Source organism: Paraburkholderia sp. A1BS-2L, from assembly GCF_051125205.1.
GTDB lineage: Bacteria > Pseudomonadota > Gammaproteobacteria > Burkholderiales > Burkholderiaceae > Paraburkholderia.
The window spans coordinates 1,541,403-1,996,838 of sequence record NZ_CP120429.1; the positions used below are offsets into that span (position 1 = coordinate 1,541,403).

The 455,436-nt window shown below is 65.0% G+C and carries 422 protein-coding genes, 1 tRNA gene and 14 pseudogenes (2 of these 437 running past the window's edge); 255 read left to right on the forward strand and 182 right to left on the reverse strand.

Annotated features, from left to right (window positions below):
- Together P5W98_RS21720 and P5W98_RS21725 are read right to left on the reverse strand one after the other, a co-directional pair.
- On the reverse strand, positions 1-668 hold the 5' portion of the coding sequence (locus P5W98_RS21720) for a LutC/YkgG family protein (protein WP_421027037.1). Its footprint begins 118 nt before the window's first position; 668 of the gene's 786 nt are visible here — the first part of the coding sequence; the start codon lies at positions 666-668; its stop codon lies beyond the left edge, outside the window.
- Between the two features lie 11 nt (positions 669-679).
- Positions 680-1,498, reverse strand: a complete 819-nt coding sequence (locus P5W98_RS21725; protein ID WP_421026036.1) for a (Fe-S)-binding protein — start codon at positions 1,496-1,498, stop codon at positions 680-682.
- A 236-nt stretch (positions 1,499-1,734) separates the two neighbouring features.
- On the opposite strand from P5W98_RS21725, the gene P5W98_RS21730 reads away from it, so the two are divergent.
- The 3 genes from P5W98_RS21730 (at position 1,735) to ppk2 (P5W98_RS21740) (ending at position 3,949) form a co-directional block, all read left to right on the forward strand.
- Positions 1,735-2,478: a FadR/GntR family transcriptional regulator gene (locus P5W98_RS21730; RefSeq protein WP_421027036.1), complete on the forward strand. Its 744-nt coding sequence runs from the start codon at positions 1,735-1,737 to the stop codon at positions 2,476-2,478.
- Between the two features lie 76 nt (positions 2,479-2,554).
- Complete coding sequence (locus P5W98_RS21735) at positions 2,555-2,941, forward strand: VOC family protein (RefSeq protein ID WP_421026035.1); 387 nt, start codon at positions 2,555-2,557, stop codon at positions 2,939-2,941.
- Between the two features lie 87 nt (positions 2,942-3,028).
- A complete protein-coding gene (ppk2, locus tag P5W98_RS21740; RefSeq protein WP_421026034.1) occupies positions 3,029-3,949 on the forward strand; it encodes a polyphosphate kinase 2 in 921 nt (306 codons plus the stop codon).
- Here the strand turns inward: ppk2 (P5W98_RS21740) and P5W98_RS21745 are convergent.
- A complete protein-coding gene (locus P5W98_RS21745) occupies positions 3,943-4,212 on the reverse strand; it encodes a hypothetical protein (protein ID WP_421026033.1) in 270 nt (89 codons plus the stop codon). The two genes, ppk2 (P5W98_RS21740) and P5W98_RS21745, sit on opposite strands and share 7 nt — an antisense overlap.
- A gap of 265 nt (positions 4,213-4,477) precedes the next feature.
- Between P5W98_RS21745 and P5W98_RS21750 the strand changes: the two genes are divergently transcribed.
- Positions 4,478-6,097 carry a sensor domain-containing diguanylate cyclase gene (locus P5W98_RS21750; protein WP_421026032.1) on the forward strand — a complete coding sequence of 540 codons (1,620 nt, stop codon included), beginning with the start codon at positions 4,478-4,480 and terminating at the stop codon, positions 6,095-6,097.
- A 23-nt stretch (positions 6,098-6,120) separates the two neighbouring features.
- Here the strand turns inward: P5W98_RS21750 and P5W98_RS21755 are convergent, their stop codons facing one another.
- Positions 6,121-6,525, reverse strand: coding sequence for a helix-turn-helix domain-containing protein (locus P5W98_RS21755; protein WP_421026031.1), 405 nt, complete (start codon positions 6,523-6,525; stop codon positions 6,121-6,123).
- Between the two features lie 691 nt (positions 6,526-7,216).
- On the opposite strand from P5W98_RS21755, the gene P5W98_RS21760 reads away from it, so the two are divergent.
- Positions 7,217-7,501, forward strand: coding sequence for a hypothetical protein (locus tag P5W98_RS21760; protein WP_421026030.1), 285 nt, complete (start codon positions 7,217-7,219; stop codon positions 7,499-7,501).
- Between the two features lie 10 nt (positions 7,502-7,511).
- Here the strand turns inward: P5W98_RS21760 and P5W98_RS21765 are convergent, their stop codons facing one another.
- The 6 genes from P5W98_RS21765 to P5W98_RS21790 form a co-directional block, all read right to left on the reverse strand.
- Positions 7,512-7,751 carry a DUF2964 family protein gene (locus P5W98_RS21765; protein ID WP_052148373.1) on the reverse strand — a complete coding sequence of 80 codons (240 nt, stop codon included), beginning with the start codon at positions 7,749-7,751 and terminating at the stop codon, positions 7,512-7,514.
- A gap of 161 nt (positions 7,752-7,912) precedes the next feature.
- On the reverse strand, positions 7,913-8,095 hold the full coding sequence (locus P5W98_RS21770) for a hypothetical protein (protein WP_421026029.1): 183 nt from the start codon (positions 8,093-8,095) through the stop codon (positions 7,913-7,915).
- Entirely contained in the window at positions 8,092-8,685 is a 594-nt protein-coding gene (locus P5W98_RS21775) for an IMPACT family protein (RefSeq protein WP_421026028.1), read from the reverse strand. Before P5W98_RS21775 ends, P5W98_RS21770 begins: the two co-directional genes overlap by 4 nt.
- A gap of 524 nt (positions 8,686-9,209) precedes the next feature.
- Positions 9,210-11,927 (reverse strand): aconitate hydratase AcnA, encoded by a 2,718-nt coding sequence (gene acnA, locus P5W98_RS21780; RefSeq protein ID WP_421026027.1) that lies wholly within the window; start codon positions 11,925-11,927, stop codon positions 9,210-9,212.
- Between the two features lie 69 nt (positions 11,928-11,996).
- Entirely contained in the window at positions 11,997-13,448 is a 1,452-nt protein-coding gene (locus P5W98_RS21785) for a bifunctional 2-methylcitrate dehydratase/aconitate hydratase (RefSeq protein ID WP_421026026.1), read from the reverse strand.
- Positions 13,449-13,472: 24 nt separating this feature from the next.
- The gene (locus tag P5W98_RS21790; RefSeq protein ID WP_421026025.1) at positions 13,473-13,973 is read right to left on the reverse strand and encodes a hypothetical protein; all 501 of its coding nucleotides are present in this window, start codon (positions 13,971-13,973) and stop codon (positions 13,473-13,475) included.
- Here P5W98_RS21790 and P5W98_RS21795 point away from each other — a divergent pair.
- Positions 13,972-14,160 (forward strand): hypothetical protein, encoded by a 189-nt coding sequence (locus P5W98_RS21795; protein WP_421026024.1) that lies wholly within the window; start codon positions 13,972-13,974, stop codon positions 14,158-14,160. The genes P5W98_RS21790 and P5W98_RS21795 overlap by 2 nt on opposite strands.
- Here the strand turns inward: P5W98_RS21795 and P5W98_RS21800 are convergent.
- Together P5W98_RS21800 and P5W98_RS21805 are read right to left on the reverse strand one after the other, a co-directional pair.
- Positions 14,138-15,169: an HpcH/HpaI aldolase/citrate lyase family protein gene (locus P5W98_RS21800; protein WP_421026023.1), complete on the reverse strand. Its 1,032-nt coding sequence runs from the start codon at positions 15,167-15,169 to the stop codon at positions 14,138-14,140. The genes P5W98_RS21795 and P5W98_RS21800 overlap by 23 nt on opposite strands.
- A 96-nt stretch (positions 15,170-15,265) precedes the next feature.
- The gene (locus P5W98_RS21805) at positions 15,266-16,252 is read right to left on the reverse strand and encodes a malate dehydrogenase (protein ID WP_035531254.1); all 987 of its coding nucleotides are present in this window, start codon (positions 16,250-16,252) and stop codon (positions 15,266-15,268) included.
- 373 nt (positions 16,253-16,625) lie between these two features.
- On the opposite strand from P5W98_RS21805, the gene P5W98_RS21810 reads away from it, so the two are divergent.
- The 7 genes from P5W98_RS21810 (at position 16,626) to gltA (ending at position 22,572) form a co-directional block, all read left to right on the forward strand.
- The gene (locus P5W98_RS21810; RefSeq protein WP_421026022.1) at positions 16,626-17,438 is read left to right on the forward strand and encodes a GntR family transcriptional regulator; all 813 of its coding nucleotides are present in this window, start codon (positions 16,626-16,628) and stop codon (positions 17,436-17,438) included.
- A gap of 154 nt (positions 17,439-17,592) precedes the next feature.
- On the forward strand, positions 17,593-18,009 hold the full coding sequence (gene sdhC / locus P5W98_RS21815) for a succinate dehydrogenase, cytochrome b556 subunit (protein WP_421026021.1): 417 nt from the start codon (positions 17,593-17,595) through the stop codon (positions 18,007-18,009).
- Between the two features lie 2 nt (positions 18,010-18,011).
- Positions 18,012-18,380: a succinate dehydrogenase, hydrophobic membrane anchor protein gene (sdhD, locus tag P5W98_RS21820; RefSeq protein WP_035531259.1), complete on the forward strand. Its 369-nt coding sequence runs from the start codon at positions 18,012-18,014 to the stop codon at positions 18,378-18,380.
- A gap of 4 nt (positions 18,381-18,384) precedes the next feature.
- On the forward strand, positions 18,385-20,160 hold the full coding sequence (sdhA, locus tag P5W98_RS21825; protein ID WP_035531261.1) for a succinate dehydrogenase flavoprotein subunit: 1,776 nt from the start codon (positions 18,385-18,387) through the stop codon (positions 20,158-20,160).
- Between the two features lie 29 nt (positions 20,161-20,189).
- On the forward strand, positions 20,190-20,891 hold the full coding sequence (locus P5W98_RS21830) for a succinate dehydrogenase iron-sulfur subunit (protein ID WP_035531265.1): 702 nt from the start codon (positions 20,190-20,192) through the stop codon (positions 20,889-20,891).
- A 24-nt stretch (positions 20,892-20,915) separates the two neighbouring features.
- A complete protein-coding gene (locus P5W98_RS21835; RefSeq protein ID WP_027797784.1) occupies positions 20,916-21,182 on the forward strand; it encodes a succinate dehydrogenase assembly factor 2 in 267 nt (88 codons plus the stop codon).
- 88 nt (positions 21,183-21,270) lie between these two features.
- The gene (gene gltA, locus P5W98_RS21840) at positions 21,271-22,572 is read left to right on the forward strand and encodes a citrate synthase (protein ID WP_421026020.1); all 1,302 of its coding nucleotides are present in this window, start codon (positions 21,271-21,273) and stop codon (positions 22,570-22,572) included.
- A gap of 107 nt (positions 22,573-22,679) precedes the next feature.
- Here gltA and P5W98_RS21845 read toward each other — a convergent pair whose 3' ends face one another.
- Complete coding sequence (locus tag P5W98_RS21845; RefSeq protein WP_421026019.1) at positions 22,680-23,144, reverse strand: VOC family protein; 465 nt, start codon at positions 23,142-23,144, stop codon at positions 22,680-22,682.
- A gap of 281 nt (positions 23,145-23,425) precedes the next feature.
- Between P5W98_RS21845 and P5W98_RS21850 the strand changes: the two genes are divergently transcribed.
- The 3 genes from P5W98_RS21850 to P5W98_RS21860 all read left to right on the forward strand — a co-directional run bounded on the left by P5W98_RS21850 (position 23,426) and on the right by P5W98_RS21860 (position 26,413).
- Positions 23,426-24,274, forward strand: a complete 849-nt coding sequence (locus tag P5W98_RS21850; protein WP_421026018.1) for an alpha/beta fold hydrolase — start codon at positions 23,426-23,428, stop codon at positions 24,272-24,274.
- Positions 24,275-24,379: 105 nt separating this feature from the next.
- Positions 24,380-25,753, forward strand: a complete 1,374-nt coding sequence (locus tag P5W98_RS21855; RefSeq protein ID WP_421026017.1) for a sensor histidine kinase — start codon at positions 24,380-24,382, stop codon at positions 25,751-25,753.
- A 3-nt stretch (positions 25,754-25,756) separates the two neighbouring features.
- Positions 25,757-26,413 (forward strand): response regulator transcription factor, encoded by a 657-nt coding sequence (locus P5W98_RS21860; protein ID WP_421026016.1) that lies wholly within the window; start codon positions 25,757-25,759, stop codon positions 26,411-26,413.
- A 153-nt stretch (positions 26,414-26,566) separates the two neighbouring features.
- Here the strand turns inward: P5W98_RS21860 and P5W98_RS21865 are convergent, their stop codons facing one another.
- From P5W98_RS21865 to P5W98_RS21875, 3 genes are all read right to left on the reverse strand, one after another.
- Entirely contained in the window at positions 26,567-26,977 is a 411-nt protein-coding gene (locus P5W98_RS21865) for a TerB family tellurite resistance protein (protein ID WP_421026015.1), read from the reverse strand.
- 46 nt (positions 26,978-27,023) lie between these two features.
- Positions 27,024-27,323: a zf-TFIIB domain-containing protein gene (locus tag P5W98_RS21870; protein ID WP_421026014.1), complete on the reverse strand. Its 300-nt coding sequence runs from the start codon at positions 27,321-27,323 to the stop codon at positions 27,024-27,026.
- 132 nt (positions 27,324-27,455) lie between these two features.
- On the reverse strand, positions 27,456-28,475 hold the full coding sequence (locus P5W98_RS21875) for a TerC family protein (RefSeq protein ID WP_421026013.1): 1,020 nt from the start codon (positions 28,473-28,475) through the stop codon (positions 27,456-27,458).
- Positions 28,476-28,720: 245 nt separating this feature from the next.
- Here P5W98_RS21875 and P5W98_RS21880 point away from each other — a divergent pair, with 245 nt between their 5' ends.
- Both P5W98_RS21880 and P5W98_RS21885 read left to right on the forward strand, forming a co-directional pair.
- The gene (locus P5W98_RS21880; protein ID WP_421026012.1) at positions 28,721-29,485 is read left to right on the forward strand and encodes a M48 family metalloprotease; all 765 of its coding nucleotides are present in this window, start codon (positions 28,721-28,723) and stop codon (positions 29,483-29,485) included.
- Between the two features lie 100 nt (positions 29,486-29,585).
- Positions 29,586-29,942 carry a hypothetical protein gene (locus P5W98_RS21885; protein WP_421026011.1) on the forward strand — a complete coding sequence of 119 codons (357 nt, stop codon included), beginning with the start codon at positions 29,586-29,588 and terminating at the stop codon, positions 29,940-29,942.
- Between the two features lie 9 nt (positions 29,943-29,951).
- On the opposite strand, the gene P5W98_RS21890 is transcribed toward P5W98_RS21885, so the two are convergent.
- Positions 29,952-30,758, reverse strand: a complete 807-nt coding sequence (locus P5W98_RS21890; RefSeq protein WP_421026010.1) for a MipA/OmpV family protein — start codon at positions 30,756-30,758, stop codon at positions 29,952-29,954.
- Between the two features lie 481 nt (positions 30,759-31,239).
- Here P5W98_RS21890 and leuC point away from each other — a divergent pair, with 481 nt between their 5' ends.
- The 19 genes and pseudogenes from leuC (at position 31,240) to P5W98_RS21985 (ending at position 50,138) form a co-directional block, all read left to right on the forward strand.
- Positions 31,240-32,649 (forward strand): 3-isopropylmalate dehydratase large subunit, encoded by a 1,410-nt coding sequence (gene leuC / locus P5W98_RS21895; protein ID WP_421026009.1) that lies wholly within the window; start codon positions 31,240-31,242, stop codon positions 32,647-32,649.
- 29 nt (positions 32,650-32,678) lie between these two features.
- Positions 32,679-32,819: an entericidin gene (locus tag P5W98_RS21900; protein ID WP_421026008.1), complete on the forward strand. Its 141-nt coding sequence runs from the start codon at positions 32,679-32,681 to the stop codon at positions 32,817-32,819.
- 80 nt (positions 32,820-32,899) lie between these two features.
- Entirely contained in the window at positions 32,900-33,550 is a 651-nt protein-coding gene (gene leuD, locus P5W98_RS21905; RefSeq protein ID WP_421026007.1) for a 3-isopropylmalate dehydratase small subunit, read from the forward strand.
- 35 nt (positions 33,551-33,585) lie between these two features.
- Positions 33,586-34,653: a 3-isopropylmalate dehydrogenase gene (gene leuB, locus P5W98_RS21910; protein ID WP_421026006.1), complete on the forward strand. Its 1,068-nt coding sequence runs from the start codon at positions 33,586-33,588 to the stop codon at positions 34,651-34,653.
- 104 nt (positions 34,654-34,757) lie between these two features.
- Entirely contained in the window at positions 34,758-34,931 is a 174-nt protein-coding gene (locus tag P5W98_RS21915) for a hypothetical protein (protein WP_421026005.1), read from the forward strand.
- Positions 34,932-35,013: 82 nt separating this feature from the next.
- The gene (gene asd / locus P5W98_RS21920) at positions 35,014-36,135 is read left to right on the forward strand and encodes an aspartate-semialdehyde dehydrogenase (RefSeq protein ID WP_421026004.1); all 1,122 of its coding nucleotides are present in this window, start codon (positions 35,014-35,016) and stop codon (positions 36,133-36,135) included.
- A 239-nt stretch (positions 36,136-36,374) separates the two neighbouring features.
- The gene (locus tag P5W98_RS21925) at positions 36,375-38,468 is read left to right on the forward strand and encodes a FimV/HubP family polar landmark protein (RefSeq protein WP_421026003.1); all 2,094 of its coding nucleotides are present in this window, start codon (positions 36,375-36,377) and stop codon (positions 38,466-38,468) included.
- Between the two features lie 10 nt (positions 38,469-38,478).
- Positions 38,479-39,288, forward strand: coding sequence for a tRNA pseudouridine(38-40) synthase TruA (truA, locus tag P5W98_RS21930; RefSeq protein WP_421026002.1), 810 nt, complete (start codon positions 38,479-38,481; stop codon positions 39,286-39,288).
- Between the two features lie 46 nt (positions 39,289-39,334).
- On the forward strand, positions 39,335-40,021 hold the full coding sequence (locus P5W98_RS21935) for a phosphoribosylanthranilate isomerase (RefSeq protein ID WP_421026001.1): 687 nt from the start codon (positions 39,335-39,337) through the stop codon (positions 40,019-40,021).
- Between the two features lie 61 nt (positions 40,022-40,082).
- Positions 40,083-41,276 carry a tryptophan synthase subunit beta gene (gene trpB, locus P5W98_RS21940; RefSeq protein ID WP_421026000.1) on the forward strand — a complete coding sequence of 398 codons (1,194 nt, stop codon included), beginning with the start codon at positions 40,083-40,085 and terminating at the stop codon, positions 41,274-41,276.
- Between the two features lie 21 nt (positions 41,277-41,297).
- The gene (locus tag P5W98_RS21945; protein WP_421025999.1) at positions 41,298-42,224 is read left to right on the forward strand and encodes a DNA-methyltransferase; all 927 of its coding nucleotides are present in this window, start codon (positions 41,298-41,300) and stop codon (positions 42,222-42,224) included.
- 60 nt (positions 42,225-42,284) lie between these two features.
- Positions 42,285-43,100 carry a tryptophan synthase subunit alpha gene (gene trpA / locus P5W98_RS21950; protein WP_421025998.1) on the forward strand — a complete coding sequence of 272 codons (816 nt, stop codon included), beginning with the start codon at positions 42,285-42,287 and terminating at the stop codon, positions 43,098-43,100.
- Between the two features lie 116 nt (positions 43,101-43,216).
- Entirely contained in the window at positions 43,217-44,089 is an 873-nt protein-coding gene (gene accD, locus P5W98_RS21955; protein ID WP_421025997.1) for an acetyl-CoA carboxylase, carboxyltransferase subunit beta, read from the forward strand.
- Positions 44,090-44,277: 188 nt separating this feature from the next.
- Positions 44,278-45,588: a bifunctional tetrahydrofolate synthase/dihydrofolate synthase gene (gene folC / locus P5W98_RS21960; protein WP_421025996.1), complete on the forward strand. Its 1,311-nt coding sequence runs from the start codon at positions 44,278-44,280 to the stop codon at positions 45,586-45,588.
- Between the two features lie 48 nt (positions 45,589-45,636).
- Complete coding sequence (locus P5W98_RS21965) at positions 45,637-46,566, forward strand: SPOR domain-containing protein (protein WP_421025995.1); 930 nt, start codon at positions 45,637-45,639, stop codon at positions 46,564-46,566.
- Between the two features lie 6 nt (positions 46,567-46,572).
- On the forward strand, positions 46,573-47,067 hold the full coding sequence (locus tag P5W98_RS21970; RefSeq protein ID WP_421025994.1) for a CvpA family protein: 495 nt from the start codon (positions 46,573-46,575) through the stop codon (positions 47,065-47,067).
- Between the two features lie 72 nt (positions 47,068-47,139).
- Positions 47,140-48,684: an amidophosphoribosyltransferase gene (gene purF, locus P5W98_RS21975; protein ID WP_421025993.1), complete on the forward strand. Its 1,545-nt coding sequence runs from the start codon at positions 47,140-47,142 to the stop codon at positions 48,682-48,684.
- Positions 48,685-48,859: 175 nt separating this feature from the next.
- Positions 48,860-49,235, forward strand: a pseudogene (locus P5W98_RS21980) (PLP-dependent transferase); the annotation flags it as partial.
- 42 nt (positions 49,236-49,277) lie between these two features.
- Complete coding sequence (locus tag P5W98_RS21985; protein WP_421025992.1) at positions 49,278-50,138, forward strand: MOSC domain-containing protein; 861 nt, start codon at positions 49,278-49,280, stop codon at positions 50,136-50,138.
- Positions 50,139-50,187: 49 nt separating this feature from the next.
- Here P5W98_RS21985 and P5W98_RS21990 read toward each other — a convergent pair whose 3' ends face one another.
- Both P5W98_RS21990 and P5W98_RS21995 read right to left on the reverse strand, forming a co-directional pair.
- The gene (locus P5W98_RS21990; RefSeq protein WP_421025991.1) at positions 50,188-50,985 is read right to left on the reverse strand and encodes an AraC family transcriptional regulator; all 798 of its coding nucleotides are present in this window, start codon (positions 50,983-50,985) and stop codon (positions 50,188-50,190) included.
- A 26-nt stretch (positions 50,986-51,011) separates the two neighbouring features.
- Complete coding sequence (locus P5W98_RS21995) at positions 51,012-51,353, reverse strand: FKBP-type peptidyl-prolyl cis-trans isomerase (RefSeq protein ID WP_035531324.1); 342 nt, start codon at positions 51,351-51,353, stop codon at positions 51,012-51,014.
- 254 nt (positions 51,354-51,607) lie between these two features.
- Here P5W98_RS21995 and P5W98_RS22000 point away from each other — a divergent pair, with 254 nt between their 5' ends.
- Positions 51,608-52,369, forward strand: coding sequence for a sensor histidine kinase (locus P5W98_RS22000; RefSeq protein WP_421025990.1), 762 nt, complete (start codon positions 51,608-51,610; stop codon positions 52,367-52,369).
- Between the two features lie 272 nt (positions 52,370-52,641).
- Entirely contained in the window at positions 52,642-54,081 is a 1,440-nt protein-coding gene (locus P5W98_RS22005) for a hemolysin family protein (RefSeq protein WP_421025989.1), read from the forward strand.
- An 18-nt stretch (positions 54,082-54,099) separates the two neighbouring features.
- Here the strand turns inward: P5W98_RS22005 and treY are convergent, their stop codons facing one another.
- From treY to P5W98_RS22040, 7 genes are all read right to left on the reverse strand, one after another.
- Entirely contained in the window at positions 54,100-56,982 is a 2,883-nt protein-coding gene (treY, locus tag P5W98_RS22010) for a malto-oligosyltrehalose synthase (RefSeq protein ID WP_421025988.1), read from the reverse strand.
- Positions 56,979-59,219 (reverse strand): 4-alpha-glucanotransferase, encoded by a 2,241-nt coding sequence (gene malQ / locus P5W98_RS22015; RefSeq protein WP_421025987.1) that lies wholly within the window; start codon positions 59,217-59,219, stop codon positions 56,979-56,981. Before malQ ends, treY begins: the two co-directional genes overlap by 4 nt.
- Positions 59,216-61,114, reverse strand: a complete 1,899-nt coding sequence (gene treZ, locus P5W98_RS22020; protein ID WP_421025986.1) for a malto-oligosyltrehalose trehalohydrolase — start codon at positions 61,112-61,114, stop codon at positions 59,216-59,218. Before treZ ends, malQ begins: the two co-directional genes overlap by 4 nt.
- A 13-nt stretch (positions 61,115-61,127) precedes the next feature.
- Positions 61,128-63,386 (reverse strand): glycogen debranching protein GlgX, encoded by a 2,259-nt coding sequence (gene glgX, locus P5W98_RS22025; RefSeq protein WP_421025985.1) that lies wholly within the window; start codon positions 63,384-63,386, stop codon positions 61,128-61,130.
- Between the two features lie 78 nt (positions 63,387-63,464).
- A complete protein-coding gene (gene glgB, locus P5W98_RS22030; protein ID WP_421025984.1) occupies positions 63,465-65,687 on the reverse strand; it encodes a 1,4-alpha-glucan branching protein GlgB in 2,223 nt (740 codons plus the stop codon).
- Entirely contained in the window at positions 65,680-69,156 is a 3,477-nt protein-coding gene (gene treS, locus P5W98_RS22035; protein ID WP_421025983.1) for a maltose alpha-D-glucosyltransferase, read from the reverse strand. Before treS ends, glgB begins: the two co-directional genes overlap by 8 nt.
- Positions 69,153-72,689, reverse strand: coding sequence for a maltotransferase domain-containing protein (locus tag P5W98_RS22040; RefSeq protein WP_421025982.1), 3,537 nt, complete (start codon positions 72,687-72,689; stop codon positions 69,153-69,155). The genes treS and P5W98_RS22040 overlap by 4 nt, the downstream gene beginning before the upstream one ends.
- A gap of 482 nt (positions 72,690-73,171) precedes the next feature.
- Between P5W98_RS22040 and P5W98_RS22045 the strand changes: the two genes are divergently transcribed.
- The 5 genes from P5W98_RS22045 (at position 73,172) to P5W98_RS22065 (ending at position 78,356) form a co-directional block, all read left to right on the forward strand.
- Positions 73,172-73,858, forward strand: coding sequence for a sugar dehydrogenase complex small subunit (locus tag P5W98_RS22045; RefSeq protein WP_421025981.1), 687 nt, complete (start codon positions 73,172-73,174; stop codon positions 73,856-73,858).
- Between the two features lie 16 nt (positions 73,859-73,874).
- A complete protein-coding gene (locus P5W98_RS22050) occupies positions 73,875-75,479 on the forward strand; it encodes a GMC family oxidoreductase (protein ID WP_421025980.1) in 1,605 nt (534 codons plus the stop codon).
- A 17-nt stretch (positions 75,480-75,496) separates the two neighbouring features.
- The gene (locus P5W98_RS22055) at positions 75,497-76,918 is read left to right on the forward strand and encodes a c-type cytochrome (protein ID WP_421027035.1); all 1,422 of its coding nucleotides are present in this window, start codon (positions 75,497-75,499) and stop codon (positions 76,916-76,918) included.
- Between the two features lie 82 nt (positions 76,919-77,000).
- Positions 77,001-77,744, forward strand: coding sequence for a metallophosphoesterase (locus P5W98_RS22060; protein ID WP_421025979.1), 744 nt, complete (start codon positions 77,001-77,003; stop codon positions 77,742-77,744).
- A 132-nt stretch (positions 77,745-77,876) separates the two neighbouring features.
- Complete coding sequence (locus P5W98_RS22065) at positions 77,877-78,356, forward strand: hypothetical protein (protein WP_421025978.1); 480 nt, start codon at positions 77,877-77,879, stop codon at positions 78,354-78,356.
- Between the two features lie 41 nt (positions 78,357-78,397).
- Here P5W98_RS22065 and P5W98_RS22070 read toward each other — a convergent pair whose 3' ends face one another.
- Positions 78,398-79,261 carry a LysR family transcriptional regulator gene (locus P5W98_RS22070; RefSeq protein WP_421025977.1) on the reverse strand — a complete coding sequence of 288 codons (864 nt, stop codon included), beginning with the start codon at positions 79,259-79,261 and terminating at the stop codon, positions 78,398-78,400.
- A gap of 117 nt (positions 79,262-79,378) precedes the next feature.
- Here P5W98_RS22070 and P5W98_RS22075 point away from each other — a divergent pair, with 117 nt between their 5' ends.
- Entirely contained in the window at positions 79,379-79,762 is a 384-nt protein-coding gene (locus P5W98_RS22075) for a tautomerase family protein (RefSeq protein ID WP_421025976.1), read from the forward strand.
- 6 nt (positions 79,763-79,768) lie between these two features.
- Here the strand turns inward: P5W98_RS22075 and ppk2 (P5W98_RS22080) are convergent, their stop codons facing one another.
- Both ppk2 (P5W98_RS22080) and P5W98_RS22085 read right to left on the reverse strand, forming a co-directional pair.
- Entirely contained in the window at positions 79,769-80,887 is a 1,119-nt protein-coding gene (gene ppk2, locus P5W98_RS22080) for a polyphosphate kinase 2 (protein ID WP_421027034.1), read from the reverse strand.
- A 122-nt stretch (positions 80,888-81,009) separates the two neighbouring features.
- The gene (locus P5W98_RS22085; protein WP_421025975.1) at positions 81,010-81,228 is read right to left on the reverse strand and encodes a YdcH family protein; all 219 of its coding nucleotides are present in this window, start codon (positions 81,226-81,228) and stop codon (positions 81,010-81,012) included.
- 289 nt (positions 81,229-81,517) lie between these two features.
- Here P5W98_RS22085 and P5W98_RS22090 point away from each other — a divergent pair, with 289 nt between their 5' ends.
- Positions 81,518-83,119: a CHAD domain-containing protein gene (locus P5W98_RS22090; RefSeq protein ID WP_421025974.1), complete on the forward strand. Its 1,602-nt coding sequence runs from the start codon at positions 81,518-81,520 to the stop codon at positions 83,117-83,119.
- An 83-nt stretch (positions 83,120-83,202) separates the two neighbouring features.
- The gene (locus P5W98_RS22095) at positions 83,203-84,147 is read left to right on the forward strand and encodes a TOBE domain-containing protein (protein WP_421025973.1); all 945 of its coding nucleotides are present in this window, start codon (positions 83,203-83,205) and stop codon (positions 84,145-84,147) included.
- Positions 84,148-84,209: 62 nt separating this feature from the next.
- Here the strand turns inward: P5W98_RS22095 and P5W98_RS22100 are convergent, their stop codons facing one another.
- Complete coding sequence (locus P5W98_RS22100) at positions 84,210-84,920, reverse strand: phosphatase PAP2 family protein (RefSeq protein WP_421025972.1); 711 nt, start codon at positions 84,918-84,920, stop codon at positions 84,210-84,212.
- A gap of 275 nt (positions 84,921-85,195) precedes the next feature.
- Here P5W98_RS22100 and P5W98_RS22105 point away from each other — a divergent pair, with 275 nt between their 5' ends.
- Together P5W98_RS22105 and P5W98_RS22110 are read left to right on the forward strand one after the other, a co-directional pair.
- Positions 85,196-86,410 carry an extracellular catalytic domain type 1 short-chain-length polyhydroxyalkanoate depolymerase gene (locus tag P5W98_RS22105; RefSeq protein WP_421025971.1) on the forward strand — a complete coding sequence of 405 codons (1,215 nt, stop codon included), beginning with the start codon at positions 85,196-85,198 and terminating at the stop codon, positions 86,408-86,410.
- A gap of 104 nt (positions 86,411-86,514) precedes the next feature.
- A complete protein-coding gene (locus tag P5W98_RS22110; RefSeq protein ID WP_035531350.1) occupies positions 86,515-86,694 on the forward strand; it encodes a DUF3563 family protein in 180 nt (59 codons plus the stop codon).
- Positions 86,695-86,798: 104 nt separating this feature from the next.
- Here the strand turns inward: P5W98_RS22110 and P5W98_RS22115 are convergent, their stop codons facing one another.
- The 3 genes from P5W98_RS22115 to P5W98_RS22125 all read right to left on the reverse strand — a co-directional run bounded on the left by P5W98_RS22115 (position 86,799) and on the right by P5W98_RS22125 (position 89,169).
- On the reverse strand, positions 86,799-87,602 hold the full coding sequence (locus P5W98_RS22115) for a BPSS1780 family membrane protein (protein ID WP_421025970.1): 804 nt from the start codon (positions 87,600-87,602) through the stop codon (positions 86,799-86,801).
- Positions 87,593-88,615 carry a homoserine kinase gene (locus tag P5W98_RS22120; RefSeq protein ID WP_421025969.1) on the reverse strand — a complete coding sequence of 341 codons (1,023 nt, stop codon included), beginning with the start codon at positions 88,613-88,615 and terminating at the stop codon, positions 87,593-87,595. The genes P5W98_RS22115 and P5W98_RS22120 overlap by 10 nt, the downstream gene beginning before the upstream one ends.
- A 146-nt stretch (positions 88,616-88,761) precedes the next feature.
- Positions 88,762-89,169, reverse strand: a complete 408-nt coding sequence (locus P5W98_RS22125; RefSeq protein WP_421025968.1) for a hypothetical protein — start codon at positions 89,167-89,169, stop codon at positions 88,762-88,764.
- A gap of 182 nt (positions 89,170-89,351) precedes the next feature.
- Here P5W98_RS22125 and P5W98_RS22130 point away from each other — a divergent pair, with 182 nt between their 5' ends.
- Positions 89,352-90,878, forward strand: coding sequence for an AMP nucleosidase (locus P5W98_RS22130; RefSeq protein WP_421025967.1), 1,527 nt, complete (start codon positions 89,352-89,354; stop codon positions 90,876-90,878).
- Positions 90,879-90,917: 39 nt separating this feature from the next.
- Here the strand turns inward: P5W98_RS22130 and P5W98_RS22135 are convergent, their stop codons facing one another.
- Complete coding sequence (locus P5W98_RS22135) at positions 90,918-91,445, reverse strand: chromate transporter (RefSeq protein ID WP_421025966.1); 528 nt, start codon at positions 91,443-91,445, stop codon at positions 90,918-90,920.
- Entirely contained in the window at positions 91,442-92,053 is a 612-nt protein-coding gene (locus P5W98_RS22140; protein ID WP_421025965.1) for a chromate transporter, read from the reverse strand. The genes P5W98_RS22135 and P5W98_RS22140 overlap by 4 nt, the downstream gene beginning before the upstream one ends.
- 95 nt (positions 92,054-92,148) lie before the next feature.
- Between P5W98_RS22140 and P5W98_RS22145 the strand changes: the two genes are divergently transcribed.
- Positions 92,149-93,090, forward strand: coding sequence for a transcriptional regulator GcvA (locus P5W98_RS22145; RefSeq protein ID WP_421025964.1), 942 nt, complete (start codon positions 92,149-92,151; stop codon positions 93,088-93,090).
- On the opposite strand, the gene P5W98_RS22150 is transcribed toward P5W98_RS22145, so the two are convergent.
- Complete coding sequence (locus tag P5W98_RS22150) at positions 93,081-93,836, reverse strand: TIGR00730 family Rossman fold protein (protein WP_175194496.1); 756 nt, start codon at positions 93,834-93,836, stop codon at positions 93,081-93,083. The two genes, P5W98_RS22145 and P5W98_RS22150, sit on opposite strands and share 10 nt — an antisense overlap.
- A gap of 1 nt (position 93,837) precedes the next feature.
- Here P5W98_RS22150 and polA point away from each other — a divergent pair, with 1 nt between their 5' ends.
- The 3 genes from polA (at position 93,838) to P5W98_RS22165 (ending at position 99,192) form a co-directional block, all read left to right on the forward strand.
- On the forward strand, positions 93,838-96,630 hold the full coding sequence (polA, locus tag P5W98_RS22155; protein WP_421025963.1) for a DNA polymerase I: 2,793 nt from the start codon (positions 93,838-93,840) through the stop codon (positions 96,628-96,630).
- Between the two features lie 267 nt (positions 96,631-96,897).
- Positions 96,898-98,244, forward strand: a complete 1,347-nt coding sequence (locus P5W98_RS22160) for an NAD(P)/FAD-dependent oxidoreductase (RefSeq protein WP_421025962.1) — start codon at positions 96,898-96,900, stop codon at positions 98,242-98,244.
- A 75-nt stretch (positions 98,245-98,319) separates the two neighbouring features.
- Positions 98,320-99,192 carry a dienelactone hydrolase family protein gene (locus tag P5W98_RS22165; RefSeq protein ID WP_421025961.1) on the forward strand — a complete coding sequence of 291 codons (873 nt, stop codon included), beginning with the start codon at positions 98,320-98,322 and terminating at the stop codon, positions 99,190-99,192.
- A 24-nt stretch (positions 99,193-99,216) separates the two neighbouring features.
- Here P5W98_RS22165 and P5W98_RS22170 read toward each other — a convergent pair whose 3' ends face one another.
- Positions 99,217-100,086, reverse strand: coding sequence for a sulfurtransferase (locus P5W98_RS22170; RefSeq protein WP_421025960.1), 870 nt, complete (start codon positions 100,084-100,086; stop codon positions 99,217-99,219).
- A gap of 171 nt (positions 100,087-100,257) precedes the next feature.
- Positions 100,258-101,364, reverse strand: a complete 1,107-nt coding sequence (locus P5W98_RS22175; RefSeq protein ID WP_421025959.1) for an aromatic ring-hydroxylating oxygenase subunit alpha — start codon at positions 101,362-101,364, stop codon at positions 100,258-100,260.
- Positions 101,365-101,673: 309 nt separating this feature from the next.
- On the opposite strand from P5W98_RS22175, the gene P5W98_RS22180 reads away from it, so the two are divergent.
- The 5 genes from P5W98_RS22180 to P5W98_RS22200 all read left to right on the forward strand — a co-directional run bounded on the left by P5W98_RS22180 (position 101,674) and on the right by P5W98_RS22200 (position 107,288).
- Complete coding sequence (locus tag P5W98_RS22180) at positions 101,674-102,012, forward strand: exodeoxyribonuclease VII small subunit (RefSeq protein ID WP_421025958.1); 339 nt, start codon at positions 101,674-101,676, stop codon at positions 102,010-102,012.
- Positions 102,009-102,890 carry a polyprenyl synthetase family protein gene (locus tag P5W98_RS22185; RefSeq protein ID WP_421025957.1) on the forward strand — a complete coding sequence of 294 codons (882 nt, stop codon included), beginning with the start codon at positions 102,009-102,011 and terminating at the stop codon, positions 102,888-102,890. Before P5W98_RS22180 ends, P5W98_RS22185 begins: the two co-directional genes overlap by 4 nt.
- Before the next feature lie 86 nt (positions 102,891-102,976).
- Positions 102,977-104,884 carry a 1-deoxy-D-xylulose-5-phosphate synthase gene (gene dxs / locus P5W98_RS22190; RefSeq protein ID WP_421025956.1) on the forward strand — a complete coding sequence of 636 codons (1,908 nt, stop codon included), beginning with the start codon at positions 102,977-102,979 and terminating at the stop codon, positions 104,882-104,884.
- Between the two features lie 187 nt (positions 104,885-105,071).
- Positions 105,072-105,872 (forward strand): GTP cyclohydrolase FolE2, encoded by an 801-nt coding sequence (gene folE2, locus P5W98_RS22195; RefSeq protein WP_421025955.1) that lies wholly within the window; start codon positions 105,072-105,074, stop codon positions 105,870-105,872.
- Between the two features lie 300 nt (positions 105,873-106,172).
- Complete coding sequence (locus tag P5W98_RS22200; RefSeq protein WP_421025954.1) at positions 106,173-107,288, forward strand: porin; 1,116 nt, start codon at positions 106,173-106,175, stop codon at positions 107,286-107,288.
- A gap of 15 nt (positions 107,289-107,303) precedes the next feature.
- On the opposite strand, the gene tsaD is transcribed toward P5W98_RS22200, so the two are convergent.
- On the reverse strand, positions 107,304-108,332 hold the full coding sequence (gene tsaD, locus P5W98_RS22205) for a tRNA (adenosine(37)-N6)-threonylcarbamoyltransferase complex transferase subunit TsaD (RefSeq protein WP_421025953.1): 1,029 nt from the start codon (positions 108,330-108,332) through the stop codon (positions 107,304-107,306).
- Between the two features lie 202 nt (positions 108,333-108,534).
- On the opposite strand from tsaD, the gene P5W98_RS22210 reads away from it, so the two are divergent.
- From P5W98_RS22210 to dnaG, 5 genes are all read left to right on the forward strand, one after another.
- Positions 108,535-109,761, forward strand: coding sequence for an NAD(P)/FAD-dependent oxidoreductase (locus P5W98_RS22210; RefSeq protein ID WP_421025952.1), 1,227 nt, complete (start codon positions 108,535-108,537; stop codon positions 109,759-109,761).
- A gap of 136 nt (positions 109,762-109,897) precedes the next feature.
- Positions 109,898-110,881 carry a universal stress protein gene (locus tag P5W98_RS22215; RefSeq protein ID WP_421025951.1) on the forward strand — a complete coding sequence of 328 codons (984 nt, stop codon included), beginning with the start codon at positions 109,898-109,900 and terminating at the stop codon, positions 110,879-110,881.
- A gap of 216 nt (positions 110,882-111,097) precedes the next feature.
- Positions 111,098-111,310 (forward strand): 30S ribosomal protein S21, encoded by a 213-nt coding sequence (rpsU, locus tag P5W98_RS22220; RefSeq protein ID WP_035531398.1) that lies wholly within the window; start codon positions 111,098-111,100, stop codon positions 111,308-111,310.
- Positions 111,311-111,595: 285 nt separating this feature from the next.
- Complete coding sequence (locus P5W98_RS22225) at positions 111,596-112,042, forward strand: GatB/YqeY domain-containing protein (RefSeq protein ID WP_413188047.1); 447 nt, start codon at positions 111,596-111,598, stop codon at positions 112,040-112,042.
- Between the two features lie 109 nt (positions 112,043-112,151).
- Positions 112,152-114,050 carry a DNA primase gene (gene dnaG / locus P5W98_RS22230; protein WP_421025950.1) on the forward strand — a complete coding sequence of 633 codons (1,899 nt, stop codon included), beginning with the start codon at positions 112,152-112,154 and terminating at the stop codon, positions 114,048-114,050.
- Between the two features lie 36 nt (positions 114,051-114,086).
- Here dnaG and P5W98_RS22235 read toward each other — a convergent pair whose 3' ends face one another.
- Positions 114,087-114,275, reverse strand: a complete 189-nt coding sequence (locus tag P5W98_RS22235) for a hypothetical protein (RefSeq protein ID WP_421025949.1) — start codon at positions 114,273-114,275, stop codon at positions 114,087-114,089.
- A gap of 46 nt (positions 114,276-114,321) precedes the next feature.
- Here P5W98_RS22235 and rpoD point away from each other — a divergent pair, with 46 nt between their 5' ends.
- Positions 114,322-116,580, forward strand: a complete 2,259-nt coding sequence (gene rpoD / locus P5W98_RS22240; RefSeq protein ID WP_421025948.1) for an RNA polymerase sigma factor RpoD — start codon at positions 114,322-114,324, stop codon at positions 116,578-116,580.
- Between the two features lie 126 nt (positions 116,581-116,706).
- A tRNA-Ile gene (locus P5W98_RS22245) sits at positions 116,707-116,794 on the forward strand.
- Positions 116,795-116,877: 83 nt separating this feature from the next.
- Here the strand turns inward: P5W98_RS22245 and P5W98_RS22250 are convergent.
- A complete protein-coding gene (locus P5W98_RS22250) occupies positions 116,878-117,738 on the reverse strand; it encodes a tyrosine-type recombinase/integrase (RefSeq protein ID WP_421025947.1) in 861 nt (286 codons plus the stop codon).
- Complete coding sequence (locus P5W98_RS22255) at positions 117,735-118,079, reverse strand: hypothetical protein (RefSeq protein ID WP_421025946.1); 345 nt, start codon at positions 118,077-118,079, stop codon at positions 117,735-117,737. The genes P5W98_RS22250 and P5W98_RS22255 overlap by 4 nt, the downstream gene beginning before the upstream one ends.
- Before the next feature lie 194 nt (positions 118,080-118,273).
- Between P5W98_RS22255 and P5W98_RS22260 the strand changes: the two genes are divergently transcribed.
- Positions 118,274-118,846, forward strand: coding sequence for a DUF6680 family protein (locus P5W98_RS22260; RefSeq protein WP_421025945.1), 573 nt, complete (start codon positions 118,274-118,276; stop codon positions 118,844-118,846).
- A 114-nt stretch (positions 118,847-118,960) separates the two neighbouring features.
- Here P5W98_RS22260 and P5W98_RS22265 read toward each other — a convergent pair whose 3' ends face one another.
- From P5W98_RS22265 to P5W98_RS22285, 5 genes are read right to left on the reverse strand one after another with little or no spacing between them, the layout of a single operon-like run.
- The gene (locus tag P5W98_RS22265) at positions 118,961-119,251 is read right to left on the reverse strand and encodes a hypothetical protein (protein ID WP_421025944.1); all 291 of its coding nucleotides are present in this window, start codon (positions 119,249-119,251) and stop codon (positions 118,961-118,963) included.
- A gap of 5 nt (positions 119,252-119,256) precedes the next feature.
- On the reverse strand, positions 119,257-119,421 hold the full coding sequence (locus P5W98_RS22270; RefSeq protein ID WP_421025943.1) for a hypothetical protein: 165 nt from the start codon (positions 119,419-119,421) through the stop codon (positions 119,257-119,259).
- 27 nt (positions 119,422-119,448) lie between these two features.
- Entirely contained in the window at positions 119,449-119,583 is a 135-nt protein-coding gene (locus P5W98_RS22275; RefSeq protein WP_421025942.1) for a hypothetical protein, read from the reverse strand.
- Complete coding sequence (locus P5W98_RS22280; RefSeq protein ID WP_421025941.1) at positions 119,583-119,750, reverse strand: hypothetical protein; 168 nt, start codon at positions 119,748-119,750, stop codon at positions 119,583-119,585. Before P5W98_RS22280 ends, P5W98_RS22275 begins: the two co-directional genes overlap by 1 nt.
- Complete coding sequence (locus P5W98_RS22285) at positions 119,747-120,001, reverse strand: hypothetical protein (RefSeq protein WP_421073335.1); 255 nt, start codon at positions 119,999-120,001, stop codon at positions 119,747-119,749. The genes P5W98_RS22280 and P5W98_RS22285 overlap by 4 nt, the downstream gene beginning before the upstream one ends.
- 109 nt (positions 120,002-120,110) lie before the next feature.
- Between P5W98_RS22285 and P5W98_RS22290 the strand changes: the two genes are divergently transcribed.
- The 16 genes from P5W98_RS22290 (at position 120,111) to P5W98_RS22365 (ending at position 134,284) form a co-directional block, all read left to right on the forward strand.
- Positions 120,111-121,022 (forward strand): head decoration protein, encoded by a 912-nt coding sequence (locus tag P5W98_RS22290; protein WP_421025939.1) that lies wholly within the window; start codon positions 120,111-120,113, stop codon positions 121,020-121,022.
- A gap of 66 nt (positions 121,023-121,088) precedes the next feature.
- Positions 121,089-122,126 carry a major capsid protein gene (locus tag P5W98_RS22295; RefSeq protein ID WP_421025938.1) on the forward strand — a complete coding sequence of 346 codons (1,038 nt, stop codon included), beginning with the start codon at positions 121,089-121,091 and terminating at the stop codon, positions 122,124-122,126.
- A complete protein-coding gene (locus P5W98_RS22300) occupies positions 122,126-122,461 on the forward strand; it encodes a head-tail joining protein (RefSeq protein WP_421025937.1) in 336 nt (111 codons plus the stop codon). Before P5W98_RS22295 ends, P5W98_RS22300 begins: the two co-directional genes overlap by 1 nt.
- Before the next feature lie 26 nt (positions 122,462-122,487).
- Positions 122,488-123,030, forward strand: coding sequence for an ABC transporter permease (locus P5W98_RS22305; protein WP_434718524.1), 543 nt, complete (start codon positions 122,488-122,490; stop codon positions 123,028-123,030).
- An 8-nt stretch (positions 123,031-123,038) separates the two neighbouring features.
- The gene (locus P5W98_RS22310; protein ID WP_421025935.1) at positions 123,039-123,233 is read left to right on the forward strand and encodes a DUF2635 domain-containing protein; all 195 of its coding nucleotides are present in this window, start codon (positions 123,039-123,041) and stop codon (positions 123,231-123,233) included.
- Entirely contained in the window at positions 123,230-124,714 is a 1,485-nt protein-coding gene (locus P5W98_RS22315; RefSeq protein WP_421025934.1) for a phage tail sheath subtilisin-like domain-containing protein, read from the forward strand. Before P5W98_RS22310 ends, P5W98_RS22315 begins: the two co-directional genes overlap by 4 nt.
- A 65-nt stretch (positions 124,715-124,779) precedes the next feature.
- Positions 124,780-125,157: a phage tail tube protein gene (locus tag P5W98_RS22320; protein WP_421025933.1), complete on the forward strand. Its 378-nt coding sequence runs from the start codon at positions 124,780-124,782 to the stop codon at positions 125,155-125,157.
- Positions 125,158-125,160: 3 nt separating this feature from the next.
- Positions 125,161-125,505: a phage tail assembly protein gene (locus P5W98_RS22325; protein WP_421025932.1), complete on the forward strand. Its 345-nt coding sequence runs from the start codon at positions 125,161-125,163 to the stop codon at positions 125,503-125,505.
- Positions 125,506-125,919: 414 nt separating this feature from the next.
- Positions 125,920-127,821 (forward strand): phage tail tip lysozyme, encoded by a 1,902-nt coding sequence (locus P5W98_RS22330; protein ID WP_421025931.1) that lies wholly within the window; start codon positions 125,920-125,922, stop codon positions 127,819-127,821.
- An 8-nt stretch (positions 127,822-127,829) separates the two neighbouring features.
- The gene (locus P5W98_RS22335) at positions 127,830-129,257 is read left to right on the forward strand and encodes a DNA circularization protein (protein ID WP_421025930.1); all 1,428 of its coding nucleotides are present in this window, start codon (positions 127,830-127,832) and stop codon (positions 129,255-129,257) included.
- Positions 129,257-130,408, forward strand: a complete 1,152-nt coding sequence (locus tag P5W98_RS22340; RefSeq protein ID WP_421025929.1) for a phage baseplate assembly protein — start codon at positions 129,257-129,259, stop codon at positions 130,406-130,408. Before P5W98_RS22335 ends, P5W98_RS22340 begins: the two co-directional genes overlap by 1 nt.
- Positions 130,409-130,467: 59 nt before the next feature.
- The gene (locus tag P5W98_RS22345) at positions 130,468-131,022 is read left to right on the forward strand and encodes a phage baseplate assembly protein domain-containing protein (RefSeq protein WP_434716979.1); all 555 of its coding nucleotides are present in this window, start codon (positions 130,468-130,470) and stop codon (positions 131,020-131,022) included.
- A 111-nt stretch (positions 131,023-131,133) separates the two neighbouring features.
- Positions 131,134-131,523 carry a phage GP46 family protein gene (locus P5W98_RS22350; protein ID WP_421042719.1) on the forward strand — a complete coding sequence of 130 codons (390 nt, stop codon included), beginning with the start codon at positions 131,134-131,136 and terminating at the stop codon, positions 131,521-131,523.
- A gap of 1 nt (position 131,524) precedes the next feature.
- Positions 131,525-132,697 (forward strand): baseplate J/gp47 family protein, encoded by a 1,173-nt coding sequence (locus P5W98_RS22355; protein WP_421025926.1) that lies wholly within the window; start codon positions 131,525-131,527, stop codon positions 132,695-132,697.
- Positions 132,698-133,294 carry a YmfQ family protein gene (locus tag P5W98_RS22360; RefSeq protein ID WP_421025925.1) on the forward strand — a complete coding sequence of 199 codons (597 nt, stop codon included), beginning with the start codon at positions 132,698-132,700 and terminating at the stop codon, positions 133,292-133,294.
- Positions 133,295-133,303: 9 nt separating this feature from the next.
- A complete protein-coding gene (locus tag P5W98_RS22365) occupies positions 133,304-134,284 on the forward strand; it encodes a hypothetical protein (RefSeq protein ID WP_421025924.1) in 981 nt (326 codons plus the stop codon).
- 175 nt (positions 134,285-134,459) lie between these two features.
- Here P5W98_RS22365 and P5W98_RS22370 read toward each other — a convergent pair whose 3' ends face one another.
- On the reverse strand, positions 134,460-135,653 hold the full coding sequence (locus tag P5W98_RS22370) for an acyltransferase family protein (protein WP_421025923.1): 1,194 nt from the start codon (positions 135,651-135,653) through the stop codon (positions 134,460-134,462).
- A 211-nt stretch (positions 135,654-135,864) separates the two neighbouring features.
- Between P5W98_RS22370 and P5W98_RS22375 the strand changes: the two are divergent.
- The 13 genes and pseudogenes from P5W98_RS22375 to P5W98_RS22435 form a co-directional block, all read left to right on the forward strand.
- Positions 135,865-136,356, forward strand: a pseudogene (locus P5W98_RS22375) (phenol hydroxylase); the annotation flags it as partial.
- A 1-nt stretch (position 136,357) separates the two neighbouring features.
- Entirely contained in the window at positions 136,358-136,714 is a 357-nt protein-coding gene (locus tag P5W98_RS22380; RefSeq protein WP_421025922.1) for a 2Fe-2S iron-sulfur cluster-binding protein, read from the forward strand.
- An 18-nt stretch (positions 136,715-136,732) separates the two neighbouring features.
- A complete protein-coding gene (locus P5W98_RS22385) occupies positions 136,733-137,677 on the forward strand; it encodes a catechol 2,3-dioxygenase (RefSeq protein ID WP_421025921.1) in 945 nt (314 codons plus the stop codon).
- Between the two features lie 40 nt (positions 137,678-137,717).
- A pseudogene (locus tag P5W98_RS22390) lies at positions 137,718-138,172 on the forward strand (GlcG/HbpS family heme-binding protein).
- A 71-nt stretch (positions 138,173-138,243) separates the two neighbouring features.
- The gene (locus P5W98_RS22395; protein WP_421042739.1) at positions 138,244-138,540 is read left to right on the forward strand and encodes an aldehyde dehydrogenase family protein; all 297 of its coding nucleotides are present in this window, start codon (positions 138,244-138,246) and stop codon (positions 138,538-138,540) included.
- Positions 138,500-138,760, forward strand: a pseudogene (locus tag P5W98_RS22400) (aldehyde dehydrogenase family protein); the annotation flags it as partial. The gene P5W98_RS22395 and the pseudogene P5W98_RS22400, both read left to right, overlap by 41 nt.
- Before the next feature lie 38 nt (positions 138,761-138,798).
- Positions 138,799-139,581: a 2-oxopent-4-enoate hydratase gene (gene dmpE, locus P5W98_RS22405; RefSeq protein WP_421025919.1), complete on the forward strand. Its 783-nt coding sequence runs from the start codon at positions 138,799-138,801 to the stop codon at positions 139,579-139,581.
- Positions 139,582-139,612: 31 nt separating this feature from the next.
- Positions 139,613-140,536, forward strand: coding sequence for an acetaldehyde dehydrogenase (acetylating) (locus P5W98_RS22410; protein ID WP_421025918.1), 924 nt, complete (start codon positions 139,613-139,615; stop codon positions 140,534-140,536).
- A gap of 58 nt (positions 140,537-140,594) precedes the next feature.
- Complete coding sequence (dmpG, locus tag P5W98_RS22415) at positions 140,595-141,641, forward strand: 4-hydroxy-2-oxovalerate aldolase (protein WP_421025917.1); 1,047 nt, start codon at positions 140,595-140,597, stop codon at positions 141,639-141,641.
- Positions 141,638-142,426: a 2-oxo-3-hexenedioate decarboxylase gene (gene dmpH / locus P5W98_RS22420; RefSeq protein WP_421025916.1), complete on the forward strand. Its 789-nt coding sequence runs from the start codon at positions 141,638-141,640 to the stop codon at positions 142,424-142,426. The genes dmpG (P5W98_RS22415) and dmpH (P5W98_RS22420) overlap by 4 nt, the downstream gene beginning before the upstream one ends.
- Before the next feature lie 13 nt (positions 142,427-142,439).
- Positions 142,440-142,631, forward strand: a complete 192-nt coding sequence (locus P5W98_RS22425; RefSeq protein WP_421025915.1) for a 2-hydroxymuconate tautomerase — start codon at positions 142,440-142,442, stop codon at positions 142,629-142,631.
- A gap of 59 nt (positions 142,632-142,690) precedes the next feature.
- Positions 142,691-143,213 (forward strand): annotated as a pseudogene (locus P5W98_RS22430) (alpha/beta fold hydrolase).
- Between the two features lie 129 nt (positions 143,214-143,342).
- The gene (locus tag P5W98_RS22435) at positions 143,343-144,722 is read left to right on the forward strand and encodes an OmpP1/FadL family transporter (RefSeq protein WP_421025914.1); all 1,380 of its coding nucleotides are present in this window, start codon (positions 143,343-143,345) and stop codon (positions 144,720-144,722) included.
- Positions 144,723-144,793: 71 nt separating this feature from the next.
- Here the strand turns inward: P5W98_RS22435 and P5W98_RS22440 are convergent, their stop codons facing one another.
- The 7 genes from P5W98_RS22440 to P5W98_RS22470 all read right to left on the reverse strand — a co-directional run bounded on the left by P5W98_RS22440 (position 144,794) and on the right by P5W98_RS22470 (position 151,357).
- Entirely contained in the window at positions 144,794-146,572 is a 1,779-nt protein-coding gene (locus tag P5W98_RS22440; RefSeq protein ID WP_421025913.1) for a sigma 54-interacting transcriptional regulator, read from the reverse strand.
- A gap of 242 nt (positions 146,573-146,814) precedes the next feature.
- Entirely contained in the window at positions 146,815-147,816 is a 1,002-nt protein-coding gene (locus tag P5W98_RS22445; protein WP_421025912.1) for a 2Fe-2S iron-sulfur cluster-binding protein, read from the reverse strand.
- Positions 147,817-147,890: 74 nt separating this feature from the next.
- Positions 147,891-148,877, reverse strand: a complete 987-nt coding sequence (locus P5W98_RS22450; protein ID WP_421025911.1) for an aromatic/alkene monooxygenase hydroxylase subunit beta — start codon at positions 148,875-148,877, stop codon at positions 147,891-147,893.
- A 12-nt stretch (positions 148,878-148,889) separates the two neighbouring features.
- Complete coding sequence (locus P5W98_RS22455) at positions 148,890-149,204, reverse strand: MmoB/DmpM family protein (RefSeq protein WP_421025910.1); 315 nt, start codon at positions 149,202-149,204, stop codon at positions 148,890-148,892.
- 19 nt (positions 149,205-149,223) lie between these two features.
- Positions 149,224-149,559 (reverse strand): Rieske 2Fe-2S domain-containing protein, encoded by a 336-nt coding sequence (locus P5W98_RS22460; RefSeq protein ID WP_421025909.1) that lies wholly within the window; start codon positions 149,557-149,559, stop codon positions 149,224-149,226.
- Between the two features lie 7 nt (positions 149,560-149,566).
- Entirely contained in the window at positions 149,567-149,827 is a 261-nt protein-coding gene (locus P5W98_RS22465; RefSeq protein WP_421025908.1) for a toluene-4-monooxygenase system B family protein, read from the reverse strand.
- A 24-nt stretch (positions 149,828-149,851) separates the two neighbouring features.
- Positions 149,852-151,357, reverse strand: coding sequence for a toluene monooxygenase (locus P5W98_RS22470; protein WP_421025907.1), 1,506 nt, complete (start codon positions 151,355-151,357; stop codon positions 149,852-149,854).
- A 614-nt stretch (positions 151,358-151,971) separates the two neighbouring features.
- On the opposite strand from P5W98_RS22470, the pseudogene P5W98_RS22475 reads away from it, so the two are divergent.
- From P5W98_RS22475 to P5W98_RS22510, 8 genes and pseudogenes are all read left to right on the forward strand, one after another.
- Positions 151,972-152,166: pseudogene (locus P5W98_RS22475) on the forward strand (chemotaxis protein CheB); the annotation flags it as partial.
- 44 nt (positions 152,167-152,210) lie between these two features.
- Complete coding sequence (locus P5W98_RS22480) at positions 152,211-152,618, forward strand: chemotaxis protein CheB (RefSeq protein WP_421025906.1); 408 nt, start codon at positions 152,211-152,213, stop codon at positions 152,616-152,618.
- Positions 152,619-152,826: 208 nt separating this feature from the next.
- The gene (locus P5W98_RS22485) at positions 152,827-153,189 is read left to right on the forward strand and encodes a DUF3870 domain-containing protein (RefSeq protein WP_421025905.1); all 363 of its coding nucleotides are present in this window, start codon (positions 152,827-152,829) and stop codon (positions 153,187-153,189) included.
- Between the two features lie 245 nt (positions 153,190-153,434).
- The gene (gene glaH, locus P5W98_RS22490) at positions 153,435-154,379 is read left to right on the forward strand and encodes a glutarate dioxygenase GlaH (protein WP_421025904.1); all 945 of its coding nucleotides are present in this window, start codon (positions 153,435-153,437) and stop codon (positions 154,377-154,379) included.
- Positions 154,380-154,633: 254 nt separating this feature from the next.
- On the forward strand, positions 154,634-156,385 hold the full coding sequence (gene capB, locus P5W98_RS22495) for a caprolactamase subunit beta (protein WP_421025903.1): 1,752 nt from the start codon (positions 154,634-154,636) through the stop codon (positions 156,383-156,385).
- A gap of 21 nt (positions 156,386-156,406) precedes the next feature.
- Positions 156,407-158,506: a caprolactamase subunit alpha gene (gene capA / locus P5W98_RS22500; RefSeq protein ID WP_421025902.1), complete on the forward strand. Its 2,100-nt coding sequence runs from the start codon at positions 156,407-156,409 to the stop codon at positions 158,504-158,506.
- 102 nt (positions 158,507-158,608) lie between these two features.
- On the forward strand, positions 158,609-159,967 hold the full coding sequence (locus P5W98_RS22505) for a purine-cytosine permease family protein (RefSeq protein WP_421025901.1): 1,359 nt from the start codon (positions 158,609-158,611) through the stop codon (positions 159,965-159,967).
- A gap of 84 nt (positions 159,968-160,051) precedes the next feature.
- Entirely contained in the window at positions 160,052-161,188 is a 1,137-nt protein-coding gene (locus P5W98_RS22510) for a porin (RefSeq protein ID WP_421025900.1), read from the forward strand.
- A gap of 67 nt (positions 161,189-161,255) precedes the next feature.
- Here the strand turns inward: P5W98_RS22510 and P5W98_RS22515 are convergent, their stop codons facing one another.
- Positions 161,256-162,641: a PLP-dependent aminotransferase family protein gene (locus tag P5W98_RS22515; protein ID WP_421027033.1), complete on the reverse strand. Its 1,386-nt coding sequence runs from the start codon at positions 162,639-162,641 to the stop codon at positions 161,256-161,258.
- A 224-nt stretch (positions 162,642-162,865) separates the two neighbouring features.
- Positions 162,866-163,855, reverse strand: a complete 990-nt coding sequence (locus tag P5W98_RS22520) for a helix-turn-helix transcriptional regulator (RefSeq protein WP_421025899.1) — start codon at positions 163,853-163,855, stop codon at positions 162,866-162,868.
- A gap of 298 nt (positions 163,856-164,153) precedes the next feature.
- Here P5W98_RS22520 and fae point away from each other — a divergent pair, with 298 nt between their 5' ends.
- Positions 164,154-164,699, forward strand: a complete 546-nt coding sequence (fae, locus tag P5W98_RS22525) for a formaldehyde-activating enzyme (RefSeq protein ID WP_421025898.1) — start codon at positions 164,154-164,156, stop codon at positions 164,697-164,699.
- A gap of 97 nt (positions 164,700-164,796) precedes the next feature.
- Here the strand turns inward: fae and P5W98_RS22530 are convergent, their stop codons facing one another.
- Positions 164,797-165,687, reverse strand: coding sequence for a LysR substrate-binding domain-containing protein (locus P5W98_RS22530; RefSeq protein WP_421025897.1), 891 nt, complete (start codon positions 165,685-165,687; stop codon positions 164,797-164,799).
- 112 nt (positions 165,688-165,799) lie between these two features.
- Here P5W98_RS22530 and P5W98_RS22535 point away from each other — a divergent pair, with 112 nt between their 5' ends.
- From P5W98_RS22535 to P5W98_RS22640, 22 genes are all read left to right on the forward strand, one after another.
- Positions 165,800-167,047, forward strand: coding sequence for an acyl-CoA dehydrogenase (locus P5W98_RS22535; RefSeq protein ID WP_421025896.1), 1,248 nt, complete (start codon positions 165,800-165,802; stop codon positions 167,045-167,047).
- Between the two features lie 28 nt (positions 167,048-167,075).
- A complete protein-coding gene (locus tag P5W98_RS22540) occupies positions 167,076-167,642 on the forward strand; it encodes a flavin reductase family protein (protein ID WP_421025895.1) in 567 nt (188 codons plus the stop codon).
- 13 nt (positions 167,643-167,655) lie between these two features.
- Positions 167,656-168,627 (forward strand): VOC family protein, encoded by a 972-nt coding sequence (locus P5W98_RS22545; protein ID WP_421025894.1) that lies wholly within the window; start codon positions 167,656-167,658, stop codon positions 168,625-168,627.
- Between the two features lie 71 nt (positions 168,628-168,698).
- Positions 168,699-169,925 (forward strand): Bcr/CflA family multidrug efflux MFS transporter, encoded by a 1,227-nt coding sequence (locus P5W98_RS22550; protein WP_421025893.1) that lies wholly within the window; start codon positions 168,699-168,701, stop codon positions 169,923-169,925.
- A 29-nt stretch (positions 169,926-169,954) separates the two neighbouring features.
- The gene (locus P5W98_RS22555) at positions 169,955-170,362 is read left to right on the forward strand and encodes a hypothetical protein (protein WP_421025892.1); all 408 of its coding nucleotides are present in this window, start codon (positions 169,955-169,957) and stop codon (positions 170,360-170,362) included.
- Positions 170,363-170,470: 108 nt separating this feature from the next.
- On the forward strand, positions 170,471-170,638 hold the full coding sequence (locus P5W98_RS22560) for a porin (RefSeq protein WP_421027032.1): 168 nt from the start codon (positions 170,471-170,473) through the stop codon (positions 170,636-170,638).
- A gap of 15 nt (positions 170,639-170,653) precedes the next feature.
- A complete protein-coding gene (locus P5W98_RS22565; RefSeq protein WP_421025891.1) occupies positions 170,654-171,931 on the forward strand; it encodes an MFS transporter in 1,278 nt (425 codons plus the stop codon).
- Between the two features lie 19 nt (positions 171,932-171,950).
- Entirely contained in the window at positions 171,951-172,808 is an 858-nt protein-coding gene (locus tag P5W98_RS22570) for an alpha/beta fold hydrolase (RefSeq protein ID WP_421025890.1), read from the forward strand.
- Positions 172,805-173,689: an alpha/beta fold hydrolase gene (locus tag P5W98_RS22575; protein WP_421025889.1), complete on the forward strand. Its 885-nt coding sequence runs from the start codon at positions 172,805-172,807 to the stop codon at positions 173,687-173,689. The genes P5W98_RS22570 and P5W98_RS22575 overlap by 4 nt, the downstream gene beginning before the upstream one ends.
- 223 nt (positions 173,690-173,912) lie before the next feature.
- The gene (locus tag P5W98_RS22580) at positions 173,913-174,173 is read left to right on the forward strand and encodes a hypothetical protein (RefSeq protein WP_421073332.1); all 261 of its coding nucleotides are present in this window, start codon (positions 173,913-173,915) and stop codon (positions 174,171-174,173) included.
- A gap of 25 nt (positions 174,174-174,198) precedes the next feature.
- Positions 174,199-174,744: a hypothetical protein gene (locus P5W98_RS22585; RefSeq protein ID WP_421025888.1), complete on the forward strand. Its 546-nt coding sequence runs from the start codon at positions 174,199-174,201 to the stop codon at positions 174,742-174,744.
- A gap of 336 nt (positions 174,745-175,080) precedes the next feature.
- Positions 175,081-175,398, forward strand: coding sequence for a hypothetical protein (locus tag P5W98_RS22590; RefSeq protein ID WP_421025887.1), 318 nt, complete (start codon positions 175,081-175,083; stop codon positions 175,396-175,398).
- 106 nt (positions 175,399-175,504) lie between these two features.
- Positions 175,505-176,770, forward strand: a complete 1,266-nt coding sequence (locus P5W98_RS22595) for a leucine-rich repeat domain-containing protein (protein ID WP_421025886.1) — start codon at positions 175,505-175,507, stop codon at positions 176,768-176,770.
- A 145-nt stretch (positions 176,771-176,915) separates the two neighbouring features.
- A complete protein-coding gene (locus P5W98_RS22600) occupies positions 176,916-177,908 on the forward strand; it encodes a D-alanyl-D-alanine carboxypeptidase family protein (RefSeq protein ID WP_421025885.1) in 993 nt (330 codons plus the stop codon).
- A 303-nt stretch (positions 177,909-178,211) separates the two neighbouring features.
- Complete coding sequence (locus P5W98_RS22605; RefSeq protein ID WP_421025884.1) at positions 178,212-178,871, forward strand: carbonic anhydrase; 660 nt, start codon at positions 178,212-178,214, stop codon at positions 178,869-178,871.
- A 348-nt stretch (positions 178,872-179,219) separates the two neighbouring features.
- Positions 179,220-179,660 (forward strand): Hsp20/alpha crystallin family protein, encoded by a 441-nt coding sequence (locus tag P5W98_RS22610; protein WP_421025883.1) that lies wholly within the window; start codon positions 179,220-179,222, stop codon positions 179,658-179,660.
- 15 nt (positions 179,661-179,675) lie between these two features.
- Entirely contained in the window at positions 179,676-180,083 is a 408-nt protein-coding gene (locus P5W98_RS22615) for an Hsp20/alpha crystallin family protein (RefSeq protein ID WP_421025882.1), read from the forward strand.
- A 287-nt stretch (positions 180,084-180,370) separates the two neighbouring features.
- Positions 180,371-180,940, forward strand: coding sequence for an Hsp20/alpha crystallin family protein (locus P5W98_RS22620; protein ID WP_421025881.1), 570 nt, complete (start codon positions 180,371-180,373; stop codon positions 180,938-180,940).
- Between the two features lie 303 nt (positions 180,941-181,243).
- The gene (locus tag P5W98_RS22625) at positions 181,244-181,501 is read left to right on the forward strand and encodes a hypothetical protein (RefSeq protein WP_421025880.1); all 258 of its coding nucleotides are present in this window, start codon (positions 181,244-181,246) and stop codon (positions 181,499-181,501) included.
- Positions 181,502-181,605: 104 nt separating this feature from the next.
- Positions 181,606-181,851 carry a hypothetical protein gene (locus P5W98_RS22630; RefSeq protein WP_421025879.1) on the forward strand — a complete coding sequence of 82 codons (246 nt, stop codon included), beginning with the start codon at positions 181,606-181,608 and terminating at the stop codon, positions 181,849-181,851.
- Between the two features lie 72 nt (positions 181,852-181,923).
- Positions 181,924-182,166, forward strand: a complete 243-nt coding sequence (locus tag P5W98_RS22635; protein WP_421025878.1) for a hypothetical protein — start codon at positions 181,924-181,926, stop codon at positions 182,164-182,166.
- Between the two features lie 117 nt (positions 182,167-182,283).
- Positions 182,284-182,832, forward strand: coding sequence for a hypothetical protein (locus tag P5W98_RS22640; RefSeq protein WP_421025877.1), 549 nt, complete (start codon positions 182,284-182,286; stop codon positions 182,830-182,832).
- Between the two features lie 121 nt (positions 182,833-182,953).
- On the opposite strand, the gene P5W98_RS22645 is transcribed toward P5W98_RS22640, so the two are convergent.
- From P5W98_RS22645 to P5W98_RS22690, 10 genes are all read right to left on the reverse strand, one after another.
- Complete coding sequence (locus P5W98_RS22645) at positions 182,954-184,165, reverse strand: class I SAM-dependent methyltransferase (RefSeq protein WP_421025876.1); 1,212 nt, start codon at positions 184,163-184,165, stop codon at positions 182,954-182,956.
- Complete coding sequence (locus tag P5W98_RS22650; RefSeq protein ID WP_421025875.1) at positions 184,162-184,998, reverse strand: DUF1365 domain-containing protein; 837 nt, start codon at positions 184,996-184,998, stop codon at positions 184,162-184,164. Before P5W98_RS22650 ends, P5W98_RS22645 begins: the two co-directional genes overlap by 4 nt.
- A complete protein-coding gene (locus P5W98_RS22655) occupies positions 184,995-186,302 on the reverse strand; it encodes an NAD(P)/FAD-dependent oxidoreductase (protein ID WP_421025874.1) in 1,308 nt (435 codons plus the stop codon). Before P5W98_RS22655 ends, P5W98_RS22650 begins: the two co-directional genes overlap by 4 nt.
- 80 nt (positions 186,303-186,382) lie before the next feature.
- Positions 186,383-187,009, reverse strand: coding sequence for a lipocalin family protein (locus tag P5W98_RS22660; protein WP_421025873.1), 627 nt, complete (start codon positions 187,007-187,009; stop codon positions 186,383-186,385).
- Positions 187,006-188,106 (reverse strand): SAM-dependent methyltransferase, encoded by a 1,101-nt coding sequence (locus tag P5W98_RS22665; protein WP_421025872.1) that lies wholly within the window; start codon positions 188,104-188,106, stop codon positions 187,006-187,008. The genes P5W98_RS22660 and P5W98_RS22665 overlap by 4 nt, the downstream gene beginning before the upstream one ends.
- A 37-nt stretch (positions 188,107-188,143) precedes the next feature.
- Positions 188,144-188,938, reverse strand: coding sequence for a DUF1295 domain-containing protein (locus P5W98_RS22670; RefSeq protein WP_421025871.1), 795 nt, complete (start codon positions 188,936-188,938; stop codon positions 188,144-188,146).
- A gap of 154 nt (positions 188,939-189,092) precedes the next feature.
- Positions 189,093-189,824 (reverse strand): anti-sigma factor, encoded by a 732-nt coding sequence (locus tag P5W98_RS22675; RefSeq protein WP_421025870.1) that lies wholly within the window; start codon positions 189,822-189,824, stop codon positions 189,093-189,095.
- Positions 189,821-190,405 (reverse strand): sigma-70 family RNA polymerase sigma factor, encoded by a 585-nt coding sequence (locus P5W98_RS22680; RefSeq protein ID WP_421027031.1) that lies wholly within the window; start codon positions 190,403-190,405, stop codon positions 189,821-189,823. The genes P5W98_RS22675 and P5W98_RS22680 overlap by 4 nt, the downstream gene beginning before the upstream one ends.
- A 301-nt stretch (positions 190,406-190,706) precedes the next feature.
- On the reverse strand, positions 190,707-191,651 hold the full coding sequence (locus tag P5W98_RS22685) for a TIGR01777 family oxidoreductase (RefSeq protein WP_421025869.1): 945 nt from the start codon (positions 191,649-191,651) through the stop codon (positions 190,707-190,709).
- A 212-nt stretch (positions 191,652-191,863) separates the two neighbouring features.
- A complete protein-coding gene (locus tag P5W98_RS22690) occupies positions 191,864-192,031 on the reverse strand; it encodes a DUF2256 domain-containing protein (protein WP_421025868.1) in 168 nt (55 codons plus the stop codon).
- 247 nt (positions 192,032-192,278) lie between these two features.
- On the opposite strand from P5W98_RS22690, the gene P5W98_RS22695 reads away from it, so the two are divergent.
- Both P5W98_RS22695 and P5W98_RS22700 read left to right on the forward strand, forming a co-directional pair.
- Positions 192,279-193,280: an NAD(P)/FAD-dependent oxidoreductase gene (locus P5W98_RS22695; protein ID WP_421025867.1), complete on the forward strand. Its 1,002-nt coding sequence runs from the start codon at positions 192,279-192,281 to the stop codon at positions 193,278-193,280.
- Between the two features lie 114 nt (positions 193,281-193,394).
- A complete protein-coding gene (locus P5W98_RS22700; protein WP_421042720.1) occupies positions 193,395-193,925 on the forward strand; it encodes a lipocalin family protein in 531 nt (176 codons plus the stop codon).
- A 108-nt stretch (positions 193,926-194,033) separates the two neighbouring features.
- On the opposite strand, the gene folE is transcribed toward P5W98_RS22700, so the two are convergent.
- From folE to P5W98_RS22720, 4 genes are all read right to left on the reverse strand, one after another.
- Positions 194,034-194,765: a GTP cyclohydrolase I gene (gene folE / locus P5W98_RS22705; protein ID WP_421025865.1), complete on the reverse strand. Its 732-nt coding sequence runs from the start codon at positions 194,763-194,765 to the stop codon at positions 194,034-194,036.
- A 45-nt stretch (positions 194,766-194,810) separates the two neighbouring features.
- Positions 194,811-195,776, reverse strand: coding sequence for a MerR family transcriptional regulator (locus tag P5W98_RS22710; protein ID WP_421025864.1), 966 nt, complete (start codon positions 195,774-195,776; stop codon positions 194,811-194,813).
- Between the two features lie 335 nt (positions 195,777-196,111).
- Entirely contained in the window at positions 196,112-196,867 is a 756-nt protein-coding gene (locus P5W98_RS22715) for a GntR family transcriptional regulator (RefSeq protein ID WP_421025863.1), read from the reverse strand.
- A gap of 1 nt (position 196,868) precedes the next feature.
- Positions 196,869-198,554 (reverse strand): sigma 54-interacting transcriptional regulator, encoded by a 1,686-nt coding sequence (locus P5W98_RS22720; RefSeq protein ID WP_421025862.1) that lies wholly within the window; start codon positions 198,552-198,554, stop codon positions 196,869-196,871.
- Between the two features lie 302 nt (positions 198,555-198,856).
- On the opposite strand from P5W98_RS22720, the gene P5W98_RS22725 reads away from it, so the two are divergent.
- The 22 genes and pseudogenes from P5W98_RS22725 to P5W98_RS22830 all read left to right on the forward strand — a co-directional run bounded on the left by P5W98_RS22725 (position 198,857) and on the right by P5W98_RS22830 (position 219,285).
- Positions 198,857-199,075, forward strand: a complete 219-nt coding sequence (locus P5W98_RS22725) for a phenol hydroxylase subunit (protein WP_421025861.1) — start codon at positions 198,857-198,859, stop codon at positions 199,073-199,075.
- Positions 199,076-199,085: 10 nt separating this feature from the next.
- On the forward strand, positions 199,086-200,081 hold the full coding sequence (locus P5W98_RS22730; RefSeq protein WP_421025860.1) for a phenol hydroxylase: 996 nt from the start codon (positions 199,086-199,088) through the stop codon (positions 200,079-200,081).
- A gap of 33 nt (positions 200,082-200,114) precedes the next feature.
- Positions 200,115-200,384 (forward strand): MmoB/DmpM family protein, encoded by a 270-nt coding sequence (locus P5W98_RS22735; RefSeq protein WP_421025859.1) that lies wholly within the window; start codon positions 200,115-200,117, stop codon positions 200,382-200,384.
- Between the two features lie 43 nt (positions 200,385-200,427).
- On the forward strand, positions 200,428-201,978 hold the full coding sequence (locus tag P5W98_RS22740) for an aromatic/alkene/methane monooxygenase hydroxylase/oxygenase subunit alpha (protein ID WP_421025858.1): 1,551 nt from the start codon (positions 200,428-200,430) through the stop codon (positions 201,976-201,978).
- A 124-nt stretch (positions 201,979-202,102) separates the two neighbouring features.
- Complete coding sequence (locus tag P5W98_RS22745; protein WP_421025857.1) at positions 202,103-202,459, forward strand: phenol hydroxylase subunit P4; 357 nt, start codon at positions 202,103-202,105, stop codon at positions 202,457-202,459.
- Positions 202,460-202,484: 25 nt separating this feature from the next.
- The gene (locus P5W98_RS22750; protein WP_421025856.1) at positions 202,485-203,549 is read left to right on the forward strand and encodes an NADH:ubiquinone reductase (Na(+)-transporting) subunit F; all 1,065 of its coding nucleotides are present in this window, start codon (positions 202,485-202,487) and stop codon (positions 203,547-203,549) included.
- A 1-nt stretch (position 203,550) separates the two neighbouring features.
- A complete protein-coding gene (locus tag P5W98_RS22755) occupies positions 203,551-203,907 on the forward strand; it encodes a 2Fe-2S iron-sulfur cluster-binding protein (protein WP_421025855.1) in 357 nt (118 codons plus the stop codon).
- A 17-nt stretch (positions 203,908-203,924) separates the two neighbouring features.
- Positions 203,925-204,869, forward strand: coding sequence for a catechol 2,3-dioxygenase (locus P5W98_RS22760; protein WP_421025854.1), 945 nt, complete (start codon positions 203,925-203,927; stop codon positions 204,867-204,869).
- A 24-nt stretch (positions 204,870-204,893) separates the two neighbouring features.
- The gene (locus tag P5W98_RS22765; protein WP_421025853.1) at positions 204,894-205,373 is read left to right on the forward strand and encodes a GlcG/HbpS family heme-binding protein; all 480 of its coding nucleotides are present in this window, start codon (positions 204,894-204,896) and stop codon (positions 205,371-205,373) included.
- Positions 205,374-205,450: 77 nt separating this feature from the next.
- Positions 205,451-206,962 (forward strand): 2-hydroxymuconic semialdehyde dehydrogenase, encoded by a 1,512-nt coding sequence (locus P5W98_RS22770; RefSeq protein WP_421025852.1) that lies wholly within the window; start codon positions 205,451-205,453, stop codon positions 206,960-206,962.
- A gap of 36 nt (positions 206,963-206,998) precedes the next feature.
- Complete coding sequence (gene dmpE / locus P5W98_RS22775) at positions 206,999-207,781, forward strand: 2-oxopent-4-enoate hydratase (RefSeq protein ID WP_421025851.1); 783 nt, start codon at positions 206,999-207,001, stop codon at positions 207,779-207,781.
- Between the two features lie 50 nt (positions 207,782-207,831).
- Entirely contained in the window at positions 207,832-208,782 is a 951-nt protein-coding gene (locus P5W98_RS22780) for an acetaldehyde dehydrogenase (acetylating) (RefSeq protein WP_421025850.1), read from the forward strand.
- A 55-nt stretch (positions 208,783-208,837) separates the two neighbouring features.
- Positions 208,838-209,884 (forward strand): 4-hydroxy-2-oxovalerate aldolase, encoded by a 1,047-nt coding sequence (dmpG, locus tag P5W98_RS22785; RefSeq protein WP_421025849.1) that lies wholly within the window; start codon positions 208,838-208,840, stop codon positions 209,882-209,884.
- The gene (gene dmpH, locus P5W98_RS22790) at positions 209,881-210,669 is read left to right on the forward strand and encodes a 2-oxo-3-hexenedioate decarboxylase (RefSeq protein ID WP_421025848.1); all 789 of its coding nucleotides are present in this window, start codon (positions 209,881-209,883) and stop codon (positions 210,667-210,669) included. The genes dmpG (P5W98_RS22785) and dmpH (P5W98_RS22790) overlap by 4 nt, the downstream gene beginning before the upstream one ends.
- Positions 210,670-210,688: 19 nt before the next feature.
- Positions 210,689-210,880, forward strand: a complete 192-nt coding sequence (locus tag P5W98_RS22795; protein ID WP_421025847.1) for a 2-hydroxymuconate tautomerase — start codon at positions 210,689-210,691, stop codon at positions 210,878-210,880.
- 35 nt (positions 210,881-210,915) lie between these two features.
- On the forward strand, positions 210,916-211,737 hold the full coding sequence (locus P5W98_RS22800; protein WP_421025846.1) for an alpha/beta fold hydrolase: 822 nt from the start codon (positions 210,916-210,918) through the stop codon (positions 211,735-211,737).
- A 121-nt stretch (positions 211,738-211,858) separates the two neighbouring features.
- Complete coding sequence (locus P5W98_RS22805) at positions 211,859-212,761, forward strand: SphA family protein (protein ID WP_421025845.1); 903 nt, start codon at positions 211,859-211,861, stop codon at positions 212,759-212,761.
- Positions 212,762-212,969: 208 nt separating this feature from the next.
- Positions 212,970-213,140 (forward strand): annotated as a pseudogene (locus P5W98_RS22810) (TRAP transporter large permease subunit); the annotation flags it as partial.
- 60 nt (positions 213,141-213,200) lie between these two features.
- Positions 213,201-213,917, forward strand: a pseudogene (locus tag P5W98_RS22815) (NAD(P)-dependent oxidoreductase); the annotation flags it as partial.
- A gap of 128 nt (positions 213,918-214,045) precedes the next feature.
- Positions 214,046-217,522, forward strand: coding sequence for an adenylate/guanylate cyclase domain-containing protein (locus tag P5W98_RS22820; protein WP_421025844.1), 3,477 nt, complete (start codon positions 214,046-214,048; stop codon positions 217,520-217,522).
- A gap of 19 nt (positions 217,523-217,541) precedes the next feature.
- A complete protein-coding gene (locus P5W98_RS22825; protein ID WP_421025843.1) occupies positions 217,542-218,603 on the forward strand; it encodes a patatin-like phospholipase family protein in 1,062 nt (353 codons plus the stop codon).
- Between the two features lie 61 nt (positions 218,604-218,664).
- Positions 218,665-219,285 (forward strand): HD domain-containing protein, encoded by a 621-nt coding sequence (locus tag P5W98_RS22830; protein ID WP_421025842.1) that lies wholly within the window; start codon positions 218,665-218,667, stop codon positions 219,283-219,285.
- 37 nt (positions 219,286-219,322) lie between these two features.
- Here the strand turns inward: P5W98_RS22830 and P5W98_RS22835 are convergent, their stop codons facing one another.
- From P5W98_RS22835 to P5W98_RS22850, 4 genes are all read right to left on the reverse strand, one after another.
- A complete protein-coding gene (locus P5W98_RS22835) occupies positions 219,323-220,273 on the reverse strand; it encodes a hypothetical protein (RefSeq protein WP_421042721.1) in 951 nt (316 codons plus the stop codon).
- Positions 220,274-220,314: 41 nt separating this feature from the next.
- Positions 220,315-220,830, reverse strand: coding sequence for a (2Fe-2S)-binding protein (locus P5W98_RS22840; RefSeq protein ID WP_421025840.1), 516 nt, complete (start codon positions 220,828-220,830; stop codon positions 220,315-220,317).
- Positions 220,827-223,619 (reverse strand): xanthine dehydrogenase family protein molybdopterin-binding subunit, encoded by a 2,793-nt coding sequence (locus P5W98_RS22845; protein ID WP_421025839.1) that lies wholly within the window; start codon positions 223,617-223,619, stop codon positions 220,827-220,829. Before P5W98_RS22845 ends, P5W98_RS22840 begins: the two co-directional genes overlap by 4 nt.
- 138 nt (positions 223,620-223,757) lie before the next feature.
- A complete protein-coding gene (locus tag P5W98_RS22850; protein ID WP_421025838.1) occupies positions 223,758-225,062 on the reverse strand; it encodes a formylglycine-generating enzyme family protein in 1,305 nt (434 codons plus the stop codon).
- 388 nt (positions 225,063-225,450) lie between these two features.
- Between P5W98_RS22850 and P5W98_RS22855 the strand changes: the two genes are divergently transcribed.
- The 9 genes from P5W98_RS22855 (at position 225,451) to P5W98_RS22895 (ending at position 237,399) form a co-directional block, all read left to right on the forward strand.
- The gene (locus P5W98_RS22855) at positions 225,451-225,876 is read left to right on the forward strand and encodes a DUF4399 domain-containing protein (RefSeq protein WP_421025837.1); all 426 of its coding nucleotides are present in this window, start codon (positions 225,451-225,453) and stop codon (positions 225,874-225,876) included.
- A 49-nt stretch (positions 225,877-225,925) separates the two neighbouring features.
- Positions 225,926-226,363 carry a DUF4399 domain-containing protein gene (locus P5W98_RS22860; RefSeq protein ID WP_421025836.1) on the forward strand — a complete coding sequence of 146 codons (438 nt, stop codon included), beginning with the start codon at positions 225,926-225,928 and terminating at the stop codon, positions 226,361-226,363.
- Positions 226,364-226,760: 397 nt separating this feature from the next.
- Positions 226,761-227,030 (forward strand): hypothetical protein, encoded by a 270-nt coding sequence (locus P5W98_RS22865; RefSeq protein WP_421025835.1) that lies wholly within the window; start codon positions 226,761-226,763, stop codon positions 227,028-227,030.
- Between the two features lie 171 nt (positions 227,031-227,201).
- Positions 227,202-228,632 carry an efflux transporter outer membrane subunit gene (locus tag P5W98_RS22870; RefSeq protein WP_421027030.1) on the forward strand — a complete coding sequence of 477 codons (1,431 nt, stop codon included), beginning with the start codon at positions 227,202-227,204 and terminating at the stop codon, positions 228,630-228,632.
- A gap of 187 nt (positions 228,633-228,819) precedes the next feature.
- Positions 228,820-230,745, forward strand: a complete 1,926-nt coding sequence (locus P5W98_RS22875) for an FHA domain-containing protein (protein ID WP_421079602.1) — start codon at positions 228,820-228,822, stop codon at positions 230,743-230,745.
- A gap of 40 nt (positions 230,746-230,785) precedes the next feature.
- Positions 230,786-232,165 carry an HlyD family efflux transporter periplasmic adaptor subunit gene (locus tag P5W98_RS22880; protein WP_421027029.1) on the forward strand — a complete coding sequence of 460 codons (1,380 nt, stop codon included), beginning with the start codon at positions 230,786-230,788 and terminating at the stop codon, positions 232,163-232,165.
- 66 nt (positions 232,166-232,231) lie between these two features.
- Complete coding sequence (locus P5W98_RS22885; protein ID WP_421025833.1) at positions 232,232-232,984, forward strand: peptidylprolyl isomerase; 753 nt, start codon at positions 232,232-232,234, stop codon at positions 232,982-232,984.
- A gap of 18 nt (positions 232,985-233,002) precedes the next feature.
- Positions 233,003-236,074, forward strand: coding sequence for a peptidase domain-containing ABC transporter (locus P5W98_RS22890; RefSeq protein WP_421025832.1), 3,072 nt, complete (start codon positions 233,003-233,005; stop codon positions 236,072-236,074).
- Positions 236,071-237,399: a sigma-54 interaction domain-containing protein gene (locus tag P5W98_RS22895; RefSeq protein ID WP_421025831.1), complete on the forward strand. Its 1,329-nt coding sequence runs from the start codon at positions 236,071-236,073 to the stop codon at positions 237,397-237,399. The genes P5W98_RS22890 and P5W98_RS22895 overlap by 4 nt, the downstream gene beginning before the upstream one ends.
- Before the next feature lie 31 nt (positions 237,400-237,430).
- Here the strand turns inward: P5W98_RS22895 and P5W98_RS22900 are convergent, their stop codons facing one another.
- Positions 237,431-238,246, reverse strand: coding sequence for a PP2C family protein-serine/threonine phosphatase (locus tag P5W98_RS22900; protein ID WP_421025830.1), 816 nt, complete (start codon positions 238,244-238,246; stop codon positions 237,431-237,433).
- A 9-nt stretch (positions 238,247-238,255) separates the two neighbouring features.
- Positions 238,256-238,546, reverse strand: a complete 291-nt coding sequence (locus P5W98_RS22905) for a hypothetical protein (RefSeq protein WP_421025829.1) — start codon at positions 238,544-238,546, stop codon at positions 238,256-238,258.
- Positions 238,547-239,023: 477 nt separating this feature from the next.
- On the opposite strand from P5W98_RS22905, the gene P5W98_RS22910 reads away from it, so the two are divergent.
- Positions 239,024-239,509 (forward strand): lecithin retinol acyltransferase family protein, encoded by a 486-nt coding sequence (locus tag P5W98_RS22910; RefSeq protein WP_421025828.1) that lies wholly within the window; start codon positions 239,024-239,026, stop codon positions 239,507-239,509.
- A 46-nt stretch (positions 239,510-239,555) separates the two neighbouring features.
- On the forward strand, positions 239,556-239,798 hold the full coding sequence (locus tag P5W98_RS22915; RefSeq protein WP_421025827.1) for a hypothetical protein: 243 nt from the start codon (positions 239,556-239,558) through the stop codon (positions 239,796-239,798).
- Between the two features lie 63 nt (positions 239,799-239,861).
- Here the strand turns inward: P5W98_RS22915 and P5W98_RS22920 are convergent, their stop codons facing one another.
- The 3 genes from P5W98_RS22920 to P5W98_RS22930 form a co-directional block, all read right to left on the reverse strand.
- A complete protein-coding gene (locus P5W98_RS22920) occupies positions 239,862-240,077 on the reverse strand; it encodes a hypothetical protein (RefSeq protein WP_421025826.1) in 216 nt (71 codons plus the stop codon).
- Between the two features lie 251 nt (positions 240,078-240,328).
- Complete coding sequence (locus P5W98_RS22925) at positions 240,329-240,601, reverse strand: hypothetical protein (protein ID WP_421025825.1); 273 nt, start codon at positions 240,599-240,601, stop codon at positions 240,329-240,331.
- Between the two features lie 87 nt (positions 240,602-240,688).
- Positions 240,689-240,958, reverse strand: a complete 270-nt coding sequence (locus tag P5W98_RS22930) for a hypothetical protein (protein ID WP_421025824.1) — start codon at positions 240,956-240,958, stop codon at positions 240,689-240,691.
- Between the two features lie 427 nt (positions 240,959-241,385).
- On the opposite strand from P5W98_RS22930, the gene P5W98_RS22935 reads away from it, so the two are divergent.
- Complete coding sequence (locus P5W98_RS22935; protein WP_421025823.1) at positions 241,386-243,461, forward strand: serine/threonine-protein kinase; 2,076 nt, start codon at positions 241,386-241,388, stop codon at positions 243,459-243,461.
- A gap of 9 nt (positions 243,462-243,470) precedes the next feature.
- Here the strand turns inward: P5W98_RS22935 and P5W98_RS22940 are convergent, their stop codons facing one another.
- Positions 243,471-243,857 (reverse strand): superinfection immunity protein, encoded by a 387-nt coding sequence (locus tag P5W98_RS22940; protein ID WP_421025822.1) that lies wholly within the window; start codon positions 243,855-243,857, stop codon positions 243,471-243,473.
- Between the two features lie 377 nt (positions 243,858-244,234).
- Here P5W98_RS22940 and P5W98_RS22945 point away from each other — a divergent pair, with 377 nt between their 5' ends.
- The gene (locus P5W98_RS22945) at positions 244,235-245,233 is read left to right on the forward strand and encodes a methyltransferase (RefSeq protein WP_421025821.1); all 999 of its coding nucleotides are present in this window, start codon (positions 244,235-244,237) and stop codon (positions 245,231-245,233) included.
- A 151-nt stretch (positions 245,234-245,384) separates the two neighbouring features.
- Positions 245,385-246,266, forward strand: coding sequence for a DMT family transporter (locus tag P5W98_RS22950; RefSeq protein WP_421025820.1), 882 nt, complete (start codon positions 245,385-245,387; stop codon positions 246,264-246,266).
- 135 nt (positions 246,267-246,401) lie between these two features.
- On the opposite strand, the gene P5W98_RS22955 is transcribed toward P5W98_RS22950, so the two are convergent.
- From P5W98_RS22955 to P5W98_RS22965, 3 genes are all read right to left on the reverse strand, one after another.
- On the reverse strand, positions 246,402-247,865 hold the full coding sequence (locus P5W98_RS22955; protein WP_421025819.1) for a short-chain fatty acid transporter: 1,464 nt from the start codon (positions 247,863-247,865) through the stop codon (positions 246,402-246,404).
- A gap of 61 nt (positions 247,866-247,926) precedes the next feature.
- Positions 247,927-248,703, reverse strand: a complete 777-nt coding sequence (locus P5W98_RS22960) for an amidase family protein (protein WP_434718525.1) — start codon at positions 248,701-248,703, stop codon at positions 247,927-247,929.
- Positions 248,673-249,380: an amidase family protein gene (locus P5W98_RS22965; RefSeq protein WP_421025817.1), complete on the reverse strand. Its 708-nt coding sequence runs from the start codon at positions 249,378-249,380 to the stop codon at positions 248,673-248,675. Before P5W98_RS22965 ends, P5W98_RS22960 begins: the two co-directional genes overlap by 31 nt.
- 160 nt (positions 249,381-249,540) lie before the next feature.
- On the opposite strand from P5W98_RS22965, the gene P5W98_RS22970 reads away from it, so the two are divergent.
- Positions 249,541-250,440: a LysR family transcriptional regulator gene (locus P5W98_RS22970; RefSeq protein WP_421025816.1), complete on the forward strand. Its 900-nt coding sequence runs from the start codon at positions 249,541-249,543 to the stop codon at positions 250,438-250,440.
- 45 nt (positions 250,441-250,485) lie between these two features.
- On the opposite strand, the gene P5W98_RS22975 is transcribed toward P5W98_RS22970, so the two are convergent.
- Positions 250,486-251,007 (reverse strand): DUF2127 domain-containing protein, encoded by a 522-nt coding sequence (locus P5W98_RS22975; protein ID WP_421073331.1) that lies wholly within the window; start codon positions 251,005-251,007, stop codon positions 250,486-250,488.
- A 514-nt stretch (positions 251,008-251,521) separates the two neighbouring features.
- On the opposite strand from P5W98_RS22975, the gene P5W98_RS22980 reads away from it, so the two are divergent.
- On the forward strand, positions 251,522-252,979 hold the full coding sequence (locus tag P5W98_RS22980) for an NCS1 family nucleobase:cation symporter-1 (RefSeq protein WP_421025814.1): 1,458 nt from the start codon (positions 251,522-251,524) through the stop codon (positions 252,977-252,979).
- 46 nt (positions 252,980-253,025) lie between these two features.
- Here P5W98_RS22980 and P5W98_RS22985 read toward each other — a convergent pair whose 3' ends face one another.
- The 11 genes from P5W98_RS22985 to P5W98_RS23035 form a co-directional block, all read right to left on the reverse strand.
- Positions 253,026-253,793 (reverse strand): ABC transporter ATP-binding protein, encoded by a 768-nt coding sequence (locus P5W98_RS22985; protein ID WP_421025813.1) that lies wholly within the window; start codon positions 253,791-253,793, stop codon positions 253,026-253,028.
- Entirely contained in the window at positions 253,790-254,695 is a 906-nt protein-coding gene (locus P5W98_RS22990) for an ABC transporter ATP-binding protein (RefSeq protein WP_421025812.1), read from the reverse strand. The genes P5W98_RS22985 and P5W98_RS22990 overlap by 4 nt, the downstream gene beginning before the upstream one ends.
- Positions 254,685-255,599, reverse strand: coding sequence for a nickel transporter permease (gene nikC, locus P5W98_RS22995; RefSeq protein WP_421025811.1), 915 nt, complete (start codon positions 255,597-255,599; stop codon positions 254,685-254,687). The genes P5W98_RS22990 and nikC overlap by 11 nt, the downstream gene beginning before the upstream one ends.
- Before the next feature lie 58 nt (positions 255,600-255,657).
- On the reverse strand, positions 255,658-256,728 hold the full coding sequence (locus tag P5W98_RS23000; protein WP_421025810.1) for an ABC transporter permease: 1,071 nt from the start codon (positions 256,726-256,728) through the stop codon (positions 255,658-255,660).
- An 11-nt stretch (positions 256,729-256,739) separates the two neighbouring features.
- A complete protein-coding gene (locus tag P5W98_RS23005; protein WP_421025809.1) occupies positions 256,740-258,347 on the reverse strand; it encodes an ABC transporter substrate-binding protein in 1,608 nt (535 codons plus the stop codon).
- A gap of 68 nt (positions 258,348-258,415) precedes the next feature.
- Positions 258,416-258,982: a D-alanyl-D-alanine dipeptidase gene (ddpX, locus tag P5W98_RS23010; RefSeq protein WP_421025808.1), complete on the reverse strand. Its 567-nt coding sequence runs from the start codon at positions 258,980-258,982 to the stop codon at positions 258,416-258,418.
- 5 nt (positions 258,983-258,987) lie between these two features.
- Positions 258,988-259,869, reverse strand: coding sequence for a sap1 transcriptional regulator SapR (gene sapR, locus P5W98_RS23015; RefSeq protein WP_421025807.1), 882 nt, complete (start codon positions 259,867-259,869; stop codon positions 258,988-258,990).
- A gap of 148 nt (positions 259,870-260,017) precedes the next feature.
- Entirely contained in the window at positions 260,018-260,929 is a 912-nt protein-coding gene (locus P5W98_RS23020) for an anti-sigma factor family protein (RefSeq protein ID WP_421025806.1), read from the reverse strand.
- On the reverse strand, positions 260,919-261,641 hold the full coding sequence (locus tag P5W98_RS23025; RefSeq protein WP_421025805.1) for an RNA polymerase sigma factor: 723 nt from the start codon (positions 261,639-261,641) through the stop codon (positions 260,919-260,921). The genes P5W98_RS23020 and P5W98_RS23025 overlap by 11 nt, the downstream gene beginning before the upstream one ends.
- Positions 261,642-261,741: 100 nt before the next feature.
- Positions 261,742-262,452: a hypothetical protein gene (locus P5W98_RS23030; protein ID WP_421027028.1), complete on the reverse strand. Its 711-nt coding sequence runs from the start codon at positions 262,450-262,452 to the stop codon at positions 261,742-261,744.
- Between the two features lie 53 nt (positions 262,453-262,505).
- A complete protein-coding gene (locus tag P5W98_RS23035; protein ID WP_421042724.1) occupies positions 262,506-262,832 on the reverse strand; it encodes a hypothetical protein in 327 nt (108 codons plus the stop codon).
- A gap of 312 nt (positions 262,833-263,144) precedes the next feature.
- Between P5W98_RS23035 and P5W98_RS23040 the strand changes: the two genes are divergently transcribed.
- The 3 genes from P5W98_RS23040 (at position 263,145) to P5W98_RS23050 (ending at position 264,840) form a co-directional block, all read left to right on the forward strand.
- Positions 263,145-264,089, forward strand: coding sequence for a metallophosphoesterase family protein (locus P5W98_RS23040; protein WP_421027027.1), 945 nt, complete (start codon positions 263,145-263,147; stop codon positions 264,087-264,089).
- A gap of 86 nt (positions 264,090-264,175) precedes the next feature.
- Entirely contained in the window at positions 264,176-264,472 is a 297-nt protein-coding gene (locus P5W98_RS23045) for a cupredoxin domain-containing protein (RefSeq protein WP_421027026.1), read from the forward strand.
- 101 nt (positions 264,473-264,573) lie between these two features.
- Positions 264,574-264,840, forward strand: coding sequence for a hypothetical protein (locus P5W98_RS23050; protein ID WP_421025804.1), 267 nt, complete (start codon positions 264,574-264,576; stop codon positions 264,838-264,840).
- A gap of 26 nt (positions 264,841-264,866) precedes the next feature.
- Here the strand turns inward: P5W98_RS23050 and P5W98_RS23055 are convergent, their stop codons facing one another.
- Positions 264,867-265,472, reverse strand: a complete 606-nt coding sequence (locus tag P5W98_RS23055) for a DUF1571 domain-containing protein (RefSeq protein ID WP_421025803.1) — start codon at positions 265,470-265,472, stop codon at positions 264,867-264,869.
- A gap of 215 nt (positions 265,473-265,687) precedes the next feature.
- Here P5W98_RS23055 and P5W98_RS23060 point away from each other — a divergent pair, with 215 nt between their 5' ends.
- Entirely contained in the window at positions 265,688-266,179 is a 492-nt protein-coding gene (locus tag P5W98_RS23060) for an SRPBCC family protein (protein WP_421025802.1), read from the forward strand.
- 29 nt (positions 266,180-266,208) lie between these two features.
- Here the strand turns inward: P5W98_RS23060 and P5W98_RS23065 are convergent, their stop codons facing one another.
- Both P5W98_RS23065 and P5W98_RS23070 read right to left on the reverse strand, forming a co-directional pair.
- Positions 266,209-267,054, reverse strand: coding sequence for a GNAT family N-acetyltransferase (locus P5W98_RS23065; RefSeq protein WP_421025801.1), 846 nt, complete (start codon positions 267,052-267,054; stop codon positions 266,209-266,211).
- A gap of 30 nt (positions 267,055-267,084) precedes the next feature.
- Entirely contained in the window at positions 267,085-267,885 is an 801-nt protein-coding gene (locus P5W98_RS23070) for a DNA-binding transcriptional regulator (RefSeq protein ID WP_421025800.1), read from the reverse strand.
- Between the two features lie 193 nt (positions 267,886-268,078).
- Between P5W98_RS23070 and P5W98_RS23075 the strand changes: the two genes are divergently transcribed.
- The 11 genes from P5W98_RS23075 to P5W98_RS23125 all read left to right on the forward strand — a co-directional run bounded on the left by P5W98_RS23075 (position 268,079) and on the right by P5W98_RS23125 (position 280,065).
- On the forward strand, positions 268,079-269,938 hold the full coding sequence (locus tag P5W98_RS23075; RefSeq protein WP_421025799.1) for a bifunctional 3-(3-hydroxy-phenyl)propionate/3-hydroxycinnamic acid hydroxylase: 1,860 nt from the start codon (positions 268,079-268,081) through the stop codon (positions 269,936-269,938).
- 2 nt (positions 269,939-269,940) lie between these two features.
- Entirely contained in the window at positions 269,941-270,885 is a 945-nt protein-coding gene (locus tag P5W98_RS23080) for a 3-carboxyethylcatechol 2,3-dioxygenase (RefSeq protein WP_421025798.1), read from the forward strand.
- A gap of 21 nt (positions 270,886-270,906) precedes the next feature.
- Entirely contained in the window at positions 270,907-271,710 is an 804-nt protein-coding gene (mhpD, locus tag P5W98_RS23085; RefSeq protein WP_421025797.1) for a 2-keto-4-pentenoate hydratase, read from the forward strand.
- Positions 271,711-271,723: 13 nt separating this feature from the next.
- A complete protein-coding gene (locus P5W98_RS23090) occupies positions 271,724-272,674 on the forward strand; it encodes an acetaldehyde dehydrogenase (acetylating) (protein WP_421025796.1) in 951 nt (316 codons plus the stop codon).
- 4 nt (positions 272,675-272,678) lie between these two features.
- Positions 272,679-273,713: a 4-hydroxy-2-oxovalerate aldolase gene (dmpG, locus tag P5W98_RS23095; protein WP_421025795.1), complete on the forward strand. Its 1,035-nt coding sequence runs from the start codon at positions 272,679-272,681 to the stop codon at positions 273,711-273,713.
- 93 nt (positions 273,714-273,806) lie between these two features.
- Complete coding sequence (gene mhpT, locus P5W98_RS23100; RefSeq protein WP_421025794.1) at positions 273,807-275,054, forward strand: 3-(3-hydroxy-phenyl)propionate transporter MhpT; 1,248 nt, start codon at positions 273,807-273,809, stop codon at positions 275,052-275,054.
- Positions 275,055-275,118: 64 nt separating this feature from the next.
- Entirely contained in the window at positions 275,119-275,988 is an 870-nt protein-coding gene (locus P5W98_RS23105) for an alpha/beta fold hydrolase (protein ID WP_421025793.1), read from the forward strand.
- Between the two features lie 236 nt (positions 275,989-276,224).
- Positions 276,225-278,420, forward strand: a complete 2,196-nt coding sequence (locus P5W98_RS23110; protein WP_421025792.1) for a VTT domain-containing protein — start codon at positions 276,225-276,227, stop codon at positions 278,418-278,420.
- The gene (locus tag P5W98_RS23115; RefSeq protein ID WP_421025791.1) at positions 278,417-279,142 is read left to right on the forward strand and encodes an endonuclease/exonuclease/phosphatase family protein; all 726 of its coding nucleotides are present in this window, start codon (positions 278,417-278,419) and stop codon (positions 279,140-279,142) included. Before P5W98_RS23110 ends, P5W98_RS23115 begins: the two co-directional genes overlap by 4 nt.
- A gap of 90 nt (positions 279,143-279,232) precedes the next feature.
- The gene (locus tag P5W98_RS23120) at positions 279,233-279,784 is read left to right on the forward strand and encodes a ferritin-like domain-containing protein (RefSeq protein ID WP_421025790.1); all 552 of its coding nucleotides are present in this window, start codon (positions 279,233-279,235) and stop codon (positions 279,782-279,784) included.
- 17 nt (positions 279,785-279,801) lie between these two features.
- Entirely contained in the window at positions 279,802-280,065 is a 264-nt protein-coding gene (locus P5W98_RS23125) for a hypothetical protein (protein ID WP_421025789.1), read from the forward strand.
- Between the two features lie 66 nt (positions 280,066-280,131).
- Here P5W98_RS23125 and P5W98_RS23130 read toward each other — a convergent pair whose 3' ends face one another.
- Complete coding sequence (locus P5W98_RS23130) at positions 280,132-280,623, reverse strand: PRC-barrel domain-containing protein (protein ID WP_421025788.1); 492 nt, start codon at positions 280,621-280,623, stop codon at positions 280,132-280,134.
- 198 nt (positions 280,624-280,821) lie between these two features.
- On the opposite strand from P5W98_RS23130, the gene P5W98_RS23135 reads away from it, so the two are divergent.
- Genes P5W98_RS23135 through P5W98_RS23150 form a run of 4 tightly spaced genes read left to right on the forward strand, consistent with a single transcriptional unit; the run spans position 280,822 to position 282,670 of the window.
- On the forward strand, positions 280,822-281,214 hold the full coding sequence (locus P5W98_RS23135) for a hypothetical protein (protein WP_421025787.1): 393 nt from the start codon (positions 280,822-280,824) through the stop codon (positions 281,212-281,214).
- Complete coding sequence (locus P5W98_RS23140) at positions 281,199-281,750, forward strand: type 1 glutamine amidotransferase domain-containing protein (RefSeq protein ID WP_421025786.1); 552 nt, start codon at positions 281,199-281,201, stop codon at positions 281,748-281,750. The genes P5W98_RS23135 and P5W98_RS23140 overlap by 16 nt, the downstream gene beginning before the upstream one ends.
- A 31-nt stretch (positions 281,751-281,781) precedes the next feature.
- Positions 281,782-282,057, forward strand: a complete 276-nt coding sequence (locus tag P5W98_RS23145) for a DUF1488 domain-containing protein (protein ID WP_421025785.1) — start codon at positions 281,782-281,784, stop codon at positions 282,055-282,057.
- 34 nt (positions 282,058-282,091) lie between these two features.
- Positions 282,092-282,670: a hypothetical protein gene (locus P5W98_RS23150; RefSeq protein WP_421025784.1), complete on the forward strand. Its 579-nt coding sequence runs from the start codon at positions 282,092-282,094 to the stop codon at positions 282,668-282,670.
- A 37-nt stretch (positions 282,671-282,707) separates the two neighbouring features.
- Here the strand turns inward: P5W98_RS23150 and P5W98_RS23155 are convergent, their stop codons facing one another.
- The 4 genes from P5W98_RS23155 to P5W98_RS23170 are packed head-to-tail and all read right to left on the reverse strand — an operon-like array spanning position 282,708 to position 287,717.
- Positions 282,708-283,805, reverse strand: coding sequence for an enolase C-terminal domain-like protein (locus P5W98_RS23155; RefSeq protein WP_421025783.1), 1,098 nt, complete (start codon positions 283,803-283,805; stop codon positions 282,708-282,710).
- Positions 283,802-286,156, reverse strand: coding sequence for a xanthine dehydrogenase family protein molybdopterin-binding subunit (locus P5W98_RS23160; RefSeq protein ID WP_421025782.1), 2,355 nt, complete (start codon positions 286,154-286,156; stop codon positions 283,802-283,804). The genes P5W98_RS23155 and P5W98_RS23160 overlap by 4 nt, the downstream gene beginning before the upstream one ends.
- Positions 286,153-287,172 carry an FAD binding domain-containing protein gene (locus P5W98_RS23165; protein WP_421025781.1) on the reverse strand — a complete coding sequence of 340 codons (1,020 nt, stop codon included), beginning with the start codon at positions 287,170-287,172 and terminating at the stop codon, positions 286,153-286,155. The genes P5W98_RS23160 and P5W98_RS23165 overlap by 4 nt, the downstream gene beginning before the upstream one ends.
- The gene (locus P5W98_RS23170) at positions 287,169-287,717 is read right to left on the reverse strand and encodes a (2Fe-2S)-binding protein (protein WP_421025780.1); all 549 of its coding nucleotides are present in this window, start codon (positions 287,715-287,717) and stop codon (positions 287,169-287,171) included. Before P5W98_RS23170 ends, P5W98_RS23165 begins: the two co-directional genes overlap by 4 nt.
- 260 nt (positions 287,718-287,977) lie before the next feature.
- On the opposite strand from P5W98_RS23170, the gene P5W98_RS23175 reads away from it, so the two are divergent.
- Positions 287,978-290,242, forward strand: coding sequence for a catalase (locus tag P5W98_RS23175; protein ID WP_421025779.1), 2,265 nt, complete (start codon positions 287,978-287,980; stop codon positions 290,240-290,242).
- A 108-nt stretch (positions 290,243-290,350) separates the two neighbouring features.
- Positions 290,351-292,147, forward strand: coding sequence for a thiamine pyrophosphate-requiring protein (locus tag P5W98_RS23180; RefSeq protein ID WP_421025778.1), 1,797 nt, complete (start codon positions 290,351-290,353; stop codon positions 292,145-292,147).
- Positions 292,148-292,404: 257 nt separating this feature from the next.
- Here P5W98_RS23180 and P5W98_RS23185 read toward each other — a convergent pair whose 3' ends face one another.
- Positions 292,405-293,124, reverse strand: coding sequence for an MgtC/SapB family protein (locus tag P5W98_RS23185; RefSeq protein WP_421025777.1), 720 nt, complete (start codon positions 293,122-293,124; stop codon positions 292,405-292,407).
- A gap of 207 nt (positions 293,125-293,331) precedes the next feature.
- On the opposite strand from P5W98_RS23185, the gene P5W98_RS23190 reads away from it, so the two are divergent.
- The gene (locus P5W98_RS23190) at positions 293,332-293,793 is read left to right on the forward strand and encodes a hypothetical protein (RefSeq protein WP_421025776.1); all 462 of its coding nucleotides are present in this window, start codon (positions 293,332-293,334) and stop codon (positions 293,791-293,793) included.
- A 91-nt stretch (positions 293,794-293,884) separates the two neighbouring features.
- Here P5W98_RS23190 and P5W98_RS23195 read toward each other — a convergent pair whose 3' ends face one another.
- From P5W98_RS23195 to coxB, 4 genes are read right to left on the reverse strand one after another with little or no spacing between them, the layout of a single operon-like run.
- The gene (locus P5W98_RS23195) at positions 293,885-295,186 is read right to left on the reverse strand and encodes a c-type cytochrome (protein ID WP_421025775.1); all 1,302 of its coding nucleotides are present in this window, start codon (positions 295,184-295,186) and stop codon (positions 293,885-293,887) included.
- Positions 295,177-295,599 carry a hypothetical protein gene (locus P5W98_RS23200; RefSeq protein WP_421042725.1) on the reverse strand — a complete coding sequence of 141 codons (423 nt, stop codon included), beginning with the start codon at positions 295,597-295,599 and terminating at the stop codon, positions 295,177-295,179. Before P5W98_RS23200 ends, P5W98_RS23195 begins: the two co-directional genes overlap by 10 nt.
- Positions 295,596-298,241: a cytochrome c oxidase subunit I gene (gene ctaD, locus P5W98_RS23205; RefSeq protein ID WP_421025773.1), complete on the reverse strand. Its 2,646-nt coding sequence runs from the start codon at positions 298,239-298,241 to the stop codon at positions 295,596-295,598. The genes P5W98_RS23200 and ctaD overlap by 4 nt, the downstream gene beginning before the upstream one ends.
- A gap of 13 nt (positions 298,242-298,254) precedes the next feature.
- Positions 298,255-299,460 carry a cytochrome c oxidase subunit II gene (coxB, locus tag P5W98_RS23210; protein WP_434718536.1) on the reverse strand — a complete coding sequence of 402 codons (1,206 nt, stop codon included), beginning with the start codon at positions 299,458-299,460 and terminating at the stop codon, positions 298,255-298,257.
- 170 nt (positions 299,461-299,630) lie between these two features.
- On the opposite strand from coxB, the gene P5W98_RS23215 reads away from it, so the two are divergent.
- Complete coding sequence (locus tag P5W98_RS23215; RefSeq protein ID WP_421025772.1) at positions 299,631-300,185, forward strand: DUF4142 domain-containing protein; 555 nt, start codon at positions 299,631-299,633, stop codon at positions 300,183-300,185.
- A 205-nt stretch (positions 300,186-300,390) separates the two neighbouring features.
- Here P5W98_RS23215 and P5W98_RS23220 read toward each other — a convergent pair whose 3' ends face one another.
- The 5 genes from P5W98_RS23220 to P5W98_RS23240 form a co-directional block, all read right to left on the reverse strand.
- Entirely contained in the window at positions 300,391-300,543 is a 153-nt protein-coding gene (locus tag P5W98_RS23220; protein ID WP_167556472.1) for a DUF6496 domain-containing protein, read from the reverse strand.
- A 96-nt stretch (positions 300,544-300,639) separates the two neighbouring features.
- A complete protein-coding gene (locus tag P5W98_RS23225; RefSeq protein ID WP_421025771.1) occupies positions 300,640-302,301 on the reverse strand; it encodes a GMC family oxidoreductase in 1,662 nt (553 codons plus the stop codon).
- A complete protein-coding gene (locus P5W98_RS23230) occupies positions 302,291-303,034 on the reverse strand; it encodes a gluconate 2-dehydrogenase subunit 3 family protein (protein WP_421025770.1) in 744 nt (247 codons plus the stop codon). The genes P5W98_RS23225 and P5W98_RS23230 overlap by 11 nt, the downstream gene beginning before the upstream one ends.
- Positions 303,031-303,963 (reverse strand): hypothetical protein, encoded by a 933-nt coding sequence (locus P5W98_RS23235; protein ID WP_421025769.1) that lies wholly within the window; start codon positions 303,961-303,963, stop codon positions 303,031-303,033. Before P5W98_RS23235 ends, P5W98_RS23230 begins: the two co-directional genes overlap by 4 nt.
- 47 nt (positions 303,964-304,010) lie before the next feature.
- Entirely contained in the window at positions 304,011-304,523 is a 513-nt protein-coding gene (locus P5W98_RS23240; protein ID WP_421025768.1) for a PRC-barrel domain-containing protein, read from the reverse strand.
- A 190-nt stretch (positions 304,524-304,713) separates the two neighbouring features.
- Here P5W98_RS23240 and P5W98_RS23245 point away from each other — a divergent pair, with 190 nt between their 5' ends.
- The 3 genes from P5W98_RS23245 (at position 304,714) to P5W98_RS23255 (ending at position 306,630) form a co-directional block, all read left to right on the forward strand.
- Complete coding sequence (locus P5W98_RS23245) at positions 304,714-305,199, forward strand: GNAT family N-acetyltransferase (protein WP_421025767.1); 486 nt, start codon at positions 304,714-304,716, stop codon at positions 305,197-305,199.
- Positions 305,200-305,268: 69 nt separating this feature from the next.
- The gene (locus tag P5W98_RS23250) at positions 305,269-305,700 is read left to right on the forward strand and encodes a CBS domain-containing protein (RefSeq protein WP_421025766.1); all 432 of its coding nucleotides are present in this window, start codon (positions 305,269-305,271) and stop codon (positions 305,698-305,700) included.
- Positions 305,701-305,943: 243 nt separating this feature from the next.
- Positions 305,944-306,630 carry a PIG-L family deacetylase gene (locus P5W98_RS23255; RefSeq protein WP_421073330.1) on the forward strand — a complete coding sequence of 229 codons (687 nt, stop codon included), beginning with the start codon at positions 305,944-305,946 and terminating at the stop codon, positions 306,628-306,630.
- Here P5W98_RS23255 and P5W98_RS23260 read toward each other — a convergent pair.
- Complete coding sequence (locus P5W98_RS23260) at positions 306,627-307,655, reverse strand: glycosyltransferase family 2 protein (protein WP_421074003.1); 1,029 nt, start codon at positions 307,653-307,655, stop codon at positions 306,627-306,629. The two genes, P5W98_RS23255 and P5W98_RS23260, sit on opposite strands and share 4 nt — an antisense overlap.
- A 175-nt stretch (positions 307,656-307,830) precedes the next feature.
- Here P5W98_RS23260 and P5W98_RS23265 point away from each other — a divergent pair, with 175 nt between their 5' ends.
- Positions 307,831-308,052, forward strand: a complete 222-nt coding sequence (locus P5W98_RS23265) for a dodecin family protein (protein WP_421025763.1) — start codon at positions 307,831-307,833, stop codon at positions 308,050-308,052.
- A gap of 145 nt (positions 308,053-308,197) precedes the next feature.
- Positions 308,198-308,890, forward strand: a complete 693-nt coding sequence (locus P5W98_RS23270) for a helix-turn-helix domain-containing protein (protein ID WP_421025762.1) — start codon at positions 308,198-308,200, stop codon at positions 308,888-308,890.
- Positions 308,891-308,920: 30 nt separating this feature from the next.
- On the opposite strand, the gene P5W98_RS23275 is transcribed toward P5W98_RS23270, so the two are convergent.
- The 4 genes from P5W98_RS23275 to P5W98_RS23290 all read right to left on the reverse strand — a co-directional run bounded on the left by P5W98_RS23275 (position 308,921) and on the right by P5W98_RS23290 (position 312,392).
- Entirely contained in the window at positions 308,921-309,346 is a 426-nt protein-coding gene (locus tag P5W98_RS23275) for a hypothetical protein (RefSeq protein WP_421025761.1), read from the reverse strand.
- A 102-nt stretch (positions 309,347-309,448) separates the two neighbouring features.
- On the reverse strand, positions 309,449-311,497 hold the full coding sequence (locus P5W98_RS23280) for a hybrid sensor histidine kinase/response regulator (RefSeq protein WP_421025760.1): 2,049 nt from the start codon (positions 311,495-311,497) through the stop codon (positions 309,449-309,451).
- 76 nt (positions 311,498-311,573) lie between these two features.
- Positions 311,574-311,828, reverse strand: coding sequence for a hypothetical protein (locus P5W98_RS23285; protein WP_421025759.1), 255 nt, complete (start codon positions 311,826-311,828; stop codon positions 311,574-311,576).
- Positions 311,829-312,029: 201 nt separating this feature from the next.
- A complete protein-coding gene (locus P5W98_RS23290; protein ID WP_421025758.1) occupies positions 312,030-312,392 on the reverse strand; it encodes a hypothetical protein in 363 nt (120 codons plus the stop codon).
- Between the two features lie 264 nt (positions 312,393-312,656).
- On the opposite strand from P5W98_RS23290, the pseudogene P5W98_RS23295 reads away from it, so the two are divergent.
- From P5W98_RS23295 to P5W98_RS23330, 8 genes and pseudogenes are all read left to right on the forward strand, one after another.
- Positions 312,657-313,612: pseudogene (locus P5W98_RS23295) on the forward strand (hypothetical protein).
- A gap of 241 nt (positions 313,613-313,853) precedes the next feature.
- Positions 313,854-314,300, forward strand: coding sequence for a DUF3564 family protein (locus P5W98_RS23300; protein ID WP_421025757.1), 447 nt, complete (start codon positions 313,854-313,856; stop codon positions 314,298-314,300).
- Positions 314,284-314,565: a hypothetical protein gene (locus P5W98_RS23305; protein WP_421025756.1), complete on the forward strand. Its 282-nt coding sequence runs from the start codon at positions 314,284-314,286 to the stop codon at positions 314,563-314,565. The genes P5W98_RS23300 and P5W98_RS23305 overlap by 17 nt, the downstream gene beginning before the upstream one ends.
- A gap of 135 nt (positions 314,566-314,700) precedes the next feature.
- A complete protein-coding gene (locus P5W98_RS23310; RefSeq protein ID WP_421025755.1) occupies positions 314,701-315,270 on the forward strand; it encodes a chemotaxis protein CheB in 570 nt (189 codons plus the stop codon).
- 188 nt (positions 315,271-315,458) lie between these two features.
- Positions 315,459-319,544, forward strand: a complete 4,086-nt coding sequence (locus P5W98_RS23315) for a CheR family methyltransferase (RefSeq protein WP_421025754.1) — start codon at positions 315,459-315,461, stop codon at positions 319,542-319,544.
- 206 nt (positions 319,545-319,750) lie between these two features.
- Positions 319,751-320,776, forward strand: a complete 1,026-nt coding sequence (locus tag P5W98_RS23320; RefSeq protein WP_421025753.1) for an SDR family oxidoreductase — start codon at positions 319,751-319,753, stop codon at positions 320,774-320,776.
- Between the two features lie 253 nt (positions 320,777-321,029).
- Entirely contained in the window at positions 321,030-322,250 is a 1,221-nt protein-coding gene (locus tag P5W98_RS23325; protein WP_421025752.1) for an MFS transporter, read from the forward strand.
- Between the two features lie 139 nt (positions 322,251-322,389).
- A complete protein-coding gene (locus P5W98_RS23330) occupies positions 322,390-322,545 on the forward strand; it encodes a DUF3309 family protein (RefSeq protein WP_421025751.1) in 156 nt (51 codons plus the stop codon).
- Between the two features lie 130 nt (positions 322,546-322,675).
- On the opposite strand, the gene phaP is transcribed toward P5W98_RS23330, so the two are convergent.
- From phaP to P5W98_RS23400, 14 genes are all read right to left on the reverse strand, one after another.
- Positions 322,676-323,236: a TIGR01841 family phasin gene (gene phaP, locus P5W98_RS23335; protein WP_421025750.1), complete on the reverse strand. Its 561-nt coding sequence runs from the start codon at positions 323,234-323,236 to the stop codon at positions 322,676-322,678.
- 65 nt (positions 323,237-323,301) lie between these two features.
- Positions 323,302-323,499 (reverse strand): hypothetical protein, encoded by a 198-nt coding sequence (locus P5W98_RS23340; protein ID WP_421025749.1) that lies wholly within the window; start codon positions 323,497-323,499, stop codon positions 323,302-323,304.
- A gap of 223 nt (positions 323,500-323,722) precedes the next feature.
- Positions 323,723-324,256 (reverse strand): hypothetical protein, encoded by a 534-nt coding sequence (locus P5W98_RS23345; protein WP_421025748.1) that lies wholly within the window; start codon positions 324,254-324,256, stop codon positions 323,723-323,725.
- A 482-nt stretch (positions 324,257-324,738) separates the two neighbouring features.
- Positions 324,739-324,999, reverse strand: a complete 261-nt coding sequence (locus P5W98_RS23350) for a DUF1488 domain-containing protein (protein WP_421025747.1) — start codon at positions 324,997-324,999, stop codon at positions 324,739-324,741.
- Positions 324,996-325,472, reverse strand: coding sequence for a DUF3005 domain-containing protein (locus P5W98_RS23355; RefSeq protein ID WP_421025746.1), 477 nt, complete (start codon positions 325,470-325,472; stop codon positions 324,996-324,998). Before P5W98_RS23355 ends, P5W98_RS23350 begins: the two co-directional genes overlap by 4 nt.
- 203 nt (positions 325,473-325,675) lie before the next feature.
- Positions 325,676-326,311 (reverse strand): UdgX family uracil-DNA binding protein, encoded by a 636-nt coding sequence (locus P5W98_RS23360; protein ID WP_421025745.1) that lies wholly within the window; start codon positions 326,309-326,311, stop codon positions 325,676-325,678.
- 57 nt (positions 326,312-326,368) lie between these two features.
- Complete coding sequence (locus P5W98_RS23365) at positions 326,369-327,427, reverse strand: UDP-glucuronic acid decarboxylase family protein (protein WP_421025744.1); 1,059 nt, start codon at positions 327,425-327,427, stop codon at positions 326,369-326,371.
- Positions 327,428-327,470: 43 nt separating this feature from the next.
- A complete protein-coding gene (locus P5W98_RS23370; RefSeq protein ID WP_421027024.1) occupies positions 327,471-328,427 on the reverse strand; it encodes a glycosyltransferase family 4 protein in 957 nt (318 codons plus the stop codon).
- Positions 328,424-329,671: a glycosyltransferase family 9 protein gene (locus tag P5W98_RS23375; RefSeq protein ID WP_421073329.1), complete on the reverse strand. Its 1,248-nt coding sequence runs from the start codon at positions 329,669-329,671 to the stop codon at positions 328,424-328,426. Before P5W98_RS23375 ends, P5W98_RS23370 begins: the two co-directional genes overlap by 4 nt.
- A complete protein-coding gene (locus tag P5W98_RS23380) occupies positions 329,659-330,720 on the reverse strand; it encodes a glycosyltransferase family 2 protein (RefSeq protein WP_421025742.1) in 1,062 nt (353 codons plus the stop codon). Before P5W98_RS23380 ends, P5W98_RS23375 begins: the two co-directional genes overlap by 13 nt.
- Positions 330,717-332,663, reverse strand: a complete 1,947-nt coding sequence (locus tag P5W98_RS23385; protein ID WP_421025741.1) for a carbamoyltransferase family protein — start codon at positions 332,661-332,663, stop codon at positions 330,717-330,719. Before P5W98_RS23385 ends, P5W98_RS23380 begins: the two co-directional genes overlap by 4 nt.
- 41 nt (positions 332,664-332,704) lie before the next feature.
- Positions 332,705-333,955, reverse strand: a complete 1,251-nt coding sequence (locus P5W98_RS23390) for a glycosyltransferase family 9 protein (RefSeq protein WP_421025740.1) — start codon at positions 333,953-333,955, stop codon at positions 332,705-332,707.
- Positions 333,952-334,581 carry a D-glycero-alpha-D-manno-heptose-1,7-bisphosphate 7-phosphatase gene (locus P5W98_RS23395; RefSeq protein WP_421025739.1) on the reverse strand — a complete coding sequence of 210 codons (630 nt, stop codon included), beginning with the start codon at positions 334,579-334,581 and terminating at the stop codon, positions 333,952-333,954. Before P5W98_RS23395 ends, P5W98_RS23390 begins: the two co-directional genes overlap by 4 nt.
- 31 nt (positions 334,582-334,612) lie before the next feature.
- Positions 334,613-335,905: a glycosyltransferase gene (locus P5W98_RS23400; RefSeq protein WP_421025738.1), complete on the reverse strand. Its 1,293-nt coding sequence runs from the start codon at positions 335,903-335,905 to the stop codon at positions 334,613-334,615.
- Positions 335,906-336,218: 313 nt separating this feature from the next.
- Between P5W98_RS23400 and P5W98_RS23405 the strand changes: the two genes are divergently transcribed.
- The gene (locus tag P5W98_RS23405; RefSeq protein ID WP_421025737.1) at positions 336,219-338,426 is read left to right on the forward strand and encodes an ABCB family ABC transporter ATP-binding protein/permease; all 2,208 of its coding nucleotides are present in this window, start codon (positions 336,219-336,221) and stop codon (positions 338,424-338,426) included.
- Here P5W98_RS23405 and P5W98_RS23410 read toward each other — a convergent pair.
- The 3 genes from P5W98_RS23410 to P5W98_RS23420 form a co-directional block, all read right to left on the reverse strand.
- Complete coding sequence (locus P5W98_RS23410) at positions 338,381-338,869, reverse strand: CBS domain-containing protein (protein WP_421025736.1); 489 nt, start codon at positions 338,867-338,869, stop codon at positions 338,381-338,383. The genes P5W98_RS23405 and P5W98_RS23410 overlap by 46 nt on opposite strands.
- Positions 338,870-338,902: 33 nt before the next feature.
- Entirely contained in the window at positions 338,903-339,766 is an 864-nt protein-coding gene (locus P5W98_RS23415) for an SDR family oxidoreductase (RefSeq protein ID WP_421025735.1), read from the reverse strand.
- 128 nt (positions 339,767-339,894) lie between these two features.
- Positions 339,895-341,133, reverse strand: coding sequence for a phosphatidylserine decarboxylase family protein (locus P5W98_RS23420; RefSeq protein ID WP_421025734.1), 1,239 nt, complete (start codon positions 341,131-341,133; stop codon positions 339,895-339,897).
- Between the two features lie 350 nt (positions 341,134-341,483).
- Between P5W98_RS23420 and P5W98_RS23425 the strand changes: the two genes are divergently transcribed.
- The 3 genes from P5W98_RS23425 to P5W98_RS23435 all read left to right on the forward strand — a co-directional run bounded on the left by P5W98_RS23425 (position 341,484) and on the right by P5W98_RS23435 (position 345,612).
- Positions 341,484-341,645, forward strand: a complete 162-nt coding sequence (locus tag P5W98_RS23425; protein WP_421025733.1) for a DUF1328 family protein — start codon at positions 341,484-341,486, stop codon at positions 341,643-341,645.
- Between the two features lie 115 nt (positions 341,646-341,760).
- Positions 341,761-343,122, forward strand: coding sequence for a cation:proton antiporter (locus P5W98_RS23430; RefSeq protein ID WP_421025732.1), 1,362 nt, complete (start codon positions 341,761-341,763; stop codon positions 343,120-343,122).
- Positions 343,123-343,197: 75 nt separating this feature from the next.
- Positions 343,198-345,612: a PAS domain S-box protein gene (locus P5W98_RS23435; RefSeq protein WP_421025731.1), complete on the forward strand. Its 2,415-nt coding sequence runs from the start codon at positions 343,198-343,200 to the stop codon at positions 345,610-345,612.
- A gap of 17 nt (positions 345,613-345,629) precedes the next feature.
- Here the strand turns inward: P5W98_RS23435 and P5W98_RS23440 are convergent, their stop codons facing one another.
- The gene (locus tag P5W98_RS23440) at positions 345,630-345,887 is read right to left on the reverse strand and encodes a CsbD family protein (protein WP_421025730.1); all 258 of its coding nucleotides are present in this window, start codon (positions 345,885-345,887) and stop codon (positions 345,630-345,632) included.
- A 127-nt stretch (positions 345,888-346,014) separates the two neighbouring features.
- Positions 346,015-346,398: a DUF3175 domain-containing protein gene (locus P5W98_RS23445; RefSeq protein ID WP_421025729.1), complete on the reverse strand. Its 384-nt coding sequence runs from the start codon at positions 346,396-346,398 to the stop codon at positions 346,015-346,017.
- Positions 346,399-346,536: 138 nt separating this feature from the next.
- Between P5W98_RS23445 and P5W98_RS23450 the strand changes: the two genes are divergently transcribed.
- Both P5W98_RS23450 and P5W98_RS23455 read left to right on the forward strand, forming a co-directional pair.
- Positions 346,537-347,400 carry a Ku protein gene (locus tag P5W98_RS23450; protein ID WP_421025728.1) on the forward strand — a complete coding sequence of 288 codons (864 nt, stop codon included), beginning with the start codon at positions 346,537-346,539 and terminating at the stop codon, positions 347,398-347,400.
- An 86-nt stretch (positions 347,401-347,486) separates the two neighbouring features.
- Entirely contained in the window at positions 347,487-348,308 is an 822-nt protein-coding gene (locus P5W98_RS23455; RefSeq protein WP_421025727.1) for a CHAD domain-containing protein, read from the forward strand.
- Between the two features lie 82 nt (positions 348,309-348,390).
- On the opposite strand, the gene P5W98_RS23460 is transcribed toward P5W98_RS23455, so the two are convergent.
- Positions 348,391-348,963 (reverse strand): DUF6496 domain-containing protein, encoded by a 573-nt coding sequence (locus P5W98_RS23460; protein ID WP_421025726.1) that lies wholly within the window; start codon positions 348,961-348,963, stop codon positions 348,391-348,393.
- Between the two features lie 123 nt (positions 348,964-349,086).
- A complete protein-coding gene (locus tag P5W98_RS23465) occupies positions 349,087-349,338 on the reverse strand; it encodes a hypothetical protein (RefSeq protein WP_421025725.1) in 252 nt (83 codons plus the stop codon).
- Positions 349,339-349,474: 136 nt separating this feature from the next.
- On the opposite strand from P5W98_RS23465, the gene P5W98_RS23470 reads away from it, so the two are divergent.
- Positions 349,475-349,765: a hypothetical protein gene (locus P5W98_RS23470; RefSeq protein ID WP_421025724.1), complete on the forward strand. Its 291-nt coding sequence runs from the start codon at positions 349,475-349,477 to the stop codon at positions 349,763-349,765.
- A gap of 21 nt (positions 349,766-349,786) precedes the next feature.
- Here P5W98_RS23470 and P5W98_RS23475 read toward each other — a convergent pair whose 3' ends face one another.
- Positions 349,787-349,993 (reverse strand): hypothetical protein, encoded by a 207-nt coding sequence (locus P5W98_RS23475; protein WP_421025723.1) that lies wholly within the window; start codon positions 349,991-349,993, stop codon positions 349,787-349,789.
- A 194-nt stretch (positions 349,994-350,187) separates the two neighbouring features.
- On the opposite strand from P5W98_RS23475, the gene P5W98_RS23480 reads away from it, so the two are divergent.
- On the forward strand, positions 350,188-351,162 hold the full coding sequence (locus P5W98_RS23480) for an NADP-dependent oxidoreductase (protein ID WP_421025722.1): 975 nt from the start codon (positions 350,188-350,190) through the stop codon (positions 351,160-351,162).
- On the opposite strand, the gene P5W98_RS23485 is transcribed toward P5W98_RS23480, so the two are convergent.
- Positions 351,150-351,329: a hypothetical protein gene (locus P5W98_RS23485; protein ID WP_421025721.1), complete on the reverse strand. Its 180-nt coding sequence runs from the start codon at positions 351,327-351,329 to the stop codon at positions 351,150-351,152. The genes P5W98_RS23480 and P5W98_RS23485 overlap by 13 nt on opposite strands.
- A gap of 263 nt (positions 351,330-351,592) precedes the next feature.
- Between P5W98_RS23485 and P5W98_RS23490 the strand changes: the two genes are divergently transcribed.
- From P5W98_RS23490 to P5W98_RS23505, 4 genes are all read left to right on the forward strand, one after another.
- Positions 351,593-352,693, forward strand: a complete 1,101-nt coding sequence (locus tag P5W98_RS23490) for an NAD(P)H-dependent flavin oxidoreductase (protein ID WP_421025720.1) — start codon at positions 351,593-351,595, stop codon at positions 352,691-352,693.
- 117 nt (positions 352,694-352,810) lie between these two features.
- Positions 352,811-353,062, forward strand: a complete 252-nt coding sequence (locus P5W98_RS23495; protein ID WP_421025719.1) for an EF-hand domain-containing protein — start codon at positions 352,811-352,813, stop codon at positions 353,060-353,062.
- A gap of 803 nt (positions 353,063-353,865) precedes the next feature.
- A complete protein-coding gene (locus tag P5W98_RS23500) occupies positions 353,866-354,399 on the forward strand; it encodes a glycine zipper domain-containing protein (protein WP_421042728.1) in 534 nt (177 codons plus the stop codon).
- 227 nt (positions 354,400-354,626) lie between these two features.
- Positions 354,627-355,310: a response regulator gene (locus P5W98_RS23505; protein ID WP_421027023.1), complete on the forward strand. Its 684-nt coding sequence runs from the start codon at positions 354,627-354,629 to the stop codon at positions 355,308-355,310.
- On the opposite strand, the gene P5W98_RS23510 is transcribed toward P5W98_RS23505, so the two are convergent.
- Entirely contained in the window at positions 355,280-355,675 is a 396-nt protein-coding gene (locus P5W98_RS23510; RefSeq protein WP_421073328.1) for a hypothetical protein, read from the reverse strand. The two genes, P5W98_RS23505 and P5W98_RS23510, sit on opposite strands and share 31 nt — an antisense overlap.
- A gap of 473 nt (positions 355,676-356,148) precedes the next feature.
- Here P5W98_RS23510 and P5W98_RS23515 point away from each other — a divergent pair, with 473 nt between their 5' ends.
- Positions 356,149-357,438 carry an ATP-binding protein gene (locus P5W98_RS23515; RefSeq protein WP_421025715.1) on the forward strand — a complete coding sequence of 430 codons (1,290 nt, stop codon included), beginning with the start codon at positions 356,149-356,151 and terminating at the stop codon, positions 357,436-357,438.
- A 240-nt stretch (positions 357,439-357,678) separates the two neighbouring features.
- Entirely contained in the window at positions 357,679-358,260 is a 582-nt protein-coding gene (locus P5W98_RS23520; RefSeq protein WP_421025714.1) for a YSC84-related protein, read from the forward strand.
- Positions 358,261-358,626: 366 nt separating this feature from the next.
- Here the strand turns inward: P5W98_RS23520 and P5W98_RS23525 are convergent, their stop codons facing one another.
- Positions 358,627-358,872 (reverse strand): hypothetical protein, encoded by a 246-nt coding sequence (locus tag P5W98_RS23525; protein WP_421025713.1) that lies wholly within the window; start codon positions 358,870-358,872, stop codon positions 358,627-358,629.
- 294 nt (positions 358,873-359,166) lie between these two features.
- Between P5W98_RS23525 and P5W98_RS23530 the strand changes: the two genes are divergently transcribed.
- Both P5W98_RS23530 and P5W98_RS23535 read left to right on the forward strand, forming a co-directional pair.
- Positions 359,167-360,711 (forward strand): methyl-accepting chemotaxis protein, encoded by a 1,545-nt coding sequence (locus P5W98_RS23530; protein WP_421025712.1) that lies wholly within the window; start codon positions 359,167-359,169, stop codon positions 360,709-360,711.
- Positions 360,712-360,842: 131 nt separating this feature from the next.
- Positions 360,843-363,272: a penicillin acylase family protein gene (locus P5W98_RS23535; protein WP_421073327.1), complete on the forward strand. Its 2,430-nt coding sequence runs from the start codon at positions 360,843-360,845 to the stop codon at positions 363,270-363,272.
- Positions 363,273-363,338: 66 nt separating this feature from the next.
- On the opposite strand, the gene P5W98_RS23540 is transcribed toward P5W98_RS23535, so the two are convergent.
- The gene (locus P5W98_RS23540) at positions 363,339-364,577 is read right to left on the reverse strand and encodes a LysR family transcriptional regulator (protein ID WP_421025710.1); all 1,239 of its coding nucleotides are present in this window, start codon (positions 364,575-364,577) and stop codon (positions 363,339-363,341) included.
- Between the two features lie 516 nt (positions 364,578-365,093).
- Positions 365,094-365,312, reverse strand: coding sequence for a DUF4148 domain-containing protein (locus P5W98_RS23545; protein ID WP_421025709.1), 219 nt, complete (start codon positions 365,310-365,312; stop codon positions 365,094-365,096).
- Between the two features lie 462 nt (positions 365,313-365,774).
- Between P5W98_RS23545 and P5W98_RS23550 the strand changes: the two genes are divergently transcribed.
- The 6 genes from P5W98_RS23550 to P5W98_RS23575 all read left to right on the forward strand — a co-directional run bounded on the left by P5W98_RS23550 (position 365,775) and on the right by P5W98_RS23575 (position 374,083).
- Positions 365,775-367,160 (forward strand): sialidase family protein, encoded by a 1,386-nt coding sequence (locus P5W98_RS23550; RefSeq protein ID WP_421027022.1) that lies wholly within the window; start codon positions 365,775-365,777, stop codon positions 367,158-367,160.
- 345 nt (positions 367,161-367,505) lie between these two features.
- On the forward strand, positions 367,506-368,960 hold the full coding sequence (locus P5W98_RS23555) for a flagellin (protein WP_421025708.1): 1,455 nt from the start codon (positions 367,506-367,508) through the stop codon (positions 368,958-368,960).
- Between the two features lie 165 nt (positions 368,961-369,125).
- Positions 369,126-370,715 carry a flagellar filament capping protein FliD gene (fliD, locus tag P5W98_RS23560; protein WP_421025707.1) on the forward strand — a complete coding sequence of 530 codons (1,590 nt, stop codon included), beginning with the start codon at positions 369,126-369,128 and terminating at the stop codon, positions 370,713-370,715.
- A 14-nt stretch (positions 370,716-370,729) separates the two neighbouring features.
- On the forward strand, positions 370,730-371,029 hold the full coding sequence (gene fliT, locus P5W98_RS23565) for a flagellar protein FliT (RefSeq protein ID WP_421025706.1): 300 nt from the start codon (positions 370,730-370,732) through the stop codon (positions 371,027-371,029).
- A 359-nt stretch (positions 371,030-371,388) separates the two neighbouring features.
- Positions 371,389-372,888: an L-piperidine-6-carboxylate dehydrogenase gene (gene amaB, locus P5W98_RS23570; RefSeq protein ID WP_421025705.1), complete on the forward strand. Its 1,500-nt coding sequence runs from the start codon at positions 371,389-371,391 to the stop codon at positions 372,886-372,888.
- Between the two features lie 22 nt (positions 372,889-372,910).
- Positions 372,911-374,083 carry an NAD(P)/FAD-dependent oxidoreductase gene (locus P5W98_RS23575; RefSeq protein ID WP_421025704.1) on the forward strand — a complete coding sequence of 391 codons (1,173 nt, stop codon included), beginning with the start codon at positions 372,911-372,913 and terminating at the stop codon, positions 374,081-374,083.
- Positions 374,084-374,105: 22 nt separating this feature from the next.
- Here P5W98_RS23575 and P5W98_RS23580 read toward each other — a convergent pair whose 3' ends face one another.
- Positions 374,106-375,311 (reverse strand): sugar transporter, encoded by a 1,206-nt coding sequence (locus tag P5W98_RS23580; protein WP_421025703.1) that lies wholly within the window; start codon positions 375,309-375,311, stop codon positions 374,106-374,108.
- 193 nt (positions 375,312-375,504) lie between these two features.
- On the opposite strand from P5W98_RS23580, the gene P5W98_RS23585 reads away from it, so the two are divergent.
- The 9 genes and pseudogenes from P5W98_RS23585 to P5W98_RS23625 all read left to right on the forward strand — a co-directional run bounded on the left by P5W98_RS23585 (position 375,505) and on the right by P5W98_RS23625 (position 383,377).
- Positions 375,505-376,458, forward strand: coding sequence for a LysR family transcriptional regulator (locus tag P5W98_RS23585; RefSeq protein WP_421025702.1), 954 nt, complete (start codon positions 375,505-375,507; stop codon positions 376,456-376,458).
- A 192-nt stretch (positions 376,459-376,650) separates the two neighbouring features.
- Positions 376,651-378,878 (forward strand): annotated as a pseudogene (locus P5W98_RS23590) (hypothetical protein); the annotation flags it as partial.
- 78 nt (positions 378,879-378,956) lie between these two features.
- Complete coding sequence (locus P5W98_RS23595) at positions 378,957-379,454, forward strand: glycoside hydrolase family 19 protein (RefSeq protein WP_421027021.1); 498 nt, start codon at positions 378,957-378,959, stop codon at positions 379,452-379,454.
- Complete coding sequence (locus P5W98_RS23600) at positions 379,439-379,912, forward strand: hypothetical protein (RefSeq protein WP_421042729.1); 474 nt, start codon at positions 379,439-379,441, stop codon at positions 379,910-379,912. Before P5W98_RS23595 ends, P5W98_RS23600 begins: the two co-directional genes overlap by 16 nt.
- A gap of 375 nt (positions 379,913-380,287) precedes the next feature.
- A pseudogene (locus P5W98_RS23605) lies at positions 380,288-380,540 on the forward strand (PAAR domain-containing protein).
- An 83-nt stretch (positions 380,541-380,623) separates the two neighbouring features.
- Positions 380,624-381,640: pseudogene (locus P5W98_RS23610) on the forward strand (glycoside hydrolase family protein); the annotation flags it as partial.
- A gap of 44 nt (positions 381,641-381,684) precedes the next feature.
- A complete protein-coding gene (locus tag P5W98_RS23615) occupies positions 381,685-382,512 on the forward strand; it encodes a lysozyme inhibitor LprI family protein (RefSeq protein WP_421025700.1) in 828 nt (275 codons plus the stop codon).
- Between the two features lie 68 nt (positions 382,513-382,580).
- Positions 382,581-382,673: pseudogene (locus P5W98_RS23620) on the forward strand (PAAR domain-containing protein); the annotation flags it as partial.
- Between the two features lie 218 nt (positions 382,674-382,891).
- A complete protein-coding gene (locus P5W98_RS23625; RefSeq protein ID WP_421025699.1) occupies positions 382,892-383,377 on the forward strand; it encodes a lysozyme inhibitor LprI family protein in 486 nt (161 codons plus the stop codon).
- A gap of 112 nt (positions 383,378-383,489) precedes the next feature.
- On the opposite strand, the gene P5W98_RS23630 is transcribed toward P5W98_RS23625, so the two are convergent.
- Both P5W98_RS23630 and P5W98_RS23635 read right to left on the reverse strand, forming a co-directional pair.
- Entirely contained in the window at positions 383,490-385,148 is a 1,659-nt protein-coding gene (locus tag P5W98_RS23630; protein ID WP_421025698.1) for an NRAMP family divalent metal transporter, read from the reverse strand.
- Between the two features lie 49 nt (positions 385,149-385,197).
- Positions 385,198-385,338: a hypothetical protein gene (locus P5W98_RS23635; RefSeq protein ID WP_421025697.1), complete on the reverse strand. Its 141-nt coding sequence runs from the start codon at positions 385,336-385,338 to the stop codon at positions 385,198-385,200.
- 886 nt (positions 385,339-386,224) lie between these two features.
- On the opposite strand from P5W98_RS23635, the gene P5W98_RS23640 reads away from it, so the two are divergent.
- On the forward strand, positions 386,225-387,385 hold the full coding sequence (locus P5W98_RS23640) for a porin (protein ID WP_421025696.1): 1,161 nt from the start codon (positions 386,225-386,227) through the stop codon (positions 387,383-387,385).
- A 114-nt stretch (positions 387,386-387,499) separates the two neighbouring features.
- Here P5W98_RS23640 and catC read toward each other — a convergent pair whose 3' ends face one another.
- The 6 genes from catC to P5W98_RS23670 all read right to left on the reverse strand — a co-directional run bounded on the left by catC (position 387,500) and on the right by P5W98_RS23670 (position 392,840).
- Positions 387,500-387,784, reverse strand: coding sequence for a muconolactone Delta-isomerase (catC, locus tag P5W98_RS23645; protein ID WP_421025695.1), 285 nt, complete (start codon positions 387,782-387,784; stop codon positions 387,500-387,502).
- A gap of 46 nt (positions 387,785-387,830) precedes the next feature.
- Complete coding sequence (locus P5W98_RS23650) at positions 387,831-389,159, reverse strand: short-chain fatty acid transporter (RefSeq protein WP_421025694.1); 1,329 nt, start codon at positions 389,157-389,159, stop codon at positions 387,831-387,833.
- Positions 389,160-389,234: 75 nt separating this feature from the next.
- Positions 389,235-390,236, reverse strand: a complete 1,002-nt coding sequence (locus tag P5W98_RS23655; RefSeq protein ID WP_421025693.1) for a 3-hydroxyacyl-CoA dehydrogenase — start codon at positions 390,234-390,236, stop codon at positions 389,235-389,237.
- Between the two features lie 2 nt (positions 390,237-390,238).
- Positions 390,239-390,940, reverse strand: coding sequence for an SDR family oxidoreductase (locus tag P5W98_RS23660; RefSeq protein WP_421025692.1), 702 nt, complete (start codon positions 390,938-390,940; stop codon positions 390,239-390,241).
- A gap of 42 nt (positions 390,941-390,982) precedes the next feature.
- Positions 390,983-392,035: a cyclase family protein gene (locus tag P5W98_RS23665; RefSeq protein ID WP_421027020.1), complete on the reverse strand. Its 1,053-nt coding sequence runs from the start codon at positions 392,033-392,035 to the stop codon at positions 390,983-390,985.
- Between the two features lie 61 nt (positions 392,036-392,096).
- On the reverse strand, positions 392,097-392,840 hold the full coding sequence (locus P5W98_RS23670) for an IclR family transcriptional regulator (RefSeq protein ID WP_421025691.1): 744 nt from the start codon (positions 392,838-392,840) through the stop codon (positions 392,097-392,099).
- A 313-nt stretch (positions 392,841-393,153) separates the two neighbouring features.
- Here P5W98_RS23670 and P5W98_RS23675 point away from each other — a divergent pair, with 313 nt between their 5' ends.
- Complete coding sequence (locus tag P5W98_RS23675; RefSeq protein WP_421025690.1) at positions 393,154-394,485, forward strand: MFS transporter; 1,332 nt, start codon at positions 393,154-393,156, stop codon at positions 394,483-394,485.
- 33 nt (positions 394,486-394,518) lie between these two features.
- On the opposite strand, the gene P5W98_RS23680 is transcribed toward P5W98_RS23675, so the two are convergent.
- The gene (locus P5W98_RS23680) at positions 394,519-395,484 is read right to left on the reverse strand and encodes a LysR family transcriptional regulator (protein ID WP_421025689.1); all 966 of its coding nucleotides are present in this window, start codon (positions 395,482-395,484) and stop codon (positions 394,519-394,521) included.
- A 151-nt stretch (positions 395,485-395,635) separates the two neighbouring features.
- On the opposite strand from P5W98_RS23680, the gene P5W98_RS23685 reads away from it, so the two are divergent.
- Entirely contained in the window at positions 395,636-397,921 is a 2,286-nt protein-coding gene (locus P5W98_RS23685) for an NADP-dependent malic enzyme (RefSeq protein ID WP_421025688.1), read from the forward strand.
- Positions 397,922-398,088: 167 nt separating this feature from the next.
- On the opposite strand, the gene P5W98_RS23690 is transcribed toward P5W98_RS23685, so the two are convergent.
- Positions 398,089-399,018, reverse strand: coding sequence for a hypothetical protein (locus P5W98_RS23690; protein ID WP_421025687.1), 930 nt, complete (start codon positions 399,016-399,018; stop codon positions 398,089-398,091).
- A gap of 144 nt (positions 399,019-399,162) precedes the next feature.
- On the opposite strand from P5W98_RS23690, the gene P5W98_RS23695 reads away from it, so the two are divergent.
- Complete coding sequence (locus P5W98_RS23695) at positions 399,163-400,689, forward strand: methyl-accepting chemotaxis protein (RefSeq protein ID WP_421025686.1); 1,527 nt, start codon at positions 399,163-399,165, stop codon at positions 400,687-400,689.
- A gap of 72 nt (positions 400,690-400,761) precedes the next feature.
- Here P5W98_RS23695 and P5W98_RS23700 read toward each other — a convergent pair whose 3' ends face one another.
- Positions 400,762-401,196 carry a hypothetical protein gene (locus P5W98_RS23700; protein WP_421025685.1) on the reverse strand — a complete coding sequence of 145 codons (435 nt, stop codon included), beginning with the start codon at positions 401,194-401,196 and terminating at the stop codon, positions 400,762-400,764.
- Between the two features lie 314 nt (positions 401,197-401,510).
- Between P5W98_RS23700 and P5W98_RS23705 the strand changes: the two genes are divergently transcribed.
- Entirely contained in the window at positions 401,511-402,392 is an 882-nt protein-coding gene (locus tag P5W98_RS23705) for an alpha/beta hydrolase (RefSeq protein WP_421025684.1), read from the forward strand.
- Between the two features lie 19 nt (positions 402,393-402,411).
- On the opposite strand, the gene P5W98_RS23710 is transcribed toward P5W98_RS23705, so the two are convergent.
- Positions 402,412-403,575 (reverse strand): M20 aminoacylase family protein, encoded by a 1,164-nt coding sequence (locus P5W98_RS23710; protein ID WP_421025683.1) that lies wholly within the window; start codon positions 403,573-403,575, stop codon positions 402,412-402,414.
- A gap of 30 nt (positions 403,576-403,605) precedes the next feature.
- Positions 403,606-404,847, reverse strand: a complete 1,242-nt coding sequence (locus P5W98_RS23715) for a diaminopropionate ammonia-lyase (RefSeq protein ID WP_421025682.1) — start codon at positions 404,845-404,847, stop codon at positions 403,606-403,608.
- Between the two features lie 173 nt (positions 404,848-405,020).
- On the opposite strand from P5W98_RS23715, the gene P5W98_RS23720 reads away from it, so the two are divergent.
- Positions 405,021-405,509 carry an Lrp/AsnC family transcriptional regulator gene (locus tag P5W98_RS23720; protein ID WP_421025681.1) on the forward strand — a complete coding sequence of 163 codons (489 nt, stop codon included), beginning with the start codon at positions 405,021-405,023 and terminating at the stop codon, positions 405,507-405,509.
- Positions 405,510-405,563: 54 nt separating this feature from the next.
- Here P5W98_RS23720 and P5W98_RS23725 read toward each other — a convergent pair whose 3' ends face one another.
- Positions 405,564-406,472, reverse strand: a complete 909-nt coding sequence (locus tag P5W98_RS23725) for a LysR family transcriptional regulator (RefSeq protein WP_421025680.1) — start codon at positions 406,470-406,472, stop codon at positions 405,564-405,566.
- 107 nt (positions 406,473-406,579) lie between these two features.
- Here P5W98_RS23725 and P5W98_RS23730 point away from each other — a divergent pair, with 107 nt between their 5' ends.
- The 4 genes from P5W98_RS23730 to P5W98_RS23745 all read left to right on the forward strand — a co-directional run bounded on the left by P5W98_RS23730 (position 406,580) and on the right by P5W98_RS23745 (position 411,194).
- A complete protein-coding gene (locus tag P5W98_RS23730; protein ID WP_421027019.1) occupies positions 406,580-408,238 on the forward strand; it encodes an ATP-dependent acyl-CoA ligase in 1,659 nt (552 codons plus the stop codon).
- A gap of 97 nt (positions 408,239-408,335) precedes the next feature.
- Positions 408,336-409,706, forward strand: a complete 1,371-nt coding sequence (locus P5W98_RS23735; protein WP_421025679.1) for an MFS transporter — start codon at positions 408,336-408,338, stop codon at positions 409,704-409,706.
- Between the two features lie 13 nt (positions 409,707-409,719).
- Positions 409,720-410,883, forward strand: a complete 1,164-nt coding sequence (locus tag P5W98_RS23740) for a thiolase family protein (protein ID WP_421025678.1) — start codon at positions 409,720-409,722, stop codon at positions 410,881-410,883.
- Entirely contained in the window at positions 410,880-411,194 is a 315-nt protein-coding gene (locus P5W98_RS23745; protein WP_421025677.1) for a Zn-ribbon domain-containing OB-fold protein, read from the forward strand. The genes P5W98_RS23740 and P5W98_RS23745 overlap by 4 nt, the downstream gene beginning before the upstream one ends.
- Before the next feature lie 132 nt (positions 411,195-411,326).
- Here P5W98_RS23745 and P5W98_RS23750 read toward each other — a convergent pair whose 3' ends face one another.
- The 4 genes and pseudogenes from P5W98_RS23750 to P5W98_RS23765 form a co-directional block, all read right to left on the reverse strand.
- A complete protein-coding gene (locus P5W98_RS23750) occupies positions 411,327-412,121 on the reverse strand; it encodes an SDR family NAD(P)-dependent oxidoreductase (RefSeq protein WP_421025676.1) in 795 nt (264 codons plus the stop codon).
- A 52-nt stretch (positions 412,122-412,173) separates the two neighbouring features.
- Complete coding sequence (locus P5W98_RS23755; RefSeq protein WP_421025675.1) at positions 412,174-412,587, reverse strand: phospholipase domain-containing protein; 414 nt, start codon at positions 412,585-412,587, stop codon at positions 412,174-412,176.
- A 47-nt stretch (positions 412,588-412,634) separates the two neighbouring features.
- Positions 412,635-412,865 (reverse strand): annotated as a pseudogene (locus P5W98_RS23760) (alkaline phosphatase family protein); the annotation flags it as partial.
- A 64-nt stretch (positions 412,866-412,929) separates the two neighbouring features.
- Complete coding sequence (locus P5W98_RS23765) at positions 412,930-413,280, reverse strand: response regulator (protein WP_421025674.1); 351 nt, start codon at positions 413,278-413,280, stop codon at positions 412,930-412,932.
- A gap of 1,162 nt (positions 413,281-414,442) precedes the next feature.
- On the opposite strand from P5W98_RS23765, the gene cqsA reads away from it, so the two are divergent.
- On the forward strand, positions 414,443-415,735 hold the full coding sequence (gene cqsA, locus P5W98_RS23770; protein WP_421025673.1) for an alpha-hydroxyketone-type quorum-sensing autoinducer synthase: 1,293 nt from the start codon (positions 414,443-414,445) through the stop codon (positions 415,733-415,735).
- A gap of 88 nt (positions 415,736-415,823) precedes the next feature.
- Here the strand turns inward: cqsA and P5W98_RS23775 are convergent, their stop codons facing one another.
- From P5W98_RS23775 to P5W98_RS23790, 4 genes are all read right to left on the reverse strand, one after another.
- Positions 415,824-416,861 (reverse strand): response regulator, encoded by a 1,038-nt coding sequence (locus P5W98_RS23775; RefSeq protein WP_421025672.1) that lies wholly within the window; start codon positions 416,859-416,861, stop codon positions 415,824-415,826.
- Entirely contained in the window at positions 416,858-418,228 is a 1,371-nt protein-coding gene (locus P5W98_RS23780; RefSeq protein ID WP_421025671.1) for a sensor histidine kinase, read from the reverse strand. Before P5W98_RS23780 ends, P5W98_RS23775 begins: the two co-directional genes overlap by 4 nt.
- A gap of 327 nt (positions 418,229-418,555) precedes the next feature.
- Positions 418,556-420,169, reverse strand: a complete 1,614-nt coding sequence (locus P5W98_RS23785) for a benzoate-CoA ligase family protein (protein WP_421027018.1) — start codon at positions 420,167-420,169, stop codon at positions 418,556-418,558.
- Between the two features lie 283 nt (positions 420,170-420,452).
- On the reverse strand, positions 420,453-420,938 hold the full coding sequence (locus P5W98_RS23790; RefSeq protein WP_421025670.1) for a DUF4863 family protein: 486 nt from the start codon (positions 420,936-420,938) through the stop codon (positions 420,453-420,455).
- 224 nt (positions 420,939-421,162) lie between these two features.
- Here P5W98_RS23790 and P5W98_RS23795 point away from each other — a divergent pair, with 224 nt between their 5' ends.
- The 5 genes from P5W98_RS23795 to P5W98_RS23815 all read left to right on the forward strand — a co-directional run bounded on the left by P5W98_RS23795 (position 421,163) and on the right by P5W98_RS23815 (position 427,435).
- Entirely contained in the window at positions 421,163-422,119 is a 957-nt protein-coding gene (locus P5W98_RS23795; RefSeq protein ID WP_421025669.1) for a helix-turn-helix transcriptional regulator, read from the forward strand.
- A 205-nt stretch (positions 422,120-422,324) separates the two neighbouring features.
- The gene (boxC, locus tag P5W98_RS23800) at positions 422,325-424,052 is read left to right on the forward strand and encodes a 2,3-epoxybenzoyl-CoA dihydrolase (RefSeq protein WP_421025668.1); all 1,728 of its coding nucleotides are present in this window, start codon (positions 422,325-422,327) and stop codon (positions 424,050-424,052) included.
- A gap of 69 nt (positions 424,053-424,121) precedes the next feature.
- Positions 424,122-425,549 carry a benzoyl-CoA 2,3-epoxidase subunit BoxB gene (boxB, locus tag P5W98_RS23805; RefSeq protein ID WP_421025667.1) on the forward strand — a complete coding sequence of 476 codons (1,428 nt, stop codon included), beginning with the start codon at positions 424,122-424,124 and terminating at the stop codon, positions 425,547-425,549.
- A gap of 32 nt (positions 425,550-425,581) precedes the next feature.
- Entirely contained in the window at positions 425,582-426,856 is a 1,275-nt protein-coding gene (gene boxA / locus P5W98_RS23810) for a benzoyl-CoA 2,3-epoxidase subunit BoxA (protein ID WP_421025666.1), read from the forward strand.
- A gap of 114 nt (positions 426,857-426,970) precedes the next feature.
- Complete coding sequence (locus tag P5W98_RS23815) at positions 426,971-427,435, forward strand: PaaI family thioesterase (RefSeq protein ID WP_421025665.1); 465 nt, start codon at positions 426,971-426,973, stop codon at positions 427,433-427,435.
- 120 nt (positions 427,436-427,555) lie between these two features.
- On the opposite strand, the gene P5W98_RS23820 is transcribed toward P5W98_RS23815, so the two are convergent.
- From P5W98_RS23820 to P5W98_RS23830, 3 genes are all read right to left on the reverse strand, one after another.
- On the reverse strand, positions 427,556-428,467 hold the full coding sequence (locus P5W98_RS23820) for a ketopantoate reductase family protein (RefSeq protein ID WP_421025664.1): 912 nt from the start codon (positions 428,465-428,467) through the stop codon (positions 427,556-427,558).
- An 87-nt stretch (positions 428,468-428,554) separates the two neighbouring features.
- Complete coding sequence (locus P5W98_RS23825; protein WP_421025663.1) at positions 428,555-429,214, reverse strand: hypothetical protein; 660 nt, start codon at positions 429,212-429,214, stop codon at positions 428,555-428,557.
- A 16-nt stretch (positions 429,215-429,230) separates the two neighbouring features.
- Positions 429,231-430,625, reverse strand: coding sequence for a selenium-binding family protein (locus P5W98_RS23830; protein WP_421025662.1), 1,395 nt, complete (start codon positions 430,623-430,625; stop codon positions 429,231-429,233).
- Positions 430,626-430,900: 275 nt separating this feature from the next.
- On the opposite strand from P5W98_RS23830, the gene P5W98_RS23835 reads away from it, so the two are divergent.
- Positions 430,901-431,203: a DUF4148 domain-containing protein gene (locus P5W98_RS23835; RefSeq protein WP_421025661.1), complete on the forward strand. Its 303-nt coding sequence runs from the start codon at positions 430,901-430,903 to the stop codon at positions 431,201-431,203.
- Positions 431,204-431,369: 166 nt separating this feature from the next.
- Here the strand turns inward: P5W98_RS23835 and P5W98_RS23840 are convergent, their stop codons facing one another.
- From P5W98_RS23840 to P5W98_RS23865, 6 genes are all read right to left on the reverse strand, one after another.
- Positions 431,370-432,875, reverse strand: a complete 1,506-nt coding sequence (locus tag P5W98_RS23840; protein WP_421025660.1) for an efflux transporter outer membrane subunit — start codon at positions 432,873-432,875, stop codon at positions 431,370-431,372.
- Positions 432,872-433,888 carry an efflux RND transporter periplasmic adaptor subunit gene (locus P5W98_RS23845; RefSeq protein ID WP_421025659.1) on the reverse strand — a complete coding sequence of 339 codons (1,017 nt, stop codon included), beginning with the start codon at positions 433,886-433,888 and terminating at the stop codon, positions 432,872-432,874. Before P5W98_RS23845 ends, P5W98_RS23840 begins: the two co-directional genes overlap by 4 nt.
- A complete protein-coding gene (locus P5W98_RS23850; RefSeq protein WP_175194798.1) occupies positions 433,885-434,094 on the reverse strand; it encodes a DUF1656 domain-containing protein in 210 nt (69 codons plus the stop codon). The genes P5W98_RS23845 and P5W98_RS23850 overlap by 4 nt, the downstream gene beginning before the upstream one ends.
- Positions 434,095-434,131: 37 nt before the next feature.
- The gene (locus tag P5W98_RS23855; protein WP_421025658.1) at positions 434,132-436,291 is read right to left on the reverse strand and encodes an FUSC family protein; all 2,160 of its coding nucleotides are present in this window, start codon (positions 436,289-436,291) and stop codon (positions 434,132-434,134) included.
- Positions 436,292-436,304: 13 nt separating this feature from the next.
- Complete coding sequence (locus P5W98_RS23860; protein ID WP_421025657.1) at positions 436,305-436,763, reverse strand: MarR family winged helix-turn-helix transcriptional regulator; 459 nt, start codon at positions 436,761-436,763, stop codon at positions 436,305-436,307.
- Positions 436,764-436,990: 227 nt separating this feature from the next.
- Positions 436,991-437,677 carry an HAD family hydrolase gene (locus P5W98_RS23865; protein WP_421025656.1) on the reverse strand — a complete coding sequence of 229 codons (687 nt, stop codon included), beginning with the start codon at positions 437,675-437,677 and terminating at the stop codon, positions 436,991-436,993.
- 316 nt (positions 437,678-437,993) lie between these two features.
- Between P5W98_RS23865 and P5W98_RS23870 the strand changes: the two genes are divergently transcribed.
- Positions 437,994-439,151 (forward strand): porin, encoded by a 1,158-nt coding sequence (locus P5W98_RS23870; protein WP_421025655.1) that lies wholly within the window; start codon positions 437,994-437,996, stop codon positions 439,149-439,151.
- Positions 439,152-439,193: 42 nt separating this feature from the next.
- Here P5W98_RS23870 and mltA read toward each other — a convergent pair whose 3' ends face one another.
- The gene (gene mltA / locus P5W98_RS23875) at positions 439,194-441,101 is read right to left on the reverse strand and encodes a murein transglycosylase A (RefSeq protein ID WP_421025654.1); all 1,908 of its coding nucleotides are present in this window, start codon (positions 441,099-441,101) and stop codon (positions 439,194-439,196) included.
- Between the two features lie 31 nt (positions 441,102-441,132).
- Positions 441,133-443,376 carry a serine/threonine-protein kinase gene (locus tag P5W98_RS23880; protein ID WP_421025653.1) on the reverse strand — a complete coding sequence of 748 codons (2,244 nt, stop codon included), beginning with the start codon at positions 443,374-443,376 and terminating at the stop codon, positions 441,133-441,135.
- A gap of 309 nt (positions 443,377-443,685) precedes the next feature.
- On the opposite strand from P5W98_RS23880, the gene P5W98_RS23885 reads away from it, so the two are divergent.
- The 3 genes from P5W98_RS23885 to P5W98_RS23895 are packed head-to-tail and all read left to right on the forward strand — an operon-like array spanning position 443,686 to position 454,564.
- Positions 443,686-446,013 (forward strand): CHAT domain-containing protein, encoded by a 2,328-nt coding sequence (locus P5W98_RS23885; protein ID WP_421025652.1) that lies wholly within the window; start codon positions 443,686-443,688, stop codon positions 446,011-446,013.
- A 1-nt stretch (position 446,014) separates the two neighbouring features.
- Positions 446,015-447,763: a ShlB/FhaC/HecB family hemolysin secretion/activation protein gene (locus tag P5W98_RS23890; protein WP_421025651.1), complete on the forward strand. Its 1,749-nt coding sequence runs from the start codon at positions 446,015-446,017 to the stop codon at positions 447,761-447,763.
- A gap of 48 nt (positions 447,764-447,811) precedes the next feature.
- Positions 447,812-454,564: a filamentous hemagglutinin N-terminal domain-containing protein gene (locus P5W98_RS23895; RefSeq protein WP_421025650.1), complete on the forward strand. Its 6,753-nt coding sequence runs from the start codon at positions 447,812-447,814 to the stop codon at positions 454,562-454,564.
- A gap of 12 nt (positions 454,565-454,576) precedes the next feature.
- On the opposite strand, the gene P5W98_RS23900 is transcribed toward P5W98_RS23895, so the two are convergent.
- Positions 454,577-455,436, reverse strand: the 3' portion of a protein-coding gene (locus P5W98_RS23900) for a LirA/MavJ family T4SS effector (RefSeq protein WP_421025649.1). It continues 91 nt past the right edge of the window; only the last 860 of its 951 coding nucleotides appear in the window; its start codon lies off the right edge, out of view; the stop codon is at positions 454,577-454,579.

Sequence of the window (455,436 nt, forward strand, 5' to 3'; positions counted from 1 at the left end):
TAAGCCGTGGTCTGCTGGATGTCCGAGGTCTTGGAGGGGCCCGAGATCATCACGAGGTTGGTGGGCATGCCGTCGCGCCAGCGCTCGGCGGCAACGGCCGCATGCAGGTCCGCGTGCAGCGTGCGCGCGTGGATCAGCGCGACGTGCAGCGGCGGCACCAGCGAGACGGTGCGCGGCGCGTGGGCGTCGGGTACGATCACGAGCGTGCCGGTGGCCGCGAGGCCCGAGCGCGCAACGGTGAAGCCCGCGTCGATGCGGTCGAACAGTTCGGACTTCCAGGCTTCGATCGGCTCTGTGTAGCCGTGTGCTTCGATGCCCGTTGCGGCGGACTGCAGTGCATTGGCGAGTGCCGCGCCTTCCGCGCTCGACGTGTCGAGCAGCAGCCGCTTCACGCCCGCGGCCGCGAGGCGCTGCGCGAGGTCGGCGGGCCACGCCTCTACGCTCATGCGGATCACCTGGGCATGCGCGGCCTCCAGCATGCGTTGGAATTGCGCGACGCGGGCCGACCGGGTGGCGAGCGCGCCGGCGGCTTGCGCGCGTTGCGCCGCGTAGTGCGCGTCGATGCGCTGGTCGAGCGCGTCCACTGGCATCGGCGCGGCGCCTTCATTCGCGTTCCCGCTGGCGCGCAGCCGGCCGAGCATGCGCGCGCGGGCGCCCAGGGTGTCGATCATGGCGGCGCTCATGCGGCCTCCCCGCCGGTGCGGCGCCAGAGGAACGAAGCGAGGTGCTCGACGGCGAGCGGCGCGCCCTTGTGCTCGGCGGCATGGCCGATATTGAGCAGGCACCCGCAGTCGGCGGACACCAGCCGGTTGCAGCCGGTCGCGCACGCGGAGGCGATCTTGTCGGCGACCATCGCGCCCGAGATGTCGGGGTGCTTTAGCGAGAACGTGCCGCCGAAGCCGCAGCATTCCGATTCGCGCTCGTGGTCGATGCGGGTGACGCCGGGCAAAGCGTCGACGGCTTCCACGCCGTGCACGCGCGTGCCCATCTCGCGGCGCGCGCCACACGAGGTATGGAGCACGACGCGTTCGGCGGGCTGCTTCAGCGCGGCGTCGCCATAGGCGCCGGCGATGCCGAGGTCTACTTTCAGCACGCGCACGAGGAATTCGGTGAGTTCGTAGATGCGTCCCGAGAGCGCACGAGCCCGTGCCGCATCCGCCGCGTCGGTTTCATCGCCCGCATCGCTTTCGAAGAGAGCGGGCCAGTGGTGCCGCATCATGCCTGCGCACGAGCCGGAGGGCACGATCACGGGCCACGGTTGATCGAACAGGCCGAGCTGCGCACGGGCCACCTCGCGCGCTTCGCGCGGGTTGCCGCTGCTGTAGGCGGGCTGCCCGCAGCAGCTCTGGGTGCGCGGGAAGTGGACCGTGAGCCCTTCGCGCTCCAGCAGCTTGACCGCGTCGAGCCCGGCCTGCGGCACGAACAGGTCGACGAGGCAGGTCGCGAACAGGTAGACGTCGGTCGGGCGTGGACCGGTGGGGTATTGCCGTGGCTTCATGTCTCGCTCGTATTGCTTTCGGTATGGTTCGGTGCCTGATTCGGTGCCGAATGGCGCGCCTCGCCGCGATGGCGACAGCAGGTGTGTGAGCGCATAATCCCCGCTTCGGGTGGCGTACTCAAACTGGTTGGACCAGTGACTGAACAGCGGACAGGCGCGCCACCGCCGAAGCACACGAGGGGCGGGGGCGATCAATGAGGGACAGGGCCGGCGCGCGCGGACGCGTGGAAACGGTGATGCGGCAAATGGAGACGTCGTTGCTCGATGGCACGTGGCGCGCGGGGACCAAGCTGCCCTCCGAGCGCGTGCTCGCGCAGGAGTACGGCGTGGCGCGCAACACGGTGCGCGAGGCGATCCAGCGGCTCGCCGCGCGCGGGCTGGTGGCGAGTCGCGCGGGCGCGGGCGTGTTCGTGACCGACCAGTTGCGGACCGGCGTTGCCTCGCCGTGGGGGCAACTGGTGGCCGATCATCCGGCGCTGCGCGACGACATCCTCGAATTTCGCCGTGTGCTGGAGGGCGCGACCGCGTATTTCGCGGCGATGCGCGCGAGCGACGACGAGCTCGCGCGCATTCGCGCGCTGGTGCAGGAACTGGAGCGCACGCGCGCCTGCGACGACAAGATCGCCGAAGCGGCCGCCGACGCGAAGCTGCACGAGGTCATCGCACAGGCTTCGCACAACGCGATGTTCCTGCATCTGCATACGAGCGTGCTGGGCATGCTGCGCGAGCACATCACGATCAACGGCACGGGCTTGCGCGAGCAGAACGCGGATGCCTCGGATCATCTGCTGTTGCAGCACCGCACGCTGTGCGAAGCGATTCTCGCGCGGCGTCCGGAAGAGGCGCGCACGGCGATGCAAACCCATATCGACTTCGTGCGCACGCGCGTGAGCGAGGAGCACGGGGCGCCCGCAACTGGCCCAACCAGTGCGAAGAAACGCCGGGCACGCAAGAAGCTTGCCGCGCCTGAAGACTGCTAAAGTTGGCGCTCGGGTTGGCGCAGCGCGTGGACGTTCGCGCGGCGCCCGCAGGAACTCGATGAGAAGGAGCCAAGCCATGAACCCGCCCGTCGCGCGTCTCGAGTCGCTTAGCGCCATCACGTTCACCGTGAGCGATATCGTGCGTTCCGTGCGCTTTTACGAGGCGCTCGGCTTCGTGCACCGGCCCGGTGCAGCGATTGCCGGGTTCGCGTCGTTCGTGCTCGGCGGTGGAGGCGGGGGCGGCGCGTGCTATCTGAATCTGCTCGAAGGGCCGCATGACCGGGTCGAAGGTTGGGGCCGCGCGATCTTCCACGTCTCGGACGTGGACGCCTTTTACGCGCAGGTGCTGGCCGCGGGCCTCACACCCGCCTTCGCGCCGCAGGACGCGCCGTGGGGCGAGCGCTATTTTCATCTCGTCGATCCGGATGGCCATGAGTTGAGCTTCGCGAAGCCGCTGCCCTGAGGCGCGTCGATGCATTTGAAATACGCATGACACCCGTAGCGCCGATAGTGGCGCGGGTTGCCATCCACTGCATGAGGAGCAGTCGCCATGAACGAACGGGAGCGTGAAGCGGGCGCGGAGCGGCAACGCCGCCGACGTCTCGACGAAGAACTGATCGACGCTTACGACGAAGAGCTCGAAATGGAAGTCGACGATCGCCTCCAGGAAATCGGCCTCGAGATCAGCGACGAGGCGCGCGCGCTGCGCCGCGTGTATTTCCGCGAGCTGATCCGGCTGCAGGGCGAACTCGTCAAGATGCAGGACTGGGTCGTGAGCACGGGCCACCGGCTCGTGGTGATCTTCGAAGGCCGCGACGCGGCGGGCAAGGGCGGGGTCATCAAGCGCATCACGCAGCGCCTGAATCCGCGCATGTGCCGCGTGGCCGCGCTGCCCGCGCCGAACAATCGCGAGCGCACGCAATGGTATTTTCAGCGCTATGTGCAGCATCTGCCGGCGGGCGGCGAGATGGTGCTGTTCGATCGCAGCTGGTACAACCGCGCGGGCGTCGAGCGAGTCATGAACTTTTGCACCGACGAGGAATACGAAGAGTTTTTCCGCTCGGTGCCGGAGTTCGAAAAAATGCTCGTGAGGAGCGGCATCCAGATCGTCAAGTACTGGTTCTCGATCACGGACGACGAACAGGAAGTGCGCTTCCGGAGCCGCATCGACGACCCGCTCAAGCAGTGGAAGCTCTCGCCGATGGACCTCGAGAGCCGCCGCCGCTGGGAGCAGTACACGCATGCGAAGGAAGTCATGCTGCAGCGCTCGCATATTCCCGAGGCGCCGTGGTGGGTCGTGCAGGGCGTCGACAAGAAGCGCGCGCGCCTGAACTGCATCCACCATCTGCTCGCCCAGGTGCCGTATCAGGAGATCGAGCACGCGAGCGTGACGCTGCCCGCGCGCGTGCATCACCCCGATTACATTCGCCAGCCGGTGCCCGAGAACATGATCGTGCCGGACGTCTATTGACGGTGTTGGCCGGGCATGCCGCGCTGGCCGCGCGGCGTGCCCGCAACCCGGAAATTCAGAGTCTCAGAAGGTTTGGCGGAACACCCAATAGAGGACCCGCCGGTATCGTTTAAGCCGTTCACGAATTCGAAGCCCAGCGCGATGAAAAGCGCGATCACGAGCAGGAACCACGGCAGCGCGGAGTGCTCGCGCACGGTCGAGAGGTCGTCGGCGAGATGCATGCCCACATAGACGGCGCCCGCGGCAACGGTGGGCAGAAACACCAGCAGGCTCGTGCTGCGCCCGCGCGTGGAGGCGGCGCCGGGCTGCGGTACAAGGAAAGATCCGGCATGACGAGCGGGCTTCTCACACTGGGCACGGAGCGTCGCGCAGGCAGGGAGGGCGCAAGGCGACGGCGAAGGCAACGCCTTCGATCATGCAAAGCGCCTATGACGCATTGATGACGTTTTTGCGCAAGGCATGCAGCAGCGCCGCGAGGGGCGAGTGCTGCGCGGTCCTCGCGCGAATCGATTCACGGAGATTGCGCACGTGCCGGACCACGTTCAGAAATCTGCAGGAGAGCCATCCGCCAGGTCTGCACCCGCACCCGCGCAGGCCGTATTTGTTCCGCAGTTGCGACTACGCGCGCGCATCTGGATCTTCGCGCGCGGCAAGTGGGCCACGCGGCTGATCGGCCGCAATCCGTTCTTCGGAGGGCTGTCGGGCACGCTGGTCGCCACGGTGATGGCGGCCTTGACCTACATGGCGCTTTACTCCGGGCGCGCCGAAGAGCTGCGCCACGCGGTCGAGAACTCGAACAACATCGTGCGTCTCGCGAGCAGCGACATCGCGCGCAATGTCGAGCTCTACGATCTCTCGTTGCACGCCGTGGTGGCGGGCGCGCAGCAGCCCGAGACATGGACGCTGCCGCCGGCGCTGCGCCAGCGCGTGCTGTTCGATCGTGCGACGGCGGCATCGTTTCTGGGCGGCGCCTATGTGCTGGATGCGCAAGGGCACGTGAAGGCTGCGCAGAGGGCCGACGATACGCTGGGCGTATCGCTCGCGGATCGCGACTATTTTCGGGTCCAGCAGCGCAATCCCGATGTGGGCCTCTTCATCTCGAAGCCCTTTGCGTCACGCCTGCGTCACGGCGTGCTCTCGGTTGCGCTGTCGCGGCGCATCAATGCGCCCGATGGCGCGTTCGCGGGCGTCGCGCTGATCGTCGTGAGGCTCGAATACTTTCAGCGGCTCGTCGACCGCGTCGATATCGGGCGTGATGGCGGCGTCTTCATCATGATGCAGGACGGCACGCTCGTTGCGAGCAAGCCACCCATGCCGCTCGGTGTGGGCGCGGATTATTCAGTATGGCGCAACTACAAAATCATTTCGCGGCACGACGCGGGCACCTTCACGGCGCACGCGGAAGCGGACGGCGTGGAGCGTCTCTATACCTACGCGCACGTGGGCAGCACGCCCATTATCGTGGGCGTTGCGCCCGCCATCGACGACATTCTCGCGGGCTGGCGAAGCCGCGCTTATCTGGCCGTTGCGATGACGACGGTCTTCGGCGCGGCCTGGGTGCTGGTGTCCTGGGTGCTCGCGTTCGCGCTGCGCGACAAGGTGATCGCCGAAGCCGAATTGCAGCGCCTCGCGGTGACCGACCCGCTCACGGGTCTCGCGAATCGCCGCGCGCTCGATCAGCGGCTCCAGGCCGAATGGAACCGCGCGTCGCGCGAACGGACGCCGCTATCGGTGCTGTTCTTCGACGTCGATCACTTCAAGCTGTTCAACGACGCTTACGGCCATGCGGCCGGCGACGAAGTGCTCAAACTCGTGGCCGAGCGCATCGCCTCGGGCACGCAGCGCACCTCGGACATGGCGGCACGCTTCGGCGGCGAGGAGTTCGCGGTATTGTTGCCTGGCACGGCGCTCGAGGGCGCGCGCAAGATCGCGGACAAGATCCGGCGGCGCATCGAGACGGCCAACCTCGCGCATCGCGGCTCGCACTACGGCCGTGTCACCGTGAGCGTGGGCTGCGCGAGCTGCGAGCCGCCCGCAGGCGAAAGCGGCGCGAAGCTGCTCGCCGCCGCTGACGCCCTGCTCTACGAAGCCAAGGCCGCGGGCCGCAACCAGGTCTGCGCGAAGCAGTGGAGCGGCGCGGCGGCGTAGTGTGATGGTCGTGTGCCGGCTGCTCAGCGCGCCGATTTCGACAGCCGATGGCCGAGGCCGAGATTCGAGACGATCTGCCAGGTGTAGACGCGCGAATAGTGCACGCCGAACTGGCGGCCGATCAACTCGCGCACGCGGCTGTTGGTCCACGCATCGCTCGGAAAGCCATGCTCGCGCGCGGAGCCGTGTAGCGCGCTCGCGATCCAGCCCATTGCGGCCTTGTCGAGCACGGAGGGCCGGCCGCCCACGCTCATCTGCTGAAGCGCGGCGAGGCCGCCGTCTTCGACAATCGACTTGTAGCGGCGCACCGTCTGGGCGGAGAGGTGCAAGGAGTCGGCTACGGCGTGCACGGTCGCGCCTTCCACCAACATCTGGCCGGCGGCCATCCTGCGCGCGACGCTCGGCAAATTCTCGGTTCGGGTAAGCATGTGATCACTCGTCAACGAAAGATTCCGGACATGCGGCTTGCGGATGCCGCTCCTGTCAACCCTTTCAGTGCGTGCGGGTCTTCTCGCTTGCCACGGCCTCGCATGGCTCTTGCTCTATGCCGGGCCGTCGCGGACGGCGAAACAATGCGCCTCTCAGGGCGCGTGCGGACCGCATTGGCGTTCCGCAGGAGATATTAATAATTGTTTTTGTAGGGAATGTGTATAGCTAGCGGAAAAATAGTCTGCTTGACTTACGGATTGTCCTGGACTATCGGAAAAAATGAACCTATCCAAATCGCTTAACTATGCTGTGAATGTTGTTCATTCATGACATGATGCGCCGCCATCCGGGCAATTGAAATGTTTGTAATCATTGTTTTTAGCCCCTTGCCACGGCACCTGGCGAGAGCGAATCGGTAATTTTGGGCAGAATGCGCTTTTCGGATTTGCATGAATTTTTATGGGAATTCGATTCGATTCAGACCGAATGAGCCTTCTGGTTTTGCTTCACCGTGTGTTTCGAAGCGAACCGGTTCATGGGCACTTGAAGATCCAATTGACGATTCGCTTGATGATCTAAAAGGCATGAGCAAAGAACTGGACGAAAAGGTTTGAACGTCTGCTGCTGCGCGCGGCGAGCCGACGTGGCCTCGTATCCTATGGCACATTTCATGCGCTATTCGCGCCGAGCGTGCCGCTGCACGAGCGTTACGAAAAACTGGAAGCTGCGGCGGCAGCCTTGTGCGAGCCGCACGTGGCCGACTACGCGTCGCTGCTCGCGACGGCTTCGGGCCTGCTGGGACCGGACTTCTATCAGCGCTTCCGGCGCCTGCACGCGGAGCGCTATTACGCGCCGCTCGGCGCCGACCGCAATCGCATGCTCAAGCTGGTGGAGAAGCGTCAGTTCGCGAGCGAGGAGCGCGAGCGCGTCTACGATCACTATCGCAGCAACGCCGACGTTGCGGTACCCGCGTAACGGCGTGAATTTAGTCGACGCGATTGCGATCGCGCACGAGGATCGTGACGTACACCGCCGTGCAGACGAGGATCACGGCAACGCCGGCGACCACCTTGGTGTGATTGAACTGCACGAGCCCGGTTACGGCGATGGCAATGCCGGTGGCGGAGCCGAGTGTGCCGAGCGCGGCAACGAAGATGCGCAGCTTGCTCCAGATGCGATGGCGCCGTTCGGGGCCTGCGCCTTCCCTCAAGCGTTCGAAAGTCATGCCGGTATTCCCCGTTGATGGCGGGCGGATTGCACGATGCAATACGGCCTTCGCCCAGATGAAACGATTATAGCGATTGGGCGATTTCGCGCTTTCGGCGCGCCTCCGTTATGTCGCGCGGCGCAAGTTTCACGCGCTGGGGTGCGCACTTTGTGGGGCGTTTAAGTTTGCCTTAATGTTGTCTCGCCATCATCAACACGTCGGGTCGATTCGATAGTCGATTCGCGGTTGTTCTTCACGCTTCCTTGTTTTTCACGTCCCCTGTTAACCGCCGATGCCATACGGCGGTTTTTTTTGCCCATCGCTTTTTCCCATTTGCCCATTTGCACGCCGGGCAGGCTCACTCGTGTTCTGGAAAGCCCGCGCGTCCTTGCGTGAGATCGCGCAGCGCCTCGCGTGCGGCATCGAGGGCGGTGGCGGGAAGCTGGATCGTGAGCCGCACGGTCATCGTGTAGCGGCTGTCGACGAGCGTGTGCTGCCCTTGCTCGATCCAGTGCCGCACGCGCGTTTCGTCGGCGTAGCTCACCTCCACGATCAGACGCGCCTGGGCGATGCGCTCCACTCGCTGCGCGTTTTGCAGCGCGCTTGCGATGGCGTCGGTATAGGCGCGCACGAGCCCGCCCGCGCCGAGCTTTACGCCGCCGTAATAGCGCACCACTGCGGCGAGCACACCATCGAGATCGTGATGGCGCAGCACTTCGAGAATGGGGCGGCCCGCGGTGCCAGAGGGCTCGCCATCGTCGGACATGCCGGATTGGCCGCCCGCGAGCAGCGCCCAGCAGACATGCGTGGCAGTGGGGTGTTCGTCGCGCAGGCGGCGCAGCTCGGCCATGGCCGCTTCGCGGCCATCGACCGGAATCGCGAGGCCGATGAAGCGGCTTTTGCGGATCTCGAGTTCCGCGCTGACGGTTGAGGCAAGGGTATAAGTGGGCAAAGCGGGCAGTGCGGCGTAAGCAAAAACGTGATGTTAGCGGATGCGGGCAGCCATTCGGCTGCGCGGCCGGAATGGGGCGCATGCGTTTGCGCGGGGTTCGCCGCCTTGGGCACGCGCCTTGGACATGATTCGTCCCGCAATCTTTCAGATTACGTAAGGGTTTCTTGCGCCTGAGCTAATGACGTATCGGTCACCAGGGCCGATAATACGCTGCATGACGGATCTAGCTCTGGCTGGAGCGACGCCGAACTCCTCATTCGGTGATCCGTCATATTTCGAATTCGTCGCGGCGCCGCAGGTCTTGCGCCGCGTTTCTCCCAAGATCACGCACAGAAAAAACCCCGGTCGGGACAGTGTCCATCGGCCGGGGTCGTAAGGCTCGCCTGTTCTCAAGAGGCGATGTCACGTTACGCCTGTCAAAAATCCACGGCAATAAAAAAAAGCCCGGCTTGCACCGGGCTTCCAAGTGTGACCGCATCCGTTGCCGGATGCGGCACCTGCAAAACTGCCTGCGCTGTTGACGCTTACGCCGCGAGCAGCGAACGCAGCACGAACGGCAGGATGCCGCCGTGCTTGTAGTAGTCGACCTCGATCGGCGTGTCGATGCGCAGCAGCACCTGGACGCGCTCGTCCTTGCCGTCCTTGCGGTGGATCACGAGCGTCAGGTCCTGTTGCGGTTTGAAGTTGTCGGTCAGGCCTTCGATGTCGAAGGTTTCATCGCCGGTCAGGCCGAGCGACTGCACGCTGTCCGAACCCTTGAACTGCAGCGGCAGCACGCCCATGCCCACGAGGTTCGAGCGGTGGATGCGCTCGAAGCTGCGCGCCACCACGGCCTTCACGCCCAGCAGCTGCGTGCCCTTGGCCGCCCAGTCGCGCGACGAACCCGTGCCGTACTCTTCGCCCGCGAACACCATGGTGGGCGTGCCGGCGTCGATGTACTTCATCGCGGCGTCGTAAATCGACAACTGCTCGCCGCTCGGCTGATGGATCGTCAGGCCGCCTTCGACGCGCGTGCCGTCGGCCTTCGCCGGGATCATCAGGTTCTTGATGCGCACGTTCGCGAACGTGCCGCGCATCATGACGTCGTGGTTGCCGCGGCGCGAGCCGTAGCTGTTGAAGTCGGCCTTCTGCACGCCGTTCTCCTTGAGCCACTTGCCCGCGGGCGAGTCTTCCTTGATCGAGCCGGCCGGGCTGATGTGGTCGGTCGTGACCGAGTCGCCGAAGATGCCCAGTGCCCGCGCGCCCTTGACCTCGGCCACCGACGACGACGGCGTCATCGAGAAGTCGTTGCCGAAAAACGGCGGTTCGGCGATGTAGGTCGACTTCGGCCAGTCGTAGACCTGGCCTTCCTCGCCCTCGATCTTGCTCCACAGGTCGCCCTTCTTCGTGAGCTGGCTGTAGTTCTTCTGGTAGACGTCGGCATCCATCGCGAACTTGAGCAGCGCGTTGATTTCCTCGCTGGTCGGCCAGATGTCGCCGATGTAGATGTCGCGGCCGCCACGGCCCTTGCCGACCGGCTCGGTCATCAGGTCGCGCGTGATGTTGCCCGCGATCGCGTAAGCGACCACCAGCGGCGGCGAAGCGAGGAAGTTCGCGCGGATGTTCGGGTGGATGCGCGCCTCGAAGTTGCGGTTGCCCGAGAGCACCGCCGCCGCGACCACGTCGTTCTTCGTGATGGATTCGTTCAGCTCGGGCGTGAGGTCGCCCGCGTTGCCGATACAGGTCGTGCAGCCGTATGCCGCCAGTTCGAAGCCGAGCTTCGAGAGATAGGGCAAGAGGCCCGTCTTCGTCAGGTATTCCGTGACGATGCGCGATCCCGGCGCGAGCGAGGTCTTGATGTGCGGCGCGACCGTGAGGCCGGCTTCCACGGCCTTCTTCGCCAGCAGGCCAGCGGCCAGCAGCACGCTCGGGTTCGAGGTGTTCGTGCACGAGGTGATCGCGGCGATCAGCACGTCGCCGTTATGCAGCTTGACCTTGTCGCCCGCCGCGTATTCGGCCGTGAGGTCGGCGGCCTTCTTGGCGAAGCCGTTTTCCGCGACCGGCTTCGAGAACAGGTCGATGAAGGTCGACTTCACGTGGCCGATTTCGATGCGGTCTTGCGGGCGCTTCGGACCGGCCAGCGACGGCGCAACCGTGCCGAGGTCGAGCGTGAGCGTCTTCGTGTAGTCGATGTCGCCGGCCTTCGGAATGCCGTAGAGCTCCTGCGCCTTGAAGTAGTTCTCGAATGCCGAGATCTCTGCTTGCGTGCGGCCCGTGCCCTTGAAGTAATCGATGGTCTTGTCGTCGACCGGGAAGAAGCCCATGGTGGCGCCATACTCGGGCGCCATGTTGCCGATGGTCGCGCGGTCCGGCAGCGAGAGCGAGGCCGTGCCTTCGCCGAAGAACTCGACGAACTTGCCGACCACTTTCTCCTTGCGCAGCATTTCCGTGATCGTGAGCACGAGGTCGGTGGCCGTGCAGCCTTCGCGCAGCTTGCCCTTGAGCTCCACGCCCACCACGTCCGGCGTGAGGAAGTACACCGGCTGGCCGAGCATGCCGGCTTCGGCTTCGATGCCGCCCACGCCCCAGCCCACCACGCCGATGCCGTTGATCATCGTGGTGTGCGAGTCGGTGCCGACCAGCGTGTCCGGGTAGTACACCGTATCCGCACCCTCGGTCTTCTTGTGCACGCCGCGCGCGAGGTACTCGAGGTTCACCTGGTGGACGATGCCGATGCCCGGCGGCACGACCTTGAACGTGTCGAAGGCCTGCATGCCCCATTTCATGAACTGGTAGCGCTCGTTGTTGCGCTGGAATTCCAGCTTCATGTTCAGGTCGAGCGCGTCCTTCTGGCGGAAGTAGTCGATCTGCACCGAGTGGTCGACCACGAGGTCCACCGGCACGAGCGGCTCGATGACCTTCGGGTCCTTGCCAACCTGCTTCGCGACGCCACGCATGGCCGCGATGTCGGCGAGCAGCGGCACGCCGGTGAAGTCTTGCAGCACGACGCGCGAGACGACGAACGGGATTTCATCGACGCGGGCAGCGGTGGGCTTCCAGTTCGCGAGCTGCTCGATGTGCTCTTCCGCGATCTTCTTGCCGTCGTAGTTGCGCAGCACGGACTCGAGCACGATACGGATCGAGACCGGCAGGCGATTGATCTTCACGCCGAGTTGCTTGCCGAGTTGCGGCAGCGAGTAGAACTTGCCTTTGCCGGAACCGCTGTCGAATTCCTTTAGCGTTTTGTGGAGGTTGTGGGCCATGGTGTTTTCCTTCGTTTAATCGCGGAAATAACGCTTTGCTACACGTTTGCTGCCAGTCTGCCTGCTTGCTCAGATTACGTACAAGTCGACGTATTCGTTCACCGGCATGGCTTCGAGCCGTGCCGCATCGAGCGAAACATCGAGTATCGCCTGCTGCTGCTTCGCGGGGAAGCGGCGCGCGAGGTGGGTCCTGAATTTATCGATCAACAGCGGGATGCCTTCGTCGCGGCGCCGCCTGTGACCGATCGGGTACTCCACCACGACCTCTTCGAGCGTTGTGCTGTCGTTGAGTTCGACGGTGAGCGCATTCGCGATCGAACGCTTGACCGGGTCGTGATAGTCCTTCGTGAACTGGGGATCTTCGACGCAGACCGTCTTCGCGCGCAAGGCGTCGATGCGCGGGTCCTGCGCGACGTCGTCTTCGTAATCGGCGGCGGTGAGACGCCCGAATATGAGCGGCACGGCCACCATGTACTGGATGCAGTGGTCGCGGTCGGCCGGATTCGCGAGCGGCCCGCTCTTGTCGATGATGCGGATCGCCGCTTCGTGCGTGCGGATGGTGATCCGCTTGATGTCCTGGGCGCTCTTGCCTTGTTGCGCGAGCACGCCGTGCAGCATCATCGCCGCTTCGGCGGCAGTCTGCGCGTGGAATTCAGCGGGAAACGCAATCTTGAACAGCACGTTCTCCATCACGTACGAGCCGTACGGACGCTGGAACCGGAACGGCTGGCCCTTGAACGAGACGTCGTAGAAGCCCCACGTCTTTGCCGTGAGCGCGGACGGATAGCCCATCTCGCCGGTCTTCGCGATCAGCGCGAGGCGCACCGCGCGCGAGGTGGCGTCGCCGGCGGCCCACGACTTGCGCGAGCCGGTATTGGGCGCGTGGCGGTAGGTGCGCAGCGCCTGGCCGTCGACCATCGCGAGCGAAACGGCGTTGATCAGTTCGTCGCGCGTGAGCCCGAGCATCTGCCCGACTACCGCGGTCGAGGCGAGCTTCACCAGCAGCACGTGGTCGAGACCGACCTTGTTGAACGAGTTTTCCAGCGCGATGCAGCCCTGGATCTCGTGCGCCTTCACCATGGCTTCGAGCACATGCCGCATGGTGAGCGGCGGTTTGCCCTGAGCGATGGCCGTGCGCGAGAGCCAGTCGGCGGTCGCGAGGATGCCGCCCAGGTTGTCCGACGGATGGCCCCATTCGGCGGCCAGCCAGGTGTCGTTGAAGTCGAGCCAGCGGACCATCGCGCCGATGTTGAACGCGGCCTGAACCGGGTCGAGCTGGAACGAGGTGCCGGGCACCTTCGCGCCGTGCGGGACGACCGTGCCTGGCACGATGGGCCCCAGCAGCTTGGTGCAGGCAGGGTAGGAGAGCGCCTCGAGTCCGCAGCCGAGCGTGTCCAGCAGGCAGTAGCGGGCGGTCGACAGGGCGAGTGCGCTGTCGATCTCGAAATCGAGCACGTAGTCGACGATGTCGACCAGTACCCGATCCGGCTGCGGCCTGACGTTGGAGACGTGTGCGGACATCGAGGCGTTCCCGATGTGCCGTGCTTACTGGCTGGCGCCCGCTGCCGGCGCGCGCAGCGCGTTGGCCTGGGTCGGCGCCATCGCGCCTTGCTGCATTGCAACGGTCTTGCACTCGTCGGCCAGACGCGAGCTGTCCTTGTCGGAGAACAGCATGGCCTTGGTCGGGATCACGACCAGGTCGAGGCCGGTGGCGGCGTCGTGGAAGCGGTCGGCGCCCGTCGTCGTGGTCTGGCGCGGCAGGTTGTAGTTCTTGTTCGCCCAGTGAACGGTGACGATCTGGTCACGCGCCATGTCGCCCTTCAGGTCGAAGGCCAGGCCTTCGTTGCACGACCAGTGTTCCGAGCCTGCCGGAATCGGATCGACCTTCGCTTCCTTGGCCGGGTTGGCCTTGCGCTTGATGATCTTGTGCTTCGGTGCCGGCTTCTTGGGGGTGGCCGTCGTGGGTTGCGCGGCGGCTTCGGTGGCCGCCAGCATCATCGTGGTGGACAGCGCGCCGATAACGGTGGCGATCAGCAGTTTTTTCATGGAGTCGGACCTTTATCTCTTTAAATCGGTTGATCAGGCGAGGCTGCGTGGCGCAGCCGCCGGTTGCATTGCGCGCGCGCCGAAAGCGCGCAGCGGACGCTATTTTCACCTATTTGCCGATATGAGCCAGGACTTTTGCGATTTGAAAAAATTTAGCCCGTCCTTCATGAATCCGCTTCGTGTATAGCAGGGCCCGGCGTAGCGTCGCACCGATCGAACAGCGGCGCAGCTTCGGCTGGCACGGCGCGCCCCGTTGTGCGCGCGCGGCGCAGCACGGACCAGTAGTAGCGGTAGCTCGCGCGGTCGTGCAGCGTGTCGCCATGGCGAATCGGACCCCATTTTTCAGCTTGCGCGGCCAGCAGGATTTCGGCGGCGGTGGCGATTTCCTCGTCGCGCGGCGCAAAGGCGGCGATGATTACCGGAATCTGCGCCGGATGGATGCTCCACATGCGCGTGTAGCCGAATTCGTTGCGGGCACGGCGTGCATCGTTCGCTACGACGTCCATGGCGCGCACTTCGGTGCTGACATTGTGTGACGGAACCTTGCCGAACGCGTGGCAGGCCGCCGCGATCTCCAGCTTGGCGCGGCGCACGAGCGGGTGGTCGAACTGGCCCGGCGAGCGCATGGCGGTGTCGGGAATCGCGCCGTCGTGCGCGGAGACGAAGTCCATCAGTCCAAAACTGAGCGCTTGCACGCCGCGCAGTGCGGCGAGGTCCAGCACACGCGCGAGCGCGCCGTGGGTTTCGACGAGCAACTGCACGGGAATCGGCTTGTCGATGCCCATTTCGGTGCGCGTGGCTTCGACGAACGCTGTCATTTCCGCGGCGTCGGCCACGGTGCGGATCTTCGGCAGCGTGATGTAGGCGGGCGCACGCTTTGCGGCGCGCAGAATCAGGCGCACGTCGTCGCGCCAGTGCGGATGATGAAAGTCGTGGATGCGCACGCCCACGCGCCCGAAGCGGTCGTGCTCGCCGCCGATCAGCGACGCGACGAGTTCCGCGTGCTCGGCTTCGCGGCCGACCTGGGCGCCGTCTTCGCAATCGAGCGTGATGTCGAATACCGGGCCAAGCTCCTGTTGCAGCGCGAGCGATTTCAGCATCAGCTTCTCGCTGCCGGCGTAGTGGTCGCACACGGGCAGGAGGACAGGCGGCGCTTCGCCGTCAAACAGCACTTCGGCGGGGGAGAGGGCGCGCATCTTCGGCGTCAGGAGACGAGTGTTGGGTCAGGAGCCTGAACGAAAAAAAACCGGAACCCGCTGTGCCGCCGCGGACTCCGGTTTGCTTGCAACGGCTTACTTGCCGAGCAGGTGAGCGACGCCTTCGCGCTCTTCAAGCAGCTCGTTGAGCGTGCCGTTCATCTTCTCGCGCGAAAATGCATCAATTTCGAGGCCTTCGACGCGCTTGTACTCGCCGTTTTCGCAGGTCACCGGCACGCCATAGATGATGTCTTCGGGGATCTCGTACGAGCCGTCCGACGGAATGCCCATCGTGACCCACTTGCCGTTCGTGCCGAGCACCCAGTCACGCACGTGGTCGATCGCTGCATTGGCCGCCGAAGCCGCCGACGACAGGCCGCGCGCTTCGATGATCGCCGCGCCGCGCTTGCCGACCGTCGGGATGAAGGTGTTGCGGTTCCATTCGTCGTCGTTGATCAGCGCGTTGAGCGACTGGCCGTCGACCGTGGCGAAACGGTAGTCGGGGTACATCGTGGGCGAGTGGTTGCCCCACACGGCGAGCTTCTCGATCGATGCGACCGGCTTGCCCGACTTGGCGGCCAGTTGCGAGAGCGCGCGGTTGTGGTCCAGACGCAGCATGGCGGTGAAGTTCTTCTTCGGCAGATCCGGAGCCGACTTCATGGCGATGTAGGCGTTCGTGTTGGCCGGGTTGCCGACCACCAGCACCTTCACGTCGCGGCTGGCGACGTCGTTGAGCGCCTTGCCCTGAACCGTGAAGATTTCGGCGTTGGCCGACAGCAGGTCCTTGCGCTCCATGCCCTTCGAGCGGGGGCGTGCGCCCACCAACAGGGCGACGTCGGCGTCCTTGAACGCGACCTTGGGGTCGTCGGTGATGACCACGCCTTGGAGCAGCGGGAATGCGCAGTCGTCCAGTTCCATGACGACGCCCTTGACGGCAGCTTGCGCTTGCGGCAGGTCGAGCAGTTGCAGGATGACGGGCTGATCCTTGCCGAGCAGGTCGCCGTTCGCGATGCGGAACAGCAGGGAGTAAGCGATCTGACCTGCGGCGCCGGTGACGGCAACGCGCTTTGCGGACTTAGCCATTGAAAATCTCCAGGAAGATGCGTTAGACGCCAGGGTAAAACGCCATTCTATATGCGCGCTACACCAGGCGTTCATGAATCCGGCGAACCTTCTTCCGGGCGGCGTGCGAGGCTTTCGCGCATCGCGCCGCGGCCCGGAGGCGGGCTGCCATATAACCCGTGAGCACGGAGGAACAGCGTGTGCGGGGCGATCCTGCGACGCATTTCGCTACGAGGTGTATGCTGCCTGCCAGCCCTCGCGGAGTCGCCCGCAAACCCTTGCTCGACCGGCAGTTTAGGAGCCGGGATGGGTAAAGTCAACAGTATCTTATGTCTTATATAAGACATATCTATTGCGTCCAAAAGGGTAGATTTCCGGGGGGCTTTATGTTGAAATGCGCGCCATGAGTGCGAACCCGGTCAGCAACGCGAATTCATCCGCTCCCGAGAGTGGCGCCAACGCGTCTGCGTCCGCTTCAGCAGCGGCAACGTCTCCCACCTTCAGTCCGCTCTATCAGCAGATCAAGGGGCTCATTACACAGAGCCTCGTGTCCGGCGAATGGAAGCCCGGCGAGATCATCCCCAGCGAAGTCGAACTGGCCGCCCGTTACAAGGTGAGCCAGGGGACCGTGCGCAAGGCGATTGATGAACTCGCGGCCGATAACCTGCTGGTGCGCCGTCAGGGCAAGGGCACGTTTGTTGCAACGCACAATGAAGAGCGCGCGCAGTTTCGCTTCCTGCGATTGCTGGCCGACGACGGCGCGGAGCACCCGCACGTGAGCAAACTGCTCGAGTGCCGGCGCATGCGCGCGTCCTCCGACATCGCGCGTCAACTGGAACTCAAGCCCGCCGATCCGGTAGTGCTGATCCGACGCCTGCTGGAATTCGACGGCGAGAGCACCGTGCTCGATGAAATCTGGTTGCCCGGCGGCGTGTTCCGCGGCCTGACCGCCGAGCGTCTCGCCGAATACAAAGGACCGCTCTACGCCATGTTCGAAGCGGATTTCGGCACGCGCATGATTCGTGCGAGCGAGAAGATTCGCGCCGTGGCCGCCGAGCCCATGGTTGCAGACCTGCTCAACATTCCGGCCGGTTTTCCTTTGCTATCTGTCGAGCGGGTGTCCTATACCTATGGAGATCGTCCGGTCGAGGTCCGCCGCGGTTGGTATGTCACAACTGGGTACTACTATCAGAATGACTTGAGTTGATGAGGTAAGCGCCCGCGCAGGAAGGGGCGGACGCACCTCATGCGCTGACATCTCGCACGCGCACGCGCGGTTCCAGGGTGGGGATTTCGCTGCAGCGCGATATGAAAAGGCGCTAAAATTGCGTATTAGTGTTAACACATAGTAGGGGTCTAGCATGGCTGAAGCCACAAAAAAACCGAGGCCGGAATACCGGAACATCGGGCTTGGGCAAATATTGTTCGCATACCGCCTGCCACTCGCGGGGCGCGTGTCGATCGGCCACCGCGTGAGCGGTGCGCTGCTGTTCCTGTTCTTGCCTTTCCTGCTGTTCCTGTTTGACCAGAGCCTCACTTCGGAGCTCAGCTTCGAGGTCTTCAAGGGCTTCCTCTCCAACATCGTCGTCAAGCTCATCGTGCTGGTCCTCGGATGGGCGTTCCTGTTTCACTTCTGCGCCGGCGTACGCCATCTGTTCATGGACTTCAGCCATGACCTCGTGAGCAAGGAAAAGGGCAAGTCGACCTCGCTCGTGGTCGTTGTCATCTCCACGGTTCTCACGATCGCCTTCGCGGCCAAACTCTTCGGAGCGTTCTAATAATGTCGGCTAAAAACGGTATCGGTCCGAAGCGTCTCGTCGTGGGCGCTCACTACGGCCTGCGCGACTGGATTGCCCAGCGCGCCACCGCCGTGATCATGGCGATCTACACGGTCGTGCTGCTCGCGCTGTTCTTCGGCGCACACGATTTTTCGTACGACGGCTGGGCCTCGATCTTCTCCGCGCAGTGGATGAAGCTCGCCACGTTCGTCACGCTGCTCGCGCTGTTCTATCACGCCTGGGTTGGCGTGCGCGACATCTGGATGGACTACATCAAGCCGGTCGGCCTGCGCATCACGCTGGACGTCCTCACGATCGCATGGCTGCTGGGCAGCCTCGGCTACGCCGCTCAGATTCTCTGGAGAGTGTAAAAGAATGGCTGCAATCAAGAATTCTCTGCCGCGTCGCAAATTCGACGTGGTCATCGTCGGCGCGGGCGGTTCGGGGATGCGCGCTTCGCTGCAACTGGCGCGTGCTGGCCTCTCGGTCTGCGTGCTCTCGAAGGTGTTCCCGACGCGTTCGCACACGGTTGCGGCGCAAGGCGGCATCGGCGCTTCGCTCGGCAACATGAGCGAAGACAACTGGCACTATCACTTCTACGACACGATCAAGGGTTCCGACTGGCTCGGCGACCAGGACGCGATCGAGTTCATGTGCCGTGAAGCACCGAACGCCGTCTACGAACTCGAACATATGGGCATGCCGTTCGACCGCAATGCGGACGGCACGATCTACCAGCGTCCGTTCGGCGGCCACACGGCCAACTACGGCGAAAAGCCGGTGCAACGCGCTTGCGCGGCCGCTGACCGTACCGGTCATGCGCTGCTGCACACGCTGTACCAGCAGAACGTTGCAGCGAAGACCACGTTCTTCGTCGAATGGATGGCGCTGGATCTGATCCGCGACGCCGAAGGCGACGTGCTCGGCGTGACCGCGCTCGAAATGGAAACGGGCGACGTCTACATCCTCGAAGGCAAGACCACGCTGTTCGCCACGGGCGGCGCGGGCCGTATCTTCGCAGCTTCCACGAACGCGTTCATCAATACCGGTGACGGCCTCGGCATGGCGGCCCGCTCGGGCATCGCGCTGCAGGACATGGAGTTCTGGCAGTTCCACCCGACCGGCGTGGCCGGCGCGGGCGTGCTGATCACCGAGGGCGTGCGCGGCGAAGGCGGCATTCTGCGCAACTCGAACGGCGAGCGCTTCATGGAGCGCTATGCGCCCACGCTCAAGGACCTCGCGCCGCGTGACTTCGTCTCGCGCTCGATGGACCAGGAAATCAAGGAAGGCCGCGGTGTCGGCGCGCACAAGGACCACGTGCTGCTCGACCTCTCGCACATCGGCGCCGAGACGATCATGAAGCGTCTGCCGTCGATCCGCGAAATCGCGCTCAAGTTCGCGAACGTGGACTGCATCAAGGAACCGATCCCGGTCGTTCCGACGATTCACTACCAGATGGGCGGCATCCCGACCAACATCAATGGTCAGGTCGTCGGCACGCCGAAGGGCCACGAAGAAGTCGTCAACGGCTTCTACGCCGTGGGCGAATGCTCGTGCGTCTCGGTGCACGGTGCAAACCGTCTGGGCACGAACTCGCTGCTCGACCTCGTGGTGTTCGGCCGCGCTGCCGGCAACCACATCGTCAAGCACGTGAAGGAGCTCAAGGAGCACAAGCCGTTGCCGGCAGATGCCGCCGACTTCTCGCTCGCGCGCCTCGCGAAGCTCGACAACTCGACCTCGGGCGAGTACGCGCAGTCCGTCGCGAACCAGATCCGCGGCTCGATGCAGAAGCACGCTGGCGTGTTCCGTACCTCGGCGCTGCTTGCGGAAGGTGTCAAGGACATCGCGCAGGTTACCGAGCAGGCGAAGCATATCCACCTGAAGGACAAGTCGAAGGTGTTCAACACCGCGCGCGTCGAAGCGCTCGAAGTGGCGAACCTCGTAGAAGTTGCGCAAGCAACGATGGTGTCGGCGGAAGCCCGCAAGGAAAGCCGCGGCGCGCATGCACAAAGCGACTACGAACACCGCGACGACGAAAACTGGCTGCGCCATACGCTGTGGTTCAGCGAAGGCAACCGTCTTGAATACAAGCCGGTTCACATGAAGCCGCTGACCGTCGAGTCCGTGCCGCCGAAGGCGCGTACGTTCTAAGGCACACGCCAGTCAAAAGGAATTTGGAAATGGCCAAACGTATTTTTGAAGTCTACCGCTACGACCCGGACAAGGACGCGGCGCCGCGCATGCAGTCGTACGAGCTGGAAATCACGCACGAGCGCATGCTGCTCGACGCGCTGGTCAAGCTCAAGGAACTGGACGAGACGCTGTCGTTCCGCCGCTCGTGCCGCGAAGGCGTGTGTGGTTCGGACGCCATGAACATCAACGGCAAGAACGGACTGGCGTGCCTCACGAACCTGAACGAGCTGCCGCAGAAGATCGTGCTGCGTCCGCTGCCGGGCCTGCCCGTCGTGCGCGACCTGATCGTCGACATGACGCACTTCTTCAACCAGTACCACTCGATCAAGCCGTACCTGATCAACGACACGCCGCCGCCCGAGAAGGAGCGTCTGCAGTCGCCCGAACAGCGCGACGAGCTCGACGGCGTGTACGAGTGTATTCTGTGTGCGAGCTGCTCGACGTCGTGCCCGAGCTTCTGGTGGAATCCGGACAAGTTCGTCGGCCCGGCAGGTCTGCTGCAGGCTTACCGCTTCATCGCGGACAGCCGCGACGAAGCCACTGGCGAGCGTCTCGACAACCTCGAAGACCCGTACCGCCTGTTCCGTTGCCACACGATCATGAACTGCGTCGACGTTTGCCCGAAGGGGCTGAACCCGACGAAGGCGATCGGCAAGATCAAGGAACTGATGGTTCGCCGCGCGGTTTGACGCTGCGTACCTGAAATAAGCGAAATGGAATCGCATCAGTCTGACCCCCATCGCCGCGCGCGCCTTCGCTGGCGCGCACGGCGCGGTCTGCTCGAAAACGATCTGATTTTCGAGCGTTTTTTCGACCGCTACGAGCATGACCTCAGCGACGCCGACGTGGGTGCTCTCACACGCCTGCTCGAGCTGAGCGATAACGACCTGATGGACTTGCTGCTTGCGCGCAAGGAACCAGAAGGCGACCTTGCCGACCCGGACGTGAAGCGGGTGCTGGAGCTGCTTCGCAACGTTTGAGATGCTGCGGCGTTTGCAGGTGTGCCTGCGAGCGCCGCGCCGAACGACACTATCGAATCCCGTGTTTACCTTCGATTGAGGATGTGCTATGACCCCGTCTGATGTAAAAGCCACGCTATCGTTCAGCGATAATTCGCCGAGCGTCGAACTGCCGATCTACAAGGGCTCGATGGGCCCGGACGTGATCGACATCCGCAAACTGTACGGTCAGACCGGCAAGTTCACGTATGACCCGGGCTTCATGTCGACGGCGGCGTGCAACTCGGCCATCACGTACATCGACGGCGACAAGGGCGAGCTGCTTTATCGCGGCTACCCGATCGACAACCTCGCGCAGAACGCCGATTTCCTCGAAACCTGCTACCTGCTCCTGAAGGGCGAGCTGCCGAACCTCGCGCAAAAGACCGAGTTCGTGAAGACCGTCACGCAGCACACGATGGTGCACGAGCAGATGCATTTCTTCTTCCGTGGCTTCCGCCGCGACGCACACCCGATGGCGATTCTGGTCGCTGCGGTGGGCGCGCTTTCGGCGTTCTACCACGACTCGCTCGACATCAATAACCCGCGTCACCGCGACATCTCGGCCATCCGCATGATCGCCAAGCTGCCGACGCTGGTGGCGATGGCGTACAAGTACTCGATCGGCCAGCCGTTCGTGTACCCGCGCAACGAACTTTCGTACAGCGCGAACTTCATGCACATGATGTTCTCGAACCCGTGCGAAGAGTACAAGATCAATGACGTGCTCGTGCGCGCGCTCGACCGCATCCTGATCCTGCACGCCGACCACGAGCAGAACGCTTCGACCTCGACCGTGCGTCTGTCGGGTTCGTCGGGCGCGAATCCGTTCGCGTGTATCGCTGCCGGTATCGCTTGCCTGTGGGGCCCGGCGCACGGCGGTGCGAACGAAGCCGCGCTGAACATGCTCGAAGAGATCGGCTCGGTCGACAACATCCCCGAGTTCATCAAGCAGGTCAAGGACAAGAACTCGGGCGTGAAGCTGATGGGCTTCGGTCACCGCGTCTACAAGAACTACGATCCGCGCGCGAAGCTCATGCGCGAAACGTGCCACGAAGTGCTCAACGAGCTCGGCCTGCACGACGATCCGCTGTTCAAGCTCGCCATGGCGCTCGAAAAGATCGCTCTGGAAGACGAATACTTCGTGTCGCGCAAGCTGTACCCGAACGTCGACTTCTACTCGGGTATCGTGCAGCGCGCACTGGGCATCCCCACGTCGATGTTCACCTGCATCTTCGCGATGGCGCGCACGGTGGGCTGGATCGCGCAGTGGAACGAAATGATCGCCGACCCCGAGCAGAAGATCGGCCGTCCGCGTCAGCTCTTCATCGGCAGTACGCCGCGCGAAGCGAAGCCGATCGCGCAACGGTAAGCCGAGTGGTTTTCACGCGGCGCGCTGCGTGAGACCAAGCTGAGCGAAACGAAAATGCTCCGACCGGGTTTGCCTGGTCGGGGCGTTTCTCTTTCAAAGTTTCTCTTTCAAATCCACCCATCGATCTTCAGCCCACTCGCTTTCTCGGCCTCTTCGCGCGAGACTTCGCGCACGGTCTGGCCGAAGCTCCACACATGGCCTTCCGGGTCGCACGCCACGTAGACGCGGTCGCCGTAGAACTGGTCGTCGGGCTCGTGCAAGATCTTCGCGCCCGCCGTGCGTGCACGTTCGCAGTGCGTATCGATTTCGCTCTTCAGCTGCACGTGCACCGACTGCGTGTTCTTGCCCTCGAGCGCGGCGGGGCTCGTGGCGGGCATGCCGGGCCACTCGCCGCAAATCATCACGTAGCCGTCTTCGAAGCGCATCTCCGAGTGGCAGAGCTTGCCGTCAGGCGAGGTCACGACGAACTGGCGCGTGAAACCGAACGCCTTTTCGAGCCAGTCGAGCGCTGCGAACGGATCGCGGTAGTAGAGGGCTGCTCCGAAAGCCGGACGTTTAGAGGTTCTGTTCATGATCGTCTCCTTGAGTTGTGACCGGACCTGACGCTTGAGTGCCGGGTCCGGTCCCATGCAAAGCGGTGGGCGAGGACCGCGTGGGTACACGAGCCGCGAATCCGGCAGCAGCGCAATTTGTGTGCGTGGTAGCCTCATTCTGCCGCTGTGCTGCGGATATCCGAGCATCCGTGGAGCGCGCACCCGTCATTACCTGCGGGGTAATCGCCAGCGCTCGTGCGCTCGCCGACTATGAGGTTATCTGCCACGCAGCAATCTCATCAACGAAAGGAGCGACGACCATGAACCACGATGCGCGTCTTGCGACCCTGCCTGGCTTTATCCGCGTGAACGACCATACTGCGCTGCACTATCGCGACTGGGGCACGGGCGCACCGCTCGTTTTCCTTTCGGGCTGGACGCTCAACGCCGACATGTGGCAGTACCAGGGCGTGCCGCTCGCGAAAGACGGTTTTCGCTGCGTGGCGTACGACCGTCGCGGGCACGGACGTTCGAACGATCCCGGGCAAGGCTACGACTACGATACGCTCGCCGACGATCTCGAGGCCGTGCTCGACGCGCTCGATCTCTCGGGCGTGACGCTCGTGGGACACTCGTTCGCGAGCGGCGAAATCGTGCGCTATTTGAGCCGTCACGGCGCGCGGCGCGTAGCGGGCATCGTGCTGCTCGCGCCGGCCTCGACGCCTTATCTGCTCAAGACCGCCGACAACCCCAACGGCCTCGACGCAAGCCTGTTCGCGGCCTCGCTCGACGAGATCCTGACTTCGTTTCCCGACTGGATCGAGCGGCGCGCGCTGGAGCATTTCGCGCCCGGCACTTCGCGCGCCGCGATCCAGTGGACCGCCGACATGATGCTGCGCGCCTCGCTCCACGCGGCGGTGCAGTTGAACCGGATTCAGACCTCGACGGACTTTCGCCGCGAACTTGCGCGCATCGACGTGCCCGCGCTCGTGCTGCACGGCGATAGCGATGCATCGGCGCCGCTCGAGTTGACTGGCAGGCCCACTGCGGCGCTGCTCGTGCGTGCCGCGCTCAAGGTCTACGAAGGCGGCACGCACGGCATGTACCTGAACCAGGCTGCGCGTGTGAACGCGGATATCGCTGCCTTCGCGCGCCTTTGCACGGCGTGAATTGTCGATGCCGGGCGAGCGGCCGCCGGGTTGGCCGCCGTTCGTCCACAGCCGCCCACGGCGAATCCTTTATGATGGAGCGCGCCCCAATTCCTGAGCCGCTCCATGTTTTTTGCCGCGAACTCCCTGCACCGCCGCCTGAGCATCGCCATCGGTACGCTGGCGATTTTCGTCGGCCTGCTGGGCTCGCTCGGCACTTTCCTGGTGGTGCGCAGCCTCGCGAGCGAATTCAGCGCGAGCCTGCGCGATGCCGCCGCGCACGTGCAGTCCGGCGTGCCGCACCGTCATGCCGGGCCGAGCAGCGAGCCGAACGGCGTGCGTCTTCCCTCCGACGACCTCGTCGTGCAGATCTGGTCCGCCCACGACACTACCGCGCCCAGCCGCACCAGCGACCCCGACATCGCGCTGCCGCGCGCGCCGAAGGGCTACTCCTCGCTCCAATACGATGGCGAGGCCTGGGACGTCTTCGCGCTCGCCACCGGCGACGAGCAGATCCAGGTCGCGGAGTCGCGCAGCATGCGCAACCGCAATGCACTGCGCGTGGCGTTCTGGAGCCTGCTGCCGGTGCTCGCGCTGCTGCCGCTGCTCGCGTTGACGATCGCCGTGACTGTTCGGCTTTCGCTGCGGCCGCTGGAGCGCGTCGGGCGGCGCGCGGCGAAAGTCGATCTGCACGAACTCAAGCCGCTCGATGCGCGGAAGGCGCCTGTGGAACTGCGACCCTTCGTCGAGTCGATCAACCGCATGATCGAGCGCCTTTCGGTGCTCTTGAACGCCGAGCGCAAGTTCATCGCCGATGCTGCGCACGAACTGCGTTCGCCCATTTCGGCGATGCAGTTGCAGATCGACAACCTGCGCGCCGCGCCGCCCGATCAGTACCACGAACGCTTCGAAGAACTGCGGCGCGGCGTGGCGCGCACGGGTTCGCTGGTGTCGCAATTGCTCGGCCTTGCGCGCGCCGAGATCGGCGGCGCGCAGCGCGCGGTCGCCGACATCGCATTGCCGCAACTCGTGACCGACGTGCTGGCCGATCTGCTGCCGCTCGCCGATGCGCGCAGCGTGGATCTGGGCGTCGAGCGTCTGGACGACGCGAGTGTGCGGGCGACCGAGGCAGATATGCGCATGCTGGTGCGCAATCTGGTCGACAACGCGGTTCGTTACGGGCGCGAGGGCGGGCGCGTCGACGTGACGGTGCGCCGCGATGCGCAAACGGCCACGATCGAAGTGACCGACAACGGCCCCGGCATTGCCGTGGAAGACCTGCCGCATGTGTTCGACCGCTTCTTTCGCGCGCGCGGCAACGACGCCGAAGGCAGCGGCCTTGGGCTTGCGATCGCGCAGGCGCTGGCGCAGCGTTACGGCGCTCGCGTGACGCTGGAAAATCGCAGTGACGGGCAGTCCGGCATCGTCGCGCGCATCGAGCTGCCGCTGACCGGAGGCGAACCACACTCGCCGACGCAACCAGATACTGAGGAAAACTGAGCAATGCGGATTCTCCTGATCGAAGACGATCTGCTGATCGGGCCGGCGCTGCTGCGGGCATTGAAGGACGCCACATATAGCGTCGACTGGGTGCGCACGGGCGAGAGCGGCCGCGCGGCCATCCGCGACGGCTCATACACGACCGTGCTGCTCGACCTGGGCCTGGGCGACATGAACGGCCTCGACGTGCTGCGCGGCCTGCGCGAAGCCAACGACGCCACGCCGGTCATCATCATCACCGCGCGCGACGATGTGGATACGCGCGTCGAAGGCCTCGACCTCGGCGCCGACGACTACCTCGTCAAGCCGTTCGAGAGCAAGGAGCTGCTCGCGCGCATTCGCGCGGTGGTGCGGCGCAAGTCGGGCTTTGCTTCGTCGACGATGGGCAGTGCGCGCGTGACGCTCGACATGAATGCGCGGTGTCTCGCCTTCGACGGTCGGACCGACGATCTTTCGGCGCGCGAGTACGCGCTCATGCTCGCGCTGCTGGAGCGGCCCGGGGCGATTCTCTCGCGCCAGCAACTCGAAGAGCGACTCTACGGCTGGGGCGAGGAGGTGGAGAGCAATGCCGTCGACGCCGTGATCTACAGCGTGCGGCGCAAGTTCGGCCACGCTGTCATTCGCAATGTGCGCGGGCTGGGCTGGGCCGTGTGCGTTTGATCGTCGACGTTTGACGTCCGCCGTAAAAAGAAAAAAACGGCGAGCGTGGTGCTCGCCGAATGGCATGCGAAGCGGGGGAGGCGCCTGGGCGCACGCCGAAACCGGAGGCTATGAAGGTGAAGTGCGGGCGGCGCTATCGTAGCGATGAGGCGCTCATGAGGCCAGCAGCCGCTGCCACGGATGCGCGCGCCACGCGGTCGCGAGCGCGCCGACCCAGTCGGCTTCGTTCTGCGCGAGATGGCGGTCCGCATGGATCGCGACGAGGCACAGGCTCAGCACCTCGGCGCGCAGCGCCGGATCTTCGAGTTCGCGCATGACTTGCTGCATCACACCGGAGTCGAGCTTGCAGGCGTCGCTCCAGTTCAGGTGCGCGTTCGTGAGCAGATCTTCGCAAAGGTCTTGCAGGATCGTGCCGAATTCACCGGGCGCGAGGCCGAGCCGGTCCGCGATGCGCGCGTGATGCACGGCCGCGAGTTCGTCGGCGCTGAGATGGCCATCGGCAAGCAGGGCGATGGCGACGATCCGGCCCGCAGCCTGCGGGCTGTTGCTGGTGTAGGTTCGCATGGTCGGGTGTCCCTGAAGAGAGGTGGAAGCATCGAGGCGCGGCCGTTCAGTCGAACAGGTCGCCGAACCACGATTTGCGGCGGCGTCCATGGCCGCCTTGACGTTCGTGCGCGCGGCGCTGCCCGTGATCGTCGAGGCGTTTGCCGTGATGCGAGCCTTGCTGCGCACTGTAGCCGTCGTCGAGATATTGCGGCGAGACGGCGCGCGATGCCGCTGCGCGGTCGATCAGTTTGTCGAGCTTGCCGCGATCGAGCCAGACGCCGCGGCATTGCGGGCAGTAGTCGAGTTCGACGCCTTGACGTTCCGAGATCGCGAGTGTGGTGTCAGGGCAGTTCGGGCATTTCATGATGCGCTCCAAAGAGATTGACAGTCGCAGCCGGTGGACCCGGTGCTGCGGGCCGGCGCGGCTGCGATGGAATTCATCCTCGCAGAGAAAAATGAGCGAAAAATGAGGACGGCGCTTTTGCCTTCGATCCGCTTACCGTGCTTCCAGACTGCCGCCCTCGTGGTCATGCGGCCGGGTCTTGATGAGCGACACCACCACGCCGCCCGCGAGCAGCGCCGCCGTCACGCCGAGGCTCAGCAGCGCGGGAATCTTGCCCACGATGCCCACCAGAAAGATCTTCGCGCCGATGAAAACCAGCACGAGCGCGAGCGCATGCTTGAGGTAGTAAAAGCGGTGCGCCATGGCCGCGAGCGCGAAGAACAGCGCGCGCAGGCCGAGCACGGCGAAGATGTTGCTCGTGTAGACGATGAACGGATCGGTGGTGATCGAAAAGATCGCCGGGATCGAATCGACGGCGAAGATCAGATCGGCGAACTCGACCATCAGCAGCGCCACCAGCAGCGGCGTGGCGAAACGCTTGAGCTTGCTGGTCGACGGATGCGCGCGCCGCACGATGAACGCGCCGCCTTCGAGCTGCGGCGTGACGGGCAGTACGCGGCGGATCAGGCGCAGGATCTTGCTGTCTTCCACGCCGTTTTTTTCGCTGGCCTTCCCGCTTGCCTCTTCCTTCGAGCCGAGCAGCATCTTCACGCCGGTCACGGCGAGAAAGAGGCCGAACACGAACAGCATCCACTCGAACTGCGCGACCAGCGCCGCGCCGAGCCCGACCATGATCGCACGCAGCACCAGCACGCCGACGATGCCCCAGAACAGCACGCGATGCTGATACACGCGCGGCACCGCGAGCGCGCCGAAGATCGACGCGATCACGAACACGTTGTCGAGCGAGAGCGATTTTTCGATGAGGTAGCCGGTGAGGTACTCGGTGGCCGGCGCGGCGCCAAGCTGCCACCAGATGAAGCCGCCGAACAGCACGCCCACTGCGATATAGCCGAGCGAGAGCCACAGGCTTTCGCGGATGCCGATCTCGCGGTCGTCGCGATGGAGCACGCCCAGATCGAGCGCCAGCAACACGATCACCACCGCGAGGAAGGCGGCCCAGAGCCAGGCAGGCTGTTCGAGGAAGCTGGCAGTGAAAAGCGGCGGGAGCATGGGGCGGTCCTTATCGTGATGGTGTGATGCCGTGCTGCATGGGGCGCGTTCGGGCCTCGGCCCAAACGTCAGCGTAACGACGAAGAATGAGGCGTGAATGAGGGAGGCGAATGCGAGCGCTTTGGCATAGGAGGCTCGATGTTTGACATGGATCCAGCGAAGAGACTTATGTTTCGCGCTTCGCTTATCCCCGAAAAATGCGGTGCTAAATTTGTCGGCTTTGAAAACAACGAGGAATGACAAGAATGACGCCAATCAGAGCGGGCATGGTCTGCGGTCTTGCGGTGGCATTGAGTGCCTGCGCCGGTCTTCAGAATATCGACCCCAATGCCGCGGTTTCGGCCGGATCGACGCTGCTCAAAGCCGCGAGCCTTTCGGATAACGACGTGATGACCGTCTCGGTCGAGGCGTGCCAGGCGAGCGATGCGAAGTCTCCGGTCGCGGCGCCCGGCAGCGCCTATGCGAAGCGGCTCGCGAGCGTGATGAGCGGCTTCGGCGACATGGCCTTGAACGGGCAGAAGATCGACTACAAGGTCTACATGCAGAAGGATGTCAACGCATGGGCCATGGCGAACGGCTGCGTGCGTGTCTATAGCGGCCTGATGGAGATGATGAGCGACGACGAACTGCGCGGCGTAATCGGGCACGAGATGGGGCACGTCGCGCTGGGCCATTCGAAGAAGGCGATGCAGACTGCCTGGGCCGTGAGCGCGGCCAGAACAGCCGTGGGCGCCACCGGCATCTCGGGCGCGGCGGCGTTGAGCTCGTCACAGCTCGGCGACCTGACCGAGAAGTTCATCAACGCGCAGTTCTCTCAGTCCCAGGAGCGCGCGGCGGACGACTATTCCTTCGATCTGCTGAAGAAGAAGGGCATGAATGAGCGCGGACTGGTCACGGCGTTCCAGAAGCTGGCGACGCTCGACGGTGGCCAGAATTCGATGATGAGTTCGCATCCGTCCTCGCCAAGCCGTGCCGAGCACATTCAGAACCGGATCAATAAGGAAGGGTGATGGGGGGCAGACATGCATCGAACGGAGTTTGATGCGTGTCAGGTGTGCGTCCGGACTTCATCGCTACGATGCCTGCTTTCACTTTGCTCCGGCGCCACACATGATTGCCCGCTTTCTCTTCGTCCCGCTGTGTGTTGCCGCATTGACGGGCAGTGTTCATGCTCAGGCCGGTGGGCCGCCGATTCCGCTCAATACGCCAGTCCGGCAATACGGCGGCCCACTCCAGCAGAACCTCAACACTGCGATCGCACCGGCTGCAACGAACCCGTCGAGGTTCGACAAGCGCTGCCGGGATCTTGCCGATTCCTATAGCGAGTCGTTCAGGTCGCCGGGTCCGGCCCAGTCAAACGCGGTTGTTCCGAACTACGGCGAGAGCGGCGAGCAGATCAATACCATGCAGGCATACCACCAGCGACAGGATGCCGAGAAGGCGTTTCGCGACGCCGGCTGCCGATAAAAGCCGGCCTCAGAACTGATAGTTAATTGAAATATCGCAGACCCCATCGGTTTTGCTCTGGATGATCGGGCTGTCTGCGGCGCTGCCTAGCAGGCGCCGCAGGGCGCCATCGGCGCTGACGAACCAGTGCTTGTTCACGAAATACACCATCGTGATGCCGAAACCCGCCGACTTCAGGCCCGCGCTGGCACTGTACTGCCGGTAGCCGGAAGCGGCAGCTTGCTGCGGCGTCACGCCGAACCAGCTTTGCATGTAGTTCGAGTCGGCGAAGGTCACTGAGGGGCCGGCGAACCAGTAAAACGTCTCGTTGCTGCCAGGCAGCGGCATATAGGCGCCCAGGTCGGCGGTCCAGCCGTTCGAGCCGCCGAAGCTGCGCGTGAACGCCGCGCGAAATACCAGCGGAAATTCCTTCGACACGACATATTCCGCAGCCAGTTTCATTTCGGGCGCCGGGTTGATGTTGCCGAGACCGTTCAGGTGCTCGGGGTCGTCGTGGCCGCGCCGCCCGAGATCGTAGGCGGCGGCCACGCTCATGCGCCAGTTTTGGCCCTGCAGAACGTTTACGCCGAAGCCTTCGCCGGTGGAGCCGAACAGGAGGTCCTTGTAGCGGATGTCGATGCTCGGCCCGACGAGCATGTGATAGCGCTCCGAGCCGTCGTAGCGCGGCTGGAAGGTTGCGCCGACGCCAAGGCGCGCCTCCAGGGGCGGCCGGTCGGGCTCGAACAGCTTTTCCAGCGGGATGCCGGCGGAATACTGCCACTCGCCGAGCGGCGAAGGCGTTTGCGCCATGACGTGCGGCGCGAAGGCAGCGAGCATGCAGGCCGCGGCGGCGAGCGGCGCCCTCTGCAGAGCGCAAGGGGACTTCCTTCGGGGCATGCGAGGTGCGAAAAGCATTGGGCCTCCGTGATTGCCTGATGGGACCTGTTCCTGGAGTGAGCAGACCACAGGCGCGCGGTGTCTGTTCATTCAGTGTGATGGAACCATATTCTCGCCGTCCGTGCGGCGTCGCGCGTCACGCAATCGGCGTGCCGGCCCGCACAGCCTTCGGAAAAACAACCGGAAAAACAAGGGTTTCCCGGCGCGCGTACGCAACGGCGCAGCCGTGAACGGCTGGCGCCGCTCGCCGGGTAACATCGATACAGGTATCGTCACTACCACCCAACTCACTGTTTTTTATCGCTTTTTTTCGCCCGCGGCGATGCGGGCGGCGCGTTTCGCGTGGCATAATCGGTTCACAACATCGATTCATAACGCACCATCCCCGCGGTCACTCGCAGTCATTCAATCCCCGCATATCATGGCAAAGACGCTCTACGACAAGTTGTGGGACTCCCATGTGGTCCACACGGAAGACGACGGCACGACGCTCCTCTATATCGACCGTCAGCTGCTGCACGAAGTCACCAGTCCGCAGGCATTCGAAGGACTGAAGATGCACGAGCGCCCGGTGTGGCGCATCAGCGCGAACCTGGCCGTTTCCGACCATAACGTGCCCACCACGGACCGCAGCCACGGCATCGCCGACCCGGTCTCGAAGCTCCAGGTCGACACGCTCGACGCGAACTGCGACGCCTTCGGCATCACGCAGTTCAAGATGAACGACCAGCGCCAGGGCATCGTCCACATCGTCGGTCCGGAGCAGGGCGCGACGCTGCCGGGCATGACCATCGTTTGCGGCGACTCGCATACTTCCACGCACGGCGCGTTCGGCGCGCTTGCACATGGCATCGGCACTTCGGAAGTCGAGCACGTGCTGGCCACGCAAACGCTCCTGCAGAAGAAGAGCAAGAACCTGCTCGTGAAGGTCGAGGGCCAGCTGCCGCGCGGCTGCACCGCGAAGGACATCGTGCTCGCCATCATCGGCAAGATCGGCACGGCGGGCGGCACGGGCTACGCCATGGAGTTCGGCGGCTCGATGATCCGCGGTCTCTCCATGGAAGGCCGCATGACCGTGTGCAACATGGCGATCGAAGCCGGCGCGCGCGCGGGCATGGTCGCCGTGGACGACACTACGATCGACTACCTGAAGGGCCGCCCGTTCTCGCCGCAAGGCGTGGAGTGGGATCAGGCCGTCGAGTACTGGAAAACCTTCAGTAGCGACGACGGCGCGCAGTTCGACCGCGTGGTCGAGCTCACCGCCGCCGACATCGTGCCGCAGGTTACCTGGGGCACGTCGCCGGAGATGGTCACCTCGATTGACGGCCGCGTGCCCGATCCCGAGCGCGAAAAGGACCCGGTCAAGCGCGACGCGATGGAACGCGCGCTCCAGTACATGGCGCTCGAGCCGAACACGCCGATCGAGTCGATCAAGCCCGACAAGATCTTCATCGGCTCGTGCACCAACGCGCGCATCGAAGACCTGCGCTCGGCCGCTTACGTCGTGAAGAAGCTCGGCCGCCGCGTGGCGTCGAACATTCGTCTCGCGATGGTCGTGCCGGGCTCGGGCCTCGTGAAGGCGCAGGCCGAGCGCGAAGGCCTCGACAAGGTGTTCACGGAAGCGGGCTTCGAATGGCGCGAGCCGGGCTGCTCGATGTGCCTCGCGATGAACGCCGACCGCCTGGAGCCGGGCGAGCGTTGCGCGTCCACCTCGAACCGCAACTTCGAGGGTCGTCAGGGCGCGGGCGGACGCACGCATCTCGTGAGCCCGGCCATGGCCGCCGCAGCGGCAATCGAAGGGCATTTCGTCGACATTCGCAAGCTGGCTTGAGCACTGAACCAGGAACAAGGAAAAGAGCGATGAAGGTCTCTGCACTCGCGCGTCGCGCGGCGTTATTCGCCATGGCGGGGTGGCTCCTCGCGCTGGCCGGCTGCAACACCGTGGCCGGCGTGGGCGAGGACATCAGCGGCGCGTCGCGCGCAGTGCAGAAAAAGCTCTAACCCGCCTGGCTTGCTGCCGGCGCTTTCGGCTTCGTCCTGAAAGCGCCTGGCGCGATCAGCATCCATCAGGATCACGGATCATGGAAAAATTCATCGTACACACCGGCGTCGTGGCGCCGCTCGATCGCGAGAACGTGGACACCGACGCGATCATCCCGAAGCAGTTCCTCAAGTCGATCAAGCGCACCGGCTTCGGCCCGAATGCCTTCGACGAATGGCGTTACCTCGACCACGGCGAGCCGGGTCAGGACAACTTGAAGCGCCCGCTGAACCCGGACTTCGTGCTGAACCAGCCGCGCTATCAGGGCGCATCCATTCTGCTCACGCGCAAGAACTTCGGCTGCGGCAGCTCGCGCGAGCACGCACCGTGGGCGCTCGATCAGTACGGTTTCCGCGCGATCATCGCGCCGAGCTTCGCCGACATTTTCTATAACAACTGCTTCAAGAACGGCCTGCTGCCGATCGTGCTCTCCGAGTCGGACGTCGATCATCTGTTCAACGAAACGAATGCGTTCAACGGCTTCCAACTCACCGTCGATCTGGACAAGCAGGTCGTGCGCACGGTGGACGGCGCGAAGGAATACCCGTTCGAAGTGGCCGCGTTCCGCCGCTACTGCCTCCTGAACGGCTTCGACGACATCGGCCTCACGCTGCGCCACGCCGACAAGATCCGCCAGTTCGAAGCCGATCGCCTCGCGCGGCAGCCGTGGCTGAAGAACCGCGTCATCTGATCAACGCAGAACGACATACAACGAGGAATCACAGGATGAAGATTGCAGTGTTGCCGGGCGACGGCATTGGTCCCGAGATCGTCAAGGAAGCCGTCAAGGTGCTGGGCGCTCTGGGCGAGAAGTTCGAGCTCGAAGAAGCGCCCGTTGGCGGCGCGGGCTACGAGGCGAGCGGCCATCCGCTGCCCGAGGCTACGCTCGCGCTGGCGAAGGCCGCCGACGCGATCCTGTTCGGTGCCGTGGGCGACTGGAAATACGACAAGCTCGAGCGCGCGCTGCGTCCCGAGCAGGCCATTCTGGGCCTGCGCAAGCATCTGGAGCTGTTCGCAAACTTCCGTCCGGCGATCTGCTATCCGCAATTGACGGGCGCTTCGTCGCTCAAGCCGGAAATCGTTTCGGGCCTCGACATCCTGATCGTGCGCGAGCTGAATGGCGACATCTACTTCGGCCAGCCGCGCGGCACGCGCGAAGCGCCGGACGGCAATTTCAAGGGTGCGCGCGAAGGCTTCGACACGATGCGCTACGCCGAGCCCGAAGTGCGCCGCATCGCGCACGTGGCCTTCCAGGCCGCGCAAAAGCGCCAGAAGAAGCTCACCTCGGTCGACAAGGCTAACGTGCTCGAGACCTCGCAGTTCTGGAAGGACATCATGATCGATGTCTCGAAGGAATACCCGGACGTCGAGCTCTCGCACATGTACGTCGATAACGCCGCCATGCAACTCGTGAAGGCGCCCAAGGCGTTCGATGTGGTGGTCACCGGCAACATGTTCGGCGACATCCTCTCGGACGAAGCCGCGATGCTCACGGGCTCGATCGGCATGCTGCCCTCGGCCTCGCTCGACAAGAACAACAAGGGCCTGTACGAGCCTTCGCACGGCTCGGCGCCGGACATCGCGGGCAAGGGCATTGCCAATCCGCTCGCGACCATTCTGTCGGCCGCGATGATGCTGCGCTACTCGCTGGGCCGCGCCGAACAGGCGGACCGCATCGAGAATGCGGTGAAGAAGGTGCTCGAGCAGGGCTATCGCACCGCCGATATCGTCACGCCGGACTGCAAGCAGGTCGGCACGGCCGCAATGGGCGACGCGGTGGTCGCGGCGCTGTAAAGCCATCGCGAAAGGGCATGCCTCGGTTGAATCAGGCGTGCCCTTTTTTCGAGGCGCGGGTTTAAAACGGCAGCGCCGATAAGGCGCATCGAAAATAGTGGAAAATGCGGGTAGCCCCGCGCGAAATTGCGGTTTTCGTGTATATTGCTCCGATGGCGACGATCCCCCAGATCACCTTTGTTTCGAAAATCCACGGCACGGCCCGTGCGATTTCGCTCGCTATCGCCACGCAAAACACCACGAAAACGATTATTACCAAAACGATCATCACTCGTTGATCGCTCGTCGTGCCCGCTCAATTCCCCGCGCGGCCACGCCGGGCGAGCGAAGCGGGGAAGTTGTCCATTTCAAGGGTTAATCATGAACGTAGGTCTCGTAGGTTGGCGCGGCATGGTCGGGAGCGTGCTGATGCAGCGCATGCAGGAAGAACGCGATTTCGACCTGATCGAACCGGTGTTTTTCAGCACCAGCAACGCAGGCGGCGCAGCGCCGTCGTTCGCCAAAAACGAGACGAAGCTCAAGGACGCGAACAGCGTCGATGAGCTCAAGAAGTGCGACATCATCATCACGTGCCAGGGCGGCGACTACACCAATGAGGTCTATCCGAAGCTGCGCGCGGCTGGCTGGAACGGCTACTGGATCGACGCGGCTTCCTCGCTGCGCATGAAGGATGACGCGGTCATCGTGCTCGACCCGGTCAACCTCGACGTCATCAAAGACGCACTCGTCAAGGGCCAGAAGGATTTCATCGGCGGCAACTGCACGGTCAGCCTGATGCTGATGGCACTGGGCGGCCTGTTCCGCGAAAACCTCGTCGACTGGATGACGGCCATGACGTACCAGGCTGCTTCGGGCGCAGGCGCGCAGAACATGCGCGAACTGCTCTCGCAGATGGGCGCGCTCAACGCCGCCGTGGCCAGCGACCTCGCGAATCCGTCGTCGGCGATTCTCGACATCGACCGCAAGGTGCTCGCCACCATGAACAGCGACGCCATGCCCACGGCGAACTTCGGCGTGCCGCTCGCGGGCTCGCTGATCCCCTGGATCGACAAGGACCTCGGCAACGGCATGTCGAAGGAAGAGTGGAAGGGCGGCGCCGAAACCAACAAGATCCTCGGCAAGCCTGCCATGGGCGAGCCGGGCTCGATTCCGGTCGACGGTCTGTGCGTGCGCATCGGCGCGATGCGCTGCCACTCGCAGGCGCTCACCATCAAGCTCAAGAAGGACGTGCCGCTCGACGAGATCGACGGCATCCTCGCTTCGGCCAACGACTGGGTCAAGGTCGTGCCGAACCAGCGCGAAGCTTCGATGCGCGATCTGTCGCCGGCAGTCGTCACGGGCACGCTTTCGGTGCCGGTCGGCCGTCTGCGCAAGCTCGCGATGGGCGGCGGGTATCTGTCCGCCTTCACGGTCGGCGACCAGCTCCTGTGGGGCGCCGCCGAGCCGCTGCGCCGTATGCTGCGCATTCTGCTCGACAGGTGAATGAATTAAACTACGCGCCTAATGACGCGTAGACAGGGTGATAAAAGCGCCGCGCCAGTCGCGGCGCTTTTTTATTTCCGGGCGGTTTCCGTGCGGCGGGCTTCCGTGCGCCGGGCACAACTGGCCGGTTCACCCACAACAAACCCCGTTTCATCGACTGCCGCGCGAGCGGTGTGCCAGGGCATCTGATGATCGTTCGATTTGAAGCCGTTTCCGATTCAGTCAATCCAGCCATGAAAATGCGGCGGACTGCCGTTGCGGTGTCCGCGGCGCTGCTGGTCGCCATGGCCGGCGCTTCCGGTATGGTTCATGCGCAAAGCGGCGCGGCGGCTGCCGCCGCCACATCGGGTGCTGCGGGGGCATCCGCTCCTGCGGCGGCGCTGCCCATCGTGGGGCAATACACCATCCACCCGGGGCAGTCGCTGCACGATGTGGCGGTCGACGTCACGCAGTCGCACGACAAAGCGGTGATCGCGCGCGCGAGTCAGGCGCTGTTCGACGCGAACCCTTCGGCGTTCATGAAACGCGACCCGAGCCGCCTCAAGGTGGGCGCCGTGCTGAACGTGCCGGGAACGCCCGATATGGCGAGCGCAGCAGCCGGTGCTTCGGCGCCGGTTGCCGGCGCGGCAAGTGCACCCGGTGCTTCGGCTGCCATTGTTGCGGGCGCGAGTTCAGCGGCCGAGGCGGCGGCTCCGGCTTCGACTACGACTGCCGTTGCTACAGGCGCAAGCGCGAGCACCAATGCCGGTGCGATGGCAACGAGTGGCGCGGCTGGCGCAAGCGTTGCGAGTGCGCCGGCTGTGTCCGCTGCTTCCGCCGAAGCGAGCGCGAGTGCAGTCCCCGCGCCGGCCAGCGACCCTCATTCGTGGAGCGGCGCAGTCCAGGCGGCACCGCCCGCCGCGGCGGCGTCCGCTATACCGGGTTCGGCGGCGTCGACACCTACGGTGTCGAGCCTGCAACAACTGCTTGCTCTCAAGAATCGTGTGCTAATGGCCTTGCAACAGCACGGCATCGGCAAGCCCGTGCCGGTGGCTGGCGCACCGGCCGGTACGCAAGGGAACGCCGCTGCCGGGGGTGCGGCGCCGGGCGCGAACGGCGCGCAGCCCGAGGTCTCTCCGATCACGCTTGGCGGCGTGGCCGCGGTAATGCTGGCATTCGTCGCGCTGGTCGTGCGTGTGCTCATGCGCAAACGTCGCAAGCCTGCGCCGGAGGCCCGAGAAAGCGCGGTTGAGCCGCCCGCTGCTACGCGCCCGACCGGGCGCGACGATGCGTCGGCAGAACCCGCAGCGCCGGTAGCGCCCGCAGCGCCGCTGGCGACCGGCGCAGCCGCTGCTGTCGTGAAGGCGAAAGCCGAAGCGTCGGCGGAAGAGTCGGCGGAAGAGTCGGCGGAAGAGTCGGCGGAAGAGCCGCTGCGCGACGCCGCGCAAGAACACGGCGAGCACGCCGAACCCGGCGACGAGGCGCCGTCGCCGCACGAACTGGCAGAGTTGCCCACGCTGGGCGAAACGATTGAGCCGGCCCATCAACCCGAAACGCCGCATCACGCCGAAGCCGACATCGACGAATCGAGCGCCGCCGCGCACGAAGCAAGCCGTGCCGAGCCGCGTCCGATCGAGCTGACGATGCCGGGCGCGCAGGCCGAAGCGCATCCCGAACCGCATCCCGAACCGCATCCCGAACCGCATCCCGAACCGCATGCGCACAGGGCAGAGGCCCAGGCCCCGGCCGCGCCCGCCGAATCCGCCGCGCCGCCTCCGCATGAACTCGCGATGCCGGGCGATCACTCCACACCCGCTGTCCCATCAGAACAAGAAGCAGAAGTCGCAATGCCACACGTGGAAGTCCCGCAAGAGTTTCCGAAGTCCGCCGTCGATGCTTTGGGCGGCCTCGACATGCCGCTGCCGCCGCGCGTCGAAACGCCCGAGCCCATGCCGGGCGTCCCGCTCTCGACGGAGCCAGTCGCCACCCCCGAGACGACCGCGCGCCAGGCGCTGCCGTTCGGCCAGCCGCCTGTGCCGCCTGCCGGCGAGGCCATCGAAGTGGGCATTGCGGGCGCGGGGTCGATCGCCGGGCTGGGCGCGCCGCGCTTCGGCCCGCTCACGCTCGATTTCGACCTGAATCTGCCGGCCGATTCCGCCGAGCCGCTGCCGGTCTTCACGCCGGAGCAACTCTCGCGCATCGCCCGCAACAAGCTCGACCTCGCGCACGAATACATCGCGCTCGGCGACCTGGCCGGCGCTCGCTCGCTGATCAACGAAGTGATCGAGTCGAACGACCACGCCACGCGCGCCGATGCGCAGGCGTTGCTGTCGACGCTCTCGCCGCTTTCCTGACGCCCGCCATATGCGTATCGCGCTAGGAATCCAGTACGACGGGGCCGCCTACTGCGGCTGGCAATCGCAGCCGCACGGCAAGACGGTGCAGGACGCGCTCGAGCGCGCGCTGCGCGAGTTCGCCACCGTGCCGCTGCCCACCGTGGTCGCGGGTCGCACCGATACGGGCGTGCACGGCCTCGGCCAGGTCGTGCACTTCGACACCGACCTCGACCGCGCGCCGTTCTCGTGGGTGCGCGGCACCAATGCGTTTCTGCCGCCGACGGTGGCCGTGCAATGGGCGCAGCCGATGCCCGAGGCGTTCCACGCGCGCTTTTCGGCGTTCGAGCGCACGTATTACTACGCGCTCTACGTGAACCCGGTGCGCTCGCCCATGCTGGCGGGGCGGGCCGGCTGGATCCACACGCCGCTCGACGTGGACGCCATGCGCGAAGCGGCCGCCTGCCTGATCGGCGAGCATGATTTTTCGGCGTTCCGCTCGTCGGAGTGTCAATCGAAGACGCCCGTGAAACACCTGTATCAGATCGATATCCGGCCGCTGGGCGATTTCATCCACTTCCGTTTTCGCGCGAACGCGTTTCTCCACCACATGGTGCGCAACCTGATGGGCTGCCTCGTGGCCGTGGGGCGCGGCCGCTACCCGGCCGCATGGATGGCCGAGGTGCTGGCCGGGCTCGATCGCACCAAGGCTGCGCCGACCTTCATGCCCGATGGCCTGTATCTTGCGCAAGTAGGCTATCCTGAAGAGTTCGCCGTCCCCGCCGCGCATACGGCCAGCGTGCCGTGGAGCACCGTCTGGGCCGACGCCAGCCCGACGTGAGCCCGCAAAACGCGAAACATCCCAACCGCCCATCGAGTCTCGATTCATGACGTCAGCAGAACACCCCGCCATCGCTGCCACGCACCGCACGCGCATCAAGCTGTGCGGGCTTTCGACACCCGAGGCGATCGCGCACGCCATCGACCTGGGCGCCGACGCCATCGGCCTCGTGTTTTATCCGCCGAGCGCGCGCTCGGTGAGCGTGGCGCAGGCGGTCGAGCTCACCCACGACATTCCGCCGTTCGTCTCGGTGGTGGGCCTGTTCGTGAACGCCACGCCGCAATGGGTCGGCGAGGTCGCGAGCAACGTCTCGCTAACGCTACTGCAGTTTCACGGCGACGAAACCTCCGACCAATGCGAATCGCTGGCCTCGGTTGCCGGTTTGCCCTGGTTGCGCGCATTGCGGGTGGCGGCCGATACTCGCAAAGCCGATTTGATAGAATGGGCAAATCGTTATTCATCAGCCAGCGGCCTGCTGTTCGACACCCATGTCGAAGGTTACGGCGGCGGCGGGAAGGTCTTCGATTGGTCACTTATCCCCGCAGGGCTCGCGCGTCGGGCCGTTTTAAGTGGTGGCTTGAACGCGCAAAACGTCAGTGATGCGATTCGCCAGGTGCGTCCGTTCGCCGTCGATGTCTCCAGTGGCATCGAGGTCCCGGGCGCGAAGGGCGTGAAAGACCACGCCCGTATGGCGGCGTTCGTGCGCGCAGTGCGCGAAGCGGACGCGGGATAATTTCTTGGACCAGCCAGCCCTTGCGCAATGCGGGGCCCCCGGTTGGTCGAGCGAGTGACTTATGTACAATTTGCCCGATGAACGCGGCCATTTCGGCCCTTATGGCGGCGTATTCGCTGCCGAAACCCTGATGCAGGCGATCGACGAGCTGCGCGACGCCTACGCGAAATTCAAGGACGATCCCGACTTCGTCGCCGAATATCAGCGCGAGTTGAAGCATTTTGTCGGCCGTCCGTCGCCGATTTATCATGCGCAGCGCTGGAGCGAGCTGCTGGGCGGCGCGCAGGTATATCTCAAGCGCGAAGACCTGAACCACACCGGCGCGCACAAGGTGAACAACGTGATCGGCCAGGCGCTGCTCGCGAGACGCATGGGCAAGCCGCGCGTGATCGCGGAAACCGGCGCGGGCCAGCACGGCGTGGCGACGGCCACGATCGCGGCGCGCTTTGGCATGGAATGCGTGGTCTACATGGGCGCGGAAGACGTGCGCCGCCAGGCTGCCAACGTCTATCGCATGAAGCTGCTGGGCGCGACCGTCGTGCCGGTGGAATCGGGCTCGCGCACGCTCAAGGACGCGCTCAACGAAGCCATGCGCGACTGGGTCACCAACGTCGAAAACACCTTCTACATCATCGGCACGGTGGCGGGCCCGCACCCGTATCCGATGATGGTGCGCGACTTCCAGCGCGTGATCGGCGACGAATGCCGCGTGCAGATGCCGGAAATGACGGGCCGCCAGCCCGACGCCGTGATCGCGTGCGTGGGCGGCGGATCGAACGCGATGGGCATCTTTTATCCATATATCGATGACACTTCGGTGCAGTTGATCGGCGTCGAGCCCGCCGGCGACGGCATGGAGACGGGCCGCCACGCGGCCTCGCTCGCGGCCGGCACGCCGGGCGTGCTGCACGGCAACCGCACCTACCTGCTGCAGGACGAAAACGGCCAGATCATCGAAACGCATTCGGTTTCGGCGGGTCTCGACTACCCCGGCGTCGGTCCCGAGCACGCCTGGCTCAAGGACAGCGGCCGTGCACAGTACGTGACCATCGACGACGAGGAAGCGCTCAGGGCATTCCACGACTGCTGCCGCATCGAGGGCATCATTCCCGCGCTCGAATCGAGTCACGCGCTTGCGTACGCGGCGAAGCTCGCGCCGACGCTGCCCAAAGACAAGGTTCTGCTGGTGAACCTGTCGGGCCGCGGCGATAAGGACATGCATACGGTCGCTGAGCGATCGGGCATCCAGTTCTGAGCGCCCGGAGCGATACCCGCGATGCGTGACGAGTTCGACGAGCCGCAACTGCCGGTGCCTGAAGGCGAGGCCGGCGCCGAGACGGCTGCTCCCGTGGCAGCCGCCGAAGCGCCCGCCGCCTTGCCCTCGGTGCCCGCAGTGCCCGACAGCATCCGGCTCCTGAACCGCGACTTCCTGACCGATGCAGCGAACCTGCCCGACGCCTCGATCGATCTGATCGTCGCCGATCCGCCTTATGGGCTCGGCAAGGACTACGGCAACGACTCCGACATGCGCTCGGGCGAGGATTTCCTCGCCTGGACGTATGCGTGGCTCGACCTGGCGATTCCCAAGCTCAAAGCCAGCGGTTCGCTTTATGTGTTCTGCACCTGGCAGTACGCGCCCGAGATCTTCGTTTATCTGAAGTCGAAAATGACGATGATTAACGAGATTGTCTGGGATCGTCGCGTGCCCAGCATGGGCGGCACGACCCGCCGCTTCACCTCGGTGCACGACAACATCGGTTTCTTCGCGGTCTCGAAAGATTACTACTTCGATCTCGATCCCGTCCGCATCCCATACGATGCCGTCACGAAGAAGGCGCGTTCGCGCAAGTTGTTCGAAGGCAGCAAGTGGCTGGAGCTCGGCTACAACCCCAAGGACGTCTGGTCCGTTTCGCGGCTGCACCGTCAGCACGCGGAGCGCGTGGATCATCCCACCCAGAAGCCTCTTGAGATCGTCGAGCGCATGGTGCTCGCGAGCTGCCCGCCGGGCGGCCGCGTGCTGGACCCGTTCATGGGCAGCGGCACTACGGCAGTCGCCTGCGCGCGTCATCAGCGCGAATTCGTCGGCTATGAAATTAATGAAAGTTACTGCGCGATCGCGCACGAACGCGTCGGCCTGGCTGCAATTGACGCTTGCGCACGTGCGTCTGCCGCGGTGTCCGCGGCTGTTGCGGCCGGCGCATGATGCGCTTGCGCCGCCACTGGCTCGCGCCGCGCGGTAACGACCGAATCTGAGGACCCTGCTATGTCCCGCATCAAAACCACGTTCGCGGCGCTTGCCGCCGCCAACAAGAAAGGCCTGATCCCGTTCATGACCGCCGGCGACCCCGATCCAGCGCGCACGGTCGAATTCATGCATGCGCTCGTTACTGGCGGCGCGGACGTGATCGAACTTGGCGTGCCGTTCTCGGACCCGATGGCCGACGGCCCGGTGATTCAGCAGTCGTCGGAGCGCGCGCTTGCGAAGGGCGTGACGCTCAAGAGCGTGCTCGCCGACGTCAAGCGCTTCCGCGAATCCGATACGCAAACTCCCGTCGTGCTGATGGGCTACGCGAACCCGATCGAGCGCATGGGCGCCGATGCGTTCGCCGCCGCTGCGAAGGATGCCGGCGTGGACGGCGTGCTGGTAGTCGACTATCCGCCCGAGGAGTCGGTGGTGTTCGCCTCGATGATGAAGGCTGCGGGCATCGACCCGATCTTCCTGCTCGCGCCCACCTCCACCGACGAGCGCATCGCCGCAGTGGGGCGCGCGGCGAGCGGCTATGTTTATTACGTCTCGCTCAAGGGCGTGACGGGTGCGGGGCACCTCGACGTCGGGAGCATCGCGAGCAAGATCCCGGCGATCAAGGCGCGCGTGCCGCTGCCGGTCGGCGTGGGCTTCGGCATTCGCGACGCGCAAACGGCCGCCGCCGTGGCGCAAGTCTCCGACGCCGTGGTGATCGGCAGCCGCATCGTGCAGTTGCTCGAGAAGGCGCCGGCCGACACCGCCGCCGAGGCGCTGACGCAATTCGTGTCCGATATTCGGGCAGCGCTGGATGCGGTTGCGGACAACGCAAAATAAGACTGCTGTAAAATCGCTTTTTCGCCATGCGCGGTCGGGGTCGGAACCCGGTCATCGAGACCGGGTCGACGTCACGCCGTCCGCGCCCGCGCATCACGATCAAGGAAAGAACATCAATGAGCTGGCTCGACAAACTGCTGCCGCCCAAGATCAAGCAAACCGATCCGAAAAGCCGCAAGAGCATTCCGGAAGGCTTGTGGATCAAGTGCCCGTCGTGCGAGGCGGTCCTGTACCGCAACGACGTGGAAGCGAATCTGCACGTCTGCCCGAAGTGCGATCACCACATGCGGATCAACGCGCGCGAGCGCCTCGACGGGCTGCTCGATCCGGAAGGCCGCTATGAAATCGGCCAGGAAATCGTTCCGGTCGACGCGCTGAAGTTCAAGGACAGCCGCAAGTACCCCGACCGCATCAAGGAGGCCATGGACGACACCGGCGAAACCGACGCCATGGTCGTCATGGGCGGCGCGATCCACACGCTGCCGTGCGTGGTCGCCTGCTTCGAGTTTGCGTTCATGGGCGGCTCGATGGGCTCGGTGGTGGGCGAGCGCTTCGCGCGCGGCGCGCAGAACGCGCTCGAGCAGCAAGTGCCGTTCATCTGCTTCACGGCCTCGGGCGGCGCGCGCATGCAGGAAAGCCTGCTCTCGCTGATGCAGATGGCCAAGACCACGGCCATGCTCACGAAGCTCTCGGAAGCCAAACTGCCGTTCATCTCGGTGCTGACCGACCCCACCATGGGCGGCGTGTCGGCGAGCTTCGCGTTTCTCGGCGACGTCGTGATCGCGGAGCCGAAGGCGCTGATCGGCTTCGCCGGTCCGCGCGTGATCGAGCAGACGGTGCGCGAGAAGCTGCCCGAAGGCTTCCAGCGCGCGGAGTTCCTGATGCAAAAGGGCGCGATCGACATGATCGTCGACCGCCGCAAGATGCGCGAGGAAATCGCCCAGTTGATGGCGCTGCTGCAGCGCCAGCCCGCCGACGCGGTGGCCTGAGCGCACCGGACCTTGCACGCGCGCGGAACTTGCGGGTTTCGCGCCTTGTCAGACGCGCCGCAAGCGAAAGCAAGCGGCGCGTTGTCATTTCCGCGATAATGCCGTTTTTTTGCAGCGGCTCATGCGCGCCAGATCGACGTCTCGATGCTTGGCCGCCCGCTGTGCATGGAATTCCCTGAATCGTCCCGATGAGTACTTTTCCCTCCCTCGACGCGTGGCTCACGCATCTCGAAACTGCGCATCCGGTCGGCATCGACATGGGCCTCGAGCGCATCCGCAAGGTCAAGGACGCGCTGAACCTGAAGTTCGATTGCCCGATGTTCACGGTCGGCGGCACGAACGGGAAGGGTTCTACCTGCGCGATTCTCGAAACCATCCTGCTCAAGGCCGGCTACCACGTCGGCTGCCACACGTCGCCGCATCTGCTGTCGTTCAACGAGCGCGCGCGCATCGACGGCGTCGAGGCCAGCGACGCTGACCTGCTGCCGCACTTCGAGGCCGTGGAGGCCGCGCGCAACACCTTCGCCACGCCGGTCTCGCTCACGTACTTCGAGTTCACGACGCTTGCGATCATGCATCTGTTCGCGTCGCGCGGGCTCGACGCCGTGATCTTCGAGGTGGGCCTCGGGGGGCGTCTCGATGCCGTGAATGTACTCGACACCGACTGTGCGATCGTCACGAGCATCGACCTCGACCACACCGAATACCTCGGCGACACGCGCGAAAAGATCGGCTTCGAAAAGGCCGGCATCTTCCGCGCCGGCGCGCCCGCGATCTGCGCGGACCCGCTGCCGCCGCAGTCGCTCATCGACCATGCGCAGGCGATCGGCGCCGATCTGTGGCTGTTCGGCCGCGATTTCCGCTATGAAGGCCAGGCCGGCAGCGAGCGTCAGCAATGGAACTACGTGGGCCGCTCGCTGCGCCGTTCGGCGCTGGCCTATCCGGCGCTGCGCGGCGCGAATCAGCTGATCAATACGTCGGCGGCGCTGGCCGCGCTCGAAGCGCTGCGCGACCGGCTGCCGGTGTCGGCGCAGGACATTCGCCTCGGCCTCGCCAACGTGGAGTTGCCGGGTCGCTTCCAGGTGTTGCCGGGCAAGCCGTCGATCATCCTCGACGTGGGCCACAATCCGCACGCCGCAGCGGTCCTCGGGCAAAATTTATCTGGCATGGGGTACTTTCCGTACACCTACGCGGTGTTCGGCGCGATGCGCGACAAGGACCTCGCCGGCGTGATCGCGCACCTGAAGGGCGAGATCGACCACTGGTGCGTGACCGATTTGCCGTTGCCGCGCGCGGCTTCGGCGCTACAGCTTGAAGAAGTGCTGCGCGAGGCCGGAGTGGAAGACGGCCCTGACAGCAGCATTACGCGCTACGAAACGCCCGCCGCGGCGTTTCAAGATGCGCTAAAACGGGCGTCCGAAAATGATAGAATTCTCGTTTTCGGAAGTTTTTTGACGGTTGCCGGCGTCATGGCCTGGCGAAAGTCGCAGCAGCACTGATTGCGCGGTTCATCACAGCCGCTACGCAGAGGCCAACAGCAGCCATACATGGGAATTTTCTCGTTCGGCAAGAAAGACGACGCGCCCAGCCGACGCGACTCTGAGGCTGGCTCCCGCCGCCGGAGCAGTCAGAACACGCGCGTGGAGCGGCGCAGCCGCCGGCCGGCCCGCTCCGGCGACGCCGAGGCGATGCTGCTCGATCCCACCCTGCCGGAAAAGCAGCGCGCGCGCCGGCGCCTCGTCGGCGCGATTGCGCTGGTGCTGGCCGCCATCGTGATCCTGCCGATGGTGCTCGACTCGCACCCCAAGCCGGTCACCGACGACATCTCCATCGATATTCCTAGCCGCCCGGCCTCGAAGGCTGAAGCGCGCCACGAGGACACCCAGGCGGGCGTCGCTCCGGACAATCCCGCTGCGGCGGAAGCCGGGCTGGGCGTAGCAACGCCCGGCGCTTCGGGGCTCTCGGCAGCCTCGGGCGCAGCGCCGACACAGACTGCGCAAGCGAAGCCCGCTGCGCCGGCCAGGTCCGCGCCGGCGGCTCAAGCCCAAACCCAGACTCAAGCTCAAGCTCAAGCTCAAGCGAATCAATCGGCCGAAGCCGCGCAGGCGCCGCGCACCGCCGCGAAGCCGGCTGCGCCGTCTTCGGGTTCGGCTGTCGCGTCGCGCGGCAAGACGGGCACCTCGGCAGCGGCTAATGCCAACGCAGCCGAAGGCGACGGCACGGCCGCCGCGCCGTCGGGTGCGCGCTTCGCGGTGCAGCTGGGCGCGTTCAGCAGCGACGCCACCGCGAATAAATGGGTCACGAAGTTGAAAGCCGCAGGCGTGCCTGCATATACCGAGCAACGCAAGGAAGCCGACGGCACGACGCGCACGCTGCTGCGCGCGGGTCCGTTCCCCGACCGCGCCTCCGCCACCGAGGCGATCGCGAAGGTGCGCGGCGCGGGCCTGATGACGGGCTCGAACGGCTCTGCACAATAGCGCCCGATGTTCACGGCATTCGACTACGCTGTAATGGCGGTGATCGGTTTGTCCGCACTGCGCGGGGCGTGGCGTGGGCTCATCGGCGAAATTTTCGGGCTGATTGGCTGGATCGCGGCGCTCATCGTGGCGTGCCGCTACGTGGATCGCGTGGTGCCCTTCATTCCGGCGAACTGGCCGGGCGGGGCGCTGACCCAGTGGCTGATCGCCTTCGCGCTGATCGTGATCGGCGTGGTGCTCGTGGCCGGCGTGGCGAATGCGCTGCTCGGCCGGCTGGTCCAGGTGAGCGGATTGTCCGGTGTGGACCGCTCGCTTGGCATGATGTTCGGCCTCGTGCGAGGCGTCGTGCTGGTGCTGATTCTTGTCGTCCTCGCGGGACTGACGGAGCTGCCCCAGCAAGACTTCTGGCGCAAGGCGCTGCTGCGGCCCTATGCCGTGCAGGGCGTGCTCGAACTCAAACCGTTTTTGCCCGAGACGCTCGCGGCCTACGTTCACGTCTGACCAGAAACTGGTCGGCTGTCGTTACCGCGCCGTCAATGTCACTGCTGATTTCGCTTTTTTGAAGGACCTGCCATGTGCGGCATCGTAGGCGTAGTTTCCCGCTCCCCCGTCAATCAGCTCCTCTATGACGCGCTGCTGCTTTTGCAGCACCGTGGTCAGGACGCGGCCGGCATTGCCACCGCGAACGGCAACACGTTCCACATGCACAAGGCCAACGGCATGGTGCGTGACGTGTTCCGCACGCGCAACATGCGCAGCCTGCCCGGCACCAGCGGCATCGGCCAGGTGCGCTACCCGACGGCCGGCTCGGCGTCGAGCGAAGAGGAGGCCCAGCCGTTCTACGTGAACGCGCCGTTCGGCATGATCCTCGCGCACAACGGCAATCTCACCAACTGGCAGCAGCTCAAGGAAGAGATGTTCCGCGTGGACCGCCGCCACGTGAACACCAATTCCGATACCGAAGTGCTGCTCAACGTGCTCGCGCACGAAGTGCAGCTCGCGAGCTCGGGCCTCGAACTCGATCCGGCCGCGCTCTTCAAGGCCGTCTCGGGCGTGCACCGCCGCGTGCGCGGTTCGTACGCGATCGTCTCGCTGATCGCCGGCTACGGCCTGCTCGCGTTCCGTGACCCGTTCGGCATTCGTCCGCTGTGCATCGGCAAGATCGAGACGCCGGAAGGCACCGAGTGGATGGTCGCTTCGGAGTCGGTCGCGCTCGAAGGCATCGGCTTCGAGTTCGTGCGCGACGTACAGCCGGGCGAGGCGGTGTTCATCGACTTCGACGGCAAACTGCACGCGCAGCAATGCGCGGCGGCGCCCAAGCTGAACCCCTGCATTTTCGAGCTCGTGTACCTCGCGCGTCCGGACTCGGTGATCGATGGCGTGCCGGTGTACAACGCGCGCCTGCGCATGGGCGACTATCTCGCCGAGAAGATCAAGCGCGAGCTGCCCGACGTGAAGATCGACGTGGTCATGCCGATTCCCGACTCGTCGCGCCCGGCGGCCATGCAGGTCGCGAACAAGCTCGGCGTGGAATACCGCGAGGGCTTCTTCAAGAACCGTTACGTGGGCCGCACCTTCATCATGCCGGGGCAGGCCATGCGCAAGAAGTCTGTGCGCCAGAAGCTCAACGCCATGGGCATCGAGTTCAAGGGCAAGAACGTGCTGATCATCGACGATTCCATCGTGCGCGGCACCACCTCGCAGGAAATCGTGCAGATGGCGCGCGACGCCGGCGCGACCAAGGTGATCTTTGCCTCGGCGGCGCCGCCCGTGAAGTACCCGAACGTCTACGGCATCGACATGCCCACGCGCGGCGAGCTCGTCGCGCATGGCCGCACCGACGAAGAAGTGGCACGCATCATCGGCGCGGATCATCTCGTGTATCAGGACGTGGAGGCGCTCAAGCAGGCCGTGCGCGACATCAATCCCGAGCTCACGGAGTTCGAAGCTTCGTGCTTCGACGGCGATTACATCACCGGCGACATCACGAGCGCGTATCTGGACAAGATCGAGCTGGCGCGTCTGGCGCCCCAGGCGCAGTCCGACCGCGACGCCGCGAGCGACGCGATGGACGGCGGCACGCGCTCGCAGCTGCATCTGCAGCTCTCGGTGGAGTAAGCGAAGCGAACGTGGCGCGCGTGCATGGCGCGCTCTTGACGTGCTGAATTCCGCGCATGTCGAGCGAGCCCGCTTCTGCCTACGCAGAAGCGGGCTTTTTTGCGCCTGTGCTCCGTGTGTACGGATGAAATGGATACGCGATACGCTGCAGGCATGGCGGCTTCAATGGCGGGTCCGCTGGCTCGAGGCGCATCTCGCTGTGAAGCGCGTCTTTTATCCGGGGCTCGAATCGCATCTGCAGCACGCGCTCGCGATGCGTCAGCAGAAGCCGAGCGGCGTGATCGTCTCGTTCGAGCTCAAGGGCGACACGCCCGAGGCGCAGCGCGCGAACGCGTGGCGCGTGATCGACGGCACGAAAATCTGCTCGATCACCGGCGATCTCGGCGACACGCGCACGACCATCACGGCCACCACCACGCATGGGCCGCATCACACCCGAGGCGCGCACGGCGGCGGGCATTACCGAAGGGCTGATCCGGCTCGCGGTGGGCCTCGAAGACCCGCGCGACGTGCGCCGCGATCTCGCGCACGGGCTTGACGCGGCGCAGTAAGCTTCGCATTCCAACTACGCTTTTCTTGTTCGTGAGTTCGTCATGGCCGTCATTCGTGCGTTGTTCGTTTATCCGGTGAAATCCTGCGGCGCGATCGCGCTCGATCACGCGCAACTCGACGCAAAGGGGCTGCCGTGGGACCGTCACTGGATGGTGGTGGACGAGAACGGCCGCTTCGTCTCGCAGCGCGAAATCGCGGCGATGGCGCGCATCGTGCCCGCGTTCGTCGAGGGCGGCGTGCGTCTCACGATGACGGACCTGGACACGCCGCTGGACCTGCCTTTCACGCCGCACGGCAACGAAGCGCACGTGCAGGTGACGGTCTGGAAGGACACGTTCGAAGCGCTCGACGAAGGCGATGAAGCCGCGCAGTGGTTTTCGCAGGCGCTGGGCGTGGCGGTGCGCCTCGTGCGTTTCGCGCCGGACGTCACGCGCCTCGCGAGCAAGCAGTGGACGAACGACGAGGACGTGCCCACACAGTTCGCCGATGGCTTTCCGCTGCTCGTCACGAGCGAAGCGTCGCTGGCGGACCTGAACGCGCGGCTGGCGGCGAAGGGCGCAACGCCGGTGCCGATGAGCCGTTTCCGCCCGAACATCGTCGTGGATGACGTCGATGCGTTCGACGAAGACTTTATCGACACGCTGTCGATCGAGGGCGGCGGCATTGTGCTGCGCTTCGCCAAGCCGTGTGCGCGCTGCCCGATCACGACGATCGATCAGCGCACGGGCGAGCGCGATGGAGAGTGGCCCGCCGAGCCGCTCGACACGCTCGCGGCGTTCCGCGCCGATCCGCGCGTGGACGGCGGGCTCACGTTCGGTCAAAACGCGATGGTGATCGCGGGCGCGGGCGAGCGGGTCGCGGTGGGCGCGCGGGCGCAGTGGGAATACCGCTTCGAGGAGTGATGGCGCAGCGGCGCGCGTGGGTTGATGTCGAGCCGCGTCGAGCCGGCGCTCAGTGCGAAGGCAGCGCGCGCCACTGCCCGGGCGCGAACCCGAAACGCCGCGTGAACGCGTGCGTGAATGCGCTCTGGTCGCCGAAGCCCACTTCCAGCGCAATGTGCGTGAGCGAGAGGCGGGGATCCGCGAGCAGCATGAGCGAGGTGTCCAGACGCAGGCGCTGCAAATAGCGATGCGGCGTCTCGCCGAATGCTTCGATAAAGAGCTGATGAAAGCGCCGCATGCCGAAGCCGCAATGCGCGGCCAGATCGGCGATGCGCAACGGTTCCGCGAGATGCGCGCGCAGCCAGCGGTCGACGCGCGCGAAGTCGAGGCCCGCCGCGGCTTCGAAGGCGTCGCTGCTGGCGATGCCCGTTTGCGCGAGCACGGCCGCGCACAATTGCGCCGAGGCGTCCCAATGAAAGCGGCGGGTGCGCGTGCCGGTTACCGGCGTAGCGCTACGTTGTGCTTGCGAGGCGATCTCGCGCACGAGCTGCGTGAGCGCGGGGTCGATGCGCACGGCGCGCGCCGTATCGAAGAGCCGCTCGGGCACCGCCAGTGCGGCGGCGGGCAAGTCCAGCACGAGCTGGCGGTTCTCGCCGATGCCCGCGTAGTCGTGCCGCGCGCCGGCCGGAATTAGCCAGGCCGAGCGCGGGTCGATGCGCTCGCCGACACCGTCCACCGTCATCTCCATCTCGCCGTCGAGCCCCAGCACGATCTGATGAAAATCGTGCACGTCGGTTTCCTCGATTGCGCCGTAGCAGCGCAAGGCGATGCCGGGCGCGGCGGCCGATGAGGCGTGATGCGGATTCATGACGAACGATGCGTGGAGCGCAATGCTCAGACGGCGAGCAGTTCCACTTCGAACACGAGCGTGGCGTTCGGCGGAATCACGCCGCCCGCGCCGCGCACGCCGTAGCCGAGTTGCGGCGGGATCGTGAGCTTGCGCACGCCGCCGACCTTCATGCCCTGCACGCCTTCGTCCCAGCCCTTGATGACCATGCCGCCGCCCAGCACGAAGGCGAACGGGTCGTTGCGGTCTTTGCTCGAATCGAACTTCTGGCCGTCCGTGAGCCAGCCGGTGTAGTGCACGCTGACGGTCTGGCCGGCCTTCGCCTCGGCGCCGCTGCCTTCGGTCAGGTCTTCGTACTTGAGGCCGGATGCGGTGGTCACGATGGACATGGAACACTCCTGAATCGGAAAAAGGGAAAAGCGTTATTGTAGGCGCTTTGCAGGGCGCGCGAGACGCGCCCCCCCGCGCGTGCTTCGTCTGCGGGTGCTTCGTCTGCGGGTGCATTTGCAGGCACGTCATGTGCGGCGCGTGGGCTTCCCGGCGGTGCGAGCCGCATGAGACGAAGGCGCAGCGAAGCCAGAGTGTCGCCGCTGCCTATAATTGGGGCCGGCCCGCCCCCGGCGAGCGAAAGAAAAGGAATCCGATGGCGTCCACCACTCCCACCCCGAGCGAGCGCACGGCACGTCTGTGCGCCGAAGCCGCGCTGTTCATGCGCGATCACGTGCTCTCGCGCGTGTCGCACGACTTGCGCAGTCCGCTGAACGCAATCCATAGCTGGGCCTATGTGCTCGAGCGCAAGATCGACGGCGCCGATGCCGCCGCGCAGCGCGCGCTCGTGGGCATCCGCACGGGCGTCGAGCAACAGGTGCATCTGCTCGAAACGCTCGTCGATACGACGCGCGCCGAAACGCGCAAGCTGCATATCGAGCGCGCGCCGTTCGCGCTCGACGCGCTGATCGGCGAGACCGTGGACGAGGCGCGCCGCGCGCTCGCCGACGCGCGCGGCGTGAGCCTTGCCGTGCGGGGCGTGCCCACCGGCGCGACGCTCGACGCCGCGTGCGAGCGCATCGGGCAGGCGCTCTGGCTCATGCTGGCGTTCGCGACGGAGGCAAGCACGCCGGGCGCGGCGGTCACGCTGGACGTGAGCATGACGGCCACGGCCGCTCAATTCGAGGCGCATTGGCAGGCGAACGGCGCGGCGCTCGCCGACGAGGCGCTGCCCCATCTGTTCGAAGCATTCGCCCGGGCTCAGGCGCGCGAGCCGCAGGAGGCGGGCCGCTCTCCGTGGGTGCTAGCGCTGTGCCAGCGCGTGGCTGAGGCGCATGGCGGGCGCTTCGAGGCGCGGCCGCTGGTGGAGGGCGAGGCGGCCTCGCTCATGCTCAACGTGCCGATCGGTGGCGCGTAAAAGCGCGTAAAGGCGCGTAAAAGGGGGTGTAGCGGGCTTCGGCGCGCGTTCCCGCGCGGGCGTAAAAACGAACCCGCGCGAACCCTCGCGATTCGTGAGATCCGTGCGCGCCGTCAGCCCGCATGGGCATCGGCCTCGCGACGCAGGCGAGCGGCAAGCGTGTCGCGCCGGGGGCACAGGTCGTGCCGTGTGAGCCATCCGGCCAGCCGTTCAGGTCTTACAGGGTTCTTTCACCCTTATACTGAGCGATTCGTTTTCCGGAGCCCTTTCTCTTGAGTCAGCTTATCGCTCTCGCCGGCGCGCTGTTGCTTGTTGCCCTCAACGGTTTCTTTGTCGCGGCGGAGTTCGGTCTCGTCAAGCTGCGCGCGACGCGCGTGCAAAGCCTGGCGACCCAGCACGGCCTGCGCGGGCGGCTGCTCGCCAAGGTCCACGGGCAGCTCGACGCTTATCTTTCCGCGTGCCAGCTCGGCATCACGCTCGCTTCGCTCGGCCTTGGCTGGATCGGCGAGCCGGCCTTCGCGCAGTTGCTCGAACCGGTGTTCGATCTCGTGGGCGTGCGCTCGCCGGAACTGATCCACGCCATTTCGCTCGCGTTCGCCTTTACGGTGATTTCGTTCCTTCACATTGTGGTGGGGGAACTCGCCCCCAAGTCGCTCGCGATTCGCGAAGCCGAGAAGATCTCGCTATGGGCCGCCGCGCCGCTGTACGGCTTCTACTGGACGATGTATCCGGCCATCTGGGTGCTCAATTCGAGCGCGAATGCAGTGCTGAAACTGGTGGGCCTCTCGGCGGAGCACGGCACCGAGACCCATTACTCGACCGACGAACTCAAGCTGATCCTGCGCAGCCGCCGCTCGGCGGCAGAGGCGCAGGCCGAGGAGCGCGCGCAAGCCGATGCGAGCGCGCGGGTGGATGGCCGCGCCAGCGGTATCGCTCAACGTGCGAGGCATGCCGGGAACGCGGCAGGCGCAGCGCATACCGCCGACACTTACAGCGCCGACGAATGGAACGCGCTCGCGCATTCGCTGGACTTTTCGCGCCTGACCGTCTCGGACCTCATGCGCCCCGCGCACGAGATGGTCGGCCTGCGCCGCGACCTCTCGCTCGCTGAGAACATGCAGATCGTCGCGCGCCATCGCTTCAGCCGCTATCCGCTCTTCGAGGACGCCTCGGGCGAGCGCGTGGCGGGCCTCATTCACCTGAAGGATCTGCTGCTCGCGCGCGAGGCGGGCCACGCGCTCGATGACCTCGGCAAGTTCGTGCGTCCCGTGCAGTACGTGAAGCCCGAGACGCCCGCGCTCGCGCTGTTCCGGCGCTTTCGCAAGGGCGCGCCGCACTTCGCGCTGGTCGGGCGCAAGGGCATGCGGCCGGGCGGTTTTCTCACGCTCGACAATATGCTGGGCGCGCTGGTGGGCCAGATCCACGACGAATTTCATCAGGCCGACACCGACTGGACCCGCATGGACGACGGCACGCTGATGGGGCGCGGCAGCTTGCCGGTGGTATCGCTGGAGCAGGCGCTCGGCATCGATATCGACGAAGGGCGTGCGGAATCGGTGGGCGGCCTCGTGATTCATGCGCTCAACGATCTGCCCTCGGAGGGGCAGCGGGTCGAGTTCGACCGCTTCGACATCGTCGTCAAGAAGATGAAAGGGCCGCGCATCGTGCTCGTGCGCGTGTATCCGAAGGATCTGGAGGACGAGGGCGGCTGAGCTTGCCTTTTCTTGGGCTCAGGCTGGCGCGAGGGTCGACAGCACCGCGACCGGCAGCGCGCTCAACACGTCGCGCAGATACAGCACGTTGTCCTGATCGTGTCGCGTCGCGGCGCGGGTCGCGTCGCTCAGCCAGTCGTGCAGGGCCGTTGCCGGGCACGCTGTGGGTGCTTTGGGCAGCACGACCGCCGTATCGTCCCAGCGCGCGGGTTCGACGAGCGGCAGGTCGCCTTCGAGCAGCGCCGCTGCATGCAGCGTGCCGATCACCACAGCCCACGTCTCGCCGTGCCGGCGCGCGAAGGCAATCGCGTGCGCGGCCTGCGCGCCGCGTACTTCGAGCGGCCAGTACTCGCCCTCGCTCAGCAATGCCGGCACGCGCTCGCGCAGCGCGAGCAGACGCGCAATGATGGCCTGTTTCACGTGCGCATCGCGCCAGTGCGCCAGTTTTGCGGCGGGCGCGCGGCTATCCAGCGCCGCCGCGCGCAACGCAAAATCCACGGGCCGGCGGTTGTCCGGATCGACGAGGCTGAAATCCCATAGCTCGGCGCCCTGATAGAGATCGGGCACGCCGGGCGAGCTCAGGCGCAGCACGGTTTGCAGCAGCGTATTGATGGCGCCGGCCGGCGCGATGCGCGCCACGAAGGTGGCGAGTGCATGCAGGAAGCCGTCGCGCCGCTGGGGCGCGAGAATATCGAAGAGAAATGCCTGGCAGTCCGATTCGTAGGCCTCGTCAGGAACGAGCCAGTTGGTGCGCTGCTTCGCCTCGCGCAGCGCCTTAGTTTGCCATTGCGCGACGCGCTCGGCCAGTTCGCGCACGCGCACTTCGTTGCCGGCGTCGAGATCGGGCGGCCAGCAGCCCACCAGGGTTTGATAGAGCATGGCTTCGGCCGCCGGGCCCGGCGCCCATTCTCCCTTCGTGCCCGACGATGACGATGAAGGCGACGCGTCGCTGCGCCGCTGCGGCTGGTTCAGCGTGGACCACGCGCGCAGCGTCGCGCTCCATTCGGGGGCGATTTCGCTGAGCACCGCGAGCCGCGCGCGCACGTCTTCGCCGCGCTTGTGATCGTGCGTGGCGGTGGCGAGCAAGGCGAACGGGAAGCGGCGCTGGCGCAGCGCATTGGCTGCGTGGAAGTCATCGAGGCTGCGTGAGAAGTCGTCCGGGTCCGCGCCGACTTCGTTGCGCGAGAGCAGTCTGCCGTAGCGGTAGAGCGCGGTGTCCTCGGTTGCTTTCGCCGCGAGCGGCGCGGTGAGTTGGGAGAACAGCGTCAGCGCGGTGCGCTGTGCGATGAGCGCATGACTCAGCGGCGCTGGGCTCTGTGCGGTGTGTCTGGCCGCACTCGCGCCGTTGCTGTTGCCATTCGTTGCAGCCGTAGGCGGCGCATGCGCGCCAAGCCACGCGTCGACCTGATCGAGCGCGGCGAGGCTCGCGCGCGGCAGCGCCTTGCGGGCCGCTTGCAGCGCGAGATCGAAATAGCGGTTGTCCGCGGGGCCGCGCAGGCCATTCACCGGGTAGATGCGATAGACCGGAAAGTGCATCGCCAGCTGCGCGACCACGCGGTGCACGCTCGCGTAAGTGAAGTCGCGCGTGGCGGGCTGCTCGCGTGCGATGCGGTGCAGTGCGCGCGCCGCGTGATCGAGCTCCGCCGCGAGATACGCGGCCAGCACTTCGCGGCGCGCATCGAGCGCGACGCGCGCGAAGGGGACGTCCTGCCCCGAGATCGCGGCCCAGCTTGCAGCGAGCGGCGCAGCGCCCGCCGGGTCGTGGAGCAGCGCGCCCACGTCGTTCATGAAGTCGTAGCCGGTCGTGCCTTGAACGGCCCAGTCCTCGCGCAACGGTTCGCCATGCGCGAGAATCTTCTCGACCACGATATAAGGCGGTTGCGCGCGCAATGAACAGAGCCGCTGGCGCAGTCGATCGCAATACTCGCGCGGGTCAGCGAGGCCGTCGATATGATCGATGCGCAGGCCGTCGATCACGCCATCGGCGTAAAGGCGCAATACGAGCTTGTGCACGGACTCGAACACGTCGTGGCGCTCCACGCGCACGCCCGCGAGCGCACTCACGTCGAAGAAGCGCCGCCAGTTCACTTCGTCCGCGGCGGTGCGCCACCACGCCAGCCGGAAGTGCTGGCGCTCCAGCAGCCGGTGCAGGCGCTCGCGCGTGGCGGGGTGGTTGCCCGCGTGCGCCTGCAGCGCAGCGTCGATGGCGGCGCTGCCTTCGCGCTCGACGAAGTCGCGCAGCGCCGCGCGCGCGGTGGCGGCGCGCGCCTGGTCGTCGGGCTGCGTGGTGAGGCCCTGGAACGGCGCGGCGAGCGTCTGGAGCAGGTTGGGATCCGTGTCGCTGGCGGCATGCAGCAGCGTCGCGTAATCGGCGGGGCAGATCGGGCAGACGTGCGGGCCGTATTGCACATAGAAGCGCGCGAGCGCCGCGTCGAACTTCAGCGCGATGCGGCCTGCTGCGAGTTCGTCGCCGTATTGCGCGCCGAGGAACGGCATCAGCACCTTGCCGCGCAGCACCGGGTCGGGCGAATGCCAGTCGACGTCGAAGTAGCGCGCGAAGGCACTGTGGCGTCCCCATTCGAGGATGTCGAGCCACCACGCGTTGTGCGCGCCGCCCACGCCCATGTGGTTGGGCACGAGATCCACGATCAGACCCATGCCGCGCGCGTGCAGCGCATCGGCGAGTCGCCGCAGCGCTGCTTCGCCGCCGCGTTCCTCGCTCACCGTGCCGTAGTCGACCGTGTCGTAGCCGTGCAGCGAGCCAGGCTGCGCGGTCGTGACGGGCGAAAGATAGAGATGGCTCACGCCGAGCGCGGCGAAATAGTCGAGCTGCGCGAGCGCGTCGTCGAACGTGAAGCCCTGATGGAGCTGCATGCGCAGCGTGGCGCGCGGGCGTGTCATGGCACGGAACGCATCGAGGGCGCGGCCGGCGCATTGTCCGGGCTCGCGGAGGTGTCGCCTGCTGCTGCTTCGCTTTCCATGCCTGCGGCCAGCGCACGCGCACGCACGACGGTCCGCACGCGCGCAGCGAACGCGGGATCGTCGAACAGGGCGTCGACGGGCAGCGGCAGACGGCGGCGCCAGTTGGGATGCTCGTCGATCGAGCCCGGCAGGTTCGGTTGATCGGCGAGGCCGAGCAGGTCTTCGAGCGGACAGGTCACGAGCGGGCTCGCGCTCACCGCCACGTAGCCGAGCGCGCCCTCCACGGGCGCATTCTCAGGCGATGCCTCAGGCTCGGCGGCATCGTGCGGCGCGAAGCCGGTGTCCTGCAACGCGCGCCACAGCGCCGCGCGGTCGGCGGCGCGCTGGGTGTGTTCGAGCGCGACGGGGTCGCGCCCGTCCGCGCGCGCGAGTGTCTGGCCGATGCGGTTGCGCCAGTCGATGTCGCTGCCGCTCCACCAGCCCGCGATGGTCGGTAAATCGTGCGTGGTGGGGGTGGCCACGCAGTTCGTGGCGTAGCGTCCTGGCGCGAGAAATGCGCTGCCCTCGCGCTCGAACCACAGCACGCGGATGCCGTAGAGCCCATGCGCGGCGAGCCGCTCGCGCAAGCCCGGCGGCACGGTGCCGAGGTCCTCGCCGATCACGATGGCGCGGTGCCGCCACGACTCGAGCGCGATGAGCCGCACGAGGTCGTCGAACGGATAGCGCAGATACGCGCCATGTTGCGCGCTTTCGCCTTCGGGCACGAGCCACAGGCGCCGCAGCCCCAGGATGTGGTCGATGCGCACGCCGCCCGCGTGCGCGAACGCGGCGCGCAGCATGGCGATGAACGCGTGAAAGCCGGTGTTGTGCATCGCGCGCGGCGAAAACGTGGTGAGACCCCAGCTTTGCCCGGCCTGGTTGAAAAGGTCCGGGGGCGCGCCCACGGAAACGCGCTGCAGCATGTCGTCGGGCTGCGCCCATGCCTGCGAGCCCGCGCCATCGCAGCCCACCGCGAGATCCGCGACCAGCCCGACTGCCATGCCGGCCTCGCGCGCCTCGCGTTGCGCGCGCGCGAGGCCTTCTGCCGCGAGCCATTGCAGGAAGCGGTGAAAGTCCACTTCGCGCCGGTGCGCCGCGGCGAAGCGGGCGACGTCTTCACTGCGCGGGTCGCGCAAGGGCGCGGGCCAGTCGCGCCAGTGACGGGCGCCGGCGGGCTCCTTGAGCATCGCGGCATGGAGCGCTTCGAAGCGCGCGTGGTCTTCGAGCGCCTCGCCGCCGCGCGCGCAGAACGCCTCGAATGCCTTGGCGCGCGATGAATCGCTGGCGCGTTCCGTATCGTCGAATCGATCGAAGAGCACGCGCAGCACCGCGAGCTTGAGCGGCAGCGCGCGGGTCCAGTCGATGAGCGGCAGCGCTTCGAATTCGCGCCCTGTGTCGCTGGATTGCGCGGCTTTGCGCATGGCTTCATGCGCGGCCTGCGCGCCGAACACGGCGGCCGGATCGATATGCGCGACATTGAGCCAGAGCCGCGAGGAAGGCGAGTACGGACTGAAGTGGCCCGGCTCGGCGCTGAACATCGCATGCGTGGGGCTGACCGCGAGCGCATGCGCGCCGTGCCGCGCGCTCTGAGTGGCGAGCGTGGCCAGCGCGCTGTAATCACCGATGCCGCCATCGCCATTGCGTCGGAGTCCATATAATTGCGCCGCGACACCCCAGAGCGGAGGCACGCGCGCCGTGTCGCCGTGCCGCGCGCGCCAGGCGTCGTCGAGGGTGTGGCAGCGCGGCGGCGCGACGGCGATCGTCAGGCGGTGATCATGGACCGAGAGCGTGTGATAGCCGGGCTCGGAAAGCGGCGCGAGCAACGCGGGCGCGTCGCGCGGCGCGGTGAAGCGGCCTTCGATATGCTCGCCGTTTTCCAGATCGATGCGATAGTGGCTGCCCGTGCGCACCGCCGAAGCGGGCAATTCGATCGCGCTCTCGAATTCGGCGGTGATCAGCGGCGGCAGGCGCCGCGACGACTGCTCCGCGTTCAGCGCGGAAGCGCTGTGACGCATCTGCGTGGCGTTCGCGCAGGGCAGGCCCGCGCATTCGAGCAGCGCGGCGAGCGTGCTGTCGGGCACGCGCTGCGCGATGCCGCGCGCGTCGGTCCACTCGACCGCAAAGCCCGCGCGTTGCGCGAGTTGGGCGAGCGTCTCGCTGCGGCGCGCGGTGCTCATGTGAGCGGTTCCTCGAGCCGCACCACGCGCGCGTCGTGATGGAGCGCGTACTCGGGCACGGCGCCGGTGAGCCATGCCACGCACGAGCTCTCAGGCAGCACGCCACGGTCGGTGATATCGCGCGCGCGCTCAGGCGTCTCGAAGACGACCATGCCGTCGGGCTGTGCGCCGAGCGGCGCGCCTTGCGCGCCGAGGTTCAGCGCGATCGTCCATGTCTCGCCGTCGGCGAGACGCCAGCGCGCGACGAGCGCATTCAGCGCGTGGCCGGCGTCGTCGGCGAGCACGGTCGCGCCGAGCGGCCGCGCATCGTGCAGACGCGGTATCAAAAGACGCGCGCGCACGGCGAGCGCGGACTTGTAGAAGTGCATCCACGCGCGCCGTTCGTCGTCGAGCGGCGCGTCCGCCGGCGGCGACGAATTCACGAACGTTTGCGGATCGTTCGGATCGGGAATCTGTGCGCGCTGCGCCGCGTCGCTGAATGCGCTGAACGCCGCGAATTCCTTGCGGCGGCCTTCGCGCACCGCTTTGGCGAGCTCGCCTTCGAAGGCGGTGAAGAACTGAAACGGCTGCGTCGAGCCGTATTCCTCCTCCATGAACAGCAGCGGAATCTGCGGCGAGAGCAGCAGCAGCGCCGTGGCCGCGCGCAGCGCGCCGTCGTCGCTGAGCGCGCGCAGGCGTTCGCCCAGCGCGCGGTTGCCGATCTGGTCGTGATTCTGCAGGAACATCACGAACGCGGTGGGCGGCAGGTGCGCGCTAGGCTCGCCGCGCGGCGCGCCGGCATGTATCGGCGACGGGTCGCCCTGGTAGGCAAAGCCTTCGCCGAGCACGCGCGCGAGGTGGCGGATCGGGTGGTCGGCGAAAGCGCGGTAATAGCCCTCCGATTCGCCGGTCAGCATTACGTGCAGCGCGTGGTGGGCGTCGTCGTTCCACTGCGCGTCGAAATGCGCTTCGAGCAGATTGGCTTCGTTGTGCTCGTTTTCCAGCACGAGATGCACATGGCGGTCGGGCTCCACGCGCGCATGCACATGGTCGGCGAGCTCGCGCAGCCACTCGGGGTCGTCGATGGCGTGCGCGGCATCGATGCGCAGGCCGTCAAAGCGATATTCGGTGAGCCAGTAGAGCGCGTTGTCGCTGTAGAAGTCGCGCACCTCGGGGCGCGCGAAATCGAGCGCGTCGCCCCAGGGCGTGCGCTTGCCCGCCTTGAAGAACGGCTTCGCGTAGTGGCCGAGCCAGTTGCCGTCCGGGCCGAAGTGGTTGTAGACCACGTCGAGGAACACCTGGAGGCCCAGGCCGTGCGCCGCGTCCACGAGCGCCTTGAGTTCGTCGGGCGTGCCGTAGGCCGCGTGCGGCGCATAGGGCAGCACCACGTCGTAGCCCCAGCCGCGCTCGCCGGGGTAGTCGTTCAGGGGCATCAGCTCGATGGCGGTGATGCCGATGTCGGCGAGCGCGGGCAGGCGTTTCATGACGCCGCGATAGCCGCCCAGCGCGCCCACGTGCAACTCGTATAGCACCGAGTCTTCCCAGGGGCGTCCGCGCCAGTGCGCGTGCTGCCAGGCGTAGCCGCGCGCGTCGAGCACTTCGCTCGGTCCATGCACGCCCTGGGGCTGAAAGCGCGAAGCGGGGTCGGGTACGAGTTGGCTCTCGCCGATGCGGTAGCGGTACAGCGTGCCGGAGCCGCACGGCGCCTGCGCTTCGTACCAGCCGTTGCCGCTGGGCGTCATGTCGATCGGCGCGCAGGCCCCGTCTTCGAACACCACCTGCACCTTGTCGCACGAGGGCGCCCAGAAGCGAAAGCGCGTGTGCGGCTGCGCGTGCGCGGCGCCCGTCAACTGCGCGCCGAACGGCAGGCAGTGCATGTAATGGCGGACGTGCGGATCATGCGATAGCGTGGCCATGGCTGATTCCTGTTCAGCGGTCGTCGTCTGGGCCTGCTTCTGCGTCTTCGTCGGCAGGCGCTGCGCCTGGCTGGCGCGGGTCGGGCGGCGGCGTCTCGCTGCCTTGCGCCGCGCTTCTTTCCTGGCCGTTCGCCTGCGCCTCGATGTCTTGCGCCGCGCCGGGTTCGCCATGACGCGCAGGCCGTGCGCCCAACACCACGAGCGTGTGCGCGGCGACTTCCACGCTCGTGCCTGGCAAGGCGTGCGGCGGTTCTGCGGGGCGCGCGCTGTCGAGCAGCACGGACCATGCGAAAGGCGGCGCGGCGGCCGTGAACGTCACCGCCTGCGCGGAGGCGTTCAGCATCATTAACAATACTTCTATTTCGCCGTCGAGTCCTGGCCCTGCGCGCCGCATCGCGAACGCGCGCGCCTCGGGGTCCTGCCACGCCTCGGGCGAGAGCGGCGCGCCGTGCTCGTCGAACCAGTCCACGTCGTGCACGTCCGGCAGCACGTCGCGGTCGCCGAACAGGAAATGCGTCTGCCGCAGCACTGGATGGTCGCGCCGCAGCGCGATCGCGCGCGCGACGAACGCGCTCATCGCTTCGCCTTGCGGCGTTGCGGCAAGCGTCCAGTCGAGCCAGGACAGCTCGTTGTCCTGGCAGTAGGCATTGTTGTTGCCGAGCTGCGTGCGGCCCGCCTCGTCGCCGGCGAGCAGCATGGGCGTGCCGAGCGCGACGAACAGCGTCGCGAGCATCGAGCGCGCGACGCGTGCGCGCGTATCGAGAATCGCCGGATCGTCGGTTGGGCCTTCCGCGCCCCAGTTCGCGCTCCAGTTCTCGTTGTGGCCGTCGCGGTTGTCTTCGCCGTTTGATTCGTTGTGCTTGTGTTCATGTGCGACGAGATCGGCGAGCGTGAAGCCGTCGTGCGAGGTCACGAAATTGAGCGACGCCCAGGGGCGGCGCGTGCGCTTGTCGAAGAGATCGGCGGAACCGGTGAGGCGCGCGGCGAGATCGGCGCGCTGGCCGGGGTCGCCGCGCCAGTAACGCCGAACGCTGTCGCGAAAGCGGTCGTTCCATTCGGCGAAGCCCGGCGGATGATGGCCGAGCTGATAGCCGCCCGGCCCCACGTCCCACGGCTCGGAGATCAGTTTGACGCGCGAGAGCACGGGGTCCTGGCGCAGCACGTCGAAAAACCCGCTGGCGGGATCGAAGCCGTGCGCTTCGCGCCCGAGCGTGACGCCGAGGTCGAAGCGAAAGCCATCGATGCCGTACGAGGTGACCCAGTAGCGCAACGAATCGGTCACCATCTGCAGCACGCGCGGATGCGTGAGGTTGAGCGTGTTGCCGCAGCCTGTGTCGTTGATGAGATGCCGCTCGTCGCCCGGCACGCAGCGGTAGTAGCTTGCATTGTCGAGCCCGCGCCACGAGACCGTCGGCCCGCCTTCGCTGCCTTCGCAGGTGTGGTTGTAGACCACGTCGAGGATCACTTCGATGCCGGCCGCGTGAAGCTGGCGCACAGCGATGCGCATTTCGTCGGGATCGTGGCCCGAGAGATAAGAGGGCTCGGGCGCGAAGTACGCGGCCGGGTTGTAGCCCCAGTAGTTGCGCAGGCCGCGCTCGAACAGAAAGCGCTCGGTGAGCAGGGCCTGCATCGGCAGCAGCTCCACGGCGGTGATGCCCAGCTTGTGCAGATGCTCGATGAAGCGCGGCGAGGCGAGTCCCGCGAAGGTGCCGCGCGTGTGCGAGCGCAGCTCGTGACGCAGCATCGAGATGCCGCGCAAATGGGTCTCGTAGATCACGGTTTTGCCCCACGGCGTGTTTGGCCGTACGTCGCGCGACCAGTCGAACGCGTCGTGGCTGACCACGGCCTTGGGCATGGCGGGCGCCGAGTCGCGGCGATCGAACGAGAGGTCGGCGCGGTTCGAATGCACGCGGTAGCCAAACAGCGTGTCCGACCAGCGGAACTGGCCGATCAGCCGCTTCGCGTAGGGGTCGAGCAGCAGCTTGTACGGATTGAAGCGGTGGCCCAGATGCGGCTGATAGGGGCCGTGCGCGCGCAATCCATACACCGTGCCGGGATGGGCGCCCGGCAAATAGCCGTGCCAGACTTCGTCGGTGCATTCGGGCAGCGTGTAGCGCGTGCGCTCCTTGCGCCCGGTCGGGTCGAACAGGCACAGCTCGATGCGCCACGCGTGCGCCGAGAACACCGCGAAGTTCGTGCCGAGCCCGTCCCATGTCGCGCCGAGCGGGTAGGGCGCGCCGGGCAGCAGTGGCTCGGGCAGGCCGTTAGCCATGTCGATGCTCCTTCTCGTGTTTCTTGTATTGCATCGGATTCCTGATGGTCTTGTGGCGGCCGCGGCGCGTGCAAAGGATTAGCGGCGCAAGCGCAGTATCAGCGTGCCGAGCGGCGGCAGCACGAGGGCTGCCGATTGCGGCTTGCCGTGACTTTGCACGGGCTCCGTGCATACGAGGCCCCCGTTGCCCATGTTCGAGCCGCCGTAGATGCCGGCGTCGGTGTTGAGCGCTTCCTCCCATTCGCCGGGCTGCGGCATGCCGATCCGGTAGCCGTGGCGCGGTACTGGCGTGAAGTTGCAGACCACCACGATCTCGCGGCCCGAGCCGTCCACGCGCCGCCACGCGAGCACGCTGTTTTCGGTGTCGTCGGAGACGAGCCATTCGAAGCCGCCCGGTTCCGCGTCGAGCATGTGGAGCGCAGGCTCGTCTGCGTAGAGCCGGTTGAGGTCGCGCACCAGCGTTTGCACGCCGCGGTGCAGCGGGTCGTCGAGCAGGTCCCAGTGCGGCGTGCCGTCGTGGTCGAACTCCGCCATCTGCCCGAACTCGCCGCCCATGAACAGCAGCTTCTTGCCCGGGTGCGCCCACATGAAGCCGACGTACGCGCGCAGGTTCGCAAAGCGCTGCCAGCGGTCGCCGGGCATCTTGCCGAGCAGCGACCCCTTGCCGTGCACGACTTCGTCGTGCGAGAGCGGCAGCACGAAGCGCTCGGACCATGCATAGACCATAGCAAAGGTCATTTCGTGATGGCGATAGCGCCGATACACCGGATCTTCGTGCATGTAATGGAGCGTGTCGTGCATCCAGCCCATGTTCCACTTGAACTGGAAGCCGAGGCCGCCGTCCTCGGGGCGCGCTGTCACGCCGGGCCAGGCCGTCGATTCCTCTGCGATGGTGATCACGCCGGGGCGCTGCGGCACGTACTGCGTTTCGTGATTGAGGCGCTTGAGGAAGGCGATCGATTCGAGATTCTCGCGGCCGCCATGGATGTTCGGCACCCATTCGCCGGGCGCGCGAGAATAGTCGCGGTAGAGCATCGAAGCGACGGCATCGACGCGCAGGCCGTCGACGTGATAGCGCATCAGCCACGCGAGTCCCGAAGCGATCAGGAACGCGCTCACCTCGCGACGGCCGAGGTTGTAGATCATCGTGTTCCAGTCGGGGTGATAGCCCTCGCGTGGGTCCGCGTGCTCGTAGAGCGCGGTGCCGTCGAAGTCGATCAGGCCGTGCGCATCGTTCGGGAAATGTGCGGGCACCCAGTCGAGGATCACGCCTAGCCCGGCCTCGTGCGCGCGATCCACGAAGGCCGCGAAGTCGAGCGGCGAGCCGAGGCGAGCCGTGGGCGCGAATTGCGACAGCGGCTGATAGCCCCACGAGCCGCCGAACGGGTGCTCGGCGATGGGCAGCAGCTCGAGATGCGTGAAGCCCATGCCTTGCGCGTAGGGAATCAGGCGCTCCGCGAGCGCCTGCCAGTCGGGCGAGGGGGTGGGCGCATCTGCGCCATGCGTGGGGAGCCACGAGGGCGCATGCACTTCATAGATCGACATGGCCGCGCGCGCGCTTTGTTTTTGCGCGCGTGTTTGCAGCCATTCGCCGTCGCGCCAAGCGAAACCGTCGAGCGCGTCCACTGGCGCGACCACCGAAGCCGTGGCAGGCGGCGCTTCGGTCTGGAACGCGCACGGATCGGCCTTCAATGGCAGCACCTCGCCGCGCGCGCCGAGGATCTCGTACTTGTAGCGCGCGCCGGCGGCCAAGCGCGGAATGAACAGTTCCCATACGCCGGCTTCGTGGCGCAGCCGCATCGGATGGCGGCGTCCGTCCCACGCGTCGAAGTCGCCCACCACGGAAACGCGCTGTGCATTCGGCGCCCATACCGCGAAGCGCACGCCGGGCACGTCCTCGCAGGTCAGCGGCCGTGCGCCGAGGCATTCGAGCACCGCGTAGGGATCGCCGTCGGCGAGCCGGTGCAGCGCGTCTTGCGCAAGCTGCGGGCCGAATGAGTAGGGATCCTCTGTTTCCTGCGTGACGCCGTGCCAGTCGATTTCAAGCCGGTACGGCACAGCCTGCGTGAGCGGCCCGGCGAAGAGTCCTGCGGGATGCACGAGCGCGAGTTCTGCAAGCGTCTGCGCGCGGTCGCGCGCGAGCACGCGTACCTGCGCCGCGTTCGGCAGCCATGCACGCACGTACGGCGCGTCATCGACCCAGTGCAGCCCGAGCAGCGCGAATGGATCGGCGTGGCGGCCCGCGAGGAGCGCGTCGATGTCGTGCTGATACAGGCCGGCGTCCGGTTTGCGTTCAGCCATGTCCGCTTCCTCCCGCGTGCGGGTGCGTGTGGGTTGGCGCTTGCGCGGGCGCGAGGCCGAGCACGCGGTTCGCGATCGCGGCAAGCCCGCGGATCGGCAGCGCGAGCCAGCTGGGCCGGTTGGCCGCCTCATAGCGGATTTCGTAGGCGGCCTTCTCGATCAGGAACAGGTCGAGCAGCGCCTGCTCGTGGGTGGCGCTCACGAGCGCGAGCGGGGCTTGCGAGACGGCCGCGCGATACTGGCTCAGGAACGTCTCGGCCGCATGGTTGCGAAAACGTTCGAACAGCGCGTGCTTGCGCTCGGCAATCCGCTGCGGGGCGCTTTCGGTGGTCGACTGGGCCGCCGCGCCCGCATACGAGAGCGAGCGCAGCAGGCCCGCGACGTCGCGCAGCGCGCACTGCTTCGCACGGCGGTATTCGAGCGAGCGCGCGGGCTCGCCTTCGAAGTCGATCAAATAGGCGTCCCCTTGCGAGATCAGCACCTGGCCGAGATGGAAATCGCCGTGAATGCGGATGCGCAGTGTCGACGCGTCGAGCGGCACGAGCTCGTCGATCTTCGCCATCAGTTGCTCGCGGTGTTCGACCAGACTGCGTGCGAGCTCGCGCGCGTCGTCGTCGAGCGTGTGAACTTTCTCGCCAGTATGCTGCGCGACGATGTCGAGCGCCTCGGCCAGCATCTTTTTCGTATCGGCGATCCACTGGCCCACGTCTTCGCGCGTCGCGGCTTCGGGCGTGAAAGCCGGGTCGTCATTCGGCGCGGCGAGTATGGCGTGCAGCTCGCCCAGACGCTTGCCGATCGCACCGATCACCGACGCATAGTTCTGCATCACTTCTTCTTCATGCGCCTGGTCGCCGGTGTCGCCGTCGTCGGCGGCGAGCGCGAGGTCGTCGACGGTGCGGCGCAGATAATCGAGCGCCCAGTCCCACGCATTGCCCTGGTTGTCGATATAGCCTTGCAGGATCGCGAGCGTATGCGGCACGCCCTGCGGATCCACGCGCACCACTTCGCCGTAGAGCGGCGCGGTGTTCGCGTAGCCGTGCTGCGTGAGGTAACGGCTCATTTCCGCTTCGGGATGCACGCCGGCGATCAGGCGGCGCACGAGCTTGAGCACGATGGTTTCCGCCACGATCAGCGAGCTGTTGCTCTGCTCGGCGGCGAGCCAGCGGACTTCGGGCGCTTCGCCCAAATCGATCTCGTCGAGCCGGTCGGTGGGCTCGAAGCGGATCGTGCTGCCCTGCACCGTGGGCACGGCTGCGTGCTCGCGCAGCTTGCGCAGCACGCCATGGGCGAACCATGGCAGCGAGAACGCGTCGGTGAGGTAGCCGATCGTGCGCCCGCGCCGCACGCGCGAGAGCGCGAGCTGGATATGCAGCGGCGTGGTGGTGTCCGCGCCCCAGGTGATGGCGATGGGCAGCACGTAGCGCTCGCTCGTGCCGTCGGCGAGTTCGGCCTCGATCTCGGTGAAGGCGAAGCCGGCGCCGTGAATGGTCGTGAGCGCGGCGAGCCGCACGGCGCGCAGCGCCTTGTCCTTCGAGGCGAACCAGCGCCGCCGCGACAGCCATGAGGGCAGCACCTCGGATTCGAGCAGGCGCACGTTCTCGGGCGTGGCCCCGGTCTGGCCTTCGCGAATCACGACGGTCACGAATTCAGGCAACTGCTCGGAAGTCGGCTGGCTCCACGAGGGCCGCTGATCGCCCGGGCACAGCAGGAACCACAGGAAGCCGTAGGGCGGGAACGTGAGCAGATAGGGCAGCTGGCCGACGGGCGGGAACACCGAATCGGCGGTCATTTCCACGGGCGCTGCGCCTGCGAATTCGGAGAGATCGAGCTCGACCGCCTGCGGCGCGCGCGAGAGATTCGCCACGCACAGGATCGAGGGCTCGCCCGGCATCTCGCGCAGATACGCCAGGATCTTGCGATTGGCGGGGCGCAGGAAGCGGATCGAGCCGCGCCCGAACGCCTGATTCGCGCGGCGCGTGGCGAGCATGCGGCGCGTCCAGTTGAGTAGCGAATGCGGGTCGCGCGTTTGCGCCTCCACGTTGATGGCGTCGTAGCCATAGAGCGAGCCCATCAGCGGCGGCAGCACCAGTTGCTCGGGGTCGGCGCGCGAGAAGCCGCCGTTGCGGTCGGACGACCACTGCATCGGCGTGCGCACGCCGTCGCGGTCGCCGAGGTGAATGTTGTCGCCCATGCCGAGCTCATCGCCGTAATAGATCACGGGTGTGCCCGGCATTGAGAGCAGCAGCGAGTTGATGAGCTCGATGCGGCGGCGGTCGCGCTCCATGAGCGGCGCGAGGCGCCGCCGTATGCCCAGATTCAGGCGCGCGCGCCGGTCGCTCGCATAGGTGTTCCAGAGATAGTCCCGTTCGGAGTCCGTAACCATTTCGAGCGTGAGCTCGTCGTGGTTGCGCAGGAACACGGCCCACTGGCAGCTCGGCAGCAGATCCGGGGTCTGCTTCATGATGTCGATGATCGGGAAGCGGTCTTCGCTCGCAATCGCCATATACAGGCGCGGCATCAGCGGGAAGTGGAACGCCATATGGCATTCGTCTTCCTGGCCGAAGTACTCCTGCACGTCCTCGGGCCACTGGTTCGCCTCGGCCAGCAGCATGCGGTTCGGGTAATGCTCGTCGATGGTCGCGCGAATCTGCTTGAGGACCGAGTGCGTCTCGGGCAGGTTCTCGTTGTTGGTGCCTTCGCGCTCGACGAGGTAGGGCACCGCATCGAGGCGCAGCCCGTCGATGCCCATGTCGAGCCAGAAGCGCATCACGTGCAGCACTTCGCGCAGCACGGCCGGGTTGTCGAAATTGAGGTCGGGCTGGTGCGAGTAGAAGCGGTGCCAGTAGTAGGCGCCCGCGACGGGGTCGTGGGTCCAGTTCGACGGCTCGGTGTCGATGAAGATGATGCGGGTTCCCTGGTACTTCTGATCGGTGTCCGACCACACGTAGTAGTTGCGGTGGTTCGAGCCGGGCTTCGCGCGCCGCGCGCGCTGGAACCACGGGTGCTGGTCCGAGGTGTGATTGATGACGAGCTCGGTAATCACGCGGATGCCGCGCGCGTGCGCTTCCTGAATGAAGCGGCGCACGTCGGCGAGCTGGCCGTAGTCGGGGTGCACGTTGCGGTAGTCGGCGATGTCATAGCCATCGTCGCGGCGCGGCGAAGGATAGAACGGCAGCAGCCAGATCGCCGTCACGCCCAGGCCCGCGATGTAGTCGAGCTTCGCGAGCAAGCCCGGGAAGTCGCCTACGCCGTCGTTGTTCGAGTCGTAGAACGACTTCACATGCACCTGGTAGATGATCGCGTCCTTGTACCAGAGCGGATCGTCGGAAAGCTGCGAGGGTTTGCCGCGCTTTTGCGTGCCATGGCGCTCGTGCTCCGCATGAGCGTCGGCCTCGGTGGCGGTCGGGTCATGCGTGAGCGGCGCTTCTGCGTGCGGCGGCGTCTCGTGGGAGGCGGGATCGCGTTTCATGTCGCTCCTCCGGGCGGGAAGTCCTGGTCCAGTTCGGGGTGACCTTCGATATGCGGCTCGTCTGCCGTCTCCAGGGTTGGGGTTTCGCGCGGCAGTCCGTCGATGGGCGCGATGCGCCAGATCGCGAACGGCCGCGCGTGCGGATCGAGCCGCACATGCTGCCAGCGGCCTTGCCATTCGAAGCGCTCGCCCGTGATTTCGTCGACCACGGCAAGGCGCGCCCGATCGTCGATCTGCCAGTGCTGGAAGGTCGACCACGAAAGCTCGAAGTCGGCGCCTTGCTCGGCGTGGGGGTCGAGGTTGATCGCCACCACGACCACGTTATCGCGCGCGGGCGTGGCTTTCTCGAAGCACAGCATGGCTTCGTTGCGCGCGGGCAGGAACGTGATGCCCAGATGCGTCTGCAGCGCGGGATTTGCGCGGCGGATGCGGTTGAGCGCGGTGATCTCCGGCACGATGTTGCCGGGCCGGTCCCAGTCCCAGGCGCGCAGCTGGTACTTTTCGGAGTCCAGATATTCTTCGCTGTTGGGCAATGCGCGCGCCTCGCAGAGTTCGAAGCCGCTATAGACGCCCCACAGGCCCGAGAGCAGCGAGGCCAGCGCCGCGCGGATCAGATGGCTCGAACGCGCGCCGCTTTGCAGATAGCGCGGATTGATGTCGGGCGTGTTGACGAAGAAGTTGGGCCGGTAGAAGTCGCGCACCGCCGTCTGTGTGAGCTCGGTGAGGTAGTCGATGAAATCGCGCCGGGACTCGCGCCACGTGAAGTACGTGTACGACTGCGAAAAGCCGATCTTGGCGAGCCGATACATCAGGCGCGGGCGCGTGAAGGCTTCGGAGAGAAAGATCACGTCGGGATGCCGCGCGCGCACGTCGGCGATCATCCATTCCCAGAACGGCAGCGGCTTGGTATGCGGATTGTCCACGCGGAAGATGCGCACGCCGTGGTTCACCCAGAACAGGATCGCATCGCGCAGCGCGAGCCAGAGGTCGGGCTTCGCATCGTGCGCGTAGAACTCGGGGTTCACGATGTCCTGGTACTTCTTTGGCGGATTTTCCGCGTAGCGCAGCGTGCCGTCGGGCCGCCACGCGAACCAGCCCGGATGCGCCTTGAGCCACGGATGATCGGGCGAGCACTGGATCGCGAAATCGAGCGCGATTTCGAGGCCGTTCCGATGCGCGGCGCTTACCATGCGGCGGAAGTCGTCGAGCGTGCCGAGCTGCGGATGCACGGCGGTGTGGCCGCCTTCGGCCGCGCCGATCGCGTAGGGGCTGCCCACGTCGCCGGGCTGCGCGGTGAGCGCGTTGTTGCGGCCCTTGCGGTTCGCGAGCCCGATCGGATGAATGGGCGGGAAGTACAGCACGTCGAAACCCATCTCGCGGATGCGCGGCATCTTGGCGATCACGTCGTCGAAGGTGCCGTGGCGCGTTTCGTCGTCGCTCATCGAGCGCGGAAAGATCTCGTACCAGCTTGCGTAGCGCGCGGCGCCACGTTCGGCGTCCACGCGTTGCACCTGGGCGTCGCGCGCGAGGAACGGGCGATGACGGGCCGCGCGCACGGCGGCGGCCGTGGCGGGCGCGGCGAGCATCGCGCAACGCGTATCCGTGTCGGCGCTGATAAAGCGCTTCACGAGCGCATCGAGAGCATCGTGCGCATGCGCGAGGCCGCCTGGTTCGTTCTCGCCCGAGGTTCGCGCCGTCGCGAGCACGAGTGCGAGCAGGCGGCTCGCTTCTTCGAGCTCGAGATCCACGGGCTGATGGGCCGCACGCTTTTTCTGCAGATGATCGGCGAGCGAGGCGAAATCGTCGCGCCACGCGATCACGACGAATTCGTAGCGGCCCACGCGTTCGAGCGGAAAGTGGCCGCTCCATAGATCGGTGCCGGCGGGCGGCAGCGGCGTCATCGGGGCTTCGTGCCACGCGGTTTCGTCGGCGGCGCGCCAGAGGACGGCGGCGTCGATGCGGTCGTGGCCTTCGGCGAAGATCGCCGCGCGCACTTCGCAGCGCTCGCCCACCACGCGCTTCGCGACGAAGCGGCCATGATCGACCGAGGGCTGCACGCTCTCGATGGCGAGGCGCGGCGCGGCGATCGCTTCGAGCACGCTCCTGTGGCCGCTCGTGGGCGACTTCGCGAGATCCTCGGGCGGCGCGAGCGTGACCATCGGGCTCGCGAGCGCGCCGAACATCCAGCAAGCGCCCGCGGGCAGTGCGAAGGTTTCGGGCACGGCGCTCGCGTCGTGAGGCGCGCTCGTGCGCGCGCCGCGCAGCGTCTGCGCGTCGAGCGGCGTGAAACGCGTGAAGTTGCCGGGCACGCCGTCGAGCAGATGCGCCATGTTCACGCGCACGGGCGCATCGAGCGAAGGATTGACGAGCGTGAGCAGCGCTTCGCCGGACTCGCGCAGATCGGCGTGGTCGCCGCGCAGCAGCGCGGCCACGGGCGCGCCGGGGCCGTTGAGCGCACGCAGTTCGCCGTTGGTCTGGAGCGTCCAGGTTTCGCGCTGCAATGCGTTGGCATGCGCGATATCGGCGCTGAGGTCGAACGGCGCGCGCTTTTTCGCGGCTTCCCATGCGTGCGCGTCCAGCGTTTGCGTGTCGTGGCGGATCGCATCGTCGATGCCGTATTCGAAGCCCATCGGCACGAGCCAGCCCGTGCCGAGCGAGGCCGCCGCGCGCAGCATGCGGCTGCAGGCGCGCTCGACGGTGCGCATGTCCAACGCCGCGCCGCCTTCCCGGTCGCGCAGCTCATGAATGAGGCGCGGGCCATACGGTGCCTCGGGAAACGCGATGGGCGAGCCCACGCGCCGCATGACCGCGTGCTCCTCGGCGAGCCAGCTCGACGAGAAATCCCACCAGCGCAGCGACGTGAACGCGGCGTCGAAGCCGGCATGCTCGAGTTGCGCGAGTTCGTCGCGCGCGAGGCCTGGCGTGGCCGCGAGCCAGTGTGTTTGCGGATGGCTCGCGCGCACCGCGTCGAAGATCGCGCGCAGCACGTTGGCCGGCACCCGATGCGGCGAATCGATGCGAAAACCGCCGATGCCTGCATCGGCGAGACGACTCGCGAGTTGCGCCCACCACACCGCGAGCGGCGCACCCGCGCGCGCGAAGTCGGCATAGGCGACGTTGGCGTCGCGATGGCCATGGCGCGGATCGAGCCGCGCGTCTTCGGGCTCGAACGGATGGAACCATTCGGGATGCGCGGTGTGGAGCGCGCCATGGGCAGCGGTGCGGTCGAGCGTGAGGTCCGCGAGCAGCGTGATGCCGCGCGAGCGCGCGGTGGACGCGAGCAGGCGCAGCGTCTCGTCCATGCGCTCGTGCGTGCCGAAGGCGGGATGCAAGCGGGTATGGTCGGCGACGATGCGGTCATCGCCCGTGGCGCCCGACGTTGCGACGCCCGGCGCGAACAAGGCGCCGATCAGAACATGGTCGAAGCCTAGCGAGGCGGCGTGCGCGAATTGCGCGGGCCACGCGTCGAGCGCTCCGACCAGGACGGAATGAACGAAATAGATCCGCGGCGCATAGGCGTGGGGAGCTTCCATCGGTCTTATCCAGATTCGTCGGGCGACGTGGATGCAAAGCCGATGTAACACCGGATGCGATCACGTTGCCCGTGGGCTGCCGGAGCGAACCGCACAAGCCATGCGAGCGGCACGCCCTGTTCAGAGTAGTGCAAGAGCCGGCCGGAACCAAACAGGAGCCAGACAGAAATCCGCCGGAACCAGGCACGGGGGAGATCCAGCAAGGCGTATGCCCGAGGCCGCCGCTCGACCGGTTGGCCGCCACCACGCAGGCTCGTCGGCCGCGTGTTATGCCGGGCATCGCAACGCACGGTTTGTCGAACCGGGTCAGGAAACGCTATATTGCAGGCGCAGCGCGTCATCCGTACCTTTCATGCGTGGATCGGTCCGGTACGCGCATGTTTGGACAAGATTGCAAACTTTTCCCGTATGCATCGTCGCCGGCATTGGCGGCAAGTGTGTAGCCCCGCTCGCGCGGGATAGACCCTTCGTCTGGAGTATCCATGACCGATGTGACGCAGAACGGGACCGTTCATTTGCCCCATGCTCGTGCATCGCGCGATCGGCGCATCGCACGCCCTGGCCGGCGCCGGTTCGTGACCGGCGCGTGCGCTGCCGCCGCGACGCTCGCTTTCGCGCTGGCCGGCCGGCGTGGCGCGCAGTATGCCTTCGGTATTGCCGATGCAGCGGCGGCCGGTTCAGCCAGCGCGCCCGATGCCGGTGTGCCCGCTGCCGGTATGCCCGCGGACAGCGGCTACCAGGCCTTCATCGCACTCTCTCAGTCCCTTACCGGCCGCACGCGCTTCGACGCCGTGCTCGGCCAGCGCATTCACGCTGCGCTTGCGCGCGCGAGCAGCACGTTCGAGCAGAACGTCGGCGCGCTCAACACGTGGATCAAGGGGCACGGCGGCGTGCCCTCGGACACCGTCACGGCCGCGCTCAGGATCGATCGGCCAGAGCTTGCGGCGACCGTCGGCGACATCGTGCGCGCGTGGTATCTCGGGCTCGTGGGCGACATGCCGAAGGTGCAGGTGGTGGCCTACGAGAAAGCCTTGATGTTCGATCCGGTCAGCGACGTGCTGACGATCCCGTCGTATTGCCGCGACGTGCCGTTCTACTGGACAACGAAACCCGCTGACATGCCGGCCGCCACGGTGGCAGCGCTGTCCTCCGCATCGGCCAGGCCGTAGGCAACGAGGGACGACAATGGCGATCAAGCATTCTGCCGACGTGGTCGTGGTCGGCTCCGGTGTGGCGGGCAGTCTGGTTGCGTACCAGATGGCGCAAGCGGGCGCATCGGTGATCCTGCTCGAAGCGGGGCCGCGTCTAGCGCGCTGGCAGATCGTCGAGAACTTCCGCAACTCGCCGGCCAAAGCCGACTTCGCGACGCCGTATCCTTCGATGCCTTATGCGCCGCATCCGCAGTACTCGCCGCCCAACGACTACCTCGTGCAGAAGGGCGACCATCCCTACAACTCGCAATACTTGCGGCTCGTGGGCGGCACCACGTGGCACTGGGCGGCGGCGGCCTGGCGTCTCTTGCCCGCCGACTTCCGCCTGAAGACGCAGTACGGCGTGGGCCGCGACTGGCCGTATCCGTACGAGACGCTCGAGCCCTGGTATCTGGCCGCCGAAATCGAGTTGGGCGTCTCGGGCCCGGACCCGGCGCGGCACGACCTCGGCTCGCCGCGCGCGAAGCCCTATCCGATGGACATGCTGCCGCTCTCGTACATGGATCAGCGCTTCAGCGACGTGCTCAATGCGAACGGCTTTCACGTGGTGCCCGAGCCGGTGGCGCGCAACAGCCGTCCTTACGATGCGCGCCCGACTTGCTGCGGCAACAACAATTGCATGCCGATCTGCCCGATTGCGGCGATGTACGGCGGCATCGTCCACGCCGACAAGGCCGAACGCGCGGGCGCCCAGCTCATCGCCGAGGCGGTGGTGTATCGCATCGAGGCCGACAACAAAGGCCTCGTCACGGCCGTGCACTACAAGGACCCGCACGGCAACAGCACGCGCGTGACGGGCAAGCTTTTCGTGCTGGCCGCCAACGGCATCGAGACGCCCAAGCTCATGCTGATGTCCACGAGCGACGCGTTCGCGCACGGCATCGGCAATCGCTCGGACCAGGTGGGCCGCAACCTCATGGATCATCCGGGCACAGGCGTCACGTTCCTCGCCAACGAGCCGCTGTGGCCGGGGCGCGGGCCGATGGAGATGACCTCGGTGGTGAACTTCCGCGACGGCGCATTCCGTTCCGAGTACGCCGCCAAGAAGCTGCATCTCTCGAACGGCGTGGCCACGCCGGCCGTGACTGCCGCGCTCATCAAGAACGGCTTGACGGGCGCGGAGCTCGATCGTGAGATCCGTGACCGCGCCGCGCGCACGCTGACCATCAACAGCTTCCACGAGCATTTGCCCGAGCCGCAAAACCGCGTGCTGCCATCGAGTGAGCACAAGGATGCGCTTGGCATCCCGCAGCCCGAGATCCATTACTCGATCAACGACTACGTGAAGAAGAGCGCCGCCAACACGCACGATCTCTACGCGAAGATCGCCGAGCTTTTCGGTGGCACGGAGATCGCCTTCGACGACACTTTCGCGCCCAACAATCACATCATGGGCACGACGATCATGGGCACGAACCCGGCCGATTCGGTGGTCGATGCCGACAGCCGCACGCACGACCATTCGAACCTGTTCGTCGCCGGCAGTGCGGTGATGCCGACGGCTGCCTCGGTGAACTGCACGCTGACCATTGCCGCGCTGGCGCTCAAGCTGGCCGACAAGCTGCGCCGCGAGCTGTGAGGCGACAGAGACCGATGATGAACGCAAGCAAGCCTCCCGCCGATCGCCCCCATCACACTCCGCGCGCCGATCGTGCTCATCGCGCCCAACGTGCGCGCGCCACGCTGGCGGCGATGCTGTTCTGCGGGTTTGCGCTTTACATGGCGTGGCACGCCGCGCATGACGGCGAGACACGCGGCGTCGACGAAATGCTGCTGCCGACCGCGCGCGGCGAAGGCCCGGCGGCCCCCGACGACGCCGCGGCGCGCCCGGAGCTCGTCAAGCGCGGCGAGTACCTCGCGCGTATGGGCGACTGTGCCGCGTGCCACACCGCCGACGCGAGCCGGCCCTTCGCGGGCGGCCGCGCGATCAGCACGCCGTTCGGCAAGCTCTACACGCCCAACATCACGCCCGATCCCGATACCGGCATCGGCCAATGGACCGACTCCGATTTCATGCGCGCGATGCACGAGGGCGTTGGCAAGGCCGGTGAGCGCCTCTATCCCGCGTTTCCCTACGTGGAGTTCACGCGCCTGACGGAGCAGGATGTGCTCGCGATCCGCGCGTACCTGAACACGCTCGCGCCGATCCGTTACAAGCCGCCCGCCAACGAGCTGGGGTTCCCGTTCAACCAGCGCTGGCTGCTGGTGTTCTGGAATCTGTTCAATTTCGACGAAGGCCGCTTCGTGCCCGATCCGAAAAAGAGCGCCGAATACAACCGGGGCGCTTATCTGGTCGAAGGGCTCGCGCATTGCGAGGAGTGCCACACGCCGCGCAATTTCATGCAGGGCCTGAAAACGGGCGAGCGCCTCTCGGGCGCGACGCAGGCGGGCTGGCAGGCGTACAACATCACGCCGGACCGCGCGGCCGGCATCGGCGGTTGGAGCGACGAGGCGCTCGTGAGCTATCTCGTCACCGGCGTGGCCGCCGGCCACGCGAACGCCGCCGGGCCGATGGCCGAGGTCGTGCAGAACTCCACGCAGTACCTGAGCGCCGAGGACCAGCGCTCGATCACCGCTTATTTGCGCGGGCAACGGCCGGTAGCGGGCGGCGTGACGCGCTCGCGCGATTCGTTCGGCAAGCCCGCCAACGACGACGTCACCGCACTGCGTGGCGCCACCATCACGAGCGTGAACGGGGCGCAGCTATTCGTGGCGAACTGCGCGAGCTGCCACAACTGGACCGGCGCGGGCGTGGGCGCGAGCGCGCCGCTCGCCTATCCATCGCTCATCCACAACAGCGTGACGGGCGCGCCGAGCCCGAGCAACCTGACGATGACGATCCTGCACGGCGTGCGACGCCAGACCCGGGGCGCCGACGTGCTGATGCCGGCATTCGGCGACGCGCTGAGCAACGACCAGGTCGCGGCGATTGCGAACTACGTGACGAGGCAGTTCGGCGACCCTCGGGCGAGCATCACGCCGGACGAGGTGGCGGCGCTGCGCGCGCAACCGCAATGACGCGCGGCGGCTGTGCGAAAACCGCTCGCGAAACGATCATTGGCCCGCATACGCTGCGGACACGCAGCGCTATGATGAAGCGATGACCCCCACTCTTGCTCCTGTCGTCCAGCATCACGCTGCCAATGCGGCCGGTCGCGATTTCGTGATCGGCGACCTGCACGGCTGCGTGGATGCCTTGCGTTATCTGCTCCACCAAGTCGGATTCGACGGCACGCGCGACCGCCTGTTTTCGGTGGGCGATCTCGTCGATCGCGGCGATCAGTGCGAGGAAGCGCTCTCGCTGCTCGACAAGCCCTGGTTCCACGCCGTGCTCGGCAATCACGAAGACATGTTGTGCGCGGTCGCGCAAGGACGGCTCGCGCGGTTCCGCTGGTACGGCATCGGCGGGGGCTGGGCGCAGGGGCTGCCCGACCACGTGCTGGCCGCGCACGCGCGGCGGTTGCGCGAGCTGCCGCTCGTGCGCGTGGTGGGCGAGGGCGCGACGCGCTTTAACGTGCTGCACGCGGAATTCTTCGGCGACGACGCCGCACTCGACGCCGGCCAGTTCGATGCCGAAGTGCGCGAGCGCATGCTGTGGGGGCGCGAGCTGGCGCTGAATACGGCCATGCATCCACCACCCGCGCATGCCGCGCTTTCGCTGACCTATTGCGGGCACACGCCCATGCGCGAGCTGCGCCAGATTGGCTCGCAGATGTTCATCGACACCGGGGCGTTCATTCCCGAGGGGCGTCTCACGATGGTCGAGGCGCTCACGTCCAGGCGCTGGTCGATCTCCGTGCAGGCGGCGCGCGCGATGGGCGCGGCCGCGATGGCGCTGCCTTGAGGGCTGTCCGCTGACGGCTTTCCGTTCTCGCTTTCCGTTCTCTTTTCGTGCCGGATTTTTACCAATTTTGGTTCGATATAATCGCGAGCCGATCCGGCGGGACCGGAACGGTTATTCGAGAGAGGGGGCGGCGTGCGGGCAGTGGCGGTGATGGTCGCGGCATGGTGGATATCGACGTCGATGGCATGGGCCGTCGCGCCGGCGGTGACGCAGCACGGCAGACCGGGCGGCGGCACGACGGCGCGCGGGCAGGCCGCGAAGGCGGGGAAGCAGGCCGAGACCGGGGCGCAGCATGGCGCGAAGCACGCGAAGGGTGCCGCAAGTGCATCACACGCGGCACGATCCGGGAATTCCAGGAAGCCAACGAAGACCGCGAAGGCAGCCCATGCCCAGCGTCACGGCAAAACCCCGACTAAGTCGGCGGCGCACCGTGCGTCGGGGGCCTCGCAACAGGCGAATAGCGCTCGCGCGCATCCGTCCAGATCGGCCACGCCGGCCAAGCCTGCCGTGGCGCATCCGGCGTCGAATCACAAGCTGATGGTCGATATGCGCTCAGCCCAGTCGCGGCGCGCGATTCCGCAGCCGCACGAACTTCCGCCGATCTTGAGCTGATTCACGCAGCCATCCCGGCTTTCATTCCCCCGCAGCACCCTTCAAGCAGCGCCAAGGCTCGAGGCAAGCAACTGCAGCGTTGCTGCCGACCGCGGCTCGCGCACGCGCGAATGCAGCGTCACCCGCGAGGCCGGCAATGGCGGCAGCGCGTGCCTCGCGCCAACGTCGACGAGCCCTCGCGGCGCTACGCGCCGTGCGAGCGCGGATACGGCAAGCCCTGCCTCCAGCGCGGCGCCCACTGCTGCCACGCCGCCGCCCACGAACACCTCCTGCCATGCGATGCCAGCCGCATCGAGTGCGCCGATCGCTGCCGCACGGACCGCGCACGGTCCCGCGAGCAGGGCGAGCGGCAGCGGCGTGCCCGGCTCCCAGCGCCATTCGGGCGCGGCGAGCCAGACCAGCGGCTCGTCGAAGAGCGGGCGTGCGTTGCCGCGCGACGCCGCGTCGGCTTCATAGCCGGCTTCCTGGCGCACGATCACGGCGTCGAGCCGGCGCTCGTCGAACTGCGCGAGCAACTGCGCTGAAAGCCCGAGATGCAGCGCGATCACGAGGCCCGGATCGTGATCGCGCAGGAGCGCGAGTTGGCGGGGGAGCTGCGCGTCGGCGACATGCTCGCTCAACCCCAGCGAGAGACGTCGCGAGTCGCCCGCGAGCGTGCCGAGCGCGCGCTCATGCGCGCCGAGCAACTCGCGCGCCGCACCGAGAAATGCGCGTCCATCCGGCGAGAGCCGCACGACGCGCGGCGTGCGCTCGAGCAATTGCCGGCCGAGATGGGCTTCGAGCCGCTTGAGCTTGAGGCTCACGGCGGATTGGGTGGTATCGAGCGCATCGGCGGCGCGCGTGAAGCTGTGCAGTTCGGCGACCAGGACGAACGCGCGCACGGCATCGAGATCGAGGGTTTTCATTTCAAATGAAAATAAATAAAATATTCAGCGATATATTTTCATTATGATACGACCGGCCTAAGCTGTTGTCATGGCCCATCAATCACGGGTCATCCAACTACGCTGAAGGAGCTCGACATGCCGTTCACCCGAATCGCCGTACGCGCGGGCAAGCCCGCGGCCTATCGAAAGGCGCTCATGCAGGGCGTGCACCTCGCGCTCATGGAAGTGTTCAATGCGCCGGAGGACGATCAGTTCATGATCGTCACTGAACACGATGCCAACAATTTCGTCTTTGGACGGCACTACCTGGGCATCGAACGCAGCGACGATCTCGTGATCATCCAGATCGCCGTGAGCAATACGCGCGGGCAGGATCAGAAGAAGGCGCTATTCGCGCAGATCGCCGAAAACCTCGCGCGCGACCCGGGCGTGCGGCGCGAGGATGTGTTCGTCAATCTCGTGGATGTCGCGCGCGAGAACTGGTCGTTCGGCAATGGAATCGCCCAGTACGCGACTTGAACCCGCTCAAAGCGCGCGGCTCACCAGCAGCGGGTCGATCGGTCCGATCGCGGCCGTATCGCGGCGCGCATAAGGCAGCTTGTGCAGAACGTAGCGCATGGCGTTCAGTCGTGCGCGCTTCTTGCAATCGGAGCGCACCACGGTCCAGGGGGCGTCGGCGGTGTCGGTCTGGGAAAACATCGCCTCTTTGGCCTGCGTGTATTCGTCCCATTTGTCGAGCGAGGCGAGGTCGACAGGGCTCAGCTTCCACTGTTTGAGTGGATGCGCGCTGCGCTCCTTGAAGCGCCGGCGCTGCTCGGCGCAGCTCACCGAGAACCAGAATTTGATGAGGTGGATGCCGCTGCGGATCAACTGGCGCTCGAACTCCGGTGCCTGCTGCATGAATTCCGCGTACTCCTCGGGCGAGCAAAAGCCCATGACGCGCTCGACGCCTGCGCGGTTGTACCAGGAGCGATCGAACAGCACGATCTCGCCCGCCGAAGGCAAGTGCTGCACATAACGCTGGAAGTACCACTGGCCGCGCTCGACCTCGGTGGGCTTCTCCAGCGCCACGACGCGCGCGCCGCGCGGGTTCAGGTGCTCCATGAAGCGCTTGATCGTGCCGCCCTTGCCCGCGGCGTCGCGCCCCTCGAAGACGATGACCACCCGCTGCCCGGTCTCGCGCACCCACGCCTGAAGCTTCAACAACTCGACCTGCAGCCGGTACTTCTGCCGCTCGTACGCCCGCCGCGACATCAGGTTGCGGTAGGGATACTCGCCGTCGCGCCAGCCCGGCGCGAGCTCTTCGTCGGGATGGCGTGGGCGCGTCTTGCGCCAGTCCGACGGATTGCCTTCGAGGATGAGGCTGCGCAATTGCGCGGCTTCATCGGGTGACAGGCCTTTCATGAGCGCGGCGACCGAATCGAACAGCGAAGCGGGTGATTCGCCCGGCGCCGCGCCGCTGGCGGCGACGAGGTCATGCATCGCCTCCGCAATGACTTCGGAGGCTGCTTCGACAGCGTCGTTGACGGCGTGCAACTCGGCGCTGCGCGCGGTGAGCTCGGTCTGATAGGCGGACGTGTCGTGCTCGCGAGGCGGGGTTTGAGTGTCGGGCGAGGGACTCGGGGAGGCAGGGGGAGTGACCATCTTGGGCATGGGAGTGGTTTTCGCTACTTATTTGCTACGGCGGCTGTGCCGTGGCTGAGGGGTGCCACGGCGCCGCATCGCGCGCAGCGCCATGCGGCACGTTCCGGCGTTGGCGCCGATGCTTAGACGCTTTCGGCCTTGCGCAGGATCTGGTAGAGCGAATCCTTGAGCTGCAACTTCTCTTTCTTGAGTTGCTCGATGGCCATGCCGTTCGCGGGGACGATGCCCGCTTCCATGTTCTTGATTTGCTGATCCAGTGCGTTGTGGCGATGGAAAAGCCGTGCGAAATGATCGTCGTCCGTTTTGAGGCGCGAGATCAGGTCTCTGAATTCTGGGAACACTCAACACTCCTTACAGAAGTACGACACACCGGGCCGATGTGTAAGCGTTCATTTTTCCACTTCCGCCAGGCTACGGTTTTGATCGTGGTCATTCGGACCAAGTGGGTGCGGGCAGGCCCCTGTCGGGCTGGCTCATATCGGGCTGCTCCCGAGAGCGCCGGTGCGATCGGGCGTGTACTATCGAGTGCAGCGGGCTCATTATTGCCAGCGCTGTTTCAGATTGATCTCACCCCAACTCTTTGCCGTTTTCACCGCTTTGTGCCGCCCCACCGACCCCCTCGGAGCGTTCATGAACCGCGTACTGGAAATCGTGCTGGATGTCGTGAGCGTCACGCCGCAAGCCTCGACCGAGGCCGTTGTCCCGCCCGGGCAGACTCCATCCGATTTCGCGGCGGCCATGCGTGCGGTTTTGCCGCAACTCGTGCCGCAGCTCGTGCCTCAAACCGAGGCTGGCGAGCCGGTTGCGACCGTCATGTTCGACGGGGCCGGCGCGCTTGCGCGGGCGGGCTGGCGCGTCGGCGTCGAGACGTGCGGCGGCGCGCATTGTGTCGTCGTTTCCAGCCGGCGCTCCTGGACGCCGGGCATCGTCGTTGTCGAACCGATATTCACGGCGTGCCTCGACACCAACGGTCTTGATGCCGCTCTCGTCGATGCCGCACCCGAGCCATTTCGCGAGGTGCTCGCGGCAGCCGGGCCGCTCGAACCGTCGGCGTCGCTGTCGGCGCTGCGCAGCCGCTGGCACTGGCCGCGCGATGGCGTCGATGTGGAGATCGTGCTCGATGCCGATGCTGGCGCGCCGCAGGATGCGCTCGCAGGCCTGCACGAACTGCGCGTGAGCGTGCCGTGGACCGGGGGCGAAGACGCCGCGCCGCTCGTCGATGCGTTGTTCGCCTGCGCGTACGAACTGGCCGGGGCGCTCCCCGCGTTTGTACGCCTGAGCGATGCGCTCGAACGCGCGGCGGCCGGCAGTATGGCCGGCACCGCTTGTGCGGTGCGCGCGGAGCCGGTCGATCTGGGCGGCGCGTGCACCGCCGCTGAGGCGCTGGTGGCAATCGGCGCCAACATCAGCGCGCACTGGTTCGGTAACGACTGGGGCGTGCGCGATTCGACGAGCAGGGCCAATGCAGTGAGCACCGAGTTCATTCATCAGATGCGGGTGGCGCAGCGGCGCCTGCGCACCGCGATGCGGATCTTTTCGCATTGTCAGGATGAGACGTGGTGTGAGCGCATCAAGCCCGAGCTCGACTGGCTTGGCGGGCTGCTTGGCGAGGCGCGCGACCGCGATGTGTTCGTCGAAGCCACGCTGCCCGCGCTCGCCGCCGCCGACGACGAGCCCGCGCGCTGGCGCGCCGTGCTCGACGAGGCAGAGGCGCAGCGGCTCGTGGCGCGTGCGCGGTTGCGCGAGGCCCTGGCGGCGCCGCGCTATGCGCACGTCGCGCTCGCATGGCTGCAGTGGCTGGAGGCGCTCGCACGCAGGTCGCGCGCCGACGCCGCCGACGCTCGCGCCTTGCATCGGCATGCTAACAAACGTGTGCGCCGCTACTATCAGCAGCTTGCGCAGGCGCAAAAGCTCACCGCCATCGACGATGCGGGCCGCCATCGTGTGCGGATCAACGCGAAGCACCTGCGTTACACGCTCGAGTTTTTCACCTCTATCGCCTCGCGCCGCACGCGCGAGGACACGGTGCGCACGCTCACGCGCCTTCAGGGCGTGCTGGGCGACGGCAACGATGCCGCCGTGGCATTGCGCTATCTCGAGCGCATGGATGCAGAACCCTATCAGCTCGGTTTCGCACGCGGATGGTGCGAGGCGATGAAGCGTTATACGGCGAAAGAGGGCGAACGGCTCCTGCGCGAATTGCATCCGCCGAAGATCACGCGCGCCGTTTGAATCGAGCTCGAACGCGGCGTATTTCGCGCGTCCCCGTCTCTATAATCGTCGTCATCGTTTGCAATCGGTCCAGGCACTGCCCAATGACGACTCTTCCCTCGACTTCTTCCCCGCGCGGCGTGGCCGTTGCCGATCAAAGCGCCGGCGCGGAAGCGGCCGCACTGGGCGTGGGCGGCTCGGTCTGGTTTCAGGCCGGCCCGCAGGTGCTGGGCGGCGCGGCCCGCATTGCACTGTTGGCGGCGATTCGCGAAACCGGCTCGATCACCGGCGCCGCCAAGGCGGTCGGCATGAGCTACAAGGGCGCATGGGATGCCATCGACGCCATGAACAATCTAGCTGGCGAACCGCTCGTGGTGCGCGCGACGGGCGGCAAGGGCGGCGGCGGGACCACGCTCACGCCGCGCGCGCAACGCCTCATCGCCACGTTCGGCGCGATCGAGCGCGAGCATCGGCATTTTCTCGCGCACGCCGCCCTGGCGGTACGCGCCCTTGGCGGCGAAGCGCACGGGGAAGCCGACGCGGACACGGCGGGCAGCCTCGGCAACGATCTCGCCGTGCTCGGACGCTTTGCGCTGCGCACGAGCGCGCGCAATCAGCTCTACGGCACCATCACGGCGCTGGCGCGCGGGGCCGTCAACGACGAAGTCTCGATCGCGCTGCCGGGCGGACAGCAGCTTGTTGCAGTCGTCACGCGCGAAAGCGCCGAGGCGCTGGGGCTCGCGGTGGGCGGGGCGGTGGTGGCGCTCGTCAAGGCCTCGTCAGTCGTGCTGGTGGCGGGCGGGGCGCTGGCGTCGGGACATTCATCCGATTGCGCGGCGCGGCTTTCGGCGCGCAACCGCTTGAGCGGCGTGGTGAGCAGCGTGCGCCGCGGCGAGGTCAATGCGGAGGTCGTGCTGGAGTTGCCCGGCGGCACGGTGATTGCGGCCGTGGTGACGGATGCGAGCGTCGATGCGCTCGGCCTCGAAGCGGGCGCGAGCACGACGGCGGTGTTCAAGGCGTCGAGCGTGCTGCTTGGGGTAGGCGGCTGACCAACATGTTCAGCCCCGCGGGCGGCCGCAAGCGGCATCGCTGTGCCCGGAACGCGCGGTGTTCAAGCGTGCTGGCGGCGCGTGGGCGCGAGCGTGTTGCGGGTTTGCGAAACCGGCGCGGTGATCGTGCCCGGCTTGCGCACCGGCCGGTTGGCCTTCCACTTGGCGCGGATATAGGGTTGATCGTGCCCCGAAACAGTGAGCGCGAGATTCGTTACCCAACGGTGGGTGGGCACGCGCACGTCGTGCAAGCCAAAAGTGAGCGCCGCGAGGCTGAGTGCGACCACGGCCGCCGATAGCCGGCCCGATTGCGCTTCCCACCAGTAGCGCACGAACACGAGCGCCGTGAGTGCGCCCACGATGCAGCCCGTGACGGCTTCCGACGGCGAATGGGCCTCGAGCACGACGCGCGAGCATCCGACTGCGATGCCGATGGCCAGCCCGATGACGACGCCTGCGGCGCGGGCTGCAGGCCGCACGCCTTGCAGCATCAGGAAAAACGCCACCGGATAGACGGCCGTGGACAGCATGGCATGTCCGCTCAGACCCGTGAAATCGTAAGACCGCACGCCGACGCCCCAGCCGAGAAAGGCGATTTTGGTGAGCGTGACGAGACAAATTGCCGCGCCAAGCAGCAGCAGCCAGCTTGCTGCCATGCGCCAGGAATAGCCCGTCACGAGCCATAACGCGATGGCGAGCGCGAGTGGCAGTGTGAGGCCCGCGCTGCCGAGGTTGGTGATCGAATACCAGAGGTGGAGCGGTAAATCAGGCATGACTTGGCGCCGCTGGGGCGCGTTCCAAAAGCATCGTTTGATTGGCGCCCGGGCGCCCCGATGGGGCGGCAGGAGCATCGTCGGATCTTCCAGTATAGCGGTGTTCGGGGCCGATTAATGCGATGCGCCATACGCGGCCGGCCCGGTTGAAATTCGTTACAGGAACCAGATCTCGTAACAGCAGCGCTCGATGATTGATGTTATTGTGCGTCGCACAATGAACAGCGCCGTGGCCCGTGTCCCGGTGTATTCGACCCCCTTTCACGAGGCCCCTGATGACGAAAAATCTGACGAAGCTATGGGCGGGTGGCATGCAGCGTCTGCTCTCCATCCAGAATCGCGTTGCTCATCTGGCCCTGCGCGAGTCCGGCCGCCGCCCTCCCGAAGCGCAGGCCCTGTGGCGGAACGCCAAGACCGCCGTTGCGCAGGCTGCCGCGGCCACTGCAGCCGCGCCTGCCGCTAGCGAAGTGCATGAGGCGCAAGATGTGCGGACGCCCGCCGCGCGCAGCGGTCCGCCAGTGCGCGAGTCGCGTGTGGGGCCGCGCGCCGCCGCCTGGGCGGCAGGCGAATGGCTGCGCGCCGAGCATCTGGCGCCGGGCGCATCGCGCGCCCTCGCCTATGGGCTCTACATGCCGCCAGGCTGGTCTACTACCGACATGCCGCTGGTCGTGATGCTGCATGGCTGCAAGCAAACGATGGATTCGTTCGCCGAAGGCACCCGCATGAACCTGCTCGCGGACAAGCACGGCTTTGCGGTGGCCTACCCGGAGCAATCGACGCAGGCGCATCCGCACCAGTGCTGGCACTGGTACGACGCCCGCCGGCCAGCGGGCGGCGGTGAGGCTGCGGCGATCGTTTCGCTCGTCGACACGCTCGTGCAGGAGCACGGTTTCGACCGGTCGCGCATTTATCTGGCCGGACTTTCGGCGGGCGCGGGCTTGGCCTCGATGCTGGCGGTGCATGCGCCGGGCCGCTTCGCGGCGGTTGCGCTTCATTCGGGGCCGGCATTTGGCGAGGCGCACTCGGGGGTTGCGGCGCTCGACGTCATGCGGCGCGGTCTGCATCATGACGCGGTGGCGCTTGTCGAGCGCGCATTGGCGGGCCGCGCGCATCCCGGCATGCCGGCGCTCATCATGCAGGGCGACGCCGATGCGGTGGTCGCGCCGGTCAACGCGGAGCAGCTCGAGACGCAGTTTCTGCGTCTGAACGGCCTCGCCGATGCCCAGGGCGTGCGCCGGGGTGTGGTTTCGCACGAGCACGACAGCGACGGCTATGCGGTTCGGAATTACGCGCGTGACGGCAGGAGCGTGGTGCGCCTGTGCCGCGTGAGCGCGCTGGATCATGCATGGAGCGGCGGCGACGATGCCGTGCCGTTCCACTCCGCGATTGGGCCGGACGCCAGCGCGATGATTTGGGAATTCTTCGAAAATCAGCAGCGCGAAGCGGTCGACGACGCTTTGGGCGGCGAACTGGCTGTGGGCGCGGGCTGAGCGCGCCTCGGCGGAGCATGACTAGGGGTTTACCTTAATAAGTGTTTACCCTATAATGGTTTCATTCATTCCGAGGGCATGCGCCCGCTTACCGGAGCCAGACCATGTACCTGCTCAGCCGACTTTTCCTGTTCCTCACAAAATCGTACGAAACCGCTCAAAAGGAGCGCGAGGAAGCTTATCTGGCCGAATCGGCCGATATCTATGACCTCGAATTCCGCATGCGCAAGCTCGATCGCGAGAAGGCGGGCCGCAACCCGTCGTGGATGAATCACTACAGCTAAGCAGCTGAAGGTTCACGCAGTCTAGACAGACAACAGGGCGCACAGAAGCGCCCGTTGGTGTTTGTGGATATTCGTACGATTTGCTCGCGGGAAATACTGGCGGGTCAGCGCCCCGAGCCCGGCGTGTCGGCGTCGGTCTTTTCCTGCACCCCGTAGCAGCCGCGATACGTCGCGTAGAACGAGCAATAGAGCATCGTCGTCACGAGAATCAGCGCCGGCATCAGGATCGCCAGGGCATACTCGCCCGCACCCATCGCGCGCAACAGCGTCGAAAGTCCCAGCGATACGCCGATCGACACCGCAAACCACAGCGCGCCATACACCACGAACGCGCCCTTGTTGCGCCAGCAGCTCACGATGCTGAAGAACATCGCCTTGACCGGCGGCACCTCGTGCCAGGCGGTCAGCACCGGCGCGAACCAGAACATCATCGAAACCGGCACGTAGCACGCGAGCGACGCGAGCACGGCGAGCGGCACGTTGCCGTCCGCAACGGCCTCCGTATCGAGCGTGCCGCCCAGCGTCATCAGACGCAACAGCGTGCCGCCGTCCACCAGCGCCGACGCCGCGAGCACTATCGTCATCGCCACCACGTAAATCCCGCCCAGCACGAACAGATGCTTCGTGACGGTTTGCCCGTATGAGCGGAAACCATCGACGAGAATGGTGGGGAATACCGGCTTGCCCGCCACCGTGTCGCGGCACGCGGCCATGAAGCCCACCGCCACGCCGGGCACGAAGATGAGCGGCAGCACGCCGCCGATCACCGGCACGGCGGAGATCAGCGTCATGGCGAGCAGGTACGAGAAAAACAGCGTGAGAAACGCTAGCGGGTTGCGCCGGAACAGCCAGATGCCCTGGCGGAACCAGACGTAGCCCTGCTTCGCGGGAACTTCGATCAGTTGCATGGGCGGTGCAGGTCGGAGAGTGCGTGGAAGGCGCCCGGCGTGCCGGCCGCGCTGCCCGCGCGGCGCGCGCGCAGAATGCGCTCGAAATGGCCGGGGTCGTGCGGTTTGAGCAACTCGGCCGAGCGCGGCAAATAAAAATCGTACAGGCGCGATACCCAGAAGCGGTACGCGCCGGCGCGCAGCATGTCGACCCAGTGCCGGCTCTCGGCGGGCGTGAACGGCCGCACGGTCTGGTAGGCGCGCAACAGTGCCTCGACGCGCGGCGCGTCGAGCTTGCCCGTCGCAAGGTCGACGCACCAGTCGTTGACCGTCACCGCCACGTCGAATACCCACTTGTCGCAGCCGGCGAAATAGAAATCGAAGAAGCCGCCCAGGCGCACCGTATGGCCCGTTTCCGGCCTGACGTGCGCGAACAGCGCGTTGTCGCGGAAGAGGTCGCAGTGGCACGGGCCGCCGGGCAGCGCCGCGTAGTCGTCGCTGGCGAAGAATGCCTGCTGGTGCGCGAGTTCGGTCGTGAGCAGCTCGCGCTGGGCGTCGTCCAGGAACGGCAGCACGGTGGGCACGGTTTCTTCCCACCACGGCAGGCTGCGCAGATTCGGCTGGCCGAGCGTGAAGTCGCGGCCCGCCAGGTGCATGCGCGCGAGCATCTGCCCCACTTCCGTGCAGTGCTCCACGCCCGGAGCGAGTTCCGGCGCGCCGTCGAGCTTCGTGACGACGGCCGCCGGCTTGCCATGCAGCAAGCCGAACAGGGCGCCGTCGGCGCGCGGCATCGGGTCGGGCACCGGCACGCGGTGCGATGCCAGATGGCGCATCAGCTCGAGATAGAACGGCAACTGTTCTGCCGTGAGCTTTTCGAAGATCGTCAGAACGTATTCGCCGCGCGTCGTCGTCAGGAAGAAGTTGCTATTTTCAATGCCCGACTGAATGCCGCGAAAATCGACTACGTCGCCAAGATCGTAGTCGCGCATCCATTGAACGAGCTGGGGTTCGGTGACAGCGGTGAAGACGGCCATGCCAGAGAGGTCGTGGGGTTATCGTAATCGGGAGCCTTGCTCGCAGGCGAGGCCGCTTGGCGGAAGCCGCTTCGGCGCGGCTTCTCACGCTCGTGCAGGAGGCGGCGCGGGACAGCGCACGCCGCCCGCGCGCGAAAAGGGGTGAATCAGTAATGCAGGTTGATCGAAGGCAGGCGCGTGCTGGCCTGGCCGTTCGGGCGCACTTGCGGCGAGGTGTCGGGATTCGAGCTCATCGAGTAGCGCGTGCCGAAGTTCGAATGCACGTTGATCTCGACGGGCTTGCCCTTGTCGCGGTATTCGGTGACTTCGGTGCCGTTCGGGCTCACTTCGTGGAAGCTCGGCGTGCGCGGCACGTCGTTGATATTGACCTTCGAGGTGACGCGCGCAGCAGGCTTGTTGTTGATCGCAGCCAGATCGGGCAAGCCCGCCCGCTCGTTGGCGGACTGGGCCGACTGGGCTTCAACGGCGGTCTTCGCGTCGTCGGCTGGCGTGGCCATGGCGAACCCGCTGAACGCGAGCATTGCGGCGAAGGCGGCTAGAAGGTGCGACTTCATGGTGATTCTCCAATTCGATTGCCTGATTCTAGCAAATCCGCGTCCCGCTCCCCGCAGCGGCGGGAGGTGGCGGGGGCGCGCCGCAGCTGGCGCCGGCCGAATCTCCCGGGCGTGTGAAGGGCGTTGTCAGAATGTCGTTCTTCCGTGCTAATGTGGTTCCAAATGAACCGAGGCGAACGAACATGAACAACGAGATTCACCGGCGCAGCTTCATGATGCCCCCGCACGATTTTCCCGCCGAAGCCTTCGAGGACGCCGCCGACGCCGTCGCGCGCCTCTCCGCCATCTACGAGGCGAACACGGCCTTTCTGCGCGATGCGTTCGCACGCTACCGGCGCGGCGAGGCGTTCGGCCACCGCGTGCGCGCCTGTTATCCGTTCGTGCGCGTACACACGGAAGTCAATACGCACATCGATTCGCGGCGTTCGTATGGTTTCGTCGCCGGCCCCGGCGTGTTCGAGACCACCATCACGCGCCCGGACCTGTTCGGCAACTACTATCGCGAGCAATTGCGGCTGCTTGCGAAGAACCATCATGTGTCGATCGAAGTCGGGGTCTCGGAGCAGCCCATTCCGATTCATTTCGCATTCGCCGAGGGCATCCACCTCGAAGGCGACCTGGACCGCGAGCGGCTTTTCGCCATGCGCGACATATTCGATACACCCGACCTGGCCGAACTCGATGATCGCATCGTGAACGGCACGTACGAGCCGGCGCCGGGCGAGCCGCAGCCGCTCGCGCTTTTCACGGCGCCGCGCGTGGACTTCTCGTTGCATCGTTTGAAGCACTACACGGCGACCTCGCCCACGCACGTCCAGAATTACGTGCTCTACACGAACTATCAGTTTTATATCGACGAATTCGTGAAGCTCGGCCGTGCCATGATGGCGCGCACCGACGACGCCGACCTGCGCAATTACCGCAGCGAATACACGTCGTTCGTGGAGCCGGGCGACGTGGTCACCTACAACGCGAATCTCGGCGAGCAGGACGACGAGGGCACGCCGCCCGCGCGCCTGCCGCAGATGCCCGCGTATCACCTCAAGCGCGCGGACGGCAGCGGCATCACGATGGTCAATATCGGCGTGGGGCCGTCCAACGCGAAGACCATCACGGACCACATCGCGGTGCTGCGCCCGCACGCGTGGATCATGCTCGGCCATTGCGCGGGGCTGCGCAACACGCAGCGTCTCGGCGACTATGTGCTGGCGCACGGCTATGTGCGCGAGGATCACGTGCTCGACGCCGACCTGCCGCTGTGGGTGCCGATCCCTGCGCTGGCCGAAGTGCAGGTGGCGCTCGAGCGTGCGGTCGCGCAGATCACGCAGCTCGACGGTGTGGAGCTCAAGCGCGTGATGCGCACGGGCACGGTGGCAAGCGTCGACAATCGCAACTGGGAATTGCGCGAGCATCGCGAGCCGGTGCAGCGTCTTTCGCAGAGCCGTGCGGTTGCGCTCGATATGGAGAGCGCGACGATTGCGGCGAACGGCTTTCGCTTTCGCGTGCCGTACGGCACCTTGCTATGCGTCTCCGACAAGCCGTTGCATGGCGAACTCAAGCTGCCCGGCATGGCCGATTCGTTTTATCGCGCGCAGGTGGATCAGCACTTGCAGATTGGCGTGAAGGCGATGGAAATCTTGCGTACCAACGGCCTGCACAAGCTTCATAGCCGGAAATTGCGCAGCTTTGCCGAAGTGGCGTTTCAGTGAGGTAAATTTTGTAATCCGAACGAATGGGACGCGGCATGGCTACTGCCCCAACCCCGTCAAGCCGATCAGGCTGCCCGCCGCGAGCAGCCACAGCGGATGGATTTTCGTGCGCAACGCGAGTACTGCGCACACGCCCGTGATGGCCCACGCGATCAACGTGTGATCGGACGCCCTCGATATCACCATCGCGCTCGCGGCCAGGAGCCCTGCCGTCACCGGCACGAGCCCGCGCTGCGCGCTGCGTCGCCACGGCCGGTCCTTGAAGCGGTCCCACGCGTGAAGCGCGGCCACCGTCACGAGCGAGGACGGCCCGAACTTCGCCACCGACGTCACCAGCGTGCCGGCCCAGCCGGCCACATGCCAGCCCACCAGCGTCACGATCATCATGTTCGGTCCAGGCGCGGCCTGCGCGAGTGCGAAGAGCGAACTGAACTCGCTCGCGGTCATCCAGTGGTGCACGTCCACGACCTGGCGCTGCATCTCCGGCAGGATCGTGTTGCCCCCGCCGAACGCGAGCAGCGAAAGCTGGCTGAAGATGGTGGCGAGCGCAAGCAGGGTAGAGCTCATTGCGCGTCTCCCGAGCGGCGGGCGGCGCGGATCGCAACCGCGATGCCGATCGGCGTGAGCACGAGCATGGTGGGCAGCAGCGGCAGGCGCAGCAGGGCAATGGCGATGAAGCCGAGCAGCGCGATTGCGGCGGCGGCCGGGTCGCGGCGCAATGGCAGGATGATCTTCGCGGCCATGGCGATCAGCATTCCCGCCGCAGCGGCGGCGAGGCCGACGAACAGATGCCGGACGTGCGGGTCGTTTTGCGTGCGCTCGTAGAGCACGCCCAACCCGATCACGACGAGCGACGGCCCCGCGATCAGCCCGAGCAGTCCGGCCAGCGCACCGCGCCAGCCGTGAAAGCGCATGCCGAGCGCCACCGAAAGATTGATGACGTTGCCGCCGGGCAGGAATTGGCACAGTCCGAGCAGGTCGGTGAATTCCGCAGCCGAAAGCCAGCGGCGCTGCTCGACGATGGCGCGGCGCGCAAGCGGCAGTGCGCCGCCGAAGGAGGTGAGGCCAAGGCCGAGAAAACCGAGGAACAGATCGCGCACGCTGGGTGCGCCGGATGCTTCGTGGTCGGGCACGAGGTTCGCTTCGGACGGGGAAGAGGCGGGATTTCGTTTCATGCGAAGACCTGGGTGGCAAGGTCAAAGCGTAGCGCCGAACCCCTCCCGCACCAAACGATTTCTCGGCCGGGTTCTTGTGATCTAGAATCACAAGCATGGCTCGCTTCCTTCCTCCCTTTCCCGCACTGCGTGCGTTCGAAGCCGCGGCGCGGCACAACAGTTTCAGTGCCGCGGCGGCGGAGCTCCATGTGACTCATGGTGCAATCAGTCGCCAGGTGGCGGCGCTGGAGGCATGGGTGGGGGTGCAGGTGTTTCATCGGCACGGCAAGCGGGTTGCCTTGACCGAGGACGGGCGGCGCTATCTCGGGGCCGTGCAGGGCGCGTTCGAGAGCATTGCGCGCGCCACGGCGGAGCTGCGCGACACAGGCGTCGTTCACGTGCTGCGCGTGAATGCGCTGCCCACGTTTGCCATGAAGTGGCTGCTGCCGCGTCTTTCTCAGTTCCAGCGTCTGGCGCCTAACGTCGAGTTGCGCCTCGCCACATCGAACGTGCCTGTCGAGACGCTCGATGCGTTCGACGTTGCGGTGCGGCGCGGGCCGGCGAATTGGCCCGATTGCGCGAGCGGCTATTTTCTCGATGAAACGGAGTTGCCGGTGTGCAGTCCGGCGCTATTGAAGCGCTCGCCGATTCATTGCGCCGACGATCTCGCGCGCCATGTGCTGCTGCACTCGGATACGCGTCCCGATGCGTGGCGCACGTGGCTGGCCGCTGCGGGCGTGAAGGCCAAGTGCAGGAAGAAGCAATCGTTCGACCATTTTTATCTGGCCTTGCAGGCCGCCGAGGACGGGCTTGGCGTGGCGCTCGGGCCGCTGCCACTGCTCGACGACGAGCTGGCTTCGGGGCGCCTGGTCGCGCCGCTCGCAGGCCCGCACCTCGATGCGCGCGGCTACTGGTGGGTCGCGCGGCGCGAGGTGGCGGACGTGCCCGTCGTCGCGCAGTTTTGCCGCTGGCTAGAGGAACAGGCGGAACAGGCGGAACAGGCGGAACAGGCGGAGCAGGCCAGCGTGCCGACGGGCTACATCGAACCTCAAAGGTAGAACATGCGGTCGTCGTCGGATTCCGGACGGGCCGGATGTTCCTGCTCGGGTTCTTCGCCGCTGTCCTCGTAGAACTTCAGCACCGCTTCGAGCACCTGGTCCGGATCGTCGATCACCTGCATCAGGTCCATGTCTTCCGGATTGATGAGGCCCATCGGCACGAGCGCGGCACGGAACCACTCGAGCAGACCCTTCCAGAACTCCGCGCCCACCAGAATGATGGGCACGTGACGCGACTTCTTGGTCTGGATGAGCGTGAGCACCTCGGCCAGTTCGTCGAGCGTGCCGAAGCCGCCGGGCATCACGATCACGGCGTCCGAGTTCTTGACGAAGGTGACCTTGCGCGTGAAGAAATGGCGAAAGCGCAGCGAGATGTCCTGCCACTGGTTGCCCGATTGCTCGTGCGGCAACTCGATGTTCAGGCCCACCGAAGGCGACTTGCCGGCGTGCGCGCCCTGGTTGGCGGCTTCCATGATGCCGGGGCCGCCGCCGGAGATCACGGCGAAGCCCGCGTCCGATACTTTGCGCGCGATGGTTTTGGCGAGCTGGTAGTACGGCGAGTCCGGTTTGAGGCGGGCAGAACCGTAGATGCTGACCGCTGGCCGGATCTCGGACAGGTATTCGGTCGCCTCGATAAACTCTGCCATAATCGTGAACATTTGCCACGATGCGCGCGCCTTCTTGGCCGTTGCGCGCTCTTGATCTGCGAGTGAACGCAGACTCGGAATCACTTTTCTCTTGTCCATAATGCCTGAAGAACTTCGCGTGGAAACCAAGCTACAAACTGAGCTGGAAGGAAAGACCTTGCTGCTGGTCGATGGTTCTAGCTATCTCTATCGTGCCTTCCATGCGATGCCTGATTTGCGCGGCCCCGACGGCGAACCGACGGGCGCGCTATACGGCATCATCAACATGCTGCGTCGCATGCGCAAGGACGTTACGGCAGAGTATAGCGCGTGCGTGTTCGATGCAAAGGGCAAGACGTTTCGTGACGACTGGTATCCCGAGTACAAGGCCAACCGGCCGTCGATGCCCGAGCCGCTCGCGGCGCAAGTCGAGCCCATTCACGAAGCCGTGCGCGCGCTGGGCTGGCCGCTCCTGATGATCGAAGGCGTGGAGGCCGACGACGTGATCGGCACGCTCGCACGCGAGGCGGAACAACACGGCATGAAGGTGATTGTGTCCACCGGCGACAAGGACCTCGCGCAGCTCGTGACCGATCACGTCACGCTCATCAATACGATGACCAACGAGATGCTCGATCGCGAAGGCGTGATCGCGAAGTTTGGTGTGCCGCCGGAGCGCATCGTCGACTATCTCTCGCTGATCGGCGACACCGTGGACAATGTGCCGGGCGTGAACAAGTGCGGCCCGAAGACGGCAGTAAAGTGGCTCACGCAATATGGTTCGCTCGATGGCATCGTCGAGCATGCCGATGAAGTCAAAGGCGCTGTTGGCGGCTATCTGCGCGATGCACTCGGCTTCCTGCCGATGGCAAAAAAGCTCGTCACCGTCGAAACGTCGTGCGATCTTTCTCCGCACCTGGAGTCGATCGCAGGCTCGCTCGCCACGCGAGGCGAGGCGCGCGAGGAACTGCGCGATATCTTCGCGCGTCACGGCTTCAAGACCTGGCTGCGTGAAATCAACGAAGCCGATCAGACCGTGCCGGCTGCAACGACCGGCGACGCACCCGCGCAAGACGCGAACGTGCAGCCCGCGTTGCTCATCGACGCGCCGCGCCACTACGAAACCATCCAGACGTGGGAGCAGTTCGATGCATGGCGCGCGAAGATCGAGGCCGCGCCACTCACCGCGTTCGACACCGAGACCACCGCGCTCGATCCGATGGTTGCAAAGCTCGTCGGCATGTCGTTCTCGACCGAAGCGGGCAGCGGCGCGTACTTGCCGCTCACGCATCGCGGGCCCGACGCGCCTGAACAGTTGCCGCTCGACGAAGTGCTTGCGCGCCTGAAGCCGTGGCTCGAAAGCGTGCAGCACAAGAAGGTCGGTCAGCACATGAAGTACGACGAGCAGGTGCTCGCGAATTACGGCATCGAGCTGAACGGCGTCGAACACGACACGCTGCTCGAATCGTACGTGCTCGAATCGCATCGCACGCATGACATGGACAGCCTCGCGCTGCGCCATCTCGGCATCAAGACGATCAAGTACGAGGAGGTCGCGGGCAAGGGCGCGCAGCAGATCGGCTTCGACGAAGTGCCGCTCGAAACGGCCGCCGAATACGCGGCCGAAGACGCCGACGTCACGCTGCAACTGCACCTCGCGCTGTATCCGCAGATTGCGCCCGAGAAGGGTCTCGACTACGTGTATCGCGAGATCGAGATGCCCACCTCGCGCGTGCTGCGCAAGATGGAGCGCAATGGCGTGCTGATCGACACGGAGCGTCTGGAAAAGCAGAGCGCCGAGATTGCGGTGCGGCTCGTCGAACTCGAACAGCAGGCCTATGCGCTCGCGGGCGGCGAATTCAATCTCGGCTCGCCCAAGCAGATCGGCCAGATCTTCTTCGAGAAGCTGCAACTGCCGGTCGTGAAGAAGACGCCGAGCGGCGCGCCGTCCACCGACGAAGAAGTGCTGCAAAAGCTCGCGGAAGACTACCCGCTGCCCAAGCTGCTGCTCGAACATCGTGGCCTTGCCAAGCTCAAGTCCACGTACACTGACAAGCTGCCGCGCATGGTCAACGCGCAAACGGGCCGCGTGCACACGAACTATGCGCAGGCCGTGGCCGTGACGGGCCGGCTCGCGTCGAACGATCCAAATCTGCAGAACATTCCGGTGCGCACGGGCGAAGGCCGGCGCATTCGCGAGGCGTTCATCGCGCCGCCGGGCTGCAAAATCGTGTCCGCCGATTATTCGCAAATCGAATTGCGCATCATGGCGCATATCTCGGGCGACGAATCGCTGCTCGCGGCGTTCAAGCGCGGCGACGACATTCACCGCGCCACGGCGGCCGAAGTGTTCGGCATCACGCCGCTCGAGGTGAGCAACGATCAGCGGCGCATCGCGAAGGTCATCAATTTCGGGCTGATTTATGGCATGAGCGCGTTTGGGCTCGCGTCGAATCTCGGCATCACGCGCGACGCGGCCACGCTCTATATCGACCGCTATTTCGCGCGCTATCCGGGCGTCAAGCGCTACATGGACGAGACGCGCATGGACGCGAAATCGCGCGGCTATGTGGAGACCGTGTTCGGCCGCCGTCTGTGGCTGCCCGAGATCAACGGCGGCAACGGTCCGCGCCGCCAGGCCGCCGAGCGCGCCGCCATCAATGCGCCGATGCAGGGCACGGCCGCCGATCTCATCAAGCTCTCGATGATCGCCGTGCAGAAGTGGCTCGATCAACGCAAGATTGGCACGAAGATGATCATGCAGGTTCACGACGAACTGGTGCTCGAAGTGCCTGACGAAGAGCTCGCCGAAGTGCGCAAGTGTTTGCCGGAACTGATGTGCTCGGTAGCGAAGCTGAAGGTGCCGCTCGTGGCCGAAGTGGGTGTGGGCGCGAACTGGGAAGAAGCGCATTGAAGTACTGACTGAAGACGCGCGAGTACGCCGCTTGCGCGTCGCGTCGAACGATCGTGCGCGTCGCAGCCAGCCTGTAACCGCAGCCGAGCCGTTACGCAAGCGGTCGGTACAGATGTCGTTAATGCGCACCGTGCGTCTTGCCGTGCTGCGCCGCATCAGCCGACAATGAGCCGACGACCGACGCCGCGCCGCAGCGAATGCGCGCCGATATCAAGTATCGGATAAGCGTCGGAGGATCTATTGCCTGACGACATGCACGGAGAGTCTATGCACCGCTTTATCGTTGTGGGAGGGGGCGCCGGGGGCCTCGAGCTGGCAACCCGGCTAGGCGACCGATACGGCGAAACGCGTGCGAAGCGCGGCAAGCCAAGAGCCTCGGTCACCCTGGTCGATCGCAATCCGACGCATATCTGGAAGCCGCTCCTGCACGAAGTGGCGGCGGGCAGCATGGATCCTTTCACGCAGGAGCTCGAGTATGCAGCTCAAGCGCGCTGGCATGGCTTCGAGTTCCAGCAGGGCGAACTGGTCGGGCTCGACCGCGCGGCGAGGCGCATTACGCTCGGCGCGGTGCAGGATGAAGACGGCGGTGAAATGCTGCCCGAGCGCGTGCTCGAATACGACACGCTCGTGCTCGCGATCGGTAGCACGACGCACTTTTTCGGCGTGCAGGGCGCGGCGGAAAACTCCATCGCGCTCGATACCGTCGCGCAGGCCGAGCGTTTTCGCAAGCGCCTCATCGCGGCGTGCATGCGCGCCGAACATCAGGAGCCGGAGCCCGTCACGCGCGACCATGAAGGCAACGAAGTGCCGCGCGTGCAGGTTGCGATCGTCGGCGCGGGGGCGACGGGCGTCGAGCTTTCCGCCGAATTGCGCAACACCGCTCAGGTGCTTTCGGCTTATGGCTTGCACAAGCTCGATCCGAGTCACGACGTGGGCATCGTGCTGATCGAATCGGGGCCGCGCATTCTGCCCGCTCTGGCCGAGCGCGTTTCGTCGGCTACTGCCGAACTGCTGCGCAAGCTCGGCGTGCGGATCATGACCGGCGAGCGCGTGACCGAGGTGGCGCCCGGGGTGATACGGACCGCGAGCGGCAAATCCGTGCGCGCCGACCTCACCGTCTGGGCGGCGGGCATCAAGGCGCCGGCGGTGCTTGCGCAGCTCGACGGCCTGCCCGTCAACAAGCTTGGCCAGCTGATCGTGCGGCGCACGCTGCAAACGGAAGTCGACGACAACGTCTTCGCGCTCGGCGATTGTGCCGCATGCGAGTGGCCCGGCAACGAGCGGGGCGTGCCGCCGCGCGCGCAGGCCGCACACCAGCAGGCATCGTTCCTGTTCAAGTCGATGGGCGAGCGGCTTGCGGGGAAGCCGCTGCCCGAGTTCACCTATCGCGACTTCGGCTCGCTCGTCTCGCTCGGCCACTTCAGCGCGGTCGGCAATCTGATGGGCGGATTGATCGGCGGGAGCATGCTGATCGAAGGGCTGTTCGCCCGGTTCATGTACATGTCGTTGTACCGGCTGCATATCGCGGCGCTGCATGGCTATGCACGCATGGTGCTCGACACCTTCGCGCACTGGCTGCGGCGCACGACGCTGCCGCGCGTGAAGCTGCACTGAAGCGTTTCACCGGGGCGTCGTGCGGGCTCGTGAGAGTGCAGCCTCTTGCGTCGTTCTTTTCGCAAGGAGCGTTGCATGCTTAAACCTGAAATCGACAGCCTCGTCCCACACGTGCCGTTCGATCGGCGCACCTTCATCAAGGCAGCACTGGGCAGCGGCTTTGCCGCTGCGGTGCTGCCGGTCTCCGCGCAAACCATCCATACCGGCAGCGAAGGCCTCGAAGCCGGCGAAATCGCGTTCCAGTCGAACGGGACGCTGATTCCGGCGTATCGCGCTCAGCCGAAAGGCAGGACGCATCTGCCGGTGATCATCGTGATTCACGAGATTTTCGGCGTGCACGAGCATATCGCCGATGTGTGCCGGCGTTTCGCCAAGCTCGGCTATCTGGCCATTGCCCCGGATCTGTTCGAGCGCGAGGGCGATGCGTCCGTGTATCCGACCGTTCAGCAGATCGACCAGGACATTGTGAGCAAGATTGCCGATGCGCAGGTGCTCGGCGATATCGATGCGGCGCTCGTCTGGGCTGGCCAGCACGGCGGCGATCTCGAGCGCGCGGGGATCAACGGGTTCTGCTGGGGCGGCCGGTACGCGTGGCTCTATGCGGAGCACAATCCGCGCGTGAAGGCGGCGGTGGCGTGGTATGGGCGCGTGGCGGGCGCGCATACCGAAAACACGCCGCAAAATCCGCTCGATCTCGCGGGCACGCTGCAGGTGCCGGTGCTCGGGCTGTACGGTCGCGAGGACAACAGCATTCCGCAGGACACGCTCGAGCAGATGAAGGCGGCGATCGCGCAGGGGCCGCAGGGCGGGCGCGGCTCGCAGTTCGTCGTGTACGACGATGCGGGCCACGCGTTCTTCGCCGATTATCGGCCGAGCTATCGCAAGGCCGATGCGGAGGACGGCTGGAAGCGCGCGCTTGCCTGGTTCAAGGATCACGGCGTCGGCTGAGGCCGGCGCCGCGGTGGGACAGGCTCAGGGGTTCGCGCCCGTGGCCACGGGTCGCGACGGATCCGAGCACCACTCGCTCCACGACCCCGCATAAAGCGCAGCGCCATGCATGCCGGCGATCTCCATCGCCAGCGCGTTATGGCAGGCGGTCACGCCCGAGCCGCATTGCAGCACCACGTGCTCGGGTGTCTTGCCCGGCAGCAGCGCGCCGAATTCGTCGCGCAGCGTATGCGCGGACTTGAAGCGGCCGTCGTCGGCGAGGTTGTCCTTGAAGAAGCGGTTGAGCGCGCCGGGGATATGGCCGCTCACCGGATCGATCGTCTCGTTCTCGCCGCGGTAGCGGTCGGCGGCGCGTGCGTCGACGACGGTGAGTTCGTGGGTGGACAGATTGCGCTCGAGGGCTTGCGCATCCACGGTCACCTGGAGGGGCGCGCCGGCTTTGAACGTGCCTTGCGCGGCGGCGGGGACGTCCTTCGAGAGCGGAAAGCCGGCAGTCTCCCAGGCTTGCAGGCCGCCATCGAGCACGGCTACCGAGTCGTGGCCGAGCCAGCGCAGCAGCCACCACAGACGCGCGGCATACATGCCGCCCTGAGCGTCATAGGCGACCACCTGTTGTCCCGCGTTGAGCCCCCAGCTCATGAGCGTGGCGACCAGCGAGGCGCGGTCGGGCAGCGGGTGGCGGCCATTCTTGCCGGTTTTCGGGCCCGAGAGGTCGCGCTCGAGGTGGAGGTAGCGCGCGCCCGGCAGATGGCCGGCGGCGTAGGCGGTTTCGCCCGCGGCGGGATTCGCGAGGTCGAAGCGGCAGTCGAAGACAAGCACGCTGCCTGGCGCTGCGGTGAGGCGCTCGTGCAGGTTGCCGGCCGAGATCAGTGTGGTGTAGTGCGTGTGGGGCATGACGGCTCCTTGAATCGTGCGTGGCCGGTGTCGCGCGAGTGCACCTGCACAGCGCGCGCAAAGTGCTGGCCCGGTGCCGTCAGTCTAAACAAAAAGACGGGCCTAAGCCCGTCTTTCCGTGAAGCGTCGAATCTGCGTAGAGGGATCTGCGTGGATCTGCAAAGGCCGCACTCAGATCGTGCCGAGCTCGCGCCGCAGGAACTCGTGGAAGTGCTGCATGCCGTCTTCCATCGGGCTCTGGTACGGACCGACTTCCGAGACGCCGCGCTCGAACAGCGCGCGGCGGCCGGCATCCATGCGCTCGGCGATCTCGTCGTCTTCGATGGCCGTTTCCATATAGGCGGCGCGTTCGGCCTCGACGAACTCGCGCTCGAACAGCACGATTTCCTCGGGGTAATAGAACTCGACGATGTTCGTGGTCTTCTGCGTGCCCTGCGGAATGAGCCAGGAGCAGACGAGCACGTGCGGATACCACTCGATCATGAGACCCGGGTAGTACACCATCCAGATCGCGCCGAACTCGGGCGGCACGCCATTACGGAAGCGCAGGACCTCGTCGTGCCACTTGCGATAGATCGGGCTGCCCGGCTTGCCGAGATGGTTGTGCACGCCCACCGTCTGGACGCTGTACCACTCGCCGAACTCCCACTGCAGGTCGTCGCACGACACGAAGTTGCCGAGGCCCGGGTGGAACGGCACGACGTGGTAGTCCTCCAGATAGACCTCGATGAAGGTCTTCCAGTTGTAGTTGCACTCGTGGACCTCGACGTGATCGAACATGTAGTCCGTGAAGTCGAGATGTTTTGCCGGCCCAAGGCGTGCAAGGTCGCGCGCGACGTCGCGCCCGGCCGACTCGAACAGCAGGCCGTTCCACTTTTGCAGCGGTGTGCTGCTCAGGTTCAGGCAGGGTTTGTCCGCGAAATGCGGTGCGCCGAGCAGTTCGCCCTTGAGGTCGTAGGTCCAGCGATGCAGCGGACATACAATGTTGTCTGCCGTGCCGCGACCGTTTAGCATGATGGCCTGACGGTGGCGGCAGACGTTCGAGAGCAGCTCGATCTCGTTGCTCTGGTTGCGAACGAGCACGCGACCCTCTTTCTCGCTGGGCAGCGCAAAATAATTCCCCGCCTCGGGCACCATCAATTCGTGGCCGACGTAGCGAGGACCTTTCTGGAAAAGCGTTTCGATCTCGCGCTTGAGAAGCGCTTCGTCAAAGTAAGCCGTGACTGGCAACTGACTGTGAACGGACTTCAGCTGCAATGCATTGCTCAGATTGGACATTCCCACTCCCGATGAAGACGTGAAAGCAGTGAACAACCCAACCATCGAAGATTCGATTTAGGGAGCCGGGCATTATATCCTGGTTGCCCCTGGCGGGCTAGCTAAGTTGCTGATTTTTGCAGGAATTGCGTCAACAGGGCGGTTGTTATGCGGTATAAACCGCGACAATGGCGCGTGGGATTCGGCCTTCCGGCACCGATTCAGGCAAGCCCCAGCCATGTGGCCGGGAAGGGACACGAACCCGCGAGCGGGGCGGCGAGAGGGCTTTTGCCGTAGAATGTCCGCCTTGTTTCATTTTGGCGACCATCCATGGCGAAATCCGCATCGAAAGACTGCGCCGCAACGGACAAGGACGCGGCCAAAAGCACGGAGCCAGGCGCGGACGGAACGGCCCAGGCCGATCTGCCGCAGAGCTACGAGGCGGGCCTCGCGGAACTCGACGAACTGGTGGCGCGCATGGAAGGCGGCAGCTTGAGCCTCGAGGAATCGCTGGCCGACTACCGCCGCGGCGCCGTGCTGGTCAGGTTCTGCCAGCAGCAGCTCGAAAAAGTTGAACAACAGGTGCGCGTGCTCGACGGCGAAACGCTGCGGCCCGTGCCCCTCAATACGACAGGCAGTTCCGCCGCTGGCGGAGACGACGATCTATGACATTTGACCAATGGACCCGGCAGGTGCTCGACCGGGTCGAAAGCGCGCTCGATCACTATTTGCCGGCTGCCGATGTGCAGCCCGCGCCGCTGCACGACGCCATGCGCTATGCCGTGCTCGGCGGCGGCAAGCGCGTGCGCCCGCTGCTGTGCCATGCCGCGGGTGAACTGACGAACGCGGCGCCCGAGGCGCTCGACGCGGCGGCCTGTGCGCTGGAGATGATCCACGTGTATTCGCTCGTGCACGACGACATGCCCTGCATGGACGACGACGACATGCGCCGCGGCAAGCCCACCGTACACGTCAAGTATGACGAACCGACGGCGCTGCTGGTCGGCGACGCACTGCAGTCGCAAGCTTTCGTAACGCTGACGTCGGACGTGTTCGACGCACAGCGCCAGGCATCGCTCGTGCGCGAACTCGCGCTGGCGAGTGGTTCGATCGGCATGGCCGGCGGCCAGGCGATCGATCTGGCGAGCGTGGGCCATGCGCTCACGCGTGCCGAACTCGAAACGATGCACCGGCTGAAAACGGGCGCGCTGCTGCGTGCCGCGGTGCGCATGGGCGCGCTGGCGGGCGAAACGCCCTCGGCGGATACGCTCGCTGCGCTCGACAAGTATGCGGCCGCCGTGGGCCTTGCGTTCCAGGTCGTGGACGACATTCTCGACGTCACGGCCGACTCGGCCACGCTGGGCAAGACCGCCGGCAAGGACGCGAAGGACGGCAAGCCGACCTACGTGTCGATCATCGGCCTCGATGCCTCGCGGGCGCTCGCGCAGCAACTGCGCGCCGATGCCCACGCGGCGCTTGAACCGTTCGGCGCGCGCGCGCAGCGCCTCGCCGAACTTGCTGATCTGGTTGTGAACCGGGTGAGCTGATTGCGCCAACCCGCCCGCGCGCATGAACGGGAAGTCATGCGCGGACAGAAGTGCGGGAGCGCTCGATTTCCTACAATGGAACGACGATGTACGACTTGCTGAAAACCATTGACGACCCGGCGGATTTGCGCCGCCTCGATCGCCGCCAGTTGCAGCCGCTCGCCGACGAACTGCGTGCCTTCGTCCTCGACAGCGTCTCGCAGACGGGCGGCCACTTGTCGTCCAACCTCGGTACGGTCGAATTGACGATCGCGCTGCACTACGTGTTCGACACGCCGCGCGACCGCATCGTCTGGGACGTGGGCCATCAGACTTATCCGCACAAGATCCTGACGGGTCGCCGCGACCAGATGCAGACGCTGCGTCAGCTCGGCGGCATCTCGGGCTTTCCGAAGCGCGACGAGTCGCCGTATGACACGTTCGGCACCGCCCACTCGAGCACCTCGATCTCGGCGGCGCTCGGCATGGCCATCGCGAGCAAGCTCAAGGGCGAGAACGCCATGGGCATCGCCGTGATCGGCGACGGTGCGATGACGGCCGGCATGGCCTTCGAGGCGATGAATAACGCGGGCGTCGAAGACGACGTGCCGCTGCTCGTCATCCTCAATGACAACGACATGTCGATTTCGCCGCCGGTGGGCGCGCTCAATCGCCATCTCGCGCGCCTGATGTCGGGCCGCTTCTATGCCGCCGCGCGCGCCGGCGTGGAGCGCGTGCTGCGTCATGCGCCGCCCGTGCTCGATCTCGCGCGCAAGCTCGAAGAGCACGCGAAGGGCATGATCGTGCCGGCCACGTTGTTCGAGGAATTCGGCTTCAACTACATCGGGCCGATCGACGGCCATGATCTCGACTCGCTGATTCCCACGCTGCAGAACATCAAGGAACTGCGCGGCCCGCAATTCCTGCATGTCGTCACGAAGAAAGGCCAGGGCTACAAGCTCGCCGAAGCCGATCCTGTCCTCTACCACGGCCCCGGCAAGTTCAATCCCGCCGAGGGCATCAAGCCATCGACGACGCCCGCGAAGAAGACCTACACGCAGGTGTTCGGCGAATGGCTGTGCGACGCGGCGGAACTCGACGCGCGCGTGGTGGGCATCACCCCGGCCATGCGTGAAGGCTCGGGCATGGTCGAGTTCGAGAAGCGCTTCCCGGACCGCTACTACGACGTGGGCATTGCCGAGCAGCACGCGGTGACGTTCGCGGGCGGCCTCGCCGCCGAGGGCCTGAAGCCTGTGGTCGCGATCTACTCGACCTTCCTGCAGCGCGCCTACGACCAGCTGATCCACGACGTGGCGCTGCAGAACCTGCCGGTCGTGTTCGCGATCGACCGCGCGGGCCTCGTCGGCGCGGACGGCGCGACGCACGCGGGTGCGTACGACCTCGCGTTCATGCGCTGCATCCCGAACATGATGGTGATGGCCGCATCGGACGAAAACGAATGCCGCCAGATGCTCTACACGGCGCTCCAGCAGGACTGCCCGACGGCGGTGCGCTATCCGCGCGGCGCGGGCACGGGCGTCGCGACCGTCAAGCAGATGGTCGCGCTGCCGGTGGGCAAGGGCGAGATTCGCCGCGAGAGCGCAGCGTCTGCAGGCAAGCGCATCGCGATCCTCGCATTCGGCACGATGGTTGCGCCGGCATTGGCCGCTGCCGAGGAACTGGACGCCACCGTGGCGAACATGCGCTTCGTGAAGCCGCTCGACGCGGAGCTGGTGCGCCAGCTTGCCGAGACGCACGATTACCTCGTGACGGTCGAGGAAGGCTGCATCATGGGTGGCGCGGGCTCGGCCTGCGTGGAAGCCCTGCTTGAAAGTGGGGTTATCAAGCCCGTACTACAATTGGGCCTCCCCGACCGCTTCATCGACCACGGCGACCCGGCCAAGCTGCTGGCCAGCTGCGGCCTCGACGCGGCAGGGATCGCGAAGTCGATTCGCGGGCGTTTCCTCGACAAGGCCGCGAGCGTATCCGGCAAGTCGGTGATGCGCGTCGCCTGACCCGGTTTCGCGCCTCGCGGCGCGGCTGGCCTCGTAAGCACCAGGCCGGCCAGCAAGCCGCGGCAATCCACTTCAAAATTGAACCGGCGGCTGGGTGTACACCCGGCATCGCCAGCAAGCGCCGGCTCTTGCCGGCGCTTGCCATTTGCGTGCCGCAAGTTTGCCGGCGCGGCCTGAGGACAAGAACATGAATCAGATGAACCCGGCTTTCGTGATGCCGGACGTCCAGAGCTCCGTCGATACCCGTCAGATTCCGATCCAGCGCGTGGGCGTGAAGGGCGTGCGCCATCCGTTGACGGTCAAGACCGGCGCGGGCGACGTCCAGCCGAGCGTCGGCACGTGGAATCTCGATGTTCATCTGCCGGCGGACCAGAAGGGCACGCACATGTCGCGTTTCGTGGCGCTGCTCGAAGAAAACAAGGCGCCGCTCGAAGCGGCGACGTTCCGCGCGATGCTGGCCGCGATGCTCGAAAAGCTCGAATCGCAGGCCGGCCGCATCGAGGTCTCGTTCCCGTATTTCGTGAAGAAGGTTGCGCCGGTGTCGGGCGTGGAAAGTCTGCTGGACTACGAAGTGACGCTCGCCGGCGAGGTGCGCAACGGCGAGACGCGTCTCTTCCTGAAGGTGCTCGTGCCGGTGACGAGCCTGTGCCCGTGCTCGAAGAAGATCTCGCAGTACGGTGCGCACAATCAGCGCTCGCATGTGACGATCGATGCCGAGCTCGCTGGCGACCTGCCGGTGGAAGATCTCATTCGCATTGCCGAAGAAGAGGCGTCGTGCGAACTCTGGGGCCTGCTCAAACGTCCGGACGAGAAGTTCGTGACGGAGCGTGCATACGAGAATCCGAAGTTCGTCGAGGATCTGGTGCGCGACGTGGCGGTGCGCCTGAACGCGGACGCGCGCGTGATGGCCTATACGCTCGAAGCCGAGAATTTCGAGTCGATTCACAATCACAGCGCGTATGCCGTGATCGAGCACGACAAGCGTTGATGTGGTGATTGAGCAACGCAGATTGGGGCCGCTCAAGAAGCGGCCCTTATCATTTTCGTTTCTGAATACGCGGTGCTGGAAAAACGGCTTGGGGTATACCCGTTTTGCCTGGTAATCCTGATGTTATTTCCTTCCACTCTCCATCGGACAAGCCGCGATATCGCCGTTATTTGAGGTGTGGCAATACTGCAGTCTACCTTCGCCGTTATAAGTAAAACGTATCACAACGTCATAACGAGTCGGCGCGTTCCCTGCGGACGACGAGCGATCCATCCGTAAAAAGATGACGAAGGAGACATAATGCGCTTTTGCAGAAAGGGCATCTGCAGCACGGCATTGATGCTGGCTGCGGGTGGTGCGAATGCTCAATCGAGCATTACGCTGTATGGCATCGCAGATACGTTTGTTCAGTTCCTCAATAACGGCGGCAAGCAATCCTGGTCGCAGCGCAGTGGCGGAAGCGCGCCGTCGCGCTTTGGCCTGAAAGGCACCGAGGATCTCGGCGGCGGCCTGAAGGCCGCATTCACGCTAGAAAACGGTTTCAACGTCAACAATGGCACCGGCTTTGGCGATGCGAGCGCCATGTTCTATCGCCAGGCATGGGTGGGACTTTCGCACGAGAAATACGGTACGTTCACGCTAGGCCGCCAGTATCAGCCGACTTTCTGGGTGCTCTACCCGGGCGATCCCTTCTTCGCGAATGAAGTGCTTTCGCCGCTAGCCGCGGCGGGCAATGTCGTCGATCGCAATACGATCGGCATGCAGACCAGCGGCGGGCGGTCGAACAATTCGCTCGTGTACAGGTCACCGAAGCTCAAGGGGCTGCAACTGATGGCCATGTACGCGTTTCAGTCCAGTGTGACGCAGCCGGTGCCGCAAACGAACGGCAATATTCTCGATATTGCCGCAACCTGGTCGGGCTACGGTCTTTATGCAGGACTCGCGTACCAGTACCAGCATCCGGGCACGAAGACCCTGGCCAGCTTGCCGTCCGTTCTCAATACGGTTGGAACCGAGCACTTCAATAGCGCGCTCGCTTATCAGATCGGGATCGTCAATCTTCAGTTCATCTACGGATATCACCGTCCGAAGCACGACGATTCGAGTCCGCTCGCATCGAGGCTCTCGGCCGTGCACGCCTATAGCTTGATGCAGGCAGGCGCCACGATTCAGGCAACGGTCGCGGACACGATCGAGATCGTGGCTCTGCAACGCGCCGTGCGTGGCGTGCATGACAACATGTGGGCGGTGCAACTGGGCGTCGACCACAGCCTTTCGAAGCGGACCGCCGTTTATGCGCGCGCGGGCTATATGAAGAACAACGGTTCGTCCACGATGAGCTGGTCTGGCGTTCCCGTGACGGCCCCGGGCACGGGGCAAACGCTCGGGGCCGTTGGCATCACGCAGCGTTTCTGATGCGCAAGCGTTCCGCTATTGCTGCGCGAGCGACGCGAGGTCCCAGCGCGGCTTCACCGTGAACGCGTAGTCCCGCGTGGCTTGCTCGGGCCAGCGCGCGAGGCGCAGCGCACCCGCGAGCGCGATCATCGCGCCGTTGTCGGTGCACAGTGAAAGATCGGGGTAATGGACTTCGAAGCCGCGCTTTTGCGCCGCGGCCGAAAGCGTTTCGCGTAGCTGCTTGTTCGCGCCCACACCGCCTGCGACCACGAGGCGCTTCATTTGCGTGCGCTTGAGCGCGGCGATCGATTTGGCGGCGAGCACCTCGACGGCAGCATCGACGAAACCGCGCGCGATGTCGGCCTTGCCTTGCTCGCAGATGTTCGTGCCGAGCTTCTTCACCTGCGTAAGCACGGCGGTCTTCAGGCCGCTGAAGCTGAAATCGAGGTCGCCCGAATGCAGCATCGGACGCGGCAGCTCGACGGCGCCTGGCGTGCCGAACTCGGCGAGGCGCGAGACTTCCGGCCCGCCCGGATAGCCGAGGCCGAGCAGCTTGGCGGTCTTGTCGAAGGCTTCGCCCGCGGCGTCGTCGAGCGTTTCGCCGAGCGTCTCGTAGACGCCCACGTCGGTCACGCGCATGAGCTGCGTGTGGCCGCCCGAGACGAGCAGCGCGACGAAGGGGAAGGGTGGCGGCGCGTCGACGAGCAGCGGCGAGAGCAGATGCCCTTCGAGATGGTGGATGCCGACGGTCGGTCGGTTCCACGCCATGGCGAGCGCGTTGGCGATGCTCGCGCCTACCAGCAGCGCGCCGGCGAGCCCCGGCCCCTGGGTGAACGCGATGGCGTCGATGTCGCTGCGCGCCGCGCCGCTTTTCGCGAGCACTTCCTCGAGCAGCGGCAGCGCGCGGCGGATATGGTCGCGCGACGCGAGCTCGGGCACGACGCCGCCGTACTCGCGGTGCATGGCGATCTGCGAATGCAGCGCGTGGGCGAGCAGGCCGCGCTCGCTGTCGTAGAGCGCGAGGCCGGTTTCGTCGCAGGAGCTTTCGATGCCGAGAACAAGCATGGTATGGCGGGCGGCGGCCCTGCCGGGACACGGCTGTCCGGGCGAAAACCGTCGCTAGATCAAAGTGATAGGCAAGTCTAAAAGTATAGCAGTGCGGGCACGACCCGTTTGACGGCATCCGGCGCGCGGGCGCACTCTCTTGCCGCCGCTTCGGCGCCGCCGGGGCGCCATCGCCGCGTCCGGCGCGGGTAGAATGCGCGCCATGGAATCTTTCGACATCGCCGTGATCGGCGCAGGCGCGGCCGGCATGATGTGCGCGGCGGTAGCCGGCCAACAGGGCCGCCGCGTGGCGCTGATCGATCACGCCCCGCGCCTTGCGGAAAAAATCCGCATCTCGGGCGGTGGACGCTGCAACTTCACGAATCTGCATGCGAGCCCCGCTAACTATCTCTCGAACAACCCGAATTTTTGCCGCTCGGCGCTTGCGCGCTATACGCCGCGCGACTTCCTCGCGCTGCTGCGCCAGCATCGTGTGACGTGGCACGAGAAGCACAAGGGCCAGCTCTTTTGCGACCAGTCGAGCGAGGCGATCATCGACGTGCTGCGCGCCGAATGCGATGCCGGCAGTGTGGCGTGGCGGCGTCCGCTGCCCGTCGAGGCGGTGAGCCATGCCGACGGCGCGGGCTTCACGCTCGGCACGCCGCAGGGCGAGATTCGCGCGAAAGCGCTGGTGATTGCCACGGGCGGGTTGTCGATTCCGAAGATCGGCGCCACCGATTTCGCCTACCGCGTTGCGAAGCAGTTCGGCCACAAGCTCGTCGATATGCGCCCCGCGCTGGTGCCGCTCACGTTCGCGCCGCAGGACTGGGCGCCCTACGTGTCGCTCGCGGGCGTCTCGCTCGAAGTGCACGTGGCAACCGGCGAGCGCAAGAGCGCCGGGGCTTTCGACGAGGATCTGCTGTTCACGCACCGGGGTCTTTCCGGCCCCGGCGTGCTGCAGATTTCGAGCTACTGGCAGCCAGGGCAGCCCATTCGCGTGAATCTGCTACCCGAGCGATCCGCAAGCGATGCGCTGATCGAGGCGAAGGGCGCGACGAAGCGCCAGATCGGCAATCTGCTGGCCGAGTGGGTGCCGACGCGTCTCGCGCATGCCTGGCTCGAGGCGCATCAGGTGCCGCACGAGGCGCGGCTTGCCGATCTGCCCGACAAGACGTTGCGCCGCATCGGCGAGGGACTTGTGCAATGGTCGCTCACACCAACCGGCACCGAGGGTTACAAGAAGGCCGAGGTGACGCGCGGCGGCGTGGACACGCGCGAGCTCTCCTCCGCGACGATGATGAGCCAGCGCGTGCCGGGCCTGTATTTCGTGGGCGAAGCGGTGGACGTGACGGGTTGGCTCGGCGGCTACAACTTCCAGTGGGCATGGGCTTCGGGGGTCGCCGCCGGCGAGGCTGCGGCGGAGTTCACGGCGGTGGCGGCCAGGGCCTGAAGCCCAATCGTATCGATCGGTTGCGATTTTGGGCTGGCCCGTCGCATCGAGTCTCGACGAGTTGATGCTCGTCATTGTTCGGCCGGCTGAGGAGGTTCACGCTCGAACATTGATCCATTGTGGAGAGGTGTGAAACGTGAATCAGCAAGCAGAGCAGGTGAAACAGGAGCCGGCGCAGCACGGTGTGCCGCTACGGCGGATCATGATTGCCGTCGACGACTCGAATGCTTCGAAGCAGGCGGTGCGGTTCGCTGCGCGCGTAGCGCCGCGCGACGCCGATGTGCGCATCGTCTGCGCCGCCGGGCAGCCGCGCTCCTGGCAGGCCGGCGGCGCCTACACCGCGGGCGATGCCTGGTTGAGGGAGTCGCTTGCCGCCGCGCGCCGCGAGTTGCGGCAGGAGGCCGAGAACACGCTCGAGCAGGCGGTGGCGGCGTTCGACGGACAAGTTGCCTCGGTTTCGGGGCATGTGCTCAATCTGACCGGCGAGTCCGGCGCGGTCGTGCACGCGCTGAGCGCGGCGGCCAGCGAATGGCGCGCCGACCTGCTGGTGGTCGGCGCCCGTCATCAAGGGCGCGTGAAACGCTGGGTCGACGGTTCGGTGTCGGCCGCGCTGGCCGTGTCGGCGCCTTGCCCGCTGCTGGTGGTGCCCGCGGAGTACGAGGCATGCGACGAGCCGCGCTTTACACGCATGCTGCTGGCGACGGACGGCAGCGAGGCTTCCACGCAGGCGATCGAGGCGGCCATGCGGCTCGTCGAGCCGCAGATTGCCTTACGCGCGATCTACGTGGTTGACCGCGGCAGCGTGACTGGCGGCCCGGTGGCCGCTCCGGGGCTGGAAGAGGCGCTCACCGGGCTCGGACGCAGGGCGCTCGCGGCAGCGCAAAAGCGACTCGAGCCGACGGGCTGCACCTGCGAAACGGCGCTCGTGGCGACCGGCCTCATGCGCGACGACATCGCCCACACGGTCCTGCGCGATGCGAACGAGTGGAACGCCGATCTCGTCGTCCTGGGCACGCACGGCCGCCGGGGCGTTGCGCGCTGGCTGCTCGGCAGCGTGGCCCAGCGCGCCGTCGAGGTCACGCATTTGCCGCTATTGCTGGTCGGGCCTTGCGAAGGCTGATTCGCCGGGGCTGGCCACACTCGCCGCCCGTATCCGGTTCTTGGGGCACACTGGGATTTCGCTTCACCAGAGGCTGCTTGACGGGCCATAAACGAAGCGGCGAGTGCGGGTGGAACAGGCCGCAAGGGTTCGGGTTTTCCTCCGAGGCGGCCTGCGATCCCCCGACATGGAACTGCTATACTTGATTCTCTTTACCTCACGATCCGTTATTGGAAAATGACGACCATCCGCGTAAAAGAAAACGAACCCTTTGAAGTGGCCATGCGCCGCTTCAAGCGCACGATCGAGAAGAATGGTCTCCTGACTGAGCTTCGTGCGCGCGAGTTTTACGAAAAGCCGACGGCTGAACGCAAGCGCAAGAAGGCTGCGGCGGTGAAGCGCCACTTCAAGCGCATACGCAGCCAGATGCTGCCGAAGAAAATGTACTGATTCCGACGTGCCATGGTGCAACCCCGTGGCACGCGAGCAGCCGGCACTGCCGCCGGCCAGTTCAGGGGTAACCCGGGCCGGACCGGCAACAAAGCCTGCGCTGTCTATTTGGTGTGGCCGCAGCCGTATCGAACCCGCACCTGCCCGCCTGGAAACGTTTCCAGGCGGGTTTTTGCATTCTTGTGATGTTTCGGTGCGAGGGTTTGGCGTATAGGTGAGCGCGGTGGCCGCGCTGCCCGGGGTTCTCCCGGGGATTGTGCAACCCCAACGCATTTCAGGTGAGTAATGAGTCTCAAAGATCGGATCAACGACGACATGAAGGCTGCGATGCGCGCGCGCGAAAGCGAACGCCTCGCCACGATTCGTCTGCTGCTCGCCGCCATCAAGCAACGCGAAGTCGACGAGCGCGTGACGCTCGACGACGCCGGCATCACGGCGGTCGTCGACAAGATGATCAAGCAGCGCAAGGACTCGATCAGCCAGTTCGACGCGGCAGGCCGCGCGGACCTCGTCGAGAAGGAAAACGCCGAGCTGCAAATCCTGTCCGCCTATATGCCGGAGCAGTTGTCGGAGGCGGAAATCGCCGCCGAAGTGCAGGCGGCGGTCGCTCAGGTGGGCGCGAGCGGTCCGCAGGACATGGGCAAGGTGATGGGCGTGCTCAAGCCCAAGCTGGCGGGACGTGCCGACATGACGGCGGTGTCCGGGCTCGTCAAGGCCGCGCTCGCGAAGTGAGGGCCGCGCCTCGCGCGGCGCCGGCTGTTGCCGTGCGTCGTTGCGAGGTTTGCCGCAGGCCGCGCGAATGCGCGCGCCCAGCCCCTGTTACCCGAGCGACCGAGCCCTGATGATTCCGCATTCGTTCCTGCAGGATCTGCTCAACCGCGTCGATATCGTCGACGTGGTGGGGCGCTACGTGCAGCTCAAGAAGGGCGGCGCGAATTTCATGGGCCTCTGCCCGTTTCACAACGAAAAGAGCCCTTCCTTTACCGTTAGTCCAACGAAGCAGTTCTATCACTGCTTCGGCTGTGGCGCGCATGGCACGGCCATCGGCTTTCTGATGGAGCATGCGGGCCTCACGTTTCCCGAGGCCGTCAACGAGCTCGCGCAGTCGGTCGGCCTCAGCGTGCCCCAGGAACCGTCGCCAATGCGTGGCGGCGCCTATGGCGGCAGTGGAGGGGGCGCGAGCGGCGGGGCAGGCGGCTACGCGCCAGGTGTCTCGAAGGCCGTCTCCATTGCGCTCTCGGACCTCATGCAGACGGCTTGCGACTATTACCGCAAGCAGCTGCGCAGCGCACCGAACGCCATCCAGTACCTGAAAAAGCGCGGCCTCACCGGCGAAGTCGCGGCCCGTTTCGGCCTCGGTTACGCGCCCGATGGATGGCAGAACCTCGAATCCGCGTTTACCGATTATCGCGACGACGCGCTGGTCGAAGCCGGCCTCGTTATCGTCAGTGAAAAGCAGGATGTGCAGGGCCAGGCGCGCCGCTACGACCGTTTCCGCGACCGCGTCATGTTCCCCATCCGCAACGTGAAGGGGCAGGTGATCGGCTTTGGCGGGCGCGTGCTCGACGGCGGCGAGCCCAAGTATTTGAATTCCCCGGAAACGCCGCTATTTAACAAGGGCAGCGAACTGTACGGGCTGTTCGAGGCGCGTCTGGCGATTCGCGAACAGCACTACGTGCTGGTGGTCGAGGGGTATATGGACGTGGTGGCGCTCGCGCAACTCGGATTCCAGAACGCGGTGGCGACGCTGGGCACCGCGTGCACGCCCATCCACGTGCAAAAGTTGATGCGCCAGACCGACACGGTGATCTTCAGCTTCGACGGCGACGCGGCGGGCCGTCGCGCGGCGCGGCGTGCGCTAGATGCGTGCCTGCCCCATGCGGCGGACAACCGCACGATCCGCTTCCTGTTCCTGCCCTCGGAGCACGACCCGGACAGCTATGTGCGCGAGTACGGCGCCGAGGCGTTCAAGGAGCAGGTCGACCGGGCCATGCCGCTCTCGCAGTTCATGCTGAACGAAGTGCTGGTGGGCAAGGAACTCGACCAGCCCGAAGGGCGCGCCCGCGCGCTGTTCGATGCGAAGCCGCTGTTGCAGGCGCTACCGGCGAATGCGCTGCGCGCGCAGATCATGCACATGTTCGCCGACCGCCTCGACGTGCCGTTCGAGGAAGTCGCGGCGCTCTGCGAGGTCGACGCCCGCATTGCCCAGGCGGCGCGCCAGGCGCCCGCGCGCAAGGACCGGCACCTCGTGACCGGAATCGAGCGCAAGGCGCTGCGCAACCTGGTGATGCATCCGCGCATCGTGGCGCAACTCGACGAAGAGGCCGAGCAGGCGCTCATCGGGCTCACGCGGCACGGCGAACTGTTCGAGGAGGTGACCACGCACGCGCGTGCACTGGGAGACGCAGCCGAATTCCAGTTGCTTTCGGACCTGTTGCGAAACGGTGCGAACGCCCCCACCTTCGAGGAGATTTTTCGCGAAATTCTGGACTATGATGAAAACGTCCGGGATTTGCTGATGAAAAATCCAGAAGATGGCGCCGTGCTGGAGGAGCGCCGCGAGCAGGAGCGGCTCGTGGGCGAGGAGATGGCGGCGGCGATCCTGAAAATGCGCTTCGACGCCTGCAGCGGGCGGCTGGACGTGCTTTCGCGGCAGTCGCGCCATACGCCCGAGGAGCTAGCCGAATATGTGAAACTGAATCAGACGCGGGCTGACATGAAACGTCAGCTCGGGCTGTAGAGGAGGAACGCGCGCGGGCGATTGTTACCCTGCGTGCTACAATAAAAGGTTTTCAGCGGTTTGTTTTTGTTGTTTGTTTTGTTTTTTCCGGACGGTTTCCAGCAAGGGCGGAATGGCAATGGCAAAGACTACAGGCGGAAAAAAGGCGACAGGCAAGGGTTCGACGGATTCGACCAGCAAGGTCACAAAGACCCAAGATGCACCATCCGCCAGTTCGCGCCGCAAGGCGGCGAGCGCCAGTCATGAAGTTCCCGCTGTCCGGAAGAAAGCAATGGCTGCTTCGGCCGCGCGAGCGGCGCCAGCACGCGCGGCGAAAGCCTCTACGCATCCGGCAACGAAGCGGTCCGGTGGTCCGAGTAGTGCAAGGCAAGTGCCTGCCGTTGCGGACGATGCGGCAGAGCGCGAGGCTCCAGTATCCACGGTTCAAGAGGCTGATGTCCAACAGCCGCGAGTCGAGACTACAGCCGGTACGGCGAACTCCATGACGAAAAAGCTGAATGAAGTGTCCGTCGATGACGACGCAAACCAGAGCGAGGAAAGCACGCCCACCGCGGGCAAGGGTGAGAAAACCACCCGTGCGCGCGACCGGCGAGCGAAGGAAAAGGCGCTGCTGAAAGACGCATTCGCGTCATCGCAGCCCGGCACCGTCGAGGAACTCGAGGAGCGGCGCAACAAGCTGCGCGCGCTCATCAAGCTTGGCAAGGAGCGCGGCTACCTCACCTACGCCGAAATCAACGATCACCTCCCCGACAACTTCACCGAGACCGAGGCGATCGAAGGCATCATCAGCACGTTCAACGACATGGGCGTGGCCGTCTACGAGCAGGCCCCCGATGCCGAAACGCTGCTTCTGAACGACAACGCGCCCAATGCTTCTTCGGACGACGAAGTAGAGGAAGAAGCCGAGGTCGCGCTCTCCACCGTCGACTCCGAATTCGGCCGCACGACCGACCCGGTGCGCATGTACATGCGTGAAATGGGCACGGTCGAGCTGCTCACGCGCGAAGGCGAAATCGAAATCGCCAAGCGCATCGAAGACGGCCTCATGCACATGGTGATGGCAATTTCCGCTTGCCCGACCACCATCGCCGACATTCTCTCCATGGCCGAGCGCGTCGCGAACGACGAGAGCCGCGTGGACGAGCTCGTTGACGGCCTGATCGATCCGAACGCCGAGGACACCGACGGCTTCAATGCGAAGGAAGCCGAAGAGATCGAGAACGAGACGGAAGACGACGAAGAAGAGGAAGAGGAAGAAGAGGAAGAAGAAGAGGACGACGGCACGGCTCAGGCCACGGCCAACGCGGCACAGCTCGAAGCGCTCAAGCGGGCCTCGCTCGAGAAGTTTTCGCTCATCAGCGAGTGGTTCGACAAGATGCGCCGTGCGTTCGAGAAGGAGGGCTACAAGTCGAAGTCCTACCTCAAGGCGCAGGAAACGATCCAGAACGAGCTGATGTCGATCCGCTTCACCGCGCGTACCGTCGAGCGGCTGTGCGACACGTTGCGCGCGCAAGTGGATGAAGTGCGTCAGGTCGAGCGCCAGATCCTGCACACGGTCGTGGACAAGTGCGGCATGCCGCGCTCGGAGTTCATCGCGCGCTTCCCAGGCAATGAAACCGACCTCGAATGGGCCGACAAGATCGTGGCCGAGAATCACGCGTACAGCGCGATCCTCTCGCGCAACATTCCGGCCATCCGCGAGCAGCAGCAGCGCCTGCTGGATTTGCAGGCGCGCGTAGTGCTGCCGCTGAAGGACCTGAAGGAAACCAACCGCCAGATGGCGGCGGGCGAGTTGAAGGCGCGCCAGGCCAAGCGTGAGATGACCGAGGCGAACCTGCGTCTGGTGATCTCGATTGCGAAGAAGTACACGAATCGCGGTTTGCAGTTCCTCGACCTCATCCAGGAAGGCAACATCGGCCTGATGAAGGCGGTAGACAAGTTCGAATATCGGCGCGGCTACAAGTTCTCGACCTACGCAACGTGGTGGATTCGCCAGGCCATCACGCGCTCGATTGCGGACCAGGCGCGCACGATCCGCATTCCGGTTCACATGATCGAGACGATCAACAAGATGAACCGTATTTCGCGGCAGATCCTGCAGGAAACCGGCCTCGAACCGGATCCGGCCACGCTCGCCGAGAAGATGGAAATGCCGGAGGACAAGATCCGCAAGATCATGAAGATCGCGAAGGAGCCGATCTCCATGGAAACGCCGATCGGCGACGATGACGATTCGCATCTGGGCGACTTCATCGAGGACAACAACACGGTCGCGCCCGCGGACGCTGCGTTGCATGCCTCGATGCGCGACGTGGTGAAGGACGTGCTCGACTCGCTCACGCCGCGCGAGGCGAAGGTGCTGCGCATGCGCTTCGGCATCGAGATGAGCACGGACCACACGCTCGAAGAGGTCGGCAAGCAGTTCGACGTCACGCGCGAGCGGATTCGTCAGATCGAGGCGAAGGCGCTGCGCAAGCTGCGTCACCCGAGCCGCTCGGACAAGCTCAAGTCGTTCCTGGAAGGGAACTGATGCTTGTTTGAGAGGTGAGGATGGTCAGGCCGGAGCGGTTCGTGTAGTATGTCGGCCTGCCGTCGAAAAGCCCGGCCTCTGTGTAGACCGGGCTTTTTTGTTGACTTCCCCTCGTTGTAGCTTCGTGGGCCGGACGCCGTGTTGGTTGCAGGCAGCGGACTCATAATCCGCCGGAGAAATCCCGTCGTCGGTTCGAACCCGACCCGGCCCACCATAGGTTTCAGCGATTTTAAGAACCGCCGATTTTTTCCGCAAAAACCGGCGTTTTCCGCAAAATCGCTTTCTGCGCCGCCGCATTCATCGCGTCGGACCAACTTTTTCCCCGCGCCTTTTCCGCACGTAGTGCTCGGTCATCGTTAGCGATTTGTGGCCCAACTGCCGCTGCGCCTGGCGAATGTCGCCCGACGAATCCGTCTTGTCCGTGCCAGCCTTCGCGCGAAGATCGCGGAACTGGAAATCACCGACCGGGACGCCCGCGCGTGCCCGCGCCGCACTGAATCGCTTCTGCAGGGTACCGAGCGTCATGCGCTCACCCTTCTCGTTGATGACGAGCGCCGTGCTCACCACCTTGAGCCCGACTTTCCGCGCTCGAATCCGGTCGATGACATCCTTCAGCTCGCCCACCACCTCGATGCGCAGCTTCTGCCCGGTCTTACCCTGGCCGATGGCTATGAAGCCATCACGAATATCCCGCTCGTCATAGCTGAGCGTGTCCTGCGGGCGCTGGCCGGCGAGATAGGCCAGGTCCATTGCATCTCGCGTCGGCTGGTCGGCGCAGGCATACACGCGCTGGAACACGTCATCCTCGACGTAGACGTCGCGCCCGCTCTCCGAGTTTTTGCGCACGCCCGCGCACGGGTTCGGTGCGCTCGTCAGCCCGATCTCCCGGGCGTGGTTGAAGATATGGCTGAACAGCGCAATCTCCCGGTTTGCGCGCACGTGCCCGGCGTTCTGCGGCACTTGCTGCCCCTTCTTCCTGAACCAGTCGACGGCGACCTCGTGGCGCCAGCGCATGTACTGCTTCACGTGCTGCGGCTCGATGTCCTCGAGCGGCGCAGAGTCGACGAACACCTTGCGAAGGAAGGCGAGCTCCTTTTCGTTGTCGATCTGCGTGCGCGGCGCTTTAAGCGGAAACACGTCGCGCAGATATGCGGTCACGGTCCGACGCAGCGACGCGCATTGGTGCGGGCCAGTCGCGTTACTGCGTCTGCACGGTCACGTGCGATCTCGGCCATACCGCGTCCCTTTGCCGTGACTACCGGCACCGCGGCGGCGCGCAGTTCACCCGCATGCTTCTGCGCCATCAGAAAGAAGACGGCATGGCCGTAGCAGGTAGCGGCGATGCAGCCGATCCAGAGCAGGGCGCCGACGGCGCGCACGCGCCAACCGTGGGCACGGACCAACGCCGGCAGCAGATGCGCCGCGACGACGAGCACGACGCCGACGGCGATCCACAGCACACGCTCGGCGAGGAAACCGCCACGCTGCCAGCCAGCCATGATCGAGAGGCACGCTGCAGTCACGGTAGCCGCGACTGCGAGTAATGCCGGTCTCACCGCACTTGGGTTCATCCTTCTTGCCTCACAGTGGGAAATTGGTTTCTCGATAGGAGGGTTAAAGCGCGCCGTGGAGTTCGTCCTAGCGAAAGTCTCGGCGTGCTACGATCTAGTGGGCCAAAAATTCGGGGGCTAGCGTGAAGGCAAGCGACTGGGCGATAGTCTTTGCAACGTTGTTCGGGCCTATACTGGCCCTCCAAGCACAAAAATGGTTGGAACGGGCGCGCGAGCGGGGCGCTCGAAAAAGCCAGATATTCGTCTCGCTTATGGCAACTCGGGCCGCTCGGGCATCTGCCGAGCACGTTCGAGCGCTCAACATGATTGACCTCGCCTTTCACGGCAACGAAAACGCTAGAGGCCGAACGAAAGATGAGGACGCGGTGCTCGATGCTTGGCACGAGTACCTCGATCATTTGTTTACCGAGCAGCCCAAACAAGAGGCCGCTCTTGCCGCCTTCTTTTCCGCGCGAGATGAGCTGTTTATCAACCTTCTTGCCGCAATGGCGAACGAGCGCCGATACACGTTCGATCGAGTCAGACTCAAAAAGGGCGCTTATACGCCAGTACTGCACGGAAAAATCGAGGAACTCCAAGCGACAGTGCTGCAAGGCGCGGCGAATGTGCTCAGCGGTACCGCACCTGTTCGAATAGCTCCTTTCGCTGAGCTCAATGTCGAGCCCCGCGGGCAGCAAGCCAATCAAAGGCGATGAGTCATTTATCGGCAACGGGTGAGGGCTGTTCACGGTAGTTCTCGTCTGCAGGAAAATGGACCGGCCCATACTGGCGCCGGCCAAGGCCGCGGCTCGGGGGAGCCGCCGGAGCGATTAAGCGGCGGCTAGGCCGTCGTAGTTGCGATCCGCGAAGTCCGGATCACCGGGATAGCGCTGGGTGCCGTCGGCGCGGCACCAGCAGAACAGCGAACCCTGTCGATGCGGAAACCAGTAGCCCGCGCACGTGCATGTCATGCGCGTCGTGTTGCGGCGATTCATCCAGCGATCGACGCGGTAATCGCGCTTGCCGCAGACGTCGCACGCGGGCACGCGCAGGTACTCGGACAGCTTTCGCTTCAGGCAGCGGCGCGTGGCGCAGTGGCGGCAGCGGACGTGGCAGCGCATCGGAGTCAGTCCCACGCGCGCGGGTAGGGCGCGACATCAGCGCCGAGGCTCTCGTCCATCTCGCGCTGGCGCTTGTCCATCATCCCGATCGCGGCCCATGCAGACCCAGCGATGAAACCGGCTGAGAAGCCAGCGATTGAAACAAGCAGGACTACTAAGCAGATGAACATCAGAATCTCCGGTGAGCTTTTACGGGATCAGGTGCAGCGATGATTGCTGCAGTGGGCCTCAAAAGCCGCTTCGCGCTCGTGCATCTGAGCCTGCAAAGCGAGCAGGGCGATTGCGACGGCACCAGCGATGCAGAGGCGGCCGACGAGCTTGATCGTTTTCATTACAGCCACCCGTTTGCGCGCGCCGCGACGGCGTCGTACCAGATCGCAGCGATTGCGGCACCATAAGCCAGAATCCATGCGGCCGCTTCGATGCCACGGCGCGTGCGCGTGTTGACTGGACGGCAGCCATAAGCGAGCAGTGCGTTGTCGCAAGCGGCGCGGTTCATGCGGCACCCGCGAAGTCAGCGAATGCCTTCTGGGCCGCGACGAGTCGCTCGAGCGCTGCATCGTATTCCGCATCGCCTCGCGCATAGCGCTTGATGTTCACTGCTTTCCAGCACGAGATCGCGCCGCGCTTGTCGAACCAGCTCTTAATGAGCGCTGCGAGCTCGTCGACTTCGTCCTTTTCGAACGGGCCCAGCGTGTCGGCTACTTCGCCAACCTCGTCGTAAAGCTGCTCCTCGGCGTTTTCGATCACGATCTCCGCGAGCGTGTCGTATCCGATGCTGGGCGCCTCACACTCGCAGACGAACACCGGCGCAGGCGATTCGATGTCATCGCGCGTGAGCGCTTCGAGGATCGCGCCAGTGATCGAGTCTTCATTCCGGCGTTGCCAGAAGAAAGATGCGGGTGCCCACCTGCGCCTGTCGGCAAACCCGGACTGGCAGTATCTTCGGCGTTTCAACAAGCGCTTCGATGCGACGTGGGCTGACGAATTCCGGAAAGCTGTCGAGGCACTCTGGCGCGGCTACTCCGAGGATATGGGCCGCTACAACGACGTATCGCGTCAGTTGACCGTGCCGACCCAAATCGGTGTCTACTCGCTCGTTTTCACGTCGGCGACCGCATTCACCGTCACGGCGCCGAGCGGCGCGACTGCAAACGGCACGACCGGCGTGGCATTCTCCGCACTCGGCATCGGCTTCACGATCACCGCGGGAGGCACGGCATTCGTCGCAGGCGACTCGTTCGCGATCACCACGACGGCCGCGGTCGGAAAACCGACGGCTGCAGCTGTCGCGGGCGGCACGAATACCGGCAACGGCACCTGCAGCGCGGTCACCACGACCGGCTATGCGCCGACGCTCGGTGCATACGCGGTTGAATTCGATGACGCGACGCACTTCATTGTGTCGGCGCCGAACGGCCAGGAAATCGGCCACGGCGTCGCGGGCACCGCATTCTCGGGCGGCGGCCTGAACTTCACGATCACGGCTGGTGGTACGGCGTTCGTTCCCGGCGACAGCTTCACGGTCACTGTGGCTGCCGGCACCGGCAAGTGGGTGGCATGCACGTCGACGGCCGTCGATGGCTCGCAGAACGCCGCTGGCATCTGCTTCGGCGTCACCGATGCCTCGCTGAACGACACCTACGGGGCGATCGTGATGCGTCAGTGCGAAGTGAACATCTCCGAACTCGTGTGGGATCCGTCGATGACGGCAGCCAATCAGGCAGCCGCCCTCGTGCTCCTGCAAGCGCAGGGAATCATCGGTCGATAAACCTACCCCATCCACGACATCAGGGCCGCCTTCGGGCGGCTTTTTCGTTTCTGAAGGAGCCGTTCAATGGCATCGCTTGATATTTTCAATCAGGACCCGTTCTCGACCATCACGCTGACGGCTGCGGTCGACAAGTATCCGTACCAGCCGCAGGCGCTCGGCGAGCTCAACATCTTCGATGATGACCCGATCCGAACGACCGCGCTTGTGGTCGAGCAACGTCAGGGCAAGCTCGTCGTCATCCCGCTGAGCGAGCGCGGAGAAGAAGGCACGCAGCGTACGACCGAAAAGCGTCAGGCGCGCTACTTCGATATTCCGCGCCTGCGTCACTCCGACATGATCTATGCGAATGAACTGCAGAACATTCGCGCGTTCGGCACTGAGTCGGAATTGATGCAGGTGCAGGACGAAGTCGCGCGCCGTCTCGCGGGACCCACGGGCCTCCTGAAGAACATCGAGTACACCTGGGAATTCCAGCGGCTCGCCGCCGTGCAAGGTCTGTTCACCGACTCGGACGGCACCGTGCGCTACAACTGGTTCCAGGAATTCGGCATCACGCAGGCAACGGAAGTCGGCTTCAACCTGGCCGCCGGTACCGCGAACACGCTTCGTCCGATCTGCAATCAGATCACGCGCTCGATGGCGCGCAAGGCGCAAGGTGCGTTCACGCCGTCGACGAAGATCTTCGCGCTGGCCGGCGATGCGTTCTACGACGCATTCGTGAACCACCCGGACGTCATCCGCACGTTCGTGAACTGGAGCGATGCACGTGAAATTCGCGGCGGCAATTCGGGCGGCGCTTTCACGTCGTTCGAGTTCGGCGGCATCAACTGGCTGAACTACCGGGGTTCGGACGACAACACGACGATCAAGATCCCGGACGACAAGGTCAAGTTCTTCCCGGTCGGCGCACCCGGGATCTTCCGTCGCGCTCTGGCTCCGGGCGAGTCGTTCCAGTGGGTCAATACGCCTGGCAAACCGGTGTACGTGGTCCCGATCATGGACCGCGACCGCAACGAGTGGTGGAAGATGGAAGTCTCCAGCTACCCGTTGCACATCTGCACGCGCCCGGAAGTTCTGTTCAGCGGCCGCTCGGAGGCGTAATGCCAATTGACTGGAATGCCACGGTCATCGGTCCGCTGATTGGTGTTTTTGGCGAGCCGGTGATCTATACGCCGTTCTCAGGCGGTTCGGCGTTCCAGATCAGCGGCGTGTTCGACGACGCGTACCTCAAGGAAGTTCTCTTCGAGGATGCGTCGTCGACCGTCACGACCATGTCGGCCGTCCTCGGCGTGCAGCTCTCGCAATTCCCGAGCTCTCCCATGCAAAACGACTCTCTCCAGGTCGTCAGCACGGGCTCGACATACATAGTGCGTGAGGTGCGCACCGATAGTCGCGGCGGCGCCAAGTTACTGCTCAGCCGATCAAGTGCCTCATGACGACATCTGCCGACATCCGAACCATCGTGATCAGTGGCCTGAAGGGTGCCACCGACGCCGGCCAGTCGGTTTTCTCGCCGTTCGACTGGCCGACATCCCAGAACGCGTATCCGTGCATCCTCGTGCGCGCGCCGCGCGAGCGCAAGCAGTCGCTGGGGAAGAACGCGCCGCTGTTCTCGGTCACGACGACGGTTGAAATCGTCGCGCGGACGGTCTCCACTGCCGCTGTTGGCGATGAGGGCTCAGCAGTGGCTCTGGCGGCAGCTGAAAAGCTCAAAGGCCAGATCGAAGTCACGCTGATCAACAACACGTCGCTCTGGGTGGACGTGAACGGCGCGCAGATCATCGAGCAGTTTGCTTCTGTTGAGTCCGAGATCTCCACGAGCTCCGATGGAGAGTGGCCGATGGCCGAGCTTCAGATGCGCATGGAGATTGAGTTCACACAGGGCCCCGAAGACTTCTATCCGATTGCCGGCGTGCAGCTTGCTGGCATCGACATGCAGGTGAAGGAGCCACCGGGAACAGTTCAACCCGGGTTCTCGATCGACTTTCCACCACCCATTTCGTAGGAGCGCCCATGCGCGTCAAACCTGCACCGGGCCTGTCCGTACGGGACCCGGAGACCAAGCAATTGCTGCCGGAAGAGGGCATCGACGTGCCCGACGACAGCATCCTCTGGAACAAGATTCTCAACGACGGCGACGTCGTGCGCGTGGGTGTCGTGAAGGCGGCCACGGCAACGATCGCCGCGAAGGACGGTGACAAGGCATGAGCACGGTTCCGTTCAAGGTCATCCCATCGAATCTGCGGCTGCCAGGCGCATTCTTCGAGCTCGACAACTCGCAGGCGAACACCGCGCAGGCGAACCAGCGCGCGCTGATCATTGGCCAGATCACTGCAGCCGGTATTGCGACGCCGAATGTCCCGGTTATCTCGGGCGGTGTTGGCGACGCCGCGACGCAGGGCGGCGCGAAATCGATGCTCGCGAACATGGTGAGCGTCTACCGCCTGAACGACAGCTTCGGGGAAGTCTGGTATCTACCGCTCGCGGATGACGCCGCTGCTGTGGCTGCTTCCGGGTCGATCGCGTTCACGGCTTCGCCCACGGCTGCGGGCACGATCTCGCTGTATATCGCGGGCATCCGCGTGACGGTTCCAGTCACAGCTGCGCAAGTGACTACCTCAATCGCGACTGCGGTTGCGGCAGCGATAAATGCCATCGCGAACATGCCCGTGACGGCGACTGCTGCTACGAGCACTGTCACGCTGACGGCGGTCAACAAGGGTCTATGCGGTAACGAGATCGACATCCGGCTCAACTACTACGGCACCGCGAACGGCGAAGTAACGCCGACGGGCCTGGCGTACACGATCACCGCGATGACCGGCGGCGCGACGAATCCGACGCTGACGACTGCGCTGGGCAACCTCGGCAACATGACGTTCGACTTCATCGCGTGCCCGTACACGGATGCGACGTCGCTAGGCGCGGTACAGCAGCTTCTCAACGACCAGACTGGTCGTTGGAGCTGGACGCAGCAACTCTATGGCCATGCGTTCTACGCTAATGCGGGTACGTTCTCGGCGCAGACCACGCTCGGCCTGACGCGCAACAACCAGCACGAGACGATCATAGGCTTCTACGGGAGCCCGACGCCGAGCTGGCTGTGGGCGGCCGCGTTGTGCGCCCAGGCGGCAGTGAGCGTCCGCGCCGATCCGGGTGTGCCGCTGCAGTATCTGCCGCTGCAGGGCGTGCTCGCACCGCCGGTTGCGAACCAGTTCCTGCCGAGCCAGCGCGAGACGCTCCTGTACGACGGCATCTCGACCTTCACTGTGCAGCAGGATGGCACCGTGCAGACCGAGAATGTCATCACGACGTACCAGACCAACGCGCAGGGCGTTGTCGACGACAGCTATCTCGAAGTCGAGACGATGTTCCAGCTGATGCTTGAGATCCGCACGCTGCAGGCAATGCTCACATCGAAGTACGCGCGCTGCAAGCTCGCAGACAACGGTTCGAAGCCGCCGGCGGGGTCGAATCTCGTCACGCCGAACGTGATCAAGATGGACATCATCGCGCTCTATCAGGAGCGAACGGACGCCGGCTTCACGCAGAACGCCGCAGCATTCGCATCGGCTCTGGTTGTGCAGAAGAACGCTGCCAATCCGAACCGTGTGGACATTCTCTGGCCCGGCACGCCGGTTAACCAGATGCGCACGTTCGCTACGCTGGTCCAGTTCCGGCTGCAGTAAGCGGGCCGTCCAATAGCAATGACGCCGCCTCCGGGCGGCTTCTTCGTTTTTCAGGAGGGCATTCAATGTCCAGCAATCTGATTGCCGGCGTAGCGCAGATCACTGTCGATGGCGTGACGTATCAGCTCGAGGGCAGCCTCAAGTATTCGCCGTCGACCGTCAAGCGCGAAGCCATGATTGGTCAGGATGGCTTCCACGGCTGGAAAGAGACGCCTGTCACGGGTTCGATCTCGATGTCGATCCGGGATGCGGGCGATCTGACCGTCGCAGCGTTCAACGCTATGCGCAATGCGACCGTCGTCGGCACACTTGCGAATGGCAAGATCGTCACGGGCCGCAATATGGGCACGACTGACGTGCAGGAAGTGGACACGGAAGATGCGAAGTTCGACGTCAAGTTCGAAGGTCCGCAGGTCTCGGAACAAACGGTCAGCGTAGGTTAAAGCATGAGCGACATCATCAAACAAACCGGATTGCCGGTCGCGGATGAACTGACGATCGAGCTTGCGAAGCCGATCACGCTCGGGGGCGGTGGAGATGAGACGGTTTATACCGAGATCACCCTCCACGAGCCGAACGTCTCCCAGCTCAGCCAGTTCATCAAGAAGACGCAGAAGGAAAATGCGATCGACTCGATGAAGTTCCTCATTTCGATCGTCTCCGGCGTCCCGCTTCCCGTGATCGATCGCGTCGGCGTGCGCGACTTCTACAAGGCGCAGGACTTCATGATCGGCTTCATCACGCCGCCCGAGCAGGACGACCCCGAGGGAAACGCGACGGGCTCCCAATAGGGTGGGAGCGAGTGGTCGCGGTTACAGCCAAGTTTTATGGCTGGCAGCCGAGTGAAACCCGAAGCCTCACATGGCGTGAAGTGAAGTGGTGGGCCGACCAGGGCACCCGAATGAAATAAGGAGTCAGGTGTGGCTCAAGAATTCGTCATTCGCATCCGTGCCGACGATGCGGCGACGGCGACGGTCAACAAGATCAAGGCTGCGCTCGGGAAGGTCACCGACCCTATCGACAAGGTGCAGAAGCGCGTCGGCGCACTGGGAGCCGCCGGGAATTCCAATCTGGCGAAGCTTGAGGGTGGATTCCGGCGCGCTGCAACCGCGGCGGGTAAGGTCGTCGACAAAATCGTCGAGATCGTGCCGGGCCTGACGGCCATCGGCGGCGCGGCATCGCTGGCGGGACTTTCGGCGCTCGCGGTGCGCTTCGGCTCGTTCGGCTTCACGCTGAACAAGACGTCGAAGCTGCTCGGGATGAACGCTCAGGACCTCTCCGCATGGCACGTCGCGGCGCGCCGCGCCGGCGTGTCGGCAGAAGAGTTTGATTCGAGCATGAACGCCTCGCAGATGGCAATCCGTGGCGCTGCAAACGGCGCGGATCCACACGCGATGCTCCTGCTCCAGAAGATGGGCGTGCAAATCGCACGCAACAAGGACGGTACCGTCGATTACTACTCGACGCAGATGCGCCTGATGAAGGCGATTCAGGGTCAGCGCTCGGTGCAGGCTCAGCGCGAGGCGGCAAACACCTTCGGCATGGGCGGCGTGCTGCCGATGATCCAGGAGGGCACATGGGATGCCGATAAGGCGCGCGCATACAAAGCGGGTCTCGTTCCCACCGATGCGGAGATCGCGCAAGCGAAAGCCTTTAATGAGGACATTTCCGACCTGCGCGCATCGACGGAAGGTTTAGCCAACACGATTGGCTCGGCGCTGATTCCGGTGCTCGATCCGGTCGTCAAGGCGGTTTCGCGCTGGTTGAACGACAACCGCGCGCAGATCGCCGACAAGATTTCTGGCGCCGTGCAGCGCTTCGTCGATTGGGTCTCAAAGATTAACTGGGACGCGGTTGCGTCGAAGGCCAGCGCCTTCTATGACGCGATCGGCGGTATCAAGGGCGTTGCTATAGCTCTCGCGGCAATCACGTTCGCGAGCCCGATTTCAGGCGTCTTGTCGTTGATTGGTGCGCTGACCAGGCTCACCAGCGTGACTATCCCGGGCGCGGTGGGCGCGCTGGCGCGGCTCGCTTCCGCGCCGCTGCTTGCGGGCATACTCGCGCTGCTCCATTCGGAAAACCTGAACACGGGCGAATCTGACTATCTCGCGGGGAGGCAGAGCGATACGTGGGATGGTGACCCGGTGGGACAGCGCCGCGCGGCGGCGAACGCGAAGAACGCTCCAATCGGCGATCGTCAGCGTTATCTGTTCGAGCGCTTCAAGGGGGCGGGCTATACCGATGCGCAGGCTGCCGGCCAGATCGGTAGCCTGATGCAGGAAAACAGTACTCTCGACCCCGCTGCGGTGAATCCCAAATCTGGCGCGGCTGGCTTCGGTCAATGGCTGGGGCCGCGGGCGCGCCAGTTCGAAAAGATGTTTGGGCATTCCGTGCAGCAGGGCACGTTCGGCGAGCAGACCGATTTCTACCTTTGGGAGATGCAGCACACAGAGCGGCAGGCGGATCAGCGCATCCGGATGGCGAAAACGCCGGAGCAGGCTGCAGAGATTCAGGCGCGTGAGTATGAGCGCCCAGGTGCAGCGGAGGCGAACATCGCAAACCGGCAGGCCTATGCGGAGCGCGTGTATGCGAGCCTGGCCGGCAAGACGTCTCCCGGCTCTGCGCCAGACAGCGATCGGAGGGGGGCAGTTGCACCGGATACCGTGCAGTCGGCGGGCGCGGAGGCGGGCATTGCAAACCGGCAGGCCTATGCGGAGCGCGTGTATGCGAGCTCGCCCGACAAACCGTCTCCTTCCTCCACACCTGACAGCAATCTGGGAGGTCCGGTTGCGCCGGATGGTGATCAAGCGGAGAGCGCGGAGGCGAACGTCGCACGCCGGCAGGCTTATGTCGATCGTGTGTACGCGAGCTTAGCTGGCAGACCGTCTCCAGGCTCTGCGCCAGACAGTGATCGGAGGGGGCCGGTTACGCCGGATACTGCGCAGGCTGCGGGCGCGGAGGCGCGTGATGCAAGGGTGGCGCAAACGCAGCAGAACACGCTGCACGTTACGTTCGATAACGTGCCGCCCGGCGTTCGGCCGGAGGCGAAAGCGCAGGATGGCAGCTATCTGCCGACGAAGGTGAACTACCGTCTCGACGGAATCTAGGAGCTTGAGTGAGCACGATCACGGACGCAATCGAAGTCGCGGGCAGCATTGGTGGTCTCGCGTCCGCGATCGGGGATGCAACAACCCTCATCACTGGCGACTGGTTCAAGCGCCTCGACAAGGCAAGCTACGGCAATCTGAAATTCGGCGTCGAATCGATTCGCACCGCCGCCGGTCGGAAGACGTCGATCCATACGTATCCGTTCCGCGATGACGTCTGGATTGAAGATCTCGGAAAGCGCCCGCGGCAATTCGAGGTGCTCGGATTCCTGGTTGAGGGCGACATCATCACCGGCGGTGGCGACGTCATTTCGCAGCGGAAAGCGCTGCTTTCGGTCTGCGAGACGGCTGGTGGCCAGACGCTTGTGCACCCGACGCTCGGCACCGTGCACAACGTTTGCTGTCTGGGCGTGGAGACAATCGAGCGCCGCGATTTGGGGCGCGCCTTTGAGATCCGCATGACGCTCATTGTCTCGGGGAACCGGCTGTTCCCAACGGTCAGCGTGTCGACTCGCGACGCGATCACGTCGGCCGCAAGCGCCATGGGAATTCAGGCGCTAGCGGATTTTGTGTCTAGCACTGCGATGGCGATCTCTAATGGTGCGGCTGTTGTGCAGCAGGCGGTATCGACTGTGGTGGGCTGGTATCAGATTGGCGTAACGGCGGTCAACGACGTGAAGCGCATCATCGGCGCGGTTTCCACGCTGTCGGGCAACTTTGGACGCCTGTTTGGAGGTGGCAACAGCGGGGTCTCTGGAAGCAACAGTCCGGCTCCGATGGGCACAACGACTGCTGACTTGTTGTCGGCTTCTACGGCCGCGCGCGCGTCGGTTCTGACTGCTGGTGCGACGCTTGAGTCTGCCGCGCATAATCCATCGGACTCGGCGGCGCTCGGTGCGGCCGTGCAGGCGTATGTGGCCGCAGTGGCTGCTGCTGCGACAGCGCCGGCAGACGCAGTGCGGCTCGTGAGTACGCTCGCGCAGTATTCTCCATCAGCCGTCGTGCCGTCTGGCCAGATTGGTTCCGCGATGGGCACGATGCAGACAGCCATGTCGGCACTGCTTCGTCGATATGCACTCGCGCAGCTCGCGACGACACTGACGACCTATCAGGCGTCGTCGCAGGAGGATGCGAATTCGGTGCTCGGCGCTGCCGTGGAGCTGATCGATGCAGAATCCGATGTTGCTGGTGATGCGGGCGACGACGACTCCTACATGGCGCTTCGCGCGCTGCGCCAATCGGTGGTTGCTGATCTGCAGGCGCGCGGGGCGAACCTCGCCTCGTTCGCCGCGTTCGAGTTCAACGTGCCGATGCCCTCGCTGGTGCTCGCGAACCGCATCTACCGTGATCCGACGCGCGAGCAGCAGCTCGTGCAGCAGGTCGCACCCAAGCATCCGGCATTCATGCCGACGACCTTCAAGGCGCTTTCTAGCTGATGGCAGATGACATCACCCTGCGGGTATCGACGTGCACGCGCGATCCGAATCCCGCTGCCGGCGAGCCGACGTTTTACGCTTCGAATGGTCGCGACATCACCGGCTGGACGTCGTTGCGCGTTTCGCGCGGCATTGAGCGATGTCCTTCCGACTTCGAGGTATCGTTCACGGAGCCATATCCGGGTGTCTCTCAGGTAATCGTGCAGCCTGGTGACCTCGTTCAGGTCCTGCTCGGACCGGACGTAGTGCTGACTGGGTTCGTTGATCGCTACATGCCGAGCTATAACGCGCGCGAGCACACCACCCGGATCACCGGGCGCAGCAAGTGTCAGGACCTCGTCGACTGCTCAGCGAAGTGGACCGGCGGCCAGTTGCTCAACCTGACGGTCGAACAGATCGCCAAGCAGCTCTGCGCGGTCTACGGGATCGACGTAAATGTCGCCTCCGGCACTGTGATCGGCGATCCGATCCCGCAGCTCAACATCATGGTCGGCGAGCCCGTGTACGAGGTCCTCGAGCGGATCTGTCGATACCGCGCGCTGCTTCTCTACGACCAGCCTGACGGCAGTCTGCTCCTCGCGAATGGCGGAGCCGGTACCGGATCGATCGGAACGCGCAAGGCGTCGAGCGGATTCACGGAGGGCGTGAACGTCGCATCTGCGGGTGGCATGAACAGCATGGACGGCCGCTTTTCCGACTACGACGCGGTGTATCAGGGGCTCGACACGCTTCAAGACATAGGCGACGGCGGCAATCTGATCGCCCATGTCACGGATCCTGGCGTACCGCGGCTACGCTATCGCGCGATAGTGTCGGAAAACGTCGCCGGCGGCTCGACGGTTGCGCAGCAGCGCGCCAATTGGGAGCTCGCCGCGCGCATGGGTCGCTCGATGCAAGTTCGCCTGTCGACGGATAGCTGGCGCGACTCGGCAGGAATGCTATATGAGCCGAATACGCTCGTTGACATCGATCTTCCGGGCCTGAAGCTCACGCCGAAGACCTGGCTGATCGCCGATGTCACGTATCTGAGAAACGAGCAGGGCACGCGGGCGGATCTGACGATCATGCCGCCGCAGGCGTTCTATCCGGAGCCGGTCACGCTTTACCCGATTGCTCCGGACTACACAACGGTCAACGGTGTGAACTCATGATCGAAAATATGCTCGAGCGGGCGCGCCGCAACATCCAGTCGATCATCGGTCGCGCGCGCGTGAAGTTCGTCGACGATTCTGGGCCTGTGCAGAAGATGCAGGTGCTCATGAATGGCATCGAGACGCCCGACAACCGTCTGCGCGTGGCGGAGTTCGGCTTCACGTCGAATCCGCCGATCGATTCAGATGCGATCACGCTGCATGTGGCAGGCGACAGGTCAGCTGGTGCCGTGATAGGAACGAACCATCAGCCGTCGCGGCCGAAGGGCCTGCAGCCCGGCGAAGCGATGCTCTATAGTGAAGATGGTAAGTATGTCTACCTGACCGCAAGCGGCGGCATTGTCGTCGAGGCGAAAGGGCAGGATGTTGTCGTAAACGACGCACGCAACGTGACGTGGAATTGCACTGGCGTGTTCAAGATCGTAGCGCCCGGCGGCATTGAGTTCGATGCGCCGATGGTGAAATCGACAGGCGACATGCAGGATAACTTCAGTACGAACGCACACACAATGGCGCAGATGCGCTCGATTTTCAACGGCCACAAGCACCCTGTGGAGAACGTGCAGGGCGGCGGAAGCACGATCGTCTCCGACGTCCCGAACACGACTGAATAGCGCGGAAGCGCTCAACGATAGAACCCGCTTCGGCGGGTTTTTTTACGCCCGAGCGCAATGGCAGACATCGCAATTTCTTGGGATTCGGCGAACAGCCGCGGCGACTGGACGATGAGCGGCCAGGTGCTCGCCACCGGCAACGACATCGAGACCGCGATCCTGATCAGCATCTTTACTGACCGCATGGCGCAGCCTGGCGACGTCATTCCCGACGGGACGAACGACCCGCGCGGGTGGTGGGCCGATGACGAAGTGCCGATCGGCTCGCGCATGTGGCTTCTTAGGCGCGCGAAGCAGACGACGCAGACGCTGCAGCTCGCATACGACTACATCGCGGAAGCGCTCCAGTGGATGGTTGACGACGGCGTTGCGTCTCGCTTCGACATCTCGACGCGATGGGTGCGAACCGGGATGCTCGGCGCGGTGATCGTGGCATGGTCGCCGACCGGAACCTTACTTTCAAAAGGCCAGTACGCATGGGCCTGGGCGGGGATCAACTGATATGCCTTACGCACGACCGACACTCACGCAGATCCGCGCGCAGGTAGCAACCGATCTGCAGGTGAGCCCGGCCGGCTCTGATCCGCTGCTTCGGTTTTCGAGCCTCAATGTGCTCGGCCGCGCGCTCGCGGGTCTCGCCAATTCGCAGTACGGCTACACCGACTGGGTCGCGCTGCAGTCGAACCCATTCACTGCGACGGACGAGTTCCTCGAGGCATGGGCGGCGCTGAAGAACATCTATCGCGATCCTGCGACGCAGGCAGGCGCGGAGACGCCGGGACAGATCACGTTTCCGGGCACGAACGGATACCAGATCCCGATCGGCACGCTCGTGACGCGCGGCGACGGTGTGGAGTACACCACGACCTCGCTAGGCACAGTCGTGGGTAATTCCGTGACGGTCAATGCCGAGGCGAACGCTGATCCGACGGGCTTGACTGGCGCCTTCGGAAACTGCTCGGTCGGCACGGTGATGACGCTGGGCACCTCGATCGCAGGCATTTCGTCGACCGGCTCGGTGACCGCCGCGTTTACTGGCGGCGCGGACATCGAGCTCGATGACAGCCTGCGCTCGCGGATGCTGTTCGCCTACCAGAACCCGCCGCAGGGCGGCGCGGTGCCGGACTACGTCACGTGGGCCAAAGTCGTGAGTGGCGTGACACGCGCCTGGTGCAATCCGAATGGGTTCGGCGCCGGTACGGTAGTCGTGTACGCGATGCTCGACAGCGCGGAGTCCGGAAACAACGGATTTCCGGTCGGCACGAATGGTGTGGCGACAGGAGAATGGCGCGGCGTGGCCGCGACAGGCGATCAGCTCACCATCGCAAACTACATCTACCCGCTACGGCCTGCGACGGCGCTTGTCTATGTGTGCGCTCCGATGCAACAGATCGTGAACTTCACAATCACTGGCACTGGCAATTGGAGTTCAGCGACGAAGTCTCTGGTTACCGCTGCAATCACTGGCGTGTTCGTGATGTATGGCAACCCGATCGTCACGACGACCGGCAATGCTCAGCCGACAACGAACGGTGTGATTGATCTCTCATACATCGAGTCGGCGATTGCTGCGATCGCGGGCACAACGGGCTTCGTTATCACCTCACCGGCGGCAAATATTCAAGGCACCTTGGGACAACTCCCGGTGCTCGGCACCATCACGTGGAATCCGTAAATGGCCGCACCAAACTATGCAGCGAGCGACTTCGCGTCAGCGATCCACACGCTGATGCCCCGCGGGCTTGTGTGGCCGCGCGATCCGACCGCCGTGCAAGCGCAGGTGATCGCTGGGCTCTCGCCGACATGGCAGCGGCATACAGCAGCGAATAACCAGCTCCTCGTTGACGCGTTCCCTTCGACGACCGTCGAGCTTCTTCCGGAATGGGAGTCGACGCTCGGTCTTCCGGATCCATGCGCTGGCGCGTCGCCGACGCTACAGGGCAGGCAGCAGCAGGTTGTGGCGCGCCTGACGAACAGTGGTGGCCAGTCGATCGCCTATTTCATCGCGTACGCGAAGGCGCTCGGCTACACGGTAACCGTGACCGAGTTCGCGCCGTTTCGCGCGGGGCAGTCGCGTGCAGGGCAACCAACAGGCACGCAGGACTGGTTCTTCACGTGGCGCATCAACGCGCCGCTCAACACGATTACGTATTTCTCGGCCGGGCAGTCATATGCCGGCCAGGCGTTGGCGTCATGGGGTAACGCTGTGCTTCAGTGCGAACTCATGGCGATCAAGCCAGCGCACACGTATCTGAACTTTGGCTATCAGTAAAGGACAAGCATGTTTCAGACCGATCAGGCAACCGCAGCTTCGTCGCTTCCGGCTCCGGCTGCGGCCGGCACGCCAGGCTATTTCACCGGCGGCAATCCAGCGAGTGGTGTCGCCGCTACCATCGTCGACGCCGACTGGCTAAACATGGTTCAGCAGGAGCTGGTTAACGTCGCTACGGCGACCGGCCAGACACTCAGCAAGACGACGTATAACCAGGTCCTGCTCGCGATTCAGGCGCTGATTGCCGGTCGCGCACCGGGAGTAGTGGGTTCGATGCGCAATGCGCAGATGTCGGTGGCCACTGCATCTGCAACAGCTACGTTCACCGCAGACCAGATCGTTGTAGGCACATCACTGACTGGCCTTCAGTATGTGCTTGGAAGCTTCAGCAAGACGATCAATCTCGCGACGACTGGTGCGGGAGGCATGGACACAGGGTCGGCGCCCGCGTCGGGCTATGTGGCCCTCTACGCGATCTACAATCCGACGACCGGCACGAGCGCATTGCTGGCCACAAATGCCACGAGCTCAGTGGCGCCGAATGTGTACGGAGGCGCCAATATGCCGTCCGGATACACTGCATCGGCGCTCGTCAGCGTTTGGCCGACGAACAGCAGCGGCCAGTTCAAGGTGGCAAATCAGATCGGAAATACCGTATTTTTCGGTGGTGTTCTCGTCCTGAGCGTTACGGCAACTCAGGCTAGCCTGACGTCATTCTCGATTGCCGGAGCAGTTCCTCAGAATGCGAAATCTTCGGTCGGATCGGTGAATATCTCGGCCAGCGCCGCGACGTCGTTGTCCGGCGCTGTAGCCACAAGTTCGGCGGGTGCAGCCAGTCAAACGACGCAGATTGGAGGCTCCTCGCTGTCGCAACTGGTGAGCCAATTCAGCATCCCCATTCTTACCGCGCAGACGCTGTATTACCTGTTCACAATGGCGGGAGGCAGCTCGCCAGCGCTATCGATCTATATCTCGTCATATTCATTCTGAGGAGTGGGGCGATGGAAATGTGTGTGCAATTCAACGACTCGACGGAAACCGAGATTGTGTCGGCATTCGGTTGTCCACAGGATCCTGCTGTGTGGCCAAATCAAGGCATCGTGGATACGACGGATCCTCGCTGGACCACGTTCGAAGCGAAGTTTCCAGTAGGTGCATTCGCAAGTTAGAAAGCGCGTCGCCCCTCATCGCTTGCATCTCGGTCGACGTCAGCTTCGGTGGCCGTCGCCGTGGAAGCAAATCTCAAGACCATCTCCGAGAGCAATATCGATTTTTCGTCGACAAGATGCTGGAAGATCCGGGCCGCGATATACGAGGTGACGATGATGGCGGCGCATGTCGCGGCAGCGGAAATTGGATAATTCATCCCATGTGAGCGAGCGATGCTGAACGCGTAACCCCCCATGGAAAGCAGGATTGGGAAGTGAATCAAGTACAAAGAAAACGATAGCTTGCCAATCGACTTGAACCGACTAAAAAAACCGCTCATCGATTCGCACTGAAGAATCGCGACGAAGATAATCGTTGCGGCCAGCGAGAAGCAGATCACTGGCGTCGTCGAGTTTGGCGCGAGGAAGTGCAGCACGCGCAAGGGCGCATGGAATGTCGAAAGGTCGTGATAGCCACCCAGCCACATTCCAATGGCAAGCATGGCTGCGGCGTGCCAGGGCTTGATGCGTGGAAGTTCGACGCGAGCCAGCCAATTACCGACGACGAAGAGAGCGAAGTATGGACCGTCATGCTGGAGGGCAGTCAGAAGGGCAAGTATTGTCGCGACATACACCACGCCATAGAGCCGCATCCGCTGGGTAAGCAGGCTCAACGCGAAACACATCAAGGATCCCAAAAATTCGACGTGCATCGTCCAGACAGGAGCGTTGTAACTCGGGAAATCGGGGGTGACGAACGAAGTCCACGCGCCCTCAAAAATTGCCCGGTGCAAGTCTGGAGTGGTGTGGGCGAGAGATCGGTACCAACTCGAAAGGGGGGCGGTCGCGTTATTCATCCAGCCGGATCGCATCAGCGTATATGCGAACAGCGTTGAGATGAGAACTGGAGGCATGAGCCTGAAATATCGCTTGATGAAGAGCGATCGTATGACACGCTCGTCACCGGTCTTGGCGAACTTGATCGTCAGTACATACCCGCTCATTACGAAGAAGAGCGCGACAGAAAAGCTCCCGCTGTAGATGAAGCTGAACGGGGAGTTGAAAATCGTCAGGTCGATTCCCGACCGGACGTCCTCGACCAGGCCGGTGTGCATCGCCGGCCAAAACGTAAGTACGAGATGGGATAGCAGGACCATGACCGACGCCCATCCGCGAAGCCCTTCGATCGCATAGTTTTTGGATTTGGTCATGGAACTGGCTCATCTGCTCGAATGTGATTGTGGGCGTGCATAGTAGCACCATGCTCATGCGACCCCACAGGGCTACAGGGCTAAAATCTATAGCGCATCATCATCACATGCGCCCCCGTTGCAAGCCCCGGATAAGGATTCCAGTTCGCCTTCATCCCATAGTAACGATACGACAGCGAGAACGGCCCGCGTTCGACAGATGCGCCGACGATACGGGCGGTTCTTCGTGCGCAAGTCGGCGCAGGCGCCGATGATCTTCATGGCCGGCGGCTCGGGGCTCTCGAGCCCACGCTCGATGATCCTCGATCTGCTGCGAAGCGGCTGCAAGCAGCCGATCACGCTGGTCTACGGCCAGCGCAACGCGGCGGAGCTGTACTACGACAAGGCGTTTCGCGAGCTGAGCCGCGAGTATCCGAACTTCACCTACGTGCCCGCCTTGTCTGAGCGCGCCAACGACACCAATGGCACCAACGGCACGAGCGAGCCCGTCGCACACGGCTTCGTTCACGAAGCCGCTAAGGCCCATTTCGACAACAACTTTGCCGGGCACAAGGCGTACCTGTGCGGGCCGCCCGCGATGATCGACGCGTGCATCACCACGCTGATGCAGGGGCGGCTTTTCGAAAGCGACATCTACCACGAGAAGTTCATCTCGGCGGCGGACGTTCAGCAGGTGCGCAGCCCGCTCTTCAGAAGGGTTTGACGTGGACGCGAGTGAGCGCAGCGTGAGTGTGACGATCACGCAGACCGGCGAGCGCTATCGCTGCTCGATCGAGGAGTCATTGCTTGCCGGCATGGCGCGGCTTGGGCGCCGGGGCATTCCCGTCGGCTGCCTGAACGGCGGCTGTGGTGTGTGCAAGGTACGTGTGCTGGAGGGCGAGGTTCGCAAGCTCGGGCCGGTGAGCCGCGCGCACGTGAGCGTGGAGGAAGAAGCGGCTGGCTATTCGCTCGCGTGCCGGGTCGCCCCGCAAGGCGATGTGGCGCTGGAAGTGGCCGGCAGGATGCAAAAGCCGTTTTTCAAGGGATTCGCCTGCCATGCATCCCTAACTTATACCGAATAGAGAAGGAGGAGAGCAATCATGGGTGTGATGCGAATCGGCCATGCCAATCTGAGGGTAATGGACATGGATGCGGCGCTCAAGCATTACAAAAATGTTCTGGGCTTGAAGGAAACGCTGCGCGACAGCGAAGGCAACGTCTATCTGAAATGCTGGGACGAGTGGGACAAGTACTCGCTCATCCTGAGCCCGGCGGATCAGGCAGGATTGAACCACGTCGCGTACAAGGTGGAGAAGGACGCCGATCTCGACGCCTTGCAGGAACGCATCGAGGCCTACGGCATAAGCACGCAGATGCTGCCGCCAGGCACCCTGCCCGCAACCGGCCGTATGCTGAAATTCAATCTGCCGAGCGGACACGAGATGCGCCTGTATGCGTACAAGGAGCAACTGGGTACCGACGTCGGCACGCTCAATCCCGATCCGTGGCCCGACGACGTGAAGGGCTCGGCGGTTCACTGGCTCGACCATTGCCTGCTGATGTGCGAGCTCAATCCGGAAACCGGCGTCAATCGCGTGGCCGAGAACACACGCTTCATGCAGGAGTGCATGGATTTTCATCTTGCCGAGCAGGTGATGGTGGGACCGGGCAACAGCATTCAGGCCGCCACGTGGATGTTCCGCAGCTCGACGCCGCATGACATTGCATTCGTCGGCGGCGCGAAGAACGGCCTGCACCACATCGCGTTCTTCCTCGACGACTGGGCCGACGTGCTGAAGTCGGCCGACGTGATGGCCAAGAACAAGGTGAAGATCGACGTCGCGCCTACGCGTCACGGCATCACGCGCGGCACGACCATCTACTTCTTCGATCCGAGCGGCAACCGCAACGAGACGTTCGCGGGCCTGGGATACATGGCGCAGCCGGACCGGCCCGTGACCACCTGGACCGAAGACCACCTGGGGCGCGGCATCTTCTTCCACTCGGGTGAGATCAACGAAGCCTTCACCACGGTGTACACCTGACATGGCAGCCGAATCCCGCGCGCGGGCGGCCAGCGAGGGCATGAATAGCGCACTCAATGCCGCATCCAATAGCGTCGAGGCGCGCACGATCGACTGGCCCGCGGCCAGTCGCGCAGCCGAAGCCGCCGCCCGCAAAGCGCAGCAGCTAGGCGTGTGCGTAAACGTTGCCGTGGTCGACGCGGGCGGGAACCTCGCGGCGTTTGTGCGGATGCCGGGCGCGCCGTTGCACTCGATCGAGATCGCGATCGACAAGGCGTACACCGCGGTCAGCTTCGGCTTGCCCACGGGACGCTGGGGTGAAGCGCTGCAAGCGCATTCGGAGGCGGTGCGGCAAGGCATCGCGCTGCGCCCTCGCTTTATCGCTTTTGGTGGCGGTTTGCCGTTCGCCGAGGACCGGCAGCGCATTGGCGGCATAGGCGTATCGGGCGGCAGCGAAGAGCAGGACGGCCCTGCGCCCAGGCCGGATTGCGCGTACTCGGCCTAGCCGATACGTGAGGTCCGCAAGCGCGGCATCGCAATGCGGCACCACACATTTCATGGAACACGAACACATCGTCGAGACCATCATGCTGAAGACAGAACCCAACGGCGGGCCGCTCGGCGCCGCCCATGCACCCGGTAGCGGCATCCGGCTGGTCAGAAACTTCATCGACGGCGAATACCTCGACGGCCAGCGCTGGTTCGAAAAACGTTCGCCACTGAACAACGCCGTTATCGCTCAGGTGGCCGAAGCGGGCCGCGAAGAAGTCGATGCGGCGGTGCGTGCCGCAAGGGCGGCGCTCAAAGGCCCTTGGGGGACGATGACCGTGCCGCAGCGCGTGGTTCGACACCGAAGAGGAAGTCATTCGCCGCGGCAACGATAACGACTGCGGTCTCGCCATGGCGGTATGGACAACGAACCTTTCGCGAGCACATCGGGTGGCCGCGGCCATCGAAGTCGGCCTCGCCTGGGTCAACTCGTGGTTCCTGCGTGACTTGCGCGCGCCGTTCGGCGGCGCGAAGCAGTCGGGCATCCGCCCGGAAGGCGGCGTGCATTCGCTCGAGTTCTACACGGAGCTCAAGAACGTGTGCGTCAAGCTTTGAATGACCGCATCGATTCAATTTTGCCATTGGGAAGCTTCATGGAATCCACCTTGATTACTGAACTGGGCGACAGACTCTACGGCGCACTCACTGCGCGCGAGACGCTGGCGCCGCTGACCGACAGCCACCCGGGAATGTCGATCGACGATGCGTACCACATCCAGCAGCGCATGGTGCAGCGCCGGCTCGACGCCGGCGAGACGGTCATGGGCAAGAAGATCGGCGTGACGTCGAAGGCGGTGATGGACATGCTGGGCGTCTATCAGCCCGATTTCGGCTATCTGCTCTCGGGCATGGTGTACGGCGAAGGCGAGAGCATCGCGCTCGATACGCTGATCCAGCCCAAAGCCGAAGGCGAGATCGCCTTCGTGCTCAAGAAGGACCTGATGGGCCCCGGCATCACCAACGCCATGGTGCTTGCCGCGACCGAATGCGTGATGCCGTGCTTCGAGATTGTCGATTCGCGCATCCGCGACTGGAAGATCAAGATTCAAGACACCGTAGCGGATAACGCCTCGTGTGGTGTGTTCGTGCTGGGCGATCGTGCGGTGAGCCCGCGCAACGTGGACCTGAACACCTGCGGCATGGTGCTCGAGCGAAACGGCGAAGTGATCGGCAGTGGCGCGGGCGCGGCGGCGCTGGGCTCGCCCGTCAACGCGGTGGCCAGGCTAGCCAACACGCTCGGGCGTCTCGGCATTGGCCTGAAGGCTGGCGAAGTGGTGCTCTCCGGCGCGCTCGCGGCCATGGCGGCGGTGAAGGCCGGCGACAGCTTCCGCGTCGCCATCGGCGGCATCGGCGCGTGCTCGGTGCGCTTTGGTTGAACATCATCGACATTCAGAAGGACATTTCACCATGACACAGAAAATTCGTTGCGCGTTGATCGGGCCCGGCAACATCGGCACCGACCTGCTCGCCAAACTGCTGCGCAGCCCGGTGCTGGAGCCCGTCTGGATGGTGGGCATCGACCCCGAATCGGACGGCCTCAAGCGCGCTCGCGAGCTGGGCATCAAGACGACGGCCGAAGGTGTGGACGGCCTCGTGCCCCATGTGAAGGCCGACAACGTGCAGATCGCCTTCGATGCGACGAGTGCCTACGTTCACGCGGAAAACAGCCGCAAGCTCAACGAGTTGGGCGTGATGATGATCGACCTCACGCCCGCCGCTATCGGGCCGTATTGTGTGCCGCCGGTGAACCTCAAGGAGCACATCGGCAAGCGCGAGATGAACGTCAACATGGTCACCTGCGGCGGTCAGGCAACGATTCCGATGGTGCATGCCGTCTCGCGCGTGCAGCCGGTGGATTACGCGGAAATCATCGCGGCGGTTTCGTCGCGCTCGGCAGGGCCCGGCACGCGCAAGAACATCGACGAGTTCACGCGCACCACCTCGGCGGCCGTGGCGAAGGTGGGCGGCGCGAAAGCGGGCAAGGCGATCATTGTCATCAATCCCGCCGATCCGCCGCTCATCATGCGCGACACCGTCCACTGCCTGACCGAGGGCGAGCCCGACGAAGCACGCATTACCGAATCCATTCACGCGATGATCGCCGAGGTGCAGCGCTACGTGCCGGGCTACAAGCTCGTGAACGGCCCCGTGTTCGACGGCAAGCGTGTGACTGTCTATCTCGAAGTGGAGGGCCTGGGCGACTACTTGCCGCGCTACGCGGGAAATCTGGACATCATGACCGCCGCGGCCGCGCGCACGGCCGAGATGTTTGCCGAGGAGCTGCTTGCGGGCCGCATCTCGCTCGCGCCAGTTGAGAGCGCAACGGCTTGAGGAGCGTGGCCGCCGTGTGGGCCTGCTGCCGATTTACCCGAATATCGAAGGAAACATCATGAATCTTCCAGGCAAACGCATTACCGTCCACGACATGACCTTGCGCGACGGCATGCATCCGAAGCGCCACCAGATGACGCTCGACCAGATGCGCAGCATCGCCCAGGGCCTCGACGAAGCCGGGGTGCCGCTTATCGAAGTCACGCACGGCGACGGCCTCGGCGGCTCGTCGGTCAACTACGGCTTTCCGGCTCACACCGATGAGGAATATCTCGGCGCCGTGATTCCGCTGCTCAAGCGCGCGAAGGTATCGGCGTTGCTGCTGCCCGGCATCGGCACCGTCGACCACCTGAAGATGGCCCACGAACTGGGCGTTCATACGATTCGCGTGGCGACCCATTGCACCGAGGCCGACGTGTCCGAGCAGCACATCACGCTCGCACGCAAGCTGGAGATGGACACGGTGGGCTTCCTGATGATGAGCCACATGAACAGCCCGCAGGGTCTCGTGAAGCAGGCGAAGCTCATGGAGGGCTATGGCGCTAACTGCATCTATATCACCGACTCGGCAGGCTACATGCTGCCCGAGGATGTGAGGGCGCGCCTGAGCGCGGTGCGTGAAGCGCTGCAGCCCGAAACGGAGCTGGGCTTTCACGGCCACCACAACCTCGCGATGGGCGTGGCGAACTCGCTTGCCGCAATCGAGTGCGGCGCCAACCGCATCGACGGCGCGGCCGCGGGCCTGGGCGCCGGCGCGGGCAACACGCCGCTCGAAGTGTTCATCGCGGTGTGCGATCGCATGGGCATAGAGACGGGCGTGGACGTGTGGAAGATCCAGGACGTGGCCGAAGACCTCGTGGTGCCGATGATGGATTTCCCGATCCGCATTGACCGCGACTCGCTCACGCTCGGCTATGCCGGCGTTTACGGCTCGTTCCTGCTGTTCGCCAAGCGCGCCGGCGAAAAGTACGGCGTGCCTGCACGCGACATTCTCGTCGAGCTCGGCCGGCGCGGCATGGTGGGTGGCCAGGAAGACATGATCGAAGACACCGCGCTCACCTTGAAGAAGGCGCGCCAGCAGATCGTCAGCAAGGAAGCAGCATGAACCTTTCCACTGAAATCATCCACTCGCTTGCCGAGCAGCTCGATGCGTGCGCGCTGCACGCGCGCGACACCGTGAAGATCACCGACACGTGGCCTGAGATGGACTGGGACGACGCATATGCCGTGCAGGACGCGATCCGCGCGCGGCAGTTGCGGCGCGGGGCACGGCTCGTCGGCTACAAGGCTGGGTTGACCTCGCACGCAAAGATGCGCCAGATGGGCGTGGATACGCCCGTGTTCGGCTATCTCGTCGATGCGTACTCGCTCGAAGACGGCGGTGGTTGCCGTTCCAGCGAGCTCATCCACCCGAAAGTGGAGCCCGAGATCGCGTTCGTCACCAAAGCCGAATTGAAGGGGCCGGGCTGCCATATCGGCAGCGTGCTGGCCGCGACGGACTTCGTCATCCCAGGCATCGAAGTGATCGACAGCCGCTACCGCGATTTCAAGTTCGACCTGAAGAGCGTGGTGGCCGATAACACCTCGGCAGCGCGCTTCGTGGTGGGCGGCCAGCCGATGTCGGTGGACGGCGTGGACCTGCGCACGATCGGCATTGTCATGGAGAAGAGCGGCCAGCCGGTTTCGTTCGGTGCGGGCGCCGCCGTGCTCGGGCATCCGGCGGCGGCGGTGGCGATGCTGGCCAACCATCTTGGCGAGCGCGGCGAGTCGATTCCTGCCGGCAGCCTGATTCTCTCGGGCGGCATCACGGAAGCGGTTGCCGTCGAAGCCGGGGACAGCATCACGTTGCGCGTCCAGGGCATGGGGTCCACTGGGTTGCGCTTCATTTGACGAGGAGAACGCCGTGCCGATTGCTCATCTTTATATCCTGGAAGGTCGAGACGACGAGAAGAAAGAGCGCTTGATCGCTGAGGTTAGCGAAGCGATTCATCGCGCCATCGACGCACCGATCGACTCGGTGCGCGTGATCATCACCGAGATGCCGAAGGCGCATTTCGGCATTGCCGGACAAAGCGCGAAAAAGCGTGGACGGTAGTGCTTGTGTGAAAGCCGTGGAGAACCCGATAGATTGTCTAACCAGGTAAACATCGAATCGTGCAGACCAATCCCGAAATCGGCAGGAGCATTCTTGCCAATGGCATCCGGACCAACTATCACGATCTTGGCGAAGGACCGCCCGTATTGCTGATCCACGGCTCGGGGCCGCGCGTGACGGCGTCGGCGAACTGGCGGCTCACCATGCCGGAACTGGCTGCTCGATGTATTCGCGTTCGACCGCACGCTGGTGAACGATGAGCTAGCGAAGCTGCGCTATGACGCGAGCGTGCGCCCGGGCTACCAGGAAGCGTTCGCAAAGATGTGTCCGGCGCCGCGGCAACGCTGGGTCGATTCGCTGGCGAGCCCAGACGAGGCGATTCGCGCGATCCCGCACGATACGCTGATCGTGCATGGGCGTGAAGACCGGGTGATTCCGCTTTCAGGTTCGCTCCGGCTGCTGGAGTTGATTCCGCGGGCGCAGTTTCACGTCTTCGGCCAATGTGGGCACTGGACGCAGATCGAGCACGCCGCTCGCTTCAACAAGCTGGCGACGGAGGATTTCGGCGAGACGAACGGCTAGTCGAGCGCAAGCTGGGTGGACGCGCAAGAGCGTGCTTTTTTGCGCATCGACACAACGGGGCTTTCGGTATTCGAATTCATGCATTGAGTACATCAATAAGTAGTATTAAACACATGTCAGGAGACAGATGTGAAAGGCAATTGCATTCGTGGGGCGGTGGCGCTTTGCGCGGCGGTATGGGGGGGGCAGGCATACGCGACCGACGTGTTCAATCTCGAGGGATACGGGCCGATCTCCCGCGCGATGGGGGGAAGCGGGGTTGCCTATAACGTCGGGCCGGCGGCGATGATGCTGAACCCGGCTACACTCGGGCTGATGAGCGACGGGAAATACGTCAATTTCGGACTCGATGTCGTAACCACGGATATCCGGGTGACCAATACGGCAAGCGGCGAGTCGGTGAGCTCGGGGAATCACGGCAACAACAATGGCCCGTACTTCGCGCCCGAAGCGGCATTCGTCTATCGGCAGGGCAAGTACGCCTTTGGGGTGGGCGCGTTTGCCGAAGGCGGACTCGGCACGCAGTACGGCGGCAGCAGCTCTCTTTCGCGTACGACCACCAACAGCATCGACACCGGCCTCGACAATTTCTCTAGACTCCTGGTGCTGCGTATCCCGTTCGCCGTTGCCTATAACGTGACCGACAAGCTGACGGTGGGTGGCTCCCTCGATGCCGTCTGGACCTCCCTGAATCTGGGCATGTTGCTGGATGCGTCGCAGATCGGCTCGCTAGCGAGCCAGCACCGTGTGTCCGGCTCATTAGTTCCCACGCTGGTGAGCGTGCCCGGCCTCTCCGGCGGATACGTCAACTTCGCGCACAATGGCATGGTGGGCGGAGGGGCGGATGCCTGGGGAATCGGCGGCAAGCTTGGCCTGACTTACCAGCTCACGCCGAACACGCGCGTCGGTCTCGCGTATAACTTCAAGACGCACGTGGGCGACCTGGGCGGGCACGCGAGCTTGACCGCAGTGAGCTCCGTGGCGGGCAACATTCCGCTCAATGGCAACATTACCGTCCATAGCTTCGAGATGCCCGCGCAGTTCACGGTGGGGATCAGCCACACGTTCAATGAGCATTGGAGCGTCTCGGCGGATTATCAGCGCGTATTTCTGGCGAGCGTGTTCAGGGATATCAACGTGAGCTTCGTGCAATCGGGCACTGGCGCGAACCTCAATCTGTCTCTGCCGCAGAACTACCGGGACATCAACGTGTTTGCCATTGGCGCGGAGTATCGCTACAACTCCAGCCTGGCTTTGCGCGCGGGTTTCCACTACGCACAGGAAGCCGTGCCGAACAACATGCTGTTCGCGGTCATTCCAGGCATTCCGACCACGACGGTCACCGGCGGTGTCTCGTACGCGTTCAGCAAGAACGATGTGATCGACCTGGGCGTATCGTACGCACTCCAGAAGGCACTGACCAACACGAGCCTGCCGAACACTTCTGTGCCTATCAAGGTGACCCATTCCCAATTGAACGCGGCGATCTCGTATCAGAAGCGCTTCTAAGGCGTTCGGCAGGGGCGAGGCGCGGCGCGCGAGTGCCTGCCTCGTTACCCTGGGGCTGCGAACGGCCCGGATCAGCCGCGCTCGATGGGGATGCCGTATTTGCGCAAGCGGTAGGCCAGCTTGGGCCGGCTGATACCGAGCACGCGGGCGGCAAGCGAAAGATTGCCGTTGGCTTCGGCAACGGCCGCGCGCAGCATGGCGGCTTCGGTTTCGGCGAGCCCCGGAATTCCGGCGCCAAGGGTGGGGGGCGGGTTCGCCTCGGCCGGTTCGCCAAGCGGCGCGATATTGCCGCTACGCTTGAGCATGAACGACGAAACGTCGATTTCCTCGCCCGTGGTGAACAGGTGGCACAGGTCGAGCGCACCGCCGTCTTCGGCAAGAATCACGGCGCGCTCGATCATGTTTTCGAGTTCGCGCACGTTGCCGGGCCATTCATAGTTGAAGAGGGCGTCCACCGCGCGCTCGCGAAAGCCCGTGATCTGCTTGCCGTGTTTCTTGGCGAGGCGCTGCAAAAACCAGTTCATCATCAACGGAATGTCGTCGCGCCGGTCGCGCAGCGGCGGCACCTGAATCGGGAAGACGTTCAGGCGGAAGAACAGGTCCTCTCGGAACTGTCCCGCCTTCACGGCCTCGCGCAGATTCACATTGGTCGCCGCCACGACTCTCACGTCGATCTTGCGCGTGCGCGTGTCGCCTACCCGTTCCAGTTCGCCCTGTTGCAGCGCGCGCAGCAGCTTGCCCTGGGCCGTGAAGCTCAGCGTGCCGACCTCGTCGAGAAAGAGTGTGCCGCCGTTGGCGCGCTCGAAGCGCCCCGGGCGCGAAGACGTCGCGCCTGTATAGCCGCCGCGCTCCACGCCGAATAATTCGGATTCCATGAGATGCTCGGGAATCGCCGCGCAGTTGACGGCCACGAACGGCCCGTCCGCGCGCCTGCTGAGGCGATGCAGGTTGTTGGCGAAGACTTCCTTGCCCACGCCGCTTTCACCGAGAAAAAGCACCGTTGCCTCGGTAGGGGCGACCTTGTTGACCATGTGGCAGACCGTGTTGAAACCCGCTGAGATGCCCACGACGCCAAAGCTGTTTTCCGGGGCGTTTGCGAGCCGCTGGGCAATGCGGCTCGTGGCGGGCAGCACCGCCTGCGGCGCGAGCGACCATTTGACGAAGTCGCCGATCTGCAGGAAGCGCAGGTCGTCCTGCGGGTCGTCCCAATCTTCCACCGGCTTGCCAACCACCCGGCATTTCGCGTGGCCCATTCCCCGGCATTCGATTTCGCGCCAGAGAATCGGGCGCCCCATGAAAGCGCTCGTATAGCCGCAGGCATAGCCGATCAGCATCCAGCATACCGATTCGTTGCCGATGCCGTAGCTCGCGATGTGGGCTTCGGCTTCGGCACAGTCGATCAGATAGAAGTCGCCGAAGTAGTGGCCGCGCTCGACATCGATATCGAGCGCAATCGGCTCGCAATGTACGATGCCTTCGAGCGATACGAGTTGCGGACCCGCGAGAAAATCGTCGTAGCGGTTGGAGCCCGCGCGTACCTTGCGCGTCATCGCGGCGTCATGCGAACCGGCCTGATAGCCGATGCGCGTCACGAGCCCGCGAGCTGTTTCCTTGCCGAGGCTCTCGATCAGCTCCTGGCGCAGGGCGCCAAGCGAGCTGATGTGCATGAGCATCATGCGCTGGTCGTCGAGCCAGATGCGGCCCTGCTGCGGCGCGAAGCGCAGCCGCTTGGCCAGATCGTGGATGGCGGGAACGCGGATCTCCCTGGACCGCTGGCGCTCTGCCAGCCGGCCGTGGGTATCCGTGCGAGCGGGAGCCCGGGTGGCTCCGCGCGTGCTTCTCTTGGGCATGCTGACCTCGATGGCTACCGGAGTGGCGCCCGAGGCCACGCGCGAAGTGGCGGAATCGCCGCGCGGAGGATGCGCTGCCTGCGCCGGGAGCTGAAAATTGGGCAATAACCGGATCAGGTTACTCCACCACTTTTGCAGTGGCGATTGGTGTTAATACGCGATCCTGAGCGCCGCGGCGGCATATCTCCCGACCGCCCGGCTCGCGCGGCTGGGCTGTCGGCTGGACGGTCGGATGGACAGGTTCAAACGAATCGGTCGAAGTGAATCTGGTTGTACGGCACGCGATATTTTTGCATCAGCATTTCCTGCACGGCCTCTATCATGGGCGGCGGCCCTGCAAAATAGAATTCATACTGATCGAGTGGTACGTCGAGCGCGCGTTCAACCTCCGCGTGCACGAAGCCGGTCGCGCCCGACCAGGATAGCGAGGCCTCCGGGGACGAAAGCACGAGCGAAGTGCTCAGACGCTCTTGCGCAAGCTCGTCGAGTTCCGCGGCTGCGCCGAGATCGGCCTGCGTGCGCGCACCATAGAAGAAGTACACGCGCCGCTCGTCGGCCTGCGCAAGCGCACCGCGTGCGACGGAGAGCATGGGTGCGAAACCCGAGCCGCCCGCAATGCATACGACGTCGCGCGCGTTGTCGTCGCGTAGCCAGGCATGGCCGTAGGGCCCGTCCAACGCGATCTGGTCACCGACCCGGAGGGCGTCGAAGAGCGCGTTGCTGCCCGAGCCGCCAGGCACGCGCCGGATGATGAACTGCCACAGCCCCTCGCCGTTGGGCAGGTTGGACATCGAATAGGCCCGGGCGCCTTGCGTCTGGGAGGGGTAGAGCAGCGCGTATTGTCCCGCGCGGAACTGCGCTTGCGAGGGAATGCGAAACGTGAATTCGCTCAGGTCCGGCGTGAGCGCCCGGCGGGCCTCGAGTCTTGCGCGCAAGCGGGTGGGCGCCACGACAGGAAGATAACTGTCGTCGCAGCGCACGCGTATCGTGCAGTCGCCCAGCGGCCGCGACTGGCAGGCGAGGAGTTTGCCGCGCTTGCGCTCGCGTTCGTTGAGCCCCGGTGCTTGCGCCCAGAGCGTCTGCATCTCGCCTTCGACTAGCTCGAAGCGGCACGCGCCACATCCGCCGACACTGCATTCGTGCGGCAGGCCGACATCGGCGCGCAACGCCCCACGCAGCAGGGTGTCTTCCTCCGCGCAAACGCGGAACTGCGCGCCGCCCTCGATCGTAATCCGATGTTCCATTTCATGCGTCCAAAGTTTCGTGGCCGGCTTGCGCCGGCACTTGCTTTACTGCTCGATGCTTCGCAGGTTGGGTTTCAGAGACCGATCGCGCGCCTGAACTCGCGCGTGGCCTCCTTCGCGCTAGCGCTTGCAGCGGGGGCGTCGGGCAGGGCGGCGCACCAGGCCTCGATGGCGTCGTCGGCGAGCGGCTCCCACTTGCTCACCCACGCGCTCAGCACGGCGTGATTGCCCTCCTGCTCGAGCCCCATCCGGACCAGCGCGCTGGCCCAACGCCGGTGCCGCTGCGCGTCGATGAGCTGGGCGTCGGTGATGAGCCCGAGCAGGGTGTCGTCGTTCTGACGCGCCGCGACTCCGAGCCCGCGCAAGAGGGTTTCTTCCACGGCGGGGCGCACGACGAGGTTCAGCGCGACGAAGCATTCCGCCCAGTCCCACGCGGTGAGCGCCTGCTCGACGAGCTTGCGCCAGCCTTGCCATGCCGGGTCGCGCTCCCAGCCGCCGCGTTCTTCACTGCCGAAACCCAGGTCGGCGAAGGTCTGTGACAGCTCCTTGGTGCGATACGCCGTGTGGGTGAGCCAGCGCAGCGAGTCCGCAGTCTGGTACGCGGCACAGTTCGAGATCGTGGAAGCGGGCGCCATCTGGGTCAGATAGGCCGATCCCATTTGCAGTGCATGAAACAGAAAGCGCGCAGGCGTATAGAGACGTGCGAGCGTGCCTGCCCATGCCGGTGAGAGCATGGTGTCGTGGCCGCGTGTGGAAAACTGGTCGAGCAGCCCAAAAACATAGGTTTCCTGACCATCCTGCAACATGTTGTAGGTGCGATAGACGAGCTCGTCCGGGTCGCGAAACGCGTTCCAGTCGGGGTGCACCAACGGCGATGCGTTGCGGTTGCGCTTGAACCATTGCGCCATTTCGAAGTTCGGGTCGAGCTCGAAGGGCGCGTTGGGGTTGTCGGTCGTGTAATGCAGATTGGTCGAGACGATCTCGTACTCGCTCGGCTTGCGCCGCCGGGCGGCCAGATGGCTCCACGTTTTCAGTGGCTTGAGGACTTCGGGTTGGGTCATGCTCGTCTCCGGTTAAAGCGTTTTTTCGTAGTAAAAGCGCACATAGTCGTCGGTCGTCTCGATGCGGCCCGCAAACGAGCTGAGGTTGACTTCGAGCTCGGACATCCTGAACGGCCGGCCCAGCGTCTCCTCCAGCGTGGTGCGGCGCAGGATCAACTCGCCGTCCGTGTCGATGCGCACGTACGCCAGTTTGTCGTCGACGCGAATCGCCTTGCCCGGGTTGTCCTCGTGCGCGGCTTCGATGACGCCGGCTGTAATGCTGCCCGCACGAAGCACGGGCCCCACGCGGTTGTTGCGGTAGGCCTCGGCGGTGTTGTCGATGGTCATGGTGTGTTCTCCGGTAACTTCAGGATTGGGCAAAGAGCGGTTCGACATCGCCCACGGCAACGAAGACATCGTCGCCTTCGATCTTCACGGCGTACTCCGCGAGACGGCAATTGCCGGGGTTGATCCCTTCACCGGTATTCGCGTCGAAGGTCCACTGGTGCGCGCGGCACATCAGCACGCGGCCGTCGAACTTGCCTTCCACGAGCGGAATGTCCTGGTGCGGACAAATGCCCTGAAACGCGCGCGGCTCGCCGCCTTCGGGGCGCACCAGCACGATCACGTGGCCGTCCACTTCCACCTCGGTCATCTCGCCTTCCCACAGCTCGTCGAGCGTGCAAACTTTCTGGTACTTCATAACCGCCTCATTCGTCGCAAAAGATAAACTCGAGTGTTTCCATCGGCTTGATGTCGGTCTCTTCGAGCTTCGCACTACGTGCATAGAACTGCTCGCCGCCCTGGCGGCGCACCCGCACGACCTTGCCGGGGCGCGGCGCCACGCGCCGCCCCACCGAATGGTGAGCCGCAGCGGCGGCAACCTCGTCCATCGTGTTGCCGCTGTCCACTGCCACGAGCTGCAATACGAAGTCGTACTGAAAATTGGAAATCACAGGGAAAAGTGCCATGTCGTCCTCCTTCTTCTGGCCGCCTCAGGCGGCCTTTTGGCCGTAACGGGTGTTGCGGTATGCCTCGACCCACGCATACTTGTGCGCATCGTCTCCGATCTCGCCCGGTGCCAAACCCATGTACTGCAGTGCGCCCTGCAGATTGGGCGGCTGGATGTGGCCCGCGAGGAAGCGATCGACGAGCGTGAGGTGATCGCGGTAGCGCACTGGGTCTTGCTGGAATACCCAGCGGTCGATTTCGGAGTTGAAGTGATACGTGCGTCCGTTGTAATCGAGCGGATAATCCTTCACGTTCCAGCCGTTGCCCGGAATGGCGCAGATGGGCAACTGGCTCATGTTGCAGACGATCGGCAGCGTCTCGGGCACGGTGAGCTCGGGCTTGCCCGCGAGCAGGCTCTCGATGATGACGTCCCATGCCTTGCCGAACGTGTCATTCCAGCCGGGGTACTTTTCTTCGAGCCAATCGCGGCACTCGGGCGTCATGCCGGCGGCGGGGTTCCACCAGACCGTGGGGCGCCAGAACCAGATGCCGAGCTGGTACGCGTGGTGCTGGTAGTCGAACTCGTTGATCATCTGGTCCCAGTACCACGGCAGATCCAGGCCCAAATCGATCAGCGTGCGTTCGAACTGGCCGACGATCCACTCGCACATGAACTCCTTGAACGACTGCTTGCGATGCTCGAGCGGCGTCGCGTAGTCCATCGACGAGCCCGTGAGCAGACAGAAGAGGCGCCACGCGCGTGCGATGGCGATGTCCACGAGCTTCTGGGCTTCTTCCTTGCGGCCATTGGCGATCAGGATCTGCAACGCCGGGCCGCCGATTTGCGCATGGCGCGACTCGTCGGTCTGGATGCTGGAAATCAGGCTTGCGAAGGTAAAGTCGCCCGCTTCGGCCGCGTCGGCCGCGAGGCCGAGGAACTGCATGTTGGTGAAGCCGGTTTCGAACGCGAACGTGAGCATGACGGCGATCTCGATCGCGCTGCGCGACATGAACAGATCGTCGAACGTGCTGCGAGCGGCAATCGCACCCCACTCGTTCGTGTGATAGGCCTTGTGCGCCCAGTCGAACTGGCGGTCCTTCGCGCAGTAATCGTGCGGGAAATAGAGTTGCAGTTGGCCGTGACGGTTCTCGTCGAGCATGCCGAAGGTGGCCATGTTGCGCATGCCGGGTGCACGGCCGAAGCGCGCCATGCGTGCTTCGGCGCTCATGGCAGCGTACTCGCCGAGCGCAATGGCGCCGTAGTGGGACTTCAGGATGGAAAGCCAGCCGGGATCGGCGTCCTCGAACATGCGGCTGCGCTCCAGCGCCGCCTTCACGGAATAGGCTCCGGCGTCTTTTTCGCGCTGAACGCGGACGTACTCGGGATATGACGTCTTGTACGGCTCGTCATAGGTTTCCCAACTCGCCATGGGAATGCCCTGAGCGCCGGACATGAGATCGGGGAAGAGCTCGGACTCGGTGACGTAGGTCGGGGTCCAGTTGGTGGCACGGGCGATGTCGTACCAGGCCGCGCGTTCCAGTAACGCCATGTGATGTCTCCTTGTTGGGATGGGAATTGCGCCTGCCCCGGCACAACATCTGTCGCACCGGGCGGTTCCTCTCAGAGCAAGGTCGATGCCAGGGAGCAGGGCGTTGTCGTGTTGATGAGGGAAAATCCCGAGATTTTGTGGCGCCGGACATTGGGTTAGACGTGGTTGTGGTACACGATCCGGCCGTTTTTCCAATGACTGCGGCATTGTTTTGATGTTCTGCTGAAATCCGGGCGGTAATCGTGAACGGGCAGCACTTGATCAATTGGTGAAAATATCGATATTTATTCAGTGAGCACTAAAAACGTAAATTCCAGAATGAGTTAGACGTGCGGTGCGGAATCGTCTGTCGTGAATCGATAACCGGCGTAAAAAATTGGCAATTAGTTTGGATATCGAATGAAATGCTTCGCGATCGACAAAGCCGGCCGATGGGTTCCGTTGATCCGTATCAATTGGGCCGTGGGGTTGCTCACCAGGATGAGCTTCATATCCACACGAACGTGGGCCTCGCCGGCTTGGCGTGCTATCGCGATGGTCGACGTGCCGCATGGTTTCGTATGAACACATGCCTGCCGTCCGCGCAACGGAGAGCCAGAACCGAGGGCTTTGCAATGACTATTAGCGCTTCGCAGGGCACCTGCGCGGAAATCGGCGTTTGCGCGACGGATGGGACATTGCCATTTTTGGTGCTGGGTGTCGGCGCATCCGCGGGTGGCTTGCAGGCACTGGTGAACTTCATCGAGAACGCGCCGGCTTCAATGGATATGGCGTTCGTGGTCATTCTGCATCAGTGCGCAACGGACGACAGCCACGCAGTCCAGGTATTGCAACGCGCGACTGCAATGCCCGTATGCCGGACGTTGGCACAACGGCGATTCAGAAAGACCATGTCTATCTGCTTTCGCATGATCAGCATCTGTGCATATCGGATGGTCGTCTGTACGCGGGCGAGATCGAAGCGCCGAACGAAGCCTTTCCGGTTATCGACGAGTTCTTCCGCACGCTCGCGGCTGCACAAACGACGCGCGCCGTGGGCATTGGTTTGTCGGGGACGGGGACGGACGGCGCGCTGGGATTTGGCCGCATCAAGGAGCGCGGCGGGATAACGATCGCACAGGAGCCGAATGACGCGAAATTCGCCTGGCTCGGCGCCTGGAGGAATCAATTGGGCCAGGGTAGTCATGCACCTCCTCCGAAACGGAGCGCTTTTAAGGCCCGCGCCGCGTGGGTCCATTCACAGCCCAATTTATCGGTCTGATCAGCCTTCCCGCGGCAAAATTCTTTCAATGATGGGCCGCCAGTGTACTGCCGGCGGAAGCAGGACAGTACGTGGATCGCTCGCAGTGGGCTGTACATTGCCGCGTGATATCGCCGTTCCTAAACTGGACTCCAGATATCGAACGGGAGCGAACGATGCAGACCCATCAACTGCGCAGCCTTGCCGCCGCGACGTGGTGCACCCGATCATGAACCGCGCTCAAACGCTGTTCGTGGCGGGACACGCGCGGCTGCCCCAGGGCATGGCTGCTCAGCATCTGTTCGAGTCGTTGGCGGTCACCGTGGAGATCGACGCGAAATACGCGGTTATCCTCGAGGCTTCATGCACACTGGTCACGGAGCATGGGCGGACCTTCATTGGCGACCTGCTGCGAGGACACAGCCTGCGCGACGGCGCGGCGCCGGTCATCGACCGTGTGCAGCGTTGCTACATTGGCCGCGCCGGGCTCGCGCTCGTTGCGGCGCTCAAGGACTTGCATCTCCAGTACGAACGCAGTCTGTCCGAAGCGCCAGACACGCGCCCGGGCAATATTTCGCGCAGAGGGATGTAACGCGGTTCACCAGGCGCAGGCCTGTGCCGCGCCGGCTCGTTTCGCACCCATGCGAAACGGGTCGGCGCCGCCTCTACACCTTGCTCCGCGCAGGATGACGCCTGCAGCGACAGCACAGGTTCCCCGATTGCCATTCGCTGCGAGCTGTCGCGACGCGCCATGCGGCGTGGGCCGGCAGGACCGACACGCCGTCGAGGGCGCCAAGGCGCCCGCTCTCATCCAGCACAGTCACTCAAGGACAGATCATGCAACGAGAGCAGCTTTTCGCACGTCCCGCGTTCACTAATGTTGCCGGCGACGCCGGGTTTCGCGTCCAGCCGCACGTGGACCATCAGCGGCTTTATCACATCGAGCTCGACGAGCACGCGCTTGCCGACTTCTTCAAATCGCACCGCTCGATGAGCAGCCAGCATCTGGAATATGTGCCGACCGCGCGCTTCATGCTCGCCAAGGCGCTGGACGAGCGCCTGGGTGCCGGCTTCAGGCAGACGCTGCGCGCGATCCTGCATGAGCGCGATAGTGGCGGCTTTACGATTGGGGTTCAGGGCGTCACATCGGATCATGAGGATTACGTGAAATTCGGCACGGCCATCGGCCATCTCATCGGGCCAGCGAACCACGACGCAATGTCCGGGGCGTTTTATGCGCGCTTCGTGGTCGAGGCCACCGATGCCAGCGATTCGTATCTGCGTCAGGCGTATCGTCGCTTCACGCTGCATACGGACGGTACGTTCGTCGACGAAGCAACGGACTGGCTGCTGATGATGAAGTTCTCCGAGCATCACGCACGCGGTGGCGAATCGAGACTGCTGCATCTCGACGACTGGGAGGAGCTCAAACGTTTCAGCGAGCATCCGCTCGGCGCGTATCCGTTTACCTACCGCTCACCTGCGAGCAAGAACATCACGCAATGCGTGGCGCGGCCGACGTTTTTCAAGGTCAATGACCGCGAGTGCATCTGCTATATCGACCAGTTCGTTTGTCCAGAAAGCATCGAGCATGCCGCGTGGCTGCAGGCGCTTTCCGATTCGATGGAGGCGTCTGCTGGCACCTCGGCACTGCCGTTGCCGGCGGGGGACCTGATTGTGCTGAACAATCAGTTCTGGCTGCATGGCCGGGCGCCGTTCGAACCCGATGCGCAACTGCATCGGGAATTGATGCGCCAGCGTGGCCGCTTTTCATCGCGGTGAAGAAGGTGGCGACGGCCACCACATACGAGCTTGCGATCGGGGGCGGCGCCGTGCCTGAGCGCGCCCGTGGGGCGTACGGGATGCGCTAGCCGCACAGTGCGCGTGTATGGCTCGCAGCGGCAACACAGCATGGGTGCGAAGCCGCTCTGCTGTGCATTGTTGGGCCAATTTTGCCTTTCTACTCTCGTTCTATCCGCTTCGGATCGGGCTCCTCATCGGGAGCCCGGAAAAACACTTATCAGATGGAGACAGCAATGGCACGAGATGTTGATCCGATTACGCTTGCCGTCGTGCGCGGCGTGCTCGAAACCACGCAGCGCGAGATGACCATGACGCTGGAGAAGACCGCACGCTCGAGTGTATTCAACGTTGCGCACGACTACAGCAATGCGATCTTCAACGAACGGCCTGAGATGGTCCTGCAAGGCCAGGATATTCCTATCCACCTGGGCGGGCTGATTCCGGCCATGAAAGAGGTCGCACGTTTCTTCGGCGATGATCTCCACGACGGCGACATCATTTACCACAACGACCCGGTCTACAAAGGCAGCCATATCGTCGACTGCTGCATGTACAAGCCGGTGTTTTACAAGGGCGAGTTGGCGTTCTGGACGGTGTGCAAGGGCCACGTGACCGACATTGGTGGCCCGGTACCCGCGGGCTATAACCCGGATGCGAAGGAGATCTACGCAGAGGGTCTTCGCATTCCGCCTGTGAAGCTCTGGGACCGTGGCGTCGAGCGTTACGACATGGTCAACTTCATGTTGAGCAACATGCGCTCGCGCCGCGACCAGGAGGGCGATCTGAAGGCGCAGCTTGGCGCGGTCAACGTTGGCGCGCGCAACCTGATCGCGCTGCTCGACAAATACGGTGTCGAGACGGTGCGTGCATGTATCGACGAGCTGATGGACATGGCCGATCGACATATGCGCCAGATCATCCGCGCGGTACCGGACGGCACCTATGAGGCGAGCGCGATACTGGAGGATTCGGGCCACGGCTTCGGCGAGATCGAGATCAAGGCGACCGTGGACATCGCAGCGGATTCGTGCCGCATCCGTATCGAGAGTCCGCCGCAGATTCCCTACTTCATTAACTCCTACGAAGGCAATTCGATCTCGGGCGTCTACCTCGGCCTGATGATGTTCGCCCAGCTCGATCCACCGTATAACGAGGGCTTGTACCGCTGTGTGAGCGTCGACCTTGGCCCGAAGGGGACACTGTGCAACGCGCGCGAGCCCGCGCCGCACGTGAACTGCACGACGACACCGATGGAAACGCTCGCCGACGCGGTGCGCCTCGCACTGGAAAAGGCGCAGCCCGAGCGTGCAGTCGGCTCATGGGGCCACTCGAGCGGGGTGAATATCGCAGGACACGATCAAAGAAACGATGAGGAATACGTCACGATGGTGCTGGCGTCGCTCGTATCGGGCGCGGGCGCAACCGGCTACATGGATGGCTGGCATGCGTGCGGGCCACAGTCCTGTTTCGGAGCGCTGTATTCGGGCGACATCGAGACGCTCGAATATTCGTATCCGATCCTGATCCATCGTTACGGGCTGGTCACGGACAGTGCAGGAGCGGGCCAGTATCGCGGTGGCAGCGGCACGGTCTGGGAAGTCGAGCCAATCGGCCATGAAATGACGGTCGTGAGTTTCGGAGAGGGACGCAAGCTGCCCGCGATCGGCGCCAACGGCGCGTCGAGCGCCTTGCCGGAGACGAAACTCGGCCGCGTCGACCTGAAGCGCCACGGCAAGGTGATCGAATCGCATCAGGAAAACTCGGTTATGACGGTGCGCGACGGCTATTGCCTCGCCACGTACAACCCAGGCGGCGGAGGTTGGGGATCGCCACTGTTGCGCGATCCTGAGCAGGTGGCGACAGACGTGCGCAACGGCATTGTTTCAATCGGTGCGGCGCACGCCGAGTATGGGGTGGTAATCGACGAAGAAAGCCTGCGCGTGGACCGCGCCGCTACCGATGTGCTGCGCGCCAGCCGCCGCTAACCGCAAGACGAAGGAGACACCATGAACAGCAAGCAATATCGCCTGGGCGTTGACGCAGGCGGCACATTTACCGATTTCGTTCTCGCGGACGGCGCAGGCCAGATGCGCCTCTTCAAGGCCACTTCGACGCCCGAGGACGGCACCCGCGCCATCGCGGACGGGCTTGGACAGATTGCGCAGGCGCTTGGCCAGCCGGTCGGGCAAATCCTTTCGAATCTGGACTTGTGCGTCAATGGCACGACTGTCGCGCTGAACGCGCTGATCCAGCACAAGGGTGTGAAGACCGGCCTCATCTGCACGGCCGGCCACGAGGATTCGCTCGAAATCCGCCTCGGGCACAAGGAAGAAGGACACCGCTACGACGCCTGCTATCCGGCCGCGAAAATGCTCGTCGAGCGCTATTTGCGCAGACCGATCCGCGAGCGCATTCTGGCCGACGGCACGGTGCACACGCCGCTGAACGAGGACGACGTGCGCGCCGCGTGCGAACTGTTCCGCCGCGAAGGCGTGGAGGCCGTCGCGGTCTCGTTCGTGTGGTCCGTTGCCAACGGCGCTCACGAGCGGCGCGCCGCAGAGATCGTGCGCGAGATGCTGCCGCATGTGTATGTGTCAGTGGGTCTCGAAGTGTTTCCGCAGATGCGCGAATACACGCGCACCTCGACGACCGTTGTGAACGCGTATCTCGGCCCCGTGCTCTCACGCTACGTGAGCCGTATCGAACGCTTCTACCTCGACAACGGGGTCGAGTCGCCGGTGCGCTTCTATCAGTCGAACGGCGGCATGGCGTCGCCTGCCGCGATGGCCTCGCGCGCCGTCAATGCGATCAACTCGGGGCCGGCGTCCGCGCCGCGCGCGGCGCTGTTCGTCGCAAAGCCGTTTGGCTATCGCAATCTGATTACCGTCGACATGGGCGGGACGTCGTTCGATATCACGCTGACCAAGGACGGCGTGACGAACGTGAACAAGGATATCGACTTCCTGCGCTACCGGATCGGCACGCCGATGATCCAGGTGGAGACCCTTGGTGCGGGCGGCGGCTCGATCGCGTGGATCGACGCGATGGGGCTGCTGAAGGTCGGGCCGCAGAGCGCCGGCGCCGTGCCAGGGCCGGTGTGCTATATGCGCGGCGGTACGGAGCCGACGGTGACCGACGCAAACGTCGTGCTCGGCTACCTGAATCCGGAGTCGTTGCTCGGCGGCCGGGTGAAGATTGACGGAAAGGCTTCGCAGGCTGCGATCGAAACGCACATCGCGAAGCCGCTCGGGCTTGGTGTTGGCAAGGCGGCATACGGCATTTACAACATCGTCAACGTGAACATGATCAACGGCATCCGGCGGGTTTCGATCGAGCGCGGCTACGATCCTCGCGACTTTGTCTTGATCGCTGCCGGTGGCGCAACCTCGCTGCACATCGCGGGCCTCGCGCGCGAGATTGGCGTGAAGACGGTGCTGGTGCCCAAGCTGGCCTCGGGGCTGTGTGCGTTCGGGCAACTGCTTTCCGATGTCAAGTATAACTACATGGCCGCGTGCCCGATGCGCATCGAGCCGCACACGTCGTTCGAGCGCGTGCAGCGGCAGTTCGACCGGCTCGAGGCCGACGCGGTGGCGGCGCTCGAACGCGAGGGCTTCCCGCGCGAGCGCATCCAGGTCGAGCGCCAGCTCGACATGCGCTATTGCGGCCAAGTGCATGAGTGCTCGGTGAACATCGGCGCCATGGAGGTCAGCAGGGAGACCATCGGCCAAATTCGCGAGTTGTTCGACGAGCGCCACAAGCAGCTTTTCACGTACGCGGAGCCGGAAAGCCAGGTGGAGATCGTGAACATCGAAAGCACCGTGTACGGCGTGCTCGAGCAGCCGCCCGCGCAGACCATCGACGCGGGATCTGGCGAAGTGGAGATTGCGATCAAGGAGCGGCGCAACATGATCTTCGGGCGAGGGCAGGACGTCGAGACGGTGCATGCGCCGGTATACGACGGCACGTTGCTGGGTGCGGGCGACGTGGTTGCCGGCCCTGCGGTCATTGAGGAGGTGACGACCTCGATCGTGTTGCCGCCGCAATGGAGCGCGCGCCTTGACGCAACGGGCGTCTACGTGCTGACGGACGAAGGCGAAGCGGCCTGACGCTGAATCGGTGTGGCGGGCCGTGCGTCGCACGGCTCGCCCGACGATGAAGCAGGCAGGATTCCTGGCGCTTGATTACACCAAAATTATTTCGGAGGACTTATGGAGATTGATGCCAATGCGGACAAGCACGACAGCAGCTATGCCGCAAGCCCGGTTCCTGACGACGCACGCATGTCGCGGGGCTCATTGACCATGGCGTGGTGGGCGATCTGCAGCGCGATGTTCTGGCTGGTGGTATCCGCTACGCTCGCTATCCATTTCGGCACTGTCAATGCGCTGATCGGGCTTGCGCTTTCGGTCGCCGTCTACAGTGTGATCAATCGGGTGATCGTGCGCTTCGCGATCTCGAGCGGATTGTCGGTTGCGCTGTTTTCGCGCGTCGTGTTCGGCAGTTTCGGCGCGCCGCTGGCGACCCTGATTTTCTTCGCAACGGCGATCTACTATGCGCTATTCGAAGGCTCGGTGATCGCCATTGCGATCAACGCCTACTTTCCGTCCATCTCGCTGCATCTGGCCTACCTGTTTGTCGTGACCTATAGTGTGCTGCTCGTGTTCGGCAGCGTGCAGCGCTGGCTCGACAAGTTCAACGGCGTGCTGCTGCCGTTTTACCTGATCGGTCTCGTGGCAGCGCTGATCGCCGCATTCTCCGCGAGCGGCGACCACAGCGCCTGGCTGCATCTGGGGCCGTCCGGCGGCGCGCCGGCAAATGGGTGGTGGAACTGCTTCACCGCATTCATGGGGGTTTGGATTCTCATGATGTACACGTGGGACTACGCGCGCTTCGGCAAGAAGCAGGACGCCGCCTATCACGCGAACCTGAACTTCGGTTGGATCTTCTACACGTTCACGTTCCTCTGCAACGGCGTGGCGGGCATCTTTCTCGCTGGCACGCTTGCGACCCAAGGCGCGTTGAGCGAAGTGTCGGTTGTCATGGCGTTGCTCAAACTCATGGGTTTCGGCGGGCTGCTGTTCGTCTGGGTCACCCAGACGCGCATTAACACGGCGAACTTCTATCTCGCGTCGACGAACATGCACGCATTTTTTCAAAGTGCGATCGGGCTGCATTTGCCGGAATTCGTCTGGTCAATCATAGTTGGCGCGCTCGTCTACGCGCTCATGCTCACGAACGTCTTCAGCTTCATCCTGCAGGCGCTCGCGTATCAGGGGATCTTCGTCGTTGCGTGGGTTGCGATCTCCGTCACGCATATCGTGTCGCCGCACTACAACGCGATTTTCGGTGGAGCGATCGAATATCGGCGCGAGCGCGTGGTCGCGCTCAATCTGTGCGGGCTCGGCGCGTGGCTCGCAGCAACCGCGATCGGCATCGCGCTGCTCGAATGCGGCGGCGCCGTCGCGACATTCTCTGCTCCCGCGGCGGCCGTGAGCGCGGCGCTTGTCTATCGCGCGGCCCTGACGCTCGCTGGCAAGGGGACGTTCGTGCGCGACGTGGTGCTCTAAGCAGTTTCGCGCGGTGCATGGCGAGGTGAGCACGCCCCCGTGCCGCGGACACCCATTCAACATCAAATCAACATGGAAGAGACAATGAAAAAATTCGTGAGCGCAGGACTGCCGCTCCTGCTGCTTGCAGGCGGTGCGCAGGCGCAGAGCTCGGTCACGCTATATGGCGTGGTCGACCTTGGCATCGACTACGCGAACAACGTGGTGAACGCGAGCAACGGCCAGGCGGTGGCGGGCAGCGGCGGCCGGCTCGTTCAGATGCAGAGCGGCGTGCCGCTCGGCAGCCGCTGGGGCGTCAAGGGTACAGAGGATCTGGGCGGGGGCTTGAGCGCGATTTTCCGGCTCGAAAGCGGCTTTGACGCCGCAAATGGTCAGGCGGGTGGCGGCCTTGCGTTTTCACGCAACGCTTATGTCGGCATTCAGTCCGTGAGCTACGGCACGCTCACGCTTGGCCGGCAATGGGATGCAAACGTCGATCTGCTGGAACCGTTCACGCTGAATGGGCAATACGGAGGATGGTACTTCGCACATCCGAACGATATGGACAATCTCGACAACGGCTTTTCGGTGCCGAACGCGATCAAGTACGTGAGCCCAGCGATTGCGGGTATCACTTTCGAAGGCCATTACTCGCCTGGCGGCCACGCGGGCGCGTTTTCGACCGATTCGACCTGGAGCGCGGCGCTCGCATACGCCGGCGGCGCAATTAGCGCGGGTGTTGGCTATCTCCACGTTGGCGATCCGCTGACGGCTGTAGCGGGTTACGCGTCGGGTGGCGGCTTCACCAACGCCATTTATGGCGACGCGCTTGCACGTGCCCGCAGCCAGAGCGTGCTCGCAATGGGCGCGTCGTACGTGTGGGGCTCGCTGAAAATGTCAGCGGATTTTTCGGACACCGCGTTTCGCTCGGCGGTTGGCGGCGGCGACATGACGTTCCAGAATTATGAAATCTCCGGAACGTACTCGGTCACGAGCGCATTGCTTCTTGGCGCGGGTTTCACCTATACGATCGGGCACGCGCACGTGAGCGACACCACGCCGAAGTATCAGCAGGCCAACCTGATCGCGCAGTACGCGCTTTCCAAACGCACGTTCCTCTATGCGATGGGCGCCTTCCAGAACGCCTCAGGCGACGCGCCCGTGGCCCAGATTGCGGGCTTCAATCCGTCGAGCACGAGCAGGCAGGTCGCGGCGAGGCTTGGCGTGACGCATCAGTTCTAACGGGCGCAGGATAGGCATAAAGATGGCGCAAGCGGCATTCGCCGGCTTGCGCTGCTTTTGCGCTGCGCTACGCGAGAGCCAGAAACTCGAACAGCGCATCGTGATCGCAATAGCCGACATTGAAGCGCAGCCAGGGCGTGGTTGCCTCGTCGTGCATGAACAGATGACCGGGCGCGAGATAGATGTCCTTGTCGAGCGCGCGGTTAGAGAGCGCGCGCGAGTCGTTGTGGGACGGATGGCGTGCCCACACGAACAGTCCATCGTGTGCGTCGTTGAACAACACCATACCCGCCTGGACGAGCTTGCGCCGCGTTTCGTCCTGCGCGCGCGACAGGTTATCGCGCAGCCCCTTGAGATGCTTGCGATAGCGGCCATCGGTGAGAAGTTGATAGACGAAGCGCTCACTGATCTCTGAACTCGTGAGGCCGGTAATCATCTTGAACTGCGTGAGGTCCTCGACGAGGTCCGGATGCGCGGCGATATAGCCGGCGCGCAGGGCCGGAGAAGCCGTTTTCGAAAAGCTGCCCACATAGATCACGCGCTCGAGCTGGTCCATGCTCGCAAGAGGGCGGCGGGCCGCGCTGTCGAGGTCGGCGCATACGTCGTCTTCTACGATCAGGAAGTCGTGTTGCGTGGCAAGCTGGAGCATCCGGTGTGCGGTGGCAGTCGAGCACGACGCGCCCGTTGGATTGTGCAGCCGCGGATTCGTGAACCAGGCGCGCGGCTTGTGTTCGCGCAGCAACTGCTCGAGGACCGCGATGTCCGGGCCAAGCGGCGTCCACGGCACGCCGACGATATTCACGCCGAGCCGCTTCAGATGGAGGAACAGCAGGCTGTACCCGGGCGAATCGACAAACACCGTGTCCGCGGGCTTGATGAGCAGATGGATCAGAAGCCCGAGCGCGTGCGCGGCGCCAGTCGTCATCAGCAACTGCTCGGGCGGGCAGAAGACCTCTTGCTGATTGAGCCAGTCGGAGATCTTCCAACGCAGCGGCAGATAGCCCTTGGGCGTGCCGTAGCCGGCCATCGAGCCGTTCGTATGGAGCGACATGTTGCGCATTGCGCGTCGCAGGCCTTCTTCGTCCAGCCAGCGCGGCGCAATCCAGCCGCAGCCCGGGTTGATTTCGACGTTATGGTTTTGCCAGATGCGGTTTGGCATCCACAGCGAATCGAAGCCCGCGGCTTCGTCGCTACGTGCGTCGTAATCGCGCCGACCGCCGCGCTGAAAACTGCGCACGAAGAATCCGGCGTTCTGGCGCGGCACCAGCAGGCCGTCGGCGACCAGCCGGTCATAGGCGTCCACGACAGTCGACACGCTGACGCCGTGCGATTCCGCGAAGCTGCGGATCGACGGAATCTTCATGCCGGATTGGAGCTTGCCGTCTTCAATCAGCGTGCGGAAGTGATCGACGATGCGCTGCACGAGCGACCGGGACGTATCGGGCATGGTCATATACACGGCATCTCTCCTTTTGTCCTGGGTGCTGCGGGCCCGCGCGCCATCCGGCACGACGGAACCCGTTGATTCGCACTCTACAAAGCGGAAAAGCCGCCCACTTGCACAGTGGCGCACAAAAGCCTGGACTGGAGCGCCCGGATGGTGGGCGATCGGGATGCAGGGCTGGTAAGGATTTTGTCAGGAGAATGCCGGCCGCGCGGGGCTGCCTGAGCCGAGGCTTACGGGGTGTCGCCTTCGTACCGGGCAGGCGAAACGCCGGTGGCCTGGCGGAACACGCGGCTGAACCAGGCGGGATCGGAGAAGCCTACGGCATACGCGATTTGCGTGACGCTCAGGCGTAGCTGCGCGCGGTTTGCGAGAAGGCGCTTTGCCTCGAGAATGCGGCGTTCGCGGATGGTTGCCGAGATGGTTTCCTGCCGCTCCGAAAAAATCTTCTGCAGATAGCGCTCGGACACGCCGACCGCGCGCGCGATGCCGGACGGATCGAGCGCCGGGTCGCAGAAGTGCTGCTCAATCGCACGCAAGGCGCGCTGCCGGTGTGCGCTGCGCACGGACGTTTCGCTGCTGATGGCGTCGGCGCCAAGGAGTGCCATTGCCAGCAAATCGAGCAGTTGCTGCTCCAGCCGCTCGTGGTGCGCCGGCAGCAGTGCAGGGCCATGCTGGCCATAGGAGGCCGCGAAATCGAGAAAGAGCGCCACCAGTGGCTGGCTCGAGTCGCATGTTGTTGCGACCCAGTCGTCGAGGCTCGGCAGGCGTGCGCGGAGCGAGCGGCATGGAATGCGCAAGGTGCGGACCTCGTTATGTTGCGCAGTCTCGAACGTGTAGCCCTCCGCGCCGTTGACGACCGTGAAGCCGCCCGGGCGAACGATGGCCTCGCGGCCGCGCTGCGCGACCCGTACTGACGCCTCCCGAGGTATTTCCACCACGTAGAAGTCGCGCCCGTCCGGCATGGCGCGCGACGCGCGGCGCTCGGTCAGCATTGGATCGGTCTTCAGCGTGCATGCGCGTATGTTTCCGATATCGACGCGCGTGAGCAGGCCCGAGCGAAAGTCGCGGCCAATCTTCACGTCGAGCGGGAAGTAATTGTCGTGGAGGATCTTGAACCATGCCTGTACGCCGGTGTGAACCTGCCCGGAAGCGTTGAGGTCGACATTGAAGGTGCGAGCTGGCGACGCACTTCGTGCGATGCTCCCGCCATTTTCAGTCATGCTCGTCATCTCCTTGCTGAAATGGGGCGCTGTGCGACAGGCGTTGAGCACCGGGCAGCGCTACGCAACGGTATCGCTACGTCAATCCACGCGCAATTCGGATCCGCCCGGGGCATGCCTGCAACGTGCAGGTGTCGTCGCAGTCAGGTGCTGCAGAGGTGATGCCGGTTTGTCACCGTGTCACGAAAGCGATACACGTTGCGCAACGCCATGGCTGCTCAAGGGCGTTGACTCGAGTGGCACTGTCCTTGCATGCAGCCAACCTCCCATGTCCAACTATCGAAGGGAGGAAGTAACGATGAGTCTCGATTTGACGTTCCGCGCAGGCGAAGCCACCGTATTCGCGGCGCCCGGCCAGGTGACCGACGCGATGCCCGAAGTCCTGATAGGCCGCGTCGACGGACCGGTCGGTCACGCGTTCGCCAATATGATGGCGCAGAGCAAAGGACACACGGCCATGTTCGCGATTCGCGCCTGCAATCAGATGGTTCGCCCTGCCACGATGATCGTCCCAAAGGTGACGCTCAAAGACATGGCCACTATCGAGTTGTTTGGTGGCGTCGTGCAGTCGGCTACGTCGGATGCCATTGTCGATTGCCTGATCGAAGGGATCTTGCCTAAAGACCAGGCCAACGAGCTATGCATCATCAGCCTCGTGTGGATCGATCCGCGCTGCGCCACGGAGGCCAATCTCGATAAACGGGACATGTACCGCACGAACTACGAGGCAACCAAACTTGCCGTTCAACGCGCCATGAACAACGAACCGGGCGTTGAGACGCTTATCGCCAACCGACACACCGTCAGGCACGATATGGACGACTGGAGTTCAAGCGCGGTTTGAAGCGCGCCTTTACACCCCTTGGAAGGGAGCCGCTGTCAACGCGGCCAGCCTCTAGCCGCTGACTTGAATGCCGTGCGTAGTGTTCCTGGCCAAGCCCTCATATCGACGCTTGAAGCCGCGCCACCAGCCATTTCCTGAAAATTTTGAGTCTCGGGTTGAGGTCCTCCTCCTTGCGGTAAAGGAGGTGATACCCGTGGTGGATGGTGCATGTGTGCGGGATGGCCTGCACCAGCCGCCCGTCCCGGAAATCGTGCTGAAACAGGAACAAGGGCACCAATCCAAAGCCGAGGCCTGACATGGCGGCTTCGCGCATCATCAGCATCTGCAGAAAGCGCGGAGATTTGCCGAGGCTCGGCATCTGAAGCCCATAGTGTTCGAAATAGTTCTGCCAGGGTTCTTCGCGCGCGCCGGCAACGCTCAACAAGGGGGCCGTGAGCAAGTCGGCGGGTTCATGCACGTTGGCCTGTTGCTTCATGCGCGGCGAGCACACCACGCCCGCCTCGGTCGTGTCGAGCAGGCAGATCGAATCGAAGCCGGGCCAGGGCGGCGAGCCATAACGGATGCGGGCATGGACGGGCGCGTTGAAATCCAGTTCCTTGAGTTCCTCGGCCAGGACGTCCACCTGGATATCGGGGTACTTGGCGCGGAACTCGCTGATGTTCTGGACCAGCCAGAGGGTGAAGCCAACGTTGACGGAAAGGATCAGCGTCGACTGGTCCGTGCTCTCTTTTAGCCGGCTGCCCGCCTCGGCAATCTGGTTCAGGCCCGCCGTGATCTGTTCGTGATAGGTCCTGCCGACGGGTGTCAGGGCAATCCAGCGGCCATTGCGCTCGAACAGGCGAACCTCGAGTTGTTCCTCGAGCGTCTGGACCATGCGGCTGATCGCGCCCTGGGTCACATGCAGCTCGGCGGCCGCCGCGGTAAAGCTTTGCAGGCGGGCGGCGACCTCGAAATACCTGACGGCGGTCAGGGAGGGAAGGCGCTTCATTGCAGACGATCTTGCATGAGTTTAACTCATTCTAATGCAGAAGGAATCGTTTTAGATCGGGTACTTTCCCCACCTACACTGTGCTCACTCGAACTACACACGCAGAGACAACATGAGCGCAGTGATTGAAACCCAGCCCTTCACGGCCACTGAGGGCGAAGCGTACCGCCAGCGCGCGCTGAAAGCGGGCGAGGCCTTCCTGAAGGCGGTCGACGCCATCCTTCCGGTGCTGCGTGCAGGCCGCGAGCAGTCCGAGCGCGAGTGTCGCGTTCCGGATGCCAGCGTCGAGGCCATGCTTGAAGCAGGCGTGTTCCGCAGCCTCACGCCGCTGCAATACGGCGGCCTGGAACTGTCTCCGGCGGACTTCTACGATGGCCTGATGCGCATTGCTCAGTGCGACAGTTCCGCGGCGTGGATCGCCGGCCAGATTGTCTGCCACAACCTGGAAATCGCAGCGATGGACCCGCAGATGCACGAGGACTTCTGGGGCGTCTACGGTCCGGATGCCCGCGCCTCCAGCTCTTACGCGCCGCTCGGCAAGACCGAGCCGACCGAGGGCGGCTATATCCTCGATGGCAAATGGACCTTCTCCAGCGGCGTCGATTTTGCGCACTATGTCGTGCTCGGTGGTGGCGAGCGCAACTTTCTGGTGCCGATCAGCGATCTGGTAATCGACCATGACAGCTGGGACGTGCAGGGTCTGCGCGGAACGGGGAGCAAGGCGGTCACGGCGAACAAGGTGTTCGTGCCGAATCACCGTATCCACGCGATGGTCGATGTCGTCAACGACATCAATCCCGGCTACGAGGCGATCCAGACACCGCTGTACCGCGGCGTGTCGTGGATGACGGTGTTCTACGCGACGGCTGCCAACACCGTGATTGGCACTGCGCTGGAAGGCGTGAACCTGTTCATTGAACAGTCGCGCAACCGCTATACCAAGATGGGCACCGGAGCACGCCTGGCCGAAAACCCCATCCTTCATCTCAAGCTCGCGGACGCATTGACCCGTATCAACGGCATTCGCACGCGGACCCTGAACAACTGGCGCCATATCTTCGATCAGGCCTGCAAGGGCGAACCGATTTCGCATCTGGAGCGTCTGCGTGTGCGTTTCGAATCGGCCGATTCGTTCGCCGCCTGCTTCGATCTTCTGCATGACATCTGGCCGATGGTCGGCGCAGTGGCTTCGCAGAGCGCCAATCCCATGCAACTGATCTTCCGCAACCTGATGGCGGCGCGCACACACGGCACGGGTGGCAAGGAACTCGCGGCCTCCGCGTATTCGCGGGCGCTTCTGGGTCTGCCGGCACCGGAATTCAAGGTCAACGACTTTGCCACCGCTGCCTACTGGCGCTAATCCCGCAGCCATCACGGAGCGAAACAAAATGATGCTGGAACAGCAATTCGTCGTGGAAAAGCAGCAGTGGTCGCTGCTGGAGCGTGGGCGTCCGCTCGATAACAGCCGCGCATTCCGCCGCTGTCTTGGTCAGTATCCGACCGGGGTGACGGTGATTACGGCCACCCATGACGCCGGTCCGGTCGGCATGACGGTGAATTCCTTCACTTCGGTTTCCCTTGATCCACCGTTGATTCTCTGGTCGATCCGGCGTGAGTCGAGAAATGTCGAGGCTTTCCGCAAGGCAGATTATTTCGTGGTGAACATGCTCGCGCATGACCAGGTGCAGGTCTCACAGTGGTTCTGCATGAGCACTCCGGAGAAGTTCGAGCTGGTGTCGTGGGAGGAGGGGCTTGGCGGTGCGCCGCTGATCCACGGCACAGTTGCGCAGCTGGAATGCCAGCGCGTTTCCGTCCAGGAAGCCGGCGATCACCTGATCCTGATTGGCGAGGTCAAGCAGTACGCGCACTTCGACGGCAAACCCCTGACGTTCAGCAACGGCGAATACGCGATGACGCAAGGGCTGTCGCGCGAGCACGGCGGCCGACCCAATTGACGGAGGATTCAAATTGAAGATCGAAGAAATTGGATATCTGGGCATCGACGCCACCAACATGGACGAGTGGCGTGCGTTCGCGACGGATTACATCGGATTCGAAGTTCGTTCGCTGGATCACGCGTGTCTGGGCCTGCGCATGGATGACTATGCCTGGCGCCTGTTCGTGCGTCCGGCGCAGCGCAACGGCGTCGCGTTCATCGGCATGAAGGTGGACAGCCCGGAAGCCCTGGAGGCGGTGCGTGGCGAAATGACCGCGGCGGGTATTCTGGTGCACGAAAGCAACGATGCGGAGCGGTCCGAACGCAGCGTGCAGCATATGTTGTGGGTATCGGACCCGGATGGGAATCGTGTCGAATTCTTCGTTAGCCGAAGTATCGACGCAAGCCCCTTCAAGCCGGGCCGCCCGATCGGTGGCTTCCGTACCGGTTCGCTGGGATTTGGCCACGTTGTCATCGGCACTCCGCTTCTGGAGGAGATGGAACATTTTTACATGAAGGTGCTCGGGTTCGGCCTGACCGACTATATGGAGGGGGATATCCAGGTGCGCTTTATCCACGCCAATGAGCGGCATCACTCGCTGGCACTGGTCAAGACCCCTGCCAAATTCCTGCATCACATCATGGTCGAATACAAGTTCATGGACGATGTCGGCCGGCTATACGACAAGGCGTTGACCATGCCTGGCATGATCCAGACGAGTCTCGGCCGACACGGGAATGACCACATGCTGTCTTTCTATTCGAAGACGCCCGGCGGATTTCTCATTGAAACGGGTTGGGGTGGCAGGCTGATCGATCGTGAAAGCTGGCAGCCCGAGGAACTCTGGTGCATGAGCCTGTGGGGGCACGAGCGTAGCTGGGAAACGCCTGAAAACCAGCTCAAGCTGCGCGCGCAGAACGCGCTGGCGGCCAGCAGGGGCGTGCTTGCACCGGTTGAAATCAACGGCGATGGCGGATTCGTGAGCCGCGATACCGCCATCTGATGGCGTGCAGAGAGTGCGCCTACCGGATTTTCCGGTGATCAGGAAACCGAACTGCTTCGAACGGAATTGCGATGTCCCACCTGACCCGACGCCGGCCTGATCGGCAACTGATTCTGTTGCTCGGCGCGCTTGCCGCCTGTGGTCCGCTCAGCACCGATATCTATTTGCCGAGCCTGCCGTCGATTGCTGCATCGTTCGGCGTCCCGGACGCCGCTGCGGCGGCAACGCTGACGGCTTTTGTCGCCGGGTTCTCGATCGGCATGGTGCTGTACGGTCCCATGTCCGATGCCCGCGGGCGACGTCCAGTGCTGCTCGCCGGTCTCGGCCTGTTCGTTGTCGCTAGCGTGGCATGCTGGCTCGCGGGCTCGATTGGCCAGCTCTTGTTGATGCGCTTTTTGCAGGCGCTTGGGGCGGGCGCCGCGTCGGTGCTCGCGCGAACCATCGCGCGTGATGCGCACGAGCCCGACGAAGCAGCGCAAGTGCTGTCGATGGTGGCGCTCGTCACCTCGGTTGGACCGCTGCTCGCGCCGTTGATCGGGGGGCAACTGCTGCTGCTCGGCAACTGGCGCACGGTATTCATCGCACTGACGCTGTTCGGCGCGTTCTGTACGGCGGCCGCCTGGCTGCGCGTGCCGGAAACCTGGCCGCGCGAAAAGCGCGCTAACTCGGCCGTGTTGCAGTCATTCGCCGCGTACGGGCGGCTGCTGCGCGATCCGGCAGTCTGGGGGCATCTGCTGTGCGGCGGGATGGTGTTTGCTGCGATGTTCACCTACATCACGGAGACGCCGTTCGTGTACATCCAGTATTTCCATATCTCGCCGCAGCACTATGGCCTGTTCTTCGCACTGAATGTCCTCGGCATCATGGCCGGCAACTTTTTGAATACGCGCTGTGTCGGCCGGTTCGGCGTCTTGCGGATGATTTGCGCCGCATCGACTTTCTCGTCCGGCGCAGCGCTATTCGTTGCGTTCGCATGCCTGACCGGGTGGGGCGGGTTGTGGTCGATGGTTGTCGGACTGTGCTGCGTCATCGGCGTGGTGGGACTGCTTTCCGCAAATTGTGCGACCGATCTGATGTCCCGCTATCCAGGCAATGCCGGCGCGGCAGCGGCGCTGTTCGGCGCGACGCAGCTCGCTTTCGGCGCGCTGGCGAGCTTCGTCGTCGGACTGTTTCCGGGGAGCTCGCCGGCCGGCATGGGCTGGACCATCGGCGTGTGCGGCGTGCTTGGTTACGTCGGCAGGGTTTTGATCGTGCGGGGACACGGACGAACGTCGCTGGCGCTGTCGACGCGAATGTAATGAAGGCGCATATAACAGGAGACTTCAGCATGTCACAGGCACTCAAGGCCAGATTCAAACATGTCGGCATCCATGTCATCGATGTCGATAAATTGGTGGAGTTTTACCAACGGTGGTTTGGCCTGGTGAAGACGGACGAGGGCAGTGGGCCTGTTGGCAAAGGCATATTCGTGAGCTCGGACCGCACCGAACACCATCAGATCGTGCAGGACGAAGATCGCAAGATTACCCAGGTCAAGAGTCACGGCAACTCGCTGAGCATCTACGTGCTCGATCCAGGTCCTGCCGCTGGACCTGACCCAGCCCGACGAGGAAGTCCTCGCCGGGGTGGAGCGCGCGGTGCGCGCCAATCCGACCTTCATGATGCAGGACGAATGGGCGAAGCAGGCCAGGCAACTGATGGCCGGCTGATACCGGGGCGGCTTGGATCGGCCTGACGGATCAGGCAGGCATTCACATAACCAGTAATGCAAATTAAAAACGGCAGCGCGACTGCCAATCAGGAGACAGCGGTGAAGTATCGAGTATTGACGGATTTTGCTGCGATGTTTGCAGGCGCCGCGCAGGCGCAAAGCAGTGTCTCGCTTTACGGGATCATCGACGACGGCCTCAGCTACACCAGCAACCAGGGCGGCCACAGGACCAACGTCGTGGGCGCATCGTCGACGCGGACGCAGACGATTGTGCAAATCGGCATCCGTCACATGTTTTAAGGAGGAGAGAACATCATGAGCAGTCCGGTTAGTACGAAGATGATGCCCTCGCTTGAAGCATCGTCGAAAGTGACCCGATCCGCGGGCCTGTGGATCGTTTGCGGTGCCGCGATCGGCCTGATGTTCGGCTTCGGGCCACTGTTTTTCAGCGTCGCGGGCGTGTTCCTGAAGCCCATGGCGGCGACCTTTGGCTGGGGCCGCTCCGACGTAGCAGTGCTGCCGATGTTCTCGCTGATAGGGACGACGCTGGGGGCGCCCGCGGTCGGCTTGCTTGCCGATCGGCTGGGCTGGAGCAAGGTCATCGCAGGGTCGATCGCGCTTCTCGCAGTTGCGCTGGGTGCGCTTGCCGTTGCGCCGGCTAATCACGCCTATTTCGCCGCGGTCGGTTTCCTGATCGGCTTTCTCGGCTCGGGCACGACGCCGGCGGGCTACCTCGGTGTACTGCCGCGCGTCTTCGACAAGCGCCTGGGCATGGCGCTCGGGTTCGCGATGATCGGTACCGGTCTGGGCGGTTTCTTCGCACCCATCGCCGCCAACCGGCTGGGCATGATGATGGATTGGCGCCATTGGTTTGGCGCGTGCGCGCTGGTCGTGCTGGCGCTTGGCTTCGTGGCGCATTGGCTGATGTTCCGCAATCTGCCAGCCCAGAAGGACTTTGCCGCGGATGTAACGGCGGCAGTCTCGGTCGAGGCGGGGCTCACGCTCGGCGAAGCGGTGCGTGGCTATCGCTTCTGGCTGCTCGCGATCGTCATGTTCCTTATTTCGAGCTCGATTCTTGGTGGCTTCGTGCACCTTGCTCCGTTCGTTAGCGATCGAGGGCTTGGACACGATGTCGGCGCGCAGGCGGCGGGCTTCGTCGGTGCGGGTCTCGCGATTGCGCGCGTCGGGCTGGGCGCGGTGCTCGACCGCGTGTTTGCCCCATTCGTGGCATGTCTCGCCTTCTGTGTTGGTGCGGTGGGTTTTGCGATTTTCCTCACTGGCGCGGTGCATGTGCCCTCCATGATCATTCTGGCGGCGTTGCTGCTCGGCATCTCAACGGGTTCGGAAGGGGATCTGATTCCGTTCCTCGCGCGCAAGTATTTCGGCAATCGCGCGTTCGGCTCGATTTATGGGTGCTTGTTTGGCGCGGCGACGCTGGGCGGCTCGGTCGGTCCGTTTCTGTACGGCCTGGCATTCGACCGTTTGGGCTCATATACGGTGGTGCACGAAGTCTCGCTGGTTGCGTGCGTGATCGGCGCTGTCGCGATCCTGCTGCTTGGGCGCTACCCGGCGGTGAAAGCCGCGGGCGAATAACGATTGGGATGACACTTCAATGATGCTGACAAGAGACAACACTTCGAAATTCGTGCAGGCCGGCGCCGTCAAGTTGCATTATCACGAGGCCGGCACGGGGCCAGTCCTGCTGTGCATTCACGGTGGCGCACCAGGTGCTTTCGGCTGGGGAAATTTCGGCCGCAACCTGGCGGCGCTGTCGCGCCATTTCCGCACCCTCATCGTCGACCTCCCGGGCTACGGCAAATCCGACAAGCCGCAGATCGACGGGCCACGCACCAGTTTCTATGCGCGCACCTTCCGCGACATGCTTGAGGCGCTGGGCGTTGGCAGGGCGCATCTACTGGGTCTGGCGACGGGCGGCTCGGCAGCCTTGAAAATGGCGATCGACTATCCAGAGCTGATCGATCGCCTGGTGGTGATCAGTGCGCCCGGCGGGCTGTCGCTTTTCCAGCCCATGCCGCCCAAACCGGATACGCACAATTACTACGGCGGCGAAGGCCCTAGCATGGAGCGCATGCGTGCCAACCTTGAGCGGCTGGTCTACGACCCGACGATCCTCACCGAAGAGGTGATCCGCGAGCGTTATGAGGCCAGTATCGAGCCTGAGTTCATGAATCAGGCGCCGGAAGGTCACGGCGGCAAGCCGGGCCAGACACTGGAGCCCTTGTGGCAGGACCTGCACAAGATTCGGGCTGAGACGCTCGTCATATGGGGACGCAACAATCAGACGATCCACTACGACAATGCCCTGTTCATGTTGACCCGGATTCCCAGGGCGCGAGTCCATATCCATGGCAACTGCGGGCTGTGGGTGCCATACGAGAAGATGGAAGAATTCAACAGCAATGTCACCGGCTTCCTGTCGGTGGATCTGACGGCGAGGCCTGCACAATGATGAAGCACACCAGTATCTGGCAACATCTGTTCAAGACGCCCCACAAGCTGGCGTGGGTCGACGTCGCTGGCGTCGCTACGCGCTATCTGGAGGCCGGTCCGGCCGACGCGCCGGTGGTGATTCTGCTGCATGGTACCGCGGGCAGCCTGGAGAATTTCGGTGCGAATTATGCGGCCTATGCCGGCCATTTCCGCGTCATCGGTCTGGACATGCTGGGCTGCGGCTGGACCGACAAGCCCGACCACGACTACCTGATCAAGGACTATGCGGAGCATGTGCGCGGCTTCATGGACGCCATGGGTATCGCGAGAGCCGCGGTTGTCGGCGTGTCTCTGGGCGCCTGGGTGGGCGCGGCCCTGGCATTGGCCCATCCGGCTCGTGTCGACAAGCTGGTCCTGGTGGCCCCCGCGGGCATCATCATCGATCCGGAAGAGGAGCGGCGCTTTGCCGAGGGTGTGCGCAAGAGCCGTTCTTCCGCTGCGGCCGAACCGACCTGGGAAACTGTTTCCGCAGCCCTGAAAGCGCTGCTTCGCGATCCGGAGGCACTGTCCGACGAACTGGTTGCCGTGCGCCTTGAAATATACCGCGACCCGCGCATGAAGGCCGCCATGCCTCGACTTCTGGCCTTCTCACTAGGCGGCCAGGCCCTCAGCGAGGAACAGTGGCGCAGCCTGACCCTGCCTGTCCAGGTAATCGCTGCCGTGGATGCGCCCAATATGTTTCTCAGCAACGCCCAAGCGATCGCCGGGACTGCACCGAACGCGCAGCTCGTGGAAATCAAGGGCTGTGACCACTGGGCACAGTATGAACAGCCGGAGAGATTCAATCAGGAAAGCATTGCATTCCTGGCACAGCCGCCAGGCGCTAACTTTTCGTCATAGACTGGCCAGCGAAATGAAGCCAGGCTTCAACTTCTCGCTGGTCAAAAAATCCGGGCTCATGGCATCGGGTAGGTGCCGCACTGGCTGATGATGTCGATTAACGAGGACTCCCATGTCACCTATTGCCCGTGTCTGTTCAATGACCTCACTTGCAGTCGCAGATCGCGCCCAGTGAGGAACTCTTCATCTTCAGTGGCAACGGGCACACGGGTTTGGGTCTAGCGTGATTACCGCGTATGGGGCAGCGGAAAAGGCACCGAGCGAAAACGCCGACGCCCGGATACGAAATTGTGGCTGTCAGCGTTACGACACACTGACGCTGTTCTGCATCTGCTTACTGGAAATCACCATTTTCCAGCATGGAATTCGCCCGCCCTCCCAGGAAATCGGCGGGCGTATCCCAATCGACGCAAGAGCGATCGTGCGCGTGCAGACGCTGATCGTTTCATGCCGGCCTGCCGCATTCGCCCTGGAATCGCCCTAGAATCAATACGAGGGGGCAAGGAGACATGAATCGCGAAGTGGTCACTGGGCTACTGTGCGGCGCACTACTCGCCGGTTGCGTGTCAGCCGGTGTCGAGGTGAGGCCAGAACAGATGGCGAACTTCCGGCACGGCGTGACGACACTGCAAGACGTGATAACGGCGCTCGGCCCGGCGTCCGTGGAGACCGCGCTGGACGACGGTTCGACGCTGCTCGTTTACACCTACGTGACATCGCGTCCACACCCGGAAAGCTATATCCCGTTCATCGGTTCGCTCGTCGCTGGCGCCGACACACACTCGTCAGCGGCCGTGTTTCTGTTCGATTCGCACGGATTCCTCAAGAGCGCGAACACCACGAGCTCGAACGTCGGCACGGGCATGACCGCCGCCCATACCGCGCAGCCCAGAGCACCGGCACCCGCCACAGAGGCGCCTGTTGTGATCAAAAGCGTCCCGCCTCCCGCCGTTCAAAGCGAACAGCCGACGCCGGAGGAAGACGTCGCGCCCGCGGCGCAAGTGCCCAGCGAACCCCAACCGGAAATTAACGTTCAGCCGGCTCCTGTCGAATAGCGTCCGGGACCGCTGGTCTGCCACCAACGCGAAATCAGGTTGTGTCGCGTTATGGGCGAATAGGCGATTAGGTTCCCTAAATGAAGAGGATCGCTTGCAGAACGAGAGCGTAGAATTGTTCGGCTGCAGCCGAGACGACGCGATCTTCACACAACTGCTCCATTGGCCTTTGACCTTGACGCAGGTCTCATCAACGCGCCAGCTCTTGCCAGGTGCGAGGGCAGCATCGCCCAGTATGGCGGGGCCAACCGCGAATCCTCGCAGAGGGCAAGGCGGCGTCACGACACCGGCGTTACACTGGAGTGATTGTTCGGATCGCGGTGACAGGAGGAAACCATGACTGACGTCGGCCCGGAAAGCACGTTCAGGGGATTGCCTCTGAGTCCTGAACAGGATGCGGAAGTGAGGCACTACATCAAGGTGAAAACGCAGCATCACCTGCCATGGGATACCCCCGAATTGCGTGCGATGATCAGGGAGATGATCCGGCCCCCTGAGGTTGTCGACGAGGATTCGGAACTCGAGGCAGACGACGCGCGGGCGACCGCCGAGCGTGCCAAAGCTTCCATTGACGAGGCAATGGAACCGTTAGAGGCGAGCGAGGAATGGCACGCGGCCGTCGACTCGGAGAACATGAAGCACCCCAAGGGGTGAGGCGGGGCCGGCCATGTGATCGTTGCGGCAGGATGGCGGAGGCTCGATGCCAGTGAGTAATCGACGCGTGTATTAATGAGGCGATCCAGGACAAACGGAGACCACAGTGGCCGAATTCCCACCTTCCAACAACGAATCCACTGCGGAAGGCGCACGCACGTCGGTCTCGCGTCGTGCGAGGCTTTGGGTCATCTGCGGGGGCATTGGCCTTTTGCTCGCGAGCCTGTTGGTGGTGTTCAGCCCTTTTCGGGAAAAGCTGGATGAACGGGCCTTGAGCGACCTGGGATTTTTCGCGGGCGCGTGCGATGACTCCGGCGATTCAGCGCTGACCCGCGAATCCGGATGCCTGGCATTGCGGGCCAAGTCGACATTGACCACGTCTCAGCTCGCTGCCGCGGTTCCGCATTTGGCCAGGCTTCATCGCAAACTCGAGTTGAGTCTGGCGGACACCGCGGTCGACAGCATCGAATCGCTGAAAGACCTCGATGATGTGGAGTTGCTCGATCTCACGGGAACGCCAGTCTGGAACATCGACGCGCTAAAGGACATGCGCTCTCTGAAGAGCCTCGTGATACACCGCACCCAGGTCCAGAACATCGATGCGGTTAAAGAACTGACGAGTCTGCAAACGCTCAATCTCTGGGATACCCGCGTGGCGAATCTCGACGCGCTGAAGGACCTGACCGACCTGCGGCAACTCGATCTCCGCGATACGCAGGTTCGGGACCTCGATACGCTGACGAAGCTGCCTCGCCTGGAAGCACTGAAACTGGGTGGTGCGAGGAACGTCAGGAATATCAAGCCGCTCGGTCAGTTGACCACGTTGAAAATACTCGATTTGAATGAGACACAAGTCGAGCGCCTCGATCCCCTGAAGAATCTGCACGACCTGCAGGCGCTCTATCTCGCGAATACTCCCGTCAGCGACATCGATGTGCTGACGGACATGCCCGACCTGAAGACACTCGTGCTCGACGGCTCCAGGGTCGAGAATATCGACCCGTTGCGGGGATTGCTCCAGCTGGACACCCTTGTTCTTGCCCGCACGCAAGTCACGAATATCGACGCGCTAAAGGGCCTGACGAGCCTGCAAAGACTCAATCTCTCCGACACCAGCGTCGAAAACATCGATGCTCTGAGCAATCTCAAGGGCCTTCGAACGCTCAATCTGTTTCGCACCAAGGTTCAGGACGTCGATGCGCTGAAGGGGCTGAAGGGCCTGCGAGAGCTCTATCTCGCCAACGCGCCGGTCAAGGACGTCGACGTACTGAAAGGGCTGACCGGGTTGCGGGAACTCGTTCTCTACGGCACCAAGGTCACAAATGCCGATGACCTCAAAACGGCGTTGCCCAACACCCGAATTGTTTGGTGACCACCCGGTTTGCGCCGCGCGCTGCAAAATTCTGTCCTCTTTCACACACTCATTTCGGCAACCAGCCACTACAGTTTAGTTGTTGGGAATCGTCCTGCACGTTGGACCTGCCATCGCTTGATTGCCGTCCCAGGGTGTGAATGCCATGAAACACTTCCTCGGCGCGCTAGTGCTCGCGTCTGCGCCTTTCGCCGCGTGGGCACAAACGCCTTTCCTCTATTCGCATAGCGCGATCGTCTACGACGTCGCGAGCGGTAAGGTCCTGCTGGAAAAGAACGCCGACGACGCCCAGCCGATTGCCTCGCTTACCAAGCTGATGACCGCAATGGTGGTGTTGGACAGCGCCCAGCCGCTGGGCGATACGGTGACCGTCGACGACAACGACATCGACCGGCTCAAGCATTCCGGGTCGCGCCTTCCGATTGGTGTGTCGCTGGAGCGCGCAGAGATGCTGCGGCTGGCGCTCATGGCGTCCGAGAATCGCGCGGCGTCTGCGTTGTCGCGTGCGTTTCCGGGCGGCCAGCCAGCGTTCATCCAGAAGATGAACGAAAAGGCGCGCGCGCTGCATATGGCAGATACGCACTTCGACGATCCAAGCGGGCTCTCGCCGGGCAATCTTTCGACGGCACGCGATGTCGTGAAGTTGGCCACCGCTGCGTCGCACTATCCATTGATCAGCGAATATACGACGCTTCCCCGTTACAAAGAGCAGATCGGCATGAGGACGCGGTTCTATCACAACACCGACCCGATTGTCCGCTCGGCCGATTGGGACGTGCTGGTTGCCAAGACCGGCTATATCCGCGAGGCGGGACGCTGCATCGTGGTCGATGCCAACATGCCCGGCGGTCAGGTGACGATCGCGCTGCTCGGCTCGCAAACATCGTGGGGGCGCTCGGCGGACCTTGTCACGATACAGCGCTGGCTGAACGGCGACGAAACGCCGGTCGTCACGCCGCACTGGTACGCAGACGCGCGGCTGGATCATCGCCATTTGAGGCTCGCGCGTTCGTCTCGCGTCAACGTGCGATTCGTATCGCACCGGAGCGCCTCAGCGTCTGGCGCGCACTGGCAGACCTTCCGGCACCATGCCGGCAAGCGCGAACACCGCACGGTCGTTGCCTCTTCGGCTCCATGATGCTTTGCGCCCGGTGGGGCAAGATACCCCAGTGTCCCCACCGGGACCTCAATCCGCAACGCCATGTCAAGCATGAAGCCTGTCACGCGGTAGAGCAACTTGGTGTGAAATGGAAAGCACGTCTCGGTTCTTGTCCGATAGGGCAGAATAAAAAATCGTGCTTGGCTCCATCCTCCGCATGACGTCTCGGGATGAATCTTCTCGCTCGGTCGACACTCGAAATCAACGATAAAATACGTCGCACCAGCGCGACAGTGCATCGAACGGTCGTGCCAGCATTTGCATTCAAACCAGGAGGACGCCATGCGTGACATCATCGACGGTTTTCTGCGCTTTCAACGCGAGGTCTATCCGGAGCGCGTTGAGCTTTTCCGGCAGCTCGCAACGACGCAAAATCCGAAGGCGCTGTTCGTCACTTGCTCGGACAGCCGCGTTGTGCCGGAGCTGCTAACACAGCGCGAGCCGGGCGAACTTTTCGTGATCCGCAACGCGGGTAACATCGTGCCATCATATGGTCCAGAACCAGGTGGTGTATCAGCTACCGTTGAGTATGCGGTCGCCGTACTGGGCGTGCGGGACATCGTGATTTGCGGCCACTCTGACTGTGGCGCTATGGGCGCAATCTCTCGTTGCACGTGCCTGGATCACATGCCGGCGGTCGCGAACTGGCTACGTCATTCCGACGCCGCAAAGGTAATCAATGCAGCGCATCAGTTCGATACACCCCGCGCCAAGCTCGACGGGCTGGTGCGTGAAAACGTGATCGCGCAGTTGGCAAACTTGCGCACCCATCCGTCGGTAGCGCTTGCGCTCGAACAGGGACGCATGAACCTGCATGGTTGGGTCTACGACATCGAAATGGGCAGGATCGACGCCCTTGACGGCGCGACACGGCGCTTTGTGTCGCTCGCCGACTCGCCGACTACCGTCGCGGTGGCTTCGAGCAAACGCGAGCAGGTGTGATACGAAATAGCGTGTCGTCCAGTTGGTGGCCCGGCGGCAGCCCGGCACGCCCGCGATAAATGTTTCGAGTTGCGGCGCACAAACCTTGTCCTTGGCGACGGTCGTCCCCGATCGTGACCTCATGGTTTCGCTGCGGACGCCAGCAAGCCGTCCATCATTTTCAAGGGCAAGTCGCCGTTTTCTGTTCTTGAAATTTTCGTAGCAATTCCTATCTTGGATTTCGCTCAGGCAGACGCGCGGGACCCGACGTCCCGTGCGCTGCGTGTTTCGATTTGTTTTGCCAGATGGCGGGCGAACTGGAGCGCGTAGGCCCGTTCGCCTCCATGCATCAATGAGGAGAACAGCATCATGAGCGATCTCTATTTCGGAACTGACCTCTTCAGCGAATTCGACCGGCTGCAGCGGCAGATGGCGAACCTCTTCGGTACTTTTCCCTCCAGTCTTCGGGCGAGCCGCCTCGGCGCATTTCCGCCCGTCAACATTGGCGCCACCGACGACTCGATTCAGATCGTCGCGTTTGCACCCGGCGTTAGTGCGGCGGAACTCGACGTATCGATCGACAAGGGGCTGCTGACCATCAGCGGTGAGCGCAAGCCGACTCAACTGGATGCCGGCGAGGACGCACGAGTTTATGCGCAGGAGCGCTTCACTGGCGCATTCCGTCGGGTCATCGAACTGCCGGAAAACGCAGACCCCGACAAGGTTCAGGCGCGCTACGAGAATGGTTGCCTGTCGATCGCCATCGGCAAGCGCGAATCGTCGAAGCCGCGTGCGATCACCGTCCAGTAATCCGGGAGGCCGAAAATGAGCGATACCACCGAACTGAGCAAGCGCGATCAGTCAGCGCTCACGCGCAGCGAAAGCGGGGCCGCCGCGCGGCGGATGACGATTACGCCCGCTGTCGATATCTACGAGGGCAGCCAGGGCGTCACGTTGTGGGCCGACCTGCCGGGCGTCACCCGCGACAAGCTCGATGTGCGGGTCCATGACAGCAGTCTCGTCATCGAGGCTGAGGCGGTTGTGCCGACACCGGCAAATCTGCGGCTGCAGCATGCGGAGGTCCGTGAGCCGCGCTTTGCGCGCACGTTCACGCTCTCTCCGGACTTCGATACGTCGAAGATCGAGGCGAGTCTGCAGGACGGCGTACTGAAGCTCACGATCCCGCGCCGCGACGAGGCGCGCCCGCGGCGGATCGAAGTGCGCACCGGCTGAAGCCGACGCGCGGGCCGCAACGGCGGGAAGCGTCCGGGTGGCGGCTGCCTGGCCGCTGCCTGCCCGCCGCCCGCCGGCAGCGCAGACGCGGGTAAGCCAGCCGTTCCCGACAGCCAGGTACATCGCCGGGATTGAATGCGATGGCCGGCTGGCATCTGCACCGACATGCACAGTGCACAGCGGTGGCTGACCGCTGCAGGCGCAGCGCGACGCGAAGCGGAAAAAAGCAGGGCGCAGGCGCCACGACCGGAATACGGTTCTCCTGAGAGATACCAGAGGAGGAAACGATGAACCCCGATCCGAAAAAGTGGAATCCCTTCAAGTTCCTTCGCGGGGCTGTGCGCAAGTCCGACGCGGACAGCCCGGAGAGGCCGCCGGCGAACGAAAATGAACAATGGCGCGCCTCCTTGCCCGACATCGCGCGACTGTTCTCGCGCGAACCATGGCGCGCCGTGGAGGAGTTTTTTCACGACCCGTTTGCGGGCCGTGGCGCGCTCGAACGATGGTTCGGCGACTTCAGTTCATCGCGATTCGAGCCGCGCATCGACGTCGTCGATGAGGGACCGGTGCTGCGCGTAACCGCAGAACTGCCCGGGATGGAGCGCGAAGACGTGAAGGTGAGCGTCGAGGACGGCGCGATCGTACTGCGCGGTGAGAAAAAGCAGGATATGCGCAGTGAGGAAAACGGCTGCTATCGCCTGGAGCGTGCCCACGGACGCTTCGTGCGCACGATCCCGATGCCTGAATATGCCGATCCCGGCCGCGCGCTGGCAAAGTTCGACAACGGCATACTGACGTTGACCGTGCCGAAAACGGAGCCGGCGCCGTCTACGAGCCGCACGATCGATATCGGTTAAGGCGAGCATGCAAAGCGCTATGGCGGAAAGCAAAATAAAGACGGCCATTGCGCCCTTCAAGGGGGCGCAAAGACGGCTCTTTGCAACAAATTGTTTCAGTGCGGCAGCAGGATGCCCCGTTGACATGTTGCAGGGCCCCTTGAAATTTCCGTTCCTTGCGCTATTTTATGCATCGCTCAGGCAGCTGCGATAAGCGCTGCGTGTTTCGATTTGTTTGTCGGCGGGGTTTCCCACGGGCAGGCGGACTGGAGCGCGTGGTTCCATTCGTCTTTCGTGGGCGGCCCCGGTTTCAGGGAGCCAGTCATGAGCGATCTTTTCTTCAGCGCCGATCCGCTGGGCGAATTCGAGCGCCTGCAACGGCAGATGGCCAGCGTCTTCGCGGGCATTCCCGCAAGCCTGCGCGCCACGCGCAGCGAACCCTTTCCCCCCCGTCGACATCGGCAGATTCCACGCGGGCTGCGCCCGCAGCTTGGCGAGGTGCGCCACCCGCACATCTGGCGCGCCTTCGCGCTCAGCCCCGATTTCGACGTCTCGGGTTCGCCGGCGCGATGCCTCGCATGACAGCGCGGCGTCGCACGGTAGCGCGGCCCCTGCCGGGCTTGCGCTTCGTTTCATTTTTCCGCGGGGGCTCCCGCTTTCGGGACCCTGCTTTCCGGGAGAGGAAAATGCTCAGTCCACACGAATTTGCGACCCTGATGCTGGTTCGTCAAGCGCCGGACCAACTCGACATGAACCGCGCCGAACTCGACGCGCTGCTAGAGCGCCAACTGGTCATGCTGGAGCATTGCGCGGAGGGCGCACGCCGCGCCTACCTGACCGGGAAGGGCAGAACGTTCCTCGACGCACTCCACCCGGGCGCAGCAGCGTCCTGCCTCATGGAGGGCAACCCGGGCGTGCGGGACGAGGAATGACGGGCTGCGCGGACTGGACGCGAATTCCGCGTGTCTGGACATGTTTCGGACACGCTCTGGCGGAGGTGTCATATGCAAACGGGCAAAGTTATTGAGTATCACGGCTGCGAGGTCCGGCCGGTGGTAACCGTCACGGTGAGCGGCCGTTACACAGCCGCAGCCATTGTCACCGACCGGGCGGGCGAAATACGCACGCTCGGTGTCGATGGAGATTTCGCCAACGCCCAGGAAGCGCGCGATGAAGCTTTGGAGCTTGCCGTCGCATGGATCCAGCAACGCTCAGTCGTTTCGGACCGGTATGTTCGACGGACTTAGCTTCCAGTCAGTGATTGCCGGATGGGCGCGAACACCTGTGGATTCGACGGTCGATCCGATTCCGGTTCGTTGCGCCTCCGGAACCATTTGGGCTCAAGCCACTTCGAGGAAAAGAGAATGACAGACATCACAGTCACCAATCCTGACCACGACGCGCTTTATGAACGCATCCGGCTCCTGCTCTTTAGCGCTGATCTGCCGGTGCAGCGTCTGGAAGCCGATATCGACGGTATCGGACGTTTCACCACGCCGGATGTGCGCTCACCGCATCTGCGCCTGGTCGAGGCCATGCCGCCGCTTACGCCTGCTGCGGAAGCGATCGTGCGCGCCATGATCCGCATATACGGCGTGGAGTTGTTCGGGCGCGGCAGCCCGAATTCCGGGCTGCGAGCCTTGATAAAGGCTGGACCGGTCAAGTTTGGACAAACCGCCTTGATGCTGGGGCCTGACGCGCCCGTGCCGGAGCGTGCCCGTCCACTCGTCGAGGCGTTCAACCGAATTTTCGAGCGCTATCCGCAAAGCGGTTTCGCTCAGGCACGATGCCTTCTCTCGGCGATTGGCCTGCCAGTCGGTCGCGACGAGCCCCGGGCGGCTCGCCTCCCCGTGCGAAACGGATGGGTTGACTCGCCGCACGTATATCGCCGGGAAAAATGCGCTCGCGAGTAGGGTCGCGTGTTGCGCCTTTATGGTTCTGCGGTAGGTGATAAGGAGAGCAAACGGCTCGTCGAATCCGCCCAGCGGGTGTTCCTCCCAGAGTTGGCCCACACGGGCCAGTCTCGATTGCATGTCAGTGTCCCTTCGTCACAACGAACTGCATCACGTCAGTGCGGCGCTCGGCAAAGGCTGCTTCGCAGTACGCGAGGTAGAGGCGCCAGGTGCGCACAAAGGTCTCGTCCAGGCCGAGTGCGCAGATGGCATCGAGGCGCGATTCAAACGCATGCCGCCAGAGATTCAACGTATGCGCGTAATCGAGCCCGAACGAAAGCGATGGCTGTGCGACAAGTCCCGCTTTCGCGGCGGCGCGCGCGAATCGCTGGGGGCTGGGCAACATACCGCCCGGGAAAACGAATTCGCGGATGAAGTCGCTGGCCGCGCGATAGGCCGCGAAGCGGGTTTCGTCGATCGTGATGGTCTGCACAAGCGCACACGCACGGGGTGCGAGGCACTCGCGCAATGTGCGGAACCATGTGGACCACCAGGTTTCGCCGACGGCTTCGAACATTTCGATCGACACGACCGCGTCGTATTGGCCGCGCACGTCGCGGTAGTCGCGCAGTTCGATATGGGCGTGGCGCTCGAGTCCCTCGTTGCGAATGCGTTCGACGGCGAACGCGTGCTGGCTCGCAGAGATCGTCACGCCGTGCACGGCGATCCCAAGGCGCGCGGCATGCCGCGCGAAGCCGCCCCAGCCGCAACCGATCTCCAGTACGCGCATGCCGGGCCGCAGGCCGAGCGTATCGACGATGCGCTGATACTTCGCGCTCTGGGCTGCCTCGAGCGTGCGCGACATGTCGCCGTCGAACCACGCGCTGGAGTAGGTCCATGTTTGGTCGAGCCACTGTGCGTAGAACGCGTTGCCGATGTCGTAATGAGCGTGAATGTTGCGCCTGCTGCCCGCACGCGTGTTCATGCGAAGCCGGTGGCGCAGGTTGTACCAGAACTGGGGAATCCGGCCGCCGTGTACCGTGCGCGCGACCGCCGCTTCGTTGCGGATCGCGAGTCGCAGCAGGGCGGGGAAATCGGGGGAATCGATCCATTGGGCACGGTACGCGTCGGCGAGACCGATGTCGCCTGCGCGCAGGATGGCGCGGCAGGCTCGCCAGTCGAGCACGCGCAGCACCGCGCCCGGCTGCTGATGCGGGTCGCCGAAGACATAATGGGCGCCCCCCGGTGTCGCAAGCTCAAGATGGCCGACACGGATGCGTCGCAGCACGCCGAGAAAAAGCCGCGCATGAAACGGCAGTGCGACCGGAGTGGAGAGCGAATGCAGCAGGGTCATGAGCAGGTGTCCTCATCGTGACGCGGGGAATGCGTGATGGAGTGAGAAGTGGAAGTGCCCGACTCGCACGAGGGCGGCCGCGAGCCGTAAAACGGCACGCACTTGAGCCACAGCCGCAGTGCTTGCCAGTGGATTCGCGGGATGACGGCAACGATGGCTAGCGGTAGACGGATTAGCGCGCTCAACACGCCTACGCCTGTGAGCGGCTTTGCGCGTAGCCTGAGGGCAGTGCGCAAGAGCGGTCCGTCGGCATCGGCGTAGTCGATCGCGATGCGCTCGCCGCCCTGGCGCACCCGAAACTCGTACCTGCCCTTGACGTCGCAGAACGGCGAAACATGGAATGTCTTGCGGCATATGAGCAAGGTGTCGTCGCCGATGGGGCCGTGGCCGGGTGCGCTCAGCAGATAGCCGTGGTGTCCGCCAAACGTATTGCGCACGTCGGCATAAAGCGCGCGCAATGCTCCGGTACGGTCATGACAGAACCAGAAGCTCACGGGGTTGAATGCGTAGCCGAATAAGCGTGGCATGGTCTGCAGCCAGATCGGGCCATCGGCGGGAATGTCTGCTTCGGCCAGTCGTTCGCGCATCCATGCTTCGAGCGGGTGGCCGTCGCGCGGACCATAGTCGCGCGTAGCAAGGCCCAGCGGCGCCCAGCGGTCTATGCGCAACCACCAGCGCTCGACCTGCGCGAGCCGTCCCAGATCACAGCGCACGTAGAACACGGAGTAGGCAAAGCGATGCGTGGCGGGGCGCAGGCGTGCATGCGTCACGCGACCGGTGAGCAGGCTGGCCGCATGAGCGTGGCAGGTGTCCGGATCCGCTTTCACTTTCACAGTACCGCCCACGCCGGCATCGAGTCGAATGCACGCGCGACGCGCAGCGCCGACTTCAGGCCGTCCTCGTGAAAGCCGTAACCGGTCCACGCGCCTGCGTACCATGTGCGGCGGCGTCCCTGCAAGGCGGGCAGGCGCTGCTGGGCGTCGACACAGGCCAGATCGAGCAGCGGATGTTCGTAGCGGTAGCGGCCGATCTCGTGCCCGGGAGCGGGCTCCGTAACCGGGTTCAGCGTCACGACCACCGGCGTGCGCAAGGGCAGATGCTGCAACTGGTTGAGCAGATAACTCACGCAGGTGGGCTGGCCGTTGTCTCGCTCATGCAGCGCGCGGCCGCCGAGGTAGTTCCAGGCGGACCACACGCGGCGGCGGCGCGGCAACAGTCGCGTGTCGGTGTGCAGCGTCGCGACGTTGCGCTGGTAGCGCACGGCGCCGAGCACGCCGCGTTCGGCCTCGTCGGCGTCGGCGAGCAGTCGCAGGCTCGTCGGCGCGTGGCTTGCCAGCACGATAGCGTCGAAGCGCTCGTGCCCGGCATCGTCGGTGACGACCGTGACGCTGCTGGCATCGCGCCGGACTGCTCGCACGGGCGTGTTGGTGCGCACGTCGTCGAGCACGGCGGCGATGCGCCGCACGTACTCGCGGCCGCCCCCGGCCACCGTCTTCCAGGGCGGCCGGCTGTTCACCTGCAGCAGGGCGTGGTTCAGACAGAAGCGCAGGAAGGTGGCGGCGGGAAAGCGCAGGATGTCATTTGCCGCACTGGACCAGATAGCGGCGGCCATGGGCAGCAGGTAATGACGCTGGAATGGCGCTCCGTAGCGGCCCTCGAGAAGCAGTTCGCCAACTGAACAGCGATTGCGGCTCGCGCTGGCGAGATGCTGCTCGGCCGACGCGTTGAAGCGCAGGATGTCGCGCAGCATGCCGAGGAAGCTGGGAGAGAACAGGTTGCGCCGCTGCGCGAAGACCGTGTTGAGGTTGGTTCCGGCCCACTCGAGGCGGCCATTGTCCAGCGACACTGAAAACGACATGTCGGTACGATGGGCTCGCACGCCGAGTTCGTCGAAGAGTGCAACGAGGTTCGGATAGGTGCGATCGTTGAAGACGAGGAAACCGGTATCGACAGGGCAGCACAGGCCGTCGAGTTCGACGTCGACTGTGTGTGTGTGGCCACCCAGATAGTCCGCAGCCTCGAAAAGCGTGACGCGGTGGCGGCGCGAGAGCAGGTAAGCGCTGGCGAGGCCGGCAATGCCGGCGCCCACGACGGCGATGCGCTGATTGGGCCGGGCCTGAGTCGGTACTGGATGCATGGAGGTCAATCTCCGCTTCGCATGGCATGGGTTGTTCCGGCGTAGGTACGGACGAGGCAAAGAGTCGGATGCAGGGCCGCTCAGCCGTCGTCCGGTTTTGCGAAGCCCGGCTGGCCAGCCGGGCCGGGCAACTGGGGCACGCGCCTGAACCGCGAGGTGTCGTAGCCCATCGCGTCGAGCCGCGCCAGCAGCGCGCGATACGCGTCCTCGCTGATCTGCGGCTGCCGCGCGAAGATCCAGCCGAGCGTCTTGCCCGGGTACCCGACGATGGTGTAGCGATAGTCCGGGTCGACATACAGGGTCAGCTGCGTCACATAGACCGGCCAGAAGAGGCGCACGCTCCACTCGCCGCCGCCGCTGCCGGGCTTCACCGTATCGAGGAACTGATAACGGCGCTCGGGCCGATCGAATCCGCCCTTGCGGCCAATGAAAGCGTCGTCAATGCGGCCATCGGGACGAAGAGTCCATTCGGCGCGGCTCGCAACGAAGCCGCGTTCGGCAAAGTACGGGATGTTGGCGATCACGTACCAGCGCCCCATATAGCGCGGCAGGTCTACCGCCACGGTGTGCAGCGGCAGCGCGGCGCGCGGGTTCGGGTTGGAGCGTTCGCCGGTGCAACCCGACAAGGGTGCCAATGCGCCAGAGGCGAAAAGCGCTGCCGCGAGCAGGCGCACCCAGGCGACGCTCGATGTCCTCGCGAGCATCATGCGTGCGCCTGCGCTTCGCGTTTCTCGAGCAGGTAGTGCGCGACGCCCCATTCGCTACCCTGCGCATACCCGAACAACTCCGCGACCGCCATATAGAACATGCGCCAGCGCTGCAGCCAGAGTGCGGCGTCCTCGCCGTAGACGTCGGCGAAAATCGCAAGGACGCGGTCGCGCGCGCTGTCGAGTGCCTCGAGCCAGTGCTGTGCCGTGCGGGCGTAGTGGCGGCCGTCCAGCCACCATTGCCGTGTGACGCGAAGATCGTCCTGGAAGTTGAGCAGCAGTGCCGCGGAGGGCATCGTGCCGCCTGTGAAAAAGTGGCGCGACATCCAGTCTGCGGTATCGCGCGAGGCAAACTGATAAGCGAGCGTGCGGTGCGCGAAGAGATGCACGAAGAGGCGGCCATCGTCGCGCAGCCAGCGCGCGATTTTTGCGAGCAGGAGTCCGTAGTTTTTCATGTGCTCGAACATCTCGACCGAGACGATGCGGTCGAATCCGGGCTCGCTGGCGGGGAATTCGAAGTCGGCGATATTGCCGGTCACGACCCGCAGGTTGTGCAGGCGCAGGCGGGTTGCCTGCGCCTCGATGAATCGGCGCTGCCCGTGCGAGTTCGACAGCGCAACGATGTCCGCATGCACAAGACGCGGCGCGAGCCAAAGCGAGAGCGATCCCCAGCCGCATCCGAGATCGAGGATGCGCTGCCCGTCGGCAAGCCCGGCACGTTCGAGGTAGCAGGCGAGCATCGCCTCTTCGGCTTGCGCAAGGGTTTCGTCGCCGCGCGGATAGTAGCCGCACGAGTACTTCATGCGCGGGCCGAGATGCGCTTCGAAGAATGCAGCCGGCACTTCATAATGCTGTGCGTTCGCGGCCGGCGCCTCGATGGCGATGGGGCTGCTGCGCAGCTCGGCAAGCAGGCGCTGGAGGGCTTCGGCGCTGCGCTCGCTGTCGCGAGCGCCCTCGTCGCGCAGGCGCGCTCCAAGCAGGCGCCGCATGCCTGAGCGAACCAGCGCATCGGGAAGCCAGCCTCGCTCGCAGCAGCGGATGATCCAGTGATCGTCGATGGCCTTGTCGTCGCGTGAGTGGGTCAGGGTCGTGCTCATCGTGCGGCTCCTCGTCGGTGTGTGGATGGGGGCGGCGTCATGGCTGCGGATGGCGATCCCGCGCGGGCGGCCAGGGAATCAGGGCGCTGGTGGTCCGGATGTATTCGTCGTACCCCGCCCGCGTCCTGGCGAGGCGCGCTTCGAGCAGCGGGACGCCCGACACCTTCATCAGCAGCCACGCCATCAGCAGCGGCGGCGCGATGGTCAGCCAACCCCAGGGCAGCCGGATCGACAACACCGTGTAGGCAAGCCAATGAAGGCACTCGAAGAAATAGTTCGGATGGCGTGAGTAGCGCCAAAGACCCGCGCGACAGACCTGGTTGCGGTGCCGCTCGTCGGAGATGAAGCGCTCGAGCTGCCGGTCGGCGAGCGCCTCGCCGGATACGGAGACCAGCCAGACAGCGACTGCGGCAGCCGCGCTTGCGATCGGCACGGTCTGGGGGCTCGTGGCGGGCACGAAGAAAGCGACGGCAAGCAGCAGGGCGACCAGCGCCTGCAACTGAAAGAACCAGAAGAAGTTGCGCGGCGCAGCGCTCGCCCACTGCTCACGGAACTGGCGATAACGCGCATCCTCGGGCTTGCCATGGTTGCGACGCCACAAGTGGAGTGCGAGCCGCATGCCCCAGGCGCCGCCACCCGCCGCGACGAGCACCCGGTTCAATGTCGCGCCGTTGCTGGCGACGCCCGCGAGCACGGCGACGGCGCCAAGCGCGCCGGCCCATACCGGGTCGATCATGCCGGCGTTGTTGGTGCGCAATTGCCATAGCCAGACGATGGAAAACGCCAGCGCCAGTCCAGCTGCGGCTGCGGAAATGATGGCGATCGGGAGCATCGGCGAGGATCTCCGGTTGTGGATTCCATCCGCTTATACGTACCGGGCGGCGGAATGGATGCATCCACAACGGGATTGGCAAGCCGGGAGAGCAAAAAAAAGGCCGCCAATGGCGGCCCGAGCGTTCGGTGCGGATTGCGACGATGTGCGCCGCTCAAGCGATATGCATCGCGCCGGTCGCGATCACCGGTCCAGTCGGTTGCCCTGTAGGCGATCCGCCCTGTGGTTCGACGGAAACGGCAAGCACCGCGCGCGTGCTCATTTGCGCGAGGATATGTGCAGGCAACGGCATCGACGCCGGTGCGTCGCTCGGGAAAATGCCGAGCGCAATGGGCTTCTCGCCGGGCGGTATCAGCCACAGCTCGGTGGAGCGGCCGGAGGCGACCTGCGGATGGACAGCGGGCACGATCACCATGCGGGCTCGCCGCACGTCGACTGTCGCAGTCCAGTGCGCGACGCCGTCGCTGCGTGCGATCGTCGCCACCATGTAGCCGTTCTGCGCCACCACGGCAGCAGGACGCTGCACCTCACGCAGCGTCACGAGGTTGACGGCGAGCAGCACGAGCGCGGCGGCACTCGCCCCGATGCCGAGCCAACGCCACAAGCCGACGTCGTTCCACCATCCGCCGCGCGCGCGAGGCGTGGTCGAAATGGGCAGGAAGCCCAGATCGCGCTGGATGCGGGTCCAGACACGGGGCGGCGGATCGATGACGGGCAGATCTGCTGCAAGCGGCGCGAAACGCGTGAGCCAGGTATCCAGCCTCGCACGCAGCGCCGCATTGCGCAGCACCTCGCGCTCGAGCGCGCGGCGCGAGTCGCTGTCAAGCACGCCGAGCGCATATTCGGCGCAACGCAGTTCGTCGTCGGAGGGGGCAGGCGTATTCATCGTTCGAGACACAGCTTCAACTGGATCAGGCTGCGCCGGATCCAGCTCTTCATGGTGCCGAGCGGCACGTGCAGACGTTGCGCCAGTTCGCTATAGGTCGAGCCGCTGAAGAACGCCTCGCGCACAGCGCTGCGCTGCGTGGGCTCGAGCGCGCCGAGACAGCGTTCGAGCCGGCGCCGTTCCTCGGTGAACTGGGCGACATCCTCGGGCCTGGGAGCGTCGTCGGCGATTTCGGCCGCCTGTTCCTCATCAAGCGTGGCTTCGCGATGCTGGCGCATGCGGTCGATCGTGGCATTGCGCGCGAGCGTAACGAGCCACGTCATGGCGCTGCCGCGCTCCGGGTCGAACGTGTCCGCGCGGCGCCACACATTCGTGTAGACGTTCTGGAGCACGTCTTCGGCTTCGCCGCGATCGTGGATCATCCGGACGACAATCGCAAAAACACGTGAGGAGGTGAGCTTGTAGAAGTCCGTAAAAGCTTGCTGGTCTCCTTCACAGACGCGGCGCAATACGAGATTGAGATGAGCGCGGCGGACCTCATCGGCATCGTGGCTCGTGCTCATGTCGGGCGTGTCTTGCATGCCGGGCGTGGGGTAGCTTGTGCTTTGCAAGGGATGTGGCCCGGAATATAGCATGACAGTAAAGTGAAGTAGGCGGTAGTAAGGCCGGTAAGGTGCGTCACGAAACGATCGCTCCTCTTATGTCCCAGATACGCTAGAAATTGGGTTGCGGATGCAGGCGGTCCGCGTCATCCGGCTGGGGGCTGCCCGCAAACTTGATGGCAGGACGTAGCGGAAGCTGCGGCACATCGTTTTCCGTTTCCGGTTGAAATCGAGGAAGGGGCGGTGCTCAGAAGGTGCAGCATCGGAACCAGGTTCAAGGTCAGCGAGCGTGGCGCCCGGCCAGATCGGCCAGATCGGCCAGATCGGCCAGCGCGCGATGCAGCCTCGGCCATGCGAACTCGTACCCGTATGTCAACGCAACGCGCGGAACGACGGGACGGCCGTCGAGAAGCAGGTCCGCCATTTCTCCGAGACATAGCCTGACAGGTGCCTCGGGTAGTCGAAGCCGCACGCGTTGTCCGAAGGACCTTGCCAGCTCTTCCGCAAATTCCGCCTGCGTGCTGACTTCGGGCGCAACAACGTTGACCGGTCCGCCGATCAGTTCATTGGCGATTGCAAAACGGACAAGTCCCACTGCGTCTGCGATGTGAACCCACGGAAAGTATTGGTGACCGGAACCGAGAATGGTTGCAAGGCCCAGGCGTGCCGTCGCAGCCTGCATCGGCCAGGCACCGCCGTCTATACCGAGCACGATGCCAAACCGCATGCGCGCCACGCGCGTGCCAAGCGCTTCGGCATGCATGGCGGTGCGCTCGACAACGGTACACAGATTGGACTGGAACTGACCCGGCTGGCACGCCGAGGATTCGTCGCAAGGCATCGCAAGGTCGCCGTCCGCGCGGCCATACCAGCCCACTGCAGAAGCACTGACCAATACGCGAGGGGGCCGCGCGAGTCGACTTATCAACCCAAGCAACGCGTCTGTGATGCGGGTGCGACTGTTGATCAGCGTCTGTCGTCGTGTCGCGCTCCACGGCAGACCCAGCACGCGGGCACCGGCCAGGTGCACGCAGGCATCAATGGCTTCGTCGTTCGTCACCTCCCTGAGGTCTCCAATGACTCGCACATGTGGGCCAAGCATGGCGCGCGCGTCCCGGGCGCGTCGCGAAAGCGCAATGACACGACAGCCGTCGGCCGACAGGGAGGCGACCAGGTTCCGGCCGATGAAGCCCGTGGCGCCGGTGATGAGAACGGTGATGGGCATGACTGCTGCTCCATGGGAACCCGTGGGTTCAGGCAAGGTCATCGGCGCAGTGCGCGGAACGGATGGCCCGCAAGCACGCCATCGCAGCCTGCGGCGTGAGCTCGAACGTGCCACTTCAGCCATCCGGACTGCGTCCCGGGCCGGTTCGAAGCCGTCGAACGCGCTCGCGTCAGGATCGAGCTGAGCGCCCAGCGCAAGAACGAGGCGGCGTGTCATGCGCGCACCTGAGTCCGGCGCCGGCGGCAGCCGTTCGAACAGTAGCGCACGTCGGCCCAGTTCCTCGCCCACGCCCGCCGCCACGTCATTGGCCGGCCGCACACGGCGCAGGTCTTGCAAAGCAGACCGGCCTTGTTGCCCTTGAAGCCGTTTGTCCCGCTCATTCGAACCACTCCTTTTGTACAGGGGAAGGCCGTCGTGCCGCGCGGCGACGTTTGGGAGCGTCTCCGTTCTCAATGAGTCAAAAATTGCATTCGATAACTGTCTGTTGAGTGGGGGTAGCGCCATTTTTTTAGGCTATCATAACGATATTGAGTCTGCATGGTGACTCTAAATGAATCAATGTTCAGACTGGATAAGGACGGCGACGGCCGCGTTGAAGAGCGATTCGCCAGGCTTGCAGGAGCGCGCATGACTTCTCGTGTGGCCGTAGTCGGGGCGGGCATGGCCGGTGTGACGTGCGCCCAGGTCCTGGCAGATGCCGGGCATGACGTCGTGATCCTCGAGCGCAATGCGGTCGTGGGCGGGCGCATGTGCACCTGGCACGGTGAAGGGTGGCAGTGCGACCACGGTGCGCAATTCTTCACGGTGCGAGACGCGGATTTCGCGCGAACGGTGCAGGGCTGGTGCGAGGCCGGGATGGCTGCGCAGTGGCGGGGTCGGTTTGTGTCGTTCGACGCCGCCGGCGTCGCCCAACGCATCGACGACGCTGGACGTTATGTCTGCACTCCCTATATGGACACGGTGCTTTCAACGGCGGCTGCGAGTCAGTGTGTCGAAACCGGGCAGACGGTGTGCGCGCTCGTGAAAGCCGACGGCAAATGGGAGCTGACGACGCGAGAAATCGGCCGCTTTCGCGATCTGTTCGACGCGGTCGTGCTGGCTGTGCCGCCGGCCGACGCTTTCGGCTTGCTGCACCGGGCATCACCCGCGCTCTCGGTCGTGGCCAACCGGGCACGCATGCGCCCATGCTGGGCGTTGATGCTGCGCTATCAGACGCCTCCGGCCTTGGGCTTCGACGCGGCGTTCGTGCATGGCGGCCCGCTACGCTGGATGGCGAACGACAGCGCGAAGCCCGGTCGTTGCGGCGCTGCTGTCTGGGTTCTGCACGCAAGCCCCGAGTGGAGCGCCCGGCATCTGGTTTTGCATCCCGAAGCGATTGCAGAGGCATTGATGCCTGCGTTCGCTGCGTTCGGCGCCGGATTACCCGACGCCGCGGCAGCGTGTCTGTGGCGCGATGCCGAGGCGGTGATCGAGTCCAGCCCGGCATCACGCGGCTATGTCTGGCGGGCGTCCGAGCGCGTGGGTCTGTGCGGTGACTGGTGCAGCTCAGGGCGCGTGGAAGGCGCGTGGCTGAGCGGCCGGGCCCTGGGCACGGCGATGCTGGCGGCTCTCGCGCACGATCGGCATTGATCGATGCAGTGGCTTCAGGTGCCGGGGCGGACCAGCCAGCGATGACGAATTCGAAAACCTCAAATTGGGCAAACAATGCAAACAGGATTGCTTCGCTCCTCCGTGACCTGGGCCATGCTGATCGCCGCGGTCGCGGCATTGGCGGCATGCGCTGCGATCACCGGCGGACCTGAAGGCAACGGGCATGTGCCCGCGCCCGCCAAAGAGGTCGAGCTTGATCGCTATCTTGGACGCTGGTACGAGCTCGCCCGTTACGACAACCGCTTCGAGCGTGGCTGCGAAGGCGTGACGGCCGAGTACTGGAGGCGCGATGATGGCTACATCGGCGTTCGGAACACCTGCCGGGAAGGCAGACCGGATGGGCACGCACGCGAGTCGCTGGGCCGGGCCAAGGTCGTGTCGCAAAGTGGTGGTGCGAAGCTGAAGGTCTCGTTCTGGGGCCCGTTTTTCGTCGGCGATTACTGGGTTCTCGATCACGCCGAAGACTACTCGTGGTCCATCGTCGGCGAACCATCGGGCCGCTTTCTCTGGATCTTGACGCGCGAAGCGCGTCCTTGCGCAGCGCTGAGCGACATGCTCTACGAACGGGCCGCCGCGCTCGGTTACGATACGTCGCTGCTTCACCGCACTGCGCAGCAACGGTGACTGCGGGTGCATGCGTCACGGCATGACACCGCGATCAAGGCGCCGGCCAGACTCTGGGTTGAGCGAGCCCGTTATCTGCAAAGCCGGGCGCGGCCGCGGATGGCCCTATCATTTTCCCTTTGTGGCCAGCAGGCACAGGAACTCGCGGCGCAAGGCGGCGTCGTCGAGGAAGCGTCCGCGCATGACGCTGCTGGTCATCTTTGCGCCATCGTCCTTGGTGCCGCGCCAGTGCATGCAGTAGTGATCGGCTTCGATAACGACCGCCAGCCCGTCGGGCCCGATGCGGCGCTCGAGCAGATCGGCGATCTGCTTGACAGCCTCTTCCTGGATCTGCGGCCGTGCCATGACCCAGTTCAGGAGGCGCGAGTACTTGGATAGTCCCGGGAGATTCGACTGCGCATTGGGCAGCACCCCGATCCAGGCGTGTCCCATGATCGGGCAAAGGTGGTGCGAGCAGGCGCTGCGCACACGCAGCGGCCCGACCACCATGAGCTCGTTCAGTTGCCCGATATTCGGAAATTCGGTGATTGGCGGCGGCGCCTCATAACGGCCCGAGAACACCTCCTGTACGAACATCTTTGCCACTCGCTTTGCCGTATCGCGGGTGTTGTGGTCTGCGTCGACGTCGATCACGAGCGCGCGCAGCGCATTTTCGAGGTGGCCAGCGACTTCCTGCTGCAGGACATCCAGTTCGCCTTCGCGCAAATGGGCGGCGATGTTGTCGTTGGCGTGAAAACGTTGGCCCGCCCGGCGCAGACGTTGACGGATGATTTGTGACAGAGGCGCGCCTTCAACGGTCTTGCTGTCCATGACGGCCTGTGAGTCGATGACGGCACCCATTGTGTCTTCCTGTTGGAGGGGTGTTAGAGATGATCGGTTTGCCGCTCAGGTGGCCAGCGAGGGCGGTTCCATCACGTCCCAGCCTTCCTGCTGCGCGACTTCAGCGAGCGCGTCCTCGAACATGCGGACCGCCCGGTTGGCGGTGTCGCCCAGGTGCCGGTGCAGCAGCGCGTCAGCCGGCGAGCGTGACAGACATTGGTCGCTGTAGCCCTCGAACGCGGACAGCTGCATGATGAGTTCCGCCAGATGCTTCGGGCATTCGCAGGCAATCGTGGTAGACAGACGGACCAGTCGCGCGAGCGTGGCATCGTCGAAGCGTCGCGCCGAACGCAGCCACAGGCCCCGACCGGAGGATTCGCCCGGATTGCGCTGCCGCAGAGCAGTCGTGAACTCAGCGAGCAGCTCGTCCGCGCGTAGCAGGCCGTCCGGGCGCTTTCTGAGCGTCATGCCCTGCAGTGCCGCGAGTTGTATGGCCTCCTGAGTACCGAACGGGAACACCACGGTTACCTCGCTCGCACCGATGCGCGTCGCCGCTTCGGCAAGCTGGTCGACTGTCTCCGGGTGGAGCGCCGCCACGCGCGCGATCAGGCCGCTCGCGCGCGTGGCGGCGCTGCTCCGCAGCAACGCGTCGAGCGACCCAAAGCTTGCCGAAATGCACTCGTTGGGCTCCAGCTCGCCCAGGCCGACCGCGATGATCGTTATGGCAGCAGCGGAGGACCCGTGCGCCGCAAGAGGTTTGTCTTTCGCCTTGCTGGTGGCCAACGCTTCAAGCGCGCTACCTTCCAGACGTGCGATTGACCCGATCGCATGGCCGCGGCCAACCAGCGCCTTGAGCAGGCGCAGCCGGTGCACATCGTCATCGGAATAGAGCCGCTGGCCGGATTCGCTCGTGGGCGGGCAGATGACGCCGTAGCGCTGCTCCCAGATGCGCAACGTCGCGGCGGGCATGCGAGCCAACTTCGCCGCTTCACCGCTTCTATACCGACGACTTGACGCGTCCTGTTTGCTCACGGCGCAACCTCCCTTTGGGCTCGATTTAGACTCATATTGAGCTTGTATATTAACTCGCTAAGTCGAGTTGTAGCAATATTTATTGACTCATCTAGAGTCGCCTGCCGCCATTTCCAAATCGCGCGTCCTTCGTCGTTGCCGGGCTCGCGCGCGAGGAAGTGCCGGTCGAGATTGTCGCTTACGCATGCGTGCCGCCCCACGCAGCGGACTCGCCCTGATGCTGGCGGCCGGAGGAAAGTTCGTTACCCGAATCTTTATGAAGCTACTGGCGCGGTTCCGAGGCCAGGATTCGAACGGCTATCGCCCGGCGCCCGTGGCGTGATCGCGGCGTTGTCCTAAAACGGCAAGGCGCCTGGCGGCGCATTGCGCACCACCGTGAGCGTCGTGCCGATATGGTCTTCGAGCGCGAGTGCGGCGCGCGCATCCGCGCGCCGCATCGCGGCCTCGAACAGGCACGTGTGCTCCGCATGCACGTCGCGCTTCGAATCACCGAGCCCGATGCACACGCGCCGGTAGCGCTCGCTCTGCTGCGACAGCATGCGCAAGATCAGATAGGTCCACGACGACGCGGCCGCCGAGATCAGTGCTTCGTGAAAGCGCCGGTTACAGGCTTCCCACGCCGCCCGGTGCTCGATCGACACCGGTTGCTCCCACGCCGAGAGCATCTCGAAGCTTTGTCGCACGCGCTGCTCCCACGCGGCGTCCCCATATCGCACGGATTCGCGCAGCGCGTCGACTTCGATGTGAATGCGCAGCCGCGTGATCGCCTCCAGATCCGCGACCGACATCGGCGTGACGCGAAATCCCCGCTGTCCTTCGGCGACCACGAGCGCATCGCTGACGAGCCGCGTCAGGGCCTCGCGCAACGTGGCGGCTCCCACGCCGTACACCGTCTTCAGATGCTCGACGCGCAGTTTCGCGCCCGGCGGGTAGTGCCCTTCGATGATGTGTTGCCGAAGCTGGTGGTAGGCGTGCTCGCTGAGGGTGCGTGCATGCGGTTCGATCGCATCGTCGGCGGCCGGGTCGGTCGCGGGCAGCGCGTCGCCGCTCAACGGGGCGACTGACGCATGCGGGGGCAGGATGGTGTTCATGTCACACGTCCTCCTGGTCCTGATTGCGGTTGAGGCGATAGCTGAGTTGCGCGCGCGTCAGCCCAAGCAGGCGCGCGGCGGCCGACAGGTTGCCCTTCGCGCGGTCGACCGCTTCATGCAGCAGCGCCCGTTCGAGTCCTTCGAGGCCGCCGCCTTGCAACTGGTCGAGCAGGCCCGCGCAATCGATCGTCATCGCGGACGGCGGCCGGATCTGCCCCGCGTGGTCGACAGTGGCGCCGCCCGGCAGGCCGATGCCCGGGAACAGGTCCTTTGCGTCGACCGCGAGGTTGGGCCGCGACAGGATCACCGCGCGCTCGATCAGGTTCTCCAGCTCGCGCACGTTGCCCGGCCAGCGATAGCCGCACAGCGCGTGATACGCGTAGTCGGTCAGCGTCGGCGCCGGCTTGCCGTGCAGCGACGCGAAGCGCGCGAGCATCGCATCCGCGAGCAGCGCGATGTCGTCCTGGCGCTCGCGCAGCGGCGGGATCAGCACCGGGTAGACGTTGATCCGGTAGTAGAGATCGGCGCGGAAGCTCCCGTCGCGCACCGCCTGTTCGAGATCGCGGTTGGTCGCCGCGACGACCCGCACGTCGACCTTCCGGCTTTGCGTCGCGCCGAGCCGTTCGACCTCGCCTTCCTGCAGCACGCGCAACAGTTTTGCCTGCACGTCGAGCGGCAGTTCGCCGATCTCGTCCAGGAATAGCGTGCCGCCGTCCGCGCGTTCGAAGCGTCCGGCACGCGCGGCCTGCGAGCCGGTAAACGCGCCTTTCTCCGCGCCGAACAGCTCGGATTCGATCAGCGCATGCGGGATCGCCGCGCAGTTGATCGCGACGAACGGCTTCGCGGCCCGCGGGCTGAGGCCGTGCAGCGCGCGCGCGAAGCGCTCCTTGCCGACGCCCGTTTCGCCCGTCAGCAGCACGGCGACCTTGGTCGGCGCGGCCGTTTCCAGCAGCGCGTAGGCCGCGCGGAATGCTTCGGAGCGGCCGACGAGCCGGGTCCGGTCGTCGTCGGGCGCGATCTCGAGGCGCAGCGATTCGACTTCGGTTTGCAGGTCGCGGATCGTCTTGATCAGCGAGTCGGCCTTGAACCAGGACGAGATTTCCTCCGCATCCGGCCACGCCTCGGCCGGCTTGCCGACGATCGCGCAATGCGGCGCGTGCATGCCGACGCAGGCCGTTTCCTTGAACAGGATCTGGCGGCCGAAGAACGCACTCGTGTACCCCGTGGCATAGCCGATCAGCATCCAGCACACGGGTTCGGGCTGCGGGCCGAACGTGCGGCGGTGCACGTCCGCTTCCCACGAATGTTCCCAGCGGTATTCGAAGTGGAACGTGCCTGTCGCCGGATCGGCGTCGAAGCGCACCGGCGTGACCTGCACCGCGCCTTCGAGCATGTGCAGCTGCGGGCCGACGTGGAACGTGTCGAACAGCGACGCGCCGCTGCGGATCTCGCGCGCGAGCGCCGCGTCGCGCTCGCCGGCCGCGAAGCCCACGCGCGTGAAGAAGCGCCGCGTTTGCGCCGGCCCGACGCTTTCCATCAGTTCCTGCCGCAGCGTGGCCAGCGCGCCGGTATGCAGCAGCACCATGCGCTGGCCGGCGAGCCAGATGCGGCCGTCGCTTGCTGAAAAGTGGATCAGCTTGCGCAGGTCGGCGTCGGGCGGCAAAGGGGGCAGGCTGGACCGCGTCATGTCGTCTCCGTCTAAATATCTCGTGATTTTCTGGAATTTCGCTGCCGCTCGCACCACCCGGTGCGGATTTGATCATTTGAGCAAACGTGTCTTTCCGGGTTGCTCAAATGATGAGAATGGCCGTTTTGTTGGGGTTTGGGGCGGCGGCCCGAAGCAGATTTCCATTCTGGTTAACCGGCATTGTGCTTCGCGAATACGAATTTTGTTTCAGGGCTTTCCCTGAATTATCGAGATTTTTTGCGGGGACGGACGAAGGTGGCACGGATGCTGCATTGAAGTGCGGCATGGAGGCGACACCGATCATGGATCCAACGACAACCGATCAACCCCCGTTCGACCCGGGCTGCAAGTACGTCCGGGTGACCGGCACCAACAGCCGCGGCTTCGTCGAATTCGAGCTTTCGATTGGCGGCGCACCGGAGCTCGTCGTCGAGCTGACGTTGCCTCCTGCCGCGTTCGACGCGTTCTGCGCCGAGCAGCACGTGACGCGGCTGGACCACGAAGCGAACCCAAGACCTTGAGGAGCAGGAAGTGACCATCGAGCTGAAGACAGTCGACATCAAGCCGCTTCGCCACACCTTCGCGCACGTGGCGCGGCATATCGGCGGCGACAAGACGGCGACGCGCTACCAGGAAGGAATGATGGGCGCGCAGCCCCAGGCGAACTTCCATTACCGCCCGACCTGGGATCCCGATCACGAGATCTTCGATGCGTCGCGCACCGCGATCCGCATGGAGAACTGGTATGCGCTGAAGGATCCCCGCCAGTTCTACTACGCATCGTGGGCGACCGCGCGCGCGCGCCAGCAGGACACGATGGAATCGAACTTCGAGTTCGTCGAGTCGCGCCGGATGATCGACCTGATGCCCGACGAGGTTGCCGCGCAAGCGCTCGACATTCTCGTGCCGCTGCGCCATGCGGCGTGGGGCGCGAACATGAACAACGCGCAGATCTGCGCGCTCGGCTACGGCACCGTGTTCACCGCGGCTGCGATGTTTCATGCGATGGACAACCTGGGCGTCGCGCAGTACCTGACGCGCCTCGCGCTGTCGATGGACGGGCCCGATGCGCTCGACGCGGCGAAGGCCGCCTGGCAGACGGATGCCGCATGGCAGCCGCTGCGCCGCTATGTCGAGGACACGTTCGTCGTCGCCGACCCGGTCGAGCTGTTCATCGCTCAGAACCTTGCGCTCGACGGCCTGCTGTATCCGCTCGTCTATGACCGTTTCGTCGATGAACGGATCGCGCTCGCCGGCGGCTCCGCGGTCGCGATGCTGACCGCGTTCATGCCCGAATGGCACACGGAATCGAACCGCTGGGTCGATGCGGTTGTGAAGACGATGGCGGCCGAATCCGACGACAACCGTGCCTTGCTCGCGCGCTGGACGCGCGACTGGGCCGCGCGGGCGACCGAGGCGCTGGCGCCGGTGGCGCAGCGGGCGCTGCGCGACGCAGGCGGCGCGGCGCTCGAAGAGGCGGGCGAGCAGTTCCGCGCCCGCATCGGGAAACTCGGCATCGCGCACTGACCCGGCGCCACGACTTCACTTGAGGAAACACGCATGTCAAACGTATTCATCGCCTTTCAGGCTAATGAGGAATCCAGACCAATCGTCGAGGCGATCGTCGCGGATAACCCGAGCGCGGTCGTCGTCGAATCGCCCGGCATGGTGAAGATCGATTCGCCGGACCGCTTGACGATCCGCCGCGACACGATCGAGGAACTGACCGGCGCGCGCTTCGACCTGCAGCAGATCCAGGTGAACCTGATCACGCTGTCGGGCCACATCGACGAAGACGACGACCAGTTCACGTTGAGCTGGTCGCACTGAAACGAACAGCGCGCCACGCGCGCCGATAACACCGGAGACACGAATGGACACGCCAACGCTCAAGAAAAAGCTCGGCCTGAAAGACCGTTACGCGGCGATGACGCGCGGCCTCGGCTGGGAGACGACCTACCAGCCGATGGACAAGGTCTTTCCGTACGACCGCTACGAGGGCATCAAGATTCACGATTGGGACAAGTGGGTCGATCCGTTCCGCCTGACGATGGACGCGTACTGGAAATATCAGGGCGAGAAGGAAAAGAAGCTCTACGCGGTAATCGACGCGTTCACGCAGAACAACGCGTTCCTCGGCGTGACCGACGCGCGCTACATCAACGCGCTGAAGCTGTTCATCCAGGGCGTGACGCCGCTCGAATATCTCGCCCACCGCGGCTTCGCGCACGTCGGCCGGCACTTTACGGGCGAGGGCGCGCGCATCGCGTGCCAGATGCAGTCGATCGACGAGCTGCGGCACTACCAGACCGAAACGCACGCGATGTCGACCTACAACAAGTTCTTCAACGGCATGCATCACTCGAACCACTGGTTCGATCGCGTGTGGTACCTGTCGGTGCCGAAGTCGTTCTTCGAGGATGCGTACTCGGCCGGACCGTTCGAGTTCCTCACCGCAGTCAGCTTCTCGTTCGAGTACGTGCTGACGAACCTGCTGTTCGTGCCGTTCATGTCGGGCGCCGCGTACAACGGCGACATGTCGACCGTGACGTTCGGCTTCTCCGCGCAGTCGGACGAGTCGCGCCACATGACGCTCGGCATCGAGTGCATCAAGTTCATGCTCGAACAGGACCCGGGCAACGTGCCGATCGTGCAGCGCTGGATCGACAAGTGGTTCTGGCGCGGCTACCGGCTGCTCACGCTCGTCGCGATGATGATGGACTACATGCAGCCCAAGCGCGTGATGAGCTGGCGCGAATCGTGGGAGATGTACGCGGAGCAGAACGGCGGCGCGCTGTTCAAGGATCTCGCGCGCTACGGCATTCGCGAGCCGAAGGGCTGGCAGGACGCGTGCGAAGGCAAGGACCACATCAGCCACCAGGCATGGTCGACGTTCTACGGGTTCAACGCGGCTTCCGCATTCCACACCTGGGTGCCGACCGAAGACGAGATGGCATGGCTGTCGGCGAAGTATCCGGAATCGTTCGACCGCTATTACCGGCCGCGTTTCGAATACTGGGGCGAGCAGGCGAAGGAAGGCAAGCGCTTCTACATGAAAACGCTGCCGATGCTGTGCCAGACCTGCCAGATCCCGATGCTGTTCACCGAGCCCGGCAACCCGACGAAGATCGGCGCGCGCGAATCGGACTACCTCGGCAACAAGTTCCATTTCTGCAGCGACCACTGCAAGGAAATCTTCGACCACGAGCCGCAGAAATACGTGCAGGCGTGGCTGCCCGTGCACCAGATCTACCAGGGCAACTGCTTCCCGCCCGATGCGGATCCGGGTGCCGAAGGCTTCGATCCGCTCGCCGCGGTGCTCGATTACTACGAGGTGGGCATGGGCCGCGACAACCTCGATTTCGAAGGCTCGGAAGATCAGAAGAACTTCGCGGCATGGCGCGGCCAGGCCACCAGCAACTGATCGATACGCAACCGATACCTAACCGATACCCAACCGATACGCAATCAAAGCGTAGCCAATACGCAACCTCGAACGAGACCGGCGCACGCGCGCACGCGCGAACGCCGGCCGACAGGAGACAAGCATGACCGTCATCGCGCTCAAACCCTACGACTTCCCGATCAAGGACGCGGTCGGGAAGTTTCCGGCGCCGCTCTTGTACGTGTGCTGGGAAGACCACCTGATGTTCCCGGCGCCATTCTGCCTGCCGCTGCCGCCGGACCTGCCGTTCGGCGCGCTGGCCAGCGATGTGCTGCCGCCCGTCTACGGCTACCACCCGGACTTCGCGAAGATCGACTGGGACCGCGTGGAGTGGTTCCGCTCCGGCAAGCCGTGGACGCCGGACGCGTCGAAGAGCCTGGCCGGCAACGGCCTCGGGCACAAGGATCTGATCAGCTTCCGCACGCCGGGCCTCGATGGCCTCGCCGGCGCGAGTTTCTGATCGTCACGTAGACGGGCGAACCATCATGAGCCATCAACTTACCATCGAGCCGCTGGGCGTCACGATCGAGGTCGAGGAAGGACAGACGATGCTCGACGCCGCGCTGCGCCAGGGCATCTACATTCCGCACGCGTGCTGTCACGGGCTGTGCGGCACTTGCAAGGTCGCGGTGCTGGACGGCGAAACCGATCTCGGCGACGCGAACCCGTTCGCGCTGATGGACTTCGAGCGCGAGGAGGGCAAGGCGCTCGCATGCTGCGCGACGCTGCAGGCCGATACCGTGATCGAGGCCGACGTCGATGAGGACCCGGACGCGGAAATCATCCCGGTCAAGGACTTCGCCGCCGACGTCACGCGCATCGAGCAGTTGACGCCGACCATCAAGTCGATCCGGCTGAAGCTCTCGCAGCCGATCCATTTTCAGGCGGGCCAGTACGTGCAGCTCGAGATTCCCGGCCTTGGGCAGAGCCGCGCGTTCTCGATCGCGAATGCACCCGCCGACGTCGAGGCGACCGGCGAGATCGAGCTGAACGTGCGGCAGGTGCCGGGCGGTCTCGGCACGGGCTACCTGCACGAAAAGCTCGCGACCGGCGAGCGCGTGCGCCTGTCCGGCCCATATGGCCGCTTCTTCGTGCGCCGCTCGGCTGCACTGCCGATGATCTTCATGGCTGGCGGCTCGGGCTTGTCGAGTCCGCGCTCGATGATCGCCGATTTGCTCGCCAGCGGCGTGACCGCGCCGATCACGCTGGTCTACGGGCAGCGCAACGCGAAGGAGCTCTACTACCACGACGAGTTCCGCGCGCTCGCCGAACGTTACCCGAACTTCACCTACGTGCCGGCGCTGTCCGAAGGCGCGGCGGATGCCGGCGATGGCGTCGCGCAAGGGTTCGTGCACGACGTCGCGAAGGCGCACTTCGACGGCGACTTCTCGGGCCACCAGGCGTATCTGTGCGGCCCGCCCGCGATGATCGACGCATGCATCACCGCGCTGATGCAGGGGCGCCTGTTCGAGCGCGACATCTATCACGAGAAGTTCATCTCGGCGGCCGACGCGCAGCAGACGCGCAGCCCGCTGTTCCGCCGGGTGTGACATGGACGCGAGCCGTGTGTGCGGGACGGTGACGATCGCGCAGACCGACGAGCGCTACGCATGCGCGAGCGGCGAATCGCTGCTCGCCGGCATGGCGAAGCTCGGCCGGCGCGGCATTCCGGTCGGCTGCCTGAACGGCGGCTGCGGCGTGTGCAAGGTGCGCGTGCTGCGCGGCGCGGTGCGCAAGCTCGGGCCGATCAGCCGCGCGCACGTGAGCGCCGAGGAGGAGGACGACGGTTATGCGCTCGCGTGCCGCGTGGCGCCGGACGGCGACGTGGAGCTGGAAGTGGCCGGCCGGTTGAAGAAGCCTTTCTTTTGCGGCTCGGCCTGTGCCGGGGCGCCGGTTATCAAAAAGTAATCTGGAGGAGACACATCATGGGTGTGATGCGTATTGGTCATGTCAATCTGAAGGTGATGGACATGGAAGCGGCGCTGCGGCATTACATACGCGTGCTCGGCATGCAGGAGACGATGCGCGACGCGGCCGGCAACGTCTATCTGAAATGCTGGGACGAATGGGACAAGTATTCGCTGATCCTCTCGCCGTCGGACCAGGCGGGGCTCAAGCATGCCGCGTACAAGGTCGAGCATGACGCGGACCTCGACGCGCTCGAGCAGCGCATCGAAGCATACGGAATCGCGACCGAGATGCTGCCGGAAGGCGCGCTGCCGGGCGTGGGCCGCCAGTTGCGCTTCCTGCTGCCGAGTGGGCACGAGCTGCGCCTGTTCGCGAAGAAAGAATTCGTTGGCACCGCGGTCGGTTCGCTGAACCCCGATCCGTGGCCCGACGACATTCCGGGCTCCGCCGTGCACTGGCTCGACCACTGCCTGCTGATGTGCGAGATGAACCCGGAGGCCGGCGTGAACCGCGTCGAGGAGAACACGCGCTTCATGGCCGAATGCCTCGACTTCCACCTCGCCGAGCAAGTGATGGTCGGCCCCGGCAACACGATCCAGGCCGCGACGTGGATGTTCCGCAGCACGACGCCGCACGACATCGCGTTCGTCGGCGGCCCAAGTAATGGGCTGCATCACATCGCGTTCTTCCTCGACGACTGGGCCGACGTGCTGAAGTCGGCGGACGTGATGGCGAAGAACAAGGTGAAGATCGACGTCGCGCCGACGCGCCACGGGATCACGCGCGGCACCACCATCTACTTCTTCGATCCGAGCGGCAACCGCAACGAGACCTTCGCGGGCCTGGGCTATCTCGCGCAGCCCGATCGCCCGGTCACGACGTGGACCGAGGACGAACTCGGGCGCGGGATCTTCTTCCACTCCGGCGAGCTGAACGAAGCGTTCACGACCGTCTACACCTGACCACCTTCACAGGAGCACAGCGTCATGGCTCGCAATGATTCGACCCACAGCGTCGGCACGCGCGTGATCGACTGGCCCGCCGCGTCGCGCGCCGCGCAGGCGGCGGCGCAGGCCGCCGAGCGGCTCGGCGTGCGCGTGAACGTCGCCGTCGTCGATGCGGGCGGCTTGCTCGCGGCATTCGTGCGGATGCCAGGCGCGCCGCTGCATTCGATCGACATCGCGATCGACAAGGCGTACACGGCCGCGAGCTTCGGCTTGCCGACCGGTGCGTGGCACGACGCGCTGGCCGCGCATTCGGAGGCCGTGCGGCAGGGGCTCGTGCTGCGTGCGCGCTTCGTCGCGTTCGGCGGCGGGCTGCCGATCGTCGAGGACGGCGTGCTGATTGGCGGCATCGGCGTGTCGGGCGGCAGCGAGGCGCAGGACGAAAGCTGCGCGCGCGCGGGCCTCGACGCGGTCGGCTTCGACGCGGTCGGCCTCGACGCGGTCGGCCTCGGCGGCGCGTGACGGGCGACGGGCCGCCACGCGCACATTATTTAAGGAACGAATCCGCTCACGGATTCACGACTATCGGCACACACATCATGTACGACACGGAACCCAAAGCCGCGACACGCGGCCCCGCCGGCGGGCAGCCGGAACCGCGGCTGGTCCGCAACTTCATCGACGGCGACTATCGTGCGGGCGAACGCTGGTTCGACAAGCGCTCGCCGCTCGACAACGCGCTGATCGCGCGCGTCGCCGAAGCGAGCCGCGCCGATGTCGACGCGGCAGTGCAGGCGGCGCGCGCGGCGCTGGCGGGGCCGTGGGGCGGTCTCACCGTCGCACAGCGCGTCGAAATACTGTACGCGGTCGCCGACGGCATCACGCGCCGCTTCGACGATTTTCTCGAAGCCGAAGTGGCCGACACCGGCAAGCCGGTGAGTCTCGCGAGCCATATCGACATCCCGCGCGGCGCGGCGAACTTCAAGGTATTCGCCGACGTCGTGAAGAACGTGCCCGGCGAAACTTTCGAAATGGCGACGCCCGATGGCGCGGGCGCGCTCAACTACGCGATCCGCCGGCCGGTCGGCGTGGTCGGCGTGATCTGCCCGTGGAACCTGCCGCTGCTGCTGATGACGTGGAAGGTCGGCCCCGCGCTCGCATGCGGCAACACGGTCGTTGTCAAGCCATCCGAAGAAACGCCGCAGACCGCGGCGCTGCTCGGCGAGGTGATGAACGCGGCGGGCGTGCCGCGCGGCGTCTACAACGTCGTGCACGGCTTCGGGCCCGATTCGGCCGGCGAATTCCTGACGACCCATCCGGGCGTGAACGCGATCACCTTCACCGGCGAGACGCGCACCGGCGCGGCGATCATGAAGGCGGCGGCCGACGGCGCGCGGCCCGTCAGCCTCGAGATGGGCGGCAAGAACGCGGCGATCGTGTTCGCGGACTGCGACTTCGACGCGGCCGTCGAGGGCACGTTGCGCTCGTGCTTCTCGAACGCGGGGCAGGTCTGCCTCGGCACCGAGCGCGTGTATGTCGAGCGGCCGCTGTTCGAGCGCTTCGTCGCCGCGCTGAAGGCCGGCGCCGAGCGGCTGCAGCCGGGCCGGCCGGAAGCGGACACGACCGGCATCGGGCCGCTCATCAGCCAGGAACACCGCAACAAGGTGCTGTCGTACTACCGCAAGGCGGCCGAGCTCGGCGCGACGATCGTCACGGGCGGCGGCGTGCCCGACATGCCGGACGAACTGCGTGACGGCGCATGGGTGCAGCCGACGATCTGGACGGGCCTGGGCGACGATTCGCCGATCGGGCGCGAGGAGATCTTCGGGCCGTGCGCGCTCGTGATGCCGTTCGACTCCGAGGCCGAGGTGATCGGCCGCGCGAATGCGAACGTGTACGGGCTGGCGACCGCGATCTGGACCACCAACCTGTCGCGCGCGCATCGCGTGGCGGCGTCGATCGACGTCGGCATTGCGTGGGTCAATTCGTGGTTCCTGCGCGACCTGCGCACCGCGTTCGGCGGTGCGAAGCAATCGGGCATCGGCCGCGAAGGCGGCGTGCATTCGCTCGAGTTCTACACGGAACTGCGCAACGTCTGCATCAAGCTCTGATGCCGTTTCTACTGACCTACTGACTGGACGATTCATATGGATTCCACATTGATCTCCACGCTGGGCGACCGGCTGTACGACGCGATGACCTCGCGCATGCCCATCGCGCCGCTTAGCTCGCAGCACGAGGACCTGTCGGTCGACGACGCCTACCGGATCCAGCAGCGCTTCGTGCAGCGCCGCCTGGATGCGGGCGAGAGCGTCATCGGCAAGAAGATCGGCGTTACGTCGAAGGCGGTGATGGACATGCTCGGCGTGTACCAGCCCGATTTCGGCTACCTGCTGTCGGGGATGGTGTACGGCGAGGGCGAATGCATCGCGCTCGACACGCTGATCCAGCCGAAGGCCGAAGGCGAGATCGCCTTCGTGCTCAAGCGCGACCTGCTCGGCCCCGGCGTGACGAACGCGATGGTGCTGGCCGCGACCGAATGCGTGATGCCGTGCTTCGAGATCGTCGATTCGCGGATCCGCGACTGGAAGATCCGCATCGGCGACACGGTCGCGGACAACGCATCGTGCGGCGTGTTCGTGCTCGGCGACAAGGCGGTGAGCACGCGCAGCGTCGATCTCGCGACCTGCGGGATGGTGCTCGAGAAGAACGGCGACGTGATCGGCACCGGCGCGGGCGCGGCCGCGCTCGGCTCGCCGGTCAACGCCGTCGCCTGGCTTGCCAACACGCTCGGCCGCCACGGCATTGCGCTGAAGGCTGGCGAAGTGATCCTGTCCGGCGCGCTCGCCGCGATGGCGCCGGTCAGCCCGGGCGACAACTTCCGCGTGTCGATCGGTGGGATCGGTGCGTGTTCGGTGCGCTTCGCGTGAGCGGCGCGGTTCTCATTCACTGCTCATTTATTGCAAAACAAGGATTCCTCATGACCCGGAAAATCCGTTGCGCGCTGATCGGCCCCGGCAATATCGGCACCGATCTGCTCGCCAAGCTCATGCGCAGCCCCGTGCTCGAACCCGTCTGGATGGTCGGCATCGATCCCGACTCCGATGGCCTGAAGCGCGCGCGCGAACTCGGCCTGAAGACCACCGCCGATGGCGTCGACGGCCTGCTGCCGCACGTGCAGGCCGACGGCGTGCAGATCGCATTCGACGCGACAAGCGCCTACGTGCACGCGGAAAACAGCCGCAAGCTCAACGCGCTCGGCGTGCTGATGATCGACCTGACGCCGGCCGCAATCGGCCCGTACTGCGTGCCGCCCGTGAACCTGAAGGACCACATCGGCTCGGGCGAGATGAACGTGAACATGGTCACGTGCGGCGGCCAGGCGACGATCCCGATGGTGCGCGCGGTCTCGCGCGTGCAGCCGGTCGCATACGGCGAGATCGTCGCGACCGTCTCGTCGCGCTCGGTCGGACCCGGCACGCGCAAGAATATCGACGAATTCACGCGCACCACGGCGGCGGCCGTCGCGCAGGTCGGCGGCGCGAAGGACGGCAAGGCGATCATCGTGATCAACCCCGCCGAGCCGCCGCTGATCATGCGCGACACCGTGCACTGCCTGACCGAGGACACGCCCGACGAGGCGCGCATCGTCGAATCGGTGCACGCGATGATCGCCGACGTGCAGCGCTACGTGCCGGGCTACCGGCTCGTGAACGGGCCGGTGTTCGACGGCAAGCGCGTGTCGGTGTATCTCGAGGTCGAAGGCCTCGGCGACTACCTGCCGAAATACGCGGGCAACCTCGACATCATGACGGCCGCCGCCGCGCGCACCGCCGAAATGTTCGCCGAGGAGTTGCTGGCAGGCCGTCTCGCGCTCGCGCCACTCGCGCCACTCGCGCCGGCCGCGCCGGCCGCGCCGGAAACCGCGTGATGCGCGCCATGGCGCACCCGCGCATGACGAATCAACGGACGAACAAGGAACGGCAATGAATCTCAAAGGCAAGCGAATCACCGTCCACGACATGACGCTGCGTGACGGCATGCACCCGAAGCGTCACCAGATGACGCTCGAACAGATGCGCTCGATCGCGACCGGGCTCGACGAAGCGGGCGTGCCGCTGATCGAGGTCACGCACGGCGACGGCCTCGGCGGCTCGTCGGTCAACTATGGCTTTCCCGCGCACACCGACGCGCAATACCTCGGCGCCGTGATCCCGCTGCTCAAGCGCGCGAAGGTGTCGGCGCTGCTGCTGCCGGGCATCGGCACCGTCGATCATCTGAAGGAGGCGCACGCGCTTGGCGTGCACACGATCCGCGTCGCGACCCACTGCACCGAGGCCGACGTGTCGGAGCAGCACATCGCGATGGCGCGCAAGCTCGACATGGATACCGTCGGCTTCCTGATGATGAGCCACATGAACAGTCCGGAAGGGCTCGTGAAGCAGGCGAAGCTGATGGAGGCCTACGGCGCGAACTGCATCTACATCACCGATTCCGCGGGCTACATGCTGCCCGACGACGTGAAGGCGCGGCTGGGCGCGGTGCGCGACGCGCTGCAGCCTGAGACCGAGCTGGGCTTTCACGGCCACCACAACCTCGCGATGGGCGTCGCGAACTCGATCGCCGCGATCGAGGCCGGCGCCAACCGGATCGACGGCGCATCGGCGGGGCTCGGCGCGGGCGCGGGCAATACGCCGCTCGAAGTGTTCGTCGCGGTATGCGAGCGCATGGGCATCGAGACCGGCGTCGACGTCTGGAAGATCCAGGACGTCGCCGAGGATCTCGTCGTGCCGATGATGGACTTCCCGATCCGCATCGATCGCGACGCGCTCACGCTCGGCTATGCGGGCGTGTACGGATCGTTCCTGCTGTTCGCGAAGCGCGCCGGCGACAAGTACGGCATTCCGGCACGCGACATCCTCGTCGAGCTGGGGCGGCGCGGCATGGTCGGCGGCCAGGAGGACATGATCGAGGACACCGCGCTGACGCTCGCGAAGGCGCGCGCGGCGCAAGCAAAGCGGGAGGCCGCATGAACCTGTCGACCGATATCGTCGAATCGCTCGCCGCGCATCTCGACGACTGCATGCGCGAAGCGCGCGACACCACGAAGATCACCGACCGTCATCCGGAAATGGACTGGGACGACGCGTATGCGGTGCAGGATGCGATCCGCCGCCGGCAGCTCGGGCGCGGCGCGCGGATCGTCGGCTACAAGGCCGGCCTGACGTCGCACGCGAAGATGCGCCAGATGGGCGTGAACACGCCGGTGTTCGGATTCCTGACCGATATCTACGACCTGCCCGAAGGCGGCGAGTGCGATACGTCCGCGCTGATCCACCCGAAGGTGGAGCCGGAGATCGCATTCGTCACGAAGGCCGAGCTCAAGGGGCCGGGCTGCCATATCGGCGCGGTGCTGGCCGCGACCGACTTCGTCGTGGCCGGCATCGAGGTGATCGACAGCCGCTACCGCGACTTCAAGTTCGACCTGAAAAGCGTGGTGGCCGACAACACCTCCGCCGCGCGCTTCGTCGCGGGCGGCCGGCCGCTCGCCGTGGGCGGCGTGGATCTGCGCACGCTCGGCGTCGTGCTCGAGAAGAACGGGCTGCCGGTCGCGTTCGGCGCGGGCGCGGCGGTGCTCGGGCATCCGGCCGCCGCGATCGCGATGCTCGCGAACCATCTCGGCGCGCGTGGCGAATCGATTCCGGCCGGCAGCCTGATTTTGTCGGGCGGCATCACCGAGGCGGTGGCTGTCGCGGCTGGCGACAGCGTGACGCTGCGCGTGCAGGACATCGGCTCGATCGGCCTGCGCTTCATCTGAACGAAACAAGGAGGCCATCGTGCCGGTAGCGCATCTCTACATCCTCGAAGGCCGCGACGACGACAAGAAGGAACGCCTGATCGCCGAGGTCACGCAGGCCATTCATCGCTCGCTCGATGCACCGGTCGAATCGGTGCGCGTGATCATCACCGAGATGCCGAAGGGGCATTTCGGGATCGGCGGGCAGAGCGCGAAACAGCGCGGGCGCTGATGCGCGCCGCATCCGACAATCGATTGGGGAACGTCATGTCAAGCAATCCTGAATTTGGCCGCCGGATCGTCGCCGGCGGCATCGACACGAACTATCACGACGTTGGCGACGGTCCGCCCGTGCTGCTGATCCATGGATCGGGGCCAGGCGTGACGGCCTGGGCGAACTGGCGCCTCACGATGCCCGCGCTCGCGCAGCAGTTCCGCGTGATCGCGCCGGACATGGCGGGTTTCGGCGAGACCGAACGCCCGGCCGGCTACCAGTATTCGATGGACAACTGGGTCGACCATGCGCTCGGCCTGCTCGATGCGCTCGGCGTCGAGCGTGCGCACGTGATCGGCAATTCGTTCGGCGGCGCACTGGCGCTCGCGCTCGCCATCCGCGCGCCGGCGCGCGTAGGCCGGCTCGTGCTGATGGGCGCGGCGGGCACGCGCTTCACACTGACCGAAGGGCTCGACGCGGTGTGGGGCTATACGCCGTCGATCGCGAACATGCGCGCGCTGCTCGACGTGTTCGCGTATGACCGCGCGCTCGTGAACGACGAGCTCGCGAAGCTGCGCTACGAAGCCAGCGTGCGGCCCGGCTACCAGGAGGCGTTCGCGAACATGTTTCCGGCGCCGCGGCAGCGCTGGGTCGATGCGCTCGCGAGCGACGAAGCGAAGCTGCGTGCATTGACGCACGACACGCTGATCGTGCACGGGCGCGAGGACCGCGTCATTCCGCTAGCAAGCTCGCTGAAGCTGCTCGAATTGCTGCCGAATGCGCAACTGCACGTGTTCGGCCAGTGCGGGCACTGGACGCAGATCGAGCACGCGGCGCGTTTCAACCGTCTCGTCGTTGACCATTTCAACGAGTAGTGCATCGGCAGGACGCATTGCCGCCAGGTATCGGAAGACACGATGCGTGGCGGCAGCGCGGGAAGGTTAGCCTGAACCAACATAAGAAAAACAGTAAGCATAACGAATCATGGAGACAAGGATGAATCGGAAGGCGGCATTCGGATTGATCTCGCTCGCGGCCTGCGCGGGCATCATGTTGAGCACCGGCGCATCGGCGACGGAGGGCGGCAGTGATACGATCGGCGAGGGCGCCGAAGCGTTCTTCGCGGGCGCGCTGCCGCCGGCCGGGCTGTACGGCCTGCTTTATTACACGCATTACCATGCGTCGCGTTTCAACGATTCGCAGGGCAACAACTCGGTGCCGGGTTTCAAGCTCGATGCGGACGTGCTGATTCCGCGCGTCGTCTGGATGTCGAACCTGTCGGTGCTTGGCGGACGCTACGGCGCGTATGCGGTGCTGCCGATGGAGCATCTGGCGCTGGACGCGGGCGGCGCGTCGTTCGACCGTACCAACCTCGGCGACCTGATCGTCAGCCCCGCGCTGATCGCGTGGGGCTCGGGCGCGCTGCGCACGGTGGCCGCGATCGAATTCGTGTTTCCGACCGGCCAGTACGACCCGCATGCGGCGCTGAACACGGGCAAGAACTACTACACCGCGCGGCCAGTGTTTGCCGCCTCATGGTTGCCGAACGACAAGGTCGAGGTGTCTGCGAAGTTCACATATAGCTTCAATTCCCCGAACGACGACACGCATTACCACTCGGGCAATCTATTTCACTTCGACTATTCGGCGAGTTATGCGGTCACGCCGAAGGTGCGCGTCGGGTTATCGGGCTACTTCGTCGAGCAGACGACGAACGACATGCAGAACGGGCAGCCGGTCAACGGCGACGGCTTTCGCGGACAGACGTTTGCGATCGGGCCGGGGGTTCGCTATCAGTTCAGCAAGATCAGCCTGGAAGCGCGCGTCGTGAAGGAATTCTTCGTGCACAACCGGCCGGCTGGAGAGGCCGTATGGGCGAAGGCGGTCATCCCGTTCTGATTTGACGGCGCGGCGCCGGTTGAGTGGATATACGAAGCGAAAAGCCGGAATGTCAAATTCCATTGGACGAGCCTGACGCCAAGCACCCGATCTCCCAATGGTGTTTGCAAAGGCGACTTCAGCCCGCCCCGAGTTCGTCGAACAGCCAGTCCTGAAAGCGCTTGAGCTTCGGCAGATCCGCGCGCGATTTCAGCAGGTTGAGGGTATAGGGGGCCTGTTCGCGCCGCCGTTCGGGGTCGGCTACTACTCGGCGTGCGCCGTGAGCCGCATCCATCCCGACGAAGGCATGAAGCCGATCATCGGCTATATGGTCGCGCTCGTGATCGGCTTGATCGTCGTGGCCGCCGTACCCTGGATTTCCAACGGCTTCCTGCATTGACGCACCGCGCCGCGTCTTGCCCAGGACGCGGCGCTTTTCCCCCAAGTTCCCCAATTATTCATCGAGTACGACCATACTTCAGCCGGGCAGGTCGCCGCGCGCCTGGCGGGTGCGACTATCGCGATCACCAACAAGGTGCCGCTGACGGCCGCAGTGCTCGCGCAGCTGCCATCGTTGAAGCTGATCGCCGTTGCGGCGACCGGCACCGACTGCATCGACAAGGCCGCCTGCGAGCGGCAGGGCATTCGCGTGTCGAATATTCGCGGCTACGCGGTGAACACGGTGCCTGAGCATACCTTCGCGTTGATGCTGGCATTGCGGCGCAATCTGATTGCTTACCGCGACGACGTGCTCAACGGCGAATGGCAGAAGTCCGGCCCGTTCTGTTTCTTCAACCACGCGATACGCGACCTGGGCGGCATGACGCTGGGCATTATCGGCGAGGGCGTGCTGGGGCAGCGCGTGGCCGAGATTGCGAAGGCCTTCGGCATGCGTGTGCTCTTCGCGGCGCACAAGGGCCGCGAAGGGCTCGGGCCGCTTTACACACCGTGGGACGAAATGCTGGCAAGCAGCGACGTCATCACGATACACAGCCCGTTGACGCCGCAGACGCGCGGCATGCTCGCGCTGCCCGAGTTTCGCGCGATGAAGCGCAAGCCGCTCATCATCAATACGGCGCGCGGTGGGCTCGTCGATGAGGATGCGCTTGTGCGCGCGCTCGACGAAGGGTGGATCAGCGGCATTGGCTTCGGCGTGCTGTCGGGCGAGCCGCCCGCCGATGCAACGTGGTGCTCTGAAGGGGGCGGCGGCCGGCCGCCGTTTTCCGGCTCATCGATTGGGGCTGTTCCGTCTGGGAATGCAGCGCATAATTGGCCCATGATGATTCCCGGTTGCGACGAGGTCGTATGCGCTGCACAAACTGCGGATTCGAGAATCCCGCCAAGGCGAGATTCTGCGAAGCGTGCGGGACGCTGCTCGCGCGCGCGTGCCCCCGTTGCGGGTACGTGGCCGCGGCGGCCGCCCGATTCTGCAGTGAATGCGGGGCGCAGCTCACACAGCTCACGCAACTCACTGAGGCGCCGGAGCTGGCGCCACCGGCACAGGAGTCGCCGCCCGCGCCGATTCATTACACGCCGCATCATCTTGCTGAGCGTATTCGTGCTGAGCACGTCGCCATGGAAGCAAGAAACGAGACCTCAGGCGAACGCAAGACGATCACCGCGCTGTTCGCGGACATGGCCGGCTCCACGGCCTTGATTCATGGTCTCGACCCGGAAGAAGCCCATCACCTGATCGAACCCGTCGTGGCGCTGATGATGGAGGCCGTCCACTATTACGAGGGCTACGTCGCGAAGTCCCTGGGCGACGGCATCCTCGCGCTGTTTGGCGCGCCGATCGCCCACGAAGACCATCCGCAACGCGCGCTGTTCGCCGCGCTGCGCATGCAGCAGGCAATGCGCTGGCATGGCGATCGCATTCGTCTGGAGAAAGGCATTCCGCTGCAGATTCGCGTGGGTATTCACACCGGCGAGGTCGTCGTGCGCTCGATCCGCACCGACGATCTGCACACCGATTACGATCCGGTCGGCCACACGATCCACATCGCCTCGCGCATGGAGGGCATCGCCACGCCCACGTCGATCCTCGTGAGCGAGTCGACCCACAAACTGGCCGAGGGCTATTTCGAGTTCAAGCCGCTGGGCGCAGCCCAGGTCAAAGGCATTCCCGAGCCGCTGCCCGTGTACGAGGTGCTGGGTCCGGGTGCGCTGCGCACGCGCTTGCAACTGGCGGCCCATCGCGGTCTCGCGCGCTTCGTCGGGCGCGAGGCTGAAATGGCCCATCTCGACCGGGCGCTGGCAATGGCGCGGGCAGGGCGTGGACAGGTCGTCGCCGTGGTCGGCGAGGCGGGCGTCGGGAAGTCGCGCCTTTTCCATGAATTCAAGGAACGTTCGCGGCGAGGGTGTCTGGTGCTGGAAACGTTTTCTGTTTCACACGGCAAGGCGTTTGCCAATTTGCCGCTGATCGAGCTCATGAAGAGCTATTTTCAGATCAACGCGCAAGACGATGAGCGACGCCGCCGCGAGAAAGTCGTCGGCAAGGTGTTGACGCTCGAGCGCAGCTTCGAGGATCTGGTGCCTTATCTGCTCTATCTGCTTGGCACGGGTGAATCCGCTTCCGCGCTCGCGGACATGGATCCAAAGGTTCGGCGCGACCGGACCTTCGACGCGATCACGCAGATTCTGACGCGCGAGAGCCAAAGCCAGCCGATCGAGCTGCTCTTCGAGGACCTGCAATGGCTGGACCGGGAGACCGAGGCGTTCCTCGCATACCTGGTCGAGCGCGTGCCGGGCACCCGTGTCCTGCTGCTCGTGAACTACCGGCCGGAGTACCAGCCGGCGTGGGACAGCAGCCAGCTCCGGCTGGAGCCGCTGGGGCCGGAGCAGGCCGAGGGGCTGCTCGCGGCGCTGCTCGGCGAGCATGCCTCGCTGTTGCCGCTCAAGCAGCGCATCCTCGAAAAGACCGAGGGCAACCCGTTCTTCATGGAGGAGGTGGTGCAAACGCTCGTGGAGGAGCGCACCTTGCACGGCGAGCCCGGGCGTTATCGCGTCGACAGGATACCTTCCGCGCTGCATATCCCGACCACGGTGCAAGGCGTGCTCGCCTCACGTATCGACCGCCTCCCGCTCATGCAGAAGGAACTGCTGCAAACGCTCGCGGTGATCGGCAAGGAGTTTCCGTTCAGCCTGGTCCAGCGCATCTGCGACGGACAGCTCGCACGCACCGACGACGATCTGCGCGCGCTGCTCGCGCACCTGGAAGCCGCGGAGTTCATTTACGAGCGGCCCGCCTACCCGGAAGTCGAATATTCGTTCAAGCATGCGCTGACGCAGGAGGTGGCGGGCCACTCTCTGCTCACGGAGCGGCGCAGCGTGTTGCACGAGCGTACCGCGAAGGCAATCGAGGCGCTGTTCCCCGCGCGCATCGCGGACTACTGCAGCGAACTGGCGCATCACTACAGCCTGAGCGGCAACATTCCCAAGGCGGTGGAATACCTGCACCGCGCCGGGCAGCAAGCGCTCAGGCACGGCGCCCATCCGGACGCCATGCACCATCTCGGCGCCGCCCTGGGTCTGCTCGAGCGATTGCCCGATACGCCTGCCCGCGCGTCGCGCGAGCTGACGCTGTTGCTCTCGCTGGGCCCCGCCTTGATGAACGTGCGCGGCTATGGGGCGCCCGAGGTGGCGGCGACCTACACGCGAGCCCGGCAGCTCGGTGAACAACTCGGCGAGGTGCCGCAGCTTTTTGCGGCGCTCCTTGGCTTGCGAATTCATAACATGACGCGTGCGCAGTACGCGGTGGCGCGCGATCTGGGCGAGCAGATGCTGCGCATGGCGCAGCAGGCAAAGGATCTGGACTGGCTCATGGAGGCACACGGTGCACTCGGTGCCTGCCTGTTCCTGCTGGGCGAACTGGACGCTGCTGCCGCGCACGAAGAGCAGGCGCTGACCCTCTACGATCCCGAGCGGCATCGGACCCATGCCGTCTCGCATGGCGTGGACCCCGGCAGCCGGGCGTTGAATTTCCTGTCCTTGATACGCTGGCTGCAGGGCTATCCCGATCAGGCGCTCAAGCGAAGCACGGAGGCGCTCGTGCTCGCGCAGAGGCACGCCTACGGGCCGACATTGGCATTCACGCTGGGTTACGCAGCCGAGCTGCACCAGCTTCGGCGCGAGGCTGCGCTGGTGAAGGAGCGAGCCGAAGCGGCCATCGCCGTCTCGACCGAGCACGATTTGCCGTACTGGTTCGCGTGGGGCACCATTTTGTCGGGCTGGGCGCGCATCGAACCGGGAAGCCTGCAGGAGGGCCTCGCCCAGTTGCGCCGGGGGCTGGACGCCGAACGGTCAGCGGGTGGTGAGGAACATCGCTCCTACTTTCTGGCCTTGCTCGCCGAGTGCCAGTGGCGGGCCGGCGACATACCGGGCGGCCTGCAGACGCTCGATGCGGCCATGGCGATCACAGAGGCAACCGGTGAGCGTTTCTACGAGGCTGAATTGCATCGGCTCAAGGGAACCCTGCTGCTCGCGGCGTTGAGCGAGGACGAACGCATGCCTTCGTCCAGCGAAGACGCGCAAGCTTGCTTTCTCAAGGCGATTGCCGTGGCTCGCGCGCAAGGTGCCCACTCACTGGCGCTGCGCGCGGCGTCGAGTCTCGCGCGTCTGTGGCAGCATGAAGGCAGATCAGGCGAGGCAACGCAGGTGCTGTCCGAGACTGTCGGCCACTTCACGGAGGGCTTCGACACCGGCGATCTGCGAGAAGCCAAGGCGTTGCTCGACGCGCTAGCATCGAGCAACGTGCGAACAAACGACGAAGGACGGGGCTAACCCGCCAGCGAGGCGACCCATGGCGACGAAGCAGACAGCAAGCCGTGAAAGAGACAACGATCCCGCAGCGCCAAAGCAGATCGCGCTGGCATTGCAGGGCGGCGGGATGCACGGCGCGTTCACGTGGGGCGTGCTCGACCGCCTGCTCGAAGACAAAAGACTCGCGATCGAAGGCGTAAGCGCGACGAGCGCCGGTGCAATGAATGGCGCCGTGCTGGCGTACGGGCTGTTGAAGGGCGGCGAAAGCGGCGCGCGCGAGGCACTGCACGACTTCTGGCATGCGGTTGCCGAGTCGGCGGAACGCTATAACCCGCTGCGCTGGGTGCCGTGGCTCAAGGGGTCGCACAGCTTCGGGCTCGACCATTCGCCGCTCTATGCATTCGCCGACATGATGCTGCGAATGTTCTCGCCCTACCAGTTCAATCCGCACAACCTGAATCCGCTGCGGGAAGTACTTGAACGCCAGGTCGACTTTGCGGCGCTGCGCAAGTCGTGCCCGATCCTGCTATACCTTTGCGCGACCAACGTGGAGACGGGCAAGATCCGCCTCTTCACGGGCGAGGACGTCTGCGCGGACGCCGTGCTCGCCTCCGCCTGTGTGCCGACGCTGTTCCAGGCGGTCACCATCGCAGGCGAGCACTACTGGGATGGCGGCTATATGGGCAACCCTGCCATCTATCCGCTGATCTATCACTGCAAGACGCGCGACGTGGTGATCGTCCATATCAACCCGCTCGTGCGGCGCGGGGTGCCGGTCACGGCGGCCGAGATTCTTAACCGGATCAGCGAAATCAGTTTCAACTCGTCGTTGATGCGCGAAATGCGCGCGATCGCGTTCGTTACCGATCTGATCCAGAAGGGTAAGTTCGCGCGCGAAGAAATGAAGGAAATGCTGATTCATTCGATCCGCTCCGACGCGGCAATGTGCGCGCTCAGCGTATCGAGCAAGTACAACGCGGATTGGAATTTCCTGTGCGAACTGCGGGACAACGGCCGAAAGGAAGCCGATGCGTGGCTCGCGAGGCACTATGTCGATATAGGCCGGCGCTCGAGCATCGACATTCGCAAGGAATTTCTCTGAGGCTGTCGATAGCGGCTGCGCAAGACCGGTGCCAGGACGCGCGGTGCGCAAAGGAGCAAGGGTGAACCTGAGGCAGGAGCGCTTCGTCGAGTTGTGGTCGCGCAACGGGGGGCAGCACGCCGACGCCGTGTATGCCGATCTCGTGCGTCGCTATGGGGAACCGGGCCGTCACTATCATACGTTGCGTCACGTTCGACGCTGCCTGCGCGATTTCGATCTGGCGCGCGATGCCATTGAGCGCCGCGATGTCGTTGAGCTGGCCCTATGGTGCCACGACGTGATATACGTGCCCGGCGCTCAGGATAACGAACAGCGCAGCGTCGACTGGGTGCTGCGCCGGGCCGACGATCGCATGGTGATGCGCGAGCGCATTTGCGACGCGATTCTCGCGACCCGGCACACCCGCGTTCCAGTCGAACTGGATTCGCGCTTTGCGTGCGATATCGATCTCGCGGCGCTCGGCGCACCGCGTCGCCGGTTTCAGGAAGACGGCATGCGCCTGAGAGCCGAACGCCCGGACCTTGACGACCACGCCTACGCCTTGCAGGAGAGCAAGATCCTGCGAGGCTTGCTCGCGCGGCCACGCATCTACCTGACCGATTACTTCCATTCACGCTGCGAGGTGCGCGCGCGCGAAAATATCGCATGGCGGCTCGGGGGGCAGAGGCTGGAATTGCAATGACAAAATGGCGTCGTTGCGTTCGAAACAGATCGTGGCGTCATTTACCGTAGCTCGCCTTCGAACTTGCTGAAACGGGACTGAAGCTGCAGTTCGGGTTTTTGTGTGCCTTGTCATTGCAGCAGGCCAGCAAGGCCTCGACCGATTTCACGTTTGCCTCATTCCATTGCGCCTCGCTCATGGTGTTGTCGGTCGGCATCCAGTGGCTAAGCGGATAACGGTTGGCGAGCGTGTCGTTCCCAGGCGCGGAAAGCTTGCCCGCCGAAAGGCCGATATAGGCCGTGCAACTCTTCTCGCTGCCTATCCGGTGGCAGCCGATACAGGCGTTGCCCGGTGTGGTGATCGTCGTGAGGCGATGCGATGAAAATGCCGCGCCGATGTTCGAATATCTCCCCCATGGGTCGGTGGGCACCTTGTCCCAGACCTGCCCGATATACGGGCTGAAGACAAACGGTCCGGCATCGTGGCAGGACACGCAGGTGGGCTTCTCCGCTGCAACCTTTGCGGGACTCATCCAGAATTCGACCGCGGCGGGACGGCCTGGCGGCGGCCTTTTCTCGTTGGGCGGCGGCACACGGGTTGCATCGAATCCTTTCGTGCCCGAAGCGGGTGCGGATTGGAACCAGCAGGTCTTGCCGTTGCCAGAGTGATGCATGACGATGTCGACTTCGTCATAGTTTGGATTCGTGTCGGCGCGCAGCGTGTTGCGACGGCAGTACGCGGCGATCTGCGTATTGCCGCGCGATAGATTCAGAATTTTCGAATACGGGATGCACTGTCCCATTACTTCGGAGTCCGGGTGAAGTAAAGAGGGCTTGTCGCACAGCCGTGGAGATTCATTTTTCGCGGGAGGCTTGCCGTTGATCGTAATGGGTATGTCCGTTCCGTCGTTGCAGTCGAAGGCGGGAATTGCGCCGATTTCCTTCGCGCATTGCTCGGCGTATTCGAGCAATGTCTGTTCGCGCGCCCAGGCCGCAAGCGGCATGGCCATGATGCAGGCCAGTGCGAATAGCCGGATCGCTCGGCGCATCTTCACGCTCCGACTTTCATGTGCTGTTGCGCGACTTTGCGGATGGCATCGCGGTACTTGACGTAGCCGGTGCAGCGGCACAGATTGCCGCCCACCCAGGTATCGATGGCCGCTTCGAGTTGAACGGTGCCGTAGGCCTTCAAATGTTCGAGCATGGCGGTGGCCGCCATCAGGAAACCGGGCGTGCAGTACCCGCATTGAAACGCGAAGGATTCGAGGAAGGTCTGTTGCAGCGGCGAGAGCGTGGCCCCTTGCGCGAGGCTCTCTACGGTATAGATGTACTGATCCGCGACGGCGCTGACGGGCGTCACGCATGCCAGGGTTTTTTCCATCAACGCGTCCTGGCCGCTACGCATGCCTACGGTGCACGCACGGCATACGCCGATGCCGCAGCACACTTTGGTGCCCGTCAAGTCCATGCGTTCGTGAAGGAATTCAGCGAGGCTCATATCGGCATCGGCCGCTGGAACCGTGACCGCTTGCCCGTTCACGTGAATCTGCACCGCACGTCCGCTCATGCCAGTGCCTCCCGAATCATCCCGGATGTCACCGGTGTTTGCCTGAAGCGGCGCCCTGTTGCCATGGCCAGCGCATTGAGCAGCGCGGGCGCGATGGGACACATGACGGCCTCGCCGATTCCGCGTGCCCCATGGCGATCCTTGTCCGCGGGCGGCGGCAGCGTGATGAGTTCCTGGATCGGCACGTCGGTCATGCGCGTGATCAGGTACTGGTCCAGATTCCACTTGCCGTTTCCGGGGCCTTGGTCGCCGAGCGGGCACGCTTCGCTGAGCACGTTGCCGATCGCCATTGCAACAGCGCCTTGCGATTGACCTTCGACGATCTCAGGGCAAATCAGCCGGCCGGCGCTGAGCGTGGTGACGACATGCTCGATCTTGACGTGCCCGCTGGCTGGGCTGACGCTTAGCGCGACCAGCGCGGCAGCGGGCGCATAGTTGGTCCGGCCGTATCCCACTGCGTCGTGCGGCGCGATCAGCGCACCGTGAGGCAACGGCTTGAGGTTGCGCGTATCGGTGCCGACTGCCACGAAGTCGCAATCCATCTCGGCGGCTCCGGACTTGAAGGTGTACTGACGTCTCCAGAAATCGCCCGCGTAGGTCACGTGGACGGCCGCCACGGTGGGCAGCTGCATGCGTTCCATTTCGTCGAGCAAGGCGGACCAGCTGAGTGACGGGCGGCCAGGGGCCGTCAGCTTTCCGTTCGTCCACTTGAGCGCTTGCGGCGCAATGCGCGCGTTGCCCCATATCTGGCGCGCGGCGGGCAGCACGCTCTGCAACATCAGCACCATGGCCGCGCGATCCACGGCCTGATAGTGATGGAATGCCCCGAGGCACGCGCTCGACGACCCAAACGGCCCGGAAATGGGATAGCTTCGGCTGTCGTCCGGCCATTGGCCGAGCGCCCGGTAGTTGAAATCCGTAATGGAGGCGAACGCCTCGACCTCGCTCATCACGATTTCTTGCGCGTTGCGCCCGAGCCAGGTGGCGGGTGCGAGTCCCAATGTGGTCGCCGCGCCATTGCCCATATCGGTGTAGTGCGTCAGCACGCGCACGTCGGCATCCGGCTGAATCTGCACCATCGCGAACACAGCGTCTTTCCCGGTGCCGTAGGCTTGATTTGACATGGCGAGCCCGACGCCATATCGCAATCCTTGCTTGCGCTTTTGCGCGCGGGTGCTTTCCCGGTTGCGCCACAGCGAGTGAGTTTCGAGCCGGTTCAGCAGTTCTTCGAGTTGCAGGTCGAACAGAATGGGCGCGCCGGTCAGCGTCTTGCCACGGCCTTTGACAAGCAGATTGTCGCGGCGAATCTCAAATGGGCTCTTGTGCAGAGACTGGGCGGCCTCGTCCAGCAACGTTTCGATGGCCAGAAAGGCTTGCGGGCCGCCGAAGCCGCGCTGTGAACCACCGAACACCTCGGGCGTCCAGGTCACCGAGCTTTGCGCAATCGCGCGCGGAATGTCGTAGCAACTCATCGAACTCATCGCCGCGAGGTCGCCCACGGCACCCGACAGGTTGGCCTTGCCGCCGCCATTGAGCTTGAACGTGCTGTCCAATGCCTGGAGCTTGCCATTGCGGTCCACCCAGATGGACTCCGTGAATTCGGTTTCGGATCGTTTCAGGCCTACCTGGAACTGTTCGTAGCGTGACTGTTGCCAGCGCAATGCCCCCTTCGCAAACGGCGCCGCAAGCGCAAGATAGAGCGGGAAGTACGATTTGTCCCGGCCGCCGAAGCCGCCGCCGGGATAACATCCGGTCACATGCACGTGATCGATATGGATCTTGCTATTGGCAAACAGGCTGCCGGCAGAGGTGGCGTCGTCGCGTGGCGATTGTGTGCCGAGCACCAGTTGCAGCACGCCGGCGTCCTGCTGATACCAGGCCAGTCCCGCTTCCGGTTCCAGAAAGACAGGGTCGATTGCGGGTGTCTGAAACGCGCCGTCGAACTGGCGCCAGGCGCTGCTTTCGACATTGCGCCTCGCCAGCGCGCGAATCTCGTCGCTCACGGTTTTGCTCTGGCTGCGGAACGCGTCGGTTGGGTTGCCATTGGTGTCCGTAACCATGTGGATGTTAGAGAACGATTTGTCGTCGTCGCGCACATAGAGTTTGGGCAACGAAAACAAGGGCGGCGGCTGGTTGTCCCGCGATACCGTTGCGCCATAGCGAATGACCGCATCGTTGAATTCGAGCAGCTTTTTCGCGCGGCGCCAGGTATCGAAGTCTTCGAAGATCAACAGGGCGACGGGCTGACCGTAGCAATCCGCCGGGTCGCCTGGCTGCGCAAAAAGATAGATATCCTTGTTCTTTCTCGGATCCGGCTTGGTCGAGAGATAAATGTGATTGTCGTTTAGCGTCTCGTTGGATATCACGGCAATGGGACGAAGCTCGCGAGGCAATACGCTGAGATCGAATCCCTCGACCTTCTTGTCGATGCAATTGCACCGCAGCGCGTATAGCCAGTTTTCCTGTTTCGGCCATCCCGCGAAGTCGCGTGCCTTGAAGTCGCGCGCGTAGATCTTCGCTCCCGTGACCTTGCGCACGCCTTCGATACGCCAGCGCGCCTTGCCGGGCTTCGGCGCCCATGCGGGCATGCCATTCACGGCTTTCTCCGGTGCCGCGGCTTCTGGCGTGGCGTGGGTGCCCGGGCCAATCGTTCCGGCGGGTTCGCTTTGTGTGCGCTGGGCAGAACACGCACCGGTCAACGCCGTGATCGAACTCACCGAGACCGTGAATGCGCCACTGCCCATGGCCTTGAGGAAGGTTCGGCGGGTGAGGGAAACATCGCAAGCCATGCTGCGTCTCCACGTATGGAAATCGAATCCTTACGGGTGTGCTTACATGATTCGGACTGTCTTTGAGGACACCTGCACCGCGTGGCCGCGCTATGGCACACGCTATGGCACACGCTATGGCACACGCTATGGCACACGCTATTGCATGTCCCGCGCCACACGAAATCCATTGGCGTTGTAACGCACGCTGCTGTCGTATTTGAAACGCGTGGCGCTCAGCATATAGCCTGCGCCGTCTCGCCAGGAGCCGCCGCGGATTACCCGCGCCTGGCAGTTGGGCTCGTCCCACGAGCGGCCGTCGTCGGGGGCGTTCTTGTACGAGTTGTGCCAACAGTCGCTCACCCATTCCCAGACCCCGCCGGCCATGTCGTAGAAGCCATAGGGATTGGCCGCAAAAGAGCCGACATCGTCGGGGGCTTCCACGCGCCACGGCGGCCCGCAATCCTTGCAGTTCGCCGTGCCCTTGCGCATTTCGTTGCCCCACCAGTAGCGCGTTGCGGTGCCGCCGCGCGCCGCATATTCCCACTCGGCCTCGGTCGGCAGGCGGTAGGGCTTGCCGCTGATCCTGGAGAGCCATTTCACGTATTGCTGCGCGTCGTCCCAGCTCAGGTCGCGCACGGGGGCATTCGGCGCGGCGTTGCTATCGCTCGACAAGCGCGGGCAAGCGCCGGCGTTGACGCACGCGTTCCACTGCGCCACGGTCACCGAATATTTCGCGAGCGCGTAGCCGTGGCCAATCGTTACGCGGTGCACGGGTTTTTCCGATGGGTCGTCGGTTTCGTTGCCCATCATGAAGTTGCCCGGCGTTACTGCGATCAACAACGGACAAGCGGGGCAGTCCTGAATATCGTGCGGGCCCGGCTTGACGGCGACGACATTGGTCTTCGCAGGCACCGCCGCTTGAACTGCTGCGGGAACCGCGGCTGCGGCGGCGGGCGCCGGCTTCGCTTGTGCGGCTGGCGGTGCGGCTGCGGCTGGCGGCGCCTTCGTTTGCGCGGATGGCGACGTGGCTACAGGGGGAGCGGCCTTCGCTTGCGTGGCTGGCGGTGCGGCTGCGGGAGGCGGGGGCTTCGCTTGCGTGGCCGGCGCGGGTGCCGCGCTTGCAGCACCGCTCGCCTCGTGTGCTGCTGGCGCAGCGGGCGCTTTCGACGCCATTGCGCGCAAGCGTGCAAGACGCGCCTGGGCGAGCGGCGCGAAGCGCCCGTTCGGATACGCCTTCAGATACGCCTCATAGTCGCTCGCGTATTGGCTGTCCTTGACCGAATTCCAGAACGTGATCTCGTACTCTTCCGAGGTGTCCTTGGGCATCAGGCCAACGCGCATGACAGCAAAATCGTTACCGGAATGGACAGCGGGTATCGCGCGCGCGTAGCTGAAATGCGCTCGCAGCGCCACGGCGTGCAGCGTGCTTGCCGGAGCCGGACGGTCATGCGTTGCCGGCATGGCTGGGAGGGTCGCCGAGCTCAGGCTGAGCGAGGCCAACAGGCACACAGGCACCAATCGCCGCCACATGTTCGTTCTCCATATCACGCAACACGAGGAGCAACATCAGGAGCAAACCCGCAGCAAATCAGGAAAACCCTGGAAGGCATCGGCTTCTCATACAGAGGTGTGCTGCCTTATTGACGCTTCAGGGTACAGACACAAACACTGTTCGTATACAACTACAAAATAGCACGCGTGCGGGCGATGCATGAGATGAATGAAGCGGTTGAAACGAAGGCGGCGCACACGCGCCGATATATGTGCATCCGGGGGAATCCGACCTAAGCTGTACATCACGCGCCGGATCGCGAGGCAGCGTGCGGATCGCCGCAGAAGGAGCAACGAGATGCAACGAAGAAAAACCTTGTTGGCACTGGCAGCGGTTGTTCTGATACCGCGTCTGGCGTTTGCCGAGCGCACCCCATCGCCGCCGGGCGCCGAGGTCTACATCATCTGGCCACCGGACGGAGCAACGATTCCAAACGGCAAGTTCTGGGTACGCATGGGTTTGCGCAACATGGGCGTCTGCCCCAAGGGCGTGAACCGGGCGAACACGGGCCATCATCACGTGCTCGTCGACACGGATCTCCCGCCGCTGGACCAGCCGATCCCGTCGGACCGCAATCATCTTCATTTCGGAGCGGGCGAAACGGAGGCCCGCATCGAGCTTCCCCCGGGCAAGCACACGCTGCAGTTGCTGATGGGCGACTACAACCACGTGCCGCACGATCCACCCGTGTACTCGAAGAAGATCACGATCACGGTGAAGTAGCGGAGCAGGGCTTACTGGCTGTTTGCAGCCAGATGCGGGAGTGCATGCCATGAACAGGATTCTTGTCTTTGTCCGTGTTTTTGCGGCCAGCCTCGTGCTGCTCCTTGGCGGCGCGGCGCACGCGGGCACGACCCCGGCCGACCCCAAGGCCATCGCCTATATCGGCTGGCCCAACAACGGCCAGGTGATGCCGGCCGGCAAACCGTTTCGCGTCTGGTTCGGGTTGCGCTACATGGGCGTGGCGCCCAAGGACGTCGAGTTCAAGAACACCGGGCATCACCATTTGCTGATCGACACCGACCTGCCGCCAATGGATCAGCCCATTCCCTCGGACCGCAACCATCTGCATTTCGGCGCGGGCGAAACCGAAACCACGATCCAGCTGCCGCCGGGCAAGCATACGCTACAGCTGCTGATGGGCGACGCTCATCACATTCCGCACAATCCACCGATCTATTCGAAGAAGATCACCTTATACGTTAAGTGATCCATACGAAGTTGATTACCGGGCATTGGCGCGCGCGATAAAGCGCGCGCCCAAGCGCCAGGCGTCATCAAATCCACAGCGAGCGCACGCTCGCTGCCCGCTTTCAGTCCCTCACCCAGCAACCCGCTCAACACCCGGCGCTTCAGTGTCGGCGCCGCGCCAACACAATTCGCGTGCTGAGTTGGCGCGCGCCCATCAGCGCGCGTGGCCCGCGAGCATCGGTTCAGGTGTTCGGCACACCCATGAACATCGGTGAAGTCCCTATGCAGCGGGCGTTGCGCGGCTTTGCCGGCGCGCGGCCGCGCAACTGGCACGCCTCATGCCTTAATGGAAGCGAGCCCGCAACATTGCAGCTCAAACGCCAACACCTGGCACCTTACCTATCTGGAGAACTGTCATGAGCAAGCTGATGATCGCCGACCTGAGCGCCACCCGGGAACTCGACTGCCGTTCCATGAGCGCCGTCCGCGGCGGCTACCTGGGCCTGCCGGTCTACTACCCGGCGCCGAGCGTGAAGATCGACACCACCACCTTCAGCGCAGAACAGCTGATTGGCCAGACCAACAATATCGTGAGCAACACTGGCAACGATGTGGCGTTCGTATCGGGCATCCATTCGTCGGTCAATCCGGTGCAGACGGCGAAGAACACCATCAACTTCTTCTGATCCTGCTGCAAGACGTGGAAGCGAAAGCGCTTCCACGTCACCGCCTTCGCTTCCCATCCCATACCGCCTCGCCGTCGCGTTCCGCTCAAGGAGTCGATCGTGAACACACCGCTTTCGCCGTTGCACATGCCGTTGCACACGCCGTTTCCCGCACCTGCACGTTGCAGCACGATGGGTTTGCTGGCGCGCTTCATGGGCCTGGCGGGATTGAGTGCGGCGCTGCTGTGCGGTTGCTCGGATCTCAGCACGCCTGCTTACCACCGCCCCGACATGCCGGCCAAGCAAACCTGGGCGCACGCGCACGGCGCTGTTTCCGCGGCGGATACGGTCGACGCGCAATGGTGGAAAGCCTTCAACGACCCGTACCTGAACACGCTGATCGACAAGGCGATCTCGGGCAACGTCGACATCAAGATTCTCGCGGCACGCATTGGCGTGGCCGGTGCGCAGATCGGCGAAGTGCAGGCCGGCGCGCTGCCCACGCTCGATGCGGGCGCGGGTATCGATTACGAAAAGAGCACGGGGCAAAAGCTCACGAAGACCTATAGCGTCGGCACGCAGTTGAACTGGGACATCGACATCTGGGGCAAGGTCGAAAAAGGCGTGCAGGCCCAGAAGGCGGAATACCACGCGAGCGAGGCGGATTGGCGCGCGGGGTGGCTCACGCTCGTTGCGAATGTGGCGACCACTTATTTTCAGATTCTCCAGTTCGACGATCAAATCCGCGAGGAGCAACAGACGCTCGACAAGAACAAGCAAATTCTCACGATCTACGAGCAGATGTATGCAAATGGTGTGGCGCCGAGGACCGAGGTGCTGCGCCAGAGCGCCGAAATCAACGGCCTCGTGAACGAGCTGCTCGAGCTGCACCGCTCGCGCGATACCGAGGAAAACGCGCTGGCCACGCTGATTGGCGTGCCGGCGGGCGAGTTCAAGATGCCGGCGGGCCAGTTGCGCCAGCGCGTGAAGCTGCCCGACGTGCCGATGGGGCTGCCCGCCCAGTTGCTTGCACGCCGCCCCGATGTAGTGGCCGCGCAGTTCCGCATTCTCGAATCGTATGATGAAGTGGGCGCCGCGCGGCTCGCGCAATTGCCGACCATCAGTCTCACGGGGCGCGGCGGCACGGCCGCATTCTCGCTCTCCGACCTGTTCAAGGCCTTCACCTTCAGCTTCATGCCGAGCATCAACCTGCCGATGTTCGATCCGGGAGTGCATGCGCACATCAAGACGACCGAGGCGCAAAGCAAGGTGACTGAAGAGCAGTATCGTCAGGTGGTTTTCACGGCCTTCGAGGAAGTCGAAAATGCGCTCGTGAATCTCGACGCGCACAAAAAGCAGCGCACCGAGCTGCTCCAGCAGAACGAGCGTTTGCGCATGGTCGCGGCACAAGTGGAGGCCCAGTTGAAGGAAGGGCTCGTCTCTCAGCTCGAAGTGCTGGAGTCCGAACGTTCGCTCGCTTCCGCGGAGCTATCGCTGCTCGCCAATCACGAACAGATCCTGAGCGACACCGTCACGCTCTATAAGGCAATCGGCGGCGGGTGGCCTGCTGTCGAAGTGACCAACGTGGCATCGTCGGCTGTGGCCGCAGCCCCGGCAAGGTGAGCGAGGGTGAGCACGCGCAACGCGGCGGGACGCGCCAGTGGTTTGATTCCCGCGATCCGTCGCCTACACTTTTCTCACACTCCGATCGCCATGTGCAGGGCGCGCGGCTTCACACGGATCGCCGGTGCGCACGCAGCGCTCGTGCTGCGCGCAGTCTGGCGGGCCAATGCTGATCGTTGGCGGAATCATGGTGCCTGACGTCGCTTCGATTGCCGCTTCGAGTGCCGCTCCGATTGTTGAGAGGCAGACCACACTCGACCGGACCTTCGATATCGTGCTTCGGCCGATATCCCATCCGGAACTGGGCGAGATCCGCATCGACAAGGATCTGTTCGCCGTGGGGCGCACGCAGCCGCCTTTCGCGTCCGCGCGGCCCGAACTGGTCGTCGACGTTTCGCGCCGTCATGCGCGCATCTTCCGCGAAGGCAGCGTGGCCTACGTGGCCGACCTGGACAGCAAGAACGGCACGGCGGTCAACGGTATCGAAGTCACGCAGAAGCCCCACGTCCTGAAAGACGGCGACGAGCTCTGCTTTGCGGGCACACTCAGATACCGCGTGGGTTTCGTCCCTCGCGCGGCGCGCGCGGCAGTGCGCTCGGCCATCGTGACGCTCACGCCTGAACGCGGCGATCTGGGTTTGCAGCCGATCGTCATCAGCAGTTTTCCGTTTCTCGTGAGCAAGGCCGACGAGACCTTCGCCCAGTATCGCGAGGCCTGGCCGCATCAGGTGAACTACCTCTCGCGGCGCCACGCGCACATCTACGCCGAGGACGACGCCGTATACGTCGAAGACCTCGACAGCACCAATGGCACGTTCGTTGACGGGCAGCGCCTCGCCGAGCACGCAGTGCGGCTGGCACAAGGGCAGCGGCTCGCGTTCGGCGGCGACCACTTCGCTTACCGCGTCGGCCTCGAAAGCGCGTCGTCAACCGATTCCACCGTCACGGCCACGCGCCAGCCCGGCGCGGTCGCGCCTGCTGGCGATCCCCATGCCGCCGCCGCTTCCGGCACCGATGGTGTGTTCGATCCTGAGCGCACCACGTTCGTCGGCACCGCGCACTCGTTTCTCGACATCTTCTGCACGCCGGTGCCCGCGCAGGACGACGAGATCAACCCCGATGCGCCCGCGCGCGCGCCCGAACCGGCGCCGGACGCGCGGCGCCGGCGCGGCCGGCTCGAAGTGTTTCTCTGCGAGTTGAGCGAAGCGCTGGGCGGCAGCGGGCGCATCGACATGCGCCGCCTTGGCTGGTGGGGCGGCGGCGTGCTGGCCGCGCTCGTCGTTCTGGTTGCCGTGACGTACTTCCAGGGCGCGCCGCAGCGCGAGATGCAAGCCTTGCTCGCGAGCGGCCAATATGAAAGCGCGGCGCGTATCGCCGATCAGCACCTCGCACGCTACCCGGACGACCCTGCGTGGCGCGCGATGGGGACAGAAGCGCTCGTCAAGGCGAAGGTGCCCGAATGGATCGCCGCCATCAATGAGCATGCGTTCGATCGCGCGCAAGCCATCGTGCAGGCGATGCGCGCGCTTGCGCGCCACAACCCGGACGCAGCGCCGCTCGTGGAGAACATCGGCTGGATGGGCGCGCTGCAGTCGTTCGTGCTGGGGCGCGGCGGCCCGCAAGCGCCGATCCGCATCTATCGCGACGAAGCGCCCATCCGGGCAATCACGAGCCGCTGGAACGACGACCCCGGCGAGCATCAGCGCGCACTCGACCGGATTTCGGCCTACGTGCCGGCGTTTGCGACGGTCTATGCCGATGCGCTCAGCCACTTGCGCAAGCTGCAAAGCGACGACTCGGTCTACGTCGCCGCGCTCGAGCGCATCAAGCAGGCGATCGGCGAGGCGCTGGAGAGCGACCGTCTCGACGGGCTCGCCGCGATGCTGGCCGACTACGCTCAACGCTACCCGCGGCTGGCCGGGCTCGACGCCGTGCGCGCCGACTTCGACCAGTATCAGCAGATCGACAGCGAGGCGCACGCCGGCCATGTGCAGGCGGTGCGTGAGCGCCTCGCCGCGGCGCACTTCGCCACGCCGCAATTCGCGGCCCATGCGGCCCGGCTTGAAAGGCTCGCATCGGCAGGAGACCACGGTGAAGCTGCCCCGGCTCGTTGAGCGCCTGCGCGCGGCGCTGCACACGCTCCAGTCACGCGCGGTGGTGCCTGCTGCGCCCGAGCCGCCCCGGCCGCTTGGCGAGGCGCTCGACGATCACAGCGAGGAAGGCCTCGCGATCCTGACCGCGCGGCCATGGCGCTTGATCGAGGCGACCATCATCGCGCTGGTGGCGCTCGTGGTCTGCGGGCTCGCCTGGTCGTTCGTCGGCCGCGCGGATGTGATCGTGAGCGCGCCGGGCACGCTCTCGCCCGAGTCCGAGGTGCGCCGCATTTATGCGCCCGTGGACGGCGAGCTGGTCGATATCTATATCGCCGAGGGCCAGCCCGTGGAGAAGGACGACGTGGTTGGCCGGATCAATGCGCGCGGTGCGATCCAGGCGGCAACCAACGCGCTCGACGCGCGCCTGAAGCTTGACGACGCCGAGCGCGAGTGGAAGGAGTTCCCCGAAAAGAAGGCGCTCATGGTGCGCAAGGCCGAGGCGCTCAAGGCGCAGATCGACGTGGAAGAGCAAGCGCATGAAAACCGCGTTGCGGAAGGCACGAGCAAGCTGCAGCAGGCCGAGAACGCACAGCTGGACGAAGCGCGCGGCAACATCGACAACGCGCGCCACGTGCGCGACCTCGCGAAGGAAGAGCAGGACAAGTACGAGCGATTGTTTGCGCTGCCCGGCGGCGGAGGGATTTCGCAAAGCCAGGTAGAAGAAAAGCGCAGCGCGTTTTTGCAGGCGGACAACAACTACCGGATTGCCCAGGCGCGGCTTGCCGCGCTGCAGGCGCAGACGAGCCACGAGTTCGCGCAGGCGAAGGCGCAGCTTCAGGGCAGTGCCGAGACGCTCACGAATCTGCGTATCGAATACGATGCCACCGAGCGCGAAATCGCCAATACCGAGGACAAGCTGCGCCTGCAGGTGCAGACGGCGCGGCTGGCCGCCGACGCCGCGGCGCGCATCCGCTTCGAGAACATCGACAAGGACAACTTCCTGCTGGTGCTCGCGCCGGTCTCGGGCGTCATCACGGACGTGACCACCACGCAGCCCGGCGACAAGATTCAGGCCAACACGCCGCTGGGCGGCATTGCGCCCGCCAACGCGCGCCCGGTCGTCAAGGTGGCGATTGCCGAGCAGGACCGGGCGTTTCTGCACGAAGGGCTGCCCGTGAAGCTCAAGTTCAACGCGTTTCCTTATCAGCGTTATGGCGTGGTGGATGGCACGCTCGAATATATTTCGCCGGCCACCAAGCCCCAGGCGCAAACGCACGAGCCTGTTTATGAAGGGCGCGTGCGCCTTGCGCGCGATGACTTTTCCATTGCGGGCACGACGTATCCGCTGCGCTACGGCATGACGGCGACGGCCGAGATCGTCGTGCGCGAGCGGCGGCTCATCGATTTCGCGCTGGACCCGTTCCGGCAGGTCGCGGGCTGAAGCTCGCGGGGTGGGCGGCCGCGACCCGGAACTCACGAATCAGGATCTGAAACTCAGGGGAACGAGATGACGGCAATCGTACGTATCGATGACGAGGTGATCGGCACGGAGGATTTCATCCGGGTGCTCAAGCTCACGGGGCAGTTCGAGAGTCTGGTCGAGCAGCAGGTGCGCGACCGGCTCACCGTCATCGCGGCGAAGAAAATGGGCGTGCAGGTGAGCGCCGACGAAATCCAGCAGCGTGCCGACCAGTTCCGCCGCGTGCGCGGGCTGCATCGCGCAGCGGACATGAATCGCTATCTGGACGTGTTCGGCATCAGCCTGGACGAGTTCGAGCGCTTCATTACCGACACCCTCTATCAGGAGAAGACCTTCGACCAGATCTGCAGCGACGAGGCCGTCGAAAGCTATTTCAAGCTCAATTCGCCGAAGTTCGACAGCATCGAGGTGAGCCATATCGTGGTGGACTCCGAAGGCAAGGCGCGCGAAGTGATGTCGATTCTCGAAGACGACCCGCAGGCGTTCGGCGAAATGGCGCGCGAGCACTCGATCGCCGATACGAGCGAGCGCGGCGGCGTGATCGGCAAGGTGCTGCGCGGCTCGCTCAAGACCGACATCGAAGCGAAGGTGTTCAACGCGCAGGTGGGGGACCTGCTCGGGCCCTTTCCCGCGCCCGACGGCTCGTTCTTCGAGATCTTCTGCGTGAGTGCGAACCATCCGGCGACGCTGGATGCGGAAGTCTCCTCCGAAGTGCGCCGGCTGTTGCGCGAGGAATGGCTGGCCGAGCGCGCGCAGGAACACATCATCGACGCGCATTGAATACGCGGAGCCCCGCAGATGGATACCCAGGCGCCCGCACCGGCTAGCGCACCCACGCTGGCGGAGTTTCTCGCGACGGTCGAACCGCTCTCGCTCTTTTCGCGCGAAGAACTCGACCGCCTCGCCGCGCAGGTTCAAACGCGCAGCTACGCGTTCGGCGACACGCTGTGCAAGCGCGGCGACCCCGCGGCCGGACTCTACGTGATTCGCTCGGGCTCCGTGCGCCTGATCGCCGAGGAGCGCGGCAAGGAGACCAGCCTCGGCGTGCGAAAGGCGCCCGAGGTGTTCGCCGAAATCGCCATGCTGCGCGACTACTGGCACGAGGTTTCGGTGCGGGCCTCCGCGAAAACCGAGGTGCTCTGCATCCCGCGCGCGGCGCTCGAACCGTTGCTGGCCGCGAACCCCGCCGCGCAGTCGTTCGTGACGAGCTATGTGGCGATCAGCTCCGCGGGCGGCTTCGTTTCGCGGCTGTTCGATTTGCGCGGCAAGCTCTCGCGCGAAGAGCTCGAAGAATATGTGTCGAGTGTCGGCGTCAAGCGCGTGAGCGCGGGCAAGGAGGTCGTGCGTCAGGGCGCGGGCGGCGACATGCGGCTTTATGTGGTGCGTCAGGGGGAAGTGAGCATCGCGCGCGAGGAAGAGGGCAACGTGTACCAGCTGGGCAAGCTGGGCGCGGGCGAGATTTTTGGCGAACGCGCGTGCTTGCTGCGCCAGGACCAGCAAGCGAGCGTGACCGCGCTCACCGACGTGCGGCTGCTCGTGATTCCCGAGAAGACCGTGCACTTCATGCTCGAACGCAACCCGAAGCTGCGCGAGGTGCTGGAAGAACGCGTGCGCTTCACCGAGCGCGAGTTGCAGCGCCAGAAGAAGCTGGCGGAGCGCCGCCGCCACCCGCTCGCGATCGACACCGGCGCGGATGCGAAATTCAACGAGCGCATCATCAAGCGCTTCGTGCTGGTCGAGCAGGCGGAGGAGATGGATTGCGGTGCGGCGTGCCTCGCGATGATCTGCCGGCACTACGGCATTGCGATGACGCTGGGCAAGCTGCGCGATCTCGCCAACGTGACCACGCAGGGCGCGACGCTCGAGAGCCTCGCGCGCACCGGCGAGGCGCTCGGCTTCACCACGCGCGGCGTGCAGTGCACCTATGAGGCGCTGCAAGGCTTCGAGCTGCCCTTTATCGCGCACTGGGAGGGCTACCACTATATCGTGGTCTATGGCGTGTCGAAGCAGTGGGTGAGGGTGGCCGATCCGGCGCTGGGCTTTCGCAAGCTGAGCGTGGAAGCGTTCGAGCGCGGCTGGAACGGCACATGCCTGCTGTTCACCGCCGGCGAAACCACGGGCGCGCAAGTGGCGTCACGCTCGCCGTGGGTGCGCTTCATCGGCTATCTGCTGCCGTACCGGAAGATCCTCGCGCACCTTTTCCTCGCGACGTTCGTGATCCAGATGTTAGGGGTGGTGCCGCCGCTCATCATCCAGAACATTCTCGACAGCGTGATCGTGCACCAGAACGTGAGCCTGTTGCATCTGTTGATCGTCGGGCTCGTCATTTCGCACGTGTTCACGCAGTTGATGGCGACCATACGCGCGCATCTATCGAATTTCATGGTGCGCAGTCTCGACTTCGCGATGATGTCGCAATTCTTCAAGCACACGATGTCGCTGCCGTTCTCGTTCTTCGCGCGCCGCAAAACCGGCGATATCTTCGCGCGTTTCCAGGAGAACCAGACGATCCGCGCGTTCCTCACCGAATCGACGGTGACCACGGCGCTCAATCTGCTGATGATTTTCATCTACTTCACGATCATGTTTCTCTACAACGTGAAGCTCACGTTGCTGCTGATTGCTTTCGTCATACCGATCATGGCGCTCACCGCGATCGCCACGCCGCGAATCAAGCGCTATGCGCGCGAGGTCTTCGCCGTATCGACGGACGCGCGCTCGATGCTGATGGAAACGCTCGGCGGCGTGGAGACCGTGAAGGGCATGGGCATCGAAAGAGCGGTGCGCCTGAAGTGGGAGCGCAAGTACGCGAAGTCGCTCGAAGTGCAGTATCGCGCGCAGGCCTTCAACATTCTGGTGGGTCTCGGCAGCCAGTTGCTCAACGCCGCCACCACGGTGGTGATTCTTTGGGTGGGGGCCACGCTCGTGCTCGATCGGGAGTTGAGCATCGGCCAGTTGATTGCGTTCAACGCCTTCATGGGCAGCGTGCTCGCGCCGCTGATGGGCCTCGTGGGCCTCTGGAGCCTCATGAACGATGCAGCGGTGGCCATGGAGCGCCTGGGCGACGTGCTCGACATCGAGCCCGAGCAAAAGCCCGCCGATCTCGGCTCGCGCGTGCTGCTGCCCGACGTGCAGGGCGACATCGAATTCAACGGCGTGTATTTCCGCTATGGCGGCAACGAAACGCCCTATGTGCTGGAGAACATCAGCTTCTCGATCGGCCGCGGCCAGATGGTGGCGATCGTCGGGCGCAGCGGCTCGGGCAAGACGACGCTCGCCAAGCTGCTGGTGGGTTTCTATGCGCCCACGGAAGGCAAGATCAACGTGGACGGCTACGACATGAGCGCGATCGACCACGCGTACTTTCGCGCCCAGGTGGGCTATGTGATGCAGACCAACCTCGTGTTCTCAGGCACGATCGCGGAGAACATCGCTTGCGGCGACCCGAGCCCGGACTGGCGCCGCATGGAGGAAGTGGCGCGCATGGCCGACGCGCACGCGTTCATCAGCAAGATGCCGCTCGGCTATGAACAGGTGGTGGGCGAGCGCGGCATGGGTCTCTCGGGCGGGCAGATCCAGCGCCTGTGCATCGCGCGCGCGCTGTATCACGACCCGCGCCTGCTCGTTTTCGACGAAGCCACCTCGTCGCTCGATACGCAATCCGAAAGCAATATCCTCTCGAACATGCACGATATTCTCCAGGGCCGCACGGCGCTCATCATCGCGCACCGCCTGAGCACCATCATGCGGGCCGATAAAATCCTCGTGCTCTACGAAGGCGCCATCGTGGAGCAGGGGCGGCACGAAGAACTCGTCGAGCGCAAGGGCATGTACTACCAGCTCGTCCAGAAACAGCTGAGTGCGACATGAAACTCTTCGACCCGCATGGATTCGGCAGCTCCACGCTCTCTTATGCCGGACTGCTCGAGAAGATCGAGATCCTGCGCTCCACCTTGCGCTGGGCGCCGCGGCTCGAACGCGCGGAGATCGAGAAGCTCCTGAACCAGTCGAACGCACTGCGCGACGAAGTCATGCAGCTTTCGCGCAAGGAGCGCTTCATCGAGGCGGCGGCCGATCTGTCCGATGTATCCGATGCGCCCGAATCGCTCGACAAGCCCGAGGCGCTCTCGCCCTCCGCGCACCGGCGGCGCGAGGCGCTCCTGGCGCGCAGCTTCATTTTCGAAGGCATATTCGGCGACAACCCGAAGCTGCTGGCGGCGCTGGAAGTGGCGGAAAAAGCGGCGCCCACCGACCTGCCCGTGCTGATCGACGGCGAAAGCGGCACCGGCAAGGAGCTGATGGCGAAGGTGATCCATGCCAACGGCGCCCGCTCGGAGCGGCCGTACATCTCGGTCAACTGCGGCGCGATTCCGGACAACCTGCTCGAATCGGAACTGTTCGGCCATCGCAAAGGCGCGTTCACAGGCGCGTCGAGCGACCGCAAGGGCAAGTTCGAGAGCGCCCACACCGGCACGATCTTTCTCGACGAGATCGGCGAGCTGCCGCTGCAAGGGCAGGTGAAGCTGCTGCGCGTGCTCGAAGCGCACGAGATCCAGCGCGTGGGCTCCGACGAGCCGATTGCGGTGGACACGCGCATCGTGGCCGCGACCAACCGGAACCTGCGCGAGCTGGCCGCTCAAGGGCAGTTTCGCGAGGATCTGTTCTACCGCCTGAGCGTCATTCATGTCACGCTGCCCGCGTTGCGCGAGCGCCGCGACGAGATTCCCTTGCTGATTTCGTGGTTCGGCGACGAGGCGGCCAGCCAGCTCAAGCGCCGCCCCGTGAAGCTCACACCGAAGCTGCGCGATTTCCTGCTCACCTATGCGTGGCCTGGCAATATCCGCGAGTTGCGCAACGTCGTCTATCGGTTGTCGTGTCTCGCGGGCGACACCGCCGACCTCGAACATCTGCCCGACGATATCCGGCCAGGGCCCGCGCCTGCGGCATTGCGCGAGGTCGATGGGCACGCGCTGGGCGCGCCGCTATCCCTCAGCGACGCGAAGCGCGCCGCGAGCGACGAAGCCGAGCGCGCCTTTCTCGAACGCGGCCTGCATGAAACCGGCGGCACCGTGGCGGAGCTGGCGCGCCGCTGCGACATGAACCGCTCGCATCTACAGATGCTGCTCAAGAAGCACGGCATCCACTCGAAGGATTTCCGTCATGCCGACAAGACGGATCGCGACAAGGAATCCTGAGCGCGAAGACGTGAGCCTATGGCCGCGTGCTTCACGGTGACACGACGGCGGGATTCACCAGCGTATGATCCGCGGCGTCGGGGTCTTCGACCCGGATGACGACCGCGGTGATGTTATCGCGCCCGCCTGCCTGCAAGGCCATGTCGACGAGCGTATCGGCCGCGAGCTGGCAGTCGCCGCCTTCGAGAGCGCGCGCAATGTCGGCTGCTTGCACTTCGTTGCTGAGGCCGTCGCTGCAAAGCAGAAAGCAATCGCCGTCGCACACGGCGATATGGCCTTCGTCGAGGTCGAGCCAGTTCGCGGCGCCGACGGCCCGTGTGATCAGATGCTGCGAGGGATGGTGGCGCGCCGCTTCGGCGCTCAGGTGACCCTGTGCCCGAAGCTCGGCCACATGGCTGTGGTCGGTCGTGAGCGGCTCGAGGTGCGCGTCGCGATAGAGATAGAGGCGGCTATCACCCGCCCACAGCCAGGCGCATTCGCGCCCGCTCGCCATCAGCACGGCAACGGTGCTGCCGATCACGCGCACGCGCCGCCGCGCCGCTTCCTCGCGCAGTTGCTGGTTCACCGTTTGCAGCGTGTCGCGCGCGGCGCGCTTGATCGCGGCAAGCGAGTTCGATGCACCGGGCGCGCCAGGCGTGCCGAGCGTACCAAGCGTGCCAAGCGTGCCAAGCGCCCGCACGATCGCCTGGCTCGCGAGGTCGCCCGCCGTATGACCGCCCATGCCGTCGGCCACGGCCCAGAGACCCTGGTGGGGCAGATCGAGACAAGCGTCCTCGTTGAGCGCCCGCACGCGGCCAATGTCCGTGCGCGAAGCCGAGCTCCACCGCAATCCGGCTGTCACGATCATGCCTCCAGGCTAAACGAGGCCGTGGTTCTTGCCGGTCTGGCCCACGCCCACCGTCACGTTCGAGTTGGCCCCGGAGTTGGTTACGTCGAGCATCTGATACTGATTGACGACCTGATTCGCGTAGAACGTGTTGTTGGTCTGGTAAAGATTGATGACGGGCCCGAACGCGGAGGGCTGTTCGGGCTGGTACGGCTGAATCCAGCCGAACACCCACGGCGCACCTGCGCCCCGGATGAACGACATCGCTTTGTGGTCGATATCGCGTTGCAGGTGAAGGTCGGTGATCGCGAGCGAGGTCATGGTGTTCTCCATCCGGATGATGGCCGCGAACGCGCGGCTGTGCGCCCATACCGTGCAAGCATCATGCCACTGTGCGGCGCGCGCCGGCGCTGGGCAAGCCATATCGCCGGGAGCCCTGCTGGACGAGGCGCTTCGGAGCGCCTGAGCGTTCTGTGCATGCTAGTGCCACGAGGTCCCATTGCGCAATGGTCATGGCCGCGCCAACACCCGGACCTCCCAACGTTGTCAGGACTCCGACACTTGCGGCGTACCGCGCTGGCTGCGGGATCGAGGATGAAATGGTGGATCGACGCAAACAGATATGAGGCGAATGCGTTGGCAAGCGGCTAACAGGTGGTGGCCAGCGTTGCGTGTGCTTTCCCGTAAAGCCTTATGCGGCCGTGGTCGAGAGCGTTGGCATGGCTGATGCAGGGTAGTTGGCAACCGGCAAACCCCGCAGCATCACGGGAAGCCACAACCACCCAGACGGACCCAGCCATGTGTCTCGATCTTCAACCGACGAATAGCAGCGCAGACATCAGCGCCGCCGGGGAACTGCCGCTTGGCGCCCATCTGGTCTCGCGTCGCGCGGGCTATAGCCATCACGGCATCTATGTTGGCGCGGGCCGGGTCGTTCACTACGCGGGTCTGTGCACGTCGCTGCATCGCGGCCCGATCGAAGAAGTCCCGCTCGAACGCTTCGCAGCCGGCCATGAAGTTGCTGTCGTCGGGCATCCGTTTGCCGCATACGCGGGCCGCGCAGCCGTCGCGCGGGCGCGCTCGCGTCTCGGCGAAGACCACTATCGCCTGCTGACCAACAACTGCGAGCACTTCTGCACGTGGTGCGTGGACGGCAAGGGCCGCAGCGAACAGGTCCGCACGTGCTTCGCCCACCCGCTTGCCGCCATTGGCGTCGTCCGCGCGCTGGTTCGCGCGCGCCGCGCCCAGGCGCACCGCGATGCGTTCGCCATGCTGGCGGCGTGATCGTCACGTTCAGACTCCGCCATCGCTACTCGTTCGGGAGACCGTCATGAACCCCACCGGATCTTCACTGCGCGTGCTCGTCGACAAGTGGCTCGCGCCGAACGCCTGTGCGCCCGCGCGCGTGGTGCGCTTTAGCCGCATGCAGGACAACCGGTTGCGCTACGTTTGCGTCGAGGCCGTTCATCCCGCGCGCACGATTGCAATCTTCTTCTTCCGCCACGGCAATGGTTCGTGGTGCGTATTTCCGCCGGCAAGCCATCGTCCGGCCATGATGACGCGCGCCGCGTGACGCGCGCCCCGTTTTGCGGGGCACGCGGCGGCGCATCGAACCGTGCAGCGTTCAGGCGGGGAGTCAGCGCAACAGCGTGGGGCGCGGTGCAACCGCAGTGACGGGTGCCAGCCCGCGCGGCGTTGGCACGCCCACGACGCCCACGTGCAGCCCGATGAAGGGCCGCGGCGCGAGCAGCGCTTCGTGCGAGACGACGCGCGCGCCGCCGGTGATCGCGGCCATCGCCTCTTTGTCCAGATCGACGCTTTCCGGAAGATCCTTGATGACGAGAATACCCATGGTCTGCTCCATGCGAGCGGATGCGAAGGGAAAAGGCAGCACCTCAGGGTCTGTTCACATTCATAACGGGTTCGCGAACGTGCCTTTCCGGCTGCAGTGCGAGGAGCGCTGCGCGCCTGTGTGATTGTGAGCGCTCGGCGCCGAGTCTTCAACACGGTTTTTGAAAGGCGGCGCAACGGCTCGCCTGCGGCACACGAGAAGACGCAGACGGGACCCCGGCACCGTCTGCGTCTTGTTGCGTGAAGCGGCGTTTAAAGCGTCACTCCCGTGCTCGCGTATTGCGAGGGATCGACCTTGAGATTCAGCGGCCCGAAGCCCGCGCCGATGTAGCCGATATTGTTGAGCGCGGCGACGTTGACCACCTGAATTTGTTGAATGTTCTGCTGGATGGTCGGCGATACGTTGATGCTGGCGATCGGTCCATAACCATAGGCCGGGTTGTTGGCGCCGCCGCGCACGGCAAGCATGGCGCGGCGGTCGAGTTCGGTGCCGGGGGCCAGCTCGCGAATAACGATGGAAGACATGGCAAGCCTCCAATAGTGAAAACAGGTGGGTCGCAGGCGGGCGCGATGCATCGACCGAGCGTGTGCAATCGTCCCGCCGTGGCGCGATCAGAAGTTGATCGTGTTGTGAGCGTTCTGCACGGGGTTGACCGTCGACTTGATGTTCGTCGCGAATGCCACGTCGTTGCCGGTGTTGCTCACGATGCTGTTGGTCTGGCCGATCAGCTGTTCGGCGCTGAAATTGGTGGTGTCGACCTTCACGCCCGGCATGGGGTAGTAGACGGGCCAGAGGCCCAGGTTGCCGCCGCGCACGGCGCTCATGGCGCGGCGGTCGAGTTCTTGGGTGGCGCTCAGGTCGGCGATCATCAGCTTGCTCATGACAGTTCTCCAGAATGGCAAATACGGGGGTGGGTAGTTGAGCTGCAATGTGTTGCGGGCTCGGTTCTCTTAATGCACAGGATGTGCCAGGGCTTGCCAAACCGCCTGCGCTCGCCGCACGAATCGCGAAGCGCCTTGTCCGACGGGGCCTGGCGCGCTTGCATCGCGCTCGCGCGCCATGCCGGGCAGCGTGTGCGGGCAGCGGCGCAGATGGCCGGCGCCCAACAGCACGCGGCAAAGGCGTTGGGTTTGCTGCAACACGCGACGGATTTCGCTCGCGTGGCTGGTGTGCGGGCGCCACGCATAGCTCAGGCACCGATTGCGCTGCGCGTTGCGGCAGATTAATCTCACTTAAGACACGTCGAAAACGCGGCGCGCTCGTGCGTTGCGAATGCGTTGGCCAGCCTGATGAATTGACGGCAGACGAATGATGAGCCTTTCGCAGCTGATCCAGACGTTCCAGAGCGGGACGCTTTCACGCGAGGCGTTCTACTCCGAGATCGACCACGTGCTCGCGGTTGACGTGGCCAATTGCGCTCGCCTGCGCGAGGCGATGGACGCGACGCAGACGGTCCATCCGCTGCCCGATGCCGTCTACACGGAAGTCCTTCGGCGCATCGAACGCCGCCAGGACAGCACGGCGACCACCAGCGACGAAACCCGCATCCAGGAGAGCGCTTCGGTGGCCCAGGCGCAGCCGGCGCGCGCCACCCATGCGGCCGACGCGCCGGAGCACATCAAGGGCATTGGCGACACGCTCAACGGGCGCTTCGTGCTCGAAGAATGCCTGGGCGTGGGGGGCATGGGCACGGTCTACAAGGCCCTCGACCTGCGCAAGCTCGAAGCTTCGGACCGCAAGCCGTACATTGCGATCAAGGTGCTCAACGTGCAGTTTCGCGGCCAGCCGACTTCGCTGATCGCGCTTCAGCGCGAGGCCCGCAAGGCGCAGACGCTCGCGCACCGGAACATCGTCACGGTGTACGACTTCGACCGCGATGGCCCGCTCGTCTATCTGACCATGGAGTATCTGTGCGGCCAGCCGCTCAGCAAGGTGCTGCGCGCGCAGGGCTTTGCGGGCATGCCATTCGGGAAGGCCCGGCCCATCATCGCCGGGATGGGGCAGGCGCTCGCGTATGCGCACGAGCGCGGCTTCGTGCATTGCGACTTCAAGCCCGCCAACGTCTTTCTCACCGATGGCGGCGACGTCAAGGTGATCGACTTCGGCATTGCCCGCGTGTTCCAGCGGCCCGAAGAGGACCCCGACGTGACCGTCTTCGATCCGGCGACGCTCGGTGGCATCACGCCCGCCTATGCGAGCCCCGAGATGTTCGAGCATCGCGAGCCCGACCCGCGCGACGATGTCTATGCGCTCGCCTGCGTGACTTACGAACTGCTCACCGGCACGCATCCGTTCAAGCGCAAGTCGGCCACCCAGGCGCGCAGCGAGAAGATGCGTGCCGAGCGGCCCCAGGGGCTCGATCGCACCCAATGGCGCACGTTGAGCGCCGCGCTGTCGTTTGACCGCGCGTCGCGTACGGCGAGCGTCAATCAGTTTCTCGAGGGCATGGGCGTGCTCGCACACGCGCCGGCATTCCCTGCCGCGCGGCTGGGGGCCCTGGGCGCGGGCGCCGTCGTGCTTGCCGGAGGGCTCTGGATTGGCTACCGGGCGCTGTCCGGCAATGAAGCGCCGCATGCAAGCGCTTCCAATGCCGGCGCGCCCGTGATCGCGGCCACGCCGGCCGCCGTGGTGGCGAATGCACCTGCCGCAAGCGCGGCGGCGCAAGCGCCCGCTGCAAGCGCCACCCTGGTTGCCGCCGTGCCTGGCGCGGCCGCGCTGGATACGCTTAATTCGACGCTCTCCCGTATCCCGTGTTCGGCACTGGCGGCGTCGCTGCCGGCGCAGGCGCTCCAGGTCCGGGGTTTCGCCAGTGCCGGCGACGGCATGGCGCGCATGCGCGACGCACTCGCGCAAATACCGGGTGCACAGGGCGCCAGGCTCGACGTGAGCGCCATCGAAAACCACAACTGCGAGGTCGTGAATGCATTCGCGCCGTACTGGCGCGCCAATCGTCAGGCAGGCGGCGAGGCGACAATCCATACGCGGCCGCTGGACGCGCAATTCATGCAAGGAAGCCCGCTCATCGTCGACATCACCACGCCGCACTACGACTCGTATGTCAACGTGGACTATTACGCGCTCGACGGCAGCGTCGTGCATCTCGTGCCGAGCAATCACGAGCGCGACAACCAGGCGCCGCCGGGGTTTTCGGCGACGGTCGGCAGCACGGGCGACTGGATTATCGACAAGCCGTTCGGCACCGAGATGATCGTGTTGCTGATTACGCCCGCGCCGCTATTCGACGCGCTACGTCCGGCGTCGGAGCCGCGCGCGGCGTATCTCGCCGCCGTTGGCCAGCAGTTGAAGCAGATGCAAGCGCGCTACGGCGGCGCGCACATTGCCGCCGATTTCGTGCAGATCACGACGCGTGCGCGCAACAACTGATCGATGTGGCTAGAGAGATCGAGTCGTGAGATCGCGCTCGACGATGCCTGGTAGCAACTGGGCCGCGAAATGTTCAGGAACGTCTCCCATAGACTCAGGCGCAGCCGTGGCCGGCGTCGCCAGTCCCTTTCCGCGGGAGACCAGTGCCCATATGAAGGCGGCGATCCAGCCGAGCACGGACCAGCCAAACATCGCATTGAGACGTCTGACCGCGGTGCGGTGGCGGTGGCGGCGACTGAGCGCGATGATCGAGGGAACAAAATAGAGCAGCGTCAGCACGACCAGCCAGTCGCCCGGATCATACCCGTCATCATGCGTGTCGCTGTCGTGCAGCAGGCTGGCGCTACAGAACGCGGCAATGGTGGTTCGCCCCGAGCGAATGCAAGGCTTTTTCATTTTTCAATTCCCCGTTTGATGCCTTTTATATCGCTCTGGTCAAGGGCGAATGGGCATCGCTTCGTTTTTACGCCTGCGGTCCTGGTTGGCATGCAGGCCCGGCTCATGTGTGATCAGGAGCACTCGAGATCTGAGCGGATGGTCACGGCGGGTATTGCCCGACGAATACATTTACGGAAAAAAACGGGCACGTGTATGTGGGTTTCTGCACAAAAGCAGGCAAGCCGCGGTTGAGAAGGCAACTGGGAACTCGACGCGGCACCATTGTTCGCGTAGGCTTCTCAAGAGCTCCGTCGTTCACGCACGAGCTGCAATCCCGTGAACAAAAACGCGAATCAAAACCTGTTTGCACGGTATCTTGTGAAAGGCTACCGATCATGGATGACATCTCCCCGCAGTCCTTTATCGATGCCACGATGGCCTACCAGAAGACGGCCGCTGTGAAAGCCGCAGTGGCGCTCGATCTCTTCACCGCGATCGCGGAGGAACACGGCGACCTGGAGCGTATAGCCGAGCGGGTAAAGGCCGCAAAGCGCGGTGTGCGCATACTCTGCGACTTCCTGACCGTGCACGGATTTCTGCAGAAGGAAGCGGGACGTTATCAATTAACGCCGTCGACTTCGGCATTCCTGACGACTGCCTCGCCCGCCTGGATAGGAAGCATCGTGGATTTCCTCGCGGCTCCCGAAATGATGGCACTGTGGCTCGAGGACCCGGTCGCGTTCGTTCGCAACGGCGGGGCCATGGGACTGGCCAACATCGCGCCCGACCATCCCGTCTGGGTGAAATTTGCACGGTCGATGGCCCCCTTCGTGGCGCAAACCGCACAGAGCATCGCGCAACAGGTGAGCGGCTGGCCGCGGGCACCGAAGCGCGTGCTGGATGTGGCGGCCGGGCATGGGCTGTTCGGCATCGGGATTGCCAAGGCGGTTCCCGGCGCAGAAGTCGTGGCGACCGACTGGCAGCCGGTTCTCGAGGTCGCGATGGAGCACGCCGTAGCCGCTGGGGTCGATGCGCGCTACCGCACGGTCGCCGGCAGTGCATTCGAAGTCGATTGGGGCACGGATTTCGATCTGGCTCTGGTCACGAACTTCCTGCATCACTTCGATCCGCCAACTTGCGTCGAAATACTCTCGAAGGTCCGCAAAAGCCTCGGACCCGGCGGGCGAGCCCTGGCGGTGGAATTTGTTCCAGACGAGGATCGCGTGTCGCCGCCCTTCGCCGCCGCGTTCTCATTTGTGATGCTTGCATCCACGCCGCAAGGCGACGCGTACACGGCGCGCGAGCTCGAACAGATGGGCCGCGAAGCCGGCTTTTCCAATGTCAGCGTGACGTCCCTGCCACCTTCGCCGGAAGCTCTCGTTACGTTCGAATAGCACACACGTGGTACGCGATGGAAGGCGGCGACCGCGGTGCTGCGGATTTGGAGCACGTGGCCAACTTTGAGAGGCGACGGTACGCGACGCTTTCCCGCCGTAGTAGGGAGCGTGGCGTCGCTGTCGTGGGCGGTGACTCTGGTGGCGACTCATGCATAAAGGGCGCGGTGGCGGGCTCACCTTGCAGACAACGATCCTGACCGCAACGGCGATGGTCGCCTTCGCGGCCAATTCATTGTTGTGCCGGCTCGCGTTGCAGAAAGGGGAAATCGATCCGGTCAGCTTCGCTGGCATCAGGCTGATTGCCGGAGCGATCACGCTCGCCGTCGTCGTGCGATTCAGGTCGCAAAGTTCCTCGCCAGGGCGTACCGACTGGCTCGCTGCGGCCATGCTGTTTGCGTATGTCGTGTTCTTCTCTTTCGCTTATCTCACCTTGTCCGCGGGCACGGGTGCATTGATTCTGTTCGGCGCGGTTCAACTGACGATGTTCAGCGCAGGCTTGCGCTCCGGCGAAAAACTCGGCCCCCTGGGGTGGCTCGGTCTCGCTCTCGCAGTCGCGGGGCTCGTTTACCTGGTGTCGCCGGGCGTCGCTGCGCCGCCGGTCCTCGGGGCTACGTTGATGGCCGTCGCGGGCGCGGCATGGGGCGTGTACTCGCTGCGCGGCCGCGGAGTGGGCAACCCGCTCGCCGCCACAGCGCGCAATTTCGTGCGGGCGGCGCCGCTGGCTTTCTTGCTCAGCCTGCCTTTTATCGTCACGGCCCACGCTCACGCGGACACCACCGGAATCGCCCTTGCCATTGCCTCCGGCGCGCTCACGTCCGGCATCGGATATGTCATCTGGTATGCGGCCCTGAGCAGGCTTTCCGCCATGCGAGCCGCTACCGTTCAGTTGTCAGTGCCGCTGATCGCTGCATTTGGCGGCGTGGCGTTCCTTTCGGAAGCCATCACACTGCGGCTGACGGCGGCGTCCGCAGCGATCCTTGGCGGTATTGCGATGGTGCTGACCAGCCGATCAGGGATGCAGCGCGCGTAGCGTCCATTGCATGATGCGCGCCCAACGTAGCGAACTTCGCCCGCGCGGGCCCGAGGTGCGTTCAGCCGCGGTGTCTTCGCTCCAGCAATGCGGATACCTTAATACCGTAATGGGATTTGCGCGGCGTGACGCTGCTTATGGCATCACCGGCGCATGATAAACAAGCGTCGGTGCAAGCGCCCAGAGCATCGTGAGCACCAGCAGCGTTCCGCAAACGAACTGTGCGAACGTAAATCCCACCAGATCGCGTGCCTTCAGTCCGAGGATGCCCAGCAAGGGCAGCATCCAGAACGGATTAATGAGGTTCGGCAGTGCCTCCGCTGCGTTGTAGATCTGCACGGCCCAGCCCAGGTGCACGTGCAGCGCGTTGGCCGCCTGCATCACATATGGCGCTTCAATCACCCACTTGCCGCCGCCCGATGGCACGAAGAATCCGAGTACCGCCGAATACACGCCCATCACCAGCGCGAAGGTGTCCGTCGACGCGATGCTCACGAACAGGGTCGAGAGGTAATGCGTGAGCGACGCGCCCGTCGCGCTTTTCGCCGAAGTCAGCATGCTCGCGATCGCGCCGTAGAGAGGAAACTGGATCAGCACGCCTGCGGTGACCGGCACGGCCTTCGAGACAGCGCGCAGAAAGCGCTTGGGACGCCAATGCAGCAGCATGCCGAGCATCAGGAAAATCAGGTTGTACGTATTGAGCCCCGAGATCGCGACCAGCCAGTTCTTGCTGGCGAACTCGTTGACGAGCCAGCCGCCGCCGAGCGCGACCAGTACCAGAATCAGCGCGGGGCTGTATTCGAGCCATTCTCCGGGACGTTCGCGCGGGGGCAGGGCGTCGTCGATAGTGTCGAGCACGATGCCGAGCTCGGTGGCGGTTTTGGCCCGCGTGGGGCCTGGCGCGGTCCACCATGCGATCAGCGTCGAGGTCACCACCAGCGCGAGTGCGATCGTCAGGCTCTGCCAAAGGAACAAGGTCTCGCTGAACGGGATGACGCCCGTGATCGGCAGTAGCGAGGGCGGGATGCTCGCCGGGTTCGCCTGCAGTTGCGCCGCAGACGAACTGAGGCCCATCGCCCAGGTGGCGCCGATGCCGAGATACGCTGCCGCGCCTGCCGCGCGATAGTCCATGCGCAGGTCGGTGCGCCGCGCCAGCTCGCGCACGAGCAGACCCGCGAATACGAGGCTGATCGCCCAATGCAGAAGCGATGTGAGCACACTGAGGAATGCCACATAAGCGACTGCCGAGCGGCCGCTCGCCGGCACGCGCGCGGCGCGCGTGACGAGGCGGGCGATGGGGGGCGAGCTCGCGATCACGTAGCCGGTGATCGCGACCATCGCCATTTGCATGGTGAACGGAATCAGACTCCAGAAGCCGTTGCCGAACGACACGGCCACGGTGCGTGGCGACGCACCGGCCGCCAGCGCCCCGAGCGCGACAGCGAGCACCGTGAGCGACACGAACACGAAGGCATCGGGATACCACTTCTCGCACCACGCGGTGACGCGCAAAGCGATGCGTTCGAGGACTGGTGGGTTTTCATCGCCTTGCTCGTGCAGCGCAGGCGCGTTTGCTACAGGCTTGCTGTCGAACGACATGATCGTCTCCTGACTCTGTCTCTATGCGGGTGACGGAACTACGAAGATTGCCGGTGCGCCGTCACGCTGCGGTTTGCGGGGTGCTCCGGGCCGGCAATGGAGAAACGGCGAGCGTCTCTTCCAGCAGATGCGCGGCGGCGATCAGCTCGAAGTCGCCGCGCGGGCGGCCCATCAACTGCAGACCGACTGGCCTGCCGTCGTCGGTGAAGCCGGCGGGAATCGAGATCACGGGGCAGCCGGTCAGTGTCAACACGAACGTGAGATACATCCAGTCGATATACGAATCGAGCGGTGTGTCGTCGATCGCGCGCGGATAGCGCTGCTCGACCGGAAACGGTGCGACCGCAACGGTCGGGCATGCAAGGATGTCGTAAGTGCCGAAGAACGCGCTCACACGATTGAACAGCTCGCCGCGCACGCGCTCGGCGCGGGCTACGTCCGCGCCGCTTTGCTGCAATCCTTTTTCGATGTTCCAGATGATCTCGGGGCAGATACGCTCGCGTGCGGTATCGAGCAATGGCCCGCGTACGGCCGCAACGAGATTGGCGCGCAAGGTCTGGAACGCTTCGATGCCGCCGGCGAAGTCAGGACACCCGTCATCGATCTGCGCGCCGTGCACGGCGAAGCGCAATGCGGCCTGCTCGCACAGCCGCACGACTTGCCGCTCGACCTGGCCGAGGCCGAGATTGGGCGTGAAGCCGACGCGTCGCGGCGCACGCGGACGCCGCACCGCATCGGCGAACGGTACAGCCGGGCGTGGCCACGAGAGCGGATCACGGGCGTCGAAGTGCGCCTGGGCGTCGAGCATCAGCGCGACGTCGGCGACGGTGCGGCCCATCGGGCCTTCGACCCACAACGGATCGTATGGCACCGCGGACACCGGGCGCGGCACGCGCCGACACTCGGTCGCATGCCGACGATGCCGCAATAGCTCGCGGGAATGCGCAGGCTGCCGCCCAGGTCGTTGCCGGTCGCGAGCCAGACCATGCCCGACGCGAGCGCGGCCGCCGAGCCGCCCGACGACCCGCCGACGCTCAAACGCGTATCCCACGGATTACGCGTTGCGCCGAACACGGTGTTGAAGGTGTTGGCGCCGGCGAATTCGGGCACGTTGGATTTTGCCAGCGCAATGGCGCCCTGACGTTCGAGATTCGCGACGGTCAGGTCGGAAACCTGCGCGATGTTGTTGCTGAAAATCGGCGAGCCATAGGTGGTTGCCACGCCCGCGAGATCGTTGTAGTCCTTGACCGCGATCGGCAGACCGGCGAGGTAGCCGGGCATGGCGGCCAGCCTGTCATCGGGCTTCGGAAAACGGCGCGCAGCGTCGCGTGCGGCCTCGAAGCGGCGCAACGGCAGCGCATTCACGACAGGATCGATGGCCTCGATGCGCGCGATGGCTGCATCGACGAAATCGAGAGGCGATGCCTCGCGCTTCTTCAGGAGCTCGACTGCTTCTGTCGCGCTCAGCGCGCACAAACCTTCGGCTGCCTGTTGCGGGAGGATGGATGCACTCATGTTGTCTCCGGGAATCGTTGATCTCATTCTTCGGGCGCGTCCGGATTGCCCGGTGCGTCCCGTGAAGCCCAGAATAATTGCGGCGTCTGAAGCGGGGAAATCACTTTCCTCGATAAAGCTCATAAGCGCGCCTTCTGAAGGACACAGCGAACGCAAACCCATGGACATTCGACAACTTCGCACTTTTGTGACAGTCGCCCGCTTTGGCAGCGTGACCAAAGCCGCCGAAGCGCTGCACGTGACCCAACCGGCCGTCAGTGGGCAATTGAGAAGCCTCGAAGAGGAACTCGAGGTGCGGCTGCTCTCGCGCACAACCTCGTCGGTGACGCTCACGCAAAGCGGCGAGGCGCTGCTCGGCAAAGCACAACAGGCGATCGAGGCGTTCGGCGAGTTCGTTCACGCGGCGCGCGGCTTTCGTGCCCAGATTGAAGGGCGCCTGCGCGTCGGCTTCGTGATGCTCGACCCCGCCGTGCTGCGCGTGGGTCCCTTGCTCGCGGAAATGGTCGCGCGGCATCCGGGCCTGAAGATCGACCTGCAGGTTGGCCGCACGAGCTGGCTCGTCGACGCGCTGCGCAGCGCGGAAATCGACGCGGCACTGCTCGTGTGCAAAGCGCGGCCCGAAGGGACGCGCATGAAGGTGCTCGATGAGATGACGTTTCGTCTCGTCGTGCCGGCTTCGTGGGAACGCTTCGAGGATTGCGCGCTGGAGCGGCTCGCGGACAAGCCATGGATCCGCATGGCGCCGCGCAGCGGCCATCAGGAAGTCCTGAACGAGATTCTGCAGCGTGCTGCCATCAAACCGGTCGAAACGGTCGAGGCCGATCATGAGCAACTGATGCGTGTGCTCGTTGCGGCAGGCGTGGGCGTCGGCTTGATGCGCGAGGCCCTGGCGCTCGAAGCGCGCGATGCGGGGGAGGCGGTGTTCTTTGGCGACCATCGGGCGACGACGCAAGTGTCATTCGTCTACGCCGAAGGCCGCAGCGGCGACCCGGCGATCCAGGCGACATTGGAGGCGCTGAATGTGATCTGGGGAAGTGACGGTGCAAGCGAGCGCGCGTGAAGGCGCCGCGCACGCGCAGTGACCCAACATATGAGTGGTTGGCGGTCAGTCCGCCGAAGGCGGATTGACGGCTGGATGAAAGCCGGCGTTTCGAAGATGCCGGTACTCGTGCCACGTGAGAGCGAGAACGAGGACGTCCAATGCCGTAATGAGCAGCAGCCAGATCGAATGCGTGAACGAAAACCGGTAGAGCTGGTAGATGATGAACAAGCCAAAAACGGCCATTGATACGGGGTAATACCAGAGGCGCTTGCGCAGCAGGCCAATAATCAGCCAGAGCTTGGTCACGCCGTGGGCGAGCAGATAGAGGGCTGCGAACTTCTGGGTGCCGACGGAAAGATGCTGTACCGAATGGAGAAGAAAGTTGGCTACGAGATCGTGAGGGTCTTCGGCAAACTCATCCCGGGTAACCCAGACCACGAGCGTCAGAAAGAGCCGCTGGGTCACGAAGTACGTGGCGATACCGGCAACCATTTCTGAAAGTGCAAATACGGCCTTGAACCACAGGCTCACTTCGAATATCAGGTGAAGCTTGTTTTCGTCGAGAAATCGCTTCAAGCCGATCACGGGAGTTTCTCCAATATGGCCCATTGCCCACGCCGGCCAGAACCGGCTCACGCAGCCGCTGCTCGCTGGTTTTTCGGCCTTGCCGCACCTCGTCGGAGCTATGCATTCGACTGACCATTATGACCAAGGATCCCGAGCCGAAAAAAACCGCCGCTGGGCCCGAGAACCGCGGTTCCGCAGATGAAAAAACGCCCGCACGGGAGCGCGGGCTTGGAGGTTGTGCGCGGGCCGGGGTGCCTCACGCACGCTTGAATATTAGGCAAAATGTGAGAAATTACATTGGAAACATCGATAAGCTATAGACGTGCAGGGGAAAGCCAAAGGCACGCTTGTTAAAGGCCGCAAAATGGACAAGCATTAGCCAGGAGACTATGGCGAAGTGCAGGCAGACCATGGTTGCGGGCGATCGCTCGCGGTCTTCGGCCAGCCGATGGAAGCGGTTCAGCCAGCTAAGGGCAATTGCACAAAGCCCGGCGGTATTGCCTGAGTTCCACGAACCCAGAGGAGACGACAGATGGACATCCGTAACCCTTCCCCCGGCCTCTACAACGAAGATCTGGCGCCCGCCAGGGAGCGCAACTGGGGTGCCTTCAGCATCTTCAACGTCTGGACCTCGGACGTGCACAGCCTCTGGGGCTACTACCTCGCTGCCAGCCTGTTCCTGCTGTGCGGCAGCTTTATCAACTTCGTGCTGGCCATCGGGCTCAGCTCGCTGGTGATTTTCGCGCTGATGAACCTGATTGGTTTCGCTGGCGAAAAGACCGGCGTGCCTTACCCGGTGCTGGCGCGCGCCTCCTTCGGCGTATGGGGCGCCAATCTGGCAGCTCTCGTGCGCGCCGTGGTGGCCTGTTTCTGGTACGGCGCGCAGACCGCGGCGGCTTCGGGCGCGATAGTCGCACTGCTGATCCGAAGCGATAGTCTGATGCAGTTCCACAAGGGCACGCACTTCCTCGGGCATTCAGGATTGGAGGTGATCTGCTACGTGATCATCTGGGCCTTGCAGCTGCTCATCATCCAGAAAGGCATGGAGACAGTGCGCAGATTCCAGGACTGGGCCGGTCCGGCGGTGTGGGTCGCGATGCTGATCCTGGCGGTCGGCTTGTGCATCAAGGCCGGCGGCTTTTCGTTCAGCCACGGCATTCCGATGAATGTGCTGCTCGAGAAGACCCGGGACGCGGGCATTAGCGGCGAGCCCGGTTCGTTCTGGGCGCTTATGGCCGTGGGTGCGACCTGGATCACCTACTTCGCAGCGCTGTACCTGAACTTCTGCGACTTCTCGCGCTACGCGAAGAACCGCAGTGCAGTGAAGAAAGGCAATCTGTGGGGCCTGCCGGTCAACCTGATCGCGTTCTCGCTGGTCGCCGGCATCACCACCATCGCCGCCTTCAAGGTGTATGGCGAAGCGCTGCTGCACCCCGAACAGATCTCCGCGAAGTTCGAGAGCTGGGTGTTGGCGCTCATCGCGGCGCTGACCTTCGCAGTCGCCACGCTCGGCATCAATGTGGTTGCCAATTTCGTCTCGGCGTCATTTGACATCTCCAACGTGTTCCCCAAGCGCATCAGCTTCAAGTTGGGCGGCTACATCGCGGCGGCGATCGCGCTGGTGCTTTACCCGTTTGCGCCGTGGGAAGGCGGCGCCGCGCACTTCGTGAATGCGGTCGGCGCCACGATGGGCCCGCTACTCGGGATAATCCTCGGGGACTACTATCTGTTGGCCAAGGGCAACATCAACGTTGCGGCACTCTACCAGGAATACGGCGAGTACCGCTACGAAGGAGGCTGGAACGTCAATGCGGTCGCCGCCGCGGTGGTCGGCAGCGTGTTTTCGACTTTCCTGCCCAACTTCACCAACCTGCTGCCGGCCTGGTGGAATATCTATGGCTGGTTCTTCGGCGTATTGATCGGCGGCGGCCTGTACATGATCATGATGACGCTGCGGCCACGTAACGTGGCCACGGCGACTCGCACCTGAGGGCTTTGTTGGGTTCTGGCAAACATATAGCCGACCTCGCGCGCTTTTAAAGCGCCGTGTCGATACCCAACGCCGCGACGGCCTTGCGCTGATAGCCGGTCGTCGCGAGCAACAGGCTGCGTGAATACTCGTTATCGACCTGTTGCGCTCTGATTTTCTCCACATCGAGTTCTTCGACGATCTCGCCATTGCGCATGATCGCAACACGCGAGCACAGAAAGCTCACGACGGCGAGATTGTGGGTGACAAGAATCATCGTCAGATTACGCTCGCGATGCAGGCGCTTGAGCAGGTTCAATATCTCAGCCTGCACGGAGACATCGAGCGCCGATGTAGGCTCGTCGAGCAGCAACACACGCGGCTCGACGATCAGCGCGCGCGCAATCGCCACGCGTTGCCGCTGCCCACCCGAGAGCTGATGCGGATAGCGAAATCGAAACGACGCATTGAGCCCGACTTCACGCAGCGCATTGACGATGCGTTCTTCATGCTGGCCGATGCCGGTGATACGCAACGGTTCGCGCAATGTCTGATCGACAGTGAAGCGTGGATGCAGCGAGCCATATGGGTCCTGAAACACCATTTGCACAGCGCGCTTTTGCGCGAGCCCGCCTTGCTGCGCAATGCGCACCGTTCCTTGCGTGCCAGGCGTCAATCCACTCAGCGCACGAAGAATGGTCGACTTGCCGGAACCCGACTCGCCGACGAGCCCGAACACTTCGCCTTGCGCCACATGGAAGCTCGCATTGCGAACGGCATCGACCGCGCCCGCGGCCGTCTTGAAGCGCACGGTCAACGCATCGACGTCGATCATGCGGACGCTCCTTGCGTGTCGTTGAGCCATGCAGGATCGCGCGACAGCACGGGCAATTCGGCAGGCGGGTTGGCAAGCGGAGGATTCGCGGCAAGCAACCCGCGCGTATAAGGATGTTGCGCATGCACGAGATCGCGCGCCGCGCAGGTTTCGACCACCCGCCCCGCATACATCACCACCACACGATCGCAGAACGACATCACGAGCGGCAGGTCATGGCTGATAAAAATGAGCCCCGTATCGTGTTTGGCGATCATCTCGTCGAGTATGGCGAGCACTTGCATCGATACGAGCACGTCGAGCGCACTGGTCGGCTCGTCGGCGATCAGCAGGCGGGGTCCCGTCGACACCATCATCGCGATCATCACGCGCTGTCCCATCCCGCCGGAAAGCTCATGCGGATACGAATCCGCGACGCGCGCGGGGTTGCGAATATGCACCGCTTCGAGGGCCGCGATGATCTTCTCACGCATCGCACGCCGGTCGAGCTTCGGATCATGCAGGGCGAACGCCTCGCGCATTTGCTGCGCAACAGTCATCACCGGGTTCAGCGAGTATTTCGGATCCTGCAGGATCATGCCCATCTGCTGACCGCATAGACGGCGGCGCCTGGCCGCGCGCATAGTCAGTAAATCGTTTCCGTCGAAGCGCAAGGTTGTCGCGGTGCAATGCGCGGCAGGCGGCAGAAGTCCGAGCAGCGCACGGCCCGTCAGCGACTTGCCCGAACCCGATTCACCGACGATGCCAAGCCGCTCGCCTTTATCCAGCGTCAGCGAGAGACCGCGCACGGCCTCATTCAGCGCGCCGTCGTGCGTGCGAAATGCGATGCGCAGATCGTCGATTTCACAGAGCGGCGAGCGCGTTTCGTTCGTGCTCACATCAGTCACCACGTCAGTCTCCATGGCGGGGGTCGAACACGTCGCGCAAGCCGTCGCCGAGCAGATTGAATGCGAGGCTCACGAGCAGAATCGCGAAGCCCGGTAGCGTTGCCACCCACCACGCGTCGAGCAGCACGTTGCGGCCCGACGCGACCATGAAGCCCCATTCCGGACTGGGCGGTTGTGCGCCGAGCCCCAGAAAACCCAGGCCCGCGACGGTCAGAATGATGCCCGCCATATCCAGCGTCGCGCGGACGATCACCGACGACGAACACAGCGGCACGATATAGCGCAGCAGAATGCGCAGGTTCGAGGCGCCTTGCAGCCGCGCGACGTGGATGAAATCGGCTTGCACGAGCCTCAACGTTTCGGCGCGTGCAAGCCGCGCATATGCGGGCCACGCGGTAATCGAAATGGCGATCACCGCGTTGAACACGCCCGGCCCCAATGCCGCGGCGAATGCGAGTGCGAGCACGATCTTCGGGAACGCCAGCGCGATATCCGTCACGCGCATCAGCCCGATGTCGACCCAGCCTCCGAAGAAGCCCGCCGTCGTGCCGATCAGCAAGCCGATCGGCACGACGACCACGACAACGAGGATCGCAATCGACAGCGTCAGGTGCGAGCCGTAAATGATGCGCGAAAGAATATCGCGTCCGAGCTGATCGGTGCCCAGCCAATGAGAGGCCGAGCCGGGCGGCAGCAGACGGTCGGACAACACCTGCCGAAGCGGATCATGCGGCGCGATCCAGGGACCGATGACGGCGACGATCACGAGCAGCACGAGGATCGACAGACCGAACACCGATAGCGGATTACCCGAGAAACGCCGCCAGCGCCGATACGCAAGGCCGAGCGCCGCCTGCCTGCGCGAAGCAGGCGTATCGGTCAGCAGCCAGGCTCTCCACGTTGGGCGAGGCATGTTCATCGGCAAGTCCTGCGTTGACGTTTCAACAGGTGGACGCACGTTGCAAATCTCCGTTGCATCAGCGGGCGCGCGGATCGAACACGCGATAGAGCGCATCCGTCAGCAGGTTCAACGCAATGAAGGTCATGCCGATCACGAGCGTGCTGCCGAGCACGGCATTCATATCGGCGTTGAGCAGCGCGCCAGTCAGATACGAACCGATGCCCGGCCACGCGAATACGATTTCGGTGAGCACCGAGCCTTCGAGCAAAAAGCTATACGACAGTGCGATCACCGTCAGCAGCGGCACCGCGATATTGCCGAAGGCGTGCACCCATACGACTCGCCGCTCGGGCAAGCCTTTTGCGCGTGCCGTCGTGATGTACTCCTGGTTCAACTGGTCGAGCATGAACGAGCGCGTCATCCGGCTCAGATAAGCGACCGAGTAGTAGCCCAATATCGCAGCGGGCAATGCGATATGCGACAGTGCATTAAAAAACACCTCCCATTCCCCCGCGATCAGCGAATCGATCAACAGGCTGCCCGTGTGCGTATCGACCATGCCATCGAACACGGGGTCGATTCTTCCGGGCCCCGACACCCAATGCAGCTTCGCATAGAACAACAGCAGCCCCATCAGGCCGAGCCAGAACACGGGCACCGAGCTGCCGATCAGGCCGATGAAACGCGCGACGTGATCGATCCAGCGGTTGTGCCGTGTCGCAGCAATCACGCCGAGCGGCACGCCGGCCAATACGCCGATGATCGTCGACAGTGTCGCGAGCTCCAACGTGGCCGGGAAGACGCGCTTGATGTCGTCGAGCACGGGATTGGCCGTCAGCAGCGATACGCCCAGATCGCCGTGCAGCACCGCGCGCACGTAGATGAAAAACTGCTCGGCAAGGGGCTTGTCGAGTCCAATCTGAATGCGCGCGGCCGCATAAGCGCTCGCCGACGCGCGGTCGCCGAGTATGGCGAGCACGGGATCGATCGGCACCTTGCGGCCGATCACGAAGGTCACGGCCAGCAAGCCCGTGAACGTGATGGCGAGCGTGAGCGCCCAGCGCAGCACGCGCAACGTCCAGCGCACGGTCGCGCTGCGTGCGGACGCAGCGCGTATCTGGTCAATAGGAGTGGTCGTCGTTGACATGTCTCGCGCGCTTACTGCTTCTTCACATGCAGATACGACACGAGATCGTTGATCGGACCGACTTCGAGGCCCGATACGCCCGGACGCATCGCCACTTGCGACACCTGCTGGAACATGATGACGAACGGCGACCTGGCGAGCATTTCCTTTTGCATCGTCTGATAGAGTTGCGCGCGCCTGGTCGTCGACGATTCGGCCAGCGCTGCATTGGTCTGTTTCGTCAGATCCGGAATGTCCCACGAATTACGCCATGCGAGCATCTTGTACGCAGACTTGTCGGAGTTGTCCGGATTCCATGCGTAGCCCTGCGCATTGCTGTGCGGGTCGATGTAATCCGCCGACCATTCGCCGATATAGATATCGTGCTGACGCGCACGATACTTCGCGAGCGTCTGCTTGTTGTCGCCCGGAATGATCTCGACCTTGATGCCGCCTTGCGCGAGATTCGCTTGTATGGCTTGCGCAATTTCGTTGTACGGGTAAGCGCTGCGCACATCCATCGTCACGTTGAAGCCATTGGGCAAGCCCGCTTTGGCGAGCAGCGCCTTGGCCCTGGCAACGTCCTGGTGATACGGATTGGTATTCAACGCCCCGAGGAAACCTTCGGGCAGGAACGTTTGATGAATCTTGAACGTGCTCTTCGTCACGTTTTTCTGAATGCCGTCATAGTCGATCAGCCATTTCATGGCTTCCTGCACTTCCGGCTTCGCGAGATTCGGGTTCTTCACGTTCAGGCCGAGGTAGAGCAAGGTCGCTTGCGGCACCGACATCACCTGCACCTTGTTGGCCTTGGTCAATGCGGCGAGATCGTCGGGGCTCAGATTGCGCGCGACATCGGCGTCGCCGTTTTCGAGCAGCAGGCGCTGGCTCGCGGCCTCCGGCACATGGCGCATCACGATGCGTTTCATCGCGAGCGGCAGCCGGTAGCCGTCGTATTTCTGCAGGATGAGGCTGTCGTTCGCGGTCCATTTGACGAGCTTGTACGCGCCGGAGCCCGCTTCGTTCGTGCGCAGCCATTCGTTGCCGAAATCGTTGCCTTTCTGATGCGACATCAGGAGCTGCTTGTCGACCACCGACGCGGGCCACGCACCCAGCACATTCAGCACGAACGTGGGCGCGTATTTCTGGTCGGTCGTAATGCTGACGGTTGAGTCGTCGATCTTCTTGACGTTTTGCAGCGCGTTGGCCTTGGTCAGGCCAATGCCTTGCAATACCGCCGCGGCACCTTTATCGAGCAGTACGCAGCGCTGGATCGACCACGCGACATCATCGGCTGTTAGCGGATTGCCGGAGTGAAACTTGAGACCCGGGCGAATCTTGAACGTGAACGTGAGTCCATCGGGGCTGACCGTCCACGATTGCGCAACATCGCCATTGAATTTCGCCGGGTCTTTCAGATCGACGCGCACCAGTCGGTCATAGGTATTCGCGACATATTCCTCCGGCACGAGCTCATAGACTTCGCCCGGATCGAGCGTCGAGAATTCGTCGAGCGTGGTGGCGATCACCAGCATGTCTTTGGGCGTCGCCGCAAATGCAGTACTTGTTGTCGTCATCGTAAGCGTCAGTGCGGACACCACCGCGACTGCCGCCAGCGCATTGCGCAAGACCAGATTCATACTCGCTCCGTATCGAGAGAAAAAGCGGTGAGAAACCCACAGACGGACAGCAAAGAACCAGAACGCGATTACATCAATTTCAGGGGGCCGCTTTCGCTATTGTCAATAACGGGAAGCGAGCGCGAACCCGGAATTTCGTAATGCCACCATTCGCCTGGAATATGCGTGAATCCTGCCGCATGCATGATGCCGAGCAGCAGCAGGCGATTGCGCTGCACATGCTGAGGCAAGCCGTGATGGAAGTGCTCGGACGCCTTGATCATGGCATCGAATCCCGTGCCCATGTCGAGCGCTTCACCGTTGCTGTCGATCAAGGTGAGATCGAGCGCCGTACCCCGGCTATGGTTCGAGCCGCGGCCAAGTTCTGCGACATACGTGGGATCGGGCAGAAAATCCCACAGTACTTTTTGTGCTTGCGGCGGACGGTACGCATCGAAAATGCGCAGCTTCATGCCGACGCTTTCAGCAAGTTCGACGGCTTTGCGCAATCGGGCTTCAGCGGGCGCGAGCAGCAGGGCGTGCGCTTCCTTGTAGATCACCTTGCCGGTGAAATTGCGATCGGTCGCATACACGAGGTCGAGTTCGACCCCGTGCGTTTCCGGTGTGATGTGAATGAGGTGAGGTGTATCGGTCATGATCGTCAGAGATCGAATTGATCGAGTTCGCGCTGCAACTCGCGGTTGCGCGCGATACGTTTGTCGATAGTGGAGCCGAGCCGCTCGACAATCGACGTAATCAGCAGGTTGAACAGGCAAGTGAGCGGCGCAAGCGAGTCCCAGAACTGACCCACATCGGTTTTCACCTGCAGCAGATCGCAGGCGAAGTCGCGCGCCCACGGGCAATAGAGATCGGTGACGAGCGCGAATGGCAATTCGCGCCGTGCCGCCGCCTCGCAATAGCGGCGCGCGATGCGCGAATAGGCACGCGTGTCGGTGACGATCAGATACGGCGACGCGAACTCCGAGTTCAGCGACTCCACATACGAGCCCGACATGCCATCGGAAAAGAACACACGTGGCCGCAAATATTCGAGGTAACTGTGGAACGCATTCGAAATGCCGCGCGTCGATTGAATGCCGAGAATAAAGACGGCATCCGCAGCGGCAATGCGCTGCGCGACGCGGGCGAAGGTGTCGCCTAGCGCAAGCTGGTACACGTAGCGGATTGCATCGACCTCGAGATCGAGCGAGTGTGCGAGCGCCGTGTCATTCGAGCTTTCCACGCCGTTCGCGTAGCCGTCGAAGCGCTCGCTGCGCCAGGCGTCCAGGCGATCCGTGATGCACCATGGCCGGGTTTGTGCGCCGCGCAATTCGCGCTTCAGGTCGTCGAGATTGCGATAGCCGACGCTGCGCAGAAAGCGCCCGACTGAAATGCCGCTCGTGCCCGTCTGTTGCGCGATCTGATCCGCCGTCTCCAGGCCGAGGCGCTCCAGATTCGCCAGCATATAACTGGCAATGCGCTTGGCCGTGGGCGTGAGCGTCGCAAAACTCGCTTCGACTGTATGAGCGAAGGCGGTGGACATCGAGTCGCGTTTCCGGTTTCTCGTTAGTTATCTGTCATTGCTCGGCGTACTGATATGTATATGACAAGGACAATAAAGCGTGTGCTAACTTAATTTCTTTATCGGATCGCGAAAGCCAATAGCCAGAAGGGGGCGCATTCACTGCGTGCTATTCGTTGGGGCTCGTTAGTCTAGCCCTCAACGCCGCTTCGAACGCGCTCAGCGCTTCAGGAGCAGCGTCCGTGATCGCCCACCAGGTCATCCCGTCATCGTGCCAGCGCGCCAGCGCGTAGCCCTCGCGGTCAATCGCTTCGGCCGGACCCGCAATAGCCTGGCCGGAGTCCGGGAACACATACACGTCGATCACATGCTTGCGGTAGTGGTAAGTCAGGACCGCCACCCGCCGATGTCCGAGGTAGTCGAGCCGGCCTCCCACCAGCGGGAAGCCGCTCGCAGTCAGGTCCTCGACCGGAGGCGCATAGTCGATCCGGCCGTTGAACCACGGCTTCACCGTATGCTGATCGGACGAAATGACGTCGATGTCGCGTCCCGAAAGCTGGGCCCGGACATGGCTCGACACGAGTTCGTCGACGAACGGGCTGTTGCCGACCGGACGGGGCAGCGTCAGGACCACGCTTGCCGCCACCACGCACAGCGCGATCGCCAGCCCCGCGAGCCCCGCGAGCCCCGCGAGCCCCGCGAGCCAGCCGGCGCTCACGCCTTTGGCGGAGGCAGCGCTGCCGGCGGCTGTTCCGAAGCCGCCAGCGTGCGGAATCCGCCAGCCGTCGAGCCACGCAAAGCGTTTCTGTTTACGCGTGGCGGCCTCCCTGTCACGCGTTTCATCCACATCGACCGGCAGCGGGGCGGCCGGTAACGAGGCGGCTATCTGCGCGCGCAACCCTTCGGGCGCACGGTAATACTCGGCGCGGCGCATCGCGCGGTTGATCGCGCGCACCGCCTCGCATTCGCGACGGCATGCGTCGCAGCCCTCGACGTGCTGCTGCAGACGATGTTCATCGGGTGGGGACAACTCCCGGTCGACGCTCGCGTCCAGGAGCGGCCTTGCATCTTTACAGTCCATCTGGCATCTCCTTTCCGATTCCGCCTCGATTGTTGCGTGGGGCCACGCCGCCGCGTAACGCGCCTGGCAGGTCGCGCGCATCGCCCGATGCACGGCTTCGCCGGTCGTTAGCGGCTTCGCTGCGAGACGGCGGCTTCACGCCACGCGCCTGCAATGCGCCCAGCAGCGTAGCCAGCTTGCGGCGCCCGCGCGCCAGGCGCGACATCACGGTGCCCACGGGCAGGTCGGCAAGCTCCGCGATCTCGCGATAGCTCAGCTCCTCCAGTTCGCGCAGTATCAGCACCTCGCGAAACTCGACCGGCAACTGCTCCAGCGCCGCATGCACGAGACGTGTGTCCTCGTCGCGGATGAGGAGCGTTTGCGGATCGGCGCATGCGGCGCTCCAGCCGTCGATCGTGGCGTCGTCGAGGTTGTCGTCAAGCTCGGCCACCTCGTATGACGACTTGCGCCGCCGCCACTCCGTATACCAGGTCCGCCGCACGATCGCCAGCAGCCAGGGGCGCGCGGTGTCGCCACGAAACGTATCGAAGAAGCGGAAGGCACGCATGAACGCTTCCTGCACGATGTCGTCGGCGTCGCTGGGATTGCCGCTCAGCCAGCGCGCAAGGTTGTACGCGGCGTCGAGATGCGGCAACGCCATCTGCTGGAAACGGCGGCTGCGGGCGGCGTCGTCGCGCGGCGCGCCAGCGGCGTCTCTATTGGTCTCATCCACACTGTTCCTCCACGCCGGCTTCTGCCGTATGGCAGTCAAAGCGCCTGGCGGGTTCTTGAGTTTTCGCTTGATCATTAAAACAACTAACAAAACAGCTAGCTCAGGCGCGGGTGCTCACCGGATGTTTTCGCAGCCTTCGACGTTCGAAGGCATTGCGCAACTGGCCCAGGATCAACGCGCTGGCAATCAATGCCAGATACAGAGCGACGAGATTGTGACGCGTGGCATTGAGGGCTGCCTGATGGATCGCGAGCGTAGCGTCGACAGGCGCAAGCATGCGACGCTGCCCAACGACTTCTCGCATCATCCGGATAAAGCCCGCTGCGGACAGCAGCGGCAACAGCACAACGAGCGCCAGCAGCGCCGGCTGCAGGCGACGCGCCCACGGAAAGTGGCGCAACCGGAACCACAGCCCAAGACATCCGTGGATCCAGCCGGGCGCCAGCAGCGCCAGTTGCAGGCCCTGCGTGCCGCTCGTAAGCAGCACGACAATGACGCGCTCGTAGTCAGGCTCGAAGCCATAGAGCGAAGACGCAAGCCGGGTCGTCACGGCATGGCGGATAAGCAGGAGCGGCAGGCTGAGCCCTGCCCAGAGTCGGATCCATTGCGCAGGCGGCAGCGCCCATTGGCGCCGCCCGTATAGCGTGTGCAACGCCAGCGCGAAATGCTGGGTTGCTGCACCGTAGAGCGCGATCGTTCCAGGTACGCTGCGCCAGAGCCGCAGCGCGAGGACGAGACCGCGCCCGGCCAGGTCGAGCGACCAGATCCCGAGCGCGTGATTGACCAGGTGCAGAAGGAGATAAGTCAGCATCACGAGGCCCGATCCCAGTTGAAGCCAGCGCAGAACGGATTGCACCCTGACGCTCACTTGCGCCTCCGACAAGCGATGCGCGACACCCTTGGAGCGGGCGTCGCCATGGCGCCCACTATTCCCGCAGGTTTGTCGATGCGCCGGACTAACAGGCGAGATCCACGGCCAGATTCGTGGCCAGATTCGTGGCCAGACGCGCCAGCCGCGGTCGACCGTTGCGCGGCGCCGTCCGGCTCGTGCACAGCGCATTGCCGCAGCGATTCGGCGAAGCGCTGTAATGCCGATATCGAACCGCATACGCTCTGGTATTCCTCGCGGCCAATCCTGCCGTCGAGGATCACGGTCAATCCCGATGCGCGAGCCCTGTCGATGATGTCCATTTCGTTTCCCTCATTTCGTGTGCCACGACTGCAATACCGCGAACCCGTGCCGGTTATTCCCGGATTCGACGAGCGAGACGTGAGGGCAGGCAGATGCATCGGGCCTGCGTCCGTGCGCGTTGCCGCGGACAATGAGGTGACGTATCCAGGTTGGGGAACAAAGCAGGAACAAAGCAGGAACAAAGCAGAAATAAATCGGGAATAAAGCGGGAATAAAGCGGCCGCATGGGCGGTATTGCACTTGAACCCCGCCCTGGAGGCGCTCCGGATCGAACCGGCGGGCGGCTTCCTGAACCCAGTCGAGAGGACATCATGTCGTCAGATCTTCCTTCCCAACCGTCGCGCCGCAATGCCTTGAAATGTCTCGCCTTCGGTGGCGCGGGCACCGTGTTTGTGCTGGCCGGAGGCGTCCTCACGCCCGTGCATCTAGCCCTCGCGGCCAGCGCCGAGGACAAGTCGGCGGCTTCCGGCATGCCGCTGTTCCTGCAGATCAGCGACTCGCACATTGGCTTCAACAAGGAAGCCAATCCCGATGTCGCGGGCACGCTCAAACAGACGATTGATTTCGTCAACGCCATGCCGGTCAAGCCTGCCCTGGCGATTCACACGGGCGATATCACCCATCTTTCCAAGCCGGCTGAGTTCGATCTCGCGTCCCAGTTGCTCTCCGGGCTGAACGTCACGGAGCTGCACACGGTGCCGGGAGAGCACGATGTGACAGACGGACCGCAAGGCGAATACTTCAAGCGCTTCGGACAGGCGTCAGACAACCGGGGCTATTACAGCTTCGACAGCCACGGCGTGCATTTTGTCGGGCTCGTCAATGTGATGCATTTCAAGCCAAACGGGCTGGGAAGCCTGGGCGAGGACCAGCTTGCCTGGCTGGAAAACGATTTGAAGGGCCGCACGTCCAGCACGCCGATCGTGGTGTTCGTGCATATGCCGATGTGGACGATCTACGAACCCTGGGGCTGGGGCACCGGCGATGCGGGCCAGGCGATGGAGTATTTGAAGCGATTCGGCTCGGTCACCGTGATCAACGGCCATATCCATCAGATCGTTTCGAAGGTGGAAGGCAATATCACCTTTCATACCGCGCGCTCGACCGCCTATCCGCAGCCGACGGCCGGCAATGGTCCCGGACCCGGGCCGCTTACCGTGCCAGGCGATCAGCTCCGAAAGATGCTTGGCGTAACCAGCATCAGCGTCTCGCGCCACCCGCTCGCCGCGTCGCTCTCCGACAAAACCCTCGCTTGACGACGCTATTCATTCATTGAACAAGGATCGAAGCCATGCTATCCGCTTTCTTTCGCCGTACCCGCATTCCCTCCGTCTGGAGCGGGATGCTCATCGTGGCATTGACCGCAGCGTCGCCTGCCGCGCAGGCCCAGGGCCCCGATGAGATCATCATCAAGAATTTCATGTTTTCGCCGATGTCGCTGACGGTCAAGACCGGCACGACCGTGACCTGGAAAAACATGGATGGCGAGCCGCACTCGATCGTCAACGATGCAGGCGTATTCCACTCGGCGGCACTCGACCAGGACGACACCTTTCAGTTCAAGTTCGACAAGCCGGGGGTCTATAAGGTGTTTTGCGGCATCCACCCGTACATGAAGGCAACCATCACGGTGCAGTAGGCGGATTGGCGACTGATCCGCCCGGAATAAAGTCGAATCAAGCTGAGTTCTGCATGATGCAGCAAGCGAAATTTCATGGGATTTAACTTTAGGAATTCGAAATGAACACGCATCTTGTCTTAGGCTTTTCCATTGCCATTCTTGCAACGGCTGGCACCGCGGCCAATGGGTTCGCTCAGGAAAACACCGGTGCAGAAGTTCGCCAGGACTCCGTGCAGCAGGCGGCCGGCAACCCGCAAAATTCAAGCGGCGGCACAGAGATGATCGGTTCGGGCGCGCCAGGCGTCGCCGGACCTTCGGCGGCTGGCAGGGCGGAGCCGAACTGTGTCGGTCCGGTCAGCTTTTGCACGCTCTATTTCGGTAGTTGAATGCGTGCGCACGTTGGGCCGGGTGACTAGCCAAACGGTTCGAGTTGCGACTCTGGCAAGTCGATGCGAAGGTCTTCCATCAGCACCGTTTCGATCGGCTTGCCTGACGGGTTCTCGCTCGCGACCTTGACAGGCAGCCCATGGACGATATCGAACCACAGCTCATAGCGGAACACGCCGGCTATTGCGCGTCCGGGCCCGCACGTCACGATCACGTGCGACGCCCGGCACATGCCGATAGTCTCAACGCCCACGAGCTGCGTCTCGCCATGCTGCTGAAGCTCACGAACATGGATGAGCAGCGTGCCGATATCGGACTGGTCGATGCGATGACCCTGCGGGCTCTGGATCATGCGGCTGTCCGGGCTTAGCATGAGCCTCGGAAACGTATCGAACCCGAATGGCCAAAGCTTGACCTGCCCCGCTTCCGGGTCGTAGGCGAGCGTCGCGCCGGCATGCGGGCGGATGAAATCCATCCGGACGAAGCCCGGTTTGCGGTAGGCATAGCGCACCTCGACCGCTTCCTCGCCCGCCGATATCGATTTCAACCTGACCCGATAGTTTGCCAGCGCATTGAAGCGTGCCTGTGCGTCAGCAACGAGATCCCGGTCCGGTGGCGGTGCGTCCCTCATTGCGCTGCGATGCCCGCCGTGAGTGCGAGCCCCTTGCGGCCCGCGCCGATTACCTGCATGCGCATCGTGCCTCCTATACTCGAATGAATGCGATGGTGGATCCAAGGGTAATTCCGGAACACCGCGCTACGCAATGTTCGCGCGGACATACACGCATGCGCCGGGCCTGCCCGCGAATACGCGTGGCCGTATCGCAGGCAAAGTGGAGGAGAGCGATGGCGGAATTCCGTTTGACCACCTTGTGGTGCATCGAGGCGCCGGTGCAGCAGGTGTGGGACGCGGTCCACGATTCGATTAACTGGCCGAGGTGGTGGAAGAGCGTCGAAGCGGTGCGCGAGTTGCAGGCGGGCGAAACCGATGGTCTGGGCGCCGTGCATCGATATACGTGGAAGGGCGTGCTTCCCTATCGGGTGATCATCGACGTGCGCGTGACGCGCGTCGCGCCGCTCGTTGCGCTGGAGGGGGAGGCCAGCGGCGCGCTTGAAGGCGTGGGCCGCTGGCATTTCGCCGCCGAGGGCAGCCGCACGGTGGTGCGCTATGACTGGCACGTCAGGACGGCCCGTGCCTGGATGAACGCGCTCGCGCTCGCGCCGCCTGTGCGGCTCGCATTTCGCTGGAATCACGATGCAATCATGCGCGAAGGCGGCCTGGCGCTCGCGCGCCTGCTCGAGGCGCGGCTGGTCGAATGCAGCGCCAACCCGCAATAAATGCAGGCATCGGCGGGACTCTCCCGAACTCACCCCAGCTCGAACGATGTCACCCCAAACACGCGATCGATCGCAATGGCCGGCGCGTCCTTCGTGTACATGCGCGCGGTTTCGAAAACGCTCGTCATGTTGTGCCGTTGCGCCAGCGCGACCGCAGCAGGATTCGTTTCCGGCACGTCGAGCACGATGACCTCGCCGGGCATGCTCGCCGCCAGCGCGCGAAACAGTCCCGTGGCGACGTCCGCGTCGTCGGCGAAGAGCGGGCCGATCTTGCAGCCCGTCTTGCAGCGGCGCACGACGCCGTATCCGGCGACACGGCCCGCGTCGACTGTCGCGAGCGCAACGGCGTCCGGCTGCGCGATCCAGGTGGAGACGAAACGCGCGCGCGCTGCGGGAAAACACTGGCGATCATAGGCAAGCAACTGCTCGAACGGCACGTTGGCCGCTGCCGAGACATGCGCGCACCCGATGCCGCTCACGCGCCCCTGATAGCGGATGTTGCGGTGCGCAAGCTGGAACCCGGACTTCCGATAGTTCGCCTGCTGGGCAACGACGCCATCGAGACCGATGTTGCGCGCTCCGAGATAACGCATGCCGTGCTGCCAGATTCGCATGCCGAAGCCTTTGCCGCGAAACCCGGGCTTCACGATGTAAAGACCGATGAAGCCGAAGCATTCGTCGTAGGCAACGGCGGAAAGGCACGCGACCGGCGCGCCGCGCCAGACACCGACGAAAAAGCCATCCGGGTCCGCCTCCCTGAAACAGTGCGGGTCATGCCAGCCGGGGTTCCACCCCTGCGCAGCCGCCCATTCGACCGACATGGCCACCTCGTCAGCCGACATGGTGCGCACAATGAAGTCTCCGCTTTGATCCATGGTTCCTCCCGGTTGGAGATAAAGCCGATACTAGCGGCCGGCGTCCCCTTGCGCTTCGAGCGCCGCCACCATTTCCTGCGCGGCGCGCTGCAGTTCGGGCACGAAGCGACGCACTGCCTCGGCCGGGCTGATAGCCTGCTCCAGGTAGATCACATTGAGGCTCGCGAGCACGCGCCCTTGCGTCTCGATCGCCGTGGCGAGTGCGCCGATCTTGCGCTGGTCAGCCCAGTCGCCGTGATTCGAGCCAAAGCCATCCGTGCGCGTCTGGCGCACGAGATTGCGGATGAAGGCCTTGTCCGCCGCGAGTTTTTGCTGCTGTTCGCCGCCCGTGCCCGCGCGTAGCAGCTCGAGAATATCTTCGCGCTCCGCCTCGGGGCACATCGCGAAGTACACGCGCCCCGCGGCCGTGAGCAGGATGGGCAGGCGGCGGCCCACCATGGCGCGGTGAAACGAAAGCGGGCTGAAGCGGTGCGTGGTCTCGCGGATGACCATGGCATCGCCGTCGGGCGTGGTGAGGTCCGAAGGCCACACGGTGCGCTGGAGCATTTGCGCCATGATCGGCGGCGCGATGGTCGCGATCCGTTCGTCGTCGGTGAAGCCTTCGCTCAGGCCGCGCACGTTCATCGTCAGACGAAAGCTGTCGTCCGACGCGCTGCGGCGCACGAACTTCTCTTCCACCAGGGTTTCCAGCAAGCGCCGCACCGTCGTGCGGTGCAGGCCGGTGGCCTCGCTCAGCTGCTGGCTCGTCGCGCGCCCGTTCTCCATGGCATTGAGCGCCTGGAGCACCTGGAGGCCGCGCGCCAGCCCTCGCACGTTTGCATACTTCGTCATCGGAAAACGCCTTAAAAATCAACTATGTGCATTCTATGCACATTTCTCTAAAAATGTTGAGCGCGCAACGGGTGGAACCTAGACTCGCTTCCATTCACCGGGCTTCGACACAGCGTTCAAGCGGGTGATCCGTTTTCAGGCACGACCTGTCAGCATCCGCAGCGACCGCATAAGTCGCGCGAGAAGGAGACACATGAACACCCCACTCGCCCAGGCGGCGGATACGATCCGCCCCCGCCAGATTGCCACCGACGTCGCCATCATCGGCGCAGGTCCGGTCGGCCTCACCCTCGCCAACATTCTCGGCCTGCAAGGCGTGCGTGTCACGCTCGTCGAGAAGCTCGACCAGATCATCGACTACCCGCGCGCCATTGGTCTGGACGACGAAGCATTGCGCGTGTTCCAGTCGATCGGCCTGGCCGACGCGCTGCTGCCGCACACCACGCCCGACCACTGGATGCGCTTCGTCACGAAGGACGGTCACTGCTTCGCCTCGATCGAGCCGCGCACCGACGAATTCGGCTGGTCGCGCCGCAACGCGTTCATCCAGCCGCTCGCGGACCGTGTGCTCTACGAAGGCCTCGATCGATTCGAGCACGTGGAAGTGCTGTTTGGCCACTCCGTCGACGCGTTCGAGCAGGACGCGCAGGGCGTGACGATCGACGTGAGCGACGCGAACGGCGAGCGTCGCACGATCCGCGCCGCGTACATGGTGGGCGCCGACGGCGGCAACAGTTTCGTGCGCCGCGCGCTGAACGTGCCCTTCGAAGGCCGCACGAAGCCGAATCAATGGATCGTGGTGGATGTGCGCAACGACCCGATAGGCTCGCCGCATGTCTACATGCATTGCGATCATCGGCGCCCTTATGTTTCGGCTGCGCTGCCGCATGGCATTCGCCGCTTCGAATTCATGGTGATGCCGGGCGAGACCGAGGAAGCGCTTTCGAAGCCCGAGAACATGGCTGCGCTGATCCGCAAGGTAGTCGCCGATCCCGACAAGGTCGACTACATCCGCAAGCGCGTGTACACGCACAACGCGCGCCTGGCCGCTACGTTCCGCGTAGACCGCGTTCTGCTCGCCGGCGACGCTGCACACATCATGCCCGTATGGCAGGGGCAGGGCTACAACAGCGGCATTCGTGACGCGAACAATTTGGGCTGGAAGCTCGCGATGGTCGCGAAGGGCCAGGCCGATGGCCGGCTGCTCGACAGCTACACCGTGGAGCGCCGCGCGCATGCGCGCTCGATGATCCACCTCTCCGAAGTCGCGGGCGATATCTTCGCGCCGACCACGCGCTTTGGCGCGCGCTTTCGCGACGCCTTCGTGCGCTCGATGAATGTGTTTCCTGCGGTCAAGCGTTACTTCGTGGAAATGCGCTTCAAGCCGATGCCGCGTTATGAAGCGGGCGTCGTGCTGCTGCCGCCGCCGCAAAAAACCGGCGGCTGGTTCGCGAGCATGCTGGAGCGCTCGGGCAACTCGGCGCCGGGCCGCCTGCTCGGCTTGATGAGCGAGAAGCGCGACTCGCTGATCGGCCGTCTCGCGCATGGCCGTGATCGGCTCGCTGCTTCGCCGGTGGGGCGCATGTTCATCCAGCCACGCGTGCGGCTCGCCGATGGCCGCGTAGTGCGCCTCGACGATGCGATCGGCAATGGTTTCGCGGTGCTCGCCTGGGGCGCGGACCCGACCTTCGGTCTCACGCCGCAAGCACGCGCGCTGTGTGAGCGGCTGGGCGTGCGTTTCGTGTTCGCGAAGCCCGACGTGCAACTCGAATACGCCGACGACGTGCCCCCGGACGTGCTCGCGCTCGGCGACGTGCAGGGGCGGCTGAAAGCGTGGTTCAGCTGCCTGCCCGAGTCGGTCGTGCTGCTGCGTCCGGACCGCTTTGTCGCCGGCGTTTGCACGCCGCAGCAGGTTTCCGGCGCGCTCGTCGAGCTTGCGGACAAGCTCGGCATGACCGACGCCGCCGAACCTGCGCTGCGCGAAGCTGGCGCAGCCGCACCGCAAAACCGTCCCGTGCGCGGCGTGGCCGTCGCGGGCGCCGCAGGAGCATGAGCATGCCGATTCACCTCGAATGCCTGTCGCATACGCCGTTGCATGGCTATTTCGATCCCGCGCCTGAAGTCGTGGCCGAGGTCGAGCGCGTGTGCGGCGCCGCACGCGAACGCGTGGAAGCGTTCAACCCCGATCTGATCGTTGCGTTCGCACCCGATCACTTCAACGGCTTCTTTTACGACGTCATGCCGCCGTTCTGCATCGGCGCACGTGCGGAGGCCATCGGCGACTTCAACAGCATGGCCGGCACGCTGCCGGTGCCCGAAGAACTCGCGCATACGCTCGCGCAAAGCGTTCTCGACGCCGATATCGACGCGGCGCTTTCGTATCGCATGCAGGTCGATCACGGCTGCGCGCAGGCGCTCGAAGTGCTCACCGGCGGCCTCGACCGCTACCCGGTGATTCCGGTGTTCATCAACTCCGTCGCGCCGCCCATGGCGACGCTGCGCCGCGCACGTTTGCTGGGCGATGCGATTGGCCGCTTCTTCTCGCGCAGTGGCAAGCGCGTGCTCGTGGTCGGCTCGGGCGGCATCTCGCACGAGCCGCCGGTGCCCGAACTCCTTGGCGCGACGCCTGAAGTGGCCGAACGCCTGATCGCGGGCCGCAACCCGCCGCCCGATTCGCGCGCCGCGCGCCAGGCGCGCACCGTGGCCGCCGCGAAGTCGTTCGCGGCCGGCGATAGCCCGTTGCATCCGCTCAACCCCGCATGGGATCGCGCATTCCTCGAGCGGCTCGCCTCGGGTGAACTGACCTCCGTGGACGGCATGACCAACGCGGCGATCACGCGCGATGGCGGCAAGTCGGCGCACGAGATTCGCACGTGGGTTGCGGCGTTCGGGGCGCTGGCCGCTTATGGCCCGTATCGCGCAACGCTTGACTATTACCGCGAGATTCCCGAGTGGATCGCGGGTTTTGCCACCATGCACGCCGCGCTCGACGCGGCTTGACAGAACGTACGGAGCCTCACCATGACAGATTTGAAACGGGTCGCGGCGCTGGCCGCACGCCTGCGCGAAGCCGAAGCGTCGCGCAACACGATCGAGCCGGTTCGCGGCGAGATCGCGGCGGGCGGCATTGCGCTGGACGATATCGCCACCGCTTACGCCGTTCAGCAAGCCAACGTCGATCTGCGCGTAGCGAATGGCGAGCGCATCGTGGGACGCAAGATCGGCCTCACGTCGCTCGCGGTGCAAAAGCAGCTGGGCGTCGATCAACCCGACTTCGGCGCGCTCTTCGCTTCGATGGCCTATGGCGATGCCGAAGCGATTCCGCTTTCGCAACTGATCCAGCCGAAGGTGGAAGCGGAAATCGCGCTCGTGCTGGAGCATGACCTCACGCACGAGAAACACACCTTCGTCGATATTCTGCGCGCCAGTACGTATGCACTCGCGGCGATCGAAGTGGTGGACAGCCGGATCCAGAACTGGGACATCCGCTTCGTCGACACCGTGGCCGACAACGCGTCGAGCGCCCGCTTCGTGGTGGGCAGCCGCCCGGTGCCGCTCTCGCAGATCGACCTCGCGGCCTGCGCGATGGCGCTTTCGCGCGATGGCGAGGTGCTTTCGCGCGGCAATGGCGCGGCTTGCCTTGGCAATCCGCTCAACGCCGCCGTGTGGCTCGCGGACCGCATGGTCCAGTTCGGCACGCCGCTGCGCGCGGGTGACGTGGTGCTCACGGGCGCGCTTGGGCCCATGGTCGCCGTGAGGGAACCCGGCATCTACACCGCGCAAATCGAAGGCCTCGGCAGCGTTTGCGCAACTTTCTCCGCCTGACACAGGAATTCATATGGCTTCCGAAAAACTCAAGGCCGCGATTATCGGCTCCGGCAACATCGGCACGGACCTGATGATCAAGATCATGCGCAATAGCCGACATCTGGAGCTGGCGGCGATGGTCGGCATCGACCCGAACTCCGATGGTCTCGCGCGCGCCGCGCGCCTTGGCGTGGCGACCACCCATGAAGGCGCGGTCGGCCTCACGCGCCTGCCCGTGTTCAACGACATCGACTTCGTATTCGACGCGACTTCCGCTGGCGCGCACGTGAAGAACGATGCGCTGCTGCGCTCGCACAAGCCCGGCATCCGCATGATCGACCTCACGCCGGCCGCGATTGGCCCGTACTGCGTGCCGGTCGTGAACATCGACGCGCATATCGACGCGCTCAACGTCAATATGGTCACCTGCGGCGGCCAGGCCACGATCCCCATCGTTGCCGCGGTGTCGCGCGTGGCGAAGGTTCACTACGCGGAAATCGTCGCATCGATCAGCAGCAAGTCGGCGGGCCCCGGCACGCGCGCGAACATCGACGAATTCACCGAAACGACCTCGAAGGCTATCGAAGTGGTGGGTGGCGCCGCGAAGGGCAAGGCGATCATCGTGCTGAACCCCGCCGAGCCGCCGGTCATGATGCGCGACACGGTTTATACGTTATCCGAAATGGTCGACCGCGAGAAAGTCGAGCGGTCGATTGAAGAGACGGTTGCGAAGGTTCATGCCTACGTGCCTGGCTACCGCCTCAAGCAGAAGGTGCAGTTCGACGAAATTCCCGCGAGCGCGCCGCTCAATATTCCGGGCCTCGGCCAGTTCAGCGGCCTGAAAACCTCGGTGTTCCTCGAAGTGGAGGGCGCCGCGCACTATCTGCCCGCATACGCAGGCAATCTCGACATCATGACTTCCGCCGCGCTCGCCACCGCCGAACGCATGGCGAAAACGCTCTTGAGCATGCAAGGAGCCTAAGGCGATGAACAATCCGGGCAAGAAACTCTATATCTCCGACGTGACGCTGCGCGACGGCAGCCACGCCGTTCGCCACCAGTACTCGATCCAGAACGTGCAGGACATCGCCCGCGCATTGGACCGCGCGAAGGTGGACAGCATCGAAGTCGCTCACGGCGACGGCCTGCAGGGCTCGAGCTTCAATTATGGCTTCGGCGCGCACAGCGACCTCGAATGGATCGAGGCCGTCGCCGACGTGGTCGAGCACGCGAAGATCGCGACGCTGCTGCTGCCCGGCATCGGCACGATTCATGACCTGAAGGCTGCGTACAACGCGGGCGCGCGCGTGGTGCGCATCGCCACGCACTGCACGGAAGCCGACATCTCGAAGCAGCACATCGAGTACGCGCGCGAGCTGGGCATGGACACCGTGGGCTTCCTGATGATGAGCCACATGACCACGCCGGAAAACCTCGCCGCCGAAGCAAAGAAGATGGAAAGCTACGGCGCGACCTGCATCTACGTGGTCGACTCGGGCGGCGCGCTGACGATGAACGACGTGCGCGAGCGCTTTCACGCGGTGAAAGCCGTGCTCGAGCCCGAAACGCAAACGGGCATGCACGCGCACCATAACCTCTCGCTCGGCGTGGCGAACTCGATCGTCGCGGTGGAGGAAGGTTGCGATCGCATCGATGCATCGCTCGCGGGCATGGGTGCGGGTGCGGGCAATGCGCCGCTCGAAGTGTTCATCGGCGCGGCGGAGCGCATGGGGTGGAACCACGGCACCGACCTCTACACGCTGATGGATGCCGCCGACGACATCGTGCGTCCGCTGCAGGACCGCCCGGTGCGGGTGGACCGCGAAACGCTCGCGCTCGGCTATGCCGGTGTCTATTCGAGCTTCCTGCGCCACTCGGAAGTGGCAGCGAAAAAGTATGGCCTGAAGACGGTGGACATTCTCGTCGAACTGGGCAAGCGCCGGATGGTGGGCGGCCAGGAGGACATGATCGTCGATGTGGCGCTCGATCTGAAGAATCGCATGGAAGCATTGCAGTCCTGATCAGGGGCGCCGCGCACGGCCTGCAAGGGGTGCGCGGCGCTGTCATGGATAGCCGCCGGAAAGAGCGGCTCGCATAGAGATACGGAGACTTTTATGACGTCGCGAAACAGTGGTGCTGAAGGAAGTGGAACGAGCGGCAGGGCAACCATTGCCCTGTGTCTGGCGATTGCGCTGCTCGAGGGGCTGGACCTGCAATCGGCGGGCGTAGCCGGGCCGCGCATGGCGAAGGAGTTTCATCTCGCCGTGGCGCAAATGGGCTGGGCGTTCAGCGCGGGCGCGATCGGCCTGCTGCCGGGCGCGGCGCTGGGCGGGCGGCTTGCCGACCGCCTTGGCCGCAAGCGCGTGCTCATGTGGTCGGTGACGCTGTTCGGGCTCTTCTCGCTCGCCACGACGATGGTGTGGAGCTTCGAGAGCCTGCTGGTCGCGCGTCTGCTCACGGGCCTGGGGCTCGGTGCGGCCATGCCCAACCTGATTGCGCTGTGCTCGGAGGCGGCGGGCCCGCAGCAGCGCGGCACGGCGGTGGGCGCGATGTACTGCGGCATGCCGTTTGGCGCGGCGATCGCAGCCGTGATCGGCATGCTGGGAACGGGCGACGCGAGCTGGCGCCACGTGTTCTATGTCGGCGGCCTCGGCCCGATCGTGATGGTGCCGCTGCTCGGTCTGTTCCTGCGCGAATCACGGCAGTTCGTGGCCGCGAAGGCGTCGACGGTGGCGAAGGAAGGCACGCCGGGCGTGGCGCAAGCGCTTTGGCATCAGGGCCGCGCGCGCACGACCATTGCGTTGTGGATCAGCTACCTCGGCACGCTCATCGTCCTGTACTTCCTGATGAACTGGCTGCCCTCGATGGTGCTCGCGCGCGGCCTGACCCGCGTGGAGTCGAATCTCGTGCTGATGCTGTTCAACATCGGCGGCGGCGTCGGTGCCGTTGCCATCGCAACCATCATGGATCGCTTCGGACGCCGCGGCACGGTAATCGGCATGTATGTGGGTATCGTGGCCGCGCTCACCGTGCTCGCGAGTGCGGGGGGCGCAAGCGCCACGGCGCTCGGCGGCCTGCTGTGCGGCTTTTTTATCGTCGGCAGCCAGTCGGTGCTTTACGCACTGGCAGGCCACGCGTATCCCACGGAAGTGCGCGGCACGGGCGTGGGCGCCGCGGTGGCGGTGGGGCGCCTCGGCTCGATTCTCGGACCGCTGGTGGCGGGCCAGTTGTTCGCGCTCGGCCAGAGCCCGTCGATGCTCGTGGGCTCGAGCATTCCGCTCGTCGTGGCGGCGGCGCTCGCGGCGCTCAGCGTGGTGGGCGCATTCAAGCAGCACGGCGCGCCAGGCGCACAGGGCGCATGAGATTGAAGGGGAGGAGGCGTGCGCCTTCTCCCGTATCGGGTTGACGTTTTAAGGGATGGTCATCATGACGGGTACTGCACACACAATCACCGAAGCCTCGACGAGCAAGTTCGCTCGCGTGAAGGACGGCGAGGTCGAGTTCCAGATTCACTACAACGATGCGGGCGAGGGCGCCGAAACGGTCGTGATGCTGCACGGCTCGGGTCCGGGCGCGAGCGGCTGGGCCAACTTCAACCGCAATGTCGAGCCGCTCGTCGCGGCCGGCTACCGCGTGATCCTGATGGACTGCCCGGGCTGGAGCAAGAGCGACCCGATCGTCTGCACCAGCTCGCGCTCGGACTTGAACGCGCGCGTGCTCAAGGGCCTGCTCGATGCGATCGGCATCGAGCGCGTGCATATTCTCGGCAATTCGATGGGGGGCCACAGCGCAGTGGCCTTCGCGCTCGAGAACCCGCAGCGCGTGGGCAAGCTCGTGCTGATGGGCGGCGGCACCGGCGGCCCGAGCAGTTTCGCGCCCATGCCCACCGAAGGCATCAAGCTGCTGCAAGGTCTCTATCGCGATCCGACGATCGAGAACCTGAAGCGCATGATGAACGTGTTCGTCTACGATGCGAGCGCGTTGACCGACGAGCTGATGCAGACTCGCCTCGAAAACATGCTCGCGCGCCGCGATCACCTGGAGAACTTCGTGAAGAGCCTCGCCGCGTTCCCGAAGCAGTTCAGCGACTATGGCCCGCGCCTGGGCGAAATTGCTGCACCTGCGCTGGTGATCTGGGGCCGCGACGACCGTTTCGTGCCGATGGATATCGGCCTGCGCCTGCTGGCTGGCATGCAGAACGCGCAACTGCATGTGTTCAACCGGTGTGGCCACTGGGCGCAATGGGAGCATGCGCAAGCGTTCAATCGCATGGTGATCGACTTTTTGAAGCACTGAGAGTGCGGCGCCTGGGGGCGGGCGCAGGCCCGTTCGGCACAAGCCTTGCGCAATATCGCGCTCGCGCGGTGCCGGCACGATTGCCGCCTGCGCGCCGAGAGCGCGCGGGCGGCTTGGCGCTGCGGCCCGGTTGCGCGGGGACGAACTCCACAGGCACGGTTGTTGCGAAAACGTGGGCACGATGCGGCCGGATGACTGGCGTTATCCGCAGCCGCATCCGCACACGAGGAGTACTGATGAATCAGGACGCGAAGGCAACCGGCGCCACGGCCGGACCCGCCTCGCATTCGCGGCTGCTGCGTCCTGGCGAGACGTGTCACTCGATTCGTCACGCGCCACGCCTGCGGCTGCTGGTCGACGCGGAGGATTATTTCGCCGCTGTGCGCGCGGCGATCGTTCGCGCGCAGCGCAGCGTGACCATCGTGGGCTGGGACATCGACAGCCGCGTCAAACTGGTGCCGGGTGGTGCGGGCGATGGCTATCCGGACACGCTGGGCGATTTTCTGGCGGCCGTGGTGGCTGAGCGCCCGGCGTTGCGCGTGCACATCCTCGCCTGGGACTTCGCGATGCTCTATGCGTTCGAGCGCGAATGGCTGCCGGCTTACAAGCTGGACTGGCGCAGCGGCGGGCGCCTGAAATTCCGGCTCGACGGGCGGCATCCGCCGGGTGCGTCGCATCACCAGAAGGTCGTGGTGGTGGACGACCGGCTCGCGTTCGTGGGCGGGATCGACCTCACGCGCTCGCGCTGGGACACGCGCGCGCACGCACCGTGCGAGCCGCGCCGCTGCAATGGGCCGCGGCAGATGTATGGCCCCGTTCACGACGTGCAGGCAATGTTCGATGGCGACGCCGCGCGCATCGTGGGCGTGCTCGCGCAAGAGCGCTGGATCCTGGCGAATACGGCGGCGCGCCGCGCACCCGCTCACCGGACGGCGGCGTCCAGCGCCGCCGGGCCGCCCGCACAGGACGCAGCGGACCCGTGGCCGCCGGACTTTGCCGCGGACGTCGAGGACGTCTGGCTCGGCATCGCGCTCACGGCCGCGCCGCATGCGGGGCACGGGGGCTGCCAGCACATCCGCGCGCTCTATGGGGCCGCGATCGGGGCCGCGCGCAAGACGATCTATATCGAGAACCAATACTTCACCGCGAGCACGATTGGCGACGCGCTGGCACAACGGCTCGCCCAGCCCGATGCGCCCGCCGTCGCCGCCGTGCTTCCCTGCCGGCAAACGGGGTGGCTGCAATCGGCAACCATGGGCACGCTGCGAGCGCGCCTGTATCAGCGCCTGCGCGAAGCAGATCATCAGGATCGCTTACGGTACTACTCGCCATGGGTCGAAGGTCTCGGCGACGCGTTCATCAACGTTCATAGCAAGCTGATGACGGTCGACGACGAACTGCTGGTGATCGGCAGCGCCAATCTCAACAACCGCTCGATGGTGCTCGATACCGAATGCAACATCGCGCTGGAGGCTGCCGGCAACGAACGTGTGCGGGCGGTCATCGCGGCGGCGCGCAACGGTCTGCTCGCCGAGCATCTGGGTGCGCACCGCTCGCAAGTGGAGCGCGCGTTCGCGCAGTTCGACGGCGATATCCATCGCGTCGTCGCGAGCCTCTCCGGGGGCGGGCGCGCCTTGCGCACGCTCGAGCCGCGCGTGTCGTCCGGACTTGACCAGTGGGTTCCGGAGAGCGCGGTTGTCGATCCCGAACGGCCGGCGGTGCCCGACGAAGTGGTGCGCGAGTTCGTGCCGGGACGCGGCGGCCGTTCGATTACCGCACGTCTGCTGGTGCTCGGCTCGTGCGCGCTGCTGGCAACGGCAATGGCGCTTGCCTGGCACTACACGCCGCTCGCGCGCTTCCTGAGCCTCGCGCGCATCGGCGAGGCGGCGCGCTCGCTCGCGGCGGCGCCCTTCGGTCCCGTGCTCGTGATTGGCGCCTATGCGCTGGCCGCTGTCGCGTCGGTGCCGGTTACGGTGTTGATCGTCTGCGCAGGACTGTTGTTCGGCGCGTTCGCGGGGAGCCTTTATGCGTTGTCGGGCTCGCTGCTCGCTGCGCTCGTCACTTACGCCATCGGCCGTTGGGCGGGGCGCGACGCGGTGCGCCGGCATGCGGGCTCGCGGCTGGACCGGCTGTCCAAACGCCTGGCGCGTCAGGGCATTGCCGCCGTGGTGGTGCTGCGCGTCGTGCCGCTCGCCCCGTTCTCGCTCGTCAATCTCGCGGCAGGCGCCTCGCATATCGGGCCGGGAGATTACCTGCTCGGCACGCTGATCGGCATGACGCCCGGCATCGTGCTGGGCACCCTGTTTGCCCATCAGCTGGCTGCCGCCCTGCGTCATCCGGGGCCCGGCACGATCGGATTGCTGGTTGCCATCGGCGCGCTGCTCGTGGGGCTTGCCCTGATGCTGCAGCGCCTTTTGAGGCCGCGCGAATGAACGGGCCCGCGCAAGCGCCGCTGAGCATCGTCACCTGGAACATTCACGGCGCGGTGGGCACGGATCGCAGGTACGCGCCAGAACGTATCGCCCGCGTGCTCAAGGATATCGATGCCGATGTGGTCGCATTGCAGGAGGTGCCGCTGGGCGGCGCTTCCCACTTCGACGTGCTGGCCGTCCTGAGCGGCGCAACCGGTTGGCAGGCGGTGGCCGGCCCGACCCTGGACCTGCCCGCGCGGCGCTTCGGCAACGCGGTGCTCACGCGCTGCCCGATCAGGGAGACGCGCACGATCGATCTGTCGTTCGGCAGCCGCGAACCGCGCGGCGCGCTCGACGTCGATATCCTGCATGGCGGCGAGCCGTTGCGCGTCGTCGCGACGCATCTCGGCCTGAGCGGGCGCGAGCGGTACGCGCAGATCGCCCAATTGCTGGCCGCGTTCGACCGGCCTGTGTTGCCGGTGGTGCTCGCGGGCGACATCAACGAGTGGTTTCTGTGGCGGCACGCACTGCGCCTGCTCACCGCGCACTTTCGCGCCGCGCCCGCGCCCGCCACGTTTCCTTCATGGTGGCCGGTGTTCGCGCTCGATCGCATCTGGATGCACCCGGTGAGCCGGCTGCAAAGCGTGCGCGTGCATCGCGACGGCGAAGCGCGCGTCGCCTCCGACCATCTGCCGCTGGTTGCGCGCATCTCGGCCGACGGCCTTGCGCCCGGGCATGGGTGATGCGCGTGTTATCGACGTGGAGGCCGCCGGTTTTTGCCCATTGCCGGCCGGTCCCGACGCGTTTTGAATCCAACCCCGATGGAGAACTCCATGTCACAGAAGCCTTCCATGACCGACTTCGAAGTGATCCGCAAACGGGCGCGCGAGAATATTGTGCAGGGCGCGGTCACCCCTGGCTACCACGCCGACCGCGATGCCGTGCTCGAATTGCTGAACAACGCGCTCGCAACCGAGCTGATATGCATGCTGCGATACCGCAGGCATCATTTCATGGCTACCGGTCTGGAGTCGAAGAGCATTGCCGACGAATTTCTCGAGCACTCGAACGAAGAGCAGCAGCATGCCGACCAGATCGCGGCACGCATCGTGCAGCTCGGCGGCGAACCGAATTTCTCGCCCGACGACTTGAGCACGCGCAGTCACGCGGAGTACGTCGAAGGCGATACGCTGGTCTCCATGGTTCGCGAAGACCTGGTTGCGGAGCGCATCGCCATCGACAGCTATCGCGAGATCATTCAGTACCTTTCCGACCGGGACCCGACCTCGCGTCGCGTGATGGAAACCATTCTTGCCAAGGAAGAAGAGCACGCCGATGAAATGGCGGAGCTGCTGGCAGGACTGCCCGCCGGAAAGCGTGCATAGCCATTTCGGAGACCGCTATGAAGCTCTCTCGCCAGACCTCGACCATCGGTCAGGGAAAGCCGACCGACGCGCACACCAGCGATCCCTTGCTGCCGCATGAAGCCGACCAGGAACCGCACTCGCAAGAGGAAGCGGAGCCGCGACGCGTCGGCAAGCAGGGGTATCGCGACCTACGGCGGGGACTCAAGGACACCGACCGGTGGGGCGGCGACGATTATCAGCGGCGCACGCAGAACGATGCCATCGCGAATACCAATTCGACGAAGCGCAGGGGAAGGTAGGCCGGCGCAATCCCACGCGCTTCGTTCGGGGCGCCGTACCCGCTGCGGCGCCGCGCGCTCGTTCTGCTAGAGCTTTACGCCGCCTGCTTCCGGCGGCACGGGCGGCTCGCGTAACGGTTCCTCGCCGGTTGGCGAAACGGGCTCGTCCCAGTGCGCACGCGTGCCGTAGTACTCGTGCAGTGTCGTGGCCCAGCCGATGTCGGCCATGACCGGCCAGTGATCCTTGTCGAATCCCGGCGCGGTCTTGATGCGTTCGCTCGTTACGTTGAGGATGAAGCATTTATGGGTCGTATCGAGCGTGAGCGCAGCCCAGGGCAGCGCCATCAGCTTGTCGCCGATGCCGAGAAAGCCGCCGCACGACATGACGGCGTAGGCGATTTTTCCGCGCTCCACATCAAGCATAACCTCCTTGATCTTGCCAACATCTTCGTTATCCGAAGTGAATACGTGGTCGCCTTCGAGCGTGCTCGACGCCATGATATACGGTCCGGGGCCGGCTGCGGTTTGGCTGCCTTTGCCAACGATGTGCGCGCCGGTTTGGGAGGTGGTTATGGCCATAATGGACTCCTGAATTGATCGTAAGGGTGTGAAACGGGGTGTGAAACGGGGTGTGCAACGCTTGTTCGCTGCGAAGGCAGACGGGTTGCCTCCAGGATGCGCGTTGTCACGCCTCATGACTCCGCATCGCGTATGCCTGAAGCGCCCGGGCATGGCCGATGCGGTTTCGAGGGTATGCATCTTTACAGGCGATGCGTCGTGGACGAACTGCTGCTGGACTCCGTCGAATTCACCTTTTTCGCTATCGGGCTCGATCATGGCGAGGTGGAGCACCGCGCCATGTTCATCGGCACGCTTGCCCTGCCCGTAGTCGTGATCTTCAGATCCGATGGAAAAGGGGCGGCGCGGATTGCCTTCGACGTTCCTCGCCGCATCGCGCAAGCGAATCACTACACCAACCATGCCGACGTGGTGCGAGACGCGATTGGCCAGGCCGCGCGAGATGACCTGTTCGACCATCCGCCGGACGGGACCGTGTGCCTCGACGGCGCCGCGCCGCGCTGGGCCGGGAACCTGAAGCTTTCTCAGCGACAGATGGACGTCGAGCAATATGAACCCGTTCAAGGAGAACAGCGATGTCGAATGAATTGAAGCACTGCAAGGTAGCGATTCTCGCCGTTGACGGATTTGAGGAATCCGAATTGACGGGACCGTTGCGGGCATTGACCGAAGCGGGCGCCCAGGTCGATGTGATTTCGCAAAAGGGCGGCGAGATTCAGGGCTTTCGCCGCCTGGACAAGGGCAACCGCGTGAAGGTCGACCAGACGTTCGCGCAGGCGAAGGCCGACGACTACGACGGGGTCGTGCTGCCCGGCGGCGTGATCAACGGCGACGCGATCAGGATGATTCCCGAGGCGCGCGAGTTTGTGCGCGCCGCCAACGCCGCGCACAAACCCGTCGCGGCGATCTGCCATGGCGGATGGCTGGCGGTCTCGGCGGGAATCGTGAGCGGGCGCACCATGACGAGCTGGCCCTCGCTGCAGGACGACATACGCAACGCGGGCGGCACCTGGGTGGACCAGCGCGTGGTGCGCGACGGGCATTTCGTGACGAGCCGCAAGCCCGACGACCTGCCGGCGTTCAACGCGGAGCTGATCGCCTGCCTCGCGACGTCGGCTCCGCTCTAGCAGCCTTTAAGGCATTGGGAGGAATCGGGAAATGCACATTCGATACCGGAGCGAGCCGCCGCGGTTCGACGGCGCAAATCTGCTGATGCGCTTCGTGGCCGAGGTGGACGGCGCGCCGCTCGACTGCGCCATTACGGCCGAGGCGCTCGAAGACCATTTCGGTGCGGACTCGGCACGCGAGGAGCCGCTGCGCAATGCGTTCGCGCGGGGGCTGGCGCGCATCCACGCCGCGTGCACGGAAGCGATCGCACAGACCCACGGCGCCGTGGTGCTGCATAGCGGGTACTTTCGCGCGGAGGACGACTGAGCCAGGCGGCAATTGAAATCCAGGGAGGTTTGCCATGTCTTTGATCGTTGCGAGCCGCTTCACGACGTTCGATCACGCCGAAGCGGCCATCGACAGGCTCCATAACCACGGGTTCGTGGATGAGGACCTGTCGCTGTTCTACGTGAACCCCGGTGGCCAGCACGCCCGTTTTGCGGTGGGCGGCGACCGCTATGCCGATCCGCAGTCGCGTTGGACGTCGCTCGGCGCGGGTGCGGGCGCGGCCGGGGGTGCGATTCTCGGCCTTGTCTGCGCCCTGGTGTTTTCATGGCTCTTTCTGCGCTCGCCGCTCGTGCTGGCGGTGGCCGCCGGCGTGGGCGCCTATGTCGGCACCTTGCTTGGCGCGCTCTGGCAAACGCGCGGCGGCGGCCGCGGACGCCCGCCCGACATCGGGCACGATCCGGACGGCACGCCGAAGGCGCGCGAATCGGGTGTGCTCGTGGCGGTCCACGTGAGTCCGCAGACCCAGCAAAACGCGGCGCAGGTGCTGGAGCAAGCGGGCGGCATGGAGGTCGAGCGCGCGAACGGCCGCTGGCAGAACGGGCAATGGGCCGACTTCGACCCGACCCGGACGGTCGAGCCGATGCGGTTGTGAACCGGCCCGCGTCGCGCCATCGCGCGACGTCACGGCATCACGACATCACGGCGTAGCGCTTCGCATCGGCGTGACGCAATGCCAGCCCGCAGCCGGGCCGCGCCAGATCGGGCGCGATCCGGCCGTCTTGCAGGCGCGGCGTGCCGTCGAACAGCATCGCTTCGATGCGCGCGTGATCGTGGAACCACTCGATGTGCTCCACGCGCTTCGCCGCGCAAGCCGCGTGCAGGTGCAGCGCCGGCGCGCAGTGCGCCGAGAGCGGGATGTGCCACGCGTCGCAGAGCGCATCGGCCTGGAGAAAGCCGGTGATGCCGCAGCAACGCGAAGCATCGGCCTGCAGCACGTCCACCGCGTGCGTTTCGAGCAGCGCGCGAAAGTCGTCGGCGGTGCAGGCATATTCGCCCGCGGCCAGCGCCATCGCGGGCGGCAGCGCCGCCCGCAGCGCCGCAAGGCCGCGCCGGTCGTCCGATGAAACGGGCTCCTCGAACCATTGCACGCCCTGCGCGTCGAAGGCGGCCGCCAGCCGTTGCGCTTGTTTGAGTGCATACGCACCGTTGGCGTCGACGAACAGCCCCGCATCGCCGATGGCGCGCCGCGCCGCTGCCACGCGCGCCGGATCGTCGCCGGGCTGCGAGCCGACCTTCATCTTCACCCACTGGCAGCCGTCCTGCTCGACCCAGCCGCGCAACTGCCGCGCGAGCGTGTCGAGGTCGTAGCTCGTGAATCCGCCGCTGCCGTACACGGGTACGCTCTCGCGCTGGGCGCCCAGCAGCGCGACGAGCGGCACGCCGAAGACCTTGGCCTTGAGGTCCCAGAGCGCGGCATCGACGGCCGAGATCGCGCGCGCCGCGTGGCCGGGCCGGCCGAGGTTGCGCACGGCACGCTGCATCTCGAGGTTGATGCGGCCGATGTCATGAAGGTCGTGCTGGCGAACGGCGTCGGCGAGCACGCCGGCGATCAGCGCCGTGGCGCTCGCATGCGCATAGGTGTAGCCGATGCCCGTTTGACCCAGCGCATCGGCGTGCACGACCACGAGCGTGGTGGCCCGCCAGGCAATGGTGCCGTCCGCCTCGGGGCGGTCGGTGGGAATCGTATAGGCCTGCACGCGCAGGTTCGAGACGGGCGAGCGCTTCATGGCGAAGGGACCTCGAGCAGGGAATCGAGCGTGATCGGCAATGCGCGCACGCGCTTGCCCGTGGCGTGATAAATCGCGTTCGCAATCGCCGCGGCCACGCCCACCACGCCGATCTCGCCCACGCCTTTCGCGCCGAGCGGGTTCACGACGTCGTCGTGCTCATCGACGAACAGCACGTCGATGTCGCCGATGTCGGCATTGACTGGCATGAGGTAGTCGGCCAGGTTGTGATTCATGACGCGGCCGAGTGCGTGATCGAACTGCGCCCGCTCGTGCAGCGCCATGCCGATGCCCCACACCACGCCGCCTGCCACCTGGTTCGCGGCGGTCGCGGCGTTGACGATGCGCCCGGCGGCCACCGCGCTCACCACGCGCTCGACGCGCACCTGGCCGAGCGATTCGTCCACGCGCACTTCGGCGAACACGGCCGAATGCGTCGCCAGCGAATAGCGCGAGCGCTGCGCATCGGGCTTGAGCGTGACTTGCTCCTCGAGCGTCTTCATGCCCGCGCGCTCGAGCAGGTCGGCAATGGCGGTGCGCGCCGCGCTTTCGGCTTGCTGTGCGCCGTCCTGGGTATCGCCGTGGGTTTCACCGTGGGTGCCGCCGCGCAGGCGAACTTCGCCGCGCTCGATCGCGAGCGCCTCGCTCAGCGTATCGGCGTCGAGGTTCGCGAAGCCCACGCCGCCGTGCTCGACCAGCAACTGCGCGAGCCGTGCGCGCAGTTGCCGGCAGGCGACCCAGGCCGCGCTGCCCACCGACGCCACGGTCCACGATCCGCCTTCGATCGGCGCGTCCGGCAGCGAGGTGTCGCCGAGCGTGAAGCGCACGTCCTCAATCGGCATGTGCAGGGCGTCGGCGCCGATCTGCGAGATGGCGGTGTACGTGCCGGTGCCGATATCGGCCGTGGCGCTCGCGAGCGCGAGCACGCCGTCGGGGCGCAGCGTGGCGCGCACGCTGGCTTCGGTTTGCAGCGCCTCCCAGATGCCGGTGGCCATGCCATAGCCCACCAGCTCGTGGCCGTCGCGCATCGAGCGCGGCGCGGCCACGCGCGCGCCCCAGCCGAAGCGCTCCGCGCCCTGTGCGTAGCACTCGAGCAGCGCCTTGCTCGAAAACGGCCGCTGCTTCTGGGGATCGTCGACCGAATAATTGCGGATGCGCAGCTCGAGCGGGTCCATGCCGAGCGTCACGGCGAGCTCGTCCATCGCGCACTCGAGCGCGAACAGCCCTTGGGCGGCGCCGGGCGCGCGCATGTCGATGGGCGTGTAGACGTCGAGGCGCGCGAGCTTGTAGCCGAGCAGCACGTGATCGGCGCGATAGAGCTGGCCGGCCCAATTCACGACCACGTCCGTGAAATCCTCGAATTGCGAAGTTTCTCCCACGGCTTCGTGGATGATTGCTTCGAGCCGGCCGTCGCGGCGCGCGCCGAGCGCGACGTGCTGGACCGAAGCGGGCCGATGACCGAAAGTGAACATCTGCGCGCGCGTGAGCGAGACGCGCACCGGGCGGCGCAAGCTGCGCGCGGCCATCATGGCGAGCGGCAGATGATACTGCGGCCGCAGGCCGGAGCCGAACGCGCCGCCCACGAACGGCGAAATCACCCGCACGCGGTCTTGCGCCAGACCGAACACGTGCATCAAGTACCGCTGCGTGTTGCGCACGCCCTGAGTCTTTTCATAGACGGTGAAGCGGCCGTCCGCCGAGGGCACGACCGTGCAGCCGTGCGGCTCCATCGGTTGATGGAATTCCACCGGCGTGGAGTAGAACGCGTCGGTGCGCGCGTCGGCGTGCGCGAGCGCCTCGTAAGCGTCGCCGCGCGGCGCGGGCGGCGGTTCGAAGCCGCCTTTTTCCAGCGACGGCATGACGGCGTCCCGCAGCACGCTGCCGAGATCGGTTTGATGCGGCTCGCTGCGGTAACGCACGCGCACGAGCGACGCCGCATACTCGGCAAGCGCGTGCGTTTCGGCCACCACCAGCGCGACGGGCTGGCCCGCATAGCGGATGCGCGCGTCGCCGAGCGGCCGGAACGGCTTGCCGCCCGGCGCGATCTGGTCTTTCCAGGCAGCGTCGTCGACGGCCAGCGCCGGGCGGTTTTCGTGCGTCAGCACGAGCAGCACGCCGGGCAGGCCCTGCGCCGCGCAGGCGTCGATGGCGACGATCTCGCCGCGCGCGCACGGGGCGTTCACGACCACGCCGTGCACGAGTCCCGCAGCCGGAAATTCGGCCGCATAGCGCGCGGCGCCCGTGACTTTACTGCGGGCGTCCACGCGCGGCAGCGGCGCGCCGATGCGCGCCTGAGCGTGCGGCGCGCGGGCCGCCGCGGCGGGTGTTGCGACATGACGATCGGTGCTCATGCTGCGTCCTCCTCGGCGTTCTGCGCTGGCTGGCGCGCGAGCGCGCGCTCGAATGCGCGCACGATGGCACGGCGGGCGAGCTCGACTTTGAAGGCGTTGCCGGGGCGCGGGTCGGCGCGCGCCACGATGGCGTCGGCAAAGTGCGTGTGCGCATGGGCGTCATCGGCTGCGTGGCCGATCAGCTGCGCTTCGGCTGCGCGGTCGCGCCACGGCTTGTGCGCGACGCCGCCGAGCGCGCAGCCGAGCGCACGTATCACGCCGTCCTCCACGTGCAGGCCCAATGCTACGGATACCAAAGCAAAGGCATACGACTGGCGATCGCGCACCTTCAGATACGTGCAGTGCCGAGCATAGCCTTGCGCCGGCAACTCGACGGCGGTAATGAGCGCCTCCTGGTCGAGAACGGTCTCGCGATGCGGCGTATCGCCGGGCAGGCAGTGCAGGGAATCGAACGGCAGCGTGTGCTCGCCCCGGCGTCCCGCGACGTGCACGCTCGCATCGAGCGCCGCGAGCGCGACGCACAGATCGGACGGATGCGTCGCGATGCAGTGCTCGCTCGCGCCAAGGATCGCGTGCATGCGGTTCACGCCGTCGAGCGCGGCGCAGCCGCTGCCGGGCGTGCGCTTGTTGCAGCGCGTGTCCGGATCGTAGAAGTACAGGCAGCGGGTGCGCTGGAGCAGATTGCCGCCGAGCGTCGCGGCATTGCGGATCTGCGCCGAAGCGCCCGCGAGTATGGCCTGCGCGAGCATGGGGTAGCGCTCGAGCACGCGCGCGTCCCAGGCGAGCGCGCTGTTGCTCGCCAGCGCGCCGATGCGCAGCCCGCCTTGCGGCGTCGGCTCGATGCCGCGCAGCGGCAGCCGCGTGATGTCGATGAGCGCGGCAGGCCGCATGACGTTTTCGCGCATCAAATCGACGAGATTGGTGCCGCCCGCGAGGAACTGGGCGTCGTCCAGGACGGCATGCAGGCGCACGGCCTCGGCCACGCTCGTCGCGCGCATCCACGAAAAGCGGTTCATGGCGCATCCTCCTCGCCGGCGGCGTGGGCCTGCGCGCGGCGCACGGCGTCGACGGCGTTGGCGATGTTCACATACGCGCCGCAGCGGCACAGGTTGCCGCTCATTTGCTCGCGCACGTCGTCGCGGCAATGGGCGTGGCCCTCGGCGAGCAGGCCCACGGCGGAGCAGATCTGGCCCGGCGTGCAGTAGCCGCACTGGAACGCGTCGTGGTCGACGAAGGCCTGCTGCACCGGATGCAGCGTGTCGCCGTGCGCGAGGCCTTCCACCGTCGTGATGGCGGCGCCATCGTGGGCGGCCGCGAGCGCGAGACACGCATTGACGCGCACCCCATCCACGAGCACCGTGCAGGCGCCGCACTGGCCGTGGTCGCAACCTTTCTTGGTGCCGGTCAGCGCAAAGCGCTCGCGCAGCAGGTCCAGCAGGCTCGTCCACGGCTCCAGGGTCAAAGCGTGGCGCGTGCCGTTGATGGTGAGGACGACGCCAACCGCATCGCGGTCGGGAGCGGTTGGAACGTCGTGCAGGCGGGGGGGAGTGGCGGTGTGCATGGCTGACTCGTTCGGGCTCGGTTCAAATTCGGTTACGGGCTGGGGTTCAGCGGCCGTTACGGGCTGCGGTTACAGCGCGGTTGCAGCCCGCGGTTTGCAGCCCGCGGTTGCAGCGGCGTTGCAGCGGTCCGGGAAATGACGCGGCGCGCGGCGTGGCGCCGCGCGCCGGTCCAGTGAGGTGAGCAATGAGCTTGCCCGGGCTTGCGCAACAGCGGTACACGGCTTGCGAGGCACACAGGTCCACTCACGAGGAGCATTCGATGCCACATCGCAAACCATTTCGCGGCCAGCCTGCGCCGGCCGACGCGAAGTCGCGGCAGCTCGACGCGTTTCGCTCGCGCGCCCAGGGCGAGGCGCTGCGCACGAACCAGGGCGTGAAGATTGCCGATAACCAGAACACCTTGCGCGCGGGCCCGCGCGGCCCCTCGCTGCTCGAAGACTTCATCATGCGCGAGAAGATCACGCACTTCGATCACGAGCGCATTCCCGAGCGCATCGTGCACGCGCGCGGTTCGGCGGCGCATGGCATCTTTCAGGTCTACGAATCGCAGGCCGAGCTTACGCGCGCCGCATTTCTCCAGGACCCGGCCAAAATCACCCCGGTCTACGTGCGCTTTTCGACGGTGCAAGGGCCGCGCGGCTCGGCGGACACCGTGCGCGACATTCGCGGTTTTGCCACCAAGTTCTACACGGAGGAAGGCAACTTCGACCTGGTGGGCAATAACGTGCCGGTCTTCTTCATTCAGGATGCGGTCAAGTTTCCCGACTTCGTGCACGCCGTGAAGCCCGAAGCGCCCGATGAAATGCCCACCGGCGCGACCGCGCACGACACCTTCTGGGACTTCGTCTCGCTCGTTCCGGAAAGCGCGCACACGGTCATCTGGGCGATGTCGGACCGCGCGATCCCACGCAGCCTGCGCACCATGGAGGGCTTCGGCGTGCACACCTTCAGGCTCGTCAACCAGGCGGGCAAGGCGCGCTTCATCAAATGGCACTGGCGTCCCGTGCTGGGGTCGTACTCGCTGGTCTGGGACGAGGCGCAGAAGATCGCCGGCAAGGACCCCGATTTTCATCGGCGCGATTTGTGGGAGGCGATCGAGCGCGGCGATCTCCCCGAGTTCGAGCTGGGCGTGCAGGTGATCGAAGAAGCGGACGAGCATGCCTTCGGCTTCGATCTGCTCGACCCCACCAAGCTCGTGCCCGAGGAGCAGGTGCCCGTGAAGCTCATCGGCAAGATGACGCTCAACCGCAATCCCGACAATTTTTTCGCCGAGACCGAGCAGGTGGCGTTCCATCCGGGCCATATCGTGCCGGGCATCGATTTCACGAACGACCCGCTGTTGCAGGGGCGTTTGTTCTCCTATACCGACACGCAGATCAGCCGTCTGGGCGGACCCAATTTTCACGAGCTTCCGATCAACCGGCCGGTCTGCCCGTTCCACAACAATCAGCGCGACGCCATGCACCGGCAGACGATCGCGGTCGGCCAGGCGTCGTATGAGCCCAATTCGGTGAGCGAGGGCTGGCCGAAAGAGACGCCTCCTGATGCCGGCGGCTTCGAAAGCTACCAGGAGCGCATGGAGGGCGCGAAAATCCGCGTGCGCAGCGACTCGTTCGCCGATCACTTCTCGCAGGCCACGATGTTCTACCGGAGCATGTCCGAGCCCGAGCAGGCGCATATCGTGGCCGCCTACGCGTTCGAGCTGGGCAAGGTGACGAAGCCGGAGATACGCGAGCGCACCGTCAACGAGATTCTCGCGAACATCGACGCCGATCTCGCCGCGCGCGTGGCGAACGCGCTCGGGATGGCCGCGCCCAAGGCCGGCAGCAAGCCTGGCAATAGCGAAGGCAGCAGCGAAGGCAGCAGCGAAGGCAGCAGCGAAGGCAGCAGCGAAGGCAGCAGCGAAGGCAGCAGCGAAGGCGGCAGCGCAGGCAGCAGCGCAGGCAGCAGCGCAGGCAACAGCGCAGGCAACAGCGCACGCAACAGCGCACGCAACAGCGCGGGCAGGCCGCAGCCGCCTGCTTCGCCGGCGCTCAGCCTGCTCAACCGCGTGAAGCCCGGCATCGCGACGCGCAAGATCGCGTTGCTGAGCGCGCCGGGCGGCGACGGCGCGATGATCCGGCAGTTGCGCGAGGCGTTGTCGATGGCCGGCGCGCAGGCCTTGCTGGTGGCACCCACGTTCGAAGCGATCGACGGCCTCGTGCCCGACGCGACGATCGCGGGCATGCCCTCGGTGATGTTCGATGCGGTGTTCTTGCCCGGCGGCGAACAGGCCGCGCAGACGCTCGCGCAATCGGGCGACGCTCGCCACTTCGTGAGCGAGGCGTTCAAGCACCTGAAGGCGATTGGCGCGGCGGACGCGGGGCGGCTCGTGCTGAGCGCGGCGCAACTGCCCGATCCTGCCGATGGGGTGGCGCACGGCGACGCTGCCGACGTGGCCAATGTGCTGCGGGCGTTCATCGACGCGGCAGGCCAGCACCGCATCTGGTCGCGCGCGGCGCAGGCGGAGTCGGTGGCGGCGTGAGCGCGTGAGCGCGTGAGCGCGGGCGCGCCGCGGCGAGACGGCAACACCGTGCCAGGCCCGCTGCTTGCGCGACGACCATTGTTCGGACATCTATCGGGAGAAGCAGAAATGGCGACGACCACGGTCAGCGACTTCATCGTCGAGCGTCTGCACGAGTGGGGCGTGCGGCGCATCTTCGGCTATCCAGGCGACGGCATCAACGGCGTGTTCGGCGCGCTGCGGCGCGCCGGGGACAAGATCGGCTTCGTGCAGGCGCGCCACGAGGAAATGGCGGCGTTCATGGCGAGCGCGCACGCGAAATTCACGGGCGAGCTGGGCGTGTGCATCGCCACCTCCGGGCCGGGCGCGTCGCATCTGCTCACCGGGCTCTACGACGCGCGGCTCGACCACATGCCGGTGCTCGCCATCGTGGGCCAGCAGGCGCGCGCGGCGCTCGGCGCGCATTACCAGCAGGAGCTCGATCTGGTCTCGATGTTCAAGGACGTGGCCGGCGCCTACGTGCAGCAGGCGAGCGTGCCGGCACAGGTGCGCCACGTGGTGGACCGCGCGGTGCGCATCGCGCTGTCGCGCCGCACGGTCACGGCCATCGTGCTGCCCAACGACCTGCAGGAACTCGACTACGAGTCGCCCCCGCGCAAGCACGGCACCGCACACTCGGGCGTGGGCTACGCGGCGCCCGAGGTGGTGCCGCGCGAGGCGGACCTCGAGCGCGCGGCCGCGGTGCTCAACGCCGGGCACCGGGTGGCGATACTGGTGGGCGCGGGTGCGCTCGACGCCACCGACGAAGTGATCGCCGTGGCCGAGCGCCTGCATGCGGGCGTGGCCAAGGCGCTGCTCGGCAAGGCCGCGCTGCCCGACGACTTGCCGTGGGTCACGGGCTCGATCGGCCTGCTCGGCACCCGGCCCACCGACGAGATGATGTCGGCCTGCGACACGTTGCTGATGATCGGCTCGGGCTTTCCGTATTCCGAGTTCCTGCCGAAGGAAGGCGACGCGCGCGCCGTGCAGATCGACATCGACCCCGGCATGTTGAGCGTGCGCTACCCGATGGAAGTGAGTCTCGTGGGCGATAGCGCGGCCACGTTGCGCGCGCTGCTGCCGCGGCTCGAACAGAAGAACGCGCAGAGCTGGCGCGATCGCATCGTGCACGCGGTCGAGCGCTGGCAGCGCGTGCTCGACGAACGCGCGCTGGCAAAAACGGGCGGCCGGGTCAACCCGCAGCGCGTGGTGACCGAGCTATCGCAGCGCTTGCCCGATGGCGCGATCGTCACGAGCGACTCCGGCTCGTGCGCGAACTGGTACGCGCGCGACCTCAAGATCCGCCGCGGCATGATGTGCTCGCTCTCGGGCGGCCTGGCGTCGATGGGCGCGGCCGTGCCGTATGCGATCGCCGCCAAGCTTGCCCATCCGCAGCGGCCCGTGATCGCGCTGGTGGGCGACGGCGCGATGCAGATGAACAATATGGCGGAGCTCATCACCGTGTCGAAGTACTGGCACGAGTGGGCCGATCCGCGCTGGATCTGCGCGGTGTTCAACAACGAGGACCTGAACCAGGTCACGTGGGAGCAGCGCGTCATGATGGGGGATCCCAAATTCGAGGCTTCGCAGGACATCCCGAACGTGCCTTATCACCGCTTTGCGGAGTTGGTGGGGCTCACGGGCATCTACGTCGACGATCCCGCCCGCCTGGGCGAGGCGTGGGAGCAGGCGCTGTCCGCGCAGCGTCCCGTGGTGATCGAAGTGAAGACCGATCCGGAGGTGCCGCCGCTGCCGCCGCACGTGACGATGGAGCAGGCGCGCCACTTCGCGCGCGCGCTGATGGAGGGCGACCCCGCCGAGGGCAGCGTGATCGCGAATACCGCGCGGCAAGTGGTGGCTTCGGTGATGCCGGGGAAGAAGCACTGAGTGCACTGAGTTCATCGAGGGCACCGGGCGCGCAAGCCGTCATGTGCCCCATTTCAGGCATTACGCGTAATTGCTTCATGTGCCGGGGCGCATCCGTGGCGGGAAAAACGCGGTGAAGAAAGCGCGGCGAAGAAAGCGCAGTGAACAAAGCGCAGTGAACAAAGCGCAGTGAACAAAGCGCAGTGAACAAAGCGCAGTGAACAAAGCGCAGTGAACAAAGCGCAGTGAACAAAGCGCAGTGAACAAAGCGCTCCCCATCAACGCTCGATGGACCACGACGATTCATCGTGCATGCGCGCGACGAGTTCCGAGAGCGCGTTTTCGACGGCCTCGTCGTTGGGGCTGGCTTGCCAGCGCACTTCAAATGACGCGTTGAGGCGTCCGTGCGGGACACCTTCGCCCGCTTCGCGCGCCACGCCCAGCGGCACCACGAGACAGCGGCGGCCGCGCAGCGTTTCTTCGAGCCGTTGGCGCGGATCGTCGCCGGCATCGTGGCCTAGCGTGACGTGAGCGCGGCGCCCGCGCGGCAAGCGGCGCTCCACCCGCTGGAGGGTCTGCAGAACGATCATGCCGAGCACGGTGCCCGCCAGCGCGAGCACGTACTGGCCGCCGCCCGCGCACAAACCGATCATCGTGACGTACCACATCGTGGCCGCCGTGGTGACGCCTTGCACGAGGCCGTCCTTGTGCAGAATCGAGCCCGCACCGATGAAGCCCACCCCGGAAAGAATTCCGAGCGGCAGCCGCATCAGGTCGAGCACGACGAAGGAGTCGTGGGCTTTGCCGTGCTGGAGCAGGAGCACGTTCACCTGAAGCATCGCGAGACAGGCCGCGATGCATACGAGCAAGGTCGTGCGCAGGCCGGCGGCGTTGCCGGACTCGCCGCGATTCCATCCGATCAGCGCGCCCGCGACGACGGCGACGGCAATCCGGCCGGCGAAATCGGGCCAGGTGAGCACCATCGGCATGGGATTCATCGATGCATCTCCGGGTAGGGCGAGCGCGCGGGGGCCATGATGGCCGGCGCGCAAAGGCCGTGCCGTCTGCATGGATCGTGCGCGCCGAAGCGTCGATGCGCATGCGCGCGCGGAGGCACACCGCGTGCGGGAAAGAAGACGTGGGATGCCCGGCTTCTCCCGTGCCGGACACGTTTTTCTCAGCCACGTTGATAAGGAGCACAAATCATGATGCGACATCGATTGATCATTTCAGCTGTACTGAGCGCCATTCTGGCCGCGTCCGGGGCTACGCTCGCGCAGACCGCAGGCGGCGCAGGTGCGGGCGCGGGCGGTAGTGCGGGCGGTAGTGCGGGCGGTAGTGCGGGTGGTAGTGCGGGCGCGCGCGGCGCCGCGGGTGCGGGCGGCGGCGTCGAAGGGTCGGCCGGCGGCCAGTCGACTGGCGTCTATCCGCCAAACACGCAGGGTGTCGAGCAGGCTCCTGCGGTCACCAGTTCATCGAGTTCCATGAACCCGAACGCCCACCGGACGCATTCGAAGAAGCACGTTAAGCGGCCCGCGGATATGAGCGGGTCGAGCCATTCCGGCAATGCGGCCGAGATGGGCGATACGCGCACCCCCCCTGCCGGCATGCCGGGCAACAGCGGCAGCAACGGCAACACTGGCAGCAACGGCAGCAGCGGCGACTAGCCGCGCTCGCCTCCGGGGCCGGGCGGGGTGCCGCGCATGACGGGCGCGCGCCGCCCGCCGCACTGCGCGAGACCGGCGCACGCGCCAGCCGCTATTGCCGGATCGCTTCGCGCAGGCGCGTCGCCTCGGCGGGCGCAACCGGCGCGGCGTTGTTGCCCCACGCGCCGCGCACGAAGCTCAAGACCTCGGCGATTTCGCCGTCGGTCAATTTCGCGCGGAAGCCGGGCATTTTGAGCGGCGCGCCGCCGCCGGCGGTCCGGGGGCTCTCGCTGCCTTCGATCACGAGGCGCAGCGCGCTGGTGGGATTCGCCGCCAGCGTGAGCGTGCTGCCTGCTAGCGGCGGCGCCTTGTCGGGCTTGCCGCGTCCATCGGCGCCATGGCATTTCGCGCAGTACGCAAGGTAGACGCCCGCGCCGGGCCGCTCGGGCACGCCGTCTTGCAGCACCTGACGGGTCGCGTCGCGCGCCGCCACGGTGTCGTCATAAGCGCCGCTGCGCGCATGGGCGGGCAGCGATTTCAGATAGATCGCGATGGCGTGCAGATCGTCGTCGCTCAGGTACTGCGTGCTCGCGCCCACCACGGGCGCCATCGCGCCGAATGCGTACGCGCGCGCGTTGTGACCATTGCGCAGGAACGCGGCGATGTCGTTCGCGCTCCAGCGCCCGAGGCCGCTGCCCGGGTCGCCCGTGAGGTTCGGCGCGAACCAGTTGTCGGTCACACCGCCGGTGAGATAGAGCGGGCTGCGTTCGTCGTAGCCCATCTCGTTGTAGGCGGGGCCGCGCGGCGTGTGGCATGCGCCGCAGTGGCCGAGCCCCTGCACGAGCCATGCGCCGCGGTTCCATTGCGCCGTTTGCCCCGGCTGCGCCTCGTAGCGGCGGTGGCGCGAGAACGCGAGGCGCCAGAACAACAGCACCCAGCGCTGGTTGAACGGGAACGGCAGACGCGTCGCCTGCACTTCGTTCGGCACCGGCGCGACGCCGTACATGAAGTACTGATAGAGCGCGTCCACGTCGCGCGGGGCGAGCGCAGCGAACGAGGGATAGGGCATGGCGGGATAGAGCCGCTTGCCGTCCGGCGCGATGCCTCGTTGCAGCGCCGCTGCGAATTGCGCCGGGGTGTAGCGCCCGATGCCATGCACGGGATCGGGGGTGATGTTGCTCGCGTAGATCGGGCCGAAAGGCGAAGAGATAGCCAGGCCGCCCGCGAACGGCTGGTGTTGTGCGGAATCGTGGCACGAGGCGCAATCGCCGGCCTGCGCGAGCTGCTTGCCGCGCGCGATCTGCGCCGGGTCCGGCGGCGGCTTGCGCGCATCGTTCGCCTCGCTGCCGCCCTGGTGGCAGGCGGCGCATAGCGCGGTGGCGCACAGCAGCGCGGCAAGCCGGTTCATCGCCATGATTCGCACAGGTGCTGCAGCGGCAACGCCACGAGCACCGATATCGTGAACACGAGGCCGATGGTGAAGGCGATGGAAACGGCCTCGCCGCACCAGGCCACGAAGTGCAGCGTATTGCGCTGCGGGCCGCGCAGCGCGAGCGCGCTGCGCCTGGCGCGGCGCGCCCCGATCACGCCGGCCAGCGCGAGCACGAACGCGGCGAACGACGCCAGCGCCAGCAGCCCGTGCACGATGCTCCACGGCAAGGCGTTGTGCTGCGTGACGCCGCCCACGCAGGCCGTTGCCACGAGGCTCATGCACAGCAGCACATGCCCCATCCAGACGAACGGCACGCCGAGCAGACCATACCAGGCGGCGACGTGCAGCAAGCGCGCCGGCGCGGCGCGTCCGGATGCGGCGGCGGATTCCATCATCGGCTCCTGAACCAGTAAGGCGAGAGATAAAGCACGCTGAAAATGAAGAGCCACACGATATCGACGAAGTGCCAGTAGAGGCCGCCGATGTTGAGCGCGGCGTCGCGGCGGCCATCGAAATAGCCGCGCGCGATCCAGATGGCGAGCCAGACCAGCATGACCACGCCGGCCATCACGTGAGCCATGTGAAAGCCCGTGATCGTGAAGTAAAGGGAACCATAGAGGTGCGATGCGATGCCGTAGGGCCGCTCGTGCCATTCCGAAAACTGGATGCCCACGAATGCGCAGCCGAGCGCGACGGCCACCGCCATCGACCAGAACGCGGGCCGCGTGCGCGCGCGCCGCACGCATGCGCCGGCGAGCCAGACGAACCCGCTGCTCGCGAGCAGAATCGCGGTGTTCAGGCCGCTCACACCGAGCTTGGGCAGGCCTTCGGGCGGCCATGGCTGCGCGCTCTGCGAGGCGAGATAGAGGTAGGAGAAGATCAGATAGCCGAACAGCGCCGCTTCCGTGACCACGAGCGTGAGCACGCCCCACCATCCGCCCGCATGCTCGCCGGCGCTGCCCACGGGCAGCGCGAGGCTTTCGTCGTCGCTGCCGGGCGTTTCCGGGTCGAGATCGGGATTCCCGGCGGGCGGCGCGGGCTGAGGTGCCGGTTGAGGTACGAAAGGCTCGCGCTGGCCGAGCTCCTTGCGCGGCCACAGCCAAGCGAGCAGCGCGGCGGCGCAGGCGAGCGCGGCGAGCCCCGTGAGCGCCGCCGAATGCAGCAGCAGCCCGACGAACAGAAACGTTGCGGCCACACCGAGCACGAAGGGCGAATACGCATCGTCGGGCATCTTCAGGATGACGTCGGGCTCGCCGCCCAGCGGCGTGATGCCGAGCGCCTCGCGGCCGCGATGCAGCAGATAGCCGGGGCGCGCGAGGTGCGCGCCGCTTGCCCACAGCGGATCGCGCGAGCGCACGCTCGGCAGGACCGCGAAGTTGTACGGCGGCGGCGGAGACGAGGTGGACCATTCGAGGCCCGCCGCGCGCCACGGATTCGGCCCGGCGCGCTCGCCGCGCTTCATGCTCGCGAGCGCGTTGCCGATGAACATGACAATGCCGATGGCGAACACGAACGCGCCGATGGTGGTCACGAGGTTCGCGGTGTCCCAGCCCATGCCCTCGGGATAGGTGTAGACGCGGCGCGGCATGCCGAGCAGTCCCGAGATGTGCATCGGAAAGAAGCCGAGGTTGAAGCCCACGAACAGCACCCAGAACGTCCATTGCCCGAAGCGCTCGTGCATCAGCCGTCCCGTGAACTTCGGGAACCAGTAGACGAGCCCGCCCAGCACCGGAAACACGTTGATGCCGAGCAGCACATAGTGCAGGTGCGCGACCACGAAATAGGTGTCGGTGAGCTGCCAGTCGAGCGGCACGGCGGCCGTCATCACCCCCGAGACGCCGCCCACGGTGAACATCAGCACGAAGCCCGCGAAGTAGAGAAACGGCGTTTTGAACACGGGCTTGCCGGTCCAGATGGTGGCGATCCACGCGAACACCGCAATCGCGCTCGGCACCGAGATCAGCATGCTCGCCGCGCCGAAGAACGCGAGCGCGAGCGGCGGCAGGCCGGTCGCGAACATGTGGTGCAGCCAGACCTCGAAGCCCACCAGCATGGTCGCCACGGTCGAGAGCGCGACGGCGGCGTAGGCCGCGATCGGCCGCCGGCAGAAAGTCGGCAGTGCTTCGGAGACGATGCCCATGGCCGGCAGCACGACCACGTAGACCCACGGATGCGCGAAGATCCAGAACAGATGCTGCCAGAGCAGCGGGCGGCCGTCGGCGCTGGTGTCGAAGAAGTGCGTGCCCGCGTTGCGGTCGAGCCAGAGCATGAAGAAGGCGAGGCTCACGGAGGGCACCGCGAGGAGATTGGCGCACGACGCCGTGAAGGTGCCCCAGACGAGGATCGGCAGCCGCGCGATCGACATGCCGCTGGCGCGCATGCGCAAGAACGTGATGACGAAGTTGGCCGCGCCCACCGTCGTGGAAATGCCGAGCAGCACCATGCCGAGCGCGTAGACGTCGATGTTCGGCCCGGGATCGTAGGCGGCCGAGGAGAGCGGCACGTAGTTGAACCAGCCCGCATTGGCGCCCTGGCCGCGCGGAAAGCTCGCATAGAGCAGCATGCCCGCGCCCAGAAAAATCCAGTACGACAGCGCGTTCAGGCGCGGAAACGCCATGTCGCGCGAGCCGAGCACGAGCGGCCACAGATAGTTGGAAAAGCCGCTCAGCACGGGCAGCGCATAGAGAAAGATCATCGTCACGCCATGCATCGTGAAGAGCTGGTCGTATTGCTGCGGCGTGAGCAGCGTTTCGTTGGGCTGCGCGAGCTGCGCGCGCATGACGAGCGCCTCTGCGCCGCCCAGCAGCAGGAACACGAAAGCGGTGACGAGGTAGCGTAGGCCGATGGTCTTGTGATCGACCGTCGAAAACCAGCCGCGCCAGCCGGGGCGCGTCTCCCAGATGGCTTCGAGGCGGCGTAAGGTGGGCTCGTCGAGCGGCGCGGTGCCGGTTTCGGGCACGCGCGAGAAGCGTGCCGCGCGCGGGCGGGAAGGCACTGTGGCGCGGCCTGATGAAGAGGATGCCGAACGAAGATTCATGGCGCGGGCGCGGTCAATGGAGCGTGTCGAGCCAGGCGCCCAGGTCGCTGGCCTCGGCGGGCGTGAGGGCGATGGAGGGCATCAGCGAGCCCGGCTTGATCTGCTGCGCATGGGCGATCCAGTCGAGCCGGTTCGCGGCGGTATTGGCGAGCGCGCCCGCGGCGATCAGCCGGCGCGACGCGAGATGCGTGAGGTCGGGGCCTTGCGCGCCGGTGGCCTCGGTGCCGCGCACGGCGTGGCAGGCCGCGCAGTGCTGCGCGAACACCCCGGCGCCGCGCTGCGCGGCGGGATTGCCGGGCGCGGCGGCGGGCTGCGCCTGGGCGCGGGTCCACTGTTCGAAGGCGTCGGGCGCCTGCGCCACGACTTCGAGCGCCATGTGCGCATGCTGCGGCCCGCAGAACTGCGTGCACTGGCCGCGCCAGACGCCGGGCCGGTCCGCTTCGATCCATTGCCGGTTGATCTGCCCCGGGATCGCCTGGGTCTTGCCGGCGAGGGCCGGCACCCAGAACGCGTGGACGACATCGGCGCTTTCGAGGTCGACGCGCACCGGCGCGCCGGTGGGAATATGAATCTCGTTGGCCGTTGCAAAAGCGGCGCCGGAGGACGTCGTATAAGTCACTTTCCACCACCAGTCGTAGGCCGTGACATGCACGGTGAGCGCGCTCGCGCGCGGCGGGTCCGCGACCATGGCCAGCACCCGCAGCATGCCCACGAGCGCGCCAAGCAGGAGCACCGTCGAAACGGCGGTGCCGATGGCCACGAAGCGGTTTGCGGTTCGCTCCGCTTTGCGTTCTGCCGTTTGTGCTGCCGTTTGCTGTTCCGCCGTAAGGGCTTCGTCTGGCGCCCGCGACGCGTCCCACGACGAGCGAGTGGCGCGCAGCGCCATCGCCAGCAGCACGGCGATCGCCACGCAGACGACCACGCACAGTGCCGCGAGCCCCCAGCCCAGCAGCTTCACAGGCGCTGAAGCCGGCCCTGCGCTATGCAGAAAGTACGCAAGCGGCGTGGCCGCGCGGCCGGCGTTGGCCGCCGTGGCGCAGCCGAGCGCGCCGGCGGCCGCCGCCCATGGGCGCGCCCACGTGCCGCGAAGCCGCCAGGCCGGACTCACGGCTGCTCCAATGGCAGGGCCGGCTGTGCGAGAGGCATGGGCGGTTCTCCTGAGCGGTGCTGAACGGCCTTGCCACGAGCGCAGAGCGCGTGCCCGATGCGGCGCGCGGATGCGCGAGTATTGGCATGCCGGTTGCGTGACCGAGTGGGTGGGCGGCATGGCGCCGCTGGGTCTTCCCGCGGGGTGTTCCATGCGCCTCGATTACACATTCGTACCGTCATGTCCCGCGTGCCGCTGCCGGCCCTGGCCGGCGCGGCGGCGCGCCCAACCGGAGTCAGCCTATGAAATTCGCCCTTGCAGTCATCGCCGGCGCCCTGGCGTGCGGCACGCCGTTGTGCGTTCAGGCGCAGCAGACCGAAGCCGCCTCGACCACCGCGGCCAATCCATTGCCTTCGGCTGACCGTGCGTTCGTGCAGGCGGCATCGATGTCGTCGTCCACCGAAATCGATGCGGCCAAGCTAGCCATGCATAACACCGAGAACAAGGACGTGCGCGCGTTCGCGCGGCATATGGCGTTCGATCACACCAAGCTCGCGGCGCAATTGAAGATCGCGGCGCCGCATGGCGTCACGGTGCCGGTGAAGAATTCGGATACCTCGGTGCTCGATGCGCTGCGCCCGCTCAAGGACACGGCATTCGACCAGGCCTATGCGCAGAAGCTGGGGCTGCAAGGCCACAAGGAAGCGGTGCAGGCGTTCCAGAAGGAAATTGCCGATGGCCAGAACGACGACCTGAAAAAGGCCGCGCGCAAGGCGCTGCCGACCATCGAGGAGCACTACCGCATGGCGCAGTCGCTTGCGCAGAAAGTGGGGGTGAGTACAACGGCGGCCAAGTAAGTTTGCCAGGCAAGCATGCCAGCCAGGTGTGCCAGGCAAGCATGCCAGGTGAGCATGCCAGGTAAGCGTTGCAAGTTCTCCGTGAGGCATTGAAATTTCGTTGCGTTGTAGAGGATCGGCGGCCCGTTGCCCGGATCATCACCTGCCGGACCGCGTTCTCAGCCGCCGCTCCTCTTCGCGCAATGCTGATGTGGACCGCGCGACGCTATTTCGAATGCTTCTTCGGAATCTTGGCGCCCGATTTGCGGGCCTGATTCAAGGCGATGGCCACCGCCTGCTTCTGCGATTTGCCGTGCTTCATTTCCGTCTTGACGTTCTTCGAGATGGCTTCGCGGGTTTTTCCCTTGCTAAGTGGCATGATGGTCCTCCTGTGAGAAACACCTGTATTGAGGCATGAGGCGTGCCTGTGTGCCTGCGTGCCTCGCATCGCGGTTCGCGGGGCACCGCCCATTGCTCACAACTCTCCGCGCGCCGCCAGCACACCGATGCGATCGGCCGTGCGGCAGGCCACCGCCTGAATCGTGAGCGACGGATTCACGCCGCCCACGGTAGGAAACACGGACCCATCGCAGATCCACAGATTCGGAATGTCCCAACTCCGGCAATCGGCGTTCACGACGCTCGTGCGGGCGTCGCTGCCCATGCGCGCGGTGCCGTTCAGGTGGCAGGTGTCGTCGTCCTGAGTCCAGATGTCGTGCGCGCCCGCCGCGTCGAGCGCGCGGCTCATGTGGTCGAGCGCATGGCACACGAGACGCCGGTCGTTCTCGCACATCGACCACGTCACGCGCGCGATGGGCAGGCCGAGTGCATCTTTCTCGTCGGCGAGCGTGACGCGGTTGCGTTCCTGCGGCATCGTTTCGCCCACCATCTTCAGCCCGGCCTGATGGTTGTAGCGGCGCATCTCGTCCATCAGCGCGTCGCCCCACAGGCCACGGCTCGTTTGCGTCGCCGCCCACACGAGCGGCAGCGGCCCCTGGCTCATGTAGCAGTAGCCGCCGTGAAAATCCTTGCCCTTGTCCTCGTAATTCCAGTGCTCGGTCAGCGCGAGCGAGGGCGGCCCCTTGTACCAGCGGATCTCTTCGTCCATCGTGCCCCAGGCGGCCTGGTTGGTCTGCACCATCAGGTTCTTGCCGACGAGCCCGGTGCTGTTCGCGAGTCCGTCGGGATAGCGCGCATTCGCGGAGAGCAGCAACAGGCGCGGCGTTTCGATGGCGTAGCCGGCCACCACCACATTGCGCGCGCGCTGGAACTGCCAGCGTCCTTCGCGATGAAAATGCACGCCGCTCGCACGACCCTGCGCGTTGGTTTCGATGCGGCCCACCATCGCGAGGTCGCGGATCTCGGCGCCCGCGCGCACGGCGCGCGGAATCCAGGTGACCAGCGCGCTTTGTTTTGCGTTGGTCGAGCAGCCCGTGACGCAAAAGCCGCGGTAGACGCACTGGTGCGCGTCGCCGCGCGGCGCGGAGAGCGTGGCGAGCGGGGTGGGCGACCAGCCAATCCCGAGCGCCTCGCAGCCGCGCGCGAGCACGAGGCCCGCCGCATTGATTTCGTGCGCGCGGTACGGGTAGCGCGGCCGTTTCGGGCCCCACGGATAGCGCACCGGCCCCGCGATGCCCAGCGCCCGCTCGACTTCGGTGTAGTAGCGCCACATCTCGCGCCAGTCGAGCGGCCAGTCGGCGCCGTAGCCGAGCCGCGTGCGCGCCTGGAACCACTCGGGCCGAAAGCGCAGCGACACCATCGCGAAGTGCACCGTGCTGCCGCCCACCGCCTTGCCGCTGTTGTTGCTGCCGAGCTGCAGCGGATTCTCGCCGTCGCAGATGCGCTCGTCGGTCCAGTAGAGCTTGGTCTGATCGGTTTCGTCGGAGGCGAACTCCTCGAGCGGACGCCACCACGCGCCCGCGTCGAATGCCACGACGCGAAAGCCGGCCTCGGCAAGCCTGCATGCGAGCGTGGCCCCGCCCGCGCCGGTGCCGACGATCGCGAAATCCACCATGTCGTCGGGCGCGTACTCGCGCATCGGCAGCCAGCCGCCGCGCCGGAACACATCCGGCGCCCGGCCGTGCCTGCCGCGCGGCGCTGCGCGCGCGTCAGCGACAGTGCGCACGTCAGCGCACACGCTGGTTCTCCCGGAGCACGGCCGCGCGTGCAGGGGCCTTGCTGGCCTCGTCGGCGTTGCCGGCTGTGTCGTCCTGTTCGGCCTCGTGCAGTTCGACGGCCTCCCACGGGTCGCGCCGATTGAAATAGAGACGCACGTAGCCGCGCGGATTCGCCGGCCCGCCGAAGCCGAGTTCGCTCCAGGCCGCCGGATGCGACCAGTACGCGGCGCTCAGATCGTGCAGCACGCGCTTGGCGAAGAACACGCCGCAAGGCATGCCATGCCACGCTGCGCAACGCAGTTCGCCGTGCTGCATGTGGGTGATCAGCGCAAGGCGGTCGGCGCTGCCGAGGCGGTGAAAGGGTTCGCCCAACGCGGCTTCGCTTTCGGCGTCGAGCGCGGCGAGTCCCGTGTCCCACGCCTCGCGCAACGGCGGCAGGCGCGCGTCGCGAAAGCCGTCACGGCGATCCGCAAGCAGTTTGCCGTCGAGCAGCGCGGCGATCGGCACGGCCGGCGCCATGCCCTCGTGCGGTTCGCCTCCTTCGCGGCATCCTTCGCCGCCTCCTTCGCCGTCCTGCGGGATGATGCACGCACACAGCGCCAGCAGCGTTTGCCAGCGCGCGGCGTCGAGATAGCGCGGCGCGCGAGGCGTCGCCAGACGCGCGTCGATCACGGCGCGCGTAGGCGCATCCCACGATGGCGTGTCGCGCTTGGCGAGCACGTCGTAACCGGGGTAGCGCGTGGTTCGGCTCATCGTTCTGTCTCCCTCATGCGCAGCGCGGCGAGCCCGGCGAGCGCCAGCGCGCTGAACGACGGCGGCGCGGGCAGCGGCGGGCCGGCGAAAAGGTTCTGCGACCAGTTGCGCCAGCCGCCCTGGGCGCGCGCCACGCCTTGCGCGTGAAAGCCCGCACCCGCGAAGCCGAGCGCCGCCGTGATGCGCAGCCACGCGCGCGCGAACGCGCTGGCCCGCGCGGCGTGCCTCGGCGGCGCGAGGGCGGCGTGCAGCAGCAGCGCGCCGCCCACGGGGGCGATCGTGACGGGCGCGTACATCGCCGGATGCTGGTATGCGCCGCGAAAATGCAGCAACGCTGCCTCGGCTGCCGTGCCGATGAGACCCACGCCGGCCACCAGCGCGAGCGCCTTGCCCGCGGGCACGCCGAACAGCCGCGGGTCGTGCTCCGGCTGGTCTCGCAAGGGCTCGGCGACGGCGCCCAGCACGCCGGAGAGCAGCAGTGCGAAAGGCGCGCCCAGCGGCGCGGCGTAAAAGAGGTTGTGCCAGCTCAGTGCGCCAGGACGCTTGGTCACGTTGTAGAGATGGAACGCGGTGCCCGCCGCGCCGGTGGCCGCGCTGCCGATCTGGATGGCGTGGCGCAGGCGCTGCGAGCCGGCGCGCGGGTCCGAGCCGCCGTGCAGCGCCGCCGCGAGCGAGCAGAGCGCGACGCTCGGCGCGAGATACATCGCGCGATTCTCGAAGCCGCCGCGATAGTGTTCCATCGCGCTATCGGCGAGGGTCGACAGCGCGAGCAGCGCAGCGCCGTGGCTGAACGCGCGCGCGGCGGCCACGTGCTTGCCGGACGCGCCCGCGTGCTGCGCATGGCGCAGGTCGCGCGTGGACCAGAGCGCGAGCGCCGTGCCTGCCGCCACGCTGACGATCCCGGTGGCGAGGCGAGCCGCTTGTGTCATGACGTGATCTCCCTGGCCTGTCACCTGTCCGGCGATGGCCGCCGAAGTCAGAGTTCGCGGCCGTCGCCTCCGATCGGCCCCGGCGATTCGGGCGGCACGTCTTCGCCGCGCTTCGCGAGCAGGCCGTTTTCCCAGTACCCGGGCGTGCCGTAGTACTCGTGCACGCTCGTGCTCCACTCGAGATCGGCCATGGCGGGCCAGTGATCCTTGTCGAAACCCGGCGCGAGCTTGACCCGTTCCGCGCTGACGTTCAGCAAGAAGCGCTTGTTGGTGGCATCGAGCGTGAGCGCGGACCAAGGCAGCGCGAGCAGCTTGTCGCCGATGCCGAGGAACCCACCGCTCGACATGACGGCATAGGCGACGCGTCCGCTGGCGACTTCCAGCATGATCTCCTTGATCTTGCCGATCTCCTGGTTATCCGAACTAAATACGCGGTCGCCCTCCAGGGTATTCGCCGCCATGACATAGGGGCCGGGGCCGGCCGCGGTTTCGTTGCCCTCGCCGACGATGCGCGCGCCGGTTTGCCGGGAGTCGGGATTCGAAGCGGGATTCAAAACCATGATGTGCTCCTCAAATGGACGCAAGGGTGCAGGAATCCGCTCGGCGGCCGCCCAGGCATCGGCGGGCCGCCGGACGTAACGGATGTGACAACCGGGGTTTCGCAACCGGCGGGCCCGGAAGGGCGCGCGCGGGCGCGGCACCATCCTTGCGTGCCCACGGTTTGACGATATGAAAAGGAGGGCACCGGGTATGAGCGACCTGTCACTTGTTGCCGTGGTGCGCGAAGAAAACCCTTGCACGCTGGACGCGCGCGCGATGCTCGACGAGCTGAGCGCCATGCTCGCGCTCTATAGCGCGGATGGCGCGCAGTCCCGATTCAGCATCGAGGACGTGCAGCGTTCGCGCAGCGCCTTTGCGGTGGCGCGCACGATCGACGGCCATGCAATCGGCTGCGGCGCCTTGCGGCGCTATTCGTTCGAGATCGCGGAATTCAAGCGCATTTACCGGCGCCCGCAATGTCCGGGCACGGGCGCCGCGATACTGCAGTTTCTCGAAGACGTGGCCGTTTCGATGGGCTACCGGCGCGTCATCCTCGAAACGCGCGCAGCGAATCGCCGTGCGGTGGCTTTCTATCAGCGGCATGGCTACGAAACCATCGAGCCGTTCGGTGAATACATCGGCGCGGCTGGCGTTCGCTGCCTTGGCAAGACGCTCGCGCCGGCACAGTGCTCCTGAAAGCTTCGGCATAGCCGATGCGGCTTCGTTTGCGCAGGCCGATTACCTCCAACCGAAGAAGGAGCCATCATGACCACGATCGCAGAAGTCATGACACGTGAAGCCGACGTGCTACCACCCGAAGCCTCGCTGCAAGAAGCGGCGCAAATCATGGATCGCCTCAACGTGGGTGTGCTGCCGATATGCGACGGCACGCGTCTCGTAGGCATGCTGACCGATCGCGACATCGTCGTGCGCGGCGTATCGGCGGGTGCGGGACCCGAGTCGCCGGTGCTGGAGGCGCTCAGCGACACCGTCGAATGGTGCTACGGCGACGACGACGTGAGCGTCGCCGAGCAGAAGATGGTCAGCCGCCAGATCCGGCGCTTGCCGGTCCTCGACCGCAACCGGCAACTGATCGGCATCGTGTCGCTTGGCGACCTCGCAACCTGGGCGGAGGGCGACCGCTCGTCGGTGCTGCGCGCGGTGTCCTCGCCTTCGCAGCCCGATCGCCGGGGGTAAGCGCGACGCATCGGCGGGGTTGTAGAAGCTACGCGTAAGCCATGAAACGGCATGTGGCGGCGCCGGCCGCCCGCTACGCGGGCCGCGCCGGCGCTGCCGCATCGGTGCATGGTGCGTCATGCGTCATGCGCATGGGCCTGACGCTTGCACGCAGCGGGCATACTGCCTTGCTGGCTGAGGACCCCCATGCCGCACCCGCCGCCCCTCTGTGCCCGCGATGGAACGCTGCCCGCGCCGCGCGGCATGCCGCGTCTCTTCGTGGTCTCGCCGCATCTCGACGATGCAGTGCTCGGCTGCGGCAGCCTGCTCGCGAGGTTTGGCGGCTCGGTGGTCTGCACCGTGTTCGCGGGCGAACCGGCCATTGCGAGATGCACGCCATGGGACGAAGCAAGCGGCTTTCGCGATTCGCACGAAGCCATGCGCGTGCGCTGCCGCGAAGACGAATGCGCGCTCGCTCATTGCGGCGCGAAGCCACTGTGGCTGAGATTCCCGGACGCGCAGTACGGCGCGGCGGCGCGGCCCGAAGCGATCGCCGCGGCGTTGGCCGAAGCGTTCGAGCAGGTTGGCCTGCACGGACGCTATCTGCCCGTGTTCCCGCTCGGGCTCTGGCATAGCGATCACGAATGCGTGGGCGCGGCGTGCCGGCTGCTGCTGCGCACGCGGCGCATGGCCGAATGCATCGCTTACGAGGACGCCATCTACCGCGCCATCCCGGGCGTGCTCGACGAGGGGCTGGCGCGCATTGAAGCGGCGCGGCTGTGCGCCAGCCCATGGCGCCCGCACGCGCTGGGCGCGTCGCCCGGACGATGGATTGCGGCGCTCAAGCGGCGCGCCGTCCTCGCTTACGCGAGCCAGTTGCGCGCGTTCCGCCGCTATCCGCCCGACGCGGCGCGGGCGGAGCGCTACTGGCGTGTCGCGCCTCGCATCTAGTTCTGCTCCAGATCGCATGACGACGCTGACGGCCGCGACAACAGCGACAACAGCGACAACAGCGACAACAGCGACAACAGCGACAACAGCGACAACAGCGACAACAGCGACAACAGCGACAACAGCGACGGCCGCGGCGCGGCGTGCCTGCGCTCCGCGTCGCACACGGCCTCGCGCAGGCGCAGCACGCGTGCGGCGACGGGGCGTCGCCGGCGCGCGGCCCAGCGAATGCCGCGCACGAGCGCGCGCAGATCGTCGCTCGGGCGGGCTTCCTTGCAGGCGCTCGCCAGCGCGCGCCACGTCGCGGCCATGGCCTCGCGGCGCGGCAGCCGCAGCCACGCGACGAGCGCGGCGTTGCGCGCCAGCACGCGCCGGCGCAATGCGCTGTCGCGCACCGGCGAAGGGCGGTGATGCACTTCGAGCGAAGGCGCGTAGGCGATGTCGTAGCCGGCCTGCAGCACGTCGAGCGAGAGCAGCGCTTCTTCTCCGCCGATGAAAAGCTGCGGCTCATAGCCGCCCAGTTCGCGAAAGACGGCGGTGCGAAACACCGCGGCGCCCGCCATGAATCCGGTCAGACGGCGCAGCGGATGGTCGGCGGCCGCGAGCGGGCTCGCGGCCATGCGCTCGCAGGTGGGGTCGAGCGTTCGCGCCTCGCCGACCACCACGCGCGCGCACAGCGTGCCGATGCGTGGATGCCGTTCGAGCAACTCGACCGCATCGGCGAGGGCGCCGGGCTGCCATTCGGTGTCGTCGTCGCTGAACGCGACGTAGCGCGTGCGCACCTGCACGGCGCCCACATTGCGCCCGGCGGCGCCCAGATTGGCTCCGCAGCGCAGCACCCGCAAGCCGGGGCAGACATGGGCAAGCAGTTGCGGCGTGCCGTCGGTCGAGCCGTTGTCGACCACGATGACCTCGGGCCGCTCCGGCAGACGCAGCAGGGCAGTCACCGTGCGCACGGCCTCCGCGCGCCGGTTGCGGGTGAGCACCACCACGCTGATCAAGGGATTGAAGAATCTGTGCTGCACCTTGGCCTCCACGGGTTCGCCGGCATGAGCCGGCTTTCTCGTGCAACCGTCATTCCCGCGGCACCTGGAGCCCTGCAGCAGCGCGTGCAAGCCGGCGCGGCTCGAGCTGACGCTTTCGCGAGGCACACGCGATGCGCTACCTGGACCGTCGCCCATTTCAACACGGAGAAAGTTCATGACCACCAGCACGGATCCCAGTGTCTACAGAGTCACGGAAATCATCGGAACGAGTCCGAATTCGTGGGAGGAGGCTGCAAAGAATGCGGTGGAAGCCGCAGCCGATTCGCTGCGTCACTTGCGAATTGCCGAGGTATGTAAGCTCGACCTCAAAATCGACAACGGCAAGGTCGTGGAATATCGGACCCGGGTGTCCGTGTCGTTCAAATACGAGCACTGAGAAGATCGCGCGGGTGCCCCTCCAGCTCACGGTGAGGGGCGGGTACGATAAATGCGCAATGCGCATGCATGCGCCGGCTGTCGAGTCACGAAGCGGAAATCCAGCAGGCCGAGAATACCGGCCTGACGTCCACATGAAAAAGCCCGTGCTGCTCGACAACCGGCTGGCGGTCGAGGCCCGCTTGCGGCAGGGCCCGCGCCTTGCCGCGAGCGCCGTATCGGAGAGTCAATTGCCGCAAACTTACTTCTACATCAACGGCCCGAGCGACCGCCATTTCCCCGAGCAGGAACTGATCCGCCTCGACAAGGCCGGCTACACCGTCGCGCTCAGCCGTGTAGCGGTCGAGCACGTGGGTCCGTTCGTCGGCACGGAGCAGCGCACGGTGCTCAACGGCTTGTTGCGGCGCGCGGTGCCCGGCGACGAACTGGTCGTGCTGGACCTGGCGTGTCTGGGAAGCGGCGCCAGAGACGTGCTTGCGACGCTGCAAAAATGCCACAAGGAAAAGATTGCCGTGCGCTGCATCGAGTTCGGCAAGCTGGATCTGGCTGGCCATCCGGAATCTCACGCGATCAAGATGCTCGAGGCGGTCGTTCGGCTGGAAGCGCGAACCCGCAGCGAGCGCAGCAGCACGAGCCTGAAGCTCGCGCAAGAGAGCGGACGCTCCACGGGCCGCCCCGGCTCGCTTTCGCCGCAAGACCGGGAGGAGGTTATGGACTTGCTCGCGAAAGGCACGTCGATAAGCGAGATCGCGCGTCGTTTGGGAACCTCTCGTCAAACCATCATGCGCATCCGCGCGTCAACGGTGGCGCCCGACACAGCGGAGAAAAGCAGCGTCTGATGGCCGCCGTCGAACCAGGGGGCACGGCGTTTATTGGAACGGCGCACAGAGACTGTCGAAAGGCGCGGCGATCAGTACACAGGCGGTGAATGCCAGCGCGCCCGTGAAGACGACGGCTGCGGTCGCGCTGCACCACGCAACAAAGCACGCGGACTGGGACTTGCTGTTCGCCTGCGAGGCGAGACGCCGCCAGGCGCGTCCCGTGGCAATCGCGAGCGCCAGGCACACGGCGAACGCCACCGCGGAAACGAAGTCGATGAAGTGCTCGACTTCGTCCCACGGAAGTTCGCCGCTCTGGGTGACGCCGCCTGCGCATGCCGTCGACAAAAGCTCCAGGCACACGACGAGGTGCACCATCCAGATGAGCGGCACGGCGAAGAGCGCGGTCCACGCGGTGGCGCTTTGAATGCGCAGGGCGTGCCGAGAGTATGGAGAATGAGCGGTTTCCATCATCATCGGCCTCTGAGTCAATGCGGCGGCGGGGAGACGGAAGGGCGCGAGGCCACGCCGTCACGGCTCATCGCGCGCATGCGATGTGCCCATGCGGAAGGGGGATGCTTACTGTTCCGGCGCCGCCTGGGGCACGGCTCTGCCAATCTCCTCCAGCAGCATGGCGATTTCCTCCGGACGCGCCGGCTTGACGATGTGATGATCGAAACCCGCCTGCCGCGAGCGCTCGACATCGTCGGGGAGGCCGTATCCCGTCAGCGCCACGAGCACGGGGCGGCGGTTCCCGTTGACGCCCGCCTTGCGGCCTGAAATCCGCTCGGCCACTTCGTAACCGCTCACGTCCGGCAGGCCGAGGTCGAGGATGATGACCTGCGGCCTGAGCCTGTCCGCCATCGCCAGGGCCTGTTCGCCGCAGCTTGCGGTATGCACGTCGTGATGTTCCAGCACGGCGGCCAGGGAGCTCGATGCGTCGTCGTTGTCGTCCACGATCAGGACGCGAAGGCGGCGCGCGGCGGACCCGTTGCCGGCAGGCGGCGCTGGCACCGCGATGCGGGCGGGCGCGTGGCAGACCGGCAGCGTGATCACGAAGCGGCTGCCCTGGCCGCGGCCTTCGCTGGTTGCGTGGATGGTGCCGCCATGCATCGTCACCAGCGACCGGGCTACCGACAGGCCAATGCCCAGCCCGGATTTTCCCTTCGTGCTGTCTTCGGCGGCCTGCTCGAACAATTCGAACATCGAAGCGATGCTGTGCGGCTCCATCCCGATGCCGTTGTCCTCCACGCACACGTGCACTTCTTTGTCCGTCTCGTCGAGGCTCAGCCGGATATGGCCGCCGTCGGCCGTGTATTTCGTGGCGTTGTCGAGCAGATTTGCCAGCACCTGCGTGAGGCGCGTGGGATTGCCGCGCACGAACACCGGGTGGCCGTGCGCAATGCCGTCGACCTCCAGCCGATGGCCGTGCCGGGCCGCTGCCGGGGCGTTGATTTCGATCGCGCGCTCGATGGCGATCCTGATGTCGAACACTTCGCGGCGCAAGCGGATCTTTCCCGCCGAAATGCGCGAAAGATCGAGCAAATCGTCGATCAGGCTGGCAAGGTGTTTTGCCTGTCGCTCGACGACGCCCTGCAGCCACCGCAGCTGCGGCGCCGAAATATCGCGGCGCCGGAGAAAGCTCGCCGCGTTCAGGATGGGGGCGAGCGGATTGCGCAACTCGTGCGCCAGCGTCGCGAGAAACACGTCCTTGCGGCGGTCCGCCTGTTTGAGCTTGTCTTCCGCCTGCACACGGTCGGTGATGTCGGCCAGGGTTCCGGCCACGACTTGCCGCGTCCCCGTCGCATCGAGCAGGCAGCGGGCGCAGATTTCCACATGGCGGCGCTCCTGCGTCTTCAGCCGGCGGATTTCAAACGTGGCGTGCATCTCGTGATGGCCGGCGAATGCCGCATCCAGCGCCTCGTCCAGCCGTGCCGAATCCTCCGGTCTGGCAAGGAGCCCGGTGAACTGGCGGGCGCTGAGCGGCCCGCATTCCGGGGGCTGGCCGGTGATCTCGTACATCCGCTCGTTCTCCCAGACGGCGCTATCCGTCTCGGGGTCCCATTCGAAGATGCCGAGGCCGGCGGCTTCGGTCGCGATGCGCAGTCGTTCCTCGCTGCGGTGCTGCCCGGCCAGGGCGCGGTCACGCTCGCCGATTGCCTCGTTGACACGGCGATCCGCCTGGGACTGAAACTGTGTGATGCCCGTGCGGATCGCGTCGCTGAAAAAGGCCTCGATCGTTGCGTGCGTGGCCGGTTGATGCTGGCGCGAAGGGGCGCTGAGGAAATATTTCCGGACGCTCGCCTGAACGCATCGCTGCAACACGTCGAGCTCGGCGTACAGCTCATCGAGCGCGAACCCCTGTTGCCAGCGTTCCTGTGCATGCCGACGGGCGTCGTTTGCCGCGCGCAGCGCGCTCGCCCGCGGGGATCCGCTTTGCTCCAGCATCGCGCACAGCTCGTCGAACAGCGCCGGCAACTGATCGATCAGGCCGGTGACCGCTTCATGGCTGACCGGCTTGAGGCGGATCCGTTTGCGTACGTCGCGCAGCCAGTGCCGTGTCAGTTGCCGCCGGCGCGCGCAAAGGTATGCCGCGACACGGGCATTCGTCTCCTGAGCATCGTTCATTGTCGTTCATCGTCGTTTAGCGCCTGCGGATCGCGAGGCGGATAACAGGAATGAACCGGTTGCTGCGAACGCAGCTTCAAGCCAGAGCCCGGGGATCGGGGACCACCGCGGAAGGAAGCGGGGTCACCGACAGATTCAACGGCGCCTCGCCCAGCGTTGCGATGATATTGGCCGTGCATTGTGGCCCGGCAATGGCAATGTCGACAGTCATCGATTCCACACCCGTGTTGCGCTCGACGCGCACACTCCAGCGGCAAACTCTTGCGCCATGCCTGGAGAGGCATTGCCAGACCGGAATCACCTGGAGCCTGCCTTGAGTGGCGCGGATCATAAGCCTTTGCATGAGCACGTTGATGTCCCCTTCCTGCGAGTCTTCAGCCGGAAAAAACCCTATTGAAGCATAGGCCAGGGAATGCCGAATGGCAGTCCATGCCGATGTTCGTATATCACGCGTTACGGGCGAATGCGCTGCTCGCGCCGCTGTCGATATTGACGTTCCCGCCCTTGCGGCCGATGCGTCTTTGTGAACCCTTTATGGTTGCAAGCCCGCTTGATGCTTGCCTGCGCAGCGGTTCGCGAGTGCGGCATCGATCGCGTCGAGCCGTTCGAGCAGCGCGCCGGTCTGCGGCTGCAATTGCGGCGCACCGCAAGCGATGGCATTCACGCGGCCGCGCCAATAGTCTGGCGATGTCACGGCCGTTGTGTGCCGGCCGATATTCTCATGCTGAATGAGCTGCTCCAGACGCAGCACCATGGTGCGGATGTGCACCAGTTCGAGCATCGTTTCATCGTGCGAATGCATGGCTTTCCCCAAACGACTATTTTTTTCAGGCGAATGCCGATGCGCCGCCTGGCGTCCGCCCGCCGTGAACTGCAGCAGCGGTGGGTTCGGCATGTTTGTCTCGGTCATGCAAAGCAGGCTATTTTTATAGGTGCGTTGAAGTACTTATCGTCGTCCCTTCGCTGAAAAAAGTACACACTGGCTGCGTGTCCGTAACGTGGCCATTTCGGACCTGCGCAGGAACGCGGGCAAGCGTGCCATCTTCAAGAGGGCGAGGCGTTCTTGGCCGAAGCTGGCGACTGCGCGCGAGGTCATCTCGAGCAGCGGGCACGCAAACCGATAGACATCAAGCGACGTTGACCAACGGGGGGAACCGCAATGGCAACCGAACTGAAGCCCGGCAAGGCAGCGAATCGCCATGGAGGATTTGTCGATGGTTGGAGGACGATATGCGCATTGATCGTTCTCGCGGCATGCCGCCTCGCATGCGCAGGGCCGTTGGCCCCGGCAACCGAAGATGCTGCCCGCTTGCGCGCCACCTACCAGAGCCTGAAACCCCAACTCGACCATAACGCGTTTCATCGCAGGCTGTATCTCGACTCCCGGGAATCGCCCTCCACGGTCACCGGAGAAATCTACGCCGTAATGGACTACCCGTTCGCGACCGTCGACGAGGCCCTGAACGATCCGGCGAAAAGCCCGGCGAACTGGTGCGACGTGTTGATCCTGCATCCCAAATCAAATACTGCCGCGTCTCCGCCGATGGCAGCGGCAACATGCTGACCGTCAACGTCAGCCAGAAGGAAGCCGCCGAAGAGCTGGCCTCCACTTATCGTCTGCAATTCGGCTACGACGCGGCCGTCATGGGCCCGGGATACTTCCGCGTAGGACTCCACGCCGACAGCGGACCCCTGAACACCCGGGATTATCAGATCGTTCTGGAAGCGGTCTCGCTCGGCAGCGATCGCACCTTCCTCCACCTGACCTACGCATATAGCTACGGCACACTCGGGCGCCTTGCCATGAAAGGCTATCTGGCGACTTTCGGCAGCGGCAAGGTCGGTTTCACCAACATCGCGGCGCCCTCCGCGGCACAACCCGAGTACGTCGACGGAGTGCGCGGGCTCGTGGAGCGCAACACGATGCGTTACTACCTGGCCATCGACGCCTGGCTCGGCGAGCCGCCAGGCGCGTCCGGCGCGCGGCTCATGCAACGCCTGAGCCGCTGGTTCAGCGCCAGCGAGCAATATCCGCGGCAGCTTCACGAAATCGATCGATCGCAGTATATGCAGATGAAACAGGCGGAATACCAGCGCCAACAGACGGGGCAGTAACGGATGAAACCGGCGCCGAAGGGTGTCCGGTATGCATCCGTTACGGACATGCCGTGGATCGAAGCGTCCTCATATACTGAATTGCTTTGCCGAGGGCGGCGCGAAGAACCATTTTGCAGGCTCAGCACCGCCCCGAGGGGCTTGCGGCGATCCCCCTTTTTCGCGTTTTTTCACGCTTTTTTCGCACTACTTTTCCCGCTTTTCTCCCGTTCCTTTCCCAATGCGTTCGCAGGAGTCGTTCATGCGGCTGACTATTCTGATCAACGGTTCGGACCCGACCATCAATCACGACTTTGCCGTGCTATGGCTCGACATGGAGCAAAAGCGCTGGTCGCGTGAATCGCACGAAGGCGTGAAGCTGCCGGCGTGGGGCGAGATTCGGGAAATCGATGGCGAGCTGGCGCTCTGCGCTCCCGAGGGTGAACGGCCCCTGTGCGAGATTCGGGGGCTCAACGTGACGCGCAGGCAGGAGATCAGCGCCGCGCAGGGGCGGGCAACGTGGCCATCCGACCCGGCGCAGACGAAGATGCTGGGCTGCTGGCGTTTGCAGGCCGTGGAGCGCGGGCCGATCAATGCAGAGGATTCGCTGTTTGCTGGCCATCAGGCGCTGCGCGCGTGGCGGCCACTGAGCGGCGCGCGGACCGGGCCCGCCGGGAAGCTGGGGAACGACGATGAACCTTCCGGGTAGCGATCTGCGATTGTTGACAGGCTCGATCGTGCTGCTGGCGGCGGCCTTCGGCGCGCTGGCCTGGTACTTCTGCGTGGCCCCGGGCGCGTGGGCGCAGTATCGCTTCGGGGGTCTTCTCGTGGGCGTGCTCGGGCTTGGCGGCGGTGCCTTGAGCCTGTGGGATGCGGTCTGCCGCACGCGGCAGAGCATGATTTCCGGGCTGATGCCGTCCGTCGTGATGTTTGCTGGTCTCGTGGCGATCTATACGGCGCTGGCGCACTTCTGAGCTGCGCAAAGAGGGGGCAAAGAAGGGACGAAGAAAGGCGAAGCAGGGGGCAAAGCGCCACGGCGCAAAGACGAAGAAAAATCTCCATCGGGCACGGCAAATGCGCACTAATACGCTTGCCCTCATGGAGCGAACTTGACTTGCCGTGACTTCATAGCGATTGGTGCGTCGACGGGCGGCGTCGACGTTCTGCGCACTCTGGTATCGCAGCTTCCAGCCGACCTGTGCGCCGCCATCGCGATCGTGCAGCACGTGGGCGCGCACGGAAGCATCTTGCCCTCGCTGCTCGAAGGTGCCGGCCCGTTGCGCGCCGTGCATGCAAGCGACGGCGAAACCTTCGTGCACGGCAGAATCTATGTGGCGCCGCCCGACCGGCACATGCTGGTGGAAGACGGGCATGTGCGGCTCGACGCAGGCCCCAAGCGCAACTTCGCGCGTCCCGCCATCGACCCGCTTTTCGAGAGCGCGGCTGCGGAGATGGGCGGGCGGGTGGTCGGCGTGATCCTGACGGGTTTCCTGAGGGACGGCGTGGCGGGTCTGGCCGCCGTTCACGCTTGTGGCGGGGTCACGATCGTCCAGGACCCGGCCGAAGCGTTCGCCTGCGAAATGCCCATGCGCGCGGAGCCTTATGCGGACTACGTCCTGCCGGTCGCGCAGCTCGCGGGCAGGCTCGTGGCGCTTACGCGCGGGATGCGCGTGGTGTGATGTGCCCGCGGGCCCGCAGCTCGCCCAGGGCGCGCCGCGCGGGCGCAATCAACCCGCAACCCGCAACCCGCAATCAACCGGAAGTACTTTCGCTGTCTCATCGGCCATGGCTGGAGGGATAATGGCGGTCTATGGTGCCTGCGCCCGTGCAGCGGCAGGCACGTTATCTTTCAAAGGACGAGCCAGCTATGGCGAAAAAGCGCGGGCCCAATCTACCTGGGCAGGCGAGGCATCCGGTCGTTGGTATCGGTGCATCGGCTGGCGGGTTGAATGCGCTTCTGGAGTTTTTCGAAGCCTTGCCTGCCCATTCCTCGATGGTATTCGTGGTCGTGGTCCACCTGGCGCGCGACCATGTCAGCGATCTGCCGGAGCTGTTGCAGAAGGCGACCGCCATGCCCGTGCTGGCGGTGACCCAGCCCACGTCCATCGAGCCCGATCATGTTTACGTGATTGCGCCGTCGTTCGAGCTCACGATGGTCGACGATTATTTGCGGGTCGAGCCGACCAGGCCGGACCAGGGGCGCAGGGCCGCCATCGACGTGTTCTTCCGCACGCTGGCGGAGGCGCACCGCGAGCGCGCGATCGGCATCGTGCTGTCCGGCGCGGGCTCGGACGGGGCGGCGGGCCTTGCGCGAATCAAGGAGATGGGCGGCATCACGTTCGCGCAGGACCCCGCCGAAGCGGAATACGACAGCATGCCGCGCAGTGCGATTGCCACCGGCATGGTGGATTTCGTGCTCACCGCGGCGGAGATGCCGCAACGGCTGATGGACCTGTGGCTGACCGCGAAAGAGATTCACCTGCCGAATCTCGAACCCGACGAGCGCGGCGAGGATCTCGCCAACGAAACCGCCGAGCGTGCGTTGCGCGAGATCATGGTGATCCTGCGCACGCGCACGGCGCACGATTTCCGGCATTACAAGCGCGCGACCATCATGCGCCGGATCGAGCGCCGCATGCAGGTGAACGGCATCACCGACCTTCAGTCGTACCGCGACTACCTCCACCTGCATCCGGAAGAAACCCAGGCGCTGCTGCAGGACATGCTGATCAGCGTGACGAACTTCTTCCGCGACAAGGAAGCGTTCGATGTGCTCGAGCGCGATGTGCTGCCGGCGATCTTCGAAGGGCGCAGCGAGGAGGACCGCATTCGGGTGTGGTCAGTCGGCTGCGCGACCGGCGAAGAGGCTTATTCGCTGGCGATGCTGCTGCAGGAGCGCGCGGCCAAGGTGCCCGAGGGCGCCTCCTTCCAGATTTTCGCCACCGACATCGACGAGCGGGCGATCACCCTCGCGCGCACCGGCCTCTATCCCGATGCCATCGTGAACGATCTCACCCCTGGCCGGTTGCGCCAGTTCTTTTCGAAAGACGGCACGCACTATCGCATCAAGAAGGAATTGCGCGAGCACATGCTGTTCGCGCATCACAACGTGCTGAGCGACCCGCCGTTCTCGCGCCTCGACCTGATCTGCTGCCGCAACCTGCTGATCTATCTCGACCGCGAAGCGCAGGTCGAGGTTCTCAAGATGTTTCATTTCGCTCTGCGTCCGGGCGGCATTCTTTTTCTCGGCAGCTCCGAGTCCGCGGATAGCGTCAGCTCGATGTTCAGCGTCGTGGACAAGCGCAACCGCATCTACCGCGCGAACATGGCGGTGCGCGGCGACACGCCGGTTCCGGTCTCGCTTTCCGGGCCGCTCAATGCGCGGCCCGTCGTGATGACGGTGCAGCCGCCCGGCCGCCGGCGCTTCTCGTTCGGCGATCTGCATCAGCGCCTCGTCGAACAGCACGCGCCGCCCAGCGTGCTGGTGAGCCGCGAGTCGGAAATCGTGCATCTGTCCGATCGCGCCGGGCGCTTCCTGCAGTATTCCGGCGGCGAGCCCTCGCATAACCTCATCGCCGCGGTGCGTCCCGAGCTGCGCGTGGAGCTGCGCACGGCAATCTACCAGGCCTTGCACACGAACCGCAGCGTGGAGGCGCGGCGCGTGCGCATCGACCGCGACGGCCGTTCGTATATCGTCAACATGACGACGCGTCCCGTGCACGATCCCGAAGCCAACGCCGACTTCGTGCTCGTGCTGTTCGACGAAGTGGAAGACAGCATGAGCGGGTCGGAATCCGCGCCGGGCGACTCCCAGAAGGACCCGATCATCAGCCAGCTCGAGCGCGAGCTGCAGCGCACCAAGGAGCAGCTGCAATCGACCATCGAGCAGTCGGAAACCTCGACCGAGGAATTGAAGGCGTCGAACGAGGAGCTTCAGGCGATCAACGAGGAACTGCGCTCGGCCACCGAGGAGCTCGAAACCAGCAAGGAAGAGCTGCAATCGATCAACGAGGAGCTGACCACCGTTAACGCGGAGCTCAAGTCGAAGGTCGAGGAAACCGGCAAGATCAACGACGACTTGCAGAACCTGATCGCTGCCAACGATATCGGCACGATCTTCGTAGACCGCAATATTTGCATCAAGCGCTATACGCCGCGCGCCACCGATGTATTCAGCATCATTCCGTCCGATATCGGACGCTCGCTGCTCGACATCACGCATCGGCTCGAATACGACAAGCTCGCCGACGACGCAGCCGAGGCGTTCGACTCGCTGCGCCTCATCGAGCGGGAGCTGAAAAGCAACGACGGCCGCTGGTATCTCGCGCGCTTCGTGCCGTACCGCACGACCGAGGACCGCATCGACGGCGCGGTGCTTTCGTTCATCGACATCACGGACCGCCGCCAGGCCGAGGACCGGCTGCGCGAAGGCGAGCGGCGCATGCGCATCGTGGCCGAGGGAACGCGCGATTACGCGATTATCACGTTCGACGACGATGGCCTCGTCACGAGCTGGAACGCAGGCGCGGAGCGCATTTTCGGCTACACCGAGGCGGAGATGATCGGCCACTCCGCCGATCTGCTCTCGACCGAGGAGGACCGCACCAATAACGTCGCGCAGCGCGAATTCGCCGAGGCGCGCCTGAATGGCCGCACCGAGGAGGAGCGCTGGCACGTGCGCAAGGACGGCAGCCGCTTCTTTGCGAGCGGCGTGCTTTCGCGTCTGGACGCGCCCGGCGTCAGCGGTTTCGCGAAGATCGCGCGCGACCTGAGCGAATTCAGCTCGACCACCTCGAAGGCCCACGGCGCACGCATCGAAGCGGCGCGCGAGGCGGGCGAGCGCGATGCCCAGCGCCGCCGCGACGAGTTTCTCGCCGTGGTGTCGCACGAGCTCAAGCATCCGCTCAATCTGATTTCGGCCAGCGCGGAACTGATCGCGCGCGCGCCCGAGACGCGGCGCAACCTCAATCTCTCGCGCGCCACCGATACGATCCGGCGCACCGTGATCGGCCAGGCGCAGATCATCGACGACCTGCTCGACATCTCGCGCGTGCGCACCGGCAAGCTCTCGGTGGTGCGCACGGCCGTGGACATGCGCGAGATCGTGCAGCGGGTGTGCAACGCCGTGCGCGAGGAAGCGCAGGAGCGCAGCATTGCGCTCAACGTCACGATGAGCGAGGCGCCCGTGATCGTTCACGCCGACCTCACGCGAGTGGAGCAGATCGTCTGGAACCTGATCAGCAACGCGCTGAAGTTTACGAAGCGCGGCGCCGTGAACGTTTCGCTGCAGGTCAACGAGCATGCGGAAGCCGTGTTGAAGGTAGCCGATACGGGCAGCGGGATCGAGCCCGCGCTGTTGCCGCACATCTTCGAGATGTATCAGCAAAGCCGCGACTCGACCATGCGCCGCGCGGGCCTCGGCATTGGGCTCGCGCTGGTGAGGGATCTCGTGACGCTGCACGGCGGCGCGGTGCGTGCGGAGTCGGAAGGCGTCGGACGCGGCACGACCTTTACGGTGACGCTGCCCACGCATCGGGCCCTGGAGCAGGCGCAGGCCGACAGCGACGTGGCCGCCGAATCGCTGCACGGGTTGCGCATCCTGATGGTGGACGACGATCCGACCACCGTCGAAACGTTCAGGCTCCTGCTCGAAGGCGAGGGCGCGACGGTGCAAACGGCCACCAGCGGCGCGCAGGCGCTGGAGATGCTCGATGGGCGCGCGCCCGATGTCGTGCTGTCCGACCTGGGCATGCCGGGCATGGATGGCGTCGAGTTCATCGAAAAGCTGCGCCGGGAGCCGGCAATGAAATCGGTGATCTGCATTGCGCTGAGCGGCTATGGCCACGAGGAGGAAATCCGCCAGGCCGAGCATGCCGGCTTCAACGCCCACCTGAAAAAGCCCGTGCTGCTCGACGATCTGCTGGCGGTCGTGGCCCGCTTGCGGCGGGGCTGACTGCGCGGCTGACTCCGGCGCTGAATCGTCTTGCGGCCTGCGTCGAATCACAGGCCGCATGACGGCGTGAGGGCGTCCCCCCGGTCGCCGGGGAATGGCCTTTGCTGCAAACCGTTTTGCACGGGATGCCGCGGGAAGCGCGCGGCGGGTCGGACATGGCATGAGCATTGCGAAAACCCTGCATCCCACTGCAGGAGTGCCATGTCATGACGACGCGAACGCAAAACAGGATTGTCGTGGTCACGGGAGCCGGCGCCGGCGTGGGCCGCGCCGTCGCCGACGAATTCGCGCGTGCGGGCTACGACGTGGCGATGCTCTCGCGCGAACCCGACCGCCTCGCGCGCGCCGCCGCGCAATTGCGCGGCTACGGTGTGCGAGTGCTCGCAATCCCGACCGATGTGGCCGATGCACAGGCGGTCGAGGCCGCGGCGTCGCGCGTGGAGAACGAGCTTGGCGCGATCGGCGTCTGGGTGAACGTTGCGATGGCAACGGTATTTGCGCCGGTCTCGGCGCTGAGCGCGCGCGACGTGGAGCGGGCCACCCAGGTCACGTATCTCGGCCAGGTCTACGGGACCATGGCGGCGCTCTCGCGCATGCGCAGACACCGTGGCGGCGCGATCGTCAACGTGGGGTCCGCGCTCGCGTCGCGCTCGGTGCCGCTGCAGGCCCCCTACTGCGGCGCGAAGTTCGCGGTGCGCGGCTTCACCGACTCCCTGCGCTCCGAAATCCTGCACGACGGCCTCGACGTGCATCTCTCGCTCGTCGATCTGCCCGCCATCAACACGCCGCAATTCGACTGGGCAGCCAATCGCACGGGCAAGCGCGCGCGGCCTGTTGCGCCGGTCTATCAGCCCGAAATCGCGGCGCGCGCGATCCGCTTTGCGGCCGAGCACCGGCGGCGCACGCTGTGGCTCGGCTGGTCCACGGCGCGCGCGATTGCGGCGGATCTGCTGGCACCCGGCCTGGTCGACCGCTATCTGGCGAGCGCAGGCTATCGCGGGCAACTGACCGACGAGCCGCGCGCGAGCGATGCGCCCGATAATCTCTACGCGCCGGTGCCGGGCGACTTCGGCGCGCACGGCCGCTTCGACGACGAAGCGCGCAGCGCGGGCGCGCCGCTTTTTACCGAGCGCCACGCGCAGGCTTTCAAGGGCGGCGTGGCGCTCGGCCTGCTCGGTCTTTTCGGCATGGCTCTGTGGGGTGCGCGGCGCAATGGAAGGCTGCGGTCGTGACGCGCGCGCGGCCCTCGCAAGGGCTCCCGGTCGGCTCCCCTGAACGAACGGGACCCGCATTTCGGATCGGGCGCGGTTTGTAGCGATTACGCGTAATGCTTGAAGCGGCTCGCGGAAGGCTCGACGAACTGCGTCGCGACGCCTGTTTTTTCCTGGCATACCTGATGAAGCCCGTGCATGAACGGCACGACCGGAGCGTTGCAGCGGAACAGTCCTTGCGCAACAGCACGGCGGGGCATTCTGGGAGAGGCCGATGCTGATGCGCCTGCACTATCGGGCGACGCTGGAGCGTCGCGCCTCGCTTGTCGTGGCGGCCGCGCTGCTGGGCGTGCTCTACGCGGGGAGCACGCTCGTCACGCCGCTCTATCCGCTTTATCAGCGCGCGTTCGGTCTCGCCGACCTGACCGCCACGCTCATCTACGCGACCTACGTGATCGGCAACCTGGGCGCGTTGCTGTTCTTCGGCGGCGTGTCCGACCAGGCCGGGCGCCGTCGCGTGAGCCTGGCCGTCCTTGCGATGGCGGGGCTCAGCACGGTGCTGTTCCTGTGCGCCGTGGATCCGGTGCTGCTGTTCGTTGCGCGCGCAGCAAGCGGACTCGGCATTGGCGTGGGCGCGGCCACCGCGACGGCATGGATCGCCGAGCTGCATCCTTCCGCCGACAAGGCCGGCGCGAGCCGGCTTGCCGCAGCGGTCAATCTGGCGGGCCTCGCGGCAGGCGTGCTGATATCGGGATTGCTCGCGCGCTTTGCTCCCTGGCCGCTTCACACGGTGTTCGTGGTCTACCTGCTCGCGCTCGCCGGCATGGGGGCCTGGGTGGCGCACGCGTGCGAAACCGTGCAGCGCAAGCATGAGCGCGCATTGCAAGGGGCTTCGCCGGCTGCGCTCAAGCCACGGATCGCCGTGCCGCGAGCATTGTGGGGGGCGTTCGTCGCGCCGGCCGTTACCGCGTTCGCCACCTTCGCGCTGCTCGGCTTCTACGCCGCGCTGCTGCCCAATCTGCTCGCGCGCGACCTGCATCTGGGCAGCCCGGCGTGGAGCGGGCTGGTGATCGCCGAGCTCTTCGCCGCGGGTGCGCTGACCGTCGTGCTGGCGCCGCGATTCGCCGCGCATGTCGCCATGTCCGCCGGTTTGTGGCTGCTGCTGCCGAGCCTCGCCATGCTGCTGTGGGCGCAGGCGGCCGCATCGCTCGCGCTGCTGGTCGCCGCGACCGCGCTGTGTGGCGTAGCCACGGCGCTTGGCTTTCGCGGCAGCCTGCAGCAAGCCAATCTGATCGCGCCCGCGAGCCAGCGCGCGGGGCTGCTGGCCGCATGGTTGTTGTGCTGCTACAGCGGCAACGCGTTGCCGGTCGTCTGCATTTCGTTGTTCGCCCTCCGCATCGGGCCGCTGTGGGCCAATGTGGCGTTCGCGGCCTTCGCCGCCGTGCTTGCTTTGGCTGCGCTTGCCGTTGGTGCGCGTCAGCGCCGTTCCCGATAATGCGGCGCTATACGGTAAGGATAACGATCCGCGAAAACGAAGCGGCGCCGTGCAGCAAGGCGTGCGACGCGTCCCCGATTATTGGGCACCCGAGTTGCTCGCATTGGGGTGTCATCATTCGATAGATCGCGGAGGCATTATGCTCAGCACCTTGCTTCTGGTACTCGTCATTCTGTTGCTGGTCGGCGCGTTTCCTGCATGGCCTTATAGCCGCTCGTGGGGCTATGCGCCATCCGGCACGTTGGGAATCGTACTCGTCGTTGTGCTGGTGCTCGTGCTGACGGGAACGATCTAGCCTCACCGGAACCGCATTTCATGGCATGCGTGTCCGGCGGGCTGACGCCTTCTGGACCACGCCCTGGCAACAGGATGGAAATCGCCGGCGGACAAGCGGCTAGACCGGATCAAGGCCGCCGGGCAGGTTGTCAACGCTTCGTTGCCTGGTCCGTCAGCTCTGCCGTGCGCCTGGCCGACTTCGCCGCTGCGGTTGTGGCCATGTCGACGTTAGTGCGTGCGGCCTCGAGCGCCTGCTGTCCGGTTTGCTGCAGCGACCCGTAGAGCCCGTTGACGGCGGTGATGGCCGAATCGAGCGCTGCCACGATGGGCCCTGAGCCCTGCGGAGCGCTTTGCGCGAAGTATTGCAGCCATGTTCGCGTCCGCTCGCCGTATTCCTCCAGTTGTGCCTGCGCGCAGCGCGCATAGATGCCTTGCGTTGCGGCCGCAATATCGAGCCACTGGCGGTTATAGTCCTGCACCTGCCGCGCAGCAGGGGCGGCGAAAGTGTCCTGCAGCGTCATCCATTCGGACGGCTCCTTGGTGGACATCGCCTGCTGCGAGAAGTCGTGCGTGGCGCAGAGCAGGGAGCGGGTCGCCTGCATGTTCAGGTGTACTAGCTTGTCGATGCCGTCGGCGAACGCGTTGCCGAGTTCGATGAACATTTCGACCCGGGATTGCTGCATGTTGGAAACCAACTCCTGGACTTGCATGATGAGACTCCTTTCGGGGAAGGCATGCGGGGGGCAGGAACGTGAAAACGTGTGCGGGAGAGCGCTCAGTGTTCTGGTCGCATGGACTGAAGCAGCGAGTCTCCGTCGTTGGTCAGCCAAAGCCGATGGATGCCCGAGGCCAGTTGCTCCATTGCGACGAGTTGGCGTTCGAGCAAGGCGTTCAGATCCTCACGGCCGAGATCGATCTGGTCCGGTGAATCCTTGACTAGCATGAGAGTAGCGAATTCGTGGGGGCTGAGCATGTCTGTCTCCAATATTCGGACTGGTTTTTTTTCAATCCTGGTAATAGCTCACTGCAAAAACATCACGAACGATCGGTAACGGAATCCGGGTTCGTGAATTCGATAGGGGCGTCGAGGAATCATGATCAGGGAGGAGCATTATGCAATGGCATTCGCTGCTGCAAAACGCCCGTATAGCGATCTTTACGGACACCCCACCGTTCACGATCTTGCGGCGGGCCGCTCATCGAACGATGCCCCTTGCATCGGACTCGTCAGTGTTGATGAAACCCGCCTGCTGGGCGGCGTTCGCTCGCGAGAGTAGTCGACGTGCGGCACGGCTCGATGCATCGACGCCCAGCGCGTAGGCCGCGTTATCCCTCGCGCAGCCCCACTGTCCATCGCGGGCGCACAGCCGGGCATAGGCGAGCAGGTAGGCGCGCTCATGTTCCCTCGAAACGAGATCTGCCCGCATCTGCTGCGCTTCGTGATTGCCGGGCTGCACGGCAAGCGCTGCGGCGATGTTCTTGCGCGCCGCCCAAAGGTTGTTCCTCGCGAGATTGAGATGCCCGTGGCGAAGACTGTCGGCGAGGCGCAGGTGCGAGCCTGTTTGAGCCTTGCGCGTCACGGTGAGCTCGGCTCGCGAGCCGGCGGAATGCTCGATGCCGCCCGCATGGGCGGCATCGAATGATTCCGTTACGGGACGGTCGTGCAGTACCGACGCGGGCATGGCGTATTCCGTGCCGTTCGATGTGCCGGGCGCCGCAACGGCGAACACGCGCGGCTCCGTGGCTAGCGGTGCTGCCGCAATTTCGAGAGCCCGTTCGTGTCGATGGCGAAGCGAAAGCCCCAAGGCGGTGAACAGGAGCGCAAACGCCAACGCACATGTAAACGCGTAATAGGGCGTTGCCGAACGATACGCGGCGGCTTCGCGCAAGCTCGCGCCGAGCGGGCTCGCGCCACACACAGGGCAGCAATCCGTGGACTCATCGAAAGGGGTCCCACACGAGGGACATGGCAGCGGCCCGAGGTTACCCCGGCGCATTGCATTGAACATGGGAACGCTCCGACGATAGACCTCTGCAACAGCAGACGAGTGCAGCAAGACGAGTGCAGCAAGACGAGTGCAGTATAGAAGCCGGCATCGCGACAGGCGTTGTCCGTAACGATCAGATTTCGAACATCGCTTGCCGGCCATGGCCAGGGCGGAAAAGCAGCTTGGCTCTGCCCTGGTATGACGAAAGTGGTATCGCTTCGCGGCTACTTGAAATCGCGCGTCTCCAGCTCCACCGACTGAGCGTGGTTTTTCTCGAGCACCTCACGTGTCGCTCGCTCGATCCTCGGACGATTGGCGTCGAAGGCGCTCACCAGCGCATGCGCCGAAACGTCCGAGTTGCCGAAGCGGTCGTTGAGCGCATCGAGCGACACGCTGCACCATACGGCGCGGCCGTCCACTACCGCCTCGAATGCAACCCGCGAAGCCGATACGGCATGACGGCGATTCGTGAATTCGATCTTCATTGCGATCCTCCGTGGTTTTTGCGCGCGTGAATCGCGCTTTGCGGGTTTTGCGGGTTTTGCGGGCTTTGCGGCTCCAGGCTCACGATGACATCGGTATGCCCGCCGTTGGGGTCGGGAACGTGCACGTGGCCGCGTATCTCGACGCGATAGCCAGGCAAGGTGCCGATACGCGGCACGGGGCCCACGGTGCGGCTGTCGAAACCGCCTAGCCCGTCCGCCTGAACCGCCACGTGATTTTCCAGTGTCGCGTTGGAGGTAATGATGTTGTCCCTGCGACCCTGTACGTTGCGTCGTGCTTCGAGCGTCTTGCCATCGGCATCGACGGTCGTGCCGCTCGCGGCGGTGCCGGCCACCTCCACGCTGCGGATTCTGCGGCTGGCGTCGGCCACGGGGTCGGACGCGCGTTCCTCGGGCGTCTGCGCAGGCATGCGCTCAGCCATGTCTTGCTTCGGAAGTTGTATGGTGCGTGGCATGCGGGCCTCCTGGGTTGAAAATGGGGTGCTGAGGTTGCCGCATCGCGCGTTCCGCGTTTTTCGCGGGGCGCGTGCCCGACCGGCGGTGACCGCTCGCAGGACCTCTTTCGCCAAGGGGAGCGGCGCTTTTCGATCCTCGCGACGCTTCGCGGACGGCACGCCTGCTGTGCGCATCGGCTGCCCGCGTCGAAGGCGCGGCTGCGCTAGCCGCGGCCGAGGAGCGCGCGGGCCCGGCGCAGCGCTTGCACCATTTGTTCACGCGCGCGCTCCCTCGCGTCGGGAGTCGGCGCGCGCAGCACGTACGACGGGTGCCACGTGGCCAGCACGGCAAGCTCGCCAACGTGCGCCGTGTGCTCCATATGCGTGTTCAGGCGCGCGTGCGGATCGTGGAGAATCGCGCGCAACGCGGTGGCGCCGAGCGCGACGACCACTTTTGGCCTGACGCGCGCGAGTTCGCGCTCGAGCCAGTATGCGCAGGCCTCGACTTCGCGCTGCGCCGGCGTCTTGTGCAAGCGGCGCTTGCCGCGCAGCTCCCACTTGAAATGCTTGACCGCATTGGTCACGTACACCGTCTCGCGGCCGATGTTCGCCGCTTCCAGCACGGCATCGAGCAATTGCCCCGCCGGACCGACGAAGGGCAGGCCGGCCTGGTCTTCCTTGTCGCCGGGCTGCTCGCCCACGAGCATCAGGGTGGCCGGACTGCCGCCCGCGCCGGGCACGGGCTGGGTTGCGTCGCGCCAGAGCCCGCAGCGCCGGCACTCGTCGAGCGAGGCCGGCTGCTGGTGCGGATCGACCTCATCGGCGCGTCGCGTGCGTGACGGCGGCGTGGTTCTCGTCATCGAAGGGGACTCCGTATCGATTCAGGACGGCAGTGGGTGGCGCATCGCTTGCCGTGTTCATCGGAGCGAAACGGGCGTTGAAACGGCCGCTGAAACTGGCGCTGAAACGGGAACGGAAGCCGGAACGGAAGCGGCTGTCCTGCGCTCGCAGGGCGGGGCCGCGCTATCGGCGAGGCGGCGGAAATACGCGATGGTCGCGTTCAGGCCCGCGTCGAGCGTGGTATGCGGCTGCCAGCCGAGCACTGCACGCGCCTTGTCGATCGACGGGCGGCGATGGCAAGGGTCGTCGAGCGGCAAGGGCTTGAACGCGATGCTCGAGTCCGAGTGCGCGAGCGCGATGACGCGGCGCGCCGTATCGATCATCGAAATTTCGTCAGGATTGCCAAGGTTGATGGGGCCGTCGGGCGCCGTTTCTAGCTCCATCAATCGCATCAGCCCGTCGAGGAGATCCTCCACGTAGCAGAAGCAGCGCGTCTGCGATCCGGTTCCGTAGACGCTCAGCGCCTCGCCCGCGAGCGCCTGCATCACGAAGTTCGAGATCACGCGGCCATCGCGCGGATGCATTCGCGGCCCATACGTATTGAAGATTCTCGCGATGCGCACGTCGAGCCCGTGCTGGCGGCGGTAATCCATGCACAGCGTTTCGGCGCAACGCTTGCCTTCGTCGTAGCACGCGCGCGGTCCAACCGGATTCACGTGCCCCCAGTAGTCCTCGGTCTGCGGATGCCGGCGCGCGTCGCCATAGACTTCGCTCGTGGAAGCCTGCAGCAGTTTCGCGTGCAGGCGCCTGGCGAGTCCCAGCATGTTGATCGCGCCATGCACGCTGGTCTTGGTGGTCTGCACCGGGTCGTGCTGGTAGTGGATCGGCGAGGCCGGGCAAGCGAGGTTGTAGATTTCATCCACTTCCACGTAGAGCGGAAACGTCACGTCGTGGCGCATGACTTCGAAGTTCGCGTTGTCGAGCAGATGGGCGACGTTGCGCTTCGAACCGGTGTAGAAGTTGTCGACGCACAGCACGTCGTGCCCCTGGGCAACCAGACGCTCGCATAGATGCGAGCCCAGAAAGCCCGCGCCGCCGGTCACCAGAATGCGTTTGCTGCTCAGTTCCTTTGCCATGTCGGCTCCTTTGACGGTTTGCCGGTTTGCCGGCGCGCGTGCTTCATGCCGCGACTTCGCGCAGCGCCAGATCCCAGTCGCGGGCGAAGCGCGCGATGCCAAAGCGCTCGCGCGCGGTGCGGCGCGCGGCGTCGCCCAGTTGGCGGGCCAGCGCGGGGTCGTCGATGAGGGTCCGCATGCACTGGACGAGGCGCGCCGTGCGGGTGTCGACGAAGCCGTTCTCGCCGTCGCGGATCACGCTTGCCAGCTCCGTCGTGGCGAGTCCGACGATGGGCAGTCCCACCGTCATGGCCTCGACGATCGCGAGCCCGAGACTGGTCCAGCGGATCGGGTTGAAAAAGAAGCGGTAGCGCGCCATGAAGCCGGGCAACTCCGGATTGGCGATTTCGCCGAGGCCGCCGAGGCTGCGCGCATCCATGCCGGCCAGGTCGAGGGGAACTTCGCGGCGCACCGTGTCGAAGATGTCCGCGCCGAGGCGCCGGCCGCGCTCGCGCAGATGGTTGACGACCACGATGCCGCGCGGCGTCCCGCCCGTGTAGCGCGCGTGCTCCGGCACGAGCACGCCGTGCTCGATCACGCGCGTGGGTGTCGCGCCGCTGTCCCACATCAGCTGGTTGAACGCGGTCACGTGCACGAGCAGCGCGTTGGGATCGTCCACCCAGTGGCGTTGCGCGAACGGCGCTTCCTGCGGCGGATCGTGCTCGATATAGACCTGCGGCAAGCGCCGCTGCGCCTCGCTGAGCAGGTTCAGGCGATCCGTCTCCCAGTGGCTGCGCTGCTGGTGGACGATCACGTCGAATTCGCGCGAGGCCACGTCTTCGGCGCTCACTTCGCGGACATTGTTGCCCCACGGCAGCACGCCCGAGCGGCCTGCGTAGCCCGGCGGCCGGCCGGGCTTCGTGACCACGTGGAATTCGTGGGGCGCCTGCGTGAGGTAGTAGAGGTAATTGCCATGCACGTGCCACGTGAGCACGCGCAGCGGTTTCGTTCGATGCATCAGCATGACGGGGCGCTCCTCTCGCGCAGCGGCCTTGCAGCCTGGCGCGGTGGCGCGTTCGCGCCGCTGGCTGAACTCGCGCTCTCGCTCGCATTCGCATTCGCGCGGGCGTTCGCACTGCGCGGGCTGCCGCATTCGCCCACGCGTTGCGCAGCAGCGTCCACGGGATCGCGCGCCGGCATGCTCAGTTGCGCGAATGCGATGGCCGTGACCTCGCTGCTCGCGACATTGAGCGCGCAGGGGTGGCCGTAGGGGCAGCTATGGAACATGCAGGGCCGGCAGGCGGGCCAGTCGGCGATCACGCGGTGAAGCGCGTGGTCGAGCGGCGCCCAGCGCCGCGTGTCGCTGCCCGACGCGATCACCACGCTGGGCGTGCGCATGGCCGCTGCCACGTGCGAGATGCCGGTGTCGTTGCATACCACCAGCCGCGCGAGACCCACGAGCGCGGCGAGCGCGCCGAGCGTGGTCTCGCCGGCGAGATGCTGCGCGGTTTGCGTCATCGCGCCCAGCACGCTCGCGGTGAGCGGGCGCTCGCGCTGGGTGCCGGTCACGGCGATCTGCCAGCCTTCGAGCGCGAGTGCATCGGCTACCTCGGCGAAGCGTTCGGCGGGCCAGCGCCGCGAAGGCAGCTGCGCACCGGGATGAACGAGCACGAGGCGCGCGGGATCGAGCCGGTAGCGGCTCATGATGGCGGCACAGGCGTCGTGGTCTTCGCTGCGGAGGGGGAACCAGAGCGTGTCGTCGCGCAACGCAGGTCCCCTCACGCCCGCTGCATGCAGCAGCGCGAGATAGCGCTGCGGCTCGGGCAGGACGTCCGGCCAGGGCAGAAAGCAGCCCGGCGGCGGGGTTTCGCCGGGTTGGCTGAAGCCGGCCAGCGCGCGGGCGCCGAAGGCGCGCACGAGCGCGTTCGCCACGCCGCCGCTGCCATGCAGCTGGATTGCCAGATCGGCATTGCGCGCCCCCATGGCATCACAGAACGCCGGCAGCTCGCGTTCTTCTTCGGACTGCTCGGGAAAGCCGCGCGCCCCCGGAAAGGCGATGAACTCGTCGATCAGCATCGGATAGCGCGCGACGAACGTCTGCGCCCAGGGCAAGCCGACCAGTGCGATGTGCGCATGCGGACAGGCCGCGCGCAAGGCACGCAGCGCGGGCACGCAGCAGAGCATGTCGCCAAGCTGCAAGGCGCGAAAGACGACAATGCGGCGGGGGCGCAGCGTATCGATGAAGTTCGCCATCAGAGAAACCATGTGCGGTAGCGGACGGCCCCGTGGAGCCGCCAGTAGATGGAAAAGAAAGGAATCCATAACGACGTCCAGATCATTTCCAGCACATGTCCCGGGTCGCGGCGCGTCGTGCGCAGGCGGCGCGCGCAAAACGCACCGGTGAGCCCGAGCCACGCGGCCAGGCTGGCGAGCGCGGCATGGTGCGCGCCCGCTGCGAGCGAGGCCAGCAGCGCGAGTACGCAAGCCAGCACCGCGTAGTACAGCAACGGGGGCCACGCGCCGATGCGCTCGCGATAGAGCGCGGGATGCTTGCGGAACAGCAGCGCCTCGAAGCGGCTCTTGCGCTGTTGCGCGAGACTCGCGCCCCAGCGCGCGGGGCGCACGGGATGCACGACCACGGCGTCTTCGGCGCGCGCGATCCGCGCGCCGGCGCGCAGCAGCGCGAAGTGCAGGTCGGAGTCTTCGCGCCACGCGCTCGTGAAGCGTTCGTCGAAGCCGCCGAGCGCGGCCAGCGCCTCGTGCCGCACGAATGCGTTGGCGGTCGCGAATTCGGCCTGCGCGAGGCCGCTCGCGTCGCGCTCGTAGTCGCTGGGCGCGGCGTCGAGCGGCACGACGATGCGGCCCGCCGCCGCCGGTGCATGTTCTAGCGCGGCAAGACCGGCGCGCAGCCAGCACGGCTGGGGCAGCGTGTCGTCGTCGGTGAAGGCGAGGCAGGGCGCACGCGCCGCGCGCCATCCCGCATTGCGCGCGGCGGCCGGACCTTGGGTTTCATGCACGGGCACGTAGCGGATCGCGAGGCCGCGCCGCGCATGGAGCGCGGCGGTGCGCTCGACCGATGCGCGCGTGGCCGCTTCGGGGCCATCGTCGCAGACGATGATCTCGTAGTCGGCGGGCTCGAGGTCCTGGGCGCACAGCGCGCCGAGGCACCGTTCGAGCAGCTCCGGGCGGCGGTACGTCGGCACCACCACCGAGATGCGCACATGCGCGAGCAGCGCGCCGGGATAGCCGCCGAACCCCGGCTCCGGCGCACCGATGCTGCGCGATTCGCGCAACTCGATATCGTCGGGCTTCATGGCCGGTCCCCGGTTTGCGCCGCGGGCTGTTGTGCGGTTTGTGAAGCGTTTTGTGAAGCGGCATGCGTCGCGGCATGCGAGTCGGTTTGCCCTGCCGTTCGTGCCGCCGTTTGCGAATCGCCCCGCGCCGCCGTTTCCGAACCGGCAAGCGTCCCGGTGCGGCCATCGTCCTTGAGCACGAGAAACGGCCCGATCACGAGCGCGTCGAGCGGCGAAGTCCAGAACGATTCGAGCGCATCGCGCGGGGTGTTCACCATCGGCTCGCCGCGCGTGTTGAACGAGGTATTGACGAGCACCGGCACGCCGGTGCGTTTGCCGAAGGCCGCGATCAGGTCGTAATAGAGCGCGTGTTGATCGCGGTTCACGGTCTGCACGCGCGCGGTGCCGTCCACGTGACGCACGGCGGGAATACGCCACGCCTTGTCGGGCTGCACGTCGAAGATGAACAGCATGAACGGCGCGCGCCGCGCGCCCACGAACCACTGGCCGGCGCATTCTTCGAGCACGACCGGCGCCACCGGCCGGAAGTCCTCGCGGTCCTTGATCTCGTTGAGCTTCGCCTGCATGGCGGCGTCCACCGGCGAGGCCAGAATCGAGCGCGCGCCCAGCGCGCGCGGGCCGAATTCCGAGCGGCCCTGGTACCAGCCGATCACCTTGCCGTCGGCGAGCAGTTCGGCGGCTTCCTCGGCGACGTTTTCGAGGCGCCGGTAGGGCGCTTTCGACCAGCGCAGGAAGTCCTCGATGCTTCGGTCGTCGAACGATGGGCCCAGATACGCATGGTCCATTTGCCAGCGCCGTTCGGCGGGCGGGCCGCCCGCGGCCTGCGAGGCTTCGCTGCGCAGCCGGTAGTCGGTCCATAGCGCCGCGCCGAGGGCGGTGCCCGCGTCGCCGGCGGCGGGCTGCACCCAGACATCGTCGAACGGGCCGCGATCGCGCAGCACCGAATTCATCACGCAATTGAGCGCCACGCCGCCCGCCATCGAGAGCGCGGGAAGCTCGGTCGCGCTGCGCAGCCATTGCGCCATCTTCAGCACGGTCTCCTCGAGCGCGCGCTGCAGCGACGCCGCAATGTCGAAATGGCGCGGCTCCAGCGGGCCGCCGCGCTCGCGCGGCGCGCCGAAGCGCTCGACGAGGCGCGGCTCGGCCACTGTGTAGCGGCCGCCGCCGCAGTACTGGAGGATTTCGCGGAAGTCGTCGAGATAGCGCGGCTCGCCGAACGAAGCGAGCGCCATGACCTTGTACTCGTCCGAGGAGTGCAGAAAGCCCAGCCAGCCCGTGACCGCTTCGTAGAGCAAGCCGAGCGAATGCGGCAGCTCGACCTGGCTCAGGCGCTTGTAGACGCCGTTGCGGAATTCGCCGAGGCTGGTGGTCACGCGTTCGCCGCGGCCGTCCATGGTGAGCACCGCGGTGTCGTCGAAGGGGCACGCGAGAAAGGCGCTGGCCTCGTGGGCGAGATGGTGCTCGACATTGTGCCAGGCGAAGCCGTGCTCGCGGTCCACGCCGGCAAAACGCTTGCGCAGATGATGGGGCGCGCCGTCGAGCAGCTGCGCTTTGGCGTTCACCACGTAGGCGAACAGGAGCGGGTCCCAGGGCGAGGCGTGCGGCCCGACGCGCGCGCGCGCCGGGTCGAGCGGCAGCGCGATGGTGTCGGGACGGGTATCGGGACGGGTGTCGGGCCGGGGCCGATTTCCGGACATGTCCGGAAAGCATGCGGGGTCGTACGAGTACGCCACGTGATCGACGTCGGCGAGCAGGATGCCGGCCTCTTTCAGGCACGCGTCGATGGCGTCGAACGGCAGTTGCCATGTCGAGAACGGCACCGGGCGCTTGGCATGCTTGACGTGCGTGAAGCGCTCGTCCTCGGCGGCGGCAATCACGACGCCATCGCGCACCAGAGCGGCGGCGCTGTCGTGATAGACGGCGTTGATTCCCAGTGTGTACATGAGGGGCTCCCTTGGCGGAATCGGCGGGTTGGCTAGCTCGGCTAGCTCGGCGTGATCGGCATGATCGGCATGATCGGCATGATCGGCATGATCGGCATGATCGGTGCAAGCGGTTGGGGTGGCCCAGGCGGCGCGGCCGCCGCGTGCCCGAGCAGCTCGCGCGCGGCCTGTGCGACCTCGCACGGCGGCACGCCGCGCAGGCACGCGTGATGGCCCTCGGGGCAGTCGCCGCGATAGCACCAGCGGCACGGCACGTCGTGATAGAGCACGCGGTGAGGCGTCATCCACGGTGTGTGCTGCGGATTCGTGAGCGCGTAGAGATCGACGACTGGCTTGCCGAGCGCGGCGGCCAGATGCACGGGCCCGCTGTTGTTGGCGATCAGCAGCGACGCCGAGTCGAGCAGCGCAATGAACTCGCCGAGCGTGAGCGCGCCCGCGAGATCCACGAGCCGCAGCTGCGCCGCGGGTTGCACGAAGCTGGCGACGTCGCGCGTCAGTGCCGCTTCTGCCGCGCTGCCGGTCAACAAAACAGGATCGCTAATGAACGGCGCGAGCAGGTCGATCGCCTCGGCATGCAGCGCGGCGGGATAGCGGCGCGATGCAGCGCTCGCGCCCGGATGCACGACGATCCAGCGCCGCGCCGGATCCACGCCGCGCTCGCGCAGCTTGCGGGCGAGCGTGGCGCGCGCGCCGGCATCCACGCGCACGCGCATGCGCGCGTCGTCGCTTTCGGCGCCCACGCTGCGCACCAGCGCGAGCTGGCGCTCGACCTCGTGGCGCACGCCGGCGTGCGGCTCGCGCTCGGGCAGCCAGTGGGTCAGCAGCGCGTAGGGATTCTCGCGGCAGTGTGCAAGGCGGCGCTCGATGCCGGCGAGAAAGCACAGGGTCGCGGCCGGCAGTGGATTCTGGCTGTAGACCGTGAAGATGGCCGCCGCGTCGAAGCGGCCCGCGCGCAGCCGCGCGAGCAGGGCGTCGTCGATGGCGCCGGCCCCGGTCGTGATGCGTTCACCGTTCGTCCACGGCGCGTCGTATTCGATCACCTCGTCCACGTCGGGCAGATGGCGCGCGATGGCGGCGCCCGCCGGCGACGCAAGCAGCGTGATGTGCCGCGCGCTGGCGCTGTCGCGCAATGCGCGCAGCGCGGGCGTGGTCATCAGTACGTCGCCGAGATGATCGAGCCGCACGGCGAGAATGCGCTTGACCTCGTCGAGCCACGGCGCGCAGGTGGAGCGCGCGCGCGGGGCGCGGGCGTGGGCTTCGCGCGGCGCAATGGCGAAAGCGGCGCCGTTCATGGCTGAGCCGCCGGTTGCGGGTCGCGCGCGTAGCCGGTTTCGCGGACATGGCGCTCGACGATGATCCGCGCCGCCTCGTGCAGGTTCTTGACGATCGCGAAGGGCTGCCGCTCGGGCGCACTCAGCCATTGGGTCTCGTTGCCGCAATCGGCGAGGATGGCGCGGCAGCCGGCGCGGTTTCCCGCTTCCACGTCGTCGAGAATGTCGCCGATCATCCAGCTGCGTTCGAGGTCGATACGGTACTCGCTGCTCGCGCGCAGCAGCAGTCCGGGCTCGGGCTTGTGGCAATCGCAGCGGCACGCGTAAGGCGCGACGCTGCCCGCCGGATCGTGCGGGCACCAATAGGCGGCGTCCAGCACCGCCCCGCAGCTGGCGAACATGCGGCGCAGATGCGTTTCCACGCGCAGCAGCGCCGCACGCGGGAAATGCCCGAGCGCGACCCCGCGCTGGTTGCTCACGACGATCAGGCGCAAGCGCGTGCGGCCGAAGAGGGCGAGCGCCTCGGCCGCGCCGGGTGCGAAGCGCATCTGTTTCGGATCGACGTTGTAAGGCACGTTTTCGAGCAGCGGGCCGTCCTTGTCGAGAAAGACGGCGGGCCGCAGCGGATGACGTGAGCGGGCTTGCATGGGCGTCTCCTCCTGACGTTCGAGCCGGCGTTCAGCCGAACGCGCGCAGGCTCGCCGCGCGCGCGTTCGCAACCATTCGCTCGTGCTCGCCTTGCGCGGGCGCGCCGGCCAGCCGGGCGTAAAGCGCCTCGAGCTGCTGGCCGATTCGCCGCCACGTGAAATGCGCCTGGGCGCGCGCGCGACCCGCTTCGCCCATGGTGCGCGCCTGGGCCGGATCGGCATGGATATCGCGCAGCCGCGCGGCGAGCGCCACGGGATCGCGCGGCGGCACGAGCCAGCCGGTCTCGCCGTGGCGCACGGTGTGACGGATGCCGCCCACCTCCGCGCCGATCACCGGCGTCGCACAGGCCATCGCTTCCACCGGGGTGATGCCGAAGGGCTCGTACCAGGGCGTGGTGACGAACACGTCGGCGGCGCAATAGAAGTCGCGCAGTTGCGCGTGCTCGCGCCGGCCGACGAAGCGCACGCGCTCTTCGATGCCGCAGCGGCGCGCCACGTCGCGTAGCCGCGCGATCTCGGGCGTGGCGATTTCGTTGGGCGTTTGCGCATCGCCGCCCACCACGTAGAGCTGTGCGCGCACGCCATGGCGCGCTTCGAGCGCGGCCACGCCCTGCACGACGTTGTCGATGCCCTTGCGCTCGACGAGGCGGCCGAGCTGCAGCACGGCGAATTCGTCGGGCGTCCAGCCGAGGCGCCGGCGCGCCTCGGCGGGGTCGAGCGGCGAAAACTCGCCGGGATCGAACCCGCAGGCGATGACCGCGATGCGGGCCGGGTCGGCGCGATAGTGCTCGATGAGATCGTCGCGGTCCGCCGGGCACTCCGCCACCACGCAGTCGGCGCGGCGCACGAGTTCGTCCTCGATGGCGAAACGCGCGTCGGGAAAGCCGTCGCTCGCGCCCTGATGCAGACGGCGCACGCGCCCGAGCGCGTGGAAGGTCATCACGAGCGGCACCTTCAACGCGTCCTTGACCGCCAGGGCGGCGAGTCCCGACATGAAGAAGTTCGCGTGAATGACGTCGTAGCATTGGCGCTCCTTGCGGCAAAAATCGAGGAGAAACGCCGCGAACGCCGGCATGTGAGGCAACAGCTTTTCCTTGGGCAACTGCATGGCGGGTCCGACTGGCACATGAATGACGCGCCCGCCGTCCATCTGCGAGATGGGCGGCAGGAGCGCGCGGTCGCGTCGCGTGAACACGTCGACCTGATGGCCGGCGCGCAGCAGCTGCCGCGCGACATGCGCCACGTAAATGTTCTGTCCGCCGGCATCCACGCCGCCTGCGAGCGCGAGAGGCGACGCGTGTTCACTGACCAGTGCGATTTTCATTAGTCATCCTTCGTTAGGAGTGGGCGAACGACGCGCTGTCGATCGGCGCCGCGAATGTTGCAGCGGATGCAACACGCTATGCACGTGCTGTGCCAACGTTTCGAGTGCGAAATATCGGGGGCGGGGCGCGTTTGCGCGACGTTCAGGCGTATGGCGGTGGGTCTCGCCCGCTGGGGACATCACGGCGCCGCGAAGCATGGCGAGTTTTACAAGCGCATGTAAGTGCGCCGCATCGACGCGCGGTGGCATGCGGGTCCGCGGTTTGCACGCCGCGATGAGCCAGAGGCGAGTGAAAAGCGAACGGAGGTGAGCGATGAACGAGCCACCATCGGGCCGGCGCGCCGTGCGCATGCGTATCGCGCGCATGCTCGGCGCGGCGCTGTGGCGGCACCGGCGCGCGACGGCGGCCGCGACGGCCCTGATGATTCTGGCGCGGCTTGGCGCGGTAGCGGTGCCGCTCGTCCTCAAGCAGCTGATCGACCAGCTCGGGGAGGCACGCTCGCTCGCGATGGCGCCGGTGCTGCTCGCGCTCGCCTATGCACTGCTGCGTTTCGTGTCGGACGCGCTCGGCGAGGCGCGCGACGTGGCCTTCAGCATCGTGGTGCAGCGTGCGGTGGCGTCGCTGCGCGAGCGCACGTTCGCGCATTTGCACCGGCTGGGCGCGCGCTTTCATGCGCAGCGCGAAACCGGCGCAATCGTGCGCGACGTGCAAAAGGGCGCGGACGGTGTCGGCTTTCTGTTAGGCACCGCGCTTTTTTCGGTGCTGCCGACGTTCTTCGAAATCGCCGTCGTGGTGGCGATCGTCGCCGGTCATTACGACCGGGCATTCCTGCTCGCCATTGCCGGCACTTTTGCCTGCTATGCGCTTTGCACGGCAATCTTTACGCGCAAGCGCCTCTTGTTCCAGCGTGCCGTGAACGTGCTCGAGGCGCGCGTGGACGGCCGCCTCGTGGACAGCCTGCTCAATCACGACACCGTGAAATATTTTTCGACCGGGCAGCACGAGGTGGCGCGGCTCGCGAGCGTGCTCGACGAATGGGTGCAGGCGCGGCTCGCGAACCAGCGCGCGCTGACCGCGCTGCACGTGGCCCAAAGCGGCGTGGTGGCGGCGGGCATCGGGGCCGTCATGCTGATCTCGGTCCTTCACGTGGCGACGGCAACCATGACGATCGGCGATCTCATCCTCGTGAACGCCTACATCATTCAGGTCTGTGCGCCGCTCAATACGCTGGGCTTTGTCTTTCGCGAGGCTAACGACGCGCTGGTCGACGTCGAGCGGCTGTTTGCGATCCTCAGTGTTCGCGGCACGCCCGGCGAGGACGAAGACCTGCCGGGCGCGCGTGCGCTCGTGGTGCGCGAGGGAGAGCTGGCCTTGCATCATGTCGATTTCGGCTACGAGGACGGCCGCCCGGTGCTGCACGACCTCGCGTTCACGGCGGCGCCGGGGCAGAAGGTGGCCGTGGTGGGCGGCAGCGGGTCGGGAAAATCGACCTTGATCAAGCTGCTATTCCGTTTTTACCGGCCCCAGCGCGGCACCATCACGCTCGACGGCCAGGACATCGCGAATGGCACGCTGGCGAGCCTGCACGCGGTCATCGGCATCGTGCCGCAGGACACCGTGCTGTTCAACGAAACCATTGCCTACAACATCGCCTATGGCCGGCCCGATGCGACGCGCGCCGATGTCGTGCGCGCCGCGCGGGCCGCCCAGCTCGACGAGCTGATCGAGCGCCTGCCCGATCACTACGACACGCGCGTGGGCGAGCGCGGCGTGCGCCTTTCCGGCGGCGAGCGCCAGCGCATCGCGATTGCGCGCGCCATCCTCAAGAACCCGCGCGTGATGGTATTCGACGAGGCCACCTCGGCGCTCGACACGCGTTCCGAGCGCGCGATCCAGGACGAACTCAAGCGGCTTGCGCGCGGCCGCACGACCATCGTGGTCGCGCACCGGCTCTCGACCATCGTCGATGCCGACGTGATTCTCGTGATGGAGCACGGCCGCATCGTCGAGCGCGGCCGCCACGACGCGCTGCTCGCGCGCGAGGGCGTCTACGCGAAGATGTGGGCGATGCAATGGCAGCAGGACGACCTCGAGCAGGCGGAGCGCCGCGTCGCGGCGGCGCCGCTCGATGTGACGGCGCTGCTCGAGCGGGTCGCAGCGCGCGTACGCGAGTCCGAAGCGGGCACCTCGGTGGCGCTTGCGCCGCAGCCGCAGCCGGGTTTCTCGGTGAGCCCCGTGAGCGGCGATGCCCTGTACCAGGCGCTCGCCCTGCTCGCGACGAACGAGGCGCGCGAGGCGCATGGCGCGCATGTCACGCAGCTCGGCGCGCGGCGTCGCGACGGCGCCGTGCTGCTATGCGTGGAGGGCGGCGCGCGGCCCGCGCCGCTCGACGACGCCGCGCTCGCGCACCTCGAAGCGCTGTTGCGCGAGGCGGGCGCGAGCTTGACACTCGACCCCGCGCCTCATCACGTGCGTTATGCGATATCGGTGCCGTCCGGCCCGGCATCGACGCCGTCATAGCCGATGCGCCGCTGCGAGATGTCTTCGAGCGTATTGGCAAGACGCTCGCGCTGCGCGCCGTCGCAGCGCGTGGCGATGTCGCCGAGCGACAGCGCGCCCACCAGCTCGCGCTCGTGATTCACGACGGGCAGACGCCGGACCTGCGCTTCGGCCATGCGCCGCTGCACGATGTCGATATTCTCGTCGTCGTAGCACCACTCGACGCCCGAGGTCGCCACGCCCGCGATGGGCTCCAAGGGCGCGCGGCCTTCGCCGAGCGCGCGCAAGGCGAGGTCGCGGTCCGTCACCATGCCGACGATGCGCTTCGCGTTGCAGACCGGCAGAGCGCCGATGTCGTGCTGCGCCATCAGCTCGGCGGCGCGCTGGATGGTGGTCTCGGGTTCGACGCTCACGACGTGGCGCGACATGACTTCATGGACCCGGGTGATCTTTTGCTCCTTCATGCGGTTCTCCTTTTGCCTCGCGTGCATCAACGTTCAAATCAACGGCGTGCCGCCCGTCACGGCCAGCGTCGCGCCCGAGATGTAGCTGCCTTCGCACGAGGCCAGCAGCACATAGGCGCCCGCGAGTTCGGCGGGCTGTCCGGGGCGCTTCATCGGCGTGGCCGCGCCGAATTCGCCCACCTGTTCCGGCGGCATGGTCGAGGGAATCAGCGGCGTCCAGATCGGTCCTGGCGCCACGCAGTTCACGCGAACGCCGCGTTCGGCCACGAGCTGCGCGAGGCCGCCCGTGAAATTCTGGATCGCACCCTTGGTGGCCGCGTAGGCGAGCAGCGTGGGCTTGGGTTTGTCGGCGTTGATCGAGGCGGTGTTGATGATCGAGCCGCCGGCCTTCATGTGCCCGAGCGCTTCGCGCGAAATGCGGAACATCGCGCCGATGTTGATATCGAAGGTGCGGTCCCATTCGTCGTCGCTGATCGATTCGGGCGATTCGTGCGTCATCTGGTACGCCGCGTTGTTCACGAGCACATCGAGCTTGCCGAAGGTGCTCACGGTCGTGCGCACGAGCTCGCGGCACCAGGCGCGCTCGCGCACGTCGCCGGGCAGCAGCAGCGAGCGCCGTCCGGCGTCCTCGACCCAGCGTGCGGTTTCCTGGGCGTCGTCGTGTTCGTCGAGATAGGCAATGGCGACATCGGCGCCTTCGCGCGCAAAGGCAATGCAGACTGCCCGGCCGATGCCGCTGTCGCCGCCCGTGACGAGCGCGACCTTGCCGGCGAGACGGTCCGAGCCGCGATAGCTCTTTTCGCCGTGATCGGGTTGCGGATGCATGGGGGCGGTGCGTCCCGGCGTGCGGTCTTGCTGCTGGCCGGGCAGTGGCGGGGTGGGGCGGTTCTCGGACATGGCGCTTCCTCGCGGATTGGGTTGGGTTGTTCAAGGCGGTTGCATGGGCCGTGCCGCGAACGTTGCGCAACACACGCCGCGCAACACGCCCTCATGCACCGCGCACGAACATGCGGCGCTAGCCGGACTCAGACTCCGGCTAGCGCGAGTCTCGCGTTGACTTTGAGGGGCGCGACATCGTCCCGGTACGGCGGCTTGACCGAAAACTCCCGAATCACATCGGGCTGGAAGATCAGACAGTAAGTACTTCCGCCGTATTGAAAGAACCCGAGCTCGTCGCCCTTGGCGACATGCTGTCCGGTCGAGGCGACGATGCGGCACGACGATACCTCCGCCATGCCCACGAAGACGCAGGCGACCATGCCGATGGCGGGCTCGTCCGCTTCGATCACGATCACGGCGCGCGCCGCCACGGCGGTCGTATAGCCCTGCGAATCGTTGAGGCCGCGCGCATCGGCGCCTTCGGCTTCCAGCGCGGAGTAGTAGGTGCCGCTCACGTTGCCGGCCTGCACGATCGTTCCGGAGACCGGCGCGTGCCAGCGGTGATAGTTGAAGGCGCTCAAATAGCCCTGATACACGCAAGCCTCCGAAAAGCGCTGCACGATCTCCGTTGCGCTGCCGGCGAGCATGTCGCGCAGCGAATACGGCTGCGTCTTGATCCAGAAGCGCTCGCGCAGCCGGCAGTTGTCGCGCACGTCGTAGGGCGACGCTTCGCACGCGTTGACGATCACTGCCGGATTCGCGGGCTCCTCCACGGGCCGCGCGCCCGCGCGCAGCCGGCGCGTGAAGAAGTCGTTCCACGAGGCGAATCCCCAATGGGGCTCGGAGCGGTCGCAACGGTAGTCGGCGAGGCCGATCTTGCGCTGCGCGGCGTCGCAGAACCAGCCGTGCGGCGCGTCGGTCGTGAGGTGCGTGCGCGAATGCGGCCCGGAAAGAAAGCCGCACCAGCATTCGAGCACGTGCCGCAACTGCGCGTTGAACGCGGGGTCGCGAAACACGGCGTAGCCGGAAGGCATGCACATCGGCCAGTCGAGCAAGAGGTTCAGCGGTGTTGCCAAAGGCACTTGCGCATCGAAGGGCGGTGCATAGCTCGCCAGATAATCGACGATGGTCATCAACTCGTCGATATTGGTGTAGCCGAGCTCGTACCCCCTGGCCAGCGCTTCGTCGATCGCTCGCGAGAGATTCATGCGCAGCACGGCATCGCGCTGAACGAGTTCCGCAAGCTGGCGAACGACTGGGGCCGCCGGTGCGCTGCGCGAGCGTTCGCGCGCGGCGGCGGCGATTTGCAGGCGCGCTCGTGCAGCAGCTTGCTCCTCTTGCGGCATCCAGTTGCCCAGACGGCGCTTCGTGTTCGTCATGCTCATGGCGGACTCCTCCTCGTGGTCTCGGCCCGGACGCAGAGCAGCAACAGCGATGCCACGCCGGCGCGCACGCGGATCCGCGTCGTCCGGCCAGAATCGGCACGCAGGCAAGCGCCGGACCCCATTTGTAGCCATTACGCGTAATGCTTGAAACGCGCCTTGCGGGCGTGCCGGGCACGGTGCGGCGCGTGGCGCGCGGGACTGCGCTGGCGCAGCGGCGCGAGTCTTCGGGCAGCGGCCGGCACGGGCATTGCATGAGAGCAGGCGTGACCGTGTCGAGCGCGGGCTCGTGCGTCCTGGCGGCGTTTGTTGCCGTCCAGCGCGCCGGGTGACGCGCCATTCAGGAGCCGACAATGCTTTATTACGCCGTCGTGTTTTTCATCATTGCCGTGATCGCGGCTATCTTCGGGTTTGGCGGCATCGCTGCTGGCGCGGCGAGCATCGCCAAGATCCTGTTCCTTGTCTTCGTTGTCCTGTTTATCGTCAGTCTGCTGTTCGGCGCTTTGCGGCGTTGATGAAGCACACCCATCTCGTGCACGGCGGCGCGCCCGGCTGGACCCGGGCGCGCCTGCATGACGGTTCCGCCCCCGGCGCGCCAGCCGGCAAGCCAGGCGGGGCCGGCGCCGCCCGATGACGGATCAAGCACTGTGGTTCTTGCTCGTCGGAGTGCTGCTGATGTTCGTGGCGCTCGCGCGCGGCCCGATTGGACGGCTGCCGCTCACGGGCGCCATGATCTATCTCGCGGTGGGCGTGGTCGTGGGGCCGGGCTGCCTCGGCCTCGTGCATGCCGACCTCGTGCGGGACGCGCACACGCTCGTCGTGATCGCCGTGATCGCCGAGGCCGGGCTCGTCATTTCGCTGTTCTCGGTGGGGATGCATCTGCGCGTGCCGCTGCGCGACCCGCTATGGCGTTTGCCGCTGCGGCTGGGCGTGCCGGCCATGGTGCTCACGGTGGCGCTGATGTTCGCGTTTGGCTGGGCCACCGGCCTGCCGCCAGGCGTCGCGCTGTTCCTCGCCGCCGTGCTCGCGCCCACCGATCCGGTGCTGGCCAACGAACTGCGCGTGCACGAAGCCGGCGACGCCGAGCCCGTGCGCTTCGCGCTGTCGGGCGAGGGCGGCCTGAACGACGGCGCAGCCATGCCGTTTGCCATGCTCGGCCTCGCGTTGTGCGGCGTGCCGGCGAGCGGCACCCAAAGCGCCTTGGCGTTTGCCGGCTCGCTCGTGTGGGGCGTGGCCGGCGCGCTGCTGAGCGGCGTCGCCCTCGCCATGCTGTGCGTGCGGCTCGTGCTGCATCTGCGGACCCAATACGGCGAGGCGCTGGGGCTCGACGGCTTCATCGCGATCGGCCTCATGTCGGTGGTCTATGGCGTAGCGCTGCTGCTCCACGCCTACGCCTTCGTGGCGGTGTTCGCCGCGGGCGTCGCGCTGCGTCACGAGGAGTTGCGCGCCACCGGCGCGCAGCGTCCCGCGCAGGCGCTCGAAAACGTGCAGCTGCGCGAGCGCACCGAGGTCGCGAAAGATCCCGGCCGCGCGCACGCCTGGCTCGCCACCGGCATGACCGACTTCACGCGGGAGATCGAGCACTTTGCCGAGTGCTCCGTTCTGCTGATCATCGGCTGCGTGGTGTCTGCGCACTGGCGCGCGATGCTCGCGCCGCATGCGGTGCTCTGCGCGCTCGCGCTCGTGTTCGTCGCGCGGCCGGTGGCCGTGCTTCTCGCCATGACCGGCGCGCACGCGGACGGCCAGCAGCGTCGTCTCATGGCATGGATGGGCATACGCGGCGTAGGCGCCTTCTACTACGCGCTGTGGGGGATCGGCCAGGCCGGCGATGCGCTGCGCGCGGTGCTGCCCGCCGCGCTCGATGCGATCGTGATTTCGGTGATCCTGCATGGCTCCACGGCGGGCTATGCGCTGGGCCGCTATCTGCGCCGCAAGGAGATCGCGCAACGTTCGGCAGCGCAGCGCCACAGCCGCGCCGGGCAGGCGCGATAGCCTTCGGCGGCGGCGGCGCGGCGCGGGAGGGCGTGGAACGGCAATTGCTCAGGCCTCTTCATTCAGGAGGATCGCATGGATCAGGTATGGCCCGGGCAGGACGACGGCTGGGAAAAAGAGCTGGTTTCGCGCGTCGGCGAGTATGCGATTTTTCGCTTGACGGAAACCGGCGAAGTCGCGAGCTGGAACGCGGGGGCCGAGCGCATCAATGGCTATAGCGCGGCCGAAATCCTCGGGCAGCACTTTTCGGTTTTCTATCCGCGCGAAGATCGCGAGGCGGGCTTGCCCGCCGCGGCGTTGCAAAGGGCGCGCGACCAAGGCCAGTTCGCCACCGAGGCGTGGCGCATCCGCCAGAACGGCGCGCGCTTCTGGGCCAGTATTCTGATTACGCCATTGCATGCGCGGGACGGCACCTTCGCGGGATTCGCCAAGATCGTGCGCGACGAGACCGCCAAGCGGCTCGCCTACGATGCGCTGCGCGAGAACGAGCGCAAGTTCCGGCTGCTCGTGCAGGGCGTCACGGACTATTCGATCTTCATGCTCTCGCCCGGGGGCGAAGTGACGAACTGGAACCTGGGCGCGGCGCGGATCAAGGGCTACGAGGCGAGCGAAGTCATTGGCACGCATTTTCGGCGTTTTTACACGCCCGAGGATATCGAGCGGGGATTGCCGGAGCGCGGCTTGCGGATTGCCGCGCAGGAAGGGCGCTTCGAGACCGAGGGCTGGCGCGTGCGCAAGGACGGCAGCCGCTTCTGGGCCAATGTCGTGATCGACGCGATTCGCGACGAGTGCGGCCAGCTCGTGGGCTATGCGAAGATCACGCGCGACGTCAGCGAGCGCAAGGCCGCCCAGGAGCAGCTCGAGCACGCGCGCGCCGCGCTGCTGCAAGCGCAGAAGATGGAGGCGCTCGGCAAGCTCACCGGCGGCGTGGCTCACAATTTCAACAACGTCCTGCAGGTGCTGCGCGCGAATCTGGAATTGCTCGAACGGCGCCACGGGCACGATCCCGTGGCGCGCGAGCGGCTCTCGCGAGCCATCGACGCCGTGGAGCACGGCGCGCTGCTCTCCTCGCAATTGCTCGCGTTCGGCCGCCGCCAGCCGCTCCAGCCTCGCGTGGTGAACCTCTCGGCTATGCTGGGCAAGATGGAGGACATGCTGCGGCAAGCGTTGGGGGAATTGATCGAAGTGCGGATCAGCGTCGCCGGCAATCTCTGGAATACGCTCGTCGATCCCAATCAACTGGAGAGCGTCGTGCTCAATCTCGCCATCAACGCGCGCGACGCCATGCCCGAAGGCGGCAAGCTGACGATGGCGCTCTCCAACGCGACGATCGACGCCCACGACAGCGCATTCGCTGCCGATCTTGCCGAAGGCCGCTACGTGCTGCTTGCGATCACCGATACCGGCACCGGCATGCCGCGCGCCGTGCTCGATCGCGCGCTCGAGCCGTACTTCAGCACCAAGGCCGAAGGCGAAGGCACGGGACTCGGCTTGAGCATGGCCTACGGCTTCATCAAGCAAAGCGGCGGCGACATGCGCATCTACAGCGAGTCCGGGCACGGGACGACGGTCAAGGTCTGGCTGCCGAAGTCGAGCGGGCACGTGGCGGACATCGAGACCCTGGCGCCCGCGCGCATCGAAGGCGGGACGGAAACCATCCTCGTGGTCGAGGACGACGAGTGCATCCGCTCGGCCGTTGCGGAGATGCTCGGCGACCTCGGCTATACCGTGCTCACGGCGGGCGATGCGCAAAGCGCCATGGCGATCGTGAAGAGCGGCGCGAAAATCGATCTGCTGTTTTCCGATGTCGTGATGCCGGGCCCGATGCGCAGCACGGAGCTGGCCAGCATCGCGGTGCGCGAGGTGCCGGGCCTCGAGGTGCTCTTCACCTCCGGGTACGTGGAAAACGCCATCGTCCACGGCGGCCGTCTCGACGAGGGCGTGAATCTGCTGAGCAAGCCGTATGGCCGCGCGCAGCTCGCGGGCAAGATCCGGCGTGTGCTGGGGGGCCGGCGCGATGCGCAAGCGCCTGCCGCCGCGCGCGGGGAGGCGTCCGCCGGCGCGGCGCCCTTATCGGCGCCCACATCGGCGCCCACATCGGCGTCCTCATCAGCGCCGGCATCAGCGCCATTATCGGTGCTGGTGGTCGACGACGACGCCGCTTCTCGTGAAGCCATGAGCGAACTGCTTTCGCAAATGGGCTACGACGCGCGCCAGGCGGGCGACGAGCAAGAGGCGCGGCGCGCCCTGGAAGAGCAGGCGGTGCAGGTGCTCATCACCGACATCGCCCTGCCGGGCGGTTCGGGCGTCGACCTCGCAAGGGGCGCGCTGCAGCGGTATCCATGGCTGAACGTGATATTTGCTTCGGGTAACGAAGCGCCTGCCGCGGACGAAACCGGCTTCGAGTGCGCGGCCCTGCGCAAGCCGTTTACCGCATCTCAACTCGGCGCGCTGATCGAACGCATCCGCGCTGCGACGCGCGATTCCTGAAGCCGCGCATCAGGCACTCACTCGCGCCTTGCGGCCCACCAGGCACCGCATGCGATGCCGAGACCAACGGCCACGCCCAGTGCCGCGAGCGGATTTTCGACGATGGTCTCGCGGGTGGCGAGCGTCGCGTTGCTCGCGAGCCGCTGCGACTTCCCGCACAGTGCCTTGATGCGGCCGGCGGTCTGCATGTCGGTGTCGCCGAGCAGGTCGCCGGCGAGCGCCTGCGCTTCGCCAGCCGCTTCATGAACGGCGTCGCTTGCGTGTGTCCTTGTCATGATCGTGCTCCTGAGGGTGCCGGTGACGCCATTGAACAGCAGTCCTCATGCCCGTGCGCGCGGCGGTGGCAGCAGTGGGGGCGCGCATGGGCGAGCGATTCGGCGCGGCCCCTTCGTTTTCGACTTTTCACGGCTTGCGCCCGAACGCCTCGCGCAGCTTGGCTTTCGCCTGTTGCAGGGTTTCGCGGCGCGACTTCGGCAGATTCTTGCCGGCGCGATTGATGTAGAAGTTCAGCATCGACATTGCCGATTGAAACGGCGTGCCCTTGCGCCGGCGGCTACGCTCGGACGATTGCTTCAGCGAGCGCGCGATCGCGGCGGGATCGTCGAGTTTGAAGACGCCCGAATCGAGGTCCATGGCATCGCTCGTTTCGGCGACGCGATGCGACCAGCGCCGGCCCGAGCCGCGCGCAGTGCCGGCCGTTTTCTTCGCGGCGCTTGCGTGCGCGTGCCGCTGGCGCGCGGGTTTGCGATTGTGGGTTCGGGTGGAGGAATGCGGTTTCGTGGTCATGGCTGGTGTCCTGTCTCTCGCTGCAGGGCGGGCGCGCAGGCATCATGCCCGCGGCGTGCATCGAGGCGCGTGGGCATCCCGGTGGGCATCCCGATTGCGAAGCAAACGCAGGACACCGGATTCGAGGGAGAGGCGATCATGCCGCGTGCGATATGGAAGGGCGCCATCAGCTTCGGGCTGGTTTACATTCCGGTGGAGCTCTACCCGGCTACCCAGAGCGAGCATACCGAATTCAACCTGCTCGACCGCCGCACCTTCGACCCGGTGGGCTATCAGCAGATCAACAAGCGCACGGGAAAACCGATCGGGCGCGAGCATATCGTGCGCGGCTACGAGTACGAGAAGGGCTCCTATGTCGTGATGTCGGACGAGGAGATTCGCGCAGCGAAGCCGGAAGCGACGCAGACGGTGGACATTCTGGCCTTCGTCGATGCCGGCAAGCTGTCGTTCGTCTATCTGGATACGCCTTATTGGCTGATGCCCGAGCGGCGCGCGGAAAAAAGCTACGCACTGCTGCGCGATGCGCTGGCCGAGAGCGGCAAGCTCGGCATTGCCAGCGTGGTGATGCACAGCCGGCAGCATCTTGCCGCCGTCGTGGCGGCGGGGCCGGCCCTGGCATTGGAGACCTTGCGCTGGTCCACGGAGGTCCGCGAGCTCGATGCGTCGCATTCGTTTCCGGCGAGCGCGAAAAGCGCGGGCGTGAGCGCGGGCGAGCTGGAGATGGCGCGCAAGCTCATCGACGATATGAGCGCCGAGTGGCAGCCGGATAGCTATCGCGATACGTTTCGCGGCGCGCTTGTCGAACTGGCCCGACTCAAGGCAAGCGAAGGGAAGTCACGCGAGCTCACGCATATCGAGGCGCCGGAGCCCGAGCGGCGCGGCGCCGATGTCGTGGATCTTGCCGACCTGCTCAAGCGCAGCCTGGGCAAGCGCACCGGCGCGAGCAGCGCCGGCGCGAAGCCGGGCAAGCCGCCCGCCAGGCGCGGCCGCCGGGCAGCCTGACGGGCCGGCAGCGCAAAGTCGCGACGTGCCGCGACGGCTGCCCAGGCCGCGCCGGTTCAGTCAGGAAGCACGCATGGGAAGGGACGATGACAGGCAAACGCCATAGAGGGAAAGTCCTCGACGCCGCACAGGCGCGATTCGCGGGATACGCGAAGCCGCTCGTCAGCGAGGCGCTCACGCGCGCGGCCCGGCTGGACGGGCACGAGGACGACTATCACAAGCTGCGGGTTGCATTGCGCCGGCTTCGCACCTTGTTGTGGGCGTGGCGGCCGCTGTTCGGGCGCGACCTCGACGAACCCGGGCGCGCCTCGCTCAAGCGCATGGCAGCCGCAGCGGGCGACGCGCGCAATTGGGATATCGCCGCGGGCCTGCTTGCGCAGCAGGGCGAGGAGAGGATCGCCAACCGCCTTGCGGCGTCGCGCGGCGAGGCGCGCGATGCGGCGCGCCGGGTCCTGGCAGGGCGCGCCTTCAGGCGCAACCTGCTTGAAACGGTGCGGCGCGCGAACCGGATGCTGAATGCGTCGCCGCGCCGTGCTCCCATGAAGCGCTTCGCGCGCGCACGCGTGGCGTCGGCTGAACGCGCGCTGGACAAACGCATGCGCCGCGCGAAAAAAGCCGGGCGGCGCGATTACGCCGCCTTGCACGACGTGCGCAAGCGCGCAAAGCGGCTGCGCTACCTGCTCGAATTCTTCGGCCCCCACCTGCCGCGCCGTCGGGGCAAGCGCATGAAGCGGTTGAAGAAGATTCAGGATCGGTTCGGTAACCTTAACGATGTCGTGAGCGCCGAACACCTGCTCGCCTGCCATCGCGAGATCTTCGACGCGGACGCCGGCGCGGATGCCGCACTGGCGTCGCTTGGAAAATTGCGCAAGCGACGCCGTCGCGCGGCGATGAAACTGCTGGCATGAGCGTGCTGGCATGAGCGCCGAAAGTGCCGCATCCGCGTGATGCTCGAGAGGGCGAGATGGCCGCGCCCGCGCACCGGACGCGCTAGCGTTGTGTGTGACGCGCCCGCGCCGCGCGTGTTTGCGCCGCTTTTCTGGCCGCTGCCGAGCGCCCCGCTGCGCCCTTCGTTTGCGCCGCCTTCTTTGCGGCCTCCGAGCGATTCCGGGAGCCTTTTGTCCGGGCGGCCTTGCGGGCGGCTTCCGCCCGGCTCGCTGGCGAGCGTCGGGACGCCGCGTTCCTCGACTGCGTCGACATGGCTTGCGGCGACGCACCCTCGCTGCTCTCTTTCTGCAACACGGCCGTCGCGGTACGCGAGCGCCGCGCTTTCGATTCGGTGCTGGCACTGGTCATTTTGTTTTTCGCGTGGGCGGCGTCCTGTTTGGCCTTCTTGCGTGTTGGTTCGCTCGCCTTGCCTTTTGCCGGCGGCGGCAGATCGACGCCGGCTCGCCGCGCCTTGGACAAGCCGATCGCAATCGCCTGCTTCGCGGAGCGCACGCCATGCTTGCCGGCGCGCACGCGGTCGACTTCTTCCTTGACGAATTCACCCGCCTGAGTGCTGGGAGATTTGCCGGCGCGCTTGTCAGCCTGCGCTCGCTCGATGGTTTTCCGTTCGGGCATGGTCGCTCTCCTAAGTCAATGCATCTACCCTGGTGAGCGCAACGTTTATGCCGGGCATGAACGCTCCGGAAACGCTGATGGCGGATTATCAGCGTTCAGGAAAAGCTGGCCTGCGCAGCGACTTTATTTGGCCTTCGCCGCGCTCGCGGGCACATCACGGGACATGTTGTCGTGCGTGGGCTGCTCGGGCTTTTTAATCGGCATATGGTCGGGGTTGGTCGTGCTCGCGGCGCCCGACGCGGCCGCGGGCGGTTTCGCCATCGATGCGGCCGGTCGCTGATCGGCGGTCTGCGCCCGCGTCAGTGGGGAAAAAGCCGATGTGCCCAGCAACACCAGAATGATTGCAGCCCATCGCCGGGCAAGGAGCGTGCTCATACGTTTCTCCGCTTCCGGTATTCGCCGCTTCATGCGCGAATCGCGTGCCCGGCCCCAGCATCCAGTCCGTTCGGCACGAGCCGTGCGCACGACCCTCATACATACCGACACCATCTACGGGAAGAGGAGATCTGCCATGGGCTCCCAGCCGCATTACCAGGTCAACATCTGTCGAGGCGATTTCCAGCACGTCTGCGAACGCTTTCTCGAGTGGAAGCATGAACCGCTCGTCTATCGACCGGGACAAACGATGTTCGCGGGAAGGGACGAAGTTCACATGCTGTCGAAACAACGCTACGAAGATGCCGAGCAGGCGCGCAAAGCGTTGCAGCGGGCATGCCGGCCCGAGGATCCCTATGCGCTGGCCGCCGAAGTGAGCAATGGCGAAAACGACTTGTGGATCGTGATGGCGGCTTACTCGGAATAGTGCGGCAATGCGCGCCTCGGCTTAGCGCGATTTTCCTCCGCCATCCAACCCCGCGCCCTTGCGCCAGACTTCCTTGCCGCGCTGGGAGAGTTCCCCGCTGCTGTGGGTGCGGTCCGGTTCGGTATCGGGCACGGCCATCTCGCCGCCGGGTGGTTCCTGGGCACGCTGTCTGGTGCGCTTGCGTATGGCCACGCGTTCGTCCTGCGAGCGTCCGGCGTATTCACTCATAGCTGCCTCCATGGGGGGGTGTTGTCGTAGGTTTAGAGGCCGCATCGCGTGTACCCGGCATTGGGCGCGTCCCGCAGGAACGGGCATGCCCGATGCGGCCGCGACCACATGCGCCGACTCGTCGGGTTTTGCGGAACCCTTGCGTGATGCACGCACGCTGTGCGTTGGCCGCTATCCGCACGTCTGGAGGAGCCATGGAACCGCTGCGAAACGTGTTGCCCGAAACGATGCGCGCGTGGCGCGCCACGCGCTTTGGCGGGCTCGACGCGCTCGCATGCGAGAGCACATCGGTGCCGCTGCTATACGGCGACGAAGTGCTGGTCGAAGTGCAGGCCGCCGCGCTGAACCCCGTGGACCTGAAGACGCTGCACGGGCGCTACCCGGCCGTCGCGCAGCACGATTTGCCGTTTACGCTGGGACGCGACGTGGCCGGCGTGATTGCGCAGGGCTCGCGGCGCGCGGCAGGGTGGGAGCCCGGCACGCGCGTGTGCGCATTCGTGGGGCAGGGGCCGGGCGCACTGGCCGACTACGTGGCGGTTAGCGCAAGCGCGCTTGCGAATGCGCCGTGCGCGGGCGCTGTCGATACGGCGGCGGCTTTGCCGCTCGCTGCGCTCACGGCGTGGCAAGGGCTCTTCGATTACGGCAAGCTGCAGCGCGGCGAGCGCGTGCTGATCCACGGCGCGAGCGGCGCGGTGGGGCGCTTCGCGGTGCAGTTCGCGCGGCACTGCGGCGCGCATGTGATTGTGACGGCATCGGCGCCTACGCATGGCGCGTTGCGTGCATTGGGCGCGGCCGAGACGATCGACTACCGGCACGACGAATTCGAGGACCGCGCGGGCGAGGTCGACCTCGTGCTCGATCTCGTGGGCGGGGTCGTGCAGGCGCGCTCGTGGAGCGTTTTGAGGCGCGGCGGCACGATGGTGTCGGCGCTCGACGAGCCGTCGCAGAACGAAGCCGCGGTGCGCGACGTGTGCGCCACGCGGTTTACGGCGCGCCCCGATGGCGCGCAGCTCGAGCATATCGTTGCGCTGTTCGATCAGGGGATCATCAAGGTGGAGGTCGTGTCGCGCTTCAATTTCGGCGACGCGCGCGATGCGTTCGAGCGCGTCGAGCGCGGGCATCCACACGGCAAGGTTGTCGTCATGGTCGAGTGGCATCAGCCGGTGTGAAGGCGCATCGCCGGTGCGGCGCGCTCGGGCGGCGCCTTCGAGGGCGGGTCGCCTTCGGGCAGCGGCGGCGGTTCGTCGTCCGGGCGCGGCGGCGGCGGCGGGGGCGTGCGTTCGGGGTCGTTCACCGGGTCGGTCGTCGGCAGATGGAATGAGTGGGTCGTGGCCATGGCGCTTCCTCGCGGATTCCGGCTGGATCGTTCGCCGGGTCATTCAATGTGGCCGCATCGGCCGTGCCTCGATCACCCGAATCCCGGTCGATGGACTTCGGTTGTGCCGGTTGTAGCCATTACACGGAATGCCTGAAACGCATCTTTCGGCCTTGACCGCGTGGGGCCTGGCTGCATCGCGGCCGGCGCTTTTGCGGTACTTCGCGTAGCATGAGCGCTGTTTCGCTGCCGACCGGAGGGCCTCCACGCTGGAGGAAAACGACATGAACACTCAATCGGACAATCGCGCATTACTGCGCTTGCTGGGCATACGCACGCCGATCATCCAGGCGCCGATGGCCGGCGTCAGCACGCCCGCACTGGCGGCCGCCGTGTCGAATGCGGGCGGGCTTGGCTCGCTGGGCGTCGGCGCGACCAATGCCGGCGGCGCGCGCAAGATGATCCGGGACACGCGCGCGCTGACCGGCAAGCCGTTCAACATCAATGTGTTTTGCCATCGGCCAGCCGTTGCGAACGCAGCGGTCGAGCGCGCGTGGCTCGACTGGCTCGCGCCGGTGTTCGCGCAGTACGGCGCGACGCCGCCCGAAACGCTCTCGGAGATCTATACGAGCTTCGTCGTCGACGAAGCCATGCAGCAGATGCTCGCCGAAGAAAAGCCGGCGGTCGTCAGTTTCCATTTCGGGCTGCCGGCGGCGGAAGTCATCTCCGACCTGAAGCGTGCCGGCATCACGCTGCTCGCGAGCGCCACGAATCTCAAGGAAGCGGCCCAGGTCGCGGACGCCGGCGTCGATGCGATCGTGGCGCAGGGGATCGAGGCGGGCGGGCATCGCGGCGTGTTCGATCCCGATGCCGGCGATGCGCGTCTCGGCACGTTCGCGCTCACGCGTCTCATCGCCAGCGAAGGGCGGCTGCCGGTCATCGCGGCGGGCGGGATCATGGACGGCGCGGGCATTGCGGCGGCGCTCGCACTCGGCGCGCAGGCCGCGCAACTCGGGACCGCGTTTGTCGCGTGCCCGGAGACGTCGATCGACGACGGTTACCGTCGTGCGCTGCTTGGCGAAGCCTCGCGTCACACGACGTTCACCGCTGCAATTTCCGGACGGCCCGCGCGGGCGATGGCCAATAAATTCACCGCGCTCGGCGACGATCCGCGCGCGCCGCAAACGCCCGCGTATCCGGTCACGTACGACGCCGGCAAGGCGCTGCACGCGGCCGCCAAGGCGCAAGGCGAGTTTGGCTTCGGCGCGCAATGGGCGGGGCAGGCCGCGGCGCTCGCACGCTCGCTGCCGGCCGCCGAACTATTCGCGCAGCTGGAGCGTGAAACGCGACAGAGCATCGAGCGGATGCAGGCGTTACCGTTCTGACGTGACATAACTTGACATCGATTTCTAACGATTCCGTAATCTGCCAGCCGGAGACAGCGCCTACACTTGCGTTCCCGACGAGCCGTGAATCATGGCCTCGTCAATCGTGGAGAAAAAATGAAACGCATTTGTCTGATGTTGGCCGCCGCACTGATGGCGTCCTCCGCGTTTGCGCAGGACGCCAGGACGCTGCAGGCGCAGTCCCGCTTCGAAGCGGCCGATACGAATCACGATGGCAAGCTCACACCCGCCGAGGCGCAGGCCGGCATGCCGCTTGTCGCGAGGAATTTCGATCAGATCGATACGGCCCACAAGGGGTATGTGACGTTCGACGAGATCGCACAATTCGCGGCCAGGCACCGGCAATAAATTCGTTCATTCAGCGCTCAGTTCAATCTGGCTTTGCAGATCCGAAGCGGTGCGTGGCGCGGCAGGCCAGTCTTGTCGCCGCCTTCCCGCACCCAGTCCCGATGTTGCTCCCCGCGTTCACCCCGGTCCGGAAATCGGCGATGCCACGGACCGTCGACACACGTCGACATAACTTTTGAATAGTCTGGAACATGCCGCCTCTCTAATGTGACACCTGTCTCATCCGAGGCTCGCAAGCCGTGTCCATTTATTCAGGATGTCTTATGAAATTTCGATTCATCGTTCCCTTCGCTCCCCTCGTAGCCGGTCTCGTCTGCGCCGGCATGACGTCCAGCGCGTCGGCTACCAGCGTCGCGGTGGGCATCAGCATTCCGCTGGCGCCGCGGCCGGTCGTTGCCGTGCCCGCGCCGGCTTTGGGGCCCGTTGTTGGGCCGGTTGTTGGGCCGGTTGTTGGGCCGGTTGTTGCTCCGGTTGTTGGGCCGATCGTTGGGCCGGTCATTGCTCCGGTCGTCGCCGCGCCTGCCGCCGTCGTTGCGGCGCCACTCGTAATGGCGCCTCCGGTCGTTGCCGCGCCCGTCTATGTCCCGAGACCGCCGGCCGTCGTGGTCCGTGGCGGCTATGGCTATGTGGGCCGCGGCGTCGTAGTGGTTCGATAGCGTCGCGGCAGCGTCAATGCGCAGGCGTGTCAGGCGGCGCAGCGGTGCATTGCACGTGCGAAGCCTGATCGAATCGATATCGCATGGCCGTGCATCCACATGCGTGCATGTTTGCCGGCCACGCGTTGAAATGGAGCAGAGGGTGTCATGAAGGGATTCAAGTATCAGTCGGCAGTGGCCGCTGCTTTGGCGTTGGCGTGCCTGGGCGGCTGCGCCGTCGTGCCGCCCAGCTATCCGACCGTGATGGCGCTGCCCGCGAAGGGCAAGCCGATTGCGGCGTTCCAGCAAGACGATTACGCGTGCCGCACCTACGCGGCGCAGATCGTCAATCCGGTTGCGGCGTCGCCCACGATGGCGAATGCCGGGCTGGCCGCGCCGGCGCTGGGCGCGGCAGGCGGCGCGGCGGCCGGGGCGCTGATTGGCGCGGGTGCGGGCAATGCCGGCGCGGGCGCGGCGATCGGCGCGGGCGCGGGCCTGTTGCTCGGTAGCGCGGCGGGCCGGAACCAGCGTTGGGGCAGCGAGGCCGCGCTGCAGCGTCAATACGATAACGCGTACGCGCAGTGCATCATCGCGAAGGGAAACACCATCGCGACGCCCGGAGCGCCGCGTGCGGTAGCGCTCGCGCCTGCCGTGGCCCCCGTCGTTTATGCGCCGGCCCCGTATTATTACGCTCCTTATTGAACTGAACCGATCGCCGTCGTGGCGCACCCCGCGCGCGCCGATTGCGATTCGCACGTGCCGCCGCGCGGCGTCGAGATCTACACTCGTATTTATTCCCGACCTTGAGAGCGTCCCGACCAGCCATGCCACCCCTCAACCCGTCCGACAACGATGCGCGGAATCCGGCGCTGAATCAGGCGCCGCGAGGCCGCATTCTCGTGCTCGACGACGATCTCGAGATTCGCAATATGCTGCAGCGCTTTTTGACCGCGCAGGGTTTCGAGGTGCGCGCGGCGAGAGACAGCAACCAGTTCGATACGTTTTTGGAGCGGCATTCGTTCGACCTCGTGATTCTCGACATCATGATGCCGGGCGAAGACGGACTATCCATCTGCAGACGCCTGCGCAGCCAGGGGCAGATGATCCCCATTCTGATGCTGACCGCGCGCGGCGACCCGATCGACCGCGTCGTCGGTCTGGAAATGGGCGCCGACGATTATCTCGGCAAGCCGTTCTTGCCGAGCGAGCTGGTCGCACGCGTGCGTGCGATGCTGCGCCGCCAGCAGGTCTTTGCGCGTCAGCATGGCGCGCTGGGCAGTGTGGCCGGCGACGATGAAATGCCCGTGCTGCGCATAGGGGACTATCTGCTCAAGCCTCAAATTCAGGAGTTGATGCTGGCGGACGCGCAGGTCGAAGTCGGCGCGGCGGAAATGCGGCTGCTGTGCGCGTTGGCCGAAACGCCGAACCGGCCGGTCAGCCGCGAGAATCTGATCGAGCGTGCACACGGGCGTCACTACGAAGCGAACGCGCGCAGCATCGACGTGCAGGTGCTGCGGCTGCGCAAGATCATCGAGGCGGATGCTTCTTCGCCTCGCCATATCCGCACGGTGTGGGGCGTCGGCTATATGCTCGTTGCGAAGCTCGAGGCCTGACCTGCGGATGGCTCGCCCACTCGGGGCGAGTGCGCTCGGATCTGTTCGGTCGCGCGCAGGAAGGCCGCATGGCGGGGCGGATAGGTGTCGAGGCATGCGCCCAACTGATCGGCCATATTGCCCAATGCGTCGATGAAGATGCCGGACGACCGGCCATATCGTTTTGCGAGCAGGGCAAGATCCAGCAGACCCGCATAGGTGGGAGCGCATTGCGGCGGCAGCGCTTCAGTCGGCGCAGGCAGCGCGGGTGCGAGCAAGGGCGAGGGCATCGCGGCGATGGACCAGGGGGCTTGCGGCGGCGCGCAGCCGGCCAGCATGGCGGCAGCAGCAGCGATTGCCATCGCACGGGAGATCTGACGAGTCACGATTTCAAAGGGGGTATGGTTTCAATCCGGTTCGATCCGGTTCGATCCGGTTCGATACGGTTCGATACGGTTCGATTCGGTTCGACGGTTTCAGGCGGCCGGCGCGGCGAACGACGCACGCAAGGCCGGCGAAACATGCATCGCACTCTAACGGGCCATTGCATGACGATCTGTTGGAAACTTGTGTCACGAAGTTGCAATCCGCGCGATGGGCGCAGCGGCGCTGAAGATCGACCGGTACGGGGCGATGCGCGTTGTAACCGGATGACATGACTCGTTGCACGCCATTGGGCTTGAGCGAGCGATGCAATGACGGTTGCAATGGCTGCCGGCATGATCGACGCGAATGGCATGCGCGCCATGGATAATGGCTTTGCTGCGTTGTCGTTGTATCACTCCGGGTAAATCCACGAGCCCGCTCGCATCGTTGCATCGGGCCTCAGTTCACTACCTGGCATTCATTGGGGAGGGCCATGTTCGGCTGGTATCGCTCGTTACTGGTGCGTAACGTGCTGGCGCTGATCGTGTTGGTGCTGGCCAGCCAGATCTTTGCGGGCACCGTGTATGTGTTCTTCGTTCAGCGCCCGCGCATCGACGAGGCGGCTTCGCTCGTCGCGACGCAAATCCGCACGGTGAGCCGGCTGCTTGCCACGCTGCCGCCCGCGGTGCGGGAGCAGCAGCTTCTGGCCATCAATGGCGTAGCGCAAAGCGAGGTGCCTCCCGCGAGCGCCACCGACGCGCAGCCGCAAGGCATGGCCGCCCGGTATTTCGTTGCGCGGATGTCGAGCGAACTGGGCGCGGGCGAGCAGATGCGCTTCGAGCACGGCGGCGCGCAACGTGTCTGGGTCCGCGTGCGCGTGGAGGACGCGTATTACTGGATGCTGCTCGCGGGCGCGCCGCATGCGATTCCGGGCCTGCCGTGGACGTTGATCAGTCTGCTGCTGTGTATCGCCACGGTGCCGCCACTGGTGGCGTTCCTGATACACCGTCCGGTCGAACGGCTGCTGATGCGTCTCGCACGCGCAGCCGACACGATCGAGCAGGGGGCGTGGCCCGCGGCAGTGCCCGTCGAAGGCGCACACGAGCTGGCGATGGTTGCGGACGCATTCAATCGCATGGCTGCGTCGCTCCAGGATCTGGAGACGACTCGCGCGCAAATGCTGGCGGGCATCTCGCACGACATCCGCACGCCGCTCACGAAGCTGCGCATGGTGCTGCTGGCGCCGGAGTCCGTCGAAGCGCCGCTGGACAGCGCCGAACGGTTCGTCGAGGAAATCGACATGATCGTGCAGCAGTTCATCGATTTCGCGCGCGGCTGGGACAGCGAACCCGCAAGGCGCGGCGACCTCAACGCGTTGATCGAGCGCCTTGCAGCCGACTACGTCGGGCTCGAGTACGTATTCGATCTGTCGCTGGAGGCGCTGCCCGAGTTCTCGTTCCGGCCCACGGGCATGCAGCGGCTATTGATGAACCTGATGCATAACGCGGCCGTGCATGGCCGCGTCGGGCTCGCGGTCAGGACCCGGATGGCGGGCGGGTATGTGACGATCGACGTCGAGGATCAGGGCCCCGGCGTGCCGGCGGAACTGTTGCCGTTGATGAAGCAGCCGTTCAGGCGGGGGCCGCAGAGCGATCAGCGCGGCGGCTCGGGACTCGGTCTGGCGATTGCGGACCGGATTGCGACGCAGCACGACGGTGCGCTCGATCTGTTGCCGAACCAGCCGCATGGTCTCGTGGCGCGCGTGCGCTTGCCGGTGTGCTGAACACTTGACGCAGCGGCGCTGTGCGCAGCGCGTTCTCCTCATTATTCTGCATTGCAAATCAAATAGAGCGTGAGCCGAATCACAAGCCGCGGCGCGCGATTCTGACATGCGTTGAAACAAGTTTTGAGCAGCTTGTAATGCCGCATGCCGGTAAATTGAGTTCGAAGGCGTTGCCTGCCGCATTGTTCGGCATGCAACGAGTGCCACTCATTACCTTGATCATCGAAGTCGGAATCAAAGATGTCTTTTAAAATCGTGCGCCTGGCCGCTGTGCTCTCGGGCCTGTTCGTTGGGGGTTGTTCCAGTCTGGGAGCGCAGGCTGCTTCGTTCTCTTCGGCCAGTGACGCGTCTCACGCGAAACTCGAGCAGGATGCGCGCGCGGCGCTGGCGCGGCTGTATGCGAGCACGCCTCGCGCCAGAGAGTTGGGCGCCCATTCCGTTGCAATTCTGGTCTTTCCGGACATCCTGAAAGCAGGGCTGATGTTCGGCGGTTCGGGCGGCAATGGCGTGTTGTTCTCGCACGCAGGAAAGGTGCTCGGCTACTACAACACGAGCGCGCTCTCCTATGGGCTTCAGGCCGGCGCACAGAGCTTTTCCGAAGCCATGTTCCTCACCAGGGCTGCCGCCATGCGCTACCTCGACAGCAGCGCTGGCTGGTCGATTGGCGGCGGCCCGAGCGTGGTTCTCGCGGACACGGGCATGGGGCGGGACGTTTCCACTACGACCCTGCGCCCGGATGTTTATGCGTTCATCTTCGGACAAACCGGACTCATGGCGGGCATGGGCGTGCAGGGCCAGAAAATCACCCGGCTCGGTTCGTGACGCGCAAGCCGGCATCACAGGATCACGCACCGTGCCAATTTTCGGAACGCGATTGAGCCGCCCATCGGAAAGGCGTTTGCGGCGGAATCCGCCGTCTCATGAAACATTCGGGACGTCCGGCATCGCGAGCACGCCCGAAGTCGTGCGCGCCGGTGCGCCCACGCATGAAACGTACAGACTGGCCGCAGCGTGGCTCGACCATCTCTGGAATCAGGCGCCAAGCGAGCGGAACTCGCGGCTCATGGAAGGTTTGCTAGCCCTCGTCGACGAATTCGAAGGCGCTCACAGGGCGGCTTCTTTACCGTCAGCGATGGCTTCGTGCGCTACGCCTTCCACGTCAAAAGATTGCGGCGCGTACCAAGCGGATCAGGCGTAACTGCTGTCCGCCGGGGACTCCCCGAGCAGGTCGCGCAGCGCGTGCAGCCGCTGCCGATCCAGCGGCGACAGTCTGGGCTTTTCGAGCAGATTCTCGATCTGCGATATCCAGTAGTCGCGGCGGATCAGCCGGGGGCGGCGAATCAGGGCGTCCAGGGTGTTTTCCAGTTGCCGGATCTCTGTTTTCACGATGTCCACATGCACCTCCTGGGTTGGCGCAAACGTTTGCGCTTTCATGTCAATACTTCGGGCAACAGCCTGGCTGTAACGAACGAGTCATATCGCGAGGTATTACGGCGCGACGCATGACTTCTTTAGAGGGGCTTTCATCTATTGCACGGAGATGCAATGGCCGGGATGCATTCGCGAGGCAAGCGATGGCGCTAAAGATTTGGCCCGAAATTGCCGACATAGTGCGTGTTGTGCCGGTCGTGCTTGCAGTGTCGTGCGCTGTCGCAATGCCACTTCGAGATTGCGGCCGACCGCATGGATTGCACTGCGAATATTCATCTTGCATCGCGAGGAAGGTCCATGCGCAACAACCAGCCTGTCACCCAAAACGAATACGAATTTCCGGACGACGCAACGTTGATGTCGACGACCGACACTCAAAGTTACGTCACATATGCCAATGCGGCTTTCATCCAGGTCAGCGGCTTTTCGCATGCGGAAATTCAGGGCCATCCGCATAATCTGGTGCGGCACCCCGACATGCCGAAGGAAGCCTTTGCGGACATGTGGGCGACGCTCAAAGGCGGTGAGCCCTGGAGCGCGCTGGTCAAGAACCGACGCAAGAATGGTGATCATTACTGGGTGCGGGCGAACGCGACACCTGTGGTGCGCAACGGTCAGCCGGTGGGTTACATGTCGGTGCGCACCAAGGCGTCGCGTGAAGAGATCGCCTCGGCCGAAGCGCTTTATCGCGAGTTCAGGGAAGGCAAGGCCGGCAGCCGCCGCTTTCACAAGGGACTTATCGTGCGCGGTGGCCTCATGGGCTGGACGAGCGCATTCAAGACCATGCGCGTGCGCTGGCGTATCCGGTTTGCCTTGCTGACGCTCGTGCCGTTGATGGGACTGGCGGCCTGGCTGCTCGGTTTGCGCACATATGCGCTCGGCGGCATCACGGGGGCGGCCTTGCTGGCTTCGCTGGTGGTGGCATTGTGGCTGGAAAGCCAGATTTCGCGCCCGCTCGAGAAGGTGCTCGAGCAAGCGTTGCGTGTTGCATCGGGGGAAAGCCAGAAGGCCGTCCACATGGATCGCGCCGATGAAATCGGCATGACGCTGCGCACGGTCAGCCAGCTTGGGCTGATGTTCCGCTGGTTGATCGACGACGTCAGCGAACAGGTCATCAATGTGCAGCAGGCCATCAACGAAATTGCCCAGGGCACCGACGACCTGAGCAAGCGCACCGAGCAGGCGGCTGCCAATGTTCAACAGACCGCGACCTCGATGACGCAGATGACGGCAACCGTCAAGAGCAATGCCGAGACGACCCTGCAAGCCAACAACTTGTCGTCATCGGCCAGCGATGCCGCTGCGAAGGGAGGAGAGGCCGTATCGCATGTGATCACGACGATGAACGAGATCACCGACAGCTCGAAAAAGATCGCCGATATCATCGGCGTAATCGACGGGATTGCATTTCAAACCAATATCCTGGCCTTGAACGCGGCCGTGGAGGCCGCGCGCGCGGGCGAGCAGGGACGGGGATTCGCGGTCGTCGCGGGGGAAGTTCGCGCGCTCGCACAGCGCAGCTCGAATGCGGCCAGGGAGATCAAGAATCTCATCGGCGAAAGCGTCGGAAAAGTCGAAGCCGGTTCAAAAATGGTCGACGAGGCCGCGCGAACGATGGACGACATCGTCGCGCAGGTCAAGCGCGTGTCCGATCTGATTGCCGAAATCCGCTTCGCTACCGAGGAGCAAAGCAGCGGCGTTACGCAGGTAGACCGCGCAGTGAGCGATCTCGATACGATCACCCAGCAAAACGCCGCGCTGGTCGAGCAGAGCACCGCGGCGTCGGATAGTCTCAAGCAGCAAGCCGCGCGCCTGGTCGAAGCCGTGAGCGTTTTCCGCTAACGGTTTGCTCGGGCGTGCCGCGCTTGCCCGAATGAAAGTAATCGCTTAATGTCTCCACTTGCACCGGGCCTCACGGCCCCGGTGCGCCGCCCGGTATCACCACGCAGTGAAAACCCCGGAGGAGACACACCGTGCGCCCAACACGCCGATATCGCAGACTCGCCATCTCCGTCACGTGTGCCGCAGTGGCCGCATTCAGCAGTGTCGTTGCGCACGCAACCGATGCGCCGGTGGAAACGATCACGCTCGAAGGCCTCGCGCACCCGGTCGATATTCTGATCGATCATTGGGGCGTGCCGCATATTTTCGCGGACAACGAAAGCGATGCCTTCTTCGTGCAGGGATTCAACGCCGCGCGCGACCGGCTGTTCCAGATCGATCTGTGGCGGCGGCGCGGCCTCGGCCAGCTTGCCGAAGTGTTCGGCCCGGCCTATGTCGAGCAGGACAAGGCCACGCGTTTATTTCTTTATCGCGGCGACATGGCCGCCGAATGGCAGCGCTACGGCCCCGATGCAAAGCAGATTGCGACGCGCTACGCAGCCGGTGTGAACGCGTACATCGACTGGCTCGCCGCGCATCCGGAGCACATGCCGTATGAGTTCCGCAAGGTCGGCTACTGGCCCGCGCGGTGGTCGGCGGACGACGTCGTGCGCATTCGCAGCCACGGCCTCACGCGCAACGTGACCAGCGAGGTCGCGCGCGCGAAGGTGGCGTGCAAGAGCACGCTGGCCGCCGACACGATCCGCTTCGGCCTGCAGCCGCGGTGGCACGCGACGATGCCTGACGGGCTCGATCCGTGCCTGCCGGACGACGTGCTGAAGGTGTTCGAACTCGCCACGCAAAGCGTGCACGTGACGCGCGAATCGCTGAAGAGCGCCGACGCATCGACCACGGTGATCGCCGCCACGGACAATCCCGAGGAAGTGACTGAAGGCAGCAACAACTGGGTGATCGCGCCGGACAAATCCGCAACGGGCCGCGCGATCATGGCGAACGACCCGCATCGCGCCTATGCGGCGCCGAGTCTGCGCTACATCCAGCAGGTCAGCACGCCCACGCTGGACATCATCGGCGGCGGCGAGCCGTCCGCGCCGGGCATTTCGATTGGCCATAACGGGCACATCGCGTATGGGCTGACGATCTTCAACATCGATCAGGAAGACTTGTACGTCTATCAACTGAATCCGGCGAACCCGCACGAGTATCGATACAAGGGACGCTGGGAGCCGATGCGCATCGTTCACGAGCCCATCGCGGTGCACGGCGGCAAGACTGTCGACGCCGAACTCGCGTTTACGCGCCATGGTCCTGTGATCTACACCGAACCCGCGAAGCATCGCGCATTCGCGGTGCGCACGGCATGGCTCGAACCCGGGATGTCGCCGTACTACGATTCGATCCGCTATATGCGCGCGAAGAATTTTGCAGAATTCCGCCGCGCGCTCGCGACGTGGGGCGCGCCGACCGTTAATCAGGTCTATGCGGACGCGCAGGGCAACATCGGCTGGCTGCCGAGCGGGCTCGCACCGAAGCGGCCGAACTGGGACGGACTCCTGCCCGTGCCCGGCGACGGCCGTTACGAATGGGCCGGCTTCTGGCGACGCGACGATCTGCCGGCGGGCTACGATCCGTCGAGCGGCTATTTCACGACGTCGAATGAAATGAATCTGCCCGGCGGTTATCCCTATGCGCAGCGCAAGCTTGGCTTCGAGTGGACCAACGGGTCGCGTCATCAACGCATCGACGAAGTGCTGAAGTCGTTGCCGAAGGTGTCGATCGAAGACAGCGAGCGCTTGCAGAACGACATCGTGTCGATTCCGGCGCGCCGGCTCGTTGCGCTGCTCGCGCCGCTCAACAGCGACGATCCGCACACGCGCGCGGCGCTTGCGCTATTGCATGGCTGGGATGCGCAAATGGGCGCCGACTCGGCGCAGGCCGCGCTCGAAGAGGCATGGCTGAGCCGCCACCTCAGGCGCGCGTTCAAGGAAGCCGTGCTGCCGAAAGATGCGGCGCAAGCGTTCGGCGCGCCGGACACCGCGGTCATGCTCGACATGCTCGAACATCCGGATGCGCGTTTCGGCGATGACCCGCCCGCGAAACGCGACGCGCTATTGCTCGCGAGCCTGCGCGACGCCTACGACGAGATGGTCACGTTGCAGGGCGCGGACGCGCATGCATGGGCGTGGGGAAAGCTGCAGACGAACCTCAACGCGCATCCGTTCGCGGGTCTCGTCGACGACGACATGCGCGCGAAGCTGAACGTCGGGCCGCTGCCGAAGGGCGGCAGCGCGTACACGCCGAACCAGTCCACTTACCGCGAGCGCGATTTCCGGCAGACCAACGGGCCGTCGTTTCGCGTGATCGTGGACGTGGGCAACTGGGACAACTCGCGCGCGATGAACCTGCCCGGCGAATCGGGCGACCCGGATAGTCCGCATTATCGGGACCTGGCGCAGATGTGGCTCGATGGCCGCTATTTCCCGTTGCTCTACACGCGTGCGGCGGTGGAAGCGGAGACGGAAAAGCGGATTCATCTCGTGCCGGGGGTTAGCACGCGCTGAACGGGGGACGGGAAGAAAGCGCAACGACTCGAGGTGCCGCTTGACGAGTCATTCGCGCAATGCCCGTTACTTATTGCGGGCGCGGGCGATCTCGGCCGAGACGAGGCGAATCGCGTTGATGAGCTCGTGCGCGGCCGGCGAGGGCGGGCTGCCGGTGCGCGTGGTCAGGCCAATATCGCGGGTCGTGTCGCGCATGGGCACATCGAGCACGGCCAGCATTCCTGAAGCGCACTCGTAGTGCAGCTGCTGCGCCGAGAGCACGGCAATCATGTCGGTATGCAGCAGCAGCCCCCGAATGATGGCGAGGTCCGCCGTTTCGACCGTCGGCATCGGCGGCCTGATTTTCGCGCGGCGAAACAGCGTCTCGAACAGCCGCCGCGTGGGCGAGTCGCTGCGCGGCAGTACCCACTGGGCATCGCCAAGATTCTTGAGGGGGAGGTCCTTCACCTTGGCGAGTGGATGGTCGTGCCGCGCGAGGATGACCAAATTCTCCGACATCAGCTTTTCGTTTTCCAGGCCGCTGGTGGCATCGTTCACCCGCAGCGCACCCAGGATGAAATCGATGTCGCCCGCGTGCACGCCCGCGACCAGCGCTTCATAGGCGCTCTCGTCGGTGATCACGCGCACCTTCGGAAAGCGCGTGACGACGCGCGCCACGGCTTCCGGCAGGATCAGCGTGCGGCCGAGCGGCAGCGCGCCCACGGTGACGATGCCCTGGACGCTGCCATGCAGCGCGGCGACGTCGTCGGCGACGTGGCGCAATTCGTTCAACGCGCGGCGCACGTGCAGCAGGAAGGTTTCGCCGTCGGCCGTCAGGAGCAGTCCGCGCGGATGCCGATGGAACAGCGGAAATCCCGCGCCGATTTCGAGAATGCGCACCGCGCTGCTGACCGCGGGTTGCGTGACGTTCAACGCACGCGCCGCACTGGGCATGTGCCGGTAGCGCGCGAGCGTTGAAAACAACTGCAGCCGGCGGGTGTTGAGCAGGTAGGCCGGCAAGCCGCCTGCCCGCGTTGCGCGCTTGCGCGATTGGCGCATCGCACACCAGCTCGCCAGTTCGTTGAGTTCGGCGAACACCCGCTCGCTGCGCTCGAGCACCGCTCGCCCCACGGGCGTCGCGAGCATGCCGGATGGCTTGCGCTCGAACAGCGGCGCGCCCAGCGCGGTTTCGATCTGCTGCACGGCCCGCGTAATGGCCGACTGGGCGCGAAAGAGGGCGGTGGCGGCGCGGCTCACGCTGCCCATCTCGGCCACGCGCAATACCGCATACAGACACGCGAGATTAGGAAGGTCGTTGTTGTCCATGTCAGCGGTGTTCCATGGCCGTCGACTTTACCGGAACGCCGACGGGCAGGCTTGCGGCGTGCTTATCCAGGTATCGATTTCATTTATTGACATGTCTGCGGGGTAAGGCGCGGCGACCGCGTGAGCGGGGGCTGGCGGCGAGTCATAAGCCTTGTCGGACGGCCTTTCCAGGCATGCGGGAGAACGCGCCGAGCCGCGCCATACCTTTATTCGATTGATCGTTACATTGATGAGCAGGGTTTTCCCTTGCTGGTTCCGAAGCCGCGTTGCGCGCGGCGATCCTGTGCGCCGGCAGGATCGGCTTTTCGTCCGGGTGTTCCGGTTGGCGCGTTGATCGCGAAGCGTCACGGTATTTCCCGCCGCGATGTGCGCCGGATCGCGGCGGCGTAACGCATCTGTACTAGTAAATTAGTTATTCGAAATAATTCATGGATCGACGAGATTTGCTGTCGGCCCCGGGATCATTCATCGGTTTTGACGCGCTTCACGGGGAGCGCGAAGCGTGAAAAGGGAGCCTCAATGTGCCGGTGCTTCCGATTGATGCGCGAGTTTCGCTTCTGCGGCCCGCATGCTGGCCTCGTAGTTGTAGTCGGTCGCTTCGTATCCGGCTTGCTTGAGCTGGACATACTCGTTGCGAACCTGCGCGCGGGTCAGCGGCTGGGTTTGCGCGGCGAAACTGAGTGCCGGCACGGCGAGAGCCGATGCGACAGCGATGGCTTGAATCAGGGTTTTCATTTCGACTACCTCGGGAACATGGAGCGAAGCGACCGGCCTGTCTGGCGGTCGTTGAGTGAAGCTTAGGATTGGACGGTGAGGTAATAAATGCCCTGCGCCTCAATTCACTGTTCCTGCCGGAGTAAAAGTGCCCGGGCCGCTACGTTCCCAAACGTTGCATGAGGAGCGACTGATCCGATTTGTTACAAAAAATTTCAGTCTAACCGCTTTCGTGTGATCTAAATTCAAATGCACTTCCTGCAGATCGATGGAGCCGAAGTACGGCGTTATCGAAGGGGTGTGACCTAGGTAGCCAGCGGGAAAAGGCTGATAGCAGGTGGTGCAATTGCGTGACCGTCGCGCTGGCGATACCCGTGCTGACGGCCCATGGCTGTTGCGGGCCGCATAGAAATAAGGAGTCCTTTCATGCATCGCAACAAGTCTTGCGCCGTGCTGCTCGGCGTTTCGGCGGCTGCCACGCTCATGGTTAGCGCACCGGCCTCGGCCAGTCCCACACTGGTTTCGGGTCCAAGCCCCTTTGCCACGTGCACCATTGGCGGATCATCGAGCAGCACTGTCTTTGTGAATAGCGAGGTCGAGCCGTGGGTGGCCGTCAACCCGAAAAACTCGTCCAACCTCATCGGCGCGTGGCAGCAGGACCGCTGGTCGGACGGCGGCTCTCATGGCCTCGTTGCCGGCTTCTCCTTCGACGGCGGTCACACCTGGGGGCAAACGTCCTTGCCCTTTAGCGCATGTGCGAACGGGCTCGGATACGAGCGCGCCTCTGACCCATGGGTGTCCATCGGCCCCGACGGCACCGCCTATGCCGTCTCCATCTCGTTCAACAACTCCAACAACAGCAATGCCGTGGCCGCAGCGGTTTCCAGCGATGGCGGTCAGACCTGGGGAAACCTCAGCGTGATCATCGCCAACAACGAGCCTACCTTGCAGTACTTCAACGACAAGGAATCGGTGACTGCGAATCCGATCAAGGCCGGCGTGGCGTATGCGGTATGGGACCGGCTCGAACTGCCGAACGGCAACCCCTACGCGAATCTCCATACGGCCGCTTACCGCGGCCCGACATTGTTCTCGAAGACCGTGGATGGCGGCAAGACCTGGAGTACCGCCGCGGAAATCGTGAAGGTGCCCTCGCGGCAGCAGACGATCGGCAATCAGATCGTGGTCAATCAGCAGGACGGGACGCTCTACGACTTTTTCGATCTGATCACGCCGCCATTCAACCAGGGGGCAGGCAGGGTAGCGTTCATCAAATCCACCGACGATGGCGCCACGTGGACCCAACCTCAGATCATTTCGACGCTGCAAACGGTTTCGGTTTTTGATCCCAATTCCGGCACGCCGATACGCACCGGGGACATCATTCCCGAACCGGCGATCGATCCGGCGACGGGGCGGCTTTATGTCGTCTGGCAGGATTCGCGCTTCAATGGCGGGAAGTACGACGAGGTGGCGCTATCGACGTCCGCTGATGGTGGCAAGACATGGAGCGCGCCCATGCGGGTGAATACGCCTTCGGGCCGACCCGCATTCAATCCTGCCGTGCGGGTCAACCCTGCGGGCGTGGTGGCCGTCACGTACTATGACTTCCGCACGCTCAAGTCCACGGACACCACGCTGCCGACGGATTACTGGCGCATCACCTCGCCGCGCGGGGGCCAGAATTTCGGCAATGAATTGCATATCGCGGGGTCCTTCGATATGAAAACCGCGCCTTATGCCGAAGGGTACTTTATCGGGGATTATGAAGGGTTGGGTGCAACCGATACGGAGTTCGTGCCGTTCTTCGTGCAAACGACCGGGAATGCAAGCAATCCCACCGATGTCTTTGTAGCGCCAGCGCCGTAAATCGCTCGACTAGTCAATTGCGCCGGATCCGCGCGACCCTTTCAGGGCGCGCGGATTCGCGCGCGCCAACGATGGCTTGAAGGGCATGGACTGAAACGCCGGATTGATTATTCCAAAAAAATCAACTATTTGGCATTTGTTTTCGGCTATTCGGCGGCCATTTCCCGCGTGTCTGTCATGTCCCTGATTGAGCATAAGATCAGATTTTTTGCATATGTCCCTCTAAAGTTCCCTGGTGGGCGGTCGTTACCCCAAACATGGCGGTCGAAACAACGCGTTTGACAGTCCGCCGACGCCACGGCAGCCGTGGCGCAAACGGGCTCAGTCCCAATCAGGAGAATTTCCATGCTCGGAATCAACAGCAATATCAACTCGCTCGTCGCGCAACAAAACCTGACCGGCTCGGGCAGCGCGCTGTCGCAAGCGATCACGCGCCTCTCGTCGGGCAAGCGCATCAACAGCGCAGCGGACGATGCAGCGGGTCTTGCGATCTCGAACATCATGCAGACCCAGATCAACGGTCTGAACCAGGGCGTGTCGAACTCGAACGACGGCGTGTCGATGGTGCAAACGGCATCGAGCGGTTTGTCGTCGCTGACGAATAGTCTGCAGCGGATTCGGCAGTTGGCCGTGCAAGCGACGAACGGCGGCATGACCGATACGGACCGTCAGGCGCTGCAGCAGGAAGTGTCGCAGCAGGTTTCGGAAATCAACCGTATTGCGTCGCAAACGACGTACAACGGCATGAACGTGCTGAACGGTTCGCTCGGCGCAGTGTCATTCCAGGTGGGCGCGAACGTCGGCCAGACGATCAGCCTGAACCTCTCGCAGGGCGTTGCGGCATCGTCGCTCGGCGGCGGCGTTGTGAAGGCGGGTGACACGATCGCCTCGCTCGCGGTTTCGCTCGACTCGAACGGCAACGTCTGGCAAGCCGCGAGCGATGGCACCAACGCTGCATCGAAGGGTACGGAAGTTACGCAGTTGAACCTCGTTTCGGACGGCAAGGGCAGCTTCTCGGTGACCGATCAGAACGGGCAGGCCGTGTCGTTCTCAACCTCGGGTATGTTCGACACGACGACGACGCCTGGCCAGATCAAGATCAAGGCTGCTTCGAACATCGATCCGGCAACCGTGGCCACTGAAATCGACAAGGTGAACGCTCAGGCGCTGACCGCAGGCAGCCCCCTTGCTAACGGCACGACGCTCGGTACGCTGTCGGGCTTCGATCTTAATGCATCGACGGGTCTCGATAGCTCGGCCAGTCCGCAGTCGAGCGACGTCACGTCGATTACGGTGAAGTCGGACGGTAACTACGGTTATACGTTCTGGGATCAGAACGGCAACCAGCTCAGCGCGTCCGGCAATGTCGTTACGAAGGAATTCACTAGCGCTACAGCTTATAATCCGGCGACTCCGGCCGCTGCAAAACTCGGCACGCCGACTGCCGGCAATACGAAGTTCTCGGTCGCGTCGTCCGCCACGACGCAAACCGTCGACAAGGTCGACGTCAGCACGGTCCAGGGCGCGAACAAGGCCATTCAGTCGATCGACGACGCGCTGAACACGGTCAACAACATTCAGGCAACGCTTGGCGCCGCACAAAACCGCTTCACGGCGATCAGCACGGCGCAGCAAGCCCAGTCGACCGACCTGTCGCAAGCACAATCGTCGATCCAGGACGCCAACTTCGCGGCAGAAACGGCCGCCCTGAGCAAGGCCCAAGTGCTCCAGCAAGCCGGCATCTCGGTGCTCGCGCAAGCAAACTCGCAGCCGCAGCAGATCCTGAAGCTCCTGCAGTAACAAGCGCTTCATGTGAGTCAAGCAGTACGCGCCGCGCGCTCCGCCCGCCATACCCGGGGCGCGCGGCGCTTGCCAACCGGGAGGACAACCTCCCGTTTGGCGTTTTTAAACCTGAACCGTACTTGAACCGATCCACCCGGCATCGCCGACGCACGGAGCCCCTTCATGTCCACCGTATCCGGTATCTCGAACGCGAATCTGGCCTCCAGCGCCGCAGCGTCGGCCAATAGCGCGCTGCAGCAAGCCGCGCAGTCGGTCATCAGCGGCTCGACCGGCAATTCGTCGATGGACGTGAGCTCGCTCGTCACGGCGCTCGTCAATAGCAAGATCGCGGGCCAGGCGGCGACACTGTCTTCGCAGGCGCAACTGGACAACACGCAGATCTCCGCATACGGCACGCTCTCGGCTGCGCTTTCGGCGCTGCAGGCGGGCCTCACTTCGCTCTCGGACGGCACGACCGTCAACGCCTTCAAGGCGAGCACGAGCGGCACGGGCATCGCGGCCACGGCGGCCAGCGGAGCGGTGGCGGGGACGTATTCGATCGACGTCGCGCAGATCGCGACCGCGCAGGTCCTCACGTCGAGGGGCTACGGCGCAAGCCAGCCGCTCGCTTCGGTGCCGAGCACGATGACGCTCTCGATCGGCGGCGCGAGCACCACGATTTCACTGGACAGCAGCAACAGCACGGTTTCCGGCATTGCGGCGGCGATCAACAGCGCGAGCAACAATCCCGGCGTGACGGCCACGGTCGTGAACGGCGCCGATGGCGCGCACCTCGTGCTGCACGCGAATGCCACCGGATCGCAGAACGCCATCAGCATTCAGGTCAGCGATACGGCCACGGGCGACCCGCTGAACGGCCTGGCGGTTACCGGCAACGCCGGCACGTCGCTTAGCGGCAACGCGAGCGCGACCAGTGCGCAGCTCACGGCCAACCAGTCGACGCTCAGCAACGTGCAGACTTCCGGCTCGCCGGCCACGCCCAACTGGAGCCAGACCACCGCCGCGCAGGATGCGTACTTCACGCTCGACGGCACCGGCGTGACCAACGCGACGAACTCGGTGACTACCGCGCTTGCGGGCGTCACGCTGAGCCTGAGCGCAGCATCGGTGGACACCACGGGTACATCGCCGCAAACGCTCACGATCGCGCAGGACACGAGCTCGCAGTCGAATGCGATCAACAATTTCGTCACGCTCTACAACACGCTCGTGACGACCATGGGCACGCTTACCGCGTACAGCTCGACCGCGACTTCGCAGGGCGTGCTGCTCGGCGACTCGACGCTGAACCTCGTGCGCAACCAGTTGGCCTCGATCGTCGCAACCGGCGTGAAGAACGGCAACACGACCACGAGTCTCGCGACGATCGGTGTGACGCTGAACGCCGACGGTTCGCTCGCGGTCGACAGCAGCACGCTGAGCAGCGCGCTGCAGAACAACCAGGCCACGTTGGCCAAGCTGTTCAGCTCGACCAATGGCGTGGCCGCGCAACTGAACACCAATATCACGAGCTATCTGTCGAGCAGCGGCGCGATCCAGACGCGCACCAAGGCGCTCAATACGGACCTCACGAATCTCTCGTCGCAGCAGTCGTCGCTAGCGACGTATCAGTCACAGCTCACCAGCATGTACACCGCGCAATTCACGGCGCTCAATACGCTGATGGCGACGATGAGCAACAACCAGCAATATCTCACCCAGCTATTCGGCGGCCAGAACAGCGCGGGCGCGATGGCCACCAACAAGAACTGACGAGGTCACCGGTCATGCAAGCACTGGCCCAGATCGAACGCATCCAGCGGTTCACGAAAGACATCGAGCAGGCGGCCGCCGTGGGCGAGTGGGAGCGCGCCGCGCAGCTCGCGGGCGAGCGCTCGCCGCTGCTGATGGCGCTTTCCGCGCAGCAGTCAGCCGATGCGCTCGCCATGCTGCGGGAAATCCAGGCGATCGACCTGCGCATCGCACAAGCCGCGCAAGCTGCCCAGGAGTCCTTGAGCGCGGAATACCGCACGGCCATGCAGGCCACTAGCAACGCCAATCAGTATCAGCGCATCGCTCAGTTCTGAGCGAGGGGGCGGCGACTGCCGCCCCGATCGGCCCCCGTCGGCCCCAATTCGTCCCCCGCTCCGCCAATGGGGTATCTCCCGATACCTCGCCCGCCTCGCAACACCTCGTTGAATTCCCCACTTCCCCGGGCTTGATGACTAAAGCGCATCAGGTCGTGCATAGATATCGGTTGATACCGGTCCGGTGGCTGCCGACAATGCCACTGCATCTTCAAAACACATCAGTTTCCGATGCGAAATTTTCTTGCAAACCGCGGCCGCGGCTTGGCTTGCCTGGAGCATTGCCGGGGCTTCGGTCTGCGTGTATAGTCTGTTTCAGCAACAATATTTCCTATCGGAAACATCGACGAGGTCTCCCAGTGAACGCATCCACCATCCTTTCGGAACTTGGCATTTCCCATCTCGCCGAGGCCGGCGACATCGCCGTGCATTCACCCATCAATGGCGAACTGATTGGCCGCGTGGCGAGCCAGTCCGTCGCTCAAGCCGACGCCGCGCTGGCGAAGGCGCACGAGGCATTCAAGACCTGGCGCAACGTGCCGGCGCCGCGACGCGGGGAACTGGTGCGCGTGCTCGGCAACAAGCTGCGCGAGCGCAAGGCCGCGCTGGGCGCCATCATCACGCTCGAAACCGGCAAGATCCTTCAGGAAGGGCTGGGCGAAGTGCAGGAGATGATCGACATCTGCGACTTCGCTGTGGGCCTGTCGCGTCAACTGTACGGCTTGACCATCGCTTCGGAGCGCCCCGGCCACCGCATGGCCGAAAGCTGGCATCCGATGGGGGTGTGCACGGTGATCTCGGCGTTCAATTTTCCGGCAGCCGTGTGGTCTTGGAATGCCGCGCTCGCGCTGGTGTGCGGCAACGCGGTGATCTGGAAGCCTTCGGAAAAGACGCCGCTGACCGCACTGGCCGTCGACAAGATTCTGCAGGACGCGCTCAAGGAATTCGGCGGCGCGCCCGAGGGGCTTACGAGCCTCGTGACCGGCGGGCGCGACGTAGGCGCGAAGCTGGTGGCCGACCCGCGCTCGAATATCGTGAGCGCCACGGGCAGCACCGAAATGGGCCGCGCGGTGGGCGTGGAAGTCGCGCGCCGCTTTGGCCGCACGATTCTGGAGCTCGGCGGCAATAACGCGGGCATCGTTTCGGGCACCGCCGACATGGAGCTCGCGCTGCGCGGCATCCTGTTCTCGGCGGTCGGCACCGCGGGCCAGCGCTGCACGTCGCTGCGCCGCCTGTTCGTTCACGAAAGCGTTTATGAGCAGACCGTGGAGCGCCTGAAGACGTTCTACGGCAAGGTTTCGATCGGCAATCCGCTGGAGCAGGGCACGCTGATGGGGCCGCTCATCGACGAGCAATCGTTCAATCGCATGCAGGCGGCGCTGGAAAAGGCCCGCAGCGAAGGCGGCAAGGTCTTCGGCGGCGAGCGCCACGTGGTCGCGGGCAACGAGAAGGGCTTCTACGTGCGCCCGGCCATCGTCGAGATGCCCGCGCAAACCGAGGTCGTGCTCACCGAGACCTTCGCGCCCATTCTTTACGTGCTCAAGTACAGCCGTTTCGAGGACGCCATCGAAGCCAACAACGCCGCGCATCACGGCCTGTCGTCGTGCGTGTTCACGACCGATCTGCGCGAAAGCGAGCGTTTCCTTTCGGCATCGGGCAGCGATTGCGGCATTGCCAATGTGAACATTGGCCCGAGCGGCGCGGAAATCGGCGGTGCATTCGGCGGCGAGAAGGAAACCGGCGGCGGCCGCGAGTCGGGCTCGGACGCGTGGAAGGCCTATATGCGGCGCGCGACGAACACCGTGAACTTCTCGTCGGCGCTGCCGCTCGCACAAGGCATCGACTTCAACATCGACTAAAAAACGCAATCTGGAGCGAGTCGTGAGCGCAAAAGTCGTAATCGTTGGCGGCGGGGTGATCGGTAGCTCTATTGCGTACTTCTTGCGCGCAACGGACCCGACGACAGGCGTGACGGTGATCGAGCGGGATCCGAGCTATGCGAGGTCGTCGTCGGCGTTGTCGGCGGCCTCGATCCGGCAGCAGTTCTCCACGCCGCTGTCGATTCAGATGTCGCTGTACGGCATCGAATTTCTTCGCGATATCGGCGAGCGTCTCGCGGTGGACGGCCACAAGCCGTCCATCGACCTGCACGAGGGCGGCTATCTGTTTCTGGCCACGCCCTCGGGCGAGGCCACGCTGCGCGAGAACCACGCGCTGCAAACGCGCCTGGGCGCGGATATCGCGCTGCTCTCGCCGGACGCGCTCAAGCAAAAGTTTCCGTGGCTGAACGTGGACGATATTGCCGCCGGCGCCTATGGCGTGAGCGGCGAAGGCTGGTTCGACGGCTATGGGCTCGTGCAGGCGCTGCGCAAGAAGGCGCAGTCGCTGGGCGCGCGCTACGTGGCGGCGGATGTGCATGGTCTCGAGCTCGATGGCCGCAAGGTCACGCACGTGCTGGCGAGCAACGGCGAGCGTTATGCCTGCGATACGCTCGTGAATGCCGCGGGTGCATGGGCGCGCCGCATCGCCGAAATGATGGGCATCGACATTCCGGTGTATGCGCGGCGGCGCAGTATTTTCAATGTGTCGTCGCCGGCGCGTCTTGCGAATAGCCCGCTGCTGATCGATCCCACCGGCGTTTACTTCCGACCCGAAGGCATGACGTACATCACCGGAACCTCGCCGGGCGAAGAGAACGACCCGAACGATCTGCCGCTCGACGAAGTCGATCACAATCTGTTCGACGAAGTCATCTGGCCGACGCTCGCGCACCGGGTGCCGGAATTCGAGGCGCTGCGCGTCGAGCATTGCTGGTCCGGCTACTACGAATACAACGTGTTCGACCACAACGCGATCATCGGCTATCACCCGGCGATCGAAAACTGCGTGTTCGCCAATGGCTATAGCGGCCACGGCTTGCAGCAGGGGCCGGCGACGGGGCGCGGCGTGAGCGAGCTCATTATCGGCGGCAAGTACGCGAGCCTCGATCTGTCTTCCCTGAGCTGGGACCGTGTGCTGGAGAATCGTCCCATCGTCGAAAAGAACGTCGTGTAATTCGGGCGTATTTCACCCTTCCTTACTGGACTGGCTGGCTGGCGCTTCTCGACGCTTCCTGGTGCTTGAAGCGCAACGCCAGCCAGCAGACTCCCACGCCCAGCCCGCCCACGAGGCCGCCAAACGTGCCGGTCCACGGCAGCCCGAAATCGTGGGCGATATGGTTGCCAAGCAGCGCGCCGGCGCCAATGCCCACGTTATACAAACCTGAATAGATCGACACGGCGAGATCCGTTGCTTCGGGCGCGAGCTTCAGGATCCAGGCCTGCATCGCCAGACCGAAACACACGATCGCGCCGCCCCAGACCACGGTATGCACGGAGAGCGTGACGATGCCGAGCGCGCACGGAAACAGGACCAGCAGGCACGAGGCTAGCGTGACGATCGACGCCAGCAAAAATTGTTTCGGATACCTTGGGAAAATGCGGTTGAAGCAAATCGCAGCGGGAATGCCGGCGCTGCCGAACAACACCAGAATATAGGTAATGCGGCTTTCGCTCGCGTGATTGACGGCCTGCACGAAGGGCTCGATATACGTGTACGACGTAAAGTGCGCGGAGACGACCAGAATCGTGATCAGGTAGAGCAGGGCGAGCGTCGGCTTTCTGAATAGCGTGGGCAGGTTCCTGAGCGAACCCGATTGCAGGCTATGAAGCTGGGGCACGGTGGCGCGCAGCATCAGCAAGACAATGGCCGCCGCGCCCGCAATCGCGAGGAACGTGACGCGCCAGCCCAGCGTCTCGCCAATGACGCGTCCGAGCGGGATGCCGGCCACCATGGCAATCGAGGTGCCCATGGCGAGCAGGCCGAGCGCCTGGCCTTTCCTCGATGGCGGCGCGATCCTCACCACGAGCGAGACCGAGATCGACCAGAAGATCGCGTGCGCGCAGGCAATGCCCAATCGGCCCGCTATCAGCGCGGGAAAGTTCCAGGCGATCGAAGTGACGATGTGACTGACGATGAACAGCACGAACACGCCGGTCAGCAGCTTGCGGCGCTCGACGGCGCGCGTGAGCACGGTCAGCGGAAGTGACACCACGGCCACCGTCCACGCATAAATCGTCAGCATGAGGCCGACGTTGGTGGCCTGCATGTGAAGGCTGTCGCCAATCGCGCTGAGCAGCGCGACGGGCACGAATTCGGTGGTATTGAAAATAAAGGCGGAAAGCGCCAATGCCACCACACCCCACCAGGCGTGTTCGGCGGGCGCCAGTTCAGGTTTGGACATACCCGGATCGGACAAAAAACGACGAAGGCGAATTATCGCGCGTATTGAGTCGTATACTCCGGAGCGCGTGCGGCGGCGGTGAGGCACGGCGCGATCCGGCCCGCCGTGCGGGCATGAATGGTAAGCTTGCCGGTGTCAAATCGCCGGGGTCTGGAAAATCCGGCCCCCACGCCCACCCTGTTTCTTTCATCAGATGGATACGCTCAACTGCATGCGGATCTTCGTCCGCGTTGCCGAAGAAGGCGGCTTTACGGCTGCCGCCCACCGCCTCGACATCACGACCGCATTTGCGTCGCGCGCGGTGGCGAGCCTCGAAACGCATCTGCAAGCGCGCCTGCTCAATCGCAGCACACGCCGCGTCGCGCTCACCGAAGCCGGCGAGCGCTATTTGCGGCGCTGCGAGCAGATTCTCGCGTACATCGATCAGGCCGAAGCCGAGGCGGGCGACGCGCAAGCGCTGCCGTCCGGCAGGCTGCGGGTTCATGCCACTACGAGCTTCGGGCAGGCTTATCTGGTGCCCGCCATCATGGAGTACCAGAAGCGCTATCCCTCGGTAGCGGTGGAACTCACGCTCTCGCAGCACGTTCCCGATTTGCTCGACGAAGGGTATGACGTGACGCTTCAACTGAGTTCGGCGGAACTGCCCGACTCGGCGCTCGTTTCGCAGACGCTAGGCTGGGTGCATAGCGTGCTGTGCGCTTCGCCCGGCTATCTGGGCGCGCGCGGCGCGCCGCACAGTGTCGCCGAGCTGGCGGACCATGCATGTCTTCAGTTGATCACGCCGGTTTTCCCGCGCGATCGCTGGCATCTCGAAGGGCCGGACGGCGCGGAAACATTTGAATTGCCGCCCTCGACGTTTCAGGTGAATGTTGCGGACGCGCTCGCCGGCGCATTGCGCGAGGGCGCGGGGATTGGGTCGTTGCCCATGTCGAGCGCGGTGCCTGCGCTGCGCAGTGGTTCTTTGCTGCGGGTATTGCCCGATTATCTGCTGCAGAAGCTCACGGTGTATGCGATGTATGCATCGCGGCAATATCTCGACGCGAAGATCAGAACTTTCGTCGACTTTCTCAAGGAGTTCATTCCGCAGGCGCTCATGGCCGACGAGGCGGCGCTGCGGATGCCGGATCATTGCTCGCGGGCGGCGTAGGGTAAGGGCGGTGGCCGAATCCTGGTTTTGGTCGCCGGTTTTCCTTGGCTACGTACCCGCGTGCGTACCGCAATGGAGTCGTTCAGTAGTTCACGCTCATTCACGATGAGGTAGAGGCTCGTCAATATTCGGGTACATGGACCCGATTACGATGTTGAACCCGGTCGCACTGCGGCCACAGGTTCAAAATCCATGAGCACGCGCGTTCCTCCTGTACCCACAGCATCGCCAGCACCCGCCTATACCCCGCTGAACTGGGCCTTTCCATTCACGCCGTCCGGCAATGGTGGCGCCACCGATCCGATGACGTACATGAAGGCGCTGGCGAAGGCCGGGGACGGTTTCTATCCGCTTGGCGTCAGCGGGATATGGCACGGCGGCGTGCACTTCGACCGCAACACCGCCGCGATGCTCAAGCAGGATGAAGGCGTGCGCGCCATCGCCGACGGCGAGATCGTGGCCTACCGGCTCGACAGTAAGTATCCCGAACAGATCTGGCGGGACAATCGCAAGGCGCTCTACTCCACGGGCTTCGTGCTGATCCGTCACAGGCTGCCGTTGCCGCCGGCGCCTGGTGCCACGGGCAAGCCCGCGTCGGACGAAACGCTGACGTTCTTCAGCCTGTACATGCACCTGATGGACTGGAACAGCTATCAGGCCGCGAAGAAACAACCTGATCCGGCCACACCGCACCTGGAGCCGATGCCGTTCTGGGAAGGCGAGCGCTACTACCGCGTGGGCGACAGGTCGAACGACATGCAAACGCTGCCGAAGCCAAAGCCGCCGCAGCCCGTGCCGGTGGACATCGCGAACCGGGACCTGCTTGGCGAATTCATCGATGCGGATTTCGTCGTTCCACCCCAGCCGCCCGTAGTCCAGCCGGTTGACAACACGCCGCCCCCCGCGCCCGTGAAGGGCATCCACTTCGCGACCTGGCGAATGGCAGAATCATCGGCATCCTGCCCCGTGGCGCTGAACTCCTGCTGTCCGAATCGGACCCGAGACATCCCGGCTGGCGAAAGATCAAGGCGCTCAGAAGCGGCGAGCCGGTCGCCCCGATTGCCGGCCAGCGGGTATCGGAGCATGCACGGTGGAGCTGGGTGTATGCGAAGGAACTCGATGCGGTTCTCGATCCGAAACCACTCGATACGGTGGTGGTGCTGAAACAGCCGTATCCCGTGAAGGCCGGCGACGTGGTGGGCCAGATGGGCCACTACGTGCGTTACACGGAAGCGAAGCTGCTGCCCCCGAAGCCGACCCGGCCGCTGCTGCATCTCGAGGTATTCGCGGGCCCGGAATTGCCGGCGTTCATCGAAAAGAGCCGCGCACGCGCAAAAGCGTTGCCGGCGGTGAAGACGTTTCTGGAGATTTCGCCCGGTGCGCGACTCGTCATGGAGATCCCCGGGCCGGACCGGACGCTGCCCCAGAGCGCAGGTGGCCTGAAGCTCGTGCCGGTGGGCAAGGCGGCGGGTTCGCGCTGGGTCAGGGTCCAGCCGAAGACGGTGACGATGCCCGCACGTGGAGGACACCGTGGCCAGCGCCCAACCCCGACGCTGACGAACGCCGGTTCCCCGGTGTGGGTGGAAGCCCAACTCGCGAACACAACGGCAACCGGTGTCGTAAAGGGATGGTCGGATTTCCCGCTGAATATCTCCAATGCGAAAGGCCCGGGCGCGGACTTCCGCGACGTATTCCGGCGCACCGATCTGGACCGGCTGGGCGCAGGTAATGTCGCCGTCGACGACAAGGGGCTGCACTGGTGGAACATCACGATCGGGACGAAGGATGGCTCAACCCTGCAAGGCTGGGTGTGCGAGGCACATCATCCGCTCGCGCGCCTGTGTGGCCCGTGGGACTGGCCGGGGTTCGAACTCGTCGACAACATCAGCTTCAGACCGGTCGACCTGTTCAAACGGCACCTCCATGTCACGGACCAGTATCTGGCCGACGAGGACAAGACGGTGTTCGAGCCGAGCGCGCTGAAGGTGAATGCCGGCGATCTGATCGTCAAGCTGGAGAAGGCGATCGATGCGAACCACGACGGCAAGGTGACGGCGTACGAGTTGCAGCAGGCGCGGGAAACCCCGTGGATGGCCGAGGCGATCACGCATCTGGTGGTGCGCTCGGAAACCGAATGGGGCGGCGGGATGGGCAAGTGGGAAGAGATGTCGCCGCTGATGAAGAATCTGCTGTGGCTGTGGCAGTCCGAGATAGAGCGGATCGGGAAACTGCAGTGGTGGGAGCAGGTGACCTCCATCGAGGGATTTCCGAAGGAGCCAGCGCCGTGGCATTTTCATCCGGTGGGGGTGGTGGGGAATTTTATAACCTCCGATTGCTGTGCAATTACGGTCGACCTCTTGGAAAAAGTGCTGGAAAAATCTGGAGACTGGTTTACAGGAAAAGGAGGCTCGCCATCCTTTGTGCTTCATTTTTCAGAAAAATATCCGAATATCTACAAATTTGATAAATATGAATTTGTTTCACTACTCAATGAAAAAATGAAATCATACGGTATCGTCGAATGCTATCAAAGGGCTCACTTTCTTGCACAATGTTTTCACGAATCCGCAAGATTCGAAACAACAATAGAGTTTGCCTCTGGGGAAGGCTACAATCCGGGAATGCACAGGGATGCCATTAAAAATGGCAATACAGTCATGGGCGATGGACCAAAGTACAAAGGAAAGGGACTAATTCAATTGACATGGAAAAACACATATAAGGCGTACTCAGAGCATAGAGGAGTAGATTTTGTTTCTAACCCTGACCTGATAGCTTTGGACATGGAAAACGCAATTGATGCGTCTTGCTGGTTCTGGCGTCGAAAAGGAGGGATCGAGAAAAAATACAGTGCCAAGGGCGACATTAATGTTCTTATCGAGCATGAGAAAAATAATGTCACCCTGATTACTTTAGCCGTAAATGGTGGAAGCAACGGATTAAACGAGCGTCAAGTGCTTTTTGATAAAATCAAAAAAGAATGGGGGTTGAAGTGAAAGCTCATGAAATCAAACTACTGCTAAGCCAAAGCATAGCTTATACAGTCGCCATAATGGCGATCGCGACTTCTATCGCAGAAGCCAAGAATAGCCCACTCTCGGTCGACGCCGCAGGGGAAATCCAGCTTTGCAGCGAAAATTTTAATTGCAAACGCATCGTTCCGACTGGTGAATTGAAAAAGGTTATCGATAATGGCTATGAGCACATATCCATAGCAGATCTCTACAATGATGGCAATCGAGAGATTGTAGCGACAAGTGGCGGCATCAACGAATGTTCAAAATTTTTCTCATTTGACGAAAAAACTTTTAAATTTTCTCCTCTCAATTTTTCACATAGAGATATATGCAATTATAAAATTTTCGAGAATAACTTGATTAGCTCATACAAGCTCGGCGCAAAACAGTATGAAGATATCTACGAGTTGAAAATGGCACCTATCAACTTGCCTTGAGCGATAGCTGTGTTGGGTGTGATCAGATAACGCGCTCGGTTTACAAGGGCGGCCATCTGACAGAAAAATTTCTGGTTACCAATCAAAAAATCTATTCGCTACGACTACCAGTCACAACGTCCATAATCACCGAAAAAGCATGGTTATACACAGATCATCTTGATTCAGCCAAGACGAAAATGTACTTGGTCAGGGGAGATAATGTTCAGCTTATCGAATTCAACAGCTCGAACGGTTTTTGGTATTTCGTGAGATATCCATCAAAAAGACATGGCATCATTTTAAAATGGATTAAGTGCGAAGATTTGTCCGCGTGTAAATAGCCACGCACTCTCTGAATGGTTTCCGACGAGCGTTGTGTAATTTATTTTACTCATGATCAACCTAATCCGCATCAACGACAAAACTACCCACGGCGGCAAAGTAGAAACCGGCTCGCCAACCATGCGCTTCGAAGGACGCCACGTCGCGCGCAAAGGCGACCGCGTCTCCTGCCCCCAACATCCAGACGTATCACCAAACGTTAATCGAAGAAGGCGACCCGTCAATGACTGACGGTGGCATTCCGATCGCCCGCCACGGCCACCGGGCAACCTGCGGATGCCACCTGATATCAAGCCTGATCTGACCGCCTCATATCAACTGCGAACGTCCCGCACGAAATGGACAGCGCCGTATGCCAACCATCCCGAGAGCCTGCAAGACGGCCACCTGCATGTCACGGACCAGTATCTGGCCGACGAGGACAAGACGGTGTTCGAGCCGAGCGCGCTGAAGGTGAATGCCGGCGATCTGATCGTCAAGCTGGAGAAGGCGATCGATGCGAACCACGACGGCAAGGTGACGGCGTACGAGTTGCAGCAGGCGCGGGAAACCCCGTGGATGGCCGAGGCGATCACGCATCTGGTGGTGCGCTCGGAAACCGAATGGGGCGGCGGGATGGGCAAGTGGGAAGAGATGTCGCCGCTGATGAAGAATCTGCTGTGGCTGTGGCAGTCCGAGATAGAGCGGATCGGGAATCTGCAGTGGTGGGAGCAGGTGACTTCCGTCGAGGGATTTCCGCAAGAGCCGACGCCGTGGCATTTTCATCCGGTGGGGGTGGTGGGGAATTTTGCTTCCGGCGGCAGCCCTGCGAAGACCCTCTCCGACAAAGGCATCTATTTCATCTTCATGCAGGAACATCTCGCCGGCACAACCAACAAGCTGCATTGGCCGGGCGGCGCAAGCGGCGTGACGCTAGGCGCGGGCTACGACATGAAAGCACGCGCACCCCAAAGCATCGTGATCGACATGAAGTCCATTGGACTTGACGCTGCAACAGCGCGTGCCATTTCCGCTGGCGCGGGTCTTCAGGGTCATTCAGCGCGGAATTTCTGTGCGCAACACACCCATATCGTCAATCTAAGCGATGAAAAGCAGATCGAACTGCTACACAAAACCGTTCCCGCATATATTCGCATGGTAAATACCTCAGTGAAGGTCAACTTAATGAAGAACGAATTCGATGCCCTCGTCAGTTATGCATATAACCCCGGCGGCGGATGGACCAAGGTAACCGATATGATTAATCGAGGTCAGATCTCCTCGGCGATGGATGAAATCAGCAAATATGTTTACTCGGGCGGCTCGATTTTCGACGGTCTCGTGAAGCGCCGCAAAGATGAAATCACGCTCTACACTAGTGGGCGTTACGAATATCACGGCCGCCCCTTGCCACCGCGAAATTGATCAAACCATAGAAACAAAATCTCAACATGACGGCAATTTAGAAAATGCGCCACCTCTTCAGCCCGCTTGTATTTTTTCTTGGCATATTCAACTCGTTTGGTGCGACGCTGCCGGATACCCTTACAGGCATATGGCAGGTTAAGGAGGTTCACCTTAATACACAATTGGGACGTACCACCGAGTACACATGGAACGATCCACGCCTAACGGGGCGTATCTTCAATTTCACGCGCAACGATGTCACTCACGATGCCTATGACTCCCCGGATCATTGCGTGAATCCCGAGGTGCGCTACATCGAAACATCGTTGAATGATCTGATGCTGCGCAGTGTCGGTGGCTACGGTTATCCGCCGGTGGCAAGTCTCGACCCTGCACGTGACTACAAGCTTGAAACCAGCGGTACAACGCAAGTCCGCGCGTTAAGTCTCACATGCGCGAAAAGCGTGTGGCAAGGCGACCTCGGCGTGTCCTATGGCGAACTCGGAAAGGCAACTGTGCCAGGCGCCTGGGCCGTCCCAATTAGTCGCGAAGAGATGTACCTGCGCTGGCGCGACGAAACCATCCTCGTGCTCAGAAAGGTCCCACACAACGCTTCGATCGAAGCTTCGTTCCGATGTGACAGGACGTCCAACGCAACCGAGCACGCGATTTGCAATTCGTACCAGTTGGCCGCCTTTGACCAGAGTATTGCGCAAGCCTACGGACGCGCGATGATGCAGGCAAAAACATCGGAAACACAGACAGTCACGCTCAGCCGCAGTCAGCGCCAGTGGATCAAGCATCGAGATGCGTGTGGCCCGGATGCAGCGTGCATACTCAAGTCAATGCAAGCGCGCCTTGAAGCGCTCTCCACAACGGGCTCCAATTAAGCTTGGCGCGCGGATTGATATTTATGCAGTCAGATCTACAAAGCAAATACTAGTTCCACACGCAACTCATGATCAACCTAATCCGCATCAACGACAAAACCACCCACGGCGGCAAAGTAGAAACAGGCTCGCCAACCATGCGCTTCGAGGGACGCTACGTCTTCAGCGCTCTTGTATTTTTCTTTACATATTCAATTCGTTTGGTGCGACGCTGCCAGACTTCCTCACTGGCACATGGCAGGTCAAGGAGATTCACCTTAATACGGAATTCGGACGTACCACCCAGTACACATGGAACGATCCACGCCTGACAGGGCGCATATTCAAGTTCAAGCGGAGCGATGTTACTGACGACACCGACGACTTCCCGGACCGTTGCGTGAACCCCGAGGTGCGTTACATCGGAACATCGTTGAATGATCTGATGCGTTCGAAAGGCGTGTGGCAAGGCGGCCTCGGCGTGTCCTATGCCGCACTCGGAAAGGAAGCCGTGCCGGGCGCCTGGATTGTCCAAAATGTTCGCGAAAAGATGTACCTGCGCTGGCACGACGAGACCATTCTCGTGCTCAGGAAGATCCCAAACAACGCGCCGATCGAAGTTTCGTTTCGATGTGATAAGGCGTCCACAGCAACCGAGCACGCGATTTGCAATTCGTACCAGTTGGCCGCTTTCAATCAGGGCATTGGGGAAGCCTACGGACGCGCGATGGTGCAGGCAAAAACATCGGGAACACAGACAGTCACGCTCAGCCGCAGTCAGCGTCAGTGGATCAAGCACCGAGACGCGTGTGGTCCGGATGCAGCATGCATACTCAAGTCAATGCGAGTGCGTCTCGAAGCACTCCCCACAACGAACCCCAATTGAGCTTGACGCGCGGATGCCTATGCAGCCAGATCTGCAAAGTGCATACGGAAGCGCTGAAAGTAAATGTCGGCGACCTGATCGTCAGGCTCGAGTCACTGCCGGTCAGCCGCGCTCAGTGCATCAGCATCATCTGCACAACCTTCACAATCACCAGAATCACAGCGATAAGTAAATAGCCGCGCAGCACGCCCATCCACACGCGCTTGGCCAACGTGAGATTAGGCGGCGGCAACTCGACAAGCGGCGGCATGCGCCACATATCGCGCGCGCCCTCGGGCCAGCTCTGGGCCGCGGGCGCGCTTTCACCGCGCAGCCAGCGCCACGCAAGCATGGCGGCATGGCCGGCCACGGCCAGCAGCGTGCCGGCCGCGAGGATGTCGATGATGGTTTCGCCGCTCATGTCGGGGTACATGACCGAAGCGGTGAGGACGATCGAAAGCATCACCAGCACCCAGACGACCGCGCCCGTGAACAGTTTGAGCGCCTTCGAATTGACCCATGGGCCGAGCACCGCCCGGTCGTTGCACAACAGCAGCAGAAACACGGTCGCGCTCGGCAGCAGCACGCCCGCAAGGGTCTGCACGGCTTCGGTCAGGAGGCCCAGCGGGCTGCCCGGAATCAGCACAATGGCCGCTGCGGCAGCAATGATGCCGAAATAGACTAGGTAAAAGCCCTTCGCGTCGGACACGCCGCGATGCAGCGAATGGCGGATCTTGAACACGTCGCCGATCGCGTAGGCCGTCGAAAGCGACACCGCCGCCGCGCCAATAATGGCCGCATCGAACAGCGCGATCGCGAACAGCACGGCCGAGGTGTGTCCCGCATACTTTTCGAGGCCGGCGATCACGCCGCCCGCGTCGGTGAAGCTGCCGACCTCGGGCTTGCCGGCAAAGAGCTGCGAGCAGAATGCGATCATGGCCACGGCGCCAATCAGCACGAAGAAGATGCCGATCCACAAATCGGCTTTCTCGTACTTCATGAAATGCGGCGTGATGCGCTTGTCGATCACATAGCTTTGCTGAAAGAACAACTGCCACGGCGCAACCGTAGTGCCGACGATGCCGATCACGAGCAGCATCACGTCCGAAAGCTTCGAGTGGGCGGGCCAGCCAGGGATAAAGAAGTCGCGCGCCATTTGCACAATGGGCGGATGAATTGTCACGAGCACGGGCACGAGCAGCAGGCTCAGCAGGCACAGCACGACCGCAAAGCGCTCGAAGCGTCGGAAATCGCCTGTGCCGACGGCCGCCATGGTCAGCGCAGCGGCAATGCACACGCCCAGAATCTTCGGGATACCGAAGAAATTGAGCACGAAGGTAATGCCGATGAACTCGGTCACGATCGTGAGCGCATTGAGGATGAACAGGTCGATCACGCTAAACGCGCCCCAGAACTTGCCGAAGCGCTCGAAGATCAGGCGTGCGTGGCCGACGCCCGTGACCGCGCCAAGGCGCAGCACCATTTCCTGGTTCACGTAGAGCACCGGAACGAGCAGCAGCAGCGTCCAGAGCAGGGTCGTGCCGTAATTCTGGCCGGCTTGCGTATAGGTACCGAAGGCGCCCGCATCGTTGTCGCCCACCATCACGATGAGGCCGGGGCCGATAATGGCGAGCAGCGTGCGCAGGCGCGCCCACCACCCCGAGCGCGGGGCGAGGTCGTAATGGGAGATGGTGCCGAGCGCACCTTGGATATCGCCGAGGTGGGCTTCGTCGAGCACCGCGCTGCGTGGCGGCGATACGTTCGCTTGCGTGAAGTGGGTTGGAGTGGACATGGCGATCCCGTCTTTTGAGTTGTCTGTGTGAATGGCGAGGGTGTGCCGCTTACGAACGGAGATGCTTGAGGCGTTGCCAGAGGCGTGCGCGCAGGCTTGGCGCGGTCTCGTGCAGCGCGAGCATGCTGGTGTAATGGTCGCGCGCCAGTTCGACTTGGGGCAGGCGGGAAAGCAGGAGTGCGTATGACATGATGTTGCTCCGGGCGTCTGGCTCGACGCGTTCGGCGGAAAACCAGCAGGCCCGGTTGGCCATGCGCGCGGAGCGCAGGGTGCGGATATCTACTCGCTTTCCGTGTTCAGAAATAGAAAATTCAAAATCGTCGGACGTATGGGATGACTGTCGCTATCCGGCATGGCGGCTCCCTCATGCGTGAGGCGCGTACATGGAGTACGCGCGTGTTGATCCACGCGCTCGTGCATGGCCCTTTCGCGACACAGGCAGAACCCGGCGAAAGGGCGCGCGCGAACGCAGTTGCGAGCGCAGGCTCGCAACGCCTGCCGTGCGGACGCGCGAAAGCGCTGCCCATACGGCGCTAAATGGTGGGGTGCACGGGGAGTGTTGCTGCGGCGCGCACCGTCTGCCTGCTGGCAGGACGGCGGCTGTGAAAAGGGAGCGCGGACGTCGTGCCGGTCAGGCAGCGAAACAGTTCGAAGATCGACTACTGCAGGTGTCCAAGGCGTTAGCCCCTTTTGTGAAGATTTTTAAATTCTAGGTAGCGGACCTGCGGCGCGTCAACACGTTTTTCGAGGCAGAACAAAAAAGCATCGCGCCGTACAGGCAATTGAAAGAAAGGGAATCGATTTCCACAATAATCTAATTCACCGATTCGACCGCAACGTCGCGCGATTGCCACACGCCCATGACATGCCGGTGACAGTGCGAGCTTCGAATTTTCCTTTCCGCACAAAGTTTTAAGCAGGGGAATTCCGATATTTCCATATTCTGCAATTGACTGTTCCAGCGTGAGGACACGCTGTTCCCCGAGCATGCGCACTTAAACTTCGCTCCAGGATTGACGGGGTGGCTCCAGTACCCGGACCACTTCAGCTCGGTCTGAATGTCACAAAGGAAAGTCATGAAGCACACTTTGATTATTGCGGGCGTCCTCAGCGCATTCGCAGTTTCGGCTCACGCGCAAAGCAGCGTCACGCTGTATGGCGCGCTGGACGCGGGTATCGTCTATGCGAACAACGCGGGCGGCCACGCCGCGTGGAATCAGGGCAGCGGTGCACTGTCCGATACGTACTTCGGCCTGAAGGGTAGCGAGGACCTGGGCGGCGGCGTGCATGCCATCTTCAGGCTGGAAAACGGCTTCAACCTGAACAACGGCCGCGACACGGAAGCCGGCACGATGTTCAACCGCCAGGCTTGGGTTGGTCTGCAAAGCGACCAATATGGCGCGCTGACGCTGGGCCGCCAGTACGATTCGATGGTCGATTACCTGTCGCCGCTCTCGGAAGCCGGTTCGGGCTTCGGCAACAACATGGCGGCTCACCCGTTCGACAACGACAACCTCGATCACTCGTTCTCGATCAAGAACTCGGTCAAGTACTCGAGCGCCAACTATGCGGGCTTCAAGTTCGGCGGCCTGTACGGCTTCAGCAACGATGCGGGCCAGTTCGCGAACAACCGCGCATGGAGCCTTGGCGCATCGTATGGCAACGGCCCGCTGAACTTCGCGGCGGCTTACCTGCAGATGAACAATTCGCGCACGAACAGCAATGCGAATGGCGCGAACTCGCCGGGCAATGGCAATAACTTCAACCTGGCGGCGGAAACGCAGCGCGCCTTCGGTGCGGGCCTGAACTACACGTATGGCCCCGCAACGGTGGGCTTCGTGTGGACCCACACGCAATACCAGGGGCTGATGTCGGGTGGCCAGGGCGGCAATACGCAAATCGTGTTTACGCAACCGAACACGGGCCTGCGCCTCGACAACTTCGAGCTGAACGGCCGCTATGCGCTGACGCCGGCACTGAGCCTCGACGCCTCGTACACGTACACCGACGGCAAGCTCACGAGCAACGTGGGTTCGGCTGATCCGAAGTGGCACACAGTTTCGCTGCAAGCCGACTACTCGCTCTCGAAGCGCACCGACGTTTATGTCGAGGGTGTCTATCAGCACGCTTCGGGCCAGTTGAACGGCGTTTCGAACGTTGCCATGATCAACACGCTGTCGCCTTCGACCACGCCGAACCAGGTCGCCGCAACGGTGGGTCTGCGTCACCGCTTCTAATCGAGGCTCGATCGTCCAATTATCCGATCGGAATTCGGCCCGCTATGCGAAATGCGCTCACGAGGTGCATCTCGCCGGCGGGCCGGTTGTTTTTCCCGGACTGGCTGCGCCGGTTCAATTCGGCGTGATGGCCGAGGGATGCTGGGCCAGCGGCGTTACCGCGATTTTCATGAACGGGAAGAGCGGCAGCGCGGCAAGCAGCGTATGCAGTTCGTCGTTCGACTCCACATCGAAAACGCTGTAGTTTGCGTACTCACCCGCGACGCGCCACAAGTGACGCCACTTGCCTTCGCGTTGCAGATTCTGCGAGAACGCCTTTTCTTCTGCCTTCAATGCATCGGCGTAGCCGGCGTCGGTGCCGTGCGGAATTTGCACTTGCATGTGCACGAGATAGAGCACGTTCGGTCTCCTGTGAATAGCGAGTGGGGTTTTAAACGTTCCGGGATCAGCCCCAGACGAGAATCGCCACCGAATAGACAATGCCGATCCAGAACATCATGATGACCGTATAGCCCATGATGTCCTTGAGCTTGAGTCGCGAGAGCGCGAGCGCCGGCAGGATCCAGAACGGTTGCACCAGATCGTTCCAGGCGTTGCCGAGCATCACGGCAACGGAGGTGTGACCCACGGATGCGCCGATCGTCTTTGCGGCCTCGATCATGAACGGGCCCTGGATGACCCAGTGGCCGCCGCCGGAGGGCGCGAAGAAGTTGATGACGAACGAGCTGATCAAGCCCCAGAACGGCAGCGTGCTGGGCGTAGCGACCTTGACGAAGGCCGCGGAGAGTGTGTCGACGAGCCCCGAGGACGCCATGATCGCCATGATGCCCGCGTAGAACGGGTATTGAAGAATGATGCCGCTGATCGTGCGAATGCCTTCATTGAGTTTCTCGACATAGCGGATGGGCGTGCCCAGCAGCACGATGCCGAGGAACAGAATAAAGAAGTTGATGAGGTTCAGATCGATCGAGCCGCCCTGGACGAAGTGCAGCGCCACATAGCCCATGCCGATTGCGCCGATCACCAGGCTCAACAGGCGGCTGTTGTTCAGGCGATGGGCGAGAGTGCCGTTCTCGTCGGTGTCGAGCACGGGAGCGGCGGCCTTGGGCGCCGCGTCCAGCGCGCGATCGATCTCCTTTACCGGCTGGCCCGCTTTCGGATGCAGCCACGCGTTCAGGAGCGGCAGCGTCACGATGGTCACGAGGCTCGTGATCAGCATGGCGGGCGAGAAAATCGTTTCAGAGAGCGGAATGATGCCCATCTGTGCTTCGAGCGGATGGCCCTTGGTCGAGATCAGCACGGGAATGCTGGCGGAAAGGCCGAGGCCGTAGAGCGTGAAGCCGCTGTATGCCGACGCGATGATGAGCGGATAGTGCACGCCCTTCACGCGCAGTGCGAGCTTGCGCGCCACGATGCCGCCTACCACGAGGCCGAAGCCCCAGTTGAGCCAACTGCCGATGCCCCCCACCAGCGTCGCCACGATAATCGCCGTGCGCGGCGAGTTCACCTGCGAGACGAGCCGGTCGAGAAACCGGTCGGTGAGCGGGGCGGTGGCGAGCACGTAGCCCATCGCGAGAATCACGGCCATCTGCGTCGTGAAGGCGAGCAGTGCCCAGAAGCCCTTGCCCCAGCTTGCCGTGAGCGCGGTGATGGCCTGGCCTTGCACGGTCACGGCCAGCACCATCGTGAGCAAGGTGAGGCCGATCGCAAAGACAAAGGGATCGGGCAAGCACCGGCGCATCAGCTCGGTGAAAAACGCGGTGATTCTTTGCATGGGTATGTCTCTTTTCAGTCGTAATAGTCGTGTGGTCTCTCTTGCGGTGACGTCGCGTTCGCGCGATCGTTCACCTCAATCCTTCTCGGGCGGCGTGCTTTTGCGGTGTTTCGCGAGCCGCATGAGTTGGCGGTCGCGCCACGCCACGCGCGCCTCCCATTGATCGAGCGGCAGCGCCGCGCGCCGCGCGGCCTCCACCTGCGCGACGAGTTCGGGCGTCCACGGATCGTGCTGGCCGCGCTCGGCGCCCATCCGTTCATAGGACGGTCCCATCTTCAGCGCATGCGAGGCGATGCCGCCGCGCGTGTTCAGGTCGGCGGTCTCGAACGGGCCGATCACGGACCAGCGCGGCGCGAGTCCTTCGCGCACCACCGTGTCGATGTCGTCGACGGAGGCCACGCCATCGCGCACGAGGCAATACGCCTCGCGCAGCAGCGCGCCTTGCAGCCGGTTGAAGATGAAGCCGGCCACTTCTTTTTTCACGCGCACGGGCAGCAGGCCCGCTTCGGTATAGAGCGCGATGGCGCGCATGGTGGCGGCCGGCGATGTGAACGGCGCCGGCACGATCTCGACCACTGGCACGAGATAGGGCGGATTGCCGGGATGCGCGACGAGGCAGCGCGCACGGCCCGGCAAGGTTTCATCGACGAATTTCGACGCCGCGAGAAACGACGAGGCACTCGCGAGAATCGCATGCTCCGGCGCGGCGCGATCGATCTGTGCGAAGAGTTCGCGTTTGAGCTCGGCGCGCTCCGGCGCGCATTCCTGCACGAGATCGGCGTCGGCGGCCGCGGCTTCGAGCGTGTCGACCACCTCCACGCGCGCGGCGATTCGAGCCGCGCTTTCGTCGATCAACACGAAGCGCGAGAGGTCCGCGAGACGCGCGGCGAGTTCGGCAGGCGCCGCGGCGCGCCGCGCTGCGTCGGGATCGAAGAGGCGCACGCGCCAGCCCGCGCGCGCGAACTGGAGCGCGAACGCCACGCCGATGCTGCCCGCACCGACGATGCCCGCGCGCCGCGTGCCGGGGACCGTCGCAGCCGCGCCGCTGTGCGCTTCGAGGTGGTCGGCGGATTGCATCGTCAGACTCCCGCGACGCCGACCGTCATGCCGCCGCACACATAGAGCACCTGGCCTGTGACGAAGCCGCTGCGCGCGTCGAGCAGATACGAGGCGGCGTGTGCGACGTCGTCGGGCGTGCCCACGCGCTTCACCGGCACGGCGTTGACGATGGCTTGCGTGCGCGGCGCGCCAGGCGGGTTGGCGCGATCGAACAGCTCGGTGCGGATCGGGCCCGGGCCGATGGCGTTGGCGGTAATGCCGAACGCGCCCAGCTCCAGCGCCCAGACGCGCGTCATGCCGATGAGCGCCGCCTTGGTGGCCGAGTACGCGGTGCGCAACTCCTTGCCGAGCGCCGCGCGCGACGACATGTTCACGATGCGCCCGAAGCCCGCGGCTTTCATGCCCGGCAGCAGCGCCTGCATGCACTGCTGCGCGCAGCGCACATTGAGCGCCCACGCGCGTTCGAGCTCTTCGAGCGTCTGGTGTTCGGCGTCCGCCGGGACCACGATGCCCACGTTGTTGATGAGGCGCGTGATCGGGCCGTCCGCGAGCGCACGCGTGAGTGCGTGCGCCGTGGCCTCGATGTCGGAAAGGTCGGCGATGATGCCGTCGCCCACGCGGTCGATCACGACCGCTTCGTAGCCGTCTGCCTCGCAGCGGGCGGCGCATGCGGCGCCAATGCCGGCGGCGCCGCCAGTGATCAAAACTCGTTCTTTAGCCATATCGGGAATGCGAATCGAGATAGTTTCGGAATGCGAATGAACTCAAACGGTGGCGACCGGCGTGACCGGCGAGCCCATCGCGCCCGGCAGCCGCAGCGGCGGCGCGGTGAGCATGAAGCGCGAGCGCTGGTGCTCGCGCAGCCACGCGGCGAGATCGCGCAAATACCACAGCTCGCCGAGCGGCAGCCCCAGCTTGAAGAGACAATGGTGGTGCAGCGGCATGAGCGGGTGCTCGCCCGGCGTCGCGGGCTCGCGCGCGGGGTAGCGCTCGACTGCGTAGTTGTCGGCGGCGAGCGCTGCAATGCCCGAGTCGGTGATCCACCGCAACAGTCGCGCGTCGCGGCCGTCGAGCGCGCTGCAATGGCTCGCGAGCACGGCTTCGTCGGGCTGGCGGTTCATCTCCATCACCATTTCGGCGAAGCCGGTGCGCAGCACGAGCATGTCGCCGCGCTCCACTTCGATGCGGTCCGCCTGGATCACGCGCATGAGGTCGTCGTAGCCGACCGTGCGGCATTCGCGCCCGAAATGCGCGGCTAGATCGATCAGCACGCCGCGGCCCTGCATGCCCTTCACCGCGAGGTTCTCGATGCCGAGCACATCGGCATGGCTGTGCGCGCCGCCGCAGGCGTGCGGCGCGAAGCCGCTTTCCGCGCGGTATTCCATCGGGCCGACGATATCGCGGTTCGCGCGATAGCCGTTGTAATAGACGCTTTCGGCCACGCCGTCACCATCGGCGTCGAAACGCGCGCCCACGTGCGCGAGCGCGTCCCATTGCGTCGAATACTGCAGCGAGAGCAGCACCTGGTCGTCGCTCACGACATCGGTGGCGCCGGGCTGGTCGCGCGCGAACGGGAAATTCACGTAGGGCAGGCCGTCGCGGAAGGTCGGCCGCAGCACGGGCGGATGGCGGCGCACGTTGAGCTTGCTCTCGCCGGGAAAGTCGAGCGGCAGCGAGAGCGTGAAACTAAGCCCTGCGCGAATTTCGCGCGCGCCCTTGAGCACCTGCTCCGCACCAATGAGATTGGGGCGGCCCAATTGATCATCAGGGCCGAAATCGCCCCAGTTCGAGCCTTCCGGCCGGTTCTTCCAACGCATGCTCTGTTCCTCTCCGTCCTTGCCGGACGGTTGCGCCATGACTGCCGCCGGCGCCGGGCCTTCAGGCGGCCAGCAGCGACGGCGGGATTTGCGCGAATACCTCGAGCAGCGCCTGCACGGCGTGCTGCTCGTTGCTTAGAAGACGCGCCTTGGGCGCGCCGATGACGAGCGCGAACGCTTCGCCGTGAATCAGAAAGCCGCGCGCGAGGCCGGCCACGTCCTCGATGCTTTCGCCCGTCGAGCGATGCCAGCCGTCCGCCACGCCTTGCTCGATCTCGTGCTCGAAGGTTGCGCGATCAACGAACGAACCGCCTGGCGCCACCGTCAACGGCTCGCAACTGTCGAGCAGCTTGCGCCGCGCCGTGGGCGCAAGCGCACCGAGCAGCGCCTTGCCAGCCGCGCTCGTGACCGACATGAAGCCGCCGGGCTCGTCGCTGTAGCGGATCTTCTGGCGCGACTCCATCACGTCGAGATAGACGACGCGGTTGCCCGCGAGCGTGGCGAGCGCGGCGGTCTCGCCGGTGGTGTCGCGCAGCGCGGCGAGCAGCGGCTGGAACATCAGCGTCAGCGGGTCCTCGCTGCAGATGTCGCGCGCGACATGCAGGAGGCGCTGCGTGGGGTAATAGCCGGCCTTCACGCCCGGAGCGTAGAGATAGCCCTTGGCCACCATCGTCTGCAACAGCGCGTGGCAGCTCGATAGCGGGATCTCGGTTCGACGCGCAATCTCGCTGTAGATCATCGGTTGCCGGACTTCGGCAAAGAGGTTGATCACGTCGAAGACGCGCACTGCAGTTTTCACATCCATGAGAGCATTATCGACATATCGATAATGCGCTGACAATATGCTTACGGGTAAACACCTAAATCGCGCGGCTTGGGGCCCAGACTGGGAACGGAGCCGATTCGGGTTATCCCTTGGTTGACGCTATAAAGCGAGCGCTTCATAGTCCGCACCGCCCGGCAACTGTTCGATAAATGAAAGCGTGTTCGTCAATCGAACGGCGACGATGTGCCTGCCACCTGCCTCGAAGCGGCGTGTTTCGCATCGGAAAGGACCTGGGTTCCGCGTGTTTCATATCGGAAACGCGGCGGCTGAAATCGATTTCTGGAGACGTAACGTGGCAGCTTCCTCTCTCGACAACCCGCATCACCAGGCCCGCCAGGCCCGCAAGGCTGGCATTGCCTCGTTCGTCGGCACGACGATCGAGTGGTACGACTTCTACGCATACAGCACGGCCGCGGCGCTCGTGCTCGGCAAGCTGTTTTTCCCTTCGAGCTCGCAGATGGTCGGCACGCTCGCGGCGTTCGCGTCGTTCTGGGTGGGTTTTCTCGCGCGCCCGATCGGCGGAATCGTGTTCGGTCACCTGGGCGACAAGGTAGGCCGCAAGAAGACCCTCATCATCACGCTCATGCTGATGGGCTTTTGCACCACGGCCATGGGCTTTTTGCCCACCTATGCGCAGGCGGGCGTGATGGCGCCGGTGCTGCTCATCTTCCTGCGGCTGCTGCAGGGCATTGCGATGGGCGGCGAGTGGGGCGGCGCGGTGGTGCTGTCATCCGAGCACGCGCCCAAGGGCAAGGAGATTCTCTATTCGGCCTTCGCGCAACAGGGCTCGCCCGCGGGCAACCTGCTCGCGACGGTGGCGTTTCTCGTGATCTCGATGCTGCCTGACCATCAGTTCATGACGTGGGGCTGGCGCGTGCCGTTCCTGATGTCGGCGCTGCTGGTGATGGTGGGCATGTTCATCCGCATGAGCGTGGACGAATCGCCGGCCATGAAGGAGCTGCAGGCGAAGAACAAGGTGGTGAAGCTGCCGATCGGCGAAGTGCTGCGCCACCACAAGTCGCTCGTGGCGATGGGCGTGGGTGCGTGCGTGATCGCGCTTTCGGCCACTTACTTCAAGACTACGTTCGCGCTGTCGTGGGCCGTGACTTCGATCGGGTTCGACCGCACGCAATTCCTGAGCGTCATCACGTTCGCCATCGTCGTGCAACTGATCGTGCAGCCGTTCGGCGCCGTGCTGGCCACGAAGCTAGATCTCCGGAAGGCGATCATCTACATGCTGGTGCCCGAGATCGTGGCGTTGCCGATCATGTTCATGATGATCGCCACGGGGTCGACCAAGCTCGCGATGTTCGGCATGGCGCTGGCCTCGATTCCGCATTCGCTGTACTACGCGGCCATGGCTGGCATGCTCGCAAAGGCCTTTCCGGCGCAGGTGCGCTACACGGGCATCTCGCTCTCGTACCAGATTTGCGGCATGGTGTTCGCGGGCACGACGCCGATTCTCGGCCAGTTCCTGCTGGGCGCCACGGGCAGCATTCTTTCGGTGGTCGCGCTCGGCATCGTGCACGTGATCATCACGCTGGTATGCGCGCTGATGCTGGTGTCGCGCATGCACAGCCAGCAGGCGATGCCCGAGTGCAGCGCGGTGGCGCAGCGGGTTTGACGCACGAGGCGGGGCGCAACGCGCGCCCTGGTATCACCGCCGCCCCGCCTCCCCTTCCAGATAAAGCTCGCGCAACGCCTGCCCGAACACGGTATCCGCTTCGCGCTGCACGCCCGCGCGCGTGAAGAGCGCAATGGGCGGCAGCGTCCAGTCGAAGGTGTAGGGCACGATCGCCACGCCCGCGATATGCACGAGTTCCTCGGCGATATCGGCGGGCACGATCGACACCGCATTCTCGTTCGTCGCGATCATTTCGCCGATCAGCCGCGACGTATAGCTCTCCATGATCGGCACCGGCGGCGCCACGCCCGCGTGCAGGAAGAGGTCGGAAATCTGCTCGCGCATGGGCGTGTTCGGCGCGCCCAAAATCCATTCCAGTTCCGCGAGTTTCTGCCAGCTCGACTTGGCGCGGCCGAGCCGCGCGGCGAGGCGTCGGCTCGCGATCAAGCGCGGCGTCTGCTGGTACAGCACGTCGAAACGCACCTGGTTCACGTCGGCGGTCGACGATGCGCGCCCGATCACGAGGTCGAGCGTGTGGTCGCGCAGGCGCGGCAGCAGCGTGTCGGTCGTGCCTTCGTGAATCGTCATGGTCACGCGCTGTGGCAGGCGCGACTGCGCGAGCCGGATCGCCGCGGCAAGCGTGCGCCCCGAAATGAACGGAATCACGCCCACGTGCATGCGCGTGGCATGGCCCGCATGCACCGCTTCGATGTCGCGCGCGAGGTGGTCGAGGTCGTGCAACATGGCCTGCGCGCGGGCCAGCACGACATTGCCGAGCGCCGTGGGCGTCATGCCGCGCGGCGAGCGATCGAACAGCGGCGCGCCGAACAGGCTCTCCATCTCGGCCAGCGCGTTGGTCACCGCCGGCTGGCTGGTGGCCATGTACTCGGCCACCCGCGTGAGCGAGCCGTGCTGGCGGATCTGCAGCAGCAGCACCAGATGGCGCATTTTCAGGCGCGCGTTCAGGCGCCTCGTGACTTCTTCGGTACTGAATGACACGGCCGGCAAGCCCCAGGAGGGGTATCAGGAAAAAATAATGGCCCCATACTAAATCAAAATGGGGTCGTTATGCCGGCTCTCTAGAATGGCCCTCATTCGAACACAACCGGTGCGCCGCCATGGCGGCCGGCACCATATTGGAGTGAGGAACATGAATAAGACCGAACGTCAGGCCGCCCTCGAGTACCACGAATTCCCCACCCCGGGCAAGATTTCGGTCACGGCCAGCAAGCCGCTGGTCACCCAGCGCGATCTCGCGCTCGCCTATACGCCCGGCGTGGCGGTGGCCTGCGAGGAAATTGTCACCGACCCGCAGAACTCGTTCCGCTACACGGCGCGCGGCAATCTGGTGGGCGTGATCACGAACGGCACGGCCGTGCTGGGCCTCGGCAATATCGGCGCGCTCGCTTCCAAGCCGGTCATGGAAGGCAAGGCGGTGCTGTTCAAGAAGTTCGCCGGCATCGACGTGTTCGACATCGAAATCACCGAAAGCGATCCCGACAAGCTCGTGGACATCGTCGCGAGCCTCGAAGCCACCTTTGGCGGCATCAATCTGGAAGACATCAAGGCGCCGGACTGCTTCACGGTCGAGCGCAAGCTGCGCGAGCGCATGAAGATTCCAGTCTTCCACGACGATCAGCACGGCACCGCCATTACCGTTTCGGCCGCGTTCCTGAACGGCCTGAAAGTGGTGGGCAAGGACATTTCGAAGGTCAAGGTCGTGGCCTCGGGCGCGGGCGCAGCGGCGCTCGCGTGTCTGGACCTGATGGTGGATCTGGGCCTGCCGCTCAAGAACATCTGGGTGACCGACCTCGCGGGCGTGGTCTATCAGGGCCGCACCGAACTGATGGACCCGGACAAGGAGCGCTTCGCGCAGGACACCTCTGCGCGCTCGCTTGCCGAAGTGATCGAAGGCGCGGACGTGTTCCTCGGCCTCTCCGCCGGCGGCGTGCTCAAGCCGGAAATGGTCAAGAAGATGGCGGACCAGCCGTTCATTCTCGCGCTTGCCAACCCCACGCCGGAAATCTTCCCCGAGGTCGCGCTCGAAGCGCGCCCGGACGCGGTGATCGCCACGGGCCGCTCGGACTTCCCGAACCAGGTCAACAACGTTCTGTGCTTCCCGTACATTTTCCGCGGCGCACTCGATGTGGGCGCAACGACCATCACGCGCAACATGGAAATCGCGGCGGTGCACGCGATCGCGAAGCTCGCCGAAGAAGAGGTCAATGACTCGGTGGCCGCGGCCTACGGCGCTTACGATCTGCGCTTCGGTCCGAAGTACCTGATTCCGCGTCCCTTCGACTCGCGCCTCATCGTGCGCATCGCGCCGGCGGTGGCGAAGGCCGCGATGGAAGACGGCGTGGCGACGCGTCCGATCGACGACTTCGGCGCCTACACGAACGAGCTCCAGCAGTTCGTGTATCACTCGGGCGCGTTCATGAAGCCGATCTTCGCGGCGGCCAAGCAATTCGTGCGCGATGGCGCGAAGGCGCGCATCGTGTTCGCGGAAGGCGAGGAAGAGCGCGTGCTGCGCGCGGTGCAGGTGATCGTCGACGAGAAGCTCGCGCGTCCGATCCTGATCGGCCGTCCCGAAGTGCTGCTTGCGCGCATCGAGAAGTTCGGCTTGCGCCTGAAGCTCGGCGAAGATGTGGAAGTGACGAATCCTGAGTATGACGAACGCTTCCATCAATACTGGACCACGTATTGGGAACTGCGTTGCCGCGACGGCATCTCGAAGGAAATGGCGCGCGTGGAAATGCGCCGCCGCCTCACGCTGATTGGTGCGATGATGGTGCGCCTGGGCGACGCGGACGGCATGATTTGCGGCACCGTGGGCGCGTATCACGATCACCTGCGCTTCGTCGACGAAGCGATCGGCATGCGCCGTGGCGCGAGGACCTACGCAGCGATGAACATCCTGCTGCTCGACAAGCGCACGGTCGCCATCGTGGACACACACGTGAACGACAACCCGAACGCCGAGCAGATCGCCGAGTTCACGCTCGCGGCGGCGCGCCAGATGGAATGGCTCAATCTCGCACCGAAGGTCGCGCTGCTCTCGCGCTCGAACTTCGGCTCGGGCAGCTCGGCATCGGGCGCGAAGATGCGCGAAGTGCTCAAGCTCGTGACCGAGCAGAACCCCGATCTGGAAGTGGACGGCGAGATGCACGGCGACTGCGCGCTCGACGAAGCGCTGCGCCAGCGAATCCTCCCGCATTCGAAGCTCAAGGGCGCGGCGAATCTGCTGGTGTGCCCGAACGTGGACTCGGGGAACATCGCGTACAACCTGCTCAAGACCGGCGCGGGCAGCAACGTGGCGGTGGGGCCGTTCCTGCTCGGCGTGAATGCACCGGTGAACGTGCTCACGTCGAGCTCGACGGTGCGACGCATCATCAATATGACGGCGTTGACGGTGCTTCAGGCCAATCGCGACTGAGTTGCGTATGAGTCGTGTCTGAATCGCGTCTGATCAGGCACGATCGATGAAGAAAGGCAGTGGTCCGCAAGGACTACTGCCTTTTTTGCTTGGGTGCCGATTGCCCGATTGCCCGATTGCCCGATTGCCCGATTGCCCGATTGCCCGATTGCGATACGCGGTCCGGTTCACAGACCTCGGGGTGGGGTGATAAAACCCGTTGCGTAGCGCCGGTAGATCCAGCCCGAACCGGCACCGGAGATGCTCAACGCGGCGACCAGAACCAGAATCTGCGCGAACTGGAGCACGGGGCCGTGGCGGCCGTCGCGAAGAGCGTGGGAGATTAATGCGGCGATTCCCATGATCAGGACCGCGGCAATACATATCGTCAGGGCGATCGTGAGCCAGGTGCCGATGATGGTCATGGCGTGCTCGTGAGTGTCACGCCAGGCGGCGCGCCAGCTTAGCGGCCTGCCGATCGCGACGTGACTCGACAGGAGGCATAGCCTCACATTCACCCAGATTGCGGCTAACGCCATGGCGCATGCGCTTGTCATGGAGAGCGCACGCACATGCCCGTGGATGCCAAGGAAGCGCGACGCCGTTGCAACGAGCAGGGCGCCGGCCACCACCGCGACGATCATGACCACCGTCAGGCCATACGTCAGCCCCAAATAGCGCCAGTAATCGCGGCCAACCAAGGTGTCGATGGCGATGGCGTCATCGCCGAGCACCACGTAGCGCATCGCCTGTACGACAACGGCATTCGTGAGCAGGAGCTTTACCAGCCACAATGCGCCGATCGCGAGCATCACCTGCATGGAATGCGGTGCGGGAAGGTCACCCAGCGAGACCTGAATGAAGCGTGTGAAAAAATGGCGGTGGTGCATGCGGCAATGAACAGCGGCCGCTGCAGCACCATGTTCCCGGCGTCGCGCCATGCCCCAGCGACGCATTCCCCGAAAGAGATTGTCTGCATCCCAGACTCCCGCGCCGTTTCGACGGCGTTCGATTACCGTTTTGTCGAAGTACGCACACGATGCTTTGAGTCGTTTTTCGTCGATGCATCGGTAGTGTCGCGATATTGTCATATCTGCCAGGAGGAGGCGACTGTTCATTAGCGCGCATTGGATGCAGCAAATCCGGCTTTTCTTCGCCCCCCTTCAGTTTTTCATGCGAATGCCGATACCACCGGCGTGGCGCGAATGCGTCACGAAAGGCAATCGAAAATGAAACATGAATGAAGCGGCAAGGAAACAAAGATGAAGTTGACCCTGAAGATTCCGCTTGCGTTCGCGGCGGCCCTCGTCTTGATGTTCGCCGGCTCGCTCTACGGAATCTATTCGCTGAATCAGTCGCTCAATGTTTACGGCACGACGGTGCAGAACAGCGTAGCCAACGAGCGTGCGGCGACGGCTATGCTGGTCGTCTTCAAGGTGCAGGTGCAGGAATGGAAGGACACGCTGCTGCGCGGCAAGGATCCGGCGCTGCTGGAGAAGCACTGGTCCGCGTTCGAGGCGCGTGAGCGCGAAGTGGACGCGCTCGCCGCACAATTGAGAACGAATTTGCCCGCAGGCGAGAGCCGCGACCTGGTCGAGCGGTTTGCCGCTGCGCACACGGCGATGGGGCAAGGTTATCGCGTGGGGTTCGCGGCCTTCAAGGCAGCGGGCTTCGATGCCGCCGCTGGCGATCATGCAGTGGCCGGCGTCGATCGCGCGCCCGCCGCGTTGCTCGGCGAAGCGGCGCGCCGGATCGCGGCGCAGGCCGCCCAGGTATCGGCCGATGCGGCTAGCGATGCGCGTCGCGCGACGGCGATCAGCGCCGTGTTGATGGTGGCTGCCTTGATCGTTTCCATGACGGGCAGCTGGCTCTTCAGCCGCACCGTGACGCGGCCGCTCGCTCGCGCGCTCGACTGCACGCGCGCGGTGGCCAACGGCGATCTCGCCTTCGAAGTTCAAACGGGCGGCCGCGACGAAACCGCAATGCTGCTCGCGGCGCTCAAGAGCATGCAGCGCAGCCTTGCGGGCGTGGTGAGCAAGGTGCGCGGTCATGCCGAGGGCGTGGCCTCGGCGAGCGGTCAAATCGCGGCGGGCAACCACGGGCTTTCATCGCGTACGGAAGAGCAGGCCGCTTCGCTCGAAGAAACGGCGGCGAGCATGGAAGAGATCACGGCCACCGTGCGCCAGAATGCGCAAAACGCGCAACAGGCAGCGCGGCTGGCCGGCGACGCGGCACAGACGGCGGCGCGCAGCAAGCAGTTGATGACCGAGGTAGTCGACACCATGCGCGGGATTGCGTCGAGCTCGGGCGAGATCGTCGATATCATCGCCGTGATCGATGGCATTGCGTTTCAGACGAATATGCTGGCGTTGAACGCAGCGGTCGAGGCCGCGCGTGCCGGCGAGGAGGGGCGCGGCTTTGCCGTGGTGGCCGCTGAAGTGCGTTCGCTCGCGCAGCGCAGCGGCGCGGCGGCGAAGGAAATCAAGGCGCTGATCGAGGCTTCCGCGCAACGCGTCGATGCGGGCTCGGCGCTCGTGAACGATGCGGGCAACGTGATCGGGGAAATGGTTGGCGCGGTCGAGCGCGTGACGGCAATCGTCGGCGAAATCGCCACGGCTTCGCGGGAGCAGAGCACCGGCATCGAGCAGGTGAACGTGGCTGTCACGCAGATGGACGAGACCACGCAGCACAATGCGGCGCTCGTCGAGGAGGCCTCCGCGGCAGCGCATGCGCTCGCCGAACAGGCGGTGGAATTGCGTGAGGCGGTAGGGGTGTTCAGGCTCGCGTGAGTCGCGAGCCTTTCAAGCCGAACCGGAGATTAACCCACGGACTCCAATGATGGCTTAGTCCCCAATCAGGGCTTAGTCCCAATGATGATGCTTGCCATGGCGATGGTGGCCGCCATAGCGGTAATCGTTGGAATAAGAGTTGGAGCGCGAGATATTGCCGCCGAGCGCGGCACCGGCGCCGCCGCCCAACGCCGCGCCAACGAGGCCGCCGCTGCGTCCGCCCATGGCGTTGCCCGCTGCCGTGCCCGCGCCGCCGCCCAGCGCGCCGCCGATGATGGCGCCCGTGCGCTCGCGGCGGTTCGACGTGACTGCGCCGCCTGCGCCGCCGCCCACCGCGCCGCCGATCACGGAGCCCGTGGGGCCGCCTACTGCGCCGCCGATTGCCGCGCCGGCCAGACCGCCCAGCCCGCCACCCAGCGCGTTGTTCATGTCGCCAGCCGTGGCGGGCAACGAAACCGCAGCGGCCAGCGCCGCAATCGCAACCATCGGGATGAATTTTTTCGACATGGTTAACCCACTTGTTTTAAGACGGTGCTGAGTATAGCGACCAACATGAAAGGTCTCTGTAACAAGCGTGGGTTCGTGGGGTAAGACGTGTAACAAAATAATCGCGGCTTTCGTAATGCAATCGCGGGCCATTGCACGCATCAAAATAATCGGATTGAAACTGGGGTCGGTATTGCTCTGATGAAAGCGCTGGAATAAGCGCCCTGTGTGAATGGAGTTGTAGGGTTCGCAGAAATTTGGCTGTAAGTGCCCGCTGCTAGAGTCGCTGCAGGTGTCGTGCCTTCCGTGGCAGTTCGAACCAGATCGACCACTTCATGCATACAGCCCGCGCGTTTCGGCCCATCAAGTCTCTCGCGCTACTTCTGGCCTCGCTTTTCGCGCTGGGCCTGAGCGCGCCTGGCTGGGCCTTCCAGACGAGAATCGTCTCGATCCCCAGCGCGGCGATGAATCGCGCATTCGGCGCCACCGTGGTGTTGCCCGGCGACTACGCGCGCGGCAACGGCACGGCGCGCTATCCGGTGATTTACGTGCTGCACGGTTCGGGCGGCAATCATGCGGACTGGACCTCGAATACGCGTATCGGCAAGCTGGCGGACCGCTATCACGTGATACTCGTGATGCCCGACGGCGGCCGTGAAAGCTGGTACATCGACAGCCCGTTCGATCCCGCGAGCCGCTACGAAACCTATGTGGGCACCGAGGTGGTGTCGTATATCGACGCGCATTTCCGCACGCTCGCCTCGCGCGAGACGCGCGCAATCACGGGTCTGAGCATGGGCGGCTTTGGCGCGCTGCGCATCGCGCTCGATCATCGCGAGACGTTTGGCGCGGCCGGCAGCATCAGCGGCGCGGTCGATCCGCGCAATTGCGAGGACGAACCCGGCATCGACCGCGTATTCGGCAATCCGGCGCTCCATGCCGACTTCTGGACCCGCAATGCCATCGTGGAGGACGCGGGCGGTTTCGAGCATGCGCATATCGCGCTCACCATCGATTGCGGCGTGAGCGATTATTTTGTGCAGTCGAACCGCGCGCTGCACGACAGGCTCATTGCGCTGGGCGTGCCGCACGATTACGCCGAGCGCCCAGGCGGGCATACGTGGCCGTACTGGTCGAATGCCATTCGCTATCAGGTCTTATTCTTTGCCACCTCGTTCAGGCATAACGGGTGGCACGCGCCCGCGCGGCAAGTCTGATGTCGATTCGACTCGCGCGTCAGCGAACCGGCAATTCGAGCCGCGCGAGCTCCGCGAAATAGCGCGCGCCGGTCATCAGAATGTCATCGTTGAAATCATAGCGCGCGTTGTGGAGCGGCGTGCCGCCGCGCTCGGGCACATCGCCGTTGCCGATGAAGACGAAATTGCCGGGCACGGCCTGAAGAAACGCCCCGAAATCCTCTGAGATCATCATCGGCTGGACGTTCGCGTCGACGGCCGCTTCACCGGCGACGTTGCGCGCGGCGTTGACGGCGACATCGAGATATTCGGGCGAGTTGACCGTGGGCGCGAACTCATGCGTGTATTCGAAGCTGCATTCCACGCCATGCGTCGCGCACAGGCCCACGCTGATTTCCCGCATGCGCGTTTCGAGCAGCGTTTGCACTTCTTTTGAATAACTCCGTGTATCGCCTTTGATGATCACATTCGACGGAATGACATTGCGGATACCATCCGTGATGAATTCCGTGCATGAAATCACGGCTTGCAGGCCCGGATCGAGATTGCGCGAAACGATCGTCTGCAAGGCGAGCACGATTTGCGAGGCGATGACGATAGGGTCCACGCCCATGTGCGGGCGCGCTGCGTGCGTGCCTCGTCCTTTGATGTGGATAACGAAATTATCTTCGCTCGCCATGATGCCGCCCGCGCGCGTCGCAAAGGTGCCGGCGCGCATGCCGGGCATGTTGTGCGCGCCGAAAATCGCGTCCACGGGAAAGCGCTCGAACAGGCCGTCGGCCATCATCGCTTTCGCGCCACGGCCATGCTCTTCGGCGGGTTGAAAGATAAAGCGCACGGTGCCGTCGAAATCGCGACGTTCGGCGAGCAGGCGGGCAGCGCCGAGGATTATCGACATATGGCCGTCGTGCCCGCACGCATGCATCTTTCCTGCATTGAGCGAGGCATGTTCGCGGCCCGGCGCGCATTCGGCGATATTCAGCGCATCCATGTCGGCGCGCAGGCCGATTGCGCGCTTGCCGCTGCCGACCGTGAGGTTCGCCACCAGCCCCGTGCCGCCGATGCGGCGATGGACCTCGAGGCCCAACGTCTTCAGGATGCCGGCGATGTAGTCGGACGTGTCGACTTCCTCGAAGCCGGTTTCCGGGCGTTGGTGCAGATACCGGCGCCAACTTTTCAATTGTCCTTGCAGGGTGCTTTCCATGGATGCGTCCTTGTCGATGCCGGTTCAGGGTTAGCGCGCCGGTTGCGAGTTCGATTGTGCGGTCCGTTCGTCGCGGCGTGCGGCCACCGTGTCGGCGCTTTCGCCAACGAGTTCCGCATACACGCCGGGAGCCGTTGCGCCTTCGGTGCTGATCAGCAACACGCGCGATTGCGCATTGAGTTCCACCGCATGAGCGAGAGCGGGATCGTGCAGCAGCTTCGCGAGACCGGCGAGGCCGGCGGCGCCCGATTCGCCGGAAACGATGGGCACGTCGTCATCCGACCCGGCGGCGAGCGCGCGCATGGCCGCTACCGCGTCGTCGTCCTCGATGAGCATGAAGTCGTCGATGCACGCTTGAAGGATCTTCCACGCGAGCGGCGAGGTCTCTCCGCACGCGAGGCCGGCCATGACGGAGTCGACCGAACCCGTGGCTTTCGCGGCGTGTCCCGCGAGCGCGCTTTGATAGAGGCAATCGGCCTGGCGCGGCTCGACCACGACGAAGCGCGGGCGATTCGCGCCGTAGTGCTCCCACAGGTAGCTGGCTACGCCCGCTGCGAGCCCGCCTACGCCGCCTTGCAGGAAGACGTGCGTGAAGGCCGGTTCGCCCGAGGTTGTGCTCGATTGCTCGATGACTTCCGCCGCGATCGTGCCGTATCCCTGCATGACGTCGCGCGGAATGGCTTCGTATCCTTCATAGGAGGTGTCGGACACGACGTGCCAGCCGTTGTCCTTGGCGAGTTGTGCCGCATGCTCCACCGATTCGTCGTAATTGCCCGCAATGCGCACGATGCGCGCGCCGTAGGCCGCAATGGCTTGCTCGCGCTCCGCGCTGACGTTCGCGTGCAGGACGATCACGCAGTGGCATCCGATCGATTGCGCCGCTGCGGCAAGCGCTTTGCCGTGGTTGCCGTCGGTCGCGCTGATGACGGTGAAGTTCGGCACGAGTTCGCGATGTCGGCCGGCGATCAGCGCTTGCGGATCGATGTCGTGGGTGGGCCAGAGGCGCACGATCAGCCGCATCAACGCAATAGGCGCGCCGAGCGCCTTGAAGCTGCACAGCGGCGAGCGCAGCGATTCGTCCTTTACGGCGAGCCGCGCGATGCCGAGTTGCGCGGCGGCGTGGGGCAGGTCCCAGAGCGGCGTCGGCTCCGGGCTGATCAAATCCCAATGGGCGAGCCAGGCGCGGCTTTGATCGGCCGATTTCACGTTCAGGATTGCGCGAAGCGTCTCGGGGTAAGGGCTGCGGTCGGCGCGGGAATGGGCGAGCGGCATGTGACGGGGGCTCCTGGGCCAAAGTGGCCTCGACGATTTGAATTCACGGCGCGAACGCCGTCGACCAGGAAATGATATTGCGCATGCCATGCGAAAAAGTCTCATAATCGCGACCGTATACGCAAAAAAATATCGATTTTCCAGGCGAAAACGAACCTCGGGTCAATGGTGAAATGGCGACAAATCTCGACGCTTTCGATTGCAAATTGCTGATGGAGGTGCAGCGCGACGCGCAGATTCCGCAGAACGAATTGGGTGCGCGCGTGAATCTCTCGACCGCTGCGGTCAACCGCCGGCTGCGGCGACTCGCCGACGAAGGCGTGATCGACCACTACGCGGCCATCGTGGCGCCCGAAAAAGTCGATCATCCGATCACGATTGTCGCGACCATCGAGGTCGAGAGCGAGCAGATCGATTTGCTCGACGCCATGAAGCGCACCTTTGCGCAGTGTCCGCAGATTCAGCAGTGCTATTACGTAGCGGGCGAATGGGATTTCGTGCTGATTCTCGCGGTGCGCAATATGGACCAATACACCGAACTTACGCGCCAGCTATTTTTCTCGAACAACAATGTGAAGCGCTTCAAGACGCTCGTGAGCATGAGCCGCGTGAAGGTGGGGCTCGAAGTCCCGGTCGCGCCGGCCGTGCAGGGCGAGGGCTGAGGCGAAGTTGCGCTGCCCGCGGGCGACGCGGCATCCGTTCACTAGCTTCCCGCCTCACACCTTGCGCAGCGTCTCGATCGTCAGTTCGCGAAACCAGCGGTTGCCTTCGTCATTCTCGAAGGTTTCGTGCCAGTGCACGGTGACCTCCACGCTCGGCATTGCCACCGGCAAATCGTAGATGACGAACTGATCGTACTCGTTGAAGAAGCGCGCGACGCGGCGCGGCAAGGCCACCATCCAGTCGGTGCGCCGCAGAATTTGCGGCACCACCGAAAAATGCGGCACGCGCAGCGCGATCTTGCGGTCGAGTCCCGCCGCGCGCAGTGAGTCGTTGATGGTGCGATGGCTGCTCTCGCTCGATACCACCATGATGTGCTGCATATCCAGGAAGCGCTCGCGCGACATGCGCCTCGCGGGTAGGCCCGCGCGCCGGCGCGTCATGCATACATAGGGTTCGTCGAAAAGCAGGGCGCTGTGCGTGTGCGGCTTGAGCGCCGGCAGATTGCCGATGGCCAGATCGAGCTGCCCAAGGCGCAGCTGCTCGGTCACCTCGGCCACCGGTGCCTGGCGCGCCTCCAGCTTCACATGCGGGGCCACGCGCTGAAGCATTTCGCACAGCGGTGGCAGGAAGAACTGCTCGCCGGCGTCGGTCATCGAAAGATGGAACTCGCGCGAGCTCGTGGCGGGGTCGAACGGCTCGCCGTGGCGCAGCGCCTCGCGTATCGACGCAATCGCGCGACCGAGCGGCAGCGCGAGTTGCTGCGCCGTGGGCGTGGGCAGCATGCCATCAGGAGAGCGAACGAAAAGCGGGTCGTCGAACATCACGCGCAGCCGGCCGAGGGCATAGCTGATGGCCGGCTGAGAAAGGCCCAGGCGCTGGCCCGCGCGCGTGAGACTGCGTTCTTCGAGGATCGCCTGGAACACGCGCACCAGATTCAGGTCGGCTTCGTTGAAATCAGCCATGTTTATGATGTTGATAATATTGATGAATTTGACAGATATCTTAGCCCAAACCTAGACTGGGCTCATCGATTTTGGTGAGACTGCGAGGAGGCTGATTTATGGGCTGCATGAACCCGGGCGCCGGGCTTGCCGGCGAGACGGCGCAGGCGCAATCGCTTGCATTGCCGGCCTTGCTGGCGGCGCGCGCCGCACGCAACGGCGATGCTGCGCTGTTCTCGGACCGCAGGACAAGCTGGAGCGGCGCACAGGCACTCGAGATCGCGGCACGGCGGGCGGGTGCGCTGGCGGCGCACGGCATCCGGCGCGGCGACCGCGTCGCGCTGCTGTGCACGAACCGCAGCGAGTTCATGGAGATCGTGCTGGGCTGCGGGTGGCTGGGCGCCGTGGTCGTGCCCATCAACACCGCTTCGCGCGGCATGCAACTCGAACACATCCTGCGCAATTCGGGCGCGCGCCTCATGGTGGCCGAAACGCATCTCGTGGGCGCGGTGCACGCCATCGATGCGCAAACGCATGCGCTCGAATCGATCTGGCTGATTGAAAGCACCAGGAGCGGCGAGAGCGCTGAAACGCACAACGGCAGCGGCGCTCCGGCGGCCGGTATCTCCGCGACGCGCGAAATCGTGGTGCAGCCGCTGCCGCCGCTGGGCGAGCCGCTCCCCGCGCCGCGCATCGGCGACGGCGAAGCGTTTGCGATTCTCTACACCTCGGGCACCTCGGGCCTCTCGAAGGGGGTGATCTGCCCGCACGCCCAGTTCTACTGGTGGGCGTGCCTTACGGCGGGGCATCTGGGCGTGGTGCCCGGCGACGTGCTCTATACGTGCCTGCCGCTTTTTCATACGAACGCGCTCAACGCGTTTTTCCAGGCACTGGTGTCCGATGCGCAACTGGTCGCGGATCGGCGCTTTTCGGCGAGCGGCTTCTTCGCCTCGCTCATCGAAACCGGCGCTACCGTGACGTACGTGCTCGGCGCGATGGTGCCGATTCTGCTGGGCCGCCCCGCGTCCGCTCAGGAGCGGGCGCACCATGTGCGCATCGCGCTGGCGCCAGGCGTGCCGGGGCATTTTCAGCTGGAATTCACCGAGCGCTGCGGCATCGCACTGCTCGACGGTTATGGTTCGACCGAGACGAACTTCGTGCTCGGCGGCGGCATTGCCGATCAGCGCGCGGGCTATATGGGCAAGCTCGTGCCGGGTTTCGATGCGCGCGTGGTGGATGAGAACGACCGCGAAGTGCCCGATGGCGAGGCGGGCGAGTTGATTCTGCGCGCCGATACGCCGTTCGCCTTCGCGAGCGGCTATTTCGGCATGCCCGAGAAAACCGTGGAGGCATGGCGCAACCTATGGTTTCACACGGGCGACCGGGTGGTGCGCGAGGCGAGCGGCTACTATCGTTTCGTCGATCGTCTCAAGGATGCCATCCGGCGCCGCGGAGAAAATATTTCGTCATACGAAGTAGAGCAGGTGCTGTTGAGTCACCCGGCGGTTGAGACGGCCGCGGTATATGCGGTGAAGTCGGAGTTCGCGGAGGACGAAGTCATGGCCGCGCTGGTGCTGCGCGAAGGCGCGGCGCTCGACGCGCTCGCCCTGATCCGCTATTGCGAGCCGCGTCTGCCATATTTCGCGGTACCGCGCTATCTCGACTTCGTGGCCGATCTGCCGCGCACGGAAAACGGCAAGATCCAGAAGTACAAGCTGCGCGAGGCCGGCATTACGGCCACGGCGTGGGACCTGGAGACGTCGGGCTACCGGCTCGGGCGGACCTAGCCGCAGCGCACGAGCGCAGCATCCCCAACGCCGCCCATGAGACACGGCGGCACCAGCGAGTCACGATAGCCCATCAGAGGCACGAGGAGGCAGCAGCATGGCAAATACCCAAACCTGTTCCGCCGGTGCAACCGACGCGTCGCACGCAGACGCGCGCACGCGTGCGCATGCACTCGATCCGCGCGCCTTGCGCCGCATCGTCATGGCGTCGGTCGCGGGCAACGCGCTCGAATGGTACGACTTCTTTCTCTACAGCACGGCGGCGGCGCTTGTTTTCGGCGAGCTGTTCTTTCCGCGCGGCACCGATCCGCTCATCGGCACGCTCGCGGCATTTGCGGGCTTTGCCGTGGGTTTCGCGGCCCGCCCGTTCGGCGGCGTGCTGTTCGGCCATATCGGCGACCGCTACGGGCGCAAGGGCGCGCTGGTCTGGACCCTCTCGCTGATGGGCGGCGCGACTTTCCTCATCGGCCTTTTGCCCACCTACGGTCAAGTGGGCCTGTGGGCGCCCGCGCTGCTCGTGCTGCTGCGCGTGGTGCAGGGCATTGCATCGGGCGGCGAGTGGGGCGGCGGCGTGCTGATGATCAGCGAGTCCGCGCCGCCGGAGAAGCGCGGCTTTTACGCGTCGTGGAGCCAGATCGGCGTGGGCGGCGGATTCGTGCTCTCGGCGGCGGTGTTCTTCGCCGTGCAGATGCTGCCGCGCGAGAGCTTCATGAGCTGGGGCTGGCGCGTGCCTTTCCTGCTCTCCATCGTCATCTTCGGAGTAGGCGTCTATATTCGCTCGACGCTGCCGGAGAGCACCGAATTCGCGAAGTCCGAGGCGGCGGGCAAGACTTCGCATATGCCGGTGCTCGACGCGATCCGCAAACATCCGCGCGCGATTCTCGTCGCCATGGGGTTGCGCGTGGCAGAGAACGGCGGCTCGTATATCTTCCTCGCGTTCTCGCTCGTCTACGGCAAGTTCATCGGCGTGCCGGGCGCGGTCATGCTCGCGGGCGTGATGATCTCGATGACGGTGGAACTCGCGACGATGCTGCTCTGGGGCCGGCTCTCGGACCGCATCGGCCGCAAGCCCGTGTATCTGATTGGCGCGGTGGGGCTCATCGTCGTGGCGTTTCCGTTCTTCTGGCTGCTCGACACCAAGGCGCCCGCGCTCATCTGGTTCGCGCTGCTGCTCGGCAACGCGGTGTGCCACGGCGCGATGATCGGTACGCAGCCGAGCCTGATGGGCGAGCTTTTCAGCACGGAGGTGCGCTATTCGGGCATGGCGCTGGGCCACGAGATTGCCTCGGTGTTTGCGGGCGGGCTTTCGCCGCTCGTCGCCACCGCGCTGCTCGCGAAGTATCACGCGGCGTGGCCCGTCGCGCTGATGCTGATGGCGATGGGCGCCATTACGGTGATTGCTCTCATGTGCACGCGGGAAACGGTGCGCGGCGCCACACGCAATGGCCCATACGACAACGCACGATAAGGAACACGAATCAATGCCATCACGCGGATATGACGGCGTCTTGCTGAGCGCGGGTGTGGAGGTGCCGTATCGCCGTCAGGCGAGCGGCTTCTCGACGGGAGACCTGCTCGCGCAGGCATTCTCGGCGGCGCTCGCGCAATCGGGCTTCGCCGCGCGCGAGATCGACGGGCTGGGCGTGGCCTCGTTCACCCTGGGACCCGACCACGCGATCGATCTTGCATGGCGCCTGGGCCTCTCGCCACGCTGGTGCATGGACGATTGCCACGGAGGCGCAAGCGCGATCAATCTGCTGCAACACGCGATTCGCGCGATCCAGTGCGGGGACGCGAACGTCATCGTGCTGGTGTCGGGCGACAGTTTCGAGCCCGCCGATTTCAGACGCCTCGTCGATCACTACAACCTCACCACCCGGACCTGGCTGCGTCCGCTCGAAAGCGGCGGCCCGAACGCATTGTTCGCGATGCTCACGCAACAACATGCAAAGCGCTTCGGACTGACGCGCGCCGACTACGGCGCACTATGCGTGGCGCAGCGCGCGTGGGCCGCGCTCAACCCGCTCGCGGTCTATCGCACACCGCTCACGCTCGACGATTATCTGGACGCGCCGCTCGTGGCCGCTCCGCTGGGCCGTTACGATTGCGTGCCCGTGGTGTGCGGCGCGAATGCGCTCGTGGTGGCGCGCGCGGACCTCGTCAAGCCAGGCCGGCATGTGCGCGTACGCGCGCTGCAATGCCGCTACAACGCCGATCACCAGCTGGGCGACGGCCTGCAAACTTCGCTGGCGGCACTCGCCCCGGAGCTCTGGCGCGAGGCGCAGGCGACGCCGGCCCGCATGGACGTGGTCTCGGTCTACGACGACTATCCGGTCATGGCGCTCGTGCAGCTCGCGGACCTGGGCTTCGCGCCCGACGGCGATCTACGCGCGCTGATTGCGCGCATCGCGTCGCGCACGCTGCCGGTGAATACCTCGGGCGGCCAACTATCGGCGGGACAGGCAGGCGCTGCGGGCGGCATGCACGGCCTCGTGGAAGCCGTCATGCAATTGCGCGGCGCAGCGGGCGAGCGCCAGGTCGAGCACGCGCGGCTCGCGCTGGTGAGCGGCTACGGCATGGTCGAATACCGCTACGGCATGTGCGCGAACGCCGTGGTGCTCGAAGCGGCAGGACATTCGCAATGAAACAGACCACGAAGCTCGAAGTGTTTCGCTGCACCGCGTGCGGCGCGACGCTTTTTCCCGCACGCTATCTGTGCCCGGCGTGTGGCGGCGCTCGATGGACGAAGCCGGTGGTGTCGGGTGGCACGGTGCTTGCCGCAACCACGGTGAGCCACCGCGTTGGGGCGAGCGAGCCGGGCACCGTGCATCTCGCGAGCGTGCGCACCGATGCCGGGCCGGTCGTGATCGCAAGGCTCGAAGCAGCGGCGAGCGAAGGCGAGGCCGTTTTGCTCGAGGTCGACGAGGAGAGCCGGATTCTGGCCCGCGTGCGTTGAGGGCGGGGCAGGGGCATCGCGTTTCAGGCGCCTGGGACATTGCGGGCATTTCGTGCTGGAGGCGTCGTCGTCGAGCAGACGTCCCGGTCCGGTCCGGTGCGCCGCGATCTCGATCAGGATCCCATAGCAATCTCAGGCGATGGTGTCGACTACGCCGCCGTCCACGCGCAAGGCCGCACCGGTGGTGGCGGAAGCCTGCTGCGAGCATGCGTAGACGACCATGTTCGCCACTTCGTCCACGCTCGCCGCGCGGCGGATGATGGACGAGGCGCGGTGCTGCTGCACGAAAGCCGCGGCGACTTCCTCGATGGATTGGCCCGTTTTCGCGACTTCGTCCTTGAGCATCGCTGCCACGCCTTCCGAAAGTGTCGGGCCCGGCAGCACCGAATTCACCGTCACGCCGGTGCCGGCGAGCCGCTTGGCGAGGCCGCGCGCTACCGCGATCTGCGCGGTCTTGGTCATGCCGTAATGGATCATGTCCGCGGGAATATTCAGGCCCGACTCCGACGAAATGAACACGATGCGCCCCCAGCCCTGCTCGACCATGTCGCCCGCATAGGCACGCGAGAGCCGCACGCCCGACATCACGTTGGTTTCGAAAAAGCGCAGCCATTCGCTGTCGGGAATGGCGAAGAAGTCTTCCTGCGCGAAGACGCCGAGATTGTTCACGAGAATGTCCACCCGCGGATGCGCTTTCACGAGCGCTTCGCAGCCCGCGTCGTTCGAGAGGTCGCCGACGAAACCCCGCACCTGCGCGCCCGGCACGGCTTTACGCACGGCGGCTTCTGCGTCGCGCACGTGGGCTTCGTGACGGCTGCTCACGATCACCCCGGCGCCGGTGCCGGCAAGCCCTTTGGCTGTGGCGAGCCCAATGCCCGCTGCCGACCCGGTGACCAGCGCGAGCTTTCCTGACAAATCGATTTTCATCGTTGCTCCTGTCTCTTGCAAAGCGTGGGTGAAACGCGCCGTCACTGCGCCCTCACTCAGAGGGATGGCCGGCGTGAGCGGAACCGGCAGTGTACTGCGGGCATGGGCTCACTGCTCGCTTCGCGCATGCTGGTCGGCGCGCGATGCCCATTTCGGGGTCGCTGATGCTGTCCCTGCCGGTTTCCATGCGCCCCGCGAAGCGGCGCGTGATTTCGTCCGCGCCGTTCAACGCACTCAGCGTGAAGTCGTACCAGCCGCCCGACGCATCGAGCAGCCAGCGTTGCCCGGCACGGCCCCGTGCGGGGACGGTGAGCGTCCATGGACCGTCGGCGCGATAGGCGTTTGCGCTCACCGTGCACCCGGCCTGCGCGGGTCCGCTATTGGTGACTGTGAGCACGAGGGTGTTGGCGGCCTCGTCGTAGGCCAGGCGCATTTCGATGGCGGGCGCGCGCGATGCGGCACTCACGTTGCCAGTGAAGCGGCGATGAAAACCGTTGGGCCCGAGCACCGTTGCGGGATCGTGATGCGGTCGCCGAAGCCGCGCACGCCGGGCAGCGTGCCGAGATAGTGGTCGAACGCGCGGTTTTCCTGCATGAAGATCACGACATGCTGGACGTCCCGGATCGTGCCGGTGGCGTTGCTCGCCGGTATCGCGAGCGCGCGCCGGATGGCCTGCGCAAAGAGGCTGAGCATGGCGCTTGCGGTGGCGCTGCGCAAAAAGCGGCGGTGGTCCTTCGAGGTCATGGGGCCAACGTTGCTCCGGGCTTTATGAGGGGCTTGCACCCGCGAGCATGACACGTTGGACGATTCAAGGCATGGCGACGCGATGCAGGATGTCGAGCAACTGCGAGACGGCAAAAGGCTTGCGCAGGAAGCCGATCAGGTCCGCGTCGGCGGGCGGCGTGACGAGCGCGGAGACGAGTACCATCGGCACGCTTGCTAGCGCGCTGTTGCGGCGCATTTCCCGCATTAATGCGAGGCCGTCCATATGCGGCATCATGCAATCCGAAATCACGACATCGGGCGGATCGGCGAGCGCGGTCTTGAGCGCATCCGTCCCATCCCCGGCAGTCCTGACCCGATAGCCTTCCTGACCGACTAGCTCCTTGAGCGCGTTCAGGGCATTAATGTCGTCGTCTACGAGTAATACGGTAGCCATGCTTGGTTTGCCTGTGCGACGCGCACTCGCTGATGTTCGCACGGTTATGACACCGTGCACCCGTGTTTTCGCGGTTTCCCGCTCCCCGGACACTGCCCGGGTTGGCGTATTCCCGCGCTTGCCCTGCGTAGGTCGGAGTTTTGCAGACGAACGCGCATTTTCCGTGCCCGAGGCGGCGCACCGTGACCTCGACTGGAGGCATGGCGCACGGGAATCACTCGAATGACGCAGCAAATGAATCAGCAGTTGGCGTTCCCGGGGGCAAAGGTGCGTTTTCGCGCGTAGGCGATGTCATGAAAAATTCAAATAGTGCCAGGCAATGTCGGCCAATGCGTGGCCATTCGTGGGCATTCGGATCGCTCGCGTCCCCGCTCCAACGGGCTCTTCGATCAAGCCTGCAACTTTCGAGCCGCGATGTTTCCATTCTTTGCACGGGGATTTAATGCGTCATCCTGTTTCTTTTCATGGGATTATGCGAATTGAATATCCGCGAAACTATTCCTTGAGACAGGTCGCCCAATTGCAATCATTTCGACATGCATAACGCATTCCGATGCAATTCGGATAAGCCACATCGATGTTTTTAAAGGATAATCACTCCCAGAAGGGAGACGTTCAATATGACGTTCATTCCCGCCGGCCCAGCTGCGCTTTGCGCGCGCCGCCGGAATAGACACGGCTTTCTTCGGGCAGGCGTTTCTTCCTTGGTAAACAGTGGCGATCACGCCAGGCGGGAATTGTGCGGATGTCGAGGCGCCCGCTCACGGCGCCATGCGCCTTCATCCGCCTTCGAATCCGCTGCCCCTTTTGCACGGGCAAGCACATGGCAGACGCATCGATACGGGGTCGTGCCGCCGGGTTCGCATCGCAAGACGCGGGCAACCCGGTGCGCGTTCGCGCCGTCTGCGCGTTGCCCCTCGTCTTGCATCTGGTCTTGCCCCAGGCCTTGCCCCGTGCGCCGGGTACACCCTGCGCGCGCCCGCCAGGCTTCGATCCACCCGTATTCGTAATCGCATTCATAGGCCCGCTAACGGAATTCCCATACCGCTTTGCGCGTGGCGTTCCGGCACGGGCCGATCACCGGCCAGCCACCTCAGGAGATTTCCGGGGGGAAATCGCTTTTAAATTCGGGGCGGCTGCCATTAACCATAGGGAGCCCGAGATGAAAGTTGGCAATAACAATTGGCGGAATGCACACAACAATGACGCGGCACTGCCGGACTTTCTGGCCGCGCGCGTCGACCGCTATTACACCGAACGCGTGCAGCAGAGTTGGGCGGGAGGCCACATCATGAAGGGACGTGTTCCGGATGCCGACGCTTTGCATCTTTCGAGCAACGACTATTTGTCGATTGCTCGTCACCCCGAGATTCTCGATGCCATGTGCATGAGCATCCGCTCCGAAGGAAACGGCCTTCTGATGTCGGGGGTGTTCCTCCATGGGGACGATTGCCCGCAACTGAATCTAGAAGACCGTTTCGCGCGCTTCATGGGCGCAGAGGCGAGCGTGCTGTGCCAGTCGGGGTTCGCGGCCAATACGGGGTTGATCCAGTCGATCGCGAACGCGCAGACGCCCGTGTATGTGGACATGATGGCGCACATGTCGCTCTGGGAGGGCATCCGCGCTGCCGGAGCGAAGGCCATCAGCTTTTTCCACAATGACGTCGAGCATCTGGAACAACGCATCCAGCGCTACGGGCCGGGCATCGTGATCGTCGATTCGGTGTACAGCACGAATGGCAGCGTCTGCCCGCTGCAGGCTTTTGCGGAGGTGTGCGCCGAACACGATTGCGTGTTCGTGGTGGACGAGTCGCATTCGCTCGGCACGCACGGTCCGCATGGCGCGGGGCTCGTCGCCGAGCTGGGGCTCACCGACCGCGTGCACTTTCGCACCGCGAGCCTCGCGAAGGCGTTTGCGGGCCGCGCGGGCATCATCAGTTGCTCGCGGCGCTTCCAGGAGTATTTCAAGTGCGAGGCCTTGCCGGCGATCTTCAGCTCGACGCTGCTGCCGCACGAAACCGCAGGCCTTGCGGCCACGCTCGACGTGATCGAGCGCGACGACTGGCGCCGCATGCGGGTGGCAGCGAACGCGCGCTACCTGCGCATGAGCCTCGCGGAGCTCGGCTACAACCTTAATGGCAGCGAAACGCAGATCATTGCGCTCGAGGCCGGGCCGGAGCCACAAACCATCGCGCTGCGCGATGCGCTCGAGGCGCGCGGCATTTTCGGGTCGGTGTTCTGCGCGCCCGCGACCGCGCAGAATCGTTCGCTCGTGCGTTTGTCGATCAATGCGATGCTCAGCGAGCCGGAGCTCGAACGGATCGTGGAGGTCTGCGAAGCCATCCGCGATGAAGTGCAAATGTGGAACTGGCCCTCGACGCGCCGTCTCATGGAGCGCGGCGCCACGCGCATGCGCCAGCCGCGCCCGCTCGCCGACCTGCAGGTGGCCGCGTGACGACGGCGTGAGGCTTGCATGAAAGCAGCGCGAGGGCGACAGGCAAGCGGCGTGCGCGATTCAGCGCGACACAGTGCATTCGGTGCATTCAGCGAGAATCCCACGCCGCGTGGACTTCGCGGTCGAGCTGCTGCAGCCAGGTATCGTAGGGCAGCACGTTGTCGAGCGTGAGTCCCTCAGGCTCCTTGACGACGGAATAGATATAGCGGCGCTCGCCGACGAATTCGGATGCCGGATGCATATACGGCTCCCATTGCTCGCATTGCGTCGGATAGTAGCCTTCGGTGCGCCAGAAATAGGGCAGGCTGCGATGGCTGTCGAGCTCGGCGTGAAACGACGCGGGCGCGCCTTGCTCGACCGCGATCTCGTGCACGCCGCGCAGCGACTCCTCGGTGTGGATGATGAGCAGATACGCGGTGCCCTGCGCATCGAACATGAGCAGGCCGTGCGGCTGATACGAGAGATAGCGTTCGACGATGCCGAGCGATTCGCAAATGCCCTGCACGTGCGCGGCGAGTGCGCGATCGTTGAGGAACGCGTATTCCGAAACGGCGAGTGCGTCGAGCACCGAACCACTGGCCTTGTCGAAATACGCGGCCTGCATGTCGCGAATGGCCTGATTCAGGGTTTCTACCGCATCGACTTCGTGCTTGCGAATGAAGCGGTCGATCAGCCCTTCGTTGAAGCTCTTGACGGCCACGTGCTCGTCGGCTTTGCCGGTGAGCACGATTTTCTTAAGCGCCGGATTGGTGAGGCGGCGGCAGAACTCGATGCCGTTGAGCTCGGGCATGTCGTAGTCGATCACCACGACCGAGACCGATTCGAAGCGCTCCGGCCGGTGCACGAGCGAGCGGATGGCGTCCACGCGCATGGCAATGACCTGATGCGCATCGTTTTCTTCGGTGCGGTCGAGATAGGGGCTGAAAATGGGCGAGGCCGGCCGGTCCTGTGCCGCGCGGTCGTTCAGGAACTTCAGGGCTTCCGTGGGCGAACTGAACAGCCGGAACGCGAGTTCGGGATCGAGCTGCAGGCTCAGATTCGATAGAAACGCCGCGCTGTCGTCGACAAACGCAGCGGTGGTCGGCCAGAAAAACGGCTGAATGGCTTTCGGAGTGGCTTTCGTCATGGCGCTGGGAATGTCAAAACAAACTCGGTGTACTTGCCTTTCACCGAAGAGCAGGCAATTGCTCCCCCCATCGCTTGCATGACATCGTGGCAAAAAGCCAGCCCGATTCCTGCTCCGAGCGACACGTCATCGGTGGTGGTGGATGAAGTATAAAAGCGGGTAAAGATGTGCGGCAAGACTTCAGACGAAATACCGGACCCGGTATCGCTGAAAATCAGGCGATTCGCACGGTTGTCGCGATTGGCCGGCTCGAGCCGGATGGAAATATGCGCGCCGTCGATGCTGCCCATGTGCCGAAACGCATTTTTGAGCAGATTGAACAGCACGTGCACGGTGAGCATTTCGGAACCGTTGAATTCGAAATCGGGGCGCAAATTGCAATGCACGCGCGCACGGTCGCCTTCGCGAAATGGATAGCGCGCAAGTGCGGTTTCCACGCAATGCGCAATCGAGCACGTTGTTGCGTTTTGCATGGTCGTGCCCGAGAAGCGCGCGGTAGCGAGCAGCATGTCGATGATCGCGTTCGAATGAAGCGCTTCCTGTTCGATGCGGCTCACTACGCCGTGCATCGAATACAAATGCGCACTGCGTATTTTTGGCACCGGCAGGCGGTTGCGCTGGGCGAGCGCATAGGTGTCGAGCAGCGCGGGCAAGTAGCGCATGAGGCCGGCCGCCCCCACGCGAATCGCGACGAGCGGCGTGCGCAGTTCATGCGCGACGCTGCCCGCCGTCGCCAGCATGGCGCGCTCCTGCTCGATCTGGATGCGGTCCTGATCGTAGTTCGCCAATGCGCCGATGGCCACCGCGAACGAGAAAATCGCGAGGTGGGTCAGATAGGTGGAATCGAGCGCGATGGGCTCGGTGGTGAGCACATAGGCGATCAGCGCTAGCCCGATGCCCACGAGAAACTGCAGCACCAGCATGAGCCAGTCGAGCAGCAGCACCATGACGAAGGCGGCGATCAGCGCGCTCTCGACCCAGACTTCGTTGCCGTTGTTCTTGAGCAGCATGAAGGTGAAGAAGAACGGCAGCGCATAGAGCGTGGCGATGTACCAGTACCAGGGCAGCAGTTTTTTGACCGCGGCGGGCCAGCGCTCGAAAGCGAGGATCGGCACAAACAGCGCGGAGCCGATCAGGCGCAGCGTGAGATTTTCATAAGGCTGCGGGAAGAGGTTTTTCCAGACATAGTAGTAAAGCGGGAAGCCAATGGCCGCGACCACGGCGAGCGGCCGCATGCGGCGCTTCACGTACTGGAGGTTGCGCATGGCGGGCGCGAATGCCCGCACCATGCGCGGCTTGAGCGCCGCCCAACCGCGGCGCGCGCGCGTCGTGATTCTCGATACGTTCATCAGGGTGGAATCGCTCATTGTTCGATGCCGGATTCGCTGCCGGCCTTGACTGCGCATATGTCTCCAGGCTCGTACGAGGCCCGGGTGCGAAGCGGTCCCAGGACACGCACGTTCCGGTTCCCGTAGCCAGGGTCTGTTTCCAATGTGAAAAGACCCTGGTGATGACAATACCATCATTGTGCCGCGCCGATGCAGCCGGCAAGGGCCGCGAGCGTCACATGCGGCCGGGCGAGGAAAGCGAGGGGGGAATGAGGCGGGGAATACACGCCGAACGGCGGAGCCGGGCGATGACCGCGGCGCGCCCCGCGCAGGCGGGGCGCCCGGAAGAAGGGCGGGGCGCTGGTTTTACGCGCGAGACTGGAATTGTTCGCGCAGACGAAAGCGCTGGATCTTGCCGGTCGCGGTCTTCGGTAAATCGTCGACGAAAACAATCTCGCGCGGATACTTGTGCGGGGCCAGCCGCGCCTTGACGAAGGCCTTCAGCGCAGCGGCGAGCGCCGCGTGGCCGTCTTGCGCGGCGTCTGCTTGCGCTTCCTGCTTGAGCACGACGAAAGCACAGGTCTTCACGAGCCCGTCCTGATCCGCGCCGATCACGGCCGCTTCGAGCACCGCCTCGTGCTGCACGAGCACCATCTCCACTTCGATGGGTGAGACGTACTGGCCGCTCACCTTGAGCATGTCGTCGCTGCGGCCCGCATAGACGTAGCAGCCGTTGGGCAGGCGCCGATATTTGTCGCCGCTCTTGACCCACTCGCCCTGGAATGTCGTGCGCGACTTCTCGCGGTTGTTCCAGTACATCAAGGCCGCGCTCGGGCCGCGAATATAGAGGTCGCCAATTTCTCCATCGGGCACGGGCCGCTCCGACTCGTCGCGCAGCGCGATGTCGTAGCCGGGCACGGGGCGCCCCGTGGTGCCGTATTCGACCTCGCCAGGACGGTTCGAAAGAAAAATGTGCAGCATTTCCGTTGAGCCGATGCCGTCGAGAATGTCGCTGCCGAAATGGCGCTTAAAGCGCTCTCCGGTCTCGCGCGGCAGCGCCTCGCCCGCCGAGGTGCAAATGCGCAGCGCGACATCCGCGCGCTCGGGCAGATTGGGCGAAGCCAGCATGCTGGCATACAGCGTGGGCACGCCGTAGAAGACCGTGGGGCGATGCTTGACGAGGCGCGCGAACACGGCGTTGGCGGTGGGGCGCTCGGCCATCAGCACCGTGGTCGCGCCCACCGAGAGCGGAAACGACAGCGCATTGCCGAGCCCGTAGGCAAAGAACAGCTTGGCCGCGGAAAACACCACGTCGCTTTCGCGGATGCCGAGCACGGATTTGGCATAGGTTTCCACGGTCCAGTAGAGATTGGCGTGGGTATGCACCGTGCCCTTGGGCTTGCCCGTCGATCCCGACGAATAGAGCCAGAAGGCGATGTCGTCGCCGCTCGTTTGCGCTGCGTGCGCGGCGGCCTGGGCGCGGTCGATCAGGTCATGGAGAGTCTTTGTGCCCTGCGTGTCGTGAAGCGCGTCGGCGAGCGGCGCGGAAACGACCAGCGCGCAATGCTCGCGACCGGTTTCGCCGTTGGCGACGGATTGGGCATGGACCTCCTCGAGCGCGTCGCTCACGGCGGGCAGCACCGCACCCGATGCAATCACGAGCCGTGCGCGGCTATGCGCGAGCATATAGGCGTAGTCGGCGGAGGTGAGCAGCGTGTTGACGATCACGGGCACGACGCCCGCATATAGCGCGCCGAGAAAGACCACGGGCAGCTCGACGGTGTCGAGCATCACGAGCAGGATGCGCTCTTCGGCGCGCACGCCCAGCGCGTGCAGCGCGGCGCTAAAGCGACGCGCGCGAGTTTCGAGTTCGCCGTAAGCAAGCGTGCCGGTGTCGTCGATATAGGCGGGCTTGCTGGCGCGCGCGGCATTCAGCGCGAACAGGTGTGCCGCGAAGTTCAGTTGCGCGGGCGGCGGCACACTGGCTGGCGCGCTCGATGTCCGCGGGGCCGCGGCGGCTGCCGAGGTCGCGGTAGGGGCCGGCGACGCTGCTTGGGTATCCACGATGCTGTCTCCGCTCTGTCTGCCTCGATCGCGCGGCCTTGCGGGCTATGGCCACGCGTATGCGCGGCCCCTTCGATCGTCGGTCGTTATGAAGCTGCTTTGCCGGTCAATCCGGACTGCCTGGTAATTCGATATTCGGCCGCGGCTCATGCCGCTGGCCTGGCGGGGCGGCGATTCGCGCGCCGGCCAGTGCCGCCGCTTACGTTGGCGCCGGGGTGAAGGCCGGGGTGAACGCTATTGCACCTTGCGGCAGCAGATAGAGCACGAGTGCTTCGCCATGCGCGACGGTAGGGCGATGCGCACTGCCTGGGCCGTAGACACACCAGCCCGCAGGCCGGCCGTCGAACGTCGCGCCGGGCGTGGTGGGCATGATGAGATCGATTTCCCCGTGCGGGTGGGTATGGTGCGGGCCGGCAAGATCCTGCATCTGCACGACGTCGACAGAAAATCCATGCGTGGCGGGCAGCGGCTTGAGGACACGCCCATAGCGCAGCCCCCCGGCCTCGCGCTGGCACATCGAGCCTTGCGCGATGCCTTCGCGGCAAGCGTTTTCGAGCGCCGCGAAGGTCGGACTGCCGTTCGGCCAGGTGGCGTTGAGCCACGTGTCGAGTGCATCATCCAGCGGACGGCCGGCAATTTGTTTCGTGACGCCTGCGATCAGGCGCTCGAAGTCTTGCGGGGACATGCGGGTCTCCTGTCGGCCGCACCTGGCGCTTTGGCTGTCGGGCGGAGTGAGTCCTTTAGCACCGACTCCGCCCCGTGCAATGCGCTCATTGCGGTCCCATGCTATGCGAGTTGCCGTGCGGCGTCTGTGTTTGTCGTGGGACGAGCTTTTGGCGAAAATTAGCGTTTAGAAAAATGCATGTCAAGCACTATAGTACATAAAATAAGGTTGGGAGGTCTCTCAAGATGAAGCAAACTTACGTTGCCGAAGCGCAGCCGGAAGAGCCCGCGAACGCTCATGAAGCGGCCGATGCGGGGCGCAGCGAGCGTGACCCGTTCCTGACCGCGATGGGCGAGCGCGTGCGCATGCTGCGCGCGCGCCGCGGCATGACGCGCAAGACGCTGGCGGCGGAAACCGGGCTGTCCGAGCGCCACCTCGCGAATCTGGAGTCGGGTGTGGGCAATGCCTCCGTGCTGGTGCTGCGCCAGATCGCGGCCACGCTCAATTGCCCGCTCGCGGAAGTGATCGGCGATGTCACCACGGCTTCGGCAGAATGGCTGCTGATCCGCGAGCTGCTGCAGGGGCGCGATCCGGCCTCATTGCAGCGCGCGCGTATCGCGCTCGCCGAAATGTTCTCGCAGGCGCCCGCCGACCCCCACCGCAACGAGCGCATCGCGCTCATCGGCCTGCGGGGCGCGGGCAAGTCCACGCTCGGTCGCATGCTCGCGCAGGAGCTCAAGGTGCCGTTCGTCGAGCTCACGCGCGTGATCGAGCAACTGGCGGGCTGCCCGCCCTCGGAGATTCACTCGCTCTACGGCGCAAGCGCGTACCGCCGCTATGAGCAGCGCGCGCTGGAGGCCGTGATCGCCGAGCATCCGCGTGCCGTGATTGCGTCGCCGGGCGGCCTCGTGTCCGAGCCGGCTACCTTCAACACGCTGCTCGCGCACTGCTTCACGGTCTGGCTCCAGGCCGCGCCCGAGGAGCACATGCGCCGGGTGGTGGCGCAGGGCGACCTGCGCCCCATGTCGGGCAACCGCGAAGCGATGGACGACCTCAAGCGCATTCTGGCGGGCCGCAGCGAATTCTACGGTCGCGCGGACATGCGCTTCGACACCAGCGAAAAGACGCTTGCCGACGCCTATCTGCAACTGCGCGACCGCATCGCGGCCCGGCTTGGCGCGGAGCCGGCGCGCATCGACTGAGGAAGGCTGGCGTGGGCTGCCGGGGCCGTCAAATGCAATCCAATACATTTCGTGGTTTACCCGCCGGCGCCGGAAATATGCACTAAAATGCTTTACATGGGGTATGTGTTGCACTATCGTTCATTGAAACGAAGTGCACACCTTCTAGCTTGCATGAGACCGGAGTCAGCGCTTTGCGTGCGCCCCGGTCGACAGGAGACGCCCCATGACCGCAGCAGATACCGCCGTCGCACAGCCGGCCGCCCAGCCAGTTGCCCAACCGGCCGCTTCGCGAGTCGACTACCGCACCGACCCCTCGCAGTACCGGCACTGGAAGCTCAGCTTCGAGGGCGCCGTCGCGACGCTTGGCATCGACATCGCCGAAGACGGTGGCATTCGCGAAGGCTACAAGCTGAAGCTCAATTCATATGACCTCGGCGTGGACATCGAACTGTACGATGCACTCCAGCGCATCCGCTTCGAGCACCCCGAGGTGCGAACCGTGGTGGTCACGAGCCTCAAGGACCGGGTGTTCTGCTCCGGCGCCAATATCTTCATGCTGGGCCTCTCCAGCCACGCGTGGAAGGTCAACTTCTGCAAGTTCACCAACGAAACACGCAACGGCATCGAGGATTCGTCGCGGCATTCGGGCCTGAAATTCATTGCCGCCGTGAACGGCGCGTGCGCCGGCGGCGGCTATGAACTGGCGCTCGCCTGCGACGAGATCCTGCTGGTGGACGACCGGTCGTCCACGGTGGCGCTGCCCGAGGTGCCGCTGCTGGGCGTGCTGCCCGGCACGGGCGGCCTCACCCGCCTCACCGACAAGCGCAAAGTCCGTCACGACCGTGCCGATATCTTCTGCACCGTGGCCGAGGGCATTCGCGGCGAGCGCGCGAAAGCGTGGCGTCTCGTGGACGACGTGATCAAGCCCAACCGCTTCGGCCAGGCGGTGCAGGTGCGCGCGCTCGAACTGGCCGCGTCGAGCGACCGGCCCGAACCGGGGCAGGGCGCGCAGGGCGTCGCGCTTACGCGAATCGAGCGCGTCGAGCACGAGAACGGTCTGAGCTATGCAAACGTCGATGTGGTGATCGATCGCGCGAAGCGCACGGCCACCTTCACCGTGAAAGCGCCCGACCTCGCACAAGCGCCGCTGCCCGAAGGCATCGAGGCTATCGTCGCGGCCGGCGCCGCCTGGTGGCCGCTGCAGTTTGCCCGCGAACTGGACGATGCGATCCTCGCGATGCGCACCAACGAGCTCGACATCGGCACGTGGATCTTCAAAGCAGAAGGCGACGCCCGCGGCGTGCTGGCCGCCGACGCCGCGCTGCTCGAGCACCGCGGCCACTGGTTCGTGCGTGAGACCATCGGCATGCTGCGCCGCACGCTTGCGCGCATAGATGTCTCGTCGCGTTCGCTGTTCGCGCTGATCGAGCCGGGCTCGTGCTTTGCCGGCACATTCGCGGAACTCGCCTTCGCCGCCGACCGCAGCTATATGGCGGCGCTGCCTTCGAGCGAAGACGAAGAGCCAGTTATTACGTTATCCGAAGCAAATTTCGGGATCTATCCGATGATCACGCAGCAGTCGCGTCTCGCGCGGCGCTTCTATGAAGAGGCCGAGCCGCTCGACGCCGCGCGTGCGCGGATCGGCCAGCCGGTGAAGCCGGCCGAGGCGGAGCGCCTCGGGCTCGTGACCGCCGCGCCCGACGACATCGACTGGGCCGACGAGATCCGCATCGCACTGGAAGAGCGCGCGGCCATGTCACCCGATGCGCTCACGGGTCTGGAAGCGAATCTGCGCTTCAACGGCGTCGAAACCATGGAGACGCGTATTTTCGGCCGCCTCTCGGCATGGCAGAACTGGATCTTCAATCGCCCCAACGCGGTAGGCGAAAAGGGCGCGCTCAAGGTGTACGGCAAGGGCAGCAAGGCGCAGTTCGATCTTGCACGCGTGTAGTCGCGGGCAAGGCTGCAAGCCTCGCTTTCATCCCGATCCCTTATAGCCGCTCCGGCCCAAGGAACCGATATGTCCACGATCAACTACAGCGAAAAGATCCCCAACAACGTCAATCTCGCCGACGACCGCGCGTTGCAGCGCGCACTGGAGCAGTGGCAGCCGAATTTTCTCTCGTGGTGGGGTGACATGGGGCCCGAGGGCTCGCATGGCTTCGACGTGTATCTGCGCACGGCGGTGAGCGTGGATGCGGGTGGCTGGGCGCATTTCGATCACGTGAAGATGCCCGATTATCGTTGGGGGATTTTTCTCGCGCCCGGCGAAGCGGAGCGCAAGATCCATTTCGGCGCGCACAAGGGCGAGTCCGCGTGGCAGGAGGTGCCTGGCGAGCACCGCGCGAATCTGCGCCGCATCATCGTCACGCAGGGCGACACCGAGCCCGCCTCGGTCGAGCAGCAGCGGCACCTGGGCCTGACGGCGCCGTCGCTCTACGACCTGCGCAACCTGTTCCAGGTGAACGTGGAGGAGGGGCGTCACCTATGGGCGATGGTCTATCTGCTGCATCGCTATTTCGGCCGGGACGGTCGTGAGGAAGCCGAAGCATTGCTCGAGCGCCGCTCGGGCGACGACGACAACCCGCGCATTCTCGGCGCTTTCAACGAAAGAACGCCGGACTGGCTCGCGTTCTTCATGTTCACCTACTTTACCGACCGCGACGGAAAGTTCCAGCTTTCGGCGCTGGCCGAATCGGGCTTCGATCCGCTCGCTCGCACCACGAAATTCATGCTGACCGAAGAGGCGCATCACATGTTCGTCGGCGAGTCGGGTGTCTCGCGCGTGGTGCAGCGCACCGCGCAGGTCATGAACGAACTCAAGAGCGACGACCTCAGCCGCTTGCGCGCCGCAGGGGTGATCGACCTCGAAACGATCCAGCGCTACCTGAATTTTCACTACTCGGTGACGATCGACCTGTTCGGCGCGGATCATTCGTCGAACGCGGCCACGTTCTATAGTTCGGGACTGAAGGGGCGTTACGAGGAAACGAAGCGTGACGACGACCATAAGCTCGAGGGCATGACTTATCGCCTGCTCGACGTGGAAGGCGACAAACTCGTCGAGCGCGACGTGCCGATGCTCAACGCCATGAACGAAGTGCTGCGCGACGACTACATCAAGGACTCGGTGGCGGGCGTGAACCGCTGGAACAAGGTGCTGGAGAAGGCGGGCATCGACTTTCGCCTAAGCGTGCCGCACAAGGCGTTCAATCGCCAGATCGGCACTTTCGCGGGCGTGCGCGTCGCGCCGGACGGCCGTGTGATCGACGAGGCGCAATGGGCCGCGAACGAGGCGAAGTGGCTGCCCACGCCCGAAGACCGCGCGTATGTCGCGTCGCTCATGGGCCGCGTGGCGCAACCGGGCAAGTTCGCTAACTGGATCGCGCCGCCGGCGATGGGCATTAACCGGCAGCCGGTCGATTTCGAATACGTGCGCTTCAATTGAACGGCAGGTGAATAGAGCCTGGCGAGACCATCATGAACGCTCCAATTTCCGTGGAGATCCTCAGGCAGCACCTGATCGATCCCGAGATCTGCATTCGCTGCAATACCTGCGAAGAGACGTGTCCGATCGATGCCATCACGCACGACGGCGTCAACTACGTGGTGAAGGCGGACGTCTGCAACGCATGCATGGCCTGCGTGCCGCCGTGCCCGACTGGCGCGATCGACAACTGGCGCAATGTGCTCAAGGCCGAGGCGTATGGCATCGACGAACAGTTCGGCTGGGACGAACTCCCCACGCAAAATCCCACGGTGAGTGCGCCCGATGTTGCGGCTGCCTCTACGTCATCGGCCGGCGCGGACGCACCGCAAGCCGCTGCCACGCAGAACGACGGCGACGGCGCGCCGGGCTCCGGCCCGGACATGGTGCGCGGCGCGACCGTGCCGCCGTGGTCGGCGGCGCGGCCCTATGTGCACCTGTACACGCACAAGGCGCCTACCACCGCAACCGTGGTGGGCAACTATCGGCTCACGGACGCCGCCACGGAAAGCGATATCCATCACATCGTGCTCGATTTCGGCACGATGCCGTTTCCGGTGCTCGAGGGGCAGTCGATCGGCATTCTGCCGCCCGGCAAGAGCGCCGATGGCCGGGCGCATCACGCGCGCCAGTACTCGGTCGCGAGCCCGCGCGACGGCGAGCGGCCCGGCTACAACAATGTCTCGCTCACCGTGAAGCGTGTGATGCGCGATTACAGCGGCAACGCCACGGACGGCGTGTGCTCGAATTACCTGTGCGACCTGAAAAAGGGCGACGTGGTGAGCGTGATCGGCCCGTTCGGCAGCACCTTCCTGATGCCGAACCATCCGAACTCGCATCTGCTGATGATCTGCACCGGCACGGGCTCCGCGCCCATGCGTGCGATGACCGAGTACCGGCGCCGCCGCAGGCTCAAGGGCGCAACGGGCAAGCTGATGTTGTTCTTCGGCGCGCGCACGCACCAGGAGCTGCCATATTTCGGACCGCTCATGAATCTGCCGAAGGATTTCATCGACACGAATCTGGCGTTTTCGCGCACGCCGGGCCAGCCCAAACGCTACGTGCAGGACGCGATGCGCGAGCGCGCCGTCGATGTGGCGCAACTGCTCAAGGACGGCAATACCCACATCTACGTGTGCGGACTCAAGGGCATGGAAGACGGCGTGCTGCAGGTGCTCGGCGAGATCGCGCAGGCGCACGGCATGGGGTGGGATGCGCTGTGGGAGCGGCTCAAGCGGGAAGGGCGGCTGCACCTCGAAACGTACTGAAGCCGAACCGGGCCATCAAATGCAGGAAAGTGCAGTTTCAGTCGACAGGGTTTAAGCACGATCGTTCTAAAAACGTTACCATGCCGGGACTCACTCGATGGAGAGACGTTTCATATGAACCTCGTTGCTGAATTGCCCGCCGGCCTCACCGGCCTCGAACAACTGCAGCGCATGCTCGCGAGCGGCCGCAGCGCGCCTATCGGCGAAACGCTTGGCTTCAAGCTCGCGGAGGTGGAGGAAGGCCGCGTGGTCTTCGAAAGCGTGCCCGGGCTGCATGCGTACAACCCCATCGGCACCGTGCATGGCGGCTATGCGGCCACGCTGCTCGATTCTGCCTGCGGTTGCGCGGCGCATTCGCGTCTCGCGCCGCACCAGGGCTACACGACGCTTGAACTGAAAGTGGCCTATCACCGCCCCATGACCGCAAGCACCGGACCGGTGCGCGCCGAAGGCCGCGTATTGAGCATCGGCCGCCGTGCTGCCTTCACGGAGGCGACGATCACGGACGCCGCCGGCAAGCTCTATGCTTCGGCGACCTCGACGCTGCTCGTGTTCGAGCGCGAGGCGCCGGGCGCATGAGGCATGCGCCGCGCCCCGCGCCCCGCACCTGCAGCGGGGCGCTGGCAACGCTCTCGCGAAAGTGCACTAAACCGTACTAAACCGCATTAAAACGCATTAAAACGCACTAAAGCGCACGCCTCAGATCGTCCCGTGCGCCTTGTCCTCGATGAGCTTCACGAGTGCATGAAGCAGGCGGTTGGCCGGCGTGGCCACGCCCAGCGCCGCGCCGCGCCACACCACGAAACCGTTCAGATGATCGATTTCGCTGCGCTTGCCGCGCGCGAGATCCTGCGCGGTCGACGAGTATTGCCCCGGCATGGTTTGCGCAATGCGCTGCACGCTGGTGTCCACGTCGGGCGGCAGCGTCACGCCGTCGGCGTGCGCCACGGCCACGCATTCGGCCAGCACGTCCTGCATCGCATCGCGCACGCCAGCGCCTTCCACGAGACGCCCATAAGGCAACTGCGAAATCGCCGAGAGCGCGTTGTACGCGCAGTTCACGATGAGCTTGGCCCAGAGCGCGCCGCGCACGTTCGCGGAAATTTCGGTGGGCACGCCCGCATCGATCAGGGCCTGCGCGGCGGCCAGGCTGCCGCGCGCAGGCTCGATCACCAGTTCGCCGCGCCCGTGGTGGCGCACGTGGCCGGGGCCGGCCATCTCCGTGGCCACGTACACGACAGCGGCTGCGACGTCTTGCGGAATCACGGTGCGCAGGCGTTCGGCGTTGTCCACGCCGTTTTGCAGCGTGAGCACGAGCGTATCGGCGCGCAGATGCGGCGCGATCGAGGCGCCGGCGCTTTCGGTGTCGGTCGACTTCACACAGAACAGCACGAGATCGGCGCCGGCCACGGCGGCCGCCTCGGTGCTCGCGGTGAGATGCGGGCGGCCGATGCGCTCGTCGAAGCTCAGCGCTTCGAGGCGCAGGCCGTCGCGCTCGATGGCTTCGACATGCTGCGCGCGGCCGATCAGGACGACGTCGTGGCCCGCGCGCGCGAGCATCCCGCCGTAAAAGCAGCCCACCGCGCCGGCGCCCATGATGGCGATTTTCATCTGCGTTGCTCCTTCCGCGTTGCTTCTTCGATAGAGCGCAGTATGGTACACGGCTCGCGCGGCAGGCGCTGGGCGCGGCAGCGCCATTCACGCGGTCGCGATCATCAGCGTGCCGGTGGCCACCAGCGCGCCGCGCCAGAGCCAGTCGAAGTTGATCCAGCCGCGCCGCAGCACGCCGAGTCCCACATATTCATAGGCGACGATTGCGATGGCAGCGGTCGTGGCCAGCGTCACCACCGTGTGCAGCGCGGTGAACGCGGCGGATATCGCGAGCAGCCCGCCGGCGCCGCCATGGGCCGCGGTATCTCCGCAGACCGGCAGCAACGCCGGCATGAGCATGAGGCCCGCGCCGTGCAGCGTGGCCATCAGCGCGGACCATGCCGTGAGACCGAGAAAGCCGGCCGTCATCCCCGCGCGCACCCGATGGCGGTGCCCCCGCGCGTGCTGCCAAGCAGCCCAGCCGATCAGCAGCGCGCCAAGCACCCAGTGCAGGCCGCTGTGCATGAGCACGGGCCGCCACGCGCCCAGTGCGGCGATCGAGCTCGTGAATAGCAGAATCGATGCGGCGTGGCCCAGCGCGATAGGCGGCAGCGCCAGCAGCAACGCCGTGCGGCTGCGGCGCTGCAGCCCGAGCGCGGTGGCGAAGAGCCAGCCCATCGCCGGATTCGCGCCGTGAAACACGCCGCTGGCTGCCACCGCGCCCCAGGCGGCCCAGTGCGTGTCGAATGTTCGGAACAGCTCACTCATGCCATGCGTGCCATGCTCAGGGATAGCAATACGAATCGGATGAACAGTCGCCGCCTTCGAGCCGGATCTGATGCGGGCGATGCGTCTTCGGCCATTCCACGAAGAAGCGTTCGTCGAAGCGGAGTCCGCCTTCGGGCGCGGCATCGAGCTTCACCATCCAGCCGTCGATGCCATTGGGGTAGAACTGCGCGTCGATGGCGCCATACAGCGAATTCGTGAAATACACCCGCCGCCCGTCGCGGCTCACCTCCACCATCTGCGGACCGCCATTGAGCGCACGGCCTTGCGCGCGCGGATGCGTGGCGCGAGAGACGATCCCGCCGATGCGCACGCTGCCCGTCAGCACAGGATGTTCGGGATCCGAAACATCGTATTGGCGCAGGTCGCCCGTGCCCCAGCAGGCTGCGTAGAGAAAGCGGTCGTCGAGCGAGAGTGCGATGTCGGTGACGAGCGGCGGCACGGCGGCGAAGCCTTTGAGCATGGGCGGGAGCAATTCCGGGTCGGCGGGTTCGGCGGGAATCTCGATGATCTTGCGCGCGGCCCACTGATCGCCGTCGCGGTACCACTGCCAGATCGACGCCGAGAGATCCTTCAGGCTGATGACGGAATTCACGAAACCATATGGCTTCGTGGGGTCGTGCGCGGGCCGCAGTTCGAACACCAGCTGGTTCTCCGCGCCGAAGTCGAGCACCTGTTTGTGGCGGCGCGTATGCAGGTCCCAGAAGTGCAGCCGATGGCCGTACTGGCCGCCGAGCAGCACCTCGGGCACGAGGCCGTTCTCGAAGGTGGCGGGCAGGCCCCATTCGCTCGTCACGAGCGTGTCGTAGCCGAGATGCCACCAGCCATCGTAGGCAAGCTGCTGCGGGCCACGCTCGATTTCCCATTGGCCGAGGATGTCGAAGCTCTCGTGATCCATCAGGAAGATGCCGCCGGGCGCTTCGCCCTCGGCATTGGCGAGCGCTGTCACGTAGATGCCGTCCGGCCCGCAGTGCACCGTATGGGGGCGGGTATAGCCGGCGCGTTGCGCGACGCTTTCGGGCTCGTGGACGCGCACGATCTTCGGGCGGCGCGCGTCGGGCTTCGTATCGACAATATGAATGCGCGATGAGCGCAGGCCCGGCACGATCAAATAACGACGCTCGGTATGGGCGTGTGGCGCGTTCGGGCACAGGCACGAACTGCATGCGTTCCAGCCGAAATGATGGAGCTCGTCGCCGGTGTGCGGCATCGCGAGGCGATGGACGATCCGGCCGTACTCGGGCGAGGCGGGATCGAGGTCGACGACGTCGAGCGAGTCGGGCACGCGGCAAGTAGGGTCGAAACTCGCCACCCATGCGAGCGTTTCCGGCGTGGCCGCGGCTGCCAGGCGCGCGGAGGGGTAGAAGCTCGGATCCGGTTTCCATGTCGCCATCGCGACCTCTCCTTGTAGAGGTTTCGGAAGCGCCTATCTTGCACCGGTGTGCGCGCGTTTGCAGGCTGCGTGCCGTTTCGTCTGCATTGCCCGCGGCCTTATTCCGCGCGGGAAGATAGATATGCGCGGCCGTTATGAGGCGCGCGATTATCCATACTGCGAAAACAGTGAATTCGTCGCGTCGCCATTTATCCGGTGCTCGGGACTTTCTAGACTACATCCAACGGTTCGCCGCTTGTGCCGGACCGATCGTTCAAGTTACCGGAGGTGTTGTCATGAAGTCGCTTATCAAGGCGGTCGCGCTTGCTGCGGTGCTCGCGGTTCCGGCCGTTTCTTTCGCCCAGTCGCAACCTGAAAACGGCCCCCTCACGCGTGAGCAGGTCCGCAACGAACTCAAGGCGCTCGAATCGGTGGGCTGGCGGCCGAACGTGGTGTCGCCGTTCTATCCTGGGGACTACCAGGCAGCCCAGGCGCGTTTGCAAGCGCGGGGCGATAGCGGCTATGGGCCGGCGACGGACGGCACGTCGGAAAGCGGCACGGCCAGCAGCTACTCGCCGCCGGTGCGCATGATGCGTTGAGGTTGGAGGAGCGTTGCAGCACCCGCCTCGAAGGGGCGGCGAGGGGGCCATTGCGCGTTCCCGGGATGTATTCGAGTGCATGGCGCCGTACGAATGGGAACGTTCGTGCGGCGTTTTTGCGTGGCTGGCCGCATACCGCATCGACGCGGCAGGGGGCGTCGGGTGCTTATTGAGCCGGCGTCGGCTGATTGGCCTGAGACGGCTGGACAGACTGCTCCGCCTGCCCCGACGCCGGCTTCTCCTGGTCAGGCTCCCACCCGCCGCCCAGCGCGAGGAACAGCTTCACCTGATCGAGCGCCACCTGGCCTTCGGCCGCCGCCACCTGCGCGTGCGCGCTCGTGAGCGTGCGCGTGGCGTCGAGGTCAGAGAGGAACGGTTCGCGGCCCGCTGCGTAGAGGCGGTGGGTTTGATCGGCGGATTGCTTTGCCGACGCGTAGGCCGTGCGCAGCGCCTCGGCGCGCTGGTCGTCGGCGGCGTAGGTGGCGAGGCTCGTCTGTGTTTCGCGCAGCGCGTTGAGCACCACGCCGTCGAAGTGCGCGAGCGCGCCCGCCGTAGCAGCCTCCGCGCCGCGCACGCGGGCGCGCTGGCCGTTCAGCGGGAAGGTCCAGCTGATCAGGGGGCCGAATGACCACGCATTGGTCTTCGAAGAGAACAGGTCGTCCGTGAGGCCGATCGTGCCCACGCCCGCACCGATGCTGATCGACGGATACATCGCCGCCGTCTCCACGCCGATGCGCGCCGTGGCCGACGCGAGCTGGCGCTCGGCCGCGCGCACGTCGGGGCGGCGGCGCAGCAGCGCCGCGCCGTCGCCGACCGGGATCGGCTGCTTGAGTTTGGGCAGGCGGTTGCAGGCGAGCACCGCTGGCGGCAGGTCGGACGGCGGGCGCGCGAGCAGCATCGCGAGTTGATACTGCGCGACGCGGCGGCGGCCCTCGAAGCGCGGAATGTCGGCGGCGAGCGTTTGAACCTGGGTCTGGCCGCGCGTGACGTCGGTCTGGTTGCCGCGGCCCGCGTCGCGCAGGCGCTGGGTGAGCGCCACGCGCTGCTGTTGCAGCTTGAGCGATTCCTGCGCGATGGCCAGTTCTTCGCCGGCCGAGCACGATGCGACATAGGCCTGCGCGACATCGGCGACCACGGTGATGCGCGCGAGATCGGCGGCGGCGAGCACGGCTTCGTCTTCGGCGCTGGCGGCTTCCACGCCGCGCCGCAGCTTGCCGAACAGGTCGATTTCATACGACACGTTGATGCCGAGATCGCCGAGGTTTCCCACCGGCACCTTGCTGAACAGCAGATATTGCTCGGCCGAGACCTGGGCGCGCTGGAATGCGGCGCTCGCGCTGCCCGAGAAGCCGCCTTGCGCCGCGGCCACTTCGAGCGCGGCGCGCGAGCGTGCGAGATTCGCGGCGGCCACGCGCAGGCTGGTGTTCGATTGCAGCGCTTGCTGGACGAGCTGGTCGAGCGTGGGGTCGTCGTAGAGACGCCACCAGTCGTTGGGCACCTCGCCCTGCGAAACCGGCGCTTTGCTCGCGCCGTCGATCGGCCCCTGCGCGAGCGGCGCGTTCACGAGCGCGTCGTTCGGCACTTTGTAGTCGGGGCCGAGGTTCATGCATGCGCCCAGCGCAAGCACGAGCGGCGCGAGCGCGAAGGCGCGCCGAAGTCCATGACGCGTCATTGCGAAGCTCCGCTCGCCGTTGCCGGCGCGGCGCTCGAGTTCGCGCTCGCATTCGCTTCGGCATCCGAAGCAGTCACTGTGCCGCTGGCGCTGCTCTCACGCGTGGCGCGCGCTGCCGCGCCGGCCTTGCTCGTCTGCTTTTCGCTGGCTTCGGTGCGCACCGCGACGGTGGCCGTGCGGCCCGCGATCATGCGGAAGTCGTCCGGCACTTCGTCAAGTGCGACGCGCACCGGCACGCGCTGCGCGAGGCGCACCCAGCTGAACGCGGGGTTCACGTTCGGCAGCAGGTTGGGGCTTGGCTGGCGGTCGCGGTCCTCGATGGCGGCGACGATGCTCTGCACGTGGCCGCGCAGCGGGCGCGGCTCGCCCATTACGGTGATCTCGACGGGCTGGCCGAGACGAATGCCGCGCAGGCGCGTTTCCTCGAAGTAGCCATCCACGCGGAACGAATGCATGTCCACCACCGAGAGCTCGGCGCGCCCCGCCGTGACGTACTCGCCCGCGCGCGGGGCGCGGTCGTTCAGATAGCCGTCCACGGGGCTCACGATGGTCGTGCGCTGCAGGTTCAGCTTCGCGGTATCCACCTGCACTTGGGCGTCGGCCACGGCGGCTTCGCCCTGATCGACTTTGGTGCGGCTTTCCTCGAGCGTTTCGCTGGCGACCAGATTGCCGAGCGCGCGGTTGCGCGCGTATTCGCGTCTGGCCTGCGCGAGCGTGGCCTGGCGATTTTGCAGCGCGGCCTCGGCAAGACGCAGCGCGAGCGTGTAGCGCGCTTGGTCGATCACGAACAGCACCTGGCCTTTCTTGACCGGCTGGTTGTCGACCACCTCGACGTGCGTGATGAGGCCGCCCACGTCGGGCGCGACCTGGATCACGTCGGCGCGCACGCGGCCGTCGCGCGTCCACGGCGAGTACATGTAGTAATCGACGATGCGCCATAGCACGACCGCAGCCACGACGACGACAATGAGCGTGAGCAGGATCTGTCCTGCCGAGAACCAGGTTTTTTTCACGGTAGTAAGCGATGCGACACGATGATGACGGCAGCCAGCACGAAGACATAGATGCCGAGGTCGAAAATGGAACGATGCCACACGAGCCGGTAGAAGCCGACACGCGTGAGCACCTTGCCGATCACGACGTTGATGAGATACGCGATCAGCATCAGCACGAGCACGGCGGGCACGAACACGCCGAAGATATCGATTTCGCCGATCATGGCGCTGATCCTGAAGTGAGGAAAAAAGGTTGCGCGCTCACCTATTGGCTCCCTGGATTCCGCCCGGCCCGGTGCCCGGACGCTGGCCGACCAGCGTGGGGTAGAGCGAGAGGCGCAGGCCCACGAGCGCGTGCTGCGTGTCGCGCAGCCAGCGCTGCGTGAAGTGCGCGCGCGGCGGTGTTTGCGCGGCTTCGCCGGCCGGGCCCGCTGCGTCGGCATCGGCGGCTTCTTGCGCAAGACCTCGCGCGGCCACGCGATGCAGCGCGTCGTCGATGCTGGCGAGCAGCGCGGGCGGGGCGCTGTGGCGCTCGCTCGTCTTCGCGCAGCGCGTGTAGTGATCGCTCACGCCCGCGAGCACGCGGTCGATGGCGGCGGGCATGTCGCCGTCGAGCTTGCGGCGCGAGCGGCGCAGGTCCAGCGCGTTGAGGGCGATGCGCAGGTCCCGGAAGCTCTCGATCGAAGGATGACGATGCTCGTCCGAGGCCCCAAGGCGCGGAATCAGCTGCATCAGGCGGTCGACCATGCGCGAGGCCAGATCGCGCTGGTCGGCGATGCGTTCGGTGCTGGCGGAGAGCGCCACGTCGCTCCAGCTCGAGCGCAGCAGGCGCTTCGCCGCTAGCTCCGCGCCGAACGGGCGCGTCATGCGCGTCCACAGATAGGCGAACAACAGGCCGGAGACGCCCGCGATGTTGCTGTTCAGGAAAACGAAGAAATCGGCCTCGTAGGCGCCCTGGATGCTGATGAAGGTGGCCGTGTTCACGGCCACGAGCATCGTGACCATATTGAACTGCGGACGCGGAATGAGCGTGCCGATCAGGATGAACGGCCCCGCGAACAGCAGCACGAGCATGGCGAAGTCGTGCACCTCGGGCAGCACCACGAACAGATAGAGCCCCGCGATCACCGCGCTCGCGGCCGTCGCCACGAAAAAACGGAACACCAGCGGCGCGGGCTCGTCGAGCGCGGCGAAGAAGCAGCAGGCCACCGCCGCGAGCGTCACCGCGCCCGCGCCGTCGTGCCAGCCCGAGCTGACCCACAGCCAGCACGCCACCAGAATCGCGCTCACCGGCACGAGGCACGAGAACAGCATGAGGCCGCGGTCGTAGAAGCGCTCGGTGCCGCCGAGGCGCCAGTGCCGGTAGCGCGGCCGCCACGTGCCGGTTTCGTGCGCGATCAGCGCGCGCAGGGTCCGGCAGTCCTGCCACACGTCGATTACCTGGCCGAGGCGCCACAGCGCGTTCGAGAGCAGCGCGCCCTCCCAGCTCGTGAGCGCGTCGTGCGGGGGCTGCAGCGCGGCCACGCGCGCGCGCAGGCGCTCCGCGACGGGGTCGCCTTCGTCGTCGTGGATCTGGGCGGCGCGCGTGGGCAGTGGGGCGTCGAACCATTTGGCCGCGTCGGCGAGCAGCGCGTCGAGGCCTTCGGGCCACGTGTGCAGATCGCGCCGCAACGCGATGAGCGGGTCGGCGAGCGCGGAAATCATCGGCAGGAACAACTGCATGCGCCCGCGCAGGTTTTGCGCGCGCGCGAGGATCTCGGGATGCGTGTGGTCGTAGCTCAACTGGCTCAGCAGGAATTCGAGCTGGTTCACGGTGGAGGCGAGGCGCTGCCGGCAGGCCGAGAGCGCCTTGCCCGCGATCTTCCCGGAGAGCGTTTCGCGGCCATAGAAGGCGGCGTCGCGGAACCACGCGTCGGCGCGCTCGATCAGCGTGGGCGCGAGCCGGCTTGGCAGGACGGCGCTGCCCACCACGCTCGCGCAGATGATGCCGAGCGTGATCTCCTGGGTGCGTGCGATGGCCACGTCGAACACGGTGTTGGGTGCGGTCACGGTGGGCAGCGCGATGAGCGGCATGGTGTAGCCCGCGAGCATGAACACGTAGCTGCGCGCGGTGCGGTCCGAAATCGCCAGATAGAGCATCGTGCCGGTCCAGAGCGCCACGATCACGCTGAACACCAGCGGCATTTCGACGAACGGCGGCACCAGCGCGACGGCCGCGGACGCACCCAGCATGGTGCCGAGCGCCCGGTAGAGCGCCTTCGAGCGCGTGGCGCCCACGAACGGGTTCGAGACGATATAGACGCTTGCCATGGCCCAGTACGGGCGCGGCAACTGGAATATCAGCGCGATATAGAGCGCGAGCATCGAAGCGGCGAAGGTCTTGACCGAGAAAAGCCAGTCGCGCCAGGAGGGATAGGTCATGAGCCGCGTGCCGCTATCGGTCGTGAAGGGACGCGTCGGCCGGGTCCGGCGCGTTGAAGGCGTTGAGCACGCGCAGCGTGGTTTCCAGATCGGCGCGGCTCACGCCCTTGAGCACGCGCGCGCGCAGCGCACGCAGGTCTTCCTCCATTTGCGCGGTGACGGCATGGCCTTCGTGGGTCAGCGAGATGGTTTTGGCGCGGCGGTCGTCGGGGTCTTCGTCGCGGCGCACGAGGCCCGCCGCGCAGAGCTGATCGAGCAGGCGCACGAGCGAGGGGCCTTCGATGCCCACGTGCTCGGCGAGCGTGACCTGGCGCACCGCCTCGCCAAGACGCCCGGCGGTGAGCAGCGGCGCAGCGCAGGCCTCGGAGACGTTATAGGCGGCGAGCGCGCCGTGACTCGTGCGCCGCCATTTGCGCGCCGCCACGACGAGCGTGCTGCTGACGGCAAGACGTAAAGTATGAAGATTCGACATCGGCGCGATGATAGCGGAAAACTATTTGGTAGCAAACTATCGTTTTTCGGCTGGCTGTCGCCGGGCTTTCAGACAGGACTTTCAGGCTCCGTTGCGGCGCGCCCGGGCAGACCTTTCCGGATGGTAGTGGAATGGATGCAGGCGTGCATTCTGGGTGCCGCCCCAGGTGCCGTCTCAGCTGCCGTTCCAGGTGCCGTCTTTCGCGGCTAGCCCCTGCGGCGCGAGGTTTACTGAGCGCGCCAGCCCGCGAGCAGAACCGGCAGTTGCGCCATGTCCGTGAACACCTGCGCGACGCCCTCGTCGCGCAGCGCCTGTGCGCCGCTGTGGCCCGGCGTGCCTGGGCTGTAGCCGAACACGGTGGCGCCGGCCGCGAGACCGGCGCGCGCGCCCGTCACCGTGTCCTCGATCACGGCGCAGCGCTGCGGCGCGGCACCGAGGCCCGCGGCGGCTGCGAGGTAGACGTCGGGATGGGGCTTGCTGCGCGGTGTTTCGTGGCCGCTGAAGATGCGCCCCGCGAAGCAGTCGAGCAGATCCACCTTGCGCAATTGCAACTCGACCTTGTGGCGGTCCGCGCCCGAGGCGACCGCGATGCGCCCGTCGTAGACCGCGTGCACGGCGCGCACGGCGGCCGGCGCGCCCGGGATCTCCTCGAGGTCGCGTTCGAGCGCCGCGTTGCGGCGCGCGCGAAAGTGTTCGAGCCAGGCCTCCGTGATGCGAAAGCCGGTGTGCTGCTCGATGCGCTCCGCCTCGTCCTTCACCATTTTGCCGACGAAAAGGCGCATCGCCTCGTCCACGGAGAGCGTCCAGCCGAGCTCGCCCAGCATCTGGACCAGCACGACATGCGTGATGCGTTCGGAGTCGACGAGTACGCCGTCGCAGTCGAAGAGCACGGCATCGAAGGAGGAGTGAGGCATGGCTTGATGGGGCATCGGGGGCGGGCGGCTCGGAGCGCGATGATAACCGGGATGGGGTGGAGGCGTCGGGCTCGCGAGCAGGTCGGCTTTCGCGTTGAGCGCTACGCCGCGATATCGCCGCGATAACGCCGCGCGGGTCGGGTGTTTGACGCGCGCCAATGCTTCGCGTCTTGTCACCACAACAGCGGCCTTTCGAGATCGCAGGCGGCCTGCATTCTGTTGCGGATGTAAACGTTCTGTAAAAGCAAATAGCGCTTCGCTTTTCGCCACTGGATTCAACCAGTTCGAAGCAGGCGCATTAAACCGGGGTTAGAAAATGAAAAAGACCATGATGGCCGCCGCTTTGGCCGGCGTATTCGCGACGGCTGCACAGGCGCAGAGCAGCGTCACTTTATACGGGCTTATCGACGCAGGCGTGACTTACACCAACAACCAGGCTGGCCACAGCGCCTGGCAGCAGACGAGCGGCACGGTCAACGGCAGCCGCTGGGGCCTGCGCGGCGGCGAGGACCTGGGCGGCGGACTCAAGGCCGTTTTCACGCTGGAAAACGGCTTCTCCATTAACAACGGCGCCGCCGGGCAGAACAACCGCTTGTTCGGCCGCCAGGCATTCGTCGGCCTGGCGAGCGACCAGTTCGGCGCGGTCACGCTCGGCCGCCAGTACGACAGCCTCATCGACTTCGTCGCGCCGATTTCGCTCGTGGCTTCGCCCTACGGCGGCACGATTACAGCGCATCCGTTCGACAACGACAACCTGAACAACACGATCCGTATTAACAATTCGGTCAAATACACGAGCGCGAATTATGGCGGTCTGAAGTTCGGCGCGCTGTATGGCTTTTCCAATACGGCGGGCGAATTCGCCAACAACCGTGCGTATAGTGCCGGCGGCAGTTATCGCTTTGGTGGCTTGACCGTCGCGGTGGGCTACCTGCAACTGAACAACGACATCAACAATCTGGCGATCTCGACCAGTAGCACCGGCGCGGTTACCGGCAGCGCGCCCTTCACTGCGGGCACGCAGCGCACGTTCGGCGGGGGTGTCGGCTATACGCTGGGCCCGGTGACGGCGGGCATCGTCTATACGCAGACCAATTTGAGCAATGCGCTCGGCGGCAGCATCGGCGCGGCGCAGGCGGGTACGGCGGTGCCGGTCCGCCTCCAGACGAACAGCGCACGGCTGCAAAACATCGAAGGCAATGTGCGCTACTCGCTCACGCCCATGGTGACGCTGGCCGGCTCTTATACCTATACGCGCACGAATTTTGGCGCGGGCGAGAATCCCAACTACAACCAGGTCAACCTCCAGGCTCAGTACGCCATGTCCAAGCGCACCAGTGTGTATCTGCAAGGCGACTGGCAGCACGTGAGTTCGAATCCGTATGGCTTCGGCGCGCATCTGAACGGGCTGAGCGGGGCTTCGTCCACGCAGGATCAGGTGGCCGTCTCGACGGGGCTGCGTCACACCTTCTGACGGCACGCGGGCCGGTGGCGGATTTCGCCGCTGTCCGGCCCGCTAGTTCCCCGCATCGTCGTCCACGCACAACTGCGGGTCGGCCACGAGGCAATCCTCGTTCGACTGCACCGCCATCCCGCGCGTCTTCGTGGCCGATTCCTGGGCGGCCACGTGCAGTCCCTTGGGCAACAGCAGCCACATGCGCAGTCGTTCCTTGGTGCGGCTCGCCTCGGCCTGCGCGGACTGGCCGAAGCCATAGAAGTAATCGGCGCGCACTGCGCCCTGGATCGCGCCGCCCGAGTCCTGCGCCATCATTAGCCGATTCACCGCGCCGGGCGTTTGCGGGTCGTCGCGCGTGGCGACGAACACCGGCGAGCCGAGCGGCGTCGTGCGTGGATCCACGGCTATTGAGCGGCCCGCCGAAAGCGGCACGCCCAGCGCGCCGATCGGTCCGTTCGGCGAGTCGGGGATGGGCCGGAAAAACACATAGCTCGGGTCGGAGATCGCGAACGCGTGCTTGGGCTGCGTGTTCGCGCCAGGCACGGTGGCGAGGTTCGCGCCCGCCCCCGCGTTTGTGCTAGCGTTCTTCGCCGCCGCTTGCTGAGCACTCGCCACGGCGGGCCGCGCCGCGCCGCTCGCCGACGGACCGGCGCTGGCGAGCTTGAAGCCGCGCAACAGCGGCGAAGTGGGCTGGTCGTCGTCGCTGTCGTTCGCGCCCGTCGACGATGCGCCGCCGTCCCGCGAGCCTTGCGGGCCGTTGGCGCTGGCGAGCAGTTCGGGGCCACTGCTATCGGCACCTCCGCCGCTGTCGTCGGCGACGTCGATTTCCATCTCGATGCCGCGCACCTTGAGCTTGCGTCCGCTCGCGCCCGCGCGCGCGACGGGCGGCTCGAAGGGCCGGCCGTTCTGCTCGGCATAGGCCACGCGGCGGATGGTGCCGTCACGCATGCGGATCTTGCCCGAGCCCTGCACCTGCATCGAATAAAGCAGCACGGGATCGTCCACCCACGCAAGCACCGGCGCGCGCGCCGCGCCACGCTCGATCTCGGCGCGCGTGTAGTACGGCACGATGCGCGTGCCGTCCAGGCGCAGGCGCAGTTTCTTGTCGCGGATATCGGGGACGCTGTCGCGCAGGTCGAGGGTGTAGACGCCCTTCGCGCTGTCTGGCTGCGCGCCCGGCAGCGGGATCACGGTGCGTCCTTCGATGCGCGCCGCCGTGATGTTGCCGCGCGCCGCGCCGCCGAGCCGGCGCGCGTCGAGGTAAAGCAGGTCCTCGGGCACGCCGTAGACCGCGTAGACGTAAGCGCCGCCGGGCTGGCGGCTGCCGTTCAGGAGCGGCTCGTAGTAGCCGGTCATGGTGCCGTCGCGGCTGCGGTCGGTGTTGCGGATCTGGTAGACGTCGAAGTACGTCTCGAAGAAGCGGCGGATCGCGGCGGCGCTGGCCGCGTCGACGCCGCGCGCGGCGGCACACGGCGCGCTCCAGCCGTTGCGCGAGCCGAGCACGCCGCAACTGCGCTTGAAGGCGTCGAGCGAGCCGCCCAGATCGTCGGCGCTCCAGCCGGGCAGGTCGACGAAGCGCGCGGTCTGGTACCACGCATGGCGCGTGGAGAACGCGGCAACCGGTGCGCCAGGCGAGGGCGGGGCAGCGGAGGCGGCCGTGGCCTGAGCGGCGGAAGTGGCGGAAGTGGCGGAAGTGGCGGAAGTGGCCGGCGCGGCGGCAGCGGCTGCCGTAGCCGGTGCCGGACTTGCGGCCAGATTCGTGGGCGTCGTTGGCGCCGATGGCGCTGCATTCGCGGCAGTCGCCCTTGCCTGGGAGGGCGCGGCCGCGGCCGCCGTCGCCTGCGCCTTGCCGGCCTGCGCTTGCGTGGGCGACCCGATGATCACCGAGCTAGCCGGATTGTTGCTCGCGCAGCCAGCGAGGGCGGTTGCCGCTGCTGCCGCCGCGAGCAGAAAGAGCGGTCTGTCCATGACGGTCTCCTATGGCCTGTGGCCTGCGGCGCTACGAGCGCGGTGCCTGGCCGCTGCCGCCGACCACGTCGATCTTGAACGTCGCCGCGCCGAAGGCGTTGCTGCAACTCGTGGCCGCTTTGGCGCAGCGCGCCTCGCCCGCGAACGGCGACGCGCTCGCCGTGCGCTGCGCGGCGGCGGCCTGCTGGGCGCTCGCGGGGAAATCGGCGAACACGTCGCCCGCATGCAGTCCGGCGCTCGAGAAATCGCGCGGCTCGGGCGATACGATCACGAGAAAATGGATCGGCCCGGCGGGCGCGTCGGCGAGCATCGGCCAGCTCGCGCGCGGCAGCGTGAGCGTCTGCCCGGCGGCGATCGTGTTGGCCTTGTCGCGGCCGTTGGGCAGCAGCATCAGATAGTTGCCCTCGGGGTCGACCATGAAGGCGTAGACGCGGCCCGCGCGGCTGCTCGTCACCTGGAATTGCAGAAAGTCTTTCTTGATGCGCGCGGTCGTGCTGCGCAGGGTCGTGCGCACGTCGATCGAGGGATCCGCGAGTGCAACGATGCGCTCGAACTCGCTGACCGGCGTGTAGGGGGCAAGCGTGGCGGCCGACAGCGCTGCAGTGGCGGTGCTGACGCTTGTCTGCGGAAGCGCGGCGGCCGTGGTGGCTGCGGAGGGCGGCGGCACCGGCGGCAGGGTGGCGGCGGCGCTCGCCGTGGCAAGCGCGACGGCGGCGGGCGCGCTCGCCGGGGCCGGCGCTTTATCAGCCCGCGCCTTGCCAGCCGGCGTGATATGCAGCGTTATGCGCGGCATCTGTTCGGATCGCTGCAGCGCGACCCACGCGCCCACGGCAGCGACGATGACCACCCCCGCGCCGATCGCCAGCGGCACGGTGCGTTTGCGGCGAGCGGGCGCTGCCGTGGAAGTCGTGGCTGTCGTGGGCGTAGCGGGCGTCGTGAACGCAGCGGCTCGCACCACGGCAGGCGGCGCTGCCGCCGCCGAAGCCGCCGATGCCGGTCCAGCTCCCGCCGCCCCCGGCAACGGCAACGCGCTTTCCCTTTCGCGCAACGTATAAGGCTGTGCGAACTCCTGCCCCGCGCCCGCGTGCCCGGCAGTGGCATCGCCGCCTGCCATGATGCCCAGCTCCGCTGCGAGCGCGCGCACGTCCTGCGGGCGCTCCTCGGGCCGCACCGCGAGCGCGTGGTCCATGGCGCGCAGGAATGCGTCGCCATAACGGCCCGCCGCCGTGGTGGCGAGCGGCGCGTAGGTGTCGCCCATCAGCCGGCCCACGGAGGCGGGCGGCGTCTTGCCCTCGATGGCGTAATAGACCACGGCCGCGAGCGCGTAGATGTCGGTCCACGGGCCCTGCTTCATCGACGGCACCTCGGCATACTGCTCGACCGGCGCATAGCCCGGCTTGAGGATCACCGTGAGCGCCTGGGTCATGTCGCCGATCACGCGCCGCGCCGCGCCGAAGTCGAGCAGCAGCGGACGCTGGCTGCCCTTGAGCAGCATGATGTTGTCGGGCGCGATGTCGCGATGGAAGCACTGCGCGTCGTGCAGCACCGCGAGCGCGTCGATGAGCGGCGCGAGCAGCCCGCGCAGCCAGGCCTCGGTGGGCGGCATGCCGATCTGGCGCAGCGTCTCCTTGAGCGTCACGCCTTCGTAGTACGGCATCACCATATAGGCGGTGCCGTTGGCTTCCCAGAAGCGGTAGACCTTGACGAGCGAGTGATGGTCGAACTGCGCGAGCAGCTGCGCCTCGTTGATGAAGCTCTTCAAACCCGCACGGAAGGTGTCCTCGTGGCGCTGCGAGCGCACCGTGACATCGGCGCTGCCGGCCACACGCGCGGCGAGCGCGGCCGGGATGTATTCCTTGAGCGCCACGTGGCGGCGCAGCAGCGTGTCCCAGGCGAGATAGACGATGCCGAAGCCGCCTTCGCCGATCAGCCCGGCGATCTCGAACTCGGCGATGCGCGTGTTGATCGGCAGCGCCTGGTGGGTGGCTTCGGGCGCGGCGGGCGTGGCGGACGTGGCCGGCGTTGCGCTCGCCGGGTCGTTCGGGCTTGGCTCTGCCGGCTGCGCTTGAGCCGCCTGCGGTTGAGGTGGCAACGGCGGTTGCATCTGCGTCGGCATCAGCGTTTGTACCTCTGTGGCCGCTGCTGCGCTGGCCGGCGGCGCGTGCGCCGATGCGTCCTGAATCGTCGTTGCGTTATCCGCGCGTGGCGCGTCCTGTCCGGTGGCCGGGGACACGATGACCGTCTTGTCGTCGGGGCTGCTGCTCATGCTGCTCATCTAGCGGAGTTCCGTGTCGGGCGAGGCTGGACGCACGCCCATTCAACACCTAGACGAATCGGCATGGCCGATTTTGAACGCGTCGCGTTGTTTCGCGTTGTTTCGCGATGGTTCGCGATGGCTCGCGCTGGTGCGGGGCGTGCTGCGCGCTGGCCTGTGTACGTTAGCTCAGACGGAATTTTCATGAGCGCTTTCAAAAATCCTCGTCCCGTTTCGTCTTAAGACATAGGAATTGGCCCGCCGGACGCTGCTCCGGCTGCGCGCTCCGGGGCCCGGTCGCGTGATGTTTCTTTCCTGCAGGAAAGCGAAGTGAACGAACTCGAACATCGGTTGGGCTCCGGGCAGGCTGGCGCGCCGCTCGCCCGGACGAAGGCGCCGCTGTGTGCGCCGCTACGTGGGCCGCTGGGCGCGCTGCTGTGCGCGTGGTTGCTCGGCGTTGCCGCGCCGTCTGCCGCACACGCGGCGGGCAATGCGGCAAGCAGCGCCGCCAAGCCCGTCGCGGCTGCGCCGGCCGGTGCCGCGAAGTCCGCCGCAAAATCCGCCGCGAAGTCCGCCGTGGACGCTCCGGCCGCGGGCCTCGCGCCCGAGTCCCAGGGCTTTCGCGAGGCCGCCGAGCGCGAGCGCGACGCCGAAACGCTCAAGTCGCTCACCGACGAAGGCCGCCTGCTGCTCTCGCGCGACCGCGTCGCGCTGCCGGCCTACGACTATTGCAGCATGTCGGTGGCGGCGGCGGAGCGGGGCGATTTCCGTGACAGCATCAACGCGGCGGCGCGCGCGCTGGTGGTGGCTCAGCGCACCGATAACGCCGACCTCGTCGCGCTGTCCAAGCGCGATCTCGCGATTGCCTACAGCTACGCGGGCGACCTCGACGACGCCGACAAATACGCGCGCGAAGCGCTCGCTTCCCAGCCGAAGCAGCCCGAGCAGGTGTTCGCGCCGGCCAACAAGGTGCTCGGCGACGTGGCGCTGCGGCGCGGCGATGCGCAAGGCGCGCTCAAGGCTTACGACGACGCCTTGCAGACCGCCTCGCCGCGCTTCAAGCCGCTGGTGCTGCTCTCCATCACCAATGCGCAGATCGCCGCCGGCGACACGGCTGCCGCGCGCAAGACGCTCGACTCGACCGACGTGAGCGGCGAGCTCGCGCCCGCGCGCGGCCGCATCGAAGGCAAGCTGCTGCTCGCCGAAGGCAAGCCCGCCGAAGCGCTCAAGGTCTACCAGGCGCAGCTCGCCGGCACGGGCGGCGGCGGCGCGAGCGAAGCCAGCTACGACAACCTCTGGGTGCACGAAGGCATGGGCCGCGCGTATCTCGCGCTCGGCGACAAGGACCATGCGCGCGAAGCCTATCTCGCCGCCGTGGACGACTCTGAAAAAATCCGCTCGCGCTTTCGCAGCGACGAGTTCAAGACGGGCCTCTTCGGCGACACGCAGTCGGTGTTCGAAGAGGCGATCAAGCTGAGCGTCGATGCGGGCGACTACGAAGGCGCGTGGAGTCTTTCCGAGCGCAGCCGCGCGCGCGCGCTGCTCGACGTGGTGCGCAACCGCGTCGAAGCGGGCGTGGACGACCAGCAGCTGAACGGCACGGTGCCGACGCTCCAGGCGGTGCGCGCCGCGCTGCGCCCCAACGAGGCCATCGTCGAGTACCACAGCCTGAAGGACACGCTCGTGGTGTGGGTGATCCGCAAGAGCGGCTTGTCGGGCGGCTTTATGGGCTACCGGCTGCCGCTCAAGCGCGCCGACATCGACACGGCCGTGACCGACGTGCGCAACGCCATCGTGCACCGGAGCAAGAACGCGATTACCTACGGCGACAAGCTCTATGCGCTGCTGATCGCGCCGCTCGCGCTGCAGCCCGGCGAGCGGCTCATCATCGTGCCGCACGGCGCGCTGCACTATCTGCCGTTCCAGGCGCTGCACGGCCCCGGCGGCTTCCTGATCGAGCAGCACCCCGTCGCGCTCGAGCCTTCGGCGAGCGTGGCGTTGCAGCTCGAGGCGCGCCGCCAGAAGGTGGCGAGCAGCCTCGTGGCGTTCGGCAATCCGCAGATCGCGCCCGCGTATGCGCTGCCCGGCGCGCAGGCCGAGGTGGAGGGCATCGCGCCGCTCTTCGCGACCAGGGAGCTGTTCCTGCAAAGCGCCGCCACGCGCGCGCAGTTCCGCCAGAGCGCGCCAGCCGGGCGCGTGCTGCACGTCGCCACGCACGCCCAGGCCGACACCATCGACCCGCTGCACTCGCGCATCCTGCTCGCGCCCGCGACCCAGCCCGCCGACGGCCCCGACTCGCTGCTCGCGCTCGATGTCTACAACCTCAAGCTCAACGACGTCTCGCTCGTCACGCTCTCGGCCTGCGAAACCGGGCTCGGACGCATCGCGCGCGGCGACGAAATCCTCGGCTTCACGCGCGCGTTTTTCTATGCGGGCGCCACGAGCCTGATTGTGTCGATGTGGCCGGTCGCCGACGAGTCCACCGCCATCACCATGCGCACGTTCTATTCGCAGCTTTCGCAAGGCCAGGAAGCGATCGACGCCATGCGCGCCGCGCAGCTCGCCGTCATGAAGGAGCCGCGCTTCGCGCACCCGTTCTTCTGGGCGCCGTTCGACCTGATGGGCGGCTGGCGTCTTTCCATCGCGCGCGGATCATGACATGAAAAGAGGAATCCGAACGATTGCCGCGCTCGCCTGCTCGGGCAGCGCGCTCGCCTGGGGGCAGGTGCCACCGGGCGCGGGCAGCATCCCCCCGATCCAGACAAGGCCGGACGTGGGCAACGTGCTGAACCAGGCGCTGCCGAACTCGGGCACCATCCTGCAGCAGACCGAGCCGCGCGACACGCGCCCCGCGCCGCTGGACGGCGCGCCCGCGCTGCCTGCGACGCCCGCGCCGGGCGCGCCGACCGCACAACCGGGCGCGGCCAGCTTCGTGCTCAAGGGCATCACGCTCAAGGGCAACGACACGATCCCGAGCGGGGAATTGCTCGCGCCCGTGCAGGGCAAGATCGGCAGCGAGGTGAACTTCGCCGGCCTGCAGGCGATCGCCGCGCAGATCACCCAGGTGTACCGCGCGCGCGGCTATGTGCTGGCACAAGTGGTGATCCCGCCGCAGGATGTGACCTCGGGCCAGGTGACGATGAGCGTGCTCGAAGGGCGCGTGGGCCACGTGCGCCTCGACGTGGCCGCCGGCACGCCGGTCAAGGAGTCGCTGTTGCGCGCGCGGGTGGAGCAGATTCCGGTGGGCGCGCCGCTCCAGCAGCAGGTGCTCGAGCGCACCATGCTGCTGCTCTCCGATCTGCCGGGCATCACGGTGACCTCGGCCATCGAGTCGGGCAGCGAGCCCGGCACCGTGGATCTCACGATCAACGTCGCGCCCGCGAAGCGCTGGACCTTCGCCGCCGATCTCGACAACTACGGCGCGGCGACCAGCGGCACGTGGCGGCTGGGCGGGCTCGCGCGGCTGAACTCGCCGTTCGGCATCGGCGACAACCTCGACTTGCGCATCCTCGGCGCGGAGCGGCTCGACACCGTGTATGGCCGCGTGGGCTACGAAGCGCCGGTGAACGCCTACGGCACGCGCGTGGGCGTGGCCCTCGCGCGATTGAATTACACGCTCGGCAAGGAGTATTCCGCGCTCGACGCAACCGGCGACGCCACCGTGGCCGATCTCACGGTCACGCACCCGGTGCTGCGCACCCGCGACCAGAATCTGCTCGCGCGCGCGAATCTGGAGTTCCGCGACCTCTCGGACAACATCGGCGTCGTCGACGACCACAACCGGCGCTCGATGGTCGAAGGCAGCGTGGGGCTCACCTACGAAAGCCGCGACGCCCTGTTCGGCGGCGGCTTCAATAGCGCCGACGTCGAACTGCTGATCGGCAGCCTGCACTTCAAGGACGCCGCGAATTACGCCATCGACCAGTCGCAGTTCGGGCGCAACACCGCAGGCAACGAAGTGCGCGCGACCTTCTTCGCGAACCGGCTCAACGCGGTGACCGGGAAGGTGAGCCTGTTCGTCGGTTTCTCGGGGCAATGGGCGGCGACCAACCTCGACAACTCCTCGCGCTTCCTGCTGGGCGGGCCGCACGCGGTGCGCGCCTATTCGCCCTCCGAAGGCCTGGTCGACGAAGGCTTCGTGGCGACCGCCGAAGTGCGCTACGCGGTGACCTCGAAGATCACCGCGTTCACATTCTTCGACTTCGGCACTGGCTGGTACAACGCGAACCCGCGTCCGAACCAGGGGCCGAACAACATCACGCGCAGCGGCGCGGGCCTGGGTGCGTACCTCGCGCTGCCGTACGGATTCGCATGGCAGGGCACCGTGGCGTGGCGCACGACGTCGCCCGACACGACCGGCAACGACAAGCTGCCGACGTTCTATATGCAATTGAGCAAGACGTTTTGAAGCAGTCGGCCAGACGCGGTCGACCAGACGATGCCGGCGAGGTGTGCGATGAACAAGCGGGGCGGTAATCGGCAGGGCGGGGCAGCCGGCAGGGTCTCAGGGCGGGTTACAGAGCGTCAGGGACGCAAGGCAAACGCGCGCCCGCTCCAGGCGAGGGCCATCGCAAGCGCGATTGCGCAGATCACTGCGGCGCTGTTCGAGGCCACCTGGGCCACCTCGCTGCTCGCCAATCCCACCGGTGCGCAGGTGGTGGCCGGCGGCGTGACGGTGAGCTCGCCCAGCGCCTCGCAGATGAACATCACGCAAAGCACGCCGAACGCCATCGTGAACTGGAACACGTTCTCGATCGGCGCGGGCGAGGCGGTGAACATCGCCCAGCCCTCGGTCTCGTCGGCGCTGCTCAATCGCGTGGTCGGCAACAACCCGAGCGATATCGCCGGGCGCTTGAGCGCGAACGGCCGCGTCTTTCTGGTCAACCCGGCGGGCGTCATCTTCGCGCCGGGGTCGTCGGTGAACGTGGGATCGCTGGTCGCTTCGACGCTGAACATTAGTGATGCTGATTTTCTGGCCGGGCGCTATCACTTCATCGGCAGCTCGCCGGCGGCGGTGCGCAACGCGGGCACGCTCACCGCACAGGACGGCGGCACCATCGCGCTGCTCGGCGGCACCGTGAGCAATACCGGCACCGTGGCCGCGAAGCTCGGCACGGTTGCGCTGGGCGCGGGCCGCGATATCACGCTCGACTTCGCGGGCGACGGACTCACCACGCTGAAGATCAACGCAGGCACGGCGGGCGCGCTGATCGGCAACGCGGGCACGCTCGCCGCCGACGGCGGCACCGTGGTCATGAGCGCGCAGACCGCCGATGCGCTGGCGGCCACGGTCATCAACCAGCAGGGTATCGTGCGCGCGCAAAGCCTCGCCGCGCGCGATGGACATATCGTGCTCGACGGCGGCACGAGCGGCCAGACCTTTGTGTCGGGCACGCTCGACGCCTCGGGCGGCGCGGGGCTCGCGGGCGGGCAGATCGACGTGACGGGCCACAACGTGGGCCTGCTCGCGGGCGCGAATTTGAACGCGAGCGGCGCGGCGGGCGGTGGCAGCGTGCGCGTGGGCGGCGGCGCGGCGGGCGCGGACCCGACGATCCGCAATGCGGATGCGGTGTGGATGGATCCGAACGCGCAGATCCATGCGGATGCAACCACCAACGGCAGCGGCGGGCATATCGTGGCGTATGGCATCACGGCGGCGCGCCTTTATGGCGAGTTCAGCGCGCGCGGCGGACCGCAGGGCGGTGATGGCGGACTGGTGGAAACCTCGGGCGCCGCGCTCGATGTGAAAGGCGCGACGATCGATGCGTCCGCCGCGCATGGCAAGGGCGGGCAATGGCTGCTCGACCCGGACAACATCGTGATTTGCGCGGAATGCGTGGGCGCGGCAAGCGTCACGAGCGGCGCCACGGTCGTATTCGGTCCGGTCAGCGGTCCTGTCAGCGACACTTACCTCTACCAGGGGGATATCTCGGCACAACTGAGCAACGGCACGTCGGTGAAGGTGGCCACGCCGGACGGCAACATCAGCGTGTTCCCGTTCGTCACCATTTCGAAGACGGGCGGCGCCGACGCTACCCTCACGCTGAGCGCGGGCGGGTCGATCTCGCTTGGCTACTCGGTGAGCATCACATCGACGGCGGGCGGGCTCGGCATGGTGTTCGACGCGAACGTGGGCCAGTCGACGAGCGGCAACGTCATTTCGATGGATGGCACGTTCGGTGCGATCTCGTTGCAATCGAACGGCGGCGACATCACGATCGGCACAAAGACGGGCCAACCGTCCACCTTCGACGGCGCGGCGGTGCTACTCGCGGATACGAACATCGATGCGCGCGTGAGCCAGTCCGCGGCGAATGCGAGCGGCGCGGTCACGATCCACGGCCAGGCCCCAGGCGCCGTGGCGGTCAGCGGGCAGAGCCATCTCGACGCAGTAGGCATCTACAGTTCGAGCATCTTGACGTCGACGGGCGACATCGAAATCGAAGGTAACCAGGGCAGCGGCACCAACACGCCGGTGGGCGGCGTGTACATCAGTTCGGCCGTGCAGCCTCAGCCGGGCGCCGCGCCGACGGGCGGCTCGACTGTCTCCGCTGGCAGCGGCTCGGTGCGCATCTACGGCATCGGCGCGGATTCGCTCGGCAACGAGCCTTACCAGGTCTCGGGCGTCGCCATCGACGATGGCTCGACCATCCAGACTAACGGCGGCTCGATCGACATTCGCGGGCAGGTGTCGGGCGCAAGAACGGATCAGACCAACTACGGCGACCAGGGCGTGATGATCGCCACCGGGGCGACGCTGTACGCCCAGGGCGCGGGCGGCCAGATCGCCATCACTGGGTCCAGCAACGCGACGAGCCAGGGCGTCTCGATTTCGAGCTACCTGGGCGGGACGTTTACCGCCGCCCCCAACATCCAGACCGGCGCGAACGGCACCGTCACGATACGCGCGGCCAACAACGGCATCACCGGCAGTTTCCTCGTCTACGGGACGCCTAACGTCTCGTCGCCGGGCGGCACGCTCGTCATGCTGCCCGGCATCGTCAATTCGGACTTCAGCATCGCCAATGCCGATGCCACGCCGATCAACGTGAACGACGGCGGTGGGGGCTTCGGCATCGGCACCTACGCCATGGGCATGCTGTCCGCCTTCTCCAATGTGGTGATCGGCAGTTCGACGCAAACCGGCCTCATCTCCGTCGCGCCCAGTACCACGGTCTCGACCAATCTGACGCTGGAGGCAAACGGATCGGGCAGCCAGGGCATTTCGCTGCCGTCCGGAATTTACATGCGGGAAAACACCTTGACGCTGGTCTCGGCAGGGCCGGTCACGCAAGGCGCGGCGATCAATGCAGACTGGCTCGTGCTCGGCGGACCGGGCGCGTTCACGCTCACGAACGCGGGCAATTTCGTGAGCTTTCTTTCGCTCAACGGCACCGGCGACGTCTCGCTCGTGAACACGACCGGCACCGTGCTGGAAGCTGCGCCGGCGCTGGTTTACAACACTGGCACGGGCTCGCTCGGCTCCCTCGGCAGCGGCGCGCTGACGCCGGCCGGCAATGTCAGCGTGTCCACCACCGGCGGCGATATCAATCTGGTTTCCCCGGTGCTTGCCTCCGGCAGCAATACGACGTTTTCGCTCCAGACCAGCGGCAATATCAATGTGGCAACGGAAGGGCCGATGAGCATCGGCTCGACTGGCGGGCCCCTCAACGTCGTATTCAACGCCAACATGGGCGGCACGGCGGGCAACAATCTCGTCTGGCTCAACCAGGTCGCGCTCGACACCCATGGCGGCACCTTCATGATCGGCAACACAGGTTCGAGCCAGGTCAGCATCCAGAACTCGACCCTCGCCACCGAGGGCGGCGCCGTGAGCATCGCAGGGACGAACAGTTTCGGCGATGGCGTCACCATCGGATACAGCACGATCAATTCGGCTGCCGGCAACATGACGATCTCGGGCACCTCGCTCTACGACGGCAACGGCATCACCTTGAATCAGAGTTCAGTCGGGAGTACGAATGGCGCGATCCAGTTGAGCGGCATCGGCGACGCCACCTTCATCGGTTCGTCGTCCACCTATAGCGGCGTTTCGATCTCGGGCGTGGGCCCGGGCGGCACGCCCGCCATCGACGTGACGGGCAGCGGCGCGGTGACGCTAACGGGCACGATGCGAAACGGACTGGGGACCGGGGTCGAGCTAACGAATGCATCGATTGCCGCGAACGGCGGCGCGGTTGCGCTGACCAGCACGGATTCGGCATCGACCGCTTCGACCGGCATCCAGCTCAATACCTCGAGCATCGGCAACACCGGCGGGGCCGTGACGCTCACGGGCAACGGCAGCAGCAGCGGCATCGCGCTGAGCTATTCGCTGATTGCCAACGGCACGGGAGCGACCACGCTCAACGGAACCGCAACCGGCCCGGGCACGGGTGTTCTGCTGTCCCAAAGCGGCGTTCACGCGGCGGGTGGCGCAATCGCCGTGAACGGCGTGTCGAGCGCGGCCGGGCAAGGTGCGAACTTTGGCGTGCAGGTGCAGGGCGATTATGTGACCAGCCAGGGCGGCACGAGCGGCGGCGCGGCGTTCAGCGACACGGGGAGCGGCGCGATCAGCATCAGCGGCACGTCGAGCAACGCCGTGGGGTTTGCCTATGGCGTGTCGATCAACTCGGCGACGCTCAACGGCGCGGGCGGCATCCAGACGAGCGGCACCGCGACGGCCTGGCTCGGCTTTGGCTTCACGATGTCGGGCAGCACCTTGAGCGCGAGCGGCGGCAATGGGGCGATCGGCATCGCTGGGACGACGACGGGCAACTACGGATACGGCGTCGACATCGGCCAGTCGACCCTGACGACGGCGGGCGGCGCCGTCACGCTGACCGGCATCGCCAACGCCAACTCATACGGGAGCGGCGTCGTGCTGTCGAACACGCTGGTCAGCACGGGGGCCGGCAACGTGCAGGTGGCGGGGACGGTGAACGACGCACCGGGCCAGGCCTATACGAGCGGCTATGGCATTTCGGCCTACGGCAGCTCGATCCAGACCACCAGCGGCAATGTGACGTTGAGCGGCACGACGACTGGCGCGACCGGCTCCTCATACGGCACGTCCCTGGGCGGCGGCTATACCGCGAACGGCAGCACCACGGTGCAGCCCACGATCCAGACCGGCAGCGGCGCGATCGCGATCAACGGCAGCGTTCCCGCCACGAGTTTCGGCAGCATCGGCGTCGATCTGACCGGCGCGAGCATCGCTTCGACCAGCGGCTCGATCACGCTCACGGGCCTCACCACGGGCACACCCACGGCGGGCCTTTCGTCGACGGGCGTGGTGCTCGGCGCCGCGAGCCCGGATTCCAGTTCCGTGGGCTTGGTGAGCCTCTCGACGACGCCGCCGCCCACGACGCTCACCACCGGCAGCGGCACGCTCTCGATCCGCGGCAGCGGCTCGGGCGCGAACTCGCAGGGCGTGCTCGTGGCCGACGGCGCGCAGATTGTCTCGACCAACGGCGGCGCCATCGACATCCGCGGCGTGGTGACGAGTCCGACCAGCAGCGCGAGCGGCGCAAATATTCAGTATGACTACGGAACGCTTGTGTATAACGGCACGATCGCGGCTACCCAGCCCAATACCGTGATTTCGATCGCGGGCTCGACCAATACGTCGGACGCGGGCCTGGCTTTCGGCAGGGTGGCGGTGCCGGCCAACTTCAACTACGCGCCGGGAACCGTGCAGGTGAACGCAGGCCCCAACGGCACCGTCGCGCTGCGCTCCGCCAACGACGGCACGACGACGAGCCTCGCCGACAGCGGCGCGCCCATCACGTCCGCGGGCGGCACGCTCGCGATTCTGCCCGCGAGCGTCGACCCCACGACCTTTGCATTCGTCGCTTCGGACAGCACGCCGATCACGCTGTTCGGCACCGGCGCGGCGGGCTTGAGCATCGACGCGGCCACGTATTCGCTGTTCACCGGCTTCGCCACGCTCGCGCTCGGTTCGAGCACGCAGACGGGCCTCATCACCGTGAGCGGCGTGTGTCCCACGCAAGGTGCATGCACGTCGCTCGTCAAGCCCGCCGTGAACCAGAGCCTCACGCTGATGAACATGGGCAGCGGCAGCCACGGCATTCAACTGCTCTACGGCATCTCGCTCGGCAGCAACACGCTCACGCTGGCCTCGGCGGGCGCGGTCACGGACCCGGGCGGCATCCAGGCCGCCGGGCTGCTGCTCGCGGGGCCGGGCACCTTCACCCTCAACGATCCCGAGAACAACGTGGGCGTGCTGGCCATGCTCGACGCCGGCAACGTGAATTTCCTGAATTCAACGAGCTTCGTGATCGGTCCGATCGTGAGCCGTTCGTTCGACGCGGCATCGAACACGGCCACCACGATCGATGCGACCAACTCCAGTCTCACCGGCAACCTGCTCGCCCAGGCCGCGACGGGCAGCGTGGGGCTCGGCGGCGGCACGGCGGCGGCGAACGGCCCGACCGGCGGCAAGAACACCAACCTGAGCGCGGGCGGCACGATCGACCTCGTGATGGAGAACGGCGTGTTCACCAACAATGGCACCGGTACCTTGAGCGCGGCCAATTACTGGCGCATCTGGGCCTCGACATGGGTGGGCGAGACGCGCGGCAACGTGCAGCCCAATACGGCACAGCCGAACTTCTACGGCTGCACCTTTGGGGCGGGATGCAACTGGGGCGGTGTCGTACCGCTCACGGGCGATCATTTTGTGTACGTCGCGCGGCCCACGGTGATCGTTACCGCCAATGGCGCGACAAAGATCTATGGCGCGCCGAATCCGAACTTTGGCTACAGCACAGCGGGTCTCGTCAACGGCGATACGACCTCGTCGCTAAGCGGCACGCTTTCGACCGGCGCAACGAGCGGTTCGCTGCCGGGACAATATGCGATCGATCCGGCGTATCTGTCGAGCGTCGGCTATATCGTGCAAAACGTGCCGGGCACGCTGACCGTGACGCTGCCGTATCCGCTCGATCTGCCGCTAGCGGTGAGCGCGATGCAGTCGTTCTTCGGCATGAGCGAGAAGACCTTCGTGTACGAGAACAACCTGCAGGGCACCAATATCTGCGTGGGCTCGAATCAGCCGCTCTTCACGACCGCCCCGCCCGGCAGCGATCAGGATCTGCTCGCTGTCGAGTGGAAACGGGTGCGCTCGCAACCGAATTTGAATAGCTGCATGCTGTTGAACGGGCAGCACGGCTGCGGGGATTTCTAAAGTGAGCAGACCCTAGGTTCTCACATAGGGATCGAACTTGGGATTGGCCCCCTTCGGGAAGGCGATGCGCGCCGATGCATTGCGGTTCTCCATCTTCTCCATTTGCATATAGGTGATGATCTCGTCCACTTCCTCTTCCGATTTCCTCAGCTTCTTGACGAGATAATCGCGCATGTTGTACGTGGATTCGCGCTTGGCCATGCGGGCGCGCAGAAACGCTCGCAGGACCGGGCAAAATTCCGGCGACGCATCGCCAACCAGCCACATGTTGAGATTTTCCGGGGAGCGAAAGTCGAGCTTGTCGTTGCCGATCGAGGGGTCCGTGGTCAGTTGATCGAGGAGGAAGGTCCACAGATTGGTCTTGCCCTTCTGCCACGGTGCGATGCTGGCGAATACCGTGGCTTCCTGGTTCACCGGCACGGTCTTGAACGCGCCCGCCCGGATCAGGATGTACCACTGCAGGCGGTGGCTGTATTCACCGTGCTTCTCTCCAGCGCCAACATCCTTCCAGTGCTGCTTCAGCGCCAGCGACTCCTTGAACACATTCCCGTAGACGAAGCCGGCATAGTTCGGGAGCCGGTCGCCGACAACCACGAATCCGTGGGCGCGCTCGAACTCGTCCAGCGAGGCCGTCAGAAGCTTGGAGAAGTCGCTGTCCTTCTTCGGCGGAGCCTTATTCGCCTTGTAGGCCGCCTGCTGATTCTGGAAGTAATCGATCGCCCGCGATTTGGCGGAATAGTATTTGTTTATCCGCTGCGTCATGTCCGCATCCAGCGCGATCAAGGCATTCCGAATGACGGGTTCACCGCGGAGGTTGCCTCGCAGGCCGCAGGACAGATAGAAGCCCATCCGCAGATAATCGTTGAAATGGG

Coding starts and splice junctions, on each gene's coding strand:
- P5W98_RS22585 (WP_421025888.1), top strand. CDS start 174,199: ATGAATCGCGAAGTGGTCACTGGGCTACTGTGCGGCGCACTACTCGCC.
- P5W98_RS23895 (WP_421025650.1), top strand. CDS start 447,812: ATGAACAAGCGGGGCGGTAATCGGCAGGGCGGGGCAGCCGGCAGGGTC.
- P5W98_RS22875 (WP_421079602.1), top strand. CDS start 228,820: ATGGTGCCTGACGTCGCTTCGATTGCCGCTTCGAGTGCCGCTCCGATT.
- P5W98_RS23615 (WP_421025700.1), top strand. CDS start 381,685: ATGCGCCACCTCTTCAGCCCGCTTGTATTTTTTCTTGGCATATTCAAC.
- dmpE (WP_421025851.1), top strand. CDS start 206,999: ATGGATTCCACATTGATCTCCACGCTGGGCGACCGGCTGTACGACGCG.
- P5W98_RS23320 (WP_421025753.1), top strand. CDS start 319,751: ATGACGACGCGAACGCAAAACAGGATTGTCGTGGTCACGGGAGCCGGC.
- P5W98_RS23460 (WP_421025726.1), bottom strand. CDS start 348,963: ATGCCCGAACGGAAAACCATCGAGCGAGCGCAGGCTGACAAGCGCGCC.
- P5W98_RS23640 (WP_421025696.1), top strand. CDS start 386,225: ATGAAGCACACTTTGATTATTGCGGGCGTCCTCAGCGCATTCGCAGTT.
- P5W98_RS22270 (WP_421025943.1), bottom strand. CDS start 119,421: ATGTTCATCTGCTTAGTAGTCCTGCTTGTTTCAATCGCTGGCTTCTCA.
- P5W98_RS21765 (WP_052148373.1), bottom strand. CDS start 7,751: ATGACTTTCGAACGCTTGAGGGAAGGCGCAGGCCCCGAACGGCGCCAT.
- truA (WP_421026002.1), top strand. CDS start 38,479: ATGCGTATCGCGCTAGGAATCCAGTACGACGGGGCCGCCTACTGCGGC.
- P5W98_RS23475 (WP_421025723.1), bottom strand. CDS start 349,993: ATGAGTGAATACGCCGGACGCTCGCAGGACGAACGCGTGGCCATACGC.
- P5W98_RS23220 (WP_167556472.1), bottom strand. CDS start 300,543: ATGCCACTTAGCAAGGGAAAAACCCGCGAAGCCATCTCGAAGAACGTC.
- P5W98_RS23695 (WP_421025686.1), top strand. CDS start 399,163: ATGAAGTTGACCCTGAAGATTCCGCTTGCGTTCGCGGCGGCCCTCGTC.
- P5W98_RS23030 (WP_421027028.1), bottom strand. CDS start 262,452: ATGCTGACTTATCTCCTTCTGCACCTGGTCAATCACGCGCTCGGGATC.
- P5W98_RS22755 (WP_421025855.1), top strand. CDS start 203,551: ATGGACGCGAGCCGTGTGTGCGGGACGGTGACGATCGCGCAGACCGAC.
- P5W98_RS22555 (WP_421025892.1), top strand. CDS start 169,955: ATGTCACAGGCACTCAAGGCCAGATTCAAACATGTCGGCATCCATGTC.
- P5W98_RS23780 (WP_421025671.1), bottom strand. CDS start 418,228: ATGAGCGATTCCACCCTGATGAACGTATCGAGAATCACGACGCGCGCG.
- P5W98_RS22325 (WP_421025932.1), top strand. CDS start 125,161: ATGAGCGACATCATCAAACAAACCGGATTGCCGGTCGCGGATGAACTG.
- P5W98_RS23830 (WP_421025662.1), bottom strand. CDS start 430,625: ATGGCGACATGGAAACCGGATCCGAGCTTCTACCCCTCCGCGCGCCTG.
- P5W98_RS22865 (WP_421025835.1), top strand. CDS start 226,761: ATGAGCAAGCTGATGATCGCCGACCTGAGCGCCACCCGGGAACTCGAC.
- P5W98_RS23250 (WP_421025766.1), top strand. CDS start 305,269: ATGACCACGATCGCAGAAGTCATGACACGTGAAGCCGACGTGCTACCA.
- P5W98_RS23600 (WP_421042729.1), top strand. CDS start 379,439: ATGGGGGTTGAAGTGAAAGCTCATGAAATCAAACTACTGCTAAGCCAA.
- malQ (WP_421025987.1), bottom strand. CDS start 59,219: ATGAGCACCGCGCGCCGCAGCGAGACGCTCGCCCAACTCGCGCAACGC.
- P5W98_RS23300 (WP_421025757.1), top strand. CDS start 313,854: ATGCGGCTGACTATTCTGATCAACGGTTCGGACCCGACCATCAATCAC.
- P5W98_RS22620 (WP_421025881.1), top strand. CDS start 180,371: ATGAACCCCGATCCGAAAAAGTGGAATCCCTTCAAGTTCCTTCGCGGG.
- acnA (WP_421026027.1), bottom strand. CDS start 11,927: ATGGCCCACAACCTCCACAAAACGCTAAAGGAATTCGACAGCGGTTCC.
- P5W98_RS23070 (WP_421025800.1), bottom strand. CDS start 267,885: ATGACGAAGTATGCAAACGTGCGAGGGCTGGCGCGCGGCCTCCAGGTG.
- P5W98_RS21885 (WP_421026011.1), top strand. CDS start 29,586: ATGATTGCCCGCTTTCTCTTCGTCCCGCTGTGTGTTGCCGCATTGACG.
- P5W98_RS22410 (WP_421025918.1), top strand. CDS start 139,613: ATGACACAGAAAATTCGTTGCGCGTTGATCGGGCCCGGCAACATCGGC.
- P5W98_RS23290 (WP_421025758.1), bottom strand. CDS start 312,392: ATGCCGAACCCACCGCTGCTGCAGTTCACGGCGGGCGGACGCCAGGCG.
- P5W98_RS23880 (WP_421025653.1), bottom strand. CDS start 443,376: ATGAGCAGCATGAGCAGCAGCCCCGACGACAAGACGGTCATCGTGTCC.
- P5W98_RS23550 (WP_421027022.1), top strand. CDS start 365,775: ATGGTTAGCGCACCGGCCTCGGCCAGTCCCACACTGGTTTCGGGTCCA.
- P5W98_RS23435 (WP_421025731.1), top strand. CDS start 343,198: ATGGATCAGGTATGGCCCGGGCAGGACGACGGCTGGGAAAAAGAGCTG.
- P5W98_RS22750 (WP_421025856.1), top strand. CDS start 202,485: ATGAGCCATCAACTTACCATCGAGCCGCTGGGCGTCACGATCGAGGTC.
- P5W98_RS23655 (WP_421025693.1), bottom strand. CDS start 390,236: ATGCAATCCGCCGACCACCTCGAAGCGCACAGCGGCGCGGCTGCGACG.
- P5W98_RS22605 (WP_421025884.1), top strand. CDS start 178,212: ATGCGTGACATCATCGACGGTTTTCTGCGCTTTCAACGCGAGGTCTAT.
- leuC (WP_421026009.1), top strand. CDS start 31,240: ATGGCAAAGACGCTCTACGACAAGTTGTGGGACTCCCATGTGGTCCAC.
- rpsU (WP_035531398.1), top strand. CDS start 111,098: ATGACGACCATCCGCGTAAAAGAAAACGAACCCTTTGAAGTGGCCATG.
- P5W98_RS23855 (WP_421025658.1), bottom strand. CDS start 436,291: ATGACCTATCCCTCCTGGCGCGACTGGCTTTTCTCGGTCAAGACCTTC.
- P5W98_RS22090 (WP_421025974.1), top strand. CDS start 81,518: ATGAACCGCGTACTGGAAATCGTGCTGGATGTCGTGAGCGTCACGCCG.
- glgB (WP_421025984.1), bottom strand. CDS start 65,687: ATGGCTGAACGCAAACCGGACGCCGGCCTGTATCAGCACGACATCGAC.
- P5W98_RS22920 (WP_421025826.1), bottom strand. CDS start 240,077: ATGGGTATTCTCGTCATCAAGGATCTTCCGGAAAGCGTCGATCTGGAC.
- P5W98_RS23515 (WP_421025715.1), top strand. CDS start 356,149: ATGTTCGGCTGGTATCGCTCGTTACTGGTGCGTAACGTGCTGGCGCTG.
- P5W98_RS22100 (WP_421025972.1), bottom strand. CDS start 84,920: ATGCCTGATTTACCGCTCCACCTCTGGTATTCGATCACCAACCTCGGC.
- boxC (WP_421025668.1), top strand. CDS start 422,325: ATGACCGCAGCAGATACCGCCGTCGCACAGCCGGCCGCCCAGCCAGTT.
- P5W98_RS23495 (WP_421025719.1), top strand. CDS start 352,811: ATGAAACGCATTTGTCTGATGTTGGCCGCCGCACTGATGGCGTCCTCC.
- P5W98_RS23180 (WP_421025778.1), top strand. CDS start 290,351: ATGGCGACGACCACGGTCAGCGACTTCATCGTCGAGCGTCTGCACGAG.
- tsaD (WP_421025953.1), bottom strand. CDS start 108,332: ATGCTTGTTCTCGGCATCGAAAGCTCCTGCGACGAAACCGGCCTCGCG.
- P5W98_RS23835 (WP_421025661.1), top strand. CDS start 430,901: ATGAAGTCGCTTATCAAGGCGGTCGCGCTTGCTGCGGTGCTCGCGGTT.
- P5W98_RS23065 (WP_421025801.1), bottom strand. CDS start 267,054: ATGGATCAAAGCGGAGACTTCATTGTGCGCACCATGTCGGCTGACGAG.
- P5W98_RS23215 (WP_421025772.1), top strand. CDS start 299,631: ATGAAATTCGCCCTTGCAGTCATCGCCGGCGCCCTGGCGTGCGGCACG.
- P5W98_RS22960 (WP_434718525.1), bottom strand. CDS start 248,703: ATGGGCCGCACCGTCGCCGACGTCGCGCTGATGCTCGACGCCCAGGCG.
- P5W98_RS21970 (WP_421025994.1), top strand. CDS start 46,573: ATGTTCACGGCATTCGACTACGCTGTAATGGCGGTGATCGGTTTGTCC.
- P5W98_RS22985 (WP_421025813.1), bottom strand. CDS start 253,793: ATGATCGACGTCGATGCGTTGACCGTGCGCTTCAAGACGGCCGCGGGC.
- P5W98_RS21925 (WP_421026003.1), top strand. CDS start 36,375: ATGCGGCGGACTGCCGTTGCGGTGTCCGCGGCGCTGCTGGTCGCCATG.
- P5W98_RS23245 (WP_421025767.1), top strand. CDS start 304,714: ATGAGCGACCTGTCACTTGTTGCCGTGGTGCGCGAAGAAAACCCTTGC.
- P5W98_RS22110 (WP_035531350.1), top strand. CDS start 86,515: ATGTACCTGCTCAGCCGACTTTTCCTGTTCCTCACAAAATCGTACGAA.
- folE2 (WP_421025955.1), top strand. CDS start 105,072: ATGAATCAGATGAACCCGGCTTTCGTGATGCCGGACGTCCAGAGCTCC.
- P5W98_RS23090 (WP_421025796.1), top strand. CDS start 271,724: ATGGCTTCCGAAAAACTCAAGGCCGCGATTATCGGCTCCGGCAACATC.
- P5W98_RS23120 (WP_421025790.1), top strand. CDS start 279,233: ATGTCACAGAAGCCTTCCATGACCGACTTCGAAGTGATCCGCAAACGG.
- P5W98_RS23555 (WP_421025708.1), top strand. CDS start 367,506: ATGCTCGGAATCAACAGCAATATCAACTCGCTCGTCGCGCAACAAAAC.
- P5W98_RS22255 (WP_421025946.1), bottom strand. CDS start 118,079: ATGGCTGGCTGGCAGCGTGGCGGTTTCCTCGCCGAGCGTGTGCTGTGG.
- P5W98_RS23860 (WP_421025657.1), bottom strand. CDS start 436,763: ATGTCGAATCTTCATACTTTACGTCTTGCCGTCAGCAGCACGCTCGTC.
- P5W98_RS23130 (WP_421025788.1), bottom strand. CDS start 280,623: ATGGCCATAACCACCTCCCAAACCGGCGCGCACATCGTTGGCAAAGGC.
- P5W98_RS23170 (WP_421025780.1), bottom strand. CDS start 287,717: ATGCACACCGCCACTCCCCCCCGCCTGCACGACGTTCCAACCGCTCCC.
- asd (WP_421026004.1), top strand. CDS start 35,014: ATGAACGTAGGTCTCGTAGGTTGGCGCGGCATGGTCGGGAGCGTGCTG.
- P5W98_RS23075 (WP_421025799.1), top strand. CDS start 268,079: ATGAACACCCCACTCGCCCAGGCGGCGGATACGATCCGCCCCCGCCAG.
- P5W98_RS23155 (WP_421025783.1), bottom strand. CDS start 283,805: ATGAAGCGCTCGCCCGTCTCGAACCTGCGCGTGCAGGCCTATACGATT.
- P5W98_RS22210 (WP_421025952.1), top strand. CDS start 108,535: ATGGAATCTTTCGACATCGCCGTGATCGGCGCAGGCGCGGCCGGCATG.
- ddpX (WP_421025808.1), bottom strand. CDS start 258,982: ATGACCGATACACCTCACCTCATTCACATCACACCGGAAACGCACGGG.
- P5W98_RS23380 (WP_421025742.1), bottom strand. CDS start 330,720: ATGAAGCCCGACGATATCGAGTTGCGCGAATCGCGCAGCATCGGTGCG.
- P5W98_RS22070 (WP_421025977.1), bottom strand. CDS start 79,261: ATGAAAACCCTCGATCTCGATGCCGTGCGCGCGTTCGTCCTGGTCGCC.
- P5W98_RS22075 (WP_421025976.1), top strand. CDS start 79,379: ATGCCGTTCACCCGAATCGCCGTACGCGCGGGCAAGCCCGCGGCCTAT.
- P5W98_RS22615 (WP_421025882.1), top strand. CDS start 179,676: ATGAGCGATACCACCGAACTGAGCAAGCGCGATCAGTCAGCGCTCACG.
- P5W98_RS22835 (WP_421042721.1), bottom strand. CDS start 220,273: ATGGCCATGCCGCTTGCGGCCTGGGCGCGCGAACAGACATTGCTCGAA.
- P5W98_RS22935 (WP_421025823.1), top strand. CDS start 241,386: ATGATGAGCCTTTCGCAGCTGATCCAGACGTTCCAGAGCGGGACGCTT.
- P5W98_RS23160 (WP_421025782.1), bottom strand. CDS start 286,156: ATGAGCACCGATCGTCATGTCGCAACACCCGCCGCGGCGGCCCGCGCG.
- P5W98_RS23690 (WP_421025687.1), bottom strand. CDS start 399,018: ATGAACAGTCGCCTCCTCCTGGCAGATATGACAATATCGCGACACTAC.
- P5W98_RS22625 (WP_421025880.1), top strand. CDS start 181,244: ATGAGCGATCTTTTCTTCAGCGCCGATCCGCTGGGCGAATTCGAGCGC.
- ppk2 (WP_421026034.1), top strand. CDS start 3,029: ATGAACGAACGGGAGCGTGAAGCGGGCGCGGAGCGGCAACGCCGCCGA.
- P5W98_RS23375 (WP_421073329.1), bottom strand. CDS start 329,671: ATGGTTTCTCTGATGGCGAACTTCATCGATACGCTGCGCCCCCGCCGC.
- polA (WP_421025963.1), top strand. CDS start 93,838: ATGCCTGAAGAACTTCGCGTGGAAACCAAGCTACAAACTGAGCTGGAA.
- P5W98_RS22905 (WP_421025829.1), bottom strand. CDS start 238,546: ATGACCTCGCTCGCGATCACCGACCTTCACCTGCAACGCGATATCGAC.
- P5W98_RS21985 (WP_421025992.1), top strand. CDS start 49,278: ATGGCCGTCATTCGTGCGTTGTTCGTTTATCCGGTGAAATCCTGCGGC.
- P5W98_RS23080 (WP_421025798.1), top strand. CDS start 269,941: ATGCCGATTCACCTCGAATGCCTGTCGCATACGCCGTTGCATGGCTAT.
- P5W98_RS23190 (WP_421025776.1), top strand. CDS start 293,332: ATGATGCGACATCGATTGATCATTTCAGCTGTACTGAGCGCCATTCTG.
- P5W98_RS22955 (WP_421025819.1), bottom strand. CDS start 247,865: ATGTCGTTCGACAGCAAGCCTGTAGCAAACGCGCCTGCGCTGCACGAG.
- P5W98_RS22675 (WP_421025870.1), bottom strand. CDS start 189,824: ATGAATACGCCTGCCCCCTCCGACGACGAACTGCGTTGCGCCGAATAT.
- P5W98_RS22315 (WP_421025934.1), top strand. CDS start 123,230: ATGAGCACGGTTCCGTTCAAGGTCATCCCATCGAATCTGCGGCTGCCA.
- P5W98_RS22445 (WP_421025912.1), bottom strand. CDS start 147,816: ATGGAACATCGGATTACGATCGAGGGCGGCGCGCAGTTCCGCGTTTGC.
- P5W98_RS22700 (WP_421042720.1), top strand. CDS start 193,395: ATGCTGATCGCCGCGGTCGCGGCATTGGCGGCATGCGCTGCGATCACC.
- P5W98_RS23410 (WP_421025736.1), bottom strand. CDS start 338,869: ATGAAGGAGCAAAAGATCACCCGGGTCCATGAAGTCATGTCGCGCCAC.
- P5W98_RS23395 (WP_421025739.1), bottom strand. CDS start 334,581: ATGCAAGCCCGCTCACGTCATCCGCTGCGGCCCGCCGTCTTTCTCGAC.
- P5W98_RS23005 (WP_421025809.1), bottom strand. CDS start 258,347: ATGAATCTGGTCTTGCGCAATGCGCTGGCGGCAGTCGCGGTGGTGTCC.
- purF (WP_421025993.1), top strand. CDS start 47,140: ATGTGCGGCATCGTAGGCGTAGTTTCCCGCTCCCCCGTCAATCAGCTC.
- P5W98_RS23115 (WP_421025791.1), top strand. CDS start 278,417: ATGAACGGGCCCGCGCAAGCGCCGCTGAGCATCGTCACCTGGAACATT.
- P5W98_RS22485 (WP_421025905.1), top strand. CDS start 152,827: ATGAACCGCGCTCAAACGCTGTTCGTGGCGGGACACGCGCGGCTGCCC.
- P5W98_RS23825 (WP_421025663.1), bottom strand. CDS start 429,214: ATGAGTGAGCTGTTCCGAACATTCGACACGCACTGGGCCGCCTGGGGC.
- P5W98_RS23795 (WP_421025669.1), top strand. CDS start 421,163: ATGAAGCAAACTTACGTTGCCGAAGCGCAGCCGGAAGAGCCCGCGAAC.
- P5W98_RS22170 (WP_421025960.1), bottom strand. CDS start 100,086: ATGCCCCACACGCACTACACCACACTGATCTCGGCCGGCAACCTGCAC.
- dmpE (WP_421025919.1), top strand. CDS start 138,799: ATGGAATCCACCTTGATTACTGAACTGGGCGACAGACTCTACGGCGCA.
- P5W98_RS22295 (WP_421025938.1), top strand. CDS start 121,089: ATGGCATCGCTTGATATTTTCAATCAGGACCCGTTCTCGACCATCACG.
- P5W98_RS22520 (WP_421025899.1), bottom strand. CDS start 163,855: ATGACTGAAAATGGCGGGAGCATCGCACGAAGTGCGTCGCCAGCTCGC.
- P5W98_RS23330 (WP_421025751.1), top strand. CDS start 322,390: ATGCTCAGCACCTTGCTTCTGGTACTCGTCATTCTGTTGCTGGTCGGC.
- P5W98_RS22360 (WP_421025925.1), top strand. CDS start 132,698: ATGGCCGCACCAAACTATGCAGCGAGCGACTTCGCGTCAGCGATCCAC.
- boxA (WP_421025666.1), top strand. CDS start 425,582: ATGAACGCTCCAATTTCCGTGGAGATCCTCAGGCAGCACCTGATCGAT.
- P5W98_RS23020 (WP_421025806.1), bottom strand. CDS start 260,929: ATGGACTGTAAAGATGCAAGGCCGCTCCTGGACGCGAGCGTCGACCGG.
- P5W98_RS23235 (WP_421025769.1), bottom strand. CDS start 303,963: ATGACACAAGCGGCTCGCCTCGCCACCGGGATCGTCAGCGTGGCGGCA.
- P5W98_RS23265 (WP_421025763.1), top strand. CDS start 307,831: ATGACCACCAGCACGGATCCCAGTGTCTACAGAGTCACGGAAATCATC.
- ppk2 (WP_421027034.1), bottom strand. CDS start 80,887: ATGGTCACTCCCCCTGCCTCCCCGAGTCCCTCGCCCGACACTCAAACC.
- P5W98_RS23385 (WP_421025741.1), bottom strand. CDS start 332,663: ATGTACACACTGGGAATCAACGCCGTCTATCACGACAGCGCCGCCGCT.
- P5W98_RS22040 (WP_421025982.1), bottom strand. CDS start 72,689: ATGGAAGCTCCCCACGCCTATGCGCCGCGGATCTATTTCGTTCATTCC.
- P5W98_RS22740 (WP_421025858.1), top strand. CDS start 200,428: ATGGACACGCCAACGCTCAAGAAAAAGCTCGGCCTGAAAGACCGTTAC.
- P5W98_RS22715 (WP_421025863.1), bottom strand. CDS start 196,867: ATGAACACCATCCTGCCCCCGCATGCGTCAGTCGCCCCGTTGAGCGGC.
- P5W98_RS22515 (WP_421027033.1), bottom strand. CDS start 162,641: ATGACCATGCCCGATACGTCCCGGTCGCTCGTGCAGCGCATCGTCGAT.
- P5W98_RS23240 (WP_421025768.1), bottom strand. CDS start 304,523: ATGGTTTTGAATCCCGCTTCGAATCCCGACTCCCGGCAAACCGGCGCG.
- P5W98_RS23525 (WP_421025713.1), bottom strand. CDS start 358,872: ATGAAAGCGCAAACGTTTGCGCCAACCCAGGAGGTGCATGTGGACATC.
- P5W98_RS22825 (WP_421025843.1), top strand. CDS start 217,542: ATGGCGACGAAGCAGACAGCAAGCCGTGAAAGAGACAACGATCCCGCA.
- P5W98_RS23660 (WP_421025692.1), bottom strand. CDS start 390,940: ATGGCTAAAGAACGAGTTTTGATCACTGGCGGCGCCGCCGGCATTGGC.
- P5W98_RS22350 (WP_421042719.1), top strand. CDS start 131,134: ATGAGCGGCCAGGTGCTCGCCACCGGCAACGACATCGAGACCGCGATC.
- P5W98_RS22130 (WP_421025967.1), top strand. CDS start 89,352: ATGAACAACGAGATTCACCGGCGCAGCTTCATGATGCCCCCGCACGAT.
- P5W98_RS23540 (WP_421025710.1), bottom strand. CDS start 364,577: ATGGACAACAACGACCTTCCTAATCTCGCGTGTCTGTATGCGGTATTG.
- P5W98_RS22965 (WP_421025817.1), bottom strand. CDS start 249,380: ATGAGTGCATCCATCCTCCCGCAACAGGCAGCCGAAGGTTTGTGCGCG.
- P5W98_RS23685 (WP_421025688.1), top strand. CDS start 395,636: ATGAATAAGACCGAACGTCAGGCCGCCCTCGAGTACCACGAATTCCCC.
- P5W98_RS22175 (WP_421025959.1), bottom strand. CDS start 101,364: ATGTCCAATCTGAGCAATGCATTGCAGCTGAAGTCCGTTCACAGTCAG.
- P5W98_RS22760 (WP_421025854.1), top strand. CDS start 203,925: ATGGGTGTGATGCGTATTGGTCATGTCAATCTGAAGGTGATGGACATG.
- dxs (WP_421025956.1), top strand. CDS start 102,977: ATGTACGACTTGCTGAAAACCATTGACGACCCGGCGGATTTGCGCCGC.
- P5W98_RS21730 (WP_421027036.1), top strand. CDS start 1,735: ATGCGGCAAATGGAGACGTCGTTGCTCGATGGCACGTGGCGCGCGGGG.
- P5W98_RS23365 (WP_421025744.1), bottom strand. CDS start 327,427: ATGGCAAAGGAACTGAGCAGCAAACGCATTCTGGTGACCGGCGGCGCG.
- phaP (WP_421025750.1), bottom strand. CDS start 323,236: ATGCAAGTCCAGGAGTTGGTTTCCAACATGCAGCAATCCCGGGTCGAA.
- P5W98_RS23415 (WP_421025735.1), bottom strand. CDS start 339,766: ATGTCCGAGAACCGCCCCACCCCGCCACTGCCCGGCCAGCAGCAAGAC.
- P5W98_RS23750 (WP_421025676.1), bottom strand. CDS start 412,121: ATGAAAATCGATTTGTCAGGAAAGCTCGCGCTGGTCACCGGGTCGGCA.
- P5W98_RS23055 (WP_421025803.1), bottom strand. CDS start 265,472: ATGAGGGACGCACCGCCACCGGACCGGGATCTCGTTGCTGACGCACAG.
- P5W98_RS22900 (WP_421025830.1), bottom strand. CDS start 238,246: ATGATCGTGACAGCCGGATTGCGGTGGAGCTCGGCTTCGCGCACGGAC.
- P5W98_RS23715 (WP_421025682.1), bottom strand. CDS start 404,847: ATGCCGCTCGCCCATTCCCGCGCCGACCGCAGCCCTTACCCCGAGACG.
- P5W98_RS22395 (WP_421042739.1), top strand. CDS start 138,244: ATGCTGAAGACAGAACCCAACGGCGGGCCGCTCGGCGCCGCCCATGCA.
- P5W98_RS22280 (WP_421025941.1), bottom strand. CDS start 119,750: ATGAACCGCGCCGCTTGCGACAACGCACTGCTCGCTTATGGCTGCCGT.
- P5W98_RS22310 (WP_421025935.1), top strand. CDS start 123,039: ATGCGCGTCAAACCTGCACCGGGCCTGTCCGTACGGGACCCGGAGACC.
- glaH (WP_421025904.1), top strand. CDS start 153,435: ATGCAACGAGAGCAGCTTTTCGCACGTCCCGCGTTCACTAATGTTGCC.
- P5W98_RS23890 (WP_421025651.1), top strand. CDS start 446,015: ATGAAAAGAGGAATCCGAACGATTGCCGCGCTCGCCTGCTCGGGCAGC.
- P5W98_RS21855 (WP_421026017.1), top strand. CDS start 24,380: ATGTTTTTTGCCGCGAACTCCCTGCACCGCCGCCTGAGCATCGCCATC.
- dmpG (WP_421025849.1), top strand. CDS start 208,838: ATGAATCTCAAAGGCAAGCGAATCACCGTCCACGACATGACGCTGCGT.
- P5W98_RS22095 (WP_421025973.1), top strand. CDS start 83,203: ATGACGACTCTTCCCTCGACTTCTTCCCCGCGCGGCGTGGCCGTTGCC.
- P5W98_RS23150 (WP_421025784.1), top strand. CDS start 282,092: ATGTCTTTGATCGTTGCGAGCCGCTTCACGACGTTCGATCACGCCGAA.
- P5W98_RS23045 (WP_421027026.1), top strand. CDS start 264,176: ATGCTCATCGTGGCATTGACCGCAGCGTCGCCTGCCGCGCAGGCCCAG.
- P5W98_RS22180 (WP_421025958.1), top strand. CDS start 101,674: ATGGCGAAATCCGCATCGAAAGACTGCGCCGCAACGGACAAGGACGCG.
- P5W98_RS22320 (WP_421025933.1), top strand. CDS start 124,780: ATGTCCAGCAATCTGATTGCCGGCGTAGCGCAGATCACTGTCGATGGC.
- P5W98_RS22610 (WP_421025883.1), top strand. CDS start 179,220: ATGAGCGATCTCTATTTCGGAACTGACCTCTTCAGCGAATTCGACCGG.
- mhpD (WP_421025797.1), top strand. CDS start 270,907: ATGACAGATTTGAAACGGGTCGCGGCGCTGGCCGCACGCCTGCGCGAA.
- P5W98_RS22150 (WP_175194496.1), bottom strand. CDS start 93,836: ATGGACAAGAGAAAAGTGATTCCGAGTCTGCGTTCACTCGCAGATCAA.
- dmpH (WP_421025848.1), top strand. CDS start 209,881: ATGAACCTGTCGACCGATATCGTCGAATCGCTCGCCGCGCATCTCGAC.
- folE (WP_421025865.1), bottom strand. CDS start 194,765: ATGGGTGCCGTCATCGACTCACAGGCCGTCATGGACAGCAAGACCGTT.
- fliD (WP_421025707.1), top strand. CDS start 369,126: ATGTCCACCGTATCCGGTATCTCGAACGCGAATCTGGCCTCCAGCGCC.
- P5W98_RS22145 (WP_421025964.1), top strand. CDS start 92,149: ATGGCTCGCTTCCTTCCTCCCTTTCCCGCACTGCGTGCGTTCGAAGCC.
- P5W98_RS23635 (WP_421025697.1), bottom strand. CDS start 385,338: ATGTCATACGCACTCCTGCTTTCCCGCCTGCCCCAAGTCGAACTGGCG.
- P5W98_RS23745 (WP_421025677.1), top strand. CDS start 410,880: ATGAAACAGACCACGAAGCTCGAAGTGTTTCGCTGCACCGCGTGCGGC.
- P5W98_RS22340 (WP_421025929.1), top strand. CDS start 129,257: ATGGCAGATGACATCACCCTGCGGGTATCGACGTGCACGCGCGATCCG.
- P5W98_RS22050 (WP_421025980.1), top strand. CDS start 73,875: ATGGCGATCAAGCATTCTGCCGACGTGGTCGTGGTCGGCTCCGGTGTG.
- P5W98_RS23630 (WP_421025698.1), bottom strand. CDS start 385,148: ATGTCCACTCCAACCCACTTCACGCAAGCGAACGTATCGCCGCCACGC.
- P5W98_RS23465 (WP_421025725.1), bottom strand. CDS start 349,338: ATGAGCACGCTCCTTGCCCGGCGATGGGCTGCAATCATTCTGGTGTTG.
- P5W98_RS22915 (WP_421025827.1), top strand. CDS start 239,556: ATGAACCCCACCGGATCTTCACTGCGCGTGCTCGTCGACAAGTGGCTC.
- P5W98_RS23185 (WP_421025777.1), bottom strand. CDS start 293,124: ATGAATCCCATGCCGATGGTGCTCACCTGGCCCGATTTCGCCGGCCGG.
- P5W98_RS22160 (WP_421025962.1), top strand. CDS start 96,898: ATGCACCGCTTTATCGTTGTGGGAGGGGGCGCCGGGGGCCTCGAGCTG.
- P5W98_RS23545 (WP_421025709.1), bottom strand. CDS start 365,312: ATGAAAACCCTGATTCAAGCCATCGCTGTCGCATCGGCTCTCGCCGTG.
- P5W98_RS23140 (WP_421025786.1), top strand. CDS start 281,199: ATGTCGAATGAATTGAAGCACTGCAAGGTAGCGATTCTCGCCGTTGAC.
- P5W98_RS23480 (WP_421025722.1), top strand. CDS start 350,188: ATGGAACCGCTGCGAAACGTGTTGCCCGAAACGATGCGCGCGTGGCGC.
- gltA (WP_421026020.1), top strand. CDS start 21,271: ATGACCCCGTCTGATGTAAAAGCCACGCTATCGTTCAGCGATAATTCG.
- P5W98_RS22735 (WP_421025859.1), top strand. CDS start 200,115: ATGTCAAACGTATTCATCGCCTTTCAGGCTAATGAGGAATCCAGACCA.
- P5W98_RS22805 (WP_421025845.1), top strand. CDS start 211,859: ATGAATCGGAAGGCGGCATTCGGATTGATCTCGCTCGCGGCCTGCGCG.
- P5W98_RS22745 (WP_421025857.1), top strand. CDS start 202,103: ATGACCGTCATCGCGCTCAAACCCTACGACTTCCCGATCAAGGACGCG.
- P5W98_RS21830 (WP_035531265.1), top strand. CDS start 20,190: ATGGCCAAACGTATTTTTGAAGTCTACCGCTACGACCCGGACAAGGAC.
- P5W98_RS21865 (WP_421026015.1), bottom strand. CDS start 26,977: ATGCGAACCTACACCAGCAACAGCCCGCAGGCTGCGGGCCGGATCGTC.
- P5W98_RS23050 (WP_421025804.1), top strand. CDS start 264,574: ATGAACACGCATCTTGTCTTAGGCTTTTCCATTGCCATTCTTGCAACG.
- P5W98_RS23445 (WP_421025729.1), bottom strand. CDS start 346,398: ATGACCACGAAACCGCATTCCTCCACCCGAACCCACAATCGCAAACCC.
- P5W98_RS22465 (WP_421025908.1), bottom strand. CDS start 149,827: ATGGCACTTTTCCCTGTGATTTCCAATTTTCAGTACGACTTCGTATTG.
- trpA (WP_421025998.1), top strand. CDS start 42,285: ATGTCCCGCATCAAAACCACGTTCGCGGCGCTTGCCGCCGCCAACAAG.
- P5W98_RS22480 (WP_421025906.1), top strand. CDS start 152,211: ATGCCGGACGTTGGCACAACGGCGATTCAGAAAGACCATGTCTATCTG.
- treS (WP_421025983.1), bottom strand. CDS start 69,156: ATGAAACGCGATCCCGCCTCCCACGAGACGCCGCCGCACGCAGAAGCG.
- P5W98_RS21845 (WP_421026019.1), bottom strand. CDS start 23,144: ATGAACAGAACCTCTAAACGTCCGGCTTTCGGAGCAGCCCTCTACTAC.
- sapR (WP_421025807.1), bottom strand. CDS start 259,869: ATGTCCACCGCCTTCGCTCATACAGTCGAAGCGAGTTTTGCGACGCTC.
- P5W98_RS21725 (WP_421026036.1), bottom strand. CDS start 1,498: ATGAAGCCACGGCAATACCCCACCGGTCCACGCCCGACCGACGTCTAC.
- P5W98_RS23200 (WP_421042725.1), bottom strand. CDS start 295,599: ATGATGGAATCCGCCGCCGCATCCGGACGCGCCGCGCCGGCGCGCTTG.
- P5W98_RS23585 (WP_421025702.1), top strand. CDS start 375,505: ATGGATACGCTCAACTGCATGCGGATCTTCGTCCGCGTTGCCGAAGAA.
- P5W98_RS23105 (WP_421025793.1), top strand. CDS start 275,119: ATGACGGGTACTGCACACACAATCACCGAAGCCTCGACGAGCAAGTTC.
- P5W98_RS23730 (WP_421027019.1), top strand. CDS start 406,580: ATGAACCCGGGCGCCGGGCTTGCCGGCGAGACGGCGCAGGCGCAATCG.
- P5W98_RS23165 (WP_421025781.1), bottom strand. CDS start 287,172: ATGAACCGCTTTTCGTGGATGCGCGCGACGAGCGTGGCCGAGGCCGTG.
- P5W98_RS21850 (WP_421026018.1), top strand. CDS start 23,426: ATGAACCACGATGCGCGTCTTGCGACCCTGCCTGGCTTTATCCGCGTG.
- P5W98_RS23275 (WP_421025761.1), bottom strand. CDS start 309,346: ATGATGATGGAAACCGCTCATTCTCCATACTCTCGGCACGCCCTGCGC.
- P5W98_RS22385 (WP_421025921.1), top strand. CDS start 136,733: ATGGGTGTGATGCGAATCGGCCATGCCAATCTGAGGGTAATGGACATG.
- trpB (WP_421026000.1), top strand. CDS start 40,083: ATGTACAATTTGCCCGATGAACGCGGCCATTTCGGCCCTTATGGCGGC.
- P5W98_RS23405 (WP_421025737.1), top strand. CDS start 336,219: ATGAACGAGCCACCATCGGGCCGGCGCGCCGTGCGCATGCGTATCGCG.
- glgX (WP_421025985.1), bottom strand. CDS start 63,386: ATGGCTAACGGCCTGCCCGAGCCACTGCTGCCCGGCGCGCCCTACCCG.
- P5W98_RS23040 (WP_421027027.1), top strand. CDS start 263,145: ATGTCGTCAGATCTTCCTTCCCAACCGTCGCGCCGCAATGCCTTGAAA.
- P5W98_RS22665 (WP_421025872.1), bottom strand. CDS start 188,106: ATGAGCACGACCCTGACCCACTCACGCGACGACAAGGCCATCGACGAT.
- P5W98_RS22770 (WP_421025852.1), top strand. CDS start 205,451: ATGTACGACACGGAACCCAAAGCCGCGACACGCGGCCCCGCCGGCGGG.
- dnaG (WP_421025950.1), top strand. CDS start 112,152: ATGATTCCGCATTCGTTCCTGCAGGATCTGCTCAACCGCGTCGATATC.
- P5W98_RS23440 (WP_421025730.1), bottom strand. CDS start 345,887: ATGACAAGGACACACGCAAGCGACGCCGTTCATGAAGCGGCTGGCGAA.
- P5W98_RS22300 (WP_421025937.1), top strand. CDS start 122,126: ATGCCAATTGACTGGAATGCCACGGTCATCGGTCCGCTGATTGGTGTT.
- P5W98_RS21995 (WP_035531324.1), bottom strand. CDS start 51,353: ATGTCCATCGTGACCACCGCATCCGGCCTCAAGTACGAAGACCTGACC.
- capB (WP_421025903.1), top strand. CDS start 154,634: ATGGCACGAGATGTTGATCCGATTACGCTTGCCGTCGTGCGCGGCGTG.
- P5W98_RS22275 (WP_421025942.1), bottom strand. CDS start 119,583: ATGAAAACGATCAAGCTCGTCGGCCGCCTCTGCATCGCTGGTGCCGTC.
- folC (WP_421025996.1), top strand. CDS start 44,278: ATGAGTACTTTTCCCTCCCTCGACGCGTGGCTCACGCATCTCGAAACT.
- P5W98_RS22560 (WP_421027032.1), top strand. CDS start 170,471: ATGTTTGCAGGCGCCGCGCAGGCGCAAAGCAGTGTCTCGCTTTACGGG.
- P5W98_RS23870 (WP_421025655.1), top strand. CDS start 437,994: ATGAAAAAGACCATGATGGCCGCCGCTTTGGCCGGCGTATTCGCGACG.
- P5W98_RS22630 (WP_421025879.1), top strand. CDS start 181,606: ATGCTCAGTCCACACGAATTTGCGACCCTGATGCTGGTTCGTCAAGCG.
- P5W98_RS23790 (WP_421025670.1), bottom strand. CDS start 420,938: ATGTCCCCGCAAGACTTCGAGCGCCTGATCGCAGGCGTCACGAAACAA.
- P5W98_RS22885 (WP_421025833.1), top strand. CDS start 232,232: ATGACGGCAATCGTACGTATCGATGACGAGGTGATCGGCACGGAGGAT.
- P5W98_RS22365 (WP_421025924.1), top strand. CDS start 133,304: ATGTTTCAGACCGATCAGGCAACCGCAGCTTCGTCGCTTCCGGCTCCG.
- P5W98_RS21935 (WP_421026001.1), top strand. CDS start 39,335: ATGACGTCAGCAGAACACCCCGCCATCGCTGCCACGCACCGCACGCGC.
- P5W98_RS23305 (WP_421025756.1), top strand. CDS start 314,284: ATGAACCTTCCGGGTAGCGATCTGCGATTGTTGACAGGCTCGATCGTG.
- P5W98_RS23430 (WP_421025732.1), top strand. CDS start 341,761: ATGACGGATCAAGCACTGTGGTTCTTGCTCGTCGGAGTGCTGCTGATG.
- sdhD (WP_035531259.1), top strand. CDS start 18,012: ATGTCGGCTAAAAACGGTATCGGTCCGAAGCGTCTCGTCGTGGGCGCT.
- P5W98_RS23470 (WP_421025724.1), top strand. CDS start 349,475: ATGGGCTCCCAGCCGCATTACCAGGTCAACATCTGTCGAGGCGATTTC.
- cqsA (WP_421025673.1), top strand. CDS start 414,443: ATGAAAGTTGGCAATAACAATTGGCGGAATGCACACAACAATGACGCG.
- P5W98_RS23815 (WP_421025665.1), top strand. CDS start 426,971: ATGAACCTCGTTGCTGAATTGCCCGCCGGCCTCACCGGCCTCGAACAA.
- P5W98_RS22355 (WP_421025926.1), top strand. CDS start 131,525: ATGCCTTACGCACGACCGACACTCACGCAGATCCGCGCGCAGGTAGCA.
- P5W98_RS22440 (WP_421025913.1), bottom strand. CDS start 146,572: ATGCCCAAGAGAAGCACGCGCGGAGCCACCCGGGCTCCCGCTCGCACG.
- P5W98_RS23765 (WP_421025674.1), bottom strand. CDS start 413,280: ATGGCTACCGTATTACTCGTAGACGACGACATTAATGCCCTGAACGCG.
- boxB (WP_421025667.1), top strand. CDS start 424,122: ATGTCCACGATCAACTACAGCGAAAAGATCCCCAACAACGTCAATCTC.
- P5W98_RS23700 (WP_421025685.1), bottom strand. CDS start 401,196: ATGTCGAAAAAATTCATCCCGATGGTTGCGATTGCGGCGCTGGCCGCT.
- P5W98_RS21735 (WP_421026035.1), top strand. CDS start 2,555: ATGAACCCGCCCGTCGCGCGTCTCGAGTCGCTTAGCGCCATCACGTTC.
- P5W98_RS22990 (WP_421025812.1), bottom strand. CDS start 254,695: ATGGAGACTGACGTGGTGACTGATGTGAGCACGAACGAAACGCGCTCG.
- P5W98_RS23000 (WP_421025810.1), bottom strand. CDS start 256,728: ATGTCAACGACGACCACTCCTATTGACCAGATACGCGCTGCGTCCGCA.
- P5W98_RS23720 (WP_421025681.1), top strand. CDS start 405,021: ATGGCGACAAATCTCGACGCTTTCGATTGCAAATTGCTGATGGAGGTG.
- P5W98_RS23125 (WP_421025789.1), top strand. CDS start 279,802: ATGAAGCTCTCTCGCCAGACCTCGACCATCGGTCAGGGAAAGCCGACC.
- P5W98_RS22470 (WP_421025907.1), bottom strand. CDS start 151,357: ATGGCGTTACTGGAACGCGCGGCCTGGTACGACATCGCCCGTGCCACC.
- P5W98_RS23820 (WP_421025664.1), bottom strand. CDS start 428,467: ATGAAAATCGCCATCATGGGCGCCGGCGCGGTGGGCTGCTTTTACGGC.
- P5W98_RS21915 (WP_421026005.1), top strand. CDS start 34,758: ATGCGGGTAGCCCCGCGCGAAATTGCGGTTTTCGTGTATATTGCTCCG.
- P5W98_RS23350 (WP_421025747.1), bottom strand. CDS start 324,999: ATGAAGATCGAATTCACGAATCGCCGTCATGCCGTATCGGCTTCGCGG.
- P5W98_RS23455 (WP_421025727.1), top strand. CDS start 347,487: ATGACAGGCAAACGCCATAGAGGGAAAGTCCTCGACGCCGCACAGGCG.
- P5W98_RS21785 (WP_421026026.1), bottom strand. CDS start 13,448: ATGTCCGCACACGTCTCCAACGTCAGGCCGCAGCCGGATCGGGTACTG.
- P5W98_RS23865 (WP_421025656.1), bottom strand. CDS start 437,677: ATGCCTCACTCCTCCTTCGATGCCGTGCTCTTCGACTGCGACGGCGTA.
- P5W98_RS22540 (WP_421025895.1), top strand. CDS start 167,076: ATGATGCTGGAACAGCAATTCGTCGTGGAAAAGCAGCAGTGGTCGCTG.
- nikC (WP_421025811.1), bottom strand. CDS start 255,599: ATGAACATGCCTCGCCCAACGTGGAGAGCCTGGCTGCTGACCGATACG.
- P5W98_RS22945 (WP_421025821.1), top strand. CDS start 244,235: ATGGATGACATCTCCCCGCAGTCCTTTATCGATGCCACGATGGCCTAC.
- P5W98_RS23710 (WP_421025683.1), bottom strand. CDS start 403,575: ATGGAAAGCACCCTGCAAGGACAATTGAAAAGTTGGCGCCGGTATCTG.
- P5W98_RS23280 (WP_421025760.1), bottom strand. CDS start 311,497: ATGAACGATGCTCAGGAGACGAATGCCCGTGTCGCGGCATACCTTTGC.
- P5W98_RS23595 (WP_421027021.1), top strand. CDS start 378,957: ATGAAATCATACGGTATCGTCGAATGCTATCAAAGGGCTCACTTTCTT.
- P5W98_RS23450 (WP_421025728.1), top strand. CDS start 346,537: ATGCCGCGTGCGATATGGAAGGGCGCCATCAGCTTCGGGCTGGTTTAC.
- P5W98_RS22535 (WP_421025896.1), top strand. CDS start 165,800: ATGAGCGCAGTGATTGAAACCCAGCCCTTCACGGCCACTGAGGGCGAA.
- P5W98_RS23485 (WP_421025721.1), bottom strand. CDS start 351,329: ATGGCCACGACCCACTCATTCCATCTGCCGACGACCGACCCGGTGAAC.
- P5W98_RS22840 (WP_421025840.1), bottom strand. CDS start 220,830: ATGAGCGGACGTGCGGTGCAGATTCACGTGAACGGGCAAGCGGTCACG.
- P5W98_RS22940 (WP_421025822.1), bottom strand. CDS start 243,857: ATGAAAAAGCCTTGCATTCGCTCGGGGCGAACCACCATTGCCGCGTTC.
- rpoD (WP_421025948.1), top strand. CDS start 114,322: ATGGCTGCTTCGGCCGCGCGAGCGGCGCCAGCACGCGCGGCGAAAGCC.
- P5W98_RS23735 (WP_421025679.1), top strand. CDS start 408,336: ATGGCAAATACCCAAACCTGTTCCGCCGGTGCAACCGACGCGTCGCAC.
- P5W98_RS22550 (WP_421025893.1), top strand. CDS start 168,699: ATGTCCCACCTGACCCGACGCCGGCCTGATCGGCAACTGATTCTGTTG.
- P5W98_RS22800 (WP_421025846.1), top strand. CDS start 210,916: ATGTCAAGCAATCCTGAATTTGGCCGCCGGATCGTCGCCGGCGGCATC.
- P5W98_RS22450 (WP_421025911.1), bottom strand. CDS start 148,877: ATGACCCAACCCGAAGTCCTCAAGCCACTGAAAACGTGGAGCCATCTG.
- P5W98_RS23060 (WP_421025802.1), top strand. CDS start 265,688: ATGGCGGAATTCCGTTTGACCACCTTGTGGTGCATCGAGGCGCCGGTG.
- P5W98_RS22370 (WP_421025923.1), bottom strand. CDS start 135,653: ATGACCAAATCCAAAAACTATGCGATCGAAGGGCTTCGCGGATGGGCG.
- P5W98_RS22680 (WP_421027031.1), bottom strand. CDS start 190,405: ATGCAAGACACGCCCGACATGAGCACGAGCCACGATGCCGATGAGGTC.
- P5W98_RS22870 (WP_421027030.1), top strand. CDS start 227,202: ATGGGTTTGCTGGCGCGCTTCATGGGCCTGGCGGGATTGAGTGCGGCG.
- P5W98_RS22645 (WP_421025876.1), bottom strand. CDS start 184,165: ATGACCCTGCTGCATTCGCTCTCCACTCCGGTCGCACTGCCGTTTCAT.
- P5W98_RS23340 (WP_421025749.1), bottom strand. CDS start 323,499: ATGCTCAGCCCCCACGAATTCGCTACTCTCATGCTAGTCAAGGATTCA.
- P5W98_RS23775 (WP_421025672.1), bottom strand. CDS start 416,861: ATGACGAAAGCCACTCCGAAAGCCATTCAGCCGTTTTTCTGGCCGACC.
- P5W98_RS23740 (WP_421025678.1), top strand. CDS start 409,720: ATGCCATCACGCGGATATGACGGCGTCTTGCTGAGCGCGGGTGTGGAG.
- P5W98_RS22455 (WP_421025910.1), bottom strand. CDS start 149,204: ATGACCATCGACAACACCGCCGAGGCCTACCGCAACAACCGCGTGGGG.
- P5W98_RS22970 (WP_421025816.1), top strand. CDS start 249,541: ATGGACATTCGACAACTTCGCACTTTTGTGACAGTCGCCCGCTTTGGC.
- dmpH (WP_421025916.1), top strand. CDS start 141,638: ATGAACCTTTCCACTGAAATCATCCACTCGCTTGCCGAGCAGCTCGAT.
- P5W98_RS22845 (WP_421025839.1), bottom strand. CDS start 223,619: ATGGCTTGCGATGTTTCCCTCACCCGCCGAACCTTCCTCAAGGCCATG.
- P5W98_RS21900 (WP_421026008.1), top strand. CDS start 32,679: ATGAAGGTCTCTGCACTCGCGCGTCGCGCGGCGTTATTCGCCATGGCG.
- P5W98_RS22590 (WP_421025887.1), top strand. CDS start 175,081: ATGACTGACGTCGGCCCGGAAAGCACGTTCAGGGGATTGCCTCTGAGT.
- P5W98_RS22725 (WP_421025861.1), top strand. CDS start 198,857: ATGGATCCAACGACAACCGATCAACCCCCGTTCGACCCGGGCTGCAAG.
- sdhC (WP_421026021.1), top strand. CDS start 17,593: ATGGCTGAAGCCACAAAAAAACCGAGGCCGGAATACCGGAACATCGGG.
- P5W98_RS22890 (WP_421025832.1), top strand. CDS start 233,003: ATGGATACCCAGGCGCCCGCACCGGCTAGCGCACCCACGCTGGCGGAG.
- leuD (WP_421026007.1), top strand. CDS start 32,900: ATGGAAAAATTCATCGTACACACCGGCGTCGTGGCGCCGCTCGATCGC.
- P5W98_RS23420 (WP_421025734.1), bottom strand. CDS start 341,133: ATGAGCATGACGAACACGAAGCGCCGTCTGGGCAACTGGATGCCGCAA.
- P5W98_RS22925 (WP_421025825.1), bottom strand. CDS start 240,601: ATGTCTTCCATCGTTATTCGCGAGCTGGCCCCCGGCACCGAACTCGAC.
- P5W98_RS23325 (WP_421025752.1), top strand. CDS start 321,030: ATGCTGATGCGCCTGCACTATCGGGCGACGCTGGAGCGTCGCGCCTCG.
- treY (WP_421025988.1), bottom strand. CDS start 56,982: ATGACACGCCCGCGCGCCACGCTGCGCATGCAGCTCCATCAGGGCTTC.
- P5W98_RS23145 (WP_421025785.1), top strand. CDS start 281,782: ATGCACATTCGATACCGGAGCGAGCCGCCGCGGTTCGACGGCGCAAAT.
- P5W98_RS22980 (WP_421025814.1), top strand. CDS start 251,522: ATGGACATCCGTAACCCTTCCCCCGGCCTCTACAACGAAGATCTGGCG.
- P5W98_RS23035 (WP_421042724.1), bottom strand. CDS start 262,832: ATGGACATCATCGACAGGGCTCGCGCATCGGGATTGACCGTGATCCTC.
- P5W98_RS22895 (WP_421025831.1), top strand. CDS start 236,071: ATGAAACTCTTCGACCCGCATGGATTCGGCAGCTCCACGCTCTCTTAT.
- P5W98_RS23665 (WP_421027020.1), bottom strand. CDS start 392,035: ATGCGTTGGAAGAACCGGCCGGAAGGCTCGAACTGGGGCGATTTCGGC.
- P5W98_RS22655 (WP_421025874.1), bottom strand. CDS start 186,302: ATGCATCCAGTACCGACTCAGGCCCGGCCCAATCAGCGCATCGCCGTC.
- P5W98_RS23175 (WP_421025779.1), top strand. CDS start 287,978: ATGCCACATCGCAAACCATTTCGCGGCCAGCCTGCGCCGGCCGACGCG.
- dmpG (WP_421025795.1), top strand. CDS start 272,679: ATGAACAATCCGGGCAAGAAACTCTATATCTCCGACGTGACGCTGCGC.
- P5W98_RS23490 (WP_421025720.1), top strand. CDS start 351,593: ATGAACACTCAATCGGACAATCGCGCATTACTGCGCTTGCTGGGCATA.
- P5W98_RS22640 (WP_421025877.1), top strand. CDS start 182,284: ATGACAGACATCACAGTCACCAATCCTGACCACGACGCGCTTTATGAA.
- P5W98_RS22135 (WP_421025966.1), bottom strand. CDS start 91,445: ATGAGCTCTACCCTGCTTGCGCTCGCCACCATCTTCAGCCAGCTTTCG.
- P5W98_RS22510 (WP_421025900.1), top strand. CDS start 160,052: ATGAAAAAATTCGTGAGCGCAGGACTGCCGCTCCTGCTGCTTGCAGGC.
- fae (WP_421025898.1), top strand. CDS start 164,154: ATGAGTCTCGATTTGACGTTCCGCGCAGGCGAAGCCACCGTATTCGCG.
- P5W98_RS23670 (WP_421025691.1), bottom strand. CDS start 392,840: ATGGATGTGAAAACTGCAGTGCGCGTCTTCGACGTGATCAACCTCTTT.
- P5W98_RS23520 (WP_421025714.1), top strand. CDS start 357,679: ATGTCTTTTAAAATCGTGCGCCTGGCCGCTGTGCTCTCGGGCCTGTTC.
- mhpT (WP_421025794.1), top strand. CDS start 273,807: ATGACGTCGCGAAACAGTGGTGCTGAAGGAAGTGGAACGAGCGGCAGG.
- P5W98_RS22820 (WP_421025844.1), top strand. CDS start 214,046: ATGCGCTGCACAAACTGCGGATTCGAGAATCCCGCCAAGGCGAGATTC.
- P5W98_RS23195 (WP_421025775.1), bottom strand. CDS start 295,186: ATGGCGATGAACCGGCTTGCCGCGCTGCTGTGCGCCACCGCGCTATGC.
- P5W98_RS22670 (WP_421025871.1), bottom strand. CDS start 188,938: ATGCTCCCGATCGCCATCATTTCCGCAGCCGCAGCTGGACTGGCGCTG.
- P5W98_RS23530 (WP_421025712.1), top strand. CDS start 359,167: ATGCGCAACAACCAGCCTGTCACCCAAAACGAATACGAATTTCCGGAC.
- P5W98_RS21880 (WP_421026012.1), top strand. CDS start 28,721: ATGACGCCAATCAGAGCGGGCATGGTCTGCGGTCTTGCGGTGGCATTG.
- P5W98_RS22045 (WP_421025981.1), top strand. CDS start 73,172: ATGACCGATGTGACGCAGAACGGGACCGTTCATTTGCCCCATGCTCGT.
- P5W98_RS22600 (WP_421025885.1), top strand. CDS start 176,916: ATGAAACACTTCCTCGGCGCGCTAGTGCTCGCGTCTGCGCCTTTCGCC.
- P5W98_RS22635 (WP_421025878.1), top strand. CDS start 181,924: ATGCAAACGGGCAAAGTTATTGAGTATCACGGCTGCGAGGTCCGGCCG.
- P5W98_RS23500 (WP_421042728.1), top strand. CDS start 353,866: ATGAAGGGATTCAAGTATCAGTCGGCAGTGGCCGCTGCTTTGGCGTTG.
- P5W98_RS21805 (WP_035531254.1), bottom strand. CDS start 16,252: ATGGCTAAGTCCGCAAAGCGCGTTGCCGTCACCGGCGCCGCAGGTCAG.
- P5W98_RS23285 (WP_421025759.1), bottom strand. CDS start 311,828: ATGATCCGCGCCACTCAAGGCAGGCTCCAGGTGATTCCGGTCTGGCAA.
- P5W98_RS21790 (WP_421026025.1), bottom strand. CDS start 13,973: ATGAAAAAACTGCTGATCGCCACCGTTATCGGCGCGCTGTCCACCACG.
- P5W98_RS22685 (WP_421025869.1), bottom strand. CDS start 191,651: ATGCCCATCACCGTTCTCATCACCGGCGCCACGGGCTTCATCGGCCGG.
- P5W98_RS23360 (WP_421025745.1), bottom strand. CDS start 326,311: ATGACGAGAACCACGCCGCCGTCACGCACGCGACGCGCCGATGAGGTC.
- P5W98_RS23840 (WP_421025660.1), bottom strand. CDS start 432,875: ATGACGCGTCATGGACTTCGGCGCGCCTTCGCGCTCGCGCCGCTCGTG.
- P5W98_RS23315 (WP_421025754.1), top strand. CDS start 315,459: ATGGCGAAAAAGCGCGGGCCCAATCTACCTGGGCAGGCGAGGCATCCG.
- accD (WP_421025997.1), top strand. CDS start 43,217: ATGAGCTGGCTCGACAAACTGCTGCCGCCCAAGATCAAGCAAACCGAT.
- P5W98_RS21860 (WP_421026016.1), top strand. CDS start 25,757: ATGCGGATTCTCCTGATCGAAGACGATCTGCTGATCGGGCCGGCGCTG.
- P5W98_RS22930 (WP_421025824.1), bottom strand. CDS start 240,958: ATGAGCAAGCTGATGATCGCCGACCTGAGCGCCACCCAAGAACTCGAC.
- P5W98_RS22910 (WP_421025828.1), top strand. CDS start 239,024: ATGTGTCTCGATCTTCAACCGACGAATAGCAGCGCAGACATCAGCGCC.
- P5W98_RS22140 (WP_421025965.1), bottom strand. CDS start 92,053: ATGAAACGAAATCCCGCCTCTTCCCCGTCCGAAGCGAACCTCGTGCCC.
- P5W98_RS22060 (WP_421025979.1), top strand. CDS start 77,001: ATGACCCCCACTCTTGCTCCTGTCGTCCAGCATCACGCTGCCAATGCG.
- P5W98_RS22225 (WP_413188047.1), top strand. CDS start 111,596: ATGAGTCTCAAAGATCGGATCAACGACGACATGAAGGCTGCGATGCGC.
- P5W98_RS21965 (WP_421025995.1), top strand. CDS start 45,637: ATGGGAATTTTCTCGTTCGGCAAGAAAGACGACGCGCCCAGCCGACGC.
- mltA (WP_421025654.1), bottom strand. CDS start 441,101: ATGGACAGACCGCTCTTTCTGCTCGCGGCGGCAGCAGCGGCAACCGCC.
- P5W98_RS22460 (WP_421025909.1), bottom strand. CDS start 149,559: ATGAAGTACCAGAAAGTTTGCACGCTCGACGAGCTGTGGGAAGGCGAG.
- P5W98_RS21795 (WP_421026024.1), top strand. CDS start 13,972: ATGGAGTCGGACCTTTATCTCTTTAAATCGGTTGATCAGGCGAGGCTG.
- P5W98_RS22860 (WP_421025836.1), top strand. CDS start 225,926: ATGAACAGGATTCTTGTCTTTGTCCGTGTTTTTGCGGCCAGCCTCGTG.
- P5W98_RS22265 (WP_421025944.1), bottom strand. CDS start 119,251: ATGCGCTGCCACGTCCGCTGCCGCCACTGCGCCACGCGCCGCTGCCTG.
- P5W98_RS22165 (WP_421025961.1), top strand. CDS start 98,320: ATGCTTAAACCTGAAATCGACAGCCTCGTCCCACACGTGCCGTTCGAT.
- P5W98_RS23580 (WP_421025703.1), bottom strand. CDS start 375,311: ATGTCCAAACCTGAACTGGCGCCCGCCGAACACGCCTGGTGGGGTGTG.
- P5W98_RS21875 (WP_421026013.1), bottom strand. CDS start 28,475: ATGCTCCCGCCGCTTTTCACTGCCAGCTTCCTCGAACAGCCTGCCTGG.
- P5W98_RS23705 (WP_421025684.1), top strand. CDS start 401,511: ATGCATACAGCCCGCGCGTTTCGGCCCATCAAGTCTCTCGCGCTACTT.
- P5W98_RS22660 (WP_421025873.1), bottom strand. CDS start 187,009: ATGATGCTCGCGAGGACATCGAGCGTCGCCTGGGTGCGCCTGCTCGCG.
- P5W98_RS22530 (WP_421025897.1), bottom strand. CDS start 165,687: ATGAAGCGCCTTCCCTCCCTGACCGCCGTCAGGTATTTCGAGGTCGCC.
- dmpG (WP_421025917.1), top strand. CDS start 140,595: ATGAATCTTCCAGGCAAACGCATTACCGTCCACGACATGACCTTGCGC.
- P5W98_RS21800 (WP_421026023.1), bottom strand. CDS start 15,169: ATGCGCGCCCTCTCCCCCGCCGAAGTGCTGTTTGACGGCGAAGCGCCG.
- P5W98_RS22200 (WP_421025954.1), top strand. CDS start 106,173: ATGCGCTTTTGCAGAAAGGGCATCTGCAGCACGGCATTGATGCTGGCT.
- P5W98_RS23230 (WP_421025770.1), bottom strand. CDS start 303,034: ATGAGCCGAACCACGCGCTACCCCGGTTACGACGTGCTCGCCAAGCGC.
- P5W98_RS21755 (WP_421026031.1), bottom strand. CDS start 6,525: ATGCTTACCCGAACCGAGAATTTGCCGAGCGTCGCGCGCAGGATGGCC.
- P5W98_RS22850 (WP_421025838.1), bottom strand. CDS start 225,062: ATGCCGGCAACGCATGACCGTCCGGCTCCGGCAAGCACGCTGCACGCC.
- P5W98_RS23505 (WP_421027023.1), top strand. CDS start 354,627: ATGCTGCAGCGCTTTTTGACCGCGCAGGGTTTCGAGGTGCGCGCGGCG.
- P5W98_RS22505 (WP_421025901.1), top strand. CDS start 158,609: ATGGAGATTGATGCCAATGCGGACAAGCACGACAGCAGCTATGCCGCA.
- P5W98_RS23650 (WP_421025694.1), bottom strand. CDS start 389,159: ATGCAAAGAATCACCGCGTTTTTCACCGAGCTGATGCGCCGGTGCTTG.
- capA (WP_421025902.1), top strand. CDS start 156,407: ATGAACAGCAAGCAATATCGCCTGGGCGTTGACGCAGGCGGCACATTT.
- P5W98_RS23425 (WP_421025733.1), top strand. CDS start 341,484: ATGCTTTATTACGCCGTCGTGTTTTTCATCATTGCCGTGATCGCGGCT.
- sdhA (WP_035531261.1), top strand. CDS start 18,385: ATGGCTGCAATCAAGAATTCTCTGCCGCGTCGCAAATTCGACGTGGTC.
- P5W98_RS22950 (WP_421025820.1), top strand. CDS start 245,385: ATGCATAAAGGGCGCGGTGGCGGGCTCACCTTGCAGACAACGATCCTG.
- P5W98_RS22125 (WP_421025968.1), bottom strand. CDS start 89,169: ATGAAGTCGCACCTTCTAGCCGCCTTCGCCGCAATGCTCGCGTTCAGC.
- treZ (WP_421025986.1), bottom strand. CDS start 61,114: ATGGCCACGCTATCGCATGATCCGCACGTCCGCCATTACATGCACTGC.
- P5W98_RS23725 (WP_421025680.1), bottom strand. CDS start 406,472: ATGGCTGATTTCAACGAAGCCGACCTGAATCTGGTGCGCGTGTTCCAG.
- P5W98_RS23355 (WP_421025746.1), bottom strand. CDS start 325,472: ATGCCACGCACCATACAACTTCCGAAGCAAGACATGGCTGAGCGCATG.
- P5W98_RS23850 (WP_175194798.1), bottom strand. CDS start 434,094: ATGATCGGCGAAATCGATATCTTCGGCGTGTTCGTGCCCGCCGTGCTC.
- P5W98_RS22575 (WP_421025889.1), top strand. CDS start 172,805: ATGATGAAGCACACCAGTATCTGGCAACATCTGTTCAAGACGCCCCAC.
- P5W98_RS21945 (WP_421025999.1), top strand. CDS start 41,298: ATGCGTGACGAGTTCGACGAGCCGCAACTGCCGGTGCCTGAAGGCGAG.
- ctaD (WP_421025773.1), bottom strand. CDS start 298,241: ATGAATCTTCGTTCGGCATCCTCTTCATCAGGCCGCGCCACAGTGCCT.
- P5W98_RS22000 (WP_421025990.1), top strand. CDS start 51,608: ATGGCGTCCACCACTCCCACCCCGAGCGAGCGCACGGCACGTCTGTGC.
- leuB (WP_421026006.1), top strand. CDS start 33,586: ATGAAGATTGCAGTGTTGCCGGGCGACGGCATTGGTCCCGAGATCGTC.
- P5W98_RS22720 (WP_421025862.1), bottom strand. CDS start 198,554: ATGACGCGGTCCAGCCTGCCCCCTTTGCCGCCCGACGCCGACCTGCGC.
- P5W98_RS23255 (WP_421073330.1), top strand. CDS start 305,944: ATGCCGCGTCTCTTCGTGGTCTCGCCGCATCTCGACGATGCAGTGCTC.
- P5W98_RS22120 (WP_421025969.1), bottom strand. CDS start 88,615: ATGGCCGTCTTCACCGCTGTCACCGAACCCCAGCTCGTTCAATGGATG.
- P5W98_RS22695 (WP_421025867.1), top strand. CDS start 192,279: ATGACTTCTCGTGTGGCCGTAGTCGGGGCGGGCATGGCCGGTGTGACG.
- P5W98_RS22690 (WP_421025868.1), bottom strand. CDS start 192,031: ATGAGCGGGACAAACGGCTTCAAGGGCAACAAGGCCGGTCTGCTTTGC.
- P5W98_RS21870 (WP_421026014.1), bottom strand. CDS start 27,323: ATGAAATGCCCGAACTGCCCTGACACCACACTCGCGATCTCGGAACGT.
- P5W98_RS23390 (WP_421025740.1), bottom strand. CDS start 333,955: ATGAACGGCGCCGCTTTCGCCATTGCGCCGCGCGAAGCCCACGCCCGC.
- P5W98_RS22780 (WP_421025850.1), top strand. CDS start 207,832: ATGACCCGGAAAATCCGTTGCGCGCTGATCGGCCCCGGCAATATCGGC.
- P5W98_RS22185 (WP_421025957.1), top strand. CDS start 102,009: ATGACATTTGACCAATGGACCCGGCAGGTGCTCGACCGGGTCGAAAGC.
- P5W98_RS22115 (WP_421025970.1), bottom strand. CDS start 87,602: ATGCAACTGATCGAAGTTCCCGCGAAGCAGGGCTACGTCTGGTTCCGC.
- P5W98_RS21835 (WP_027797784.1), top strand. CDS start 20,916: ATGGAATCGCATCAGTCTGACCCCCATCGCCGCGCGCGCCTTCGCTGG.
- P5W98_RS22055 (WP_421027035.1), top strand. CDS start 75,497: ATGAACGCAAGCAAGCCTCCCGCCGATCGCCCCCATCACACTCCGCGC.
- P5W98_RS22765 (WP_421025853.1), top strand. CDS start 204,894: ATGGCTCGCAATGATTCGACCCACAGCGTCGGCACGCGCGTGATCGAC.
- P5W98_RS21890 (WP_421026010.1), bottom strand. CDS start 30,758: ATGCTCGCTGCCTTCGCGCCGCACGTCATGGCGCAAACGCCTTCGCCG.
- P5W98_RS22105 (WP_421025971.1), top strand. CDS start 85,196: ATGACGAAAAATCTGACGAAGCTATGGGCGGGTGGCATGCAGCGTCTG.
- P5W98_RS22570 (WP_421025890.1), top strand. CDS start 171,951: ATGATGCTGACAAGAGACAACACTTCGAAATTCGTGCAGGCCGGCGCC.
- P5W98_RS21810 (WP_421026022.1), top strand. CDS start 16,626: ATGCGCGCCATGAGTGCGAACCCGGTCAGCAACGCGAATTCATCCGCT.
- P5W98_RS22565 (WP_421025891.1), top strand. CDS start 170,654: ATGAGCAGTCCGGTTAGTACGAAGATGATGCCCTCGCTTGAAGCATCG.
- P5W98_RS21990 (WP_421025991.1), bottom strand. CDS start 50,985: ATGAATCCGCATCACGCCTCATCGGCCGCCGCGCCCGGCATCGCCTTG.
- P5W98_RS23110 (WP_421025792.1), top strand. CDS start 276,225: ATGAATCAGGACGCGAAGGCAACCGGCGCCACGGCCGGACCCGCCTCG.
- P5W98_RS22855 (WP_421025837.1), top strand. CDS start 225,451: ATGCAACGAAGAAAAACCTTGTTGGCACTGGCAGCGGTTGTTCTGATA.
- fliT (WP_421025706.1), top strand. CDS start 370,730: ATGCAAGCACTGGCCCAGATCGAACGCATCCAGCGGTTCACGAAAGAC.
- P5W98_RS23400 (WP_421025738.1), bottom strand. CDS start 335,905: ATGAAAATCGCACTGGTCAGTGAACACGCGTCGCCTCTCGCGCTCGCA.